Source organism: Agromyces sp. Y558 (genome assembly GCF_059445415.1).
Window position 1 is genome coordinate 169,836 of record NZ_JCAIUH010000003.1, and the last position, 384,500, is coordinate 554,335.

General features: G+C 66.8%; 372 protein-coding genes, 6 tRNA genes, 1 other RNA gene and 2 pseudogenes (1 of these 381 only partly in view). 201 read left to right on the forward strand and 180 right to left on the reverse strand.

Annotated elements, in window-relative coordinates:
• The 7 genes from cydD to holA form a co-directional block, all read left to right on the forward strand.
• On the forward strand, nucleotides 1-696 hold the final stretch of the coding sequence (cydD, locus tag AC1C2T_RS15585; protein WP_495385914.1) for a thiol reductant ABC exporter subunit CydD. Its footprint begins 951 nt before the window's first position; only the last 696 of its 1,647 coding nucleotides appear in the window; its start codon lies beyond the left edge, outside the window; its stop codon occupies nucleotides 694-696.
• Entirely contained in the window at nucleotides 689-2,416 is a 1,728-nt protein-coding gene (gene cydC, locus AC1C2T_RS15590; protein WP_495385915.1) for a thiol reductant ABC exporter subunit CydC, read from the forward strand. Before cydD ends, cydC begins: the two co-directional genes overlap by 8 nt.
• 4 nt (nucleotides 2,417-2,420) lie before the next feature.
• Nucleotides 2,421-3,800 (forward strand): aminodeoxychorismate synthase component I, encoded by a 1,380-nt coding sequence (gene pabB, locus AC1C2T_RS15595; RefSeq protein WP_495385916.1) that lies wholly within the window; start codon nucleotides 2,421-2,423, stop codon nucleotides 3,798-3,800.
• A gap of 74 nt (nucleotides 3,801-3,874) precedes the next feature.
• Complete coding sequence (leuS, locus tag AC1C2T_RS15600; RefSeq protein WP_495385917.1) at nucleotides 3,875-6,448, forward strand: leucine--tRNA ligase; 2,574 nt, start codon at nucleotides 3,875-3,877, stop codon at nucleotides 6,446-6,448.
• 102 nt (nucleotides 6,449-6,550) lie between these two features.
• Nucleotides 6,551-7,222 carry a ComEA family DNA-binding protein gene (locus AC1C2T_RS15605; protein ID WP_495385918.1) on the forward strand — a complete coding sequence of 224 codons (672 nt, stop codon included), beginning with the start codon at nucleotides 6,551-6,553 and terminating at the stop codon, nucleotides 7,220-7,222.
• A 1-nt stretch (nucleotide 7,223) separates the two neighbouring features.
• The gene (locus AC1C2T_RS15610) at nucleotides 7,224-9,668 is read left to right on the forward strand and encodes a ComEC/Rec2 family competence protein (protein ID WP_495385919.1); all 2,445 of its coding nucleotides are present in this window, start codon (nucleotides 7,224-7,226) and stop codon (nucleotides 9,666-9,668) included.
• Between the two features lie 26 nt (nucleotides 9,669-9,694).
• Complete coding sequence (gene holA / locus AC1C2T_RS15615) at nucleotides 9,695-10,723, forward strand: DNA polymerase III subunit delta (protein ID WP_495385920.1); 1,029 nt, start codon at nucleotides 9,695-9,697, stop codon at nucleotides 10,721-10,723.
• 140 nt (nucleotides 10,724-10,863) lie between these two features.
• Here the strand turns inward: holA and rpsT are convergent, their stop codons facing one another.
• From rpsT to AC1C2T_RS15635, 4 genes are all read right to left on the reverse strand, one after another.
• The gene (gene rpsT, locus AC1C2T_RS15620) at nucleotides 10,864-11,124 is read right to left on the reverse strand and encodes a 30S ribosomal protein S20 (protein ID WP_495359814.1); all 261 of its coding nucleotides are present in this window, start codon (nucleotides 11,122-11,124) and stop codon (nucleotides 10,864-10,866) included.
• Between the two features lie 122 nt (nucleotides 11,125-11,246).
• Nucleotides 11,247-12,062 (reverse strand): alpha/beta fold hydrolase, encoded by an 816-nt coding sequence (locus tag AC1C2T_RS15625; protein WP_495385921.1) that lies wholly within the window; start codon nucleotides 12,060-12,062, stop codon nucleotides 11,247-11,249.
• A 3-nt stretch (nucleotides 12,063-12,065) separates the two neighbouring features.
• Entirely contained in the window at nucleotides 12,066-12,689 is a 624-nt protein-coding gene (locus tag AC1C2T_RS15630) for a response regulator (protein ID WP_495359816.1), read from the reverse strand.
• Nucleotides 12,686-13,912 carry a sensor histidine kinase gene (locus AC1C2T_RS15635; RefSeq protein WP_495385922.1) on the reverse strand — a complete coding sequence of 409 codons (1,227 nt, stop codon included), beginning with the start codon at nucleotides 13,910-13,912 and terminating at the stop codon, nucleotides 12,686-12,688. Before AC1C2T_RS15635 ends, AC1C2T_RS15630 begins: the two co-directional genes overlap by 4 nt.
• A 79-nt stretch (nucleotides 13,913-13,991) precedes the next feature.
• On the opposite strand from AC1C2T_RS15635, the gene lepA reads away from it, so the two are divergent.
• The 3 genes from lepA (at nucleotide 13,992) to hemW (ending at nucleotide 17,907) form a co-directional block, all read left to right on the forward strand.
• Nucleotides 13,992-15,860 (forward strand): translation elongation factor 4, encoded by a 1,869-nt coding sequence (gene lepA / locus AC1C2T_RS15640; protein WP_495359818.1) that lies wholly within the window; start codon nucleotides 13,992-13,994, stop codon nucleotides 15,858-15,860.
• Nucleotides 15,861-16,015: 155 nt separating this feature from the next.
• Nucleotides 16,016-16,654, forward strand: a complete 639-nt coding sequence (locus tag AC1C2T_RS15645) for a DUF1990 domain-containing protein (protein WP_495359819.1) — start codon at nucleotides 16,016-16,018, stop codon at nucleotides 16,652-16,654.
• Between the two features lie 2 nt (nucleotides 16,655-16,656).
• Nucleotides 16,657-17,907, forward strand: a complete 1,251-nt coding sequence (gene hemW / locus AC1C2T_RS15650; protein ID WP_495385923.1) for a radical SAM family heme chaperone HemW — start codon at nucleotides 16,657-16,659, stop codon at nucleotides 17,905-17,907.
• Here the strand turns inward: hemW and AC1C2T_RS15655 are convergent.
• Together AC1C2T_RS15655 and AC1C2T_RS15660 are read right to left on the reverse strand one after the other, a co-directional pair.
• On the reverse strand, nucleotides 17,891-18,283 hold the full coding sequence (locus tag AC1C2T_RS15655) for a DUF4870 domain-containing protein (RefSeq protein ID WP_495385924.1): 393 nt from the start codon (nucleotides 18,281-18,283) through the stop codon (nucleotides 17,891-17,893). The two genes, hemW and AC1C2T_RS15655, sit on opposite strands and share 17 nt — an antisense overlap.
• A 133-nt stretch (nucleotides 18,284-18,416) precedes the next feature.
• Nucleotides 18,417-18,806: a DUF4870 domain-containing protein gene (locus AC1C2T_RS15660; RefSeq protein ID WP_495385925.1), complete on the reverse strand. Its 390-nt coding sequence runs from the start codon at nucleotides 18,804-18,806 to the stop codon at nucleotides 18,417-18,419.
• A 212-nt stretch (nucleotides 18,807-19,018) separates the two neighbouring features.
• Here AC1C2T_RS15660 and hrcA point away from each other — a divergent pair, with 212 nt between their 5' ends.
• The 13 genes from hrcA to leuA all read left to right on the forward strand — a co-directional run bounded on the left by hrcA (nucleotide 19,019) and on the right by leuA (nucleotide 32,422).
• On the forward strand, nucleotides 19,019-20,041 hold the full coding sequence (hrcA, locus tag AC1C2T_RS15665) for a heat-inducible transcriptional repressor HrcA (RefSeq protein ID WP_495385926.1): 1,023 nt from the start codon (nucleotides 19,019-19,021) through the stop codon (nucleotides 20,039-20,041).
• Nucleotides 20,042-20,096: 55 nt separating this feature from the next.
• The gene (dnaJ, locus tag AC1C2T_RS15670; protein ID WP_495360818.1) at nucleotides 20,097-21,197 is read left to right on the forward strand and encodes a molecular chaperone DnaJ; all 1,101 of its coding nucleotides are present in this window, start codon (nucleotides 20,097-20,099) and stop codon (nucleotides 21,195-21,197) included.
• A 12-nt stretch (nucleotides 21,198-21,209) separates the two neighbouring features.
• Nucleotides 21,210-21,944 (forward strand): 16S rRNA (uracil(1498)-N(3))-methyltransferase, encoded by a 735-nt coding sequence (locus AC1C2T_RS15675; RefSeq protein WP_495385927.1) that lies wholly within the window; start codon nucleotides 21,210-21,212, stop codon nucleotides 21,942-21,944.
• A 24-nt stretch (nucleotides 21,945-21,968) separates the two neighbouring features.
• Entirely contained in the window at nucleotides 21,969-22,343 is a 375-nt protein-coding gene (locus AC1C2T_RS15680; protein ID WP_495359825.1) for an HIT domain-containing protein, read from the forward strand.
• A complete protein-coding gene (locus AC1C2T_RS15685; RefSeq protein ID WP_495359826.1) occupies nucleotides 22,330-23,451 on the forward strand; it encodes a PhoH family protein in 1,122 nt (373 codons plus the stop codon). The genes AC1C2T_RS15680 and AC1C2T_RS15685 overlap by 14 nt, the downstream gene beginning before the upstream one ends.
• A gap of 22 nt (nucleotides 23,452-23,473) precedes the next feature.
• Nucleotides 23,474-23,935, forward strand: coding sequence for an rRNA maturation RNase YbeY (gene ybeY, locus AC1C2T_RS15690; RefSeq protein WP_495359827.1), 462 nt, complete (start codon nucleotides 23,474-23,476; stop codon nucleotides 23,933-23,935).
• Nucleotide 23,936: 1 nt separating this feature from the next.
• Nucleotides 23,937-25,253 (forward strand): hemolysin family protein, encoded by a 1,317-nt coding sequence (locus AC1C2T_RS15695; RefSeq protein ID WP_495359828.1) that lies wholly within the window; start codon nucleotides 23,937-23,939, stop codon nucleotides 25,251-25,253.
• On the forward strand, nucleotides 25,246-26,139 hold the full coding sequence (era, locus tag AC1C2T_RS15700) for a GTPase Era (protein ID WP_495359829.1): 894 nt from the start codon (nucleotides 25,246-25,248) through the stop codon (nucleotides 26,137-26,139). The genes AC1C2T_RS15695 and era overlap by 8 nt, the downstream gene beginning before the upstream one ends.
• 91 nt (nucleotides 26,140-26,230) lie before the next feature.
• On the forward strand, nucleotides 26,231-27,424 hold the full coding sequence (locus tag AC1C2T_RS15705) for a sensor histidine kinase (protein ID WP_495359830.1): 1,194 nt from the start codon (nucleotides 26,231-26,233) through the stop codon (nucleotides 27,422-27,424).
• Nucleotides 27,421-28,092 (forward strand): response regulator, encoded by a 672-nt coding sequence (locus tag AC1C2T_RS15710; protein WP_495385928.1) that lies wholly within the window; start codon nucleotides 27,421-27,423, stop codon nucleotides 28,090-28,092. The genes AC1C2T_RS15705 and AC1C2T_RS15710 overlap by 4 nt, the downstream gene beginning before the upstream one ends.
• A 170-nt stretch (nucleotides 28,093-28,262) precedes the next feature.
• Complete coding sequence (locus AC1C2T_RS15715) at nucleotides 28,263-29,024, forward strand: ABC transporter ATP-binding protein (protein WP_495385929.1); 762 nt, start codon at nucleotides 28,263-28,265, stop codon at nucleotides 29,022-29,024.
• Nucleotides 29,024-30,421 (forward strand): ABC transporter permease, encoded by a 1,398-nt coding sequence (locus AC1C2T_RS15720; protein ID WP_495385930.1) that lies wholly within the window; start codon nucleotides 29,024-29,026, stop codon nucleotides 30,419-30,421. Before AC1C2T_RS15715 ends, AC1C2T_RS15720 begins: the two co-directional genes overlap by 1 nt.
• A gap of 225 nt (nucleotides 30,422-30,646) precedes the next feature.
• Nucleotides 30,647-32,422 (forward strand): 2-isopropylmalate synthase, encoded by a 1,776-nt coding sequence (leuA, locus tag AC1C2T_RS15725; RefSeq protein ID WP_495385931.1) that lies wholly within the window; start codon nucleotides 30,647-30,649, stop codon nucleotides 32,420-32,422.
• 72 nt (nucleotides 32,423-32,494) lie between these two features.
• On the opposite strand, the gene AC1C2T_RS15730 is transcribed toward leuA, so the two are convergent.
• Nucleotides 32,495-33,154, reverse strand: coding sequence for a trimeric intracellular cation channel family protein (locus AC1C2T_RS15730; RefSeq protein WP_495359835.1), 660 nt, complete (start codon nucleotides 33,152-33,154; stop codon nucleotides 32,495-32,497).
• A gap of 95 nt (nucleotides 33,155-33,249) precedes the next feature.
• Between AC1C2T_RS15730 and recO the strand changes: the two genes are divergently transcribed.
• A complete protein-coding gene (gene recO, locus AC1C2T_RS15735) occupies nucleotides 33,250-33,987 on the forward strand; it encodes a DNA repair protein RecO (RefSeq protein ID WP_495359836.1) in 738 nt (245 codons plus the stop codon).
• Nucleotides 33,984-34,790, forward strand: coding sequence for an isoprenyl transferase (locus AC1C2T_RS15740; RefSeq protein ID WP_495385932.1), 807 nt, complete (start codon nucleotides 33,984-33,986; stop codon nucleotides 34,788-34,790). Before recO ends, AC1C2T_RS15740 begins: the two co-directional genes overlap by 4 nt.
• 25 nt (nucleotides 34,791-34,815) lie before the next feature.
• Here AC1C2T_RS15740 and AC1C2T_RS15745 read toward each other — a convergent pair whose 3' ends face one another.
• From AC1C2T_RS15745 to AC1C2T_RS15755, 3 genes are read right to left on the reverse strand one after another with little or no spacing between them, the layout of a single operon-like run.
• Nucleotides 34,816-36,522 carry an ABC1 kinase family protein gene (locus AC1C2T_RS15745; RefSeq protein WP_495386132.1) on the reverse strand — a complete coding sequence of 569 codons (1,707 nt, stop codon included), beginning with the start codon at nucleotides 36,520-36,522 and terminating at the stop codon, nucleotides 34,816-34,818.
• 2 nt (nucleotides 36,523-36,524) lie between these two features.
• Complete coding sequence (locus AC1C2T_RS15750; RefSeq protein WP_495385933.1) at nucleotides 36,525-37,091, reverse strand: PadR family transcriptional regulator; 567 nt, start codon at nucleotides 37,089-37,091, stop codon at nucleotides 36,525-36,527.
• A 46-nt stretch (nucleotides 37,092-37,137) separates the two neighbouring features.
• Nucleotides 37,138-37,704, reverse strand: a complete 567-nt coding sequence (locus tag AC1C2T_RS15755) for a P-loop NTPase family protein (protein WP_495359839.1) — start codon at nucleotides 37,702-37,704, stop codon at nucleotides 37,138-37,140.
• A gap of 96 nt (nucleotides 37,705-37,800) precedes the next feature.
• On the opposite strand from AC1C2T_RS15755, the gene AC1C2T_RS15760 reads away from it, so the two are divergent.
• Both AC1C2T_RS15760 and AC1C2T_RS15765 read left to right on the forward strand, forming a co-directional pair.
• Entirely contained in the window at nucleotides 37,801-38,466 is a 666-nt protein-coding gene (locus AC1C2T_RS15760; protein WP_495385934.1) for a DsbA family oxidoreductase, read from the forward strand.
• Nucleotides 38,463-38,588 (forward strand): hypothetical protein, encoded by a 126-nt coding sequence (locus tag AC1C2T_RS15765; RefSeq protein ID WP_495359840.1) that lies wholly within the window; start codon nucleotides 38,463-38,465, stop codon nucleotides 38,586-38,588. Before AC1C2T_RS15760 ends, AC1C2T_RS15765 begins: the two co-directional genes overlap by 4 nt.
• Before the next feature lie 42 nt (nucleotides 38,589-38,630).
• On the opposite strand, the gene AC1C2T_RS15770 is transcribed toward AC1C2T_RS15765, so the two are convergent.
• Nucleotides 38,631-39,107, reverse strand: coding sequence for an aminoacyl-tRNA deacylase (locus AC1C2T_RS15770; protein WP_495359841.1), 477 nt, complete (start codon nucleotides 39,105-39,107; stop codon nucleotides 38,631-38,633).
• A 91-nt stretch (nucleotides 39,108-39,198) separates the two neighbouring features.
• Between AC1C2T_RS15770 and dusB the strand changes: the two genes are divergently transcribed.
• The 3 genes from dusB to dnaG are packed head-to-tail and all read left to right on the forward strand — an operon-like array spanning nucleotide 39,199 to nucleotide 43,548.
• On the forward strand, nucleotides 39,199-40,356 hold the full coding sequence (gene dusB / locus AC1C2T_RS15775; protein WP_495359842.1) for a tRNA dihydrouridine synthase DusB: 1,158 nt from the start codon (nucleotides 39,199-39,201) through the stop codon (nucleotides 40,354-40,356).
• Nucleotides 40,357-40,358: 2 nt separating this feature from the next.
• A complete protein-coding gene (locus tag AC1C2T_RS15780) occupies nucleotides 40,359-41,615 on the forward strand; it encodes a deoxyguanosinetriphosphate triphosphohydrolase (RefSeq protein ID WP_495385935.1) in 1,257 nt (418 codons plus the stop codon).
• A 55-nt stretch (nucleotides 41,616-41,670) separates the two neighbouring features.
• Nucleotides 41,671-43,548 carry a DNA primase gene (gene dnaG, locus AC1C2T_RS15785; protein WP_495385936.1) on the forward strand — a complete coding sequence of 626 codons (1,878 nt, stop codon included), beginning with the start codon at nucleotides 41,671-41,673 and terminating at the stop codon, nucleotides 43,546-43,548.
• Between the two features lie 6 nt (nucleotides 43,549-43,554).
• On the opposite strand, the gene AC1C2T_RS15790 is transcribed toward dnaG, so the two are convergent.
• From AC1C2T_RS15790 to AC1C2T_RS15800, 3 genes are all read right to left on the reverse strand, one after another.
• A complete protein-coding gene (locus AC1C2T_RS15790; RefSeq protein WP_495385937.1) occupies nucleotides 43,555-44,121 on the reverse strand; it encodes a TlpA family protein disulfide reductase in 567 nt (188 codons plus the stop codon).
• A complete protein-coding gene (locus tag AC1C2T_RS15795; protein WP_495385938.1) occupies nucleotides 44,118-44,621 on the reverse strand; it encodes a hypothetical protein in 504 nt (167 codons plus the stop codon). The genes AC1C2T_RS15790 and AC1C2T_RS15795 overlap by 4 nt, the downstream gene beginning before the upstream one ends.
• A gap of 132 nt (nucleotides 44,622-44,753) precedes the next feature.
• Nucleotides 44,754-46,874, reverse strand: a complete 2,121-nt coding sequence (locus AC1C2T_RS15800; RefSeq protein ID WP_495385939.1) for a metallopeptidase domain-containing protein — start codon at nucleotides 46,872-46,874, stop codon at nucleotides 44,754-44,756.
• A 450-nt stretch (nucleotides 46,875-47,324) separates the two neighbouring features.
• Between AC1C2T_RS15800 and AC1C2T_RS15805 the strand changes: the two genes are divergently transcribed.
• From AC1C2T_RS15805 to AC1C2T_RS15840, 8 genes are all read left to right on the forward strand, one after another.
• Nucleotides 47,325-48,956, forward strand: a complete 1,632-nt coding sequence (locus AC1C2T_RS15805) for an ABC transporter substrate-binding protein (RefSeq protein WP_495385940.1) — start codon at nucleotides 47,325-47,327, stop codon at nucleotides 48,954-48,956.
• A gap of 98 nt (nucleotides 48,957-49,054) precedes the next feature.
• A complete protein-coding gene (locus AC1C2T_RS15810; RefSeq protein ID WP_495385941.1) occupies nucleotides 49,055-50,146 on the forward strand; it encodes an ABC transporter permease in 1,092 nt (363 codons plus the stop codon).
• A 1-nt stretch (nucleotide 50,147) separates the two neighbouring features.
• The gene (locus AC1C2T_RS15815; RefSeq protein WP_495359850.1) at nucleotides 50,148-51,221 is read left to right on the forward strand and encodes an ABC transporter permease; all 1,074 of its coding nucleotides are present in this window, start codon (nucleotides 50,148-50,150) and stop codon (nucleotides 51,219-51,221) included.
• On the forward strand, nucleotides 51,218-52,906 hold the full coding sequence (locus AC1C2T_RS15820) for an ABC transporter ATP-binding protein (RefSeq protein ID WP_495385942.1): 1,689 nt from the start codon (nucleotides 51,218-51,220) through the stop codon (nucleotides 52,904-52,906). Before AC1C2T_RS15815 ends, AC1C2T_RS15820 begins: the two co-directional genes overlap by 4 nt.
• Nucleotides 52,906-53,763 (forward strand): ATP-binding cassette domain-containing protein, encoded by an 858-nt coding sequence (locus AC1C2T_RS15825; RefSeq protein ID WP_495359852.1) that lies wholly within the window; start codon nucleotides 52,906-52,908, stop codon nucleotides 53,761-53,763. Before AC1C2T_RS15820 ends, AC1C2T_RS15825 begins: the two co-directional genes overlap by 1 nt.
• Before the next feature lie 93 nt (nucleotides 53,764-53,856).
• Nucleotides 53,857-53,929, forward strand: a tRNA-Asn gene (locus AC1C2T_RS15830).
• A gap of 104 nt (nucleotides 53,930-54,033) precedes the next feature.
• Complete coding sequence (locus AC1C2T_RS15835) at nucleotides 54,034-54,732, forward strand: AzlC family ABC transporter permease (RefSeq protein WP_495386133.1); 699 nt, start codon at nucleotides 54,034-54,036, stop codon at nucleotides 54,730-54,732.
• On the forward strand, nucleotides 54,729-55,034 hold the full coding sequence (locus tag AC1C2T_RS15840) for an AzlD domain-containing protein (protein WP_495359853.1): 306 nt from the start codon (nucleotides 54,729-54,731) through the stop codon (nucleotides 55,032-55,034). The genes AC1C2T_RS15835 and AC1C2T_RS15840 overlap by 4 nt, the downstream gene beginning before the upstream one ends.
• 36 nt (nucleotides 55,035-55,070) lie before the next feature.
• On the opposite strand, the gene def is transcribed toward AC1C2T_RS15840, so the two are convergent.
• Nucleotides 55,071-55,637, reverse strand: a complete 567-nt coding sequence (def, locus tag AC1C2T_RS15845) for a peptide deformylase (RefSeq protein ID WP_495359854.1) — start codon at nucleotides 55,635-55,637, stop codon at nucleotides 55,071-55,073.
• A gap of 40 nt (nucleotides 55,638-55,677) precedes the next feature.
• Here def and AC1C2T_RS15850 point away from each other — a divergent pair, with 40 nt between their 5' ends.
• From AC1C2T_RS15850 to AC1C2T_RS15870, 5 genes are all read left to right on the forward strand, one after another.
• The gene (locus AC1C2T_RS15850) at nucleotides 55,678-56,595 is read left to right on the forward strand and encodes a DMT family transporter (protein ID WP_495385943.1); all 918 of its coding nucleotides are present in this window, start codon (nucleotides 55,678-55,680) and stop codon (nucleotides 56,593-56,595) included.
• A 160-nt stretch (nucleotides 56,596-56,755) separates the two neighbouring features.
• Complete coding sequence (locus AC1C2T_RS15855; protein ID WP_495385944.1) at nucleotides 56,756-58,012, forward strand: glycosyltransferase; 1,257 nt, start codon at nucleotides 56,756-56,758, stop codon at nucleotides 58,010-58,012.
• A gap of 10 nt (nucleotides 58,013-58,022) precedes the next feature.
• A tRNA-Ile gene (locus AC1C2T_RS15860) sits at nucleotides 58,023-58,096 on the forward strand.
• A 231-nt stretch (nucleotides 58,097-58,327) separates the two neighbouring features.
• A complete protein-coding gene (locus AC1C2T_RS15865; protein WP_495385945.1) occupies nucleotides 58,328-58,561 on the forward strand; it encodes a helix-turn-helix domain-containing protein in 234 nt (77 codons plus the stop codon).
• Between the two features lie 119 nt (nucleotides 58,562-58,680).
• Complete coding sequence (locus AC1C2T_RS15870; RefSeq protein ID WP_495385946.1) at nucleotides 58,681-59,652, forward strand: tyrosine-type recombinase/integrase; 972 nt, start codon at nucleotides 58,681-58,683, stop codon at nucleotides 59,650-59,652.
• Here the strand turns inward: AC1C2T_RS15870 and AC1C2T_RS15875 are convergent.
• The 6 genes from AC1C2T_RS15875 to AC1C2T_RS15900 all read right to left on the reverse strand — a co-directional run bounded on the left by AC1C2T_RS15875 (nucleotide 59,649) and on the right by AC1C2T_RS15900 (nucleotide 63,934).
• The gene (locus AC1C2T_RS15875; RefSeq protein ID WP_495385947.1) at nucleotides 59,649-60,440 is read right to left on the reverse strand and encodes a carbon-nitrogen hydrolase family protein; all 792 of its coding nucleotides are present in this window, start codon (nucleotides 60,438-60,440) and stop codon (nucleotides 59,649-59,651) included. The genes AC1C2T_RS15870 and AC1C2T_RS15875 overlap by 4 nt on opposite strands.
• 375 nt (nucleotides 60,441-60,815) lie before the next feature.
• The gene (locus AC1C2T_RS15880) at nucleotides 60,816-61,370 is read right to left on the reverse strand and encodes a dihydrofolate reductase family protein (RefSeq protein ID WP_495385948.1); all 555 of its coding nucleotides are present in this window, start codon (nucleotides 61,368-61,370) and stop codon (nucleotides 60,816-60,818) included.
• Nucleotides 61,371-61,633: 263 nt separating this feature from the next.
• Nucleotides 61,634-62,164, reverse strand: a complete 531-nt coding sequence (locus tag AC1C2T_RS15885) for a dihydrofolate reductase family protein (RefSeq protein WP_495385949.1) — start codon at nucleotides 62,162-62,164, stop codon at nucleotides 61,634-61,636.
• Nucleotides 62,161-62,616: a hypothetical protein gene (locus AC1C2T_RS15890; protein ID WP_495385950.1), complete on the reverse strand. Its 456-nt coding sequence runs from the start codon at nucleotides 62,614-62,616 to the stop codon at nucleotides 62,161-62,163. The genes AC1C2T_RS15885 and AC1C2T_RS15890 overlap by 4 nt, the downstream gene beginning before the upstream one ends.
• Nucleotides 62,609-62,989 (reverse strand): nuclear transport factor 2 family protein, encoded by a 381-nt coding sequence (locus tag AC1C2T_RS15895; protein ID WP_495385951.1) that lies wholly within the window; start codon nucleotides 62,987-62,989, stop codon nucleotides 62,609-62,611. The genes AC1C2T_RS15890 and AC1C2T_RS15895 overlap by 8 nt, the downstream gene beginning before the upstream one ends.
• A gap of 123 nt (nucleotides 62,990-63,112) precedes the next feature.
• Nucleotides 63,113-63,934 carry a DedA family protein gene (locus AC1C2T_RS15900; protein WP_495385952.1) on the reverse strand — a complete coding sequence of 274 codons (822 nt, stop codon included), beginning with the start codon at nucleotides 63,932-63,934 and terminating at the stop codon, nucleotides 63,113-63,115.
• 51 nt (nucleotides 63,935-63,985) lie between these two features.
• On the opposite strand from AC1C2T_RS15900, the gene AC1C2T_RS15905 reads away from it, so the two are divergent.
• Nucleotides 63,986-64,663 carry a TetR/AcrR family transcriptional regulator gene (locus tag AC1C2T_RS15905; RefSeq protein ID WP_495385953.1) on the forward strand — a complete coding sequence of 226 codons (678 nt, stop codon included), beginning with the start codon at nucleotides 63,986-63,988 and terminating at the stop codon, nucleotides 64,661-64,663.
• Here the strand turns inward: AC1C2T_RS15905 and AC1C2T_RS15910 are convergent.
• Nucleotides 64,641-66,053: an MFS transporter gene (locus AC1C2T_RS15910; protein ID WP_495385954.1), complete on the reverse strand. Its 1,413-nt coding sequence runs from the start codon at nucleotides 66,051-66,053 to the stop codon at nucleotides 64,641-64,643. The genes AC1C2T_RS15905 and AC1C2T_RS15910 overlap by 23 nt on opposite strands.
• Nucleotides 66,054-67,167: 1,114 nt before the next feature.
• Between AC1C2T_RS15910 and AC1C2T_RS15915 the strand changes: the two genes are divergently transcribed.
• From AC1C2T_RS15915 to AC1C2T_RS15950, 8 genes and pseudogenes are all read left to right on the forward strand, one after another.
• Nucleotides 67,168-68,358, forward strand: coding sequence for a helix-turn-helix domain-containing protein (locus AC1C2T_RS15915; RefSeq protein WP_495385955.1), 1,191 nt, complete (start codon nucleotides 67,168-67,170; stop codon nucleotides 68,356-68,358).
• Between the two features lie 33 nt (nucleotides 68,359-68,391).
• Complete coding sequence (locus AC1C2T_RS15920; RefSeq protein WP_495359896.1) at nucleotides 68,392-68,817, forward strand: hypothetical protein; 426 nt, start codon at nucleotides 68,392-68,394, stop codon at nucleotides 68,815-68,817.
• A 26-nt stretch (nucleotides 68,818-68,843) separates the two neighbouring features.
• A pseudogene (locus tag AC1C2T_RS15925) lies at nucleotides 68,844-68,933 on the forward strand (hypothetical protein); the annotation flags it as partial.
• A gap of 21 nt (nucleotides 68,934-68,954) precedes the next feature.
• Nucleotides 68,955-69,809, forward strand: a complete 855-nt coding sequence (locus tag AC1C2T_RS15930; protein WP_495385956.1) for a hypothetical protein — start codon at nucleotides 68,955-68,957, stop codon at nucleotides 69,807-69,809.
• The gene (locus AC1C2T_RS15935; protein WP_495385957.1) at nucleotides 69,806-70,141 is read left to right on the forward strand and encodes a hypothetical protein; all 336 of its coding nucleotides are present in this window, start codon (nucleotides 69,806-69,808) and stop codon (nucleotides 70,139-70,141) included. Before AC1C2T_RS15930 ends, AC1C2T_RS15935 begins: the two co-directional genes overlap by 4 nt.
• Before the next feature lie 217 nt (nucleotides 70,142-70,358).
• On the forward strand, nucleotides 70,359-70,670 hold the full coding sequence (locus tag AC1C2T_RS15940) for a hypothetical protein (protein WP_495385958.1): 312 nt from the start codon (nucleotides 70,359-70,361) through the stop codon (nucleotides 70,668-70,670).
• 374 nt (nucleotides 70,671-71,044) lie between these two features.
• Nucleotides 71,045-71,719, forward strand: coding sequence for a DUF3644 domain-containing protein (locus tag AC1C2T_RS15945; RefSeq protein ID WP_495385959.1), 675 nt, complete (start codon nucleotides 71,045-71,047; stop codon nucleotides 71,717-71,719).
• 602 nt (nucleotides 71,720-72,321) lie between these two features.
• A complete protein-coding gene (locus AC1C2T_RS15950) occupies nucleotides 72,322-72,876 on the forward strand; it encodes a hypothetical protein (RefSeq protein ID WP_495385960.1) in 555 nt (184 codons plus the stop codon).
• A gap of 321 nt (nucleotides 72,877-73,197) precedes the next feature.
• Here AC1C2T_RS15950 and AC1C2T_RS15955 read toward each other — a convergent pair whose 3' ends face one another.
• The 3 genes from AC1C2T_RS15955 to AC1C2T_RS15965 form a co-directional block, all read right to left on the reverse strand.
• A complete protein-coding gene (locus tag AC1C2T_RS15955; RefSeq protein ID WP_495385961.1) occupies nucleotides 73,198-74,034 on the reverse strand; it encodes an NAD(P)H-hydrate dehydratase in 837 nt (278 codons plus the stop codon).
• A gap of 13 nt (nucleotides 74,035-74,047) precedes the next feature.
• Complete coding sequence (locus tag AC1C2T_RS15960; protein ID WP_495359912.1) at nucleotides 74,048-74,794, reverse strand: histidine phosphatase family protein; 747 nt, start codon at nucleotides 74,792-74,794, stop codon at nucleotides 74,048-74,050.
• A 104-nt stretch (nucleotides 74,795-74,898) separates the two neighbouring features.
• Nucleotides 74,899-75,045, reverse strand: a complete 147-nt coding sequence (locus AC1C2T_RS15965; protein ID WP_495385962.1) for a hypothetical protein — start codon at nucleotides 75,043-75,045, stop codon at nucleotides 74,899-74,901.
• 286 nt (nucleotides 75,046-75,331) lie between these two features.
• Here AC1C2T_RS15965 and AC1C2T_RS15970 point away from each other — a divergent pair, with 286 nt between their 5' ends.
• The 8 genes from AC1C2T_RS15970 (at nucleotide 75,332) to AC1C2T_RS16005 (ending at nucleotide 80,909) form a co-directional block, all read left to right on the forward strand.
• Complete coding sequence (locus AC1C2T_RS15970) at nucleotides 75,332-76,309, forward strand: diacylglycerol/lipid kinase family protein (protein WP_495385963.1); 978 nt, start codon at nucleotides 75,332-75,334, stop codon at nucleotides 76,307-76,309.
• A gap of 141 nt (nucleotides 76,310-76,450) precedes the next feature.
• Nucleotides 76,451-76,900, forward strand: coding sequence for an SRPBCC family protein (locus AC1C2T_RS15975; RefSeq protein WP_495359915.1), 450 nt, complete (start codon nucleotides 76,451-76,453; stop codon nucleotides 76,898-76,900).
• Nucleotides 76,901-76,917: 17 nt separating this feature from the next.
• A complete protein-coding gene (locus tag AC1C2T_RS15980; RefSeq protein WP_495385964.1) occupies nucleotides 76,918-77,181 on the forward strand; it encodes an SDR family NAD(P)-dependent oxidoreductase in 264 nt (87 codons plus the stop codon).
• Between the two features lie 132 nt (nucleotides 77,182-77,313).
• Nucleotides 77,314-78,324: a manganese catalase family protein gene (locus AC1C2T_RS15985; protein ID WP_495359917.1), complete on the forward strand. Its 1,011-nt coding sequence runs from the start codon at nucleotides 77,314-77,316 to the stop codon at nucleotides 78,322-78,324.
• A 130-nt stretch (nucleotides 78,325-78,454) separates the two neighbouring features.
• Complete coding sequence (locus tag AC1C2T_RS15990; protein ID WP_495385965.1) at nucleotides 78,455-79,177, forward strand: hypothetical protein; 723 nt, start codon at nucleotides 78,455-78,457, stop codon at nucleotides 79,175-79,177.
• Entirely contained in the window at nucleotides 79,174-79,605 is a 432-nt protein-coding gene (locus AC1C2T_RS15995; protein ID WP_495385966.1) for a phage holin family protein, read from the forward strand. The genes AC1C2T_RS15990 and AC1C2T_RS15995 overlap by 4 nt, the downstream gene beginning before the upstream one ends.
• The gene (locus AC1C2T_RS16000) at nucleotides 79,602-80,174 is read left to right on the forward strand and encodes a DUF3618 domain-containing protein (protein ID WP_495385967.1); all 573 of its coding nucleotides are present in this window, start codon (nucleotides 79,602-79,604) and stop codon (nucleotides 80,172-80,174) included. The genes AC1C2T_RS15995 and AC1C2T_RS16000 overlap by 4 nt, the downstream gene beginning before the upstream one ends.
• A gap of 255 nt (nucleotides 80,175-80,429) precedes the next feature.
• Entirely contained in the window at nucleotides 80,430-80,909 is a 480-nt protein-coding gene (locus tag AC1C2T_RS16005; protein WP_495359921.1) for a DUF4383 domain-containing protein, read from the forward strand.
• A gap of 188 nt (nucleotides 80,910-81,097) precedes the next feature.
• Here the strand turns inward: AC1C2T_RS16005 and AC1C2T_RS16010 are convergent, their stop codons facing one another.
• Nucleotides 81,098-81,427, reverse strand: a complete 330-nt coding sequence (locus AC1C2T_RS16010) for a DUF7882 family protein (protein WP_495359922.1) — start codon at nucleotides 81,425-81,427, stop codon at nucleotides 81,098-81,100.
• 321 nt (nucleotides 81,428-81,748) lie between these two features.
• On the opposite strand from AC1C2T_RS16010, the gene AC1C2T_RS16015 reads away from it, so the two are divergent.
• Both AC1C2T_RS16015 and AC1C2T_RS16020 read left to right on the forward strand, forming a co-directional pair.
• Nucleotides 81,749-82,894 (forward strand): zinc-dependent alcohol dehydrogenase, encoded by a 1,146-nt coding sequence (locus AC1C2T_RS16015; RefSeq protein WP_495385968.1) that lies wholly within the window; start codon nucleotides 81,749-81,751, stop codon nucleotides 82,892-82,894.
• Between the two features lie 31 nt (nucleotides 82,895-82,925).
• Nucleotides 82,926-83,492, forward strand: coding sequence for a hypothetical protein (locus tag AC1C2T_RS16020; protein WP_495359924.1), 567 nt, complete (start codon nucleotides 82,926-82,928; stop codon nucleotides 83,490-83,492).
• On the opposite strand, the gene AC1C2T_RS16025 is transcribed toward AC1C2T_RS16020, so the two are convergent.
• Nucleotides 83,489-84,694 carry an alpha-hydroxy acid oxidase gene (locus tag AC1C2T_RS16025; RefSeq protein ID WP_495359925.1) on the reverse strand — a complete coding sequence of 402 codons (1,206 nt, stop codon included), beginning with the start codon at nucleotides 84,692-84,694 and terminating at the stop codon, nucleotides 83,489-83,491. The two genes, AC1C2T_RS16020 and AC1C2T_RS16025, sit on opposite strands and share 4 nt — an antisense overlap.
• A 152-nt stretch (nucleotides 84,695-84,846) precedes the next feature.
• Between AC1C2T_RS16025 and AC1C2T_RS16030 the strand changes: the two genes are divergently transcribed.
• Nucleotides 84,847-86,475: a PucR family transcriptional regulator gene (locus AC1C2T_RS16030; RefSeq protein WP_495385969.1), complete on the forward strand. Its 1,629-nt coding sequence runs from the start codon at nucleotides 84,847-84,849 to the stop codon at nucleotides 86,473-86,475.
• A gap of 13 nt (nucleotides 86,476-86,488) precedes the next feature.
• On the opposite strand, the gene AC1C2T_RS16035 is transcribed toward AC1C2T_RS16030, so the two are convergent.
• The 6 genes from AC1C2T_RS16035 to AC1C2T_RS16060 all read right to left on the reverse strand — a co-directional run bounded on the left by AC1C2T_RS16035 (nucleotide 86,489) and on the right by AC1C2T_RS16060 (nucleotide 91,357).
• On the reverse strand, nucleotides 86,489-87,382 hold the full coding sequence (locus tag AC1C2T_RS16035) for an ABC transporter substrate-binding protein (RefSeq protein WP_495385970.1): 894 nt from the start codon (nucleotides 87,380-87,382) through the stop codon (nucleotides 86,489-86,491).
• 215 nt (nucleotides 87,383-87,597) lie between these two features.
• Complete coding sequence (locus AC1C2T_RS16040; protein WP_495385971.1) at nucleotides 87,598-88,404, reverse strand: amino acid ABC transporter ATP-binding protein; 807 nt, start codon at nucleotides 88,402-88,404, stop codon at nucleotides 87,598-87,600.
• Complete coding sequence (locus AC1C2T_RS16045; protein ID WP_495385972.1) at nucleotides 88,401-89,345, reverse strand: amino acid ABC transporter permease; 945 nt, start codon at nucleotides 89,343-89,345, stop codon at nucleotides 88,401-88,403. Before AC1C2T_RS16045 ends, AC1C2T_RS16040 begins: the two co-directional genes overlap by 4 nt.
• Nucleotides 89,346-89,351: 6 nt before the next feature.
• Nucleotides 89,352-90,245, reverse strand: coding sequence for an ABC transporter substrate-binding protein (locus tag AC1C2T_RS16050; RefSeq protein WP_495385973.1), 894 nt, complete (start codon nucleotides 90,243-90,245; stop codon nucleotides 89,352-89,354).
• Nucleotides 90,246-90,381: 136 nt separating this feature from the next.
• Nucleotides 90,382-90,516, reverse strand: coding sequence for a hypothetical protein (locus AC1C2T_RS16055; protein ID WP_495385974.1), 135 nt, complete (start codon nucleotides 90,514-90,516; stop codon nucleotides 90,382-90,384).
• A 55-nt stretch (nucleotides 90,517-90,571) separates the two neighbouring features.
• Nucleotides 90,572-91,357: a metal-dependent hydrolase gene (locus AC1C2T_RS16060; protein ID WP_495385975.1), complete on the reverse strand. Its 786-nt coding sequence runs from the start codon at nucleotides 91,355-91,357 to the stop codon at nucleotides 90,572-90,574.
• Between the two features lie 265 nt (nucleotides 91,358-91,622).
• Between AC1C2T_RS16060 and AC1C2T_RS16065 the strand changes: the two genes are divergently transcribed.
• On the forward strand, nucleotides 91,623-92,135 hold the full coding sequence (locus AC1C2T_RS16065; RefSeq protein ID WP_495385976.1) for a hypothetical protein: 513 nt from the start codon (nucleotides 91,623-91,625) through the stop codon (nucleotides 92,133-92,135).
• A 37-nt stretch (nucleotides 92,136-92,172) separates the two neighbouring features.
• On the opposite strand, the gene AC1C2T_RS16070 is transcribed toward AC1C2T_RS16065, so the two are convergent.
• The 6 genes from AC1C2T_RS16070 to AC1C2T_RS16095 all read right to left on the reverse strand — a co-directional run bounded on the left by AC1C2T_RS16070 (nucleotide 92,173) and on the right by AC1C2T_RS16095 (nucleotide 98,270).
• On the reverse strand, nucleotides 92,173-93,537 hold the full coding sequence (locus tag AC1C2T_RS16070; protein WP_495385977.1) for a dihydrolipoamide acetyltransferase family protein: 1,365 nt from the start codon (nucleotides 93,535-93,537) through the stop codon (nucleotides 92,173-92,175).
• Nucleotides 93,534-94,556: an alpha-ketoacid dehydrogenase subunit beta gene (locus tag AC1C2T_RS16075; RefSeq protein WP_495385978.1), complete on the reverse strand. Its 1,023-nt coding sequence runs from the start codon at nucleotides 94,554-94,556 to the stop codon at nucleotides 93,534-93,536. Before AC1C2T_RS16075 ends, AC1C2T_RS16070 begins: the two co-directional genes overlap by 4 nt.
• Entirely contained in the window at nucleotides 94,553-95,686 is a 1,134-nt protein-coding gene (pdhA, locus tag AC1C2T_RS16080; protein ID WP_495385979.1) for a pyruvate dehydrogenase (acetyl-transferring) E1 component subunit alpha, read from the reverse strand. Before pdhA ends, AC1C2T_RS16075 begins: the two co-directional genes overlap by 4 nt.
• A gap of 108 nt (nucleotides 95,687-95,794) precedes the next feature.
• Complete coding sequence (locus AC1C2T_RS16085; RefSeq protein ID WP_495353941.1) at nucleotides 95,795-96,289, reverse strand: Lrp/AsnC family transcriptional regulator; 495 nt, start codon at nucleotides 96,287-96,289, stop codon at nucleotides 95,795-95,797.
• Complete coding sequence (locus tag AC1C2T_RS16090) at nucleotides 96,289-97,113, reverse strand: oxygenase MpaB family protein (protein WP_495385980.1); 825 nt, start codon at nucleotides 97,111-97,113, stop codon at nucleotides 96,289-96,291. Before AC1C2T_RS16090 ends, AC1C2T_RS16085 begins: the two co-directional genes overlap by 1 nt.
• 17 nt (nucleotides 97,114-97,130) lie before the next feature.
• Nucleotides 97,131-98,270, reverse strand: coding sequence for an aggregation-promoting factor C-terminal-like domain-containing protein (locus AC1C2T_RS16095; protein ID WP_495359938.1), 1,140 nt, complete (start codon nucleotides 98,268-98,270; stop codon nucleotides 97,131-97,133).
• Between the two features lie 78 nt (nucleotides 98,271-98,348).
• On the opposite strand from AC1C2T_RS16095, the gene AC1C2T_RS16100 reads away from it, so the two are divergent.
• A complete protein-coding gene (locus AC1C2T_RS16100; protein ID WP_495385981.1) occupies nucleotides 98,349-99,518 on the forward strand; it encodes a glycoside hydrolase family 3 N-terminal domain-containing protein in 1,170 nt (389 codons plus the stop codon).
• A 103-nt stretch (nucleotides 99,519-99,621) separates the two neighbouring features.
• The gene (locus AC1C2T_RS16105) at nucleotides 99,622-100,185 is read left to right on the forward strand and encodes a YceI family protein (protein WP_495353945.1); all 564 of its coding nucleotides are present in this window, start codon (nucleotides 99,622-99,624) and stop codon (nucleotides 100,183-100,185) included.
• 99 nt (nucleotides 100,186-100,284) lie between these two features.
• Here AC1C2T_RS16105 and AC1C2T_RS16110 read toward each other — a convergent pair whose 3' ends face one another.
• The 3 genes from AC1C2T_RS16110 to AC1C2T_RS16120 all read right to left on the reverse strand — a co-directional run bounded on the left by AC1C2T_RS16110 (nucleotide 100,285) and on the right by AC1C2T_RS16120 (nucleotide 102,933).
• Nucleotides 100,285-101,046, reverse strand: coding sequence for an SDR family NAD(P)-dependent oxidoreductase (locus AC1C2T_RS16110; RefSeq protein WP_495359940.1), 762 nt, complete (start codon nucleotides 101,044-101,046; stop codon nucleotides 100,285-100,287).
• Between the two features lie 117 nt (nucleotides 101,047-101,163).
• Nucleotides 101,164-101,769 (reverse strand): TetR/AcrR family transcriptional regulator, encoded by a 606-nt coding sequence (locus tag AC1C2T_RS16115; RefSeq protein ID WP_495359941.1) that lies wholly within the window; start codon nucleotides 101,767-101,769, stop codon nucleotides 101,164-101,166.
• A 48-nt stretch (nucleotides 101,770-101,817) separates the two neighbouring features.
• A complete protein-coding gene (locus AC1C2T_RS16120; RefSeq protein WP_495385982.1) occupies nucleotides 101,818-102,933 on the reverse strand; it encodes a winged helix DNA-binding domain-containing protein in 1,116 nt (371 codons plus the stop codon).
• 136 nt (nucleotides 102,934-103,069) lie between these two features.
• Between AC1C2T_RS16120 and AC1C2T_RS16125 the strand changes: the two genes are divergently transcribed.
• On the forward strand, nucleotides 103,070-104,668 hold the full coding sequence (locus AC1C2T_RS16125) for an ABC-F family ATP-binding cassette domain-containing protein (RefSeq protein ID WP_495359943.1): 1,599 nt from the start codon (nucleotides 103,070-103,072) through the stop codon (nucleotides 104,666-104,668).
• 1 nt (nucleotide 104,669) lies between these two features.
• Here AC1C2T_RS16125 and AC1C2T_RS16130 read toward each other — a convergent pair whose 3' ends face one another.
• From AC1C2T_RS16130 to AC1C2T_RS16140, 3 genes are read right to left on the reverse strand one after another with little or no spacing between them, the layout of a single operon-like run.
• The gene (locus AC1C2T_RS16130) at nucleotides 104,670-105,506 is read right to left on the reverse strand and encodes an SURF1 family cytochrome oxidase biogenesis protein (RefSeq protein WP_495359944.1); all 837 of its coding nucleotides are present in this window, start codon (nucleotides 105,504-105,506) and stop codon (nucleotides 104,670-104,672) included.
• The gene (locus AC1C2T_RS16135; RefSeq protein ID WP_495359945.1) at nucleotides 105,503-105,760 is read right to left on the reverse strand and encodes a hypothetical protein; all 258 of its coding nucleotides are present in this window, start codon (nucleotides 105,758-105,760) and stop codon (nucleotides 105,503-105,505) included. The genes AC1C2T_RS16130 and AC1C2T_RS16135 overlap by 4 nt, the downstream gene beginning before the upstream one ends.
• Nucleotides 105,757-106,101, reverse strand: a complete 345-nt coding sequence (locus AC1C2T_RS16140; RefSeq protein WP_495385983.1) for a DUF3099 domain-containing protein — start codon at nucleotides 106,099-106,101, stop codon at nucleotides 105,757-105,759. The genes AC1C2T_RS16135 and AC1C2T_RS16140 overlap by 4 nt, the downstream gene beginning before the upstream one ends.
• A 133-nt stretch (nucleotides 106,102-106,234) precedes the next feature.
• Here AC1C2T_RS16140 and fabG point away from each other — a divergent pair, with 133 nt between their 5' ends.
• From fabG to AC1C2T_RS16195, 11 genes are all read left to right on the forward strand, one after another.
• Nucleotides 106,235-106,945 (forward strand): 3-oxoacyl-ACP reductase FabG, encoded by a 711-nt coding sequence (gene fabG / locus AC1C2T_RS16145; RefSeq protein WP_495359948.1) that lies wholly within the window; start codon nucleotides 106,235-106,237, stop codon nucleotides 106,943-106,945.
• A gap of 169 nt (nucleotides 106,946-107,114) precedes the next feature.
• Nucleotides 107,115-108,254 (forward strand): S1C family serine protease, encoded by a 1,140-nt coding sequence (locus AC1C2T_RS16150; RefSeq protein WP_495385984.1) that lies wholly within the window; start codon nucleotides 107,115-107,117, stop codon nucleotides 108,252-108,254.
• 3 nt (nucleotides 108,255-108,257) lie between these two features.
• Nucleotides 108,258-111,743, forward strand: coding sequence for an FUSC family protein (locus AC1C2T_RS16155; RefSeq protein WP_495385985.1), 3,486 nt, complete (start codon nucleotides 108,258-108,260; stop codon nucleotides 111,741-111,743).
• 158 nt (nucleotides 111,744-111,901) lie between these two features.
• Nucleotides 111,902-112,207, forward strand: coding sequence for an urease subunit gamma (locus AC1C2T_RS16160; protein ID WP_495359952.1), 306 nt, complete (start codon nucleotides 111,902-111,904; stop codon nucleotides 112,205-112,207).
• Nucleotides 112,208-112,346: 139 nt separating this feature from the next.
• A complete protein-coding gene (locus AC1C2T_RS16165) occupies nucleotides 112,347-113,132 on the forward strand; it encodes a sirohydrochlorin chelatase family protein (RefSeq protein WP_495385986.1) in 786 nt (261 codons plus the stop codon).
• A 23-nt stretch (nucleotides 113,133-113,155) separates the two neighbouring features.
• A complete protein-coding gene (locus AC1C2T_RS16170; protein ID WP_495359954.1) occupies nucleotides 113,156-113,584 on the forward strand; it encodes an urease subunit beta in 429 nt (142 codons plus the stop codon).
• Nucleotides 113,584-115,308 (forward strand): urease subunit alpha, encoded by a 1,725-nt coding sequence (gene ureC, locus AC1C2T_RS16175; RefSeq protein ID WP_495359955.1) that lies wholly within the window; start codon nucleotides 113,584-113,586, stop codon nucleotides 115,306-115,308. Before AC1C2T_RS16170 ends, ureC begins: the two co-directional genes overlap by 1 nt.
• Before the next feature lie 7 nt (nucleotides 115,309-115,315).
• Nucleotides 115,316-116,011 carry an urease accessory protein UreF gene (locus tag AC1C2T_RS16180; RefSeq protein ID WP_495359956.1) on the forward strand — a complete coding sequence of 232 codons (696 nt, stop codon included), beginning with the start codon at nucleotides 115,316-115,318 and terminating at the stop codon, nucleotides 116,009-116,011.
• A 58-nt stretch (nucleotides 116,012-116,069) separates the two neighbouring features.
• Nucleotides 116,070-116,705, forward strand: coding sequence for an urease accessory protein UreG (ureG, locus tag AC1C2T_RS16185; RefSeq protein ID WP_495359957.1), 636 nt, complete (start codon nucleotides 116,070-116,072; stop codon nucleotides 116,703-116,705).
• A complete protein-coding gene (locus tag AC1C2T_RS16190; protein WP_495359958.1) occupies nucleotides 116,702-117,685 on the forward strand; it encodes an urease accessory protein UreD in 984 nt (327 codons plus the stop codon). The genes ureG and AC1C2T_RS16190 overlap by 4 nt, the downstream gene beginning before the upstream one ends.
• Before the next feature lie 73 nt (nucleotides 117,686-117,758).
• The gene (locus tag AC1C2T_RS16195; RefSeq protein WP_495359959.1) at nucleotides 117,759-118,694 is read left to right on the forward strand and encodes an urea transporter; all 936 of its coding nucleotides are present in this window, start codon (nucleotides 117,759-117,761) and stop codon (nucleotides 118,692-118,694) included.
• Nucleotides 118,695-118,799: 105 nt separating this feature from the next.
• Here AC1C2T_RS16195 and crcB read toward each other — a convergent pair whose 3' ends face one another.
• The 5 genes from crcB to AC1C2T_RS16220 all read right to left on the reverse strand — a co-directional run bounded on the left by crcB (nucleotide 118,800) and on the right by AC1C2T_RS16220 (nucleotide 122,133).
• Nucleotides 118,800-119,177 carry a fluoride efflux transporter CrcB gene (gene crcB / locus AC1C2T_RS16200; protein ID WP_495359960.1) on the reverse strand — a complete coding sequence of 126 codons (378 nt, stop codon included), beginning with the start codon at nucleotides 119,175-119,177 and terminating at the stop codon, nucleotides 118,800-118,802.
• On the reverse strand, nucleotides 119,174-119,623 hold the full coding sequence (locus AC1C2T_RS16205) for a fluoride efflux transporter FluC (RefSeq protein WP_495359961.1): 450 nt from the start codon (nucleotides 119,621-119,623) through the stop codon (nucleotides 119,174-119,176). Before AC1C2T_RS16205 ends, crcB begins: the two co-directional genes overlap by 4 nt.
• Entirely contained in the window at nucleotides 119,623-120,141 is a 519-nt protein-coding gene (locus AC1C2T_RS16210) for a universal stress protein (protein ID WP_495359962.1), read from the reverse strand. The genes AC1C2T_RS16205 and AC1C2T_RS16210 overlap by 1 nt, the downstream gene beginning before the upstream one ends.
• A 64-nt stretch (nucleotides 120,142-120,205) precedes the next feature.
• Nucleotides 120,206-120,889 carry a phosphoserine phosphatase SerB gene (serB, locus tag AC1C2T_RS16215; RefSeq protein WP_495359963.1) on the reverse strand — a complete coding sequence of 228 codons (684 nt, stop codon included), beginning with the start codon at nucleotides 120,887-120,889 and terminating at the stop codon, nucleotides 120,206-120,208.
• Entirely contained in the window at nucleotides 120,886-122,133 is a 1,248-nt protein-coding gene (locus AC1C2T_RS16220) for a glucose-1-phosphate adenylyltransferase (RefSeq protein ID WP_495359964.1), read from the reverse strand. Before AC1C2T_RS16220 ends, serB begins: the two co-directional genes overlap by 4 nt.
• A gap of 80 nt (nucleotides 122,134-122,213) precedes the next feature.
• Here AC1C2T_RS16220 and glgA point away from each other — a divergent pair, with 80 nt between their 5' ends.
• The 4 genes from glgA (at nucleotide 122,214) to AC1C2T_RS16240 (ending at nucleotide 125,326) form a co-directional block, all read left to right on the forward strand.
• Nucleotides 122,214-123,404, forward strand: coding sequence for a glycogen synthase (glgA, locus tag AC1C2T_RS16225; RefSeq protein WP_495359965.1), 1,191 nt, complete (start codon nucleotides 122,214-122,216; stop codon nucleotides 123,402-123,404).
• 70 nt (nucleotides 123,405-123,474) lie between these two features.
• Nucleotides 123,475-124,260 (forward strand): ABC transporter ATP-binding protein, encoded by a 786-nt coding sequence (locus tag AC1C2T_RS16230; RefSeq protein ID WP_495359966.1) that lies wholly within the window; start codon nucleotides 123,475-123,477, stop codon nucleotides 124,258-124,260.
• Nucleotides 124,261-124,371: 111 nt separating this feature from the next.
• Nucleotides 124,372-124,620 carry a type B 50S ribosomal protein L31 gene (locus AC1C2T_RS16235; protein ID WP_022892088.1) on the forward strand — a complete coding sequence of 83 codons (249 nt, stop codon included), beginning with the start codon at nucleotides 124,372-124,374 and terminating at the stop codon, nucleotides 124,618-124,620.
• A 94-nt stretch (nucleotides 124,621-124,714) separates the two neighbouring features.
• Complete coding sequence (locus AC1C2T_RS16240) at nucleotides 124,715-125,326, forward strand: GNAT family N-acetyltransferase (RefSeq protein ID WP_495359967.1); 612 nt, start codon at nucleotides 124,715-124,717, stop codon at nucleotides 125,324-125,326.
• Here the strand turns inward: AC1C2T_RS16240 and AC1C2T_RS16245 are convergent.
• The gene (locus AC1C2T_RS16245) at nucleotides 125,303-126,001 is read right to left on the reverse strand and encodes an exonuclease domain-containing protein (RefSeq protein WP_495359968.1); all 699 of its coding nucleotides are present in this window, start codon (nucleotides 125,999-126,001) and stop codon (nucleotides 125,303-125,305) included. The two genes, AC1C2T_RS16240 and AC1C2T_RS16245, sit on opposite strands and share 24 nt — an antisense overlap.
• A gap of 125 nt (nucleotides 126,002-126,126) precedes the next feature.
• On the opposite strand from AC1C2T_RS16245, the gene AC1C2T_RS16250 reads away from it, so the two are divergent.
• A complete protein-coding gene (locus tag AC1C2T_RS16250; protein WP_495359969.1) occupies nucleotides 126,127-127,020 on the forward strand; it encodes an alpha/beta fold hydrolase in 894 nt (297 codons plus the stop codon).
• Nucleotides 127,017-128,117, forward strand: a complete 1,101-nt coding sequence (locus AC1C2T_RS16255) for a glycosyltransferase family 4 protein (protein ID WP_495359970.1) — start codon at nucleotides 127,017-127,019, stop codon at nucleotides 128,115-128,117. The genes AC1C2T_RS16250 and AC1C2T_RS16255 overlap by 4 nt, the downstream gene beginning before the upstream one ends.
• A 33-nt stretch (nucleotides 128,118-128,150) precedes the next feature.
• Here the strand turns inward: AC1C2T_RS16255 and AC1C2T_RS16260 are convergent, their stop codons facing one another.
• Together AC1C2T_RS16260 and AC1C2T_RS16265 are read right to left on the reverse strand one after the other, a co-directional pair.
• Nucleotides 128,151-128,765, reverse strand: coding sequence for a histidine phosphatase family protein (locus tag AC1C2T_RS16260; protein ID WP_495385987.1), 615 nt, complete (start codon nucleotides 128,763-128,765; stop codon nucleotides 128,151-128,153).
• Between the two features lie 31 nt (nucleotides 128,766-128,796).
• Entirely contained in the window at nucleotides 128,797-129,642 is an 846-nt protein-coding gene (locus AC1C2T_RS16265; RefSeq protein ID WP_495385988.1) for an NAD-dependent protein deacetylase, read from the reverse strand.
• A 90-nt stretch (nucleotides 129,643-129,732) separates the two neighbouring features.
• Between AC1C2T_RS16265 and AC1C2T_RS16270 the strand changes: the two genes are divergently transcribed.
• A complete protein-coding gene (locus AC1C2T_RS16270) occupies nucleotides 129,733-130,554 on the forward strand; it encodes a TrmH family RNA methyltransferase (RefSeq protein ID WP_495385989.1) in 822 nt (273 codons plus the stop codon).
• The gene (locus tag AC1C2T_RS16275) at nucleotides 130,547-131,797 is read left to right on the forward strand and encodes a D-alanyl-D-alanine carboxypeptidase family protein (protein WP_495385990.1); all 1,251 of its coding nucleotides are present in this window, start codon (nucleotides 130,547-130,549) and stop codon (nucleotides 131,795-131,797) included. The genes AC1C2T_RS16270 and AC1C2T_RS16275 overlap by 8 nt, the downstream gene beginning before the upstream one ends.
• Before the next feature lie 29 nt (nucleotides 131,798-131,826).
• Here AC1C2T_RS16275 and AC1C2T_RS16280 read toward each other — a convergent pair whose 3' ends face one another.
• Nucleotides 131,827-132,612 carry an SGNH/GDSL hydrolase family protein gene (locus tag AC1C2T_RS16280; protein WP_495359974.1) on the reverse strand — a complete coding sequence of 262 codons (786 nt, stop codon included), beginning with the start codon at nucleotides 132,610-132,612 and terminating at the stop codon, nucleotides 131,827-131,829.
• Between the two features lie 71 nt (nucleotides 132,613-132,683).
• On the opposite strand from AC1C2T_RS16280, the gene AC1C2T_RS16285 reads away from it, so the two are divergent.
• From AC1C2T_RS16285 to AC1C2T_RS16295, 3 genes are all read left to right on the forward strand, one after another.
• Nucleotides 132,684-134,480 carry a DEAD/DEAH box helicase gene (locus tag AC1C2T_RS16285; protein ID WP_495385991.1) on the forward strand — a complete coding sequence of 599 codons (1,797 nt, stop codon included), beginning with the start codon at nucleotides 132,684-132,686 and terminating at the stop codon, nucleotides 134,478-134,480.
• A 45-nt stretch (nucleotides 134,481-134,525) separates the two neighbouring features.
• Nucleotides 134,526-135,908 carry an MFS transporter gene (locus tag AC1C2T_RS16290; protein WP_495385992.1) on the forward strand — a complete coding sequence of 461 codons (1,383 nt, stop codon included), beginning with the start codon at nucleotides 134,526-134,528 and terminating at the stop codon, nucleotides 135,906-135,908.
• An 82-nt stretch (nucleotides 135,909-135,990) separates the two neighbouring features.
• Nucleotides 135,991-136,638, forward strand: coding sequence for an HAD-IA family hydrolase (locus AC1C2T_RS16295; protein WP_495385993.1), 648 nt, complete (start codon nucleotides 135,991-135,993; stop codon nucleotides 136,636-136,638).
• Here AC1C2T_RS16295 and AC1C2T_RS16300 read toward each other — a convergent pair.
• Nucleotides 136,635-137,888, reverse strand: a complete 1,254-nt coding sequence (locus AC1C2T_RS16300) for a trans-sulfuration enzyme family protein (RefSeq protein ID WP_495385994.1) — start codon at nucleotides 137,886-137,888, stop codon at nucleotides 136,635-136,637. The genes AC1C2T_RS16295 and AC1C2T_RS16300 overlap by 4 nt on opposite strands.
• Nucleotides 137,889-137,996: 108 nt before the next feature.
• On the opposite strand from AC1C2T_RS16300, the gene AC1C2T_RS16305 reads away from it, so the two are divergent.
• The 3 genes from AC1C2T_RS16305 to AC1C2T_RS16315 all read left to right on the forward strand — a co-directional run bounded on the left by AC1C2T_RS16305 (nucleotide 137,997) and on the right by AC1C2T_RS16315 (nucleotide 140,524).
• Complete coding sequence (locus AC1C2T_RS16305) at nucleotides 137,997-138,473, forward strand: Lrp/AsnC family transcriptional regulator (protein ID WP_495359978.1); 477 nt, start codon at nucleotides 137,997-137,999, stop codon at nucleotides 138,471-138,473.
• 190 nt (nucleotides 138,474-138,663) lie between these two features.
• Nucleotides 138,664-139,761, forward strand: a complete 1,098-nt coding sequence (locus AC1C2T_RS16310; RefSeq protein ID WP_495385995.1) for a VIT1/CCC1 transporter family protein — start codon at nucleotides 138,664-138,666, stop codon at nucleotides 139,759-139,761.
• Between the two features lie 7 nt (nucleotides 139,762-139,768).
• Nucleotides 139,769-140,524: an SDR family oxidoreductase gene (locus AC1C2T_RS16315; protein WP_495359980.1), complete on the forward strand. Its 756-nt coding sequence runs from the start codon at nucleotides 139,769-139,771 to the stop codon at nucleotides 140,522-140,524.
• Between the two features lie 56 nt (nucleotides 140,525-140,580).
• Here the strand turns inward: AC1C2T_RS16315 and AC1C2T_RS16320 are convergent, their stop codons facing one another.
• The 5 genes from AC1C2T_RS16320 to AC1C2T_RS16340 form a co-directional block, all read right to left on the reverse strand.
• Complete coding sequence (locus AC1C2T_RS16320) at nucleotides 140,581-141,459, reverse strand: DUF3097 domain-containing protein (protein WP_495385996.1); 879 nt, start codon at nucleotides 141,457-141,459, stop codon at nucleotides 140,581-140,583.
• Nucleotides 141,460-141,468: 9 nt separating this feature from the next.
• On the reverse strand, nucleotides 141,469-144,954 hold the full coding sequence (locus tag AC1C2T_RS16325) for an error-prone DNA polymerase (protein ID WP_495385997.1): 3,486 nt from the start codon (nucleotides 144,952-144,954) through the stop codon (nucleotides 141,469-141,471).
• Nucleotides 144,955-145,019: 65 nt separating this feature from the next.
• Nucleotides 145,020-146,573, reverse strand: a complete 1,554-nt coding sequence (locus AC1C2T_RS16330) for a DNA polymerase Y family protein (RefSeq protein WP_495385998.1) — start codon at nucleotides 146,571-146,573, stop codon at nucleotides 145,020-145,022.
• Complete coding sequence (gene imuA' / locus AC1C2T_RS16335) at nucleotides 146,573-147,286, reverse strand: DnaE2-dependent mutagenesis accessory factor ImuA' (protein ID WP_495359985.1); 714 nt, start codon at nucleotides 147,284-147,286, stop codon at nucleotides 146,573-146,575. The genes AC1C2T_RS16330 and imuA' overlap by 1 nt, the downstream gene beginning before the upstream one ends.
• Nucleotides 147,287-147,538: 252 nt before the next feature.
• Nucleotides 147,539-147,622: transfer RNA gene (locus AC1C2T_RS16340), tRNA-Leu, on the reverse strand.
• A gap of 111 nt (nucleotides 147,623-147,733) precedes the next feature.
• Here AC1C2T_RS16340 and AC1C2T_RS16345 point away from each other — a divergent pair.
• Entirely contained in the window at nucleotides 147,734-149,059 is a 1,326-nt protein-coding gene (locus AC1C2T_RS16345) for a M20/M25/M40 family metallo-hydrolase (protein ID WP_495385999.1), read from the forward strand.
• Nucleotides 149,060-149,129: 70 nt separating this feature from the next.
• Nucleotides 149,130-149,957 carry an undecaprenyl-diphosphate phosphatase gene (locus tag AC1C2T_RS16350; protein WP_495353992.1) on the forward strand — a complete coding sequence of 276 codons (828 nt, stop codon included), beginning with the start codon at nucleotides 149,130-149,132 and terminating at the stop codon, nucleotides 149,955-149,957.
• 84 nt (nucleotides 149,958-150,041) lie between these two features.
• On the opposite strand, the gene AC1C2T_RS16355 is transcribed toward AC1C2T_RS16350, so the two are convergent.
• A complete protein-coding gene (locus AC1C2T_RS16355; RefSeq protein ID WP_495386000.1) occupies nucleotides 150,042-150,962 on the reverse strand; it encodes a PAC2 family protein in 921 nt (306 codons plus the stop codon).
• A gap of 74 nt (nucleotides 150,963-151,036) precedes the next feature.
• Here AC1C2T_RS16355 and AC1C2T_RS16360 point away from each other — a divergent pair, with 74 nt between their 5' ends.
• The 9 genes from AC1C2T_RS16360 to lnt are packed head-to-tail and all read left to right on the forward strand — an operon-like array spanning nucleotide 151,037 to nucleotide 160,984.
• Nucleotides 151,037-151,711 carry an HAD family hydrolase gene (locus AC1C2T_RS16360; protein ID WP_495386001.1) on the forward strand — a complete coding sequence of 225 codons (675 nt, stop codon included), beginning with the start codon at nucleotides 151,037-151,039 and terminating at the stop codon, nucleotides 151,709-151,711.
• The gene (locus AC1C2T_RS16365; protein WP_495386002.1) at nucleotides 151,708-152,760 is read left to right on the forward strand and encodes a tRNA (adenine-N1)-methyltransferase; all 1,053 of its coding nucleotides are present in this window, start codon (nucleotides 151,708-151,710) and stop codon (nucleotides 152,758-152,760) included. The genes AC1C2T_RS16360 and AC1C2T_RS16365 overlap by 4 nt, the downstream gene beginning before the upstream one ends.
• Nucleotides 152,761-152,802: 42 nt before the next feature.
• On the forward strand, nucleotides 152,803-153,750 hold the full coding sequence (locus AC1C2T_RS16370; protein ID WP_495386003.1) for an FKBP-type peptidyl-prolyl cis-trans isomerase: 948 nt from the start codon (nucleotides 152,803-152,805) through the stop codon (nucleotides 153,748-153,750).
• 50 nt (nucleotides 153,751-153,800) lie between these two features.
• Nucleotides 153,801-154,862 carry a helix-turn-helix transcriptional regulator gene (locus AC1C2T_RS16375; RefSeq protein ID WP_495386004.1) on the forward strand — a complete coding sequence of 354 codons (1,062 nt, stop codon included), beginning with the start codon at nucleotides 153,801-153,803 and terminating at the stop codon, nucleotides 154,860-154,862.
• Entirely contained in the window at nucleotides 154,862-155,881 is a 1,020-nt protein-coding gene (locus AC1C2T_RS16380; RefSeq protein ID WP_495386005.1) for a helix-turn-helix transcriptional regulator, read from the forward strand. Before AC1C2T_RS16375 ends, AC1C2T_RS16380 begins: the two co-directional genes overlap by 1 nt.
• 37 nt (nucleotides 155,882-155,918) lie before the next feature.
• Nucleotides 155,919-156,131 (forward strand): twin-arginine translocase TatA/TatE family subunit, encoded by a 213-nt coding sequence (gene tatA, locus AC1C2T_RS16385; protein ID WP_495353999.1) that lies wholly within the window; start codon nucleotides 155,919-155,921, stop codon nucleotides 156,129-156,131.
• Nucleotides 156,132-156,136: 5 nt separating this feature from the next.
• Entirely contained in the window at nucleotides 156,137-156,949 is an 813-nt protein-coding gene (gene tatC / locus AC1C2T_RS16390; protein ID WP_495359993.1) for a twin-arginine translocase subunit TatC, read from the forward strand.
• 12 nt (nucleotides 156,950-156,961) lie between these two features.
• Nucleotides 156,962-159,391 carry a DEAD/DEAH box helicase gene (locus AC1C2T_RS16395; protein ID WP_495359994.1) on the forward strand — a complete coding sequence of 810 codons (2,430 nt, stop codon included), beginning with the start codon at nucleotides 156,962-156,964 and terminating at the stop codon, nucleotides 159,389-159,391.
• 30 nt (nucleotides 159,392-159,421) lie between these two features.
• Nucleotides 159,422-160,984 (forward strand): apolipoprotein N-acyltransferase, encoded by a 1,563-nt coding sequence (gene lnt / locus AC1C2T_RS16400; protein WP_495386006.1) that lies wholly within the window; start codon nucleotides 159,422-159,424, stop codon nucleotides 160,982-160,984.
• Here lnt and AC1C2T_RS16405 read toward each other — a convergent pair.
• The 4 genes from AC1C2T_RS16405 to AC1C2T_RS16420 all read right to left on the reverse strand — a co-directional run bounded on the left by AC1C2T_RS16405 (nucleotide 160,981) and on the right by AC1C2T_RS16420 (nucleotide 163,611).
• The gene (locus AC1C2T_RS16405; RefSeq protein ID WP_495359996.1) at nucleotides 160,981-161,346 is read right to left on the reverse strand and encodes an RNA polymerase-binding protein RbpA; all 366 of its coding nucleotides are present in this window, start codon (nucleotides 161,344-161,346) and stop codon (nucleotides 160,981-160,983) included. The two genes, lnt and AC1C2T_RS16405, sit on opposite strands and share 4 nt — an antisense overlap.
• Nucleotides 161,347-161,430: 84 nt before the next feature.
• Complete coding sequence (locus AC1C2T_RS16410; RefSeq protein WP_495386007.1) at nucleotides 161,431-162,186, reverse strand: glycerophosphodiester phosphodiesterase family protein; 756 nt, start codon at nucleotides 162,184-162,186, stop codon at nucleotides 161,431-161,433.
• Between the two features lie 9 nt (nucleotides 162,187-162,195).
• Entirely contained in the window at nucleotides 162,196-163,137 is a 942-nt protein-coding gene (locus AC1C2T_RS16415; protein ID WP_495359998.1) for an SPFH domain-containing protein, read from the reverse strand.
• On the reverse strand, nucleotides 163,138-163,611 hold the full coding sequence (locus tag AC1C2T_RS16420) for an NfeD family protein (RefSeq protein ID WP_495359999.1): 474 nt from the start codon (nucleotides 163,609-163,611) through the stop codon (nucleotides 163,138-163,140).
• A 137-nt stretch (nucleotides 163,612-163,748) separates the two neighbouring features.
• Here AC1C2T_RS16420 and AC1C2T_RS16425 point away from each other — a divergent pair, with 137 nt between their 5' ends.
• Nucleotides 163,749-164,522, forward strand: a complete 774-nt coding sequence (locus AC1C2T_RS16425) for an SDR family oxidoreductase (RefSeq protein ID WP_495386008.1) — start codon at nucleotides 163,749-163,751, stop codon at nucleotides 164,520-164,522.
• A gap of 91 nt (nucleotides 164,523-164,613) precedes the next feature.
• Here AC1C2T_RS16425 and AC1C2T_RS16430 read toward each other — a convergent pair whose 3' ends face one another.
• Together AC1C2T_RS16430 and AC1C2T_RS16435 are read right to left on the reverse strand one after the other, a co-directional pair.
• Complete coding sequence (locus AC1C2T_RS16430; RefSeq protein WP_495360001.1) at nucleotides 164,614-165,222, reverse strand: HdeD family acid-resistance protein; 609 nt, start codon at nucleotides 165,220-165,222, stop codon at nucleotides 164,614-164,616.
• A 351-nt stretch (nucleotides 165,223-165,573) separates the two neighbouring features.
• Nucleotides 165,574-166,824: an amidohydrolase gene (locus AC1C2T_RS16435; RefSeq protein WP_495386009.1), complete on the reverse strand. Its 1,251-nt coding sequence runs from the start codon at nucleotides 166,822-166,824 to the stop codon at nucleotides 165,574-165,576.
• A 124-nt stretch (nucleotides 166,825-166,948) separates the two neighbouring features.
• On the opposite strand from AC1C2T_RS16435, the gene AC1C2T_RS16440 reads away from it, so the two are divergent.
• Both AC1C2T_RS16440 and AC1C2T_RS16445 read left to right on the forward strand, forming a co-directional pair.
• The gene (locus AC1C2T_RS16440) at nucleotides 166,949-167,701 is read left to right on the forward strand and encodes a M23 family metallopeptidase (protein ID WP_495360003.1); all 753 of its coding nucleotides are present in this window, start codon (nucleotides 166,949-166,951) and stop codon (nucleotides 167,699-167,701) included.
• Nucleotides 167,702-167,706: 5 nt separating this feature from the next.
• On the forward strand, nucleotides 167,707-168,117 hold the full coding sequence (locus AC1C2T_RS16445) for a VOC family protein (RefSeq protein WP_495360004.1): 411 nt from the start codon (nucleotides 167,707-167,709) through the stop codon (nucleotides 168,115-168,117).
• Nucleotides 168,118-168,138: 21 nt separating this feature from the next.
• Here AC1C2T_RS16445 and AC1C2T_RS16450 read toward each other — a convergent pair whose 3' ends face one another.
• Nucleotides 168,139-169,302, reverse strand: coding sequence for an epoxide hydrolase family protein (locus tag AC1C2T_RS16450; RefSeq protein ID WP_495386010.1), 1,164 nt, complete (start codon nucleotides 169,300-169,302; stop codon nucleotides 168,139-168,141).
• Nucleotides 169,303-169,524: 222 nt separating this feature from the next.
• On the opposite strand from AC1C2T_RS16450, the pseudogene AC1C2T_RS16455 reads away from it, so the two are divergent.
• The 4 genes and pseudogenes from AC1C2T_RS16455 to AC1C2T_RS16470 form a co-directional block, all read left to right on the forward strand.
• A pseudogene (locus AC1C2T_RS16455) lies at nucleotides 169,525-170,106 on the forward strand (ABC transporter ATP-binding protein); the annotation flags it as partial.
• On the forward strand, nucleotides 170,103-171,596 hold the full coding sequence (locus AC1C2T_RS16460) for a hypothetical protein (RefSeq protein ID WP_495386011.1): 1,494 nt from the start codon (nucleotides 170,103-170,105) through the stop codon (nucleotides 171,594-171,596). The pseudogene AC1C2T_RS16455 and the gene AC1C2T_RS16460, both read left to right, overlap by 4 nt.
• A 211-nt stretch (nucleotides 171,597-171,807) precedes the next feature.
• On the forward strand, nucleotides 171,808-172,017 hold the full coding sequence (locus AC1C2T_RS16465; RefSeq protein ID WP_495360007.1) for a hypothetical protein: 210 nt from the start codon (nucleotides 171,808-171,810) through the stop codon (nucleotides 172,015-172,017).
• 169 nt (nucleotides 172,018-172,186) lie between these two features.
• Nucleotides 172,187-172,921 (forward strand): phosphotransferase, encoded by a 735-nt coding sequence (locus AC1C2T_RS16470; RefSeq protein WP_495386012.1) that lies wholly within the window; start codon nucleotides 172,187-172,189, stop codon nucleotides 172,919-172,921.
• Nucleotides 172,922-173,214: 293 nt separating this feature from the next.
• On the opposite strand, the gene AC1C2T_RS16475 is transcribed toward AC1C2T_RS16470, so the two are convergent.
• From AC1C2T_RS16475 to AC1C2T_RS16485, 3 genes are read right to left on the reverse strand one after another with little or no spacing between them, the layout of a single operon-like run.
• Nucleotides 173,215-173,391 (reverse strand): hypothetical protein, encoded by a 177-nt coding sequence (locus tag AC1C2T_RS16475; RefSeq protein WP_495386013.1) that lies wholly within the window; start codon nucleotides 173,389-173,391, stop codon nucleotides 173,215-173,217.
• On the reverse strand, nucleotides 173,388-173,918 hold the full coding sequence (locus tag AC1C2T_RS16480; protein WP_495386014.1) for an RNA polymerase sigma factor: 531 nt from the start codon (nucleotides 173,916-173,918) through the stop codon (nucleotides 173,388-173,390). Before AC1C2T_RS16480 ends, AC1C2T_RS16475 begins: the two co-directional genes overlap by 4 nt.
• Nucleotides 173,915-174,511, reverse strand: a complete 597-nt coding sequence (locus tag AC1C2T_RS16485) for a hypothetical protein (protein ID WP_495360011.1) — start codon at nucleotides 174,509-174,511, stop codon at nucleotides 173,915-173,917. Before AC1C2T_RS16485 ends, AC1C2T_RS16480 begins: the two co-directional genes overlap by 4 nt.
• Nucleotides 174,512-174,669: 158 nt before the next feature.
• Between AC1C2T_RS16485 and AC1C2T_RS16490 the strand changes: the two genes are divergently transcribed.
• The 3 genes from AC1C2T_RS16490 to AC1C2T_RS16500 all read left to right on the forward strand — a co-directional run bounded on the left by AC1C2T_RS16490 (nucleotide 174,670) and on the right by AC1C2T_RS16500 (nucleotide 176,200).
• Nucleotides 174,670-175,020: a hypothetical protein gene (locus AC1C2T_RS16490; RefSeq protein ID WP_495360012.1), complete on the forward strand. Its 351-nt coding sequence runs from the start codon at nucleotides 174,670-174,672 to the stop codon at nucleotides 175,018-175,020.
• Between the two features lie 386 nt (nucleotides 175,021-175,406).
• A complete protein-coding gene (locus tag AC1C2T_RS16495) occupies nucleotides 175,407-175,721 on the forward strand; it encodes a PadR family transcriptional regulator (RefSeq protein WP_495386015.1) in 315 nt (104 codons plus the stop codon).
• Nucleotides 175,718-176,200 (forward strand): hypothetical protein, encoded by a 483-nt coding sequence (locus AC1C2T_RS16500; protein WP_495360014.1) that lies wholly within the window; start codon nucleotides 175,718-175,720, stop codon nucleotides 176,198-176,200. Before AC1C2T_RS16495 ends, AC1C2T_RS16500 begins: the two co-directional genes overlap by 4 nt.
• Nucleotides 176,201-177,019: 819 nt before the next feature.
• Here the strand turns inward: AC1C2T_RS16500 and AC1C2T_RS16505 are convergent.
• On the reverse strand, nucleotides 177,020-177,514 hold the full coding sequence (locus AC1C2T_RS16505; protein ID WP_495360015.1) for an SRPBCC family protein: 495 nt from the start codon (nucleotides 177,512-177,514) through the stop codon (nucleotides 177,020-177,022).
• A gap of 103 nt (nucleotides 177,515-177,617) precedes the next feature.
• Here AC1C2T_RS16505 and AC1C2T_RS16510 point away from each other — a divergent pair, with 103 nt between their 5' ends.
• Complete coding sequence (locus tag AC1C2T_RS16510; protein ID WP_495360016.1) at nucleotides 177,618-178,121, forward strand: winged helix-turn-helix transcriptional regulator; 504 nt, start codon at nucleotides 177,618-177,620, stop codon at nucleotides 178,119-178,121.
• A gap of 153 nt (nucleotides 178,122-178,274) precedes the next feature.
• Here AC1C2T_RS16510 and AC1C2T_RS16515 read toward each other — a convergent pair whose 3' ends face one another.
• Both AC1C2T_RS16515 and AC1C2T_RS16520 read right to left on the reverse strand, forming a co-directional pair.
• On the reverse strand, nucleotides 178,275-178,661 hold the full coding sequence (locus AC1C2T_RS16515) for a hypothetical protein (protein ID WP_495386016.1): 387 nt from the start codon (nucleotides 178,659-178,661) through the stop codon (nucleotides 178,275-178,277).
• A 1,010-nt stretch (nucleotides 178,662-179,671) separates the two neighbouring features.
• The gene (locus AC1C2T_RS16520) at nucleotides 179,672-180,670 is read right to left on the reverse strand and encodes an alpha/beta fold hydrolase (protein WP_495386017.1); all 999 of its coding nucleotides are present in this window, start codon (nucleotides 180,668-180,670) and stop codon (nucleotides 179,672-179,674) included.
• Between AC1C2T_RS16520 and AC1C2T_RS16525 the strand changes: the two genes are divergently transcribed.
• Nucleotides 180,644-181,198 (forward strand): helix-turn-helix domain-containing protein, encoded by a 555-nt coding sequence (locus AC1C2T_RS16525; protein WP_495386018.1) that lies wholly within the window; start codon nucleotides 180,644-180,646, stop codon nucleotides 181,196-181,198. The two genes, AC1C2T_RS16520 and AC1C2T_RS16525, sit on opposite strands and share 27 nt — an antisense overlap.
• A 407-nt stretch (nucleotides 181,199-181,605) precedes the next feature.
• On the opposite strand, the gene AC1C2T_RS16530 is transcribed toward AC1C2T_RS16525, so the two are convergent.
• Nucleotides 181,606-183,045 carry a threonine/serine exporter family protein gene (locus tag AC1C2T_RS16530; protein WP_495386019.1) on the reverse strand — a complete coding sequence of 480 codons (1,440 nt, stop codon included), beginning with the start codon at nucleotides 183,043-183,045 and terminating at the stop codon, nucleotides 181,606-181,608.
• Nucleotides 183,046-183,353: 308 nt separating this feature from the next.
• Nucleotides 183,354-183,719 (reverse strand): hypothetical protein, encoded by a 366-nt coding sequence (locus AC1C2T_RS16535; RefSeq protein ID WP_495386020.1) that lies wholly within the window; start codon nucleotides 183,717-183,719, stop codon nucleotides 183,354-183,356.
• A 156-nt stretch (nucleotides 183,720-183,875) separates the two neighbouring features.
• Between AC1C2T_RS16535 and AC1C2T_RS16540 the strand changes: the two genes are divergently transcribed.
• Nucleotides 183,876-184,271 (forward strand): hypothetical protein, encoded by a 396-nt coding sequence (locus tag AC1C2T_RS16540; RefSeq protein WP_495386021.1) that lies wholly within the window; start codon nucleotides 183,876-183,878, stop codon nucleotides 184,269-184,271.
• Between the two features lie 220 nt (nucleotides 184,272-184,491).
• Here the strand turns inward: AC1C2T_RS16540 and AC1C2T_RS16545 are convergent, their stop codons facing one another.
• A complete protein-coding gene (locus AC1C2T_RS16545) occupies nucleotides 184,492-185,217 on the reverse strand; it encodes an NADPH-dependent F420 reductase (RefSeq protein ID WP_495386022.1) in 726 nt (241 codons plus the stop codon).
• A 264-nt stretch (nucleotides 185,218-185,481) separates the two neighbouring features.
• Between AC1C2T_RS16545 and AC1C2T_RS16550 the strand changes: the two genes are divergently transcribed.
• Both AC1C2T_RS16550 and bsh read left to right on the forward strand, forming a co-directional pair.
• Nucleotides 185,482-186,051, forward strand: coding sequence for a dihydrofolate reductase family protein (locus AC1C2T_RS16550; RefSeq protein WP_495360023.1), 570 nt, complete (start codon nucleotides 185,482-185,484; stop codon nucleotides 186,049-186,051).
• A 266-nt stretch (nucleotides 186,052-186,317) separates the two neighbouring features.
• Nucleotides 186,318-187,292, forward strand: coding sequence for a choloylglycine hydrolase (gene bsh / locus AC1C2T_RS16555; protein ID WP_495360024.1), 975 nt, complete (start codon nucleotides 186,318-186,320; stop codon nucleotides 187,290-187,292).
• A 108-nt stretch (nucleotides 187,293-187,400) separates the two neighbouring features.
• Here bsh and AC1C2T_RS16560 read toward each other — a convergent pair whose 3' ends face one another.
• Together AC1C2T_RS16560 and AC1C2T_RS16565 are read right to left on the reverse strand one after the other, a co-directional pair.
• Nucleotides 187,401-187,838 carry a VOC family protein gene (locus tag AC1C2T_RS16560; RefSeq protein ID WP_495360025.1) on the reverse strand — a complete coding sequence of 146 codons (438 nt, stop codon included), beginning with the start codon at nucleotides 187,836-187,838 and terminating at the stop codon, nucleotides 187,401-187,403.
• Nucleotides 187,839-188,277: 439 nt separating this feature from the next.
• Nucleotides 188,278-188,790: a TetR/AcrR family transcriptional regulator gene (locus tag AC1C2T_RS16565; RefSeq protein WP_495360026.1), complete on the reverse strand. Its 513-nt coding sequence runs from the start codon at nucleotides 188,788-188,790 to the stop codon at nucleotides 188,278-188,280.
• 77 nt (nucleotides 188,791-188,867) lie between these two features.
• Here AC1C2T_RS16565 and AC1C2T_RS16570 point away from each other — a divergent pair, with 77 nt between their 5' ends.
• Both AC1C2T_RS16570 and AC1C2T_RS16575 read left to right on the forward strand, forming a co-directional pair.
• Complete coding sequence (locus tag AC1C2T_RS16570) at nucleotides 188,868-189,212, forward strand: VOC family protein (protein WP_495360027.1); 345 nt, start codon at nucleotides 188,868-188,870, stop codon at nucleotides 189,210-189,212.
• A 206-nt stretch (nucleotides 189,213-189,418) separates the two neighbouring features.
• Entirely contained in the window at nucleotides 189,419-189,940 is a 522-nt protein-coding gene (locus tag AC1C2T_RS16575) for a DUF1269 domain-containing protein (protein ID WP_495360028.1), read from the forward strand.
• Nucleotides 189,941-189,996: 56 nt separating this feature from the next.
• Here the strand turns inward: AC1C2T_RS16575 and helR are convergent, their stop codons facing one another.
• Together helR and AC1C2T_RS16585 are read right to left on the reverse strand one after the other, a co-directional pair.
• On the reverse strand, nucleotides 189,997-192,174 hold the full coding sequence (helR, locus tag AC1C2T_RS16580; RefSeq protein WP_495386023.1) for an RNA polymerase recycling motor ATPase HelR: 2,178 nt from the start codon (nucleotides 192,172-192,174) through the stop codon (nucleotides 189,997-189,999).
• A 373-nt stretch (nucleotides 192,175-192,547) separates the two neighbouring features.
• Nucleotides 192,548-193,519, reverse strand: a complete 972-nt coding sequence (locus tag AC1C2T_RS16585) for an SDR family NAD(P)-dependent oxidoreductase (RefSeq protein ID WP_495386024.1) — start codon at nucleotides 193,517-193,519, stop codon at nucleotides 192,548-192,550.
• 79 nt (nucleotides 193,520-193,598) lie between these two features.
• Between AC1C2T_RS16585 and AC1C2T_RS16590 the strand changes: the two genes are divergently transcribed.
• On the forward strand, nucleotides 193,599-194,096 hold the full coding sequence (locus AC1C2T_RS16590) for a MarR family winged helix-turn-helix transcriptional regulator (RefSeq protein ID WP_495386025.1): 498 nt from the start codon (nucleotides 193,599-193,601) through the stop codon (nucleotides 194,094-194,096).
• A 13-nt stretch (nucleotides 194,097-194,109) separates the two neighbouring features.
• Here the strand turns inward: AC1C2T_RS16590 and AC1C2T_RS16595 are convergent, their stop codons facing one another.
• Nucleotides 194,110-194,442: a hypothetical protein gene (locus AC1C2T_RS16595; RefSeq protein ID WP_495360032.1), complete on the reverse strand. Its 333-nt coding sequence runs from the start codon at nucleotides 194,440-194,442 to the stop codon at nucleotides 194,110-194,112.
• 75 nt (nucleotides 194,443-194,517) lie between these two features.
• Between AC1C2T_RS16595 and AC1C2T_RS16600 the strand changes: the two genes are divergently transcribed.
• The gene (locus AC1C2T_RS16600) at nucleotides 194,518-195,282 is read left to right on the forward strand and encodes an SDR family NAD(P)-dependent oxidoreductase (RefSeq protein ID WP_495386026.1); all 765 of its coding nucleotides are present in this window, start codon (nucleotides 194,518-194,520) and stop codon (nucleotides 195,280-195,282) included.
• A 17-nt stretch (nucleotides 195,283-195,299) separates the two neighbouring features.
• Here AC1C2T_RS16600 and dhaM read toward each other — a convergent pair whose 3' ends face one another.
• The 3 genes from dhaM to dhaK are packed head-to-tail and all read right to left on the reverse strand — an operon-like array spanning nucleotide 195,300 to nucleotide 197,709.
• The gene (dhaM, locus tag AC1C2T_RS16605) at nucleotides 195,300-196,034 is read right to left on the reverse strand and encodes a dihydroxyacetone kinase phosphoryl donor subunit DhaM (protein ID WP_495386027.1); all 735 of its coding nucleotides are present in this window, start codon (nucleotides 196,032-196,034) and stop codon (nucleotides 195,300-195,302) included.
• A 1-nt stretch (nucleotide 196,035) separates the two neighbouring features.
• Complete coding sequence (dhaL, locus tag AC1C2T_RS16610; RefSeq protein ID WP_495354045.1) at nucleotides 196,036-196,683, reverse strand: dihydroxyacetone kinase subunit DhaL; 648 nt, start codon at nucleotides 196,681-196,683, stop codon at nucleotides 196,036-196,038.
• A 24-nt stretch (nucleotides 196,684-196,707) separates the two neighbouring features.
• On the reverse strand, nucleotides 196,708-197,709 hold the full coding sequence (gene dhaK, locus AC1C2T_RS16615) for a dihydroxyacetone kinase subunit DhaK (protein WP_495360035.1): 1,002 nt from the start codon (nucleotides 197,707-197,709) through the stop codon (nucleotides 196,708-196,710).
• Between the two features lie 208 nt (nucleotides 197,710-197,917).
• On the opposite strand from dhaK, the gene AC1C2T_RS16620 reads away from it, so the two are divergent.
• Together AC1C2T_RS16620 and glpK are read left to right on the forward strand one after the other, a co-directional pair.
• Nucleotides 197,918-198,703 (forward strand): MIP/aquaporin family protein, encoded by a 786-nt coding sequence (locus AC1C2T_RS16620; RefSeq protein ID WP_495386028.1) that lies wholly within the window; start codon nucleotides 197,918-197,920, stop codon nucleotides 198,701-198,703.
• Nucleotides 198,704-198,794: 91 nt separating this feature from the next.
• Nucleotides 198,795-200,309 carry a glycerol kinase GlpK gene (glpK, locus tag AC1C2T_RS16625; RefSeq protein WP_495386029.1) on the forward strand — a complete coding sequence of 505 codons (1,515 nt, stop codon included), beginning with the start codon at nucleotides 198,795-198,797 and terminating at the stop codon, nucleotides 200,307-200,309.
• Nucleotides 200,310-200,334: 25 nt separating this feature from the next.
• Here glpK and trpD read toward each other — a convergent pair whose 3' ends face one another.
• On the reverse strand, nucleotides 200,335-201,387 hold the full coding sequence (gene trpD, locus AC1C2T_RS16630; protein WP_495360038.1) for an anthranilate phosphoribosyltransferase: 1,053 nt from the start codon (nucleotides 201,385-201,387) through the stop codon (nucleotides 200,335-200,337).
• A 135-nt stretch (nucleotides 201,388-201,522) separates the two neighbouring features.
• On the opposite strand from trpD, the gene ctaE reads away from it, so the two are divergent.
• Genes ctaE through AC1C2T_RS16655 form a run of 5 tightly spaced genes read left to right on the forward strand, consistent with a single transcriptional unit; the run spans nucleotide 201,523 to nucleotide 206,665 of the window.
• Nucleotides 201,523-202,155: an aa3-type cytochrome oxidase subunit III gene (gene ctaE / locus AC1C2T_RS16635; RefSeq protein ID WP_495360039.1), complete on the forward strand. Its 633-nt coding sequence runs from the start codon at nucleotides 201,523-201,525 to the stop codon at nucleotides 202,153-202,155.
• A 49-nt stretch (nucleotides 202,156-202,204) separates the two neighbouring features.
• Nucleotides 202,205-202,999, forward strand: a complete 795-nt coding sequence (qcrC, locus tag AC1C2T_RS16640; protein ID WP_495386030.1) for a cytochrome bc1 complex diheme cytochrome c subunit — start codon at nucleotides 202,205-202,207, stop codon at nucleotides 202,997-202,999.
• Between the two features lie 38 nt (nucleotides 203,000-203,037).
• Entirely contained in the window at nucleotides 203,038-204,114 is a 1,077-nt protein-coding gene (gene qcrA, locus AC1C2T_RS16645) for a cytochrome bc1 complex Rieske iron-sulfur subunit (protein WP_495360041.1), read from the forward strand.
• A complete protein-coding gene (qcrB, locus tag AC1C2T_RS16650; RefSeq protein WP_495386031.1) occupies nucleotides 204,111-205,727 on the forward strand; it encodes a cytochrome bc1 complex cytochrome b subunit in 1,617 nt (538 codons plus the stop codon). The genes qcrA and qcrB overlap by 4 nt, the downstream gene beginning before the upstream one ends.
• Nucleotides 205,728-205,759: 32 nt before the next feature.
• Nucleotides 205,760-206,665: a methyltransferase domain-containing protein gene (locus AC1C2T_RS16655; protein ID WP_495386032.1), complete on the forward strand. Its 906-nt coding sequence runs from the start codon at nucleotides 205,760-205,762 to the stop codon at nucleotides 206,663-206,665.
• 74 nt (nucleotides 206,666-206,739) lie between these two features.
• Here the strand turns inward: AC1C2T_RS16655 and AC1C2T_RS16660 are convergent, their stop codons facing one another.
• From AC1C2T_RS16660 to AC1C2T_RS16680, 5 genes are all read right to left on the reverse strand, one after another.
• Nucleotides 206,740-207,171, reverse strand: a complete 432-nt coding sequence (locus AC1C2T_RS16660; protein ID WP_495360044.1) for a cytochrome c oxidase subunit 4 — start codon at nucleotides 207,169-207,171, stop codon at nucleotides 206,740-206,742.
• On the reverse strand, nucleotides 207,171-208,907 hold the full coding sequence (gene ctaD, locus AC1C2T_RS16665) for an aa3-type cytochrome oxidase subunit I (protein ID WP_495360045.1): 1,737 nt from the start codon (nucleotides 208,905-208,907) through the stop codon (nucleotides 207,171-207,173). The genes AC1C2T_RS16660 and ctaD overlap by 1 nt, the downstream gene beginning before the upstream one ends.
• A 6-nt stretch (nucleotides 208,908-208,913) precedes the next feature.
• On the reverse strand, nucleotides 208,914-209,807 hold the full coding sequence (gene ctaC / locus AC1C2T_RS16670; RefSeq protein ID WP_495360046.1) for an aa3-type cytochrome oxidase subunit II: 894 nt from the start codon (nucleotides 209,805-209,807) through the stop codon (nucleotides 208,914-208,916).
• A 198-nt stretch (nucleotides 209,808-210,005) separates the two neighbouring features.
• A complete protein-coding gene (gene erpA, locus AC1C2T_RS16675; RefSeq protein ID WP_495360047.1) occupies nucleotides 210,006-210,356 on the reverse strand; it encodes an iron-sulfur cluster insertion protein ErpA in 351 nt (116 codons plus the stop codon).
• A gap of 79 nt (nucleotides 210,357-210,435) precedes the next feature.
• Entirely contained in the window at nucleotides 210,436-211,878 is a 1,443-nt protein-coding gene (locus AC1C2T_RS16680) for a dipeptidase (RefSeq protein WP_495386033.1), read from the reverse strand.
• Nucleotides 211,879-211,915: 37 nt separating this feature from the next.
• Here AC1C2T_RS16680 and AC1C2T_RS16685 point away from each other — a divergent pair, with 37 nt between their 5' ends.
• Complete coding sequence (locus AC1C2T_RS16685; RefSeq protein WP_495360049.1) at nucleotides 211,916-212,497, forward strand: DUF3043 domain-containing protein; 582 nt, start codon at nucleotides 211,916-211,918, stop codon at nucleotides 212,495-212,497.
• 75 nt (nucleotides 212,498-212,572) lie between these two features.
• On the opposite strand, the gene AC1C2T_RS16690 is transcribed toward AC1C2T_RS16685, so the two are convergent.
• Nucleotides 212,573-213,721, reverse strand: coding sequence for an alkaline phosphatase family protein (locus AC1C2T_RS16690; protein ID WP_495386034.1), 1,149 nt, complete (start codon nucleotides 213,719-213,721; stop codon nucleotides 212,573-212,575).
• A gap of 73 nt (nucleotides 213,722-213,794) precedes the next feature.
• Between AC1C2T_RS16690 and AC1C2T_RS16695 the strand changes: the two genes are divergently transcribed.
• Nucleotides 213,795-216,269: a DNA gyrase/topoisomerase IV subunit A gene (locus AC1C2T_RS16695; RefSeq protein WP_495386035.1), complete on the forward strand. Its 2,475-nt coding sequence runs from the start codon at nucleotides 213,795-213,797 to the stop codon at nucleotides 216,267-216,269.
• Nucleotides 216,270-216,383: 114 nt separating this feature from the next.
• On the forward strand, nucleotides 216,384-217,715 hold the full coding sequence (locus AC1C2T_RS16700; protein ID WP_495386036.1) for an FAD-binding oxidoreductase: 1,332 nt from the start codon (nucleotides 216,384-216,386) through the stop codon (nucleotides 217,713-217,715).
• Nucleotides 217,716-217,810: 95 nt separating this feature from the next.
• On the opposite strand, the gene AC1C2T_RS16705 is transcribed toward AC1C2T_RS16700, so the two are convergent.
• The gene (locus AC1C2T_RS16705; RefSeq protein ID WP_495360053.1) at nucleotides 217,811-219,889 is read right to left on the reverse strand and encodes a DNA gyrase/topoisomerase IV subunit B; all 2,079 of its coding nucleotides are present in this window, start codon (nucleotides 219,887-219,889) and stop codon (nucleotides 217,811-217,813) included.
• Nucleotides 219,890-220,035: 146 nt separating this feature from the next.
• Between AC1C2T_RS16705 and AC1C2T_RS16710 the strand changes: the two genes are divergently transcribed.
• Nucleotides 220,036-220,272, forward strand: coding sequence for a DUF7455 domain-containing protein (locus AC1C2T_RS16710; RefSeq protein ID WP_495360054.1), 237 nt, complete (start codon nucleotides 220,036-220,038; stop codon nucleotides 220,270-220,272).
• A 125-nt stretch (nucleotides 220,273-220,397) separates the two neighbouring features.
• Here the strand turns inward: AC1C2T_RS16710 and AC1C2T_RS16715 are convergent, their stop codons facing one another.
• The 4 genes from AC1C2T_RS16715 to AC1C2T_RS16730 all read right to left on the reverse strand — a co-directional run bounded on the left by AC1C2T_RS16715 (nucleotide 220,398) and on the right by AC1C2T_RS16730 (nucleotide 224,861).
• The gene (locus AC1C2T_RS16715; RefSeq protein ID WP_495360055.1) at nucleotides 220,398-221,135 is read right to left on the reverse strand and encodes a type 1 glutamine amidotransferase; all 738 of its coding nucleotides are present in this window, start codon (nucleotides 221,133-221,135) and stop codon (nucleotides 220,398-220,400) included.
• The gene (locus AC1C2T_RS16720; RefSeq protein ID WP_495386037.1) at nucleotides 221,132-222,388 is read right to left on the reverse strand and encodes a Mur ligase family protein; all 1,257 of its coding nucleotides are present in this window, start codon (nucleotides 222,386-222,388) and stop codon (nucleotides 221,132-221,134) included. Before AC1C2T_RS16720 ends, AC1C2T_RS16715 begins: the two co-directional genes overlap by 4 nt.
• Before the next feature lie 7 nt (nucleotides 222,389-222,395).
• On the reverse strand, nucleotides 222,396-223,775 hold the full coding sequence (locus AC1C2T_RS16725) for an RNA polymerase sigma factor (RefSeq protein ID WP_495360057.1): 1,380 nt from the start codon (nucleotides 223,773-223,775) through the stop codon (nucleotides 222,396-222,398).
• A gap of 159 nt (nucleotides 223,776-223,934) precedes the next feature.
• Nucleotides 223,935-224,861, reverse strand: coding sequence for a proteasome assembly chaperone family protein (locus AC1C2T_RS16730; protein ID WP_495386038.1), 927 nt, complete (start codon nucleotides 224,859-224,861; stop codon nucleotides 223,935-223,937).
• 88 nt (nucleotides 224,862-224,949) lie between these two features.
• Between AC1C2T_RS16730 and AC1C2T_RS16735 the strand changes: the two genes are divergently transcribed.
• The 3 genes from AC1C2T_RS16735 to AC1C2T_RS16745 all read left to right on the forward strand — a co-directional run bounded on the left by AC1C2T_RS16735 (nucleotide 224,950) and on the right by AC1C2T_RS16745 (nucleotide 229,486).
• The gene (locus AC1C2T_RS16735) at nucleotides 224,950-226,422 is read left to right on the forward strand and encodes a leucyl aminopeptidase (protein WP_495386039.1); all 1,473 of its coding nucleotides are present in this window, start codon (nucleotides 224,950-224,952) and stop codon (nucleotides 226,420-226,422) included.
• Nucleotides 226,423-226,520: 98 nt separating this feature from the next.
• Entirely contained in the window at nucleotides 226,521-227,894 is a 1,374-nt protein-coding gene (gene lpdA, locus AC1C2T_RS16740) for a dihydrolipoyl dehydrogenase (RefSeq protein ID WP_495360060.1), read from the forward strand.
• A gap of 68 nt (nucleotides 227,895-227,962) precedes the next feature.
• On the forward strand, nucleotides 227,963-229,486 hold the full coding sequence (locus AC1C2T_RS16745; protein WP_495386040.1) for a 2-oxo acid dehydrogenase subunit E2: 1,524 nt from the start codon (nucleotides 227,963-227,965) through the stop codon (nucleotides 229,484-229,486).
• Here the strand turns inward: AC1C2T_RS16745 and AC1C2T_RS16750 are convergent.
• Nucleotides 229,483-231,054 (reverse strand): serine/threonine-protein kinase, encoded by a 1,572-nt coding sequence (locus tag AC1C2T_RS16750; protein WP_495386041.1) that lies wholly within the window; start codon nucleotides 231,052-231,054, stop codon nucleotides 229,483-229,485. The two genes, AC1C2T_RS16745 and AC1C2T_RS16750, sit on opposite strands and share 4 nt — an antisense overlap.
• A 229-nt stretch (nucleotides 231,055-231,283) precedes the next feature.
• On the opposite strand from AC1C2T_RS16750, the gene AC1C2T_RS16755 reads away from it, so the two are divergent.
• The gene (locus tag AC1C2T_RS16755) at nucleotides 231,284-231,997 is read left to right on the forward strand and encodes a DUF4191 domain-containing protein (RefSeq protein ID WP_495360063.1); all 714 of its coding nucleotides are present in this window, start codon (nucleotides 231,284-231,286) and stop codon (nucleotides 231,995-231,997) included.
• A gap of 41 nt (nucleotides 231,998-232,038) precedes the next feature.
• Here the strand turns inward: AC1C2T_RS16755 and AC1C2T_RS16760 are convergent, their stop codons facing one another.
• On the reverse strand, nucleotides 232,039-232,473 hold the full coding sequence (locus AC1C2T_RS16760) for an RDD family protein (protein WP_495360064.1): 435 nt from the start codon (nucleotides 232,471-232,473) through the stop codon (nucleotides 232,039-232,041).
• 137 nt (nucleotides 232,474-232,610) lie between these two features.
• On the opposite strand from AC1C2T_RS16760, the gene glnA reads away from it, so the two are divergent.
• Nucleotides 232,611-234,035 carry a type I glutamate--ammonia ligase gene (gene glnA / locus AC1C2T_RS16765; protein ID WP_495360065.1) on the forward strand — a complete coding sequence of 475 codons (1,425 nt, stop codon included), beginning with the start codon at nucleotides 232,611-232,613 and terminating at the stop codon, nucleotides 234,033-234,035.
• A gap of 46 nt (nucleotides 234,036-234,081) precedes the next feature.
• Here the strand turns inward: glnA and AC1C2T_RS16770 are convergent, their stop codons facing one another.
• Complete coding sequence (locus AC1C2T_RS16770) at nucleotides 234,082-235,191, reverse strand: tyrosine-type recombinase/integrase (protein ID WP_495386042.1); 1,110 nt, start codon at nucleotides 235,189-235,191, stop codon at nucleotides 234,082-234,084.
• On the reverse strand, nucleotides 235,166-235,747 hold the full coding sequence (locus AC1C2T_RS16775) for a helix-turn-helix domain-containing protein (protein WP_495386043.1): 582 nt from the start codon (nucleotides 235,745-235,747) through the stop codon (nucleotides 235,166-235,168). The genes AC1C2T_RS16770 and AC1C2T_RS16775 overlap by 26 nt, the downstream gene beginning before the upstream one ends.
• Nucleotides 235,748-235,838: 91 nt before the next feature.
• Here AC1C2T_RS16775 and AC1C2T_RS16780 point away from each other — a divergent pair, with 91 nt between their 5' ends.
• The 11 genes from AC1C2T_RS16780 to AC1C2T_RS16830 all read left to right on the forward strand — a co-directional run bounded on the left by AC1C2T_RS16780 (nucleotide 235,839) and on the right by AC1C2T_RS16830 (nucleotide 244,278).
• A complete protein-coding gene (locus AC1C2T_RS16780) occupies nucleotides 235,839-236,054 on the forward strand; it encodes a helix-turn-helix domain-containing protein (protein ID WP_495386044.1) in 216 nt (71 codons plus the stop codon).
• Between the two features lie 5 nt (nucleotides 236,055-236,059).
• Nucleotides 236,060-236,362, forward strand: coding sequence for a hypothetical protein (locus AC1C2T_RS16785; protein WP_495386045.1), 303 nt, complete (start codon nucleotides 236,060-236,062; stop codon nucleotides 236,360-236,362).
• Nucleotides 236,346-236,885 carry a hypothetical protein gene (locus AC1C2T_RS16790; RefSeq protein WP_495386046.1) on the forward strand — a complete coding sequence of 180 codons (540 nt, stop codon included), beginning with the start codon at nucleotides 236,346-236,348 and terminating at the stop codon, nucleotides 236,883-236,885. Before AC1C2T_RS16785 ends, AC1C2T_RS16790 begins: the two co-directional genes overlap by 17 nt.
• 277 nt (nucleotides 236,886-237,162) lie before the next feature.
• Complete coding sequence (locus tag AC1C2T_RS16795; protein WP_495386047.1) at nucleotides 237,163-238,470, forward strand: AAA family ATPase; 1,308 nt, start codon at nucleotides 237,163-237,165, stop codon at nucleotides 238,468-238,470.
• Between the two features lie 366 nt (nucleotides 238,471-238,836).
• Nucleotides 238,837-239,067, forward strand: a complete 231-nt coding sequence (locus AC1C2T_RS16800) for a WhiB family transcriptional regulator (protein ID WP_495386048.1) — start codon at nucleotides 238,837-238,839, stop codon at nucleotides 239,065-239,067.
• Complete coding sequence (locus AC1C2T_RS16805; protein ID WP_495386049.1) at nucleotides 239,064-239,216, forward strand: hypothetical protein; 153 nt, start codon at nucleotides 239,064-239,066, stop codon at nucleotides 239,214-239,216. The genes AC1C2T_RS16800 and AC1C2T_RS16805 overlap by 4 nt, the downstream gene beginning before the upstream one ends.
• Nucleotides 239,213-239,362 carry a hypothetical protein gene (locus AC1C2T_RS16810; protein WP_495386050.1) on the forward strand — a complete coding sequence of 50 codons (150 nt, stop codon included), beginning with the start codon at nucleotides 239,213-239,215 and terminating at the stop codon, nucleotides 239,360-239,362. Before AC1C2T_RS16805 ends, AC1C2T_RS16810 begins: the two co-directional genes overlap by 4 nt.
• 88 nt (nucleotides 239,363-239,450) lie before the next feature.
• Nucleotides 239,451-240,170 (forward strand): hypothetical protein, encoded by a 720-nt coding sequence (locus tag AC1C2T_RS16815; protein ID WP_495386051.1) that lies wholly within the window; start codon nucleotides 239,451-239,453, stop codon nucleotides 240,168-240,170.
• 131 nt (nucleotides 240,171-240,301) lie between these two features.
• On the forward strand, nucleotides 240,302-240,688 hold the full coding sequence (locus tag AC1C2T_RS16820; protein WP_495386052.1) for a hypothetical protein: 387 nt from the start codon (nucleotides 240,302-240,304) through the stop codon (nucleotides 240,686-240,688).
• 488 nt (nucleotides 240,689-241,176) lie between these two features.
• Complete coding sequence (locus AC1C2T_RS16825) at nucleotides 241,177-243,849, forward strand: phage tail tape measure protein (RefSeq protein ID WP_495386053.1); 2,673 nt, start codon at nucleotides 241,177-241,179, stop codon at nucleotides 243,847-243,849.
• Nucleotides 243,850-243,909: 60 nt separating this feature from the next.
• The gene (locus AC1C2T_RS16830; protein WP_495386054.1) at nucleotides 243,910-244,278 is read left to right on the forward strand and encodes a hypothetical protein; all 369 of its coding nucleotides are present in this window, start codon (nucleotides 243,910-243,912) and stop codon (nucleotides 244,276-244,278) included.
• A gap of 458 nt (nucleotides 244,279-244,736) precedes the next feature.
• Here the strand turns inward: AC1C2T_RS16830 and AC1C2T_RS16835 are convergent, their stop codons facing one another.
• A complete protein-coding gene (locus AC1C2T_RS16835) occupies nucleotides 244,737-247,751 on the reverse strand; it encodes a bifunctional [glutamine synthetase] adenylyltransferase/[glutamine synthetase]-adenylyl-L-tyrosine phosphorylase (protein WP_495386055.1) in 3,015 nt (1,004 codons plus the stop codon).
• 11 nt (nucleotides 247,752-247,762) lie between these two features.
• The gene (locus AC1C2T_RS16840; protein ID WP_495360067.1) at nucleotides 247,763-249,100 is read right to left on the reverse strand and encodes a glutamine synthetase family protein; all 1,338 of its coding nucleotides are present in this window, start codon (nucleotides 249,098-249,100) and stop codon (nucleotides 247,763-247,765) included.
• Between the two features lie 87 nt (nucleotides 249,101-249,187).
• Between AC1C2T_RS16840 and panB the strand changes: the two genes are divergently transcribed.
• The gene (gene panB / locus AC1C2T_RS16845; RefSeq protein WP_495386056.1) at nucleotides 249,188-250,072 is read left to right on the forward strand and encodes a 3-methyl-2-oxobutanoate hydroxymethyltransferase; all 885 of its coding nucleotides are present in this window, start codon (nucleotides 249,188-249,190) and stop codon (nucleotides 250,070-250,072) included.
• Between the two features lie 75 nt (nucleotides 250,073-250,147).
• Here the strand turns inward: panB and AC1C2T_RS16850 are convergent, their stop codons facing one another.
• On the reverse strand, nucleotides 250,148-250,333 hold the full coding sequence (locus AC1C2T_RS16850) for an SPOR domain-containing protein (protein ID WP_495360069.1): 186 nt from the start codon (nucleotides 250,331-250,333) through the stop codon (nucleotides 250,148-250,150).
• 11 nt (nucleotides 250,334-250,344) lie between these two features.
• On the opposite strand from AC1C2T_RS16850, the gene map reads away from it, so the two are divergent.
• Together map and ppgK are read left to right on the forward strand one after the other, a co-directional pair.
• Complete coding sequence (gene map, locus AC1C2T_RS16855; RefSeq protein ID WP_495386057.1) at nucleotides 250,345-251,208, forward strand: type I methionyl aminopeptidase; 864 nt, start codon at nucleotides 250,345-250,347, stop codon at nucleotides 251,206-251,208.
• A gap of 35 nt (nucleotides 251,209-251,243) precedes the next feature.
• Nucleotides 251,244-251,996 carry a polyphosphate--glucose phosphotransferase gene (gene ppgK / locus AC1C2T_RS16860; protein WP_495386058.1) on the forward strand — a complete coding sequence of 251 codons (753 nt, stop codon included), beginning with the start codon at nucleotides 251,244-251,246 and terminating at the stop codon, nucleotides 251,994-251,996.
• A 39-nt stretch (nucleotides 251,997-252,035) separates the two neighbouring features.
• Here ppgK and rnpB read toward each other — a convergent pair.
• From rnpB to AC1C2T_RS16875, 3 genes are all read right to left on the reverse strand, one after another.
• An RNA gene (rnpB, locus tag AC1C2T_RS16865) (RNase P RNA component class A) lies at nucleotides 252,036-252,413 on the reverse strand.
• Nucleotides 252,414-252,500: 87 nt separating this feature from the next.
• Nucleotides 252,501-253,238, reverse strand: coding sequence for a zinc ribbon domain-containing protein (locus AC1C2T_RS16870; protein WP_495360072.1), 738 nt, complete (start codon nucleotides 253,236-253,238; stop codon nucleotides 252,501-252,503).
• Nucleotides 253,239-253,290: 52 nt separating this feature from the next.
• Nucleotides 253,291-254,109, reverse strand: a complete 819-nt coding sequence (locus AC1C2T_RS16875; RefSeq protein WP_495360073.1) for a Nif3-like dinuclear metal center hexameric protein — start codon at nucleotides 254,107-254,109, stop codon at nucleotides 253,291-253,293.
• Nucleotides 254,110-254,524: 415 nt separating this feature from the next.
• On the opposite strand from AC1C2T_RS16875, the gene AC1C2T_RS16880 reads away from it, so the two are divergent.
• From AC1C2T_RS16880 to AC1C2T_RS16890, 3 genes are all read left to right on the forward strand, one after another.
• Complete coding sequence (locus AC1C2T_RS16880; protein WP_495386059.1) at nucleotides 254,525-255,193, forward strand: helix-turn-helix transcriptional regulator; 669 nt, start codon at nucleotides 254,525-254,527, stop codon at nucleotides 255,191-255,193.
• 130 nt (nucleotides 255,194-255,323) lie between these two features.
• Nucleotides 255,324-255,638 carry an ArsR/SmtB family transcription factor gene (locus tag AC1C2T_RS16885; RefSeq protein ID WP_495360075.1) on the forward strand — a complete coding sequence of 105 codons (315 nt, stop codon included), beginning with the start codon at nucleotides 255,324-255,326 and terminating at the stop codon, nucleotides 255,636-255,638.
• Nucleotides 255,635-255,877: a hypothetical protein gene (locus AC1C2T_RS16890; protein WP_495360076.1), complete on the forward strand. Its 243-nt coding sequence runs from the start codon at nucleotides 255,635-255,637 to the stop codon at nucleotides 255,875-255,877. Before AC1C2T_RS16885 ends, AC1C2T_RS16890 begins: the two co-directional genes overlap by 4 nt.
• Before the next feature lie 56 nt (nucleotides 255,878-255,933).
• Here the strand turns inward: AC1C2T_RS16890 and AC1C2T_RS16895 are convergent, their stop codons facing one another.
• The 3 genes from AC1C2T_RS16895 to AC1C2T_RS16905 all read right to left on the reverse strand — a co-directional run bounded on the left by AC1C2T_RS16895 (nucleotide 255,934) and on the right by AC1C2T_RS16905 (nucleotide 257,340).
• Nucleotides 255,934-256,251, reverse strand: coding sequence for a transcriptional regulator (locus tag AC1C2T_RS16895; RefSeq protein ID WP_495386060.1), 318 nt, complete (start codon nucleotides 256,249-256,251; stop codon nucleotides 255,934-255,936).
• Nucleotides 256,248-257,120: a hypothetical protein gene (locus tag AC1C2T_RS16900; protein WP_495386061.1), complete on the reverse strand. Its 873-nt coding sequence runs from the start codon at nucleotides 257,118-257,120 to the stop codon at nucleotides 256,248-256,250. The genes AC1C2T_RS16895 and AC1C2T_RS16900 overlap by 4 nt, the downstream gene beginning before the upstream one ends.
• A gap of 147 nt (nucleotides 257,121-257,267) precedes the next feature.
• Nucleotides 257,268-257,340, reverse strand: a tRNA-Val gene (locus AC1C2T_RS16905).
• A 54-nt stretch (nucleotides 257,341-257,394) separates the two neighbouring features.
• Here AC1C2T_RS16905 and AC1C2T_RS16910 point away from each other — a divergent pair.
• Nucleotides 257,395-258,096, forward strand: a complete 702-nt coding sequence (locus AC1C2T_RS16910; RefSeq protein WP_495386062.1) for a hypothetical protein — start codon at nucleotides 257,395-257,397, stop codon at nucleotides 258,094-258,096.
• Between the two features lie 37 nt (nucleotides 258,097-258,133).
• Here the strand turns inward: AC1C2T_RS16910 and AC1C2T_RS16915 are convergent, their stop codons facing one another.
• The gene (locus AC1C2T_RS16915) at nucleotides 258,134-258,589 is read right to left on the reverse strand and encodes a peroxiredoxin (protein ID WP_495360079.1); all 456 of its coding nucleotides are present in this window, start codon (nucleotides 258,587-258,589) and stop codon (nucleotides 258,134-258,136) included.
• Between the two features lie 174 nt (nucleotides 258,590-258,763).
• Here AC1C2T_RS16915 and aceE point away from each other — a divergent pair, with 174 nt between their 5' ends.
• From aceE to AC1C2T_RS16945, 6 genes are all read left to right on the forward strand, one after another.
• Nucleotides 258,764-261,490: a pyruvate dehydrogenase (acetyl-transferring), homodimeric type gene (aceE, locus tag AC1C2T_RS16920; RefSeq protein WP_495360080.1), complete on the forward strand. Its 2,727-nt coding sequence runs from the start codon at nucleotides 258,764-258,766 to the stop codon at nucleotides 261,488-261,490.
• Nucleotides 261,491-261,501: 11 nt separating this feature from the next.
• Nucleotides 261,502-262,716 (forward strand): PucR family transcriptional regulator, encoded by a 1,215-nt coding sequence (locus AC1C2T_RS16925; protein WP_495360082.1) that lies wholly within the window; start codon nucleotides 261,502-261,504, stop codon nucleotides 262,714-262,716.
• 91 nt (nucleotides 262,717-262,807) lie between these two features.
• Nucleotides 262,808-263,728, forward strand: coding sequence for an ACP S-malonyltransferase (locus tag AC1C2T_RS16930; RefSeq protein WP_495386063.1), 921 nt, complete (start codon nucleotides 262,808-262,810; stop codon nucleotides 263,726-263,728).
• Nucleotides 263,729-263,756: 28 nt separating this feature from the next.
• On the forward strand, nucleotides 263,757-264,761 hold the full coding sequence (locus tag AC1C2T_RS16935; RefSeq protein ID WP_495360084.1) for a beta-ketoacyl-ACP synthase III: 1,005 nt from the start codon (nucleotides 263,757-263,759) through the stop codon (nucleotides 264,759-264,761).
• 66 nt (nucleotides 264,762-264,827) lie between these two features.
• On the forward strand, nucleotides 264,828-265,076 hold the full coding sequence (locus tag AC1C2T_RS16940; RefSeq protein ID WP_022894469.1) for an acyl carrier protein: 249 nt from the start codon (nucleotides 264,828-264,830) through the stop codon (nucleotides 265,074-265,076).
• An 80-nt stretch (nucleotides 265,077-265,156) separates the two neighbouring features.
• Nucleotides 265,157-266,392 (forward strand): beta-ketoacyl-[acyl-carrier-protein] synthase family protein, encoded by a 1,236-nt coding sequence (locus AC1C2T_RS16945; RefSeq protein WP_495360085.1) that lies wholly within the window; start codon nucleotides 265,157-265,159, stop codon nucleotides 266,390-266,392.
• Nucleotides 266,393-266,546: 154 nt separating this feature from the next.
• Here the strand turns inward: AC1C2T_RS16945 and AC1C2T_RS16950 are convergent, their stop codons facing one another.
• Nucleotides 266,547-267,068, reverse strand: a complete 522-nt coding sequence (locus tag AC1C2T_RS16950) for a DUF3145 domain-containing protein (RefSeq protein WP_495386064.1) — start codon at nucleotides 267,066-267,068, stop codon at nucleotides 266,547-266,549.
• A gap of 172 nt (nucleotides 267,069-267,240) precedes the next feature.
• Here AC1C2T_RS16950 and AC1C2T_RS16955 point away from each other — a divergent pair, with 172 nt between their 5' ends.
• A complete protein-coding gene (locus AC1C2T_RS16955) occupies nucleotides 267,241-267,885 on the forward strand; it encodes a PadR family transcriptional regulator (RefSeq protein ID WP_495386065.1) in 645 nt (214 codons plus the stop codon).
• Here the strand turns inward: AC1C2T_RS16955 and AC1C2T_RS16960 are convergent.
• A complete protein-coding gene (locus tag AC1C2T_RS16960; protein ID WP_495386066.1) occupies nucleotides 267,864-269,654 on the reverse strand; it encodes a bifunctional 3'-5' exonuclease/DNA polymerase in 1,791 nt (596 codons plus the stop codon). The two genes, AC1C2T_RS16955 and AC1C2T_RS16960, sit on opposite strands and share 22 nt — an antisense overlap.
• A 79-nt stretch (nucleotides 269,655-269,733) precedes the next feature.
• Between AC1C2T_RS16960 and AC1C2T_RS16965 the strand changes: the two genes are divergently transcribed.
• From AC1C2T_RS16965 to AC1C2T_RS16975, 3 genes are all read left to right on the forward strand, one after another.
• Nucleotides 269,734-270,507 (forward strand): hypothetical protein, encoded by a 774-nt coding sequence (locus AC1C2T_RS16965; protein ID WP_495386067.1) that lies wholly within the window; start codon nucleotides 269,734-269,736, stop codon nucleotides 270,505-270,507.
• Nucleotides 270,508-270,644: 137 nt separating this feature from the next.
• Nucleotides 270,645-271,115: an NfeD family protein gene (locus AC1C2T_RS16970; RefSeq protein WP_495360090.1), complete on the forward strand. Its 471-nt coding sequence runs from the start codon at nucleotides 270,645-270,647 to the stop codon at nucleotides 271,113-271,115.
• 77 nt (nucleotides 271,116-271,192) lie between these two features.
• The gene (locus tag AC1C2T_RS16975; protein ID WP_495386068.1) at nucleotides 271,193-272,659 is read left to right on the forward strand and encodes a flotillin family protein; all 1,467 of its coding nucleotides are present in this window, start codon (nucleotides 271,193-271,195) and stop codon (nucleotides 272,657-272,659) included.
• 179 nt (nucleotides 272,660-272,838) lie between these two features.
• Here AC1C2T_RS16975 and AC1C2T_RS16980 read toward each other — a convergent pair whose 3' ends face one another.
• From AC1C2T_RS16980 to pcaH, 7 genes are read right to left on the reverse strand one after another with little or no spacing between them, the layout of a single operon-like run.
• Entirely contained in the window at nucleotides 272,839-273,501 is a 663-nt protein-coding gene (locus AC1C2T_RS16980; RefSeq protein ID WP_495386069.1) for a 3-oxoacid CoA-transferase subunit B, read from the reverse strand.
• On the reverse strand, nucleotides 273,498-274,244 hold the full coding sequence (locus AC1C2T_RS16985; protein ID WP_495386070.1) for a 3-oxoacid CoA-transferase subunit A: 747 nt from the start codon (nucleotides 274,242-274,244) through the stop codon (nucleotides 273,498-273,500). Before AC1C2T_RS16985 ends, AC1C2T_RS16980 begins: the two co-directional genes overlap by 4 nt.
• Nucleotides 274,241-274,657, reverse strand: a complete 417-nt coding sequence (gene pcaC / locus AC1C2T_RS16990) for a 4-carboxymuconolactone decarboxylase (protein ID WP_495386071.1) — start codon at nucleotides 274,655-274,657, stop codon at nucleotides 274,241-274,243. The genes AC1C2T_RS16985 and pcaC overlap by 4 nt, the downstream gene beginning before the upstream one ends.
• Nucleotides 274,654-275,433, reverse strand: a complete 780-nt coding sequence (locus tag AC1C2T_RS16995) for an alpha/beta fold hydrolase (RefSeq protein ID WP_495386072.1) — start codon at nucleotides 275,431-275,433, stop codon at nucleotides 274,654-274,656. Before AC1C2T_RS16995 ends, pcaC begins: the two co-directional genes overlap by 4 nt.
• The gene (locus AC1C2T_RS17000; RefSeq protein WP_495386073.1) at nucleotides 275,430-276,791 is read right to left on the reverse strand and encodes a lyase family protein; all 1,362 of its coding nucleotides are present in this window, start codon (nucleotides 276,789-276,791) and stop codon (nucleotides 275,430-275,432) included. Before AC1C2T_RS17000 ends, AC1C2T_RS16995 begins: the two co-directional genes overlap by 4 nt.
• Entirely contained in the window at nucleotides 276,781-277,344 is a 564-nt protein-coding gene (gene pcaG, locus AC1C2T_RS17005) for a protocatechuate 3,4-dioxygenase subunit alpha (protein WP_495360097.1), read from the reverse strand. Before pcaG ends, AC1C2T_RS17000 begins: the two co-directional genes overlap by 11 nt.
• Before the next feature lies 1 nt (nucleotide 277,345).
• Complete coding sequence (gene pcaH, locus AC1C2T_RS17010; RefSeq protein ID WP_495360098.1) at nucleotides 277,346-278,155, reverse strand: protocatechuate 3,4-dioxygenase subunit beta; 810 nt, start codon at nucleotides 278,153-278,155, stop codon at nucleotides 277,346-277,348.
• A 113-nt stretch (nucleotides 278,156-278,268) separates the two neighbouring features.
• Here pcaH and AC1C2T_RS17015 point away from each other — a divergent pair, with 113 nt between their 5' ends.
• Entirely contained in the window at nucleotides 278,269-279,021 is a 753-nt protein-coding gene (locus AC1C2T_RS17015) for an IclR family transcriptional regulator (RefSeq protein WP_495360099.1), read from the forward strand.
• A gap of 111 nt (nucleotides 279,022-279,132) precedes the next feature.
• Complete coding sequence (locus tag AC1C2T_RS17020; RefSeq protein ID WP_495386074.1) at nucleotides 279,133-280,311, forward strand: 4-hydroxybenzoate 3-monooxygenase; 1,179 nt, start codon at nucleotides 279,133-279,135, stop codon at nucleotides 280,309-280,311.
• 116 nt (nucleotides 280,312-280,427) lie between these two features.
• Here AC1C2T_RS17020 and AC1C2T_RS17025 read toward each other — a convergent pair whose 3' ends face one another.
• The 4 genes from AC1C2T_RS17025 to AC1C2T_RS17040 are packed head-to-tail and all read right to left on the reverse strand — an operon-like array spanning nucleotide 280,428 to nucleotide 287,307.
• Complete coding sequence (locus AC1C2T_RS17025) at nucleotides 280,428-283,151, reverse strand: TIM barrel protein (protein ID WP_495386075.1); 2,724 nt, start codon at nucleotides 283,149-283,151, stop codon at nucleotides 280,428-280,430.
• Between the two features lie 48 nt (nucleotides 283,152-283,199).
• The gene (locus AC1C2T_RS17030; protein WP_495360102.1) at nucleotides 283,200-284,963 is read right to left on the reverse strand and encodes a thiamine pyrophosphate-binding protein; all 1,764 of its coding nucleotides are present in this window, start codon (nucleotides 284,961-284,963) and stop codon (nucleotides 283,200-283,202) included.
• Nucleotides 284,964-284,974: 11 nt separating this feature from the next.
• Nucleotides 284,975-285,859 (reverse strand): citryl-CoA lyase, encoded by an 885-nt coding sequence (locus AC1C2T_RS17035; protein ID WP_495386076.1) that lies wholly within the window; start codon nucleotides 285,857-285,859, stop codon nucleotides 284,975-284,977.
• Nucleotides 285,856-287,307, reverse strand: a complete 1,452-nt coding sequence (locus AC1C2T_RS17040; RefSeq protein WP_495386077.1) for an aldehyde dehydrogenase family protein — start codon at nucleotides 287,305-287,307, stop codon at nucleotides 285,856-285,858. The genes AC1C2T_RS17035 and AC1C2T_RS17040 overlap by 4 nt, the downstream gene beginning before the upstream one ends.
• A gap of 297 nt (nucleotides 287,308-287,604) precedes the next feature.
• On the opposite strand from AC1C2T_RS17040, the gene AC1C2T_RS17045 reads away from it, so the two are divergent.
• From AC1C2T_RS17045 to AC1C2T_RS17060, 4 genes are all read left to right on the forward strand, one after another.
• Entirely contained in the window at nucleotides 287,605-290,298 is a 2,694-nt protein-coding gene (locus AC1C2T_RS17045; protein ID WP_495386078.1) for an outer membrane protein assembly factor BamB family protein, read from the forward strand.
• Between the two features lie 206 nt (nucleotides 290,299-290,504).
• Nucleotides 290,505-291,161 (forward strand): TRAP transporter small permease, encoded by a 657-nt coding sequence (locus tag AC1C2T_RS17050; protein ID WP_495386079.1) that lies wholly within the window; start codon nucleotides 290,505-290,507, stop codon nucleotides 291,159-291,161.
• 3 nt (nucleotides 291,162-291,164) lie between these two features.
• Nucleotides 291,165-292,445, forward strand: a complete 1,281-nt coding sequence (locus AC1C2T_RS17055) for a TRAP transporter large permease (protein WP_495360107.1) — start codon at nucleotides 291,165-291,167, stop codon at nucleotides 292,443-292,445.
• Between the two features lie 100 nt (nucleotides 292,446-292,545).
• A complete protein-coding gene (locus AC1C2T_RS17060) occupies nucleotides 292,546-293,019 on the forward strand; it encodes a type II 3-dehydroquinate dehydratase (RefSeq protein WP_495360108.1) in 474 nt (157 codons plus the stop codon).
• Nucleotides 293,020-293,028: 9 nt separating this feature from the next.
• Here the strand turns inward: AC1C2T_RS17060 and AC1C2T_RS17065 are convergent, their stop codons facing one another.
• Together AC1C2T_RS17065 and AC1C2T_RS17070 are read right to left on the reverse strand one after the other, a co-directional pair.
• Nucleotides 293,029-294,390 carry an FAD-dependent oxidoreductase gene (locus tag AC1C2T_RS17065; protein WP_495386080.1) on the reverse strand — a complete coding sequence of 454 codons (1,362 nt, stop codon included), beginning with the start codon at nucleotides 294,388-294,390 and terminating at the stop codon, nucleotides 293,029-293,031.
• Nucleotides 294,391-294,418: 28 nt separating this feature from the next.
• Nucleotides 294,419-295,507 (reverse strand): Gfo/Idh/MocA family protein, encoded by a 1,089-nt coding sequence (locus tag AC1C2T_RS17070; protein WP_495386081.1) that lies wholly within the window; start codon nucleotides 295,505-295,507, stop codon nucleotides 294,419-294,421.
• Nucleotides 295,508-295,824: 317 nt separating this feature from the next.
• Here AC1C2T_RS17070 and dctP point away from each other — a divergent pair, with 317 nt between their 5' ends.
• The gene (gene dctP, locus AC1C2T_RS17075) at nucleotides 295,825-296,883 is read left to right on the forward strand and encodes a TRAP transporter substrate-binding protein DctP (RefSeq protein WP_495386082.1); all 1,059 of its coding nucleotides are present in this window, start codon (nucleotides 295,825-295,827) and stop codon (nucleotides 296,881-296,883) included.
• 61 nt (nucleotides 296,884-296,944) lie between these two features.
• Here dctP and AC1C2T_RS17080 read toward each other — a convergent pair whose 3' ends face one another.
• Both AC1C2T_RS17080 and AC1C2T_RS17085 read right to left on the reverse strand, forming a co-directional pair.
• Nucleotides 296,945-297,709 (reverse strand): IclR family transcriptional regulator, encoded by a 765-nt coding sequence (locus AC1C2T_RS17080; protein WP_495386083.1) that lies wholly within the window; start codon nucleotides 297,707-297,709, stop codon nucleotides 296,945-296,947.
• A gap of 2 nt (nucleotides 297,710-297,711) precedes the next feature.
• Nucleotides 297,712-298,470 carry an IclR family transcriptional regulator gene (locus AC1C2T_RS17085; protein ID WP_495360113.1) on the reverse strand — a complete coding sequence of 253 codons (759 nt, stop codon included), beginning with the start codon at nucleotides 298,468-298,470 and terminating at the stop codon, nucleotides 297,712-297,714.
• Between the two features lie 136 nt (nucleotides 298,471-298,606).
• On the opposite strand from AC1C2T_RS17085, the gene AC1C2T_RS17090 reads away from it, so the two are divergent.
• The 4 genes from AC1C2T_RS17090 to AC1C2T_RS17105 are packed head-to-tail and all read left to right on the forward strand — an operon-like array spanning nucleotide 298,607 to nucleotide 302,353.
• Entirely contained in the window at nucleotides 298,607-300,454 is a 1,848-nt protein-coding gene (locus AC1C2T_RS17090) for a bifunctional sugar phosphate isomerase/epimerase/4-hydroxyphenylpyruvate dioxygenase family protein (protein WP_495386084.1), read from the forward strand.
• Nucleotides 300,451-300,753 (forward strand): Dabb family protein, encoded by a 303-nt coding sequence (locus tag AC1C2T_RS17095; protein ID WP_495360115.1) that lies wholly within the window; start codon nucleotides 300,451-300,453, stop codon nucleotides 300,751-300,753. Before AC1C2T_RS17090 ends, AC1C2T_RS17095 begins: the two co-directional genes overlap by 4 nt.
• Nucleotides 300,753-301,682, forward strand: a complete 930-nt coding sequence (locus tag AC1C2T_RS17100; protein ID WP_495386085.1) for a shikimate dehydrogenase — start codon at nucleotides 300,753-300,755, stop codon at nucleotides 301,680-301,682. The genes AC1C2T_RS17095 and AC1C2T_RS17100 overlap by 1 nt, the downstream gene beginning before the upstream one ends.
• Nucleotides 301,679-302,353, forward strand: coding sequence for a TetR family transcriptional regulator (locus AC1C2T_RS17105; protein ID WP_495360117.1), 675 nt, complete (start codon nucleotides 301,679-301,681; stop codon nucleotides 302,351-302,353). Before AC1C2T_RS17100 ends, AC1C2T_RS17105 begins: the two co-directional genes overlap by 4 nt.
• Before the next feature lie 6 nt (nucleotides 302,354-302,359).
• Here AC1C2T_RS17105 and AC1C2T_RS17110 read toward each other — a convergent pair whose 3' ends face one another.
• From AC1C2T_RS17110 to AC1C2T_RS17120, 3 genes are all read right to left on the reverse strand, one after another.
• On the reverse strand, nucleotides 302,360-303,127 hold the full coding sequence (locus AC1C2T_RS17110; RefSeq protein ID WP_495360118.1) for an IclR family transcriptional regulator: 768 nt from the start codon (nucleotides 303,125-303,127) through the stop codon (nucleotides 302,360-302,362).
• A 3-nt stretch (nucleotides 303,128-303,130) separates the two neighbouring features.
• Nucleotides 303,131-303,931: an IclR family transcriptional regulator gene (locus AC1C2T_RS17115; RefSeq protein WP_495360119.1), complete on the reverse strand. Its 801-nt coding sequence runs from the start codon at nucleotides 303,929-303,931 to the stop codon at nucleotides 303,131-303,133.
• 121 nt (nucleotides 303,932-304,052) lie between these two features.
• Nucleotides 304,053-305,033 carry a ThuA domain-containing protein gene (locus AC1C2T_RS17120; RefSeq protein WP_495360120.1) on the reverse strand — a complete coding sequence of 327 codons (981 nt, stop codon included), beginning with the start codon at nucleotides 305,031-305,033 and terminating at the stop codon, nucleotides 304,053-304,055.
• A gap of 180 nt (nucleotides 305,034-305,213) precedes the next feature.
• Here AC1C2T_RS17120 and AC1C2T_RS17125 point away from each other — a divergent pair, with 180 nt between their 5' ends.
• Entirely contained in the window at nucleotides 305,214-306,164 is a 951-nt protein-coding gene (locus AC1C2T_RS17125; RefSeq protein WP_495386086.1) for a YncE family protein, read from the forward strand.
• 99 nt (nucleotides 306,165-306,263) lie between these two features.
• On the opposite strand, the gene AC1C2T_RS17130 is transcribed toward AC1C2T_RS17125, so the two are convergent.
• Nucleotides 306,264-306,920, reverse strand: a complete 657-nt coding sequence (locus AC1C2T_RS17130; RefSeq protein ID WP_495360826.1) for a flavin reductase family protein — start codon at nucleotides 306,918-306,920, stop codon at nucleotides 306,264-306,266.
• Between the two features lie 933 nt (nucleotides 306,921-307,853).
• Between AC1C2T_RS17130 and AC1C2T_RS17135 the strand changes: the two genes are divergently transcribed.
• On the forward strand, nucleotides 307,854-308,213 hold the full coding sequence (locus AC1C2T_RS17135; RefSeq protein WP_495386087.1) for an MmcQ/YjbR family DNA-binding protein: 360 nt from the start codon (nucleotides 307,854-307,856) through the stop codon (nucleotides 308,211-308,213).
• Nucleotides 308,210-309,523, forward strand: a complete 1,314-nt coding sequence (locus tag AC1C2T_RS17140) for a replication-associated recombination protein A (RefSeq protein WP_495386088.1) — start codon at nucleotides 308,210-308,212, stop codon at nucleotides 309,521-309,523. Before AC1C2T_RS17135 ends, AC1C2T_RS17140 begins: the two co-directional genes overlap by 4 nt.
• A 547-nt stretch (nucleotides 309,524-310,070) precedes the next feature.
• On the opposite strand, the gene AC1C2T_RS17145 is transcribed toward AC1C2T_RS17140, so the two are convergent.
• The 13 genes from AC1C2T_RS17145 to rplU all read right to left on the reverse strand — a co-directional run bounded on the left by AC1C2T_RS17145 (nucleotide 310,071) and on the right by rplU (nucleotide 320,013).
• The gene (locus AC1C2T_RS17145; protein ID WP_495360124.1) at nucleotides 310,071-310,619 is read right to left on the reverse strand and encodes a DUF2243 domain-containing protein; all 549 of its coding nucleotides are present in this window, start codon (nucleotides 310,617-310,619) and stop codon (nucleotides 310,071-310,073) included.
• A complete protein-coding gene (locus AC1C2T_RS17150) occupies nucleotides 310,616-311,443 on the reverse strand; it encodes a cytochrome c oxidase assembly protein (protein ID WP_495386089.1) in 828 nt (275 codons plus the stop codon). Before AC1C2T_RS17150 ends, AC1C2T_RS17145 begins: the two co-directional genes overlap by 4 nt.
• 1,113 nt (nucleotides 311,444-312,556) lie before the next feature.
• A complete protein-coding gene (locus tag AC1C2T_RS17155; protein WP_188742480.1) occupies nucleotides 312,557-312,784 on the reverse strand; it encodes a helix-turn-helix transcriptional regulator in 228 nt (75 codons plus the stop codon).
• 177 nt (nucleotides 312,785-312,961) lie between these two features.
• Nucleotides 312,962-313,037: transfer RNA gene (locus AC1C2T_RS17160), tRNA-Ala, on the reverse strand.
• A gap of 92 nt (nucleotides 313,038-313,129) precedes the next feature.
• Nucleotides 313,130-313,504, reverse strand: a complete 375-nt coding sequence (gene rsfS / locus AC1C2T_RS17165; RefSeq protein ID WP_495360194.1) for a ribosome silencing factor — start codon at nucleotides 313,502-313,504, stop codon at nucleotides 313,130-313,132.
• 34 nt (nucleotides 313,505-313,538) lie between these two features.
• Nucleotides 313,539-314,435, reverse strand: coding sequence for a hypothetical protein (locus AC1C2T_RS17170; protein WP_495386090.1), 897 nt, complete (start codon nucleotides 314,433-314,435; stop codon nucleotides 313,539-313,541).
• Between the two features lie 311 nt (nucleotides 314,436-314,746).
• A complete protein-coding gene (gene nadD, locus AC1C2T_RS17175) occupies nucleotides 314,747-315,346 on the reverse strand; it encodes a nicotinate-nucleotide adenylyltransferase (protein WP_495360196.1) in 600 nt (199 codons plus the stop codon).
• A 16-nt stretch (nucleotides 315,347-315,362) separates the two neighbouring features.
• Nucleotides 315,363-315,584, reverse strand: coding sequence for a hypothetical protein (locus tag AC1C2T_RS17180; RefSeq protein WP_495360197.1), 222 nt, complete (start codon nucleotides 315,582-315,584; stop codon nucleotides 315,363-315,365).
• 51 nt (nucleotides 315,585-315,635) lie between these two features.
• Entirely contained in the window at nucleotides 315,636-316,904 is a 1,269-nt protein-coding gene (locus tag AC1C2T_RS17185) for a glutamate-5-semialdehyde dehydrogenase (protein WP_495386091.1), read from the reverse strand.
• A gap of 49 nt (nucleotides 316,905-316,953) precedes the next feature.
• Nucleotides 316,954-317,754 (reverse strand): glutamate 5-kinase, encoded by an 801-nt coding sequence (gene proB / locus AC1C2T_RS17190; protein WP_495360200.1) that lies wholly within the window; start codon nucleotides 317,752-317,754, stop codon nucleotides 316,954-316,956.
• On the reverse strand, nucleotides 317,751-319,355 hold the full coding sequence (obgE, locus tag AC1C2T_RS17195) for a GTPase ObgE (RefSeq protein ID WP_495360201.1): 1,605 nt from the start codon (nucleotides 319,353-319,355) through the stop codon (nucleotides 317,751-317,753). Before obgE ends, proB begins: the two co-directional genes overlap by 4 nt.
• Nucleotides 319,356-319,427: 72 nt before the next feature.
• Nucleotides 319,428-319,685: a 50S ribosomal protein L27 gene (gene rpmA, locus AC1C2T_RS17200; RefSeq protein WP_022892059.1), complete on the reverse strand. Its 258-nt coding sequence runs from the start codon at nucleotides 319,683-319,685 to the stop codon at nucleotides 319,428-319,430.
• A 19-nt stretch (nucleotides 319,686-319,704) separates the two neighbouring features.
• The gene (gene rplU / locus AC1C2T_RS17205; protein ID WP_495353896.1) at nucleotides 319,705-320,013 is read right to left on the reverse strand and encodes a 50S ribosomal protein L21; all 309 of its coding nucleotides are present in this window, start codon (nucleotides 320,011-320,013) and stop codon (nucleotides 319,705-319,707) included.
• Between the two features lie 254 nt (nucleotides 320,014-320,267).
• Here rplU and AC1C2T_RS17210 point away from each other — a divergent pair, with 254 nt between their 5' ends.
• The gene (locus AC1C2T_RS17210; RefSeq protein ID WP_495386092.1) at nucleotides 320,268-320,561 is read left to right on the forward strand and encodes a DUF4031 domain-containing protein; all 294 of its coding nucleotides are present in this window, start codon (nucleotides 320,268-320,270) and stop codon (nucleotides 320,559-320,561) included.
• Here the strand turns inward: AC1C2T_RS17210 and AC1C2T_RS17215 are convergent.
• Entirely contained in the window at nucleotides 320,550-323,294 is a 2,745-nt protein-coding gene (locus tag AC1C2T_RS17215) for an Rne/Rng family ribonuclease (RefSeq protein ID WP_495386093.1), read from the reverse strand. The two genes, AC1C2T_RS17210 and AC1C2T_RS17215, sit on opposite strands and share 12 nt — an antisense overlap.
• Before the next feature lie 274 nt (nucleotides 323,295-323,568).
• On the opposite strand from AC1C2T_RS17215, the gene AC1C2T_RS17220 reads away from it, so the two are divergent.
• On the forward strand, nucleotides 323,569-324,195 hold the full coding sequence (locus AC1C2T_RS17220) for a vitamin K epoxide reductase family protein (protein WP_495386094.1): 627 nt from the start codon (nucleotides 323,569-323,571) through the stop codon (nucleotides 324,193-324,195).
• 64 nt (nucleotides 324,196-324,259) lie between these two features.
• Here AC1C2T_RS17220 and ndk read toward each other — a convergent pair whose 3' ends face one another.
• The 5 genes from ndk to AC1C2T_RS17245 form a co-directional block, all read right to left on the reverse strand.
• Nucleotides 324,260-324,679: a nucleoside-diphosphate kinase gene (gene ndk / locus AC1C2T_RS17225; RefSeq protein WP_495360205.1), complete on the reverse strand. Its 420-nt coding sequence runs from the start codon at nucleotides 324,677-324,679 to the stop codon at nucleotides 324,260-324,262.
• Nucleotides 324,676-325,143, reverse strand: coding sequence for a DUF4233 domain-containing protein (locus tag AC1C2T_RS17230; RefSeq protein ID WP_495360206.1), 468 nt, complete (start codon nucleotides 325,141-325,143; stop codon nucleotides 324,676-324,678). The genes ndk and AC1C2T_RS17230 overlap by 4 nt, the downstream gene beginning before the upstream one ends.
• Nucleotides 325,140-326,501, reverse strand: coding sequence for a bifunctional folylpolyglutamate synthase/dihydrofolate synthase (locus AC1C2T_RS17235; protein WP_495386095.1), 1,362 nt, complete (start codon nucleotides 326,499-326,501; stop codon nucleotides 325,140-325,142). Before AC1C2T_RS17235 ends, AC1C2T_RS17230 begins: the two co-directional genes overlap by 4 nt.
• Nucleotides 326,498-329,875 (reverse strand): isoleucine--tRNA ligase, encoded by a 3,378-nt coding sequence (locus AC1C2T_RS17240; protein ID WP_495386096.1) that lies wholly within the window; start codon nucleotides 329,873-329,875, stop codon nucleotides 326,498-326,500. Before AC1C2T_RS17240 ends, AC1C2T_RS17235 begins: the two co-directional genes overlap by 4 nt.
• A 244-nt stretch (nucleotides 329,876-330,119) precedes the next feature.
• Nucleotides 330,120-330,515 carry a GntR family transcriptional regulator gene (locus AC1C2T_RS17245; RefSeq protein WP_495360209.1) on the reverse strand — a complete coding sequence of 132 codons (396 nt, stop codon included), beginning with the start codon at nucleotides 330,513-330,515 and terminating at the stop codon, nucleotides 330,120-330,122.
• Nucleotides 330,516-330,655: 140 nt separating this feature from the next.
• Here AC1C2T_RS17245 and AC1C2T_RS17250 point away from each other — a divergent pair, with 140 nt between their 5' ends.
• From AC1C2T_RS17250 to AC1C2T_RS17280, 7 genes are all read left to right on the forward strand, one after another.
• Nucleotides 330,656-332,302, forward strand: a complete 1,647-nt coding sequence (locus tag AC1C2T_RS17250) for an ABC transporter substrate-binding protein (RefSeq protein ID WP_495360210.1) — start codon at nucleotides 330,656-330,658, stop codon at nucleotides 332,300-332,302.
• 22 nt (nucleotides 332,303-332,324) lie between these two features.
• Nucleotides 332,325-333,263 carry an ABC transporter permease gene (locus tag AC1C2T_RS17255; RefSeq protein ID WP_495360211.1) on the forward strand — a complete coding sequence of 313 codons (939 nt, stop codon included), beginning with the start codon at nucleotides 332,325-332,327 and terminating at the stop codon, nucleotides 333,261-333,263.
• Nucleotides 333,260-334,135, forward strand: a complete 876-nt coding sequence (locus AC1C2T_RS17260) for an ABC transporter permease (protein ID WP_495386097.1) — start codon at nucleotides 333,260-333,262, stop codon at nucleotides 334,133-334,135. The genes AC1C2T_RS17255 and AC1C2T_RS17260 overlap by 4 nt, the downstream gene beginning before the upstream one ends.
• Complete coding sequence (locus tag AC1C2T_RS17265) at nucleotides 334,132-335,793, forward strand: dipeptide ABC transporter ATP-binding protein (protein ID WP_495386098.1); 1,662 nt, start codon at nucleotides 334,132-334,134, stop codon at nucleotides 335,791-335,793. Before AC1C2T_RS17260 ends, AC1C2T_RS17265 begins: the two co-directional genes overlap by 4 nt.
• A gap of 125 nt (nucleotides 335,794-335,918) precedes the next feature.
• A complete protein-coding gene (gene valS / locus AC1C2T_RS17270) occupies nucleotides 335,919-338,501 on the forward strand; it encodes a valine--tRNA ligase (RefSeq protein ID WP_495386099.1) in 2,583 nt (860 codons plus the stop codon).
• An 8-nt stretch (nucleotides 338,502-338,509) separates the two neighbouring features.
• Nucleotides 338,510-338,956, forward strand: a complete 447-nt coding sequence (locus AC1C2T_RS17275; protein ID WP_495386100.1) for a GNAT family N-acetyltransferase — start codon at nucleotides 338,510-338,512, stop codon at nucleotides 338,954-338,956.
• Nucleotides 338,956-339,180, forward strand: coding sequence for a hypothetical protein (locus AC1C2T_RS17280; protein ID WP_495386101.1), 225 nt, complete (start codon nucleotides 338,956-338,958; stop codon nucleotides 339,178-339,180). The genes AC1C2T_RS17275 and AC1C2T_RS17280 overlap by 1 nt, the downstream gene beginning before the upstream one ends.
• 29 nt (nucleotides 339,181-339,209) lie before the next feature.
• Here the strand turns inward: AC1C2T_RS17280 and AC1C2T_RS17285 are convergent, their stop codons facing one another.
• Entirely contained in the window at nucleotides 339,210-340,037 is an 828-nt protein-coding gene (locus AC1C2T_RS17285) for a methyltransferase domain-containing protein (RefSeq protein WP_495386102.1), read from the reverse strand.
• Nucleotides 340,038-340,089: 52 nt separating this feature from the next.
• Here AC1C2T_RS17285 and AC1C2T_RS17290 point away from each other — a divergent pair, with 52 nt between their 5' ends.
• Entirely contained in the window at nucleotides 340,090-342,135 is a 2,046-nt protein-coding gene (locus tag AC1C2T_RS17290; RefSeq protein ID WP_495386103.1) for a M3 family metallopeptidase, read from the forward strand.
• Nucleotides 342,136-342,142: 7 nt separating this feature from the next.
• Here the strand turns inward: AC1C2T_RS17290 and AC1C2T_RS17295 are convergent, their stop codons facing one another.
• Nucleotides 342,143-343,162 (reverse strand): DMT family transporter, encoded by a 1,020-nt coding sequence (locus tag AC1C2T_RS17295; RefSeq protein WP_495386104.1) that lies wholly within the window; start codon nucleotides 343,160-343,162, stop codon nucleotides 342,143-342,145.
• Between the two features lie 33 nt (nucleotides 343,163-343,195).
• On the opposite strand from AC1C2T_RS17295, the gene AC1C2T_RS17300 reads away from it, so the two are divergent.
• The gene (locus AC1C2T_RS17300; RefSeq protein ID WP_495386105.1) at nucleotides 343,196-343,816 is read left to right on the forward strand and encodes a TetR/AcrR family transcriptional regulator; all 621 of its coding nucleotides are present in this window, start codon (nucleotides 343,196-343,198) and stop codon (nucleotides 343,814-343,816) included.
• Nucleotides 343,817-343,875: 59 nt separating this feature from the next.
• Here AC1C2T_RS17300 and AC1C2T_RS17305 read toward each other — a convergent pair whose 3' ends face one another.
• The 5 genes from AC1C2T_RS17305 to sufB are packed head-to-tail and all read right to left on the reverse strand — an operon-like array spanning nucleotide 343,876 to nucleotide 348,033.
• Entirely contained in the window at nucleotides 343,876-344,205 is a 330-nt protein-coding gene (locus tag AC1C2T_RS17305; protein ID WP_495353877.1) for a metal-sulfur cluster assembly factor, read from the reverse strand.
• A gap of 20 nt (nucleotides 344,206-344,225) precedes the next feature.
• Complete coding sequence (gene sufC / locus AC1C2T_RS17310; protein ID WP_495386106.1) at nucleotides 344,226-345,011, reverse strand: Fe-S cluster assembly ATPase SufC; 786 nt, start codon at nucleotides 345,009-345,011, stop codon at nucleotides 344,226-344,228.
• Nucleotides 345,012-345,063: 52 nt separating this feature from the next.
• Nucleotides 345,064-345,390, reverse strand: coding sequence for a non-heme iron oxygenase ferredoxin subunit (locus AC1C2T_RS17315; protein ID WP_495360221.1), 327 nt, complete (start codon nucleotides 345,388-345,390; stop codon nucleotides 345,064-345,066).
• 1 nt (nucleotide 345,391) lies between these two features.
• The gene (sufD, locus tag AC1C2T_RS17320) at nucleotides 345,392-346,600 is read right to left on the reverse strand and encodes a Fe-S cluster assembly protein SufD (RefSeq protein ID WP_495386107.1); all 1,209 of its coding nucleotides are present in this window, start codon (nucleotides 346,598-346,600) and stop codon (nucleotides 345,392-345,394) included.
• Between the two features lie 14 nt (nucleotides 346,601-346,614).
• Nucleotides 346,615-348,033, reverse strand: a complete 1,419-nt coding sequence (sufB, locus tag AC1C2T_RS17325) for a Fe-S cluster assembly protein SufB (protein ID WP_495360223.1) — start codon at nucleotides 348,031-348,033, stop codon at nucleotides 346,615-346,617.
• A 252-nt stretch (nucleotides 348,034-348,285) separates the two neighbouring features.
• Here sufB and AC1C2T_RS17330 point away from each other — a divergent pair, with 252 nt between their 5' ends.
• Nucleotides 348,286-349,194 (forward strand): COX15/CtaA family protein, encoded by a 909-nt coding sequence (locus AC1C2T_RS17330; protein WP_495386108.1) that lies wholly within the window; start codon nucleotides 348,286-348,288, stop codon nucleotides 349,192-349,194.
• Between the two features lie 42 nt (nucleotides 349,195-349,236).
• Nucleotides 349,237-349,623, forward strand: a complete 387-nt coding sequence (locus tag AC1C2T_RS17335; protein WP_495360225.1) for a VOC family protein — start codon at nucleotides 349,237-349,239, stop codon at nucleotides 349,621-349,623.
• 30 nt (nucleotides 349,624-349,653) lie between these two features.
• Here AC1C2T_RS17335 and AC1C2T_RS17340 read toward each other — a convergent pair whose 3' ends face one another.
• Nucleotides 349,654-350,574 (reverse strand): heme o synthase, encoded by a 921-nt coding sequence (locus AC1C2T_RS17340; RefSeq protein WP_495360226.1) that lies wholly within the window; start codon nucleotides 350,572-350,574, stop codon nucleotides 349,654-349,656.
• 328 nt (nucleotides 350,575-350,902) lie between these two features.
• On the opposite strand from AC1C2T_RS17340, the gene tkt reads away from it, so the two are divergent.
• The 6 genes from tkt to pgl are packed head-to-tail and all read left to right on the forward strand — an operon-like array spanning nucleotide 350,903 to nucleotide 359,013.
• The gene (tkt, locus tag AC1C2T_RS17345; RefSeq protein WP_495386109.1) at nucleotides 350,903-352,996 is read left to right on the forward strand and encodes a transketolase; all 2,094 of its coding nucleotides are present in this window, start codon (nucleotides 350,903-350,905) and stop codon (nucleotides 352,994-352,996) included.
• Between the two features lie 26 nt (nucleotides 352,997-353,022).
• Complete coding sequence (gene tal, locus AC1C2T_RS17350; protein WP_495386110.1) at nucleotides 353,023-354,132, forward strand: transaldolase; 1,110 nt, start codon at nucleotides 353,023-353,025, stop codon at nucleotides 354,130-354,132.
• Entirely contained in the window at nucleotides 354,129-355,733 is a 1,605-nt protein-coding gene (locus AC1C2T_RS17355; RefSeq protein WP_495360229.1) for a phosphoglucose isomerase-related protein, read from the forward strand. The genes tal and AC1C2T_RS17355 overlap by 4 nt, the downstream gene beginning before the upstream one ends.
• Before the next feature lie 15 nt (nucleotides 355,734-355,748).
• Entirely contained in the window at nucleotides 355,749-357,290 is a 1,542-nt protein-coding gene (gene zwf, locus AC1C2T_RS17360; protein ID WP_495386111.1) for a glucose-6-phosphate dehydrogenase, read from the forward strand.
• Nucleotides 357,287-358,246, forward strand: a complete 960-nt coding sequence (locus AC1C2T_RS17365; RefSeq protein ID WP_495360231.1) for a glucose-6-phosphate dehydrogenase assembly protein OpcA — start codon at nucleotides 357,287-357,289, stop codon at nucleotides 358,244-358,246. Before zwf ends, AC1C2T_RS17365 begins: the two co-directional genes overlap by 4 nt.
• Complete coding sequence (pgl, locus tag AC1C2T_RS17370; RefSeq protein WP_495360232.1) at nucleotides 358,243-359,013, forward strand: 6-phosphogluconolactonase; 771 nt, start codon at nucleotides 358,243-358,245, stop codon at nucleotides 359,011-359,013. The genes AC1C2T_RS17365 and pgl overlap by 4 nt, the downstream gene beginning before the upstream one ends.
• Before the next feature lie 93 nt (nucleotides 359,014-359,106).
• Here pgl and AC1C2T_RS17375 read toward each other — a convergent pair whose 3' ends face one another.
• The 16 genes from AC1C2T_RS17375 to polA all read right to left on the reverse strand — a co-directional run bounded on the left by AC1C2T_RS17375 (nucleotide 359,107) and on the right by polA (nucleotide 380,023).
• Nucleotides 359,107-359,472, reverse strand: coding sequence for an RNA polymerase-binding protein RbpA (locus AC1C2T_RS17375; protein WP_495360233.1), 366 nt, complete (start codon nucleotides 359,470-359,472; stop codon nucleotides 359,107-359,109).
• 13 nt (nucleotides 359,473-359,485) lie between these two features.
• A complete protein-coding gene (gene secG, locus AC1C2T_RS17380; protein ID WP_108595410.1) occupies nucleotides 359,486-359,737 on the reverse strand; it encodes a preprotein translocase subunit SecG in 252 nt (83 codons plus the stop codon).
• A 103-nt stretch (nucleotides 359,738-359,840) separates the two neighbouring features.
• Nucleotides 359,841-360,653 carry a triose-phosphate isomerase gene (tpiA, locus tag AC1C2T_RS17385; protein WP_495360234.1) on the reverse strand — a complete coding sequence of 271 codons (813 nt, stop codon included), beginning with the start codon at nucleotides 360,651-360,653 and terminating at the stop codon, nucleotides 359,841-359,843.
• Nucleotides 360,644-361,858 (reverse strand): phosphoglycerate kinase, encoded by a 1,215-nt coding sequence (locus AC1C2T_RS17390; protein ID WP_495386112.1) that lies wholly within the window; start codon nucleotides 361,856-361,858, stop codon nucleotides 360,644-360,646. Before AC1C2T_RS17390 ends, tpiA begins: the two co-directional genes overlap by 10 nt.
• An 11-nt stretch (nucleotides 361,859-361,869) precedes the next feature.
• Nucleotides 361,870-362,874 (reverse strand): type I glyceraldehyde-3-phosphate dehydrogenase, encoded by a 1,005-nt coding sequence (gap, locus tag AC1C2T_RS17395; protein WP_495360236.1) that lies wholly within the window; start codon nucleotides 362,872-362,874, stop codon nucleotides 361,870-361,872.
• 96 nt (nucleotides 362,875-362,970) lie between these two features.
• Nucleotides 362,971-363,597: a superoxide dismutase gene (locus tag AC1C2T_RS17400; RefSeq protein ID WP_495386113.1), complete on the reverse strand. Its 627-nt coding sequence runs from the start codon at nucleotides 363,595-363,597 to the stop codon at nucleotides 362,971-362,973.
• Nucleotides 363,598-363,701: 104 nt separating this feature from the next.
• On the reverse strand, nucleotides 363,702-364,682 hold the full coding sequence (gene whiA / locus AC1C2T_RS17405) for a DNA-binding protein WhiA (protein ID WP_495360238.1): 981 nt from the start codon (nucleotides 364,680-364,682) through the stop codon (nucleotides 363,702-363,704).
• 38 nt (nucleotides 364,683-364,720) lie between these two features.
• On the reverse strand, nucleotides 364,721-365,596 hold the full coding sequence (rapZ, locus tag AC1C2T_RS17410; RefSeq protein ID WP_495360830.1) for an RNase adapter RapZ: 876 nt from the start codon (nucleotides 365,594-365,596) through the stop codon (nucleotides 364,721-364,723).
• Nucleotides 365,597-365,634: 38 nt separating this feature from the next.
• The gene (gene uvrC / locus AC1C2T_RS17415) at nucleotides 365,635-367,593 is read right to left on the reverse strand and encodes an excinuclease ABC subunit UvrC (RefSeq protein ID WP_495386114.1); all 1,959 of its coding nucleotides are present in this window, start codon (nucleotides 367,591-367,593) and stop codon (nucleotides 365,635-365,637) included.
• A gap of 4 nt (nucleotides 367,594-367,597) precedes the next feature.
• Nucleotides 367,598-370,489: an excinuclease ABC subunit UvrA gene (gene uvrA / locus AC1C2T_RS17420; RefSeq protein WP_495360240.1), complete on the reverse strand. Its 2,892-nt coding sequence runs from the start codon at nucleotides 370,487-370,489 to the stop codon at nucleotides 367,598-367,600.
• Between the two features lie 165 nt (nucleotides 370,490-370,654).
• Nucleotides 370,655-372,721, reverse strand: coding sequence for an excinuclease ABC subunit UvrB (gene uvrB, locus AC1C2T_RS17425; RefSeq protein ID WP_495360241.1), 2,067 nt, complete (start codon nucleotides 372,719-372,721; stop codon nucleotides 370,655-370,657).
• 63 nt (nucleotides 372,722-372,784) lie between these two features.
• Nucleotides 372,785-373,396 carry a dephospho-CoA kinase gene (gene coaE, locus AC1C2T_RS17430; protein ID WP_495360242.1) on the reverse strand — a complete coding sequence of 204 codons (612 nt, stop codon included), beginning with the start codon at nucleotides 373,394-373,396 and terminating at the stop codon, nucleotides 372,785-372,787.
• Between the two features lie 118 nt (nucleotides 373,397-373,514).
• Nucleotides 373,515-374,966: a 30S ribosomal protein S1 gene (gene rpsA / locus AC1C2T_RS17435; RefSeq protein ID WP_495360243.1), complete on the reverse strand. Its 1,452-nt coding sequence runs from the start codon at nucleotides 374,964-374,966 to the stop codon at nucleotides 373,515-373,517.
• A 210-nt stretch (nucleotides 374,967-375,176) separates the two neighbouring features.
• Nucleotides 375,177-375,485 (reverse strand): DUF1731 domain-containing protein, encoded by a 309-nt coding sequence (locus AC1C2T_RS17440; protein ID WP_495386115.1) that lies wholly within the window; start codon nucleotides 375,483-375,485, stop codon nucleotides 375,177-375,179.
• 22 nt (nucleotides 375,486-375,507) lie between these two features.
• The gene (locus tag AC1C2T_RS17445) at nucleotides 375,508-377,181 is read right to left on the reverse strand and encodes a DUF885 domain-containing protein (protein WP_495386116.1); all 1,674 of its coding nucleotides are present in this window, start codon (nucleotides 377,179-377,181) and stop codon (nucleotides 375,508-375,510) included.
• Nucleotides 377,182-377,326: 145 nt separating this feature from the next.
• The gene (polA, locus tag AC1C2T_RS17450) at nucleotides 377,327-380,023 is read right to left on the reverse strand and encodes a DNA polymerase I (protein WP_495386117.1); all 2,697 of its coding nucleotides are present in this window, start codon (nucleotides 380,021-380,023) and stop codon (nucleotides 377,327-377,329) included.
• 57 nt (nucleotides 380,024-380,080) lie between these two features.
• Between polA and AC1C2T_RS17455 the strand changes: the two genes are divergently transcribed.
• On the forward strand, nucleotides 380,081-380,500 hold the full coding sequence (locus tag AC1C2T_RS17455) for a hotdog fold thioesterase (protein WP_495360247.1): 420 nt from the start codon (nucleotides 380,081-380,083) through the stop codon (nucleotides 380,498-380,500).
• A gap of 87 nt (nucleotides 380,501-380,587) precedes the next feature.
• Here AC1C2T_RS17455 and AC1C2T_RS17460 read toward each other — a convergent pair whose 3' ends face one another.
• Nucleotides 380,588-381,193, reverse strand: a complete 606-nt coding sequence (locus AC1C2T_RS17460; RefSeq protein ID WP_495353845.1) for an ANTAR domain-containing response regulator — start codon at nucleotides 381,191-381,193, stop codon at nucleotides 380,588-380,590.
• 36 nt (nucleotides 381,194-381,229) lie between these two features.
• Between AC1C2T_RS17460 and AC1C2T_RS17465 the strand changes: the two genes are divergently transcribed.
• Nucleotides 381,230-381,312 (forward strand) — tRNA-Leu (locus AC1C2T_RS17465).
• Between the two features lie 21 nt (nucleotides 381,313-381,333).
• Here the strand turns inward: AC1C2T_RS17465 and AC1C2T_RS17470 are convergent.
• From AC1C2T_RS17470 to AC1C2T_RS17485, 4 genes are all read right to left on the reverse strand, one after another.
• On the reverse strand, nucleotides 381,334-382,551 hold the full coding sequence (locus tag AC1C2T_RS17470) for a Fic family protein (protein ID WP_495386118.1): 1,218 nt from the start codon (nucleotides 382,549-382,551) through the stop codon (nucleotides 381,334-381,336).
• Between the two features lies 1 nt (nucleotide 382,552).
• Entirely contained in the window at nucleotides 382,553-382,855 is a 303-nt protein-coding gene (locus AC1C2T_RS17475) for an SRPBCC family protein (protein WP_495386119.1), read from the reverse strand.
• A gap of 30 nt (nucleotides 382,856-382,885) precedes the next feature.
• Nucleotides 382,886-383,053, reverse strand: coding sequence for a hypothetical protein (locus tag AC1C2T_RS17480; protein WP_495386120.1), 168 nt, complete (start codon nucleotides 383,051-383,053; stop codon nucleotides 382,886-382,888).
• Between the two features lie 131 nt (nucleotides 383,054-383,184).
• Nucleotides 383,185-384,228, reverse strand: a complete 1,044-nt coding sequence (locus AC1C2T_RS17485) for a DUF2776 family protein (protein ID WP_495386121.1) — start codon at nucleotides 384,226-384,228, stop codon at nucleotides 383,185-383,187.
• Nucleotides 384,229-384,500: the final 272 nt, after the last annotated feature.

Genomic DNA, 384,500 nt, shown 5'->3' on the forward strand with positions numbered 1-384,500 from the left:
GCCACGGGGCGCGCGGAGCAGTCGGCGCACGGGTCGTTCGCTCCCGCGATCGTCGGCGCGGGCCTGCACGTGCGGGGACTCGGCGTGCGCCTCGACGATCGCGAGATCGTCAGCGGGTTGGACTTCGATGCGGGGCCGGGGGAAATCCTGGCCATCGCCGGGGAGAGCGGCGTCGGCAAGTCGAGCGTGCTCCGGGCGCTGCTCGGGTTCGTTCCCGCCTCAGGGAGCGTCACGCTGGACGACGCCCCATTCGACGCCGGTGCGCGACCGTCTGATCGCGGCAGGCTCGCCTGGGCCGGACAGACGCCGACGCTGCTCGCCGGAACCGTCGCCGCGAACGTGCGGCTCGGTGACGAACACGCCGATCCATTTCTGCTCGGCGAGGCGCTCCGACTCGGCGGCGTCGACGTCGCTCCCGAGCTCGAGCTCGGTGCGGGCGGTTCCGGCCTGTCCGGCGGCCAGTCGCAACGAGTTGCGACGGCCCGGGCGATGCACCGTCTGCTCGCCCGCAGCGCGCCGTTGTTGTTGCTCGATGAGCCGAGCTCTGCACTTGACGAGCGGCGGGAGGCCGAGCTCGTTGGGCACCTGCGGGAGATCGCAGCAAGGGGGCACACCGTCGTCGTCGCCACGCACCGCCCGGCCCTCCTCCACGCGGCCGACCGCGTCGTGACCCTCACGGCGGTGGCGCATGTCTGATCGCACGCGCTCGGTGATGCGACGCGCCGTGCCTGCGCCGAAGCGGCTCGCGTTGCCGGTGCTGCTCGGAGTCGCCTCCGCCGGGTCGACCATCGCGTTGCTCGCCTGCTCGGCGTGGTTGATCGCGCGCGCGGCTGAACAGCCGCCGGTGCTCTACCTCCAGCTCGGCATCGTCGGGGTTCGGGCGTTCGCTCTCGGACGCGCCACGTTCCGCTACCTCGAGCGCCTGACCGGCCACGACGCCTCGTTCCGGCAGCTCGCGAGTATCAGGGTGGGCATCTTCGGGCGGATGCTCCCGCTTGCACCCGACGGGCTGCGCACCAGCCGTCGCGGTGAGCTGCTCTCGCGCTTCGTGGGCGATGTCGACGAACTGCAGAACGTCACCTTGCGGGCCGTTCAGCCGGTCGTGAGCGCGGTACTCGTGCTCATCGCCGCGGTCACGGCGCTGGCGATGCTCGCACCGGCGGCCGCCATAGCCATCGGCGTGGTTCTCGTCATCGGACTCCTCGTCGCACTCCTGGCCGAGCGCACTGCAGCGGGCCGGGCCGAGCGTTCGATCGCGCCTCTGCGCGGCGCGCTGCAGGCGGCGGTCGTCGACCACGTACAGGCGCTCGACGTGCTGGTCGCCTTCGACGCAGCGAGCGACGACCGGTCGCGCATTCGGGCGATCGGCGTCGACCTCGAACGAGCCACCCGCACCCGAACGGCGTCTGCCGGTGCGGCTGCGGCGGTCGTGACGGCCATCGGCGGCTTCGCGACGCTCGCGAGTCTGCTCGTGGCCTGGCCGGCGTTCGCAGCGGGCGGCATCGACGGGCCCGAGTTCGCGGTGCTCTGTCTCGTGCCCCTCGCGATCGCCGAGGTCGCGGGTGCCATTCCCGTCGGGCTGGCCGCGTGGCGCGTCGCGCGCGTGAGTGCCGCGCGGGTCGCCGACGTCGTACCCGATTCGGTGCCGCCGGAGATTCCCGTCGCCCCGGCGGCTCCGCTCGCGGTTCGGTCGGAGCCGCACGACGGCCGACGAGAGCCCGATCGGTCGGGCCCGGGAGCGGGTTCGCGCGTGGGGCCGCCGGCGATCGAGCTGCGCGAGATCAGGGCGTCGTGGCCAGGAGGGCCCGCCGCCCTCGACGGACTCGATCTCACGCTCGCGCCGGGGGAACGGCTTCTCGTGCAGGGTGAGTCGGGCTCGGGCAAGACGACGCTCGCGCACGTCCTCGTGCGCTTCCTCGAGTACCACGGTTCGTACCGGCTCGACGGAGTCGAGGCGCGAGCGCTCGACCCCGTCGAGGTGCGGCGCACCGTCGGCCTCGTCGAACAACGTCCGTGGCTCTTCGACGAGGACATCAGGCAGAACCTCCTCTTCGCTCGCGAGACGGCGAGCGACGAGGAGCTGCTCGACGTGCTCGACCGGGTCGGTCTCGCCGATTGGGTCGCCGAACGCGGTGGCCTCGATGCACGGGTGGGGGAGCGCGGTGCGCTCGTCTCTGGTGGACAGGCGCAGCGCATAGCCCTCGCGCGGGCGATGCTCGCCCGATTCCCGGTGCTCGTGCTCGACGAGCCGACCGCGAACGTCGACCCCGACCGGGCCGGCGCGCTGCTCACCGAGATGCTCGGCGCAGCCGGAGCGGAACGCAGTGTCGTGCTCATCGCGCATGCCGGCGTCGACCCCGCGCTGGTCGATCGTCGCATCGAGATCCGCGACGGCCGGGCGCTCGACCTAGGCTGAGGGGATGCCCCGCCGCATCCGGAGCCTCGCGCTGGCGAGCTGGCGCGACCCCGCGCAGGCCTTCAGTGCGTTCGCCTCCGAAGCGCACACCGCCGTGTGGCTCGACGGTGGCCCTGGTGCGGTGGCCGGCTCGAGCGTCATCGCCTGGGCGCATGGCGACAGCACGCTGCTCGTGGGGGATGACCCGCCCGCCACGGTCTATGCGGAACTCGGCGCTGCGCTCGGCGATGAGGTCGTCGATGCCCGCGCCGATGTCGGCTCGCCGTCTCCACTCGGCTGGATCGGATGGTTCGGCTATGAGTTCGGCACCCGCACGGCGGGCCTGCCGTTCGATCGTGCAGAGACGCCGGATGCTGCATTCCTCTTCGCCGACCGTGCGATCGTGTTCGATCATGCCGCCGGCTCGGTGCGGCTCGAGTGGCTCGAGACGAGCGACTCCGCCGCAGCGCAGGAGTGGGCTGAGGGTGCCGCCGAGGCCTTCGCGCTGCTGCCCGCTGAGGTGAACACGGAAGCCGAACCCCCGCCGTCCCCGGCATCCGCACGGCCCGCATCGCACTGGCGCCACACCCCGGCCGAGTACGCCCGCCTGATCGCGGCATGCCAGGCCGCGATCACCCGCGGCGACGCGTATCAATTGTGTCTCACCAATCGCATCGACGTCGACGTCCGCCCCGATCCGCTCGAGACCTACCTGCGGCTTCGGCGCACGAGCCCGAGCCACCACGGCGGTTACCTGCGTTTCGGCGACACCGCGCTGCTCAGCGCCTCGCCAGAGCAGTTCCTGCGCGTCGAATCGAGCGGCTCGGTGTCGACGAAGCCCATGAAGGGCACCCGGCCGCGGAGCGCGGACCCGGTCCTCGACGAGGCGCTGCGTCGGGACCTCGTCGAGAGCGAGAAGGAACGCGCCGAGAACCTCATGATCGTCGACCTCATGCGCAACGACCTCGGACGCGTCGCCGAGCTCGGTAGCGTCGAGGTGCCAGCGCTCCTCGACGTGGAGGAGTACGCCCACGTGCACCAGCTCGTCTCGACGGTCACGGCGCAGTTGCGACATCCGCTCACTGCGCTCGATGTGGTCGAGTCGGCGTTCCCGGCCGGCTCGATGACGGGAGCGCCGAAGCACAGCGCGATGACGATTCTGCACGAGCTCGAAGCGGGGCCGCGTGGCGTGTACTCGGGGGTCTTCGGGTATCTCGGGGTCGACGGCGGCGCCGACCTCGCGATGGTGATCCGCTCGATCGTGCTGACGCCGAAGGGTGCGAGCATCGGCACGGGAGGGGGCATCACGGCGTTGTCGGTCGCGGCCGAGGAGATCGAGGAGACGCGCATCAAGGCGAGGGCGCTGCTCGCCGTGCTGGGCGCGGATCTGCCGGTCGCGGAGTGAGTAGGCTTGATCTCCGAGTGCGCCGCGGTGCGGCGTGCCCGGAAGCCCCCGAGCGACACACGATTGAGAGTCACGTGGCACACGACCAGGACCCAGCGCACGCCGATGCCGACGCGTACGACTTCGCCGCAATCCAGGCGAAGTGGCTTCCCGTGTGGGAAGAGTCCGAGCCGTTCCGTGCCGGACGCCCGGGTGACACGAGGCCGCGCAAGTACATCCTCGACATGTTCTCCTACCCGTCGGGCGATTTGCACATGGGTCACGCCGAGGCGTTCGGCTACGGCGACACCGTCGCGCGCTACTGGCGGCACCAAGGCTTCGACGTGATGCACCCCGTTGGCTGGGATTCATTCGGTCTTCCTGCCGAGAACGCCGCGATCAAGCGCGGCGTCGATCCGAGCGCCTGGACCTACGCGAACATCGAACAGCAGAAGCGTGCCTTCCGCCAGTATGCGCCGTCGTTCGACTGGTCACGGGAGCTGCACACGAGCGACCCCGAGTACTACAAGTGGAACCAGTGGCTGTTCCTGAAGCTCTACGAGAAGGGCATCGCCTACCGCAAAGACGGTCAGGTCAACTGGTGCCCCAACGACCAGACGGTGCTCGCCAACGAGCAGGTCATCGACGGGCACTGCGAGCGTTGCGGCGCCGTCGTCACGAAGAAGGCGCTCACGCAGTGGTACTTCCGGGTCACCGATTATGCCGACCGGCTGCTCGACGACCTGAACCAGCTCGAGGGCGCCTGGCCGTCGAAGGTGCTCTCGATGCAGCGCAACTGGATCGGCCGATCCTCGGGTGCCGATGTCGAGTTCGAGATCGAGGGCCGTGATGCACGGGTCAGCGTCTTCACGACTCGGCCCGACACACTGTACGGCGCGACCTTCATGGTCGTCGCGCCCGACTCGGAGATCGCAGCCGAGCTCGCTGGTGGGGCATCCACCGAAGTGCAGACCCGGTTCCAGGACTACCTCGACTCGGTCCGTGCCGAGAGCGACATCGATCGCCTCTCGACCGACCGGCCGAAGACCGGGGTCTTCCTCGAGCGGTACGCGATCAACCCGGTCAACGGCGAGCGCCTGCCGATCTGGGCCGCCGACTACGTGCTCGCCGACTACGGCCATGGCGCGATCATGGCGGTGCCGGCGCACGACCAGCGCGACCTCGATTTCGCGCGGGCCTTCGGACTGCCGGTGCGAGTGGTCGTCGATACGAACGCGCCCGTGACCGGCGTCATCCCGGTCATCCCGCTCGACGAGAACGGCGACCCCTACCTGCCCGATGACCTGCCGGCCGACGACCCGGCGTCGACCGGTGTCGCGCTCGCTGGCGAGGGTCGGCTCGTGAACTCGGGTCCGCTCAACGGCCTGTCGAAGTCCAACGCGATTCGCCGGGTCATCGAGCTCCTCACGGAGCGCGGTCTCGGGCGTTCGTCGAAGAACTACCGACTTCGCGACTGGCTGATCTCGCGTCAGCGGTACTGGGGCACGCCCATCCCGATCATCCATTGCCCGACTTGCGGCGAGGTGCCGGTGCCCGAGTCGGAACTGCCGGTGCGCCTGCCGGACTCAGCGGGGCTCGACCTCAAGCCGAAGGGCGCGAGCCCGCTCGGTGCGGCCGAGGATTGGGTCAACGTCGCGTGCCCGAAGTGCGGCGGTGCCGCGCGCCGCGACTCCGACACGATGGACACCTTCGTCGACAGCTCTTGGTACTACCTGCGCTACCTCGACCCGAACAACGACGAGCGCGCCTTCGACCCGGCAGAGGCTGAGAAGTGGCTGCCCGTCGACCAGTACGTCGGCGGCGTCGAGCACGCCATCCTGCACCTGCTCTATTCGCGCTTCATCACGAAGGTGCTCTTCGACCTCGGGTACCTGAGCTTCACCGAACCGTTCACCTCGCTCCTGAACCAGGGCATGGTCATCCTGAACGGCACGAAGATGTCGAAGTCCAAGGGGAACCTCGTCGAGTTCGCGAGCGAGCTGCAGGCGCACGGCGCAGACGCGCTGCGCGTCACGCTCGCGTTCGCCGGCCCGCCCGAAGACGACATCGACTGGGCGGATGTCTCGCCGGTCGGTTCCGCGAAGTTCCTCGCGCGGGCGTGGCGCATCTCGGGCGAGGTCACCTCGAGCCCCGACATCGAGTGGAAGACGGGCGACCCGGCCTTGCGCCGCATCACCCACCGACTGCTGGCCGATGCGCCGGGGCTCGTCGAGGCGTACAAGTTCAACGTCGTCGTCGCGCGCCTCATGGAGCTCGTGAATGCCACACGCAAGGCGATCGACTCCGGTGCGGGTGCTGCAGACGCCGCCGTGCGCGAGTCCGCCGAGGTCACGGCGATGATCCTCGACCTGTTCGCTCCGTACGCCGCCGAAGACATGTGGCAGCGGCTCGGTTACGAGCCGACCGTCGCGCTCGTGTCGTGGCGTAAAGCCGACCCCGCGCTGCTCGTCGAAGAGTCGGTGACGGCCATCATTCAGGTCGACGGCAAGGTGCGCGACCGTCTCGAAGTGTCGCCGAAGATCTCGGGCGACGAGCTCGAGGCATTGGCCCGTGCGTCAGCTGCGGTGACCCGTGCTGTGGGCGAGCGCGAGATCGTGAACGTCATCGTGCGGGCACCGCGATTGGTCAATATCGCGACCAAGGGCTGACGCGCGGAGCGACTCGTCCTCGACAGGGCGCTCGTCGCGTTCAGCGTCCGGTGGTCTCTGCGGGAGTCGCGGTGCGGTTCGCGCCTCGATTAGCGTGCGGGCATGCCCGCGAGCGACGAACCCGACCCGTTGGCCGCTCTCGACCCCGCTGCGCGCCGACACGGTCCTCGCGTGCGCGTCGCCGTCGGAGCCGGGGTCGTGCTCTTCGTCGTCGCAGTCGCCGTTGCTGCGCTCATGTCGTTCAGTGCGACGGGCGGCGGTGAGCAGGGCCGCATCGAGGCGTCGGGCGAGGCCGTCGCAGATGCCGACGACGGTGTGTCTGCAGCAGGCGTCGGCGCGCCACCAGTGCTCGTGCATGTGCTCGGCGCCGTCGCGAAGCCGGGTCTGGTCGAACTCGCGGCGGGCGCGCGCGTGGTCGACGCCGTCGCAGCGGCAGGCGGCTTCTCCGGCGACGCAGATCCCGCCGGGGTGAACCTTGCGCGCCTGCTTGTCGACGGTGAGCAATTGGCGGTGCCGGTGGTCGGTGAAGTGCCTCCACCGGCGGCGACGGGCAGCGGCACCGGCGCGCCGGGCGTGACCGACGGGCTCGTGCACCTGAACACCGCCGACCTCGCCGCACTCGACACGCTCCCGCGCATTGGTCCGGCACTTGCGCAGCGCATCATCGACTGGCGGGAGACGAACGGATCGTTCACGAGCATCGAACAGCTGCTCGATGTGGCCGGTATCGGCGACGCGGTGTTCTCGGGCCTCGCGAACCTCGTGGCGCTCTGACGTGCGCGATTTCCGGATGCTGCTGCCTGCGGCGGCCGCCTGGGTCGCCGCGTGGGTCGCGATCGGCCTGCCGGGTGCGGCATCCGGTGCAGCGATCCTCGCGTGGGTGCTGTGGGCAGCGGCCTGCGTCGCGGGCGGCATCGCCGTGCGCGGCGGCATCCGTCGTCGACGTCGGCTGGTGATGCGCGACCGCCGCGACCGTGCAGGCTGTGATGACCGCCGTGATGACCGCCGTGATCCGGATCACCACGCCGGGAGCACCTCGGTGCTCGTGCGGATGTCGGCGACGCTGCTCGTCACGCTCTCGGCGTGCGCGCTCATGGTGAGCGCCGCAGCACTCGGACTCGGCGCTCGCGAATCGTCGCCCCTCACTGAGGCGGCGCGGCATCACCGCACCGCGGAGGTCGTGCTCGAACTGACCGCCGCCCCGCGCGCGATGAGCACGAGCTGGTTCGCCGAGGGCGATTCACCACCATTGCGCGTCGAGGGCCGTGTCGTCGCCGTCGACGGTGGTGACACGCGGTCGGTGCCGGTCACGGCCGCCATTTCGCTCCCGACCCGCGAGCTGCAGCTGGGTGCGCGCATCGGGTTCGACACCCGGGTGGCCGCGCTCCCGAGCGCCGATGGCGCCGCCTTCCGGTTGAGTCCGACCGGTGACGTGCGGGTCCTGAGTGCACCGCCGCCGTGGTTGGGCTGGACGGTCGGCCTGCGCACCGGCTTCGCGGAGGCCGCGGGCGCGCTCGGCGGTGACGGGGGTGCCCTCGTGCCGGGGCTCGCGATCGGCGACACGAGCGCCGTCGACGATGGGCTCGATGCAGCGATGAAGGCCAGCTCGCTGAGCCATCTGACAGCCGTGTCGGGCGCCAACTGTGCGATCGTCACGGCCGCGGCGTTCGCCTTCGCCGCCCTGCTCGGCGTGCCCCGACTCGTGCGAATCGTCGCTGCACTGACCGCGCTGGCGGGATTCGTCGTGCTCGTGACACCCGAAGCGAGCGTCGTGCGTGCGGCGGCGATGGCGGTCGTGGTGCTCGTCGCCGTCGCAGTGGGCCGACCCGGAGGCGGCGTGGCGGCCCTTTCGCTCGCGGTCGTCGTGCTTCTGGCCGTCGACCCGTGGTACGCACGGGACTACGGGTTCGCGCTCTCAGTCTGCGCGACCGCCGGCCTGCTGTTGCTTGCTGCGCCGTTGACCGGCGCGCTCGCGCGGTGGATGCCGCTGCCCGTCGCCGCGGTGATCGGCGTGCCGCTCGCGGCCCAGTTGGCGTGCCAGCCGGTGCTCGTGCTGCTCGATCCCGCGCTCGCGCTCTATGGCGTCCCGGCGAACCTGCTTGCAGCTCCCGCAGCGCCGGTCGGCACCGTCGTCGGCCTCATCGGCTGTCTGCTGCTGCCGGTCCTGCCTTCCGTCGGGTTCGCGTTCCTCCAGTGCGCCTGGCTTCCGGCGTCGTGGATCGCGCTCCTCGCCCGGGCGTCGGCAGCACTGCCGGGTGCGAGACTCGAGTGGGTGCCGGAGGCCGCGGGCGCGCTGCTGCTCGCCGCCTGCACGGCGATCGCGCTCTGGCTCGCCCTCGACACGCGTCGTCGGCATCGGCGCCGACTTCGCGCGGTCGCGGCGGCGTCGCTGCTCATCGGACTCGCGGTGCCCGTCGGCATGTTCGCAGGCGCACCTCTTCTCGGGGCGGCGACGAGGCCGGCCGATTGGGATGTCGCGGCCTGCGACATCGGACAGGGCGATGCCGTGTTCCTGCGCTCGGCGGGTGCGACGGCACTCATCGACACCGGGCCCGATCCTGCAGCGCTCGCTCGCTGCGTGTCGGTGCTCGGCGTCACGAGCATCGATCTGCTCGTGTTGACGCACTGGGACGCCGATCACGTCGGTGGAGCATCAGCGGTGGCGGGCCTCGTCGGCACGGTGATCCACGGCCCGCTCGATGGCGAACGATCAGACCGGGCGCTCGGCCCATTGGTCGAGGCAGGTGCCGAGCCCGTCGAGGTCGTCGTGGGGTTCGGCGGCACACTCGGCGACGCACGGTGGCGGGTGCTCTGGCCGAAACCGCGCGCCATGCCCGGCAACGACGCGAGTGTGGTGATCGATCTCACGACACCGAGCTACCGGGGCCTGTTCCTCGGCGATCTCGGCGAAGAGGCACAGGACAGGCTGCTGCGTTCTGTGAGCATCGGCCGGGTCGACCTGGTGAAGGTCGCCCATCATGGCTCGGTAGACCAGAGCGAGCGCCTCTACGACGAGCTCGACGCGACGATCGGCGTAATCGGTGTGGGCGCGGACAACGGATACGGGCATCCGACCGAGCGGCTGCTCGACCTCTTGCAGGCCGAGGGCACAGCCGTGGTGCGCACTGACCGCTCCGGTACCGTGTTGCTCACTGCCGAGGGCGACGGCTTCCTGCTCTGGAGCGAGCGGAGGGAAAGCGCTGTCGGTGCGGGCCCGTAGAATCGACGAAGAGAACGGGAGGTGCCGTGGCAGCGCGCACAGGGGCATCGGCCAAGACGAAGACGACGATTCCGCAACTCGCATGGCATGCGATCCGGCCCGCTCCGATCGTGCTGGTCTCGGGCGCAGAAGACGTGCTCGCCGAGCGGTCGATCACGATGCTGCGCGACTTCCTGCGTGGTGAAGATCCCGAGCTCGAGGTGAGCGACCTCGAAGCCGACGGGTATCGCCGTGGTGAGCTCATAACCCTCGCGAGCCCCTCGCTGTTCGGCGAGCCCCGTCTCATCCGGGTGAGCGGAGTCGAACGTGCGAGCGACGACTTCCTGCTCGATGCGCTCGACTACCTCGGGCAGACAGCCGAGTCGACCACGCTCGTCCTGCGCCACCGCAGCGGTGTGCGGGGTAAGAAATTGCTCGACGCTGTGCGTGCCGGCGGAGGGGGCGGCATCGAGATCGTCTGCGCCGAGCTCAAGAAAGACGCAGAGAAGCAAGACTTCGCGGCCGCCGAGTTCCGCGCAGCGGGCCGCAAGATCGCCCCGGGTGCTCTGCGCGCACTCGTGGGCGCGTTCAGCGACGACCTCCGCGAACTCGCTGCAGCGTGCCGGCAGCTCTTGGCCGACGCACCCGGCGACATCACCGAGGCGGTCGTGGCTCGCTACTACGGCGGGCGAGTCGAGACCAATGCCTTCGCGGTAGCCGACGCGGCCATCGCGGGTCGTCACGGTGAGGCGCTCATCGCCCTCCGGCACGCGCTCGACAGTGGCGCCGACCCGGTGCCCATGGTCGCCGCGTTCGCGATGAAGGTGCGCACCATGGCGAAGGTCTCGGGCACTCGTGGTGGGGGCGCGCAGCTCGCGGGCTCGCTGAGCCTCGCGCCATGGCAGATCGATCGCGCACGACGCGACCTGGTCGGGTGGAGCGACGAGGGGCTCGGTCGAGCGATCGAGGCGCTCGCGTCCACCGACGCCGCAGTGAAGGGCGCAGAGCGCGACCCGGTCTTCGCGCTCGAACGATTGGTCGGCGTGATCGCCTCCCGGGGTCGCGACCGCTCGTAGCGTCGCGTCGTGGGGGCCACCGGCTCACGACGGCGGCTTGGGCTGCGTGCGCTCCCAAGCCGTGTCGTCCGAGCACATATCGACGAACGACGAAGGCCCCGACACATCCGTGCCGGGGCCTTCGTGGAATACGTGTCGCGTCAGAGCGCGGCGACCTGCTTCGCGATCGCCGACTTCTTGTTCGCGGCCTGGTTCTTGTGGATGACGCCCTTGCTGGCCGCCTTGTCGAGCTTGCGGGTCGCGGCGCGGAGGGCGGTCGTCGCCTTCTCCTTGTCGCCCGAAGCAACGGCGTCGCGCGTTGCGCGAACGGCGCTCCGCACTTCGCTCTTGACGGCCTTGTTGCGCTCTTGCGCCTTGAGGTTCGTGCGGATGCGCTTGATCTGCGACTTGATGTTTGCCACGTGGAGTTCGTCTTTCGTTCTTGTGCGGGTACCGGATATGCCGAGCGAAGGTAGAGGGGCCTCGCCGGCGAATCGTGCGGGGTGGGACCCACACGGAAGCCAACAGGCAACGATACCAGCTCTCAGCGGGAGTCACCAATGCGCTCGCGCGCGAGTCGGGCGGCGGATGTCTCGTGCGATCCGTGGCTCGCCCTGCGTCGCTCGGCGCCGGCGGCACGTCGGTCGAGTTCGGCGACCGCGCCGAGCACGATCGCGGCGAAGTCGTCTGGCCGGATGAGGCTGACGAGGTGGGTGGCACCGGGAATGATCACGAGCCGCCCGTCGCGGGCGGCGCGGAGCATCCGGCGCTCTTCGAATCGGAAGTGGTCGAAGCGTCCGTTCACGAACCAGACGGGTGCGTCGACATCCGCGAGCGCGGCCTCGGGGTCGAGTCGGCCGACCGCCTCGAGCACTGGCGCCATCACATCGAGCGCGACGCCGCCCGCGAGCACGTCGTCGGCGGCGCTCGGCGAGAGGAAGAGTCGGGCCATCGCGTCGTTGAGGCGACGCCCATGGTCGGGCATCGTGCCGATTGCGGCGGCGAGACGGCGATAGCCGTCGAGGGCGACGCCCCGCGGGCGCGTGCCGCACGACGCCGCCACGAGTCCGTCGAGACGGCCGGGATGGTGCGCGGCGTACTCGATCGAGATGTAGCCGCCGAGACTCAGGCCCACGAGAAGCCGCGGGATGGCAGTTTCGGCGGCGACCGGGTTCAGCGCAAGGTCGATGCTCCGCAGTGCCGCTTCGAGCGAGAAGGGTTCGCCGAGCCGCGTCCCGTGTCCGGGCAGGTCGACGGCGACCGCCTCGATGTCGTGCGCGGCGAGCAGCTCGAGCTGCCTTCGCCACATCGTCGACGAGGTGCGGAGTCCGTGCACGAGCACGACGCGGGCGCGAGGCATCCGTCAGCCCGCCCTGATCGCGCCGATTTCGCGGGCCCGTGCCACCGCAGCGGTGCGCGAACCGACGCCGAGCTTTGTGAAGCTGTGCACGAGATGCGACTTCACCGTCGCCTCGCTCAAGAAGAGGGATCTGCCGATCTCGCGGTTGGTGCGCCCTTCCGCGACGAGCGAGAGCACCTCGGCCTCTCGTACCGTGAGCCGCTCACCGCTCGCGAGCGACGCGTCGAGGCGCGAGGAGACCCCGGGTGCGAGTGCGGCATCGCCGACCGCCGCCGCGTGAACCGCGGCGATGAGTTCGGCAGGCGGTGCATCCTTCAGCAGGTAGCCGCTCGCGCCGGCCTCGATCGCGCCGAGGATGTCGGCATCAGTGTCGTAGTTCGTCAGCACCAGTACGCGGGGCGAGCCCGGTTGCGAACGAATTCGACGGGTCGCCTCCGCGCCCTGCATGGCGCCGGGGTACTGCAGGTCCATGAGCACGAGGTCGACTTCGGATGCCGCAGCGAGCCGTACCGCGTCTTCGGCCGTCGTCGCCTCGCCGACCACCTCGAGGTCGGGCTCGCTCTCGAGCATCGCGCGGATACCGGCACGCACAACGGGATGATCGTCGCTGAGCAGCAGCCGGATCACGGTGCCACCACCGGGATGCGAACGGAGACCGCGGTGCCGTCGCCGGGTGTCGATTCGATGTCGATGCTCCCGCCGAGGGCCTCGGCGCGCTGCCGGATGGCGCGGAGGCCGAAGCCGGCCGAGGCCGCGGCAGTGGGGTCATCGGCGTTCGAAGCATTGAAGCCGATGCCGTCGTCGACCACGTCGAGCGCGATCTCGTCGCCGAGGTAGCTCAGGGTGACGGATGCGTGGGCGGCATCCGAGTGCTGGAGCACGTTGGCGAGTGAACCCTGCGCGATGCGTAGGAGTGCAGCCTCGGTGGACATCGGCAGGAGGATCGGATCGCCGCTGGTGCCGAACTCGACCCGCAACGGTGTTCCCGCCTGCACCGACTGCTCGGTCGTGGCCTCGACGAGTCGCCGGAGCGCGGCGGGCAGCGTCTGCGTATCGAGCGAGGGCGGCGCGAGCTCGCGGATGAATCGCCGGGTCTCGCCGAGATTCAGTGCAGCGGTCTCGCGTGCGAGCTGCAGCTTCTCTTGAGTCGCGGTGTCGGTGACATCGCGCTCGGCCGCGTGGAGCAGCATCTGGATGCTCGACAGGCCCTGCGCCACCGTGTCGTGGATCTCCTTGGCGAGGCGCTCGCGTTCGGCGAGTGTGCCGGCCTCCCGGCTCGCCGACGCCAACTCCTCGCGAGTGGTCATGAGATCGAGGATGAGCGCCTGGCGCTCCTGTGTCTCCTGCGCCATCGCGCGGTACCCGAGCCCGATGACGATCGCGACGCCGGCACTGATGAGCGGGCCGAGGATCGAGCCGACATTGAATCCGAGGTGGGTCGCGGTGCCCCAGACCGAGAGACCGAAGGTGAGCACGACGAGCGGCACGGCGATCGGGGCCGCGAGCACGTGCAGTTCGAGGAAGAAGAGCGGGAAGGCGAGGAACGCCGCATCGGGCGTCAGCGCCGACATGCCGACCCAGAGCATGAGAAGCCCGATCAGCCAGACCACTCGCGCCCAGGTCGGCAGGTGGCGGTGGGCCGCCGCGATACCGGCGCCGTACCAGGCGAGGAACGCGACCGCGAGGATCGTGACGGAGACTTCATCGGGCGAATCGGCGAGCAATGCCCGCACGACGACGAAGAGCGCGAGTCCCACAACGAGCACGTGCAGGCCGAGCCGGAGCGCGGTGAAGACCGGACGGAGCGCCGAGGGCGCCACGTGCGCGTCAGGGATCTCGATCACGGCCATTTGCTCCGAGCGTAGCCCGGGGGCCTTGCGCGGGGCATCCGTCGAAAGTCTGAACGGAAGTCATGGGAGAATCGACTGGATGTCTCCGAGAGCTGCTAACCCGCCGGTGCCTGCCGCCACCGACCCCGCGCTGATCCGCAATTTCTGCATCATCGCGCATATCGACCATGGCAAGTCGACCCTTGCCGACCGCATGCTCGGAATCACCGGTGTCGTGAGCGATCGCGACATGCGTGCCCAGTACCTCGACCGCATGGACATCGAGCGCGAGCGCGGCATCACGATCAAGAGCCAGGCTGTGCGCATGCCTTGGGCCCTTCGACAGGCTCAGGGACCGGATGTCTCCTACGCCCTGAACATGATCGACACCCCGGGCCACGTCGACTTCAGCTACGAGGTCTCGCGTTCACTCGCTGCGTGCGAGGGCGCGATCCTGCTCGTCGACGCTGCACAGGGCATCGAAGCGCAGACGCTCGCGAACCTCTACCTGGCGCTCGAGAACGATCTCGAGATCATCCCGGTGCTGAACAAGATCGACCTGCCGGCGGCCGATCCCGAGAAGTACGCGAAAGAGCTCGCCGACCTCATCGGCGGTTCGCCCGATGACGTGCTCAAGGTCTCGGGCAAGACCGGTGTCGGTGTCGAAGAACTGCTCGACCGCGTCGTCGAACGCATCCCTGCGCCGGTCGGCCGAGCGGATGCCCCGGCGCGCGCGATGATCTTCGACTCCGTCTACGACAGCTACCGTGGCGTCATCACCTATGTGCGCATGATCGACGGCCACCTGAAGCCGCGCGAGCGCATCCAGATGATGTCGACGAGGGCGACCCACGAGATCCTCGAGATCGGCGTGAGCGCCCCCGAACCGACCCCGTCGAATGGTCTCGGCATCGGCGAGGTCGGCTATCTCATCACCGGTGTGAAAGACGTGCGCCAGTCGAAGGTCGGCGACACTGTCACGACCGCCGCGAAGCCGGCCGCCGAGGCGCTGCCGGGCTACACTGAGCCGCTGCCGATGGTCTTCTCGGGTCTCTACCCGATCGACGGCAGCGATTATCCCGAGCTCCGCGAGGCGCTCGACAAGCTGAAGCTCTCCGATGCCGCGCTCGTCTACGAACCCGAGACCTCGGTGGCGCTCGGCTTCGGGTTCCGCTGCGGATTCCTCGGCCTGCTGCACCTCGAGATCGTCACCGAGCGCCTCGAGCGCGAGTTCGGGCTCGACCTCATCGCCACGGCGCCTTCGGTGATCTACGAGGTCACGACGGAAGACAAGAAGACCGTCACGGTCACCAACCCGAGCGAGTTCCCGACCGGCACGAAGATCGTCGAGGTTCGCGAGCCGATGGTGCGAGCCGCGATCCTCGCGCCGAAAGACTACGTCGGCACGATCATGGAGCTCTGCCAGTCCCGTCGAGGTGCGCTCATCGGCATGGAGTACCTCGGCGAAGACCGGGTCGAAATCCGCTACAACATGCCGCTCGGCGAGATCGTCTTCGACTTCTTCGACCAGCTGAAGTCGAAGACCGCAGGGTACGCCTCGCTCGACTACGAGCCGACGGGCGACCAGGCCGCCGATCTCGTCAAGGTCGACATCCTGCTGCAAGGCGAGCAGGTCGACGCGTTCAGCGCGATCGTGCACCGCGACAAGGCGTACGCCTACGGCGTGCTCATGACCGGTCGCCTGCGTGAACTCATCCCGCGCCAGCAGTTCGAGGTGCCGATCCAGGCGGCCATCGGCGCTCGCATCATCGCGCGCGAGTCGATCCGTGCGATGCGCAAAGACGTGCTGGCCAAGTGCTACGGCGGTGACATCAGCCGCAAGCGCAAGCTCCTCGAGAAGCAGAAGGAGGGCAAGAAGCGCATGAAGATGGTGGGTCGCGTCGAGGTTCCCCAAGAGGCGTTCATCGCAGCGCTCAGCGGCGACGTCGAGAAGAAAGACAAGAAGTAGCGTTCCGTTCGTCGCCGAGCGCTGATCGCGATGACCACGAGCCGCAGCCAGAACGGTCACAGGAGACATCCGTAGAATCGACGGATGTCTGCCGCCCGATCGCCGCGCCCGACCCGCACGCCCGTCAGGTGCCGCACCACAGGAGAGGCCGCCAGATGACCCGCCGAAGCACGTTCACGGACCAGTCGGTCACCTACGGGGCGATCGGGGCGACCCTCGCTCCCGACCTGCTTCGGTATCCGCCCGCCGGGTATCGCCCTGCCGAAGACGCGGTACGTCTGGGGTCGGGTGTCGACCGCTTCGAGCGCGCTGCTGAAGCACTCATGAGCTGGGGCATCCAGCGCGGTGCAGGTTTCGAGGTGACGGATGTCTCGGCCGGCACCGGTGCGCAGTACCCCGGCATCGTCTACGACGTCGAGGGGTCGCCGCTCGGCGAGCAGCCCGCCCCGCGCAGCGAGGAGCGCTTCGGGGCAGACGGCACGCCCTGCGTCGCCGCGGGAATGACCGCCGTGCTGCAGCGCAAGCGCCGGTTCGGTGCCGCGAAGACCCCTGTGCTCGTCGTCTACGTCATCGACGAGCCCGACCGCATCGGGTTCGCCTACGGCACGACGGGTGACGGTCCCGAGAGCGGTGAGGAGTCCTTCATCCTCGAGCGCCGCGACGACGACACGGTGTGGCTCACGATCCGATCGATCCTTGCGACCTCGGCCGTTTCGGCCCCGATGCAGCGCAAGCGCCGGCGCGAACTCACGAAGCTCGAACTCCGGGCGTTGCACCCTGCGGGCGGCGCGTAGGCGTGGCATCTGCGCTGCCTCTCGGCGATCCAGCACCGGCCGACGGGCTCCTGCCGGCATCGGCCGCCGTCGGCGCTGGCCAACGTGCGTTCGGCGTGTACATCCATGTGCCGTTCTGCCGGGTGCGCTGCGGCTACTGCGACTTCAACACGTACACCTCCGATGAGCTTCGCGGTGCGAGGCAGGTAGATTACGCCGACCATGCGATCGCCGAGGTGCGGATGTCGCGGCAGATGCTCGCGGCATCCGACCTGCCTGAACGCCTCGCGTCGACCGTCTTCTTCGGCGGCGGCACGCCGACCCTGTTGCCCGCGGCCGACCTCGTGCGGATGCTCGACGCCGTGCGCCAGGAGTTCGGCCTCGTTCCGGGCGCCGAGGTCACGACCGAGGCGAACCCCGACTCCGTCGGGCCCGAAGATCTCGTGCGACTCGCCGAGGGCGGGTTCACGCGTGTTTCCTTCGGCATGCAGTCGGCGGTGCCGCACGTGCTCGCCGCGCTCGACCGCACGCACGACCCGGCGCGGGTGCCGCTCGTCGTCGGCTGGGCACGCGACGCGGGCCTCGATGTCAGCCTCGACCTCATCTACGGCACGCCGGGGGAGTCGATGTACGACTGGGAGCGGAGCCTCGACCAGGCGATCGCGCAGCGACCCGATCATTTGAGCGCCTACGCCCTCATCGTCGAAGACGGCACGAAGCTCGCCCGGCAGATCCGTCGCGGCGAACTCGCGGCTCCGTCAGACGACCTCGAGGCGGACATGTACGAGCTCGCCGACGAGCGGCTCGCCGCAGCGGGCTACGAATGGTACGAGGTCAGCAACTGGGCGACGGATTCCTCGCATCGCTCTCGTCACAACCTCGGGTACTGGCGCGGCGACGACTGGTGGGGCGTGGGTCCCGGCGCGCACAGTCACGTGGGCGGGGTGCGCTGGTGGAACGCGAAGCATCCCTCGGCCTATGCCGATCGGGTGACCGCGGGCGTGTCACCGGCGGTGGGCAGGGAGGTGCTCGATGCGCCGACCCGCGAGACCGAACGTGTGATGCTCCTGACGAGGATCCGCGAGGGAATCGTCATCGCATCGCTGCACGCGGGTGGGCGTCACGCCGTGGCGGGTCTCATCGCCGATGGCCTCGTGGACGCGAAAACCGCCCTCTCCGGTGAGTTGGTACTCACCAGAAGAGGGCGGCTGCTCGCTGATGCCGTGGTCAGGCGCCTGCTCGACGAGTCGTCGGAGCTCAGCTCACGAACTTGATCGCGAGCGGGTAGGTGTAGGGCTGGCCCTGGTTCGCCTTCACTGCGGCGATGATCGAGAAGATGATCACGACTATGCCGATCGCGATCGTGATCAGCCAGCCGATGAAGACCAGCCAGAGGATGTAGCTGACCACGTAGGCGATCGCCATGGTGATCTGGAAGTTCAGCGCCGTCGCGGTGTGCGCGCGCACGAACGGCCCGCGGTCTTTCAGCACGAGGTAGCCGATCAGGGCGGGAACGAAGCTGAAGAAGATGCCGCCGATGTGGATCAGCGTCGCCCAGAGCTTCTCGTCGGACGGGCTGAGCTGCGCGCCTTGCTGGTAGGGGTTCGCCGGCGGTGGCGGCGGAGGGGGAGGCGGGGTTGCGTCAGACATGTTGTCTCCTTGATCGGGTCGCCCGAAGGCGCGATTCGGCCTCGTCGCACGACGGGCGAGCTTTCAACCACCCCATGCTGGCACAGTGGCGCGCGCCGGGTGCGGAATTCGCCCGGCGCGCTCGGCCCGGCGACTACTTGATGAGGCGGATCGCGAACGGGTAGCGGTAGTGCTGGCCGTCTTTCGTCTTGAGGAACGCGATGATCGAGAAGACGACGCTCACGATCCATGCCAGCCACACGACGAGGACGCCGATGAGGATGAACGTCAGGATCCAGCCGACCACGTAGGCGATGAGGATCGTGATCTGGAAGTTCAGCGCCTCTTTCGCCTCGGTGTTCGTGAAGGAGCCCCGGTCTTTGAAGACGAGCCAGATGATGAGGGCCGGCAGGAATCCGAGGATGCCGCCGAGGTGCGCGAACGAACCCCACTGCACGTCTTGATCGGGTGCGAGCGGTGCAGCGGCGACGGGTTGGGCGGGCGGAACGTTCTGATCGGGTGCAGGTGAGTTCGGATCGGTCATGGCGGGTGCCTTTCGGGGTTCTCGGGTGAACCGCGTCTCGCGCGATGGGAAGATCGCATCCAAGGGTGACTCGCGGGATACCCATAAGCTAGCGCCGTCGCCCCGCTGCTGGCAACGGCCTCGTCGCAGGATGTCGCGATATGATTGGCACTCACTCAGAACGAGTGCTAAGTCTCAGAATGAGTGCTCAGCGTCAGACGGAAGCGAGGGTCATGGTCTCCGAACGCAGCCTCGCAGTGCTGCGCGTGATCGTTCAGGACTACGTCGCATCACGCGAGCCCGTCGGGTCGAAGACGATCGTCGAGCGGCATGCCTTCGGGGTGTCTGCAGCGACGATCCGCAACGACATGGCCCTCCTCGAAGAAGAAGAGCTGATCGCAGCTCCGCACACGTCTTCGGGTCGCATCCCGACCGATAAGGGCTACCGGGTCTTCGTCGACCAGCTCACCGACGTGCGCCCGCTGACCTCTGCCCAGCGTCAGGCGATCGAGACGTTCCTCGGCGAGTCCAGCGACCTCGACGAACTGCTGGCCCGCACCGTGCGCCTCATCGCCCAGCTCACCAAACAACTCGCGGTCGTGCAATACCCGAGCTTCGGCAGTGACCGCGTGCGTCACGTCGAACTCGTCTCCCTCGCACCCGATCGGGTGCTCTGCATCCTCATCACCGACTCGGGCCAGGTCGAGCAGCGCCTCGCCGAACTCGAGGAGCCGGTCGACGAGCGCACACTCGATGCGCTGCGGGCGCGGCTGAACAAGATCGCAGGGGGCCGGGCGATGGCGGATGCCGCTGAGGCGCTCTCGGGCGAGATCGACAGCGCCGACCAGCGGCACGCCGCTGTGCTGCACACGCTCGCGACGACGCTCGCCGAGCAGGCGCGCGCGCAGCGCACCGAGCGCCTCGTCGTGGCCGGGGCAGCGAACCTCGTACGCACCGAGCAGGATTTCGCCGGATCGATCCTCGGCGTCATCGAGGCGATCGAGGAGCAGGTCACCCTGCTGAAGCTCTTCGGCGAGATGGCGACCGATGAGCATGCGGTGACCGTGCGCATCGGGCGCGAGAATGCGTCGTTCGGACTCGGCGAGACCTCGGTCGTCTCGAGCGCCTTCGCGATTCCCGGGCGCGATATCTCGCGACTCGGCATCGTCGGGCCCACCCGCATGGACTACTCCACCAGCATGGCGGCCGTTCGCGCCGTCGCACGCTACCTCTCCCGCACGCTCGGCGAGAGCTGAACCCGCCGCCCGTCGCACCCGACCGGCATCCGGCAATCGAAAGGACATGCCCTCCGTGGCCGACCATTACGAGGTCCTCGGCGTCTCGCGCGACGCCACACCCGACGAGATCAAGAAGGCGTACCGTCGTCTCGCCCGGGAGCTCCACCCCGACGTCAACCCGGGCGCCGAGGCATCCGAGCGATTCAAAGAGGTCACGCACGCGTACGACGTGCTCTCCGATGCCCGGGAGCGCGAGCAGTACGACCACGGAGGTCAGGGCGGCTTCGGCGGCGGTCAGAACTTCGGCGGCTTCGGCGACATCTTCGAGACGTTCTTCGGGGCCGGCCAACAGAGCCGCGGCCCGAGATCGAGGCGGGAGCGCGGTCAAGACGCGCTCATCAGGGTCGAGGTGGGCCTCGAAGAGGTGATCTTCGGCACGCACCGCGACATCGAGGTCGACACGGCGGTCACGTGCGAGACGTGCCACGGCTCGTGCTGCCAGCCGGGCACCTCGCCCGTCACCTGCGACATCTGCCATGGCACCGGATCGATCCAGCGCTCGGTGCGTTCGTTGCTCGGCAACGTCATGACCTCGAGCCCCTGCGGCACCTGCCGCGGCTACGGCACGATCATCGCGACGCCGTGCGTGACCTGCCAGGGGCAGGGCCGCGTGCGTGCGCGTCGAACGGTGCCGGTCGATGTCCCCGCCGGTGTCGACACCGGCGTGCGCCTCCAGATGCCGGGCTCCGGCGAGGCCGGCCCCGCCGGCGGTCCGAACGGCGACCTGTATCTCGAGATCAAGGTCAAGAACCATGAGGTGTTCAGCCGCAACGGCGATGACCTGCTGTGCACACTCGAGGTCGCGATGACCGACGCGGTCCTCGGCACGACGGCCAACATCCCCGCGCTCGACGGCGACGTCGAGCTCGAGCTGAAGGCAGGGCTCCAGAGTGGCGAGATCCTCACCGTGAAAGACCGAGGCGTCACGCGGCTGCGCGGTGCAGGCCGCGGCGACCTGAAGGTCGGCGTGCAGATCGTCACCCCCACGAGGCTCTCCTCGAAGGAACGCGAGCTCATGCAGCAGTTCGCAGCCTCGAAGAAGGCGCCCGAGCCTGAACTCAGCCACTTCCAGCAGGGCATCTTCGCCCGGCTGCGTGACCGGTTCCTCGGTTAGGCGGATGCCCCGGTGAGTCACCTCTACCTCGGCGAATCGCTCGACCTCGCGACCGTCGTATCCGGCGGCACCGTCGCGCTCTCCGGAGACGAGGCGCGGCACGCCGTGACCGTCTCAAGGGTGCGAACGGGCGAGCGCATCGCGATCGGCGACGGCCACGGCACGCTCGTTCACGGGATCGTGGCCTCGACGGGTGCGCGTGAACTCGAGCTCACCGTCGACGAGGTCATCGCCGAACGGCCGCCGGCACCGCGCATCACCCTCGTGCAGGCTCTGGCGAAGGGTGACCGCGACGAACTCGCGGTGCAGGCGGCGACCGAGCTCGGCGTCGACGCGATCGTGCCATGGGCAGCGAGCCGCTCCGTCTCCCGGTGGGAGGGCCCGAAAGCCGAGAAGGGTCGCCTGCGATGGGCTTCGATCGTGCGCGAGGCCGTCAAGCAATCGATCCGCGCCTGGTTGCCTGTGGTCTCGCCGGTCGCGACGACCGCTCAGCTCGCCGAGCGACTCGGCGGGCAACGGATGCTGCTGCTCGAGCCGACGGCGACGGCGATGCTGACCGACATCCGGCCCGATGGGCGTGATTTTGCGCTCGTGGTCGGTCCCGAGGGCGGCATCGCCCCGGCCGAGTTGGAGCGCCTCACCGCTGCCGGTGGCGAACCCGTGCGGCTCGGGGCATCCGTGCTTCGTACCTCGACGGCCGGGCCGGCCGCGATCGCTGTGCTGAACGCGGCACTCGGGCGGTGGTGAGGCATCCGTCGCTACGATGGTGGAATGACCTCGTCCCGCGCAGAACCGACTCTCTTCGAGCGAATCGCCGCTCGTGAGATCCCCGCGCGACTGGTTGCGGAGACCGACCGCATCATCGCCTTCCACGACATCGCGCCCAAGGCGCCGGTGCACGTCGTGGTGACCCCGAAGTCGGGGGAGTACCGCGATGTCGTCGAGCTCGCGGCCGGCGACCCGGGGCTCCTCGCCGAACTCGTCGAGGTCGCGCACGGCGTCGCCGACGAACTCGCCGACGGCCAGTTCCGTCTCGTCTTCAACACCGGTGCCGCCGCCGGTCAGACCATCTTCCACGTGCACGCGCACGTGCTCGCGGACAGCCGTGACGGCGGTCTCGAGGAGGCCACGCTTGCCGGTGAGTGACCCCATCGGCGCCGGAGACGCCTCGCAGCCCGCCGAGGCCGACGAGGAACGGCTCAGCATCGACGGCATCGCCATGGTGCGGCTGCTCGGTCCGCAGGACCGCCTGCTCACGACCATCCAGCGCGAATATCCCGGCGTGGCCGTGCACGTGCGCGGCAACGAGATCGCGATCCGCGGCGACGTCGACGATCGCGTGCGCGTGCGCCGCCTCATCGAAGAACTGCTGGAGCTCGTGAAGAACGGGCAAGACCCCACCCCCACCGAAGTGAGGAGCTCGGCCCGCATGCTCGACGCCGATCCCAACGCCAAGCCGTCCGAACTGCTCGGGCAGGTGATCGTCTCGAGCCGCGGCAAGACCATCCGGCCCAAAACCGCGGGGCAGCGGCGCTACGTCGACGCGATCGACGAGCACACCATCGTCTTCGGCATCGGCCCGGCAGGCACCGGCAAGACGTACCTCGCGATGGCCAAGGCCGTGCAGGCGTTGCAGCGCAAAGAGGTCAGTCGCATCATCTTGACGAGACCGGCCGTCGAGGCGGGGGAGCGGCTCGGGTTCCTCCCCGGTACGTTGACGGACAAGATCGATCCGTACCTGCGCCCGCTCTACGACGCGCTCAACGAGATGATGGACCCAGAGCTCCTGCCGAAGCTGCTCGCGTCCGGCACGATCGAGGTCGCACCGCTGGCCTACATGCGCGGACGCACATTGAACGACTCGTTCGTCGTGCTCGACGAGGCGCAGAACACCACGCCAGAACAGATGAAGATGTTCCTCACCCGCCTCGGATTCGGATCGCAGATGGTCGTCACCGGCGACATCACCCAGATCGACCTCCCGGGTGGCGCGAGCGGACTCCGGCTCGTCACCCGAATCCTCGACCACGTCGACGACGTCGAGTTCGTGCACCTCACGAGCGACGACGTCGTTCGGCACACCCTCGTCGGCCGCATCGTCGACGCGTACACCGAGTACGACCAGCGCCAGCAGGCGCAGCGATTCGAACGAGACCAGGCACGAGAGTTCGCGAACCGTGCCGAACGGCGCGGACACCAGGGTCCGCGCGACCACCAGCCACGGCTCGGCAAACGAGATGGACAGGCCAAGTGAGCAAGAAGGAGAGGTTCACGGCGTGAGCATCGAGATCAACAACGAATCGGCGATCGAGGTCGACGAGGCCGCCATCCAGCGGCTGGCCGTCTATGCGCTCGACGCCATGCACGTGCATTCCGACGCGGAGCTCGCGATCGTGCTCGTCGACGAGGGCGCCATGGAGCAACTGCACGTGCAGTGGATGGACGAACCCGGCCCCACCGATGTGCTGAGCTTTCCGATGGACGAGCTGCGGCCGGGCACCGAGGAGTCGCCCACTCCGCCCGGGCTGCTCGGTGACGTCGTGCTGTGCCCGCAGGTGGCCGAGGCGCAGGCACGCGCAGCGGGGCATCCGCTCATCGACGAACTGATGCTGCTGACGGCCCATGGAATCCTTCACCTGCTCGGCTTCGACCACGCCGATCCGGCAGAAGAGAAGGAGATGTTCGGCGTCCAGCGCGACATCCTCGTCGGGTTCTCAATGCAGGAGCGGCGCCGCTGACATGCAGCCGTGGATCTTCCTCGGCGCGGCCTTCGTGCTCGTCGCATTCGGCGGGCTCATGGCCGCCGTCGATTCGGCCATAGCGTCGAGCTCGCGTGCCGACGTGACCGAGTTCGCGCTCGAATCCCGCTCCCGGCGCTCGCTCCTCGCGATCGCCGTCGACACCGGCGCGCACGTCAACACGGTCAACTTCCTGCGCATCATCGCCGAGACGACCGCAGCGGTGCTCGTGACCCTCGCCTTCGCGTCGTTCCTCGACAATGTGTGGCTCGTGCTGCTGTACTCGGCGCTCATCATGACCGCTGTGTCGTTCGTGCTCGTCGGCACCAGTCCGCGCAGCGTGGGCCGAGTCAACGCAGAGACGGTGCTGCGACTGACCGCGACGCTCGTGCACTTCCTGCGTGTGCTGCTCGGGCCGCTGGCCGGCGCCCTCGTCTCGCTCGGGAACCGGGTCACCCCTGGGCGGGCCCGGTTCGGCGGGGTCTCGAGCGAAGAGGAACTGCTCAGCATGGTCGACGAGGCGACCGAGCTCGAGGTGCTCGAAGAGGGCGACCGTGAGCTCATCCACTCGATCTTCGAGTTCAACGACACCGTCGTTCGCGAGGTCATGGTGCCGCGTACCGACATGATCACGATCGAGTCGTCGGCGCATCTCTCGCACGCAATGGCCGTCTTCCTGAACGCCGGCTACTCGCGCGTTCCGGTGATCGAGCGTGACGCAGACGACGTCACCGGCATCCTCTATCTGCGCGATCTGGCCCGTCTCAGTTTCGAGCGCCCGCTCGACGCTGAGGGACTCACTGTCGGCGAACTCGTGCGACCGGCGGCGTTCGTTCCCGAATCGATGAAGGCCGACGCGCTTCTGCGTCAGATGCAGCTCGAGTCGAACCACCTCGCGATGGTCGTCGACGAGTACGGCGGCATCGCTGGACTCGTGACGCTCGAAGACCTGATCGAGGAACTCGTCGGCGACATCTCCGACGAGTACGACCGCGAGGCCGCTCAAGTCGAAGAGCTGGGTGATGGGCGGTTCCGCGTGAATGCGCGATTGCCGGTTGACGAGCTCGGCGAGCTCTTCGGCCTCGACCTCGACGACGAAGACGTCGACTCAGTGGGCGGCCTGTTCGCGAAAGAGCTCGGCCGCCTCGCGCTGTCGGGTGAACGCGTCACCGTGTCGGGCCTCGTGCTCGAGGCGGAGCGTACGGAAGGCCGACGCAAGCGCATCTCGACGATCCTCGTCGAACGCGATCAGGCGCTCATCGACGTGCAGAGCGCGTTCGAGTCGAGCGGCCCCGATGGAAGGAACAGCCGTGGCTGAGTACCGTGCCGGATTCGTCTCGTTCGTCGGGCGACCCAACGTCGGCAAGTCGACGCTCACGAACGCGCTCGTGGGTGAGAAGGTCGCCATCACGAGCTCGAAGCCGCAGACGACGCGGCGCGCCATTCGCGGCATCGTGCACCGCCCCGACGGGCAGTTGATCCTCGTCGACACCCCCGGCCTGCACCGGCCTCGCACTCTGCTCGGCGAACGACTCAACGCCCTCGTGCAATCGACGCTCGGCAACGTCGACGTGATCGCGTTCTGCGTGCCTGCGAACGAGCCGATCGGCCCGGGAGATCGATTCATCAACGAGCAGCTCGAGCACTATCCGCGGGCCAAGAAGGTCGCGATCGTCACCAAGACGGATGCCGCGTCGAAGAAGCAGATCGCCGAGCACTTGCTCGCGGTGTCGGAGCTCCGCGAGTGGGCGGCGATCATTCCCGTGTCGGCCCCGCGCGGTGAGCAGCTCGATGTGCTCGTCGCCGAACTGCTGGCGCTCCTTCCCGAGTCTGAGCAGCCGCTGTACCCGGCAGAGACCCTGACCGACGAAGACCCGGCCGAGCGCATCGCCGAGTTCATTCGCGAGGCCGCGCTCGAGGGCGTCTCCGACGAGCTGCCGCACTCGATCGCGGTCACCGTCGACGACATGGTCGAGCGAGAAGACAAAGACCTGCTCGAGATCTACGCGAATCTCTACGTCGAGCGCGACAGCCAGAAGGGCATCATCATCGGCAAGGGAGGGTCGCGCCTGCGCGAGGTCGGCACGACCGCTCGGGCGCAGATCGAGGGCCTACTCGGCCGCAAGGTGCACCTCGCGCTGCACGTGAAGGTTGCAAAGGAGTGGCAGCGCGACCCGAAGCAGCTCGGCCGCCTCGGCTTCTGACGCGGTCTGGTGCTTCGGCCCGCATACCTCTCGAGGATGATTCCGGGCGCCGGCTGAAGCTGTGCCACCGGTGAGCGCGTACGGTGGATCGGTGCCCACACCGATCAGCCGCGCGAAACTCACGACCGACATCGTGCTCGCCGGCGTGTTCGCGCTCGCGTGCCTTCCGTTCGCGTTGCTCGGCGGTGCGTCCGACATCGCGGTGCTCATCGTGTTCGCCGCGGCACTCGCGGTGCGGCGGTTTGCGCCCGGATGGTCGCTCGGCCTGGCATGGGCGGCCGCGCTGGCGCAGATGCTGATGCTGCGCGACCTGCAACTGTACGACGTCGCCGTCTTCGGAGTGCTCTATTCGAGTGCCGCACACGGTGGTCGAGTCGTGAAGTGGCTGGGTCTGGTATCGGCGGGCGTCGGCGCCCTGTTCGCGACCGGGTATCTCGCGCTCATCAAACCGCTCATCGACAACGCCGGCTTCCTCGGTCCGCAGAGCACGATCAGCACGCTGATCTTGACCGCCGTGCTCTTCATCGCATCGATCGCCGTGTTCGTGCTGTCGTGGACGGCGGGCCTGCTTGTGCGGTCGGTGCGCGACACGCGTGAAGTGCGCCGGCGTGAGGACGCCGCGAACCGCGAACGAGAGCTGGTCGAGTACCGCTACGTCGTCGAGCAGGAGCGCAACCGCATCGCCCGCGACATGCACGATGTCGTCGCGCATTCACTCGCGGTCGTGATCGCTCAGGCCGACGGCGCGCGTTTCGCCGCTCCATCACGCCCTGAGACGGCCATCGATGCCCTCGGTACGATCGCCGGCGTCGCCCGCGGCGCTCTCGGTGACGTGCGTCTGCTTCTCGCAGAGCTCCGTCATGATGAGGCGGGGGCGCCGCAACCGGTGCTCGACGACCTCGAGGGATTGCTCGAGCAGGTACGCGCAGCCGGACTCGACGTCCGCTTCGCCGAGACCGGTGCACGGCTGCAGCTCGGCACCGGCCACCAGATCGCGGTCTACCGCATCGCGCAGGAGGGTTTGACCAACGCTCTGCGACATGGCGACGTGAGCGCCCCGGTGCATCTCGAGCTGGGCTGGGACGCCGACGGTGTCGCGATCACACTCGTGAACGCCAGGCGAGCGGATGCCGCAGCACCCGAGTCGCACGCATTCCGGCACGGTATCCCCGGCATGCGGGAGCGCGCCCAGCTCACGGGCGGCACATTGCGGGCGGAGGCCGGCAGCGACGGGATGTTCCGGCTCATTGCGCGGATCCCGGCGCAGGCGGGCAGGCCGGCATGAGCGGCATCCGAGTCGCACTGGTCGACGACCAGTCGCTGTTCCGTGCCGGAGTGCGCATGCTCATCGAGTCGCAACCCGACCTCGAGGTCGTCGGCGAAGCGGGCGACGGTGCAGCAGCCGTCGTACTCGCAGCGCGCGAGCGACCCGATGTCGTGCTCATGGACGTGCGCATGCCGGTGCAGGATGGCATCGCCGCGACCGAGCAGATTCTTGCGACGGCCGAACGTGACGGCATCGCTGCGCCGAGGATCCTCGTGCTCACGACCTTCGATCTCGACGAGAATGCGGCTCGTGCGATCCGCGCCGGGGCGAGCGGGTTCGTGCTGAAGGACGCCGATCCCGAGTTCTTGCTCGCGGCGGTGCGCACGGTGCATCAGGGCAACCAGGTGATCGCTGCCGCAGCGACCCGCGCGCTGTTCGCCCATGTCGGGCGGGGCAGTGGCCGACGGCCGGCGCCAGCCGCATGGACGGACCTCACCCCGCGTGAACGCGAGATCTTCGGTCTCGCGGCCCGCGGGCTCAGCAACGGCGAGATCGCGGCATCCGAGTTCCTCTCGGAGGCGACGGTGAAGACGCATGTCAGTCGCATCCTCGCCAAGCTCAGCCTGCGCGATCGCGTGCAGCTCGTAGTCTTCGCCTACGAGCACGATCTGCCGACCATCCCCTGACCACGTTTCTCAGGAGATATTCGCCGATTTCGCGCGTTCGGGTGCGGATTCTCCTGAGAAAGGTCGTATTCGCCAAGGGTGTTCCTGAGAAAGGGTCATCCGCAGGGATGACGGCGAACCATCCATTCGCCGGATGCCCCGACACCTGCGCCTTCCGTAGCGTCGATGACATGCAGATCCAACCCTCTGACCTCGGCCTGATCGCCCGCGTCGCCGAACTCGGCAAGCGCTACGGAGGCGGCTCGGGAGCCGTCACCGCCCTCGACGATGTCTCCCTCGGCCTCCGCCGCGGTGAGTTCACCGCCATCATGGGCCCGTCAGGGTCCGGCAAATCGACGCTCATGCACATCATGGCCGGGCTCGACTCGCCGAGTGCCGGGCGGGTGTGGCTCGGCGACACCGACATCACCGAGCTCTCCGACTCGGCATTGACCGTGCTCCGGCGACGCCGCATCGGTTTCATCTTCCAATCGTTCAACCTCGTGCCGACGCTCGACGTGCGGGGCAACGTCATGCTGCCGTTCGATCTCGACGGGCGCCGGCCCACGCACGAGGAGCAGGGCTGGATCGACGAGCTCTTCGACACGCTCGGCCTGCGTTCCCGCATCGGGCATCGCCCGCACGAACTCTCGGGCGGCCAGCAGCAGCGGGTCGCGATCGCGCGGGCCCTCGCCACGCGGCCCGATCTCGTCTTCGCCGACGAGCCGACCGGCAATCTCGATTCACGCACCGGTCGCGAGGTGCTCGGGCTGCTCGCCGCTGCGAGCGCCCGATACGGCCAGTCGATCGCCATGGTGACGCACGACCCGATCGCGGCGAGCCACGCCGACCGCATCCTCTTCCTCGCCGACGGCCGGATCGTCCGCGATTCAGGGCGTTCGACGGCCGAGGAGATCTCGACCTTCATGCTGGCCATGGAGGCGGCGGCCTGATGCGCACCAGATTCAGGGATCAATGGCCGACGCTCATCGTTGCAACCCTCGCGGGCAGCTTCGGCGTCGCCCTGCTGCACGTCACCGGGTTGCTCGGCGCTGCGGTCGCCGCTGACGACGTCATGGGCTCGAGTGCGACGGTCGCACTCATGCTCGCCATCGTCGCGATCGTCTTCATCGTCATCTCGATCTACGTCTCCGCCATCGTCACCGCGAACACTGTCTCGACGGTCGTCGCCGGCCGCACGCGCCTCATCGCGTTGCTCCGCCTGATCGGCTCGAGCGCGAGGGCCCAGCGTGCGCAGGTCGCCAAAGAGGGGTTCCTCATCGGTGTCGTGGGAGCCGCCGTCGGTGTCGTCATCGGTTCTGGCCTCGCGTTCGCGCTCGAGGAGGTCGCGGTGCGGATCGACCTGCTCCCTGCAACCGACTACGACTATCTGAACCCCCAAGTCGCCCTGCCTGCGATCGCCGTCGTGTTGACGACGTGGCTCGCCTCGTGGGTCGGATCGCGCCGGGTGCTCGCCGTGAGCCCCGTCGAGGCGATCGGCAATTCGAACGAGCACGACCGCAGCGAGGTCACCGCGCAGCGCGCGCGCAATGTGATCGCACTCGTGCTCGTCGTGGTGGGGCTCGTGCTGGTCGCGCTCGGGGTCGTCGTGGGGTTGGTCAGCCCGTTCGGGGTCTTCATCGGAGTGGTCGGCGGCGTGGTCTCGTTCACGGGCATCGTGCTCGGTGCGCACATCGTGATGCCGCCGGTGCTTCGCCTCGTCGGCCGGATGCTCGGGAGTTCGCCGGCCGCCCGGCTCGCAGCAGAGAACGCGGTGCGCCACCCCGAGCGCAGCTCACGCATGACGATCGGCCTGGTGATCGGCGTGACGCTCGTGACGACCTTCAGCGTCACGATGCAGTCCTATCGCGACATCATCGCGGCGGCGCAGCGGGCCCAGCCCGAGTTGTATCAGGGCATCGACGAGATGATGAACGTCACGGTGACGGTCTTCGCCGTGCTGATCGGCTTCAGCGCGCTCATCGCCGCGATCGGCATGGTCAACACGCTCTCGCTCAGCGTGTTGCAGCGCACTCGCGAGCTGGGACTGCTGCGGGCGCTCGGCTTCGATCGCCGGCAGCTGCGGGCGATGATCGTCGCTGAGAGCGCGGCACTCACGATCGCGGCGACCCTGACGGGGCTCGTGCTCGGCTTCGTCTACGGCTGGGCGGGGGCGCAGGCGTTGCTCGGCAACGTGAACGGCAGCCCCGGCATCGTGCTGCCCGGCATTCCGTGGGCGATGTTCGGCGTGCTCATCGCCGCGGCCGGCGTGTTGACGATCGTCGCATCGATCGCGCCCGCACGGCGCGCGATGCGCGTCTCACCGGTCGTCGCCCTCGCGGCCGACTAGGGACTCACGACGCGAGGTGAAGAAGGGGAACGGAACGAGCGGATGCCTCTCGAGGCATCCGCTCGTTCCGTCATATTGCGCGCCCGGACAGGTGCGGTGTTAGCCTTGGGAGGTGCTTCACGGCCTGCTTCTCCTTAGCTGCCGCAGCGAGTCCTAGTTCTCAGGCCTCCCTCGCTGCGGAGTTCGTCGTCGGCTGAAACCCATCCGTAAGCGAGAAGAGCACTCATGCAGAACACCCAGAAGCCGTCGTCGATGCCCGTGCATCGCTACCGTCCGTTCCACGAGCAGATCCGCGTCGAACTGCCCGATCGCACGTGGCCGTCCAAGCGCATCGAGCGGGCGCCGCGTTGGTGCGCGGTCGACCTCCGTGACGGCAACCAGGCCCTCATCGACCCGATGAGCCCCGAGCGCAAGCGCATCATGTTCGACCTCCTCGTCAAGATGGGCTACAAGGAGATCGAGGTCGGGTTCCCGTCGGCGAGCCAGACGGACTTCGACTTCGTGCGCAGCCTCATCGAAGACGGCGCGATCCCCGATGACGTCACGATCCAGGTGCTGACTCAGGCCCGCGACCACCTCATCGAGCGGACGTACGAGTCGATCGCCGGGGCCAAGCAGGCCATCGTGCACCTCTACAACTCGACGAGCATCCTGCAGCGCGAAGTCGTCTTCCGCACCGACCAGCAGGGCATCATCGACATCGCGCTGCACGGCGCGCGCAAGTGCCGTGAGATGGAATCGACCGTCCCCGGCACGACGGTCTACTACGAGTACTCGCCCGAGAGCTACACGGGCACCGAGCTCGAGTTCGCGGTCGACGTGTGCAACCAGGTCATCGAGATCTTCGAGCCGACGCCCGAGCGCAAGGTCATCATCAACCTGCCGGCGACGGTCGAGATGGCCACGCCGAACGTCTACGCCGACTCGATCGAGTGGATGTCGCGGCACCTCGCCCACCGCGAGAATGTGATCCTCTCGCTGCATCCCCACAACGACCGCGGCACGGCGGTGGCCGCCGCCGAGCTCGGCTACCTCGCCGGTGCCGACCGCATCGAGGGCTGCCTGTTCGGCAACGGCGAGCGCACCGGCAACGTCGACCTCGTCGCCCTCGGCATCAACCTGTTCACGCAGGGCATCGACCCGCAGATCGAGTTCTCCGACATCGACGAGGTCAAGCGCACCGTCGAGTACTGCAACCAGCTGCCGGTGCCCGAGCGACACCCGTGGGCCGGCGATCTCGTCTACACGGCGTTCTCGGGTTCGCATCAGGACGCCATCAAGAAAGGCTTCGAGGCCATGGATGCCGAGGCGGAGCGCCGCGGTGTCGCACTCGGTGAACTCGAGTGGGCGGTGCCGTACTTGCCCGTCGACCCGCGCGACCTCGGCCGCAGCTATGAGGCGGTCATCCGCGTGAACTCGCAGTCGGGCAAGGGAGGGGTCGCGTATCTCCTGAAGACCGATCACGCGCTCGACTTGCCGCGCCGCCTGCAGATCGAGTTCTCGGGCGTCGTGCAGGCCAAGACCGATGCCGAGGGCGGTGAGGTCTCGAGCGATGAGATCTGGCGCGTCTTCAACGACGAGTACCTGCCGGCGTCGCAGGAGCGCCCCGACGAGAAGTGGGGTCGCTTCGAACTGCTGTCGCTGCGCACCGAGAGTGCGCTCGACGGGGTCGTCAATGTGCGCGTCGGGCTCCGCGACGGCGAAGAGCGCGTCGAGGCCGACGCAAGCGGCAACGGTCCCATCTCCGCGTTCCTCGCCGTACTCGGCGCAGAGGGCGTCGAGGTGGCACTGCGCGACTACGTCGAGCACACCCTCGCGGCGAGCGGAAATTCACTCGCTGCCGCGTACGTCGAGCTCGAGGTCGACGGCCGGGTGCTGTGGGGCGTCGGCATCGACGCCGACATTTCGACGGCGTCGCTGAAGGCGGTCGTCTCCGCGGTCAACCGCGCACTCCGCAACGCGGTCGCCGTCGAACCCGAGCGCGAGGTCGTCGGCGTCTGACGTCTCCGGATGCCGCGTGCACGTTGTGCGCGCGGCATCCGCTCGGAACCGTTCCATCGAGTTGCAGGGTCGTCAGGCCCTTCGCCAGACCTTCCAGGTGCCGAGGGCACGCTGTTCGGGCAGGCTCCAACCGAAGCGCACCGAGCCCAGACGGGTGAGCGTGGTCACGACGACGCACACCGTCGCCGCGATGATTACGTTCACGCCGAGCGCGACGAGCGCGACGAGCAGCACCGTGCCGGTCGTTGCAGCGATGGCGTAGAGCGATCCGACGTGCATGAGCGCGATGGGCAGGTTGAGCGCGACGTCGCGCAGGATCGAACCGCCCACGGCCGAGAGCACTCCGATGAAGACCGCCGGCACTACCGGCACTCCGTAGGCGAGCGCCTTCGAGGTGCCGATCGCGCCGAAGAGTCCGATCGTCACCGCGTCGAGGGCGATGATGAGACCGTTGAGTTTCGTGAAGACGCGCAACAGCGCCATGCCGAGCAGGGCTGCCGCGGTCGCGATCGGCAGGTACCAGTTGCTCGAGATCGCGGCCGGCAGTTGATTCAGCAGCAGATCGCGCATGAGACCGCCGCCGAGGCCGACGATGACGCCGATGAGCGCGACGCCGAGCAGGTCGATGCGACGTTCGGTCAGCCGGGCGGCGAACATCGCACCCTGGATCGCGCCGATGGCCACGGCTGCGAGGTCGAGCCAGAGGGGGATCGTGAAGAGTGCGTGGTTCACGGCACCAGTGAACCATGTGCCGGAAGCGCTGGGAGACAACCGCGCCGCGGCATCCGCTTCGGCCGCTTCGCCCGTCTGGAGTGGGAGAATGAAGGGTGCCCGTGTATCGAGATGAAGCCGTCGTGCTCCGCACCCACAAGCTGGGCGAGGCCGACCGCATCATCACGCTGTTGACGCGGCAGCACGGCAAGGTGCGCGCGGTCGCGAAGGGTGTGCGGCGCACGGGTTCGAAGTTCGGTTCCCGGCTCGAGCCGTTCATGGTCGCCGACCTGCAGTTGTACGAGGGCCGCAGCCTCGACGTCGTCACTCAAGCCGAGTCCCTCGGCGCGTACGGCGCTCTCATCACCCAGGACTACTCGGCCTACACCGCAGCCAACGCCATGGTCGAGGCCGCCGACAAGCTCACCGAAGCTGAAGGCTCGCTCCAGCAGTACCTGCTGCTCGTCGGCGCCCTGCGCTCGTTGTCGAAGAGCGAACACGGCGCGAGCCTCACCCTCGATTCCTACCTGCTGCGCGCGCTCGCCCTTGCGGGCTGGGCCCCGAGCTTCCAGGACTGCGCGCGCTGCGGCCGTGTCGGTGAGCACACGGCGGTCGTCGTGCAACTCGGCGGCGTCGTCTGCGACGAGTGCGCGCCGCCCGGCACGCCCCGCATCGCACCCTCGACCGTTGCGCTGCTCGGCGCGCTGCTCGCCGGGGACTGGGCGTTCGCGAAGGCCTCGAGCGACCGTGACCGGGGCCAGGCGAGCGGTATCATCGCCGCCTACACCCAGTGGCACCTCGAGCGTGGCCTCCGCTCGTTGCCGCACGTATCCAGGGAGACGACCACCCAGTGAGCCCGAAGCCCTTCACACACCGTGACGCGGTTGCCTATCGGCCGATCGACTGGACGGGTCTGTATCCGCCCGAGCTGCCGAAGGGCGCGGCGCCCGCGCACGTCGCCATCGTCATGGACGGCAACGGCCGCTGGGCCAACCGCCGCGGCCTCACTCGCATCGAGGGGCATAAGGCAGGCGAAGCGGCCCTGCTCGACGTCGTCGCGGGGGCCATCCAAGCCGGCGTCAAGCACCTCTCGGTCTACGCCTTCTCGACCGAGAACTGGAAGCGTTCACCCGAAGAGGTGCGGTTCCTCATGGGCTACAACCGTGACGTGCTGCACCGGCGCCGAGACCAGCTCAACGAGTGGGGCGTACGCATCCGTTGGGCGGGGCGACGGCCGCGACTCTGGGCCTCGGTGATCAAGGAGCTGCAGTTCGCCGAGAAGCTCACCGCGGGCAACGACACGCTCACCCTGACCATGTGCGTCAACTACGGCGGGCGCACCGAGATCGCCGACGCCGTGCGGTCGATCGCCGACGACGTGGCATCCGGTCGACTGCGCCCCTCGGCCGTGTCGGAGAAGCTCATCGCGAAGCGTCTCTACGTGCCCGAGCTGCCCGATGTCGACCTGTTCGTGCGCAGCTCGGGGGAGCAGCGCACCTCGAACTTCATGCTCTGGCAGTCGGCCTACGCCGAGATGGTGTTCCTCGACACGCTCTGGCCAGACTTCTCGCGCGTCGAGCTCTGGCAGGCCATCGAGTTGTATGCGGGTCGCAACCGCCGCTTCGGCGGCGCGGTGGATACGCCGACCGTCAGCTGAAGCAGGCACCGCTGGCGCGCCGTCGTCACCGCCCGCGCTGCCTGAAGAGGCCGGCGAACAGGGCGTGCAGCAGCGGCAGCACCGAAGCCGCCACGAGGGTCGTGCTGAGCACCGGGTTCGGCGTGGCGAGCAATGCGCCGCCGATGAGCAGTGCCGCGAACAGTACAGCGGAGACGACCCGGCGAGCGAGCCCTTCGATGCGATCGATGCGCCGCTCGAGCCGTGACGTGTCGAAGGACAACCTGCCTTCGTCGGCCTTGGTGATCAGCGCATCGATGCGATTCGGCAACTGCCAGACCAGTTTGGCGTTCGTCGCGGCCTGCGCCCCGAGATCTTGTGCGAGGTTGCCGCGCTCCTCGTTCACGAGCTGTGTGGCGTAGGGCTCGACAGCCTTCCACACGTTGAAGTCGGGGTCCAGTGCGCTGCACATGCCCGAAGTCAGGGCCAGCGCCCGGAACAGCAGGAGCAGCTGCTCGGGCAGCTGGAAGGGCAGCGAGCGCATGACGTCGCCGAACTCATCGCCGAAGTCGCTGAGTTCGCGCGGATCGACGTCTTTCAGCTGGGCGAATCCCAAGCCGCCGAACCGCGCGAAGAGCTGGGTGAGGGCGCGCTCGAGTTCGCCGGTGTCGGCCGAGGGAAGGAGTACGCCGATCTGCTGCGCCGCCTGGATCATGCCGCGACCGTCGCGCGCGGCGACGGCGATGACGAGGGTGCGGAGGCCGGCTCGCAGTTCGGCGGGCACTTCGGCCATCATGCCGAAATCGACGAACGTGAGCCGCCACGGCGTGGCGGCTCCGGGCGTGGGCGCGCCCGCACTGGCCGCGCCCGGGGTGACGAAGATGTTGCCGGGATGCGGGTCGGCGTGCACGAAACCGTGAGTGAACACCTGCTCGAACATGCTCTCGGCGAAGACCCGGGCCACCTCGCCAGGTGCGATGCCCGCGGCACGCAGCGCAGCGGTGTCGTTGATCTTGATCGCCGTCACGTCCTCGAGCGTGAGCACGCGTCGAGTGGTGCGCTCCCACACGATCGCGGGAGCGGCGACCCGGGAGTCGTCGGCGAAGGCCTCGGCGAATCGTTCGCCGCTCGCGGCCTCGTGCAGGTAGTCGATCTCTTCGAGGCTGGTCTCCGCGAACTCCTCGACGAGCGCCGGTGCGTCGACCCGGTCGGACACGATTCGGACGCGCTGCACCCAGCCGGCGATGCGGCGGAGGGCCGCGAGGTCGACCGCGACGATTTGTTCGATGCCCGGCCGCTGCACCTTGACCACCACGTCGACGAGTCCGGTGTCAGCGGTATCGCCATCGGCGAGTCGTGCGCGATGCACCTGGCCGAGCGATGCTGCGGCGACCGGCGTCTCGTCGATGCGGGCGAACACTCGCTCGAGCGGGGCACCGAGCTCGGCCTCGGCGAGCGCGCGGATCGCCTGGAACGGCTCGGCCGGCACTTCGTCTTGCAGACCCTCGAGCTCGGCGGTGATCTCGGGCGGCAGCACGTCGAGGCGGGAGGAGAGGAACTGCCCGACCTTGATCATGAGCCCGCCGAGGTCGACCGCGAGAACGCGGAACTGCTGGGCGAGTCGGCGCATCCGTCGTTCCCGCGAGCGCTCGGCGATGCCAGCGAGCCCGATGCGGGGGAGCACGAGTTCGAACCACCAGAGCGCCGCGAGTTGGCGCGCCGCGAAGCGCAGAATGCGGCGCGTTCGCGCGGGCCCGGCGCCTCCCTCCACCAGGTTCAGCCCTCGGCGAGGATCGAGTAGAGCCCGCGCCGGGTCTCATCGAGCAGCTCGACTGCGCGCCGCGCCTGCTCGGGTGTGCCGCTGCGGGCGATCTGCGCGGCTGCGGCGGCGAGTTCGACTCCCGCCTTCGACAGTGCTCGGTGCTGGTCGGCTCCCTGTGTCGCTGCAGATTCCCACGGCGCAGGTCGGTCGGCCCCGGCGGAGGCTTCGACGCGGCCGGCCTCGGTGAGCGAGTAGGTCTTGCGACCCCCGAGCTCCTCCGCGACGATGAGTCCCTCGTCGGCGAGCAGCTGCAGCGTCGGGTACACCGAACCCGCGCTCGGCTTCCATCTGCCGCCGCTGCGCTCCTCGATCTCGTGGATGATCTGGTAGCCGTGCATCGGCTCCTCGCTGAGGAGTGCCAGCACGGCCGCGCGCACATTGCCGCGCGCCATGCGGGTCGATGTGGGGCGCTGTTCGAACGAGGAGCGCAATTGCTGCATCGCCTCCCAGATCGCGGCGGCGGGCCCGTCGCCCGAAAAACCAGTTGAGCCGAATTCTCCTGTGGAGCCTGATCCGTTCATGACGACCTCCTGCGGTGCAATCGAACGATACTCAACGATATATCGTTCAGCCCGGATCTGGAAGGGGGTCATGGCCGGAGCGTCCGAAGACGCGAGCGACCCAGGCGTCTGCCTCGCGCGGATGCCGCAGCCGCACGACTTCGAGGGTCGAGTGACGCGCCTCTGCCGCGGTGACGAGCTCGAGCCGCCCGGCGTGGGTGTCCCACGCCCAGCGCACGATGTGCTCGGGGTCGGTGAAGATCGTGTGGAGCGGCGCCTCCCTATTGCCGTTCCAGAGCTCCTCGCGGCGCAGGCGACGGCGCACCGTGCGCGTGATCACTCGCTGCATCACGAGCGGGCGCGAGTAGTCGAGCGAGAGCATCACATCGGCCCGGCCGGCGAGCAGCTCGCGCACCGACTCGTACTGCCACTCGATGACCCAGCCCTGTTGCGCTGTGAAGGCGTCGACATCGACCATGAAGCTCGGGCGAGGCGTCCAGCCCGGTCCATGGAACAGGGCGTCGATCTCCAGGTACGGCAGGGCGGATGCCGCGGCGATCCGCCGCGCGAGGGTCGACTTGCCTGCCCCGCTCGTGCCGGCGACGAGGATGCGGCGCGGTGCGGGATCGGGCATCATCCGAGCCTATCGAGGTGCTGGTCGTCATCGAGTTCGCCGGGCTGGAACTCCGCGTGGGGAATACGGTGCACGATGCATCCGTTCGCATACTTCGTGAGTGAAGCCATCAAAATCGACATCTGGTCCGACATCGCGTGCCCGTGGTGCTACATCGGCAAGCGGCACCTCGAGAGCGGAATCGCCTCGCTCGGCGACGACGCACCTGCCGTCGACATCACGTACCACTCCTTCGAGCTCTCGCCTGACACTCCGCTCGACTTCGAGGGCTCGACGGTCGAGTTCCTGGCCGACCGAAAGGGCATGCCGGTCGAGCGCGTCGAGCAGATGCTCGAGCACGTCACGGGCGTCGCCGCGAACGCCGGACTCGACTACCACTTCGAAAAAGTCGCCCACACGAAGACGCTGAAGGCGCACGAACTCCTGCACTTCGCGAAGGCCAACGGCAAGCAGCTCGAGCTGAAGGAGCGCCTGCTGAAGGCCTACTTCGTCGAGGGCGGGCGCGTGAACCGCATCGACGAGCTCGTGAGCTTCGCCGTCGAGGTCGGCCTCGACGCAGACGAGGCGCGCGAAGCGCTCGAGTCGGATCGCTACGCGTCAGACGTGCAGGCCGACATCGCGCAGGCACAGGACTACGGCATCAACGGTGTTCCGTTTTTCGTGATCGACGGCAAGTACGGCATCTCGGGTGCGCAACCTGCCGAGGTCTTCGCCCAAGCGATCACGCAGGTCGCCGGCGAGCGCGACGGGGCAGCCGCATGAGCGGCCCCGAGGCAGTTCAGGCGACGGATGCTGCTGTGCCCGCGCCGTTCGCGATGATCACGGGCGATGCGTCGGCGATGGTGTGCGAGGGCGACGTCTGCTACATCCCGACTGCTGGTTGAGCCTGTCGAAACCGGGTACCGACAAGCCAACCAGCAGTCGCGCTATTCGGGATCGGAGATGTCGGCGACGGTCGCGTCGAACGCATCGATGAGCCGATCGGCGTCGACGAAGAGGCTGCGGCCGTGCTCGCCTGCTCCCATCGAGACGCGGCGGCCCGCGATCGAGGCATCGGCGACGACCGGCCAAGCCGTGGTCGAGCCCAGCGGGGTGATCGTGCCGCGTTCGTAGCCCGTCGCGGCGAGCGCGAGCGAGGCATCGGGCAACTGGAGCTTGTTGACGCCGACCACAGCGCGCAGTTTCGGCCACGAGATCTTGCGACCGCCCGGCACGAGCGCGAAGACGTACGTGTCGTCGCTGCGCTTGACGACGAGCGACTTGACGATGTCGGCGGGCGTGATGCCCAGGAGCTCGGCCGCCTCCTCGATGCTGCGCGCTGCCGGGCGCTCGATGATCTCGACGTCGAGGCCTCGTGCCGCGGCATCCGCTCGCACTCGATCTACGCCCGTGAGCTCTGACATCTCGTCCTCCCCAGCCTCGTCTTCCCGTGAATCCTAGGTGCGCATGGCCGAAGCGGGCGACTGCGCCCCGAACTCTGGGAGAATCTTGGTGATGTCCTCCACCACCACGCTTCCCGCGGGCCCGCTGACGATCGGCGGGCTCGCCCTCGACGTGCCCGTCGTGCTCGCCCCTATGGCCGGCATCACGAACACGGCGTTCCGTCGCCTCTGCCGCGAGTTCGGCGCCGGTCTCTACGTCAGCGAGATGATCACCTCGCGTGCGCTCGTCGAGCGCACTCCCGAGTCGATGCGCCTCATCACGCACCACGAGTCCGAGACGCCGCGCTCGATCCAGCTCTACGGCGTCGACCCGAAGACCGTCGCCGAGGCGGTCACCATGCTCGTCGCCGAAGACCGGGCCGACCACATCGACCTGAACTTCGGATGCCCCGTGCCGAAGGTCACCCGCAAGGGCGGGGGAGCCGCGCTGCCGTGGAAGAGCGGGCTCTTCCGGGGCATCGTCGAGGGCGCCGTGCAAGCCGCCGGCGACATCCCGCTCACGATCAAGATGCGCAAGGGCATCGATGCCGACCACCTCACCTACCTCGAGGCGGGGCGCATCGCCGAAGGCGCGGGCGTCGCCGCAGTCGCACTGCACGCGCGCACCGCCTCGGAGTTCTACTCCGGCGAGGCAGACTGGTCGGCCATCGCGAAGCTCAAAGAGACCGTGACGAGCGTTCCGGTGCTCGGCAACGGCGACATCTGGTCAGCCGATGACGCACTGCGCATGGTCGCCGAGACCGGGTGCGACGGCGTCGTGGTCGGGCGCGGATGCCTCGGTCGCCCGTGGCTCTTCGGCGACCTCGCCGCGGCGTTCCGCGGAGAATCGCAGAGCTTCCAGCCGTCGCTCGGCGAGGTCGCGCAGACGTTCCGGCGCCACGCCGAGCTCCTCACCGAGTTCTTCGACAGCGAAGAACGCGGGTGCCGTGACATCCGTAAACATGTCGCCTGGTACTTCAAGGGTTATCCCGTCGGGGGAGACCTTCGGGCCCGGCTCGCGACGGTCGAGTCCCTCGCCCAGCTCGACGAGCTGCTCGGCACGCTCGACTGGTCGATGCCCTACCCGGGCGAGGGCGCCGAGGGTCCGCGCGGCCGCGCGGGCACTCCCAAGAAGCCGGCGCTGCCCGAGGGCTGGCTCGACTCCCAAGAGCTCGTCGGCCACGATCGGGTCACCCTCGTCGACGCCGAACTCGACACGAGTGGCGGCTGAGCGTGCGCGAACGACTCTTCGGCGGATACGAACCCGCCGATACCGAGCGCTGGCTCCCCGAAACGCACTCCTCACGGCGCAGCGACTTCGCTCGCGATCGTGCGAGGCTCCTGCACTCCAGTGCGCTCCGCCGACTGGCCGCGAAGACCCAGGTGCTGAGCCCCACTGCGGGCCTCGACTTCGCGCGCAATCGGCTCACGCACTCGCTCGAAGTGGCCCAAGTCGGTCGAGAGCTCGCCGAGAGTCTCGGACTCGACCCCGACGTCGTCGACACTGCTTGCCTCGCGCACGATCTCGGCCACCCGCCATTCGGCCACAACGGCGAGAAGGCGCTCAACACGTGGGCGATCGACGTCGGCGGATTCGAGGGCAACGCGCAGACGCTGCGACTGCTCACGAGGCTCGAACCGAAGGTGTTCGGGCCCGACGGTCGCAGCTATGGCCTCAACCTCACGAGGGCGAGCCTCGACGCGAGCTGCAAGTACCCGTGGCCCGAAGAGACGAGCGTCGCAGATCCGTCGGGCCGTGCGAAGTTCGGCTTCTACCAGGGCGACGTCGAGGTGTTCCGTTGGCTCCGCGCGGGCGCACCCGAGCGCCGGCTCTGCATCGAGGCGCAGGTCATGGACCTCTCCGATGACATCGCCTACTCAGTGCACGACTTCGAAGACGCGGTCGTCAACGGCTACATCGACGTCGCCGCTCTCGGCGCACGCGTCGATCACGATGGTCTCGTCAGCTCGATGTACGAGTGGATCGGCGGGTCCATCGCCCACGACGAACTCATCGCGGCGTTCGATCGGCTCGATTCGCTCGACGGCTGGCTCGACACGTGGGACGGAAGTCGCCGCGACCAGGGCCGTCTGAAGAACCTCACGAGCCAGCTCATCGGCCGCTTCGCGCACGCTGCGACCGCAGCGACTCGGGCGGCGTTCCCGGTCGCGAGCCTCATCCGATTCGACGCCGACGTCGTCGTGCCACGCGAGATCCAGGCGGAGATCGCGGTGCTGAAGGGCATCGTCGCGGCATTCGTGATGTCGCGCAACACTCGGCAGCCGATCTATCACCAGCAGCGCGAGGTGCTCACCTCCCTCGCCGACACGCTCCTCGAGACGGGCGAGCAGCACCTCGACTCGGGGTTCGCCGAAGACTGGCGAGCGGCCGCAGATGATGTTGCGCGCAAGCGCGTCGTCGTCGACCAGGTCGCGAGTCTCACCGACCAATCGGCTCTCGCTTGGTACGAGCGCCTCGTGCAGCGCTGAGAACCGATGCCGTCGGCCGGCCGTCGGGACTTCCGGGCGAACTAGGATGAGAACCATGGCGGGCCGAATTCGACAGAGCGATGTCGATGAGGTGAAGGCCCGAACCAACATCGCCGACATCGTGGGCGAGCACGTCAATCTGAAGTCCGCCGGCGTCGGGTCGATGAAGGGGCTCTGTCCCTTCCACGACGAACGCAGTCCGAGCTTCCATGTGCGGCCGGGGCTCGGCTACTACCACTGCTTCGGCTGCGGCGAGTCGGGTGACGCGTACACGTTCCTGCAGCGAATGGACCACGTCTCCTTCACCGAAGCCGTTGAGCGGCTCGCAGGGCGCATCGGGCTCGAACTGCACTACGAAGACGGCGGGCAGGCCTCCGATCATGGCAACCGGGCTCGGCTGCTCGCCGCGAATCAAGCGGCCGCCGAGTTCTTCACCGAACGACTCGGTACGCCCGAGGCCGAGGTCGGTCGCCGGTTCCTCGGCGAGCGCGGGTTCGACGCCGAGGCGGCGAAGCGGTTCGGCGTCGGCTTCGCGCCGAAGAGCTGGGATGCGCTCACGGACCACCTGAAGGGCCGCGGGTACACGAGTGATGAGCTCGCGGCATCCGGCCTCGTCTCGCAGGGCGATCGTGGCATATACGACCGTTTCCGCGGCCGACTCGTCTGGCCCATTCGCGACGTCACCGGGCAGACCGTCGGCTTCGGTGCCCGGCGCCTGCTCGACGACGACAAGGGCCCCAAGTACCTGAACACCCCCGAGACCGCGGTCTACCACAAGTCGCAGGTGCTCTACGGTCTCGATCTCGCCAAGCGCGACATCTCCAAGTCGCGCCGGGTCGTCGTCGTCGAGGGGTACACCGATGTCATGGCCTGCCACCTCGCCGGCGTCACGACCGCGATCGCCACCTGCGGCACCTCCTTCGGCGTCGACCACATCAAGGTGCTGCGCCGGGTGCTCGGCGACGACTCGGGCCTCGGCGAGGTCGTGTTCACCTTCGACGGCGATGCCGCAGGCCAGCAGGCCGCGATGCGCGCCTTCGGCGAAGAGCAGCGCTTCGCAGCCCAGACCTTCGTCGCGGTCGCTCCCGACGGGCTCGACCCGTGCGACCTGCGACTCGCTCGAGGCGACGCTGCGGTGCGCACCCTCATCGACTCGCGCACGCCGATGTTCGAGTTCGTCATCAAGCACACCCTCGCTCGCTACGACCTCGAAACAGTCGAGGGGCGGGTCGCCGCACTTCGAGCGGCGGCACCGATCATCGCCGAGATGCGCGACCCCGCGGCTCGCCCCGGGTACACGCACCAGCTCGCGCGCATGCTCGGCGTCGAACTCGCCGAGGTGACGCGCGCCGTGCGATCGGCATCGAGTCGCGCGAAGCCGGCGAGGGAGCGGGGCGGGTCGCCGGCGTCCGCCACGGCCGGCGGCGGCACGGCGGTCGCGACGGATGTCCCCGAGCGCCCGTTCTCGATCACCCAACTGCCGGCAGACCCCGCCACCCGCCTCGAGCGCGATGCCCTCCAGGCGATGCTGCAGTACCCTGACGCGGTCGGAGCCGAACTGCTGCGTCACGCCGTCGACAGCCGCTTCGGCAATCCGTCGCTCGCCGTCATCCGTGATGGAATCGCCTCGGTGCTGGCGACGCCCGATCCGGCGGTGCGAGTCGATCGCGTCATCGCCGAGGTGCCCGCGCCCTTCGCGGGCCTCGTGCAACAACTCGCGGTCGCCCCCGTGCCGCAACGCAGCGAGGGCGAGCTCACTGCGTACGTGCAGGCGGTCGTGAGTGCGCTCGTCGATCGCGAGCTGCTGCGACAGAAGTCCGAACTGCTCGGGCGTCTGCAGCGCACGGATCGCACCGACCTCGCGGCGTACGGCACGCTGCAGCGCGCTCTCGTCGAGATCGAGACCGAGCGTCGAGCGCTTCGCGCGGAGTAGCGCGGGTCAGTCGTCGCCCGCGACGATGCGATCGAGCTGCTCCCTGAGCTTCACCGCATCGGCGCCGGCGGGCCAGAGCTTGACGAGGTGTCCATCAGCGTCGATGAGTGCGGTCATGGGCGGTTCGGTCACCGCGTACGAGCGCCAGATCTGAAGTTCGGGATCGACGAGCACCGGCTGATCGACGTGATGCTCGTCGAGGTAGCTCGCGAGGGCCGCCCCATCGGTATCACCCGAGACCTGCGCGATGGCGATCATGTCGCCGTACTCCGAGTCGATCTCCGAGAGAACGGACTGTTGTTCAGCGCAGCTCGAACACCAACTGGCCATGAACTGCACGATCAGCGGCCGGCCGGCCGCGAGCGTCTCGAGGTCGACGGGTGTGTCATCGATGAGCGCGCCCTCGAGGGCCGGGGCCGCAGGGCCGACCGTGCCGGTTGCGTATGAGGCGCCCTCGGGCAGCGGCCCCGGCAATTGGGCGACGCCGCCTCGAGGGCCGCTCGTGCAGGCGGTCAGGGCGAGGATGAGTGCGGCGACGGTGCCGATCATCGCGATCGGTTGGATGCCGTTCATTCTGATCCTTCCGATCGTTCTGGTTCTTCGATGGCGGGGTCGAGGTCGGCGAGTGCGGGGACGAACACCATCGTCGCAGCAGCATCCGCTCGATGTTCGGCGACGACGTGGCCGTCGATGCTCACCCGATAACTCACGCCGTATTCGAGTTCTGCGGCGCCGAGCTGGAAGCGGCAGAAGGTCGGGATGCGCGGTGCGTTCCCGTAGTCGATCTCGTCGACCTTCACGGCTTCGCCATCGTCGAGTACCGCCCCGAACGCTTGGTCACCGTTCTCGTCGAGCAAGCTCAGTTCGGCACCCTTGTGGAACTCGAGGTACGGCCTCGCGCCTGAGCACGAAGCGCCGAGCTCTCGCAGGTGACCATCGCGGACGACGAGTTCGAGCACAGCGCCATCGCCGGCGGAATCGTCGGCGCCGCGCGAACTCGCGCACGCGGTGAGCGCGAGGGCCGGCAACAGGAGTGCGAGGCACAGTGCCGAACGTCGGACGGACGTGAACAAACGTTGCCTCCTCGTGCCCGTCAGTATGGCGGGCGTGGTGGGTGGTGCAGGTACGGAGGATGCCGACGCCGAACGGGGCGGCGCGGAACGGGAGTGCTTCCCGTTCCGCGCGCCCCGATCGGCGCGGTCGACTCAGCGGGCGTTGCCCGGTGCGTCGAGCTCGCAGGTGATCGTCTCGGCCGCCAAGGGGTCGTTCTCCGACGTCGCGGTGATCGTGACGGTGGCATCCCGGGCGGCGTCGGCGCCGCGTGACGCATAGACCGGCACGGAGATCGTCTCCCCGGCCGTTGCGGTGACGATGCTGCTCGGCGTTTGCACCGACCAGCCGCGGCCCTGGATCGAGGTCGCGAGGCGATAGATGTCGCTGTTCGCCTTCGCATCCTCGACCGCGCCACCCGTGTTCGTCAGCGGAACGGCGCACTGCGCGATCGCGATGCCGTTCGCCTGCGCCTGACCGTGCATGGAGGCGAGGTGGCCGTTCACGACCGCCTTACCGAGGTCGACGCCACGGGCCTGCGGCCCGGCGCTCACCGTCGAACGCACGGCGACGTCGTAGGCGAGGATGCCGTCGTCGTCGCGCTGCACGTTCACGACGTAGAAGTGCAGTCCGTTCGCGGTGTCAACGTACTCGTACTCCGAACCGGAGTCGTTGCCGGCGTGGAAGAGCCCGTCGTTCAGCTGGCGCTGGTCGCCTCGAGTGACCATGATCGGCGTGCCGTCGGGGCGAACGTAGTCGACCGTCGCGATGTCCTGCGGGTTCGCGTCGATCGTCCAGATGAAGGGGTTGCGATCCTGGTTCTTCGTCTTCGCGATCATCACGCCGTGGTCGGGCTGGAACGAGTCGGTGCCCATCTGGTCGATCACTTCGACGGTGTAGTTGTCGAAGGAACCGCCGTCGCAGTCGAACTGGGCCTGCCGGGTGCACGTGCCGCTCGAATCGTCGGCCGCGGCCTCGCCCGGCTTGTCGAACACCAGGTTGATGCCGGTGAGTTCACCGGGACGCATGACGGCCCGCGAGACGACGTTCGTGACGATCGAACCGAGCGAATCGAGTTCGCTCTCCTGAAGGTTCAGGTAGTTCGACTCGTCGATGATGCCGAGGTCGATGCGGTTGCGCAACGCGACGCCCGCGGGCTGCGATCCGCCGGCGACCGATGGGACGCTCCAACGTTGATGCGTGCCGCCCGGGCCATTGAAGCTTCCGCGGGCGAGAACGTCGAACGGACCGCTCGTGTCGCGGAGTGGCCCGCCATCGGCGGCTTCGGTGCCGTACGGATTCCCATAGTTGTCGGAGATCCCGAGGATGTGCGAGAACTCGTGGGCGTAGGTTCCCATGCCCGACGATTCGGCCTGCGTGGAGTTGCCGGCCCGCCCGTTCGAGGCGAAGTTGGCGTTCGGCCAATGGTTGACCGCAGCGGCCCATGAGGTCCACGGCACGTAGCGGGTGGTCGCCCAGTTGGCCATCGGCGCGCCGTTCTGGTCGAGGGCGATGCCGTTCTCATCACGGGGCGGTCCGAAGTCGTCGGTGACGTCTTCGGGGCTCTCGAACAGCATCTGCCCGAATTCCTCCCAGGTCGCCGACTCATCGTGCCCGGCGGTGACGTAGAAGACCTGGTCGAACTGGGTCAGCGGATCCGTGCTCCCGATGTCGGCGCCCCAGAGAGCGAGCGCGTCGGTGCGGATGTTCTTGTCGCACGAGAGACCCTGCGGACAGAATGCCGCGTTCGGCTTGTTGAACCGGTCGTTCAGGCCGTACTCCTCGATGTTTCCCGGCAGTTCGTAGGGGCCGAATGCCTCCATCTGCACGCTGAGCCGGCCACCGGACTGCTCCATCCAGTACTCATTGATGGTGCGGCCGTGGTTCAACTCGCTCGGCTTGTTGAGCAGGTCGAGATAGAACCCGGGCACCGCTTCACGGTCGAGCCCGTTGGCGAGGCCCGAGGGATCGCCGAACGCATGCGTGCCTTCCGGCTGGGTCACGAGGAACGGCTGGTTCTCGAAGTCGACGAGCACGATGGCGCCGTGGAACTGCCGGTCCGAGCCTTCGGCGTCGTTCGCCCAGTCGGTGCCTGGCACGCCGACGTAGTCGTCCCAGGTCATGTCGTCCATGTTCTCCCAGCTCTGGGAGTCCACGGGGTTGAGCACATCAGGGTCGAAACTGCCGGGCGGCGCGGCCATCGCGGCGCTGTTCGAGACTGACGCGAGCGCGATTGCGCCCGCAGCGGCGACGACCGCGACGGTCGTTCGCCTCATGCCGGTTCTGCGTCCCGCCTCAAGCCGTTCCGCTGGGTTGTGTCGTGTCACTGCCAACCTCCCGATCGTGTTCGCGGGCTTGCCGCCCGCTCTCAATCCTGTGAAGCGGCGTTGAGTCCGCTGTCAAGATGGTGTGCAGGAAGCCTCCCACCGAGAGCTCGCCGAGCGACAGACGTCAGTACATTCCGACGAGTGGGGACTTCCGACCGGTATTGTTCGGAATTGTTGAACATTACGGTCCGATAACGTTGGGTTCTCCCTCAAGGTCGCCGTGCTACCTCTTGAAGGGTCTCCCGCAAGCGTGCGGTGGGGCGCCCTCACCTCATGTCATGAGGGTGGGAATGAGCAACCCGGCTCGTCCCCCGCGGGCCCGAGCGTCTCGGTCTCACACACAGCCGGCACCCGTCACGCGGCGGTCGTGCCGAAATCCATAGGAAGAGGTAGACGGATATGACATCCGCATCCAAGAACGGCAGGCGCAGCCTCGTCGCCGTGGCCGGTCTCTCGGTCGCAGCCCTCGCACTCGCCGGCTGCTCCGCCGGTGGCGCCGGCGACAGCGCCTCGGGCGACTCGATCACCGTCGGCACGACCGACAAGGTGACGACGCTCGACCCGGCCGGCTCGTACGACAACGGCTCGCTTGCGGTGCAGACGCAGGTCTTCCCGTATCTGCTGAACACCGACTACCAGAGCACCGACGTCGTGCCCGACCTCGCCGAGAGCGCCGAGTTCACCGCACCGACCGAATACACGGTCACGCTGCCCGAGGGCCTGAAGTGGGCCAATGGCAACGACCTGACGGCCGACGACGTGAAGTTCTCGTTCGACCGTCAGCTGGCGATCGCCGACCCCAACGGCGCCTCGAGCCTGCTGTACAACCTCGACAGCACCGAGGTCGTCGACGACACTACCGTCGTCTTCCACCTCAAGGCCGAGAACGACCAGGTCTTTCCGCTGATCCTCACGAGCTTCCCGGGTGCGATCGTCGACGACGAGGTCTTCGCCGCCGACGAGCTGACCTCCGACGACGACATCGTCGCGGCAAACGCATTCGCCGGCCCGTACGCGATCGCGAGCTACGACTTCAACACCCTCATCTCGTTCAAGAAGAACCCCGAGTACAAGGGGCTCCTCGCCGAGGCGAAGACCGACACGGTCAACCTGAAGTACTACGCCGAGTCGTCGAACCTGAAGCTCGACGTTCAAGAGGGCAACATCGACGTCGCATACCGGAGCCTCTCCGCAACCGACATCGACGACCTCAAGGGCAACGACGCGGTCAACGTCGTCGAGGGCCCCGGTGGCGAGATCCGCTACATCGTCTTCAACTTCGACACGCAGCCCTACGGTGCGAAGACCGCCGAGGCCGACCCGGCCAAGGCGCTCGCCGTTCGTCAGGCCGTCGCCGACCTCATCGACCGCGATGAGCTCGCCACGCAGGTCTACAAGGGCACCTACACCCCGCTCTACTCCTACGTGCCCGCCGGCATCGCAGCTGCGGTCGAGCCGCTCGTCGAGATGTACGGCGACGGTCAGGGCGCGCCCGACGCCGACAAGGCGGCCGAGCGTCTCACGGCAGCCGGCGTGACCGCTCCGGTCGAGCTGAACCTGCAGTACTCGAACGACCACTACGGCCCTTCGTCGGCCGACGAGTACGCGCTCATCAAGGACCAGCTCGAGGCGAGCGGCCTGTTCACGGTGAACTTGCAGACCACCGAGTGGGTGCAGTACTCCGAGGACCGCACGTCCGACGTGTACCCGGCGTACCAGCTGGGCTGGTTCCCCGACTACTCGGACGCCGACAACTACGTCACGCCGTTCTTCCTGATCGAGAACTTCCTCGGGAACCACTACGTGAACCAGGAAGTCAACGACCTGATCATCAAGCAGGCCTCGGAGCCCGACCCCGCCGCGCGCACCGCGCAGATCGAGGAGATCCAGCAGAAGGTGGCGGCCGACCTGTCGACCGTGCCGTACCTGCAGGGTGCCCAGGTCGCGGTCACCGGTACCGACGTAGAAGGCGCCGACGACACGCTCGACGCGTCGTTCAAGTTCCGCTACGCGGCACTGTCGAAGGGCTGAGTCGTCTGAACGACTAGAGTCTCTTCAACGCAAGGAACGGGTGGCCCGCTCTCCGGAGCGGGCCACCCGCGTTCCAGCCCACACCCGATTGGCGAACATTGACTTCAACGACGACGGCGCCCGTCAGCAGCGCGTCCCCTGAAAAACGGCGACGGCCGAAATCCACCGGTGGTGGTCTCGGCCGATATATCATCGTTCGGGCGCTGCTCATCATCCCGACGGTGTTCATCCTCGTCACCCTCGTGTTCGTGCTCATGCGTTCGACAGGGGACCCGATCACCGCCGCGCTCGGCGGCCGGCTCACCGCCGACCAACTTGCCGAGCGCATCCACGCGGCTGGCTACGACCGACCGATCATCGTGCAGTACCTCGAGTACATCGGCCAGTTCTTCACCGGCAACTTCGGCACCACGATCACCGATCATCGTCCGGTCACCGAGATCCTCGTCACCTACGGCAGCGCGACCCTCGAGCTCGCGTTCTACGCGCTGCTCGTCGCTTTCGTCGTCGGCATTCCGTTGGGCCTCGTCGCCGCGTACTTCCGCGACAAGGGTCAGGATGCCGCGTTGCGCGTGTTCGCCATCCTGTGTTACGCCACCCCGGTGTTCTTCGCCGGACTTCTGCTGAAGCTCGTCTTCTCCGTCTGGCTCGGCTGGCTGCCGGTGGCCGGGCGCGCTTCCGTCAGCGCGCAGCTCCAAATGGAGTTGCTGCCGAACAACACGGGCCTGTACACGATCGATGCGATCATGACGGGTAACCCGGCGGTACTGGGCGATGTGCTCGCCCACGCGGTGCTTCCGGCGATCGCGCTCGGCCTGTTGACTGCCGGCGTGTTCCTGCGGCTCGTGCGCACGAACGTGATCGGCACGCTCTCGACCGATTACGTCGATGCGGCGCGATCGCGCGGAGTCAGCGAGTACCGGCTCGTGCAGAAGCACGCGTACCGCCCCGCTCTCATCCCGATCATCACCGTCATCGGACTGCAGATCGCCCTCCTGCTCGGCGGCGCAGTGCTCACCGAGACGACGTTCGAGTGGAACGGGCTCGGGTTCCAACTGGTCGAATACATCCAGGCGCGCGACTTCGTCGCGGTACAGGGCATCGTCGCCCTGCTCGCCGTGATCGTCGCGCTCACCAACTTCATCGTCGACATCATCGCGGCGCTCATCGACCCGAGGGTGAGGTACTGACATGTCGACCGACACCGTCATCCGGGCGCCGAAACGGCGCCTCCGCGACCGGCTGCCCGTCGTGCACCAATTGCGCCAGAGCGTCGGCCTCCAGCGCGGCATGCTCGTCGCCGGCCTCGTGCTGACCGTCCTCTTCGTGCTGGTGGCGATCTTCGCGCCCCTGCTCGCCCCGTACGGCTTCGCACAGCTGCGCGACGCCGAGGGGCCGTTCGGAAGCCAGCAGCCCCCGTCGGCCGAGCATCTCTTCGGCACGACGGTCGGCGGCTACGATGTGCTGTCTCGAGTGCTGTGGGGTGCGCAGACCGCGATCCTCGTGATCATCATCGCCGTCATCCTCTCGATCTTCGCGGGTGTGCTGCTGGGGCTCGTCTCCGGTTACTTCGGAGGCTGGCTCGACCGCATGCTCGTCGTGGTCTGCGACGCCATCTACGCCTTCCCCTCGCTGCTCCTCGCGATCGTCATGGCGATCGTGATCTCGGGAGGCCAGTCGAACCTGTGGGGCGGCGTGTTCGCGGCCGCCATCTCGATCACGGTCGTGTTCATCCCGCAGTACTTCCGCGTGATCCGCGCCGAGACGGTGCGCATCAAGGCCGAGGCTTACGTGGAATCGGCGAAGGTGCTCGGCGCCTCCAACAGCCGGGTCATGTTCCGCCACGTGCTGCGGAACGCGACGCGCACACTCCCGCTCATCTTCACCCTGAACTCGTCAGAGGCCATCCTCACCCTCGCGGGCCTCGGCTTCATCGGCTTCGGTATCGAGCCGACCGCGGCCGCTGAGTGGGGCTACGACCTCAACAAGGCCCTGTCCGACGTCTCGAGCGGCATCTGGTGGACCGCGCTGTACCCCGGTCTGGCCATCGTGCTGGTCGTGCTCGGCATCACCCTCGTGGGCGAGAGCCTGAACGACCTCGCCGACCCGCGACTGCGTGGGCGACGCAGGGTCGCACAATCGTCGGGTGAGGTCGCAGAGACATCCGTCGTACCCGGTGGCGCACTCACCGCTGGTCCGGGCGGACTGGCGGGGCTCGAAGACGGCGAAACATTCGACGAGCACGGAATCGAGGTCCGGTCATGAGCACGGTCGTCAGCATCGAACGGCTCGGGGTCTCGTTCGCCACCGACGCAGGCGCGGTCAAGGCCGTCGACGATGTGTCGCTCTCGGTCGAACGGGGCGAGGTCCTCGCGATCGTCGGCGAGTCGGGCAGCGGCAAGACCGTCACGGCGAAGGCCATTCTCGGGCTCCTGCCCGAGACTGCGACGGCCAGAGGCGCGGTCATCCTCTCCAACAAGGCGGGCACCGCCGAGCACGATGTCGTCTCGCTCTCGAGGAAGCAGTTGCGCGGCGTCAGGGGCACGGATGTCGCGATGGTGTTCCAGGAGCCGTCGAGCGCCCTGAACCCCGTCTACACCGTCGGGTGGCAGATCATCGAGGGGCTCCGCGCTCACACCAAGATCTCCAAGAAGGACGCACGGGCGAAGGCGGTCGAGATCCTCGGCCGCGTGGGCATCCCCGATCCTGAGCACCGTGTCGACCACTACCCGCACCAGTTCTCGGGCGGGCAGAAGCAGCGCGTCGTCATCGCGATGGCGCTCGTGCTCGACCCGGGTCTCATCGTCGCCGATGAGCCGACCACCGCGCTCGATGTCACGGTGCAGGCCGAGATCCTCGACCTGCTGCGTCGCTGCCGCGATGAGTTCGGCATGGGAATCGTGCTCATCACCCACAATATGGGTGTCGTTGCAGACCTCGCCGACCGGGTCGCCGTGATGTACCAGGGCAAGGTCGTCGAAGAGGCAGATGTCGAGACGCTCTTCGCCTCGCCGCAGGATGAGTACACGAAGGCGCTGCTCGCAGCCGTGCCGTACGTGGGCACCGGCACGGCGAGTGCGATCGACCGCGCCGAACAACGACCGACGGATTGGGCCGACCAGGCGCCGGTCGTCGAGGCATCCGGTCTCGAGATCGTCTACCCGGGCCGGTTCGGCCGTTCGGGCTTCCGAGCCGTCGATGGAGTGGACTTCGTCATCCGCCCGGGTGAAGTGCTCGGCCTCGTGGGGGAGTCGGGATCGGGCAAGACCACGATCGGGCGTGCCATCGCCGGTCTGACGAAGGTCACCGGCGGTTCCCTCCGCGTGCTCGGGCACGAGATGAATGACGTGCGCGAGCGCGAGTTCCGACCGTTGCGCAGCCGCATCGGCTTCGTCTTCCAAGACCCGGCGTCGAGCTTCAATCCGCTGCTCACGATCGCCGAGTGCGTTGCCGAACCGCTCGTGATCCACGGCCGGGCGTCGAATCCCGGCGCTGCGCGCGCCCGGGTCGACGAGCTGCTCGAGGCCGTGCAGTTGCCCCGTGCGTACGGTGACCGCTATCCGCATGAACTCTCCGGCGGACAGCGGCAGCGTGCCAGTCTCGCCCGGGCGCTCGCGCTCGAGCCCGAACTGCTCATCGCCGACGAGCCGACCTCGGCGCTCGACGTCTCGGTGCAGGCTCGCGTGCTCGAACTGTTCGCCGAACTTCAGCGCGAGTTCGGCTTCGCGTCGCTGTTCATCAGCCACGACCTCGCGGTCGTCGACCTGCTCGCCGACCGCATCGCGGTGCTCTACCGGGGCTCTCTGGTCGAGGAGGGCACCGGAGCAGAGGTGCTCGGCGCGCCGAGCGATCCGTACACACAGCGGCTGCTCGCTTCGTTGCCGGTGCCCGATCCGGTCGCTCAGGCCACCCGACGGGAAGAACTCCGTCGACTTCGGGAGGCCGTCTGATGCGTGGCGCCGCCCACGGGTTCCCGATCGTGCTGAGCGATCTCTCGGTCGAGTACCCGGCGCACGGTGCGAGCCCCGCCTACGTGGCGCTGCACGGGCTCACTCTCACGATCGCTCCCGGTGAAGTGCTCGGTCTGCTGGGCAGTGCGGGCAGCGGCAAGAGCACTCTCGCGAAGGTGCTCTCGGGCGCTGCGTTCGAGACTCGAGCCGGTGAGGGCCGAGCCGTCATCACGGGCGGTGACGCGACCGTGCTCGGCCAGTCGCTGCGCGGAATCCCGAAGCGAAAGGTGCCCGAGTACCGGTTCCACGTCGGCTATCTCCCGCAGGATGCCGCATCGAAGCTGCCAGCCGACCGGAGCGTTTCCGAGATCATCGCGGAGCCGATTCTCGAGCGCGATCGTCGCTACAACGCGCGCGCTCTTGCCACGCGGGTCGCGACGATGCTCGACGGTGTGCGGCTCTCGCTCGGCATGCTCGACAAGTACCCGTACGAACTGTCGGGCGGGCAGCGGCAGCGGGTCGCCCTGGCACGCGCGCTCGTGCTCGGCCCTGCGGTGCTGGTCGCCGATGAACCGACCGCGGGCATCGACCTCACGGTTCGCGATGCAGTCGCGCAACTGATCGGCGAGCTTCGCGACCAGCACACGTTCTCGGCGATGATCATCAGCCACGATCTGCCTGTGCTGCGAAGCACGGCCGAGCGCATCGCCGTGCTCGACAAGGGCAGGCTCGCTGCGATCGGCACGATCGACGAAGTGCTCGACGATCCGCGGCATCCGTATGTCATGGCCCTGGCCGGGGCGCTCGACGCCGGTCATGCCGTGATCGACGACCTCGATCTGGGTCCCTCGGCATGACGGATGCCGCACCCGAGATGTTCATGACGCTCGGGTGGCGTCGAATTGGGAGTCGGGGCATCTTTTGCTAGAGTATTGACGCTGAACAAGCGATCCTCCATAGCTCAATTGGCAGAGCAATCGGCTGTTAACCGGTAGGTTCTTGGTTCGAGTCCAAGTGGGGGAGCAGTGAGGGCCGTCCGGGCATCCGGGCGGCCCTTCGTCGATGAGGGAGGTCTCGTGGACGAGCACGCCGATGCTGCGATGCCGCCTTCCGAGCGTGCCGAGACGATGCGCGCTGTGCGCTCCGGCGCGGTTCGCGACAGCCTCGCCGTCGGTCTCGCGACCGCGATCTACGGCATCTCGTTCGGGGCACTCTCGGTCGCAGCCGGACTCGACGTCTGGCAGACGTGCTTCCTCAGCCTCGTGATGTTCACCGGTGGCTCCCAGTTCGCGCTCGTCGGTGTGCTCGCGAGCGGAGGCGCCGCCGCGGGCGGCTCGGCGATCGCCACCGCCGCGATGCTCGGCATCCGCAACGTCGTCTACGGCATGCGCATGAAACCAATCGTCGACGGCGCCGATGGCGGCGGAGTGTGGCGGCGCGTCGCCGCGGCGTGGATCACCATCGACGAATCCACGGCGGTCGCCCTCGCGCAATCGACTGAGCGCGGTGCGCGCATCGGGTTCTGGGTCACGGGCGTCACGATCTTCGTCGGCTGGAACCTCACCACACTCGCCGGTGCACTGATCGGCGACGCGCTCGGCGACACGAGGGCATGGGGGTTGGATGCCGCGGCCGCAGCAGCCTTCCTCGGGCTGCTCTGGCCACGCCTGAAGCGCTTCCAGGCAGGTGCGGTCGCCGTGGCGGCCGCAGTCGTGGCCACGCTCACGACACCGGTGCTGATGCCCGGCGTGCCGGTGCTCGTCGCCGCGGTGGTCGCGGTCGTCGTCGGCTGGTTCGACCTCTTCAACCGGAGGCGTGCATCGTGACGACCTGGCACATCATCCTCATCGCGACGGCGGCGACGCTGGCTCTCAAACTCGTCGGCCACTTCGTGCCGGCCGGATTCCTCGAACGCGAGCGGCCCGCGCGCATCGCGGACCTACTGACCGTTGCGCTGCTGGCCGCGCTCATCGCGGTGCAGACGCTCGGGGTCGGCCAAGAGATCGTCATCGACGCACGGGTTCCCGCGGTGATCGTCGCTGCCGCGCTGTATGCGCTCAAAGTGCCGTTCGTCGTGGTCGTCGCCGTCGCCGCAGCGGTGGCGGCCGGCATCCGTGCACTGGTGTGAATCGGCTGCACGAGGCATCCGTCGCCCTGAACCGGCTCAGGCCTCGAGGTCATCGACTCCCGGCATCCACTGCTGCCCAGGCTTGCCCCAACCCAGCTTGCGGGTGATCTTCGCGACGATGCGCTGGTCGCGCTCACCGAGGCGGTCTGTGTAGAGCGTGCCGTCGAGGTGGTCGTATTCGTGCTGGAAGATGCGCGCGAGCCATCCCTCAGCCTCGATCTCGAAACGCTGGCCGTCGAGATCGGTTGCGCGCAGAATCGCGCGCTCGGCCCTGCGCAGGCCGAAGCGCTCCCCGGGCACGGAGAGGCATCCCTCCGATTCTTCGTCGACGTCGGGCTCGCCCGGGGGCGGCGGTGTGATCCAGAGCTCGGGGTTGATCGCGACACCGCGCCAAAGAGTGGCCGACTCGTCGACCCAGCCGTAGGTGAAGAGCCGCAGGCCGACGCCGACCTGCGGTGCGGCGAGGCCGACGCCGGGCGCGGCATCCATCGTCTCGAACATGTCGCGCACGAGTGTGCGGAGATCGTCGTCGATCGTCTCGGCGGGAAGAGCGGGTGAGTGCAGCACCGGGTCGCCGGTGATTCGTATGGGGAGCACGGCCATTCGGCAAGGATATCCGGCTGTGAACGGGTAGGGTCGATGCGTGGATCCGGACCTGAGCGAGCTTTCTGAACAGATTGCCCTCGACCCCACCCAGTTCATCGGAATCCCGCTCGCTCTCGTCGGCGCGGTGTTCCTCTCGCTCGGTGCGCAGTTCCAGCACCGTGGTGTCGTCAAGGTCGAGTCGCACACCGTCGACACCCTCGGCAAGGGGCTGAACGGCCGGCAGCTCGCCCTCCTGCTTGCGAGGCCGTCGTGGGTCATCGGCACGGTCATGCTCGGGCTCGCGATCGTCTTCCAGCTGTCGAGCCTCTACTTCGCGCCGATCATCGTGGTGCAACCGCTCGGCGCGATCGCGCTCGTCATCACCTCGATCCTCAACTCGCGCATCAATAACGTGAAGCTGAACGGCAAGTCGATCTCGGCGATCGTGATGTGCGTGGGCGGCGTGTTCCTGTTCGTCGGTGTCGCCGCGTTCACCGCCGTCGACAAGCCGGTCACCGATCAGCAGCTCGTGACGATCCTGATCATCCTCGCCGTGGTGCTCGCCCTCGCCGCCGTGGCGTTCGGCATGTTCCGTGAGCGCATCCGGGCGATCTTCTACGTGATCATGGCGGGCGTACTGTACGGATTCGTCGCGACGCTCGCCAAGGTCCTGCTCGGCCGGCTCCAGCAGGGCGAGTTCGAATGGCTCAGCTGGCTGTGCGTGCTCGGACTGCTCGGCGCGACGGCGCTCGGCGCCTACTTCGTGCAGAACGCCTACGCCTCGGGCCCGCCCGATCTCGTCATCGCCGGTCTGACGGTCGTCGACCCCATGGTGGCGGTCGCGATCGGCATTCTCGTGCTCGGCGAAGCTTCGCAGGCGCCGCTCTGGGCGATCGGCGTGTTCATCCTCGCCGGGGTGATCGCCGTGTGGGGTGTGTTCCAGCTCGCACGAAACCACCCGCAGACGCGCTTGTGAGCTGAACCGAACTCACACTCCGACATGCGAGCGCACGGCAGCCTGCGTTGCGCTGCGTAGACTATCGTCGGATTCAGTCCGCGCGCCGATCCGCCTGTCGCGGCGCCCCGACGAAGGCCGATCGCCCTCGATTCGATGAAATGGTGAGGAACAACCCCACGTGTCTGACACCCCCGGTGCGCGTACCCCCGCCGGCACCGCCGGCGCGGAGACCGATCGACCACTCACGGTCCTGATCGGCGCCGACACCTTCGCCCCCGATGTCAACGGTGCCGCCCGCTTCGCGGAACGCCTCGCTGCGGGCCTCGCCGAGCGGGGCCATGACGTGCACGTCATGGCTCCGGCAGCGAGCCGCAAGCATGGCACATGGAAGGAGGTGCACGAAGGTCAGGAGATCACCGCGCATCGCCTTCGGAGCTGGCGCTGGTACCCGCACGACTGGCTTCGCTTCGCACTGCCATGGCGCATCAGGCAGAACAGTGCCCGCGTCATCGACCAGGTGCAGCCCGATGTCGTGCACTTCCAGTCGCACATCATCACCGGCCGCGGCCTCTCGGTCGAAGCCAACAAGCGCGGCATCCGCATCATCGGCACCAACCACTTCATGCCCGAGAACATGCTCGAGTTCACGCTGTTGCCGCCTGCATGGCAGGAATGGGCCGTCGGGCTGGCATGGAAGGCCGCCGGCCGTACGTTCGGCCGCGCCGAAGCGGTGACGACGCCGACCCGCAGGGCGGCGCAGTTCCTCGAGAAGCACACCGGTCTCTCGGAGGTGCACGCTATCTCGTGCGGCGTCGACGCACACAAGTATTCGCCGAGCTGGGAGTCTCGCACCGAGAACCGCATCCTGTTCGTCGGCCGCGTTACAGGTGAGAAGCAGATCGATGTGCTGCTGCGTGCGCTCACACTGCTCCCCGATTCGCTCGACGCGAAGGTCGAGATCGTCGGCGGCGGCGACCAGAAGAAGAACCTCGAGCACCTGGCCGTGGAACTTGGCATCGCCGACCGGGTGACCTTCACGGGGTACGTCACCGATGACGAGCTGCGCGAGGCCTACCATCGCGCCTCTGTGCTGGCGATGCCGTCGATCGCCGAGCTGCAGAGCATCGTCACGATGGAGGCGATGGCCTCGGCACTGCCGATCGTCGCCGCCAACGCGATGGCGCTCCCGCACCTCGTGCACGACGGAGAGAACGGATACCTCTTCGAGCCGGGCAGCGCGGAAGATCTCGCCGCGAAGCTCCGCACCGTGCTCGAGGCCTCCCCAGCCGACTACCGCGTACTGAAAGACGGGTCGATCCGACTCATCGCCGCACACGACATCCAGCGCACGATCTCGACATTCGAGAGCCTGTATCGTGGGAGGCCGGTGACCGACCCGGTCACCGATACCGCGCCGGCGACGCATCGAGACTGACCCGGCGCGCGGGGCGGTAGCTCAGCTGGTCAGAGCAGTGGACTCATAATCCATCGGTCACGGGTTCAAGTCCCGTCCGCCCTACCTCGATATCTGTCTGATCAGGTCTTCTCGTCCTTATGAAAGGGCAGAGACTTGACTGGCTCTCCACCTACTCACCACAAATGCGCGCGGATTGTCGCAGGCCTGCGTTCGTTATCGGGTCGTCACGGGTTGCCTCGGCCTATCTGGTTCTCGCTGAATCGGGAAGCTATTCCGAGTCGGCCAGTCTCGGTTCAACTCGGTTCGGTGACTCGTGCGGCGCACCTGTCTGGCATGGACACGGAACGATTCGCCGGGCTCGGCATCGAGCCCGTGCTGACGACAAGCGAACTCGCCGACTACCTCGGCGTGCACGTGCAGGCGATCTACGACCTGCGCACCGACGGTCGCGGCCCGGCCGGACTTCGGGTCGGGCGGGAGATCCGCTTCCGCATCTCCGACGTGCTGCGGTGGTTGGAAGACATGCATGAGCCCGACCATGCGCTGAGTGGATCGGGGGACCGCTGATGGTGGGCCGGCCACGCCAGCCGGTCGGGACGTTCGGATCGGTCGCCACGACCGAATACGCGCCCGGGAAGTTCCGGGCGACCACTCGGTTTCGTGACTGGGACGGTCAGTCGCGGAAGGTGACCGCGACGGCGAAGAGTCGGAAGGGAGCCGAGACCGCGCTGAAACTCGATCTGGCGAATCGAATGCGTGTCAGCAGCGGCCGTGACGACGTGCACGCGGATTCGCCGTTCGCCGCACTCGCGGCGGCGTGGGTCGAAGACTTGCGGATGGATGTCGATCGTTCGGAGAGCACGAAGGACTCGTACCAGCGCACGCTTCGGCTCTGGGTGATGCCGTCCTTCGAGAACTTCACGGTCCGTGAAATGACCGTCGCCAGACTCGATCGGTTTCTCAAGACGCAGCGTGCGAAGTCGTACTCGCGGGCGAAGCAGTCGAAGACGATCCTGAGCATGATCCTCGGGTTCGGTGCGCGTCACGGTGTTATCACTTCGAACCCGATCAAGGAGACCGCTCAGATGAAGCGACGCAAGAAGGTGCCGAAGGCGCTCACGCTCGAACAGGTCGCAGCGATCAGGCGCGCCGCGCGTGAGCACGGACTCGGCCGAATGGGAATCAAGCCCGATGGGCAGGTACGGGACGTGATCGAGGTGATGCTCGGTACTGCGACGCGCATTGGCGAGGCGCTCGCCCTTCGCAAGTGCGATATCGATATGACCGTTGATCCGCCTACGGCGAGTGTTGCGGGGACCATCGTGTGCGCGATGAACGGCGCCCGCAATCACATCGCGGCTGCTGCGGTGCTTCACCTTCAACTTTATCTGCACCATGCACCTTGCGCGGACACCGGGATCTTGTGGCTGACCGGCACCCTTGACGGCAAGGCCCTCGACGCAAACCATTCACTCGCCTGGTGCAGCTCGGGTAGGCATCGGCCGGCGCAGCGGAGGCCCCATTGCACCGCGAGCTCTTCGAGCAGCTCTCGGCGCCGCGCGAATGGGAGCGCGCGCACGTCAACGAGTTCCGGAAATGCTGCTCGAACACTACTTGGAAGGCTTCCCGACTGGCGAAGGTGTAGTGGTGATCATTAGAGAGTGCGCCGCGCGCGCTGGCCAAGGGACTGGCGTCGATCCCTCCACATGCGCTGCTCTTCGCGCGTCTGAGCAACCACGTCCGGGTCGATTTCGGCGATCGCCACGCCCTCTTCGGTGGCAAGCTGGACAAGAGGTCGTCCGACGGGATCGTAAATGCCGGAACCACCGATGAAGCCGCTTGGCGCCCCGACCAATCCGCTGAACACGACGTACATCCCGTTGTCCAGGGCGCGAGAGGCCTTGTGTAGGTCACGCCGGTGGCCGCTGCCAGGAAAGTAGGCGCCGCTGTTGGCGTAGACGATTGCACCATCAGTCGCAGCGGCGGCAGCATGCTCGGGGAAGTTGGCGTCGTAGCAGACCGACAGCGCAACCTCGATGCCCTTGATGTGGACACTGGTGCCCCGCTCACCGGGCACGAAGACCGGCGTTTCCATGCGGAACAGGTGCTGCTTGTCATACGCCGCCCACGGTTCTGTGTGCGCCGCAAGTATCAGACTCGTCAGTGTCTTTCGGTCGCCTCGATCGAGCGGGCTGTTGAGCACAGCGACCACACCAGTGGCGTCGACCACGTCCTGAATAGAAGTTAGCCACGAAGTGTCCTCAAGGCTTGGCAGATCACCCTTGAAGACCCTTGTGTCATACCCCGTGGTGGCAGCCTCCGGGAAGACGACGAAGTCGGCTCCCTCGCACACGGCTCGCTCAAGCCACCGTGCGGCGACGTCGATGTTTCGAATCACGCTACCCGGGATGGCTTCCATCTGCACCGACGCGACCCGCATCACCATAATGGACCTGTCATCGCATCGGCGTGGTGCGCCGGCCGTGGTGACGAAAGCGGCGATCAGAATGCGAGTGTGCTTCGAAGAAGCTGGCCGCGTCCTCGATCCAGTTGCCCAGTGACACGTCGGCTGCGGGCGTAGCATCCTCGGCGGTCGTGCGGAGCTGTGAGGTGAGAGAGCGAAGGCCGTGGGTGTTGAGGATGGGTGTCACGCGGTCCCAAGCCCAGGGTCCGAGGCCACTGCCGCCGAGTAGCGCGATTGCGTGTGGTTCGGTCATTCGTATGCTCCGGTTCTGTTAATGAAGTCGGGGTGGCCCCATGCACGTCGGGGCCTCTTGCGTGCAAGACGTGACTGCGGGGACGCTGAAGGTCCGAGATCGGGTCAGGAGTGCAGGGTCGGGACGTACGTGAGGAGTTGGACGCGTCCGTCGAAGAGGCGGGAGTCGACGAGTTCCAGGTCGAAGTCCGGGAGCCCCGCGAAGAGCGGATCCCGCCCGGAGGCCCCCGTGATCACCGGGAACACGGTGACCTCGAGCCGGTCGACCAGTCCTGCCACCAGAAGCGCGCGGTTCACCGAGAGGCTGCCGTGCGAGCGCAGCGGGACCGGCGACTCAGCCTTGAGGCGGGGGATCGCGTCGACCGCGTTCTCCGCGATCAGCGTCGTATTCGACCACGCCGGCGGCTGGTCCATCGTCGAGGAGAGCACGATCTTCGGCATTGAGTTCATCTGGTCGATCGTGGGACCCTGTCCCTCGCTCGCGACACGGGACAGAACCCGGTAGGTGTTCGCTCCCAGCACGTGCACGTGCTCCTGCTCCATGACGCGATGACGGTGCGCGAGCAGCTCCGGACCCTTTTCGCCCCAGAGTCCGGGCCAGTTCACGGCGGAGGCGAAGCCGTCCAAACTGCTGAGCCAATCGATGGTGTACGTCTGCATAGTTGTGACTTCTCCTTTGTGGATCGATGAAGATGACGGTGACATCGGCCGGCGGGTCATCCGCTCGTACTCGACTCGTCCTTCTTCGATCCGTCGAATGTTCTTGAACAGCACTGTACGACTTAATTCGAGGGAAGACAACCCTCGATTTCGGGTCGGCGGGTGCTGCGAGTCGGGCTCGTTCGAGGGCTCGGCCCATCGCCCTGATCGGTTGATACGGCGACGGAGGCTCGAGCTGTAGGTTCCAGCCGTGGTCACGGAACTCACACTCGTGCCAGACCAAATCGATGTAGTTGCCTTCGGCGGTGTTCGCTGGGACAGGTGCCGCCTCGGGTGCGTCGGGTCAGGTCGAGGCTGGCGTTGATGCCGGCCACGTCGTCGTCCAAGTCCTCCCGAGTGATGGCGCGAGCCTGGATTGCGCCGTGCTCGAGGGCGCGCGCGGGACGACGCTCGTGGCAGGAATGGTCAGGCGTTTGGTGAATCCGGTGAGGTCCATGAGTGTGCTCCTGTAGGGTGGGCTTCTGCTCCACCGCGGTCACTTCACGACGCGGTAGCGAATGTGCGTGGCGTCGGGTGTCGATGACGCGGATGACCTCGAGTTCGATCTCCTTCGAGAGTTCATCGAACAGCCGGCGACCGCCACCCAACAGGACCGGAACGAGATGAACCTGGATCTCGTCAAGAACTCCTGCCTCGAGGGCGCTCCGACCGGTGTATCCGCCCTGCACGTACACATCCTGGTCGCCGGCGGCAGTCTTCGCCTGTGCCATCGCACTCTCGATGCCGTCGGTCACGTACGTGACATGGGGATACCCATATCGGGCGGGAGTGTGATGGTGACGACCAAGGCCGTGCGATACCAAAATCGCGTGGCGGCGACTGCTGAGGCGAGATCGTCTCCCGCAAGGGCCGTTTTCACGCGTTGTGCGGTCCGTCCGAGCCCGAATACGCCGAGCAGCGTCACGACGGCGTATCCGACGAGTCCCAGAACGATCCAGAGGTCCGACATGACCACCCGGTCCGCACGGAGCGCCAACGGGATTCCTGCCGCCAGCACGAGCAAGCTGGAAGGGCCGATCACTCCGGCGCCGAGCCGCGCCATGACCGTGAAGTGCTGGGTGATCCTATCCTTTGTGGGCTGCCGGACCACATCGGCGGCGAATGCGCAGTTCGCCACCCAGGCGCCTGCCCACACCACCCCGCCGACGACGTGAAGGACGGCGAGACCATCGTCCAGATCAGGCATCGTCGCGTTCGGTCGGACGCGCGAAATTTGGGATCTGGCCCGGTTCGAGGAGCGGCCCGCTGAGCTGGATATGGGCGATGGCCCAGTGACCGTCGGTGCGGACGACAACCAACGCGAGCCGGAAGGACCCACTGGTGTCCATGCCTCGCGCGGTGGTGCGCTGGGTCTGCACGGCGTCCACGATGACCGTGTCGCCGAACTCCCGCACATGCGGGTCGATGACGGCGAACTCGTGGTTCGTGAGATCGCTGCTGTGGCGCTGCGCCCACTGCTCCGCGTTCAGCGTGAAGCCGACCGGACCGATCCGTGAAAGTCCGGTACGAGCAGCCCGGGGTATGAATCGACGATCCCATCGAGCTCGGCTGCCGCCCACGCATCTACGACGGCAAGGACCTCTGCGGTGGCACTCATGTTCCCTCCTCGTTGCGAGCGCCCGCCCGACGGCGAGACGCGGTGTTCTTCGGATTCGGTCGTTGAGATGCGCTGGGCAGGGGCGTCACCGTGCCCGCGACCGTCGGGCGCGTCGGATGAGAGCTTTGGCTGCTGGGATCAAAAACGTCGTGGCGATCAGTGTCAGGCTCGCCACAACCGCATAGCGGTCGATCACCAGGACCAGGTCGACAGCAGACTGCCCGAGTTGGTAGCCGAGAACGGCGACCAGTCCGGTTCCGATCGACGCGCCGAGGATGTTGAGCATCACGAATGTGGCCAAACGCATGCCCGCCATTCCGGCCATCGCGTACACGAGAGGCGTGGGGATGCCGGGGAGGGCTGCGGCGGCGACCGCGACGCGAATGATCCACGGGTTCCACTCGCGAGCTCGGGTGGCGAATCGCCGGGCGCGCTCATTCGTGGTGAACATCCTGAGGATGCCCTCTCCCCACCTTCGCCCGGCACACCACATCAGCCAGTCGAACTTCGCCATTCCGATCGCACCGGCGACGATGACCAGCCAGAGCGGCACCTCGCCAATGCGGGCAAACGCCGCCGCCGCACCGATCGAGACCAGGTTCCCGGTCAGGAGTTCCAGCACCACTGGGCGCGAGGCGAGGAGGAACGGCGTGATGGGCTTGATCGCGATCCCGAACATCAGAACCGCCACGAAAGCGACCATCAGCAGTTTGTCGCTTCGAGTGGCTCGTCCTCGCCAGGGCCGGTACCGCTCGGGCCAGGGCGCGGCGAGCCACCTCATCAGGTTCGAATGGCCACGGCGCGGAGCCGACGTCGTCCGCGCGTCCTGAGCCGGAGCAGCGACTTCCTCCTCGCGCGGGTCCAGCCTCATGGCGTCGGCCACAGGTGCGGTGATCTCGGAGCTCATCGTGGGTCACCCCAGTCTTCCAAATCGAACAATACGGTTCATGTTAGCAACATGTACACCAATGTACAGGTTCGGTTCAGCGAGCTCTTGGTGGTGACTGAACAGGCTATTGTGAACAGAGCTGTACAGGAAGGTGCTGATGTGTCTGCGATCACCACACAAGTCAAGCGCGCTGATGCGCGGCGCAACATAGAGGCCATCGTCGACGCGGCGACCGCTCTGCTGGCCGTCAAACCAGACGCGAGCGTGCAGGAAATAGCAAAAGCTGCGGGAGTCGGGCGGGTAACGCTTTATGGGCATTTTGACTCGCGCGCGGCACTCATCACCGAAGTCGCCACACGTGCCATCGCGCAGACCGAGGCGTCGCTGGCGGAGGTCGACTTCAGCGGTGACCCGAGCGAGGCGATGGCACGGCTGCTCGAGACGACTTGGCATCTGACGCACCGATTCGGTGGGATCGTCATCGCCGCAGGTGAGGTGCTTCCTTCCGAAGCGATGCGGCGCGCGCACGCTGGGCTACATCAGCGAGCGCGGGCGCTTCTGGAACGCGGCAGGCATGAAGGCCGGTTCCGTACCGACATGCCGGTTGAGTGGCAGATCACCATGATCCAAGCGGTGCTGCACGCTGCGTCGAGCTCGGTTCATCGCGGAGAGATCGCCGCCGAGCAGGCGCCACGGCTCGTCCGTGATACCGTGCTCGCCGCACTTACGACGCCGACCTCCCACTAGAGGGGGTCGTGACCCGCTCTCGACCGGGCAGGACAAGCAGCGCGAGGACGGCAGAGACCGCAGCGACCACCACGGCGAACCAGAACCCGAGATTGTATGCGGGAAGCGCGTTGCCGACGAGGGCCGCCGCCGCCACGCTCGAGACGGCAGAGACCCCGGTCGCGGCACCGAACTCGTGCATCGTGCTCAGCGCCCCTGAGCCGACGCCCGCCTCGTCCGGCGCGACCGCCGTGAACGTGCTGGTCGAAGCGGCCACGAACACCATCCCGATGCCGAGCGACGCGACGCTCATCGCGATGACCAGCACCGTCATGCTCAAAATTGCCGCTGCTGCGGCCATTCCGAGTGCGGTGATGACTAGACCGGTGGCAGCGACGGTGCGAACACCGATCCTGGGGAGAGTGCGTCCACCGAGCTGTGCACCGGCGATCGTTCCGAGCGCGACCGGGACGAACACCAGACCGGTGTCGAGGGCGGAGAATGCATGGACCCGCTGGAAAATGAATGAGCCGAGGAAGAACACGGCGATCATCAGGGCGGTGGCGACGAAGATCAGTCCGAGACCCGCGGTGACCGGCCGTCGCCGGAGTAAACCGATCTCGATCAGCGGCGTCCGGGCGGCGCGTTGTCGCCACGCGAAGAGCGAGTATCCGATTGCCCCGCCAAGGATGGGGAGCAGGGCAGCGAAACTGAGCCAGCCGGTATCGCCGGCGGTGACGAGCCCATAGATCACCGAAGCGGATGAGATGGTTACCAGCACGGCGCTGAGCCAGTCGAGCCGGCCCCCAGCCCCCGGCAACGAGGGGACGATGCGGTGGAGCGCGACGTACAGGACCACGCCGATCGGGACGTTGATCCAGAACACCCACGACCACCCCGGACCCGACGTGAGCAGTCCGCCCAGCAAGACTCCGAGCGCCGCTCCGGTGCCGCCGAGCGCCGACCAGACGCCGAGCGCCTTTGCGAGTTCGGCGCCTCGGAAGGTGCGCGCAATCACCGCCAGCGCCGCCGGTGACATCGCGGCCGCCCCGAGGCCCTGCAGTCCGCGACCCGCCAGGAGTGCGGTCGAATCGGTCGCGAAACCGGTCAGTAGCGACGCGATGGTGAACACGGTGAGCCCGATCAGGACGATCCTTCGGCTCCCGAACACATCGGCCGCCTTTCCGCCGAGCAGCATCAAGCCGCCGAAGATCAGTGCGTAGATGCTGACAACCCAGGTGAGTGCGCTGCGCGAGAGGTCGAGCTCAGACCCGATCTGCGGCAGCGCCAGCGCCACCACGGTGACATCGATGATCAACATGAGTTGGGCGATGCCGAGGAAGGCAAGCATCCGCCACCGGCGAGGATCCCCGCCGGCCACCACTGGTGCTTCGCCAGGAGAAGTGGACATGGTGAACGCTCCCTTCGTATAACATGAACATTGATGTTCGAATTGAACCTAACATGAACACGAAAGTTCAACAAGCGCTCGACAAGACCCTGACATCCGCGGGGAACGAGACGGCGCTTTGGCGATGCCTCGGAGTCTCGTGCGCGCCGATCTGGCCGCGATCACGGCCTGTTGGACAATTCCTCGGCGAGCAGGGCTCGTTCTGCACCGTGCTTCCGACCCCGACGTTTGTCGGTCGGTCCTGAACTGGCTCGAAGGGGAGTTCCTCAGGGGCCCTGATGACGTTCGCGGTCTGATTGCGGTGAGTGGCGTCGAGATGATTCCCGACCCAGGGCAGTCAGGGGCAGAACTTCGCAGCATGCTCGGTCCTGCTCTTCGGGAGGTTGACCCTTGGCGTCGTTGATCGCCCACGTCGCATTCAACCTCGTCCACCCACGCCTGGATCTACGCAGACTCGAAGTGACCGAGGACTGTCAGCGCCGGGTCTGTCCGTGGTTTTGTGTAAATGGTCATCGGCTCGGTTGTTCAGTTGATGCCTAGGCGGTCGCCGTAGGTCATGGCCAGTACGTTGCAGGATGCCCTTCCAGCTGGCGGTTTCGCCAGTGTGACTGCTGTCGGTTGATTGACTCGCTGACCTGGCCCACGGTCTGGTTTCTCGATCCAGATCACAATTTCGAGCCGCAGATCTTGCCTCGTGTGCCACCGTTTCGCTTGAGGACGTTCTCCTGCAGTAGCGAGAAGAAGGAGAGCGTGGACTTGGGGTCAATTCGCGAGCGCATGGTCGAAATTTGAACCGTTCACGTTTATCCAACGCTTATTCGATCCGAGCCCGATCGAGTCGCTCCGAGTAACCCGAGTATTCTGGGAGGTGCAGTTTCAGGATCGGCGAGAATTCCCCGATCATGTCGAGATCAGTCGAGCAATAGCCGAGATTCGAGGTCCGGGGGAGTAGTCCCGGGAGAGTCCATCGGTCACGGGTTCAAGTCCCGTCCGCCCTACCGTAAGTCGACATGATCAGGGTTTCTTGCCTCACGCGCACGAAAATGGGCGCGCTCCGACTATGCCGGTCGACCGTGTTCGGCTCAGTTGGGTTCGCCTCGAACACCTTCGTGTCATGAACAGCGAACGCCTCTCCGGGCTCGGCCTCGAGCCCGTGCTGATCACGAGCGAGCTCGCCGAGTACCTCGGCGTGCACGTGCAGGCCATCTACGACCTGCGCACCGACGGACGCGGACCGGCGGGCATGCGTGTCGGTCGGGAGATCCGCTACCGCGTCTCCGATGTCATCCGCTGGCTGGATGGGCTGTCGACTATGACGGACAGTGCCGGAAATGCGTGGAGCTGGGAGTACGACGTCCTCGGCCGTCAAGTCACCGCCGATGATCCCGACTCCGGCCGAACAACGACCACCTACGATGACGCCGGCAACCGGCTCAGCACGACGGATGCGCGTGACGTTACGATCTCGTACTCGTACGACGAGCTCGGTCGTCCCACCGCACAGCATGAGGGCGCCACCGGCGATGACGGCGCTGTGCTGGCGTCGTGGACGTACGACACCTTCGCGAAGGGGCAGCTGACGAGCTCGACGAGCTACACAGGATCGTCACCCGCGGGATACCGGCCGACCGGTGCGACGTTGGCGATCCCCGCTGGCGCGCCAGGCTTCGGGGGAACGAGCTTCACCACTGCGACGGCCTACAACCAAGACGGCACGGTCGCGTCGAGGACGTTGCCCGCGATGGGCGGTATCGTGCAGGAGAAACTCCGATGCGGGTACGGCCCGGTCGGGTTGCCATCCTCGGTGGTGGGTCTTGCCGTGTACGGGCAGTTCGCGTACACCGGCATTGGACAAGTCGCGCAGATCACCCGCACCGGCACCGCTGCGTTGTTCACCTCGTACGGGTATGACGCCGCTAGTGGCGCGCTGCAGCACATCAAGGACACATCTCGGGTATCAGGGGTGTACACCGATGTCGCGGACCGAACCTACGGGCGAGACGCGGCGGGGAACATTACCTCCGCGACCACGGTCGGCACCGCGGCGGCCGCGGAGACGCAGTGTTACCGCTACGACCCGCTCCGGCAGTTGACGGATGCATGGACCCCGGCGTCCGAAGCGTGCACAGCCGACCCCGACCCGGCTGCGTTGGGCGGCCCGGCACCGTACCTCGCGTCTTATTCGTACGACACGGCGACCGGGAACCGACTCTCCGCTGAAATCGTCACGGCGGGATGGCGACGTCGGACACGTACGAGTACCCGGCGCCGGGAACGGCTCGCCCACACGCGGTCACGTCGGTAAACCACGACGGCGGAACGACCGCCGGATACGGGTATGACGAATCGGGCAACACCACGACCCGGCCCGGAGCAGGTGCTGACGTACACGCCGACGGGGAGGCTCGAAACCGTCACCGCGGGCGATTCGTCCCGCTCGAACGTGTACGACCATGACGGCAATCTTCTATTGCGGGTTGATGATGACGGGGTCACCCTCTTTCTCGGGGAGACGGAGCTGCGTGAGACATCCGGGTCCGTGACCGCGACTCGCACTTACACCGCCGCGGGCCGTCCGATCGCGGAGCGCGTCACATCGGCCGGCGGGCCGACGAACGGGACGCCGACCTGGCTGGCCGCGGATATCGTGCAGACTGCCGATGTCCGCGTCGACCCGGTCACGGGTGCCGCCGTCCGGGTGTTCATCGGCTCGTTCGGGGATGTCCGTGACGGGTCGGGCTGGCAGGTGCGCACGGGTACCTGAATGCCCCGGTCGACGCCGGGACTGGGCTGACGCATCTCGGGGCCAGGGAGTACGACCCGGCGTTGGGTCGGTTCCTGAGCGTGGACCCAGTCCTTGCTCCGGGCAACCCGATCCAGAACAACGGGTATGCGTACTCGGTGAACAACCCCGTCACCTTCGCCGATCCAACTGGGCTCTGCGCGATCGGCGCTGACGATCACACTGATGTCTGCGGGAACCGGAAGACCACGAAACCATCCGGCACCGCCACCACTGCCGCACCACCAGCCGCAGGCACGGACACCAGCACTGGGGGTGAGTGGTGGGAACCGTGGAAATGGTCAGGGAGCCAATGGCAAGATGCCGGCGCGATCGCCGGGGGCGTCGTGGTAGGTGTCGTGATCGGTGCGGCCGTGGTTGCATGTGTCGCGGCGACCGCCGGGATCTGCGCCGTGGCCGGGGCAGGTGTCCTGGTCGGAGGCCTGATGGTCGCCGGTGCTGCCGCGACAGTGTCGACATACCACTGGTCCCCCAGGCCGAAGACCGCGGACGGGTACGCCCAAGCCATGCTCGGCGGTGCGATCGCCGGCGCTATCGCGCCAGGCGTAAGCAACGCCATCACAGCTGCCGTATCGAAAGCCGCCGCAGCCACCCTCCCCAAATCGGCGGCGAGTTCTGCGGCCACGTCAGCATCTGGCACCGCTGCCGCTAGGCCCTTCGCGATGGGTATTGATGATCACCTCGACGACTTCGCGATTACACTCGGTGCGAGCACGTGGAAACAATTCGATGATCCGGTGAACTGGCAGTCCGGGGTGCTGAAAAACCTTGAGGACCCGAACCAGCGAGTGCTGTTCAACCTCGACGGGGTTGACGTCTGGCCGGATGTCACGAGAGCTGCGTCAGGCCGGGGTGGCGCTACCGACTGGGAGTTGCTGCAGATCCGAACTGGCAACTTCCCCAATGTGGAATTTTGGCAGACCGGCATGCGAATTGGGAGCCCGTTCGAATGATTGCCGACTACTCCGACCGTAGGTTCCAGCTCTGGGAGTACAGGGTTAGCCACGGCTCGCTACTTATCCGCAGCCCGAAGAGCTCTAAGGCCGTTCTCAACGTCGACGTGGTCTTCGTAGGCGTTGAATACCTCGCTGCGCCGCGCGCGCTCAATGGCTTGGCCGTGGACATGGGCGCGGAGGAGGATCGCGCGGCGGTGAACGCTGCGTTCGGCGAGGTTGCCCCTCAGCGACTCTTCGTCCTGCTTTCTGCGGGCCGTCGATATCCGGTTGTCGCCGTCACTTGCCGCGTCGCCGAAAACGACGGCGACATCTTCGACAGCCCGTTCTGAACGGAATCACCAAGGATTCCGCTACTCGGTACACCTCGAAGGAACTCAACGGCGGCAGCCTCAACATCATTGCCCGCGGTCCGAAACAGGACATGCTTGCGCTCGAGCGCTCACTCACGAGACGCTGCCTATCGGGCCCGAAGAGGGGCAGCTGTTCTACATCCAGAAGCAGATAGCCAATTGTCTCCGTCCACCCCCGTACCCCTGGTAGGCAGATATGCCGTTCGTCCTCGTTCTGCAATGGCCGGCCGCTTCCGAGGCCCCCTACGACGCCCTCATCGCCATGGAAGACACCCTGGAGTCCGATCTCGACGATGCCCATGGCTATGTCGATGGGCACGACTTTGGCTCTGGAGAGATGAACCTCTTCGTCCACACAGACCGACCACTCGACGCTTTTCGGGACGCGCAGGCGTCCCTCAGCGCCGATCCACGGTGGGCCGATGTGCGAGCCGCGTACAGGTCGGTCGACGGCGATCGGTACACCGTCGTCTGGCCCGAAACGCTTCAGGAGTTCTCGGTGTCGTGACGTCTGCTGCTTGCCATCGTAAGCCTCATCCTGGTTGGATCGGTTTCGTCCAGGCTGAGGCATCGGCGGCCGCTCCTAGCTCACCTGCCTGGCTCTACGACTTTCGCCGGCCAATTTCGCGCGTCGCTCGAGGTGCACACCGGGACCGAACCGGGCCCGCCAACGATCCTCTACGAGTGCGCCGCATCGCCTCAAACCGTCGACAGCATTTCGCGCGGCCATTCGATGCGCCCACGCGTCGGCGGATCCGGAATCATGACCACCTATGCCCCGCAAGTGCAACCCGTGCAGGCCGACAACGATCCGGATGTGGTCCCTCACAGGGCACGTCGATCAGTGGTCATTGGATCCACGATTCGCCGCGGACTGGATGGGTGGTTCCCGCAGGACCTGCCCGTCTCGGCGCGGTGATCTACCCGTTTTTACAGCAGAACGTCCTGAACTATCGAGACTTCATGGTCGCGAGATTCAAGAAGGACCTTGCTGACTCGATGACGTGGCAACTCCTGCCGATTGGGGCAACAGCGCCGGCCGACGCCGTCCAATTCATGAAAGTTGACAAGAACTCGACCATGATCGCGGAGGTTGAAGACTTCATCAACGAGCTGCGGGGGCTGATGGACATCGCACAGGCCGCCAGTGCGGATATGGGGCGTGTCGCGACCGTGTACGACATCCACATGCAGTCCGTGAAGAATATGACGAGCGCTGATCTCGTCGTGGCCGTAGCTCCAACGGCTGACGGGCAGGTTGCCCTCCGCAAGACGGATCCCAACCAGACCCATCCTTACAACGCGTCCGAGCTGATAGAGCGCGTGAACTCGAAGAGGTCTGGGCGGAAGCTCAACAGCTACGACCACCAGGCGGTCTGCTGGAAGGAGTCCCTTCGCGAGAATCCGAAGTTCGCCTGGAAGCACAGCAACGGGGCCGCTCATGTTTGGTCTGGAGACGCCGTCGCGCATCTCGCGAAGCTGACGGACGAGCAACTCGACACTATCCGAGCGGAGTATGGCGCACATCTCAAGGCTCGAGCCAAGAAGGCCAAGTAGATCGCCTCACGTACCGCCAAGCTTCCGGCAGATCGAGGTTGGGCACCCGGCCCGTTTTCCGAACGTAACGGTAGATGAAGGAAGAGTACGAAGATTACCGCCTCACCACCGTGCGCCGGCGCGAAGGGGTCTGCGGTCGGAAGTGCGAGCGGCACCAAGATCAGAACAGCTCGCGCCTGGTCGTCACTGTGTCCCTTTTGGGTCCCTTTTCAACCACAAGTACCGGCAAATGACCACAACCAACCGGCATCTCCAAATCGCCTGCACAGCCGCCCGGCCTTATGATTACTGGCATCCACAACCAAACACGTGCGCTCAAGCGAAATGCAGCACTGTCTGGGGGTCAAGGGTTCGAGTCTCCTCAGATCCCACCAAAAACCCCTGATGAATCGGTAGATTAACAGGGGTTTTTCGCGTTGAAGAAGGCCGAAATAGGCCGTTGGTGCCTTTTCAAATCGATGATGGGCTTCCACAGCCGGGTACGACGCGGGATACCGGCCGACAGGGCCGCAAATCTTGTTGGGAGTTGATCCGTGACGCTTGGACCGAACTTGAGCAAGCTGTTGTCGTTGAGTGCGGGACCAGGAGCCAATGGGCCAGTCGTGGGAATGCCCAATGGCAGGCTCGGCGATGAGTTGGAGGAGCTGCTCCGTCGTGAAAACGGATTCTCGGCCTATGAATCCGCGTTAGTGGTTCGCGGTGCAGGCAAGGCATCCGGCGACCTCGCTGCTTGGAATTCCTCCACCTCGTGGCGAGAGTGCTACGCCGGAATGGCGGATGGCCCCTGGTTCTTTGCGGAGGACATCTTCGAGGGTCAGTTCGGGCTCCTGAATGACGTTGTTGTGACTTTCGACCCCGAGACTGGGCATCATGCCCCCATGGCGTCCAGCCTCGAGCACTGGGCAGAAAAGATCCTGGCCGAATTTGAGATGTTGACGGGATACCCGTTGGCCCTCGAATGGCAGAGGCGCTCCGGCTCATTGCCCATGGGACGAAGGTTGGTGCCGAAGGTGCCATTCGTGCTCGGCGGCGAGTTCGTCGCCGAGAACCTCGTCGCGATGGACGACGTTGCGGCAATGCGCCTGCGGGGTGAGTTAGCCGTACAGCTGCGCGACCTGCCAGACGGAACGCAAATCGAGTATCGAATCGAAGACTGAACGTTCGGCCTTGGAAAGCTGATTCGTGCCCTGATGCCGCCGAGAGCGGCGGCCGCCGTTCTCATTGCGGATCCGTGGCCGGGACATTCGCATTGACGCTGCATCTGGTTCGGGCGGTTCAAGTCCAGAGAAGGCGGCGACAACCACTCAGCGACTTCGGAGGCGTTCTCAAAATCGCCCGTGAACGAGCGCCCGAAGAGGGGCAGCTGTTCTACATCCAGAAGCAGATAGCCAATTCTCTCCGTCCACCCCCCGTACCTTGGTAGGCAGATATGCAATTCGTCCTCGTCCTGCAATGGCCGGTTCAGGAGGCCGCGCGCTTCAGGCGCCAGTTGTCGCCTTCAGTGCCCTTGGGAGTCGCTCGGAAATATCCCGCGCCAGGAACCCGATCGAACCCACATCGGCAGCGAGGTCATTTCCCGCCGCTATGTGCAGGAAGGTAGCCCAGACAGTCGCCTGAGCGATGTCGTCAGTGCGTCCCGCCAAGCCGAGCACGGCGCCAGCCAGGACGTCCCCGCTGCCCGAGGTCGCCAGCCCAGGGTTGTCTGAGGGGATGTGCCAGGATCGAGCACCTGGTTGGCTGATCACCCCGTAACAACTGACCGCCGCTCCGTAGCGTTCGGCGATCCGATCGAGATCCTCGTCGTCTCCCTCGTGGTCCTTGCCGAGTAGAATCGCCGCCTCACCGCGGTTTGGTGTGAGGATGAGCGGGTTCGTCCAGGCCGCCGCCTCGCCATCGAGGTCTGGAAGCACCCCGAGCGCGAAGGCGTCGAGGACGAGTGGCGCGTCCGGCGGCATCGCCTCCCGAACCTGGTTGAGCGCCAGCCGAGTGACATCGGGGTCGGCGAGCCCGGGGCCGACCAGCACCGCATCCGCATCCTCCAGTTCACCGCGTGCGTCGCCGGAAAGTGTTCCGTCGTCACCGAGTTCGAACACGCCCGCCTCCGGCACGGCCAGAGCCAGCGGCACGGCGACTGCTCGGGGTACGATCAGGGTCAGCCGACCCGCACCCACGCGGAGCGCTGAGATCCCGGCCAGTGCAACGGCGCCCGGAGCGGTCAGCGACCCACCGACCACGACGACCCGGCCTCGGCTGTACTTGGAGTCGCCGGGTTCGGGGAGCGGCCAGGCGCGCAGGCGGGCCGGCGTGATCTCCACATTCCCTGCGTCGTCAGCTCGGCTTGACATCGCGGTCTCCTGAGTGAACGGTGACGGGTGCTCCGTGGTGGGCGAGGTGGGCGACGTCGGAGAAGCCCGCCACCTCCCACGGCTGCTCTGAAGAGGTCCGCACGAGGTGCGTGATCGACGCGTTCGCTACGGTGTGGGTCTGCGCGAAGTCCAGCAGGTCCGCTTCCGAGAGCTCGAGGAGGACGTAGAGGATCAGCACGACGATCGCGTCGTGAGCAACGATGAGCCCGCTGTGAGCCTGCTCTCCCCGTTCCGACGTGTCCGAGAGGAACGAGCGGAGACGGAGGACGACGTCGGCCCAGGACTCGCCGCCGGGTGGCCGATAGTACAACTTTCCGAGGTGGCGCCGTCGGGCGACCTCCTCGGGATGTCGGTGCAGTGCACCGACTGAGGTGAGTAGGTCGAGGACGCCGAGCTCACGGTCGCGCAGTCGTTCGTCCACCATGATCCGCGCCTCGGGAGCGTCGTCGCCGAGAGCCAGGTTCAGTGTCTCGCGGGCACGTGCGTACGGCGAGCACCAGACGGCTGCGAGCGACGGCAGCGTTTGGGCAAGCCACGGCCGTAGCGCGATCGCCTGTTCCAACCCTGACGCTGAGAGGCCAACGTCCGCATCGCGGATGTCGAGCGGGATGACCTCGGCACCGGCGGCCTCAGCCGCCGAGGCGGCGACGTTGCCCAAGCTCTCCCCGTGCCGGATGAGCCACAGCTCCGTCCACGGAAAGTCCTCCATTGCACCGCCCCTTTTCGATCGCTCGATCGGCACCGCCGCACCGGCGAAAGCTCCCTACTCCGATCGGCTCTGCTTCGTTCGACTCGTCCCGCGTGGCGGGTACATCAGCCTGACGGGTTCTCCGGCTCCCCGTGCACGTCACGTTCGATCGCTGCGGGGGCGCCCTCGTCTCCGCTGGTGTCGAGTGCGGGGTCGTCAGCTTGGTCGGGATCGCGTGAATCCTTGTGCTGGTCTGAGGCGCCCGTAGTCATGTTCTGCTCCTTCTTGTTGATGCTCGAGGGTCGCTGACCTTCATGAGGTGCATGGGCAAACGTACGTCTGTCGCTCGCTACTCGTCTCTGGGTTGACATATCGTCTCGCACGGTGCAAAGGCCCCAGGGGCAGAGGCCCCAGGAGCCGAATACCACTGGAAGTGCGCAGCACCCTCTGAGAGGATGTTCTTGAGCGGGAGGGGAGAAGTTCCCCGGCATCAAGTTCGGCTCCGCATTCTTCAGGTGGCTCACGGCCGACGGAACCGCGGTCTAGGAGGAACTGAAGATGCAGACCACCCCGAACCGTCGCGCAGCCCTCATCTACAACCCGGTAAAACTCGACGCCGACTCGATGCGGCCGGTGCTGGAAGCGCTCGAAGCGGACGGCGACTGGGAGCCGAGCCTGTGGCTCGAGACATCCGTGGAAGATCCCGGAACTGGTCAGACGGCCAGAGCACTGGAGTGTGGTGTCGACGTCGTCATCGCAGCCGGAGGCGACGGCACCGTACGCGTCGTGGCGGAATCGCTGCGCGGTTCCGGCGTTCCACTCGCCCTGCTCCCGACAGGAACCGGCAACCTCCTCGCCCGAAACCTGGACCTGAATCTCGACGATCCGGAGCATTCGCTGCGAACCGCCCTGACCGGCACCGACCGACCGATCGATATGGCGCTCATTGAGATCCGCGGGGACGACGGGAAGAAACGTCGCCACGCCTACCTCGTCATGGCCGGGCTCGGCCTCGACGCGAAGATGCTCGCGAACACGGATGATGATCTGAAAGAGAAGGCAGGGTGGCTGGCCTACGTCAAGGCGATCGGGCTGGCTCTCCAAGACAAGGACCAGCTGCGGCTGCGCTACAAGCTCGACACCGGCGGCATTCACCGTGTTCGTGCCCACACGATCATCATCGGCAATTGCGGTTCACTGCCGGCCAACATCCTGCTGCTGCCCGACGCGGCCCTCGACGACGGTCAACTGGAGATCGTCATGCTGCGCCCGGAGGGGTTCTTCGGCTGGGTGCAGATCATGACCAAGATCTTCTGGGAGAACGGGGTCCTGCGCCGCACATCGGCCGGTCGTCGACTCATGGGTCTCACGAAGGATGTGCGCGCGCTCGACTACCTGAAGGGCAAGGAGCTCGTGGTGTCACTCAGCCGACCGGAACAGATTCAGCTCGATGGCGACTCGTTCGGCGAGGCGCGCTCATTCAAGACCTGGGTCGACCCGTCGAGTCTTGTCGTGCGGATGCCGAGGGACGCCTGATCCTCCCGATCCAGAAATCGAGGAGGCTCCATCCGGCTGCGTTGTGCTTGTCGAGTTCCGCGCTGTCAACCCCGCGAGGCCTCGCGACTTGCCCGTTAGCGTCGAGGTGAGGTCGCCGCGTGTCGGCCGGGAGGGAGCGATATGTCGCGAAACGTCCGATCGATGGGCTGTACGCCGTCGGCGGTCTTCGACGTGTTGGCCGACGGGTGGCTCTACCCCACGTGGGTGGTCGGCGCATCGCGCATGCGCGACGTCGATGCCGCGTGGCCGAACGAGGGCAGCAGCCTCGCCCACTCCGTCGGCGTCTGGCCGATCCTCATCGATGACGAGACGGTGAGCCTCGAATGGAACCCGCCCCACCGGGCGGTCATGCGCGCCAAGGGCTGGCCGATCGGTGAGGCGCGGGTCACGATCGACGTGCGCCGACACGGGAGCGGGTGTCTCGTCCGCATCCAGGAGGAGCCGGTCGAAGGCCCTGGAACCTGGGTGCCGCGAGTGCTCACCGACCCGATGCTCCACGTGCGCAACCGTGAGACGCTCCAGCGCCTCGCCTTCGTGGCCGAGGGCCGGCAGCAGAACGGGGAATCCTGAAGCCGCCGGTCGCTGACGTGCTCGGCAGGTCAGCCGGACTCGGCCGCGCTGTCGTGCGCGAACTGGCCGGCGCCGGGCGGGACGTCGGGGTGATCGCACGCGATCAGCAGCGGCTGTCGACCACTGTCGACGAGGTCCAGCAGCGCGGGCGACGCGGGCTCGCGGCATCCGTCGATGTGACCGATACCCATGGCATCGAGGCGGCGGGCGAACGCTTCGAGCGCGAACTCGGCCCGATCGACGCTGCTCTCCTCATACCGCGCCGCGAAGGCGGCGAATAGCCACTTCGACCACCCGCGAAGGATGGGCTTGAGACGGACGCGGCACGGGCTGTCAACCCCTACTCGCGTCGACGATCGCCAACGTAGCCTAGCCTCCTCCGCGACGACGACGGAGCAATTCAGGAGGTAGAAATGTTCTTCCACGTGCAACGACTGATCAACGAGATCGTTCCCGACGAGCCGGATCCGGGTGCAGCGAACGCGCTGCAGGAGGGCCTCGGCGGACAGTTCGGTGAGATGCGCACGATGATGCAGTATCTGTTCCAGGCGATGAACTTCCGAGGGCCGGACGGCAAGCCGTACCGGGATCTCATCCAGGGAATCGGCACCGAGGAGATCAGCCACGTCGAACTCATCGGAACCACGATCTCTCGGCTGCTCGACGGATCGCCGCGGTACCAGGGCAAGCCCACCGACCCGGTTGACGAACCAGGGGCAGGCGGCGCGACCCCGCTGAAGATCGCGCTCGACGAGGGCAATATCCACCACTACCTGGTCGGAGCGCAGGGCGCCATGCCGGTCGATGCAGCGGGCAACCCGTGGCTCGGCAGCTACGTCTACAACTCGGGCAATCTGCCGCTCGACCTGCTCTACAACCTCATGCTCGAGTCCACCGGCCGGCTGCAGAAGTGCCGCATCTACGAAATGACGGACAACGCCACCGCGCGCTCCACGATCTCGTACCTGATCGTGCGCGATCAGGCCCATGAGAACGCCTATGCGAAGGCGCTCGAATCGCTCGGCGTGAAGTGGAACACCCTGCTGCCCATTCCGAAGACGAACGCCGAGCAATTCCCAGAGGTCAAGCGGCTGCTCGACCTCAACCTGCAGAGCAAGCAGTTCACGTTCGACCTCGCGGGGCAGTCGGAGGCCGGCCGCATCTTCCGGGGCATGTCGCCCTCGAACGACGGCACCGAGCTCGATGCACGCGAGCAGGCGCCCGAGGGTGTGCCGTCCACGATCGCTCCTGAGCGGTTCGAGGAGTACGCGCCCGGCCTCGATCCCGATCTCCTCGCGCTCGTGCAGGCGACCGCAGAGATGGAGATGGCCGAGGCCGCTGATCCGCTGTTCGGCCCCGTGGGTTCCGCTGCGGCATCCCGAACCAAATCTCAACCGAAGAACCAGAGTCCGTCGAAGAAGTGATGCAGGCGCGCGGCCTTCCGAGACCGGCTCGCGCGTTATACGCCGCGATCCGTCAAAAGGGAAGGGCCTGTTTCACCGAGGATCGCCGACCTAGCGTTGGCCATCCACCAACGAGAGAAGGAGCATCACTATGAGCAAGCCGACTACTCCGGATACCGCCGGCTCTTCGCCTGCGACCACGGAGTCATCGCGAGTCGGTGTCGGGGCGGAGAGTGACGGCACGCTGTCCTCCCTCGCCGCAGATGCAGGCGAAGCCACCCACCAGGTCGCCGAGACGGCCAAGGACGAGGCGCGATCGGTCGCATCGGAGGCCGGCCACCAGGCGAAGAAGCTTGCGGGGCAAGTGGGCGACGAACTGCGCGAGCAGGCTGCCACGCAGCAAACCCGTGTCGCTGACGCCCTGCACGCGACCGGATCGTCATTCTCCAAGATGGCCGAGAAATCGGACGACGACGGCTACGCGCCGCAGCTCGTGCGCGCTGCTGGCGATCGGATCGACTCTGTCGCGACCTGGCTCGGCACCCGCGACCCTGGCACCGTCGTCGAGGACGTGAAGCAGTTCGCCAGACGGCGCCCCGGCGTCTTCATCGCGATCGCAATCGGCGCGGGACTCGTGGTCGGTCGCCTGGCCAGAGCGCTCGCCTCGTCATCCGGCAATGACTCGTCTGACGGGCCATCACGATCGACGGACTCGACCCCGACGATGGCATTCGATGCGCCGCCTGCTCCGCCCCTTCGCGAGACCGTCGCGCCCAGCGCGACGCGTGTCGGAGCCGGCACCGGCTCCAGCCGCGCCACCGGCACCTTCGGAGCCGACTCCGAGTTCCCGACCGAGGTCGGTGATCTGCGGTGAGCGATCCAGGATTCCACGAGACCCGCACGCCGTCCGAGCGACAGGCCGACGCGAGCTCTGTCGGGGAGCTGCTGGCCGAGGTATCCCGCGACATCTCCACGCTCATGCGCCGGGAGGTCGACCTCGCCAAGGCCGAGCTGAAGGAGTCCGCAGCGAAGGCGGGCAAGGGCGCTGGCATGTTCGGCGGCGCCGGTGTTGCCGGCTTCCTCGCACTCGCGTTCCTGTCCGTCGCCCTGTGGTGGGCGCTCGGCTACCTGATAAGCAACGCGTGGTCGGCGCTGATCGTCGCCGCTCTCTGGGGCGTCGTCGCCCTTGTCCTCGCCCTTGTCGGCAAGCGCGAGATCGAATCCATCTCCGGCATGCCCGAGACCGTGGAGACGATCAAGGAGATTCCCGATGCACTGAAGCGAAATGAGGAGAACCGATGAGCAATCCAGATGTGATCCGCGAGGACATCGAACGCACGAGAGCTGAACTCGGCCAGGATGTCGACGCCCTCGCCGACAAGGTGAGCCCCGGCAAGATCGCCGAGCGGCAGGGGCGCAAAGTGAAGCACGCGTTCACCGCGCTGAAGGATCGAGTGATGGGCGCGGCATCCGATGCCACCCACGGAACGCGGGACGCGTTGTCGGACGCAGGCTCGGGTGTGGCCGATGCCCCGCACAGGGTGGCCTCGACGACTCAGGGCAACCCCGTGGCGGTCGGCTTGATCGCGTTCGGCGCGGGCCTGCTCGCAGCGTCGTTCATTCCCGCATCGAAGCTCGAGGAGCGCGTCGCCGAGAGGGCGAAGGACGCTGCCGAGCCGCTCGTCGACGAGATGAAGGCTGCAGTGCAGGATTCCGCCCAGCACCTGCAGGAGCCAGCGAAGGATGCGGCGGAGTCCGTCAAGGATCGCGCCGCCGACGCCGTCGAGACCGTCAAGGCCGAGGGCGCGGAGGCTGTCGAAGGGGTGCGGGCCGACGCCGCGGGCGGCGACGCCGGGGCGGGTCACGGGTGACTGACCGTACATGCCACGGTGTCGACGCCACTGGACGCCCGGGCGTGACGGGCCTCAACGGCCGCCGCGCGGCTCGCCGCCCCGGCCGCGAGCTCCCAGTCCTTCCGGCGAGACGCTTTCCGAGTCGGCCAACTCGAATACGCGTGCGTCAACCCCCTTGCCTGTTCTCGAGCGGCTGTTGGACCATGTCGCGAGGAACCCGCGGGTTCCGCGGCCTCGGCAAGGTGCGAGTGCCGAATCGATGAGGAGGTTGTCATGCATAGCACCGTTCGCCCGACGGCGGATCGCACAAGCTACGCCGAAACGCCCGTCCAGAAGGTCGCCCTGGTATTCGGCATCGTCTTCGTGGTCGTCGGCATCGCGGGATTCATCCCCGGCCTTACAGCGGACCTGGAGACGATTCAGTTCGCCGGCCACGAATCGCAGGCCCTGCTGCTCGGCGTGTTCCAAGTGTCGATCTTGCACAATCTGGTGCATCTGCTCTACGGCATCGTCGGGCTCGCCGCCGCGGCGAGCTTCGCGTTCTCGAAGAACTACCTGATCTGGGGCGGAGCGGTGTACGCGCTGCTGCTCGTATACGGGCTCTTCCTCTCGGGTGATCACCCCGCGAACTTCGTCCCGTTGAACTCCGCTGACAACTGGCTGCACGCCTTCCTCGCGGTGGCGATGATCGTGCTCGGCGTCGTCCTCGGCCGCCGCGAAAGGGGCGACCGCACCGCCGGCACAGCCAGCTAGACGGCGCGTAGCTCTCGCCGATTCTGCGGGCGAGCCGCACGCAGTCTGGTTACCTTGTGATCAGTTGACATTCGCAGCGCCACCGTTCTACCGTGCGGGGCACCTGCAGCTCCAGCGATAGTTGAGTGCCCATTCCGACATCGTACGGAGCGTCAGAACTGGCGCGTGGCGATTGAACGTCCGATCGCTCATCCGCCGGTTCGGATTCGCTCGCTCTCGCCCGTTGGGACCTGTTCGGCCGGCTCCTGAACCAAACCGAGCATCCCGGTCATGCCGACCAGGTCCGAGAGTGCGTAGAGCCACGCACGATTCAGCGTCGGTCTCCGGCTCTCCGAGTACACGAACTGCAGTCGTGATTGTGGCGTCATCCACATCGTCACTGTCCGAGATTTCGCCACCAAGGACAGTGCGAACTTCTCTTTGCGGCGGAATTTGTCGACGATCACGACCTGCAAATGGGCGAGGGTCCGATCGTCCATTTCGATCTCGAGCTTGTTGTTGTAAATGAAGAGACCCATCGGTGCCCCCTTTCCACACCGGTGGTGCCTGGGTCGAGCGGCAACCGGATGCGCGACGAACTCTCAAGGAGAGATCCACGACGGAACCAATACTTAACGCCGATGATAGACACGCGGCGGTGGCGTGCTCAAGGACAGATGGCACGAATCGTCCAGCTCGATGTCCGCGGGCCGACCCCCTGCTTCGATATGCCCCCTGCTTCGATATGTGGAGCGAGGCCGCTGCTTTCGACGCCCGCGCTTGCATGCCTCGGCCATCGGTGCAACCCCCTGCGACTCGTTCGCTAACGGGGTGATGCTTGCATGCCTGGGAGGTGCGATATGAAAGCCATGGTCTATCGAGGACCGTACAAGATTCGTGTCGAAGAGAAGGCGGATCCGAGATTGGAGCATCCCAACGATGCGATCGTGCGGGTCGAGCTGGCGGCGATCTGCGGATCAGATCTCCATCTGTATCACGGCATGATGCCGGACACTCGGGTCGGGCATACCTTCGGCCATGAGTTCGTGGGCACGATCGAGCAGGTCGGCTCGTCGGTGCAGAACGTCCAGGTCGGCGACCGCGTCATGGTTCCGTTCAACATCTACTGCGGCTCGTGCTTCTTCTGCGCACGCGGGTTGTTCTCCAACTGTCACAACGTCAACGCCAATGCCACTGCGGTCGGCGGCATCTACGGGTACTCGCACACCGCCGGAGGGTACGACGGCGGTCAGGCCGAGCTGGTCCGGGTGCCGTACGCGGACGTCGGCCCTTCGGTCATTCCGGCTGACATCGGGGTCGAAGATGCCCTGATGCTGACCGACGCGTTCTCCACGGGGTACTTCGGTGCGCAACTTGCCGACATCGTGGCGGGCGATACGGCTGTGGTGTTCGGGGCTGGACCCGTCGGTCTCGCGGCGGCGCGTTCATGCTGGCTCATGGGCGCCGGTCGCGTGATCGTCGTCGACTACCTCGACTACCGGCTGGAGAAGGCGAAGACCTTCGCATTCGCAGAGACGGTGAACTTCGGGCAGGTGAACGATATCGTGCGCGAGCTGAAGGACCTGACATACGGCCTGGGCGCGGACGTCGTGATCGATGCGGTCGGGGCCGAGGCGGACGGCCACGTGCTGCAGCACGTGACTTCCGCCAAGCTGAAGCTGCAGGGCGGCTCGCCGGTGGCGCTCAACTGGGCGATCGACGCGGTCCGTAAGGGCGGAACCGTCTCGGTGCTGGGGGCCTACGGCCCGCTGTTCAGCGCGATCAAGTGGGGCGATGCCGTGAACAAAGGCCTCACCATTCGCACGAATCAGGCTCCCGTGAAACGACAATGGCCACGCCTATGGGAGCACATCCGCAACGGCGTCATCTCGCCGAGCGAAATGATCACCCACCGCATCCCTCTGGATGAGATCGCCGAGGGTTACCACATGTTCTCGTCGAAGCTCGACGACTGCATCAAGACGGTCGTCACGCCGACACCCTGAGCTGCGAACTCCATCACTTCGAAGGACAATCATGCCGTACACGTCTGAAAAGCCAGGAACCATGCCCACCGCCGAGGAGCTCCGCGCACGCATTCCCGGCTGGGGCGCGGACCTCGACCCTTCTGAGCGTCCCGCATTCCCGCGCGAACAGCCGGGAATCCACACAGGCGCCCACTGGGATCTGCCCGAGCAACAAGCCAATTCCGGTCGGCGCGAAAAATCGGTGGAGCACCTGCGTCTCACGCCTGTCTTCGGTACCGCACAGCCGCTGAAAGGACTCGCGGGCGCACTACGTCGACGGGCGTACGAGGCGTACAGCGAAGGACAGTCCGCGCACTGGCTCCTGCTCATCCTCGCCGACCGAGTCGATGCCGTGACCGCACACCTGAAATCCTTCGCGTCTGCGCGGCCGGACAACCCCATCACCCAGACGGGTGTGCTCGGTGAACGCGGCCGACGGCCGCTCGCATCACGGTTCGGGCGCGGAAGGGTGGACCTGAAGCACACCTGGTTGGACCCGATCCTCATCGCCGGCCCCTGGGTCCTCACCGCGGTAGTTCTCGTGCGAGGTGTGCGAAGGGCACTGCGGCCTCGTTAACCGGCAGTAGTAGACCGACCAGCCGGCGCACGCAGCTCGCGCACGATGTCGGGGCCGCGCTCCTTGAGTTGCGCGATCGACGAGACGCCAACAAGTGTCATCGTTCTGCGAAGCTCTTCGGCGAGGATGGCGATGACGCCGACCACGCCGGCGGTGCCTGCCGCAGCCAGTCCATAAAGATACGGGCGGCCGATGGAACAGGCGTCGGCGCCGAGCGCGATGGCCTTCACCATGTCACTGCCGCGTCTGATTCCCGAGTCGACGTAGATCTCGATTGAGTCGCCAAGCCGCTGACGCGTCTCTTGAATGACGTCCATCGGGCTCACCATGTGATCGAGCTGTCGCCCGCCGTGGTTGCTCAGTTGCACGGCATCGATGCCAATGCTCTCCGCCCTGACCACGTCGGCCGGATTCACCATGCCCTTGAGCACGATCTTGCCCGACCACGCCTCACGCAGGGCTGCAACGTCATCCCACCCCTGACTCGCCTCGGAGTGTCCGAGGATCTGCTCCCACATCGACGGCGTGGCGAGCGAGGCCGAATCATTGAGGTTGGGGAAGCGGATGCCTTCAGCACGCAGAAAGTTCATCCACCACGTTGGGCGGGTGGCGATTCCGTACATCGAGGCGACGGTGAGAGAGGGCGGCGCCGTGAATCCATTGCGGAGATCACGCTCGCGTGAGCCGAGTGCGCGGGTGTCGAGGGTGACCACGATCGCCCGGTATCCGGCGGCCGCACAGCGATCGAGTTTGTCCTGCATCGCCCCTTTGTCGGGCGACAGGCTGACGTTGAACCACCGGTCGAGGTCCGGCTGTTCGCGCTCTATCTGCTCCATCGACACCGTGCTCAATCCAGCGAGTCCGTACGGGATACCGGCAGTGGTCGCGGCTCGCGCCACGGCGGACTCACCCTCGCGTTGGAACAGTCTGGTTGCGCCCGTGGGTGTGAGCGTGAGAGGCAGCGCTGAAGCACGCCCCAGAATCGTTGTCGAGGTGTCCAGATCGACAACGGGCCCCCACGAAGGAATGAGACCCCAACGGTCGAAGACCTCCCGGTTGTGGCGCATCGTCGCCTCGTCTTCTGCGCCACCCTCGAGGTAGTCGAAGATACCGGCAGGCAGCATCCGCTTCGCTGCTGAACGATATTCGGCCACGCTAAAGCAGTCCCTCACGACGCGGTCCTGGCGCCTGAGCACCGGCATCTTGAGCTGCACTAGCTGCCGTACATCGCTTGGTCTCACGGAACACCCCTCTGCCACTCACAACGCGATCCTCACGCGCCGTCCGTCAGCCTAGAATCTGATTCGGCCGCAAACTATGGATGCCATGACGAAGTCGGGAGTGCGAGACTGTAATGAGATACCAAGGTCTGCTCCCTGAGGGCCTTCCCACCGTCGTTGAGGTCGCCAGGGCCGTCGGTTCTGAAGTCGCGGCGCTGGTTGAAACGCCGGCCGAAGAGCCGCCTCGCGTCACGGGAGTGACGATCCGCGATTTCTGTGCACCGTCCAAGCGATTTCCCGGCGCGCTCGCGCTGCTCATCGGCACGACGCTAGTCGAGTCGGAGCTCAGGGCGCACTTCGAGCGGCTCGCGGATGCCGGCTACGCGGCGGTCGTCTACAAGTCATACGGCGGTGCGGATGCCACGCTTCGCGAATCCGCCCGGGCTACCGGCGTTGCCGCGTTCAGGGCCGCAGACGATATTCCGTGGGATCAGCTCGCCGACTTCTTCCGCGCCGCCATTGTCCCGCAAGGAGAATCGAGCCATTCGCTCGTAGACATTCGGCCGGGCGATCTCTTCGAGCTGGCGAACGTCGTCGCCTCGCTGGCCGGTGGTGCGGTCGCGATCTCCGATCCGGACCAGACGGTGCTTGCCTATTCCACGCTGCCGGAGCAGCCGATTGACGACACCAGACGGGCATCCATTCTTCGCCTGCACGTTCCGCACTCAGCCCAGAACGACCAGGACTACCGTCGCGTGCACGCCGCGCCACGGGTGGTGAGCGTTGCACCAGAAGAGAACTCTTTGACGCGTGTTGCCGTGGCCATTCGCGCGGGCGATGTCGTTCTCGGTTCACTCTGGCTGATCGACGCTGCCGATGCGGCCGACGACGACACCAACCGTGTCCTGCTCGAGGCGGCGAACGTGGCCGCGTTGCATCTCCTGCACCGGCGCACGCATCACGATGCCGAGCGGACACGCACGATCGAGCTCGTGAACCCTCTGCTCTTCGAACGCGATCGGGCAGAGCTCGCAGCCCTTCAGCTCGGCATTGCCTCGGATGAGGTGCAGGTAGTGGCGATTTCGGTGAGCGGGGCCTCTGGCAGCGCCCTCGAGACCGTGCGCTTGAGCATGCAGCTCTTCGACACAGTGCGCACCGCCTGCGCGGTATGGCTGCCCGGCGCCATCTGCGGCGTAGCCGACAACATCATCTATATGGTGTTGCCGCACGGTCCCACCTCGTCCTTGCTCTTTCAGCGTGCTGCCGTGCTGCGCATCGCGCACCACGCTCGTCGCGCCATTGGCCGCTCGGTTCTGGCGGGAATGGGCAGCCGGAAGGCGATCATCGGCGCGGTTGAGTCACGCATCGACGCAGAGTCAGTGCTCGCGATGTTGTTGCAGGATGTCGACGACGGGCGCGTCAGCGCCGATTCAGATGAGATTGTGGCCGACTCGCAATCGTTCGGCGCTCGCCTCCAGCTGCGCCACATTGTTACGGCGCTGCGGGAGTCCGGTCAGCTGCCCGGCGACTTTGCGGCGCGCATCGCCGAGCACGATGCGCGCCGCCATACCGCGTACGAGGCGACCATTCGCACGTTTCTCGACTGCAACTCGAACGCGATCGAAACGGCGGCGAAGCTCGGTCTGCATTCGAACACGGTGCGATACCGGCTGTCGCGCGTGGAACCGCTGTTCGGCGTCAACCTCAGCTCGCCCGAGACGAGGCTGCTGGTGTGGCTACAGCTGAGCGCGAATCAGCTGTAGCCGACGGTTCGCGTTATCCGGCCGTTGCGGCGTTGATCGTGATTTCGTCGAGACCACCGGACGCAACCCCCCAGTCGTCGAGGATGGCGGCGTACGAGCCGTCATCAACCATTCCCTGGAGCGCGGCCTGAACCGCCTCGGCCATGCCGGAATCCTTCATCACAGCAAAGCCATACGGCGACACATCGAAGGTTTCGCCCGCGAGCTGTAGTTTGCCCGCCAGTTTCGAGATGGCGTACAGGGAGACTGGCGAATCGGCGCTGAAGGCATCGGCCTGGCCGAGGACGACGGCGTTGACCGCGGCATCCTGAGTGTCGAATGGCAGCTTCTCGATCGGAGCCTTACCTGCTGCGACGCACGCTGCGCTCTTGTCGGGAACCTCGTCCGTGTCTTGGAAGGTCGTGGCCTGAACAGCGACCTTGAGGCCACAGGCATCCGCCGGGTCGACGTCTTCACCTGTGCGAGAACCCCACTGAACCCCGGCCGTGAAGTAGTTGACGAAGTCGACCTGCTTTTCACGCTCCGGGTTGTCGGTGAAGGATGAATTGCCCACGTTGATCTGGCCGCCGACAATGCCGGGAATGATGGTCTCGAAGCGAGAGACCGTGACGGAAGGCTCGAGACCGAGGGTGGCAGCGAGCGCATCCGTAAGCTCGATACTCCAGCCGACAGGGGTTCCGGACTCGTCCTTGAATTCGTTCGGCGGATAGTTGGGGCTCGTCGCAATCACGAGTTTGCCCGACTCGGCAACGTCTTTCGGAAGCAGAGCCACCGCTTCGGCGTTGACCGTGGCATCGATGGTCTCGGAGTCATCGGCCTTGGGGTCTGCTGCGGAGTTGTCGACACAACCGGTGAGCAGCAAGGCTGCGGCAGCGGCGAGTGCGGGAAGGGCGAGTCTGGTGCGCATTGGGGGTCCTCATCTTTTGGTTACGGCTGCTGTGGACTTCAGCCGATGCCAGTTGTCACTGATTCATCGGCGAAGCAGGTGAGCGGGGTACAACACGGTTGAGCCTAGGAGCCCTGTCGCCGACGCTCTATGGAGCATTGTCCGAGCGCAGAAGCGCAGGCTTGTGAAGAATTGCCAAGGTGTCTTGCTGGCGCCCGTTCAATGCACGTGTGCGGTCAGAGGACCTTGGCGAGAAAGTCCTTGGTACGTTGGCGCTGCGGGTTCGTGAGCACTTGTGTCGGGTCGCCGGATTCGACCACCACTCCTCTATCCATGAAGACGAGCGAATCCGCGACCTCGCGCGCAAAACCCATCTCGTGCGTGACCACGAGCATCGTCATGCCGTCGCGGGCGAGCCCCTTCATGACCTCGAGCACCTCACCGACCAGCTCGGGGTCGAGCGCACTTGTCGGCTCATCGAAGAGCATCAGCTTCGGTTCCATCGCGAGGGCTCGAGCAATTGCGACGCGTTGCTGCTGGCCACCGGAGAGGTGCGCGGGATAGTAGCCGGATCGCGCCGCGAGCCCAACTCGATCCAACAACTCATGGGCGTGCGCCTCGGACTTCGCCTTGGCGCGCCCCTTGACCGTTCGCGGTGCCACCATGACGTTCTCGAGCGCGGTCATGTGCGGAAAGAGGTTGAATCGCTGAAACACCATGCCGATGTCGCGACGTTGCCTGGCGGCATCCTTGGGTGCCAGCTCGTAGAGCTTTCCGCTGCCCTCTCGGTAGCCGATCAGCTCACCGTCGACACTCAATCGACCAGCCGAGACGACCTCGAGGTGATTGATGCAGCGCAGAAAAGTGGACTTGCCGGAACCGGACGGCCCAACCAGGCACATGACCTCGCCGCGGCTCACCGTCAGCGAAATGTCAGTGAGAACCTCGTTCGAGCCGAAGCTCTTCGAGACGTGTTCCGCCAGAACCATCGGCGGTTCGGATGCCCCCACCGGGGTTACCGTGAGTGCGGATGTCTCTGTCATGAGTGCGTGCCCGAATCTCTTGAGGTCGTGGTCGCCGCGGCGTTCGCGAGTCCGCCGTCGATCTCGGGAATGGCCCCGGTCGGTGCGGCTGGTCGATCCGGTCGCATCTCACCGACCCCGCGGGCGAAGCGCTTCTCGAGGAAGTGCTGGCCGATCATGAGGATCGACGTGAAGAACAGGTACCAGATCGATGCGACGAGCAGCAGCGGGATCGGGTTGAACGTCTCGGCCGATATGTCTCGGGTGCGGGTATAGAGGTCGAGCGTGAACGGCACCGCTGTCACGAGCGAGGTCGTCTTGAGCATGCCGATGACGCTGTTGCCGGTTGGCGGAATGATGACGCGCATCGCCTGCGGGATGACGATCTTGCGCATCGTCTGCCCCCAACTCATGCCGAGCGCGGTCGCAGCCTCCGCTTGGCCCTTGTCGACGGAGAGAATGCCGGCCCGCACGATCTCGGCCATGTAGGCGCCTTCGTTCAGGCCGAGGCCGATGACGGCGAGAAAGAACGCGCTGAACAATGCTTGGGTGCTGAACTGCGCCCACGGCTCTGTGAACGGGATGCCGATGTCGATGGTCTGGTAGATGGTGGCGAACAGCCCCCAGAACACCAGCTGAACATAGACCGGTGTGCCTCGGAAGATCCACAGATACGCCCACGCGACACCCTTGACCACGGGATTGGGTGAGAGGAACATGACGGCGACGACGAGTCCGATGACGATGCCGAGCGCCATCGAGTACACGGTCAGCTGGACTGTGACGAACGCCGCCTGCGAGATGCGCCGATCGAAGAGATACTGCGCGACGGTCGGCCAGTCGTAGGCCGTGCGCCCGGCAGCATCGATGAGGAACAAGACAATGACGGCGAGCAGAACGATGGCGAATACCGCGCGCCACGGATGCCGCAGCCGAACCGCTTTGATGGCAGGTGCACTCATGGCGACCTAGATGCCCGCGTTGATCGTGGCCTCGTCGATGCCCCCGTCACCAACGCCCCAGTCCTCGAGGATCGCCGCGTACGATCCGTCGTCGATCATCGACTGCAGCGCGGCCTGCACGGCCTTCACCAGTTTTGAGTCCTTGGCGACACCAAGGCCGTAGAAGGTGGTCTCGGCCATCGTTCCAGCCGTTTGCAACTCGTCGCCGGTCTTCTCGATGCCGTACAGAATGACCGGCGCTGCCCCGGTGACGGCGTCAGCCTGACCGAGCACAACCGCATTCATCGCACTGTCCTGCGTGTCGAACGGCAACTTGATGATCGGCTCATTGCCTGCGGCAACGCAGGCGTCACTCTTGGCTGGCAGCTCGACGACGTCTTGTTTCGTCGTCGCCTGAACCGCGACCGTCAGCCCGCACGCGTCATCTGGATCTACCGTTTCGCCCGCCGCAGATGCCCACTGGGTGCCGGAGCTGTAGTAGTTCACGAAGTCGATCTGCTCCTGCCGCACCGGAGTGTCGGTGAACGACGACTCGCCCAAGTCGATCGTGCCGCCGACGATGCCCGGAATGATGTTCTCGAAGTTCGCGATCTCAAAGCTCGGCTCGAGTCCCAGCTTGGCCGCGATGCCGGCCGCAACTTCGATGCCCCAACCGATCGGCTCGCCGGCTTCATCCTTGAACTCATTCGGCGGGTAGTTCGGGCTCGTGGCGATAACGAGAACACCGGCCGTCGCAACGTCTTCTGGGAGCAGTGCAGCTGCGGCATCATCTGTGGTGATGGTGGCAGGCTCGGCGTCGTCTTGCGACTTGCCTCCGCTCGTCGCGGAGTTGTCGACACAGCCGGTCAAGGCGAGAGCGGCGATTGCCGCAAGTACAGGGATCAAGAATCGGGCACGCATAGAACGTCCTTTGTCGGCAGTTGGGGTGAGAGGCAGTGAGTTGAGCCTAGGAGCCATCTCATTCGTACACTATGGGTGCTCGTACAGAGGGCGCCCATCGACCTTGGACCCTCCAACAAAGTCGCCTCGGCTCGCCTCAGGCCGGCTCCCGAGTCCGCGCCGCTGGACGGCCGAGCCGACCGGCGTCGAGGCACTCGTGGTCGCGGCGCACGAGTGGCTCGGCATCCGCGCCTGAGCCCAGCAGCGGGGTGAGCACCGGCGCATGGTCCATTCCGCGACGATCCCAAGCTCGGGCGACGCGAGCGACCGTGGTCGGCGAGCCCGAATCAGAGCAGGGTGAGGAGGTCGATGCCGCACCAGAGGAGCGCTTCGTGCGCCACCCCGACGAACACGTACAGGGCGAGCATCGATCCGAACGCCATCTCTCGCGGCGATCCCGTGTCGCCGAGCACGGGCAGCGCGATGTAGCCGTTCGGGCGCCAGATGCTGCTGATGACCGGCGCCTTTCGCAGCAGCTTGGGTGGCTTCGGCTTGATCGGCCAGAGGAGCCCGGGCAGACCACCGGTGGTGAGGAGGTCTCCGGCGAGGTGGGCGACGAACCCCACCACGACGGCGAGCGGGAACCAGCCGATGCTGCTCGGAGCCAACAGCACGAGGAGCATTCCGAACGCCGCCCCGAGGGCCCACGCCGTCAGCCACGATCCGACCAGGCCGCGCGCCTTGACTGCGAAGCACATGAGCGCTGCGGCGCCGATCACGGTGCCGACGGAGAAAGTGCCGAATCGCTCGGTCGTGAGTGTCAGGAAGGTCAGTGCCCATGCGCCGATGCCGACGATCGCCGCTGCGATCAGCGAGTGCGCACCGTGGCGATGACCGCCTGAGATCGATCCGACGGCGCCCGCGGCGAGCCGGCCGAGAATCGGCACCGACTGCGCGATGGTCGCGCTGTGGTGATCGGCATCGGGCAGCAGCGCCGCGCCGGCGCAGACGAAGGATCCGGCGACGACGCCGACCGGATCGAGCGGGTACGCGCCGCTCGTCAAGTACGGCATGGCTCCGGTCGCGGCGATCCAGGCGGCGGCGCCGCTCGTGGCATGGTTGACGCCCATCATCTCGGTGGCGTGCTCCTTCTTCTGCGGGCGTGCGACATCCGCTTCGGTGAGTCGTGTGAACTCCGACTGCGTGCTGGAAGTGCGGCGGTCGACGCCCGGAGAACATCAGCACACCGTCACTCGAATGGCTGCGCCCGGGCCGTTCGACCGTATCGTGCACGGGTGACACGGCTGCGCGAGGTCAGCGCCGCGCGGCGCCTTGACCCGTCGCGCCTCGCGACCCACAATTGGGAGGTTGACTGAATGCTAGGGGAGCGGAGAACTGATGTCCGACGCGTACACTCGTCCGACCATCGATGAGCAGACCGGCGCTAACGAGGTGCCGAACTTCGCGCCCGCGCCCGACGATGGGGTGCCGCCTGCCGCTCACACGCCCGTGGACTCGGTCGAGCGACGCAAGTGGAGCAGCGACCTCCGGTTCATGCTCGTCGTGCTGGCAGCGATCTTGGTGCTCTTCCTGGCGTTCGCGCTGCTCATCGCCTTCAGCCCGACGGGGCCCGCGATCAGTGCCCTCGCGATCATCGCCGCTCCGATCGCCACGATGGTCGTCGCGTACTACGGCATCTCCCTCGCGCTCCGCCAGGTGAAAGACGCTCGAGATGCGGCCGAGTCGGCCGATGCCCGTGCACGCGCAGCCGAGGTGAGCGCCCGTGAGTCGGACGCGTGGGCGGCCCAGATGGAGTCGGGCCTGCGCGTCGCCGTCGCCAAGCTGACCGCCGCCGGTCAGGAGACGCGCGACGTCGAGCGCGCCGCAGGCACGCCCGACGAATTCTTCTGATCGGGAGCTGTTCAGCGCTGGGAGACCTGCTCGGGCCTTAGAGCTCCGCGAGAACTGCGACAGGGCGTTCGATGCACCCCGCCATGAAAGTCAGGAAGCCGGCCGCCTCCGCGCCATCGCACACGCGGTGGTCGAATGAGATGGTCAGTTCGGTCACGGTGCGCACGGCGAGCTCACCGTCGACAACCCACGGGCGTTCGATGAACCGGCCGACGCCGAGCATTGCCGCCTCGGGGTGATTGATGATCGCGGCCGAACCGTCGACACCGAGGGTGCCGTAGTTGTTCAGCGTGAACGTGCCGCCGGTGAGCGCCGACGGTGGGAAGACACCCGTCGCGGCCTCGCCGGTGCGAGCGACGATGGCGTCGCGCAACGTGCGCAGCGACATCCGCTCGGCGCCGTGCACGACCGGTACCAGGAGGCCGCGCGGGGTCTGCGCGGCGAGCCCGAGGTTCACGGCCGAGTGGTAGACGAGCTCTTCGCGCTCGGCGTCGAAGCTCGCATTCAGAGACGGATGCCTGGCGAGGCCCGCGACGACGAAGCGGGCGATGAGGGCCGTGATGCCGAACCGCTCACCAGTCGCCTCCTGCAATTGGCGGCGGGCAGTGAGGAGTCCGGTCGCGTCGACGTCGAGCCAGACGGTCGCTTCGGGGATCTCCCGGCGCGAGCGCGAGAAGTGGGCGGCTGCGGCGCGCGCCATGCGGTCGAGCGGCACGCGGCGGTCGCCGTCGCGGTCGGTCGTCGTGCTCGCAGGCTGCGGTGCTTCGAGCGACGGGGCAATGGATGACGCAGCAGTCTGCTCGACCGCCGGTTCGCCTTGCTCGGCGATGAACGACTCCACGTCGCGCCGCATCACCAGGTGCTCCGGCCCCGATCCGAGAAGCTGGCTGGCGTCGAAGCCGTGCTCACGGGCGAGGCGACGCACGATCGGTGAGACCACGGGGGAGCGGCGTGCGGCGTCGAGTCGGGCGGCTCCGCCTGAACGCGGCCCCGCCGATCCGTTGCCGCGACGGCCGAAGCGCGTGGGTGCCGACGCGGCGCGCTTCGTGATGGTCGATTGTCGCGTGCCATAGCCGATCAATACGGCGCCGGACTCCTCGGCGAGCGCGGTCTCGCTCGTCACGATGCCGGGTTCGGCCGGCTCCGCGGCATCCGCCGGCGAAGTCTCGCCGCCGAGCCTCATCAGCACGGTGCCTGCGTGAAGCACGTCGCCGACCTCGCCGCCGAGCGACTCGACGACGCCGGCGAACGGTGTCGGCAGTTGCACGACGGACTTCGCAGACTCGAGTTCGACGACGACCTGGTCGATCGTCACCTCATCGCCTGGCGCGACGAGCCATGCGACGATCTCGGCCTCGGTGAGGCCCTCGCCGAGGTCGGGCAGGATGAAGTCGCGGCTCATGCGTCCCACTCCCAGCTGTCGAGGGCCGCGAGCACGCGGTCGGCGGTCGGCAGGTGGTACTCCTCGAGTTTCGGTGAAGGGTAGGGAATGTCGAATCCCGCGATGCGAAGCACGGGCGCGGCGAGGTGGTGGAAGTTGCGTTCGGTGACGCGGGCGGCGACCTCGGCGCCGTAGCCGCCGAACTGTGCAGCCTCGTGGATGACAGCCGCTCGCGAGGTCTTGCGCACTGAAGCGCCAACGGTGGCGTCGTCGAAGGGGGAGAGGCTGCGCAGGTCGACGACCTCGATCGAGAGGCCCTCTTCGGCCGCTGCCTCGGCGGCCTCGAGCGCGGTGCGCACGGTGGGGCCGTAGCCGATGAGGGTGACGTCGGTGCCTTCGCGCACGACCTCGGCGCGATCCATGGGCGCGGTCGTCACGGGCAGGGCGAGCGGCGCCTTCGACCAGTAGCGGCTCTTCGGCTCCATGAAGACGACGGGGTCGTCACTGTCGATCGCCTCACGCAGCATCGAATACGCGTCGGCGGGGTTCGACGGCATCACGACTGTCAGGCCGGGAGTCGACGTCCAGTACGACTCAGAGGAGTCGGAGTGGTGCTCGACGCCGCCGATCGCCCCCGCGCAGGGGATGCGCACGACCATCGGAAGCGTGACGCGCCCTTTCGTGCGGTTCCGCATCTTCGCGACGTGCGAGACCATCTGCTCGAACGCGGGGTAGCTGAACGCATCGAACTGCATCTCGACCACGGGTCGCATGCCGTACATCGCCATGCCGATCGCGGTGCCGACGATGCCCGACTCCGCGAGCGGGGAGTCCCAGATGCGGTCGTCGCCGAACTCGGTTTGCAGGCCGTCGGTGACGCGGAACACGCCGCCGAGCGGCCCGACGTCTTCGCCGTAGACGACGACGCGATCGTCGGCCGCCATCGCGTCGCGCAGGGCGGCGTTCAGCGCCCCGGCCATGGTGAGCTGCGTCGGGGCGGATGCCTCGGCGGGCGTGGCGCTCGTCACGGTCGCGGTCATCGCGTGGCTCCTGCATGCTGTGCGAACGCACCGGCGGAGATCTCGGCCTCGAGGGCGGCGCGCTGCTCGAGGAGCGCTGCGCGCTCCCGCCCGTAGACGTGATCGAAGAGCTCGAGGGGATCGAGCTCGGCCTCGGTCGTCATGACGTCGCGGGTGCGTGCGGCGAGCTCCTCGGCGGCATCCGCGATCTCGGTGCGCGTCGCCTCGGTGAGCGCGCCCTCTGAGACGAGGTACTTCTCGAGTCGCTCGATGGGGTCGCGGCGCTTCCAGTGCTCGACGTCGCGGGCGGTGCGGTAGCGAGTGGGATCGTCGGAGTTCGTGTGCGCCTCGATGCGGTAGGTGACGCCTTCGATGAGGGTCGGACCGCCGCCGCTCCGCGCGCGTTCGACCGCCGCGCGGGTCACCGCGTACATCGCGGCGATGTCGTTGCCGTCGACGTGATACCCCGGCATGCCGTACCCGACGGCTTTGTCGGCGAGCGTGGCGGCGCGCGTCTGGCGCTCGAGGGGCACGCTGATCGCGAACTGGTTGTTCTGCACGACGAAGACGGTCGGTGTCTGCCAGACCGCGGCGAAGTTGAAGGCCTCGTGCGCGTCACCCTCGCTCGTGGCGCCGTCGCCGAGGAAGGTGAGGGCGACGATCGGATCGTGGCGGAGCCTCGCCGCGTGCGAGAGGCCCACAGCGTGCAGCGTCTGCGTCGCGAGCGGAGTCGCCTGCGCGGCGGTGCGGTGCGCGTGCTGGTCGTAGCCGTTGTGCCAGTCGCCGCGGAACGAGGCGAGGATGTCGCCCGGCTCGATGCCGCGGGTGAGCAGCGCGATGCTGTCGCGGTAGGTCGGGAAGAGCCAATCGTCAGCCGTGATGGCCGAGACGGCGCCGATTTCACACGCCTCTTGACCGTAAGCCGAGGGATAGGTCGCGAGACGACCCTGCTTGGTGAGCGCGGTGACCTGCACGTCGAAGCGTCGGGCGATGACCATCTTTCGGTAGAGCTCGAGCAGGGTCTCTGCGTCGGGGAGACCGAAGCCACCGGTCGCAGCGCCCGACACCGCGTGGCCGGCGTTGTCGAGCAGTCGCAGTGGCTTTTCAGAGGGCAGGGTGCGAACGGATGCGTGCTCGACATTGAGGGTCATGTCCTCATCGTGCGACACTCTCGTGCGCCGCGGAGGGGCTCTCGTGCAACCGTGAACGAACGGCTCCGCCCGCTCGAAAGCGGTACCGATCGTCCGTTCAGCGGAGGCTCAGGCGCGCCAGATGTCCAGCGTCTGAGCGGGCGGATGCCCCTCCAACTCGGCGAGGATCAGGTGCGATCTCGTCGACACCACACCCGGCATGTCATGGATGTCGCGGAGGATGGCCTGACTCAACTGCTCGTGGTCGGGGGCGCTCACCGTGAGGATGATGTCGATGTCACCGGAAACGGCCTGCACCTTCTCGACGAAGGGGAGGGTCGCGAGCTTCGCGGCGATCGACTCCCACGAGACTTCGCCGATGCGCACGACGACGAGCGCCGAGATGTTCAGGCCGATGGCCTTGCGATCGATCTGCGCGCCGAAGCCGGTGATGACACCGCGCTGCTGCAATTGCTGCACCCGATTGTGGGCTGCGGTGCGCGAGATGTGCACTCGTTCGGCGAGCGTGCGCACCGAGAGCCGGCCGTCGCGGCTCAACTCGGCGACGATGCGACGGTCGATGCTGTCGAGCCCGTCGTTCCGGTGCGGTGTCTGCTGGGTCATCATCGTCCTTGTGGCTCACGCCCAGCGTACCGGCTGCGGCGCTCCGCGCGTCGGAGCGAGATGCGCATCGGTGCGTGCCTGATCGCCCGCGGCAGCAGCGGCCAGAGCGTACCGATCGTGTCGAGCCATCCGTTCGCGACGCGTTCGACGCGGGGCGTCCAACGGAACCCGTACGCCGCGCGCATCGAAGGCGGCAGGAGCGCCGCGGTCATGAGGCGCACGAGCGGCAGTAGAGTAACGGCTCCGAAGGGCAGAGCGGATGTCTCGGTGAGCAGGCTCCGCGCAACCGCGCGGGCCTCATGGCCGACGTCGAGCGCGGCGACCCGATCGGCCCACCACTCGTCGAACTCGGCGCGGCTCGCCGGCCATCCTTCACCGGCCGACTGGAGGCTGGCACCGAGCGGCGCGTAGCCTTGCACGATCGCGTCCCCCGTCTCGGGCGGCAGCGCACCCCACAGCCGTTCGTGCAGGTCGAGCGCCACCACGAGCAGTGTCGAGGCGACGAAGCGTTGCGCGTCGGCGTCGAACGCGCTGTAGGCGGGGCCGTCCCCGTCTGCACCGCCTCGCACGGGTGCGTGACGACGGTTGACCGTGCGCACCGCCGCTGCTGCGACCGCGTCGTCGCCGAATCCGACGGCATAGACGTAGTCGAGCGTTCCGATCAGTCGATCCAGCGGGCGTTCGCGGAAGGCGCTGTGCCGGGCGACTCCGCGGGCAACCCTGGGGTCGGCCAGTTGCAGCAGAATCGCTGCGCCGCCGCCGAGGAGCAGCACGCCTTCGGCGCCGTGGCGGCGGAACACCGCTCGATCGTCATGTTCGCGCATGAGTACCAGTTGTACCGCTAGTACCAGTTGTTCGCCTCCGAGTGCGCCCAGGCTCCGCATGGGGCGCCGTAGCGGCCGGCGATATAGGTGAGGCCCCATTCGATCTGGGTGGCGGCGTTCGTGCGCCAATCGGACCCCGCGCTGGCCATCTTGCTGCCGGGCAGCGATTGGGGAATGCCGTAGGCGCCGCTCGAGGCGTTGTAGGCGTCGGCCCGCCAACTCGATTCGCGCGTCCAGAGGAGCACCAGGCACTGGTACTGGTCGCTGCCCCATCCGTATCGCGCGACGGCGTCGGCCGCGTAGGCCTTCGCGCCGGCGGTGTCGACGACGACGCCGGGCGGCGGGGCGCTGCCCACTCCGCCGCTGTTGGCGGCGGCCTCGGCGGCCGCTGCGGCGGCCTTCTGCCGCTCTTCGGCGTCCCTGCGTATCTGTTCACCGACCTGAAACTGTCGTTCGAGTTCGACGGTGCGGTCACGAAGGCTTGCGAGCTGGGCGTAGAGCGTGTCGACGACGACTCGTTGCTCGGCCAGTTCCGTCTCGGCCGCCTCGTGTGCTGCTTCGGCCGCGGCGGCTGCTTCGGCCGCCTCAGTGGCACGGCGCTCCCGCTCCTGTTCGGCGACGTCTGCTTGAGCGCTGAGCGCCTGCGATTGAGCCTTCGCCTCGGTCGCGCGATCGGCGACGGCGCCGTAGATGTTGGTGAGTTGCGCTGCGCGGGAGAGGCCCTGCAACAGCTCGGTCGAACCGTCATCGGCGAGGAGCAGGCGCAGCGTGACATCCGCGCCGCCCGATCTGGCGAGTACGGCGCCGACCCGGCCGAGCCGCTCGCCCGACGCTGCGGCCTCTACGGCTGCGGCCTCGGAGGCCGCAGCGATGGTCGTCGCACGCAGCTCGGCCATCTCGTGTGCGGTCGCCGCGACGGCGGAGAGCCCGGCGGCTTCGACGGCGTCATCACCGAGCCGAGCGGACTCGGCCTCGAGGGAATCGACGAGGGCGGTGATGCGCGTCGCCTCGGTTTCTCGCGAGGCGACATCCTGCTTCGCGGCCTCGACTTCCTCCCAGCTCGGATAGTCCTCGCCGAACGCCGGAGCCACGGGCAGCACGAGGGCGGCGACGATCAGCGCCGCCGCGCCCGCTGCGAACCTCGATCTTCCCCGCACAGCACCCCCTTCGAGGCCGTGAGTCTACCTACGGCGCCGCTCGGCGGACGTTCGGACACGCAGCGTAGAGTTGTCCGGATGCGAGTGAAGCGAATGGCTGCACTGCCGTTCGTACTTACGGCGGTGCTGCTCGCGGTGACGGCCTGCACATCCTCGTCCCCCGTCACCCCGGGCGCGAACGAGTCGCCGACGTCGACCCCTTCGGTGACTCCGACACCCGTTGACCCCATCGCCGAGTGGGTCGATGAGCGGATGTCGCGGCTCACGATCGAGCAGAAGGCAGCGGCGTTGTTCATGCTGCACGCGCCCGGCACCGATCCTGCACCGCTTCGCGCCTACGCTGACGCGGGCGTCTCCGGGCTCATCCTCATGGGCGACAACGTGCCGGCCGGGCCGGCCGAGCTCGCGGCGCTCACCGCAGCCGTACAGACCGACCCCGAGGCACCCCTCCTCATCGGCATCGACGAGGAGGGCGGAGAGGTGCAGCGGCTCTCGTGGGATGCGGCGGCAGCCGCAGACACGTTGCGGGCCGTGCCCGCTGCAGCAGCGCGAGACGCCTTCGCGGCGCGAGCGGCGACGCTCGCCGCGAGCGGGGTGAATGTGAACTTCGGCATCGTCGCCGACGTCACCGCAGATCCCGATTCGTTCATCTTCGGGCGAGTGCTCGGCACCGACCCAGCCGGCTCGGCGGAGCGGGTCGCGGCCGCCGTAGCGGGGGAGCAGGGAGTGGTTGCGAGCACGCTCAAGCACTTCCCAGGCCACGGCGCAGCGCCCGGCGATTCGCACTCGAGCATTCCAACGGCGCCGCTCGGGCTCGAAGAGTGGCGCGCGGCGCCGGCGCTGCCCTTCGCGAGCGGTGTCGATGCCGGGGCCGAACTCGTGATGACGGGTCATCTCGCCTATCCGGCCGTCGACGCGGCGCCGGCATCGCTCTCGCCGGCCTGGCATCGCATCCTGCGCGACGAACTCGGGTTCGACGGCGTCGTGGTCACCGACGACATGCTGATGCTGGCGCACAACGGTCTCCCCGAGTACGCCGACCCCGGGGAGAACGCCGTTCGCGCGGTCGCCGCCGGCGCCGACCTACTGCTCTACGTGCTGCCCGCCGACCCGTCGACATTCGGCCTCTCGGTCGACGGACTCGTCGGCTCGATCGTGGGTGCTGTGCAGGCCGGCCGGATCAGCGAGGCCCAGCTGAACGACGCGGTCGAGCGAGTCCTGACGCTTCGCCGCTCGTTCGCGAGCTGAACTCGTGCTGTTCTCTCCGGCGGGGAATTTCTCGGTGTTATATGCGTTTGCATAGGTGTGACCGAACGGTCGCCACGACATCGAACACGGGAGACTGCCCAATATGACGACCACTGCCTCGACGATCGAGATCCCCGGATACCGCGCCGGCACCTGGAAGATCGACACCACGCACAGCGAGGTCGGCTTCAGCATCCGCCACATCATGATCAGCAAGGTCAGGGGGAAGTTCGACCGCTTCGACGCCACCTTCGTCACCGCTGAGAACCCGCTCGACTCGAGCGTCACCGCCTCTGCCGAGGTCGCCTCGGTCACCACGAACGAGCCGACCCGCGACGCGCACCTGCGCACCGGCGACTTCTTCGAGGCCGAGACCCACCCGACCATCGACTTCGTCTCGACCGGCGTGCGCGTCGAGAAGGGCGACTTCAAGGTCGACGGCGATCTCACCATCCGCGGCATCACGAAGCCCGTCACCTTCGACTTCGAGTTCGGCGGCTTCGGCGGCGACCCCTACGGCAACTACAAGGGCGGCGCGACGGCGAAGACCGTGATCAACCGTGAGGACTTCGGGCTCATGTACAACGCGGCGCTCGAGACCGGCGGCGTGCTGCTCGGCGATCAGGTGACGATCACGCTCGAGCTGCAGGCTTCGCTCGACCAGTAGTCGGCATGGCGGGAACGGCGGTCGTGCACAGCGCACGACCGCCGTTGCCGTACGCGTGCGAGTCCGATTCAGAGTCCGGACCCGCGGATGCGCGCTCGATCAGGCGCGAACGGTGCGGCCGCCGTCCACAGAGAGCACCTGGCCCGTCACATAGCCGGCATCGTCCGAGAGCAGGTATGCGCCGGCTGCCGCGATGTCGCCGGGATTCCCGACGCGTGACTTGATGAAGGTCGCCTTGACGGTCGACTCCTCCATCGCCGCACGGATCTCGGCGGGAAAGCGGTCGTGCAGAATCACGCCGGGGGCGATGGCGTTCGCCCGGACTCCCTGAGCGCCGTAGCGGGCGGCCACGTGTCGCATCAGCGCGTGACCGGCGGACTTCGCCATCGCGTAGGCGACGCGCACGGGCTCGGCGACGTACGCGGCACCCGAGCTCGTGAAGACGATCGATCCGCTGCCACGTTCGATCATTGGCGGAAGCGCCGCGCGGGTGCAGAGCACGTAGCCGCGCTGGTTGATCCGGATGCTCTCGTCGAACTCGTCCATGGGCACGTCGAGCACTCCGTGCTCGGGATCGCCCGACATGCTCGCGAAATTCACGTGCAGGCCGTCGAGACCGCCGTAGGTGGCGAGGGCCAGCGACACGGCGGAGCCGACGGACGCCTCATCGGCGCCGTCGAGTCGGGTGGCGACGATCGAGCCGCCCTCACCGCGGATGCCGGCGGCGACCGATTCGACGCCGTCCGTGTCGATGTCACCCAGAACGACATTCGCGCCCTCCGCCGCATAGCGTTGCGCAAGCCCGGCTCCGATGCCGCCCGATCCCGCGATCAGGATGGTCTTGCCGTCGAGTCTCTTCATGGATTTCGATCTCCTTGTCCTCTGTCGATTTACGAGACGAATAGTCTCATAAATGTCGAGGCTAGCAGTCGAGGTCCACGGGAATACGGGTGCGGTGCGGTGCGGAGTCGCTCGAAATCAGTGTTCAGGGGCGACCGGCTGCGCCGCCGCGCCGTGCAGGATGAGGTCGACGAGTCCCTCCGTGCTGGTGCCGCCCGGCCGCCGGGGGTTGGCGATTCGGTGGAAGACAGCACCGAGCAGTGCGTCGGCGATGATCTCCACGTCGGCGTCCGATCGGAGTTCCCCGAGTGAAACCGCCCGTGCGAGGCGTTCCTCCAGTTGCTCGTGCAGGGGCGCGATCATGAGATCGTGCTGCCTGATTCCCACCTCCTCGTCGGCCGCCGCCGCAGCCACGAGGGCGCTGCGCAGCGCGGCTGCCCCCGGCGCGTTCAGGGCCGCCGAGATGGCGTGAAACGTCGATCTGAGGTCGGTCTCGATGTCGGAGGAGTCGGCGACGGATATCGGGAAGTACGAGATGTTCCCGTTGACGATGCCCTCTGCGACGACAGCGCCCTTGGTGCGCCACCAGCGGTAGACGGTCTGTTTCGAGACTCCGGCGCGGGTCGCGATCCGCTCGACGCTCAGCGCGTCCCAGCCGATCTCGGGGAGGAGATCACGTGTGGCGTTCAAGATCGCGGTGCGAGTCGATTCACTGCGCGGGCGCCCGCGGGCAATGGTGGCCATGCACGAAGAGTAGCGGGGGTCACGGCTCCCGGCCGATCGTGCCGGCGTTCACTTCGCAGTGCCGACCTCGCCGAGCTGCACCGCCCAGAACCGCGCCCATTCGCGCAGCCTCGGGGTGAACGACGCTGGGTCGAGCGGGCCCTCGAATCCGTCGAGCGTCACGGATGTCGCGCGTGCACGCTTCAGCGTGCGCCAGAGTCCGATCACCCGGCCGCTCTGCACGAGCGTCGGCTGGAACACTCCATTGCCACCGGGAACCACCCGGGGCGCATGAACAGGGTCGCAGACCGGGTCGCGGTCTCGATAGCCGAGATAGTACTCGTCGAACGCCGCGAGCGCGTGGCGGCCGGCAGCCCGCGTGGGTGAGGGCGTCGACGTGAACCCGGCTCCGACCTGATCGACGGGGTCGGCGACGACATGACGCTCATCATCGAAGGCGGCGACCGCGTCACCCGCGTCGGCGAGCGCCGCCCGCGCATCGGTGAGCGTGACTCCGCTCCACCAGGCGAAGTCATGCACGGTGGCAGGTCCGTGACCACCGAGGTACGAGAGGAAGAGCGCGACGAGCGTCTCACCGCGTTCCGATGCCGGCGCGCTGCGAGGCGACCACTCGTCGAGCAGCACGAAGCGCTGCCCGCGACCCTCGACCGGTCCGCAGCAGAGCACCCCGTCGTGGGCAAGCCACCAAATCAGGTGGTACCCGCGCTGGCCGGCGGTCGAGATGCCACCCGCCTGCCAGGCGGCCTGCAGTTCGTCACGCGAGAGCGAGCGGCCGCCCACGAGTTCGCGTTCCGCGATGTCGCGGGCTGCGGAGTAGACGTCGGCGTCGAGCTCGAGCTCCCGATGGGTCGCGGCGGCGCGCTGCATGATGCGCGGCCCCGTGATCGCGAGGATGTCGCGCAGCGATTCGGCCGGCACGAGGTGGAGGGTGCCGCGCATCGGCCAGGAGCGGAGCACCTCGCGGGACTCGATCGCCGCATCGACGTCGGCGGCGACCGAACCCCGCACCCGAGCGCCGACGACCCACTTCGACGCGGCGAAGTCCTGCGCCTGCACAGCGCCGAGTCGCCGCACCGCTTCGACGGCCGAGGGCAGCCCTCGGGCGAGGCCGTGAGATTCGAGTCGGGCAGCGCGAACGCGGGCGTCGCTGGCGAGATGCGGCATGGTCCGAGTCTGGCGGATGCCTGAGACATCCGGTCGCAGACCCTGTATGGCTGCTGCCCGGGCACCCGAGCGGGATAGACTGGGAGGCTGTGCCGCTCGGCACGCCATCCCACCCTTGTTCCTTCGGAGGAATCCCGTGCTCGCCGTCCATGATCTCGAGATCCGCATCGGTGCGCGCGTGCTGATGGAGCACGTCGACTTCCGCGTCTCCGACGGTGACAAGATCGGCCTCGTCGGCCGGAACGGCGCCGGCAAGACTACCCTCACGAAGACACTGGCGGGCGAGACGCTGCCCACCGGGGGCCGTATCGACCGCGGCGGAGAGATCGGCTATCTGCCGCAGGATCCGCGCTCCGGAGACCCCGAGATGCTCGCCCGCACCCGCATCCTCGATGCCCGCGGACTCGGGCAGATCGCCCTCGGCATGCACGAGGCCTCCCTGAGCATGGGTGATTCCGACCCGGCGACCGCCGAACGCGCCATGAAGAAGTACGGCAACCTCACCGACCGTTTCAATGCGCTCGGAGGGTACGCCGCTGAAGCCGAGGCCGCTTCGATCGCATCGAACCTGAATCTGCCCGACCGCATCCTCGACCAGCCGCTGAAGACGCTCTCGGGTGGCCAGCGACGCCGCATCGAACTCGCCCGCATCCTCTTCTCCGCCGCCGAGACGATGATCCTCGACGAACCGACGAACCACCTCGACGCCGACTCCGTGGTCTGGCTTCGCGAGTTCCTGAGGGGCTACCGCGGCGGCGTCATCGTCATCTCGCACGACGTCGTACTCATCGGCGAGATCGTCAATCGCGTCTTCTATCTCGACGCCAACCGCTCGGCGATCGACATCTACAACATGGGGTGGAAGCACTACCAGCGTCAGCGCGCCGCTGACGAAGAACGTCGCAAGAAGGAGCGGGTGAACGCCGAGAAGAAGGCCGGCGTTCTGCAACTGCAGGCCGCCAAGTTCGGTGCGAAGGCCTCGAAGGCCGCCGCGGCGCACCAGATGGTCGCCCGTGCCGAGAAGCTCCTCGCGGGCCTCGACGAGGTGCGCGCCGTCGACCGCGTGGCGAAGCTGCGTTTCCCGACTCCGGCGCCGTGCGGTCGCACGCCTATCACCGCATCAGACCTTTCGAAGAGCTACGGCTCGCTCGAGATCTTCACCGCCGTCGACCTTGCGATCGACCGCGGGTCGAAGGTCGTCATCATCGGCCTGAACGGCGCAGGCAAGACGACCCTGCTCCGCATCCTCGCGGGCGTCGACGAGCCCGACACCGGTGTCGTCGAAGCCGGCCACGGCCTGCGCGTCGGCTACTACGCGCAAGAGCACGAGACGATCGACGTGAAGCGTTCGGTGCTCCAGAACATGGTCAGCGCATCACCGAACCTCACCGAGACCGAGGCGCGAAAGGTGCTCGGCTCGTTCCTCTTCACGGGCGACGACGTGCACAAGCCCGCCGGAGTGCTCTCCGGCGGTGAGAAGACCCGCCTCGCGCTCGCGATGATCGTCGTCTCGGGTGCGAACGTGCTGCTGCTCGACGAGCCGACGAACAACCTCGACCCGGCGAGCCGCGCCGAGATCCTCGACGCGCTCGCGCACTACGAGGGCTCGGTCGTGCTCGTCTCGCACGACCCGGGCGCGGTCGAGGCGCTGAACCCCGAGCGGGTGCTCATCATGCCAGACGGCACCGAAGACCATTGGAGCCGTGAATACCAGGAGCTCATCGAGCTGGCTTGACCTACCGCCGGTCGAGCACGCCATCTTCCAGGTCGGCGTCGGTGTCGCGCTTCGGCTGCTTCGGCTCGCGGCGTGGTCGCGTGGCGGTATCGGTCGAACCGGATGCCTCGGCAAGCCCCTTGCGCTCCTGGTTCGCAGCCCACCCGAGCCCGATGAACGCCAACAGGGCGAAGACGTACCACTGCAACGCGTACGAGAGATGCGGGCCCTCGTCGCGCTCGGGCCGCGCCGCTGCGAGCGGGGGCTCGCTGCCGTCGGCCCCCGATTGCACGAGCACGCCGTAGGCCGCCGTGTAGCTCGGCTCGCCGATGCGTTCGGCGAGCTCGGCGAGATCGATGGTCGCGAACTCGATGCCAGTCGACGTGCGTCCTGAGATTCGACCCTCACTGGCTTTCAGCCGAGCCTCGACTTCGACCTCTCCGGCGGGCGGCGCCGGCACCTCGCTCGGGCGCCCCTCGGAGTTCTGGGCGATCCAGCCCCGATCGACCATGAACACGGTGCCGTCGTCGAGGCGGAAGGGCGTGATCACCTGGAATCCGGTGCTGCCCTGGAACGGCCGGTTGCGCACCACGACCTCTTCATCGGGGAGATACTCACCGGACAGCGAGACGACCTGCCAGCGCTGGTCGATCTCGAACGCCCCCGGATCGGGCAGCGCCTCGGCCACGGGCAACGGTTCGGCGTCGTAGTTCGCGTCGATGCGGGCGACCTCGGCGAGCGCCTCGGCACGCCGATTCAGCTGCCACGTACCGAGCGCCGAGCAGACGATCGCGAAGATGATCGTGAGCAGGAGGTAGCCCGCCCAACGGCGGTGAAGGAGGAAACGCCACTCGTTCATCGACGATCCTCCTTCGCGGCATCCGCTCGCTCGTCGCCGGACTCGTCGAAGGCCGCCACCGAGACGGGGAACGACCGCGCCTCGAGGAACCCGCGGAGGTACTCGACGTGTTCGTCGCAGGCGAGCCAGGTCTTGCTCCGGTCGCCGGTGTGGATGCGCGGATTGCGCCAGTCGATGCGCCAGGTCGCGGACTCCCGGCATTCCGCGCGCGAGCAGACCCCATGGTCGGGCGACGCGCCCAGGCCACCGATCATGCGGCACCACGCTCGTCGTCGTGAGCGTCGTGAGCGTCGTTCGCGGGTTCGGCCGGCGCGTCTGACGGGGCGGCAGGAGGCGGGGGAATGAGCGGCACGATGGCGCCGGGGCGGAGCACCTCGGATTGCGGGGGCGACGTGCCCACGTTGGCGAGGACCACTGCGAAGTACGGCAGGAAGATCGCCCCCACGGCGCACACGGCGAGCCACCAGCCATCGACGAAGAGCATGGCGACGATGCACAGCATACGAATCGACATCGCGATCGAGTACTTGATCATGCGCGACCGCCGCTCCGCCTCGGGCGATGGCGGCAGCGAGGTGATCGACGGCTGCTTCATGGTGGTGGCCGTGGTCTGCGGCGCTCCTCTGCATTCAAGCCTACGTCCGTCTGAGGGCGGCGGATGCCCCGATTCGACCAGCCTCTAAACTGGAACGGGTCGATCGGCCCGACACCCAGAAGGAGACGCACGCATGACGACGAGCCGCACCGTTCTCGTGACCGGGGGCAACCGCGGGATCGGGTTCGCCATCGCCCGCGAGTTCATCGCACAGGGGCACCGCGTGGCCGTCACGGCGCGCTCGGGCGCGGGCCCCGAAGGGTCGCTCACCGTGCGGGCCGACGTCACCGACGCGGCATCCGTCGATCAGGCCTTCACCGAGGTGGAGGCCGCGCTCGGTCCCGTCGAAGTGGTCGTCGCGAACGCGGGCATCACGCGCGACATGCTCGTGCTGCGCATGAGCGAAGAAGACTTCGCGAGCGTCGTCGACACCAACCTCACTGGAGCGTTCCGCGTCGTCAAGCGTGCCTCGAAGGGCATGCTGAAAGCGCGCTTCGGCCGTATCGTGTTCATCTCGAGCGTCGTCGGGCTCTCCGGCTCCGCCGGCCAGGTCAATTACTCGGCGTCGAAAGCGGGGCTCGTGGGCATGGCCCGCTCGCTCACCCGCGAGCTCGGGGCACGGGACATCACGGCGAACGTCGTCGCGCCCGGCTTCATCGAGACCGACATGACCGACGAGCTGCCCGAGGCGCAGCAGGCGGAGTACAAGAAGCGCATCCCGCTCGCCCGTTTCGCCTCGCCCGACGAGGTCGCGAAGGTCGTCGCTTGGGTCGCAGGCGACGACGCCGGGTACATCTCCGGCGCCGTCATCCCCGTCGATGGCGGCTTCGGAATGGGGCACTAGGGCAGCGCCGCGCCGCGCCGACCATTGACCTGTCCGAGTATCGCGGGGCAGACTTGGGCCACTCGGGTCGAATTTCGACATCCGGTGCAGGTTCAGTTCGGGGGAACGATGAATCGCGCGGCGAAGCGTCTCCTGGTTCTGCAGTGGCGAGCGTTGGCGAGGGGGAGCCATGTCGGAACAAGCCGAAGCACCGAAGCAGGCCAGTCCGGGTCGGGGATGGATCTGGATCGTCGTCGCTATCGCCGTCGTCCTCGGCCTGATCGCGGGGGTCCTGGGCGGCGTGCTCGGACAGCGGCTCGTCGCCGCACCCGTAACGTCTGCGACATCTGAGCCCTCGGCTTCTGTCGCCATCGCCGATGGCAGCGTGTGCGATGCGACACAGGTCTCCGATGAGGTGCTTCCGGCGGTCGTGACGATCTCGGCGAGCGGCGAATCCGGAAGCGGTGTCGGCACCGGCGAGATCATCAGCGACGACGGCTACATCGTCACCAACAACCACGTGATCTCGCTCGCTGCCGAGGGCGGCGAGATCATCGTTCTGTACAGCAGCGGCGAGACCGCCCCGGCGACGCTCGTCGGTCGCGACCCGCGGGCGGACATCGCCGTGCTGAAGGTCGAGCACCCGTCGGCGCTGCCGACGATCGAGGTCGGCAGCTCGGCGGACGTCGCCGTCGGGCAACCGGTCGTGGCGCTCGGCGCGCCGCTCGGACTCTCGGGGTCGGTCACCGCCGGCATCGTCAGCGCACTCGGGCGCGACGTGACCGTGCCGAGCGACGGCGACCAGACCACCATCCTCACCGGTGCGATCCAGACGGATGCTGCGATCAACCCTGGCAACTCGGGCGGCCCACTCGTCGATTGCGACGGCCGGTTGATCGGCATCAACACGGCGATCGCTACGGTGCCGAATGCCTCAGGGGAGGCGGGCGGCGGCAGCGTGGGCATCGGATTCGCGGTCCCCGTCGATCGCGCGATGTCGATCGTCGAGCAGCTCATCACCACCGGAAGTGCGAGCTACCCGTACTTCGGGGTCGCGGTCGCCGCGATCCCCGCGAGCGCCGCAGCAGACTTCGGTGTGGAGGGCGGCTTGTTCGTGGTGTCGGTCGTCGCAGGCGGCCCCGCCGATGAGGCGGGAATCCGTGCCGGCGACGTCATCGTCGAAGTGAACGGCGAGCCGGCGACCCGTCCCGAGGCCTTGACGGCGATCACGCTCGAAGCTCAGGTCGGAGACGAGGTGGAGATCGGCTACCTGAGAGACGGGACTCCAGAGACGGCGACGGTCACACTTCAGGAAGCGCCACAGGGCTGATCGGTGGAGGACATCTGGGTTGTCGCGGGAATCCTCGTCTTGGGGCTCACACTCCTCGATGTCTTCCTCACTGCGCTGAACTATGACGAGGCGGGGTTCCTCGCCGGGCGACTCGCCGCCTGGCAATGGGCGCTCGTGCGGCGCGGAACCCGTCGACTGTCGCGCCGTTGGAGACCCGTCGTTCTCCGGCAGGTCACGGGATTGCAGATCCTCATCACCGTCGTCACATGGCTCGCTGGGGTGATCGTCGGGTTCGGCTTGATCTACTTCGGCTTGATGAGGGGCCAGAACTTCCTCTACGACGGTGTGGACGGGAATCCGTTCAGCGCGATCTACTTCAGCGCCGCGCAGCTGTCGACCGTCGGAACGTCGCAGCTGACGCCGAACACCGACATACTCCGCGCACTCTCGATCCTCGAGACGCTCACCGGCGTTGTGCTCGTCTCGTTGATCCTCACGTTCCTGCTCGGCATCTATTCCGTGATCAGTGATCTGCGGGCGCTCTCGGTCCAGTTCTACAGCGCGGGTCCCGGGGTAGGGGAGCCGATCGCGAGCCTCGAGCCCTATTTTCCCGAAGGGAAGTCCCGCGGTCTGGACTCGCACCTGCAGAGCATCGCCGACTCCTTCAGTGCGTACACCGACGGCGTTCGGCTGCACCACTCCGCGTACTACTTCCAGAGCGGACGAGACACGTTCTCGCTGCCGTACTCGATCAGGATGATGGCGGGAGTCATCGGTGCCCTGCGCTGGGGGCTGCCGACGGGCAATCCGGTGACCCAGGAGCCGTCGCTGTTGCCCCTGACGGCGCAGTTCGACGCATTCCGCCGATATCTCCAACCGCTCTTGCGGTGGAAGAGCGAAGACGTGCCGGCCACGGTCGAGTTGGAGGAGTTCCGCCGTCAGGTCACCGAGGACGAGAAGACTCGAACCGACGAGCGACGACGCAGGAACCGGCACCCCATCGACCCCTGGGTCGATCGATTCATCCAGCTGAATCACGACATGGCCGATCTCGTGCACGGGACCGCGCTGACCGACGTCGATGAGGCGTACGCGCGTTATGTCGAATGGCTGCCGTTCGCCTACCGTTCGCAACAGTTCAGCGCGGCGGTCAGTCATGACCTCGACTACCAGCCCGTCTACTCCGACAGCGATGAACCGCTCTCGGTGCTGATTCCACCCGCTCCCAAGCCTCGCGGAACGCAGCGAAGCGGGGTCCGCGACTTCTTCTCGCGGCGGCTCACTCTCGTCGATCCGGGAAACATCCGCTTCTTCCAGGCCCTTCGTGCGCTGATCGCGGCAATCGTGACCGTGCTCGTGATCGTGGCGGTGTTCACGGTGCTGAAGCTTCCGGTGATGCCGGCCGCGGTCTTCGGCGGCATCGTCGCGATGTTCGCCGGATCGGGATCGAGGTCAGCTCACGGCGCCGCGCGCCTCGCCGGGCTGCTCGCAATCGTGCCGGTGCTGATCGCAGTCGTGCTGAACGTCGTCGTACCGCACGATTCGTTCCTCACGACCGCGGTGTTGGTGGTGCTCGCCGTGGTCGGAGTGTGGGCCTCCACACTCGGACCCGCGATCGGCGGCCTCGGTCAATTGCTGTTCATCACCTACTACTTCACCCTCCTGATGCGCTTGCAACCGGGCGAGTTCGCCGAGTTCGCCCTCGCCGGAGCGATGGGCGTGGTCATTGCGACGATCGCTGCACTGTCGCGGAGTCGGGGGATGGAGCGCAAAGCGGTGCTCGCCGGAGTCCGGGCGTTCGAGATGCGGGTCGCTTCGACCATGGACCCGGTCATCGACACCGTTTCGGCCGCCCGCTGGGAGCCGGATCTCGTGCGACGCGTGCGGACCGAACTCGCGCAGACCCATCGCAGTGCGTCCTTCCTCACCGGCAGGCTCAGCGGCGTCGACGGCTCCGTCGGGCTGACACAGGAACAGGCGGATGTGCTGAGACTGCGCGTCTTCGACGCGGAACTCGCCCTCGTCAACATGGTGGACGCGGCGAAGGATGCGACCGGTTCGCGCATCCCGATCGAGGTCAGATCACGGCTCGCGGGAGACCTCGAGTCGGTCCAGGCACATATTCGCGGGTACTCGCCGACTCCGGAGTGGGCGGCGGCGGAAGGTGCCGTATCGGCGTCGACTGCCGGCGACTCCGCGGGGAGCGGCAACGACCCCGCGTCGGCTGGCGCCGACTCGACAGCGACCGGCGACGAGGCGGATGTGACGCCGACCGCTCTCAGCCTCGAGGCTTCAGAGCGCTGGCCGGAGCAGGCACGCCGACTGGTCGGCGCGATCGCCGAACTCGAGGTCTCTCTCGACGCCGTGCAGTCGACCAGGAGCGACGACCTCGTGTTCTCCCGTTCCGAAGCCGAACTCGAGACAGCCGAAACCGGAGACACCGGCGACACCGGCGTCGACGCCGAGACGGTGTCGGAGGCCGATACCAGCGGCTCCCGTGGCGGACCAACGAGTGAGGTCCGCCGAGCCATCCAGGCGGGTCTCTCGACCGGTCTGGCTCTCCTCGTCGGGTCGACCGTGTCGCCGAGCTATCAGTATTGGGCGGCGATGCCGGCGTACATGACGCTCGGCGGAACCGACGGCGAGACGTACTCGAAGGGGGCCCGCCGGATCCTCGGCACGATTCTCGGTGCCACGGTAGGCTTCGGCATTGCGCTCGCCACCGATGGCAACGAGTTCGTGGTGCTGCTCGTGCTCGCGGTCTGCGTGTTCGCGACGATCTTCTTCCGGGCCACTTCGTCGCCGTTGTCGAGCTTCTGGCAGACGATGATGTTCGCCCAACTCTACGAGTATCTCGGCAAGCTCGACAGCGAGACGATCGAGCTGCGGGTCGCCGAGACGTTGATCGGTGCGGTCATCGCGCTGCTCGTGGCTGCACTCGTGCTCCCCACCCGCACGAGGACCCGACTTGCGCAGGACTCGCTCCGCCTCGTGCGTTCGGTGCAGGCGGTCACGGACATGTCGCTGGCCCGGCTGCGCGGCGGAGCAGCAGCCACCAGTGTCACCACCGAGAAACTGCGAACCGCCGAGATGGCGATGACGGATCAGCTCCGAGTCGTGCAGAAGACCGCTGCACCGCTGCGCCGCAGCTCCGGTTCTCTCGACCCGAGCGGTGTCGAAGCGAAGCTGACCGGCTATTGGGCGCTGCTCTACTACACTCGCCACCTCGCGCAGACGACCGTGCATCCCACGCGCTCGTCGCCGTTGACGTCGGATCAGTGGGAGCACTTCGAGACGGTGACCGACGGCAACTTCGTCGCTCTCGAGACGATGCTCGACAACGGCGTCGCACAGCCGGTGCAAAACGATCTCGGAACGGCCGACCTCGACGAGATCGAGTTGCCGGCGTCGATCGAACGAGCAGTGCGGTCCCTCGAGCGCATCAACGGCACGGTCTCGCTGCTCGTCGCGGGCGACGGCACTGGAAGCCCGAGGCGTATCCGGCTCGGCCGAGAGCAGGAAGGTTGATCTTCGTGTACACGTCGTGAAATTCCGCGCGACCATGCGGCTCTCGGGGCCCGGAGCGACAAGAGCTGGCGGCATTCTGGTGAAAGGCGTAGGGTCGGGACTGCATTACCGACCTGGGGGGGCCAGGCCGAATCGGCAGTTTTGCATTGGGGGGGACCGTGAATCTCACACCGCGCGAGATCGAGAAGTTGTACGTGTACCAGGTCGCAGACTTGGCACGGAAGCGGCGCGAGCGAGGCACCAAGCTCAATCTGAGTGAGGCCCAAGCGCTCATCAGCGAGGCCATCCTCGAGGGTGCCCGTGACGGTAAGAGTGTCGCGGAGTGCATGGAGCTCGGAAAGAAGATCATCGCCGAGAAAGACTGCATGGGCGGTGTGCGCGAGCGTCTGGCGCTCCTTCAAGTCGAGGCGACATTCCCTGACGGGAGCAAACTCGTCTCCTGCCACGATCCGGTCGGCGTCTGACATGGGTCGACCGACCAACTCGCTCGCGACGTTGGTGCTGGTCGGCGGACACGAAAGCGCAAACGGCGCGGCTCTCGCATTCCTCGCGAGTGACATTCCCGGACTGGTCCTCACGACCGCCGGGCGCCGCCTTCATCAAGTGACCGCACGGGCCCTGACGCAGTCGACCGATCCGGTCGTCGTGCTTCCGATGACGTTCGGGCGCAACCCAGCGCTGGTCGCCGACGTCGCCAAGACGCTGGACTGGTTGTCGCGCGAAGCCGAAGGGCGCATCGCGCTCGCGGACGACTTCGGCACGCCCGATCATCTGACGGCATGGCTCCGAGCTGCGGCAACGCAGATCGAACGCGACTCGCCCGAAGCAGGGATGCTGGTAGCCGCGGCGGCCGCGAACCCGTTCGACGATGCCGATGTCTTCCGCACCGTGCATCTCGTGCGAACCCACGGGTCGGGCATCGAGGTCGAGGGCGGCATCATCGGCTCGAGCGAAGACCTGGCGAAGTCGGTCGATCGTCTTCACCGTCTCGGTTCGGAGGAGATCGTCGTGGTGCCCGCGGGGTTCCAGCGTGACTCCAACGCGGACTTCGGCGTCGGGGCGCTCGAGGGGGTCAGGTTCTTCGGTCCGCTCATGTCGGAGCAGGCCGTGCTCCGGGTGGTTCGCGACCGGCGTGAAGCCGCTCTCGAACGACTCCGTCACGGGCGCAACGGCATCGACGTCGGACTTCAAGCCGACCACGGCCACGGATACGCCCACTCGCACGCCTTCGAGGAATCTCAGGGCCACACGCACAGCCACGGCGGTGCACCCCACTCGCATGGTGGATCGTCGCACCCGCACAGCGAACTCCTCGCGCGTGACCCCGCAACCGACGAACATGCCGCCGAAGACAACCACTCGCACGGCACGCTCGTCCACGAACACTGAACGGAAAGAAAGAAGGACGCATCATGCTCGGAAGTCCGAAGTATCAGCACCGAAGCGAAGAGATCGAGATCAACGCAGGCCGACACAGCGTGACGCTGAACGTCAGCAACACGGGCGATCGCGCGGTGCAGGTCGGTTCTCATTTCCACTTCTTCGAAGCCAACAAGGCTCTGCTCTTCGACCGGGAGGCCGCGTACGGCATGCACCTGGACATCCCGGCGGGCACCGGTGTCCGGATCGAGCCTGGCGACACCAAGGAGGTGACGCTCACCGCATTCGCCGGGTCGCGTCACATCATCGGCTTCAACGGACTCGTCGACGGAGGTCTTGACGCAGAGGCGACCAAGATCAAGGCGATCGCCTTGGCCAACGAACTGAACTACCAGAACGGAAAGCCGAAAGCTCGCACCAGTGCTGCCAAGGGCAGTGCAGCCGCAAAGGGGAAGAAGTAATGGCGATCATCTCTCGCAAGCAGTACACGGATCTCTACGGTCCCACCGTTGGCGACCGGGTGCAGCTGGCCGATACCAACCTCGTCATCGAGATCGAAAAGGACTACAACGAGGGCCACTACGGCGACGAGATCGTCTACGGCGGAGGAAAGACCGCCCGCGACGGAATGGGCGCTGATCCTCAGGCCACCGGAGCTCAAGGGGTGCTCGATCTCGTGATCACCAACGCGGTCATCCTCGACCCCATCCTCGGGGTGGTCAAAGGCGACATCGGAATCCGCGATGGCAAGATCGTCGGCATCGGCAAGTCGGGCAACCCGCACCTGCAGGGCGGCGTCGACCCACGGCTGATCGTGGGGCCCGGCACCGAACTCCTCGCCGGCGAGCATCTGATCGCCACTGCGGGAGGCATCGACGCCCACGTGCACTACGTGTCACCGCAGCAGGCGGAGGCAGCTCTGTCGAACGGGATCACCACACTGTTCGGTGGCGGCACCGGTCCGACCGACGGCACCAACGGTGTCACCACGACCCCGGGTGTCTGGAACCTCCATCGGATGCTCGAGGCGGCGGATGGCCTGGCGGTCAACACCGGATTCCTCGGCAAAGGCAACGGCTCCCTTCCCGACGCACTGATCGAGCAGATCGAGGGCGGCGCCGCCGGGCTCAAGGTCCACGAGGACTATGGGGCAACCCCAGCGGCACTCAGCAACGCGCTCGACGTCGCCGACCGCTACGACGTGCAGGTCTCGGTGCACACCGACAGCCTGAACGAATCGGGCTTCGTCGAGAACACGCTCGATGCCATCAACGGTCGAACGATCCACACCTTCCACTCGGAGGGTGCGGGCGGTGGGCACGCCCCCGACATCCTGAAGATCACGGGACATCCGAACGTACTGCCGTCGTCGACAAACCCGACGCTGCCGTACACGGTCAACTCGGTCGACGAACTGCTCGACATGGTCATGGTGTGCCACCACCTCTCGCACGACATCCCCGAGGACGTCTCGTTCGCCGACTCTCGAGTCAGGGCCGAGACGATCGCTGCTGAGACCGTGCTCCACGACGAAGGAGTGATCTCGATCGTCTCCTCCGACTCGCAGGCGATGGGCCGGGTGGGAGAGTCGTTCATGCGAACCTTCCAAGTCGCGCACCACAACAAGGACCAGCGCGGAAAGCTCCCTGAGGACTCGAAGGACAACGACAACTTCCGAGTCCTGCGCTACCTCGCCAAGATCACCATCAATCCGGCAATCACGCAGGGGATCTCCGACTACATCGGTTCGCTCGAAGACGGCAAGATCGCCGACATCGTGTTGTGGCCGGTCGACTCGTTCGCCGTCAAGCCCAAGCTGATCGTGAAGGGCGGTCTCATCAACTGGGCGCTGATGGGCGAGCCGAACGCCTCGCTGCCGACGCCGCAGCCGGTCTTCTACCGGCCGATGTTCGGATCGTACGGCAAGGCGCAGACGAGCACGCGCATCACTTTCATGTCGAAGGCGGCCATCGCCAACGGGGTGCCGGAGAAGCTCGGCCTGGAAAGCATGATCCTGCCGGTCAAACGCACCCGTGAGCTCGGAAAGGAACACATGGTGCGCAACGGTGTCACGCCGGTCGTCGAGGTCGACCCCGAGACGTACAAGGTCACGTACGACGGCAAGCCGGCGACGATCGAGCCGGCGAAGTCCCTTCCACTCACGCAGTTGTTCTTCCTTGCGTGAGGTCGGAATGGGGGTCTCGGAAGTGCAGCAGCTGCTGACGAGTCTGCAGTTCTCCGACTCCGCGTTCCCCAGCGGGTTCTACACGATGTCGCACGGGCTCGAAGGGTACCGTCAGGCGCATCTGGTCGGCCCGGGCGATGTGCAGGAACTGTTGACCGAACTGCTCGTGCACTCGGTGGGCCCCGGCGATGCGACTGCACTCGCCGGGGCCCACCGCGCGGCATCCGTGTCGGACTGGAACCGCGTCGAGGAGATCGACCAGTTGTTGTTCGCCTCGAAACTGAACGCGGAAATGCGCACGGCCTCCGTGCGGAGCGGGCATCAGTTCACCGATCTCGCGAGCGAGGTGATCGGCGGGGCCGGGCTCGCAGAGTACGGCCGCAGAGTGACGGCCAGAACGACCCCGGGATGCCAACCGGTCGCGGCGGCGGTCGCATATGCGGAAGGTGGCGTTGCGACCGAGCGGGCGGTCGTCTCCGACCTGTTCGCCTTCTCGGTGAGTTTCGTCGGCGCCGGACTCAGGCTCAGGCTCACCGATCACCGCAAGGCCCAGGTGATCCTGCGCGCGATCGCACCCGTCATCGAGGAGGTCGCCGGCGACGCACTTGCACGAGACCCCGACGAGCTCGGCGGGTGCGCACCGGTGGCCGACATCATGTCGGCCCAGCACGAACGGGCCGAGGCGCGGCTCTTCGCCAGTTGACCGAACGGAACGAGAACGTGATCAAACGTCGAAGCAACGAAGAGGGAATGAGGAACTCATGAGGGACAACGTCTTGAGAATCGGCATCGGGGGACCGGTCGGATCGGGCAAGACCGCGCTGGCGGAAGCGCTGGTGCCGATCCTGATCGCGGCCGGGCGCACGCCGGGTGTCATCACGAACGACATCTACACCCAGGAGGACGCCCACCACGTGCGTCGTGAGCTCGCGGGAATCCTCGACCCCGAGCGTGTGGTCGGGGTCGAGACCGGCGCATGCCCGCACACGGCCGTGCGCGACGATCCGACGATGAACCTCGCCGTCGGGGCCGAGATGCTCGAGCGGTTCCCTGATATCGACACGCTCATCTACGAGTCGGGCGGGGACAACCTCACTCTGACATTCTCGCCCGCCCTCGCCGATATCTTCATCTTCGTGCTCGATACCGCGGAGGGAGAGAAGATGCCGCGCAAGCGCGGCCCTGGCATCACCGACTCCGACATCCTCGTCATCAACAAGATCGACATCGCGCAATATGTGCGCACCGACCTCGCGGTGATGGAGAGCGATGCCCATCGCGTACGCGAAGGCCGGCCCGTCGCCTTGACGAACTCACTGACCGGCGAAGGGCTGGAGGAGCTCCACGCCGAGATCATGTCGCAGTGGAACGGCAGCAGATCCGAGCTCGTCGGATGAGCGTGACCGTCCCCGTGCCGGTGCCCGCCCCGGAGTTCCCGGGAGGGTACCGGCTCCGGCCCGAGCACTACGAGCCCCGCCGGGTTCCGGCGGAGGTGCTCCGGCACGCCGGCACGCCGGCGATGCTCCCAGTCGGGAGCCCGGGAAAGGTCGGGGTGCTGCAGCTGCGCTTCGAGCGCACGGGGCCGCGTACCGAGCTCGTCTCGCACTATCAGAAGTCGCCGCTGCAGATCATGCGCCCGCTCTACTTCGACCCCGAGCGACCCGACATGCCGCACACCTACCTGATGTCGACGGGTGGCGGCATCGTGCAGGGAGACCGGCTGCGGACCGATCTCGAGTTCGGGCCGGAGACGTCGGCTCATATCACCACGCAAGCACAGACGCGCGTGTACAAGTCGGAAACCGACTATGCCTCCGCGATCATGAACCTCACGGTGGGGGCGTCGGCATTCGTCGAGTACCTTCCCGACCCGGTCGTGCCGTTCGCCGGTTCGCGGTTCACTCAGCAGACGTCGGTCGTGCTCGACGAGACCGCCACACTCGTGGTCGGTGAGCAGGTATATGCGGGCAGGCTCGCCTACAACGAACGTCACGACTACGAAGTGTTCGCGTCGGACTTCGAGGTGCGACGGCCGGGGGGCCGTATCGTCGCCGTCGACCGGGTGCGCCTCTGCCCCGAGCGCCGCGGCGTCGGCGGCACCGCGGTGCTCGCCGATCACGACATCCTCATCTCGTTGTACGTCTTCACACCGCTCGTTCCGCCGGCCGAGATCGCGGAATGCCTGCGAACGGTGCTCGACGGCATGGCCGACGACGACCTCGTCTTCGGTGTGAGCGCGCTGCCGGGCGATACGGGCGCTTGGATGCGACTGGTCGGAAACGACCCGGTCGCCGTCGCGCGGGCATGGAGCGCGACATCCGCTGCAGTACACGAACTCCTGACCGGCCGCCGTGCACCGAAGTCGAGAAAGACCTGAGAGAAGGAGCAGACACCATGAGGATTCAGCGTTCATCTCCTGTACGGCGGTATCGCGGCGAAAGGTCACGGCGATGACCACGGCATCGGCGTCGGCAGCACCGACGCACGTCGGGTCGTTCCAGAATTGGCTGCTGGCATTCGTCCATGGCCCCTCGCAGATCTACTTCCAAGCGAACATCTGGACGGGGTTGCTCATCCTCGCCGCATTCGTGGTCGCCGACTGGCGCATGGCCATACTCGTGGTACTCGGCTGCGTGGCGAGCATGCTCGCCGGTCGATGGCTCGGGGCGAAGCCCGATAATGTCGTCGCCGGCATGCAGGGCTTCTGCGGGGCACTCGTCGGAGCCGCGACCTTCTCGGCGCTCGGGGGCGATCAGTGGGCCAGCTATCCGATCGCGATCGTGGGTGGGCTGATCTGCGCCCCCGTGACGTGGTTCGTGGTCTGGGTCTTCGCACTGAAACCGATGCAGCGGTTCGCGCTGCCGTCGACCACCGCGCCGTTCTGCATCGTGGCGACGGGCATCCTGCTCACGACGGTTCCGCTGCACGTGAGTTCAGCGCCACTGACCGTTGCCGACTCGGCCGTCGAGGCGTTCTTCCGTTCGCTCTTGACGAACGTGTCGCAGGTCGTGCTGATCGACAACATCTGGTCGGGCGCGCTGATCCTCATCGGCCTGTTCATCGCAAGCTGGAAGGTCGGAGTCGCCGCAGTCGTGGGAAGCGTCGTCGGCAGCCTGTGCGCGCTCTCGGTGGGGGAGACCCTCACCGAGACGGCGAACGGTCTCGCCGGTTACTCGGGCGTGCTGACCGCGATCGCACTCGCGGTGGTGTTCCTGCAGTCGAGCACCATCTCATGGATTCTCGCGGTGATCGGCACCATCGTGACCGCGTTCGTGACCCTCGGCATGCATCACCTGTCGGGGCCGACGTACACGTGGCCGTACATCCTCACGACCTGGGTGTTCTTGATCATCGCGGCGTTCATTCCGCAGGCCAAACGCACCTGATCGGGCGACATCTCGGGGCTCGCGTGAACGGCTGAACCCCCGGGTCTCGGAGGTTCAGCCGTTTCTCGGATCGTCCACGGAGCCGAGAGGCGACCGTCGGGAAACTCAGATCGAAAGGCCGATCCAGAACCCGAGGCCTGAGGCCGCGACGCTGAACACGAGCATGAGAACGCCGCTGATGAACGACTGTGCATACCGTCGCTGCTTGATCAGCTGAACCGTCTCGTAGCTCGCCGTGCTGAACGTCGTGTAGCCGCCGAGGAATCCCGTGCCGATGATGACGCTGAGGTCGGTCGGCAGGAGGTGCGTCATCGTGAGTCCGGTGATGAAGCCGAGCACGAGGGATCCCGACACGTTGATGATGGTCGTCGCCCAGGGGAACGCCGTGTGCAAATGCGAACGGATCGCCCCGTCGACGAGGAAACGCACGCCGGCGCCGAGTCCGCCGGCGACGGCGAGCAGGAGGAGGAGCCAGAAGGTCATGAGGTGGCCTCCACCTTCGTCGTGCGTGCCTTCCAGGAGCTGAACGCGGAACCGGCGATGATGCCGAGCCAGGTTGCGAAACCGCCCACGACGACGGTGCCGAGCGCATAGAGCACCGATGCTCCCACTGAGCCGTGATGTATGAGGACCACGGTGTCGGTCGCCAGCGAGCTGTACGTGGTGAACCCACCGCAGAATCCCGTTCCGAGCAAGAGCTTGAGGTTCTTCGCCGTCGAACTCGCGGGGCCGAGGAAGGTCACCCCGGAGTAGAGATACCCGAGGAGGAACGCACCGACGACGTTGATGATGGGAATCGCGATCGGAACGTCGCCGAGATTCGGGATCGCGAGCGAGAGCAGCTCGCGCGATGCGGCTCCGAAGGCTCCGCCCAGCACGACGAGACCGATCGGCGCCCACCTGAGGTGAGGCGGCCGTGCGGCGGTCATCAGCTGCTCCCCGGGAGCGCTGACGGAACGTCGGGGGCTCGCGCGGGGATGACGACGACGGGGCGCAATTGCTGGTGCACCAATTGCACACCGATCGAACGGTTGAAGAACTCCTGGATGCTCCCACCGATGGAGCGTTCGTGACTCCCGACCACGATCATCGATGCATCGAGCGTGTCTGCGAGGTGGCCGAGCGCACGCGCGATGTCGCCGGGCAGCACAAGCCGGCGCCAGACGACGTCGGAGTCGGCGAGGATCTCGCTGAGCGCCGCGCCGAGTTCCGCATCGAATTCGGCTTCGCTTTCATCGGCGTAGTCGGGATCGAGTGACGAACTCGTGACGGAACCGTCGTCGGCCTCTGCAACGGCGAATCGTGCCGGATTCACGTGGGCGCACACGAGTTCGGTGCCGAACCGCTTTGCGAACGACGCAGCGTGCAGAACCACGACCGGCGGCTGACCCGGTGCGACACCCACCACGACCGGATGCGAATGCTGACTTTCCCCCCGAAACGTCATGTGCGCCATGCTACGCAGCTCCGACGACAGGGTCAACGGGCCGAAGGGCCATCGCGGCGCGAGGTCAGCCGGCGATGGATGTTGCCCGCGCGGGCCTGCCGAGCAGCGCGAGCACACTCGACAGGTCGGCGCGATCGATCGCGACATCCGCTTGCGCACGCACGATCGGCTTCGCGCAGAAGGCGACGCCGAGCGCCGCGCGCTCGAGCATCTGCAGGTCGTTCGCTCCGTCGCCGATCGCGACGGTGCGCCGGAGCGGGATGCCGCTGGCCGTCGCCCATTCGACGAGCGCCCTGGCTTTGGCGTCGGCGTCGATGATCGGGCCGTCGACGAGACCGGTCAGTCGGCCGTCGACGATCTCGAGTCGATTCGCCCGGCAGAAGTCGAGTCCGAGGCGCTCGGCGAGCGGATCGAGCAGCTCATGGAACCCGCCGGAGACGACGCCAACACGCCCGCCGGCGGCGTGCACGCCCGCGATGAGTTCATGCGCCCCGGGCGTGGGTGTCATGCGCTTGCGCGCTTCCGCGAGCACGCCGACCTCGAGGCCCGCGAGCGAGGCCACCCGCTCGCGCAGGCTCTCTGCGAAGTCGAGCTCACCGCGCATGGCGCGTTCGGTCACGGCGGCGACGTGGTCGAGGGTGCCCGCCGCTTCGGCGAGCAGCTCGATCGCCTCTTCGCGGATGAGTGTGGAATCCGCATCGAGCACGACGAGGGGGCCGCTCGCGCGGCCGGTGGTGCCGGCACTCACGCGCTCGCCCGAACCCGTGAGCCCTTGCCGACCACGGTGATGCCACTGTCGGTCACGATGAATCCGCGGGCGAGGTCTTCAGCGCGGTCGACGCCGATGCGGGCGCCGGCATCGACGACGACCTCCTTGTCGAGGATCGCGCGTTGCACGGTGGCGCCGGCGTCGATGCGCGCCCGGTCGAAGAGGATCGAGTCGGCCACGTGCGCGCCCGAGCCGACGATCGCCCAGGGCCCGATGACGCTGCGTTCGACGTGCGCGCCCGAGATCACCGAACCGAGCGAGACGATCGAATCGATCACGGTGCCGAGCGTGCCGCGGGCGTCGCGCGTGAACTTGGCGGGCGGCGAATTGAGCTGCTGGCTGAAGATCGGCCACTCGCGGTTGTACAGGTTGAAGACGGGCAGCACCGAGATGAGGTCTTGGTGGGCTTCGAAGAAGGAGTCGATGGTTCCGACGTCACGCCAGTAGTACCGGTCGCGGTCGGTCGAGCCCGGCACGTCGTTGCGCTGGAGGTCGTAGACGCCGGCGGCACCCTGCGAGACGAACGCCGGAATGATGTCGCCGCCCATGTCGTGGCTGGAGTCGGTGCGTTCCCCGTCGCGGAGCACCGCGTCGATGAGAGCGTCGGCGTCGAAAACGTAGTTGCCCATCGAGGCGAGCACCTCATGAGGCGAGTCGGGGAGTCCGACCGGGTCACTCGGCTTCTCGAGGAAGCGGTGGATGCGCGCTGGATGCGATGGGTCGACCTCGATGACACCGAACTGGTCGGCGAGCGAGATCGGTTGACGGATCGCGGCGACCGTTGCCGCCGCGCCGGACTCGACGTGCGCGTCGATCATCTGGTCGAAGTCCATGCGGTAGACGTGATCGGCGCCAACCACGACGATGATGTCGGGGCGCTCGTCGTAGACGAGGTTGAGGCTCTGCAGGATGGCATCGGCCGAACCCGAGAACCAGCGCTTCCCGAGGCGTTGCTGGGCCGGCACCGAGGCGACGTAGGAGTTCAGGAGCCCACTCAGACGCCAGGTCTGCGAGACGTGGCGATCGAGGCTGTGCGACTTGTACTGGGTGAGCACGACGATCTGTCGCAGGCCCGAGTTCAGCAGATTCGACAGGGCGAAGTCGATCAGGCGGTACTGTCCGCCGAACGGCACCGCCGGCTTCGCGCGGTCTTCTGTGAGGGGCATGAGTCGCTTGCCCTCGCCGCCGGCGAGGACGATGCCGAATACCTTGCGCGTCGCCATGCCACAACTGTAGCCAGCGGCGAGCGGGAACGGGCAGCGAAGTCGGAGCGTGACGGATGCCGCTGCGCTACGTTTGCTGCATGCGCGTCGACCTGCTCACCCGCGAGTATCCGCCCGAGGTCTACGGGGGCGCTGGTGTGCACGTCGCCGAACTCGTGCGTGCTCTCCGCCGTTCGATCGACGTGCAGGTGCGCTGCTTCGGCTCGCCGCGTACCGAGGCGGGCACCACCGGCTACCCGACGCCGGCGGAGTTCTCCGCTGCCAACCCGGCGCTCGGCACGATGAGTGTCGACCTGCTCATGGCGGGTGACGTTGCCGGCGCCGACCTCGTGCATTCGCACACGTGGTACGCGAACTTCGCCGGGTTCACGGCGAAGCGACTGCACGGCGTGCCGCACGTGGTGACCGCGCACAGCCTCGAGCCGCTGCGGCCGTGGAAGGCCGAGCAACTCGGCGGCGGGTACCGGCTCTCATCGTGGGTCGAGCGCGCCGCCTTCGAAGACGCCGACGCGGTCGTCGCAGTGAGCGAGGGCATGCGCCGCGACATCCTTCGCGCCTATCCCTCCATCGACCCGGAACGGGTCGGCGTGGTCTACAACGGCATCGACCTCGTCGACTGGGCACCGCGCAACGATCCCGATACGGTTCGCACGCTCGGCGTCGACCCCGACCGTCCGTCGATCGTCTTCGTGGGGCGCATCACCAGGCAGAAGGGGCTTCCGTACCTCCTTCGCGCTGCGCGCCTGCTGCCCGCCGACGTGCAACTCGTGTTGTGCGCCGGCGCTCCCGACACCGACGAGATCATGGCCGAAGTCACGTCGTCGGTCGAAGCCCTTCGCGCCGAACGGGGCGGCGTGGTGTGGATCGACCGGCACCTACCGCGCGCCGAACTCACCGCACTCCTCACGGCTGCGACAGCGTTCGTCTGCCCATCGATCTACGAGCCGCTCGGCATCGTGAATCTCGAGGCGATGGCGTGCGGGGCACCGGTCGTCGGCACCGCGACCGGTGGCATCCCCGAGGTCGTCGATGACGGTGTCACGGGCGTGCTCGTGCCGATCGAGCAGCTCGACGACGGAACGGGCACCCTCGTCGACCCCGATCGATTCGTCGCAGACCTTGCGGCGGCGCTCACCGCGGTCGTCGCCGATCCCGCGCGCGCAGCGGCCATGGGGGCTGCCGGGCGACGTCGCGCTGAGACGCACTTCGGCTGGACGGCGATCGCCGAACGCACCCTCGAGCTCTACGAAGGGGTGCTCGCCGCACGTTGACCCGCGAGTGGCGCGGGCGGGCGCGCTCCCTGCGCCAAGCGACCCCCTCGCTGCCGATAGCATGGGACGCATGGCGAGCACGGTTCTGCAGTTCCACGATGTGTCGGTGGTCCGCGATGGCAACACGATCCTCGACTCGGTCGACTGGAGCGTCGCCTCCGACGAACGCTGGGTCATCCTCGGCCCCAACGGGGCAGGCAAGACGACGCTGCTGCAGATCGCCGCAGCGGCGATGCACCCCACTTCAGGCACGGCAGACGTGCTGCAGGAGTCGCTCGGCAAAGTCGATGTCTTCGAACTGCGGCCGATGATCGGCTTCGCCTCGACCGCGATGGCCCGCAAGATCCCGCGCAACGAGACCGTGCTCGACGTCGTGCTGACAGCCGCCTACTCGGTGACCGGCCGCTGGAACGAGGAGTACGAGACGATCGACCTCCGCCGTGCACAGCGGGTGCTCTCCGAGTGGGGCCTCGCCGGCTTCGCCGAGCGCCGTTTCGGCAGCCTCTCCGACGGCGAGCAGAAGCGAGTGCAGATCGCACGCTCCGTCATGACCGACCCCGAACTGCTGCTCCTCGATGAGCCGGCCGCGAGTCTCGACCTCGGTGCGCGTGAAGAGCTCGTCGGGCTGCTCGGCGGCTACGCCGGTTCGTCTGCGTCACCTGCGATCGTCATGGTGACTCACCACGTCGAAGAGATCCCCGTCGGCTTCACTCACGCGCTCCTCCTCAAGAAGGGCGGCATCGTGACCGCCGGCCCGCTCGCCGAGGCACTCACTGCCGAGAAGCTCACCGAGGCGTTCGGCATGAAGATCGAGCTCGCCGAGACCGACGGCCGGTACGCGGCTCGCGCCGTGTGACCGACCTTCGCTACCGATTCTGCTAGAATCGGTAGCTGGCCCATGGGCTGCACCACTTTCCTGCGTGCGCGCAGGCTTCGAATCCACCATACGCAGAGCAAGGAAGTCTCCATGAAGACCGACATCCACCCCGAGTACAACGCAATCGTCTTCCGCGACCTCGCTTCGGGCGCCACCTTCCTCACCCGTTCGACGACGACGAGCGACAAGACGATCGAGCTCGACGGTGTCACCTACCCGGTGATCGACGTCGAGATCTCGTCGGAGTCGCACCCGTTCTACACGGGCAAGCAGCGCATCATGGACTCGGCCGGCCGCGTCGAGAAGTTCAACCAGCGCTTCAAGAACTTCGGCAAGTAGCACTTGCCACACGAAGGAGGCCCCGCCTGACGGCGGGGCCTCCTTCGTGTACTCGCATTCAGCGCGGCGTGCGGCATCGTGTTAGCGTCGCCGGATGCCGGGATCGTCACCCATCCGCGCGGGCGCGACACGAGCGTTCGAGCTGCCCTCGATCGCGGGCGACCGCATCGCGCTCCGTGCGTTCCTCGACGATGACGTCGAAACGGTGCGCGAGGCTTCGCGGGACCCGCTGATCCCCGAAATCACTACCGTTCCGCCGAACACCGACCGCCGCGGCGCGCTTGCGTACATCGCGCGTCAGCATCGACGCCTCCGTTCGGGCGCGGGGTACTCGTTCGCGATCTCGGACCCTGCTGGTCGCGCCATCGGGCAGATCGGCCTCTGGCCCGTGCGCGACGACCCGGGTCGCGCCAGCATCGGGTACTGGATCGCCCCGTCGGCGCGAGGTCGAGGCTACGCGACCGAGGCGCTGTGTGCGCTCAGCGCGTGGGGGTGGAGCCTGCCGACGCTCGAGCGCCTCGAACTGTTCGTCGAGCCCTGGAACACCGGCTCGTGGAAGGCAGCCGAGGCGGCCGGATTCGAGCGCGAAGGACTGCTGAGATCGTGGCGCGTGATCCGCTCGGAGCGACGCGACCTGTTGGTCTATTCGAGGCTTCGCGAGGTGGGGGAGTCGAGCGACGGCTCAGCGCACCGGCCAGGTGCCTGAGGTGGTGAACTCGGGCTCGCCGTTCTTGCGGCGCCATTGCTGGTAGCTCTCGGCCTGCTCGCGACTCCAGCCGACCTGGCGCGCGTGCAAGTCGGCGACCGCCACCGCCGCGAGTTCGGGGTATGCGCGGGCGATGGCCTGTGCGACCCGGCCAGCCGCGACGGCGTCGGCTCCGGCGTCGTGTGCGTCTTCGAGCACCACGCCGTAGTGCTCGGCGGTGGCCGAGAGTGTGCGCTTGCCGCGGCGGTAGCGATCGACGGCCTTGTCGATGACGAGCGGGTCGATGACCGCGCCGGGGCCGGGCAGCGGAGCGTGCCCGTATCGCTCCGCCTCACGCTCGAGCACGGTGAGGTCGTAGGCCGCGTTGTACGCGACGATCGGCAGGCCGCGTGCTGCGGCATCCGCCAGTGCTTCGATGATCTCGACGACCGCGGTCGCCGCGTTCTGGCCCTCGAGTCGCGCACGCTCGGTCGTGACGCCGTGGATGAGCGAAGCGGCAGTCGGAATCTCGACACCGGGGTCGACGAGCCACTCACGTCGCTCGAGTACCTCTCCGTCGACGCCGACCACTCCGACGTGCGCAGTGACGATGCGACACGTGTCGACGTCGATGCCGGTCGTCTCGAGGTCGAAGACGGCGAGTGTGTCGGCCCAGCGGGCTCCCGTGAGATCCATGGCGTCAGGCTATGGTCGGCCACCGTCATCGCCGTGCCGGCGCACGCGTGTCGGCGGCATCCGGTCGAGATCGGTTCTCCACAGCACTCAGTCGAGTGCAGGCGGTGCGCCATAGAATGGAAAGGATGATCACCTCCCCGTACGCCGAGCAGCTCGCTCGCATCCCCGTGCGGGCGCACCGCGTCGACGTCGACGGCACCGAGACCGCCTGGTGGGAGTACGGCGAAGCGGATGCACCGGCGCTCGTGCTCGTGCACGGGTTCCGCGGCGACCACCACGGCCTCGAACCGGTGGTGGCCCAGCTCCCGGGCTTCCGCATCATCTCGCCTGACCTTCCGGGATTCGGCGAGTCGGCCACGTTCTCCGGTCGACCTCACGAGATCGCGGCGTACGCCGACTGGCTCGGCGCGTTCATCGACGCCGTCGGCATCACGGGGCCTTACGCATTGCTCGGCCATTCGTTCGGCTCGATCGTGTCCGCGGCGGCCGTCGCCGGCGGGCTCGCACCCGAGCGACTCGTGCTCGTGAACCCGATCGGCGCACCGGCGCTCGAAGGGCCGCGGGGCGTCATGACCCGACTCGCCGTGCTCTATTACCGCACGGCCGCGGCGCTGCCCGAGCGGGCAGGGTTCGCGCTGCTGCGCAACGGCGCCATCGTGCGCATCATGAGCGTGACGATGGCGAAGACCCGGTCGAAGTCGCTCCGTCGGTGGATCCATGACCAGCACGATCGTTTCTTCTCCGCCTTCGGCGACCGCGACGCCGTGCTCGAGGCGTTCCGTGCATCGGTCAGCAATGACGTCAGCCAGTTCGCCGCCGATATCGCCGTGCCGACGTTGCTCGTCGCCGCCGAGCGCGACGACGTCACGCCGCTCTCGGCTCAGCACCGGCTCGTGACGCTTTTCCCCGACGCGAGCCTCGAGGTGATCCCCGAGGTGGGCCACCTCATCCACTACGAGACGCCGGGCGACGCCGCATCCCGCATCCTGCGGTTCCTTCGCGCCGGAGCGCGCGCGTGAGAATCATCGTCGACTGCCGTTACACCCGCATCGGGCAGCACGACGGCATCAGCCGGTTCACGGTGGGCATCGTGACCGAGCTCGGCAAGCGGCATCCGCTCACCATGCTCGTCAGCGACCATCGCCAGCTCGACATGCTGCCCGAGCTACCGTGGCAGCTCGTGAGCTCGCCCACGAGCATCCGTGAGCCGTTGGTGGCGCTGCAGGTCAAGAAGCTCCGACCCGACGTGGTGTTCACGCCGATGCAGACCATGGGCTCGTGGGGGCGCGACTACAAGCTGCTGCTCACCCTGCACGACCTCATCTACTACGAGAACCGCACGCCGCCACGCGATCTGGCGGCCCCGGTGCGCCTGCTCTGGCGGCTCTACCACCTCGCGTGGTGGCCGCAGCGCCTCTTGCTGAACGGCGCCGACCAGGTCGTCACCGTGTCTGAGACGACCGCCCGGCTCATCCACGAGCACCACCTCACCGACCGGCCGGTCACCGTCGTGCCGAACGCCGCCGACGACCTCGGTACGCCCTCGCTACCGCGTGTACGCCCTGAGGGGCACCGGCTCGTGTACATGGGCTCGTTCATGCCATACAAGAACGTCGACACCCTCGTGCGCGCCGTCGCAGCGCTGCCCGATCACGAGCTGCACCTCATGAGTCGCATCAGCCGAGACGAGCGGGCGCGGCTCACGCGACTCGCCCCGCAGGCCAGGCTCGTCTTCCACGACGGCGCAACGGATGCCGCGTACGCCGAGCTGCTCTCCGGCGCCACGGCCCTCGTGCACGCCTCGAAGGCAGAGGGCTTCGGCATCCCGCTCGTCGAGGCCATGAGGCTCGGCACTCCGGTGGTCGTCAGCGACATTCCGATCTTCCGCGAGATCGGCGGCGACGCGGCGGTGTACTTCGACCCCGAGAACCCCGAGTCGCTCGTCGCGGCCCTGTGGTCGCTCGAGCGTGCGGGGGAGTGGGAGCGGCGCTCCGCGGCATCCGTCGAGATCGCAGCCCGCTACAACTGGGCGGCGTCGGCCGAACGACTGCTCGCACTCATGCGCACCACCGTCGCAGGCAACGGGCTCAGGCACCGTCGACGCCGCAAACGCTGATTCAGCGCGGCCCCGTCGATCGGCTCGCGAGCCTCACGCGTCGGTGCCGGTGAGCGCTTCGGGTTCGACGAGCTCCAGTTCGCCCGCTTCGAATCGTACGAGGTGCACCGAACCGTTGGCGATCGCGTACCCGGGGCCAGGGAGCGCCCACTCGCTCAGGTGCAGCATGAGCGAGTGGATCACCCCGCCATGGGAGACGACGATGACGGAACCGCCCGGGTGGACCGCGGCGATGCCGGCGAGTGCTGCCGTCGCCCGGTCGATCACCGCCGAGCGCGGCTCGAGTCCTTCGATGGTCGCCGCTTGGGCCTCGATGGCGGCGCGGCCGGCGTGGTCGAGCCCCTCGAGCACGCCGTGGCCGCGCTCGGCCAGCTCGGCGATGAGGGCGGGCTCGGGCAGTTCGAGCGATCGGGCGATGATCTGCGCGGTCTCCGACGCACGTGAGAGGGGCGTTCCGTAGACGGCGTCCCACGGCTCCTCGCCGAGGAGCTCGGCAGTCAGCGCCGCCTGCCGACGCCCGGTGTCGTTCAAGGGGATGTCGGTCGTGCCCTGAATGCGGCGCGCGCGATTCCAGTCGGTCTCGCCGTGGCGCACGAGGGCGATGCGCACCGGGGCGTGGCGAGTGGCGTCGGTCGCGGCATCCATCATGGCGCCAACTCTTGCAGAACGGCCGCTGTCGTCACGAATCGAGCGCTGCGGCGAAGGCTTCGAGCGTCTCGCTCGCGCCCGCCTCGATCTTCACGACGGCTCGGCTGTCGCCCTTGGTGATGCCGCGGTTGACGACGATGATCGGCAGGTGCTTGCGGCGCGCCTGCTCGATGAGTCGCATGCCCGAGTTCACGACGAGCGAAGAGCCGGCGACGAGCAGCACGTCGGCGCCCTGCACGAGCGCGGCGGCCGCCTGGAAGGTGGCGGCCGGAACGAACTCGCCGAAGAACACGACGTCGGGCTTCAGGATGCCGCCGCACACGGTGCACGACGGGATCACCATCGCGTCGACGTCGTCGACCTCGACATCGCCGTCGGGTGCGGGTCGAATCGCGGTTTCGAGGTCGATGTCGGGGTTGAGGGCTTCGAGTCGATCGGCGATCGCCTGGCGGGCGTAGTGCTGGCCGCACGTGAGGCAGAGGACGCGATCCATGCTGCCGTGCAATTCGATGACGTGCCGGTTGCCTGCGCGCCGGTGCAGGCCGTCGACGTTCTGCGTGATCACTCCGCTGACGACTCCGCTCGCCTCGAGCTCGGCGAGCGCGAGGTGCCCTCGGTTCGGGCGAGCATTGCCGAAGCTGCGCCAGCCGAGGTGGCTGCCGGCCCAGTAGCGTTTGCGGGCTGCCTCGGAGGCGAGGAACGTCTGCACGGTCATCGGCGTGCGCACCGGCGCGCCCTCGCCGCGATAGTCGGGAATGCCCGAATCGGTGCTGACGCCGGCGCCTGTGAGCACCGCCACACGCGCACCGCGCATGAGCTCGATCGCTTCGGCGAGTTGCGTTTCGGCCGCGACCGGAGTCTCGATGCCAGCGCTCACTGCACGTCTCCCTTCGGCGGTGGTCCGATTCTAGACGTGTCCGTTTTCCGGAATGTTTCCGGCACTGGCAGGCTGGAGGTGAGGAGACCCATGCATATCGAACGAGTCCGCGACGCGGCATCCGATGCGGTGGCCGATTACGCGCGGCTCACCGACGTCGCCCTGCGCAGCGTCAGCGAGCCCGAGCGGGGCCTCTACATCGCCGAATCGGCCAAGGTCATCGGCCGCGCGATCCGTGCCGGCCACAGCCCCCGGTCCGTGCTCATGGAGGAGAAGTGGCTCGCCGCGCTCGAGCCGGTACTCGCGCCGTTCGACATCCCCGTGCACCTCGCCGACCCTGACCAGCTCGAAGCGATCACCGGCTATCGCGTGCACCGCGGTGCCCTGGCGGCGTTCGAGCGCCCGGTGCTCGCCGACCCGGCAGAGCTCCTCGCGAGCGCCCGTCGCGTCGTGGTGCTGGAAGACATCGTCGATCACACGAACGTCGGCGCGATCTTCCGCAGCGTCGCCGCGCTCGGCGCCGACGCAGTGCTCGTGAGCCCCCGATGTGCCGACCCGCTCTACCGCCGCAGCGTTCGAGTGAGCATGGGCACGGTGTTCCAAGTGCCATGGACCCGGCTGCCCGAGTGGCCCGAGGCGGCACGGATGCTGCACGCTCACGACTTCACGATCGCTGCCCTCGCCCTCGCCGATGACGCGGTCTCGCTCCGCGAGCTCGCGGCAGATGCGCCAGAGCGGCTGGCACTCGTGTTCGGCGCCGAGGGCGACGGACTCAGCCGAACTGCGCTCGAGGCCGCCGACCGAGTCGTGACGATTCCCATGCGGCACGGCGTCGATTCCCTGAACGTGGCTGCCGCTGCTGCAGTCGTGCTCTACGCGGTCGCGGTCGACGAGGAGGCTGCGGATGACTGAGATCGAGGCGCGCCAGGCGAAGGCCAGCGTGTACCGGCGGCGGCGCATCGTCGTCTTCAGTGCACTCGTGATCGTGATCGCGCTCGTCACGACGGGCGGGGTCTACACGGCCAATACGCTCGGCGCAGCGGTGCCGGCCGCCGCGCCGCAGATCACCGACCCCGAGCCCGTCGCGGCGGCCGCGCAACCGCTCGCACTGCCGGGATTCGGCGGATACGCCGTCGGGGCCGTCGGGTTCGACGGTCTCGTCGCCTCTGGAAACGAGGCGGCGCCGATGGCGATGGCGAGCATCACGAAGGTCATCACGGCCCTCGTCCTGCTCGAGGCGCATCCGATCCCGGCCGGCGAGAGCGGCCCCGACATCGAGTACACCGAAGCCGACGTCGACATCTACTGGGACATGGTCGCCCAGAACGGGTCGGTCGCTCCCGTCGAGGCAGGCGCGACCCTGAGCCTCAAGGAGAGCCTCGAGGCGCTCCTGATCCCGTCGGGCAACAACTACGGCATCTCTCTCTCGAACTGGGCCTTCGGCTCCGAACAGGCGCTCGTCGAGAAGGCGAACGCCTGGTTGGCTGCCCACGGGCTCGCGAACACGCACGTCGTCGACTCCAGCGGCATCTCCGACTACAACGTCGGCACCCCGGCCGACATGGTCGCGCTCGGCGAGATCGCTCTCCAGGACCCGACGATCGCGGCCATCGTCGCGTCGAAGAGCGTCGAGATCCCCGAGATCGGTGTTCTGACGAACTCGAACAAGCTGCTCGGCACGCACGGCGTCGACGGCATGAAGACCGGCTCGACGGATGACGCGGCGAACCTGCTCTTCACGGCCGACTACGCCGTGGGTTCGTCGACTGTGACCGTCATCGGCGTGCTGCTCGGCGGCGAGTCGCATGCCGTGCTCGACGAGGCGATCGCGATGCTGCTCGACTCCGTCGCACCGGGCTTCCACGAGGTCGCGGCGCTCGAGGCGAACACGGTGCTCGCCGAGTACACGACGCCGTGGGGCGACTCGGCGCGCGCACGCGCCGCCGATGGGGCATCCGTCGTCGTCTGGAGCGATACGCCGGTCGACGTCGAGGTGCGGGCCGACCCCGTCGGGCTCGCGGCTCGCGGCGAGCAGGTCGGCACCGCCGTCGTGCGCGCCGGGTCTCAAGAGATCACCGTGCCGCTCGTGCTCGACGCCGCGATCGACGACCCCGGCACGTGGTGGCGGCTCGCCAATCCGGGCGCGCTCGACTGACGATCGCGTGAGCCTCCGGTGGCCGTGCGTCAGTCGGGCAGTGAGTACGGCCCGGCATCGGGTCGCTTGGCGCTGATGAGGTCGCCCGACGACTGGTGACGCACTCGACGCACCACCCAGGGCACGAGGTATTCGCGCGCCCACGAGAGGTCTTCGACTCGCGCCTGACGCCAGGTGCTCGACGGCAGCGGCTCGGGCTTCAGCGGCTCGAGTGAGTTCTCGACGTTCAACGCATCGAGGACCATGCGTGCGACGGTGTGGTGCCCGAGCGAGTTCAGGTGCAAACGGTCGGGCGACCACATGCGCTGGTCCTGGATCGCGGTCAGCCCCCACTGGTCGGCGACGATGCAGTCGTACTTCTGCGCGATGGCGCGGAGGTTCTCGTTGTAGATCGCGACCTTGCCGCGGATGCCGCGGAACACGGGGGAGAAGCCGACATCGACGCCGGTGAAGATCACGATCGTCGCATGATCACGGGAGAGTCGCTCGATCGCGTACTCGAAGCGCGCCGCGATCTCATCGGGGTCGGTGCGCGGCCGGAGCACGTCGTTGCCGCCCGCCGAGATGGTGATGAGGTCGGGGCGCAACGCGAGGGCGGGTTCGAGCTGTTCGTCGATGATCTGCTGGATCAACTTGCCGCGCACCGCGAGGTTCGCATAGGCGAAGTCTTCCGTGCCCTGGGAGAGCACCTCGGCAACGCGATCGGCCCAGCCGCGGTGGCCGCCGGGCACAGTCGGCTCGGGATCACCGATGCCCTCGGTGAAAGAGTCGCCGAGGGCGACGTAGCGCGACCATGGATGCTGCTGGGTGACCATGCCTCCATTCTGCACGTCCCTGCACGTGCTCGGTTCGAGGATGTCGGCCCCCTCCGCTACGCTCGGATTCAGTGAGCACCGCGATCCCTTTCGGCCCCCAACCGGGCACGTCAGCCGCCGAGCACCTCTCACCCTCATTCCCCGAACGTGCAGCGTGGGGCACCGCCTCGAAGCTTCGTGCATGGCAGGCCGAAGCGCTCGAGCAGTACCTCGCCGAGCTACCCCGCGACTTCCTCGCGGCCGCCACTCCCGGTGCCGGCAAGACGACCTTCGCACTCCGAATCGCGGCCGAGTTGCGCTCGCGCCGCATCATCGATCGCATCACGGTGGTGGCGCCGACCGACCACCTGAAACGCCAGTGGGCGGATGCCGCGGCGCGCGCCGGCATCCGTCTCGACCCGGGTTTCCGCAACGCCCACGGGCGAAGCGCCCGGCACTACCACGGAGTGGCGGTCACTTACGCGCAGGTCGCCATGCGGCCGGCGCTGCACCGTGAGCTGACCCTCTCGGGCAAGACCCTGGTCATCCTCGACGAGGTGCACCACGGCGGCGACGCGCTCTCTTGGGGCGACGCGATCCGCGAGGCGTTCGAGCCGGCGGCGAAGCGACTCTCGCTCACCGGCACGCCGTTCCGATCAGACACGGCGCCCATTCCGTTCGTGCAGTACGAGCCCGACGCTCAAGGCGTGCGGCTCTCGAAGTCCGACTACAACTACGGTTACGGCCGGGCACTCGCCGACGGCGTCGTGCGCCCAGTGCTCTTCATGGTCTATGCGGGCCACATGCGCTGGCGCACGAAGGCCGGCGACGAGATGGAGGCGAAGCTCGGCGAAGACAACACGAAAGACATCACCTCCTCGGCGTGGCGCACCGCGCTCGAGCCGAGCGGCGAATGGATCCCGGCGGTGCTCGCAGCGGCCGATCGCCGTCTCACCGAAGTGCGTCACGGCATCCCCGACGCAGGCGGGCTCGTCATCGCCACCGATCAGACGGTCGCGCGCGCGTACGCGCAGATCCTCGAGCAGATCAGCGGCGAGAAGGTCACGGTCGTGCTCTCCGACGAAAAGGAGGCGAGCGCCCGCATCGAGGAGTTCTCGGAGAGCGCGACTCGCTGGATGGTCGCGGTGCGCATGGTCTCCGAAGGGGTCGACGTGCCGCGTCTCGCGGTCGGCGTCTACGCGACGAGCGCCTCGACGCCGCTCTTCTTCGCCCAGGCCATCGGCCGCTTCGTCCGGGCCAGGCGGCGCGGTGAGACGGCATCGGTGTTCCTGCCGAACGTGCCCGGTCTCATGGCGCTGGCCGCGCAGCTCGAACTCGAGCGCGACCATGCTCTCGACCGGCGCAGCGGCGAGGACGACGATGACGGCCTCGACGACAGCCTGCTCGAGTCGGCCAACCGAGAAGAGCGCGCCTCCGAAGAGGCCGGTCTCGGCACATGGGAGGCGATCGGGTCGGATGCCTCATTCGACCGGGTGCTCTACGACGGCACCGAGTTCGGTACCCTCGCCGAGCCCGGCAGCGACGAGGAATTCGACTTCATCGGCATCCCCGGCATCCTCGATCCAGAGCAGGTCTCCGAGTTGCTTCGCCATCGCCAGACGCGGCAGGCGCGGCGCGTCGGGGAGCGCCGCAAGCAGGTTGTCGCCGACGAGAACCCCGAGCCGGTGGCGCTCTACCGCACCCTGAAAGAGCAGAGGTCGCTGCTCAACAGTCTCGTCGGGCTCTGGGCCCGACACACGGGCGAAGCGCACTCGCAGGTGCACGCCGAACTGCGCCGTGTCTGCGGTGGCCCCGCAGTTGCGCAGGCCACGGTCACGCAGTTGCAGGCGCGCATCGAGTTCCTCCGCAAACGGCTCGGCAGCCGCTGAGCCGCACCGACTCGCGGCATCCGTGGCGGGTCTAGCATGACCCGTATGGAACGTCGCTCGCGAGTACTCGTCGTCGCCATCGTCGTCTCATTCATCGCGTTCCTCGACGGCGCGGTCATCAACGTCGCCTTGCCGGCGATCGAAGCGGAGCTCGGCGGGGGTCTCGCGCTGCAGCAATGGGCGGTCGACGCATACCTCCTGACCCTCGGTTCGCTGATCCTGCTCGCCGGTTCACTGTCGGACTCCTTCGGGCGATTGCGCATCATCCGCATCGGCCTCTACGGCTTCGCAGCCACCTCGGTGCTCTGCGCGGTCGCGCCCGACGGTCTCGTCTTCGTGATCGCCAGGGCACTGCAGGGCGCAGCGGGGGCGCTTCTCGTGCCGAGTTCGCTCGCGCTCATCATCGCGACCTTCCCGGCTGCGGCGCAGGGCAAGGCGATCGGGCGATGGACCGCGTGGACCACCGTCGCCTTCCTCATCGGGCCGCTCTTGGGCGGAGCGCTCGTCGACCTCGTCTCGTGGCGGCTCGTGTTCTGGATCAACCTGCTGCCGATCGCCTTCTCCCTCGTCTTCATGCACGCGCTCGGTCGAGATGCGCCGAACCCCGCGAAGGAGCGCATCGACTGGCTCGGGGCGGCGCTCGGCGTCGTCGGTCTCGGCGGTACGGTCTTCGCGCTCATCGAGCAGGGCCGGTTCGGTTGGTCGTCGCCGGTGGTCTACATTCCGCTCGTCGTCGGCCTCGTCGCGCTCGTGGTGTTCGTGTGGTGGGAACATCGGGCGCCGCAGCCGATGCTGCCACTCAGCCTCTTCCGCGCGCGCAACTTCGCGGCGGGCAACCTCGCCACTCTCTTCATCTACGCCGCGTTCTCGCTCGGACCGTTCGCGATCACGATCTTCCTGCAGGAGTACGCCGGCTTCTCCGCGACGCTGGCCGGGCTCGCGACCCTGCCGCCGACCATCATGATCGTCTTCCTCGGATCGTGGTTCGGCGGACTCTCGTCGCGCCTCGGGCCGCGGATCTTCATGACGCTCGGCCCGATCACGGTCGCAGTCGGGTACTTGTTGACGCTCACGGTGGCGCCCGATGTCGAGTACTGGACGCAGTTCCTGCCCGGCATCGTGGTCACGGGTCTCGGTATGGCTATGACCGTCGCGCCGTTGACCGCGGCGATCCTCGGCGCGGTCGACCCGGCGAGGGCCGGCATCGGCTCGGCGGTGAACAACGCAGTGGCACGCATCGCCGGGCTCGTCGCGATCGCGTCGATCGGTGTCATCGTCGGCACGCAGCTCGACGTCGACGGCTATCACCGCGTCGCGATCGCGACGGCGGTATTCCTCGTCGTCGGTGGCATCGTGTCGTGGATCGGGATCCGGAACCCGGCGCCGGTCGCCGCCGCCGGCTCCGAATCAAAGCCGGCGCGCGACTGAGGCACGCGCCGTTCACTGCCCGGGTCAGCGCACTCCGTGGTTCACGTTTCATCGGTTCGAGGTCTTGAGAGAGGATCGGTGGATGATCCGCGTTGTGCTCTTCGACCTCGACGGAGTTATCCGACACTTCGACCCGAAGTACGTGGCCGACATCGAACTCAGGCATGGGCTGGCTGCTGGGACGATCGAAGGCTTTGCCTTCGCGAAGCCGCTGATCGAGGAGGTCACGGCCGGCCGAATCACCCGAGCTGATTGGGTGTGCCAGGTCAGCGAGCTGGCCGGAAGTCTGCCGGCTGCGGAGGAGTGGGGCGTTCAACCCGCAGTCGTGGATGAGGCTCTTTTGGAACTGTCTGACGAGGTCCGCAGCTTGGGGCTCAGGACGGCTGTGCTCACCAACGGCACTGACACCATCCCCGCCGAGATCGCTGCTCTCGGTATTGCCAGCCGGTTCGATGCAATCTTCAACTCGGCCGACATCGGTTTCGTCAAGCCCGATGTCCGCGCGTTCGCGCATGTGCTTGAGGCCCTTGGGGTGACAGCCTCGGAGGTGTTCTTCACCGATGACTCCGCCTCGAAACTCGTCGGCGCCGACAGTCTTTCGATGCGCACCCACTTGTTTGAAAGCGTTGAGGGCCTTCGCGGTCACCTCAGAGCGGCGGGTGTCGAGGTTCGGCGGCGAACTTCCTCAGACCGTCAGGTCGTTGCTGTAGAGCCGGCGGATCCAGTTTAGATTGCCCTGGTGGGTCCCGAAAACGCTGCCAGAGTCACGATCGGGTCGGCGTCGTGGTGGAGTCCGCCCAGTTCGGCCGCACGGTCGAGCGCGGCCATGAGGTCGCTCGTGAGGTCGTCGACGTGCTCGAGCCCGATCGACAGGCGCACGACGCCCGCTCCGGGCTTCGCCTCACCGGCGACCGGGCGGTGCGTGAGCGAAGCCGGGTGCTGTACGAGCGAGTCGACACCGCCGAGCGACACGGCATGCGTGATGAGCTCGCACGATTCCGTGAACCGCGCTGCAGCGTCGTATCCGCCGATGAGTTCGATGGCGATGATCGAGCCGGGCCCCTCGAGCTGAGTGCCGAGGAGACCGGCAGGGTCTTGGCCGGGCAGGCCCGGGTAGTGCACACCGGCGACCGCCGGATGCGTGAGCAGCCGCTCGGCGAGCACGGTGGCCGTCTCCTGTTGCGCGCGCACGCGCAGCGGGAGCGTGCGGAGTCCGCGGTGCAAGAGGTACGCGGCCATCGGATGCAGCAGGCCACCGGTGAGTGCCCGCACCTGCCGCAGCCGCTCGACCCAGCTGCGGTCACCCGCGATGATGCCGCCCATCACGTCGCCGTGCCCGCCGAGGTACTTCGTCGCGCTGTGCAGCACGAGGGTCGCGCCGTGTTCGACGGGGCGCTGCAGCACGGGGGTCGCGAAGGTGTTGTCGACGAGCACCGGCACGTCGCCCGCGGCATCCACGACGGCCCGGATGTCGACGAGTTCGAGCGTCGGGTTCGCGGGTGTCTCGACGACCACGAGCCCGGTGTCGGGACGGACGGCCGAGCTGATGTCCGCGGCATCCGCCCACGTCACCTCGGTGCCGAGCAGGCCGCTCGCGAGCACGTGGTCGGTGCCGCCGTAGAGCGGCCGGACCGCGACGATGTGCGGCTGACCGGCCGAAGCCGTGGCGATGAGCGTCGCTGCGAGCGCGGCCATGCCGCTCGCGAAGGCGACGGCGCCTTCGGTACCCTCGAGCCCGGCGAGCGACTCCTCGAAGCGCGCGACGCCCGGCTGCCAGAGACGCTGGTAGACCGCGGAGCGGCCTTCGCCGAGGTCGTGGCCGGTCGCGAGCTCTTCGTACGACGCACCGCCGTTCTCGACGGAATCGAGCGGGTTGGTGGTCGAGAAATCGATGACGGGCACGTGGGATCCGCTCTCTCGAACGCCCGCCATGCCGCCGTGAACGGCGCGGGTCTCGAGATGGGACGACGATGTCTGCATGGGTCGAACCAAGCAGAATCTGTGAGATTCAGCAACTCGGCATGAAGCATCGATGCGATATGCTCGAAATCTCGAATCTTCTGCAAATCCGACGCAAGGAGCCGACCCGTGGCGCAGAAACCAGAACTCGACCGTGTCGACCGCGCACTGCTCCAGGCGCTCTCGACGAATGCGCGCGCCTCGGGTGCCGCCCTCGCTGCCGAGGTCGGGGTCGCCGAATCCACGGTGTCGCTCCGTTTGCGACGCCTGCAGAGTCTCGGCACCGTGCGCGGCTACCGCGTCGACGTCGATCTCGCCTCGCTCGGCGTCTCGCTTCAGGCGCTCATCGCAATTCGTCTCGTGAAGCACGATCGCAGTGAGATCGATGCGTTCCGGCAGGCGGTGCCGCACCTGCCCGGCGTGCTCGGCGTCTTCCACATGGCCGGCGCAGAGGACTACCTGATCCACGTCGCCGCGCGCGACGCCGAAGAACTGCGCGAGTTCGTGCTCGCGTACCTCACGGGGCATCCGGCCGTCGCGCACACCGAGACGAACCTGATCTTCGAACACGTCGACGGCGACGGCTGGAACCGCCTCGTCAGCTGAGGTTCCGGCCTCGTTGCCCGATGTCCCCGCACCGCCGGTTCGGCGTTCCGAAATCCTGCCAATCCGGGCGAACCGCGGAATCCCGCGGGCAACGGCCGATATCGTGACTTTGGTCGCGCGAGCGGTCGGCAAGCGATGGCGCGGAGCGAGCACGGCCACGGCTGCCGGTTCCACGCCGTGAAATGGGAGCATGATGAGCAACGACCAGTCGAGGGGCACCTCGACCGACCGCGCCCGATGGCGGCGTTATCTCGCCGACGAACGCGCAGAGGCGGCCGTCTACCGGGAGCTCGCGGCACGACGCGAGGGTGAGGAACGAGAGATCCTGCTCGCGCTGGCCGCCGCGGAAGGGCGCCATGAGGCGCATTGGCTCGACCTGCTCGGCGGCGACGACCACGGCGTGCCCCGCGCCGACGTTCGCACGCGACTGCTCGGCGCGCTCGCGAGACGGTTCGGTTCGATCTTCGTGCTCGCGCTCGCGCAGCGTGCCGAGGCACGCTCGCCGTATGCGAGCGACCCCGATGCCACCGCGGCGATGGCTGCCGACGAACGCATCCACGGCGAGGTGGTGCGCGGGCTCGCAGCTCGAGGCCGCCGCCGCCTCGCCGGCACCTTCCGTGCCGCCGTCTTCGGCGCCAACGACGGGCTCGTCTCGAACCTTGCACTCGTGCTCGGAATCGGCGCCACGGGCGTCCCAGCTTCGGTGGTGCTCTTCACGGGTGTCGCCGGACTGCTCGCTGGTGCACTGTCGATGGGCGCCGGAGAGTACGTTTCGGTACGATCGCAGCGCGAGCTGCTCGAGGCATCCACCCCCGACCCCTCGGCGCGCGACGCCTTGCCCGACCTCGACATCGACGCCAACGAGCTCGCGCTCGTCTACCGGGCGCGCGGCATGGAGGAGCGCGCTGCAGTCGAACACGCCGCCCTCGTCGTCGCCCGTGTGCACGCAGCCGAGCAGGCGCAGACGCCGACCGACGCATGGACCGTCGCCGAACACGACGACGAGGCTGTCGGCACCGGACTCTCGGCCGCGATCTCGAGCTTCTGCTTCTTCGCATCTGGCGCACTGATCCCGGTGCTGCCCTACCTCTTCGGTATGACCGGTCTTCCGGCGGTCATCACGGCGACGGTGCTCGTGGGCATCGCGCTACTCGCGACCGGGGCGATCGTCGGGCTCCTCTCCGGAGCGTCGCCGCTGAAGCGGGCGCTTCGCCAGCTCGCCATCGGACTCGGCGCGGCGGCCATCACCTACGTGCTCGGACTCGCGTTCGGCACCACCATCGCCTAGGAGCTCCATGTCACGACGTACTGCCCTGATCACCGGTGCCGGCCGCAGCAATGGCATCGCCTGGGCGATCGCCACCTCACTCGCCGCCGACGGCTGGGACATCGCATTCAGCTACCTGGGCGACTACGACCGGCGGATGTCGCTGGGCGGCGATCCCGACCGGGACCCTGCGGCGCTCGAGGCCGAGCTTCGCACGATCGGCGTGCGTGCGCTCGGCATCGACGCCGATCTCGCCGATCCTGAGGTGCCCGGCCGACTCGTGTCCCAAGCGGCTGCCGAGCTCGGACCGATCGGTGCGCTCGTGCTCTCGCACGCGGAAGGCGTGGATTCCGGCCTCCTCGACACCTCGCTCGAGAGCTTCGACCGTCACTTCGCCGTGAACACCCGGGCATCGTGGCTGCTGCTCCAGGCCTTCGCCGCGCAGGTGCCGGTCGATGGCGGCGGCCGGGTCGTCGCCCTCACCAGTGATCACGTCGTCGGCAATCTGCCGTATGGTGCGAGCAAGGGGGCGCTCGATCGCATCGTCATCGCGGCTGCCCGTGAACTGGCGCCGCTCGGCATCACGGCGAACCTCGTGAATCCGGGGCCCGTCGACACGGGTTGGATGGACGATGCGACGCGCGCAGCACTCATCGCTGCACAGCCGAGCGGGCGTCTCGGCACGCCAGATGATGCCGCACGACTGGTGCGCTTCCTCGTCTCAGACGAGGGGCGATGGGTCTCGGGTCAGCTGATCAAGAGCGACGGCGGCTTCTCGATCTGATGCGCCCTGATGCGCCCTGATGCACCTCGACCGGCGAACGCGCTCCGGCGGCCGCCTCATCCGACCGGTGCGGTCACGAAGTCGATGAGTTCTTCGACTCGGCCGAGCAGCGCGGGTTCGAGGTCGCCGTAGCCGCGCACACGGCCGAGAATGTGCTGCCAGGCCCGCGCGATGTCAGCCTGCTCGGCGCGCGGCCAGCCGAACGCATCGCATACGCCGTGCTTCCACTCGGTACCCCTCGGGATCACCGGCCAGGCGGTCTTGCCGAGACGGGCGGGCTTGACGCCCTGCCAGATGTCGATGAACGGGTGCCCGACGACGAGTACGTTCGCCGCGTGCGGGCCCCGCATGACGGCGTCGGCGATGCGCTGCTCCTTCGAGCCGGGCACGAGGTGGTCGACGAGCACGCCCGCCTTGCGGCCGGGGCCCGGCCGGAACTCGTCGAGCACATCATCGAGCACATCGACGCCTTCGAGGTACTCGACGACGACGCCCTCGACGCGCAGGTCTGCGCCCCAGACCTTTTCGACGAGCTCGGCATCGTGGCGCCCCTCGACGAATATGCGACTCGGCAGCGCGACCCGGGCGGGTGCGGATTCCACCGCGAACGATCCCGATGCCGTGCGCAGCCGGCCGGCCGGTGCCTTCGGTTTCGGTGCGACGAGTTGCACGGCTTCGCCGTCGACGAGGAACCCATGGCCGAGCGGGAACATCCGCTTGCCGCCGAAGCGGTCCTCGAGCGTCACGACACCCTTCGCAACACCGGTCACTGCACCGCAGAAGCCGTTCTCGGCGAGTTCGACCACCAGATCGCGTTCGGCCTCGACCTCGGGGATGGTGCGACGGCCGCGAGCCTTCCAATCGCCTGCGAGCACGTCGGCTCCGTAGCGGTCGGAGGAATCACGGCGGGAGGCATCAGAGGGTGTCACGGGCACCGGTCGAGGCTAACGGAAGTCGCGCGATCGGTGCGGCGCCGACACGGTGAGCGGCTCGAATCGATCGGCGATGAGATTGGTGACCCCCTCGCGTGATCGTTCGAGCATGCCGCGCACGATCATCGCAGGTGCCTCGCGGGCGATGCGCCGGTAGCGGTTCCACACCCCGACGCCGGCGATCACGTTCAGCGTGCCGGACTCGTCTTCGATGTTGAGGAAGGTGATGCCGCTCGCAGTCGCCGGTCGCTGCCGATGCGTGACCACCCCTCCAACCTCGATGCGGCGGCCACTCTCGGCCTGCTGCAGCCGGTCGATGCGGATTGCTCCTCGCTCGTCGAGTCGCTCGCGCACGTGCCGGATCGGGTGGTCGTCGGGGGAGATTCCCGTGGCCCACAGGTCGTAGACGACCTGCTCGGCCGGGCTCAGCATCGGCAGCAGCGGTGGTTGCACGACGACGACGGATCCGGCGAGATACTCCTCGCGGTCGGCGGCGGCCTCGCCCGCGAGCCAGAGGGCTTCACGTCGCTCGAGCCCGAACCCGTCGAAGGCGCCGGCCGCGGCGAGCGCCTCGAGCTGGGTGGCGTCGAGCGCTGCGCGACGCGAGACGTCGGCCATGTCGCGGTACGGGCCTCGAGCCTCGCGTTCGGCGATGATGCGCTCGGCGACGACCTTGCCGATGGAGGAGACGTCGGCGAGTCCGAGTCGCACTGCGAAGGCGCCATCGCGACGGTGCTCGGCTCCGCGGTCGGGTGCAGTGCGGTCGAAGCTCTGGTCGATGGGCGGCTGCACGGGGTTCGCGCACGCATCGAGGCCAGTCGGATGCTGCGTTCCCTGAGCCTGTCGAGTTCCCTGAGCCTGTCGAGTTCCCTGAGCCTGTCGAAGGGAACCCGCTTCGACAGGTTCAGCGAGCGGTTCGCCCGCCTCGAGCCCCGCGTGCACCCCCGACCGCAGGATGTCGGGGCGCAGCATCTCGACGCCGTGGCGCCGTGCATCGGCGGTGAGCGTCTGCGGCGAGTAGAAGCCCATCGGCTGCGCGCGCAGGAGCGCGGCGAGAAACGCGGCCGGATAGTGCAGCTTCAGCCATGAGCTCGCGTAGACGAGCAGTCCGAAGCTCAGGGCGTGGCTCTCGGCGAAGCCGAAGTTCGCAAAGGCTTCGATCTTCGCGTAGATCGAGTCGGCGACGTCGTCTTCGATGCCGTTCTCGGCCATGCCCGCGTAGAGCTTCGCTTTCAACCGCTCGATCTTCTCGACCCCGCGCTTCGAACCCATGGCACGCCGCAACTGGTCGGCGTCGGCGGCGTCGCAGTTGCCGACCGCGACCGCCATCTGCATGAGCTGCTCCTGGAAGAGGGGGACTCCCAGCGTGCGCTCGAGCACCGGCTCGAGTTTCGGATGCAGGTAGCTCACCGCCTCTTCACCCGTGCGGCGTCGGATGTACGGATGCACCGCGCCGCCCTGCACGGGACCTGGACGGATGAGCGCGATCTCGACGACGAGGTCGTAGAAGCACCGGGGTTTGAGCCGAGGGAGCGTGCCCATCTGCGCCCGGCTCTCAACCTGGAAGACACCGATCGAGTCGGCGCGACAGAGCATGTCGTAGACCGCCTCTTCCTCTTTCGGCAGGGTCGAGAGCTCCCACACCTCACCCGTCGACTCACGCACGAGGTCGAAGGTGTACTGCAGCGCCGCGAGCATGCCGAGGCCGAGCAGGTCGAACTTCACGAGCCCCATCCACGCGCAGTCGTCTTTGTCCCACTGCACCACGGTGCGGTTCTCTTTGCGGGCGTGCTCGATCGGCACCACCTCGCCGACCGGGCGGTCGGTGAGCACCATGCCGCCCGAGTGGATGCCGAGGTGGCGCGGAAAGGTGAGCACCTGCTCGGCGAGCTCGACGACGGCGGCGGGGATGTCGTGGTCGTCGGTCTCGACGACCGCCCCCCATCGTTCGATCTGTCGCGACCAGGCATCTTGCTGGCCAGTGGAGTAGCCGAGCGCCTTCGCCATGTCACGCACCGCGACCTTCGGCCGATAGCTGATGACGTTGGCGACCTGCGCCGCGTTCTGCCTGCCGTACTTGTCGTAGACGTACTGGATGATCTCTTCACGTCGGTCGGAGTCGAAGTCGACGTCGATGTCGGGCTCTTCGTCGCGGAGCGCGGAGAGGAAACGCTCGAACGGCAACCCGTACCCGATCGAATCGACCGCGGTGATGCGTAGTGCGTAGCAGACCGCCGAGTTCGCCGCCGAGCCGCGCCCCTGGCAGAGGATGCCGCGCCGCCTCGCCTCGGCGACGATGTCGTGCACGATGAGGAAGTAGCCGGAGAAGTCTTTCAGCTCGATGACGTCGAGCTCGCGCTCGAGCCGCTCGCGCACATGCGTCGGCACACCGGGATAGAGCTGCTCTGCGCCCTGCCAGACGAGCACCCGCAGCCAGCTCATCGGCGTGTGCCCCTCTGGTACCTCTTGCTTCGGCAGCTTCGGACGGGCACTGCGCAGGGTGAATCCGAGCTCTTGGGCGAGCGTCACCGAGCGGGCGACCGCTCCGGGGTAGCGGGCGAACCGCTCGGCCATCTCGGCGCCGCTGCGCAGATGCAGCTGGTCGGATGCCGGCAGCCATCCGTCGAGTTCGTCGAGGCTGCGGCGTGCCCGCACCGCCGCGAGGGCGGCTGCGAGACGATGCTCTGGCGGTGTCGCGTAGTGCACGGCGTTCGTGGCGAGCAGCGGCAACCCGGCGCGCTCGGCGAGTCCGGCGAGGGCGTCGTTCGCCGTCTGATCGAACGGATGCCCGTGGTCGAAGAGCTCGACCACGACGTTCTCGTGGCCGAAGAGCGCGGTCAGGCGATCGAGCTCGCGCGCCGCGGCATCCGCCCCACCCTCGGCGAGCGCACGACGTACCGCGCCCTTGCGGCATCCGGTCGGCACGACCCACTCACCGCCTGCTCGCTCGGCGAGCTCTTCGATGGAGTACACCGGTCGCCCCTTCTCGCCGCCGGCGAGCTGACCGGCGGTGATCGCGCCGGCGAGCCGGTGATAGCCCGCCTCACGCCGGGCGAGCACGAGCAGATGTTCGCCCTCGGGGTCGGCGAAGCCGTTCTGCGGGCCTTGCAGGCCGAGCGAGAGTTCGGCGCCGAAGACCGTCTGCAGCTCGGGGAAGCTCTCGGCGGCCTCGGCGAAGTGCACGATGCCGTAGAAGCCGTCGTGGTCGGTGATGGCGAGCCCCGTGAGCCCGAGCCGCTGCGCCTCTTCGACCAGTTGCTCGGGGGAGGAGGCGCCGTCGAGGAAGCTGAAGTTCGAGTGCGCGTGCAGCTCGGCGTAGGGCACGATCGGCCCGGCCGGTGCCTCGAGGTCGGTTGCAGGGCGATACGGATGCCGCTTGCGGCTCCACGCCGGACTGTCGCCGCCGTCGCCGATGAGCTTGGGCGCACCCGGCCGACGCGCATCGGAGAGCTTGCGCTCGAGCTCCGACCACGGGATGCCGGGGTTGTTCCACCCCATCAGCGACCACCACCCATCAGCACAGCCAGTCGTTCCACACGATCAGTTCAGCCAGTTCCACCTCATCAGTCGTACCTCGCCTCGGCCCACCAGCCCTCGTCGTCGCGCACGAGAAGCCACGCACACCCGTCATCGTCGACGATCTGGAAGCGGTGCACACGTTTGGCGTGCTCGGCGTCCCACCAGCGCTCGACGACCGGCCAGGGCCCCGCCCACGCCCGCACAGGGGCGGCATCGCCGCCGGCGAGCGCGAAGCGTTCGGGGTTCGCCGAGATCGCCCCACGGGCGTCGATCGTGACCGGGGAGCCGCTGGCGTCGAGCAGCCCGATCGGCAGCCGCTCACGGAAGACGCTTGCGGGCGCGAGAGCGGGCAGGCTGCCGGGCCACGGCGCCGCCGTCTGCTCGCCCGTGCGCTCGGGAACCCGGTCGCCCCACGGCACGAGCACCTGCCGGTCGGCGAGCATGCGGCCACCACCGACCGACGCGGTCACGACCGCGTCGTGGCCGAGCATGCTCTGTACCCGGGTGAGCCCATGGTGCACGCGCTCGTCGGGTCCGCCGCCCCAGAGCCCCTCTTCGTGGTTGCCGGTCGAGTCGATGCGTTCGGGCACGACGCGCAGCCGCACGATGGGCGAGGCGAGCCCGCTGTCGGCGGTGCCCGCGCCCTGCAGCTGCCAGCGCACCCGGTCGACGACGTCGGCGGGTGTGAACCAGCGTGGGTGCAACCAGCTTCGGCTCGAGTGCCCGCCGCCTTCGTCGTCGATCTCGACGCGGATGCCGGTGCACACGAGTCGCTTCGCCCGCATTCGTTCGATGAACTCGGAGGCACGCACTCGAAAGGCGAAGGCGAGCTGGTCGATGCGATCGAGCGGCGGCTCGAACTCCTGCGCCACCTCGAACTCGGGCGGCGGTGTGCGTGCGAGCACCCTGGCCTGCTCGCGCCCCGACGCCCGGTCGTGTGCGAACGCGCCCGCCGCGCCGAAGCGACGCCGCACATCGGCCTCGGGCAGCGCTGCGAACTCGCCGAGGGTGCGAACGCCGAGCCGGTTGAGCAGGGCCGACGTGCGGGCATCGACGACGAGGCTCACGGGCAGCGGAGAAATGAACGCAGCGGATGTCCCGGGCGCGACGATGCCCACGGGGGATTCGCCGGTCGCCCGCGCAGCCTGCTCGGCCGCGAAGGGGCCGTCGGCGACACCGACCCGGGCGCCGGGCACCCCGAGCGCTGCGACGGTGTCGAGGAGCGCCTGCGCCGCGGCTTCCTCACCGCCGTAGTAGCGGGCCGCGCCGCGGGCCCTCATTGCGAGCGTGCCCGGGCGGATGAGCTGCACACCCGGCACCGTCTCTTCGACACGTCGCACGACCGGTTCGAAGACCCGCACGTCGAGCGAGGCGTCGTAGTCGAGCAGCGTGAGCGCGGGGGAGCGGTACTGGGCCTCGCGAATCTTCAATCCGCGAACGACACCGTCGCTGCGGGCGGCCGCCGAGCAGGCGAAGACCTGCCCTCCCTCGGTGAGGGCGATGGGGGAGGCCGGGTCGATCCCGTGTTCGCGACAGGCCGCGAACACGGGCCAGTCGGCACACCAGAGCACGATCGTGCGGCCGGGGTCGATGACCATCAGACGGCCCGCCGCACATATTCGTCGAGACGCACCGGATCGGGAGTCGCTTCCGAGGCGGCCCGGAACTCGAGCGAACGACCCGGCAGCCGGAGACGGGAGCGAGGACGCCGCCCGAACTCCCCACGCCCGCCCGCAGCGACGACGACGTCGCGATCGCTGAGATGCCCGTGACCCAGCTCGAGACCGTGCCACTCGCTCGCCTCGACGCCGAGGCTCGCATCGCTGCCCGGCCATTCGCCCGCGACGAGCAGCACGGTGCCGCGCTGCCTGAGCCGCGCCGTCAGTCGTGACGTCTCGGCTGGGGTGACCCGACCGGCCGGTCGCACGGCGACCACGGGGATCACATCGGCGAGCGCGGCGATCACGGTGAGCCACTGCCGTCCGGGGTCGGGCACGAGCACGAGCCGCTCGAGGTCGATGCCGAACCGTGCGGCCGCCTCGATGCCGAACTCCGGCATGCCTGCGACGGCGACCCAGCGCCCGCTCGCCGACGGGCCGGCGAGGAGGGCCATGAGCAGGGTCGTCGAGCCTTCGACGGTGACGACCGTGCCCTCGCGAAGGCTGCCGCCCGGCAGCACCTGTTCGAGGGCCGGATGTGTCGGCACCGTCTTGGAGTCGAGCCGCGTGGCCTGCATCCCGCGGATGCGGGCCTGCAGCTCCTCGACGCGCGAGGGCACTTCGGCCGGGGCGAGGGGAGCGGTCATGGTCATTCACACAGTTTCGAACACATGTTCGAATAGAGCAAGTCGGCAGTGCCGACTGTCCGGAACATCCGATTTGTCGCGACAGACATCGGATGAGTGAGGCGCGGTCGTCGGATGTCGTGCGATGAGGCGTCTCTCGGCACACGAGAACACGATGTGCGGGGGAGATGCGCGGATCACAGCGCAACGTCCGGAAACGCAACGTCCGGAAACGCAAGAAGGCCGGATCGCAATGATCCGGCCTTCTCGACACAAGCGTGCGCGAGGGGGGACTTGAACCCCCACGCCCGTTAGGGCACTAGCACCTCAAGCTAGCGCGTCTGCCATTTCCGCCACCCGCGCTCGTGTCAGGCCCTTCCGATTCCTCGGTGGCCCGAGAGAAGACATTAGCACGATTTCCGGGGCGCTTCCGACACGTTGGCCATTGCAGGATGCCCCGGCTAGCGTGATGGCATGGCCCTGTCATCCACCGATTCCGACCTCGTTCCAGAACTCGATGAGACGGCGATCGTCGCACAGGAGCTGATCCGCTTCGACACCTCCAACTACGGCGAGGGCAAGGCGAACGGCGAGCGCGAGGCTGCCGAGTACGTCGAGGCTCGGCTGGCCGCGCTCGGGCTCGCACCGCAGCTCTTCGAGTCCGAGCCGAGACGCACGAGCGTCGTCGTACGTGTTCCTGGGCGGGACTCCGCGAAGCCGGCCCTCGTCGTGCACGGACACCTCGATGTCGTGCCGGCAGATGCCCGCAATTGGAGCGTCGACCCGTTCGCCGGTGAGGTGCGCGACGGCATGCTCTGGGGTCGCGGTGCGGTCGACATGAAAGACATGGACGCGATGATGTTGACCGCCCTCGGCGACATCATCGGCTCGGGCTCTCAGCCGGCACGCGACCTCGTCGTGGCGTTCTTCGCCGACGAGGAGTCGGGCGGCGGCCTCGGCTCCCGATGGCTCGTCGACCACCATCCGGAACTCTTCGCGGGAGCCACCGAGGCGATCAGCGAGGTCGGCGGGTATTCGATCACCGTCGGCGGGCAGCGTGCGTATCTCCTGCAGACCGGGGAGAAGTCGCTGCTCTGGATCCGACTCGTCGCGCGCGGGACCGCCGCTCACGGCTCGAGGCTCATCCGCGACAACGCCGTCACGAAGCTCGCCGAGGCGGTGGCGACCCTCGGCCGTACCGAATGGCCGATCCGGCTCACCGACACCACTCGCGAGCTGCTCGCCGAGATCGCGGGAGTGCTGGGTGTCGACCCCGAGCAGGTGTCACCCGACGAACTCGCCCTCGCCACGGGTTCTGCGTCGGGGTTCATCACCGCGACCCTGCGCACCACGAGCAATCCCACGCTCCTGACCGCGGGATACAAGCACAACGTCATCCCCGACCGCGCCGAGGCGCTCATCGACATCCGCACGCTGCCGGGCGAAGAAGACGCGGTGCTGGCCGAAGTGCAGGCGCTCATCGGCAACGAGGTCGACATCGAGATCGTGCACCGCGACGTCGGGCTCGAGGCCGCGACATCCGGCGCTCTGGTCGATGCCGTGAAGCGCTCCCTCGGTGTGCATGACCCCGGCGTGCCGGTCTTCCCGTACCTGCTCTCGGGCGGCACCGACAACAAGGCGCTCAGTCGGCTGGGAATCGCCGGATACGGCTTCGCGCCGCTGAAGCTGCCAGAAGGCTTGGACTTCCCGGCGATGTTCCACGGGGTTGACGAGCGGGTGCCGCTCGACGCATTAGTCTTCGGGAGGCAGGTCCTGCGAGACCTCCTCCTCGACTACTGACCGAACCAGTCCCTGATCAGCACGCCCCTGACCAGCGCAGTCCTCCGACTTCCGCGGAGGCGGAAGGCGGATGCACCACGTGATCGAAGCGCTCATCCTCGGCCTCGTGCAGGGGCTCACCGAGTTCCTCCCGATCTCCTCGAGCGCGCACCTGCGCATCCTGGGGGAATTCCTGCCAGGGGCCCAAGACCCGGGTGCGGCGTTCACCGCCATCACGCAGCTCGGCACCGAGACCGCGGTCGTGGTCTTCTTCTGGCGTGACATCGTGCGAATCGTCTCGCACTGGTTCGGTTCGTTCACGGGAAGGGTCCCGCGCAATGATCCGGATGCGCGCATGGGCTGGCTCATCATCGTCGGCTCGGTGCCGATCGTCGTGCTCGGCATCCTCTTCCAAGACGAGATCGAGACGAGCCTGCGCTCGCTCTGGATCGTCGCCACGATGCTCGTCGTCTTCGGGCTCATCCTCGGCCTCGCCGACTGGGCGGGCGCGAAACGGCGGGGGCTCGACGATCTGACCGTGCCGCACGGCATCTACTTCGGTCTCGCGCAGGCGCTGGCACTCATCCCCGGGGTCTCACGCTCCGGCGGCACCATCACCATGGGGCTCTTCCTCGGCTACGAGCGCGCGGCCGCCGCACGCTATGCGTTCCTCCTCGCGATCCCCGCGGTGTTCGGCAGCGGCGTCTTCCAGCTGGTGAAGAGCCTGGGCGAGCCCACGGTGTACGGGCCCATCGAGACCGCGGCGGCGACGCTCGTCGCGTTCGTCGTCGGAATCCTCGTGATCGCGTTCTTCATGAGCTACATCTCGAAGCGCAGCTTCCTGCCGTTCGTGATCTACCGGGTGCTGCTCGGCATCACGCTCTTCGTGCTGCTCGGCACGGGCGCACTCACCGCGTAATGGTTCGCTGAGCTCGTCGAAGCGGACCACGGAGGGCTGCAAGCGCCCTTCGACGGGCTCAGGGAGCGAACCTCGACATGGCCGTCAGCGGGGGCCGTCGCCACGACCGTCGGCGCGCCCCTCGGGGCCGTCGCCACGACGGCGAAGGTACCGCTCGAACTCCTGGGCGATCGCCTCGCCGCTCGCCTCGGGGGCATCGACGGCGTCGCGCGCCTGCTCGAGCTGGGTGATGTAGCCGGCCATCTCGTCGTCGTCGGCGGCGAGCGCGTCGACCCCGGCCTCCCACGCTGCGGCATCGATCTCGAGGCTGCCGCGGGGGATGGAGAGTCCCGTGAGCTCCTCCAACTTGCCGAGCAGGGCGAGCACCGCCTTCGGCGACGGCGCGTTGTGCACGTAGTGCGGCACCGACGCCCAGAGCGACACCGTGGGAATGCCCGCATGCTCGGCCTGATCAGCGATGACACTGAGGATGCCGACCGGGCCCTCGTAGTTCGAACGCTCGACGCCGAGTGCAGACCGCACTTCGGGGTTCTCACTCGAGGCGAAGATCGACAGGGGCCGGGTGTGCGGCGCGTCGGCGAGCATCGCACCGAGCAGCACGATGCCCTCGATATCGGCGGCGAGCGCGGCATCGATGAGTTCGGCGGCGAAGCCCTTCCAGCTGCGAGCCGGTTCCGCACCGATGAGCACGTGCAGGGTGTCGGCTCCCGGCCCCGTGACGCGGTCGTCGTCATCCGCATCGTCAGCGACGGGAAGATCGCCCGGGCCCATGATCGCCGCCCCAGGCCACTCGAGACGACGCACGCCGTCATCACCGACGACGATGGTCGGGCGCGTGAACTGGTAGTCGAAGTAGAGCTCGGGGTCGACGGCGGCGATCTCGACGAGGTCGAGTCGCTCGACGAGGAGCTTCGCAGCTCCGGTCGCCGCCTCTCCGGCGTCGTTCCATCCTTCGAATGCGACGACGAGCAGCCTTCCGCCCTCGAAACCGGTCGGCTGATTCACTCCTGGTGCCCCGCTTTCCGCCCCGGATCCCGGGTACACCTCCACAATAGGCCGTGCCCGTAGACTTGACGGTTGTGACCACTCGCCTCCCCGCCGCAGTCCTCTGGGACATGGACGGCACCCTCGTCGACACCGAACGCTATTGGATGGCCGCAGAAGAAGAGCTCGTGGAGTCCTTCGGCGGCTCCTGGGGCCACGACGACGCGCTCGAACTCGTCGGCAGCGGTCTGTGGGAGGCGGCGGCGTACTTCCAGGCGAAGGGCGTCACGCTCGACGCAGATGCCATCGTGCAGCGGCTCACGACGCGAGTGCGCGAGCAGTTGAAGGAGCACGGCGTGCCGTGGCGGCCCGGAGCCCGTGAGCTGCTGCAGGCGCTGCGCGAGGCATCCGTGCCCACCGCGCTCGTGACCATGTCGATCCGTTCGATGGCCGACGACGTCATCGCGACGATCCCGTTCGATGCGTTCGACGTGATCGTCACCGGCGACATCGTCGAGAATGCGAAGCCGCACCCCGAGCCGTACCTGCTGGCCGCGGCACTGCTCGGCGTCGACATCGCCGAGTGCGTGGCGATCGAGGATTCGCCTGCCGGCCTCGCCTCCGCATTCGCCTCGGGCGCGATCGCCGTCGCCGTTCCGAACATCATCGCGCTCGACGACGAACCGTCGAGTGCACTGTGGCCGACTCTCGACGGCACGACGGTCGCGGATATCGCGGGGCTCATCGCCGCACGGCAGGCCTCGGCATGACCGAGAGCCGAGGAGAGCAGAGCGGCCCGTTCCGCGTCGGTGACCGGGTGCAGCTGACGGGCCCCAAGGGCCGACTGCACACGATCACCCTGCAGCCGGGCGCGCACTTCCACTCGCACAAGGGCCTCCTCGCGCACGACGACCTGATCGGCCGGCCCGACGGCTCGGTCGTCGCCAATCAAGCGGGCATCGAGTACCTCGCCCTGCGCCCGCTGCTCACCGACTTCGTCATGTCGATGCCGCGCGGTGCGGCGATCGTCTACCCGAAAGACGCAGCCCAGATCCTCGCGCAGGCCGACATCTTCCCGGGCGCGCAGGTCGTCGAGGCAGGTGTCGGCTCCGGAGCGCTCTCGCTCTGGCTGCTCCGCGCGATCGGCGCCGACGGGCACCTCTTCTCCTTCGAGCGCCGCGACGACTTCGCGAGCGTCGCCCGAGCCAATGTCGCGACGTTCCATGGCGCCGACCCCGAGAACTGGTCGATCACGCTCGGCGACTTGGCGGAGGCGCTGCCCGAGACGGTCGCCGAGGCATCCGTCGACCGCGTCGTGCTCGACATGCTCGCGCCATGGGAGTGCCTCGAGTCGGTCTCGGTTGCGCTCAAGCCCGGCGGCGTGCTGCTCTGCTACATCGCCACTGCCACACAGCTCTCTCGGGTCGCCGAGGCGATCCGGGCGACGGGGGAGTACACCGAGCCGCAGTCGAGCGAGACGATGGTGCGCGGCTGGCACGTGCAGGGCCTCGCCGTGCGCCCCGATCACCGCATGATCGCCCACACCGGATTCCTCATCACCGCGCGCCGACTCGCGCCCGACACGATCCTTCCCGAGCTCAAGCGACGCCCGTCGAAGACCGAGTTCAGCGACGAGGACTTCGAGGCATGGACGCCCGGCGCACTCGGGGAGCGCAACGTGAGCGACAAGAGTCTGCGCAAGCGCGTCAGGCAAGCGGATGCCGCGGCATCTCGATCGCGCGAGATCGACACGACTCCGCCGGCGGACGCTGCCGATGCCGAACCGCCCAGCACCGAACCCTCTGGTTCGGCCGGGTAGGCTTTCTACGCCCTTCACCGATCACCAAGGAATCGAGGATCAGTGCGCTCGTCATTCGCGCTCATCGCCACGGCCGGCCTCATCGCCCTGACACTGTCGGGTTGCGCTTCGGCGCCCGCGCCTGAGGCAGGATCCGGTGATTCGTCCAGCGCTGTCACGGTGAAGGGCGGCTTCGGCGAGAAGCCACGGGTCGAATTCCCATCGCCGCTCGCGCCCGAAGAGACGCAGTGCACCGAGGTCATCGCCGGCGACGGCGAACGTCTGGTCGACGGTCAGCAAGCACTCGTCGGCCTCGCCGTGTACAACGGCGCCACGGGCGAAGAGCTGCAAGTCGGGGGCTTCGGCGGCAAGACCGGCGACCCCGTCCCGCTGACGATCTCCGACTCCACACTGCCCGGACTCAGCCAGGGGCTGACGTGCGGTTCGGTCGGATCGCGCATCGCCGTCGTCGTGCCCGAGAAAGACGGCTTCGGCCCCAACGGCAATCAGTCGCTCGGCATCGCGCCCGGTGACAGCCTCGTGTTCGTACTCGACATCCAGCGGGCCTTCCTCCCGCGTGCCGACGGGGCAGTGCGCCTCAGCCGCGACGGATTCCCGGCCGTGGTGCTCGCACCCGATGGACGGCCGGGCATCACGGTGCCGAAGGCCGACCCCTTCGAAACCACTGAGATCGAGGTGCTGAAGGAAGGCTCGGGCGAGGTCGTCGAATCCGGCGACGCCGTCGTCGTGCACTACACCGGCGTGATCTGGGCCGACGGCAAGGTGTTCGAGTCGACTTGGGAGAACGGCGCACCGTTGATCATGACCGTCGCCGACGGCGAGGGAAGCCAGGCGGTTCCCGGCTTCTCGAAGGCGGTCATCGGCCAGAAGGTCGGCTCGCAGGTCGCGGTCGTGATCCCGCCGGGCGACGGCTACGGTGACCAGGCGAACGAGAAGGTTCCCGCGAACTCGACCCTGTTCTACGTGATCGACATCCTGGGCGTCGTCTGACCCGGTCCGAGCGGCCGTCGCTATCGCCACGGTTCAGTAAGATCGCACCTGTGGCAAGCGGCGGAGAGGCAAGAGGCGAGTCGCGGATTCCCGTCGAGGATCGCCTCTTCAGTCTTGTTCTCGCGCTGCTCGCAACCGAGACGGGCCTCCTGAAGTCAGAGATCCTCTCGACCGTTCGCGGCTATGCCGATCGCTTCGATTCCGGCGGTCAGAATGCGAACCTCGAGCGCCAGTTCGAGCGCGACAAAGACGACATCCGCGAACTCGGCATTCCGCTCGAGACCGTCGAGTCGCCCGATCGCCCCGGTGACAACCAGGCGCTGCGCTACCGCATCCCGAAGGGGCAGTACAACCTGCCAGATGAGGTCAGGTTCACTCCTGACGAACTCGCACTGCTCGGCCTTGCCGCCGAGGTCTGGCGTGAGGCATCCTTGTCAGCCGATTCGCAGCGCGCGCTCACGAAGCTGCGCTCTCTCGGCATCGAGCCGCGCGAGCCGGTGATCGGCTACGCACCCCGGCTCCGCGTGCGCGACACCGCGTTCGAGCCGTTGCGGCAGGCACTCGACCGCCGCCACGCGGTGCAGTTCCGCTACTTCAAGCCCGGTGAGGCCGAGCCGCGACTGCGCACCGTCGATCCGTACGCCGTAGTGCTGCACGACGGCCGGTGGCACCTGCACGCGCATGATCGCTCGGCCGGCGACGTGCGCACCTTCCTGCTCTCGCGCATCATCGGCGAGGTGACGCCCGTACCGGGTTCGAGCTTCGAGGCACCGCCGCTCGGCATCCAAGACCGCATCATCGCCGAGCTGCAAGAACTGCACCTGCGCAACGTCGCCGACCTCGCGGTCTCGGCCGGCAGTGATGCCGAGGTGCGGCTCGGCAAGCGGGCCATCGAAGGCGACGAAGACGCCGGGGTCATCCGTCTGCACTACACCGATGCGGCGGTGTTCGCCGACGAGCTCGCGGCCTACGGGCCCGAGGTTCGGGTGCTCTCGCCCGAGTCGTTGCGCGTCGCGGTGCGCGACCGGCTCGCGACGGTTGCCGCCGCTCACCGTGCCACCGCGCTTCACGATCCGATCGAGCAGGGCGCAGCAGCGGGGGAGGAGCGTTGATGGCGAAGCGATCAAAGCCGCTGAAGGCACCCGACAAGCTCGTCTTCCTGCTCTCGTTCGTGCCGTACCTGCTCGAGCAGCGGGTCGTCGACGTCGCCGACGCTGCGGTGCACTTCGGCATGTCCGAAGAGGAGATCCGGCTCGCGGTGCGCCTCATCGCCACTTCTGGCCTGCCCGGCGAGACCGGCACCTACCAGCCGAACGATCTCTTCGACATCGACTGGGACTCCTTCGAAGACGAAGACGTCATCGTCATCGTGCACCACGTCGCGATCGATGATGCGCCGAGGCTCTCGGCTCGTGAGGCGGCCGCCCTCATCGCGGGGCTCCAGTACCTGTCGGCATCGCCCGAAAACGCCGGGCGGGCATCGCTCGCGTCGCTCATGGCCAAGCTCACCGCCGGCGCATCAGCGGCGCCCAGCCGCCTTGCCGTCGCCGAATCCGAAGCGGATGCCTCGCTGGCGCTCATCCGGGCGGCGGTGACCGGCGGTCGGCAGCTCGAGTTCGACTATCGCAACGCTCTCGGCGTCGCCGGCCGACGGCGTGTCGATCCACTGCGGATCCTCTCCCAAGACGCCGATTGGTACCTGCAGGCGTACTGCCACACGCGCGAAGACGTGCGCAATTTCCGCGTCGACCGCATGAGCGACCTCCTCGTCTCCGATGCGCCGATCGGCGATCATTCCGATCGTGTCGTTCCCGACACGCTCTTCCAGAGTTCCGAGTCCGATCTCGACGTCGTCGTAGATGTGGCGCCCGAGACCCTGCCGCTCCTCGCCGACTATCTCGCGGATTCCCGCACCGAAGCAGTCGACGGGCGGCTGCGAGTCACGCTTCGACTCGCGCACGTGCACGGCCTGAAGCGCCTCGTCGCCGGGCTTCCCGGGCTCGTGACGGTCGTCGAGCCGGCCGAGGCGCGCGCGGTCGTCGCCGAGTGGGTGACGGCGGGCCTGGCGGGCTATGCCGAGCAGGAGGCATCCGAAGCGCGATCACAACCGACGAACGCTCACGACAGGTAGACTGTCGTCACCCTCACCGACGAACGGACGAACCCCCATGTGGCAAGGATTCACCGGTTGGCACGCGCTGATCATCCTCGTGGTCATCCTGTTGCTCTTCGGAGCCCCCAAGCTCCCGGCGCTCGCTCGCAGCCTCGGCCAGTCGATGAAGATCTTGAAGACCGAAGTCCGCTCCGACAAGGTTGACGGCGAGGCACCGAGCGACGAGACGACGAAGACCGAAGAGCCGGATTCCGGCAAGAAGTCCTGACTCCGGTGACCGCGGTGGATGATCGCGGCGAGAAGAGCCGCGAGAAGAAGAGCCCCGAGAAGCGGATGTCGCTCGGTCAGCACCTGATCGAACTCCGCAAGCGCCTCTTCATCTCGGCGATCGCGATCGTCGTCGGCGCCGGCATCGGCTGGTGGCTCACGAATCTGTTCATCTGGAACGCGCTCCAAGAACCGGTCGAGCGCGTCGCCGAGGCGCGATCGAATGAGACATCCCTCGTCTTTCCGACGATTTCGAGTGGGTTCGATCTCTATCTGCAGATCGCATTCACCGTCGGCATCGTGCTCTCGAGTCCGGTCTGGCTCTATCAGGTCTTCGCCTTCCTCGTGCCGGGACTCAACACGCGGGAGCGGCGCTTCACACTCGTCTTCTTCGTGACCGCGATTCCGCTGTTCTTCGCAGGTTGCGCCGCCGGTTGGTTCGTGCTGCCGAACATCGTGAAGCTCATGACCGGATTCGTTCCCGAAGGCTCGCTGTCGCTACTCACCGCCAAGGAGTACATCGACTTCGTGCTGAAACTCGTCGTCGCGATCGGTATCGCCTTCGTCGTGCCGGTCTTCGTCGTACTGCTCAACTTCGCCGGCGTCATCAGCGCGGCGGCGATCATCAAATCGTGGCGGGTGGCGATTCTCGTGATCGTGCTGTTCACGGCCATCGCGACGCCGTCGGCCGATGTCGTGTCGATGTTCATGCTCGCGATCCCGATGATCGTGCTCTACTTCGCTGCATGGTTCATCGCGCATCTGCACGATCGCCGTGTCGCGCGCCGCAACGAGGCCGAATTCGGCGCAGCTGTCTAGGCTGAAGGGGTGATGAGCCCCTCGCCGGCCGAGCGTTACGCGCAGTCTCGCCAGCAGCACCGCCAGCCCCGTCTCGCCGAGTTCGTCGCGGGTCTCCGCTTCGATCTCGATCCATTCCAGCTCGCCTCGTGCGGCGCGCTCGACGAGGGCCGAAGCGTGCTCGTCGCTGCCCCCACTGGCGCAGGCAAGACGGTGGTGGCCGAGTTCGCAGTGTTCCTCGCGATGCAGGAGTCCGGCGAAAAGGTCTTCTACACGACTCCGATCAAGGCGCTCTCGAACCAGAAGTACCAGGAGTTCGTCGAGGCCTGGGGTGCCGAGTCCGTAGGTCTGCTCACGGGTGACACGAACATCAACTCCGGAGCGCGCATCGTCGTCATGACGACCGAGGTGCTGCGCAACATGCTCTACGCCGACTCTCCGCTGCTGGACCGGCTCGCGTACGTCGTGATGGACGAGGTGCACTACCTCGCCGACCGGTTCCGCGGTGCAGTGTGGGAAGAGGTCATCATCCACCTGCCCGAGGCAGTACGCCTCGTCTCACTGTCGGCCACCGTCTCCAACGCGGAGGAGTTCGGCGACTGGTTGCAGGCCGTGCGCGGAGACACCGACGTCATCGTCTCCGAAGAGCGTCCGGTGCCGCTCGAGCAGCACGTGCTCGTGAAGGCGAAGCTGCTCGACCTCTTCGACTCCTCGGGTCAGGCGGCGGCCCACCGGGTGAACCCCGAGCTGAAGCAGCTCGCTCGAGCCGGCGGACGCTCGATCTCCAGCCGGTCGACACGAGGGCAGCGCGGCGGCGACCGCGGTCGCTACCATCGCGAAGCGCGTGGCAACGGCCGTGCCGACCGTGCGGCGGTCGTCGCCCTCCTGCAGGGCAAAAACCTGCTGCCGGCGATCGCATTCATCTTCTCGCGTGCCGGGTGCGACCAGGCCGTTCGGCAAGTGCTGCGCAGCGGCATCCGTCTCACCGACTCGGCTGAGCGCGCCGAGATCAGGCAGATCGTCGAATCGCGGGCGCGCGTGCTGCGTGACGAAGACCTCGCTGTGCTCGGGTACTGGGAGTGGCTCGAGGGTCTCGAACGCGGCGTCGGCGCCCACCATGCCGGAATGCTGCCCGCGTTCAAGGAGATCGTCGAAGAGCTCTTCCAGCTGAAGCTGCTGAAGATCGTCTTTGCCACCGAGACGCTCGCCCTCGGCGTCAACATGCCGGCGCGTTCGGTGGTGCTCGAGAAGCTCGAGAAGTTCAACGGCGAGGCTCGCGTGCCGATCACGCCGGGGGAGTACACCCAGCTGACGGGGCGCGCCGGCCGGCGGGGCATCGACGTCGAGGGGCACTCCGTCATCCAGTGGGTCGACGGTCTCGACCCGGAAGCGGTCGCCTCGTTGGCATCGCGTCGCAGCTACCCGCTCAACTCCAGCTTCCGGCCGACCTATAACATGGCCGTGAACCTGATCGACCAGTTCGGTCGCGAACGCACCAGACAGATTCTCGAGCTCTCGTTCGCACAGTTCCAGGCCGACCGCGCCGTCGTCGATCTCGCTCGCACCCTGCGCAAGCAAGAGGAGTCGATGGCGGGCTTCGAGCAGGCGATGACCTGTCACCTCGGTGACTTCGGCGAGTACGCGGCACTTCGCCGTCGCATCGGCGAGATCGAACGGCAGACGTCGAAGGGCAATCCGACGCACGGGCAACGCGAGCGGATGCAGCGTGAGCTCGTATCCGCCCGCAAGGCGATGCGCGCGCACCCGTGCCACGGCTGCGCCGAGCGCGAGTCGCACGCTCGATGGGCGGAGCGCTGGTGGCGGCTGAAGCAGGAGCACGAGCAGCTCTCACGCCAGATCCGCACCCGCACGGGTCAGGTCGCGAAGCGTTTCGACCGGGTCACCGAAGTGCTCGAGTCGCTCGGATATCTCGAGCGCGACAGCGACGGCGCGCTCGTCTCCACCTCATCCGGGCGCATCCTGAAGCGCATCTACGGTGAGCGCGACCTGCTCGTGGCAGAGTGCCTGAGGCGCGGTCTCTGGGATGGTCTCGACGAAGCAGGGCTGGCCGCGATGGCCGCGGCCCTCGTCTACGAGCCGCGGCGTGACGACAGCGGTGTCGAGTATCGGCTGCCGCGCGGGCGCTTCCGTGAGGCGTTCGAACGCACCACCGACACGTGGAGTGTGCTCGACGACCTGGAGCGCGAGCATCGGCTTCCCGGCAGCGAGGTTCCGTCACCTGCGCTCGCCTCGGCGATGCACTCGTGGGCGCGAGGCACCGGGCTCGGAACCGTGCTCGGCGACACCGAGCTCGCCGCGGGTGATTTCGTGCGTCTCACGAAGCAGGTGGTGGACCTGCTCGACCAGGTCTCGATCGTCGCCGATGCCGAACTCGGCGCCACCGCGCGGGCGGCCATCGACGCCGTGCGCCGGGGCGTCGTGGCGTACGGCACCGTCGCCTGAACAGCCTTCGTCGTCGCTTAGGCTGAGCTGGTGCCCGAGAACGCCGTTCGCCCCCTGCTGCCGCTCTGGGGTGCGGTGCTCGCCGCGATCGCGGGTGGGTTCGCCTACGATCTCGGTTTTCCGGGCGCGAGCATCTGGCCGGCCGCCTTCCTCGGCATCGGGCTCGGCCTGATCGGCCTGATCGGTCGATCCGCCTGGGGCGCCGCCCTCGTCGGCTTCGCGTTCGGGATCACGTTCTACCTGTTGCAGGTGTCGTGGACGGCGCTCTATCTCGGTCCTGTGCCCTGGCTCGCGCTCTCGGTGCTCGAGTCGCTCTTCGTCGCGGGGGGCGGCGTGCTGATCACGCTCGCGTACCGATGGATGCCACGCGTGAGTACCTCGCCATGGGTGAGGCTCATCGCGCTGCCGTTGCTCGTGGCCGGTCTCTGGTGCGTGCGCGAAGCGGCGACCGGGAGCGTCCCCTACGGCGGATTCCCGTGGGGTCGCGCCGCCCTCAGTCAGTCGGAGAGCCCGTTCGCCCAAGTCGTGTCATGGGTGGGCTCGACCGGGCTCGGATTCCTCATGGTCGCTCTCGTGTCGGGCGTCATCGAATGGGTCCGGCTGGCGGGCTGGCGCCGCCTGAGCTTCGCGGTGCCGACGGTGAGCCTCGTCGCCGTCGCGGTACTCGTGCCGGCTTGGCCGACGACGCCTGCCGGCGAGATCCGGGTGGCGAGCGTGCAGGGCAACGGGCCCGCGGGATACTTCGACGAGCGTGAGCCCGGCGACGTCTTGGCGGCACAGCTCGCAGCGACCGAGCCGATCCTCGATGAACCGGGCATCGACGTGCTGCTCTGGCCCGAGGGCGGCTCCGACATCGACCCGACTCGAAGTGAGTCCGTTGCACGCATCTTCGATGGGCTCTCCGAACGTCTCGATGCGCCGATCGTGCTGAACACGGTGACGACGAGCGACGAGCTCTACTTCAACTCATCGCTGCTCTGGCGCGCCGACGAGGGCGCCGTCGATCAATTCGACAAGCGCAACCCCGTACCGTTCGGCGAGTACATCCCCGACCGCTGGTTCTTCGACGCGATCGCCGGCGATCTCACGGGGCTCATCCAGCGCGGCTACACTCCCGGCACGAACGCGCCCGTGTTCGACCTCGGCGAGGCGGTCACGGGGCTCGCGATCTGCTTCGACGTCATCTACGACGAAGTGATCTGGGAGGGCGCGCGCGACGGCGCGCAGCTCTACATGCTCCAGACGAACAACGCGGATTTCCGCGGCACCGACGAGAACGAGCAGCAGCTTGCCATCGCACGACTCCGCGCGATCGAGACGGGCCGGTCGGTTGTGAACATCTCGACCGTCGGCACGAGTCAGGTGATCGACCCGACGGGTCGTACGATCGACTCGCTCCCGGCCGACCAGCCCGGCGCCATGGTCACCGACGTCGAACTTCGCGACGGGCTCACCCCGTCAGTGGTTCTCGGTGGGAGCGTTCCGCTCGTGATCACGATCGGATCGCTGGCGGCACTCATCGCCTCGGGCCTCATCGCTCGCCGTCGATCTCGTGACGGCGACGATGAGACCAGTGAAACGAGTGCGGCTTAGGCGCCGATCTTCTGCTGGCCGCGGCGGGCGCGCAGGTAATTGAGACGATCTTCGAGCAGTTCCTCGAGCTCGGCACGAGTGCGGCGCTCGAGCAGCATGTCCCAGTGGGTGCGTGCGACCTTCTCGCCCGAGCGGTCGATCTCGACCGGCTTCGAATCCACGAGCAGCGTTGCGGATGCTCCGCAGTGCTTGCACTCCCACGACTCGGGCAACTCGGCCTCGGTGGAGAACGTCATCACGGTCTCGCGACCGCACGTCTCGCAGCGATAGGCGTATTCGGCCCGGTCAGCGAACACCACGCCGTCTTCACTCTGCAGGCTCTGTGCGCCGATGCGCATTCCCCGTAGGCTCCTGTCCGCCATGGCGTACTCCTTTCGCTCGTCTACATGTCTAAACGATCAAGCTGGGCGTTCCCTTTCCGCAGGCTGATGTTTAGCGGGGAATTCTCAGTTTCGAGCGGCGATGAGCGGCAATGCGATGTCTGCGCGATCGGTCACCAGACCGTCGACGCCGAGATCGAGCAATCGTTGCATGTCGGGCGCCTCGTTGACGGTCCACACGTGCACCTCGGCGCCAGCGCGGTGCACGGCCGCCACGAACCGTTCGGTCACGAGTCGCAGTGGGCCGGCGCGCTCGGGCACCTGCAGCGCTCGGGCACCTCGGAGAGATCGGGTGAGGATCTTCGTCGAACCCGAGAGCGAGGCGAGACGAGCGCGGATGACGCCTGCTGCGCCCGCCGAGGTGACCGCTTCGGGCACCTGAGCGGCGAGCCGTCGACGGCGCGGTTCAGAGAAGCTCGTGAGCAGAACGCGCGGTGCCGCCCGAAGCCGGCGGACTGCTTCGACTGCTGGTGCGACTGCACCCTCGACTTTCACATCGATGTTGAACCGCGTGTCGGGGAATGCATCGAGCGCTTCCTCGAGCGAGCAGAAGCCCTGGGCGTGGCCGAGATCGATGCGTCGCAACTCGGGCATTGTGAGCTTCGCGACCTCGACCCGGCGACCGGCGAGACGCTCGAGGTTCGGGTCGTGCGCCACCACAGCGGCGCCGTCGTGCGTCAGGTGCACGTCGGTCTCGATGTACTCGCAGCCGATCGCGACCGCCTTCGCGAAGGCGAGCAGCGTGTTCTCGGGGGCGTCGAGCGCGAGGCCGCGGTGCGCGAGCACACGCGGCCTCGACGGCTCGTAGTACGCGGAGACCACGGACCGGCGTCAGAAACGCTGACCGGTGGCCCCTGAGGCATCCGGAGTCGAACCGGCCGGCCCAGTCGGGGCGGTGGGCACGAACGCCTTGCCGATGCCCTTCAGCGCCTCGGTGAGTTCGCTCGGCACAATCCAGAGCTTGTTCGACTCGCCCTGTGCGATCTGGGGGAGTGTCTGCAGGTACTGGTAGGCGAGGAGCTTCGGGTCAGGGTCGCCCTTGTGGATGGCGTCGAAGACCGTGAGGATCGCTTCGGCCTCGCCCTGAGCGCGGAGCACCGCGGCCTTCGCATCACCCTCCGCTGAGAGGATCGCGGCCTGACGAGCACCCTCGGCGGTGAGGATCGCGGACTGCTTGGTGCCCTCGGCGGTGAGGATGAGCGCGCGACGGTCACGCTCGGCGCGCATCTGCTTCTCCATCGAATCCTGGATGGAGTGAGGCGGGTCGATCGCCTTCAGCTCGACGCGACCCACGCGAATGCCCCATTTGCCGGTCGCCTCATCGAGCACGATGCGGAGTTGGCCGTTGATGTTGTCGCGCGATGTGAGCGCCTCTTCGAGGTTCAGCCCGCCGACGACGTTTCGAAGGGTCGTGGTCGTGAGCTGCTCGACCGCACCGAGGTAGTTGGCGATCTCGTAGGTCGCTGCTCGCGCGTCGGTCACCTGGAAGTAGACGACCGTGTCGATGGAGACGACGAGGTTGTCTTCGGTAATGACCGGCTGCGGCGGGAAGGAGACGACCGTCTCGCGCATGTCGACCAGCGGGCGAAGCCGATCGATGAACGGCACGAGGACGTTCAAGCCCGGGCTGAGCGTCTTGTGGTACCGCCCCAGCCGCTCGACCACGCCGGAGTACGCCTGCGGAATGATGCGGATCGACTTCGCCAAGACGACGATGACGAAGATGACGATCGCAATGACGATGACCGTCACGACGATGCTGGAAATATCCATCTAAACTCCAGTGCTCCTCTCAATCGGGACGACGACGGCCGTCGCCCCGTCAATACCCGTGACGAGCACTCGCTCGCCGACCGCGACATCCGACTGTTCGGTGATGGGCGACAATCGTGCCGTCCAGACATCACCGTTCCGCAGGCGCACCTGCCCACCCGCTGCGGTCACCGTGCGCACGACCTGACCGTCGGCGCCGATGAGCGCGTCGATGTTGCTCCGCGCCGGGTCGCCGCCGCGGCGCAGCATTCGGAGCAAGGAGGGCCGCAGTGACAGGATCAGCGCGATCGCGACGAGTGCCGCGATGATGAACTGCGCCCACCACGGAATGCCGAAGAGCCCGGAGAGGAGCCCGGCAACGCTGCCGAGCGCGAGCATCAGGAACGTCATCTCCAGAGTGAAGACCTCGATGGTCGCGAACGCCAGGATCAACACCAGCCAGACGATCCACGCGTATTGGGTCAGGACATCCAATTCGTTCTCCTTCGCACGCGGCCTGTACCGAAACTATCAGTGCGCATCACCCCACGGGGATCAGCCGGCGGAGTTGATAGTCTCGGTTCGCCTGTTCCGCCGCGGACCAAGTCCGTTCAGCCTCGAGGAGTACCACTGTGACCAACCCGCTCGCCCCCGGTTCGCTCGACGGCCGCGTAGCCCTCGTGACTGGCTCCTCGCGTGGAATCGGCGCCGACACAGCCCGGTACCTCGCTGCAGCCGGAGCATCCGTCGTCGTGAATTACCGCAGCAAGGCGCCCCGTGCCGAGAAGGTCGTGGCCGAAATCTCGGGGGCAGGCGGCACGGCGATCGCGATCGCGGCAGACCTGACCGATGCGGCATCCGTCGCCTCGATGTTCGATCGTGCGGTCGCGGAGCTCGGCCCGATCGACATCCTCGTGCTCAATGCCTCCGGCGGCATGGAGACCGGCATGGGCGAGGACTACGCGATGCGACTGAACCGCGACGCTCAGGTCAATGTGGTCGAGGGTGCACTGCCGCACCTCGCGCCCGGTGCACGCGTCGTGTTCGTCACGAGCCACCAGGCGCACTTCATCCGCACGACGCCGACCATGCCCGAGTACGAAGCGGTCGCACTCTCGAAGCGTGCCGGTGAAGACGCGCTGCGCGCCAAGCTGCCGGAGCTCGAGGCGGCCGGGTTCGAATTCGTCGTCGTCTCCGGCGACATGATCGAGGGCACCATCACGGCGACGCTGCTCGAGCGGGCCAACCCCGGCGCGATCGAAGCGCGCAAGCAAGACGCAGGGCGGCTCTTCAACGTCGCGGAGTTCGCCGCAGAGGTCGCATCGGCCGCCGTCGACCCGGTACCCGCTGAGAACACCCGGTACGTCGGCGACACTTCAGGCTTCGCTCGCGAAGGCGATGCCTGAGCGCATCCGCTCGAACTCGCTCACCTGAGACGGCCAACGGCCGGCCGAAGCAACTGCTTCGGCCGGCCGTTCGTTCGTTCGTTCGTTCGAGCTATGCCGCAGCCGTGACGCCGCGTCCGAAGGTGAATGCGCGCACGATCTGCACGATGCCGAGCACGATCAGGCTGATGCCCGCGACGATGAAGAGCACGACGGCGCCCCACAACGGCGAGAACAACAGCACGATGCCGGCGACGATGCTCAGGATGCCGAAGAAGATCGCCCACCCCTTCGAACCCGCGTCACTGGACTGGGCGAGTGCGACGACGCCTTCGACGATCCACAGGATGCCCACGAGGATACCGAGGAAGATGCCGAGGAACACGGCGGACCCGCTCGGGTTCGTGAGCACGATGATTCCGGCGATCACGAAGAGCAAGCCGAGGATGATGTCGAGCGCTCGAGCACCGCCCGAGATGCCCTTCGAGAAGATGCCGAGGCCGAGGTAGGCGATGCCGGCGATCAGGAAGTAGATGCCGAACAGCACCGTGATCACCACGGCGGACCTCTCGGGCCAGAATGTGATCAACAGGCCGAAGATGAGCGCGACGGCGCCGCTGATGCCGAGCGTCGCGCGGATGGTGTTGATCGCCGACTTCGTGAGTGACGAAGCGTCGAGCGAGAATGACGCGAAGACCCCACTGGGCTGCGACGTAGACATGATTTGTCCTTTCTGGCGGCGGGTGCTGTGCAGGGTCAGGCTATGGCCCTCTGTCGGCTGAGTGTTGGATGTGAAACCGCGAGTCGTCGGAAGTCTCGGCGTGATGGTGTGCTGTGGGTGGCGCGCCAGCGACGACATCCGGGCACGTGACGTCACGGAAGTGCCCGAGCCCCGGGGGAGCGACGACGAAGGCCGGGAAGTGCTCAGCTTTCTCCCAGGTTTGATGCATCGCCGATGCGACACGCCTGACCGGATCGTTCAGTCGTCACCGATGGTCGACCGACGAGCCGTCTTGACGGCTCAGGAATCGACAAACGCTGCTGAGCGATGAGTGCAGGATGCCCCGGCGCATCACTGGGACGGGAGCCACGTCCTCGCGGCGGTGACGAGCGCCGTTACTCCGATCGTGAGGGTCGGTTCGATGACCGGTGCGTAGTGCGGTGAGTGGTTGGACGGAACTTTGAGCAGCGCGGGGTCGTTCATGTCTCCGGTGGTGAACAGCGACGGGTCGGTGCCGCCGAGGAGCCAGTACGACAACGGTGCATTCGCGCTCGTCGCGAGGACGCCGACATCCTCGCTTCCGGCTCCTGCGCCCGGGTCGAGGATCTTGTCCGGTCCGAGCCACGCCGCGAACGCCTGGAGTGTCTTGCCGAGCGCGGCCGCGTCATTCACCACGACCGGGAACCGCTCGATCTCGGTGATCGTCGGCTGGTCAGGAGCGCCGGCGGTCGTGGCTTCGCCTTTGACGATGCGGTCGACGCTATCGAGGATGTGCTGGCGCACTTTCGTGTCGAGGGTGCGGATGTTCAGCTGCAGTTCGGCCTCGCCGGGGATGACGTTTGCAGCATCCCCTGAGTGGATCGAGCCGACCGTGACGACCGCGACATCGGTGCTCGGAACCTCTCGCGACACGATGGTCTGGAGCCGCAGTATGGTCGAGGCCGCCATCACCACCGGGTCGATCGAGTTCTCTGGCCTCGATCCGTGCGCTCCTTTGCCGATCAGGCGTACGAGCAACGAATCCGAGCTGGCATACGAAGCGCCCGCGTGTCCGGCGATCTTGCCGGCCGGTAGTGGGGCCACGTGCTGACCGAGCACGATGTCGGGCTTCGGGACCTTCTCGTAGAGTCCGTCGTCGACCATGGCCTGTGCGCCGGCGCCGAGTTCTTCTGCTGGCTGGAAGACGAGCACCAGCGTGCCGGCCCAGCTGGAGGTGTCGGACGAGAGGATCTCGGCTGCACCGAGCAGGCAGGTCGTGTGCAGGTCGTGCCCGCAGGCGTGCGCCACGGGAACGACCTTGCCGTGCTCGTCAGTCGCCGTCACCGTGCTGGCATAGTCGAGGCCGGTGTCCTCCTTGACCGGCAGCGCGTCCATGTCCGCGCGCAGCAGCGCCGTGGGCCCCGCACCGTTCTTCAACACCCCGGCGACCCCGGTCTTGCCGATACCGGTCGTGACCTCGAACCCGAGAGACGTCAACCGCTTCGCCACCATGTCGGCGGTGCGATGCTCTTGGAAACCGAGCTCCGGATGGCTGTGGATGTCCTTGTAGAGATCGGCCAGTGCCGGATCGATGTTGATGTTGTCGTGCGCAGTTGTACCCATGAGCGTCGTTCCCCCTGAACGTTCAGCGACTTCCCTGCCTGCAGGATATGAGGTTTACTCGACGGCCGCTAGACCTGTGACGTCGGGCTCGGGTAGTGGCGATGGCGCTGACTAGGCTTGCGACATGACGGATGAGTCGGCAGCGCGGGGTTCGATGACGCTGGAGACGGTGCTCTCGCTGCCCTTCACTGGTACCTGGATGGCGCAGAACAGTCCTGCGCGGCGGGTGCCGAGTCACGGCGTGGATCTCTTCGGCGAGCGCTACGCCATCGACTTCGTCGCGGTCGATCATCGCCGACGCACGGGGGAGCACCGTGACTGGCGCACGTTCTTCGCGACCGAACCGGCAGAACGATTCTTCGCCTTCGGGCAGCCGATCCTGGCACCGGCCGACGGGGTCGTCGTCGGCGTGCACGATGGCGAGATCGATCACGTCGGGCGGCGGTCGCAGTTGGCGCTGCTGCCGTACATGCTGGGTCAGGCCGGCCGCCTCCGGGAAGGGGTGCATGCGATCGCGGGGAACTCGCTGACCATCGCGCTGCCCGAAGGTGGTGTGTTCGTGGCCCTTGCTCATCTGCGAAGCGGTTCGATGCGTGTCGCGGTCGGCGATGCGGTGACGGCCGGACAACCGATCGCCGAATGCGGAAACTCCGGAAACTCGACCGAGCCCCATCTGCACATGCAAGTGATGGACAGCGATGACTTCTCCGTCGCCCGGGGCATTCCGATGTCGTTTCGGAACTATCGAGAGTGGCCACGTGGGGTGCATCGGCCACTGATTCGGGAAGTCGGCATACCAGGTGAACGGTCGATCGTCGAAGCAGCGCGGATCGGGCAGGATCCGAGAAGCGGCGGGCCTGATCGACAACTATCGTGACGGTCATGGACATCACCATCCACTCGAGCTTCCTTCCGCACGATGACCCCGACGCCTCGTTGGTCTTCTACCGCGACATCCTCGGTTTCGAGGTCCGCAGCGACATCCGGTACGACGGAATGCGCTGGATCACAGTCGGCCCGGCCGATCAGCCCGGCACGTCGATCGTGTTGGAGCCGCCCGCGGCCGACCCGGGAGTCACCGACGACGAGCGCAGTCTCATCGTCGAGATGATGGCCAAGGGAACGTATGCCGGCATCCTCCTCGCCACGCCCGATCTCGATGATGCATTCGCACGACTGATGGCCGGAAACGCAGAGATCGTCCAGGAGCCGACTGAGCAGACCTACGGAGTTCGCGACTGCGCCGTTCGGGATCCCGCGGGCAACCTCATCCGAATTCAAGAGCTTCGATAGACGCTCAGCGGTCACCGCGTGTCAAGAGGCCCACCGGAGAGCGCGGAAGAACGTACGCACGTCGCCGACCAGCAGCTCGGGGACTTCCATGGCTGGGAAGTGGCCGCCGTGCTCGAACTCGGACCAGTGCACGACGTTGTGGTCGCGTTCGGCGATGGAACGGATTCCGACGTCGCCGGGGAACACTGCGACCCCCGAGGGTACTTCTGAGCGTTGCGTCTGGTTGCCCCAGCTCGCCTGGCCTTCTTTGTAGAGTCGTGCGGCGGAGGTTGCGGTGTTGGTGAACCAGTACACGCTGACGTTGGTGAGCAACTGGTCGCGATCGACGGCTTCGTCGGGAAGTTCGAACGCCGGGTCGGTCCACTCCTTGAATCGCTCGACGATCCAGGCGAGTTGGCCGACGGGGGAGTCGGCGAGGCCGAAGCCGATGGTCTGCGGGCGGGTCGATTGGATCACGGCGTAGCCGGAGCCCTCCTGCAGTTGTCGTTGCATGTCGGCCAGTCGGGCCAGCTCGGCCTCGTTCATGCCGGCGAGCTCTGCCGGATCTCCGCTGGGGAAGCCGAGGCTGCCGTTGACGTGGACGCCCACGACATGCTCGGAGTCGATGGCCCCGAGCATCGGTGAGATCACCGCGCCGGTGTCGGTGCCCTGCGCGCCGTACTGCTCGTAGCCGAGCCGGCTCATCAGTTCCGCCCAGGCGCGCGCGATTCGCGACATGTCCCAGCCGGTCTCGTGCGTCGGTCCGGAGAATCCGAAGCCCGGCATCGACGGGGCGACGATGTGGAACGCGTCGGCCGGGTCGCCGCCGTGGGCGCGGGGGTCGGTGAGCGGCCCGATGACCTGCATGAACTCCACGATCGAGCCCGGCCAGCCGTGGGTGAGGATCAGCGGCATCGCGTTCGGCTCGGGGGAGCGCACGTGCAGGAAGTGGATGTTCTGCCCGTCGATCGTGGTCGTGAACTGCGGGAACTCGTTGAGCTTCGCCTCCTGCGCGCGCCAGTCGAACGAGGTGCGCCAGTGCTCGGCCAACCCCTGCAGGTAGTCGGCCGGTACGCCGTAGCTCCACCCGACGCCGGGAAGTTCGTCGGGCCAGCGGGCGCCTGCCAGTCGAGCATTCAATGCATCGAGTTCGGCCTGCGGGATCTCGATGCGGAAAGGACGAATGTCGGTGTTTTCGGAGTTCATGGAATGAACGTATCGAGCCTTATGGACTGTTTCTGTCCTAAAGAATGAACTGCTACCAGGCACGGATCCGAAGGATGATTGCGGCTCGCACGACGCGATTCAGATTGGAGACGCCGGTGCGCCGCTCGGTGTGGTGTCGCCCACTGATCAATTCCGCCCTGAGAGGATGGTCGGATGATCGAAGTGAACGATGTCGGCGTCATCGCGGGCGACGTGACGCTCCTGGCACCCGTCTCGGTGACGGCGCAGCGCGGTGAAGCGCTGGTCGTGCGTGGCAGGAACGGGGCCGGAAAATCGACGTTGCTGCGAGTGCTGGCCGGGGCACTGAAGCCGTCGAGCGGGAGCGTGCGCGTTGGCGGTGCCGCGGTGGTCGAGCGTGACAGTCGCTTCCGTCGACGCGTCGCCGCAATGATCGGGCTACCGCCGATGGCGCCTGACCTCACTGTGGTCGATCACGTCACTCTGGTCGCAACCACGTGGGTCGACGATCCGTCGGCGGCCACTGAGGTCGCGCAGAGCGTCCTCGCAGAGTTGGGGCTCGACGCGCTGGGGGAGCGGTTCCCACACGAGTTGTCATCGGGCCAGACCCAGTTGGCGGGCCTCGCGCTGGTGCTGGCCAGGCCGTTCGAGGTTCTGATCCTCGACGAACCGGAGCAGCGGCTGGACCCGGAGCACGTCGCTTCGGTGACCCGCACCCTGCGTGCTCGACGTGATGACGGCGCGACACTCGTGGTCGCCACGCACAACCCGGTGCTCGCGCACGAACTGGCTGATCGCACGCTACTGCTGGATACGGCTGCATGAGCGCGAGAGCCGGGGTCGCCATCAGGATCTGGCGGGCGCGCAACATCCGCACAGCAGGTGATCGCGCATTCGTGATCTACACGATCCTCATGGTCGCCGGGGTCGCAGTCGCCCCGGTCGGCCGTGCCGTGTGGCTGAGCGCGACGAGTCCCGAGGCGGTCGCGGCCTTCGCCTCGCCTGCCGCATCCGGAGTGACGGTGCTCGTCGTCGCGACACTGTGGGCGTGCGCGCTGCTGATCGGCCGGGACCGTGGCCCGGCATTGCTGGCCCCGTTCCTGACCTATGCCTTCGCCACCAGCGACCTGCCACGGTCTGACACGTTTCGGGGCCCGTTGCTGCGTGCCGGGGCGCTCGTGACCGCGCTGACGACGATCGTCGCCGGGCTGGTCGGCGGCAGCTTGTTGAGCCACGGGCTGGCCGACCCGATCAGCGTCGTGATCTTCACCGCGTTCGGCACGCTCGTCGGGGTCATCACCACCGTTGCCTGGCTCACCGGTCAAGCGTTCCCGCGCGCTGCTGTGCCCGTCGCTCTGGTTCTTCTGATGCTCGGGGCGACGACGGGTGCAGTCCCGGTCATGCAGCCGTTCACTCCATGGGGATGGGTCGGGCTCGCCTATCCAGGGAGCGGCTCGTCAGACAGTCTCTTCGCTCTGACCGCTCTCGTCGTCGCTCTCGTCGCCGCAGTTCCTGGCCTGATGAACCGGCTCGAGTCGGCGGCGCTGGCAGAGCAAGCCGCGCGCTGGAGCTCCGCGACGAGCCACGCGACGGTCATGGACTTCAGCGCAGCCGCGACGATCTACCGGGGAAGACCGCACATCGGTCGGCGCATCCGCGCTGTCCGACCGATGCATCGACTGCCGATGATCTTCCTGATCCGTGATGCGATCGGGGTCACCCGCACGCCGGGTCGACTCGTCGTCGGCATGATCGCCCTCGCGAGTGCTGGAGTGCTTCTCACGCTTGCATTCGCGCCGGCCGCACCGGGCTGGCTTCTCGGCGCGGCCGCCGGCCTGATCCTCTTCGCCGGGCTCGGCCCACTCACCGACGGAATCCGGCACGCCGCGAGTGTCGCGTCAGACTTCCCCCTCTACGGGATCAGCGACCTGCATCTGCTCGCAAACCACATGCTCCTTCCGCTCACCGTGACTGTCATCGTGCTGCTCGCGGTGGTCTTCGCGTGCTCGATCGTCGCCGGAATCGCACCCGGCGTGCCGATCATCACCTCACTCGTTCTCGGATTGCTCGGCCTGATCGCCCGCGTCGGCAACGCGTTGAAGGGCCCGTTCCCGCCGGTCCTGCTCACCCCGATCCCGACACCGATGGGTGATCTCAGCGCGGTCGTCCAATTGACATGGGCCCTGGACGGCCCGCTCCTCGCGGCACTTGCAGGAACCGCCGTAGCGCTCGTGTTCGAGGCACCCGTTCTCCTCGTCGCTGTGGCCGCCACCCTCATCGGAGTCGGGATCAACCGCTGGCGCCACCGGTCATAGCATCCGGCTATGCTCAACCAACCTCAAGGAGGAACTGTGGAGTTCGAGGCTCATGAAGCAGCGCTCGACGTGGCACGCCGATTCATCCGCAATGCGCACCCTGAGGCGGCAGCCGCAGCTCTGGCCGGCAGCTCTGCCTCTGGCAAAGCGACCGAGACATGTTCGCGGGCGGCGAGCCTGATGACGGCGCGGTTGTTACCAGGATGAGGCCATGAATCACATCCTCGTCCCGGCGGCGATCGTTGTCCTAGGGATCGGCGCTCTGTGGAGCTGTGTGGGGTGGGTCCTGGACAACTACGTCAACTCGGCACCGGCGAGCGTCAGTCGGTGGGTGCTTTGGTCTGGCGTCGCAGTTCTCGCCGTCGGTGTGCTGCTCTACATCTGGCCGGTGTTCGGGAGCTTCTTCGCTCATCCCGCATAGGGCACGCCGAAACGGACTGAACGCCCGGCGGCTCTGCTGATGCTTGGAGTGCGTTGGATAGGATCGCGGAATGCGCCCGCCAACACACGTACTCGAGGCGTTTGGCGCCACCGGACCGATTGTTCGATTGATGGGAGGCAGAGGAACTGCGTGGCGGGTCGGAGACGTTGTGCTCAAACCACTCGACGTGCTGCCCGAAGAACTCGACTGGCTGCGCGAGCACGGTGTGAACGCTTCGGGCGACGCGAACGGAGGGATCATCCGGCAGAGTCTGCCGATCATCAGCCGGGCGGGGGAGTTGGTCGTCGAAGGATGGACCGCGTTCCCTGTGCTCGAAGGTGAGCACCGAGCGGGCATGTGGGCTGAGATCGCGAATGTCGCTCGCGTGTTCACGGATCGATACCGAGGAGTCGACAGGCCCGCCTTTCTCGATGAACGGACTCACGCCTGGGCCCGTGCTGATCGTCTCGCCTGGGGAGAGGGCGCCCTTCCCGAGCTCGACGGCGCGCCGTTTCTCGCCGAACTGCTCGCAGCACGCCAGTTCGTGTCAGATCCTCCGGGCATCGTCCACGGCGATCTCACCGGGAATGTTCTATTCGACGAGACGAAGGCGCCCGCGGTCATCGATCTGACGCTGTACTGGCGGCCGGTCAAGTACTCCATCGCGATCGTTGCTGTGGACGCGGTCTGCTGTGAAGGAGCACCTCTGTCGTTGCTCGAGACGATCGAACCTTCCGATCACTTCGCGCAGTACGTCTTGCGCGCGCTCATCTTCCGTATCGCGACCGATTGGTTCAACCAGCAGGCGCAAGCTGACTTCACTGTGTATCAGGATGCCACTCAGCGTGTACTCGAGCTTGTCTCAGCTGACATGAATCCATCGACGTCCGCAGAACTCAGCTGAGAGCCGCTCGGGCTTCATTTTCGACTGGCGGGACGTCGATCGATCGAAGACGCGGCTCCTGCTCACTGAAATCACATTGAACCTGTCGCCCTCAACGCGCGGCCTCCACTGGTGAGCAGGAGCGTTCCGCGACCAGATCGCGGGGGGCGTCGGCAAGGTTCTCGAGTGGCGCAGGCAACCGGTTGCCCGACCGTTCACCAAGAGCCGATAATGCACATTATGTCCGTTTGGAAATCCCCTCTCTGCAGAAAGTGCAGGATCTGGCGCACTCGAGCGCGCAGGCTGGAACGACGTCAGAACATCCGTCCCTTGTCGATTTGCTCCTGCGCTTGTTCGATCGCGACGTCGATTTCTGAGCTGCCGGTCCTAGAGCGGCGCGGACGCGAGCGCGCCAATACGATCCCGGCGATCATTGCGACAGCAATCGCCGTACCGCCCGAAGCGATCAGCGCAATCAGGTATCCGCTCATCGTCGGATCTCCTCTCGTGGATGTTCCTCTTCCGGAGCGACGAGGGCCTGCTTCATGGTTTCGCGTGCCCTCGCGTACTTGCCCCTGGCTGTTGACGCATTGATGCCCAGAACCGTCGCGGCCTCGGCGATGCTGAACCCATCCCAGTGGATCAGGCGGACGAGCTCCGCTTGCGGTGGAGCGAGCTTCGCGATCGCGTCCGCCACATCGAGGCGAGTATCGGGATCTGGTGCTCGCTGCACGGAAAGCTCGGTTCGGACACGTTCGAGCGCCGCCGACTGCCGTCGACGCGAACGCGTGGCATTCGCAATGACGTTGCGGAGCACCACGAAGAGGTACATACGCGCTGCGGTCGGATCTGCAGGCACGCGCGCGCTCCGCCGCCAGACGATCTCGAGAGCGTCGCCGAGGGCGTCTGCCGCGTCAGGTCGGTCCACCACGCGGCGCTCGGCGTAGGCGAGCAGGTCGGAGAGATTCTGCGCAATGATTCGTTCGAGAGCATCGTCACGGCCCTGGCGACGACTCATGCGCTGCCCCGCTCACACGCCACACGTAGCTGCCTGCCGGCCAGAACGATCCCCTCCGAGGCGAACGCTTCATCGAGGGCGTCAATGATCGCTTCCGAGACGGCATACTCTTCGAACTCGGCAGGCGCGTTTGCGAGAATCGAGAATGGATCATCTACCTCGAGTTCCGCGCGCGCATCGGCGACGATCTTGTCGATCCCTGCCTGTGAGAAGTCAACGCTGTCGGCAGCGCTCATCGCTGCTGCATACATCTCGTCTTCCGTCTTGGGTTGGCCCATGCGCCACTGCTGGTAGTCGAGGCCGAGCAGCACCGTGCAGTTGCCACCGTCTTCAGTCGTGTAAGTGATCGTGCGATCTACTTCCCAGCCGAGGAACTGCCTGACGGCTGGCAATGCCATGGCCGTGCTCGTGCCCGCGCCTGCAATTACGAGCGCTCCCACCAACCCGACTGTGCCGAACCAGCGCCGGCGATGCTTGCGTGAGGCCCGGCCCTCGGAACTCATTGCGGCCATCGCCCCAACGAGCTCTTGGCTGCGCTCGGCAAAAGCTGGCGCGCTCGCGCGGAGCTGTTCATCGAGCTGTTGATCATCCATCAGTGAAAACCGTCCTCACGTCCATCCTGTCCCCTACTCATACATGTCCGCGGGTGGGTGAAATGTCCTCGACGGGAGAACATTTCGTCGGAGCGCAAAGAAACATGCCCCGCCAATCACTCCTCGATCGCGGTCGTTCCGGCCGCTAGCATGCGGGGATGAGCACTCTGCAGGCTGAGAAGGTCACGCTGTCGACCACTGCGACACCGTGGCGCCGCTACTACGTGTGGGCGGCCGTCGGAGGCGTGCTCGTAGTACCGCTGGTGCTCGCGTTCGCTTTCAACAGTTGGTCGGCACCCGACGATGCGGCTTTCGTTCGAATGGCTTTCTCGCAAGTCGCCGGCGGGACGATCGCGATCGCGACGATGCTCACGCTCGTCGTCGTGAGCCTTGTGAACCGCACCAAGACAGCAACGCCCGTGCTCATCGTGGTCGCCGTGATCGTCACTCAGTACTGGGTCGTGTCTCTCTCCACCGCAGCAGACATGCTGCTCCAAAGAATCGGCTGAAACCGCCGCTTCGCCGATATGGCCGTGCGCCTGGATCGAGCGTTGTGGAAAAACGGTTAAGGGACTTCACCATCAGAAGAGGCATTATTGCAAAAGATTCACGATTCGGATTCCTATCCACTTCCCCATCGGTCCGGTTGCGTAATGCCGACGAATGCCGCGTCTGATCAGCAAGTTTCCGCGCATGGCGCTGGAGTTGGCGCGAGTTCCGATGTTCAGGTCGGCATTGTTCACCGGCGCCATGTTGCTCGAGTCCTGAGCGCGGCCTGACGCCCGTTGATCATCCGGCGAGAATGCAGTGACGGGTGCGTGGCGGCCGTGTGGCTGGTCAGATTCCGCCTCTGGCATCGTTGACAAGCTTATTTTGCATAGGTAGCTTAACCGACATGGGGCCAATTACTCGCGTGACTGTTCCAACGGTCGAGGTGCTTGAGGTTCTCCTCGACGAGGAGGGACCCACTTGGGGCTTGCGGATCGCGAAACACACCGGCCGCGCTCCCGCCAGTATCTACCCGATACTCAATCGCCTCGAGCAAGGTGGATGGCTCGACGCATCTTGGGAGTCCGACGTCGGACGGACTGGTCCCCGACGTCGCTTGTATCAACTCACGTCTCGTGGCCGCGTCGAGGCTCAGCGCGTCACAGCGGGCTTCAGACGGCAACAAGATCACCCCGCGCCGATAGAGCCGAGACTGGCATGAACATCTCCCGGATGATCGTGACGGCGAGCAGCGCTCTGATCAGCCCAGAACACCGCGAAATCTGGCGAGAAGCACTCCTCGCAGACCTCCGAGATTGCGAAGAACTCGGGATCAAGCCCACCCAGGTTGCCCTAGGCGCAGCGCGCATCGCCGTCTCGCTGCAGAACGGCCGGCAACTCAGTGAAGCCGACACTCCACCAGGAAAGGAACGCCCGATGCAAATCTCTCCACGCATGAGAACATTTCTGCTCACCATCATTGCGACCACATGGACGCTGGGAGCCCTTGGCCTTCTCAATATTGCGCTGACTCACTTTTCGGTCACCGGAAGCGATCTCGGCTTTCGCCTGCCCAACGGCGGTCTGGAGTTGGAATTGGTTCCTGTCATGATCGGGGTTGCGGCTGCGGCGATCGCCGCTGGAATAGCAAGTCTCGTGCTCATCGCGGCGAGAGCGCGTCGGTCCACGCCAGCCAGCTGATGAGAGGCCGACGCCTTAGAACTCTGCCGCGCGTTCCGAACGCTGACTACCCGCAGCGACGCGGGGCATGGCGGGCCTCAATATCGACAGATCGAATATTGCTTCTCACCGATAAAACTCACACTATTTGCGAGATGTGCAAATAGGCGAGATGTGCAAATAGGGAAGAATCAGGTAACGCTTCCCAACTCCCCCATAACCGCGTCACGCACTCACAGCAGAACACCGGACGGCCAGAAACGCCCCTTCACGCAACGCGAGGTGCAGCAACTCTTCGACCTCGCTGACCTCGAAGTAGCCAGGATTCTGGACTCCGGCCGGCGTGGCGCGCTGAGCGCATGGCGCGATGCCGTCGCGTTGAAGACCTTGTACGGCTGGGGTCTGAGCACCAACGAGATGCGCCACCTCCAAACGGTCGACTTCTCTCGCAACAGCCGTGCGCCCTACCTCGGCGACTACGGCGTAGTTCGCGTCCGTTGGGGCAAGGCACATCGCGTGTCCGCCAAGAAGGTTAGAGCAGTGCTCACCGTATGGCAGTGGGCCGCCGACGTAATTGGCGGCTGGGTCGACTACGGGCTCCCCCGCTATGGGGAACCAGGTGCGCTCTTCGACGGTCGACCGCTCGAACGCGCCCACGAGGCGGAGCTATGGCGCGTGACCCTTGCCGCCGAATCACCGCTGCAGCGGCATCCATTCGGCGATCACCGCGACGGCGCAGTCCATGCCTCAACCGTACGACGGGCGGAGGCGCAAGTCGAGGAGCGAGGCAGCGCGGTGCGCGCGGCCTCGGGGATGCGGGGACGTCCGGGGCGGCTGGGCTCACACGTAGATCGCGACGAGCTTGTCGAGGGACTCCTCGAGGCCCTTCTTCGAGAGCGCGAGCTGCTCGGGGTCGATGTAGCCGAGTTCGGTGACGGTGAGTCGAGTCGCGTCGTCGCCGATCGACTCGAACGTGATGACGTGCCGCACGTCGCGCGGGATGCCCGCGGCCCCGATGGTCGCGGGGTCGATCGCGGCGCCGTGCTCGTCGGCGATGTTGTGGATGAACTCGAGGCGGTGCGGTGCGTCGACGAGCGTGTACGCCCAGGTGCTGTACAGCGCCCGGAACCCCCAGTCGGGGGCGCTCATGCACACAAGGGACGTGCCGCCGACGCGCACGTCGAGCTCGGCGACCGTGCAGGTGAAGCCGTTCGGGCCCCACCAGCGAAGCACGCGGTCGGGTTCGGTCCACGACTTCCAGGCCGCCTCGATGGGGGCGGGGATGTCGCGGTTCACGACGAGATCGTGCGTCTCGTGCTGGGTCGTGTCGTTCATCGTGGCTCCTCCGCTGCAGGCCGCCGCCGCGGCATATGTTTCACTTCGATGATCGAAGCGTAGATCACTACGATGATCAAAGTCAATGCCGTAGACTCGACGCATGAAGCGAGCTGAAGGGCGGTCGACCTGCCCCACCAACTTCACCGTGGAGACCTTCGGCGACAGCTGGTCGCTGCTGATCATGCGCGACCTGCTCACACTCGGCAAGCACACCTTCGGGGAGTTCCTTCGGTCCGAGGAGCGCATCGGTCCGAGCGTGCTCGCCGACCGCCTCGCCCGACTCGAGCGCAGCGGAATCATCGTGCGCACCCCGAGCGAGACGGATGCCCGCAAGGTCACCTACTCGGCGACGGAGAGCGGCATCGCGGCGATCCCGCTCTTGTACGAGGCGGCGCGATGGGGCATGGGCAACGTTCCCATCGAGGAGGACGATCCGTGGGAGGCGGTCATGGCGATGGACCGCCACGACGTGCTCGACGCGTGGCAGCAGGCCGTGCGCGAGGGTGGTTCGCTCCTCGGAGGCGCGGAGAGCGCGTTCGCGCGGCTGAGCGCCAGCGCGCGCGGTCGCGTGACGGCGACGGTGGAGGTTTCCGGGCGCACATAAGCGGCGAACCACGTGGAATTCCGCGGCATTTGTCATCGGTTCTGTGGGCTAGATTCCATGAGAAGTGGCCAATTCCTACACTGGCCGCTGCGAGGTGCCCGCTCGAATTCTCGGACTCGACTCTCGAGCACCGTCGTCCCGAAAGTCGATCCCTCAGTGGTCTCTGATGCGGAGGGTTGCGTTGCTCTCGTCATCCAGTTCATAGCGCCACGCGTACCATCCGAATACGGTCGCGGAGCCCAGGGCCGATACCACCCAAGCCCAGGCCGGAGGCGCCTCGAACTCGATGCACCACCAGAAGATTGTCGCGATGGCGATCCCACCGATCCCTGCGATCGCAGCGAGGGCGAGCACTCGGGCGAGCGCTTCTCGGGCAAACGTCGCCCGCACGGCGAGGAACGCCAGCACAATGGTCTCGGTCACGAGGAAGAACGCAAGTAGGTACAGCGGAACCGCAAACACAGCCCATACGCCGGTCGCTGGATTGCGGGCGAGGAACACCGCTACGACACCCAACGTCAGTCCGGTTGCGAGAATCATCGCGAGAGAGCTGTAAGCGCTGAGTGGTCTCCACCGCAGGGATCGACCGATCACCCGCTATCGTCCGCCTGCATATCGATCCCCGACGGGAACCCATCGTCTGCACCAGAACCGGGTGCGCTGCCATCCACCCGCCCATACTGCCAGAGGCCCGTCGGAAACGCGCCCGAAAGCCGGTCCCCCCAGCGGTGCTCGCGCTCGAGCGGAGCAGCCCGAGGGCAACAACCGGCCGCGATTCCCGTATGCCCCGCCCGCGTCACTTTCGCGTTGCATCGATCAATAGAATCCGGGGTGCCCTAAACGCTTCGAAAGCCCCGCGAGCTTTGTTGAAATCCGGTTAAGCAACTCCACCATCGGTAGACGACATCTTCGCGTTGGTTGCGAACTGGCCGCTCCCCCGACTTGCCTCATACGGCACTGATCCAGCGATGCACGACGTGCCAGAAAGAAACCGCACGAAACCCGGGACGGTTCACCACCGAACACATCGAGCTTCGACCCGAGGTTATGCTCATCCGGCTCGGCGGGATTCCCAGCGAGATCCCCGAACTTCTCGCGCCTTTGTTCTGGCGGTAACTTGACGACAGAGAGGGCCTGACGACGAACACCGGTACCGAATGGCTCTTTCCCGGATACCGAGCCGGCCAACATATCTCCGTCCCCACCCTCCAGCAGCGGCTCACCACCCTGACAACGGACGCGAAACACGACCCTGAAGCAACTCGCAGCGCTCATCGACGTGAGTCCCTGTCCGACCTGCTGGGCTACTCCCCCAAGACACTCGCACAGCACGCCGCACGTGCCGGCTCACACATGGCCCGCTGTGTCGATGCGAAGCACCGGCTTCACATCTCGGACACGGTGCAGCCGAATGTGGCTCAGCCGGAGCGAGCTTTGTGGAACTTCACCATCAGTAAATCCCCCATCTGCAGAAATTGCAGGTTGCCGGTCGACCGGGATTGCCGGGCCCGTCACAGCCGTCACGTACTCGGCATGTCACGAACAGGGACTCAGCGTCCGATAACGTCGCGAATGGCTTGGAGCACTGCGGCTTCGCGCTCGATGTGCAGGTACTGATGTGAGGCGTCCGGGAGTAGGCGCTGCTCGCCCCGCGGCACCGATTCGGCGATCGCTGCTTGCATCCGGCGTACGCCGTCAAGCGCCTCGCGCATGTCCGTTTGGGACATGAAGTTCGCCCAGTAGGGGTTCACACCGCCGGCGGTGAGGACCATCACAGGAACCTCGGGAAGAGGGCCGCCTGAGCGCAGCTCGTCGTAGACCTCGGTCTCGAAGTTCTTCGTCTCGTCGATTTGGGTTCGCCACGATTCGAGGTGCTCTTCAATGAGCGGACCGCGGACCTCCTCGCCCCACGCCGAGTAGATCTGGGCATACTGCTCGCGGGCCGTCTGCATCTGTTGGACCGTCAGGTCGGGGAGGTCGTCAAGGCCCGAGGTCATCTGATCGTTCAGCTTTGCGGCCTGCGGCGGCATGAACGACATGATGTCCTCGTGGCCCGGGTCGAGCAGCACGAGGCCCGCGACCTCGTCGGGATGGAGCTGCGCGTAGCGGCGCGCGTAGAAGGCGCCCAGGGAGTGTCCGACGAGGACGTATGGCCCAGAAACACCGGCCTCGCTGAGTACCGCGCGGAGCTCGTTGACCACCTCGGTCGGGGTCCGGGGTAGTTCGACGGGGTCGCTCCATCCCGTGCCGCCACGGTCGTAGAGAACGCTCGTCGTGATGTCCGCAACCTGAAGATGCAGGTTCAGGAAGTCGAGGCCGATGAGACCAGCGCCCGGAAGGAAGATGACGCCTGGCCCGTCGCTCCCGGAGCGGTGTAGCATCACGCGGCGTCCACCGAGCTCGTACAGCTCGCCGAGCGGCGGGCGTTGGGTCGCTTCGATCCTTGGGATGACTCCAGTCATGGTGCCCCTCTCACTCAGTCTCATTTCTGAGACCAATCTAACCCATGAGACTATTGATTCGTGACCACGTTCGATCTCTTGACGCACCCCGTGCGCCTCCGCATCGTTCACGCCATGTCGGGAGGGCGCGCGGTCACGGCCACTGAGCTCCGGGCCGGGCTCGCCGATGTGCCCAAGGCCACGCTCTACCGCCACCTCGCACTGCTCGCCGGCGGCGGCGTGCTCGAAGTCGACGGCGAGCAACGGGTGCGCGGCGCTGTTGAGCGCCGGTATCGCCTCAACCGTGCAGCTTCCGTCATCGACGCGGCCGCCGCCGCCTCAGCTTCCATCGCCGACCACCGTCGCGCGTTCGCCGCCGCGACTGCGGTGCTGATCGCCGAGTTCAACAGCTACCTCGATGATCCCGACGCGGACCCGACTGCCGACCTTGTGGGCTACCGCCAGCACTCGATCTGGCTCAGCTCCGAGGAGCGCGCCCAGCTGATCAGTGAGCTCCGTGACGTCATCATCAAGCACATCGGCAATGAACCATCGGCGTCACGGAGTCGCCATCTCCTCAGCCCGATCCTGTTCCCCGTCAACAGTGCCGAAACTGGTCCACTCGAGAGCGAATAGTCCGGCGCGACGTTCGAGACCAAGGTTTGCGCTGCCTGCATCCAGGTCCCCCGACTGGCACCTCACCGACGATGCCGCGCCAGAGAATCTGCACTCGCTCGGCCGTCGCGGATCGAGCTTTGCGGAAATCCGGTGAAGCAACTTCACCATTTAAGAAAGGGGCAAAGGTCAGACTCCGCGCTTTGTTGAAAGCGCACCAATGATTGCCTCTCCTCCTCTTTCGCTGACTTGATCAGGGATATTCCAACCTGAGTGCCGTGCGCACGGCAGTGCATCACCGAAGCCGGCAAGCTTCTCTTCTGGCTCGAGGAGGAGCACGTCAACGTCTCCGCCTTCGGCCAAGCGCACATCGACAAGTACCTCGCGAACGCCGTCACCACCGTACCGGCACGCGAGAACCGCTTCGGTCAGAGCGGCGGTCGCCGCATCCGATCCGACACGATCGACCCGGCTAGCACGCCGAGCGAGATCGCGATCATCGTCGCGAGCGTGGCGATCAGCGAGGCGGTGCCACCGGCGTCACCGCCGAGCACCTCCGCCACGCCGACGAGGCCCAGCGCGCCGGGCACGAGCAGCCAGAACGCGGGGATGAAGCTCACCATCGCGGCCGGGCCGGTGGGCTGCCGGGCGACGAGCGCCGTCACGGGCGTGACGACGAGAGCACCGACGAAGGCCGACAGCACGCCGCCGAGCACAACGCCGCCGATGACCTGCGCGGCGTAGGCGATGTAGAGCACGAACATCATCCAGAGCATGGCGCGGGGCGGGGCGCATTGATGCACGGCGATCCCCACGCCGAATACGGCGACGGCGACCCAGGGCGCGACCGGGCCGAGCGCCTCGGGATTCTCGGTGAACTCGAGGTCGGGCACGCCGACGAGCGCGCCCGCACTGACGATGCCCGCCGCGATGAGCACGAGCTGCATGCCGCCTGCGGCGAGGCGGCCAGCGCCCGCGATCATCTGGCCGGTCGACAGCTCGAGCGCCGCGGTCGTCAGCAGCACGCCCGGCAGCAGCACGACCAGTGGCCCGATCAGCGCGGCCAGGAGTCCGGGGCCGAATCCGGCGCGCATCAGCACGAACACGACGAGCGCGACGCTGAACGCCACGGTCACGGTGATGAGGGCGCCGTATCGGTCCGGCAGCCGCTCGCCGATGAGGAGGAGCGTGCCGACGACGGCGCCCAGCGCGGCCGCGATGCCGATGCCCAGCCACGACGCTCCGAGCATCGCCGAAAGCCCGGCGCTGAGCAGTACGTACCCGAGCACGCGCAGCACCCGCCCGTACGGCGGCTTCATCTCGCGCACCCAGCGGATGCGGGCGATCGTCGAGGCGGGGTCGAGCAGGCCCGTGCGCGCGGCATCCACGGTTCGCTGCACCTCGTCGATCTGGCAGAGGAGCAGGCGGCCCTCGCCGCTGAGGACGGCACCGGTACGCTCCTCCCCCTCCTCCCCCTCCTGGCCCTCGTCACGAGCCGACACGAGGAGCGCGGTCGGGAACACCACGACCTGGCTCGACGGGAGGCCGTTCACGCGCGCGATGTCGTCGAGGGCGTTGCGCACCGTCATGACCGAGAACCCGGCGTCGGTCATGGCGGCGCCGACCGCCTCCGTCGCGGCGAGCGCTGCCCCCGGGTCGGGTTCGCCGGCCGATGGTACCGGCACCGCTCCCGTGTCCACCGCGGAGCGAGCGCTCGTGGCCAGGTCGGGTTCGGCGTGGCGGCGCAATGCGAAGAGCACGACGGCCCCCGCGAGCAGCACGGCGAGGGCGACGAACGTCGGCACGGTGGACTCGCCGAGTCGCTCGAGCACGGGGGCGATCGGATCCGGTGCGAACTTCGAGATCATCTGCACACTGTAGAGCGGCCGGGTGGGTGCGGCACGATCAGCGGGACTGTCGGGACGGGATCGCCGGAGAACGCGCACGCTCGGCCGTATGGCACGCTGGAGGGCAATGGGACGGCGCGGCCGCAGCTGTCACTTCCCCGGCTTGACCAGAGTTGGGTGCTGAACCGGACAGTTGACCACGTTTCCTCCCTCGCCACATGTCTACCTGCGGTTTGAAGCACGGCTACGTGAGAACGGGTGGCTCTGCCTACGCGGCGACGAAAGAAGAAGGCCGGCCGCTGGAGGGCTGGCCTTCTCTTGTTCCTCTGCTACTTCGATGGCTCGCTCTGATGGGTGAGCAATCCGGTCACGAACTCAGGGCGATTCGCGGAACGGATGTCGCCGAGTTCCGCCTTCTGGGCGGTGCTCATTCCTCGTGTGTCGCCGGCGAGGAGATTGTTCCCGACCTCGTGGAGTGACGGGTCAGGAGAGTCGATCCCCACCCCATCAGGCAGCAGGTAACCCTCTGCACACGCGATGCGGTCCCGCTCAGCCGCCAAGTCGTCTGTCCCTTCAGTAGCAACAAGTTTCGCGAAACACGCCCCGTCAATGTCATGGAGCACCTTGGCTCCCGACTCCGCCGTAGTAACCGGCGCCCACTCCCCTCCGTCGGCGGGCAGCAGCCCATCACCCATCTTCGAAGTGTTCGCCAGGCCAGCATGCAGTTTGGGGAAAGTTGGCTTCGCTGCAGTGGCGCACGGAAACTGCCTCTAGCAGCGGGCGGGTACGCGATAGCTCCACAGTCAGTTGGGCGACGTCGCAGTATGCCAGAACACGGATATCCTCGCGGTATGACTCAGCTGCTGGTGCCCACGACCTCGTCGCATTCAGCGCGGGTTGGCTTCTGGACCGTAGCCGCTCTCGGGCCGTTGGGAGCCACAGTCGCATGGGTTTGGTACGGCTTCGCTCAGTTCGAAGCGCAGACCGAGCAATGCAAGGCGCTCGCAGCTGGCACGACCGAGGCAGGGTTCGCCGAGCTCTTCGGCGGCATTCCACTGATCCTCCTTCACCTCGTAGGGCTGATCGCGCTCGTGGCACTCGGATGGAGGAGCTACCGGTGGCGCGGTCTCACCTACGCTGCCGCTGCCCTCGTGATCGCCTCGGCGATCGGCATCGGCATTGCACGGCTCCTGTGGGCAGGGGACCTGTTTCAGCTCGGCATCAACAACACCAACTGCTTGCCCTGATCCGCCGGCGGAGCTTTGTGCAAATTCGGTTCAGAGACTTCACCACATGTAGATCTACAACCTGCAAAGAACGCAGGATGTTGTGGCGCGCTCGAGCTCGCCAACTGGGGCTGCGCTAGCCCGTTGAGGGATCGGCAAACAAGTAGACCTGACCACTTGCGATGATCGTCGAGGCACAACCCACACCGCGATCTCATCGCGCAGAGAGAGTGCGAGAATCTCAGAAGACGCGGTCGGCGACCTTCACACGAGTGGCCGATGCTAACGCGGCGTTGACCTGATCTGCTGATGTCGGGCCGGGTTCGGAGGAAAGAAGCTGGTCATCGGGAGTGTTCGAATCCGCGAGGTAGATGCGTGTGAAGCCTTCGGACTCGGGTTCGAACTTCCAGCTGTCGGAGAGCGTGCCGGCGTCGACAGTGTCGAAGCCGAGCCGGTCAATGAGTGCCGCCGCTTCACGCTTTGCTTCGTCGTCGTCGTCGGACGCGATGGGGAGGGCGGAGCGGTCGGCGGCACCGCTGGGCCGTGAAAGGAGGGGGATGTGGTGGGCGAGGATATTGCCGAATGCTTTGACATAGCGGGCTCCCACGAGCCATCCGTGCACCAGCTCGCTTGCAGTCACGGTCTCGGTATCGAGTTGCGTGACCCGGCCGTCGCGGAACGGGTAGTAGTTGCTAGTGTCCAGCACAAGTTTGTCGCGGAGCAGTCCGGCAGGTAGGTCCTTGATCGCGAGTAGTGGAATGGAGAGCACAATCGCCTCTCCGCTGCTGGCCGCTTCTTCGACTGTGCCAGCCTTGGCGAGTGGTCCGAGCTCGGTAACGAGGTCACGGAGGGACTCAGGTCCGCGGGAGTTCGCAAGGACCACGTTCATACCCGACGCAACGGCGAGTCGAGCGACCGCCGATCCAATGTTCCCACTTCCAATGATTCCCAATGTCGTCATGCTCATTCCCTTCGATACTGTTCAACGGTCTGGGTGCCAGCCGAGCGACACTCCTTAGGCTTGAACCCGACCTCAGTCGCAATGATTCCCTTATCCTGACGACGAGGGCGTCGCTCGAGTGCGCGCAAAGAGGGACGTTGAGCGACGCGGATTGATCACGAGCTGCATGAGACAGAGGTTGGCACGCCTCGCGTGTCACAGGCGGAACCCTAACCGGACGGACAGTTCGTCCGGTGAATTCGGGGCCGCGCATCAAAGGAGAGCAACGAGATGAGACCACTTCGGTACTCGATCAACGTCACGCTCGACGGCTGCTGCCATCACGAGGCGGGGCTCCCCCCGGACGAGGAGTCAATGCGCTACTGGACGGCTGAGATGGAGCGAGCCGATGCCCTGCTATTCGGCCGAGTGACCTACGAGATGATGGAGTCGGCGTGGCGGAAGCCGGCCACGGGCACGTGGCCGGACTGGATGGATGAGTCGCAGATCCCGTTCGCCGAGACCATCGACCGGGCGAAGAAGTACGTCGTGTCGAGCACGCTGAGCGGGGTCGATTGGAACGCCGAGCCGGTGCGAGGCGACTTGGGGCCAGCGGTGCAGCGGCTCAAGCAGGAGTCGGGCGAGGGCCTGTGGGTGGGCGGCGTGACGCTCCCCCTGGCATTGGCAGATCTGGGACTGATCGACGAGTACGAGTTCCTGGTGCAGCCGGTGCTTGCCGGACACGGGCCGACGTTGCTCGCTGGTCTGCGCGAGCGCATCCAGCTCGCGCTCGTGGATCGCCATGAGTTCCGGTCGGGGGCGATCGCGCTGCGATACCGGCCCACGCGAGTCACTGCGTGACGTGATTTGGTGCCCTGGACGCTTCAAGCGTGACCGAGCTTTGTGGGTCGGTTGGCGACTTCGCCATCAGCAAGAAGCGCTATTGCAGTAGATGCACATCCAGTTTGGCCAATGCTTGCGTGCACCGTTTCAAGACGCCCTGACGACGGCACCGCGCTTCCCGCGGGCACGGCTTCGCAGAGAGATCGTGCGTGTCCGAGAGGGTAGTCACGCGCCCCTCTTCCGGCTAGCGTTGCACCTACCTACACACGAGAAGCGGGGGCAACATGTGCACAGGGCTGAGCTACACCACGCGGGATCACTACTTCGGGCGCAATCTCGACCTTGAGTTCTCATACAACGAGACCGTCACCGTCACACCACGGAACTTCACGTTCGACTTCCGCAAGGCGCCTGCGCTCACCACGCATCACGCGATCATCGGGATAGCGACCATCGCGGACGGCTACCCGCTGTACTACGACGCGACGAACGAGAAGGGCCTCAGCATGGCAGGGCTCAACTTCGTGGAGAACGCCGACTACAAGCCCGAAGCGGACGGCAAGACGAATATCACGCCGTTCGAACTCATCCCTTGGCTCCTCGGCCAATTCGAGACCGTTGACGAGGTGAAGACGGCCCTTTCCACGCTGAACCTCGTGAAGATCGACTTCAGCGAAACCTTCCCGCTCTCCCCGCTGCACTGGATCATCTCCGACCGAACGGCATCCATCACGGTCGAGAGCGTGAAGGACGGGCTGAAGGTCTACGACAATCCCATCGGGTTGCTCACCAACAACCCGACCTTCGACATCCAGTCCTTCAACCTGAACAACTACATGCACCTGTCGAGGAAGCCTCCCGAGAAGAACTTCTCAGACGAGCTGCAGTTCGACGTCTACAGCCGGGGAATGGGCGCGATCGGCCTCCCGGGAGACCTCTCTTCGGCATCTCGCTTCGTCAAGGCGGCCTTTACGAAGATGAACTCGGTGTCTGGCGACTCCGAGTCGGAGTCGATCAGTCAGTTCTTCCACATCCTGGGGTCAGTGGCACAGCAGCGGGGATGCGCCGAGGTCTCCCCCGGGAAGTTCGAGATCACGATCTACTCGACGTGCTGCAACACCGACAAGGGAATCTTTTACTACACGACCTACGAGAACAGCCAGCTGACCGCGGTCGACATGCACAAGGAAGACCTCGACGGAAACACGCTGACTGCATACCCGCTGATCAAGGGCCAGCAGGTGCATATGCAGAATTGAGGTTGGTACCGCCGGAGACGGGCCAACCCGGTCGTTCGCGGGCCGATCCATCAGCGGATGCCAAGTTCGCGAGATGCAGCATGCTGCATCTCGCGAACACCGGCGTGTTCAGCTCTTCTTCAGCTCTTCGGCGAACATTACGAGGATGCCGCTCGGACCGCGGAGGTACGTGAGCTTGTAGATGTCTTCGTAGGTCGCCACGCCGCGAAGCGGACGGTATCCGTGCCTCGCGGCTGTCTCGAGGGCCTCGTCGATGTCGTCGACTGAGAAGGCGACTCGGTGCATGCCGATTTCGTTGGGAAGAGTGGGCGTCGTCTCGATCGCTTCGGGATGGATGTACTCGAAGAGCTCGAGTCGACCGTGACCGTCTGGCGTTTGGAGCATCGCGATGTTGGCGTGGTTGCCATCGAGGCCGACGGCAGTGTCGGTCCACTCGCCGCTGACCGTGTCACGGCCGACGACCGTGAGACCGAGGTCGGTGAAGAAGGAGATCGTTGCTTCGAGGTCGCGAACGGCGATGCCGACGTTCTCAAGTTTGATGGACATAGTTTGCATGCTACCGAGCCGTCCCGATTCGTGTCGCTTGGGCCTCCCCGACGTCTGCCGACCTCGTAGGCGTCAGCGCCAGAATTCAGCCGCCGACTGAGCGCCGCTATCTGCGCGTTTCCACGCTCAGTGCGGTCGTCGGAGCCGCTTCGTGGTTGCGAAAGTCGACACGTCGCACCCCGCAGACGGTGCACTGCACGTAGAGCACTTCACCGTCAGACGTGATGTGCCTGGATTCAACCCGCCACGCGTGCTCATGTCCTGCGTTCGAATCAACCGATTGATGGTTCTCTGGCGTGAAGCGTGTCGTCATGCATCCCACAGTGATGTAATGGTGTTGTGCATCTCAACCCTTACGGCGGGTATGCGGTCATGCTCGCAGTATGGCTGGCGAATGAATGGCGTGCCGAGCCCTGTCCAGGCGACACCTCGATAGGGCTCACCTGCGGTCGGCATTCCCGTCGACGCGAATGTCCAGTGCAGTCAGAGCGCTGCGTGCCTGATCGGCATCGACGCCCTCCGCGACCGCCAGCAGAGCGGCTCTCCAGGCCGCAGCGATCATGCGACCCATCGGCGGCGGGGCTGGGTGGCTGAGCGTCGTCAGCAGTTCCACCAATGGGTCGTCCGCCGATCCGGCAGGCGGCTCACAGAGGAGCCATTCGAAGTCGTGGCTGACGGCGAAGTCGAACCCGACCAGTAGTGCCGCATTCACGGCTTCGGGGCCTCCCCCGGTGGCGCTGACAGCCCCCTCCATTCGATCGAGCAGTCGACGCTCGACATCGCGGCGCACGAACGTGTAGAGACCGAGCTTGCTCTCGAAGTGGTGGTAGATCGCGCCGGTCGTCACCCCGGCATCTGCGGCGAGCTCCCCGACGGTGACCACATCGAACGGCCGTGCTCCGAATGCGCGGACAGCAGTCAGCGCCAGCCGCCCCTTCGGGGAGGTCGACACAGGAATCCACTCGCGCATATGTACATAATGCCGTTACGCTGGAAGCAATGCCAGTTACGACACGAAAGGAACACCTCATGAAGTTCGAATTCCTCTTCGCTCCCACTGCGAACATGGAAGCCTCCATCGCTCTCTACCGCAACGTCTTCGGCAGCGAAGAGGTGTGGCGCGAGGGTGACACGACGGTTGCGCTCACCCTTCCCGGCACTGACGTTCAGCTCATGCTCGATGCCAACGATCCGAGCGCACCGAGTGGGCCGCTGTTCGTCGTCGAGAGCGTGCAGGCCTTCCACGACAAGCGTCCGGCTACGCTCCAGGTCGTCGAGGAGCCTTCCGAGATCCCCGGTGGCTTCAACGCCGTCTACAAGGATGTCGGTGGCCAGACGATCTACATCATGGATCAATCGATCGACGCTGAGTAGCGCCTTCGTTCCCCTTCCTTGCGTTCCTCGTCCCGACTCTCGGCGCGGCAGCGGCCTGAACGGCGCCCATACGGCATCCCAACGCTTGGGGCAAGGGGGTGACGTGATGGCTACAACGTGATTCTATGAAGGAACCTCATTCTGAAATCGGGGTCCACGAAGAAGCTTCATTTCTGAAATCGGGGTCAAAATGATTGGAGATCAACATGGCTGACAACGGCGGAATCTTCCTCTACATCGGCACGTACCCGAGCGAACTTGCCGCTCGGGCCGATTACGACATTGTCAAGGAGTTGCATCATGCAGGCGACGTTGGCACCTACGACGCGGCAGTGATTACGAAGGACGCCGAAGGAAAGGTGCACCTCAACAAGGACGAGATGGCAACTCGGCACGGCGGTTGGGGCGGGGCAGTCGCCGGCGCGGTGGTTGGTCTCCTCTTCCCGCCGGCCATCATTGGAACTGCGATTGTCGGTGGCGCGATCGGCGCGGCGAGCGGCCACCTGTGGCGCGGTGTGTCCCGCGCCGATGTCAAGGAAATCGGCGATCTCATCGACTCAGGCCAGGCAGCGCTGCTCGTTGCCGGCGCCAGCAACGTCGAAGATGCACTCGGCAAGGTAGAGCTGAAGGCCGAGAAGCACGTTGCCAAGCAGCTGACCAAGGTGAAGAAGTCCGAGCTCGACGCAGCAGTCAAGGCCGCTGCAAGCGAAGTGCGCGCAGGAAGCTAACTCCCACTCCGCGAGACGACGGGCCCGGCTCAGAGGAATCTGAGCCGGGCCTCTCGCTAGCGTCGACCGGGACTCGTGAGGATGACGAGTCGCTGGGTGGCTCTGGTCATCGCGACATATCGGTCGACCGCTCCTTCGATGCCCGTGCCGAAATCCTCCGGGTCGATGAGAATGACGAGATCGAATTCGAGTCCCTTCGAAAGTTCAGGGGTCAGTGACCGGACTCGGGACGTCGCCCCGAACGCGTCGACATCGACATCGACCTCGCGCGTACCGATGACGCACGCGATCCCGTCGGCATACGTGGCAAGCCAGTTGCTGAGGATCGCGCCCAGGTTCGACAGGGATTCGTGCTCGACTGCGACGCCGCTGCTGCGAATCGAGGTCGGCACATTGGCGTCTGGCAAGACGGCTCGGATGATCGGCTCGGCTTCCGCCATCACCTCGGACGGCGTGCGGTAGTTGATGGTCAGGGCCGACTGGGTGATCCGGTGGAGTCCGATCCGTTCGAGCCGCTCCTGCCAGGACTCCGTGAACCCGTGTCGTGCCTGGGCGCGGTCGCCGACGATGGTGAAGCTGCGGGACGGGCAGCGGAGCAGCAGCATCTGCCACTCGGCATCCGTCAATTCCTGAGCCTCATCGACGACGATGTGCGCGAACGGACCGGCGAGCACGTCTGGATCGACCGCCGGCAGAACCGCGTCGTCGACCAGCGCGTTCTGCGCGTCGTGTCCGCGCAGCATCGACATCACCTGGAGCTCGGAGTCGTCGGTCGCGATCAGGTGATCGACCACCCGTGCCATCTCATCACGCTCGGCGGCGAGGATGGCAGCATCACGACGCTTGCGCTGCGACGCTCTCGGGTCGCCGATCCGCTGCCGCGCCGCGTCCAGCAGCGGTAGATCGGCCACCGTCCAAGCGCGGGCGTCTGCGCGCTGCAGTGCCTGGATCTCGTCGTCGTCGAGCCATGGGGCGCACTTCCTCAGGTACGCAGGGACAGACCACAGGTCACCGACGACGCCGGCCGCATCGAGCAGCGGCCACGCTCGGTTGAAAGTCGAGCGCAGTTCGTTGTTCTCGTCGAGTGACCGACGGAGCAGGTCAGCCGAAACGTCCTCGTCGTCGTGGTTGTCCATCAGGATCGTGAGCAGCTCGTCCCACACCTGATCGCGCGCCTCGTTGTGTGGAGTGCCTGGTTCCGGCGCCTCGAATGCCTCGGCCCAATCGCCGGCGTCCAGCCAGATGTCCGACCAGTGGGTCTCGATCACCATTCCCGCGGTGGGCGGCCGCTCGTAGTGCCTGACCGCCGCCTCGACCCCCTTCACCAGATCGGCGGATGCCTTCAGCCGGGCTACAGGCTGGTCGACTTCGATCGTTGCCTCCGCGCCCTCGGGAACGAGGTCCCGCAGGGTGCAGATCTGTACGCCCTCCTCTCCGAGGCTGGGAAGGACGTCGGCGACATAGGCCAGGTAGGCCGGATGCGGACCGACGAACAGCACCCCACCTCGGCGGTGCCCGAGGCGAGGGTCGGAGAAGAGGAGGTAGGCGGTGCGATGCAGGGCGACGACGGTCTTCCCCGTGCCCGGGCCGCCGTCGACGATGAGTGCACCACGGGATCCCGCGCGGATGATGGCGTCCTGATCGGCCTGAATGGTGGCGAGCACGTCCCGCATCCGGGTGGACCGGCTGCTGCCGAGGCTGGCGATGAAGGCGGACTGGTCGTCGAGCGCGGCGTTCCCTTCGAATCCGTCCGTGGTGAACACCTCATCCCAAAAATCGACGATTCGACCGCGTGTCCAGCGATATCTCCGGCGACTCACCAGACCCATCGGGTCGGCGTGCGTCGCTCCGAAGAACGGCTCGGCCGCAGGGGAACGCCAGTCGATGAGCAGCTGGTGTCCCGTACTGTCCGTGAGGCCGAGCCGTCCGACGTACACGGGTTCGGGAATCTCCGCGCTCACCATGCGCCCGAGGCACACGTCCAGGCCGAAACGGCGCAGCGTACGTAGACGAGCGGTCAGCCGGTGGATCTCAAGGTCCCGGTCCAACGCCTCCTGCCCCGTCCGCCCGGGTTCCTTACGCACAGCATCGAGACGGTCTGATACGTCGGCGATCGAGTGCTCGAGGCTCTCCGCGATCGTCGCGAAGTGCTGCTCGTCGTCGACGATCAGCGGTGGGACGGCCTTGGCTGTGAGACGGTCGGGGAGGTTGAACACGCTTGTGGTCAGGGTCATGTCATCGGTTCCCTTCACCGCTGTGCGCGTCGACCAGATCGAGACACGGCGCATGCTGCCCGGCCTTCGTAGCGCAGCGCACCTCGTCGCCGCCCGGCGAGTCCCACTCGCGGTTCGACGACCCCCCGGACAACCCCTTCTTCGACAACCATGCACGCATCGCTTGACTCCCCTATGCCGCTGACTCCGGCCTCGGCCGACCAGTCTGCGGCATGCCCGGGGCCTTGCCGCAAGCCCCCCTCACTGCTATAGATTTGAAGTGGCGAGGTGAGTAGTCCCCCGCTCGCAAGCAGCTCCTGCCACTGCGCCCAGCTCGAGACGAATCCGACGGACAGATCGTGGAGCTTCAAGTGCGACGCGCCGTCGACGACGTTCAGATCGGCGTTGTCGACGGCGTCGCTCGGCGACGCTCGCCGACGCGCGGCAGATCGACCATGGCGGCACTCGACTCCCACAGATCGACAGCGTTCTCCAAGTCGTACGACAGCCTCGACGAACGCGTCTCGCGCCCGTTGGAGTAGTACCTCCCGTCACCCGGCACATCGTTGCTCACGACGAGCTCCGCCAATCTCCTGCCGGAGGTCGCGGGACGGTGATGGTTTCGCCGAACCAGCGTCGCGACCGGAAGCACGTACTTCCACCCGAATCGGAACAGCGGTGGATACGAACGCGCAAGGCCCGTGCCGGGCATCTGACCAGGATCGAAACTGCTCACGCGAATGGAACGGAGGCGTTCGTCCGTCGAGGTGGAGAGTCGCCGTGAGAGCTCGTGCGCACAGTAGATGTTGCACAGTTTCGAAGTCGTGTATCGGCGTCTGCCGGCGACCTTGCCCGGCTCGAAGTCGCCGGCGAGCTCGCGCGCGTTGCGATAGCGCGGCTCCGGGAATCCGGTCTTCTCAGCAGGATCGTGTGTCGCGCTGGAGACGAATACGATGTGACCGCGAGCAGCGACTTCCGGCAGCAGGAGTCTCGTCAGCAGGTAGTGGCCGAGGTGGTTGACCCCGAATGTGGCTTCGTAGCCGTCGGCGGTCTTCACGGCGGCGCCGACGCTGTGCACGCCAGCGTTGCAGACGACGCCGGCAAGGGGCGGCCGTTCGGCGTGCCGGTAGGTCTCGACGAAGCTCCGAACGGAGTCGAGCGCAGCGAGATCGAGCGTCGACGCCTCGGCGGAACAACCCATCCCCCGCAGGCGGTTCACGGCCAGCGCGCACTTCTCCGCGTCGCGACCGGCGATGATGACGTGATTGCCGCTGCCGGTTCCGATGAACCGGGCGCATTCGAAGCCCAGGCCGGCGTTGCCGCCGGTCACGACGAATGTCCGGGTTGTCGGCCAGCGCGTGTCCATGTGTCTACTCCTCGATGCAAGTATGCACCCATGGTGACAATCACACAAGAATGCAATCCTCGGGATGTATCATCAACCCATGTCCGAAGCGAAGCGCACTCCTCCGCAGAGCCTGCGAGAGCGCCCCAGTTTTCTGCTCTCTCAGCTGGGATACCTCTCCGACACGCGATTCGACGAGCTGCTCGTGCCACTCGGCATCAACGCCCGACAGGTGGGGCTGTTGCGCATCCTCGCCGACACCGAATGGCGGACACAGCAGCAGTTGTCTGCGGAGCTGCGGGTCCATCGGAACGTGATGGTCGGCATGGTCGATGAGCTCGAGCAACGTGGATTGGTCGAACGCCGGCGGCATCCCGTCGACCGGCGCGCGCACGCCGTTCACCTCACCGACGCGTCGAAGAACCTGTTGCCACGAATCGAATCAAGCCTCGACGAGTGCGACGACGGCCTGCTGGGCGTACTCGCTCCGACGGAGCGGAAGTCACTCGTCGCAATGCTGCAACGCATCGCCGACGGTGCCGGGCTCGCACCGGGGGTGCACCCGGGGTACGACGCGATCGACCCAACAGGTACCTAACCGACTCGCGCGCTCAGCGCGACGAATTCCGCTCGGCGAACTTCTCGAGACGCTTTCCGGATGCCGGCATGCCGAGTTCGTTGAACGGCCCCTCGACCTCGGGTTCGGGCAGGCGCTCATCGGTCGGGCAGACCAGCACCGTATTCGCGGTCGAGTGGTCGATGACGTGCTCGAACATCGGATGCCCGCAGATCGGACACGCCCGCTCGCTGGCGGGTATTTGAGGATCCGACCCCTCTTCCACCACCGGCGGTGGGCCGAACGCGGGCAGCAACGCCCGGTCGATACGGTCGAAGAAGTGAGTGAATGCGTTGCCGTCGGGGCGGCTCGCCTCGTCGCGTGCCATGGCCAGATGGTACGCCTGCTCGCCGTTCACCGCCACCGTCGGATTCGCGCGGCCCAGCGCGCATAGGGTGAAGACATGACGGATGCCGCAACGACACGCCCGGTCACGATCATCACCGGCGCGAGCCGCGGCATCGGTGCAGCGATCGCCGAGCGCCTCGCCGCCGATGGTCACGACCTCGCGCTCACCTACCGCGAGCGTCGAGACGAGGCCGACGCGATCGCTCGCCGGTGCGCTGCATCCGGTGCCCGCGTGCTCCTGCTGCAGGTCGATCTTGCCGACCTCGATGTCGCGGCGACCGTGGTGCCCGCGACCATCGCCGAGTTCGGTCGAGTGACGGGGCTCGTCAACAACGCCGGGATCACCGGCCTCATCGGCGGATTCCTCGACACGACGATCGAAGAGAGCGAGCTGCTCTTCCGGGTCAACGTGCTCGCACCGATCGTGCTCACGAGAGCGGCGATCGCCCACATGGCGACCGACCGCGGCGGGGCGGGCGGATGCATCGTGAATATCTCTTCGGGCGCGGCGACGACCGGTTCGCCGAACACGTACATCCCGTATGCCATGAGCAAAGCGGCGCTGAACGCGCTCACCGCGGGTGCTTCGAAGGAGTTCGGACCCGTGGGAGTACGGGTCAACACGGTCTCCCCCGGCACCACACGCACCGAGATCCATGCTGCCGCGGGGCGGCCGAATGCGCCTGACGAGCGTGCCGGCAAGATCCCCATGCGCCGCGCCGGAGAACCGCATGAGATCGCCGGCGCTGTCGCCTACTTGTTCTCAGCCGACGCGGCGTACACCTCCGGTGCCGACATCAGGGTCGCCGGCGGCAACTGAACTGCACGACGGGCGCATCACGCCTCGCCGAAGCCTGATTCGGCGAGCTCGGCGATCGCGTCGACTGCAGCCCGCCCGTCGGGGTCTTCACTCGCGATTTCGACCCGGGCACCTTTCGTGAGCCCGAGCGACATGATGCCGAGCAGGCTCTTCGCGTCGGTGCCATTGACGGTGACCTTCTGTGCGAACGTGCTCGCGAGCTTCACGAGTTCCGCCGCGGGCCGGGCGTGCAGTCCGTCGGAATTCACGAGGCTGATGGTTCTGGCATAGCCGGATGCCTCGTGCCGGCTGTCATCGGCAGCATCCGCTCGTTCGGCCGAGTGCACGCCGTCGGCCGTCTCGGCGGCTCCCGCACCCGCCGCCCCGCGCGCCGACTCGGCGGCCGCGATGACGACGTCGATCGGGTCCCCCGACTCCGCCGCAACCGCTGCGGCCACCCCGCCCTCGACGAGCGGTGCGTCGGCAATACGTACGCGCGCCCGCTGTTCGTCGTCGAGGAAATCGAGGGCGGTTTCGGTCGTGAGGATCGCTGAGCCCAAGTCGCACAACACCACGACGCCCGCGCCGGCGTCGGCCTCTGCGATGCCCGCGGTCACACGATCGAAACTCGTGCCGATGCGACCGTCGTCGGTGCCGCCCGCCGCGACGAGCGTGGCCGTCGGCGCCATCTGCCGGGCGAGTTCGACGAGTCCTTCGGCGATGCCGGCCGAATGCGAGACGAAGACGATGCCGACTTTGCCGGTAGTGCCCACTTCACGCCCCCGCTGAAGCCGCAGCCGCGTCGGCGGCGGCTCGCAGGAGTAGAGCGCTCGATTCGGCGCCCGGGTCACGGTGGCCTGCAGAGCGTTCGCCGAGATAGCTCGCCCGGCCCTTTCGGGCGATGAGCGGCTCGGTCGCCGCCGCACCGGCCTCGGCAGCGTCGGCCGCGGCGGCGAAGACGCCGGCAGCGTCCGTGCCGGCTGCGGCCGCGGCAGCCGCTGCGTCGACGGCTGGAGTCCACGCGTCCACCATCGTCTTGTCGCCCGACTCCGCCTTGCCGCGTGACACCACCCCATCGCGCGCCGCCGCGAGGATCGCGGCGATGGCCGGGCCGTCGAGTGAGACCGCACCGCCTGCCGCTGCCGCTGCCTTCAGGTAGGCGGTGCCGTAGAGCGGGCCGGCGGCTCCGCCGACCGTCGAGATGAGGGTCGTCGCCACGAGCTTCAGCACATCACCGGGGGTTGATCCGGCAGCCAGGTCGTCGAGTTTCGGCAGCACCGCCTGGAAACCGCGATCCATGTTCTCGCCATGATCGCCATCACCGATTTCACGATCGAGCGTGATCAGCTCGACTCGATGCTCCGAGATGACCTGCGCGCTCCGTCTGACCCAGTCCACAGCCCAGGTGATGTCCAATCCCACCGAGATTCCCCCTTCGATCCGTTTTCATCGTCCCCACCGCAGTGCAGCAGTCTGCACCGGAGCATCCCACAATTCGACCATCTCGTCGTCGAGCTTCAGCAGTGTGATCGACATGCCCTGCATCTCGAGCGCCGTGATGAAGTTTCCGACGAGCGACCGGCCGATCTCGATGCCGCGCTCTTCGAGCACCTCTGCCGCACGTCGGTACGCGAGGTACAGCTCGATCTGCGGGGTGCCGCCCATGCCATTCACGAACAGCAGCGCGCGTTCGCCTCGCTCGTACGGCAGGTCTTCGAGGATCGGCTCGAGCAGCCGGTCGACGAGTCGGTCGGCGGGTTCGAGCTTGATGCGCGCCCGCCCTGGCTCGCCGTGGATGCCGATGCCGATCTCGATCTCGTCTTCGGCGAGCGTGAAGCTGGGCTCACCTGCATGCGGCACGATGCAGGGCGTCAACGCGAGCCCCATCGACCGCGCATGCGCGTTCACCCGCTCCGCGATGACGGCGACCTCATCGAGGGAGTCGCCCCGCTCTGCGGCGGCTCCCGCGATCTTCTCGACGAGCACCGTGCCGGCTACCCCGCGCCGGCCCGCCGTGTAGAGCGAGTCCTTGACGGCGACGTCGTCGTCGGTGATGACGGCGCGCACGTCGATGCCGTCGGCGGACGCCAGGTCTGCAGCGGTCTCGAAATTCAGCACGTCACCCGTGTAGTTCTTCACGATGTGGAGTACGCCCGCTCCCCCGTCGACGGCTTTGGTCGCGGCGAGGATCGGATCCGGAGTCGGAGATGTGAACACCGCGCCGGGCACGGCGGCATCGAGCATGCCGAATCCGACGAAGCCAGCGTGAAGGGGCTCGTGCCCACTGCCGCCGCCGCTCACGATGCCGACCTTGCCGACGCTCGGAGCGTCGGCCCGCACGACGAACATCGGATCGAACTCGACTCGAACGAGATCGGCGTGGGCGAGCCCGAACCCCGCGACCGACTCTTCGACGACCCGCTTCGGATCGTTGATGATCTTCTTCACGGACATCCCTTCCACTCAGCTGCCGGACGCCGTGCAGCCGTGCATCGACGTCGACGCAGTACTCATCGCAAACCTACGCCCGTCGCGCCGTCGACCGTAAGAGGCCGTGTGAAATCTCATACCCCCATTCCGCGGCGCGGCCGGTCTGAGTATCGTGGGCAGTGTTCCGCCCCTGGGCGTGGCCCACTGGGCTCAGCGAAAAGGATGGATGGTCAACGTGGACAATCTCGGAGTGCTGTTCCTCAGCGAGCTCGTCGGAACGGCGATGCTCGTGCTCCTCGGCTGCGGGGTGGTGGCCAACGTCGCCCTCGCCAAGACGAAGGGCTTCAACGGCGGGTTCCTCATGGTGACGATCGGCTGGGGCCTCGCGGTCTTCGCCGGCGTCATCGTGTCGTATGCGTCGGGCGCGCACATCAACCCTGCAGTCACCCTCGGTCTCGTGGCGAACGGTGCCACGGAGTTCGGAAATGCCGCCCTCGGTCTCACCGTGCCGGTGGACTTCCTCTCGGTGACCGCGTACATCGGTGCGCAACTGATCGGGGCCATCATCGGTGCCGTGTTCGTCTGGCTCGCCTACAAGCAGCACTTCGACGAGGAGCCGCAGCCGGCGTCGAAGCTGGGTGTCTTCTCGACCGGCCCCGGCATCCGCAACTATGCGTGGAACATGGTCACCGAGATGATCGGCACCTTCGTGCTGGTCTTCGTCGTGATCGCTTTCGGCGGCGGACGCCAGGGTGACGGGGGTCTGGCAGCGCTCGGCGCGCTCCCGGTGGCGCTTCTCGTGATCGCCATCGGCGTCTCGCTCGGTGGCCCGACGGGGTACGCGATCAACCCGGCCCGTGACCTCGGCCCCCGCATCGCGCACGCGATCCTGCCGATCAAGGGCAAGGGCGGCAGCGATTGGTCGTACTCGTGGGTGCCGGTGTTCGGACCGATCCTCGGCGGTCTGATCGCCGGATGGGCGGCGATCCCACTGCTCCCCCTCATCAGCTGAGCGCGTCGGGGCCGGCCCGTCGGGCCGGCCCCGACGTCATCCATCCGAACGATCGCCGGCGCCCGCCGGCCGAACAGAATGAGAGAACCGAATGGCCGACTACATCTTGGCGATCGATCAGGGCACGACCTCGTCGCGCGCGATCATCTTCGACAAGGCCGGATCGATCGTCTCGACCGGGCAGCTCGAGCACGAGCAGATCTTCCCGAAGGCGGGCTGGGTCGAGCACGACCCTGCCGAGATCTGGCGCAACACCCGGGAGGTCATCGGGCAGGCCCTCGGCAAGGCCGATCTGACCCGTCACGAGATCGCGGCGGTGGGCATCACGAACCAGCGCGAGACCGCGGTGGTGTGGGACAAGAACACCGGCGAGCCGGTCTACAACGCGATCGTGTGGCAGGACACCCGCACGCAGCCGATCGTCGACCGGCTCGCGGCCGACGGCGGCGTCGAGCGCTTCAAGGCGAAGGTCGGCCTGCCGCTGGCGACGTACTTCTCGGGCACGAAGATCGTGTGGATCCTCGAGAACGTGCCGGGCGCGCGCGAGAAGGCCGAGGCAGGCGACCTGCTCTTCGGTACGACCGACTCGTGGGTGCTCTGGAACCTCACCGGCGGCCCTGACGGTGGTGTGCACGCGACGGATGTCACGAACGCCTCGCGCACGATGTTCATGGACCTCGAGACCCTCGCGTGGGACGACGAGATCCTCGCGGCCTTCGGCGTGCCGCGCTCGATGCTGCCCGAGATCAAGTCCTCCTCCGAGGTCTACGGCATCGCGGAGCCGTCGAGTCTGCTCCGCGAGGTTCCCGTCGCCGGGATCCTCGGCGACCAGCAGGCGGCGACGTTCGGCCAGGCCGCGTTCGACACCGGTGAATCCAAGAACACCTATGGCACGGGCAACTTCCTGATCTTCAACACCGGCGAAGAGATCGTCCACTCCAAGAACGGGCTGTTGACGACGCTCGGCTACAAGCTCGGAGACGCCGCCCCGCACTACGCGCTCGAGGGATCGATCGCGGTCACGGGTTCACTCATCCAGTGGCTTCGCGACAACCTCGGACTGATTTCGAGCGCGCCCGACGTGGAGCGGCTGGCGAACACGGTCGACGACAACGGCGGCGCGTACTTCGTGCCGGCGTTCTCGGGCCTGTTCGCACCGTACTGGCGACCTGACGCGCGCGGCGCACTCGTCGGCCTGACCCGCTTCGTGAACAAGGGCCACATCGCCCGCGCAGCGCTCGAGGCGACGGCCTTCCAGACCCGCGAGGTGCTTGAAGCGGTGAACGCCGATTCGGGCGTCGATCTGACGGAGCTCAAGGTCGACGGCGGCATGATCGCCAACAACACGCTCATGCAGTTCCAGGCCGACATCCTCGGCGTTCCGGTCGTTCGCCCGGTAGTCGCCGAGACGACAGCCCTCGGCGCCGCCTATGCGGCCGGCCTCGCGGTCGGCTTCTGGGCGAACCTCGACGAGCTCCGCGCCAATTGGCAGGAGGACTCCCGCTGGGAGCCGAAGATGGATCCCGCTGAGCGCGATCGTCAGATCCGACTCTGGAAGAAGGCCGTCACGAAGACCTTCGATTGGGTCGACGACGACGTGAAATGAGCAGTCGCGGCGGCGGATGCCTCGTTCAGGCCTTCGTCGCCGCGATCCACTGTTCGAGTTTGCGGGTGCCCGCGCCACTGTCGATCGTTTCTTCGGCGACCGCCATCTTTTCGCGGAAGCGATCGAGGATCGCGCGCTGCACCTGGGCCGGATCCTTCGCGAGATCGAAGGCGACGAGCCCTGCAGCGGCATTCAGCACGACGATGTCGCGCACGGGGCCGCGCCCGCCCGCGAGAAGCTCGTTGACGACTCCCGCGTTGTATTCGGCGTCGCCGCCCTTGAGTTGATCGATCGTCGCCCGCGGAATCCCCAGGTCGCGCGGGTCGAGGTCGTGCTCCTTGACCGTGCCGAGGGAGACCTCCCACAGGTGACTGTGCCCGGTCGTCGTCAGCTCGTCGAGGCCGTCATCGCCACGGAATACGAGTGCAGTCGCGCCGCGGGTCTGGAAGACGCCGACGATGAGCGGGACGCGATCGAGGTGAGCGACACCGACTGCAGACGCTTCGGGGCGCGCCGGGTTCGCGAGCGGCCCGAGGAAGTTGAACACCGTCGGCACCCCGAGCTCGGCACGAACCCGCCCGGCGTGGCGGAAGCCCGGGTGGAATGCGGCGGCGTAGGCGAAGGTGATTCCTGCCTCGTCGAGAACTGCTGCGACACGTTCGGCGGGCAACGCGAGGTCGAGCCCGAGAGCCGCGAGCACATCAGAGGATCCGGAGGACGAACTCGCCGCCCGGTTGCCGTGCTTGATGACGGGCACTCCGGATGCTGCGGCGACGATCGATGCCATCGTCGAGACGTTGACCGTGCCGAAGCGGTCGCCGCCGGTGCCGACGATGTCGAGCGCCATCGGATCCACCGGCAGCGGCACGGCGTGTTCGAGGATCGCGTCGCGGAACCCGACGATCTCGTCGACCGTCTCCCCTTTCACTCGGAGCGCAACAAGGAACGCGGCGAGTTGCGCTTCGCTGACTGCGCCCGTCATGACCTGCTCCATGCACCACGCGGCATCCGAAACGCTCAGATCGGTGCCCTCGAGCAGGGAATTCAGGATGTCTGGCCAGTTCTGTCGCGCGGGCATGCGTCGATCCTATCTGCGGGATTCACGGCGGATTCGCGGCCGTCACCCAGCTCGACTTAGGTCTGCCTAACCACCTCAGGTCGACACAACTCCCCCGGATGACGAAAACTCAGGCCTCGTTTCAGCCATAATGGGATGGTGACGAGCACCTCAATCACTTATCAGGCGAACGCGCCCCTGATCAAACGACCGAACACCGTTGCGGTGGGCACGATCGTCTGGCTCGGCAGCGAGGTCATGTTCTTCGCGGGACTCTTCGCGATCTACTTCACGCTGCGGTCGACATCTCCCGAACTCTGGGAGTTCGAGGCAGGCCGGCTGAACGTGCCGTACGCGTTGGTGAACACGCTGATCCTGGTGTTGTCATCAGTCACGTGCCAGTTCGGCGTTTTCGCCGCGGAGCGCATGCAGCCATACGCCACCGGGTGGAAGCCCAAGCAGTGGGGCATGGTCGAGTGGTTCTTCCTCACGTACGCGATGGGTGCCGTCTTCGTCGCCGGCCAGGTCTGGGAGTACGCCACCCTCGTCTCCGAGGGAATTGCGATCGACTCCAACGCCTACGGCTCGGCGTTCTACATCACCACCGGCTTCCATGCCCTGCACGTCACCGGTGGCTTGCTCGCCTTCCTCTTCGTGATCGGCCGCGTCTTCGCGGTCAAGAACTTCGGTCACCGCGAGGCGACGAGTGCGATCGTCGTCTCGTACTACTGGCACTTCGTCGACGTCGTCTGGATCGGACTGTTCCTCGTCATCTACGTCCTCAAGTAAGCCGCATCAGGAGCGTCAGCACAGCATGCCCGTGAACAGGAAGATACCCATGACTCGCCAGAAGCGACGCACCGGACGCCGGCACCCGCTCGCCACCGTCGCCCTCCTCGCGCTCGGCCTCGTCTTCACCGGTGGCGCGTACGCGGCCCTCAGCAGCGGCACCATCGCGCAAGCCGAGATCGACCCCGACTCGCAGCAGACCATCGAACAGGGCAAGAAGCTCTTCCAGGCCAACTGCGCCACCTGCCATGGACTCGAGGCGCAGGGCAGCGACACCGGCCCGAGCCTCGTCGGCGTCGGTGCAGCTTCCGTCGACTTCCAGGTCGGCACCGGGCGCATGCCGATGCAGATGCAGGGCCCGCAGGCGCAGGCGAAGCCCGTGCAGTTCACCGACGATCAGGTCAAGCAGCTCGCCTATTACGTCGCCTCCCTGGGCCCTGGACCAGACATCCCCGACGATCACCTCACCAACGGCGGCGGCGATGCAGCCAACGGCGCAGAACTCTTCCGCATCAACTGCGCGATGTGCCACAACGTGGCCGGTGCAGGTGGCGCGCTCACCGAGGGCAAGTTCGCTCCCCCGCTGACGGATGTCTCGGGCGTGCACATCTACGAGGCCATGGTCACCGGCCCGCAGAATATGCCGGTCTTCAACGACCTGAACATCTCCCCGGAAGACAAGCGCGACGTGATCACGTACCTCAAGTACGTGCAAGACAACCGCTCGCCCGGCGGAATCGAACTCGGCTCGCTCGGACCGGTCGCAGAGGGCTTGTTCATCTGGATCTTCGGTCTCGGCGCGATCGTCGCGATCACCGTGTGGATCACGGCGAAATCCAACTAGCGCACGCCCAGCACTGAAGTAGCTGAAGAAGGAGAACCATGGCACAGGACGACCACAGCGGCGAAGAGCTCGTCGCTGCCGACTCGTCGCTCGCCGCGCACGAATTCCCTGGATCGCCCGGCACAGCGGTCATCCCGCACGACGGGTTCGAGAATCCCGGATTAGAGCCGCACCGCGCTCGCGTCACCGATGAGAACCCGAAGCGCGAGAACCGAGCCCAGCGAACGGTCTACACGCTCTTCTACCTGTCGGTGCTCGGCAGCGTGTGGGCCATCGCCGCATACATCCTCTTCCCCATCGAGTCGAACGATGTCGGCGCCGTGCGCCTCAACAACATGTTCTTCGGTTTGGGCGCCACCCTCGCGCTGCTTGCTCTCGGATTCGGCGCGGTGCACTGGGGCAAGTCGCTCATGACCTCCCCCGAGTCGATCGACATCCGTCACCCGATCAGTGGGAGCGAGGCCACGAAGCAGGGCGCCATCGAGGTGTTCCGCGAGGCCGACGAGGAGTCGGGCTTCTCTCGCCGCTCCGTCATCCGGAACAGCCTCATCGGTGCGCTCCTCGTCTTCCCGCTGCCGGCGGTCGTGCTGTTCCGCGGGCTGGCGCCACAGGATCAGCTCCCGGTCGAGCTCCTCAGCCACACGATGTGGGCGAAGGGCACTCGCCTCGCGCTCGACCCTTCCGGCGTGCCGATCAAGGCCGGCGACGTCACGATCGGCAGCGCGTTCCACGTGATCCCCGAGGGACTCAACGATCTCGAGCACGGCAAACTCGATGAGAAGGCGAAGGCTGCGGTGCTGCTCATGCGGCTCGAGCCGAGTGAGCTGCATCCGGCCCCGGGCCGTGAATCGTGGGCGTACGACGGCATCGTCGCCTACTCGAAGATCTGCACGCACGTCGGATGCCCCGTCGCGCTGTACGAGCAGCACACGCATCACCTTCTCTGCCCGTGCCACCAGTCGCAGTTCGACGTGTCGAACAACTGCGAGGTCGTCTTCGGCCCGGCGGCGCGAGCCCTTCCTCAGCTTCCGATCGCGATCGATGACGAGGGCTATCTCATCGCGCAGAGCGACTTCACCGAACCCGTCGGCCCGAGCTTCTGGGAGCGCCATTGACCACCGCATCGACGCAAACGCCCGCGCCCGCGCCCGTCAAGCGCTCATTCACGGCAGCGGCGTCCGAGTACGTCAATGATCGCACCGGAATCGCCGTCGCGATCAAAGGCCTCGGGCGTAAGGCCTTCCCCGACCACTGGTCCTTCCTCCTCGGCGAGGTCGCGCTCTTCAGCTTCATCGTCATCCTCGTCTCCGGCACCTTCCTGACGTTCTTCTTTCAGGCGTCGATGGCCGAGGTGCACTACGACGGCTCGTACGTTCCCCTGAAGGGCGTCGAGATGTCGGTGGCGATGGCATCGACGCTCGACATCTCATTCGACATCCGAGGCGGGCTCTTCGTTCGCCAGATGCACCACTGGGCAGCTCTGCTGTTCGTGGCCGCCATCGGCCTGCACATGCTGCGCGTGTTCTTCACCGGCGCGTTCCGTAAGCCTCGTGAGATCAACTGGGTGTTCGGCTTCATCCTCTTCATCCTCGCGATGGCCGAAGGGTTCACGGGATACTCGCTGCCCGACGATCTGCTCTCGGGCAACGGACTTCGCATCATCGACGGCATTCTCAAGGGCATGCCGCTCGTTGGCACGTGGGCCTCGTTCCTCTTCTTCGGCGGCGAGTTCCCCGGGACCACCATCGTCGGACGCCTCTACACGCTGCACATCCTGCTGCTGCCGGCACTCCTCGTCGCGCTCATAGCGGTTCACGTCGTGTACGTGTTCATCCACAAGCACACGCAGTTCGCCGGTCCAGGTCGCGAGCCGACCAACTCCGTCGGCCCGCCCATCCTGCCGATCTACGCGGCGAAGGCCGGCGGCTTCATGTTCATCGTCTGGGGCGTGGTCGCCCTCATCGCGGCGCTGTTCACGATCAACCCGATCTGGAACTACGGCCCGTACGATCCGTCGCCAGTCTCGGCCGGCACACAGCCCGACTGGTACATCGGATTCGCCGACGGTGCTCTTCGTCTCATCCCGCCGGGCTGGGAGTTCGTCTGGCTCGACCGCACGTGGTCCTTCAACATCCTCGTACCGCTCATCGCCATCGGCATCTTCATCGTGCTGGTGCTGATCTACCCGTTCATCGAGGCCTGGGTGAAGGGCGACAAGCGGGAGCACCACATCGCCGATCGTCCGCGGAACGCTCCCACGCGTACCGCCATCGGTGCGGCAGGCGTGACGTTCTACGCCGGCCTGTGGGCTGCGGCGAGCTCGGACATCCTGGCCACGCACTTCTCCCTCACTATGGAGGGCGTGATCCACGCGCTCCAAGCCGTGGTGATCATCGGGCCGTTCATCGCGTACTTCATCACGAAGCGCGTGTGCATCGCCTTGCAGAAGAAGGATCGCGAGATCGTGCTGCACGGCTACGAGTCGGGTCGCATCGTGAAGCTGCCCGGTGGCGAGTTCATCGAGGTGCATCAGCCGCTCGACGAGTACGACCGCTGGAGGCTCGTGAGCCAAGAGACCTACGAGCCGCTCATGCTCCGCCCGAACGCTCGTGGCAAGATCACCCTCGGTGAGCGCACGCGCGCGGCACTCTCGCGCTGGTTCTTCGAAGACCGCATTGCGCCGGTCACGAAGGGCGAGCTCGAGGCCGGGCACGAGACCCACCACTGAGAAGACCAGTAGACGGATTCGGGCACCGCGCCATGTCGATCGATTCGACTTGGCTGCGGTGCCCGAACTGTTTCCTCGATCTCGGTGCGATCGCGGATGGTGTGCTCGGTTGCGAGAGTGGGCACCGCTTCGATATCTCCAAGCAGGGCAGCGTGGCGCTCCTCCCCCCACGAGCACCGCGCACGATCGGCGACGATCGTGCGATGCTCGAGGCGCGTGCCTCACTGCTGGAGTCCGGGTCGTACGCACCGATCGCATCCGCCATCGTTGCTGCGAGTCGGCTGGCGCTCGAGCATCGGCCAGTGCACACCGCCGTCACCGCTTCGGGTGAGTCAAGTCGAGGATCTCGGATCGTCGACCTCGGTTGCGGCACCGGATACTACGCACGGCAGCTCGCCGAGGCGGTGCACGCGACTTCGGTGCTGCTGGCCGACAGATCACCGACCGCCGTGCGCATGGCGATCCGCACCGTACCTGCCTCGACAGGCGTCGTGCTCGATCTCTGGCGCCCGCTCCCGATTCGCGACGGATCAGCCGACGTTGCGATCAACGTGTTCGCACCCCGAAACCCCGCTGAATTCGCGCGCATCGTGCGTGTCGGCGGCACGCTCATCGTCGTCGTCCCGACCTCGTCTCACTTCGTCGAGCTACGCCGCCTCGGGGCCGCACTCGACGTTCCCGAAGGCAAGGCGGAACGAGTCACTGGACAATTCACCGACGTCGGATTCGATTCCTTCTCGTCGACGCGGGTCGAATACCCACTCGCGACGAACGCGACGACGCGAAGCCTCCTCGTGGATATGGGGCCAGCAGCACACCACCGGGCGGCCGCTGGCGACGTCGACGCCCCCGAAACGATGTCTGTGACGGTCTCTGTCGATGTCATCGCATTCGTCCGTGCGCAGCACGCCTCCCCTGGCCGTTCGGTCGCTGGCTGACTCGGAGAGCTCACGAGCACGAAAACAACCCCATGCACCAGATGCATGGGGCTGATTCGCTTGGTTCTCGGATGCTAGCGGGCGAAGTTCCCGCGGTAGTACTCGTAGACCCAACCGACCAGGCTGATAATGCCGAGTCCGACCGCGATGAACGAGATCCAGACGCCGATGGCGAGGCCGAGGAACATCAACGCGGCGGCGCCGGCCAGCATGATCGGCCACCAGCTCCACGGGCTGAAGAAGCCGAGCTCCGCATCGCCGTCGTCGATGTTCGCGTCGAGGCGGTCTTCTGGAAGCTCCGCTCCCTGCGCCTTGTGCACCCGGCCGAGATAGAAGGCGATGAATGCGCTCAACACGGCGGTCAGCGTGAGGGCGACGGTCCCGGCCCACTCTGGGTAGTTGAGTCCATGCGAAGCGTTGTCAGCCCAGCTCCACCCGGTGTATGTTCCCGCCACCAGCAGGAGGAAGACCGTGAGGATCCAGAAGAGATTGGCGTTCGCGCGCATTACTTGATCTCCTCCGACGCGGCGTCATAAGTGGGCGCCTGTGGGGCATCTTTCGCCGGCCCGATGCCGACGGGGATGCCGGCCTCAGGGTGGTTCAGGTCGAACGCGGGTCGCTCCGAACGGATCCGCGGGATCGACGTGAAATTGTGGCGCGGCGGCGGGCAGCTGGTCGCCCACTCGAGCGAACCGCCGTAACCCCATGGGTCGTTGACGGTCACCTTCGGTGCGCGACGAGCCGTGATGTAGACGTTCAGGAAGAACGGGATCATCGAGATGGCCAGGATGCCGGCACCGATCGTCGACAGCTGGTTCATCCAGGTGATGTTGTCTTCCGGCAGGTACGAGTAGTACCGTCGCGGCATCGCGACGACGCCGAGCCAGTGCTGGATGAGGAATGTCGTGTGGAAGCCGATGAACAGCAGCCAGAAATGCCACTTGCCGAGGGTCTCGTTCAGCATCTTGCCGGTCCACTTCGGCCACCAGAAGTAGAAGCCGGCGAACATCGCGAACACGACGGTGCCGAAGACGACGTAGTGGAAGTGAGCGACGACGAAGTACGTGTCGGAGACGTGGAAGTCCAGCGGCGGCGACGCGAGGATCACGCCCGTGAGGCCACCGAAGACGAACGTGATCAGGAAGCCGAGCGACCAGATGAGCGGCGTCTCGAACGTGATCGAGCCTCGCCACATCGTGCCGATCCAGTTGAAGATCTTCACACCGGTCGGCACGGCGATGAGCATCGTCATGAGGGCGAAGAACGGCAACAGCACCGAGCCGGTGACATACATGTGGTGCGCCCACACCGTGACCGAGAGCGCAGCGATCGCGATCGTCGCGTAGATGAGGGTCTTGTACCCGAAGATCGGCTTTCGACTGAACACCGGGAAGATCTCGGAGACGATGCCGAAGAACGGCAGGGCGATGATGTACACCTCTGGATGGCCGAAGAACCAGAAGAGGTGCTGCCAGAGGATGACGCCGCCGTTGGCTGGATCGAACACATGAGCACCGAAGATGCGGTCGGCAGCGGCGGCCAGGATCGCGGCAGCGAGCACCGGGAAGGCCATGAGCACGAGGATCGAGGTCACGAGGGTGTTCCACGTGAAGATCGGCATGCGGAACATCGTCATGCCGGGCGCGCGCATCGTGATGATCGTGGTGATGAAGTTCACCGCCCCGAGGATCGTGCCGAAGCCGGAGAGGCCGAGGCCGACCATCCAGAGGTTGCCGCCGACGCCTGGTGAGAACGTCGTCGACGCGAGTGGTTGATATGCGAACCATCCGAAGGACGCAGCGCCCTGCGGGGTGAAGAAGCCGGCGACCGCGATCAGCGAACCGAAGTTGAAGAGCCAGTACGCGAAGGCGTTCAGTCGCGGGAACGCCACGTCGGGGGCGCCGATCTGGAGCGGCATGAGCACGTTGGCGAAGCCCGCGAACAGCGGGGTCGCGAACATGAGCAGCATGATCGTGCCGTGCATCGTAAAGAGCTGGTTGTACTGCTCACGCGTCTGGATGATCTCGAGGCCCGGCTCGAAGAGCTGCGCCCTGATGATCAGCGCCATCACGCCGCCGATGCAGAAGTAGATGAACGCGGTGATCAGGTACATGTACCCGATGACCTTGTGGTCGGTGGACGTGATCCACTTGACGAGGATGTTGCCCTTGTGTTCGACCTTGGAAGAGCCGAACGGAAGCGTGCTCGCTGAGGGGCGAGCCGGTGCGGTCGTGGTGCTCATCGCGGCTTAGTGCTCCTCTTTCAGTTCGGGCGCGCCCGTTCCGGGCAGGTTCTGGTTGCGGTCGTACTCGTTGGACAGCTGGCCCTCTTGGCCGGCGTCGCGAAGCGACTCGATGTAGTCGTCGTACTCGCTCTGGGAGACGACCTCGACGTTGAAGAGCATGAGCGAGTGGTACTCGCCGCAGAGCTCGGCGCACTTGCCGGCGTAGGTGCCTTCACGCTCGGGCACGAACGACATGTAGTTGGTCTTGCCCGGGAACATGTCTTTCTTGTAGAGGAAGTCGACGACCCAGAACGAGTGGATGACGTCGCGCGACTCGAGTTCGATCTCGACGTTCGCACCGACCGGCAGGAAGAGGGTGGGCAGCTCGGACTGCACGAGTGAGCCCCTCGGGCCTTCGTCGGAGAGTTGGCCCTGGATGCCCGGCGAGTACACGTCTTCTTTGACGTAGTTGAAGTCCCAGGCCCACTGCTTCGCGATGACCTCGACCTGGACGTCGATCTGGTCTTCGGCGAAGCGCTGCTCGATCTCGGCCTGATCGCGCGCAGTGAAGGCGAAGAATCCGAGCACCAGGATGAGCGGGACGATCGTGTAGAACACCTCGATCGGCATGTTGTAACGCAACTGCACCGGCAGGCCGGTCTGACCCTTGCGGCGACGGTATGCGATGACTGCCCAGATCGTGAGCCCCCAGGTGATGACACCGACGATCAGCAGCACGATCCACGAGGTGACCCAGAGTCCGGAGACGATCTCGGTGTGGTTCGTGACCGGCGCCTCCCCCTCAAGGAATCCGGGGAGGAATCCGTTCAGCTGAGCCTGCGTGCACCCTGCGAGTACGAGGCTGAGTGACGCTGCGATCGGAATAGCAGCCCATCGGAGTCGGCGATTGTGGCGCACCGGTGACCTTTCGGGAGACTCGAAGGCGCTTCACAGCGAAGCGCGTTGATCGTTGCCTAGCCTACTCCGACTCGACGCCCGAGGTGTGCACCGGAACGCGGTGTCGGGCGTGCCGAATCACGGAATTCCCGCTCGACCGGCGGAAACGACGAAGGGAGGCCGCTCTTGCGACCTCCCTTCGGAGTAGACATCAGCGACTCAGTGGAACGAGTCGCCGCAAGCGCAGCTGCCCTCTGCGTTCGGGTTGTCGATCGTGAAACCCTGCTTCTGGATGGTGTCTTCGAAGTCGATAGAGGCGCCATCGAGGTACGGCACGCTCATCTTGTCGACGACGACCTCCACGCCCTCGAAATCGACGACGGCATCACCATCGAGGAGACGCTCGTCGAAGTAGAGCTGGTAAATGAGTCCCGAGCAGCCACCGGGTTGCACGGCGACCCGGAGGCGGAGATCGTCGCGGCCCTCCTGCTCGAGGAGGTTGCGCACCTTGTCGGCGGCGGGGTCGCTCAGCTTCACGCCGTGCGCGGTCTGGATGATCGTGTCGCTCATGTCTCTCCTCGGTGCGTCAGGAAGCGCGGAACCTGTCTCCATGGTAGCTCCCGAACCGGAGAGTGCATCCGGCACGCTCTCAGGAATCTTCCGTGCGCGCGTCGAGGCGCGCGAGGAACAGCGCCTCGCTGAGCAGCGCGCGCTGGAAGACTCCGAGGTGGAGGGACTCGTTCGGGCTGTGCGCACGGGAGTCCGGGTCCTCGACACCGGTCACGAGGATCTGCGCCGACGGGAACTCGTCGACGAGTTCCGCGATGAACGGGATGGAGCCGCCGACGCCGATCTCGACGGGCTCCTTGCCCCAGGCTTCGGCCATCGCCGCATTGGACTCGGCGACCGCCCAGCCAGATGTGTCGACGAGGAAGGGGTTGCCCAGCTCGAACGCATCGAACTCGAGCTGCGCACCGAACGGAGCGTGACGCTCGAGGTGGCCACGGATCGCCGCGAGCGCGTCCACATCGCTCTGGCCGGGCGCAACGCGGGCGCTGACCCGCACGGCGACACTCGGCACCAGTGTGTTGGAGGCGTTCGCGACCGTCGGCGCATCGATGCCCGTGATCGTGATCGAGGGCTGCGCCCAGATGCGGGAGAGGATCTCGCCTCGTCCGATCGGCGTCACGCCGTCGAGGAGGCCCGTCTCGGAGCGCAATTGCGTCTCGTCGTAGGCGGGCGTCTCGAGATCGGCTGAAGTAAGACCCTCGACCGCGACGGATCCGTCGGCGTCGTGCAGTGTCGCGAGCATCTGGATGGCCGCGAGCATGGCATCGGGCACCGCACCGCCGAACATGCCCGAATGCGATGCGTGCGCGAGCGTCGACACGCGCAGGCGGAACGCGACGGCACCCCGAAGCGCGACGGTGAGCGCCGGCGTCTCGAGGTCCCAGTTGCCGGAGTCCGCGACCACGATCGCATCGGCCGCGAGCACGTCGCGGTTCTCGCGGAGGAAGTTGGCGAACGAGAGCGACCCGGACTCCTCCTCCCCCTCGATGAACAGGGCGATTCCGAGATCGAAATCCGCGCCGAGTACTTCGGTCAGTGCCCGGATGGCGCCGACATGGGCCATCACTCCGGCCTTGTCGTCTGCGGCACCGCGCCCGTAGAGCCGATCGCCGCGCAGCGTCGGTTCGAACGGGGCGGAATCCCAGTCCTCGTCCTGTCCGGGTGGCTGCACGTCGTGGTGGGCGTAGAGCAGCACGGTCGGCCGCCCGTTGCGCGCAGCACGACGTGCCACGACCGCAGGCTTGCCGAGCGGGGCATCCGCATCGCCGCTGCCGCCGATCGCCGCACGCCGGATCTCGACGAGGTCGAACACGCCGAGCCCGCGCACGAGCTCCGCCACCGCCTCTGCGCTCGCCTCGACGTGGGCCGGATCGAACGCGGCCCACGAGACTGAGGGGATCTTCACGAGTCGCGTGAGGTCGGCGATGGTGGTCGGGAAGGCGGCTTCGACGGCACCGCGCAAGGCGTCGCTCGTTGTCGGGGTGTCGGAGGTTCCGCCGGAAGCGGGAGAAGTCTCGGTCATGCCGGTAATCTTAAGGGGAACCGATTCGAGGACTCCCGTGGCCAAGCAGCCGAACAACACCGATGAACCGAGCGCAGAGACGCTCGAAGAGACCCAGGCTCGCCTGAAGGGCAAGGGCGCGCCCACGCCGAGCCGTGCGCAGCAGGAGGCGGCCCGTAAGCGGCCGCTCGTGCCGAACGACCGTAAAGAAGCAGCGAAGCAAGCGCGCGCGAAGGCCGCCGAGTCGCGAGAGCGCGCCCGGGTCGGCATGGCCGTCGGCGACGAGCGCTACCTGCCGGCTCGCGACCGCGGCCCGCAGAAGAAGTACGTGCGCGACTATGTCGACGCGCGGTTCAGCATCGGCGAGATCCTCATCCCGGTGATGTTCGCCGTCATCCTGCTGACGTTCGTGCCGAGCCCCGAGGTGCAGTCGATCGGCATCCTCTCGCTCTGGGCGTTCTTCCTCGTCGCGGTCATCGACTCGGTCGCGCTCGGCTTCATCCTGACGAAGAAGCTCGGAGCGAAGTTCGGTGCCGACAAGGTCGAGCGGGTGCGCTGGTACGCCGCGATGCGGGCGCTGCAGCTTCGCCCGCTGCGCCTGCCGAAACCGCAGGTCAAGCGAGGGCACTACCCCTCCTGAGGCGGATGCCGCGGTGCGGGCGCCGTTCGGTCGCGACGCCCGTGACTCCGCGGCCGCGGGCGCCGCGCCAGAGAATCACGCGCGGGTGAACACTCCCCCGCGGATGAGCGGTACTCGCGTCTCCTCATCACTGAGCGAACCGTGCTGGCCGATCATCGACTCGGCCTGCCGGTTGGCCTCGCGCCGGTCGTAGTAGGCGATGCCTGCACGGGCGGCGATGACGATGTCCCCGATACGCTCGCGCACCGAGGGGTCGACGACACCGTAGAGTCCGGCGTCGATCGCCTCGTCGCGGCTCAGCACCCAGGCGCGAGACGTCTCGGCGGTGCGCCAGGACTCGAGGAGCCGGGCCCGGGAGCTCGCGTCGACCTCGGGCTCCAGGTAGAGCGAGAGACAGCGCGGCTCACCGCCGACGTGCCGCACGCCGTCGAGAAGGTCAGGATCGGCGTCGATGTACACGTGCCGGTGCGACGGTACGTCGACGACCCCGTGGTCGGCCGTGACGAGGAGACCCGCGCCTCGAGGCATCCGACGTTCGAATGCCGCGAGTTCGGCGTCGAGTTCTTCCAGCAGGGCGAGCCACCGGTCGGACTGCCAGCCGTGCGAATGCGCGGCCTGGTCGAGTTCGGGCACGTAGAGGTAGACGAGCGCCGGCTCACCGGCGGAGATGAGCCGCGCGGCCTCGGTGAAGCGGTCGGCGACGGATGCCGCTGGGCGGTACTCCGCCCCGCGGAGCACGGCGCGCGTGAACCCCGAGTCGGCGTAACGCGCAGCGCCGATCGCGTAGCTGGCGACGCCGGCCCCGCGCGCGGTCTCGAAGATGGTCGGGACGCGTTGCCAACTCTCGGGGCGCATGCGGTCGTCCCATCCGTTCAGCTGGTTGACGACGCGGTCGTGCGCGGCGTCGAGCACTCGATAGCCGACGAGTCCGTGCTCGCCCGGCGCCTTGCCCGTGGTGAACGTCGCGAGGGCCGCGGCCGTCGTCGAGGGGAACACTGTGCGGATGATGTCGCGCTTTCCCATGCGGGAGGCGAGGAATCGAGCGTGCCCCGAGCGGGATTGGAGGTTCGACGCACCCAACCCGTCGACGAGCACGACGACGACGCTCGACGCCGGCGGCAGAGCGAGGTCGTTCGTTGCCCCGCGCATGCTCGAGAGCGAACTGCCGAGCACCCCGGCAAGGCGCGGAGCTGTGTCGGCGGGCACGGGTAGCATGGCAGACATCGCGCCCATTCTGGCATAGGCCGGGCGCGCCCCTGTTCCCTGCGCGTGCGCACGCTTGCCATAGAGACGACGGATGACCCGAGCCAAGAATCAGCCCGCTGAAGAGACGATCGTCGAGCGAATCGAAGACGTCGACGTCGCCACCGAGATGCAGGGTTCGTTCCTCGAATACGCGTACTCGGTCATCTACTCGCGGGCACTGCCAGACGCTCGTGACGGGCTGAAGCCCGTGCAGCGGCGCATCCTCTACCAGATGGCCGAGATGGGCTTGCGACCCGACCGCGGGCACGTGAAATCGGCCCGCGTCGTGGGCGAGGTCATGGGCAAGTTGCACCCCCATGGCGACACGGCGATCTACGACGCACTCGTGCGCATGGCTCAGGCCTTCACTCTGCGGGTGCCGCTGATCGACGGGCACGGCAACTTCGGCTCGCTCGACGACGGGCCGGCCGCGCCGCGATACACCGAGGCGCGGCTCGCGTCCCCCGCCCTCGCGATGACCGACGGCCTCGATGAAGACGTCGTCGACTTCGTACCGAACTACGACAACCAGCTCACCCAGCCTGAGGTGCTGCCCGCCGCATACCCCAACCTGCTGGTCAACGGTGCGAGCGGCATCGCCGTCGGCATGGCCACGAACATGGCACCTCACAACCTGATCGAGGTGATTGGGGCGGCCAGGCACCTCATCGCCCATCCCAACGCGACGCTCGATGAGCTCATGGAGTTCGTTCCCGGCCCAGACCTGCCCACCGGTGGCACGATCGTCGGCCTCGCCGGCATCAAAGACGCCTATGCCACGGGTCGCGGCAGCTTCAAGACCCGCGCGAAGGTCAGTGTCGAATCCGTCACTGCTCGCAAGACCGGTCTCATCGTCACCGAGCTGCCCTACCTCGTCGGCCCCGAGAAGGTCATCGAGAAGATCAAAGACGGCGTCAACGCGAAGAAGATCAGCGGCATCTCCGACGTCACCGACCTGACCGACCGTACGCACGGTCTCCGGCTCGTGATCGGCATCAAGACGGGGTTCAGCCCCGACGCCGTGCTCGAACAGCTCTACCGGCTCACACCGCTCGAAGACTCCTTCAACATCAACAACGTCGCGCTCGTCGACGGCGGCCCGCAGACCCTCGGGCTCCGCGAACTCCTGCAGGTCTACGTGGCGCACCGCATCTCGGTGGTGACCCGCCGCTCCGAGTACCGACTCGCCCGCAAGCGCGAGCGCCTGCACCTGGTCGACGGACTCCTCATCGCCATCCTCGACATCGACGAGGTCATCCAGCTGATCCGATCGAGCGACGACACCGCGGCGGCTCGCGCCCGACTGATCGAGGTCTTCGAACTCAGCCAGGTGCAGGCCGACTACATCCTCGAACTGCAGCTTCGGCGACTCACGAAGTTCTCGCGCATCGAGCTCGAGGCCGAGCGCGACAAACTCCGCGCCGAGATCGCCGAGCTCGAGGCCCTGCTCTCGAGTCGGCATCGCATCGAAGCTCTCGTCTCCGACGAGTTGGCCGAAATCTCCGAGCGCTTCGGCACACCGCGACGCACCTTGCTCACCGATGCACGTCCCAGCATCGCGGGCGCGGCCGCGAAGCGCGCCGCCGCGGTGCTCGAAGTCGCGGATGTCCCGTGCCGGATCTTCCTCTCAGCGACCGGGCGCATCGCGCGGGTCGACCTTCCCGTCGGCGACGACGGCCCGCCGGTGATCACTACACCGGCACGCCGCAGCAAGCACGATGCCATTCGGTCCACGCTCGACACGACGAGCCGCGCCGAGATCGGCGCCGTGACGAGTCTCGGCAGGCTCATCCGCTTCACGCCCGTCGACCTCCCGATGCTGCCGCCGACGTCGGTGCAGCTGGGTGCGGGCGTGAAGATCGGCGATTACCTCACGCTCCCCAACCGTGACGAGAAGGTGCTCGCGATCGTCTCACTCGACTCCGACCGCTCGATCGCGCTCGGCACGAAGCAGGGCGTCGTCAAGCGTGTCGCCACCGGCGCGTACCCCAACAAGCCGGAGTTCGAGGTGATCGGGCTCAAGGCGGGCGACGAGGTCATCGGCGCAGTGCAGGGCGATGAGAGCGACGAGCTCGTGTTCGTGGCATCCGATGCCCAGTTGCTGCGATTCGCAGCCTCCGCGGTTCGCCCGCAAGGTTGCGCTGCCGGCGGCATGGCCGGCATCAACCTTGGCAGTGGGGCGCACGTCATTCACTTCACGAGCCTCGCCGCAGACGAAGCAGCCGAGACGGTCGTCGTCACGATCGCGGCCACGACCGACACACTGCTCGGCACCGACCCCGGCAGCGCGAAGGTCAGCGACTTCGCCGAGTTCCCGGTCAAGGGCCGCTCGACCGGTGGTGTGCGCGGGCAACGCTTCCTGAAGGGCGAAGACGCGCTGCACCTCGCCTGGGTCGGCCGCTCCCCCGCACTGGCCGTCGGCACCGATGGATCGGCCAAGCAGCTCCCCGACGGAGGCGCGAAGCGCGACGGGTCGGGTGTCCCGCTCGCGGCCGTCGTGGGTGCCATCGGGTCACGCATCGGCTGACCAGCGTCGACCGGCGCCCTTGACGCCGCGGCGCTCGAGGAGCATATTCGGCCGTGGCCGGAATCGGCGGGGCATGATGTGCACCCCCACCGGCCCCGGCGAATGGAGCAGTCGATGTCACCGACGAGCCTGCAGGCATTGTTCACGGGCGAGGTGCTCGAGCCGGGCGATGCCGGCTATGACGCGGCACGCTCCGTCTGGAACGCGATGGTCGACCGACGACCGAGGTACATCGTTCGGTGCGCCCAGACCGCCGACGTGATCGCGGCGGTGCGATTCGCCACCGAACACGGGCTCGAGATCGGCGTTCGCTGCGGCGGGCACGGCATCATCGGCCACGCCGTGCCTCAGGACGGGCTCATGATCGACCTTCGTCTGATGAACGACGTGCAGGTGGACCCGGTGCGCCGTCGTGCCCATGTGCAAGGCGGCGCCCTACTCGGCACCCTCGACGAGGCGACGCAGACGCACGGACTCGCAACGACCGCGGGCAACGTGTCGCACACCGGCGTCGGCGGGCTGGCGCTCGGCGGTGGCATGGGGTGGCTCGCCCGGCAGCACGGGCTCGCGTGCGACAACGTGGTCGCGTTCGAGGTCGTCACGGCCGCGGGTGACGTACTGCGCGCCAGCGCCGAATCGCACCCCGAACTGTACTGGGGTCTCCGTGGCGGCGGCGGCAACTTCGGCATCGTCACCGAGTTCGTCTTCGCACTGCACCGTGAGTCTGGACACGCCATCTCGGCCGAGCTGCACTACCCGACGAGCAGCGCCCGCGACGCGATGCGTCGCTGGCGCGATCTCAGCCCGGATGCCCCGCGCCAGGCGACGTCGACCGCCATCCTCGGGCCCGATACCGTGTCTCTCGGGGCGATCTGGGTCGGCGACCCCGACTCGGGCGCTGCGTACATCGACAGGTTCACCAACGCGATCGCCGCGGTCGCCGAGCCTGCGATCCGCGACATCACGCCGCTCTCGTACCGCGAGCTGCAGACACGCGATGACGATGTCGAAGGGTATGCGTGGCGTCGCTACTGGAAGGGGCACTACTTCGCCGAGTTCGGCGACGAGGCCATCGACGCCGTGCTCGACCGCGGCGGAGACGACCCGCCGAACGTGGAAATCCAGGCGTACGGCGGCGCGATCGCCGACATCGGCGAACACGAAACCGCCTTTTCGCATCGCGATACCGCGTTCGAGTTCGTCGCGGCCTCGAAGTGGACGGACCGTGCCGACGATGAGCGGCGGATCGCAGCCGCGCGCGCGTATGCGGCACCGCTCGCCCCGTATGCGAGTGGCGCGTACGTCAACGCGCTCTCGGACGAGGGCGAGGCGGGGCTCCGGCGCGCGTACCGTCCGGAGCACCTTGCACGGCTCGTCGCGGTGAAGGATGCCTACGATCCCTCGAACGTCTTCCGCTTGAACCAGAACATCAGGCCGTCGGCCTGACCGGCAAATCGCCCGCAGCGCGAGCCACTTGTGCTCCGAAGAGCGCATGTGCCCGCCCACGGCGGCCGACGACAGCGCGCGTGCGCTCGGCGCGGTCAGGCGTCGATGCGGTCGCGCTCGAGCGTGTCGGAGCTCTCGATGATGAACTCCTTGCGCGGCGCGACGTCGGTGCCCATCAGCAGCTCGAACACGCGTCCGGCGTTCTCGGCATCGCCGATGCCGACACGGCGGAGGGTGCGGTGCCGACGATCCATCGTCGTCGTCGCGAGCTGGTCGGCATCCATCTCGCCGAGTCCCTTGTAGCGCTGGATCGGGTCTTGATACCGCTTCTTCTGCTTCTCGAGCCTCTTGAGCACCCCCTGCAGCTCGGCCTCGGAGTAGGTGTAGATGGTCTCATTGGGCTTCGAGCCCGGATTCATGACCACGACGCGATGCAACGGCGGCACCGCGGCGAAAACGCGGCCGTTCTCGATCATCGGTCGCATGTAGCGGAAGAAGAGCGTGAGAAGCAACGTGCGGATGTGCGCACCGTCGACGTCGGCGTCGGCCATCAGAATGACCTTGCCGTAGCGTGCGGTCGAGAGATCGAAGCTGCGACCTGAGCCGGCTCCGATCACCTGGATGATCGAGGCGCACTCGGCGTTGCCGAGCATGTCGGCGACGCTGGCCTTCTGCACGTTCAAGATCTTGCCGCGAATCGGCAGCAGTGCCTGGTGCTCGCTGTCGCGAGCCAGCTTCGCCGTGCCGAGCGCGGAGTCGCCCTCGACGATGAAGAGCTCGCTATGGGCAACGTCGTTCGATCGGCAGTCGACGAGCTTCGCGGGCAACGAGGAGCTCTCGAGCGCGTTCTTCCGGCGCTGTGTCTCTTTGTGGGCTCGCGCGGAGATGCGCGACTTCATCTCGGCCACGACCTTGTCGAGAAGCAGCGCCGACTGCGCTTTGTCGTCGCGCTTCGTGGAGGTGAAACGCGCGCCGAGCTCGTTCGTCAGCACACTGGAGACGATGGCACGCGCGGCCGGAGTGCCGAGCACCTCCTTCGTCTGTCCTTCGAACTGCGGCTCGGGCAGGCGCACGGTGACGACTGCGGTGAGACCCGCGAGCACGTCGTCTTTCTCGAGCTTGTCGTTTCCGGCCTTCAGACGTCGCGCGTTCTGCTCGACCTGTTGGCGCAGGAACTTCAGGAGCCCCTGATCGAAGCCCGCCTGATGGGTGCCGCCCTTCGGGGTCGCGATGATGTTCACGAACGAACGGATGACCGTGTCGTACCCGGTGCCCCATCGCAGTGCGATATCGACCGCGCACTCGCGCTTCAGCTCGGTGGGCACCATGGCGCCGCCGTCGGTGAGCACGGGAACGGTCTCGGTGAAGTGGCCGACTCCGGTCAGACGCCAGATATCGGTGAGCGGGGCATCGGACGCCAGGTGCTCGACGAACTCGGAGATGCCGCCCTCGAACTGGAACGAGGTGGTGTGCGGTGCCTCGCCGCGTTCATCGGTGACGTCGAGCGCGAGGCCGGGCACGAGGAATGCCGTCTGTCGGGCGCGGCCGAGCAGCTCTTCGGTCTGGAACTCCGCACCCTTCGTGAAGATCTGACGGTCGGCCCAGTATCGGATGCGCGTGCCGGTCACGCCCTTGCGGACCTTGCCGACCACACGAAGCTCGCTGCGCTGTTCGAACGGCGTGAACGGGGCGTCGGGTGACGGGGCCCCCGCGTCGGCGAAGTTGCCGGGTTCGCCCCGATGGAACGACATCGCCCAGGTCTTGCCGTCACGATCAACCTCGACATCGAGACGCTCGGAGAGGGCGTTGACGACGGAGGCGCCGACGCCGTGCAGACCGCCTGAGGCCGCGTAGGAACCCGAGCCGAACTTGCCGCCCGCGTGCAGCTTCGTGAAGACGACCTCGACACCCGAGAGCCCGGTCTTCGGTTCGATGTCGACCGGGATGCCGCGTGCACTGTCGCGCACTTCGACGCTGCCATCGGGGTGCAGCGTCACGCCGATGTCGGTGCCATGGCCTGCGAGCGCCTCGTCGACAGAGTTGTCGATGATCTCCCAGAGGCAGTGCATGAGGCCACGCGAGTCGGTCGAGCCGATGTACATGCCGGGGCGCTTGCGCACGGCCTCGAGGCCTTCGAGCACGGAGAGATGGCGGGCGGAATAGTCGGAGCTCACGTCGGTCAAGCTTACTGAGCCGCACCGACACATCTGGTCAGACGCTACGCGCTGAGCGAAATGCCCGGCCCAACGGAAGGAACCAGGCCTCCCCCGTGTTTTCATTGATGAACGGAACACCGAGCATGAGCGACGAAGGAGGAGCCATGACCCAATACACCGAGACCACCGGTGCGGTCGATGAACTCGAGACCCCTTACGAGCTCACCGCGCTCGATCGATGTGACGCGTGCGGCGCGCAGGCGTACATCCGCGTCGTCGTCGCGAGCGGCGAGCTGCTGTTCTGCGCCCACCACGGTCGCAAGCACCAGGAGAAGCTCTCGCAGATCGCCCACAGCTGGCACGACGAGTCGAGCAAGCTGCTGGCTGACGACCGCAACTGACACGAACAACTGCCACGAACTCGCGAACGCCCCGGGTCAACCGGGGCGTTCGTCGTTTCCCGGCATCTCGGCGCTGAGCGTCCGACCTTGCTCGCATCCGACCTCGCTGACCTGGCCCACCGCCGTCAGGACGCGGGGACGGCTACTCCAGCCGCGGTGAGTTGCGCCGCCCGAGCCGCCGAAGCGTACCCGTCGACGGTTCGTGCCCGCTCTCCGGGGGTGTACTCGAGCCCGGCACGGGAGGCCATGATGCCGAGCAGATGATCGGCGAACGCTGGATTCTTCGCGAGCACCGGTCCGTGCAGGTGAGTGCCGTAGACACTGCCCATGGCCACGCCCTCTTGACCCGACTCACGTCCGTTGCCGTGTCCGGCCTGCACGCGGCCGAGCGGAGAGCCTTCCGCGCCGACGTAGTCGCGGGCGTGGTTCTCGAAGCCGACGAGGGTTCCCAATCGAGGCACCTTCACGACGAGGTCGCCGGTGACTCGGCCGGCTCGAGGCACGGCCCTGCCAGGAAGGATGCCGAGACCCTCGACGGTACGGCCGTCGGCCAGCTCGATGCCCCAGCTCAGGAGTTCCCATCCGGTGCCGATCGAGAGGATGGGCAGACCTTCGGTGCCCCAACGGCGCAGCTCGTCGTGCATCGTGATGAGCGCAGCTCGGCTCTGATCGAGCGCAGCGTCGCTGCCGGAACCGAGGACGACCGCATCGACCCGCTCGGGCAGGTCGGCGGGCCCCTCGACGTCGACGACCTGAGCAGCCACGCCGGCCCAGTTCGCCCGGGATGCGAGCACTCGCGCGTTCTCCGCGTCGCCGTTGGTGTTCGCCAGCCCGGGCAGCAGCGAGACGATGGTGAGGGTCATTCTGCTCCCGCGAGTCCGAGATGGGCGCGTGTGCGGCGCATCGCATCGGCCGTGAAGACGATGGTCTTCACCCCGACGGCAGGCACCGGCATCGCGAGGAAGTCGTCGAGCGCACGCGAAAGGTCGGGCTCGACGCGGTCGATGTCGACGCCGTCGTATGCGAGCATCAACGCGGCCTCAGCCGCCTTCGACCCGCTCACGATCGAGACACGGCCGAGCGAAGAGGCATCCGTCGGCCAGAAGTACGACGGGTCGCGCACGTCGGAGCCGATCGCGAACAACACCTGCTCGGTGCCCGGCGCAATGCTGTCGACGTTGAGTTGGTAGCTTGTGGGGTTCTGCACGAGCACGAACTCGACCTCGTGGCCGCGCACGCGTGTGCGCTCGCCTCGGCCGAACACCGCGGGGATCGCGCTGAGCGCACTCGACGCCGTCTCGGGCGAGAACCGGTCGGTGAGAACCGCCTTGGCCGTCGCGTACGCAGCGGCAGCATCGACCGCATAGTGGATGCCACGGGCTGGAAGTCCGATCGCGACGGATGACCCAGCATCGTCGAGCACCGCGGCCGCGCCGTCGACCGAGTCGACGAGCACGCCCGAGCCGGTCGGCAGTCGGGCGGCACTCGTCTCGGTGTAGCCGAGCCCGCGAGGGGCGGCAGCCAGCACCTCGGGTGCGACCCCGAAGCGATGCACGGCGACATTCGGCGGCACGCGCTTCGCGATGCGCTCGAGGTAGGCGTCGTCGGCGTTCACGATGACCGCCTCACCAGCCCGTGCTGCGATGCGTTCGAGCATCGCCGCGACCATCTCCGAGTCGTGGAATCGGTCGATCTGGTCGACCATGACGTTCATGAGCGTGACGACGCGCGCATCGACACCCTGCATGACGAGGGCGCCATGGCCCTCGTCCATCTCGAGCACCGCGACGTCGCCGGGTACCCGCCCACGCCAGTCGGCCTGTTCGAGCAGCGCCGACGTCAGCCCCTGACTGATGTTGGCGGTCGATGGATTCGTGAACACGTCGACGCCATGGGCGCGAAGGATCGCGACGAGCATCTTCGTCGTCGTCGACTTGCCACTTGATCCCGAAACGACCACGAGTCCTTGCGGAAACCCCGAGAGCGTGCGTTTCAGGTAGCCGGGCGCGATGCGGTTGACAACGAGGCCCGGAACAGCCGATCCGCCGCCGGGCTTGCGCAGCCGGGCGGCGAATCGGGTGAGCCTGCCGACGAGGATCGCCGGGGCGTAGCGCACTGGTGGCCTACTCCAGGTAGTCGCGGAGCGACTGCGAGCGCGAGGGGTGGCGGAGCTTCGCCATCGTCTTCGACTCGATCTGGCGGATGCGCTCGCGCGTGACTCCGAACGTGTCACCGATCTGGTCGAGGGTCTTCGGCATGCCGTCACCGAGGCCGAAGCGCATGCGGATGACGCCGGCCTCGCGCTCGCTGAGCGAGTCGAGCAGCGACTCGAGCTGCTTCTGCAGCATCGTGAAGCCGACCGCGTCGGCCGGGACGACCGCTTCGGTGTCTTCGATGAGGTCACCGAACTCGCTGTCGCCGTCTTCACCGAGCGGTGTGTGCAGCGAGATCGGCTCGCGGCCGTACTTCTGCACCTCGATGACCTTCTCGGGGGTCATGTCGAGCTCGCGGCTCAGCTCTTCGGGCGTGGGCTCGCGGCCGAGATCTTGCAGCATCTGGCGCTGCACGCGGGCGAGCTTGTTGATGACCTCGACCATGTGCACCGGGATGCGGATGGTGCGTGCCTGGTCGGCCATGGCGCGCGTGATCGCCTGGCGGATCCACCACGTCGCGTAGGTCGAGAACTTGAATCCCTTGGTGTAGTCGAACTTCTCGACCGCACGGATGAGACCCAGGTTGCCCTCTTGGATGAGGTCGAGGAACTGCATGCCACGACCGGTGTAGCGCTTCGCGAGCGAGACGACCAGGCGCAGGTTCGCACCCAGGAGGTGACTCTTCGCGCGCTGTCCGTCTTTCGCGACCCACTGCAGCTCACGACCGAGTTGCGAACGCTTCTCGGCATCGGACATGTGCGAGAGCTTTTCTTCGGCGAACAGGCCCGCCTCGATGCGCATCGCCAGCTCGACCTCTTCGGCCGCGTTCAGGAGCGCGACCTTGCCGATCTGCTTCAGGTAGTCCTTGACGGGGTCGGCCGTCGCACCCGTGATGGCGCTCGAGTAGACGGGGACCTCGTCTTCGTCGTCGACCGCGCGCAGCACGAGCGCACCCGTGGGGTGCGGCTCGACCGCAACGGGCTTCGCGTCGTCATCATCACCCGCATCGGCCTCGACATCGACCGCCTCGAGTTCTTCAGTCTCTTCTTCGCCGACCTTGGCCTTGCCTCTCGGCTTGGCCGGTGCCTTCGCGGTGGCCGTGCGCGGCGCCTTCGCCACAGGCGTAGCCGCCGCCTTCGCCGTCGTCTTCGCGGCGGTCGACTTCGCGGCCGACGCGCGCTTCACGGCGGGCTTGTCCGCCTCGCTCGCAGCCTTCGTCGCGGCTTTCGTCGTTGCCATTCGTTGAACCTCTCCTACCGTCGTGCGGCGTGTACCCGTTCGGGCGCGGCTCGTGCACTCGGCCGGTCGTTTTCGGACATCATGTCGTTTTCGGACACTACGAGGACCCATGTCAAGTCCGCTTGTTCGGTGCGAGGGTGTCACGCCGGCGGACCAGAACGGGTCCTGATCACCATTATACAGACCGATACACCGGATCGCTCCCGATGCTGGCGGCCCGCGCCCTCGGTAATGAGAACGTCGGCGACGTGACCGGAATTCCCTGGTCGCTCAGACCCCGCGCGGCGTGTCGCCGTCGTTCGTGCGACGGTACGCGAGGAACTTCTCGAGCTCGGCCGCGATCTCATCGGCGGAGGGCAGCTCGCCGTCTTCGTCGGTGAGCGGTGAGCGCAGCGTCGTGCCCTCCATGTAGGAATCATGTCGCTGCTCGAGGGTGCCGACGAGCTTGGAGAGTTCAGGGTTCTCGGAGACCTGCTCATCGATGCGTGCGACGAACTCACGTCCTTGTTCGCGGAGCGCATCGGTCGGGAAGATGCGGCCGGTCGCCGCGCTGATCGCCTCGAGGGCGGCGATCGCCGCCGATGGGTATTCGGCGTCGGAAAGGTAGTGCGGGATGAGCAGGACGAATCCGGTCGTCGGGTGCTCGAGCTCCTGCAGTCGGTACTCCACGAGGTGCAGCGCGTTCGCGGGCACCTGCGTCGTGGGCCGCCAGATCGACATCGCCTCGATGAGCTCTGCACGGTTGCCGCTGACCGTGACGCCGATCGCACGCGTGTGCGGCACCGGCATGGGGATCGAATTGATCCAGGTCGTCGACGACACCTCGAACTGCTCGATCAGACCGAGCACCGCAGCACTGAACCGCTTCCACTGGAAGTCGGGCTCGTAGCCGGTGAGGAGCAGGAACGGCTGCCCGAGCTCGTCGGTCGCGAGGTCGAGACTGAGTCGCGGCGGCGTGTAGTCGGCCAGGTGATCGCCCTCGAAGAGGATGATCGGGCGGCGCGCGCGATAGTCGAGCAGCTCGTCGGCGTCGAACGTCGCCACGACCATGCTGTCGAGGGTTGCGAGCAGGTACTCGGCGGTCTGCGCGACGGCCGCCCCTGCGTCGGCGAAGCCCGTGAGTCCCGCGACGAGCGGCAGGCCCGAGGGCACCACCACATCGGGGTTCAGCTCGTAGAGGGAACGAGGTTCGCGCATGTCCTCAAGCCTACTGAGGTCGACGGAGACCTCCTCCGGATCGGCTCCGTCGGCGTGATGCCGAGAGCGAACACGTACGATCGGCTGCATGCCCGTTCCGACCTTTTCCGTGACCGACTCTCCCGCAGCCTCTTCCGACGCCGACGTCGTCGTGCTCGCCGCACGCAAGGGCGCAGAGGGCGCAGAGCTCCTCGCCGCGCCCGGATTCGAGTGGGTGACACCGCTTCTCGACGTGTTCGACATCGGCGGTGCACCCGATGAATTCGTGCGGCTGCCGGCTCCCGACGGCGGACCGCGAATCGTGGCCGTGGCCGGCATCGGCGACCGAGCGGATGCCGCGAGCCTCCGTCTCGCCGCCGGCAGCGCGCTGCGCCAGCTCAACGGCCCGCTCTCCGTGGCGATCGCCATCCCGACCGACGATGCCGACGAGGCTGCCGCCCTGCTCGAAGGCGCGGCGCTCGGCGCCTACGGCTACGGCGAATACCGCTCCGACCCGAAGCCGCGCCCGACGCAGATCACCCTTCATTCCACCTTCGATGAGCGCGCGGTCGGCATCGACCGGGTGCGCGCGGTCGTCACTGCGGTTGCACGCACCAAAGACCTCGTCAACATGCCGCCTGCTGACCTGTTCCCGGCGCGTCTCGCCGAGATCGCCGTGGAGGCGGCAACTGCCGTCGGCATCACCTCCCGGGTATGGGACGAAGAGGCGCTCGCCGCCGACGGCTTCTCCGGAATCCTTGCGGTGGGCCGGGGGTCGAGCCGCGGCCCGCGGCTCGTGCGCCTCGAGTATGCGCCGGTCGGGGCATCCGTTCACCTGGCACTCGTCGGCAAGGGCATCACCTACGATTCGGGCGGCATTTCGCTGAAGCCCATGGGCTCGCTGGTCGGCATGAAGACCGACATGGCCGGGGCCGCGGCGATCCTGGCGGCCATGGTGGCACTGGCCGAACTCGAGGCGCCGATCCGCATCACCGGATGGCTCTGCCTCGCCGAGAACCTGCCTTCCTCGACTGCGGTGCGGCCGAACGACGTGCTGCGCATCCGCGGCGGCAAGACCGTCGAAGTAATCAACACCGACGCCGAGGGCCGTCTCGTGCTCGCCGACGGCCTCGTCGCGGCGAGCGAAGAGCAGCCCGACGCGATCGTCGACGTCGCGACGCTCACTGGCGCGCAGGTCGTCGCACTCGGTCATCGCATCGCCGGCGTCATGGGCGACGACGACCTCGTCGAGCAAGTGCGCGACGCAGCGGAGCAGGTCGACGAACGCACCTGGCCGATGCCCCTTCCCCGCGATCTCATGCAGTACTTGAAGTCGGATGTCGCCGACCTGACGAACACCAAGCTGGGCATGACGGTCCCCGGAATGCTCCTGGCCGGCGTGTTCCTGCGCGAGTTCGTGGGTACCCGTGAGGGCACCGACGTACGCATTCCGTGGGCGCACATCGACATCGCGGGGCCGTCGAACAACACCGGCGGCGGCTACGGATACACCGGCACGGGCGCCACCGGCGCCGCGGTTCGCACCCTCGTTCGGCTGGGCGAGCGGCTCGCCGCCAAGTAGTAAGGTCATATGGGCGAGAACGTCGCCCATACACCCTGTCCCGGCAACCAACCGGAGACAGTCCGTGTCGCAGATCTGGTGCGCAAGGGAGATTGCGGTTGTCCGAGCAGAACTTTGACATTGTCGTCCTGGGCGGAGGCAGCGCGGGCTACGCGGCTGCGATCCGCGCCGTTGAACTCGGCCTCACGGCCGTGGTGATCGAGAAGGACAAACTCGGCGGCACATGTCTGCACCGCGGCTGCATCCCGACGAAGGCCCTGCTGCATTCGGCGGAGGTCGCCGAGGTTTCGCGGGAGTCCGCGAAGTACGGCGTGAAGACCGCATTCGAGGGCATCGACATCGCCGGGGTCTCCGCGTATCGCGAGGGCATCGTGGCGAGCAAGTTCAAGGGCCTGCAGGGCCTGCTGAAGGCCCGCGGCATCCCCGTGGTCGCCGGTGTGGGCCGACTCGTCGGCGCCAACACGGTGGCCGTCGGCGACGACCGCTACGTCGGCAAGAACGTCGTGCTCGCGACCGGTTCGTACTCGCGCTCGCTGCCAGGCCTCGAAATCAACGGCCGCGTCATCACGAGCGAGCAAGCGCTCGAGCTCGACTTCATCCCGAAGAAGGTCGCCGTGCTCGGCGGCGGCGTCATCGGCGTCGAGTTCGCGAGCGTGTGGAAGTCCTTCGGCGCCGAGGTGACCATCATCGAAGCGCTCCCCCACCTCGTACCCAACGAAGAGGAGACGATCTCCAAGCAGCTCGAGCGCGCCTTCCGCAAGCGGGGCATCGAGTACTCGCTCGGCGTTCGATTCCAGAGCGTGACCCAGAACGATGACGGTGTCGTGGTCACGCTCGAGAACGGCACCACCTACGAGGCCGAGCTGCTGCTCGTCGCCGTCGGGCGCGGGCCGGTCACCCAGAACCTCGGCTACGAAGAGGCCGGCGTCACGATCGATCGCGGTTTCGTGATCACGAACGATCGTCTCGAGACGAGCGTGCCGGGTGTCTACGCCGCCGGCGACATCGTGCCCGGCCTCCAACTCGCGCACCGCAGCTACCAGCAGGGCATCTTCATCGCCGAAGAGATCGCGGGTCTCTCGCCGATCATCGTCGAGGATGTCAACATCCCGAAGATCACGTACTGCGAGCCCGAGGTGGCCTCCGTCGGCTACACCGAGGCGAAGGCTGCCGAGAAGTTCGGCGCCGACCAGGTGTCGGCCTACGAGTACAACCTCGCAGGCAACGGCAAGAGCAGCATCCTCGGCACCACCGGTTCGGTCAAGGTCGTGCGCGTCAACGACGGACCGATCGTCGGAGTGCACATGATCGGCGGCCGAGTCGGCGAGCTGATCGCCGAGGCCCAGCTCGCCGTGAACTGGGAGGCCTACCCTGAAGACATCGCCCCGTTCATCCACGCCCACCCGACCCAGGGCGAGGCGTTCGGCGAGGCCGTGCTGAAGCTGGCAGGCAAGCCGCTTCATGCCATCTGAACCCGTCGTACGTATCGACGACTGCAATAAGCTAGAAAGCGTTCCCACGCTGTGAAGGAGACAAGCGCATGAGCGAATCCGTCAGCCTCCCGGCACTCGGAGAGAGTGTCACTGAGGGCACGGTCACCCGCTGGCTGAAGAATGTCGGTGACCGTGTCGAGGTCGACGAGCCGCTGCTCGAGGTCTCGACCGACAAGGTCGACACGGAGATCCCGTCACCCGTCGCGGGTGTCATCGAGGCGATCCTCGTCCAAGAGGACGAGACCGTCGAGGTCGGCACCGCACTCGTGACCATCGGCGATGGTTCCGGGTCGGGTGCAGCACCCGCTGCTCCTGAGGCAGAGGCACCCGTGGCCGCCCCCGAAGCAGCAGCACCCGCCGCTGCCCCGGAGCCCACGGCAGCGCCGGTTGCGCCGGCGGCCGTGCCTGTTGCTCCGGCCCCTGCCCCTGTAGCCGAGCAGGTTGCTCCTGCTCCGGCAGCACCCGCGGCCGAGCCGGTTGCTCCTGTCGCTGAGCCGGCAGCCCCGGTTGCTCCCGCTCCAGTCGCTGAGCCGGCAGCCCCGGCTGCTCCTGCTCCTGTCGCTGAGCCTGTTGCCCCGGCTGCTCCCGCTCCGGCAGCAGAGGCTGCGCCTGTCGCCCCGGCGTCCGCCGCACCTGCGCCCGAGACCGCCCCGACCGGTGGCGCCCACGCCGGCTCCGCCGGATACGTGACGCCCATCGTGCGCAAGTTGGCCAACGAGCAGGGCGTCGACCTCGCGAGTGTCACCGGAACCGGTGTCGGCGGTCGCATCCGCAAGCAGGATGTCATCTCGGCGAACACCGCACCCGCGGCATCCGCAGCACCGGTCGCGACGCGTCAGCCGCTCGAGGTCTCGCCGTTGCGCGGCACCACGGTGCCGATGACGCGACTGCGCAAGGTCGTCGCCGAACGCGCCGTCGTGTCGATGACGTCGACCGCGCAGCTCACGACCGTGGTCGAGGTCGACGTGACCCGTGTCGCGCGCCTGCGCGACAAGGTGAAGGGCGATTTCCTCGCCAAGACCGGCAACAAGCTCTCCTTCCTGCCGTTCTTCGCCATGGCCGCCGCCGAGGCGCTCCGCGCGTACCCGATCATCAACTCCACTGTCGATGGCGACACCATCGTCTATCCGGCGCAGGAGAACATGAGCATCGCGGTCGACACCGAGCGTGGCCTTCTGACTCCGGTCATCCGCGACTCCGCCGAGCTCGACCTCGCCGGCCTCGCGGCACAGATCGCCGATCTCGCAGACCGGACGCGCAACAACCAGCTGAAGCCCGACGAGCTCTCGGGTGGCACATTCACCCTGACGAACACGGGATCACGCGGGGCGCTCTTCGACACACCCGTCGTATTCCTGCCCCAGTCCGCGATCCTCGGCACCGGCATCGTGGTCAAGCGGCCCGTCGTCGTCTCGACCGACGGCGCCGACGCGATCTCCGTGCGCTCGATGGTCTACCTGGCGCTCTCGTACGATCACCGCATCATCGATGGCGCCGACGCTGCCCGCTTCCTCACGGCGGTCAAGAGCCGCCTCGAAGAAGGAGCCTTCGAAGCCGATCTCGGCATCTAGTCGAAGATCTCACGCAGTCGCCAACCGGCCTCGCCCCTCATCACGAGGAGCGAGGCCGGTTCTCGTTCGTCGACGGCAAACGGAACGGTCAGTAATACCGCCGAGCCCATCTCCGCAATGACCGTGATGCGGCTCGAGTCGAATGCAGGCGGGGTGCCGCCTCCATCACGGGCGACGGCCATGTCGGCGGCATCTTCGGCTTCACTCACGGATCCCGGTTGCAGCACCCCTGACAGGCACGCCAGGTCGAGGGCGGCAAAGCACTCGGCACGACGATCGAGCAGTGAGACGGCGGCCGCGACGACGTCGCCGCCGGTCGACGCGTCGGATTCGGATGGCGGCGACCCGTCATCGACCGATGGGTCCGCACCGGGTGCGACTGCGACGTTCGCGGCATCGCTGTCGTCACCTGCCTCGGGTGCTTCGGGGACTGCACTGGCGCCACCTCCGGCGATTGGACCTTCAGTGGAGCCGGCCGTCGCGGGGGGAACGAGGGTCAGCAACAGCACGAGTACTCCCCCGCCGACGAGCCCGCCGACGAGGAGCGCCGGCCGACGACGCCGCACGGCGTCTCGGAGGCGACCACGGCCACCGGACTGGCCATCGCGGTCGGTGCCGCGGTGAACATCTTCTGGATTGCGAGCGAGGAAGCCCGGCAATTGTGCCAGCTCGAGTAGCGTCCGGAGCCCCCTGCGACGGTCGGGCACGGCATGGTCGGCCCGGGTGCCGTCGTCGAGGTCTGCCGCCGTTGCCCGTGGCTCGAGCGGGGCGGTCACCCGCGCCGGCAGACCTGCGCGGCGGGCGCGAACGACCTGACCGCCGATCGGAGTCGGAGCGGCGGCCGCGAACAGCGCGCGCTCGAGCTCGGCTTCGCACGGAGTGAAGGGCCGCGCCGTCAGCCGAGTGCGCAAGAGCTCGGCCGCCGGAGCGAGCTCTTCGGACGGCCGAGTCGCATTGATCACCTCGTCGACGAACTCAGCGAGGGCGACGTGCCCAGCTCGAACAACGGGAGTGCGGGCGTGTGCGGCAGCGGGGAGACGCTCGAGCCTCCCCAGCCCGATCAGGCGCGGCCGCCCCAGATCATCGAGCAACACGTCACCGGGTGAGAGCCGTGTATGCACGAAACCGAGCCGCGCGAGCTCGGCGACGGTGACCACGATCGGCGCGAGAATCGTGACCGCTTCGCCGGGCGTGAGGGTTCGTTCGCCGATGATCCGAGCCACTGAGGGTCCGCTCAGGCGCTCGACCGCCACCGCGCAGCGCCCGTCGTCGAGGGAGGCGATATCGAAGAGCTCGGGCAGTGAGCCCGAGGCATCCGTCGACATCGCCTCGATCTCGGCCGCGATCGAGGCGCCGGGCACTTCTGCGCCGTACACCCGCACGGCTACCAGTGGGGCAGACTCGGCGTTGTCGGCTTCGGCAGGTCGATCGACGGTGGCGAGGAACACATCAGCTCGTTCACCGGAGGCGATGCGGCGCAGCAGGCGATAGCCCGCGAGCGTCGAAGACGGTGGCGGCTGCCCTTCGGGCAACGTATCGGCGGGAACCCCTCTGCCATGTCGAACCATGGAGTCAGCCTGCGTCTGCAGTGACCGTGCGAATCGCGATCGACCACCGTTGGTGGACCGGCTCGCGGAACGCCGGGTGTTGAGGAGGAGTGACCTCGGCACGAACACCATGCTCGACTTCGTCGTCGCGGGGCTCAATCGCGCAGGCGGTCGGCTCGCGACATCCAAGTCTCGGGCCGCTCGATTATCGCGGTCCGAGACGGCCCGCTGCGCCGGTATCCTTGAGACCATGGCACGCACCAAGGACGCATCGAAGGCTCAGAAGGAGCCCGGCCGCATGAAGCAGATGTGGCAGGTCTTCCAGATGACCCGCCGCTACGACCCCACCGCGCAGTGGCTCATGCTCCTCGGCTTCCTCGCCCCAGTGCTCGTCAGCCTCGGTCTGGCACTCTGGCTCGGCGAGGGCAACGGCCTCACGATCGCTCTCTGGGTCGTTGCCGGCGTCCTCGCCGGCCTGCTCATCGCGCTCGTGATCCTCGGCCGTCGCGCCGAACGCGCCGCATACTCGCAGATCGAGGGTCAGCCCGGTGCCGTCGGCGCGGTGCTCCGCAGTGGTCTCCGCGGCGGCTGGGTGGGCAACGAGATGCCGGTGGCCGTGAACGGCAAGACGCAGGACGCGGTCTATCGCGCGGTCGGCCGCGGCGGTGTCGCCCTCATCAGCGAAGGCCCGACCACTCGCACGAAGCGCATGCTCGATGACGAGCAGCGCAAGGTGACACGAATCCTGCCCAACGTGCCGATCACCCTCATCTCGGTCGGAAACGACGAAGGATCGATCGAGCTTCACCGGCTCCCCGCGGCGCTGCGCAAGACGAAGCGGTCGCTCACCAAGCCCGAGGTACTCGCCGTCTCGAACCGGCTGAACTCGCTGCAGACTTCGCTTCCGATCCCCAAGGGCATCGACCCGATGAAGGCCCGCCCGCAACGCGGCAAGATGCGCTGATCCGCTCTTCGACCACGTTCAGCGGCTCGGGTCAGGATCACTCAAGACCGGATGAGCACCGTGCCGGCGAGCTTGTCGTGGAAGCCGCGTTGATCGGCGTCCCAGATGAGCGCGGGCACGACCAGGAGGAGCAGCGCGGTGCGCACGAGCGGACGCCAGACGCCGACCCAACCGCCCGAGAGCGGCACGACGTACATGCCGAGCAGACGATGTCCGATGCTTCCGCCGAGTGTCGGGATGAACACGATCTGTAGCGCCGCGAACGCCAGCGTCGTCACCCACGTGTAAGCGGACGATTCGTACGGCGTGAAGAGCAACGCGGTGAGCATCGCGGTCGCCCAATCGATCGCGAGTGCAGCGATGCGCCGGCCTGCGCGGGCGACTGAGCCTCGGCCTTCGGCCGGAAGTCCGAGTCGTTCTCCCGGCCACCGGTTCGGCTCGAGATCTCCGAAGGTCTGGGGTTTCGCGTCAGGCACCCGATGAGTCTACCGAGCCGCTCTCGGCGTAACATGGCCGAAACATTCCGGTCACGGCAGGGAAACGGCACCCGGCTAGCGTCAATACCGGCTGTGAAAGTCCGTCCGGTCCACCCGCCCCTTGGAGATTCCGTCACATGTTCAGTGATTCGTCCGAAGTTCTCAAGTTCATCAAAGAGACGGATGTCAAGTTCCTCGACATCCGCTTCACCGATCTTCCGGGCGTGCAGCAGCACTTCAACATCCCGGCATCCACCGTCGATGAGGAGTTCTTCACCGTCGGCCAGCTCTTCGACGGCTCCTCGATCCGCGGATTCGCGAACATCCACGAGTCGGACATGCAGCTGATCCCCGACGTGACGACCGCGTACGTCGACGCCTTCCGCGCCGAGCGCACGCTCATCATGGTGTTCGACATCTACAACCCGCGAAACGGCGAGATCTACGCGAAGGACCCGCGCCAGATCGCGAAGAAGGCCGAGAAGTACCTCGCCTCGACGGGCATCGCCGACACCGCGTTCTTCGCCCCCGAGGCCGAGTTCTACGTCTTCGACGACGTGCGCTACGAAGTGAACCAGCACTCCAGCTTCTACTCGGTCGACTCCGAAGAGGGCGCCTGGAACTCGGGCCGCACCGAAGACGGCGGCAACCTCGCCAACAAGACCCCCTACAAGGGCGGCTACTTCCCGGTGTCACCGGTCGACAAGCAGGCCGACCTGCGCGACGACATCTGCCTGAAGCTCATCGACGCCGGCCTGATCCTCGAGCGCAGCCACCACGAGGTCGGCACGGGCGGCCAGGCCGAGATCAACTACCGCTTCGACACGATGGTGCACGCGGCCGACGACATCCTGAAGTTCAAGTACATCGTCAAGAACACCGCCGAGCAGTGGGGCAAGACGGCGACGTTCATGCCGAAGCCGCTCTTCGGTGACAACGGCTCGGGCATGCACACCCACCAGTCGCTCTGGAGCGAAGGCAAGCCGCTCTTCTACGATGAGGCCGGCTACGGCGGGCTCTCCGACCTCGCACGCTGGTACATCGGCGGTCTGCTCAAGCACGCGCCCGCAGTGCTCGCGTTCACGAACCCCACGGTGAACTCCTACCACCGCCTGGTGCCGGGTTTCGAGGCTCCCGTGAACCTCGTGTACTCGGCCGGCAACCGCTCGGCCTCGATCCGCATTCCGATCACGGGCACCAACCCGAAGGCCAAGCGCATCGAGTTCCGCGCGCCGGATGCCTCGGGCAACCCGTATCTCGCCTTCGCCGCGCAGCTCATGGCGGGCCTCGACGGAATCAAGAACCGTATCGAGCCCCACGAGCCCGTCGACAAGGACCTCTACGAGCTCCCGCCCGAGGAGGCCAAGTCGATCCCTCAGGTTCCCGGTTCGCTCGGCGAAGCTCTCGCAGCGCTCGAGGCCGACCACGACTTCCTCCTCGAGGGCGGCGTGTTCACCAAGGAGCTCATCGAGACGTGGATCGACTACAAGCGCGAGAAGGAGCTGAAGCCGCTGGCCCAGCGTCCGCACCCGTTCGAGTTCGAGCTCTACTACGGCGTCTAGCCATTTCCCGCGGGAATACTGGCCGCAACGGGCATTTAGTCCGCGGTTAGTCCGTAGAAGTTTCGACAGACCCCTCTGAGTCAGCACTCAGGGGGGTCTTTCGTGCGTTCAAGACTGCGGCGACCGCAGCACGCGAACTGTCGTCCGAGTCCGGCCAGAGGTGGCTGTAAGTGTTCAGGGTGACCGTGGCCGACGCGTGACGCATCCGCGCTTGCACTACCTTCACGTCGAGCCCCGCCGCGATCAGCATCGACGCGAAGTAATGCCGAAGATCATGATGCCGGAATCCTTCAGGTAGACCCTCCACCTTCTTGCGGGCCTCGATCCACTCACGATTCAACTGGTACGGGCCGACGCCTCGACCGAAGACGCCAGGAATCACATGCACTTCGCCGACGTTCTCGCGCATCATCGTCGCCAACTCGAGCGGGATCGGGACCGTGTCACCTGAACGATCAGTCTTCAAGTCACCTTTCCCGTGCTGCTTCGATACGGTCACCGCACCATTCACCCAGTCGACGTCGTCAAGTTCCAGCGCCGCGCACTCGGCGACCCTCAACCCGGCGAAAGCGCCGAGCAGGAGCATGTTCCTGTACGCCGGCTTCAGCGCCTCGTGCAGTGACCAGACCTGAGCCGTAGTCGCCACGTAAGGCCGCTGTGAGGCTGCAGGAGGGCTTGTTCTACGTGAGCACGGGTTACGCGCGAGGACGCCGTCATGCACCGCGTCAGAGAGGATCTGACTCAGCCGCGCGTGCAGCGCATAGGTGTAGCTCGTCGAGTACTTCTCCGAGAGTTCAGCCATCCACGTTTTCACATCCGACGGCTGGATCGTGCGCAGTTGCCGATTCTTGAACTCCTCGCGAATCACCTTGATATGAACATTGGCCTGCACGACGGTCTGAGGCTTGTTCGAGGCGTAGCCGGCGACCCACTTGTCGAGCCACTCCCCCATCGTCATCTTCGACGTGTGCGGATCAACCCACTTACCTGCAGCCATTGCCGCCGTCGCCTCATCAAGCCATTTCTGAGCCGAACCGAGGTGAGGTTCCGTCTTCGACCCGTGGCTGTACTTGAAGTGCTTGGCGTATTCCTTACCGTCCGGCCCTCGATACCGCGCCCGGTACGTCCCGTCAGGACGCCGCTGGATGCTCGCCATCGGCCTTCTCCGCCAGTGCGCGCATCGAGGCTATGTCGGTGACCAGGAGGTCGGGATCGCCAATATCGCGTTCGATTGCAGCTTGCGCGGCCCATTCAGCCACGACACTCACTGGGAACTTCAGCACCTCGAGATTGGCGAGTGCCTGTCTGACTTGCTTTGCTTCTTCCGTCTCGTCAGTGAGCGTGCTCACCCGAAGGTGTAGATCGTCGACTACATGTGTCAGATCCTCGTACCACTGCAGCGTGTGCATGACCTTGAGAATTGCCCGCGTCATACTGTCTCGTGTTGCGTCCATACCTTTGATGAGCTCGGCTGCGTAAGGGCCGCGTGTCATGTCGGTGATGCGGCTGCCGAGGATCTCTGCCAATACGCGAGCTTCACCTAGCCGGATTGGGCGGTCCCCCTTCTCTGTGCGACTGACGGTCATCTGCGAGTAGGTATCAAAGCCCCTCTCAGTCATCTTTCGCGCCAGTTCGCTCTGGCTCATCCCTCGCTGTGTGCGGAGTTCGGCCATGCGGCGCGCGAAGTGTTCTTCGTCCTGCAGTGTCGTCATGCCTGTCAGTATTCCACAATTGCGTGGATGGTTGCACGCTGTCGTGGAATGCATTAGTGTTGAGGGATCATCGTAAACGTTTGGAGACAGCATGACTACCCAACTCGCACTGAGCGAAGACCGGCACCAGTCGGCAACCCGCCGGTTCTATTTCGTGAACGAGGTGGCCGCCGAGCTTCGCCGCTCCGAAGCTTCTATTCGCTGGCTAATCCACACCGGGCAGCTGAAGACCGGCAAGATCGGCGGTCGCATCGTGGTGTCAGCTGCCGAGATCGACCGCATCATCGATGCCGCGTTCGACGGATAGATCCGTTGACCACTCGCGGGGCTGACCATTCGCCCGGCTACAACCCGCTGACTCACGCGGACCCGGTGGTCGACGCTGTCATTCGCAAGCTTGAGGGCCAAAACCTCATGATCTCAACCGAAGACGGAACACGTATCTGGGTCAGCGGAGCGGACTTGAAACCGCTCCTCAAACTCTGGACGTTCCACGTCACCCGCAAGGGAATGGTGCGCGCTCGTCTCAAGAAAAATGCTCCCGAAGTGCTGGAACACACGGGAGCAGAAACCGAAACCCCTCTGAAAGGAACCGATCATGTCCACCAAGTCTAGCGTAAAGGCACCCACCGCCACTCGCGCCGCGCAGAAGCCCAAGAAGCCACTCTGGATCGACCTGCCCGTAGAGGTGCGCAACCTCGACCACGCCATCGAGGCCGTGACCCGGCCCGAGAAGATGTTCAAGTCGGGTGCTCACGAGTCCCTCGAGAATCGGGTGATCCACCTCCGTGCACTGGCAGACGCCGCGAACGAAGCCGCTACCGCCGCAATCAAGGACGTACCCGGCGCGCTCACGATGTTCGCACACGGTCTCGAGGTCGGATCCCTGGCCTACGTGATCCGCAGCGTAACCACATCCGACGACTACAAGGGCGGGCAATTCGTGAGCCACAGCGCCAGCGCCTCTCACTGGTCCGCGATCGGAGCCGAGTGGGGCGATGACGACAGGGAGCACAGGAGCACCAACCTCGGTATCTACAGGTTCATGGGCGCCGACGGCGACAACGACGGCTTCTTCGTGCCCGTGCAGAACGCCGTACCCGACCAGCTCACCGCCGCGTCGGACGCCGAGCAGTGAAGGGGGTAGCGATGGCTAACCAATTCGCATTTGATGACCTCCCGCAGCTCACGTATCCGCCCGACCCTCGACACGAGTTCAGGTTGGGCGCGTGGGCCGCGGGGTGGGCCGCATGCCTCGACTGGCTGCAGCCACAACTCGATAGCGCAAACCGAACCGCCGATCACTGGTACCTCCGCGCTCACTACTCCGAGCCGCAGATCCGCGACATGCGGCGCCGTGCGATGGACGCCGGCGCTCACGAGTATTGGCAAGAATTTCTAGGAGAGGTGGCCGCATGACCGACGAACAGCGCACCGCAGTCGCCACACCCGCGCGACTCATCCGCACGGAAGCTCAGCAGTGGTTCTGGGAAGACCGGATCCCGACGGCGACGCTCTCAGTCTTTGCCGGGCGAGGCGGCGAAGGCAAGAGCAGCGTCGCGTTCCACATGGCCAGCGAAATCACCCGCGGCACCCTGCCAGGGAGCTTCTACGGGGAGCCTTCACCTGTCCTGATCTGGTCGGGTGAAGACCGATGGGAGACCGTCATCCTTCCCAGACTCGTCGCAGCAGGCGCCGACCTCGATCGGGTCTTCAAGCTCGGCATCGAATCGACCATCGACCAGGACACCCTCGAGGTGACCCCGAACCTCCCCGGCGATATCGAGCTCGTGCGCTCGATGATCATCGAGACCGGGGCGCGGCTCGTCATCTTCGACCCGATCAGCTCGACGATGGGCGGCGATCTGAACAAGGAGGCCGACACCCGCCGCACTCTCGACTCGCTCGCTCGGATCGCTCACGCAACCGGCACAGTTGTCCTCTGCGTTCGCCATTTCAATAAGGGCGGCGGGAACGCGTCCGACAAGATGAGCGGCTCACATGCGTTCCGTGACGCCGCACGATCCGTCTTCCTCTTCGCCACGGATGAAGAGACCGGCCAGCGGATCATGACGCAGGACAAGGGCAACTACTCCGAGCATGGAACAGGGTCTCTCGCGTTCGCGCTCGAGTCCACCGATGTCGAGACCGACGACGGCCACATTGCCGCCGTCGCCCGCGTAGTGATGCTCGGCGAGTCCGACCTCTCAGTCGGCGACATCATCAACCGGGTCCCCTCGACCGACGACGATCACGATGACCGGAACGCGGCTCAGGCGTTCATCCTCGACTATCTCAACGGCGTCGACATTCTCGAGGCTCCCGCATCGGCCGTGCTGAAGGCGGGCAGGGCCGCAGGGTTCAACGAGACCGAGATGAAGAACGGCCGGAAACGATGCCGGGAGCCGCGGATTGCATCGCGCAAGTCGGGGTTCGGTACCGGATGGGTCTGGGTGATCGAAAGCGAAGGAGTCACCCAAGGTGTCCAAGGTGTCGGCTCACGTGAGAGTGACACCTACGACACCTTCGCGACACCTTCGACGCCGCATCCGGCCGTGGGAACTGTAGGAAACGAATCGGAACCCACCCCTTCCACCCATCCCACCACCGAGTTGCTATGGGGGTCCACCGACCCTGACTCCTGCATCGGCTGCGGCTGGCCGACCCCGTGCGACCGCCCCCACACTGCTCTCGAAGAGATCCGTTTGGGGGTACACGCATGAGCGCCGTGGATCGTCGTGTTGTGGAGCTCGCAGCCGCATATCGATGCCCGGACTGTCTGAGCGAAAGCCGGCTCATTGACGGTGGGGGTGGCGTTTACGTGCTCCAGGTGATGCACGACGGCTCGTGCCCGTTCCTACGGAGTAGGACATGATGCCCGGACTCGACGTCGGGGTCCGGTGCGAGTCCCATGTCGGAGAAGTGTTTCAGCCGCGCTGTTCCGCTTGCGATCAGGAGAGGGATGCGGCGCGCACGGCGCCTCGTATCGGCGAGTGCCCCCGTCACCCTTACTACGTGTGCGGTGGCGTGTACGGGCCGTGTGCGCGCTGCAGGCGGGAGACCGATGACTCACCCGCGCCGGTGACGTCATGAGGGGGCAGGAAGCGTTCATCGCTCTTACCGCCCTGCTGCGTACGCGTGCTCCGCTTTGTGCAGGCGATGACCGTTTCGTCGCCGATGAGCTGACACCTGCCGAAGACCTCGAGATGACGGAGCTTTGCACCCTCTGCCCGCTGCGTGCCGCATGCGAGGCATACGCGATCGAAGGCAGACCCGACGGTGGATTCTGGGCCGGCCGCAAGAGAGGACGAACCACATGATCGACACCATCGGCAAGACCGGCGGCTGGGGCACATGCATGGACTGCACCGGCAACATCCGGCAGATCGAACTCACCGCAGGTCTATGGATCTGGAAAGTCCTACGGCACGACGACACCTGCCCACAACTCAAAGACGTGCGCTCGTGAGCCGCCTCGAGTTCTACCGCGACATGTCCCGCACCCAAGAGCGCCACGTCAGACGCCTCCGCAAAGCACTCCGCAACATCCAAAGCCAACTCGACGAACTAGCCGACGAGATCGAATCGATCCTCGAGGCACGGGAAGACAAATGACCCAACTCACGGTCGGAAACGATTTCCGACCTGAGTCCGAAGACACCACTACCAAGGAGAACATCTAATGATCAAGTTCCCGCGCCACATGCGCCCCACCGCCGTAACCGAGTCGATGATCACAACCCCTGAACTCAGGGCCGCATGGGATCTGCTCAGCCACGCCATCCGTGAACACGACAAACTCGACGACACCATCGAGCACGGAAAGTTGAAGCTCCAACAGCAGCACACCACCTACGCCGCAGAACTCAGGGACGCAGCCACGAACGGCACCGACCTCTCGAAGATCAAGGCCCCGCCCAGCACATTCGACAGCACCGCCATCGACGCCCAGAAGAAAGCCTGGGCCGACAAAGCCATCGACGCGACCCAGCGCCTTCACGACCTACTGCTGCGCGAAGCCCCCAAGGCCGGCGACAGCATCATCACGCAACTAGAACAAGCCGAGCAGGAAGTGTTCGACACGTTCGAGATCGTGAAGCAGAAGATCGCAGCACTCGACCAACTCAACCGCCGCCGCATCTTCTACCGTCAGATGCAACTCTTCCCCAACGACATTCCCAACGTGAGCCAAGCCCTGACGAACCCGAGCCAGACACTCACCATCGGGACAACCAAGGAGATCACCCGAGTAGCGATGACCTGGCGCGTCGAGGAACTCACCACCCAAGATCGCCTGACCCAAGACGCACTCGGCAACAGCACCGACAACGACGAACGCAACACACTCAACGACGCAGGCAACGAACTCGTGCGACAGAAGCTCGACCTCATCGCCCACATCGAACGAGGAACCCGCGCGTAAAGCCACCGCCCGCATCCCATCGACCGATGAAGGGGTGGGCGGGGGTCCCCCAATCACACGGCGCTCAACACCGCCGGTGAGGGCAAAAGAATGTCGGGCGGTAGGGAGCTTCGGTTTTTTGGAGGTTTGAGATGAGTGGAAGCAGCAAGATTCCGGCTGTTCCGGATGGGATCGGTGAGCGTGGTGGGGCGTTCTGGAAGTCAGTGCAGGAGGAGATGGAGTTCGATGCTCGTGAGTCGGATCTGTTGGTTGAGGTGTGCAGGTCTCTGGACATGATCGACCGGTTGTCATCGTCAATTGCGGTTGACGGTGTGATGATCATGGGTTCGCAGGGTCAGAAGGTGTTGAACTCGGCGGTTGCTGAGTTGCGGCAGCAGCAGGCGTCGTATGCGCGGCTGGTGTTGCAGTTGAACCTGGGTGGGGCTGTGGCGAGTGAGGGCATGAAGTCTGCTCGTGCGTCTTCGGCGTCGGAGACTGCGAAGCGTCGTTGGGCGAAGCGGGAGGCGCCGGGTGCCTAGGTTGCGAGCGGCTGCGGTCGCCGAGGTGAGTGGCGTGCCGTCTGAGTTGTTGGACGAGTCGAACGATGCGTGGCGGTCGAAGGCTGCGACGGTCGCTTGGTTGCGCCGGCATGGGCTGTCGGCGTCGGGTCCGGAGTTGGAGTGGGGTCCGTTGAATCGGCATATGGTGTCCGCTTTTCGGTGGGCGCGTGATGCGGGGGTGGTGAAGCCGCCGTTGGCAAATGGCTTTGTCGGTCCGGACTATGAGCGGATGCGGGCAATGGGTTTGCCGAACGGTGACGGTAGGTGCGCGGTCGAGCGGTTGATTGCGTGCGGGGTCAAGTTCGACGAGTGATCAAGGTGGCGTGTTTGCGCTACAGGGCAGTTCGGCGTCCGCATTGTGCGGGCGTCTTTCATTTCTACCGGTGGGGGGGCAGGCAGATGAATAGGTGGCAAATCGAGTAACGAAGGTGACGTTAACGGCGCAGGTTGCCGGGTACATAGCCGGTATGGATAAGGCCGCGAAGGCGACCAACGAGACGTCTAACGCTGCGGGCAAGCTCGCGGCGCAGGCCAACGGCTTTCAGCAGGTGGGTCGCGCATCGTTGGCGATCGGTGCGATGGCTGCAGTGGGTGTTGGTCTGGCTGTGGCGAAGTTCGCGGCCTTTGATGCTGCGATGTCGAACGTTCAGGCTGCGACGCATGAGTCGACGGCGAACATGTCCGCTTTGCGTGATGCGGCGCTGGATGCTGGGGACCGGACTGTGTTCTCGGCTGTCGAGTCGGCGAACGCGATCGAGGAGCTTGGTAAGGCGGGTCTGTCGACTGGGCAGATTCTTTCGGGCGGTCTGAACGGTGCCCTGGATCTGGCTGCGGCTGGTGGGCTCGAGGTGGCTGAGGCTGCGGGTATCGCCGCGACCGCCATGAAGCAGTTCAACCTTGAAGGCTCAGATCTTCCTCACGTCGCTGACCTGCTGTCGGCTGGTGCGGGTAAGGCCGTTGGTGACGTCTCCGACCTGTCTGCTGCGCTCGGGCAGGCCGGTCTGGTGGCGAATGGTGCCGGCCATTCGATTGAGGACACGACTGGTGTTCTGGCGGCGTTCGCGGATGCGGGCCTGTTGGGTTCCGATGCGGGTACGTCGCTGAAGTCGGCGCTGATTGCGTTGCAGGCTCCTACTGCGAAGGCACAGTCGGTGATGTCTGATTACGGTCTCTCGTTTTATGACGCGAACGGTGCGATGAAATCGTTCGACGAGATCGCCGGTCAACTTCAGACGAAGCTCGGGTCGTTGAGTGATGAGCAGCGTAACTCGGCGCTGGCGACCATCTTCGGTAACGATGCGCTGCGTGTCGCGAACGTCCTGTACGACGAGGGCGCTACCGGCATCGCGAAGTACATCGATCAGACGAACGATGCCGGCTATGCGGCTGAGACTGCCCGGATCCGTCTGGACAACCTCTCTGGTGATGTCGAGAAACTCGGCGGTGCGCTCGATACGACGTTCATTAAGACGGGTTCTGGTGCGAATGATTCGCTGCGTTCTCTGACGCAGGCTGCGACGTGGGCTGTGTCCGAGATCGGCGCGTTGCCTGAACCGGTGCTTGCGGGCGGGCTTGCGTTGACGGGTCTCGTCGGTGCGGTGGGTCTGATGGGTGGCGCCGCTCTTTTGGCGGTGCCGAAGATTGCCGAGTTCCGGGCAGCAATGGCCGCAATGAACCTGAGCGGTGGTGGCATGGCCCGCACCCTTGGCGGTGTGACCGGTGCGCTGGCGCTCGCGGGTGCTGCGTTCGCGGTCTGGGCTGACCGGCAAGCTGACGCAGCCGCAACGACCGCTGACCTGCAGGCGACGCTTGACGAGTCCACGGGGGCGATCACTTCCTACACGCGTGAGCTCGTCGCGAAGCAGCTCGCTGAGAAGGGCGTGTTTGCCGCGGCGAAGGACGCTGGGATCTCGCAGAAGGAACTCACTGATGCTGTCCTCGAGGGCGGTGCTGCGTACGACGAGTACGCAGGGAAGATTGCCGGGAACAACAACATTGGCAACTTCTTCACCGGGGTTGGTGTGCGGGCTGGCGATGCCACTCGTGCGCTGAACGAAATCTCCGACGCCCTGCCTCGTGCCGCTCAGAACCTTGAGGATCAGCGGGCCGCAGCGGATGGTTCCGCGGAGTCCACAGACACGGCGGCTGACGCCTACCTGACCGCTGCGGATAGTGCGGCTGCGCTGCAGTCGAACCTTCAAGGCCTCATCGACACAGTCAACGAGGCGAACGGTGTTGGCCAGGATGCGGTGTCTGCGAACTCCGCGTACCAGGATGCGATGGCCAGCGTCGGGGAGACCGTGGCGCAGGCTCAGGCGGGCGTAGACGGCTTCTCAACGTCGGTTGATGAGTCGACGGCTGCGGGTGCTGCGAATGCGGCCATGTTCGCCGAGCTGGCGGGCAAGTCTCAAACGGCTGCCGCAGCCCAGCTCGCGGTTGATGGGAACACGAAGAACTACACGGCCTCACTCGCGGCCGGCCGCGAAGCGCTGTACAACCAGATTCTCGCGTTGACTGGGAACGCGACCGCAGCGCAGGCGTTGACCGACAAGATCTACGCGATGCCGTCGGAGAAGCAGATTCAGATTCTCGCCGACACGCAGGCCGCACAGAATGCGCTGGACAAGTTCATCTACTCGAACAACGGGCGCACGATCACAATCGTCACGAACAATGTGGGGGTTCGGACGACGGTCGGCAACGACGGCGGCCCTGGCGGGTTCGCTGACGGCGGGCAGTTCTGGCCGCGCCTGTCGGGCGGTTCGCCGACATGGTGGAAGGACGGTGTTGTGCAGGGTCCCGGTGGCCCTCGAGACGACCGTGTCAACGCAATGCTGTCACCGGGTGAGTTCGTCGTGAACGCTGATGCGACGAACAAGCACCTCGACATGTTGAACGCGATCAACTCGGGCACATTCAGGCGGGAGAACTACGGCAGCTACGCCACGTCGTACGCGTCCCAGCATTCGTCACCGGTCGTGAATGTTGCAGCACCCTCGCTTGACGGTCTCAAGCTGCGCCTCGATGTCGGAGGTCGTGAGATTGAGGCCGTCATCCGGCAGGAAGCCGGCGTCGTCGTTGCTCACAACGAGCGTCAGAACACGCGCATCTCGCAGCGCGGACACGCCGGCGTGTACTGATACGAATGGCCCTCTCTTCGGGGAGGGCCATTCTGCCGTTAAGCGCGAGAGGATGAGGTCATGATTGAGGCGATCACTGCTGAAAAGTTCCAAGAGATGACGGGGTACGACGTATCCGTGACGCATCTTCTGTTCGAAAACCATCGAGGCTTCACCTCGATTGACTCGCCAACGTTCCAAGCGCTCACCATTGACCTCGTCAATGAGATCATCACCGATAAGGGTGGCGGCTATCTTCGGATCCTGCACGAGACTGACGCAGCACTCCGGCGGCCCCTCGCCAATGCAGCCATGCGAATGATGTGCGCGATCATTCTCGAAAGCACCTCAACAGACGTGATCACCATCGGAATGTTCGAGCGTCGAATGAGCCAGTTCGTCACGTCCTACCGGCGCCTGAGCGTTCAAGATGGCGAAGCAACCGTCTAGGCCTCGATTGCGGCGATCTTGCAGGTGCGGCAGTAGGGGATGCCAGCAAGCCCGCTGACGCAGCGGGTGCCACAGTTCGGGCAATCCGGTTCCGTCGCCGCAAGGCCGTCACTCATGGCAGGAAGTCTACGCACCACAACTCGAGCGGCCCCGAATTCCCGGCGTAGTCCGCAGGAAGTCCGCAAAAGTCCCAAGATCACCCCTACACCCACACCGCCGGTCAACACGTAAACCGCTGGTCAGCCGGCGGATACCATCGCCCCCAACAACGGCCAATAGCCCCGGAATAGTACGAGCTCTACTACGGCGTCTAGATAACTGCAGCCTGCTCTGCTGTCCCCAGGATCTGTGCCTGCATCACCAGCAGACAACAGATCCGACCTGAATGGGCCCGCACCGCTTCGGCGGGGCGGGCCCATTCGCCGTTCACAGGTTCGGTCGAAGCAAAGCCGAACACCTCACCCGGAGGTGGGTTCTCGCCGCACCTCGATGCCGTAGAAACCACGATCGAACACGGCCCGCGCGCGGCGCGTGACGTGGAGGTAATCCTGTTCGAGCTGCGTCGCCGAACCGGGCGGGTAGCCCATGATGCGGGCGACACCCTCGAGCTGCGACCGCTCGACCGGCAGCACGTCAGTGGTGCGATCGAGCCACAAGGTGAGCGCAGAGCGCGCTCGCGAGGCAAACACCCAGGCTGCGCGAAGCGTTTCAGCGTCGGATGCCTCGACGAGGTCGTACTCGACGGCGGCCGCCAAAGCGTCAAGCGTCGAGGTCGTGCGGAGCGCTGGAACTTCGGCGGCGTGCTGCAGTTGCACGAGCTGCACGAACCACTCCACGTCGGAGAGGGAACCTCGCCCGAGTTTGAGGTGCCGGGTCGGGTCGGCGCCCTGCGGCAGCCGCTCGTTCTCGACGCGTGCCTTGATGCGCTTCACCTCTCGCACATCGTGCTCGCTGATCGAGACCGGGTATCGCACGGTGTCGGCGAGTTCCGTGAACGCATCGACCAGCCCACGGTCGCCAGCGACGCCTCTGGCCCGCAGCAGCGCTTGCGCCTCCCACGTCAGCGACCACCTCGCGTAGTACGCGCGGTACGCGTCGAGTGAGCGGGCGACGACCCCGTTTCGTCCCTCAGGGCGCAGATCGGCATCGAGATCGAACGGCAGGCGCGCGTCTTCGCTGAGGCGCACGAGCTCGGCGACGATGCGCAGCGCCCGCGAATGCGCGGCGTCGGCCGCGGCATCCGTCGCCCGATAGACGTAGATGATGTCGGCGTCCGAGCCGATGCCCAGTTCGCGCCCGCCGAACCGCCCCATGCCGATGACGGCGAACTCGATGCCGTCGGGCTCGGGAGCCCTGATGGCCGCAACGAGTGCAGCGATGTGGTTCTCGGTCACGTCGCTCAACCCGTGCCCGAGCTCCTCGACGGTGCAGACGTCGAGGATGGCGGACAGCGCCAGCCGCAGCACCTCACGGCGCCGGATGGCACGGAAGATCTTCGCGGCGGCATCGGGCTGCTCGTGCCGTCGAAGCACCGCGCGAGTCTCGTCTTCGAGCGCCGAGAGCGACCGAGGGCGCAACTCGTCGATGTCTTCGAGCCAGGCGACCGCCTCGGGGCTGCGCTCGAGCAGCTCTGCCGCGAAGCGGGAGCCGGTCAGCACCCTCGTCAATCGGAGCGCAGCGTCTGACGAGTCGCGGAGCAGCCGCAGATACCAGTGCGTGGTGCCGAGGGTGTCGCTCAGGCGGCGGAACGACAACAGCCCGAAGTCGGGGTCCGTTCCATCGGCGAACCAGGAGATCAGCACCGGCATCAAGTGCCGCTGGATCTGCGCGCGCCTCGACACACCGGTCGTGAGCGCGGCGATGTGCGCAAGCGCTCCCCGCGGGTCGCGGAAACCGATCGCCGCCAGACGTGCCTCAGCCTGGTCGCTCGTGAGCCCGAGACCGGATGCTGGCAACGCCGCGACCGCCGAGAGCAGGGGGCGGTAGAAGAGGCGTTCGTGCAGGCCGCGCACCCGTTGACGGGTGCTCTGCCACACCGTCGTGAGTTCGCCGGCGGTACGACCGAGACCGGAGGCGCGCGCGAGTACTCGGAGCCGATGCTCGTCGCGAGGCATGAGGTGGGTGCGACGAAGCCGTTCGAGCTGCACGCGGTGCTCGAGCACCCGCAGCACCCGGTAGTCGCGGGCGAACTCCGCGGCCTCCTCTCGCCCGACGTAGCCGCGCTCTGCGAGAGCTGCGAGGGCGGGCAGGGTGCCGCCCTGACGGATGCCGTCGTCGGTCGCGCCATGCACGAGTTGCAGCAACTGCACGGTGAACTCGATGTCACGGATGCCGCCGGGCCCGAGCTTGATCTGCACGTCGACTTCATCGGCCGGGATGTGCTGGGTGACCCGCTCGCGCATGGCCTGCACCGACTCGACGAAGCCCTCGCGGCTGGAGCTCGTCCACACCTTCGGCGCGACGCCATCGGCGTAGCGGCGTCCGAGGTCGTGGTCGCCGGCGAGTGGACGGGCTTTCAGGAGGGCCTGGAACTCCCAGTTCTTCGCCCAACGCTCGTAGTACTGCAGGTGCGACTCGAGCGTGCGCACGAGCGCACCGTCTTTACCTTCGGGCCGGAGGTTCGGGTCCACCTCCCACAGGGGCGGCTCGATACCGGGCTCGCCGATGATGCGCATCGTGAGCATCGCGAGACGTGTCGCGATCTCGAGGGCTCGTGGCGTGGAGACGACGGTCTCGTCGGCAGATTCAGCGACGAAGATCACGTCGACATCGCTGACATAGTTGAGCTCGCGGGCGCCTGCCTTGCCCATGCCGATGATCGCGAGCCGAGTCGCCTCGACCTCGGCTGCGAGATACAGACCGGGCGCCGCAGTCGCACCGGAATCGCGAGTGATCACGCGCCGAGCGGCTTCGAGCGCGGCGTCGAGGGTCGCCCCAGCGAGATCGGCGAGCCCAGCAGCGACGACCTCGACAACGTCGACCGGGTTGCTCCGTGTGAGGTCGAACACGGCGATGTCGGCGAGCAACCGGCGATACCGGATGCGGACGGCGCTGGCAGCGGCCTCGGAGTCGCCGGGTGCGATCGAGACCTCGTCGAGCGCGGCGAGCAGCGATGCTCGTGCGTCGTCGACGCTCGGCGGTGAGATCGGCACCTGTTCGAAGACGGTGAGCTCCGCGGGGTGTCGCAACATGAACTCGGCGAAACCGCGCGACGCGCCGATGAGCCGCGCCAGGCGCGCGGCGGCACTCTCGTGCGCGAGCACCGCCGCGAGCTCGGCCGGAGCCTGCTCATGGAGTCGTTGCACGACCGCGAGCGCCTCGTCGGGATCGGCGGCTTGGGCGAAGAGGTCGAGCAGTCGCTCGACGTCGATTCCCGTCTCGAGCGAGAGCCCCGCGAGTGCAGTCGCAGCGCCGTCGAGGTCGGCGAAGCCCGCACGAGCGACTCTTCCGAGCGTGGGAGTCTGCCGAGACATCCGCTGCGAGGTCAGAGGATCTCGAGGTTGCGCTGCAACTCGAACGGCGTGACCTGCGAACGGTAGTCGCGCCACTCGGCGCGCTTGTTCGCCAGCACGTAGTTGAAGACCTGCTCGCCCAGCGTCTCGGCGACGAGCTCGGACTCCTCCATGCGCTGGATCGCGTGGTCGAGGCTCGCCGGAAGGGAGTCGTAACCGAGCGCCCTGCGCTCGCGGTCGGTGAGGGCCCACACGTCGTCTTCGGCCTCGGGAGGAAGGTCGTACTCCTCTTCGATGCCCTTCATGCCCGCAGCGAGCAACAGCGAGAATGCGAGGTAGGGGTTGGCCGCCGAATCGATTGCACGGTACTCGACCCTTGCGCTCTGGCCCTTGTTCGGCTTGTAGAGCGGCACCCGCACGAGCGCGGATCGGTTGTTGTGGCCCCAGCACACGAAGCTCGGCGCCTCGTCGCCGCCCCAGAGTCGCTTGTAGGAGTTCACGAACTGGTTGGTGACGGCGGAGATCTCACCGGAGTGCCGAAGTAGGCCCGCGATGAACTGCCGGCCGATCTTCGACAGCTGGTACTGCGAGCCGGCCTCGTAGAAGGCGTTCGCATCGCCCTCGAAGAGCGAGAGGTGCGTGTGCATGCCGGAGCCCGGGTATTGCGAGAACGGCTTCGGCATGAATGTCGCGTAGACGCCCTGCTCGATCGCGACCTCTTTGATCACCGTGCGGAACGTCATGATGTTGTCGGCGGTGGTGAGCGCGTCTGCGTAACGCAAGTCGATCTCGTTCTGCCCTGGGCCGGCCTCGTGGTGGCTGAATTCAACCGAGATGCCGAGGTCTTCGAGCATTCGCACCGAACGGCGACGGAAGTCGTGGGCCGTGCCGCCTGGAACGTTGTCGAAGTAGCCGGCCGAGTCGACGGGCTCGGGGCCCGCTTCGCCGTACTTCGACGACTTCAGCAGGTAGAACTCGATCTCGGGATGCGTGTAGAACGTGAATCCACGGTCGGCAGCACGTGCGAGGGTGCGTTTCAGCACATTGCGCGGGTCGGACACCGCCGGTTCGCCGTCGGGCGTCGTGATGTCGCAGAACATGCGCGCGGTCGGATCGATGTCACCGCGCCACGGCAGCGTTTGGAACGTCGTGGGATCGGGGTAGGCGAGGAGGTCGGACTCGAACGTGCGGGTGAGACCTTCGATGGCCGAACCGTCGAACCCGATGCCCTCGGTGAACGCACCCTCGACCTCAGCGGGGGCGATGGCCACCGACTTCAGGGTGCCGACGACGTCGGTGAACCAGAGCCTGACGAACTTGACCCCTCGCTCCTCGATCGTGCGAAGTACGAAGTCGCGCTGCTTATCCATCCACACCCTCTCTCGCACCTCTCAGCGTACTGGCTCGCACGCGCCCACGAGAGCGGGAGCGGGTACCGCGTATGCCAGACTTGGCCCATGTCAGGCGAGCTTCAGACCGCAGCATCCGACTCCTCGGCCGGCGCCGAGCAGAACCCCTACAGCGGCGGCGCCGCAACCGGAGGGCCGAAGCGCGTGCGCACCCGGCACTTCCAGAACGCCAAACGTGACGGCATCAAGATCACGGGCCTGACGAGCTACGACCAGCTCACTGCCCGCATCTTCGACGAGGCCGGCATCGACTTCCTCCTGGTCGGCGACTCGGCGGGCAACAACGTCTTCGGCTACGAGACGACACTGCCGGTCACGGTCGACGAGCTCATCCCCCTCACCCGAGCGGTCGCAGGTGCCGTCAAACGCGCCTTCGTCGTGGCCGACATGCCCTTCGGCTCCTACGAGAACGGCCCCGAAGACGCGCTGCACACCGCGGTTCGGTTCATGAAAGAGACCGGCGCGCACGCCGTGAAGCTCGAAGGCGGTGAGCGCAGCCACAAGCAGATCCGTCGCATCGTCGGCGCCGGCATCCCCGTCATGGCGCACATCGGCTACACGCCGCAGAGTGAGCACGGCCTCGGCGGTCACGTGATCCAAGGGCGCGGCGAAGGGGTCAAGCAACTCCTCGCCGACGCAAAGGCCGTGCAAGAGGCGGGCGCGTTCGCCGTCGTGCTCGAGATGGTGCCGGCCGATGCCGCGCGTCAGGTGACCGAACTCCTCGAAATCCCGACCATCAGCGTCGGCGGGGGGCCCCACACCGACGGTCAATTGCTCGTCTGGACAGACTGGGCCGGACTCACAATCGGTCGGGTGCCGAAGTTCGTGAAGCAGTACGCCGACCTCTCGGGCATTCTCAGCGCAGCCGCGAAAGAATGGCGTACCGACGTCGAGTCGGGCGTCTACCCGGGCGCCGAGCACTCGTACGAGTAGCGAGCTCCCTGAGCTTGTCGAAGGGAGCAGCCACGCCCACTTCGACAGGCTCAGCGAACGGAGCTCGCGGTCGGGTCAGTCTTCCGCGGCTTCTTCCTCGGCCCACTTCGCGCTGTTCGCGCGCAGGATGTCGAGCGCCCGCTCCGCCTCGGCGCGAGTCTCGAACGGACCCACCCGATCGGTCGACGGCGACTCGAATCCCTGCTCCACTTCACCGGTGCGCAGGTTGTACCAGAACAGGTGTTCGACATCCTCGGCCATAGGCTGATCCTATGCCCAAGGACGCTTCCGGCCACCTGATTCCCGGCCGCTTGTCGCCGACGCGAACCGTGCCCGCCTCGATCGCACGCCCCGAGTACGTCGGAAGGCGGACGCCGGCACCCTACTCGGGTGGCGACCGTTACTCCCCCGAGGAAGTCGAACGCGTTCGTGCCGCCGGACGGGTTGCCGCAGGCGCCATCGAGGCGGCGTCGGCCGCGATCAGGCCCGGCGTGACAACCGAAGAGCTCGACCGCATCGTGCATGAGCACGTCGTTGCGCACGGCGCATATCCGTCGACGCTCGGCTACCGCGGATACCCGAAGTCCTCCTGCACCTCGGTCAACGAGGTCATCTGCCACGGCATCCCCGACGACACCGTGCTCACCGACGGCGACCTCGTCAACATCGACGTCACCGCCTACCTCGATGGCATGCACGGAGATCTCAATCACAGCTTCTTGGTCGGCGAGGCGAGCGACGAAGCCGCGCAGCTCGTCGAGCGCACCAGGGAGGCGCTTCGCCGAGGCATCCGTGCCGTCGCACCGGGTCGACAGGTCAACGTCATCGGACGCGCGATCGAGGCATACGCGAAGCGCTTCGGCTACGGGGTGGTGCGCGACTACACGGGCCATGGGGTCGGTCGCGCATTCCACTCCGGACTGATCGTCCCCCACTACGACGCGCCGGAGCACGACACGGTCATCGAGCCCGGCATGGTGTTCACGATCGAACCGATGCTGACCATCGGCGCGATCGAATGGGATCTGTGGCCAGACGACTGGACCGTCGTCACGCGCGACCGCTCACTCACCGCCCAGTTCGAGCACACCCTCGTCGTCACCGAACGAGGTGCCGAGATCCTGACCCTCCCCTGATCGTCACTCGTGCAGCTCGCGATAGTGTGGCGCATATGGCCTCTGAGCACGCGATCGGCATCGATATCGGTGGCACCGGCATCAAGAGCGCGGTCGTCGACCTCGACACGGGGCAGCTCGTCTCCGACCGTCGCAAGGTGCCCACACCTGAGGGTGGTCGCCCTGCAGACATCCTCACTGCCACGGGCGAACTGCTCGCCGGACTTTCCGACGGGTTCGGCGACACTCTCCCTCTCGGTGTGTGCTTTCCGTCGATCGTCAAGCATGGCCGCACGCTCTCAGCAGCCAATATCTCGCGCGAGTGGATCGGCTTGCCGGCCGAGCAGCTCTTCGAGGACGCCTTCGGTCGCGAGATCCATTTCATCAATGATGCGGATGCCGCGGGGTACGCAGAATCCCGCTATGGGGCCGCGGTCGGCGCTGACGGGCTCGTGATCCTGACGACCCTCGGCACCGGTATCGGCTCGGCATTCCTCTACGACGGTGTGCTCTTGCCGAACACCGAACTCGGCCACATGGAGGTCGACGGGGTGCAAGCTGAGAAGCGTGCCGCCTACTCGGCGATGGAACGGGAGTCGCTCAGCTGGGAGGAGTGGGCTGCCCGACTGCAACGCTTCTATGCGGCCGTCGAATTCCTGTTCTCACCAGACTTGTTCGTCGTCGGCGGCGGCGTCTCGAAGCACCATGCCCAGTTCCTGCCGCTGCTCGATCTCCAGACGCCCATCGTTCCGGCGGTGCACCGCAACAACGCGGGCATCCTCGGGGCTGCGTCGCTCGCCGCGCACTGAGGCTCGCGTTCGCATTCGTCGCTCGACGATGCCGGGGTGTGAGTGGGCCGGCTGATACGCCGGGTTCTGTTCACCGGGCGCTTGCGCGACACCGGCTGGACGGCCATCTCTCTCGGGACTACGTTGCCGCAGCCCTCCAGCGGTCTACCCGGGAACGGGGCGGGCAGCCCCATCGTTCCCTGTCTGACTTTGCTCCGGACGAGGTTTACCGAGCCGACCGCGTCACCGCGGCCGCTGGTGGGCTCTTACCCCACCGTTTCACCCTTACCTGGTGCTTGCGCACCCGGCGGTCTGCTTTCTGTGGCACTGTCTCGCGGGTTACCCCGGGTGGGTGTTACCCACCGTCCTGCCCTGTGGAGCCCGGACGTTCCTCGGCGCACGATCGAAACCGTGCGACGCGACCGTCTTGCCGACCCACTCGCACCACGAGTCTACCGTCGGCCGCCGCTCACGGATCGCCGAGGCATCCGCACCCGATGCAGACCGTCTCGAACTGCGGCTCGGTCAGAGACCCGACTCTTCGGTGCGCACCAGGATGCGATCACACTCGGGGCACTGCACGACATCGTCGGGGGCGGCACGGCGCACCGCCTCGAGATCGGAGCCGGTCAGCGTCATACCGCAGCCACCGCAGGTGCGCGCCTGGAGCAACGCGGCTCCGACTCCCCCGCCGCGCACCCGACGCTGCTCGTAGAAGGCGAGCAGCGGCTCGGCGATGCCGCCGGCGACGACCCCGCGATCACGCTCCGTCTGCTCGCGCTCGACAGCGAGCCCTCCGGCGGCTTCATCTCGTTCGGCCTCGAGCTTCGCCACATCGGCGTCGATCGCCGCGCGCTGCAGATCGATGCTCGAGACGGCCACCTCTGCTTCTTCGACCCGCTCCATCACGACGAGTTCCTGCTCCTCGAGATCGCTCAAGCGACGCCGTAGCGATGCGAGTTCGGACTCGAGCGCCGAGACGTCTTTCACCGACGAGGTGTGCTGCAGCCGGTCGCCGTCGCGCGCAATCCTCGCCTCGACCACGCTGACATCGGATTCGAGGCGCTTCAGCTCCATGCGCGCGTCTTCGAGCGCGCCGATCGCCTCGGCCCGCGTGCCGCGCACCGCCAGGTCATGAGCCGCGAGTTCGGCGAGGGGCCCAGCCTGCGGCAAGGTGGCGAGCCGGTGGGCGAGTTGCGTCAACCGGGTGTCGAGGGATTGGAGCCGCAGCAGCTGTTCTTGTTCGGCGGGGCTGGCCTTCACGTGGTGCTCCTCGTGGGATCGGGTCGTCGGAGAGGACGGTGGTGGTGCTGGTTCACTGCACGATCTGGAAGTCCCAGGGGTCGGTGCGGAGTTCGGAGACGATGACGGTGAGCTCGGGATGCGCGGCGCGCAGCTGCTCGGCTGCAGTATCGAGCCAGAGCCACTCGCTCGCCCAATGCGAGACGTCGAGTAGGGCGGGCCCACCGGTGAGCTTGGCCTGCTCGCGCGCCTCTGAGGCCGGATGGTGGCGCAAGTCTGCGGTGATGTAGGCGTCGGCCGCTTGCACCGCAGGGTCGCCGAGCAGCGAATCGCCGGCACCGCCGCACACGGCGACTATTTCGACTTGATCGTCGAATCCGCCGGCGACGCGCACGCCGGTCGCAGTCGGTGGGAGGATCTCGGCGAGCCGTCTGGCCAGTCGGCCGACGGTGGTGGCCTCGGGCAGCCGCCCGATACGGCCGAGCCCAGAAGCTGGATCGGCCGACGGAACGATGGGGGTCGTCTCGACGAGTCCAAGACGTTCGGCGAGCACAGCCGAGGTACCCGCGTCGACGACGTCGGCGTTCGTGTGCGCGGTGACGAGCGCGCAGTCGGCTCGGATCAACCGCGCGAGGAGCGAACCCTTGTAGCGGTCTTCGGCGACCGAGGTCACCCCGCGCAGGAGCAGCGGGTGGTGGGCGATGATGAGGTCCGCGTGCTCGGCGAGCGCCTCGTCGATGGTCTCGGCAACCGCGTCGACGGTCAGAACGACGCGGCGCACCGCAGCAGCGGGATCGCCGGCCACGAGCCCCGGGGCATCCCACGATTCGGCACCCGCAATCGGCCAGAGACGATCGATCGTCGTCAGGAGGTCGGCGAGGATGGCGGTCACTCGCTCAGCCTACCTTCGCGGTCGACGCTGGCACCGCACGGTCGTCACCGCACAGCGCGGCTGCCTGAGATGTCGGTCGGAATCAGGCGCCCCATGCTGCGTAGCCGCGAGAGGTCCGGTGGAACTGCCTGTCTCGAGGCCAATGCCGTCTCCGGTGCTCACAGCTCCTCCAGCGGCATACGCTCGTCGGCAAGGCGTTGCGGATCGACCCGATTGCTTGGCCGCCGTGGCGCCGGCCAGGCCGGCACCGACGATCACGAAGTTCGCCGTTTTACTCATGATCACCAGTTTTCCGTGCGACTCGATCGCAGCCCTGCTCCCGACTGTAGGAGCGGTGATTTCTTAAGACAATGCTGCTTGTTTTAGATCCTGCTCTTCAATCGAGAACTGCTGTTTTAGAGATATCATGTCGCGTATGGATGACCCCACGCGGCACGACGATCTCGTTGCCATCGCTTCGATCGCGGACCCGCAGCGGCGGGCCCTGCTCGAGTTCGTAGCGCGGCATGCAGAGCCCGTCGGGCGAGACGAGGCGGCCAGGGCCCTCGGCATGGCGCGCGGAACCGCGGCGTTCCACCTCGACCGACTCGTCGAGGCCGGTCTGCTCGTTACCGAGTTCCACCGACGCAACGGCAGATCTGGCCCAGGTGCCGGGCGCCCCGCGAAGCTCTATCGCCCGGTCCCCCGTGAACTCGTGGTCTCGGTGCCCGAGCGTCACTACGACGTCGCCGCCGAACTCCTGACTCGCGCCGTGGAGGAATCCGACCGCACGGGAGAACCCATCCGACCGACGCTCGAGCGAGTCTCGACCGAACTCGGTCGAGCGCTCGGAGCGGCCTCCGACTCGATGGCCGACGTGCTGCAGCGCCTCGGCTACGAACCGATCGACGACGGTGACGGCGGGATGCTGCTGACGAACTGTCCCTTCCACAGAGTGGCGCAGAACCACACCGCCACAATCTGCGGTGCGAACACGGCGCTCCTGCGTGGCGCAGCCGAGGGCGCCGGCGAGGCGTGCCGTGTGGCCCTCGAACCTCGCGACGGTCATTGCTGTGTCCGACTCGTCGCCGACGCCGCGCACTGAAGCACTCGGTTGCCTTGAGAGGAAGGCTGCCGCCTTCGGCGATCGCAGTGACATCGGAGCCGAGGCCCGATCGATGACTTGCGCAAATCCTGCATGTGCAATATTTTTATTACATGTGCAGGATTCACGCGTGAACGCCGAGGAGCTGAGTGCCACGCTCGCAGCAATCGCGAGTCCGCAGCGCATGCGCATCATCACGATCCTCTCGACGGAAACACTCCACGTGAGTGAACTCGCCCGGCGGATGGGAATGTCCCGCGCGCTGCTCTACATGCACCTCACCAAGCTCGAAGAGACCGGATTCGTGACCGGGCATCTCGAGATGTCCGACGACGGCAAAGCGCTCAAGCTCTTCGAACTGCTTCCGTTCACTCTCACACTCACCGCGGAAACGCTCGCAGAAGCCATCGCCGCACAACAGGAAAGCGAGAACAAACGACCATGAACGAGGATATTCCAACCGTCTATCTCCTGGTCCCCTTCATCTTGCTGGTGTTCGGTTTCGTCTACATAATCATCCGCACGTCCTTGAAATCGAAGGAGCGGATCGCGCAGGGCAGCTCGGACCTCACCGAGGCTCTCGCGACGAGTACAGCCGCGAACACGGCGATCGCTGAACACCTCGACCGCATCGATGCCCGCCTGGCCGCCATCGAGAAGACGCTCAACGACGTCCCGTCCTAGGGTTCGACGCCGAGTCGGCCTGAGAACGTCTCGAGACTCGAACAGGAACGGTCACTCTAGGTGGTGTCGTTCGTGTCGAGCATTCCGTCGGTGATCGCGTGCAGGGCGAGCAGGTGATCACGGTACGCCCGATGGCCTTTGGCGGTGGTTCTGACCCAGGTCCGTGGCCTATTGCCGACGTAGCCTTTCGTGACTTTGACGTACCCGGCGCGCTCCAGGTGCGCGACGGCCTTGCTCACGATGGAGTCGTCGGTCTCCAATAGTTCGCGAAGGGTACGGAAATCAAGTTCGTTTTCCTTCCCGAGCGCGGCCATGAGAGAAAGGCGGATCGGGGTCTGGAACGCATCGTCCAGGCGGTGTCTCGGATGGGTCACCCTCCCGCCTCCGAGTAGCGTCGCGCGCGGATTGGCAGGAGTGCCGCAATGACCATGATGGCAGCTGCAATCACGCCGAGAGCGACCGCGACCCATGCGGTGATCCAGTCCGTGCGTACCAGCAAAGCTGTCAGGGCAAACAGAATGCCGACCGTCGCCGCGAACGCAACCCAATGGATTGGACCCCACTCGAACCCGGTTCGCGCCAGCCCCCAGCGAGAACGGTAGCCGATGATGGCGACCAAGATCAGCAACAAGGCCACCACCTGTACGACCGGGAACCACGGCTGAGGGCTGACCCCGGCGACTGCACCCAACGCGGTGCCAGTGACTGCCGTCGTCCACCGGGCTGGCCGGCTCAGCGGCTCGTTGACCCATCGCTCGTCATCAGGTGTTCGAGCACTCCGGAGTCGTCGGATCGGCCCGAAAGCCATCGCAGCGAACAAGGCGATCGGCAAGAACATGGTCAACCACCATGGATAGCTGACACCAATGACAGCCAGGACAAGGAGTGCAAAGAAGCTGGCGAGGATGATTCCGACGACGATCCAGTAGCGGGGTGACGGCGTGGTGCGGACACCGAACCGCTCCCGCGCCCCACTGGCCAGAGAGCTGAAGAGCAAGATCGGAAACACCAGGAGAGAGGTGGAGTAGGTGCCAAGCCCGCGGGTCGCGTCCTCTATCGATCGGCCGCCGAAGGAGAACAGGAACACACCGACATAGGCCGCCATGATGACTGCTCCCCACAGCATGAATAACGCGAAGGATCTGGAAGGCGCCCGCTGCTCCGCTCGTTCGCGAGTTTCGTCGTGACTCCGCAGCATGCGTGCCGCTTCCCCGCGCGACGGCTGGCTGGTTCTACTTTCCATTTGGCAAGTATATGCAGATAGGCAGGCAGTGGCGACAAGCTCCTCGCCGCTCGCTTCGCCACGATCGCCGAGGTAACACGAAGCGAGGGGACGAAACTCGACACGATGCATCATGCGATGTCACCTGTTCCGTAAAGGAACTTAGGGTGGGCCCTGCCGGGCTCGAACCGACGACATCCACGGTGTAAACGTGGCGCTCTACCAACTGAGCTAAAGGCCCGCGACCGCGCGCGGCGCACGCCAATGCTATCGCGGGATGCCTAGACTCGCGGCCATGGAGCCGATGCAGCAGCATCCGAGCCGGAGCACGCCGACGGAACATCGATGGCCCTCCGTCGTCGCACTCGTCGTCGCGTTGGCCCTGTATGCAGGACTGCCGAACGACTTCCTCGGTGCGCAGCGATTCACGGTCGTGGTCTTCGGTGCGGCGCTGCTCATTCCACTCATCATCACGAACCCGCACCGCCTCACGCGCCGCTCGACATTCACGACGTGGGCGTCGATCACCCTCGCCTGCGGACTCGTACTCAGCAACCAGCTCACGATCGCGCTCCTACTCGTCAAGCTCGCCGGAGGCCGCGCGGACGACGCGCACGGGCTTCTCCTCGCTGCGGTACAGGTCTGGGTCGCGAACGTCATCGGGTTCACACTGCTGTACTGGGAGCTCGACCGCGGCGGCCCGGTGATGCGCACCATGGAGGCTCGCGCCGACCTGCCGCCCGCCGACTTCCGGTTCCCACAAGACGAAGACGATGACGCCGTCAGCGAGGTCGCGGCCCGATCGTCGGTCGTGCACGACTGGATGCCGCGGTTCGTCGACTACTTCTACTCGGCGCTGTCGAACTCGATGGCGTTCAGCGCCACCGACGCCATGCCGTTGTCGCCGCGGTTCAAGCTCCTCATGGCACTCCAGGCGTTCGGCGGCTTCCTGATCCTCGCCCTCGTCATCGCCCGGTCGGTCAACATCCTCGCGTGAAGCCCCGCGTCAAGCGAGCGGATGGCGCAGACCCGGCTCAGAGCGCCGAGAGCGCTTCCCGGTACTGCTCGAGCGAGCGAGCCTCACCGCGAGGGGTCGCGAAGCTCGCAGCGATGACACCATCGGCGTCGATCACGAACGTCGCACGCTCGGCCAGCCCGGCGGTGTCGTCGAACGCGCCGAACGACGACGCGACCGCTCCGTGCGGCCAGAAATCGGACAGCAGCGGGAAGCCGTACCCCTCGCGCTCCGCCCAGGCGCGCAGCGTGTGCTTCGAATCCACCGAGACGGCGAGGAGTGCGACATCCGGTTCATCGAACATGGCGATGTTGTCGCGCAACTCGCAGAGCTCACCGTGGCAGATGCCCGAGAACGCGAGCGGAAAGAACACTACGGTGACGGCCCGCCCACGGAATTCGGCGAGCTGAACGGGTTGGCCGAACTGGTTCACGAGGGCGAAATCGGGGGCCGGAGTGCCGGGGGCGAGAATCACGGGGCGGGTTCCTTTCGCGGGACGTCCGGTCGAACCGAGGCCTCAGCCTAGCCCCCACCTTGCAGGCATAGAATCACTAGGATGGCGTGGTGCCACTCGGCCGCGAACAGGCCCATTCGGCGTGCGCACGCCCCCACACCCGCAGGCATGATCTGCTGAAGAGAGAGGTCGAGTGTGACTGTCAACGACCAGGATCCTTACTCGGTCGAGGCGATGGACGCCGATCCGGAAGAAACTTCCGAATGGGCCGAATCCCTCGATGCGCTTGTCGCTGAGAAGGGACACCAGCGTGCGCGAGAGATCATGCTGAGCCTCCTGAAGCGCTCGAAAGAGCTGCACCTCGGTGTGCCGATGGTGCCGACCACCGACTACCTCAACACGATCGCCACTGAGAACGAGCCCGAGTTCCCCGGTGACGAAGAGATCGAGCGCCGCTACCGTGCGTGGATCCGCTGGAACGCCGCCGTGCTCGTGCACCGCGCACAGCGCCCGGGAATCGCCGTCGGCGGGCACATCTCGACGTACGCCTCGAGCGCCTCGCTCTACGAGGTCGGTTTCAACCACTTCTTCCGCGGCCAAGACCACCCGTCCGGTGGCGACCAGATCTTCATCCAGGGTCATGCCTCCCCCGGGCCGTATGCCCGTGCCTTCCTCGAAGGGCGCCTCACGGGCGACCAGCTCGACGGCTTCCGCCAAGAGAAGTCGCACGCGCCCAACGGTCTCTCGTCGTACCCGCACCCGCGTCTCATGCCCGAGTTCTGGCAATTCCCGACGGTGTCGATGGGTCTCGGACCGATCAACGCGATCTACCAGGCGCAGACCAACAAGTACCTGACCAACCGCGGTATCAAAGACGCCGGCGACCAGCAGGTCTGGGCATTCCTCGGCGACGGCGAGATGGACGAGGTCGAGAGCCGCGGACAGTTGCAGGTCGCTGCCAACGAAGGCCTCGACAACCTGAACTTCATCGTCAACTGCAACCTGCAGCGACTTGACGGCCCCGTTCGCGGCAACGGCAAGATCATCCAGGAGCTCGAGAGCTTCTTCCGCGGCGCGGGCTGGAACGTCATCAAGGTCGTCTGGGGCCGCGAATGGGACGACCTGCTCGCCCGCGACCACGACGGCGCGCTCCGCAACCTCATGAACGTCACCCCCGACGGCGACTACCAGACGTACAAGGCCGAGTCGGGTGCGTACGTGCGCGAGAACTTCTTCGGCCGTGACCCGCGCGCCCTCGAGCTGGTCTCCCACCTGTCCGATGACGAGGTGTGGGGCCTGAAGCGCGGCGGTCACGACTACCGCAAGGTCTACGCCGCGTTCAAGGCCGCGAGCGAGCACAAGGGCCAGCCGACGGTCATCCTGGCGAAGACGATCAAGGGCTACGGCCTGGGTCCTGCCTTCGAGGGTCGCAACGCGACCCACCAGATGAAGAAGATGACCCTCGACAATCTGAAGACCTTCCGCGATCAGATGCGCATCCCGATCACGGACGCGCAGCTCGAGGAGAACCCGTACCTCCCGCCGTACTACCACCCTGGCGAGGGCGACGAGGCGATCCAGTACCTCCACGAGCGCCGCCGGGAGCTCGGCGGGTATCTGCCCGAGCGCCGGTCGAAGTACACCCAGGTCGCCCTGCCCGACGACTCGACCTACGCGATCGCGAAGAAGGGCTCGGGTACGCAGGAGATCGCCACCACGATGGCATTCGTCCGCCTGCTGAAAGACCTCATCCGCTCGAAGGACTTCGGCCACCGCATCGTGCCGATCATCCCCGACGAAGCGCGCACCTTCGGCATCGACGCGTTCTTCCCGACGGCGAAGATCTACAACCCGAACGGCCAGCACTACACCTCGGTCGACCGCGAACTCCTGCTCGCCTACAAAGAGAGCCCGCAGGGCCAGATCCTGCACGTCGGCATCAACGAAGCCGGTGCCATGGCCGCGTTCACGAACGTGGGCACGTCGTACTCGACGCAGGGCGAAGTACTCATTCCCGTCTACGTCTTCTACTCGATGTTCGGTTTCCAGCGCACGGGCGACGCCATGTGGGCTGCTGGCGACCAGATGGCACGCGGATTCATCATCGGCGCCACCGCAGGTCGCACGACGCTCACCGGCGAAGGGCTGCAGCACGCCGACGGGCACTCGCCGCTGCTCGCGTCGACGAACCCGGCCGTCGTCTCGTACGACCCCGCCTACGGGTATGAGATCGGGCACATCATGCGCTCGGGCCTCGAGCGCATGTACGGCGGCAACCACGCCGACCCGAACGTGATGTACTACATCACCGTCTACAACGAGCCGCTCGTGCAGCCGGTCGAGCCCGATGGCGTCGACATCGACGGCATCATCCGCGGCATCCACCGTCTCGGTGAATCAGGCGTCGCCGGGCCCAAGGCCCAGCTGCTCGCCTCTGGTGTCTCGGTGCCGTGGATCCTCGAAGCGCAGAAGCTGCTCGCTGAAGACTGGGGTGTGTCGGCCGACGTGTGGTCGGTCACGAGCTGGGCTGAACTGCGCCGCGACGGTCTCGCCGCAGACGAGCACAACTTCCTGAACCCCGATGCCGAGCGCCGCGTCTCGTACCTCACGCAGAAGCTCGCCGAGGCACGCGGCCCGTTCGTCGCGGTCTCCGACTTCATGCACGCGGTGCCCGACCAGATCCGCGCGTATGTGCCGGGCCCGTTCGCGACGCTCGGTGCCGACGATTTCGGATTCTCCGACACGCGGCCCGCTGCGCGGCGCTTCTTCAAGATCGACGGCCCATCGGTCGTCGTGCGCACGCTCGAGTTGCTCGCCGACCGCGGCGAGGTCGACCGCTCGCTCCCTGCCCAGGCGATCGCGAAGTACCGGCTGCACGAGGTGAATGCCGGCACCACGGGATCGGCCGGCGGAGAGAGCTAGCAGGCGACGAGGTGGCGACGAAGCCCAAGACGAAGGCGGAGACGCTCGCATGGTTGCGGACCATAGCGGGCGAGCTCGCCACTGCGACGCTCAAGCGACTCGAAGACACGTTGCCGTGGTACGGCGATATGCCGCCGAGTCGCCGCTCCGCAGTGGGCCTCGTCGCCCAAGCCGGCATCTCCTCGTTCATCGCGTGGTTCGAGGACCCGCGGTCCACTCCGTGGATCGCAGCGGATGTCTTCGGGGCCGCCCCACGTGAGCTCCTCCGCTCGGTGAGCCTGCAGCAGACGCTGCAGCTCATTCGAGTGACGGTGGAGGTCGTCGAAGACCGCGTCAAAGACGGCGGCGAGCTGCTCCGCGAGGCGATCCTCCTCTACTCGCGCGAGATCGCGTTCGCAGCAGCCGACGTGTATGCGCGCGCCGCGGAAGCGCGTGGGCTCTGGGACGCACGTCTCGAGGCGCTCGTCGTCGACTCGATCCTCTCGGGCGAGGCCGACGACGAGCTGCCGAGCCGCATCGCCGCTCTCGGCTGGCACGGTCACGGCGAGGTGTCGGTGCTCGTCGGCACTGCGCCGAAGCAACTCGACGTCGATCATGTGCGCCGAGCCGCACGGCACATGCACGCCGACGTGCTCATCGGCGTGCAGGGCAACCGGCTCGTGCTCGTGATCGGGCGGGCCGACCCGCTCGCTCGCGAGGCCGACGACGCCATCGGCACGGCCCCTGCGCTCACCTTCATGGAGATCGCCGACCAACTCGAACCGCACTTCGGGCCCGGGCACCTCGTGCTCGGTCACGCGGTGCCGAACCTCGTCGATGCATCGAAAAGTGCGAAGGCGGCGCTTGCAGGATTCGCGGTGGCGCGCTCCTGGCGTCACGCCCCGCGCCCGGTTCACGCCGACGATCTCCTCCCCGAGCGCGCGCTGGCCGGTGACCCTCTCGCACGGGCGACGCTCGTGCACCGTATCTACCGGCCGCTGCAGGCGCACTCCACCGAGCTGCTGACGACTCTGTGGAGCTACCTCGACAACGGCCGTTCGCTCGAGGCGACCGCGCGCGAGCTCTTCGTACACCCCAACACCGTGCGGTACCGCTTGAAGCGAGTCTCCGACGTCATCGGTTGGGATGCCACGGGTGCGCGTGAGGCGCTCATCCTGCAATCGGCGCTCATCATCGGGTCGATGAGTGATCACGAGCACCCACCCCGCCGCCGGACGCCGAGCTGACGCTCCTTCTGTACTGTCTGTACAAGGCTTTTGCGAAGAGCTTGTCGCGTGTGCACACTCAAGCTGGTCGTCAGGTTGGCAGACTGGTGTGGTGATCGTCGTCGTCTGCCCTGGACAGGGCTCCCAGACCCCTGGTTTCCTCTCCCCCTGGCTCGGAGAACCGGCCTACGCTACGCGACTGTCGGCGCTGTCGGATGCCGCGGGGCTCGACCTCACCCGCTACGGCACGGAAGCTGACGCCGACACGATCCGCGACACCGCGATCGCCCAGCCGCTCATCGTCTCGGCCGGCATCCTCGCGCTTGAAGCGCTCCTGGCAGATGGCCGAGGTGCCCGCATCGGCGGCATCGCCGGTCACTCGGTGGGCGAGATCACCGCCGCGGCCGGATCGGGCGTGTTGAGCGACACCGACGCGATCCGTTTCGTCGCCGAACGTGGCCGTGCCATGGCGGATGCTGCGGCACTCGTTCCGACCGGCATGAGTGCGGTCATCGGTGCTGACGAGGCCGACCTCCTCCCCCGGCTCGACGAGCTGGGCCTCGAACCTGCGAACTTCAACGGCGGCGGACAGATCGTGGTCGCCGGCGCCCTCGACGCGCTCGCGACGCTGAAGGCCGACCCTCCTGCCGGTACCCGGGTGATCCCCCTCCAGGTGGCCGGGGCCTTCCACACGCGATACATGCGCCCGGCCGTCGAACGCCTCGCCGATGTCGCTTCCGGCCTCGCCGCGGCCGACCCCGCCTTGCCGCTCTGGACGAATCGCGACGGCAGCCTCGTCGTATCCGGTGCCGTCTTCCTCGATCTTCTCGTCGGCCAGGTCTCCTCGCCCGTACGCTGGGACCGCTGCATGGAGTCCTTCGCCGCTGCCGGCGTCACCGGCATCATCGAGGTGGCACCCGCAGGAGCCCTCGTCGGTCTCGCCAAGCGCGCGCTCAAGGGTGTGCCGGCCGTGGCCGTGAAGACTCCCGACGACCTGCCTGCAGCGATCGCGCTCATCGAGCAGCACGCCTGAGCCGACGACCGACACGAGAAAGCCGAGCATGACGAGACCGACCCTGCAGCAGTCCCATGGGCCCGCGTACACCCGCATCTACTCGATCGGCGCCGCACGAGGCGCGAACGCAGTGCCGAATGACGACCTCGTCGGCCCGATCAACTCGTCTGACGAGTGGATCCAGCAGCGCACGGGCATCGTCACCCGTGCGCGCGCCGGCGCTGACGTGCCAGCCATCGACCTCGCAACGGATGCCGCCGTCGAGGCGATCGAACGCTCTGGGGTCACACCCGAGCTCATCGACCTCGTGATCATCGCCACGATCTCGAACGTGCAACAGACGCCGTCGATGGCCGCCGTCGTCGCCGATCGGGTCGGCGCGAACCCCGCGGCGGCCTATGACACGAACGCGGCGTGCGCCGGTTACGCCTACGCGGTCGCGCAGGCCGACGCGCTCATCCGCACCGGAGCGGCGCACTACGCGCTCGTGATCGGTGCCGAAAAGCTCTCCGACGTCGTGGACCCGACCGACCGCAGCATCTCCTTCCTGCTCGGCGACGGCGCAGGCGCGGTCGTCATCGGCCCGAGCGACACGCCCGGCATCGCACGTACGATCTGGGGTTCCGACGGGTCGAAGGCGGGCGCGGTCGGCATGAACGGCACGCTCACCGAGTTCCGTGACGGCAAAGCCGAGTGGCCGACGCTCCGACAGGAGGGCCAGACGGTCTTCCGCTGGGCCGTGTGGGACATGGCGAAGGTCGCGAAGCAGGCTCTGGATGCCGCGGGCGTGACGTCCGCCGACCTCGCGGCGTTCATCCCGCACCAGGCGAACATGCGCATCATCGACGAATTCGCCAAGCAGCTGAAGCTGCCCGAAACGGTCGTCATCGCCCGCGACATCGAGACGACGGGCAACACCTCCGCTGCGTCGATCCCGCTCGCGACGCACCGTCTGCTCGAAGAGCACCCTGAACTCTCCGGAGGCCTCGCCCTCCAGATCGGCTTCGGCGCCGGACTCGTGTTCGGCGCCCAAGTGGTGGTTCTTCCCTGAACCTCCTCCCCCATGTCCATCTAGACTGTCTCTCGGTCAAACGAGACACCCCCAAGGAGAAGAACAATGGCATTGTCCACCGAAGAAGTGCTTGCCGGCCTGGCCGAGCTCATCAACGACGAGACCGGCATCGCAACCGACACGGTTGAGCTGGACAAGTCGTTCACCGACGACCTCGACATCGATTCGATCTCGATGATGACCATCGTCGTCAACGCCGAAGAGAAGTTCGACGTGAAGATCCCCGACGAAGAGGTCAAGAACCTGAAGACCGTCGGCAACGCCGTCGACTTCATCGTCAAGGCCCAGGCCTAGCAGCTGCGTGGAGCGGGCCGGCGCCTCTGCCCGGCCCGCTCGTTCAGCATGACCGTTCTCTCCATCGGAGTGTTTCTCGAATGACCAAGAAGATCGTCATCACCGGTATCGGTGCGTCCTCGCCGCTCGGCGGCACCGCTCCCGAAAGCTGGAATGCCCTGCTCGCCGGCGAATCCGGCACGCGCACGCTCGAACACGAGTGGGTCGCCGAGCTCGAACTGCCAGTCACCTTCGCCGCCGAGGCGAAGGTTCGTCCCGAAGAGGTGCTCGAGCGTCCGGTCGCGAAGCGACTCGACCCGTCGAGCCAGTTCGCGCTGATCTCAGCCAAAGAGGCGTGGGCCGATGCCGGCGCACCCGAGGTCGCCCCCGAGCGACTCGGCGTCGACTACGCCACCGGCATCGGCGGCATCTGGACACTGCTCGACGCCTGGGACACGCTGCGTGAACGCGGCCCGCGTCGAGTGTTGCCCATGACCGTGCCGATGCTCATGCCGAACGCCGCGGCCGCAGCCATCTCGATGCACTTCGAGGCGCGCGCGTTCGCTCGAACGGTCGCCTCTGCTTGCGCCTCGAGCACCGAGTCGCTCGCGAACGCCTACGAGCACCTGCAGCTCGGCCTCGCCGACGTCGTCATCGCCGGTGGATCAGAGTCGGCGATCCACCCGATCACGCTCGCATCGTTCTCGTCGATGCAGGCACTCTCACGCCGCAACGACGACCCGGCTCACGCGTCGCGCCCGTACAGCGTCGACCGCGATGGCTTCGTCATGGGTGAGGGTGCTGCAAGCCTTGTGCTCGAGACCGAGGAGCACGCGCTCGCGCGCGGCGCCCGCATCTACGCCGAACTCGCCGGCGGTGGCGTGAGCGCGGACTCGTTCCACATCACGGCGAACGACCCCGAGGGCCGAGGTGCGCGCCGCGCCGTGCTCGACGCGCTCGCACAGGCGGGTGCCACGCCCGATGAGGTGACCCACATCAACGCGCACGCCACGAGCACGCCGGTCGGCGACATCGCCGAGTACACGGCACTCGCGGGCGTGTTCGGCGACCGCGTGCGCGAGATCCCCGTCTCCGCGACGAAGGCCTCGACCGGTCACCTGCTCGGCGGTACCGGTGCGTTGGAAGCGGTATTCACGATCCTCGCGCTCCAGCACCGCGTCGCTCCACCGACGATCAACATCAGTACGCAGGATCCCGACATCCCGTTGCTCGTCTCCGGTGAGCCGCAACCGCTTGCCGACGGCCCGCAGCTCGCCATCAGCAACTCGTTCGGGTTCGGCGGGCACAACGCGGTCATCGCGATCCGCACCCCGTAGGCGAAGTCCGGGCGTGATCGCGCACGCATGAGAAGACCCCGGTCGCGCCATCGCGCCGGGGTCTTCTCTCGTGCACGGTCCGAGGGTTTCGCTCGTGCGCTGCCGGGATCGTTCCTCCGACCTCGCGTCACGCCGCCGGCGGACCGAGGCTCGCTCAGCCCACCTGGTGCAACCAGACGACCGGAGCGAAGTCGCTCGCGTGACGGAACGGCTCGAGCTCGTCGTCCCACGCTTGCCCGAGCGCGAGTCTCAGCTCGCGGTGCAACTCGATCGGGTCGGTGCCGCCGACCTCCATCGCGTAGCGGATTCGGTCTTCGGGCACGACGGTGTTGCCGGCCGTGTCGGTCTGCGCGTAGAAGACGCCGAGTTCGGGCGTGTGCATCCACCTGGCGCCGTCGGAGCCGGGAGTGGGGTCTTCACTCACCTCGAAGCGAAGCTGCTCCCAGCCGCGCAGCGCGGACGCGAGCTTCGCACCGCTGCCGGCCTCGCCCTCCCAGTAGAATTCCGCGCGCATCGCGCCTCGGAACACCGGTTGCTCGCTCCAGTCGAAGTTCACCGGCGTACCCAAAGCGCTGCCGGCCGCCCACTCGACATGCGGGCACAGCGCCCTCGGCGAGGAGTGCACGAACAGCACACCTCGCGCGGAGCGCGCAGCCCGCGTGGCATTCTTCGTCATCTCGATCTCCGTTCGTGAGGTGCGTCTTCCCCAACGACCTCTGACGGACGGATGACCGGTATTCGATTGTCGACGAGCGAGCCGTCACCGCCGATTATGCCCCGCATCAGGCTCCTTGACAAGACTCGAAACCATATACTCAGTGAGACGTTCACATCTGATCGGAGAGTCCATGGCCGTACGCGATGCATTGCTCGCCCTCCTCACTGCTGGGCCGGGGTACGGTTTCCAGCTCCACGGCGACCTCGCTGAACGCACCGGCGGCCGTCGGAGCGTGAATGTCGGCCAGAGCTACGCGACCCTCGACCGCCTTGGCAAGCAGGGGCTCGTCGAGTCCGCCGGCGCCACCGACGACGGTCTCCCCCTCTACCGATCGACCCCAGACGGCACCAGCGCCACCACAGCCTGGTTCAACGGCGCGGATGCCTCGGGCAGCGACCCGTGGGACGAGACGGTCGATCGGGTGCTCATCGCCGCGTCGTTGCCGGGCGTCGATGCCGGTCGCATCGTCGCCGCGGAGCGTCGACGATGGGAAGAACGCCGCGACGCGGCATCCGCTCGCTCGACGCCCGACGACCGTGAGAGCGCACGCGATGCGGATGTTGCGGCGCCCGCGCGGCTCGGCGCGCTCGCCGCCGCAGCCGAGCGCGCCCGCGCCGGAGCGGCACTCGCGTGGTTCGACGAGGTCGAATCGGCGCTCGGAACGCATGATCTCTCGTTCGCGCCACGCATGGAACGACCTCGGCGCGGCCGCAGGCCGACGACGAAAGCAGGGCCGTCGGCGACCGCCGCCGATCAGGCGTCGGCCAACTCGTAGCTGTCGACGATCGCGAGGTCGAGCGGGAACTCCACGGGGAACTCGCCGAACATCAGGCGGCCCGCCGCGTCCGCGGCTTCCGTGACGGCCGCGGCAACGTCGTCGGCGAGTTCGCGCGGAGTGTGCACGATGATCTCGTCGTGAAGGTAGTACACGAGATGTGGCACGTTCGCGAACGCGATGCCGGAACGGTGCGCGCTCTCGCCGGGGTCGGGTGCCGCGAGGGCGATCGCGGCGAGTTTCGAGCGCAGGGCGGCCATCCAACAGAGCGCCCACTCGGCCGCGCTGCCCTGCACTACGAAGTTGCGGGTGAAGCGGCCCCAATCCCGAGCGCGCGAACGGGCCCGGCGTTCGTCGGCCGCTGTCGCCTCGGGCTGGCTGGCCAGCGATTGCGTCGATCGCCAGTCTTCGCCAGGCAGCGGCGAGGAACGGCCGAGCAGGGTGGTGACGCTGGCCCCGCGCTCACCGTCGGCGGCAGCACGATCGACCAGCGCCATGGCGCGCGGGTACGCACGCGCGAGCCGCGGCACGAGCCGGCCGCTCTCGCCGGTGGTCGCGCCGTACATGGCGCCGAGGATCGCGACCTTCGCCTCGTCGCGTGACTCGACGACGCCGGCTCCGACGATGCCGCTGTAGAAGTCGCGGCCTCGCCCCGCCTCGGCCATCGACTCGTCATGCGCGAGACCGGCGAGCACGCGCGGCTCGAGTTGGGCGGCGTCGGCGACGACCAGCACCCAGCCGGGGTCGGCCACGACAGCGCTGCGCACGTTCTTCGGCAGCTGCAGCGCTCCCCCGCCGGCGGTCGCCCAACGACCGGTCGCCGTACCGCCCGGCACGTAGTCGGGACGAAACCGGCCATCGATCACCCACTCGTCGAGCCACGCCCACGCGTTCGCGCTGAGCAGTCGGGCGAGCTTCTTGTATGCGACGAGGGGATCGATCGCCGGATGCTCGTGCTCGCGGAGCTCCCATCTGCTGGTCGACTCGACCTGGATGCCGGCTCCGCGAAGTGCCTTCAGCAACGCCGCCTGCGAGTCGAGGTTGAGTGAGGCCGCGCCGAGCGCCGCACGCACCTCGACGGCGAGCTCCTCCATGCGAACGGGCTTGCGTCCTGGCGCGGGTTTCGGACCGAGCTCACCCTCGAGCACGCGCTCGTGCACACCACGGTGCCACGGCAGGCCCGCGGCGTGCAGCTCGGCGCCGATGAGCGCGCCGGCCGACTCCGCCGCGAGCAGTAGGCGAAGTGCGCCCGGCCGTTCGGACTCCGCCACGAGGGCGAGCTGTCTGGAGTGCTCGGCGAGGATCTCGCCGACCGGCACGCCGAGCAGGTCACGCGGGCCGGCGAGTTCGCCCGGCCCCGAGGCATCCGTCTCGCTCTCGAAGTCGCCGAGGTCGAAGAGAGCTGCGTGGGCAGCGGATGCCGCCGGAGCGAAGCCGACCGGCTGCCCGGCCTCGGCGGGGCCCGGGGGCAGCCAGGCGGGTCTCGCGAGCTCGCCTGCGCCGCGAGCCGCGGCCGTCGTCGTCGAGTGGTCGAGGATCGCCCCGGCGAGAACGAGATCATGACAGCGCTCGACTCGAACGCCCTCGGCGAGCAGCCGCGGGTACCACCGGCGAGTGTCGGCCCAGATCCATCGTGGGTGGCGTGACTCGAGCGCTCGCACGGCGATCGGGAATTCTTCGAGCGACGCCGTGTCGAAGGGATCGTTCGAGACCGACGGATCGACGAGGCCGACCCGGCCGGGCCCCATCGCTCCGACCACGATCCGCATGCTCTCATTCTCGCGGTTGCATCCGACATCCGCTGCCGATGTCGGTGGTCGACGACAGGATCGTCGACATGAACGGGATGTGGCAGTGCACATGGTCGCGGTGAGCTTCGGGTGCGGGCACGGCGCCGATGCCGGTGCACCCGGAACCATGACACTCGCTCGCGTCTGCCCGCTCTGCATGCTCCTTCACGAGACTCAGCGTTCCCGCGCCGAGCTGCTCACGCGGGTCGTGCCGCCGCAGCGCGCTGCACTCGCCTGCGAGACGCGCATCGGTGCGAGCTATGAGTGGCGGTGCCGTCGCGGGCACGACCGATACCCGGCGACGGTGAGCGCGGTGCTCACCGGTCCGAGCTGTGCGAAGTGTCGTGCCAATGCCGCATCGCCCGGAGCGCTCCGCGAGGCCGGCCTCGCATTCATGAAGCCGGGGCTCAAGGTCGGCACCTCGCGTGTGGAGCAGCGACTGCGACTGCTCCTCGGCGAACGCATTCGTCTGCACCATCGCGTCAACGCAGTGCGCATCGCTCGCATGTTCTACGGCAAGCAGGAGGTCTGGCCCGACGTCCTGGTGCCGCTACTGCGCATCGCTGTCGAGTACGACGATCCCGGTCGATCGCGGCGGGCGCATCTCGGCCTGAAAGAGGCCTCCGACCTCGAGAAAGACGAGGCGCTCCGTGAGGTCGGCTGGGAGGTCATCAGAATTCGGGCGGGCGGTCTCGGCCCGCTCGGTGCGTACAGCGTCGTCTGCCAGGGCTTCACCATTGCTGCCGTCGACGAGGTGGTCGCGATCATGCGGCGCATCCGCGGCGACGCTGCGATCGACGCCCTGTCGATTCGGCGCGAGGTGGCCGGCTGAGCACAGGATGCCCGGCGTGGCATACTCTCGGCGATCCATCGCGAGCAGTTGGTGCATGCGAGCAATCCTCCCGATAGGGTGAGTGGACCCGAGCACCCCTTCTGGCCCGGGAATTCGCGCGCGCAGAGAGGCACTCGATGCTCCTTCCGTTCATCATCGTCGGCGGCATCGGCCTCGTGCTCCTGCTCATCTCACTGGTGCTCGGCGACATCTTCGATCACCTCGACATCGGCGACGGCGCACTCTCGGGCACTGCGTTGGCGGTAGGCATGGTGGTCTTCGGAGCATCCGGCGCCCTCGTCTCGAGCATGGGGCTCGAACTGGTCTGGGTGTACGTGCTCTCGATCGTGCTCGCCGCCGTCGCCTACGGGCTCTGCGTGCTCGCCATTCGCAACCTCACCCGCAGCTCCGACGGCGCGCCGGCATCGGCCGCCGGGCTCTCGGGCGTCGCGAGGTCGGATATCTCCGCCGCCGGCGGCGAGGTGAGTCTCGACGGCCCGGGCGAGGTCGAACGCCGTCTCGCCTATTCCGAGCAGCCGATCGCCGAAGGTGTACGCATCCGCGTCACCGAACACGTCGGCAGCCGCGTGAAGGTCATCGCTGACTGACCTCTCGGCTGCCCTCGGGTGGCAATCTGCACGGCCATCCACTGCCCCTACCCATCCCTCCTCCCGATAGGAACCCGATGCTCTCCCCCCTGCTGATTCAGGTCATCTCCGTCGTTGCGATCGTCATCGCACTCCTCGCACTGCTCACCTTCATCTCCCGCCGCATCAGGCGCGTGCCGCCGAACGAAGCCCTCGTGATCGTCGGCCGCGGCGCCGGCCGCGCAGCCCCCGAACAGTCGTCGGGGCAACGCGTCGTCATCGGAGGCCGCACCTTCGTCTGGCCGATCCTGCAGCAGGGCTTCGCGATCTCGCTCGAACAGCGTCAGATCGGCATCACCGTCGAGGGCGTCGACAAGAACCGCATCAAGATCGCGATCAAGGCCTCGATCAACTTCAAGGTGAGCGGCACCGAAGACGGGGTGCGGCGTGCTGCGCAGCGCTTCCTCTCGCAGCAGGAGCTGCTGACCGAGATCATCAAGGAGTCGCTCGAAGGATCGCTCCGCTCGATCGTCGGCGACATGACGATCGAACAGATCATCTCCGACCGCAAGAGCCTCTCCGACCGAGTCGTGTCCGAGACGAAGACCGACCTCGTCGAACAGGGCCTCCAGGTCGACCTGCTGAACATCTCCGACATCTCCACCCCCGGTAGCGAATACCTCGCGAACCTCGGTCGCGCCGAAGCCGCGCGGGCTCGCCAGGTCGCCGAGGTCAGCGAAGCCGAGGCGGCACGGGTGAGCGAGTTCGCGCGCATCGAGGCCGCCGAGCAGGTCGCCGAGCGTCAGAAGGCGCTGAGCCTGAAGCAAGCCACGATCAAGGCGGAGACCGACCGGGCCAACGCCGAGGCAAACGCATCCGGCCAGCTCGCCACGGCCGAGCAAGACAAGCTCGTCGCCGTGCAGGAGCGCGACGCGCTCTCCGAGCAGGCGCTCGTGACGCAGGAGCGCCTCGACATCGAGGTTCGCAAGCCGGCTGAGGCCGAGGCGTACGCCGAGGTGCAACGCGCCACAGCCCAGCGCGACGCGGCGAACGCCGCGACCGAAGCCGACGCATACAAGCGCACCAAGATCGCCGAAGCCAACAAGGTCGCGGCCGTGCAAGACGCCGAAGCATCCGCCACCTCCGTGCGCTTCTCAGGCGAGGCAGAGCGCGACCGACAGGTCGCCCTCGCCGCGGGTATCCGTGCCGACGGCGAAGCGCGCGCCGCAGCGGTGCAGGCACAGGGCCTCGCCGATGCTGCAGCGACCGACGCCAAGGCGATCGCCCTCAAGAAGTACGGTGAGGCAGCGCTCGCGCAGGAGATCATCTCGCGCCTGCCCGAGATCGTGCGTGCCGCCGCCGAGCCGATCTCGAACATCAAGAACCTCACGGTCGTCTCGACAGACGGCGCGAGCGCGATCACGAAGACCGTCGGGCAGGTGCTGAGCGAAGGCACGGAGGTCGTGAAGTCACTGACGGGACTCGATGTCGGGTCGATCCTCGCCGGCCTCGCCGGCGGGCAGCTCACGAAGGCCGACAGCGCCACCACGACCGCCACCGAGTAACCTCGGCGCTCTCTCGTAACACGATCGACGAACGAGGGTGTGTGTCGCGCGACGCACACCCTCGCGGCTCCAACCGGCCTTCAGCTCCGGGTTCGTCGGGCTGCACTGCCTTCGGCATCGATCGCCCGCGCCGCATATCGTCGACATACCGAGATCACCACGCGATGTCGGTCACGCGGTCATGACTGCTCCATTTGCGTATCGGATGCCGCGAGAGCGAGCCCGGTCAGCTCCGCAAGCGAGGCGACGGTATTGCCGCCGAACGCCTCCCTCACGGCGAATCCGTTCGGCGTGACGTCGAAGATCGCATGGTCGGTGTAGACCCGTGTGACGCAGCCGACGCCGGTGAGCGGATACGTGCACGCCGCGACGAGTTTGGAGGAGCCGTCTTTCGCGAGCAGATCCGTCATGACGTACACCGACTTCGCGCCGATCGCGAGGTCCATCGCGCCGCCGACCGCGGGGATCGCACCGGGCGCACCGGTCGACCAGTTCGCAAGATCGCCGGACTGCGACACCTGGAACGCCCCGAGCACGCAGACATCGAGGTGCCCGCCGCGCATCATCGCGAAGGAGTCCGCGTGGTGGAAGTACGCGGCTCCCGGCGATGCAGTCACCGGCTGTTTTCCCGCGTTGATCAGATCGGGGTCGATGCGGCCCGCTTCGGGAGCAGTACCCATTCCGAGCAGTCCGTTCTCGGTGTGCAGGATGATCTCGAGGTCGTCGGGCAGATAATTCGCAACGAGCGTCGGTGCTCCGATGCCGAGGTTCACGTAGGAACCCTCGGGGATGTCCGCGGCGATGCGCACCGCGAGCTCGTCACGGGTGATGCGGGCGCTCACTGGGCCTCCTCGCTCGCGGCGAGCGGTCGTCCTTCGATGTCGACGCCGCCGACGAACACTCCATCGTGCACCCACGAGCGGGGGCCGACAGCGACGAGGCGGTTCACGAAGATCCCGGGGGTCACCACGGCCTCGGGGTCGAGTGCCCCCAACTCGACGACATCATCCACCTGGGCGATCGTCGTCGTCGCGGCGGTCGCCATGATCGGGCCGAAGTTGCGCGCTGTCTCGCGATAGACGAGGTTTCCCCATCGGTCGCCCGTCAACGCGGAGATGAGCGCGAAGTCCGCCCTGATCGGATACTCCAGCACATACGCGCGCCCGTCGATCTCCCGGCGCTCTTTGCCCTCGGCGAGCTGTGTGCCGACGCCGGTCGGCGAGAAGAACGCACCGATTCCGGCCCCGGCAGCGCGAATGCGTTCGGCCAGGTTTCCCTGAGGCACGAGGTCCAGTTCGATCTCCCCGGCCCGGTACAGCCCGTCGAACACCCACGAATCGTGCTGCCGCGGGAACGAGCAGATGATCTTGCGCACCCGCTTCGCCGCGAGCAGGGCTGCAAGGCCCGTGTCGCCGTTTCCGGCATTGTTGTTGACGATCGTGAGGTCGGATGCACCGTGGGCGATGAGGGCGTCGATGAGCTCGACGGGCTGACCGGCCCGCCCGAAGCCGCCGATCATCACGGTCGCGCCGTCCGTGATGTCGGCGACCGCGGTGGCGGCGTCGGGAACCCTCTTGTCGATCACCTGCCCTCCCCGGAATCGGATCGAGTGAACACTTCGGCTGCGATGCGGAAGGCGGTGTTCGCGGCCGGAACGCCCGAGTAGACGGCAGACTGCAGGATCACCTCGCTGATCTCGTCGATCGTGAGTCCGTTGCGCAGCGCTCCGCGCAGGTGCATCGCGAGCTCCTCGTGATGACCGTTCGCGATCAGAGACGACAGCACCGCGATCGACCGGGAGCGCCGGTCGAGGCCTGGCCTCGACCAGACGTCACCCCAGGCGACGCGGGTGATGAAGTCCTGCCAGTCCGCGGTGAGTTCGGTGGTGTTCGCGTCTGCGCGGTCGACGTGCGCATCGGAGAGCACCGCACGGCGCACGGCCATGCCCTGTTCGTAGCGCTCCGCGTCAGTGAGCCCTGCACCAGCGGGTCTGGTCATGATGCCTCCTCCTCGGAGTCGAAGAACTCGAGCAACAGCCCCGCGATCGTCGCGGCCTGTTCCGCGGGCGGCAGGTGCGCGGCATCCGCAATTCTGGCGACCCGTCCGGTCTGCACACCGGATGCGATCTCCTGCGCCTTCTCCTCGGGCGCTACGGCGTCGTACTCGCCCCAGGCTGCGAGTACCGGCGCGGCGATGTCAGCGAGCCTGCTTCGCACGTCGTAGGCGGCGAGGGCCTCGCAGCAGCGTGCGTAGCTCTCGTCGTCGGCGTCCTGCAGCACGTGCAGGAGTCGCCCGGACAGCTCCGGTTCGCGGGCGATGGAGTCGGGTGCGAACCAGCGTTGCGCGGCGGGGATGAGCAGGCTGGAGGTGCTCTCGGCGCGTACCTTGGCTGCGCGCGCCGCCCAGTCGTCCGGGGTGCCGAGCTGCGCGCCGGAGGCGATGATCGCGGCGCTCAGTACGCGGTCCGGATGCCGGAGCAGGAGCTCCAGTCCGACCGCTCCTCCGAGCGACACGCCGGCGTAGCGGAAGGGTCCTCTGCTCGACACGGCTCGTGCGACGGCATCGGCGAGCTCGCCGACGGTGAACGGCTCCGCCGACGGGGCGGAAGCGCCATGCCCCGGGAGGTCCCAGGTGGTGACCCGATACCGCCGGGCGAGCATCGGGATGCAGTGCTCCCAGAGGATCCCGGAAGTGCCGAGTGATGGCCCGAGAACGAGCAGCGGCGCTCCTTCCGGTCCGACCGGATCGGTCAGCGCGATGTCGGGTGTGGTCACGGCAATTCCTTCTCCGCACTGGCGATCGCCTCGTCGACGAGTGGGCCGGCGAGCCCGGTGTACTGCGCGGGATCGAGCAGCTCGCCGAGGTCGGCGCCGCCCGCCGCTTCCTGCACGAGCGCCGCCAACGATTCACCGGCACTCCCACGCGCGAGGATGTCCGCCACGCCATCCGCGCCGATGGTCGGCGTGAGACGGATCGACAGTCGTTCCGCGACGATGAGTCCGTCGGTGAGTGCCAGATTGCGGGCGACGGCCTCACGGTTCACCCGGAGTCCGGCGAGCAGATCCGCGGCGGTGCCGCTCGCGCCGCGCGTCAGGCGCAGCAGCTCGCGCAGCGTCGGCCATTCGGCGTGCCACGCACCATCCGGCCGCTCGTCGACGGCGAGTGCCGCGGCGGTGTGCAGCGTGGCTCCCAAGTGGGGTGCGCGGATCGCGGCGGAACGGATCAGAATGGATGCTGCCGGGTTCCGCTTCTGGGGCATCGCGCTGGAGCCGCCGCCGGTGCCCTCCGCCAATTCGCCGATCTCGGTGCGGCTGAGCGTGGCGACGTCAGCGGCGATGGCGCCGAGTGCGTCGTTCACCTGCACGAGCGCATCGGCCAGCTCGGTCACGGGCCAGCGAGTGGTGTGCCAGGGCGCCGCGGGCGCCGCGAGCCGCAGTTCGGACGCGAACGCAGCGGGGAGATCAGCCGCGGCATCCGCCCCGCCGATCTCGACGAAGGATGACAGCGTGCCGCCTGCGCCGCCCAGCTGTGCCGGCAGCCCGGCCACCGCATCGCCGAGCCGTGCGCGGGCTCGCGAGACCGCGCGCAGCCACGTGGCCATCCGCAGTCCGACCGTGGTCGGAACGCCGTGTTGCGTGAGAGTGCGAGCTGCGGCGGCGACGTCTCGCTGAGCTCTGGCGAGCTCGATGAGCCGGCGCTCCGTTCTCACGAGATCCTGCTGGATCCGCTCACCTGCACGGCAAGCGGTGACCATCAGCGCGGAGTCGAGGATGTCCTGGCTCGTCGCACCGCGATGCACCCATGCCGCACCCTCCCCTCCGACTCGCGTGCGAAGCAACGCGACCAAGGGGATCACCGGGTTTCCCCCGGCACGTGCGGCAGTCGCGACCGCGGCGGTGGAGAGCAGGAAGGCGTCAGCCGGCCGGGCCGATCCTGTCTCGCCGAGGGCGGCCACGACCTCGGCAACGGCCTGCGCCGGTGCCACCCCGACCGCGCCCCACGCCTTCGCGAGTGCCACTTCGACTGCGACCAGATGCGCGAGGATCACGGCATCCGTCGTGTCCTCTTCGAACTCGACGGTGACAGGTGAGAGCAGGCCGATGTCGAACGGCGTTCCCGGTTCAGAAGGCAAGGAAGATGGTCTCCTTCTCCCCCTGCAGCCGGATGTCGTGGTGGAGATATCCGTCGGGGGTGCGCGTTGCGATGAGCGTAGCCCGTTCATCGGCGGGGAGGGTGGCGAGAAGTGCATCGGCGTCGAGGGCGGGCTCGTCGTCGGGCAGGTAGATGCGGGTGTGCAGCTTGTTCGGGAGGCCGCGAGCGTAGACGATCGCGGCGACGAAGGCCGCCGCGCCGTCGGTCGTGGCGCCGGGGTTCCGCGTCCAGAATTCGTAGTGCCCCTCATCGTTCGTGAAGGCGCGCCCGAAGCCCGTGAACGTGTGACCGTCTCGTCGGAACGAACCTCGCGCTCGCGGCACCGAGCCGTCGGCGCCTGGCGAGAAGATCTCCACGAAGGCGTCCGGCACGGGCGATCCGTTGCCGTCGTACACGGTGCCTCCGAGCACGATCGCTCCCGGCGAATGCGGATGCACGAGCTGATTCATCAGCGGGAACTCGACGCCGTAGGCGAAGAAGGGCCCGACGGTCTGCCCCGGTGTCGGTCGGTGCGTTCGTGCGGGTACGGGCACGTCACTCCCCCTCGGGTTCGAACCAGGTGGCATCGAGTCCGTCGACGACGATGTCGAAGCGATACCCCGTCGACCACTCGGGAGAAGTGAGGTCGTGGTCGTAGACGCTGATGAGCGCATCTCGATCCTTCTGCCGCCAGATCGTGTTGTAGATGGGGTCGAGGGCGAACAGCGGGTCGCCCGGGAAATACATCTGGGTCACGAGCCGCTGGGTGAACGACGAACCGAAGATCGAGAAGTGGATATGCGCCGGACGCCACGCGTTCACGTGGTTCTTCCACGGATACGGGCCCGGCTTGATCGTCGTGAAGACGTACTCGCCGTCATCGTTCGTGACGGCCCGCCCGGCACCCGTGAAGTTCGGATCGAGGGGGGCCGGGTGCTGGTCACGCTGATGGATGTAGCGACCGGCGGAGTTGGCCTGCCAGATTTCGATCAGTTGATCCGCCACCGGGCGACCCCAGGAGTCGAGCAGTCGTCCGCGCACGGTCATCCGCTCACCGAGCGGCTCACCGGCGTGCTGGATCGTGAGATCGGACTCGACCACGGCGACGTCGCGCTGACCGAATGCCGGGGAGAGCAGTTCGATCGTCTCCGGGTCGACGAGCTTCGGGTTCTTGGTCGGATGCCGCAGGATGCTGGAGCGATACGGCGGGAAATCGTGCATCGTCGCAGGCAGCCTCTCGCCGGCGGCCTCGCGTTGCTCGTATGCCGCGTGCAGGTCCTGGATCTCCTGAGTGATCCCCCGCTGCGAGGCCTGATCGGATGACTGGAGCGGCGACTCCGGAGCTGCGGTTGCGCGGTCTGACATGGGCCTCCTTCAACACCTCAACGGGCTGTTCACATCCTCCGCCGGATACGGCCGCTACCGAGCCTTACTCCCGATCAATGGGATTCGAACTCGATCTCTGTCATGCTGTCGCTGTGGCCAACTCACCCTCCGGCGACTCCTCGACCGATCGCCTGGTGCGGATCCTGGAGACGTTCACTCCCACCCGAACCGTGCAGACGACCGCCGAGATCGGTCGGCGATCGAGGCTCCCCTCATCCAGTGCCCACCGCATCGTCGCAGAGCTCGTCGAAGCCGGACTCCTCGAGCGCGACGACACTCGGCGCGTGCGCATCGGCATGCGGCTCTGGGAGCTCGCCACACGCTCTTCCGGCGCACTGCGCCTGCGTCAGGCGGCGATGCCGTTCATGGAGCGCGTGCAGGCGAGGGTGCGCGAGCACACCCAACTCGCCATTCTCGAGCAAGACGAGGCACTGTTCCTGGAGCGACTCAGCAGCCCGAGCTCCGGCTCGAACATCACCCGGGTCGCCGGTCGGCTGCCGCTGCACGCCTCCAGCTCCGGACTGGTGCTGCTGGCCTTCGCCGACCACGACGTTCAGGACCGCATCCTCGCAGCCCCGCTGACGTCCCTCACCCGCGCGACCCTGTCCGACCCGGCAGCCGTACGGCGCAAGCTCGCGGAGGTGCGTGTACTCGGTCATGCAGTCGCACCCGGCTACATCGAAGAGGTCTCCACCGGCATCGCCGTACCGATTCGGGATGAGACGTCGACGGTCATCGCCGCACTCTCCGTCGTTCTTCCTCGGGGGGCGGAGTCGGAGTACGCGCTCGTGGAGCTGCACCGCGCGGCTCGCGACATCGAGCGGGTACTGGGCTTCCGCCGCTGAGCACGGAATCCCGATGAACGGGATCGCGCCCCGGAACGAGCTGGCGACGTGCACACAATGTGAACCAGCCGCGCGACGGCCCAGTGCCGTCCGCTCGTCGAGGGAGTCGCCATGAGCACCACCGTCCGCACGCAGGTCGCCATCGTCGGCGCGGGCCCCGCCGGTCTGGTGCTCTCCCAGCTGCTCGCGGATGCCGGGATTTCTTCGATCGTCATCGACCAGCGCTCCCGCGACGAGATCGAGACGACGATCCGCGCCGGCATCCTCGAACAGGGCACGGTCGACCTCCTCGCCGCCATTGATCCGAACTCACGCGTTCACACCACCGGCCAGCGGCACGACGGAATCGAGTTGCGATTCCAGGGCGAGGGGCACCGGATCGACTTCCCCGGCCTCGTCGGGCGCAGCGTCTGGCTGTATCCGCAGCACGAGGTGCTCACGGATCTTCTCTCGCTCCGACTGGGAGCAGGACAGGATCTCCGCTTCGGCGTCACAGCGACGCACATCGAGGGTGTCGAGGGCGACCGGCCGCGCGTCATCGCGACCGACGCGAACGGCGGCGTCCTCGAGCTCGACGCCGACTTCGTCGTCGGGGCCGACGGCTCGCGCAGCGTCGTCCGCGCAGCCGTCACGGGCTCTGCGACCGGCGGATACTTCCGCGAGTACCCGTTCGCCTGGTTCGGCATCCTCTGCGAGGCGCCGCCGAGCTCTCACGAACTCATCTACAGCAATTCGGATGCCGGTTTCGCACTCATCAGCCAGCGCAGCTCCGAAGTGCAGCGGATGTACTTCCAGTGCGATCCCGACGCCGACCCGAGCGCGATGAGCGAGACGGAGATCTGGGAGACGCTGCAGGAACGAGTACCGGGTTCGACGTTGACCGAGGGCCCGATCTTCCAACGCGATGTGCTCCGCTTCCGCAGCTTCGTCGCCCACGAGCTCCGCCACGGCCGCGCTGCACTCGTCGGCGATGCCGCGCACACGGTTCCGCCGACCGGCGCGAAGGGCATGAACCTCGCCGTGGCCGACGTCATCGTGCTCGCCGAGGCTCTGCGCCCCCTGCTCCGCGAAAATGACTCCCGCCTCATCGACGACTATGCCGAACTCGCCCTGAAGCGCATCTGGAAGGCGCAACACTTCTCCTGGTGGATGACGAACATGCTCCATATCGCACCGGATGCAGCCGACTTTGACCGGCGCCGTCAGCTCGGCGAGCTGCGCTCCGTCGTCGAGTCGGAAGCCGGCCGCACCTACCTTGCGGAGGCGTACACGGGATGGCCGGTCAGGTGACTCGGTAGGCGATGTATCGCACCATGGAGGCGTGCCGCTCGGCGACGGCGATGTCCACCGATTTCTCGAAGTCGCGTGGAGGGTTGCCACTCAATGGGACCCCGCACTCCACACCCTCAGCTGACCAGGTGAGCCGCGTCGAGATGACGGCGGGCCGCGACGATCGCAAGGCGGGCGTGCTCCTTCGCACCGACCTGCGCCACGAGCATCGCGCGCGGGATCTCCAGCGCGAACGGAATGCCCGCCGGCAAGGCCGCGAGGATGCCGAGCATGTCGATCTCGCCCTCGCCGGGAAAGAGCCGCTCGAAGCGTGCGGTGTGAATCAATCCTGCCGTGGTGGTGGGAATCCCTCCTGGGGCGTCGCACACGTGGGCGTAGTGGAACCACTCGGGCGGGAGCTCGCGCAAGTCGTCCACGCTGGATCCCGACCGGGCGAAGTGCAGGAGGTCGATGAGCATCCCGGCGTTGGGTTGGTCTGCCGTTCGCAGGACCCGGGTGGCCTCGGTCAGGTTCGGGGTTTCCGTCCATGACGGAAACTCCAGGTCGATGGTCAAGCCGAGAGGCAGGGCCAACTGACACAGCTCGGCGAATCGATCAGATTTGCGTGAGAAATCCGAGTCCGGCAGTTGCGTGATGACGTGACGCGCTCCGAGCTCGGCGCCGGCCTCCAGGAAGCGCAGATAGTCGCGCGGATTGTCTCCGGAGGTCATCCGCGCGAGCTCGATGTCGAGCACTTCGATGCCGGTCGCGGCGAGGTGTGTCTTGGTCGCGCGCATCAATGCCGGGTCGTATGCCAGAGGGTAGTAGGGCTCCTGCGCCGTGACCTTGGTCATCCGCAGGCCCACATAGCGGTAGCCAGCGGCGGCGGCGGCATCGACCAGCTCGGGAGGTGACAGGCTCAGAGCGGTCAGGTGGGCGAGCGAGTAGTGGTGCCGGTGTTCGGATGAGGATTCATCCGGCGCGCTCGCCATCATGCGCAGCCGCTGACGACGGTGCGCGGCCATGCGCAACGGAACACTGTGGGGGTCACCGAAGCCGTCATAACCGTTGATGCGCTGTGCCACCTCGAAGAACACGCGCGAACCCAGCATCTCGGTGAAGAAGTGCAGGAACTCTCCACCACGCTCGTCGCGGTCGTACAGGATCGAGTTCTCACGAAGAAGGTCGACGAACTCGGCCTGCAGGGAGAAGCGGGCGTCGAGATTGTCGTAGTAGTTGTCCGGGATCTCGAGGATCGGTGCCCCGCGCTCACGCATGATCTTCGCGCAAGCGATCGCGTCATCCGTGGCGAACGCGACGAGTTGCGGGCTCGACACACCGGGCGCCCAATCGCCACGCCGCAGCGGAGTGGTGCTCAACGTGATGCGCACGCCTCCGCTGGGATCGCTTGCCGACCAGTTTCGGATGAGACCGAAGGGAGCGGTGACTTCCGTGGACTCCCCGGGTACGAGGCCGAGGACGGCGCGGAAGAACAACGTGGACTGATCGAAGTCGTCGATCGACTCGGTGATCGACACATGATCGATCTCCCCGAGGAGTGGGGACGGGCGAGCCGCTGTTCCGGTCGGCTTGAAGTCGTCGAGCCACTGACGCCGACCTGCGGAATCGCAGAAGAACAGCGCAGTGCCGTCCGGCGTGGCCACGGAGCTCAGGTCGGTCTCATCAGGTCCGCGAGGTCGGGCAAGCTTCGGCGCCAACAGCTTCTGCGCCCGTTGCATCGAAGCAGTCGCGTCCGCACTCTCGACCGCGAGCGCACAGATCGATGCAGTGGCCGGGTCGATCGATCGCTCCGGGGCGAGGTTGAGCAGGAGCCGAGCACCACCCTGCTCCCACAACTGCACCGGCTTGGAACGGTGCTGCCCGACATGGGAGAACCCGAGGGCGTCGAGGACACGTGAAACCAAGGGGGCCGACACCTCATCCACAGCGAGCTCCGCGAACGCGAAGCCCGCAAGCCGAGGAGCCGGCGTCACGTCGCCGTGAGAGAACTGCTGGAGAACATCGCCCGAGCCGCGTGCGGCTACCGCCTCTGCGAGCGCAAGCATCGAGCGCATCGCGTCGGTGGCGGCGTGTCTGGGATCTTCCTGCTGGTAGACGTCATTGAACACCTCGAGAGCGATCGGGCCGGCGTATCCCATGGTCAGGATCTGACCGAGGAAACCCGCGACGTCGAGTGAGCCCTGTCCGGGGAACATCCGGTAATGAAGGCTCCACTCGCGGACATCCATATTCAATCGGGGTGCATCGGCGAGCTGGACGTGGAACACCTTGTCGATGTCCATCTGCGCGATGACGCCGGGATCGTTGTCCACCGAGAGAACATGGAAGCTGTCGAGACACAGACCGAGCGCGGGGTGGTCGACTCGTTGAACGATGCGCCAGGCGTCCTCGTGCGTACGAACACGTCCCCAAGGCACGGCTTCGTACGCGAGCCGCAGCCCGCGTTGCTCGGCGCGCTCTGCAATGGCGTGCAGCTGCTCCGCCGTGAGATCGTCGTCGTCGAGTCCCCTCGCGGTCCTGGCTGAGCAGCACACCAGGACGCGCGCACCGAGCTCGGACAGCAAGTCGAACGTCCGCTCCGCGCGACGCAAGCTGGCGCCGAACAGCTCGGGCGGAACCGTCTCGACGTGAAACGGCTGATACACCTCGACCGACAGACCGAGGCCCGCAGCCTCCTCGGCCAGACGGCGAGGCGACCACGGCGACATGACGAGGTCGTACTCGAGCATCTCCACGCCGGCGAAGCCGGCGGCGGCGGCGGCGCGCAGTTTGTCCTCGAGCGTGCCGGACAAGCACACGGTCGAGATGGAGACGTTCTGCGCACCAGGTACGACGTTCATGAGCGGACCGCCTAACGGATCAATGAGTCGTTCTTGTGCCCGCGGAGGTCATTGCGTCGCGACGTGCTCGATCGTTTCGCCCGGCGAGTAGATGTCCAGAATGTTCCAGTGGCCGGTCGTCGGCGTCGGCACGTTCACCATCGACACGTCGATCACGACCGGACTGCCGAGCGCGATCGCCCGCTGGAGGGCGGGCTTGAACTCCGCAGCCGAATCGACCCTGATGCCGGTGACCCCGTACGCTTCCGCGATCGCCGCGAAGTCCGTGTACATGGGATCGTCAGCGTTGCCGAAGACGGTCCCGTAAGTGGTGTCGAAGGCGGCCTTCTCGAGTCCTGCGATGGTGCCGAAGGCGTTGTTGTTCATCACGACCCAGACGACGGCGACACCCTGCTCGCGCGCCGTGGCGAGCACCGCGGGGTTCTGTCCGAAGCCACCGTCCCCCACGAGAGAGACGACGACGCGATCCGGGTGGGCGATCTTGGCGCCGACGGCGGCCGGCGCGCCGAAGCCCATGGTCGCGAAGCCGCCCGGTGTGAGGAACGTGCCTGGGGTGAGGATGTCGAACTGCTGACCGACCCCGTTCTTGTTCCAGCCCACATCCGTGGTGATGATCGCGTCGCGCGGCAGCACCTCCCGAGTCTCGGAGAGGATACGCTCGGGCCGCATGGGCCATGCGTCGGAGACCTGGGCATCCGCGTTCTGGAGCTTCATCGCCGCGCGGTTCCCGGCGATCTGTGCGAGCAGCTCGGTGCGCTGCAGACCTGCCGGGGCGAGGCGCCGCGCGACCCGGATGAGCACGGTCAGCGCGGACTTGAGGTCTGCCAGTGCGCCGATCTCGAGCGGGTAGTTGCGCCCCAGCTCGGCAGGATCGATGTCGATCTGCATGAGCTTCGTAGCCGGGATGTCGAAGGTGTACTCGGTGTACCACGAGCTCGAGTCGGCTTCCGCGAATCGGGTGCCGAGTGCGAGGATCCAGTCGGCGGTTCGCGTCGTCTCGTTGGTGAACGCCGTCCCCCAGAATCCCGTCATGCCCAGGACCAGGGGGTTATCGTCGGGCACTGCGCCCTTGCCCATGAGGCTGTGCGCGATGGGCAGCGACAGCAGGCCGGCGAACTCGGCGAGCTCGGCGGCCGCGTCCGCCGCGACGATGCCGCCGCCGACGTAGAGCACGGGCTTCTTGGCAGCAAGCAGGCTCCGCACGATCTGCTCGGCGACCGCCTCATCGAGGCTGGGCCTCGCGAGCGAGCGGGTGTTGCCGACCACCTTGTCGAACAGTGCGATATCGACCTCCGCTGAGAACACGTCCATGGGCACGTCGACGAGAACGGGCCCGGGGCGGCCGCTCGCCGCAAGGGTGAACGCCTTGTCCAGCACCTCGGCGATGAGGTGCGGCCGATCGACGCGCCACGCCCGCTTGACGAACGGCCGATAGATCTCGTACTGGGCCGCATCGGCATGGAGATTGATCTCCTGATGCGGGTGCTTCCCGAAGTAATGCGTCGGCACGTCGCCCGCGATGACGACCATCGGGATCGAGTCGAGCGCGGCGTTCGCCACTCCCGTTGCGGCATTCGTCAGCCCAGGGCCGAGGTGCGTGAGTACGACTCCTGTCCGCTTGGTCGCCCGTGCGTAGCCGTCCGCAGCGTGGGCGGCGATCTGCTCGTGACGCACGTTCACGAAGGAGATCCGGTCGCTCTTCTCGAGGGCTGCGAGCAGCGCGATGTTCGTATGCCCGCACAACCCGAAGACATGCTCGACCTCGCGCGCTTCCAGATAACGGACGATCTGGTTGGACACCAGGTCCTTCATTGCGATCTCCTTCATTCGTCGCGGGTGTTCGGAACGGGTCGGCGTGCAGGACCCGTGTAGGTGTATCCGATGGATTTCGGCATTGGCCCCTTGATGCGGCCTCCCTGCGTCATCTGCTCGATGGCGTGAGCGAGGATGCCGACGGAGCGGGCGAGGATGAAGACACCGCGACCGAGTTCGGGGGCCAGACCGAGTTCGCAGTAGATGACGGCCGTCACTCCGTCGACGTTCATGGGAACTCGCTTGGGCTTTCCCGCGCTGATCGCGTCCTCGACGGCGCGTCCGATCTCCGCGAAGCGGCCGTCCACGACGCCCTCCGCCGCTGCGGCGTCGACGAGCGACAGCAGACGCGGCGTACGCGGATCGAGCGGATGGAATCGGTGGCCGAACCCGGGGAAGTACCTGACGCCTGCATCGCGGTGTCGTTGGAGGACGACGCGAGCCGCCTCTTCGAGATCACCGACTCGCGCGAGTTCGGCGTCGATCTCGAGGTACAACTCCATGCACTGCTGGCCGGGACCGCCATGGATGTCGTCGAGGACGTTGATCGCCGAAGCCATCGCGCCGTTGACGGGCGTGCCGCAAGTCGTCGCCATTCGGGCAATCGCGATCGACGGCGCTTGCGGCCCGTGGTCGACGGACGCCACGAGTGCTGCCTCGAAGAGGGTGGCCTGCGCCCTCGACGGCAGCTCGCCGCGCAGCATGAGCCAGATGGTGTCGACGAAGCCGACGTTGCCGATGAGGTCCTGAATGGGATACCCGCGCAGCGCGATCTCGCCCGGGCGGACGTCGATGATCTCCGTCTGCCACCATCGCCGTGCTTCGTCGACGAGCTCTTCCGGCGACACTCCGGTCATCGGCTCGTTCTCCTCACCGAGGTCGATGGGTGTGCTCACGGCGCCGCAGCCAATGTCGCGTCCGCCGATTCGAGCGCAGCGTCGTAGAAGTCTCCGAACAGCTCCTCGTCGGATGGCCGGTCCTCCGCGATGGTGCGCGAGACCCATGTCGTGTTCAGGTAATGGCGAAGGGAGATGTTCTCGGAGGTGATGTTGCCTCCCCAAGTACCGCATCCCATCGACGAGGTCATCGGCATCCCATTCGTGAAGGATCCCGCGTTCGCTTTGGAGTTCGGCTGGCGAACCATGATGCGCGAGACCGGCATATGCCGCGCGAAGTAGTCGATGTGCGCGTCGTCGGTGGAGGCGATGCCGCAGGAGTGGCCCTTGCCACCGATGTCGTAGAGCCGCTTTGCGAGTTCGACGCCATCCTCGAAACTGCCCTCGTAGGGGTGGACCGCCATCAGGGTCGTGAGCTTCTCCTTGCAGAACTGCCTGTCGTCGCCGATGCCGTCGCCCTCGACCAGGATGAACCTGCTGTGCGACGGGATGTCGAATCCCGCCGCCCTCGCGAGCGCCTGTGGCGATACGGCGACGGTGTCTGGCAGACGGTGCCCTTCCTTGTCCCACATCACCGACTGCAGCGCCGCGCGCTCGTCCGAGGTGGCGAGATACCCGCCTTCGCCCTGGAGTGCTTCGAGCATCTCCCGATATCTCGCCGCCGGCACCAGGACGTTCCCATCCGCCGAACAGCCCGAGCCGAAGTCCGACGTCTTCGACATCATGCAGTTGCGTGCCGTCTCCTGAATGTCCGCGGTCTCGTCGACGAACTCGGTTGCGTTGCCCGCCCCCACCCCGTAAGCGGGCGTTCCGGAGCTGTAGGCCGCTCGGACCAGCCCCTGGCCGCCCGTGGCGATCACGAGGTCCGAGCGGCGCATGACCTCCTGCGACGCTGCGAGACTCGGAAGAGTGATGCACTGCAGAATGTCGGCCGGCGCACCCTCAGCTTCCAGCACCTCTCGCATGAGCCTGACGGTCTCGAGGGTCGTGTGCTTCGAGCGCGGGTGCGGAGAGAAGACGACCACGTCGCGCGCCTTGATGGCGTAGATGGCGTTGCCGGCGGGCGTCAGGTCCGGGTTGGTCGTCGGGACGACGCATCCGATGACCCCGACCGGCTTTCCGTACTTGACGAGTCCCTTCTCGGCGTCCTCCTCGATGATGCCCACCGAAGGACTCCGGAGCGCGTCACGAAGGACGCCGCGAATCTTCATCCGTTTGTTCATGCGACTGTCGAAGTCGCCGAGGCCGGACTCCCTGATTCCCATCCCGACCAGCCGATGGAATGCTGAGCGATTCGCGACCGCCCACGCGACCGCCTGGATCAATCGGTCGACGCGGTCCTGGTCATAGGTCTCGATGATTGCGAGCGCCGCCCGGGCGCGGGCGAACACGTCGTCGAGCTCCTGCTCCTGCTCCGGCGACAGGGATTTGGGTGCGGCAGTGGCCATGAAAACTCCGTCTTGAGCGTTGGTGGGGACTGCCGCATGTTAGGCACACGCCGTCGTCGTCGACAAAGCGTGTCCCATTGGGCAGAAATGATCCGATGGCTGTGCCCGGGTCACGACGGGAGTTGTACCACTCGATGGATCGTGTACTTGCCCCCGAACGGGGGTCGGCGATAGCGTCCTCAGCGCTGACCGGGTTCACCGATCGCAATGTCGGGCGGGCCGGCGGCACCCCAGAACGACGTCGGGCGCGCGTGAGCTCATCCGCCGTCGGATCAACGACGATCAAGGAGCCAAGGGATGCGCACACGACTGACTACGAGGTTGGGCGTCGCGGGGATCGGGGCACTGGTTGTGCTCGCGATGGTCGCTTCACCTGCCCATGGAATGGCGGGACCGGCCGAACCGGTCCCGCCCATCGGGTTGACGGGCTTGGAACCGACGGGCGCCGACATGCCGACCGTCGGCGGGAACCTCGGCAATCAACACTACTCGGGGTTGACGGAGATCCGGAAACGCAACGTCGACCGCCTCGCACCGGCATGGCGAACTCATGTGTCGGCCGTCGCGCCCGCCTCCGATGATGTGGGTCAGCAGACGACCCCAATCGTCGTCGACGGCGTGATCTTCCTCGATACGCCGAGCGGCGGCGTGATCGCCGTCGACGGTGCGAGCGGTGATCCCGTCTGGAAGTGGGAGAACGACGTCTACGGCATGTCGGGCACTCGCCGTGGCGTCTCAGCCGGTGACGGCAAGATCTTCACACTTGCAGGCGACAACCACGTCGTCGCCCTCGACGAGGCCACCGGCCAGGAGATCTGGGCGGCGCAGCCCGTCGGCCCGGGGGGTGAGGATCTGGGACGGGTCGGAAAAGTCGCGACCGTGTACTACAACGGAATCGTCTACGCCCACGCTGCGGACGGCGACCGCGGCGCCGTCGTCGCGCTCGACGCGACCGACGGGTCTTATCTGTGGCACTTCTTCGGCGGACCGAAGCGGGGCCAGGAGTTCACCGGAGTCGACGGCGTGACGTTCGATGCGTCGGCGACGTGGGGTCCGGTGCTCCCCGATGGCACCGACTGCGCTGAGGAAGGCGGTGCGACGTCATGGATGCACGGCGCTGTGGACGCTGAACTCGGCATGTACTACATGACCTTCGGCAACGCCCGCAGCTGCACGTCCTCGCAGAACGGGTCCCTCCGCCCCGGAGACAACCTCTTCTCGAGCACGATGGTGGCCGTCGATGCCACGACGGGCGAGTACAAGTGGCACCACCAGTCCATTCGCCACGACGTCTGGGACATGGACAACGTGCACCCGCCGACACTGGCCGACATCGAGATCGGGGGCGAGGAGCGAAAGGTCGTCTTCTACGGCAGCAAGTCGGGGCACCAGTTCGTGCTCGACCGCACGAACGGCGAACCGGTGCTTCCCGTGATCGACAAGCCCATGATCACCGACTCGCGCCAGAACCACGCCCTGACCCAGCCCTTCCCCGAGACACGGCTCCTGCCGGAATGCATCGTGTGGGACAAGCTCGACCCGGAGAACATCCCCGGCGATCCCTGGCGTGGCGTGCCGAACTACAACGGCTACCAGGCCGACGCCGAGGGCAACCTGGTCTTCAACCCCGACAGCTACGTCGCGGTCGACGAGCCGTTCCTCACCTTCCCCGACGGGCACTCGTCGGGGCACCGTGAGGGCTGTATGTACGACCCTCAATGGGATGCGCCGATCCTCTCGACCACCAGCCAGAACGGCGGCGGCGACTGGTCGAACCACTCGTACAGTCACAGCACGAATCTCGTCTACTTCCCGTACGGAACGAACCCGGTGGCTCACTACAACGGCGCCTCCGCCAACGGCCTGCGGGCCATCGGGCAGTACCAGACCGGCGGCATCCTCGCGTACGACGCGTCGACCGGCGAAGTCGCGTGGCGCAACCATCTCGGCACGGACATGTCGCACGGCCAAGGACCGCTGACGACCGCATCAGACCTGCTCTTCGTCGGACAGATCGACGGGGAGTTGCTGGCGATGGATGCCGCTGACGGCGACGTGCTCTGGAACTTCCAGACGGGCTCGGGCATCGCATCCGCGCCGGTCACCTACGAGGTCGACGGCGAACAGTACGTCGCCGTGTTCGCCGCAGGGTCGACCAACCCCTACGGCGGATCGGTCACTCAGGGCGACTCGCTCTGGGCGTTCAAGCTCGGTGGCACCTACACGACCGAGTCGGGAAGCCAAGAGGGGCCGGACACGGCTCCGCTGTCGATCCGTCGTCCGGTGGGCGGCGCTGCTGTCGCTGGCGAGACGGTCGACAACACCGTGCTGCTCGCACGCGCCAACCGCACCGCCGACACCGCTGCGGCGCGCGACAGCGTGTCGCAGAACGGGATGCAGCCCACGCATCTGCGAGTGCCGGTCGGTACGACGGTGACGTTCAGCAATCCGGGGGCCGAGACGTTCCCGAACTTCCCGAACCTGAAGCCGCACTGCGCGACGCAGTTCTTCGAGGGTGAGTTCAACGTCGAGCTGCAGCCAGGAGAGACGTACCAGCACACGTTCGACCGTGCCGGCGACTACTACTTCAATGACTGCACTGATCCGCGGCCGACCGGCAAGATCGAGGTCTACCTGGAGCCACAGGATCAGCTGGGCGCGCTGAGGTTCACACCTGCCCGGCTCGACCTCGGCTCGGGGACGGGCCTGTTCACCGGCGTGAACGGCAAGATCTCGGCACACTTCGAGCTGCCGCCGGGATACGAGTACGAGAGCGGCGCAGTCCTGGTCACTCCGCTCTCGCCGACTCCGATCCCGGCCTCGAAGGTGACGGCCAACAAGAACCGGATCATCGTCAAGTTCGACGCAGCCGACCTCGACAACAACGTGCCGACCGGAGAGGTGACCTTGACCCTGCGGGTCAACGTCCTCAACTCCGAGGCCGTTCAGGAGCAGCTCACGTCGAGTGCGACCGTGACCGTCGTCAAGTAGTCGATTCCGACGCACCACCGATCCGTCTCCGTCGAATTCGACGGGGGCGGATCGGTGCGTGCAGCGTGTGTCCCATTCGGCGAGACTCGACTTTGCACGCACAGGATCGCAGACCAGAGTCTCAGGGGCAGCGATGTGCGCGAGCACGCTCGGCCCGCATCAACAGAGAGGTTGACAATGCACCCTGACACCGTGGCGGTGACGCCGTGACCGACAAGGAACCTGGGTCCGACCCTGAGGAGGGCCGGTCCGCTGAGCCCGAGAAGGCAGCCCCCAAGGCCTCGGAGGCCGCCCTCGGGGAATCCATCTATCTTCACACCGACACCTTCTACGCGGGGCCCGAACTCAACACGGGCGTTCCGGCCGACCCCTTGTTCATCCGCGTGCTCTCCCGGATCGAGATCACGATCGGCGTTGCGCTCTTCGCCCTCATCGTCTTCGGCGTCATGTATCAGGTGCTCGGCCGCTACTTCCCGTCGATCAGCTGGGTCGGCGCGGGTGAAGTCGCACTCATGTCGATGATCACCATGACCTTCATCACGACCGGATACCTCGTAGGTCGTAACGGCCATATCGTGCTCGAGATCTTCGACGAGCTGCTTTCCGGAAGGCGGCTCTTCGTTGTGCTGCGGGTCATCTCGGCGGTCATCATGGTCGCCACGAGTCTCGCCCTCGCATACGAGGCATTCGTCAAAATCGAGACGGAATGGGGCAGACTCAGCGCCGCGATGCATATGCCGATCGGCGTGCTGTACCTCTTCGCGCTGGTCGGCTTCGCGTCGGCCGCGATCCACTCCATCTTTAAGATCCCGTTTGCGAACCGCCCGGAGCGCAAGCTCGACATCGGCGAGATGGAAGGCTGACCCTTGGACCTCTGGCTCTACATCCTGCTGTTCGTCATCTTCCTCCTACTCCGGGTGCCCGTCGCGTTCGCGATGATCGCGGCGAGCATGCTGTACTTCTACAGCCAGGGCCTCTCCGCGGGTTACGCGATCTCGTCCGTCGTGAACGGGATCAACAGCTTCCCGCTGCTCGCAGTCCCGCTGTTCATCTTCGTCGGCACCATCGCCAACCATCTCGGCATCGCCACGCGGCTGTACGACCTTGCACGGTCGCTCCTGCCGCGGCTGCCGGGCAATCTCGCCTACGTGAACCTCGGCACCGCGATCGGCTTCTCCTGGATCAGCGGCTCCGCGCTCGCGGACGCTGCGTCGACGAGCAAGGTCCAGATCCCCCAGATGCTCAAGTCCGGCTACCCGTACGGGTTCTCGGCAGGCCTCACGGCATCGGGCTCGCTCATGAGCACCGTCATGCCGCCGAGCATTCCTGCCGTGCTCTTCGCGGCGACCGCATCGATCTCGACCGGTGCCCTGTTCGCAGGCTCGATCATCCCGGCCATGCTCATGGCGCTCGGACTGGGCGCATACGTCTTCTTCTGGGTGCGGCGCCACCCCGACATCGCGGTCAGCCAGCCGTTCGTCGGATCGATGCTCGCCAAGGCGGCCGTGCGAGTGATCGGACCGGCGATGCTGCCCGTGATCATCCTCGGCGGCATCTTCAGCGGATGGTTCACCCCCACCGAGAGCGCCGGCATCGCGGCGGTCTACATGCTCGTCCTGGGTGCGATCTACCGCACCCTGACCTGGCGGGTGTTCTGGAAGGCGGCCACGGAGACAGTCGTCGTCTCCGCTGGGATCCTCCTGATCCTCGGCGCGTCGAACCTCATGGGTCAGGTGCTCGCTCGCGAGCAGGTATCCCGCGCGCTGGGCGAGTGGCTCACAGGCTTCACCGACAACCCGATCGTGTTCCTGCTGATGCTCAACGTGCTCCTGATCCTGCTCGGCATCCCCCTCGAGGCTCCGCCGGTGATCCTGGTGCTCGTGCCGATCCTCATGCCGATCGTCGCGCAGTTCGGTATTGATCCGGTGCAGCTGGGCGTCATCATGATCCTCAACCTGATGATCGGATCGCTGACACCACCGGTCGGTGCAGTGCTGTTCGTCGTCGGCTCGATCACTCGCAGACCCATGGGCGAGCTGTTCCGTGGAATCCTGCCCTTCCTGATCCCGCTCGGAGTCGTTCTGCTGCTCCTGACACTGTTCCCAGTGATCGTCACGAGTCTGCCGACGCTGCTCGGCCTCATGTAGCCGGGCCCCAGTCTCCGATGGCCCCGCGACGCTCGTGTCCCTCCCCCACCGTCGCGGGGTCATCGGACGAACACGTCGGTTGCGACTGAAAGGAATTCCTATGGCCAGAGACCTCTTCGTGCTGAACGGCTCGAATCTGAACATGCTCGGTCTGCGCCAGCCCGAGCTGTATGGCACCACGACGTTGGACGACGTGCGCCGCGACTGCGAGCGAGTTGCGCGCGAGCTGGGATTCGACCTCTTCTTCGCACAATCCAACGCGGAGCACGAAGTCGTCGAGTGGGTGCACGAGGCCTTTCGCCGGCAAGCGATCGTGGTGATCAACCCAGCGGGCTTCAGTTTCCAGTCCGTGCCGCTCCTCGATGCGCTCAGGATGCTCACCGCTCCGGTCATCGAGGTGCACATCACGAACATCCATGCTCGCGAGGCCGTCTACCACCACTCCCTGATCTCCTCGGTCGCGCGCGTGGTGATCGCAGGCGCCGGCGCGTATGGGTACGAACTGGGGATCCGCGCCGCCGGCCGGTTGGCGGCCGAGGGCATCCGGGATTCGGACAACCACGAAGAGCTGTGATGCGACGGGTCAGCCTCGAGCGATCGCGTCGGCGGCCTCGAACCCGAACACCAGCGCCTTCGTGAGCGCTGTTCCCGTCATGTAGGACGCCCCATGGAAGCCGCCGACGACCTCCCCCGCCGCGTAGAGCCCCTCGATGCGACTTCCGTCGACCCGCTTCACCGAGCTGTCCGCTGCGACGCTGAGTCCGCCATACGTCGAGGTCATCGCGGTCACCGCGGCGTACGCGTAGAACGGTCCGGTTGCCACTGGCACCAGCGCGCCCACCCCGTTCACGAGACCCGTCCGGCCGAATGGGTCCTCATAGCGACCCGACACGCTCTCGTTGTAGTGCGCGACCGTGCGTTCGAGCCTTTCCGGCGGGATTCCGAGTTCGCGCCCGAGCGCCGCAATCGTGGGTGCGCTCACGAAGTGCCCGAGCTCCTCGAGGCGCTCCATGTCCGAGAGCGGAACGCCGGGCTTCGAACGGGCCCGCACGACGGAGTCGAAGATCTGGAAGGCCGTCCGCCCCGGCTGGCTCAGCACCGCAGACCCGAGGACCTTGTACGACTCCGACTCGTCCGCGAAGCGCTCCCCGCGAGAGTTCACGAGGATCGCCCCGAGGTAATTGGCGGTCAGCAGCTCGTGCTCGTCGTCCGTCGATTCCGCGTGCTGCCCGTAGGTGCCGGTGACGTGCCCGATGTCGGCCAGTCCAGCACCGAGCATCCAGGCCATTCGAAGCCCGTCGCCCGTGTTACCGACACCGCCGTACGGCATGGCCGCAGCCTGATCGGGCACGAAGAGCTCGAGCAGTTCGCGCGAGCGCGAGAATCCCCCACTGGCGAGGACGACCCCCGAGCCTGCGATGAGGGCTCCGCTCTCGGACGTGATGCCCGCCACTCTGGATCCATCCGTGACAAGGCCGCCGGCCGCGTGTCCGGGGAGGATTGCGGCACCCGCGGCGACCGCCTCGTACTCGAGATGCGCGAGCAGATCGCCGATGCGAATCAGATGTGCCCGTGCGACCGTCATCCCTGCACTGACCTTGAGTTCGTCGGTCCACGCCCCAGCATGATCGATCGCGGCAACCGCGTTCGCTTGCCGGTCGACGAGCGCCCGCATCAGCACCTCGTCGGCGAAGCCTCCGCCAGTCTCCAGCATGTCCGCGAGGAAGAGGTCGCCGGAGTCCTCGACGCCTGCTCGGCGCTGGAGCGTCGTGCCGGACAGTGCGAACCATCCTCCGCTCATCGCGGAGCTGCCCCCCAGCCGATCGCGCTTCTCAACGAGGGCGACACTCAGTCCGTGCGCGGCGAGACGCTGCGTCGCCGCCAGGCCCGCGAGTCCTCCCCCGATGACGATCGCGTCGAATACCCGACCATCCAGCTTCGTCATCGCCGGCCTTCCTCGTCATGTGCACGGGTCACGACTGCTCCGCTGCTTCGATCTCGGCCCGGAACCGTGCGACGTCGACCGTTGCGCTAGTGCGGGCGGCAAGCGTTGCCGCCTCGACGAGCGCGAGCGTGCGCGAGGCGTCCTCGGCTGAAACGAGGGGTTCCGCACTTCCACGCGCGACCTCGATGAAGTGATCGAGCTGCGCCTGGAACGAGCCCCGCGATGCAACGGGGAGGTAGGTGCGCGACAGGGGCGAATGCCAATCTGCTGGCACTGACGGATCGTAGGCGTACTTCGCGAGGTTGGGCACCGACAACGCCCCGCGCGTGCCGACGATCCGGTAGGCCACCCCGTCGGGGAGGAATGGGAACGCGAGCGTCTCTTCGGTGGCCTGGTCCCAGCCCCACGGCGAGACTCCGGCATCGGAGGCGAGGAGGCTTCCGACCGCTCCGCTCTCGAATCTGAGATTGAGCGACACCGTGTCCTCGACCTCGAGGCCTCGGGCATGCGAGCTGTGCATCGCCTGAATCTCGGCTACCTCGCCGCACAGGTGCCGCAGCAGATCGACGTCGTGCACGACGTTGATGAGCGTCACGCCGGCACCGTGTCGGCGGTGCCAAGGGGTGTCGGTGAAATACGCGTCCCCCTTGCGTGCCGACCAGAGTCCGCTGACGGCGACGATCTGTCCGAGCTCACCGTCGTGGATGGCGGTGCGGGCGCGCGCGACGGCGGGATGGTGACGCCGATGGTGGCCGACCAAGAGGCGTCCATCCAGACGCGCGACGGTGTCGACGAGCCGACGGGACTCGGCGTAGCGCATGGCGACCGGCTTCTCGAGGAGTACCGCGACGCCGGCCTCGAGGCATTCGACAGCCGACTCCACATGCAGCGGGTTCGGGTTGGCGATGATGACCGCATCGAGCTGCTCGGATGCCAGCATTCCCGCGGTGTCCTGAAACGTCGGACACTCGAAGCCGATGTCATCGGGTAAGACCGGGTCGGCGATCGCCGCGAGGGCCGAGCTTGACGCCGCTCGGATGAAGTCGATGTGCTGGCGCCCCATGAAGCCGACTCCGACGACACCGATGCGAAGTGGCAAGGGTTCGGATGCCGTCACGGAGCCTCCCAGCATCGTCGCCTTCGCGACGGTCCCGACCGAGCGTATGCCACGATGGACCGACGCACAGGGAACGTTCCATTCACCGGCGAAAGCCACGAACGATAGCACGGACCGCATGTTCCACTCGACGGGACATCGCTTTGCGAACCGATCGATGTCGGTAAGAGTCAGCACTGCACCGGGCCGTAACTTGACAGCGTGGTCGACGACGATCCCGCTCCGTGCGAGAGGTCTCGACCGGATGTCGCGCGTCGGCCACCGAATGTCACGTCAGAACCCGCACGAAGACGTGCGCACAACAAGAGGAGAGTCCCATGGGCATAGCCCGTTCGACGCGCCGAGGCCTAGCCGCCGCGTCGGTGCTCGCAGCAACCACCCTTGTCATCACCGGCTGTGCCGGAGGCGGCGGCGCTCCCGAAGAGACCGGCGATGCGGGTGCTTCGGAGAACAAGCCCGTCACCCTCACTGTCGCAACGAGCCAGAATGAGCAGACGCCCAACTATTTCTGCGGCGTCGAGGTCCTCCAGGAGCGACTCGAAGGTGCCGACATCGGCTTTACGGTCGAGCTGTACCCGGCGAGTCAGCTCGGCCCAGATGCCGACCGATTCCCGCAGGTCCAGGCAGGCGATATCGATATCGACTTGCAGGGTGCGTCCGCGCTCAGTGCCACCTACGAGCCGATCGGCGTCGTCGATGCCGCCTACGCGTTCAATGACGTGGAACACGCGTTCCAGTGGATCGATGAGAGCTCGGAAGACCTGTTCTCGGGCTTCCACGAGGCCACCGGTGTCAACATCGTCGACGGCTGGTACTTCGGCAACCGTACCTTCACGACGAAGGACGTCGAGGTGCACAGCCCCGACGACCTGGCGGGCGTGCCCATCCGGTTCCCGAACTCCCCGATCTTCCTCGCGAACGCCGAGGCGCTCGGAGTGACGAGCCCCGTCTCGGTTGCGGTGGAGGAGGTCTACACCGCCCTGCAGCAGGGGATCGCGGTGGGCCAGGAGAACCCCATCGTCGCGACGCGCTCGTCGAGCTATGACGAGGTCCTCAACACCGCGATCCTCAACGATCACAACGTCGGCATCCACTGGATCATCGTCAGCGACAAGACATACGAGAAGATGAGCGAGGAGCAGACGGCGCTGCTCGAGGAGACGATCCACGAGATTCGGCCTGAGAATCGCGAGTGTGTCGACGAGGAAACCGAGGAAATCCTCGACGAGTACCGCGCGAACGACGCCTTCACAGTGATCGAGCAGGAGGACATCGACATGGATGCCTTCATCAACAAGTCGGAGGAGTTCTTCGAAGGCTACTTCACCGGCGAGAGCCTCGAGGCCTACCAGGCGATCCGCGAGACGGCAAACTGACCTCAGAGATCAGCAAACGGGGTGGGTGCGATGCGCACCCACCCCGTTCCCGTCTCCACGGTCAGTGATGGCCTCCTGCGCTAATCCGACGACCCAGGCTCAGGGCGGCAGCGCGCACGGCCGGAGCGATGCGGTCGGGTACCACGTCGGAGGCTGAGCCAGCCACAGAGATCGCTGCGATGGGCGCGCCGCCATGATCGAGGATCGGGCTCGCCGCGCATGCGCGGTCGTTCGCGCACTCATCCATCGCGGTGGCTACCCCGAGCCTGCGGATGTCGCTCAACTCCCGCAGGAGCGCTGACGGCTCGGAGATCGTGTGCGGTGTTCGCACGTCCAGTCGATCCTGGATGATGCGCTCGCTGACACCCCTTGGGGAGAACGCCAAGATGGCCTTCCCGAGCGCCGTCGCGTGGGCTGGGAGGCGACCGCCGATCCTCGCGAGTGGCTTGGAGGTCGGCCCGCCGCGCAAGATTGCGATGAAGACGACGTCGGCTCCTTCGAGAATCGCGAGGTTCACCGTCTGACCGGTCGCGTCGCGCAGCTCGGCCATCACGGGGAGCGCGAAGTGACGCAGCCTTCGCGGCTCCTCCACGCTCTGCGCCAGCTCGAAGAGGCGGACGCCCAGGTAGAGCTTGTCGCCGTCGCGGTCGAGGAAACGCTGCGTGACGAGATCAGCGGCGATCCTCGAGACCGTCGACTTCGGAAGGTTGGCACGCCGGGCCAGCTCCGAGACACCGAGCCCTACGTCTTGGTCGCCGAAAGCGTCGAATACGGCCGTCACGCGGTCGAGAACGCTGACCGAATCGGTCCAGTCGGCGGTGCGCATGCCTACGCGGCCGTGAGCCGACGGCTGACGCTCGTGCCTGCGGCACGAACCAGGGGTGCGGCGCTCTCCGGGTCCATCGCTCCGCTGGGGCCCGCGATGGAGATCGCACCGAGCACGACGCGGTCGCCCGAGAGGACGGGGCTGGCGACGGCGAGGATGCCGGGGTACGAGACCTCCAAGTCCACCGCGACGACCGAGGCACGCACATGAGTGAGTTCGTCTCGGAAGTGGTCGGCAGCGGCGGCGATGAGCGGTGCGCTCACCCGGTCCACTACGCCCTGATCGGCGCAGAAGGCGAGGTAGGCTTTGCCGCTCGCCGTCGTCAGTGCGGGCGAGTGCATGCCGGCCCGCGTCGGGAGCATCGGAAGGCGGCCCGCGACGGCGGCGATCGACACCATGTCGGTCCCCTGCGGCACCCAGAGGCCTACTCGTTCTCCCGTGACATCCCGCAGGTGCCGTATTACGGGCGCCGCAGCGGCAAGGAGCCGACGAGGGAGGCTCGCGCGTGCGCCGAGCTCGAAAAGACGCAGCCCGAGCGTCACGCCGTCGTCGCGGCGCTCCAGGTAGCGCTGCCCGGTCAGCTCCGCGACGAGGCGCGAGACGGTGGACTTCGGCAAGTCGGTGCGCATCGCGAGATCGGTGATCGAGATCGAGCCGCCGGACTCCTTCACCGCGTCGAGGATCGCGATGATGCGACCGAGCACGGAGACCGGTCCGCCCGACCGAGCGGGGGTCGTGTTCCATTCGGCGAGACTCGTCATCGAGTGTCCCCTCTCAGCGGCTTGAATCGACGTCGATCGCCCTTCGAACTCGAATGTACTAGTTAGTACAGACCTATGCAATGCTGTTCCGAGAATCACGCGGGCACACCATAGCCGGTGGCCACAGAAAGGTGCCATGCGCACATCGATCGCCACGGTCTGCCTGAGCGGCACACTCGATCAGAAGCTCGTCGCCGCACATGAGGCGGGTTTCGATGGAGTTGAGATCTTCGAGCCGGACCTGGTCGCCTCGCCTCAGTCGCCTGAGGCGATCAGAGCGCGAGCCGAGGAGCTCGGGCTCTCTCTCGACCTGTACCAGCCCTTTCGCGATTTCGAGGGCGTCGGCCCTGAACTCCTCGAGCAGAACATTCGTCGCGCGGCGGCGAAGTTCGCCCTGATGAATCGCCTTGGCATCGAAACCATGTTGCTGTGCAGCAACGTCGCGACCGCGCGCAGCGGGGATGAGCAGCTTGCCGCGACTCAACTGCGGCAACTCGGGGACGTCGCCGGGCGCTTCGGTGTTCGCGTCGCCTATGAGGCGCTCGCTTGGGGCCGATTCGTCGACAGCTATGAAGTCGCCGCTCGCATCGTGCGCCTCACCGACCATCCACGCATCGGCCTCTGTCTTGACAGCTTCCATATCCTCTCGAAGGGGCATGATCCTCAGGCGATCGAGACCATACCCGCCGACAAGATCTTCTTCGTCCAAGTGGCAGACGCCCCGCTCCTCTCGATGGACGTGCTCTCGTGGAGCCGGCACCACCGCCTCTTCCCGGGAGAGGGCGGCTTCGACCTCGGCACCTTCATGGCACACCTGGTCCGCACGGGCTACGACGGTCACGTCTCGCTCGAGATATTCAACGACACGTTCCGCCAAGCTGATCCCCGCGCTACGGCGGTCGACGCTCGACGCTCCCTGCGCTGGCTCGAGCATGAGACAGCCGCGTCCTTGGGCTCCGCCGCGGGTGGCCGCGCCGCTCGAATGTCGACAGCCACGCTTCCCAAGATCGAACCCGCTGCCGACATGAACTACGTGGAGTTGCGAACCAGCGAGCTGCAAGAGCTTAGACGCCTTCTCATGCAACTGGGCTTTCGCTCCCATGGCGAGCACCGGACCAAGAACGTCGAGCTGTGGTCACAGGGTGCAGCTCGGGTCGTGCTCGGCGCGCCGGACTCGGAGCATCCGCGGCCGACGGTGGCCGGCCTCGGCCTCTCGGTGAGTGATCCCGCCACCGCATTGCGGCGGGCGAAGGAACTCTTCGCGCCCGAGGTTCCTCGCGAGGAGGGAGCGGGCGAGGAACCCCTCGTGGGTGTTCGAGCGCCCGACGGTTCGGAGGTGTTCTTCGGTGCCGAGGGAGAAACGGAGCCGCGATGGGTGAGTGAGTTCGGCACCCCCGATCACGATGACCCGCACATGATCGAACGTGTCGATCATGTCAACCTTGCGCAGCCGTGGCAGCACTTCGATGCAGCGGTCCTCTTCCTCCACTCGGTGCTCGATCTGCGCGCGGAGGCATCGATCGAGGTGGCCGCACCGGTGGGCCTCGTGCGCAGCCAGGTGCTTCGTAGCGCCAACGGAACCCTTCGAATCGCTCTCAATCTGGTGCCCTCCGGTGCGAGCGAAGATGCGATCCTGCCGCAGCACATCGCCTTCGCAACGTCCGATATCCTCGCGCTCGCTCGAGCGGCACGCGAGCGCGGCTTCAGACCCCTCGACATCCCCGCGAACTACTACGACGACATCGAGGCGCGCTTCCAGATCGAACCTGCCCTCCTGGATGAGCTCAGGGAACTGAACGTCATGTACGACCGGGACGAGTCCGGTTCGTTCCTGCACTTCTACACACCTCCCATCGGGACCGTGTTCCTCGAGGTCGTCGAACGACGTGATGGATATGCGGGCTACGGTGCGCTCAACGCGCCCGTCCGACTGGCGGCCCAGTACGAGCATCGCCGCGCCGCAAGTCAGGAGGCTCGCGCGTGATCCGCCACGTCGCCGTCTTTCGATTCATCCCCGAATTCACGACTGAACAGCGAGACCACTGGATGTCACTCTTGCGGGCGCTGCCGGAGCAGATCCCGCAACTGCGAAGCATGAGCGTCGGTCCGGATGTGCTGGGAGGCCCGGCCTCGCATGAACTTGCGCTCGTTGCCGACTTCGATGATCTTGACGCGCTGGATGCCTACACGCGGCATCCAGCCCACGCCGAGGTGCTCAGGATATCCGCACCGGTGAAGGCGTCACTCGCGACGGTCGACTTCGAAATCCCGGATGCGTCGTGATGGGTCGAAAGCGGGACCTCGGATCGAGTCTTCGCCCGCGCCGAGGACACTACCTCGTCGGCCTGATCGGCGAAGGCATCACAGCATCCCTGACGCCGGCGATGCATGAATCAGAGGCCACAGAGCTGGGACTCGACTACGAGTACCGCATCTTGGATCTCATCGAGCTCGGCCGACCGGCCGAGGACGTCGGCGCGATACTCGCCGAAGCCGAATCTGCCGGCTTCGCCGCGATGAACATCACCCACCCCTGCAAACAGCTCGTCCTCGACCTCGTCGATGAGCTGGACACGGATGCCGCGCACCTGGGTGCAGTGAATCTCGTGGTGTTCGACGATGGCCGTCTCGTCGGGTACAACACGGACTGGATGGGATACCGCGACGGTCTCACGACAGGCCTGCCAGGAGCATCGCTCGAGCGCGTCGTGCAGATCGGCTGCGGCGGCGCGGGCGCTGCGACCGCATATGCGCTCCTCTCGAAGGGCACGGAGCGGCTAGATCTGTCGGACGTCGACGCCACTCGCGCGGAGGACCTCGCCGCCCGCATGCGGGTTCACTTCCCGACACAGACCATCGAAACGTTCGACCTGGACGACGTTCCCCAGGCCATCGCCCACGCAAGCGGCGTCGTCCATGCGACACCGCTGGGGATGCTGCATCACCCGGGGATCGCCTTCGACCTCGACCTGCTGCGGGAAGGAGCGTGGGTGTCGGATGTCGTCTACCGACCGCTCGAGACCGAGCTCGTCCGACAGGCGACCAATCGGGGGCATCCTGTGCTCGACGGCGGGCGGATGGCCGTGGGCCAGGCATGCGCTAGTCTCCAAATCATCACGGGCATGTTGCCCGATCGTGACCGGATGGAGCGGCACTTCCGAGCGCTCATCTGCGCTGAGGAGCAGTCCGGCACTGGAGGGAGCTCGTCATGACCGATCGGCTGAGCGATCCGCGCGACAGCGGGATGACCGACCGTGCGATCCGCACCCAGGGAGACATCCTCGAGGTCGCCACCGCGGAATTCGCAGCAAACGGTTATGCGGGTGCGCGAGTCGACGAGATCGCCGCGCGCACGCGCACTACGAAGCGCATGATCTATTACTACTTCGGCTCGAAGGAGGGGCTCTACCTCGCAGTTCTGGAACGCGTGTACGCGCAGATCCGCCAGGTTGAGCGCGGCATCCACATCGACGAGCTGTCCCCCGACGAGGCACTGCGAACGCTCGCGGAGGCAACGTTCGATCACCACACGACGCACGAGGCATTCATCCAGCTCGTCGGCATCGAGAACATCCATCGCGCCGAGCATCTGCGTCAGTCCGAGACGATCCTGCGCGAGAACGTCACGGCCATCACACTGCTCGAGGAGGTCATCGAACGAGGGGTGCGCGACGGCATCTTTCGCGCCGACGTCGATGCGCTGGACGTGCACATGATCATCAGCGCCTACGCGTGCTTCCATGTTGCCAACCGGCACACGTTCGCCGCCATCTTCGAGAGGGACATGCTCGACCCCGCACTCCAGGAATCGCACCGACGGCTCATCGGCGACATGATCGTCGCGACGATGACGGGTCATCGCGACGACCGACGCGTGCACTGACGGGCGTCAGACCGCTCCTGGCCTGCCCGCGCCCAGGCGGCCCGTGAGAGTCAGCGCGGCCGCGCGGATGGCCGGTGCGAACCGGTCAGCGTCGAATCCGTCCGCGCATCCCGACACCGAGATCGCCCCCACGAGTCCGCCCGAGGGCGCGAACACCGCGCTCGCCGCACAAGACAGGCCGGCGGCGAACTCCCCCACCTCTGCGGCGAGCTCGCCTCGTCGAATGTCGTCGAGCTGACGCCTCAGCTCTGCCGGCTCGCTGATCGTCCGGGACGTCCAGGCGTCGAGCCCTGAAGAGACGACCTCGTCGACGTCGGAAAGGGGTGAGTGCGCGAGCACTGCCTTTCCCAGCGCGGTGGCATGGATCGGGAGCCGTCCGCCGATGCGAACGGCCGGCGGTACCGCCGAGCGGCCGTGCATGACGGCGATGCAGACCATCTCACGCCGGTCGCGGATGGCCAGGTGCACGTTCTCGCCCGTCTTGTTACGAAGGCCTGCCATCACAGGCAGAGCGGCGACCCTGAGTTCCCGCGGCTGCTCGGCGAGCTGCCCGAGCTCGAAGAGCCGTAGGCCCAAATGGATCCGCTTTCCATCGCGTTCGAGATATCTCTGGCGCACGAGCGTCGCGACCAGCCGGGAAACGGTCGACTTGGGAAGGTCTGCGCGCAGAGCGAGTTCGGAGATGCCCAATCCCCTGTCGTCCTGGTCGAAGGCCTCGAGGATGGAGGTCATCCGGTCGAGGACGCCGACTGCGTCGTTCACGGCGTCGGGCATCGGTCAGGCCATCTGCAGTGCCAGCCGGTGCGTGAGCGCGAGAGCCGCGTGCCGCACCAGGGGCATCATCCTGCCCGCGTCCATGTCCGTCACCGGCCCCGCGACGGAGATCGCCGCCACCGGCACGCGTTCCGGCGACAAGACCGGGCTCGCGACCCCGACCACTCCGGGAAAAGTCTCGCAGCGGTCGATGGCGACCGATTCTCTGCGAACCATGGCGAGCTCCAGCTCGAACATGTGACGCTGGTGAGGGTCGAGGGCGGTCATCACGCTGGAGAGGACCGACTCGTCGTTCGTGAACGCCAGGACCGCCTTGCCGAGGGCGGTCGTCACCGAGGGCACTCGAACTCCCGCCCGGGACGGCACCGGTCGCAACCGCCCCCGCACCGAGATCACTGAGAGCATGTCGCTTCCCTCCTGAACCGCGACGTTCAGATGCTCACCGGTCGCGTTGAACAGCTCGGCCAGCACCGGCAGTGCCGCGACACTGAGGCGCCGGGGGGTGCTGGCGCGTGCGCCGAGCTCGAAGAGCCTCAGACCGATTACGACTCCATACTCGCTCCGCATCAGGTACCGCTGCCGGATTAGGTCGCCAACGAGTCGCGAGACGGTGGACTTCGGGATGCCGGTGGCCAGAGCGAGCTGGGTGATCGTGGTTGTGCCGTGCGACTCGCGGACGGTGTCGAGAATGGCGAGGATCCGGTCGAGCACGCATACCGGCTCGTCTCTGAGTGCGGATCGCATGAGTGCAGTATCCGTCGAGTTCGAGAGGGCGGCAAGCGTGCCTCGCGTCGACGCTGTCATGATTCCACTCAATGGAACACGGCCCTCCATAGCACCGTCTCAGGGCGCTGAGAGGGGGCCTGAACCCTCCACATGGATGGGTTCAGACCCCCTACCTGGGACTCTCGGTCTTGGTTCGGCGTTAGGCCGCGCAGAACGGCTTGATACCCATGGCGCTCTCCAGACCCTCCATGACGTGCTGCTTGAAGAACTCGTCGCCCGCCAGCGGAGCGTCGGTCCAGGCCGCGACGTCGTGACCGAGCGTCGTCAGCCACGACCGACCGCCGTCGTAGTAGTGGCACCAGCTGACCGGGTGCGATTCGCCGTGGCCCGCGGGGGTGGCCTCGCTGGTCGCCTGGTCGACCTCGAGCAGCACGTTGACGTAGCTCGGGTAGGGCACCAAGTTGTACCACTCGTCCTTGAAGGTCCAGGTCTTCGGCATGAACGAGGTTGACACGTCCTTCCTGTTGATCCTCTCGACCGTTCCCTCGCGGTTCGGTCCGTGGTTGTAGAAGTTCGCTCCGCCCAGGAGGCCCTCGTAGTACGGCCAGTGGTACTCGGCACCGAAGGCGTTGTGGATGCCGACGAAACCGCCGCCGCCGCGGACGTACTGCATGAGCGAGGTCTGCGCAGCGTCGTCGAGGGTGTCACGGTTGGAGCCCAGGAACACGACGGCCTGGTACTTGTTCAATCGGCTGAAGCTCGCGAGGTCCTCCGTGTAGTCGACGGCGATCCCACGTTCCTCGGCCCACGCCTTGAGGGCGATCTGGGCGACGTTGTCGGCGTTCAGCGGCGGGTTGAGCCCTGGTGCCAGCGGTGTGCCGAGGTGGGCGTGTCGCGGGCCGGCAGTGCGGCTCCAGACGAAGATGCGCTTCTCTTCGCCCTCGACCCATCCGTTGCCCCACTCGTTGTAGCACTCGGGATCGGTGCCGCGACAGACGCCGTAGTCCTTGATCTCGTCGAGGTAGATCTCGTCGGCGGATACCGACTGTCCACCACCTCCGTGTCCGTTTCCATGTCCATTGCCCCGGTCGTTGCCGAGGGCCGCTCCGCCGAGCGCCAGGCCGGCGCCGAGCGCCGCGGCGGCGACGAGGGCGGCTCCGGAGCGTATGAGCGATTTCATTTGATCTCCTTTGATCGTTCGTGCTGACCTCGGGTGCGCCAAGCGCGATCGGCCCGGGGCTGGTGCGAATCTAGGCGTCCCCGAAGCCGCACGGCAAAGCCCGTTCCACCCAGTAAGCCAGCGGGGTCTTCCGATGGACACGAACGTCGGTCATGCCCTTCACTGGAAAGCGGAGGCGCCATGAACGACGGACGATTGCTCGTCGTATGCAAAGACGACAGCATGCTCGAGGTGATCGACCTCGAGACGTCGAAAATTGCAGGGGCCGTGCTCGCCTCAGGCTTCGCACCGCACGAGGTCGTCGCGACAGGCGACGGACGACTTGCGTACATGCCGGTGTACAGCAATGCGCCTGTCGGGTCCCCTGGAAGCGACGGCCGGCGGGTCGATATCGTCGATCTCCTGACCTTTCAACGTGTCGGCGAAATCCGCCTGGCCTTCCCGAGCCGTCCGCACCAATCCAGTCTGCTCACGAGCGATCGTGTGGTCGTCTCCACTGAGCTCGACGAATCAGTCACCGTGATCGACCGGCGAACCCTTGACGTCGTCGCGCGGTTGCCGACCGGTCAGGCGGAATCCCACACGTTCGCGGTCAGCGCCGACGGAAGTCGTATCGTGACGGCGAATGTCGGCCCGGGGAGCGTCAGCGTCATCGATGTCCCTTCGCGCACGCTCCTCGGCGTCGTGGAGGTCGCTGCGAAGGTGAATCGCATCTGCCTCGAACCCGATGGACGTTTCGCCTATACGGCTGACCAGGGTTCGCCCTGCATCGCCGTCATCGATACAGAGCTCGTCGAGCATGTCGCTTCGATCGAACTGCCGTCGGTCGGATTCGGTTCGGCGGTGACGGCCAACGGCTTGCACATCGTCGTCGCTCTCAGGGAGGCTTCGGAGATCGCGGTGGTCGATCGCCGATCAGGCGAGATCGTGCATCGAGTCGCAACACCGAATCACCCTCAGGCGATCGTTCTCCATCCCGACGGCGTCCGCGCATATTCCGCCTGCGACGCCGACAATTGCGTCGTGGAGCTCGACATCCGCGCGGGTCGACTCCTGCGTCGGCTAGAGACCGGTCGCAAGCCCGATGGGATCGCCTGGAGCCCGCCTCCCTCTTCGGACTCGAAGAACTGACAGTGCGAGTCATAGAGATCGGCACTGACCCCTACCGGCTCAACCACGCCCGTCAGCACACCAGCAGCTGAGACCCCAGCGACGAGTCCGTCGCTGCGATCACGCAGCCGTGGACGTGGTGGGGGTGTCGGAACGGTATGAGTGCCCGAGTTGGGTGCTGAGTCCGAAGTAGTGACGGAAGTTGTAGATCAGAGGTTCCCATACCCCGGGATCCACATGGTTGGTGCCCGGCACCACGATCTGCTCAGCGGCGTGCACCCGGCTCACAGCCGCCTCGATGATCATGAACCCGCCCGCTGCCCCAGGGATCACGTTCACGGCTTCACCTTCGAGCTGGAACGGGCACTCCGCCACCCGCGGCGGCCGGACCGTCGCGGACGGGGCGGGCGTCAACCCGGCGGCACCGAATTTGTCCGGTTCGAACCTCATTCCAGCGGGTTTGCTCGCCGGGACCGGGAACCGCCCCGTCAACGACGCCAGCCGTTCAATGTTCGCCCACGACCCCGCGGACGGCACACTCACGACCAGCTCAGGTCGTTCGAGAAGATTCGTGACGGTCTGACCAGTTGAGCCGATCCCGAGCACCAGGGTGTGGCCCAACGCCCATGCCGATGAGATCGGCGCGAGGTTGAACGTCCCATCGGAGTTCTCGGTCGTGACCAACACCACCGGGGTCCCGAAGTACAGGATGTTCGGCTCGATCACGACAAAGCCGTCAGCACCAACCTGTGATTCAACGTCAACAGCACTACTCACACCAACCAACGTAGGCGCTGGACACTTCGGTCTGAGGCGAACTGTGCCGCACGACGTACTCCGCACTTCGATTGCCGCGGTGGGCCACACCTTCAGTTGACGTGACCACCGGCCAGTGGCCTTCGTTCAAGCCGTGGCCTTCGTTCAAGCCGTCACAGTCATCCGGCCGATTCAGTCGCCTGCCCGCCCTCATTGGCGTCGCCGCGCGTTTGCTGCCCAGACAACCTCATTTACACTGACCCAGTCGTCGACGCCGAGCTGAAGCAGCAATTCGACTACTCCCGTGTCAGCGCGACCTCGGCTTCAAGATCGTTGAAGTCCGGGTCTCCTTCACCGTCGCTGCATCGGAATGTCAGCAGGCCGTTGGCATCTACCGAAACCCGCATTCCCGCATTCCCGATCCAGGCATGCGTGACATCCTGAATCCCAGGCGTTCCAGACCCGAAGCGACCGAACCGCCTTTGAATTCCACTTGAGCCGAATCTGGATGCTACTTGGCGCCATATCTCGCCAGAGGACGATGTCGTCGGAGATCATCGAATTGATCTTGAACGTACCGCCGCGCACCTTTAACCGGAGCCCTTGGGGTGGGTACGCCTTTGAACCGATGAACCGAACGACGAGTTCGGTCACCTCGGAGGGCAGTTCATAGAGGCTGTAAAGGGGCCCACCCCAGTCGATCTCATTCGTCCGTTGCGCAGCGAAGCGTGATGCCAAGTCAGGAGTCATCTCAACACCCCGGTCGTCTGAAGGGATCAATTGCTGCGTGGTCCCGTAGAGGTGCATCTCCTCATGCAAGCGGATATCCTCGAGCCTAGGGCTGTTGAGCCGCACGCGGCGGCCACAAGCGCGTCAACGACGTCAGTGTCGGTGCGGGCGTTTCGCAGTGGAGCCGCGAGTCGATCCCGATTTCTTCGGCAACAGGAGGGGTCTATGACGCTGTCGGGCAAGCAACTGCAGCAGCACGCCCGTGAGGTCGCGGGATCGCTCGATGACGTCACCCGTGAGCGGCCGTTCACCCCGCACCTTGACGTGTGGAAGGTGCATGACAAGGTTTTCCTCGTCGTCACCGACGATGATCCGGACCTGCAGATCATCACTGTGAAAGTTGATCCTCACCAGGGAGACGCGCTCCGCCGTGATATCGAATCCATCACAAGCGGCCGCTATTTCGACAAGAGGCACTGGATCTCCATCGGGCCCGGTTCCGGCATCACGAAAAAGCTCATCGAACACCTGGTGCACGCGTCCTACGACCTCGCAGACGGCCGCGAGCCGAGGGGGCAATCGTGAGCGAGACGCCGTCGCTGTTCGAAGTCGACGATGCTTCCCGGCCGCTGGCCGACCGGCTCCGGCCCCGCACCCTCCAGGATGTCGTCGGGCAGGGCCATGTTCTCGGGGCAGACGCGCCGATCGGGCGCATGGTCGACGCCCAGAGACTCGTATCGATGGTGCTGTGGGGACCGCCCGGGTGCGGGAAGACCACGATCGCGCGGCTCCTCGCCGAGCAGACCGACCTGGCGTTCGAACCGCTTTCCGCCACGTTCTCCGGCGTCGCCGACCTTCGTAAGGTGTTCCAGGTCGCGCAGCGTCGGCGCGAAGTCGGCCAGGGCACGCTGCTCTTCGTCGACGAGATCCACCGATTCAACCGCGCCCAGCAAGACTCGTTCCTGCCCTACGTCGAAGACGGCACCGTCATCCTCGTCGGCGCAACTACGGAGAATCCCAGCTTCGAACTCAACGGCGCGCTGCTGTCCCGCACACAGGTCTTCGTTCTGAAGCGCCTCGACGACGTCGCGCTCAGCACCCTCATCACCCGGGCCGAAGCGCTCGTCGGTCACCCGCTACCGCTGACTGATGATGCTCGCCAGGCGCTGATCGCGATGGCGGACGGCGACGGCCGCTACTTACTGAACATGATCGAACAGATCCACACCCTGCCCGCACCCGTCGACCCTGCCGCCCTCGCCGCCGCCGTGCAGAAACGGGCGCCGCTGTACGACAAAGCGCAGGAAGGCCACTACAACCTCATCTCCGCTCTCCACAAGTCGATGCGCGGCTCTGACCCGGATGCAGCCCTGTACTGGCTGGCACGGATGCTCGACGGCGGTGAAGACCCCCTGTTCATCGCCCGCCGCATCACCCGCTTCGCCACCGAAGACATCGGCATGGCCGACCCGAACGCCGTCCAACAGGCCCTCGCCGCCTGGGACGTCTACGAGCGTCTCGGCTCACCCGAGGGCGAACTTGCGATCGCGCAGGCGGTTCTCTACCTGGCGACTGCGCCGAAGTCCATCGGCGTCTACCGCGGGTTCAACAAAGCGCGCGCCGCTGCGAAACGCACCGGATCGCTGATGCCGCCCGCGCACATCCTCAATGCCCCAACCCGGCTCATGAAAGACCTGGGCTACGGCGATGGGTACCAGTACGACCCCGATACCGAGACCGGGTTCTCTGGCGCGAACTACTTCCCCGACGGTATGCCCAGGCAGACCTACTACGAACCCACCACCGGCGGATACGAGCGCGCCATCACCGAGCGGTTGCGTCACTGGGCGCAGCTGCGCCATGGCGATACTCCCCTCGAATCCGACGCGGACTAAGTCCCTATCGAAAGGAATGAAGGGTCTGCTGCATCGGCGAGTGACAGCTGCGATGGCGTGCCCGAGTTAGCCACGAACGATGTCGCTCGCCTCGAGTTCTCCTGATCAAGTTCAGTGGTGCTGCGCGGCGCAACCACCAGCCCAGCGTTGCCGGGCCGGTGTTCCAATACTCGTTGGATAAACGCGATTCGATCCAGAGCCCACCTCAGGTACTCGACGCCCGAAGGATTCGGAGCTCTGCCGGAAGCGAGCCGCGCCGATTGCAGAACGAGCGACACAGCGGAACCAAAGTCAGGCCGATTCACTCGAGTACGCCACCGCAGACTGGGTCGACCTGTAGAACCACCGCAGGCTCCACGGTAGCCTCGGGATGGTCCTGTCCGATGAGTTCCAGCAGACCTACTACGCGACCCAGCCGGGTCGCGCGCTCACACAACTCGTCTGGGTAGTTCTTGGGTGCTGCCATGACTCTCATCCTCCATGGGATCAGAGCCTCCACCGAACCCGGGGTGCATCACATGGCCCGCCTGCTGTGCAGCAGGTCAGCTCATCGGTCCCAATTGGGGGCCTCCACGTGGGCGTCTGCCATGGCCGCGGTGGTGAGCGCAGGGTTGCCGCGGCGGGCGAGAATGATGGTCCAGATGATGCCGGTGAGCAACAGCAGGCCGCCGGCGGCATTCCAGGCGATGTCGTACGGCAGGAGCTCGACCCCATATCGGATCTCGTGCAAGCGCAGGACCTTGTGGTCGATGATGCCGTCCCACATCTGGAACAAGCCAAGCCCAACCAGGAATCCCGCCCAGGCCGCGGCGGGCCAGAACGTTCGGCGGCGTCGGGCGTCGAGCATCAGGAAAAACCCGAAGACGAAGATGAACAGCTCCGCGGCGTGCAGCAGCCCGTCGGAGAGGAGGGCGATGTCTGGGGTGGCGTTGTCGTAGAAGTGGTGCCAGGCCAGGATCTGGTGGAAGACGATTTCGTCGATCGCTGCCATTGTCGCGATGCCGAGCAGAAACGCCGCCCAGTACGACCGATTCCGCAACGGCGACCCGCCCGCGCGGGTGGAAACACTGGTCATTTTGGTCGTCCCTTCGCTCATCCGGTCCGGCCGGCCGGGTGGTCAATCAGATGCGGCGCTCTCTGGAGGCGTCGCCCGGTGACGCGGTACCACTCCGCACACAGCAGCACGATCAACACGAAGTCGACCGCGTCACCGCCGTAGAACATGAGCTGCGCGCCGGCGTGCGCGTCCGCGGCGGCGACTCCAGGCAGTGGGGAGGCGTAGAGCAGTTTCGCGAGCACACCGTGCGCCGCCAGCGACACCACGAGCACGCCCGCGCGCATCGCGAACCCGGCCCTGTGCGGGGACGGGTCGACCGCCACCAACGACACCGTGTACAGGTAACCGGCTAGCAGGACATGCAGCATCACCAGCCAGTGCACCAGCATGACCTGCTGCATCAGCTCGTACAGCGGCGTGAGATACAGCACCCACAGGCCACCGACATTCAGCACTGCCGCCACGATCGGGTGGGTCAGCACCCGTCCGAGCGGGCTGCGTAGCAGCCGGCTCAACCGCCTCGCCGGCACGACGCTCATCGTCCGCAGCGCCAAAGTCATCGGAGCGGCCAGTACCAGAAGCAACGGCGCCACCATCCCGACCAGCAGGTGGGCTCCCATATGTGCGGTGAAACTCTCGTGTGCAGCCGACGCGAGCGGGCCGGCAAAGCCTGCAACAGCCGAAGTCAAGCCGAGAACCCAGAAGACGCTGCGATACCAGGGCCAAGCCCGACCGCGCCGACCAGCGCTCACCGACGCGGCGACATAGACAAGCGCTGCCAACACGAACGGGGCCACAAGAATGAGGTCCAGGCCGACTCCGCTCGGACCCATCTCATGCACATGCGCCGTATCCGTTCCCAACCACCACCCTCGTCAGCGATGCATCCCACGCCGCACCCCGTTGCCTGAAGGTAGCCCGCAGCCACCGGTGCACACACGGCCTTGACACGAGCGCGGACCATTTGTGTATGGGCATCGGCCACGCCGACGGCTCTACGAGAATGGGAGGCATGTATCGGGAGTGGGAACTGCCTCAAGCGCGTCCGGTGCGCCTGGTCGATTGATGCGACAACGAGTGGTTCGTGGACCCAGCCAGCGATCGAGTTCTGGCGGCTCGGAATCAGCTCGACATCCGACGGCATAGGGGTTCAATTTGTCGGTCCGGCTGCTCACCCGCAACGCTTTGAGGTGCAGGCAGGCGACCGGCTCTGGGGACTATAGCTACACGCATACGTGTTACTGCGCTGAAGATCTGCACTGTACCGTTTTGTGACAGACGAATTCTCTCTACGCCATGTGCCCAATAGCGCGTCCGGGTCGCACGTTTTCAGTCGCGGACGCGGATCCGCATGCGGGCAATGCGCACGGGTGCTACTGCCTCGGGCAGTCCGCACTCTGATCCACGCGCGTGGAGGCGCAGTGTATCGGGGCGTCAGCGCCGCCTGCGAGGCTTGATTGGGCGCTCAATTGGTGAGCCGTGCCCAACGACGTGCCACCATCCGCAATATGGGCACTGCACTGCACTGGCACCCTTTAACACCCAGCGGCGACTGTCACAGCCTCTGCCTGGGTTCCGATCGGTGCACGACCCGTGCGACATTTCACGCCTCTCATGCGTCGACATATCGGGCAGTTCCGACATCGTTGATCGCCGGTGAACGCCACGTGCTCCATGTACTCATGGGCGAGCTCGACGAAGAGCGAGTCGGGCGTGAGTCCCTCACCCGTCGTGTGGGCTGCTTCGTACTCCACGCCGACCGCTTCGACCAACGTCCGACGTGCTCGCGCCCTAGAGGCCGCGCGGATGCGGAGCTTGCCGTAGCTCCCGTCGATGCGACGGAATTTGACGGTGCCGCGAACGCGTCCGTCGGGCAGGTCGTGGTACGTGATCTCCCCGTGTGAGCCGGGTTCCATTTTGCTGCGTGGCATTGCAATCGCCCTCTATCTTCGCAGAGCAGGAGGCCATCACCGTGTTCACCGTCGGTCCGTTCGGGCCCTCAGCCAGGCCAGAACGTTCTCGCGGCTGTATCGCAGATGCTTGCCGAGCTTGGTGGCCTTCGGGCCGGTCCCTTCGAGACGCCAGTGATAGATCGTCTCTTTGGACAGCTGCAGGTACTGCGCCAACTCGTCGACGCTCAGGTAGTCCCCGAGCTCGTCGACGAACCGCGATGCCGGAACGGTGGGTTGGGTTGATGTGCTCATACTCCTCAGGAGTGCGCATCAAGCCGAAAATGCTTGCTGTCTCAGGACTTCGCATGTGGATGCCTGTGGCGGCCCGTCGTCGTTTTGAAAAAGGTCCCAAAAAGGCCACAAGGGCCCATTTTCGGCCTTTTCAACGAAAAGAACCCCTGACAAATCTTGCGATTCATCAGGGGTTTTTGGTGGATCTGAGGGGACTCGAACCCCTGACCCCCTGCATGCCATGCAGGTGCGCTACCAGCTGCGCCACAGACCCGTAAACCCCGTGCGGGGCAACGAATTGAGCTTACACCAGCCCCTGCCCGCGAAAGAAATCGAGCGGACCTCGACCAGCGGATGCCGCGACGGTCAGTTGCTCGCGGCGAGCAGCGGCGCCACCGGCAGTGCCGGACAGTCGGCCCAGAGCCGCTCGAGGCCATAGTAGAGCCGCTCTTCCTGGTGAAAGACGTGCACAACGAGGTCGCCGAAATCGAGCAGGATCCAGCGGCCCGTCTGGTGGCCCTCACGCCGTCGCGTCGGAGTGCCGGCACGTCCGAGCACCTCTTCGATCTCGTCGGCGATCGCGACAACGTTGCGTTCGGAGTTGCCGGTCACGAGGAGGAACACGTCGGCGAAGGGAAGCGGGGCCGACACGTCGAGAGCGACGAGGTCGTCGCCGCCCTTCGAGTCAGCTGCCCGCGCCGCCAGCGCGAGTGTGTCGAGTGCTTGGTCGGATGCGGTCATGCGCTCACTTCCGGTGGGTGATGGATATCTCGGATCAGAACAACCCGGAGATCGAGCCGATGACGAGGGTCGCGACGACGCCGAGCGCGAGCACACCGGCGGTGACGGCGAGCACGAGCGGCAGGTTCATGCCCTCTTTCTTCGGCGGTGCGATCATGGCACGCGAAGCGCCCTGTGTACTGATCGCGCGGGTCGCCGAGACGGGCGCGGCGCCGGCGCCGACGTCTTCGACCTGGTCGAAGAGACGATCGACGTCGGAGGAATCGATATGACTCGGGTGCACCCCCGTCGCCCCGTAGGAGCGCGGGAGGTCGATCGAGCCGGTGGCGATGATCTCACCGCTCGACGCAATCGGATCGCCGATCGAACCGTTGTCGGGAAGCGTCGGGAGGATCAGCGCGTTCGTCGTGGTCGGAACACCGTGGCTCACGCCGCCACGTGAAAGCAACTGGTCGAAGGGTTCGGCCGATTCCACAGGGGTGTTCAGCTGCGACGTCCAGTGGCCGACTGCAGCCGACACTGGGGCCGCAGGATCGGCCTGTCGCGGTGGACGCGTCGGGCTCGCTGCTGCGGGAGGCGGCACCGCAGGCCCAGGCTGCGGGAGGCCAGCGGAGTACTGCGCGGCCTCTTCCTCTTCTTCGAGGTCGAACTCGTCGAGTTGGTTGGAGTCGAGCATCGCGCGAAGCTCACGCCGGGTGAGGGTGCGCTCCGGCGTCGTCGGCTCTTCGGCAACAGGCCACGGCTGCTCTTGGGGTGATGCCGGGCGGACGTTCAACGGCGCCCCCTGCTGCGGAGGCTGCTGGGGCTCCCACGGAATCTGCTGCTGCGGAGGCTGCTGGGGCTCCCACGGAATCTGCTGCTGCGGAGGCTGCTGGGGCTCCCACGGAATCTGCTGCTGCGGGGCCTGCTCCACTGCGGGCGGCTGCGGCACGGCTGGAGCCGGCGGCACCGGGCGCGGAGCGAACGGGCTCTGCTGCTGCGGCGGCGCTGCGTACGGCGAAGTGGGTTCTGCGAACGCACCAGCGGGCCGGGGCGCTGCATACGCAGGGTCCGAGGCCGACACCGGGAGCGCCGGCGCGGGGACCGCTTGCGCGGGAGCCACGGGAACAGGCTGCGGCGGCACAGGAGCAGGAGCAGGAACCGCCGGCGGGGCATCCGGGCTCGCTGAAGGAACCTGCTGCTCCAGCAGACGCTCACGTTCGCGTATTTCGCGGCGCGTCAGCGGCAGATCCTGCGACGACGTCATTCGACACTCCGGTAGAGATGGTGCTTGGAGATGTACTGGACGACCCCATCGGGCACCAAGTACCAAACCGGGAAACCCCGGCGCACCCTGCTCCGGCAATCGGTCGACGAGATCGCTAGTGCCGGAACCTCCAGCAAGCTTACGTCTTGCTCCGGCAATCCAGAAACAGACAGCACATGTCCCGGACGACTCACAGCAACGAAGTGCGCCAGATCCCAGAGTTCCCGCACGTCTTTCCAGGAGAGGATCTGTGCGATGGCGTCGGCGCCGGTGATGAAGTAGAGGTCGGCATCGGGGCGTTCACGGCGGATGTCGCGCAGCGTGTCGATCGTGAACGTCGGCTTCTCGCGGTCGATATCAACGCGGCTCACGGTGAACATCGGGTTCGAGGCTGTGGCGATGACCGTCATCAGATAGCGATGCTCGGCCTGGGTGACGTTCGACTTGTAGCTCGGCTGGCCGGTCGGCACGAACACGACCTCGTCGAGATCGAGTGACCGCGCCACTTCGCTCGCGGCGACGAGGTGGCCGTGGTGAATGGGGTCGAATGTACCGCCCATCACCCCGATTCGAGGCCGACGCTCCGCGACCGTCATCGCGCGCTCGCCAACCTCAGTGGCCGCCGTGCTCGTCTCCGGAGTGCCGCGCGGCGTAGGCCGCGGCCTTGGCGCTGTGGCGGTTGGCGACGTCGCGGTACGACGCGACGACGAACCCGAGCGCAGCGAAGATGACGATCGCGATGAGGCCGTAGACCCAGGTCTCCATCGGCAGTTCCCTCGCGTGCACCGTCTCGGTCAACACGGTCGAGGTCTGTACTGCGGTGGCTAGGCTCATTCGCCATTCCTTTCGAATCCTGCGGGTCGTGCTCCGAACAGTCTAGCGAGGTCAGTCGCGCACGTGCCCGGCACCGCGCACGATCCACTTCGTGCTGGTGAGTTCGGGGAGCCCCATCGGCCCACGGGCGTGCAGCTTCTGCGTGGAGATGCCGACCTCTGCGCCGAACCCGAACTCCGCGCCGTCGGTGAAGCGGGTGGACGCGTTGACCATGACCGCCGCGGCGTCGACCTCGTTGAGGAACCGTTCCGCGTTGCCGAGATCGTTCGTGACGATCGACTCCGTGTGCTTGGTGGAGTACCGCCGGATGTGGCGGAGAGCGCCGTCGAGCGAGTCGACGACACCGACCGAGATGTCCAGTGACATGTGCTCGGTCGCCCAGTCCTCATCGGTGACCGCCTCGACCTCGGGACGGATCGCGCGCACGCGCTCGTCGCCGTGCACGGTGACACCGGATGCCTCGAGACGAGCCAGCACCGGAGGAAGCAGACGCTCGGCCGCGCCCGCGTGCACCAGCAACGTCTCGAGTGCGTTGCAGACGCTCGGCCGTTGCGTCTTGGCATTGTGTACGAGATCGACCGCCCAGTCTTCGCGGGCGCTCTCGTCGAGGAACATGTGCACGACGCCGGCTCCCGTTTCGATGACCGGCACCTTCGCCTCTTCGACGACGGCTCGGATGAGGCCGGCGCTGCCCCGCGGGATCAGCACGTCGACGTAGGCGCGGGCCTGCATGAGATGGCGGGCCCCTGCGCGGCCGAAGTCGTCGACGGTCTGCACCGCATCGGCCGGCAGGCCGACCGAGTCGAGCGCGTCGCGGAGTACCCCGAGGAGCACCCGGTTCGTCTGTTCAGCCGCCGTGCCGCCGCGGAGCACCACGGCGTTGCCGCTCTTGAGTGCGAGCACTGCGATGTCGATCGTGACGTTCGGTCGTGCCTCGTAGATGGCGCCGATGACGCCGAGCGGCACTCGGATCTGATCGATGCGCACGCCATTGGGCAGCGAGCGGCCGCTCACGGTGTCGCCGACTGGATCAGCGAGGCCGATCACTTCGCGAACCGCATCGGCGAGTGCGCTGATCCGCCGTTCGTCGAGCGTGAGCCGGTCGAGCAGCCCTGATGCGAGCCCGGCCGCGCGACCCGCTTCGAGGTCGGCGCCGTTCGCTGCAATGATCGCTTCCGAACGAGCCGTGAGCAGCACTGCGACCTGGTCGAGCGCCGCATCCCTCTCAGCCGTCGTGGCCTGCGCCAGGCGGCGGGAGGCGTCTTTCGCGGCAACGAGGCGGGTGTCGATCACCGAGGTGTCGAGGTCGGTCTGCTCCATGCGACCAGCCTAGGTGAGCGGCGTGTCGACCGTCACCGTGTGACGGTCGTCACCGTCGCTGGGCGCCCTTCGGGGCAGGATCGAACCAAGTGCCGACCGCTGCGCCGGTGAGTGCCTCCGAGACGAGCGGAGTCGAAGTGATGAGCACGGAGGCGCCGGCTTCAGCGGCGATACGGGCTGCGGAGACCTTGGTCTCCGCTCCCCCGACTCCGACTCCGGCGCGGCCGGCCGCCCCGATCTCGACGCCCGCGAGGGGGTCACCGAACGGCACGTGCTCGATGCGCACCGCGCCATCGAGATGCGGCGGCTTCGTGTAGAGCGCGTCGACATCGGAAAGCAGGATGAGAAGCTCAGCGCCGATCAGCTCGGCGACGAGGGCCGCGAGCCGGTCATTGTCGCCGAACCGGATCTCATGGGTCGCGACGGTGTCGTTCTCGTTCACGATCGGCAGGATCCGGAGGGAGAGCAACCGGTCCATCGCGCGCTGCGCGTTCGAGCGGGGCGTGGCGTTCTCGAGATCGCCGGCGGTCAGCAGCACCTGACCGGCAAGTACCCCGTAACGGTCGAGACTCGTCTGGTAGCGCCACATCAACACGTTCTGGCCGACCGCGGCAGCCGCCTGCTGCGTGGCGAGGTCTGTGGGTCGGCCGTCGAGGCTGAGGAACGGGATCGCCGTGGCGATCGCCCCTGACGACACGAGCACGACCTCGGCGCCGCGAGCATGCACGGCAGCAAGGGCATCGACCAACGGCCCGATCTGTTCGGCGTTCTCACCGCTGATCGACGAGGAACCGACCTTCACGACGATGCGGGTCGCCGCCGGGATCTCGGATCGAGTGCGAGGCGTCATGCGCGCTCCTCGCTGCTCGAGTCCTCCCCGTCGTCGGACACGGCTGCAGGTGCTGGGCCGTCGGCGTCGCTGCCGGCGGCAGCCTCTGCGGCAGTCTGCTCATCGAGCTCCGACCACATGCCTGCGCCGCGCTCACGCTCGAGCTCGGCACGTGCCTCGGCCTTCGCGTCCATGCGCTCGTAATACTCGCTTCGACGCTCGGCGCGAGTGGCACGCCGGTTCTCGTCGAGACGGATGTCGGACCCGCGCGGTGCGGTGATGAGCTCGGCGGTCGACGTGAGCGTCGGCTCCCAATCGAAGACGACCCCGGCACCCTTGCCGATGACGACGGCCGAGCCTGCGTCGGCGCCGGCGCGCACGAGCGCGTCTTCGACGCCGAGCTTCGCGAGACGATCGGCGAGGAAGCCGACCGCCTCGTCGTTCGTGAAGTCCGTCTGCTGAACCCACCGCTCGGGCTTCTGTCCGAGCACGCGGTACAGGGTGCCGTAGCTGCCGCCCTCTGCCCGCACGGTGAAGCCGGGATCGTTGGAGGACTTCGGACGCATGACGATGCGTTCGGGCGCAGGCTCAGCTGCCGCCTCGGCGCGGCTTGCGTCGACGAGTTCGCCGAGCGCGAAGCCCAACTGGCGAAGTCCCTCGTGGCTGACCGTGGAGATTTCGAACACGCGGTAGCCACGGGACTCGAGCTCGGGACGCACGAAGTCGGCGAGCTCACGTGCCTCGGGCACGTCGATCTTGTTGAGGGCGACGAGCTGCGGGCGATCGAGCAGCGGCACCTGCCCTTCGGGAACGGGGTAGGCGGCCAACTCGCCGAGGATCACCTCGAGGTCGGTGATCGGGTCGCGACCGGGCTCGAGGGTGGCGCAATCGACGACGTGCAGGAGCGCTGTGCAGCGTTCGACGTGACGGAGGAACTCGAGCCCGAGCCCCTTGCCCTCGCTCGCACCCTCGATGAGGCCGGGCACGTCGGCCATGGTGAAGCGGTGGTCGCCCGCCTGCACGACACCGAGGTTCGGGTGCAGAGTCGTGAACGGGTAGTCGGCGATCTTCGGTCGAGCCGCTGACAGCGCAGCGATGAGGCTCGACTTGCCCGCCGATGGATAGCCGACGAGCGCGACATCCGCGATGGTCTTCAGTTCGAGCGTGATCTCGACCTCGTCGCCGAGGGTGCCGAGCAGGGCGAAGCCGGGCGCCTTTCGCTTCGTGCTCGAGAGTGCGGCATTGCCGAGGCCGCCGAGGCCGCCGGCGGAGGCGACGTAGCGGGTACCCGGCTCGGTGAGGTCGGCGAGTTCGACGCCGTGCTCGTCTTTGACGACCGTGCCGACGGGCACGGGCATTTCGAGAGTCTCGCCGAGCGCACCGGAGCGGTGGTCGCCCATGCCGGGCTGGCCATTGGAGGAGCTGCGGTGCGAACGCCCGTGATAGGCGAGGAGGGTGGTCACCTGCGGGTCTGCAACGAGCACGATGTCGCCGCCGTGCCCGCCGTTGCCGCCGTCGGGGCCCGCGAGGGGCTTGAACTTCTCACGGCGCACCGAGACGCAGCCGTTCCCGCCATGACCGGCACGCAGGAACAGCGTCACCTCGTCGACGAAGCTGACCATGCTGCACTCTCCAAACCGATGAAAACACGTGAGGGCGAGCCGAAGCCCGCCCTCACGAAAACCGTCGATCGACTATTCGCCGACCGCCACGATGTTGATGACCTTGCGGCCGCCCTTGTGACCGAACTGCACCGCGCCGGCCTCGAGTGCGAACAGGGTGTCGTCGCCACCGCGACCGACGCCCGCGCCCGGGTGGAAGTGGGTGCCGCGCTGGCGGACGATGATCTCGCCTGCGCCGACGACCTGGCCACCGAAGCGCTTCACGCCGAGGCGCTGTGCGTTGGAGTCACGACCGTTGCGAGTAGAGCTCGCTCCCTTTTTGTGTGCCATTAGCTGCTCTCCTCAGGCTCTACTTGATTCCGGTGACCTTGACGCGCGTCAGGTCTTGACGGTGACCCTGGCGCTTCTTGTAACCGGTCTTGTTCTTGAACTTCTGAATCACGATCTTCGGGCCGCGGAGGTCGTTGAGAACCTCGGCCGTGACCGTGATCTTCTCGAGCGACTTCGCGTCGGAGGTGATCTTGTCGCCGTCGACGAGGAGCACCGCGGCGAGCGTGACGTTGCCGTCTTTATCTGCCTTGACGCGATCCATCGTCACGATGGTGCCGACTTCGACCTTCTCCTGCCGACCGCCGGCGCGCACTACTGCGTAAACCACTCTTCGTACCTATCTCTGGGGAAACCCGGGGGCTCCGACTGTCTGATGGGGTGTCACTGCGCGGGACCTCAGCGGGAAGAAGGGGTCGTCACTGCCAGAAAACGCGGGTGCAGATGAACTGCTGTGCAGATGAACTGCAGTGGGCACACCGGGATAAGCGGTGGCGCCAACGGTCGAGTTTATCTGATGTATGGGGGCCGGTCAAACGCGCGGCCCGCGGCGAGTCGTGACCACTCGCGCATAGGATCGCAAACATGACCGTGCTGATCGACACGCCGCTCTGGCCGAAGCACGGAACCGTGTGGGCGCACCTCGTCAGCGACGAGTCGATCGATGAGCTCCACGCGTTCGCGCAGCGAGCCGATCTCCCGCCGAGATCCTTCGATCTCGACCACTACGACGTGCCGGTCGAACGCTACGACGACCTCGTGGCGGCGGGCGCCCAGGCCGTCTCGCCGAGGGAACTCGTGCTGCGACTCCGCCGAAGCGGGCTGCGCGTCACGCCGCGTGAACGACGCAAACGCGCAGCCCGGCGATCACTCGGCTGAGTCGGATGCCCCGTCGTCGCCCGAGCCGTCGGCCCGCGTGATGACGGGCGTCGCGCCGGCCGTGCTGAGTGCCGCCGTCGAGACACGACGACTGCGCGTGCGCCCTTCGCCGGCCTTCTTCGGAGCCGGCAGTGCATCGAGCACCGAATCGAGGAGCACCTCGGTCTCGGCGACGCGCGCCGGGCGCTTGCGCTCCACCGGCGGCGCGGGCAGATCGAGGACCTGCGGAACCCCGGGCGCCGCCTTGGGCGCCTCGTCGGCCGCCTTGGGCGCCTCGTCGGCCGTCTTGGGCGCCTCGTCGGCAGCAGAGGCCACAGCTGCGGCACCCTGCTCCTGGGAGACCCGACGATGACGGCCGCGGCGACGGGAGCCCGTCGACTCGGCTGACTTCTCGGTGGCATCGGCCTTGGGGGCGCGTTCGGTGACGGTCGATTCGGCCGCTGGCGTCTCGCCCGCGGCATCCGTCTCGTGCTTCTGCTCGGTGTGCGGAATCGTCGATGCCGCGATCTGGGCGAGCGCGTTCTTCACGTCGTCGGTGATGGCGTGGGTACCGGTGTGCGTCTTCGGTTCAGCGGGCGACTGCGCCGACTGCTGCTGGTTGCCGCCCCGTCCGCGCCGACGCTCGGGCTGCTGCTGCTGCGCCGAGCGGTGCTTCACGACGGGCTCGTGGTGCACGATGATGCCGCGGCCCGCACAGATCTCGCAGGGCTCGCTGAACGACTCGAGCAGCCCGAGACCGAGCTTCTTGCGCGTCATCTGCACGAGGCCGAGCGAGGTGACCTCGGCGACCTGGTGCTTCGTGCGGTCCCTGGAGAGACACTCGACGAGACGTCGCAGCACGAGATCGCGGTTGGTCTCGAGCACCATGTCGATGAAGTCGACGACGATGATGCCGCCGATGTCGCGGAGCCGGAGCTGTCGAACGATCTCTTCGGCCGCCTCGAGGTTGTTCTTCGTGACCGTCTCTTCGAGGTTGCCGCCAGAGCCGACGAACTTGCCAGTGTTGACGTCGACGACGGTCATCGCCTCGGTGCGGTCGATCACGAGCGAGCCACCCGAGGGCAGCCACACCTTGCGGTCGAGCGCCTTCTCGATCTGTTCGCTGATGCGGAACTCATCGAAGGAGTCCCGCTCGCCGGCGTATGCGTCGACGCGCTCGAGGAGGTCGGGAGCGACGGCACGAAGGTACCGCTCGATGGTCTGTCGCGCGTCGTCGCCCTCGATGACCATCTTCTGGAAGTCTTCGTTGAAGACGTCGCGCACGATCTTGATGAGCAGGTCGGGCTCGGAGTGCAGCAGCGCAGGTGCTTGCACCTTCTCGAGCTGGGTGGCGATCTCGGCCCACTGCGCGATGAGGCGGTTCACATCGAGCGTGAGTTGCTCTTCGGTCGCGCCCTCGGCGGCGGTGCGCACGATGACGCCCTGATTGTCGGGCAGCACCTCTTTGAGGATCTTCTTCAGACGTGCGCGCTCGGTGTCGGGGAGCTTGCGGCTGATGCCGTTCATCGAACCGTTGGGCACGTACACGAGGTAGCGACCGGGCAACGAGACCTGGCTCGTGAGCCGGGCGCCCTTGTGGCCGACCGGGTCTTTCGTGACCTGCACGAGCACTCGGTCGCCGGGCTTCAAGGCGAGCTCGATGCGGCGAGGCTGGTTCTTCTCGCCGTTCTCGGCTGCGGCCTCCCAATCGACTTCGCCCGAGTAGAGCACCGCATTGCGGCCCCGGCCGATGTCGACGAACGCGGCTTCCATGCTCGGCAGCACGTTCTGCACGCGGCCGAGGTAGACGTTGCCGATGAGCGACGCCTCTTGGTTGCGGGCGACGTAGTGCTCGACGAGCACACCGTCTTCGAGCACGCCGATCTGGATGCGGCCGCCCTTCTCGCGCACGACCATCGAGCGATCGACCGACTCGCGTCGGGCGAGGAACTCGGCCTCGGTGATCACCGCACGTCGGCGTCCGGCGTCGCGGCCGTCGCGCCGGCGCTGCTTCTTCGCCTCGAGTCGGGTCGAGCCCTTGACCTTCTGCGGCTCTGTGATGAGCTCGACCTCGCGGGGCTGGCGCACCTTGACGACCGTGTTGGCCGGCTCGTCGGTGTTCGAACGCCCCTCTTCGCCGCTCCGGCGTCGAGTGCGCCGGCGAACCGTCGAGGACTCCTCGTCGTCTTGGTCACGGTCGCGGTCGCGATCACTACCTTCGCGGTCGCGATCGCGGTCGCGATCACTACCTCCGCGGTCGCGGTCACTACCTCCGCGGTCGCGATCGCGACTGCCTGGGTCGCGGTCGCCACGCTCCGAGCGTTCGGGGTGATCCGGGCGCTCCGATGCGACGAGCACCGGCGGCGCGTGGAAGATCAGCGACGTCGTCGTGAGCGCCGCCGGGATCGGCGAAACCGATGCGGGCGGCTCCGACTCCTTCTCGGGCTCCGGTGTCGACGGCGCTTCGACCTCGGGCGCGACGGATGCTCCGGCGCTGCCCTCGACCGCGGTACCCGTGCCGACCGGAAGCGACGCCTCGACGGCGCTGCGCTCGTGGTCTTCGGCATCAGCGGCCGGGCTCGACTGCGTGACCGCGGCTTCCGTTACCGGAATCGCCGGCGCTTCGGCCGCCACCACCGGATCGGTCGCCTTCGATCGGCCACCGCGACGCGAGCCAAACAGGCCTCCACGCCGTCGGGCCGGGCCGTTGCCGGGCTCGGGTTCGTTCGTGTTCTTCTCGTTGCCTTCCACCATCTCTGGTGCACTCCTACGCCGGTTTCCGACGGCCGCGCCGTCGTACCGTACTCGTCTGGAGCGGCCTCGCGCTTCGCGCTGAGCCGCTGAATCCTTCATAACTGCGACCGGCAGGTTGCCTTGTCGCCACGTCTCGCGGTGCGTTCACCGCCTACTCGGATGCGCTGCATCCTCAAGCCCTCATTGGCGTCGTGTCGGGCGCGGCCCGGACGACTCATTCGATTATCGCATGCTCTCGCAGCCGAGGGCGGAATCGGCATGCCATAATCCGAGCATGCCGGACTCCTCCCGACGTTCCCGACCCGTCGCCCTCGCGATCTTCTTCATCATCGCAGGCGCTCTCGGCCTCTATGCTGCGTTCGAACTCTCGGTCGAGAAGGTGCTCACGCTGGCCGATCCCGCCCACGTGCCAGCGTGCAATGTCGGCGTGCTCGTCGGTTGCGGCACGAACCTCGAATCGTGGCAGGGCGGGGTGTTCGGCTTCCCGAACCCGTTCATCGGCCTCATGGCCTGGCCCGTGCTGATCACGGTCGGGGTGGCGATCCTCGCCGGTGCAACGTTCGCCCGCTGGTTCTGGGTGCTCTTCAACATCGGCGTCGCCGGGGCGCTCGTCTTCGTGGGGTGGCTCATCTTCCAGAGCATCTACGTGCTCGATGTGCTCTGCCCGTGGTGCATGCTCACGTGGGCGGTCACGATTCCGACTTTCTGGGCTCTCACGCTCTACAACCTGCGCGAAGGTCATATTCCGGCATCGGCACGTATTCGCCGTCTCGCCGGTACCTGGCTCGCCTGGGTCCCGCTCATCACCGTGGTCTGCTACGCAGTGGTCGTGCTGCTCGCGCAGGCGCAGATGAACGCGATCCCTCGGGTCATGATCGACCTGCAGAACCTGTTCCGCTGAGCCGGAACGGTCGCGGCCACCGGGTGAGCCGGTGGCCGCGACATCCGTTCATCGAACTCGAAGCTCAGAACCAGAGAGCGAGCTCGCGCTCGGCGGATTCGACCGAGTCGGAGCCGTGCACGAGGTTCTGCTGCACCTTCAGGCCCCAGTCGCGGCCGTAGTCGCCCCGGATCGTGCCGGGGGCCGCAGTCGTGGGGTCGGTCGTGCCCGCGAGCACCCGGAAGCCCTCGATCACGCGGTTGCCGGCGACGCGCATCGCGACGATGGGACCGGACTCCATGAACTCGATGAGCGGCTCGTAGAACGGCTTGCCCTCGTGTTCGGCGTAGTGGTGGGCGAGCAGCTCGCGGTCGGCCTGCACCAGCCGGATGTCGACGAGCGAGTAGCCCTTCGCCTCGATACGCCGGAGGATCTCGCCGGTGAGGTTGCGGGCGACGCCATCGGGCTTGACGAGCACGAGGGTCTCTTCGATCGGAGTGGTCATTCCTGTTCCTTCCATTGAGCGGCCGCGGCCGCTCGTTCTCGGTCGATTCGTGCGCCGGCGACCATGCAGTACCACCACATGCCGCCGAAGAGCGCGCCCACGACGAACATCGCAGGGTTGAGGAAGCCTGCCGCGAGGATGAGCACCTGGATGACCCAGCCGAGCAGATAGGCCCACTGGTATCGAAGGAGCCCGATCGTCGCGATCAGTCCGATGATGATGACACCGCCGGCCACGAGGGCGACCCATGACGGCAGTGCGCCTTCGCCTTCGCCCTGGGCGAGGCCCCAGATGACGAGGGCCGCGAGGAAGACGACGATGACTTCGAAGGCGAGCACGATGGTGGCGAGGGTCTGACGCACCGAGCGCGCGCCGGCGCTTGGCGCGGTACCCGCAGCACCGTCACGCACACGGTCGGAGTCACTCTCGGGCGCGGGCTCCTGCGATGACATCGGGTCGCTCATGCTCGCCCCCATCCACGATCCGAGGCGATGCCGATCGCCTCGCCGACGAGCACGATCGACCCTGCGACGACGACCGCGCGCTTCGGCGCCGCAGCCGCCCAGTTTCGCGCCTCGTCGAGTGCATCGTCGAGCCGCGCAACGAGGTCGACGCGATCTGCGCCGACGACGCGGGCGACGGATGCCGCGAGCTCGTCTGCACCGATCGCGCGCTCGGATGCCGGCGCGGTGACGATGAAGCGAGCCCCACCCGGCGAGAGGGCGGTGACGATGCCGTCGACGTCCTTTCCAGCGAGCACGCCGAGCACGAAGACGACCTCCTCGAAATCGAAGTACTCCTCGAGCGCGGCGGTCAGGGAAGCAGCGCCGTGCGGGTTGTGCGCGGCGTCGACGAGCACGGGGGGCTCGGTACCGACCATCTGAAGGCGCCCGGGCGAGGTCGTCAGGCCGAGGCCCTGCTGCAGCACCTCGTCGGCCAGGCGCATCGTGCCGGCGCCGAGGAACGATTCGACGGCGGCGATCGCGACGGCGGCGTTCTCGGCCTGGTGGCGCCCGAAGAGCGGCAGGGCGAGGTCACGGTACTCCCCCGCGAGCCCCTTCACAGAGATGAGCTGACCGCCGACGGCGACCCGCGAGTCGAGCACGGCGAAGGCGCCGCCCTCGACGGCAAAGGTGCCGTCGAGCGCGGCGGTCTTGTCGCGCAGCACGGTGAGCGCTTCGGGCGTCTGGAAAGCTGTGACGACTGCTGCGTCGCGCTTGATGATGCCCGCTTTGGTGCGGGCGATCTGCTCGATGGTCGTACCGAGCGCCGATTCGTGATCGAGGGCGATCGGCGTGAAGACCGCCACCTGGCCGTCGGCGACGTTGGTCGAGTCCCATTCGCCGCCCATGCCGACTTCGAGCACGACGACGTCGACGGGGGCGTCGGCGAAGCACGCGAACGCGAGCACGGTCAGCGCTTCGAAGAAGGTGAGCCGCGGTTCGCCGGTGGCATCGAGTTCGGTGTCGACGAGGAGGATGAACGGCGCGATCTCCTCCCAGTTGCGGGCGATCGCCTCGTCGGTGATCGGCTCGCCGTCGATGAGGATGCGTTCGGTGAAGCGCTCGAGGTGCGGACTCGTCATGAGGCCGGTACGAAGGCCACCGGCACGCAGTATCGATTCGACCATGCGGCTGGTCGAGGTCTTGCCGTTGGTGCCGGTGATGTGGATGACCGGTGCCGCCCGGTGCGGGTCGCCGAGCATCTCGACCGCGCGTCGGGTGGCGCTGAGGCGAGGCTCGGGGGTGGCTTCGCCCACCCGATCGAGGAGGCTCCGGTAGACGGCGTCAGCCGCCTCGGTGAAGTCGAGCTCGTCGGTCATGCCTTCGCCACCTTTACGGTCAGGCGAGAGGATTCGCCCACGGTTCGCGCTTCATCGCCGGGTTCGCCGGCGACCACTGCCAATTCGGTCGCGAGCGTCTCCCCCGCGATCAGCTCGCGGTGCGTCTCGGCTGCGGCAGCACCGGCCGCGTCGAGAGTGAGCTCGAGCCGGATGCGGTCGCCGACGTCGAGACCGGCCGCCTTGCGCGACTCCTGCACGACGCGCACGATGTCGCGTGCGAGGCCCTCGGCCTCGAGCTCGGGAGTCGTCGCCGTGTCGAGGATCACGAAGCCGCCGTCGGCGAGCAGCGCGAGTGCGCTCGACCCGGTGCCGGCTCCGCCCGCCTCGAGCACGAGCTCGTACTCCCCCGGCTCGAGTGGAATCCCGCCCGCGACGACCGACTCGCCGTCGACGCTCCAGTCGCCCGTGCGAGCGGCCTGGATCGCCTGCTGCACGGTCTTGCCGAGGCGCGGCCCCGCTGCGCGCGCGTTGACGGTGAGGCGCTTGGTGACGCCGAACGTCTCGGCGCTCGACCCGTCGAGGGTGACGAGGTCGACGGCCTTCACGTTGAGTTCGTCGCGCAGGATGGACTCGAACGGCGCGAGCACCGCGGCATCCGTCGCAACGACCGTGAGGCGCGCGAGCGGAAGTCGCACGCGACGCCCTGACTGCTTGCGCAGCGAGAGTGCCGCCGAGCTGATCTCCCGTACGGCGTCCATCGCGGCGACGAGCTCGTGGTCGACCGGGAACCCCGCGGCGTCGGGCCAGTCGGCGAGGTGCACGCTGCGACCGCCCGTGAGGCCTCGCCAGATCCGGTCGGAGATGAGCGGCAGCAGCGGCGCTGCGAGGCGCGTGAGCGTTTCGAGCACCGTGTAGAGGGTGTCGAACGCCTCAGTGCTTCGGTCCCTGAGCCCGTCCGAAGGGTCGGCATCGACCCCCGCCCAGAAGCGGTCGCGCGAGCGACGCACGTACCAGTTGGTCAACACGTCGCCGAAGTCGCGGAGCTTCGCCGCAGCGAGCGGCGAGTCGAACTCTTCGAAGTCGGTGGTGACCGCGGTCACGAGCTCGCCGAGCTTGGCGAGCAGGTACCGGTCGAGCACGTCGGTCGAGTCCGTGCGCGCGGATGCCTCGTAGCCCCCGTCCCCTGAACCTGTCGAAGGGTGCGCCGAGTTCGCGTACAGCGAGAAGAAGTACCACGTGCTCCAGAGCGGCAGCATGAACTGGCGCACGCCTTCGCGGATGCCCTCTTCGGTGACGATGAGGTTGCCACCGCGGAGCACCGAGCTCGACATCAGGAACCAGCGCATCGCGTCGGAACCGTCGCGCTCGAAGACCTCTGAGACATCCGGGTAGTTGCGCAACGACTTCGACATCTTCTGCCCGTCGCTGCCGAGCACGATGCCGTGGCTCACGACGTTCGAGAATGCGCGCCGATCGAACAGCGCCGTCGACAGCACATGCATGACGTAGAACCAGCCGCGCGTCTGGCCGATGTACTCGACGATGAAGTCGGCGGGGTTGTGGCTGTCGAACCACTCCTGGTTCTCGAACGGGTAGTGCACCTGGGCGAATGGCATCGAACCCGAGTCGAACCACACGTCGAAGATGTCGGGGATGCGACGCATCATCGAGCGACCGGAGGGGTCGTCGGGGTTCGAGCGCACGAGATCGTCGATGTAGGGGCGGTGCAGGTCGGGTTCACCGTCGGGGTTGCGGGGCAACCGCCCGAAGTCGCGCTCGAGCTCTTCGAGTGAACCGTAGACGTCGATGCGCGGGTACTCGGGGTCGTCGCTCTTCCAGACCGGGATCGGCGAGCCCCAGTAGCGGTTGCGGCTGATCGACCAGTCGCGGGCGCCGGCGACCCACTTGCCGAACTGCCCGTCTTTCACGTTGTCGGGCACCCAGTTGATGTCTTGATTGAGCTCGCCCATGCGGTCGCGGAACTCGGGCACGCGGATGAACCAGCTCGAGACGGCCTTGTAGATCAGCGGGTTGCGGCAGCGCCAGCAGTGCGGGTACGAGTGCTCGTAGCTCGCCTGACGGAGCAGGCGCCCCTCGGCCTTGAGGAGCTGGGTGAGCGGCTTGTTCGCGTCGCTCCACAGCAGCCCCGCGACATCCGTCACCGCCGGCAGGAACTTGCCGCCCTCGTCGAGTGAGATGACGACCGGGATGCCGGCGGCCTCTGAGATCTTCTGGTCCTCCTCGCCGTACGCGGGAGCCTGGTGCACGATACCCGTGCCGTCTTCGGTCGTGACGTAGTCGGCGACGAGGATGCGCCACGCGTTCTGAAGCCCGTACTCCTCGACGTCGGCGTAGTAGTCGAAGAGCCGGTCGTAGTCGACCCCCTCGAGCTCGGCGCCGCGCACGGTGCGCGAGACCGCGGCGCGCGCCTCGTCGGCGGAGTCGTAGCCGAGGTCTTTCGCGTAGTTGCCGACGAGATCGATGGCGATGAGGTACTCGCCGCCGAGCACTTCGGTGTCGCCCCCGGTCTCGTTCCCGGTCTCGTTCCCTGAGCCTGTCGAAGAGGCCATGCCGGCACTTTCGCGCAGCACGGTCGCGTCGGGCGTGCCGTTCGGCCCGGCGGGCACGACCGCGTACTCGATGTCGGGCCCGACGGCGAGTGCGAAGTTCGTCGGAAGCGTCCACGGCGTGGTCGTCCACGCGAGGGCGCGCACGGCAGTGAGCCCGAGCGACTCCGCCTTCAGCCCGATGAGCGGGAACGTGACGGTGACCGTCTGGTCTTGGCGCATCTTGTAGACGTCGTCGTCCATGCGCAGCTCGTGATTCGAGAGCGGGGTCTGGTCGCGCCAGCAGTACGGCAGCACCCGGTAACCCTCGTAGGCGAGCCCCTTGTCGTGCAGGGTCTTGAACGCCCAGATGACGCTCTCCATGAACGTCACGTCGAGCGTCTTGTAGTCGTGCTCGAAGTCGACCCACCGCGCCTGTCGGGTGACGTACTCCTGCCACTCCTTCGTATAGCGGAGCACGGCGTCTTTCGCGGCTTGGTTGAAGGCCGCGATGCCCATCTCCTCGATCTCGCTCTTGTCGACGATGCCGAGCTGGCGTTCGGCCTCGAGTTCGGCGGGCAGCCCGTGCGTGTCCCAGCCGAAGCGGCGGTGCACCTGCTTGCCGCGCATCGTCTGGAAGCGCGGGAAGAGGTCTTTCGCGTACCCGGTCAGCAGGTGCCCGTAATGGGGCAGGCCGTTGGCGAACGGCGGGCCGTCGTAGAACACCCACTCGGGTGCACCCTCGCGCTGGTCGATCGAGGCCTGGAACGTGCCGTCGGCCTTCCAGAAGGCGAGCACGTCACGCTCGACGGCGGGGAAGTCTGGTGAGGCGGCGACACCGTGGTCGTCTGGGGTACGGGGGTACACGCTCGCTCCTTGCGGGGACGGATGCTCTCGCGAGGACGCCGATGCTCGATCGAGCGCCGCCGCGGTACCACCTCGCTTGTGGATCGGGCCCTTCGACAGGCTCAGGGAACAATCCACCCCTCGTTGCCGGCTGTGACGGGCCGCCCCGTTCGGTTCTACTGGTGAGCGGATGCCGCGAGGCATCTGTTCGTGTTCTTCCGAAGACTCCCCGGTGATGGCCGGATCGGTGTCGTTGTCGTCAAGACTACCGCGTCGGCATGGGGCGAAGCACGCCCGATGCCTGCGGCGCGGAGCGGTAGGCCTCGCGGATCAGGGCGAGAAGGGCCGCCTCGGGCAGATCGTGGTTCTTCGCTTCGTCGACGAGGTCGTACACGGCGCCGGCGAGCGCGGCATGGCCGCCGATGCGCACTGCGACGACGGCACCGCGGCCGCGGTGGAGCTCGATGAGATGCTCGTCGCGCAGGCGGTGGTACGCCCGCAGCACCGTGTGCACGTTGAGCTCGAGCGATGCGGCGAGGTCGCGAGCGGCGGGGAGGCGCTCGCCGCCCGAGAGTCGCCCGTCGATGATCGAGGCCCGGATGCCAGAGGCGAGTTGTTCGAAGAGAGGTGCGTCGAGAGTCGGATCGAGTCGAATCAACACATTCACAGTCTATTGTTCTAGCTGAACTCGAACAACTTCCTTGTCGCGGCGGTGCCGCAGTGTCAGGATGAATGCGGGCCCGCGCTGATGAGAGCCCGCCTCACTCCCCCATTGCAAGGACCTCGATGCGTGCTGCACCAATGACCACCACCTCGAACGCTCGCAGGTTCGGACTCCTCGGCGTCGCCCTCGTGTCGACGATCATGCTCGCCGGGTGTCAGGCACCGGCGCCCGAGGCATCCGGTGACCCGGTCTCTGGCGGCACCCTCGCCTACGCGAGCGGCGACGCCGAACCGACCTGCCTCGACCCGCACGTCGGCGGCAACTACCCGCAGGCGCTCCTCGCGGGACAGTTCCTGGAATCGCTCGTCTCCCGTGACGGCTCGGGCGAGATCATCCCCTGGCTCGCCGAGTCGTGGGAGGCGACGGACGACGGCCTCTCGTGGGACTTCACCCTTCGCGACGACGTCGCCTTCACCGATGGGACACCCCTCGATGCCGAGGCCGTGAAGGTCAACATGGAGCACCTGAAAGACCCCGCGACCCAGTCCTCGACGGGCTACCTCGCACTCGGCAAGGTCGACCGCGTCGAGGTCGTCAGCGACCAGGTCGCGCGATTCGTGCTGAGCTCGCCCGACAGCGCGCTGCTCGAGTCGCTCAGCCAGCCGTGGCTCGCGATCCAGTCGCCCGCCGGCCTCGCCCGCGGAACGGACGAGAACTGCCAGGCGCCGATCGGCACCGGGCCGTTCGTCATCGAGGAATGGGTCAAGCAGGATCACGTCTCACTCGTGCGCAACGACGAGTACACCTCGCCGCCCGCCGACGCCGCACACGACGGCGTGGCGTACCTCGACGCGATCGACTGGCGCTTCGTGCCCGACTCGGCGTCGCGGTATGCAGCGCTGCAGGCCGGTCAGGTCGACGTCATCGACAACCCGCAGCCCGACACGATCGCGGCGGCCGAGTCGAACGACTCGCTCACCTGGCTCGACGCACCCCGACCCGGTGCGGCGAACCGCATCGAGCTCAACTCGGGCCAGGCGCCGTTCGACGACGAGCGCGTGCGCGAGGCGTTCATCCGCGCCGTCGAGGTCGACGAGGGCATCGATTCGCTCTTCTTCGGCACCGCCGAGCGCTCGTATTCACCGCTCTCCTCCGTCGAGGCCGTCGCGTACTCCGACGACTCGCTCTTCCAGCCCGACCTCGACGAGGCGAACGCGCTGCTCGACGAGGCAGGTTGGAGCGAACGCGACGCCGACGGTTACCGCGTGAAAGACGGCACTCGACTCACCCTTCGCTTCCCGGTGAGTACCAACCAGTCGGTGCCGGCAGAACAGTCGCTGTTCGAGCAGGTGCAGGCCACGGCGAAAGCGGCAGGATTCGACGTCGTCATCTCGCTCCTCGACCTCTCGGGCTGGTACGGCGCCCTGGCCGCGAACGAGTACGAGATCGTGAGCGCTCCGTACACCAAGGTCGGCCCCGACGTGCTGCGCATCCTCTACCACTCCGACAGCATCACGCCTGCGCCGAGCGGCTATTTCGCGAACCTCGCCCAGCTCGACGACCCCGAGGTCGACGCCCTGCTCTCCGAGGCTGCGACGACGAACGAGGCCGATGCCCGCGCCGGGCTCTACGAGCAGGCACAGCAGCGAATCCTCGGCGGGTACTACCTGCTCCCGTTGTACGACCAACAGAACAGCTTCCTGGTGAGCAACTCGGTGCACGGCGCACGTGCGATGCCCACCGTCTCGACGCCGAGCTTCTATGACGCCTGGCTCGCGGGCTGACTCTCGTCGCGCCGCTCGCGGCGTGACGCTTCGCCGCGCCGGCCTCCTGATGGCCGGCGCGGTGTTCGTGCTGTGGGCCGTCTCCACGCTCACCTTCTTCGCCATCCGGCTGATCCCCGGCGATCCGGCACAGGCGATCCTCGGCGGGCCGGGGTCCCAGGCCTCGCAGGAGGCACTCGACCAGGTGCGCCGTGACTACGGGCTCGACCAGCCGCTCATCGTGCAATACCTCGCGATGCTCGGCCGGCTCATCACGGGCGACCTCGGCATCTCCTACGCCCTCAAGCTGCCCGTCGCCGAGCTCCTCGGTGCGCAGATCGGCGGCACGCTCCTCCTCGCGTTCCTTGCCCTGGTGCTCGCGTGGTTCTTGGCCCTCGGCCTCGCACTCTGGTCGACAGGGCGCGGGCGAGTCGCCTCCGCGGTCGGCGAGGGCGTCGAGATCACCGCTGCCGCATTGCCGCACTTCTGGCTCGCGGCCGTGCTCATCGCGGTCTTCAGCACCGCGCTCGGCTGGCTGCCGCCGGTTGCCACCGGCACACCGGCCGGGCTCGTGCTGCCGGTCGTGACGCTCGCGATCCCGCTCGCGGGGTTCCTCGCCCAGGTCATGCGCGAGAGCCTCCTCGACGCGATGCAACAGCCGTTCGTGGTCTCGGCGCGCGCTCGCGGCGAGAGCGCGCTCGGCGTTCGGTTGCGCCACACCGTGCGTCATGCGGCGCTGCCGGCGATCAGCCTCTCGGGCTGGGCGCTCGGGTGGCTGCTCTCGGGGGCCGTCGTCGTCGAGACGATCTTCGCGATGCCGGGGCTCGGTCGCACCCTGTTGCAGGCCGTGACGCTCCGCGACATCCCCGTGGTGACCGGTGTGGTGCTCCTCGTCGCGGTCGTCTACGTGCTCATGACCGTGCTCACCGATGTCGCGTCGCGCATCGCCGACCCCAGACTTCGACAGGAGGCCGGGCGATGAGCGAGCTCGAACTGCGACAGACGACGGTCGAAGCATCCGCCGATCACCTGCCGCTGAGGCGACGCGGTCGGATGCCACGCGCCGGAACGCTGCTCTCGGCCGCGTTCGTACTCTTCCTCGTCGCCGCGACCTGCGCGCCTGCCCTCATCGCCACGCAGGACCCCAATCAGATCGCGGCAGCCGACGCCTTCCAGGCACCGTCGCTCGCCCACTGGTTCGGCACCGACGAGTCCGGGCGCGACATCTACAGTCGAATCGTCGCCGGCACCGGCACGTCTTTGCTCATCGGCGTCGCGGCGACCCTCATCGGGCTCGTGCTCGGGCTCGTACTCGGCGTGGTGGCGAGCTTCGGTGGTCGCATCCTCGATTTCAGCGTCAACCGGCTCGTCGAGGTGCTCTTCGCCTTCCCCGGGCTGCTCCTCGCGCTCCTCGTGATCGTCGTGTACGGGCCGGGGCCGGTGACCGCGACCGTGGCCGTCGGCCTCTCGACGGCGCCCGGCTACGCGCGGATCATCCGCGGCCAGCTCGTCTCGATCCGCTCCTCGCAGTACGTCGAGGCGGCGCGGGTGCTGGGTCGTTCCCCTGCGCGCATCCTCGGTCGGCATGTGCTGCCGAACGCACTCATCCCACTCTTCGTGCTCGCAACCCTCGGTATCGGCCAGGCGATCGTCTGGGCGGCGGCGCTCAGCTACCTCGGCCTGGGCGCGCAGCCGCCCGCTGCCGAATGGGGCGCCATGCTGGCCGCGGGTCGCACCTATCTCGCGACCGCCTGGTGGATGACGGTCTTCCCCGGGCTCATGATCGTCGCCACGACCATCGCGTCGACCGTGCTCGGCCGGGCACTCACCCGACGCGGGAGGAACGAATGGTGACGGATGCACCCGTGCCCGTGCTCGATGTCGCAGACCTCAGCGTCGGCTTCGGCCCGAGCGAAGTCGTGCATGGCGTGAGCTTCACGATTTCGCCCGGCGAATGCGTCGCGATCGTCGGCGAGTCGGGCTCGGGCAAGTCGGTGACGGCTCGAGCCCTGCTCGGCCTGGCCGGCCCCCGATCTCTCGTCTCATCGCAGAGACTGCGTATCGCCGGGCAGGAGCTGGGCGCGGCGACCGAGCGCGAATGGCGCCGCCTCCGCGGCCGCCTCGCCGGGCTCATCCTGCAGGACGCGCTCGTCTCGCTCGACCCGCTCCGCCCCGTCGGTCGCGAGATCGAGGATCCACTCCGCATCCACGAACGGATGCCGCCAGCCGCGCGCCGCGCTCGAGTGCTCGAGCTCCTCGCCGACGTCGGCATGCCCGACCCGGCGCTCGCCGCCGGCCGGCGCTCAGGCGAACTGTCCGGCGGCCTCCGCCAGCGGGCGCTCATCGCGGCCGCGATCGCACTCGACCCGCCGCTCCTCATCGCCGACGAACCGACGACCGCGCTCGACGTCACCGTACAGGCGCGCATCCTCGCGCTCATCGCCGATATCCGCGCCCGCGGCACGGGTGTGCTCCTCATCAGCCATGATCTCGCCGTCGTCGGGCAGCTGGCCGACCGCATCCTCGTCATGCGCGAGGGCGAGATCATCGAGCAGGGAACGGCCCGCGAGGTATTGGAGACACCCCGGCAGGCGTACACGAAGGCGCTCATCGCGGCGGTGCCGTCGGGCACCCCGCGCGGTGCCCGCTTGTCGACGCTGCCGGCCCTGCGTGCGCCGATCGGCTACGCAGCACCGAGCCGTGTTCCGCCGGCGGCCGCGGCGGCGATGCCCGCGACGCCACCCTCCGCAGCACCTCCGCTGCTCTCGCTCGCGCACGTCACCAAGACGTTCGCGATCCCGGGCGGCCGCTTCGCCGCGGTCGACGACGTGTCGCTGTCGCTGCATCGAGGCGAGACTCTCGGCCTCGTCGGCGAATCCGGCTCGGGCAAGACGACGGTCGCGCGGCTCGCGCTCGCACTCACGGCGCCCGACAGCGGCGCGGTGCACCTCGACGGCGAGGAGTGGTCAGCGCTCGAAGAACGGCAACGGCGAGCCTCGCGCCACCGCATCGGCGCGATCTACCAGGACGCCCTCAGCTCGTTCGATCCGAGATGGACCGTCGGCCGCATCCTCACCGATGCGGCACGTGACGCTCGCGACGCCGCACCCGGCCTCGACGTCGCGACGCTGCTCGATCAGGTCGGGCTCGCGGCATCCGTCGCCGGGCGAAAGCCTCTGACCCTCTCAGGCGGCCAGCGGCAGCGGGTCTCGATCGCCCGGGCGCTCGCCGCGTCACCCGAGCTGCTGATCTGCGATGAGCCCGTCTCGGCGCTCGACGTGACGATCCAGGCGCAGATCCTCGACCTGCTCGACGAACTCCAGCAGGGGCGAGGCCTCGCGCTCCTCTTCATCTCCCACGATCTCAGCGTCGTGCGCCATATGGCCGATCGGGTCGCGGTGATGCGCGCCGGCCGAATCGTCGAGACCGGCGAGGCGGAGCGGGTCTTCGCCCGGCCGGAGCATCCGTACACCGCCCAACTGGTTGCCGATTCGCCGCGACTCGCGTACTGAGCCGCCCGGCCGAGGCTCGGTGCACTCGCCAGCCGGCATGCAGTTCGCTCTCGGGTAGGCTGGATCGTCGCACATTCAGGCACCTCACCACAGACACGGTGCCGCATACATCGAACCGGAGCATCATGACCGACACCCCGCGCATTCCCGACAAGCCCGCTCTCGAAGGCCTCGAATCGGTCTGGGGAGGCGCTTGGGAGCGCGAAGGCACCTACCGGTTCGATCGCGAATCGGCCACCCGCGAGTGCATCTACTCGATCGACACTCCCCCGCCGACGGCCTCCGGCTCGCTCCACATCGGCCACGTGTTCTCGTACACCCACACCGACGTCGTGGCGCGGTATCAGCGCATGCGCGGCAAGAGCGTCTTCTACCCCATGGGCTGGGACGACAACGGACTGCCGACCGAACGCCGCGTGCAGAACTACTACGGTGTGCGCTGCGACCCGACGCTCCCCTACATCGACGGCTTCGCGCCGCCGTTCGAGGGCGGCGAAGGCAAGTCGACGAAGGCCGCCGATCAGGTGCCGATCAGCCGCCGCAACTTCATCGAGCTCTGCGAACGCCTGACCGTCGAAGACGAGCAGCAGTTCGAAGCCCTCTGGCGCCAGCTCGGCCTCTCGGTCGACTGGACCCAGACCTACCGCACCATCGGCGATGAGTCGTTGTTCGCTTCGCAGCTGGCGTTCATTCGCAACATCGAGCGTGGCGAGGCGTACCAGGCGCTTGCACCGACCCTGTGGGACGTCACATTCCGCACCGCCGTCGCCCAGGCCGAGCTCGAAGACCGCGAGCAGCCGGGCCATTACCACCGCGTCTCGTTCCACAAGCCCGGCGGCGGCACCGTCGACATCGAGACGAGCCGTCCCGAACTCATCCCCGCGTGCGTCGCCCTCGTCGCGCACCCCGACGACGAGCGCTACCAGCCGCTCTTCGGCACCACGGTCACGAGCCCCGTCTTCGGCGTCGAGGTACCCGTGCTCGCGCACCACCTCGCGCAGAAAGACAAGGGCACCGGCATCGCGATGATCTGCACCTTCGGTGACATCACCGACGTCGTGTGGTGGCGCGAACTCGACCTCCCGAACCGCGCGATCATCGGCTTCGACGGCCGGGTCATCGCAGATGCCCCCGAAGTCATCACCTCCGAAGCCGGCCTCGCCGCGTATGCCGAGCTCGCGGGCAAGACGACGTTCTCGGCCAAGCAGGCGGTCGTGCAGCTCCTTCGCGACTCGGGCGACCTGCTCGCCGACCCGAAGGCGATCACCCATCCGGTGAAGTTCTTCGAGAAAGGCGACAAGCCGCTCGAGATCGTCTCGACCCGTCAGTGGTACATCAGGAACGGCGCTCGCGACGAAGCGCTGCGCGAGCGGCTGCTCACCCACGGCCGTGAGATCGACTGGCACCCAGACTTCATGCGCGTGCGCTACGAGAACTGGGTGGGCGGGCTCTCGGGCGACTGGCTCGTCTCCCGCCAGCGCTTCTTCGGCGTGCCGATCCCCGTGTGGTACCCGCTCGACGATGCGGGCGACCCCCGCTTCGACGAGCCGATCGTCGCCACGCGCGAGATGCTTCCCGTCGACCCCTCATCGGCGGCGGCACCCGGCTTCGACGAAGCCCAGCGCGGCGCCGCGGGCGGCTTCATCGGCGAGCACGACGTCATGGACACGTGGGCGACCTCCTCGCTCACCCCGCAACTCGCCGGCGGCTGGGAGCGCGACCCCGAGCTGTTCGAGCTCGTGTTCCCCTACTCGCTCCGCCCGCAGGGTCAAGACATCATCCGCACCTGGCTCTTCTCGACGACGTTGCGCGCTGAGCTCGAGCACGGTGTCGCGCCGTGGTCCAACGCCTCGATCTCTGGCTTCATCGTCGATCCCGACCGCAAGAAGATGTCCAAGTCCAAGGGCAACGTCGTCACCCCTGCCGGCCTCCTCGAGCAGCACGGCTCCGATGCGGTGCGCTACTGGGCGGCCTCGTCGCGTCTCGGCACCGACGCCGCCTTCGACCCGCAGAACCCCACGCAGGTGAAGATCGGCCGACGCCTCGCGATCAAGGTGCTGAACGCGGCGAAGTTCATCCTCACCTTCGACGGGCGAGCGGATGCCCCAGTGACCGTGCCGGTCGATCGCAGCATGCTCGCCGAGCTCGCCGGCGTCGTCGACCGCGCCACCCGTGCCCTCGACGCCTACGACCACGCGCGCGCCCTCGAGCTCGCAGAGACCTTCTTCTGGACGTTCTGCGACGACTACCTCGAGCTCGTGAAAGAGCGCGCGTACGGTGCGGCGAGCCCCGAGCAGGCCTCAGCGGTCGCCGCGCTGAAGACCGCGCTCGATGTGCTGCTTCGCCTGTTCGCCCCGGTCATTCCGTTCGCGACCGAAGAGGCCTGGCGCTGGTCGCACGACGGCTCCGTGCACGTGGCACAGTGGCCGACCGTCGAAGACCTCGCCGCGCGTGGCGAGGCGGGCGTCGAGCTGCTCGAGCTCGCGAGCCTCGCACTGACCGGCATCCGGCGCGCCAAGACCGATGCGAAGGCGTCGCAGAAGACGCCGGTCGCGAGCGCCGCGATCGCGGCGTCGGCAGCGACGATCCCGCTGCTGGAGTCGGTCGAATCAGATCTGCGTGCGGTGGGGCGCATCGCGGAGCTCAGCTTCGTCGAAGCTGAGACGTTCGAAGTCCGCGACGTCGTCTTCGAGGCGCCGTCGGAATAGGGGGAACCATGAGTTACGAAATACGAGCGGCCGGCGACGACGACTTCTTCGGATGGCTGCCGCTGTTCGCGACGTACTGCCGCTTCTACGAAACCGAACTCGACGACGCCAAGGCGCTGATCGTCTGGAATTGGATCCGTGACGAGGCCGAGCCGCTCACCGCTGCACTGGCCGTCGATGACGAGGGCCGGCCCATCGGGCTCGCCCACTTCCGGGCGGTGCCCCATACGTTGACCGCGACCCGCGGCATGTACCTCGATGACCTGTACGTCGACGAAGGTGCACGCGGTTCGGGCATCGGGAAGGCGCTCATCGAGTTCGTGCACGCTCGTTCAGCAGAGATCGGCCACGGCGGGGTCAGCTGGATCACTGCAGATGACAACGCGGAATCGCAACGCCTCTACGATCAGCTCGCCAAGCGCACCAGCTGGGTGACCTACGAGATGGATGCGTGATGCGACTCGGCACTCGCTGGGCGTTCGGCACCGTGCCGCCGGCATCCGTGCCCGCTGAGCTTCGCGAGCGCATCGCGGCCGCCGAGACAGCCTTCACCGGTGACGGCGCGAATCGTCACTGGACGCTCACCTGGCTCGAGGGTCGACCGATCGCCGAGCTCGACGATGGCACCGTGGTGCGCGAGACGATCATCGATGCGACCGACGCCGACGAGGATTGGTAGCGGGCCGACGACTTCCACCGTCGGGCTCGCTACGCGTGCGCGATGATCTCGCCGTGCGGCATGAGCAGCCAGCCGTCTTCGTCGGCCGCCCATGCGCGCCACGCGTCGGCGATGCGACGCAGCTCCTCGGGATTCGAATGACCAGATTCGATCGCGTGCGCCGCGAACTGCGACTCGGTCGCGCGTTCTGCCCACGACCCACCCCACCATTCACGCTCGAGCTCGGTTGCGAACACCCAGGTCGTACCCGTCGCAGCGATGTCTGTGAGGCCCGCCTCTCGCGCCCAGCTCTTCAGGCGGCGACCGGCATCGGCCTCGCCGCCGTTCCATTCGTGCACCGAATGGTACAGCTCGAGCCAGCGGGTGAGGCCCGGTGAGACCGGATTCCAGATCACGCCGCCGTAGTCGACCTCGCGTGCCGCGACGACGCCACCGGGCTTCGCGACACGGCGGAACTCGCGCAACGCCTCGACGGGGCGGCCGAGGTGCTGCAAGACCTGGTGCGCATGCACGATGTCGAAGGAGTCGTCTTCGAACTCGAGCGCGTAGGCGTCGCCGACCCTGAACTCGACGTTGGCGACGCCCTCGCTCTGTGCGAGACCCGCCGCGTGGGTGACGACGCCGGCCGACGAGTCGATGCCGATGGCGGAGCCGGGCCGCACTCGCCGGGCGAGATCGATCGTGATGGTTCCGGGGCCGCTGCCGACGTCCAGCACTCGCGCGCCCTCACGCAGGTGCGGCACGAGGTACGCCGCAGAGTTCTCCACGGTGCGCCACGAGTGTGTTCGCAGCACGCTCGAGTGGTGGCCGTGGGTGTACTCGTCTCGTCGGGCGTTCTCGGGCCGATCGGTGCTCATATCCCGAGCCTATGCTCCTCGCCGACCGTGCGACACGAACTACGGTGGATGGATGCGCGACCCATCGAACCCGTTCCTCGAGCCGAGCCCCCTGCCCTATCGACTCCCCCTCTTCGCCCTCATTCGCCCAGAGCACTATCGGGAGGCGATCGAGCGCGGCATGCGCGAGCAGCGCGCAGCGGCCGAGGCGATCGCCATGAATGACGAACCGCCCACGTTCGAGAACACGATCACCGCGCTCGAGCGCTCGAGCGCCCTCCTTCGCCGGGTGCTTCCCGTGTTCGAGAACGCGAGCTCGGCCGACAGCAATGCCGCAATCGACCTGATCGAGGCCGAGTTCGCTCCGCTTCTCGCGGAGCACCGCGATGCGATCCGGCTGGACCCCCGCATCTACGCCCGGATCGTCGAGCTGCACTCCACCCTCGAAGAACTCGGCCTCGACGCCGAGTCCGCGTATCTGCTGGAGCGGTACCACCGCGAAGCCACCCTCGCGGGTGCTGCCCTCGAACCCGCCGATCGAGCCGAGCTCACTGCGCTGAATGCGCAGATCTCACGACTCACGACCGACTTCCAACAGCGCCTCCTCGCCGACACGAACGAGCTCGCGCTGCACATCGTCGAGGCCGACGAGCTCGCGGGCCTCGATGAGAGCCGGCGCTCGGCGGCACGCGAGGCCGCCGTCGCCCGCGGTCTCGAAGGCTGGCTCATCACCCTCGTGCTGCCGACGGCGCAGCCCGCCATCGCCTCGCTCTCTCACGACGAGGTGCGCGATCGGCTCTTCACCGCTTCACGGTCGCGCGGATGTCGCGGCGGCGACCACGACACCCGCGAGACGCTGCTCGAACTCGTGCGGATCCGAGCCTCGCGGGCACGGTTGCTCGGCTTCGCGGACCACGCGTCAGCAGTGACCGTCGACGAGACGGCCGGTACTCCTGAGGCGGTCGCCGACCTCCTCGCCCGCCTGGTGCCGGCCGCAACGCAGAACGCCCGTCAGGAGGCGGCCGCGCTCACCGAACGCGCGGCTCGGCTCGGTTGGCGCAGCGTCGAGGCGTCGGACTGGGCGATTCACACCGAAGCGGTGCGACGTGAGCGTTTCGACGTCGACCTGCAGGCGATGCGCCCGTATCTCGAGTTCGATCGGGTGCTCACCGAGGGCGTCTTCCACGCTGCATCACTGCTGTACGGAGTGCACTTCGCCGAGCGCACCGACCTCGTCGCGTACCACCCCGACACCCGGATCTTCGAAGTCTTCGACGACGACGACAGCCCGGTCGGCCTGTACCTGATCGACCCGTACGCGCGCGACTCCAAGCGCGGCGGTGCCTGGATGAGCTCGCTCGTCGAGCAGTCCGACCTCGAAGCGACGCTTCCCGTGGTCGTGAACAACCTCAACGTTCCGAGGCCCGCGTCCGGTGAGCCGACCCTGCTCACCTTCGATGAGGCCGAGACGCTGTTCCACGAGTTCGGCCATGCGCTGCACGGCCTTTTCGCGAGAGTCGCGTTCCCCTCGTCGGCCGGCACCAACGTCTATCGCGACTTCGTCGAGCTGCCGAGCCAGGTCAACGAGTTGTGGCTGCTTCGACCGGAGGTGCTCGAGCACTTCGCCCGGCACGTCGAGACGGGCGAGCGAATGCCGCAGACCCTCGTCGATCGCCTGCTCGCGTCGCGCACCTTCAACGAGGGTTTCTCGACGACCGAATACCTTGCCGCTGCGGCTCTCGACCAGGCATGGCACCGTCTCTCCCCCGACGATGCCACCGCGGTGACCGACGTCGCCGCCTTCGAACGACAGGCTCTGGCCGCCGTGAGCCTCGACGACCCGCTCGTGCCCCCGCGCTACTCGAGCACCTACTTCGCGCATATCTTCGCCGGCGGCTACGACGCCGGGTACTACTCGTACATCTGGAGCGAGGTGCCGGGCGCCGACATCATGGCGTGGTTCGAGCAGCAGGGCGGTGCGACGCGTGCCAACGGCGATCGATTCCGGGCGGAGATCCTCGAGCCGGGCGGCTCACGCGACCCGCGCGAATCGATCCGCCGTCTGCTCGGGCGCGAACCCGACATCGCCCCGCTCCTGGCACGACGGGGCCTCGCCTGAGCGTCGCTCAAGCCACCTCCGGCGCGCTCTCCGAGCAGACCTGGCGACGAATACGCTCCTCGTTCTGACTCGTCCGTCGGATCTCGGACTTCGAGGAGTCTGTCGACGGCACGCGCGGCGGCGCCGACCGCGGTGACGCGATGACGAGCGCGACCGCTCCTGCACCGAGCACGAGGCCGACGAGGGTCGCCGGCGTGAACGGGTCGGCGAAGAGGATCGCGCCGGCGACCGCGGCAGTCGGGGCCACCAGGTACAGAAGCGCATTCAACGCGGTGATGCCGAGGCGACGGAGAAGGTACCAGTAGAGCGCGTAGCCGAGGAGTGTGGGGACCACAGCGATCACGAGCGTCGAGACCCAGAACGCGGCTGTGGCAGGCGGGGCCAACGTTCCGGTGACGGCGGCGAGGAGCGCCACGGCCACGAGGGTGACGGACGAGTGCACGGTGAGGGTCGCGAACACGGAGAGGCGAGACGAGGTACGCCGCTCAAGGAACGTGGCGGTGACGAGGCTGCCCAGTGCGACGAGCGGGAGGAGGTACGCGGGCGTGGGAGACCCCGCGGCCAAGGCGTCGGCTGCCACGATGAGCGCCACCCCCACCGCGCCGAGCACCAGGCCGAGCCATTGGAGCGCACGGACGCGAAGGCCGAGGAGCGGGCCGACGAGGGTCGCCACGACAAGAGGTTGGACCGCATCGATGAGCGCGGTCGTTCCCGACGACACGCCGGCGCCGACGGCCAGGTAGATCGGGACGACGTAGCCGAACTGTGCGAAGAATCCGATCGTGAGGTGCGGACGGATGTCGCGCCATGGCGGAAACACGAGCGGACGCCGTCGGACGTTCGCCGCGGCGATGACGATCAGGAGGATGACCCCGACGGTGAGGTATCGCCAGAACAGGACTGTCAGAGCCGGAGCAGCGTCGGTGCCGATCTTCGCGATCACGAAGCCAGAACTCCAAGCCAGGACGAACGCGACGGATGCACCAATGAGAAGGAGGAATCCTGGTATACCGGTCTGTTTAGTCATTCGAACGAGTATACAGAGCGGTATAGTGGAGCCATGACCGCCGAGAATCTGCCCGAAGCGCTTCCTCACTACACGCCTGGAGCAGAGCGCGTGCTCGCCGCGGCATCCGAGCTCTTCTACCGTGAGGGAATCCACGCCGTGGGTGTCGACACCATCGCAGCCGCGGCAGGGGTGACGAAGAAGACGCTCTACGACCGGTTCGGATCGAAAGAGGCGCTCGCCGTCGCGTACCTGCGCGGGCGCGACGCGCGGTGGCGTGAGTACCTTGAACGGGAATTCGCGCAAGAGCCTCCGGGAAGCGTCGAACGCATCCTGGCAGTGTTCGACATCGCGGGCCGGTGGGCGATCGACAACTGCGGCAAAGGGTGCAGCGCCATCAACGCTCGCGCCGAGATGGACGACGCAACGACGCCCATTGCTGTCGAAGCCATCCGCCAGAAGAAATGGCTGCGGGATGTCTTCGAGCAACTCTGCCGCGATGCGGCGATCGCCGATACCGAACGCGTCGCCAAGAGTCTGATGCTGCTCTACGAGGGCGGCCTGGTGACCACCGGCATGGGCACGTTCGCCGAACCGTTCGCGGCGGCACGGGAGGCGGCGGCCCTGCTCCTCACGTTCAGTGCACGCGGGCAGCGACCCGACGATGGCGCCTGAAACGACGGATGCCCCGTGCAGGCGTACTGCACGAGGCATCCGTTGAGGCGGAAGACGACTCAGATCGCGAAGCCGAGCGCCCGCATCATGTCGCGGCCGTCGTCGGTGATGCGCTCGGGGCCCCACGGCGGCATCCACACCCAGTTGATGCGGAACGCGTCGACGGTGCCGTCGAGCGCCTCAGCGGTCTGCTCTTCGATCACGTCGGTGAGGGGGCATCCGGCGCTCGTGAGCGTCATGTGGATGACCAGGGCGTCGTTCTCGTCGTCCCAGCCGAGGTCGTAGATGAGGCCGAGGTCGACGATGTTGACCCCGAGCTCGGGATCCATGACGTCTTTCAGCGCTTCTTCGACCTGGTCGTAGCGCTCAGGTGCGAGTGTGGTGACCATAGTGTGATTCTACCCTCGCCCTATTCGGACGGCACCGCTTCGGCCGCGGCCGTCTCGGCGACCTGATACCGGTCGTAGCCCTCGTCTTCGAGTCGGTCGGCGAGCTCGGGGCCGCCCTGCTCGGCGATGCGGCCCGCCACGAAGACGTGCACGAAGTCGGGCTTGATGTAGCGCAGGATGCGCGTGTAGTGCGTGATCAGCAGGACGCCGAGGCCGGTGTGCGAGTGCGCCCGATTGACGCCCTCGGAGACGACCTTCAGCGCGTCGACGTCGAGTCCCGAGTCGGTCTCATCGAGCACGGCGAACTTCGGCTTCAGTAGTTCGAGCTGAAGGATCTCGTTGCGCTTCTTCTCGCCGCCCGAGAAGCCCTCGTTGACGTTGCGCTCGGCGAACGCCGAGTCCATCTTGAGGTTCGACATCGACTCGCGCACGTCTTTGATCCAGCCGCGGATCGGAGGCGCCTCGCCGTCGATCGCCGTCTTGGCGGTGCGGAGGAAGTTCGTGACCGTCACGCCCGGAATCTCGACGGGGTACTGCATCGCGAGGAAGAGGCCGGCGCGTGCGCGTGCGTCGACCGACATCTCGAGCACGTTCTCACCGTCGAGCAGGATCTCGCCCTGGACGACCTTGTACTTCGGGTGGCCGGCGATCGTGTACGCGAGGGTCGACTTGCCCGACCCGTTGGGGCCCATGATCGCGTGGATCTCGCCCTCGTTGATGACGAGGTCGACGCCGCGGAGGATCTCGCGGGTGCCCTGGTCGGTCTCGACGTTGACGTGGAGGTTCTTGATCTCGAGAACGGACATGTTCGTAGTGGTCTCTTTCGGTTGCCGGCCGTTCCGGGCCGGAGGAGGTGGGTCAGACGGTCAGGGTGACCATGGGGTCGATGTGGACGTCGCCGTCTCTGAGCTCGACCTGGTAGACCGGGACGGGCTCGTACGCGGGCAGCGTCAAAGGCTTGCCCGTCTTCAGGGAGAACATGGAGCCGTGGGCCCAGCACTCGAGGGTGTCGTCTTCGACGAAACCCTCGGCCAGCGAGATGTCGCCATGCGTGCAGGTGTCGCCGATGGCGTAGATCTCGCCCGCGGAGTCTTTCACCACGGCGATGGGAACGCCCTCGAGCACGAAGCGCGAGGCCTCGTTCACCGCGAGGTCGTCAGCTGAGCAGACACGAACAGATGCCACGTCAGCGACCTTCCAGTTCGGCCTCGATGGCCGCGGTCAGGCGGGCTTCGAGGTCGGCCGAGCCGATCTTCTGCACGATGTCGGTGAGGAAGCCGCGCACGACGAGTCGACGTGCTTCGTCTTCACTGATGCCGCGAGCCATCAGGTAGAACAGCTGCTCGTCGTCGAAGCGACCGGTGGCACTCGCGTGCCCGGCGCCTTCGATGTCCCCGGTCTCGATCTCGAGGTTCGGCACGGAGTCGGCGCGAGTGCCCTCGGTGAGCACGAGATTGCGGTTCTGCTCGTAGCTGTCGGTACCGGTTGCGGCGTTGCCGATCAGCACGTCGCCGACCCAGACGCTGCGCGCACCGGCACCCTGCAGCGCACCCTTGTAGGTGACGCGGCTCTTGGTGTGCGGTGCATCGTGGTGCACGTACACCTGCTGCTCGAGGTGTTGGCCCGCGTCGGCGAAGTAGAGGCCGAGGGCCTCGATGTCGGCGCCCTGCTCGGCAAGGTGGGTCGACGGGTTCACCCGCACGACCTTGCCGCCGAGGGAGACGACGATGTGCTTGAGGAACGCGTCCCGGCCGAGACGGGAGAACTGGCTCGAGAGATGCACGGCCTCGTCGTCCCACTCCTGCAGCGAGACGACGGTGAGGGATGCCCCGTCGCCGACGAGGATCTCGACGTTCTCGCTGAGTCGGGCGGCACCCGTGCCGGCGAGCACCACGAATCCGCGGCTGTTCGGCGCGGCCTCGATGACGGTGTGCGCGGCGCGCGGGGCGTCGCCGAGTCCGGTGCGGGTCACGAACGCGATCTTCTCGTCTTCGCCGGTGACCGAGACGAGGAGGGCCTCGCCGAAGGTCGACCACGCGTTGGCGCTCGCGCGCTCTTCGGGCGTGCCCGCCGCGCCGATGCGGGCGTCGTCGCGCGGGATGTACGAGAAGGTGATGCCCGAGACATCCGCGCCGTCTTGAGCCTGTCGAAGGGTCGTCTCGATCGGAAGTCGCGAACCGTCGAGCTCACCGCCGGTGAGGTCGGCGAAGGTCGCGACCGGGGAGAGCTTCCACTCGCGCTCGCGTCCGTTGACGGGCTCGAAGTCGTCGACGTTCACCGAGCGGAACCGCTCGGAGCGGGTCTGCACGGGCACGAAGGCGCCGTCGGAGTGCGCGACGAGGCCGTGTTGCCCGGGAGTGGCCAGAGGGGATGAACGCTGTGTTGTGCTGGTCATCTGATCGGTCATTCCTAGCCGACGCTGCCTTCCATGCCCATCTCGATGAGCTTGTTGAGTTCCATGGCGTATTCCATGGGGAGTTCACGCGCGATCGGCTCGATGAAGCCGCGCACGATCATCGACATGGCCTCGGTCTCGTCGATGCCACGGCTCATGAGGTAGAAGAGCTGCTCCTCGCTGACCTTCGAGACCGTGGCCTCGTGTCCGAGCTTCACGTCGTCGACGCGGATGTCGATAGCCGGGTAGGTGTCGGAGCGAGAGATCGTGTCGACGAGCAATGCGTCGCAGACGACGCTGTTCGCCGAGTGATGCGCGTTGGCGTCGATGCGGACCTCGCCGCGATAGCCCGCTCGGCCGCCGCCGCGCGCGATCGACTTCGAGACGATCGACGACTGCGTGTACGGCGCCATGTGGATCATCTTGGCGCCGGCGTCCTGGTGCTGGCCGGGGCCGGCGAAGGCGACGGAAAGCGTCTCGCCCTTGGCGTGTTCGCCCATGAGGAAGATCGACGGATACTTCATCGTGACCTTGGAGCCGATGTTGCCGTCGACCCATTCCATGGTCGCGCCTTCGGCTGCAGTCGCACGTTTGGTCACGAGGTTGTAGACGTTGTTCGACCAGTTCTGGATCGTCGTGTACCGAACGCGTGCGTTCTTCTTCACGATGATCTCGACGACGGCCGAGTGGAGCGAGTCGCTCTTGTAGATCGGCGCCGTGCAGCCTTCGATGTAGTGCACGTAGCTGTCTTCGTCGGCGATGATGAGCGTGCGCTCGAACTGGCCCATGTTCTCGGTGTTGATGCGGAAGTAGGCCTGCAGCGGGATCTCGACGTGCACGCCTTTCGGCACGTAGACGAACGAGCCGCCCGACCAGACGGCGGTGTTGAGCGCGGCGAACTTGTTGTCGCCGGCCGGGATCACGGTGCCGAAGTACTCTTCGAAGACCTCGGGGTGCTCGCGCAGCGCGGTGTCGGTGTCCATGAAGATGACACCCTGACGCTCGAGCTCTTCGTTGATCTGGTGGTAGACCACCTCGGACTCGTACTGGGCTGCGACGCCCGCGACGAGGCGCTGACGCTCGGCCTCGGGGATGCCGAGCCGCTCGTAGGTGTTCTTGATGTCGTCGGGCAGGTCTTCCCAGGTCTGGGCCTGCTTCTCGGTGGAGCGGACGAAGTACTTGATGTTGTCGAAGTCGATGTCCGACAGGTCGGCACCCCAGGTCGGCATGGGCTTGCGCTCGAAGAGCTGCAGCGCGCGCTGGCGACGCTTGAGCATCCATTCGGGCTCGTTCTTCAGCCCTGAGATGTCGGCGACCACCTCGGGTGAGACACCGCGTCGGGCGGATGCCCCGGCGGCGTCGGAGTCGGCCCAACCGAACTCGTACGTACCGAGTCCTTCGAGTTCTGGGCGGTCGATCAATACGTCCGTCATGCTCTCCCTCTTCTCCTCCCGTGCAACCGGCTATCAGGCCGGCCCATTCCCCTCGTGAGTCGAGGCGCTCATTGAGTGGGTGATGATGTGCCCGGTGGCTTCAGTGCGAACCTAAGATGGCTGGTGGCTCATCCCGCGCGGTTTCGCGCGGTCGGCGAGCCTGCCAACCAGTCAAGTCTATAGGGTCGCAGGGGGCGCGGGGCAGGACTCCCAGCGCCGTCACAGCGCGACCAGGATCAGGATCGAACCCGCGTGACCCGCACTCTCCGCACCTTCGCCTGGGCCTCGTTCATCGCCCAGGTCACGATCATCGCGACGGGCGGCGCGGTGCGTCTGACGGGCTCGGGCCTCGGATGTCCCACTTGGCCCACGTGCACGGCCGACTCTCTCGTGCCGACCGACGAGCTCAGCTACCACTCCCTCATCGAGTTCGGCAATCGCATGATGACGGGCGTCGTCGGCATCATCGCCCTCGTCGTCTTCCTGCTGGTCTGGCGCATCCGGCGCGAGCGCCGCGACCTCTTCGCGCTTTCCTTCATCGTCGGTGTCGGAATCGTCGCTCAGGCGATCGTCGGCGGCATCACGGTCTGGACGGGCCTGAACCCGTTCATCGTCGGGTTCCACTACCTTTCATCGCTCGCCCTGGTCTGCGTGACGGCCGCGTTCCTCGACCGCATGGACTCCCTCCCAGGGCCTCGGGAGCGGGCCGTGCCCGGCTGGTACGCAGCGCTCACGCACGGCGTGACGGCCGTGCTGCTCGTCTCGATCGTGTTCGGCGTGCTGACGACCGGCTCGGGCCCGCACTCCGGCGACTCGGCGGCGGGCCGCAGCGGCTTCGACTCCGAGATCCTCGAGCACATCCACGCCTGGCCGGGCTACGCCCTCCTCGCCCTGACGATCGTGCTCGTGGTCGCCGCATGGCGCCTGCGGCTGCCGACGCTCCGCTGGTCGATCGCGCTCCTCGTCGTCGAGCTCGTCCAGGTCGCAGTCGGCCTGTACCAGGCCCGCAATGGACTGCCGGCATTCGCGGTCGGCGTGCACATGGTGCTCGCGGCGCTCACTGCAGCGACGATGACGCTCGTCATCCTGCGCCTCAAGCGCCCGGTCGCCGCAGCGGTCACCGCGGGCGAGGGCGCGGCCGCCGCCGCATCCGCTCGCTGATAATATCTCGACGTCGAGAGATCTCGCGGCGAGAGGAGCAAGATGCGGCTGCATCACGTGCAAGTGGCGTGCCGGAGCGACGGCGAGGAAGAAGCCCGCCGCTTCTACCGCGACGGACTCGGGATGACCGAGGTGCCGAAGCCGCCAGAGCTGGCAGCCCGCGGCGGCTGTTGGTTCCGCTCGATCGCTGACGACGGCACCATCACTGCCGAGATCCACGTCGGGGTCGAAACTCCGTTCGCGCCGGCACGCAAGGCGCATCCCGCCTTCATCGTCGACTCGGTGACCGAACTCGACGCGACGGCTGAGCTGCTGCAGCAGCTCGGATTCGACGTCGACCGGCGCGAGCGCTCGACCTTCACCGGATACCTCCGATTCCACACCCGCGACGCCGACGGCAACCGAGTCGAAGTGCTCTGCCCGGCGTGACCGAAAACGACTCGCGCTGGTTCGGCGGGGTCAGAACGGCAGCAGCGGATCGACGCCGATGGCGAGGAACAGCAGCGACAGGTACGCGATCGAGCCGTGGAAGACGCGCATGGGCGAGACCTGCTCGTGCCGGATCGCCATGCTGTAGAGACGGTGCGTCTCGTAGATGAACCAGACGCCGGTGACCACCGCGACCGTCGAGTAGATGATTCCCATGTCGGCGATCGGAATGAGCAGCAGCGAGCAGGCGACGGTCGCCCACGCGTACAGGATGACCTGGAGGCCCACCTGCGCTCGGCCGCGCACGACAGCGAGCATCGGCACACCGGCTGCCGCGTAGTCGTCTTTGTACTTCATCGAGAGCGGCCAGTAGTGCGGCGGCGTCCAGAGGAAGATGATGAGGAAGAGGATGAACGGCGGCCAACTGAGATCGCCGGTCACCGCAGCCCACCCGATGAGCACGGGCATGCAGCCGGCCACGCCGCCCCAGACGATGTTCTGCGCGGTGCGGCGCTTCAGGATGAGGCTGTAGAAGACCACGTACAGGAGGATGGCGCCGAGCGAGAGTGCGGCTGCCAGCCAGTTGGTGAAGACCCAGAGCCAGACGATCGACGCGAGTCCGAGCCCGTAGGCGAACACGAGCGCTTCACGGTCGGTCAGTTCACCCGTGACGAGCGGTCGCCCCTGGGTGCGCTTCATGACGCGGTCGATGTCGCGGTCGATGTAGCAGTTGAACGCGCCGGCGGAGCCGGCGCTCATGGCGCCGCCGATGAGTGTGGCGACCAGCAGCCAGAGGCTCGGCAGCCCCCGCTCCGCGAGGATCATCGTCGGTGCCGTCACGACGAGCAACAACTCGATGACTCGCGGCTTCGTCAGCGCAAGGTAGGCGGAGAGCTTGCGCCGTACGGTCATCGCCGGTCGGGTGTCTCGAGTCTGTACGGCTGCCTGCATCGTTCCTCTTCCGGCGCGCGGGCGCGCATGTGCCGCCACGCCCGAGTTCGATTCTATGACATCAAATGTCGCAAGATCAGGTAATCGCTTTCCCTCGGCATATGGCCTCACTTCGTCCCCCGAGGCCGGTGATCTTCCCGTCACGTTCACGAAACGTGAGGAGTCCATATACTTGGCATTGCGCGCCCGACGGCGCGGATTCGAATTGCCGTCCGGGGCGACGACCAACGGGTCATCCGCCGGACAACTCGCGCCGTAGCGAATTCCGCGGTGACGGGAACCAACGGGTTCTCGCCGCCGTTCAATGACCGGAAGGAACGTACACCTCGTGGCAACTCTGCAGTGGGAAACCATCGACGACCAGGCGGTCGACACGGCTCGCGTGCTCGCGGCCGACGCCGTTGAAAAGGTCGGAAACGGGCATCCGGGCACCGCGATGAGCCTCGCGCCCGCCGCCTACCTCCTCTTCCAGAAGGTCATGCGCCGCGACCCCGCAGACCACGACTGGCTCGGCCGCGACCGGTTCATCCTCTCCGCCGGACACTCCTCGCTCACGCAGTACGTGCAGCTCTACCTCGCTGGCGATGGGCTCGAACTCTCCGACCTCGAGGCGCTGCGCACCTGGGGTTCGAAGACCCCCGGCCACCCCGAGTACGGCCACACCGCCGGCGTCGAGATCACCACCGGACCGCTCGGCCAAGGCCTCGCATCCGCCGTCGGCTTCGCCTACGCGGCGCGCTTCGAGCGCGGCCTCTTCGACCCCGAGGCCGCGGCGGGCACCAGCCCGTTCGACCACTTCGTGTACGTCGTAGCGGGTGACGGCGACCTGCAGGAGGGCATCACGAGCGAGGCATCCTCACTCGCCGGCCACCAGCAGCTCGGCAACCTCGTCGTGATCTACGACTCCAACCAGATCTCCATCGAAGACGACACCAACATCGCCTTCACCGAGAACGTCGCCGGGCGCTACGAGGCCTACGGCTGGCACGTGCAGACGGTCGACTGGAAGAAGACCGGCCAGTACGTCGAAGACGTCGCCGAGCTGAACGCGGCCATCCAGGCTGCGAAGGGCGAGTCCTCGAAGCCGTCGATCATCATCCTGAAGACGATCATCGGCTGGCCCTCCCCGGGCAAGCAGAACTCCGGCAAGATCCACGGCTCGGCGCTCGGCGCCGCCGAGCTCGCCGCGACGAAAGAGGTGCTCGGCTTCGACCCCGAGCAGAGCTTCGTCGTCGCCGCCGAGGTCATCGACCACACGCGACTCGCCGTCGAGCGCGGCGCAGCCGAGCACGCAGAGTGGCAGATCGCGTTCGACGCCTGGGCGGCGGCGAACCCCGACCGCAAGGCCCTGCTCGACCGGCTCGAGGCAGGCGAGCTCCCCGACGACATCGAATCGGTGCTCCCCGTCTTCGACGGTGGCACCGAGGTGTCCACCCGTGCAGCGTCCGGCAAGGTCATCAACGCCCTCGCCGGCGTACTGCCCGAGCTCTGGGGCGGTTCGGCCGACCTCGCCGAGTCGAACCTGACCACGATCAAGGGCGCGGCCTCATTCATCCCGACCGAGTGGTCGACGCACGAGTTCACCGGCAACCCCTACGGTCGCGTGCTGCACTTCGGCATCCGCGAGCACGCGATGGGCGCCATCGTCAACGGCATCGTGCTGCACGGCAAGACGCGCGCCTTCGGCGGCACCTTCCTGATCTTCAGCGACTACATGCGACCTGCAGTGCGTCTCGCCGCACTCATGCAGGTGCCCTCGATCTTCGTCTGGACGCACGACTCGGTCGCCCTCGGCGAAGACGGCCCGACGCATCAGCCGGTCGAACAACTCGCAACCCTGCGGGCGATCCCGGGCCTCACGGTCGTGCGGCCCGCCGACGCGAATGAGGTCGCGCACGCCTGGCTCGAGATCCTGAAGCGCACGGATGCCCCGACGGGCATCGCACTCACCCGTCAGAACATCCCCGTGTTCGAGCGCGGCGACGGCGAGGCATCCGGTGACACCCTCGCCGCCGCGTCGAACGTCTCGAAGGGCGCGTACGTGCTCGCAGATGCGGCGTCTGGCGCGCCCGACGTGATCATCATCGCAACCGGCTCCGAGGTGCAGCTCGCCGTCGCCGCTCGCGAGACGCTCGCGGCAGAGGGCATCGGCGCGCGCGTCGTCTCGGCGCCATCGCTCGAGTGGTTCGAGGAGCAGCCGGCCGAGTACCGCGAACAGGTGCTGCCCGCGAGCGTGACTGCGCGAGTCTCGGTCGAGGCGGGCCTCGCCCTCTCCTGGCAGCGCTACCTCGGCAACCAGGGCCGCGCCGTGTCGATCGAGCACTTCGGCGCCTCCGCCGACTACAAGACCCTGTTCCGCGAGTTCGGCATCACGGCCGAGGCCGTCGTCGCCGCCGCGAAGGAATCGCTCGCGTCGGCCTGACGCGCGCCAGAAGAGGAGACACTCCCATGACCAGCTCCCCCACCGCAGCACTCTCGGAGGCGGGCGTCAGCATCTGGCTCGACGACCTCTCGCGTGAACGCATCGCCTCGGGCGACCTCGCACGGCTCATCGCCGAACGCGACGTCGTCGGCGTGACCACCAACCCGACGATCTTCGCAGGCGCCCTCGCCAAGGGCGAGCGCTACGCCGAACAGGTGCACGCCCTCGCTGCAGCAGGCGCCGACGTCGACACCGCGGTCTTCGAGATCACGACCGACGACGTGCGCGACGCCGCCGACATCTTCCGTCCGGTGTACGACCGCTCCAAGGGCTTCGACGGCCGCGTGTCCATCGAGGTCGCGCCCGGACTCGCACGTGACACCGCCGGCACGATCACTGAAGCCAAAACCCTGTGGGCGAAGGTCGACCGCCCCAACGTCATGATCAAGATCCCGGCGACGGTTGAGGGCCTCGACGCCATCACCGAAGCCATCGGATCCGGTATCAGCGTCAACGTCACGCTCATCTTCAGCCTCGACCGGTACCGCGAGGTCATCGAGGCATACCTCGCCGGCCTCGAGCAGGCCAAGGCAGTGGGCATCGACCTCTCGACCATCCACTCGGTCGCCTCCTTCTTCGTGTCGCGCGTCGACACCGAGATCGACAAGCGACTCGTGAGCATCGGCACCGACGAGGCGCTCGCCTTGAAAAGCAAGGCCGGCATCGCAAACGCCCGCCTCGCCTACGAGCTCTTCGAGCAGCAGTTCGCCACCGAGCGTGCCGCTGCCCTCCTCGCTGCCGGTGCCAACCGCCAGCGTCCGCTCTGGGCGTCGACGGGCGTGAAAGACCCGGCGCTTCCCGACACCCTCTACGTGACCGAACTCGTCGCGCCGGGCGTCGTGAACACGATGCCCGAGAAGACCCTCGAGGCGACCTTCGATCACGGCGTCATCACTGGCGACACCGTCACCGGTGCGTACGCCGAGGCAGGCTCGGTGCTCGACGCACTCGCGAGCGTGGGCATCGATTACGACGACGTGACCCTGGTGCTCGAGAACGAGGGCGTCGACAAGTTCATCGTCTCGTGGAACGAACTCCTCGACACCGTCCGCGCTGCGCTGGAGGCAGCACGATGAGCTTCCGCATCTCCGTCAGCGGCGCCGCGGCCGACGCAGTACGCCGCACCGTTCCCGGACTCGTCGCCGACTACGTGGCGAGCGGCATCACCGGCCAGGACGCCGCGCTCTGGGGTGCAGCCGCTGAAGAGGAGTCGGCGAAACGACTCGGTTGGACCGAGGCCGTCGCGGTCTCCCGTCCTCTCATTCCAGAGATCGAGGCCCTCCGCGAGGAGCTCGAGGCGGCAGGCGTCGACCACATCGTGCTCGCGGGCATGGGCGGTTCGTCGCTCGCCCCCGAGGTCATCACGCGAACAACGAACGTCGACCTCACGGTGCTCGACTCGACCGAACCCGGACAGGTTCGCGCCGCCCTCGCCGATCGGCTCGCGACATCCGCCCTCGTCGTCTCTTCGAAGTCGGGGTCGACCGTCGAAACCGACAGCCAGCGCCGCGTCTACGAGCAGGCGTTCCGCGATGCGGGCATCGACCCCGCCTCGCGCATCATCGTCGTGACCGACCCGGGCTCGCCGCTCGACGAGTCGGCACGCGCCGCCGGGTACCGAGTCTTCAACGCCGATCCCAACGTCGGCGGCCGCTACTCGGCGCTCACGGCGTTCGGGCTGGTGCCCTCAGGCCTCGCGGGCGTCGACATCGCCGAGATCCTCGACGAGGCCGAGACGATCGAGCTCTCGCTCGCGATCGACAGCCCCGAGAACCCCGGACTCGTGCTGGGTGCCGCGATCGCGGCCACTCAGCCACTGCGCGACAAGCTCGGCATCATCGCCGACGGCACCCACATCGTCGGCTTCGCCGACTGGGCTGAACAGCTGATCGCCGAATCCACCGGCAAAGAGGGCACAGGGCTGCTTCCCGTCGTCCTCGGCGTTGACGCCCCCGAACTCGGCGAGAACCTCTCCGACCTGCAGATCGTGCGCCTCGTCGACGACGCCGGCGACGAGATCTTCGGCGACGACGACTCTGGCGAGATCCGAGTCTCCGGCACCCTCGGCGCGCAGCTGCTCGTCTGGGAGTACGCGACGGCGGTCGCCGGACGAGTCCTCGGCATCAACCCCTTCGATCAGCCCGATGTGGAGTCGGCGAAGATCGCCTCGCGCGGTCTCCTCGACTCTCGCCCCGAACCTGCGCCCGCGGCATTCGTGGAGAAGGGCATCGAAGTGCGCGGCACGCCCGAGGTCATCGGCGCCTCCAGCGACCTCGCCTCCGCGATCGACGTCCTGCTCGAAGAGCTCCCTGCGAACGGATACCTCTCGATCCAGGCATATGTCGATCGCGTCGCGCACCCCGAGCTCGAGCGACTTCGTGATCTCCTGGCCGCACGTTCGGGTCGCCCCGTCACGTTCGGCTGGGGTCCGCGGTTCCTCCACTCGACCGGGCAGTTCCACAAGGGCGGCCCAGCGGTCGGCGCATTCCTCCAGATCACGCAGACACCCGCCGAAGACCTCGAGATCCCCGATCGGCCGTTCACGTTCGGTCAGCTGATCGCCGCGCAAGCTTCGGGTGATGCGAGCGTGCTCGCCGAGCACGGTCGTCCGGTGCTCACCTTGACCTTGACCAACCCATCGGCCGACACGGCGACGTTGTTCGACGTCGTCGACTGACCTCCCGGAGGAACGATGCAACCGGCCGCGATCACCGCGCAGCACAACCCGCTCCGCTCCCCCAAAGATTATCGATTGAACCGCATTGCGGGTCCGTCGAGCCTGATCATCTTCGGTGTCACCGGCGACCTGTCGCGCAAGAAGTTGATGCCGGCGGTCTACGACCTCGCGAACCGCGGTCTGCTACCACCGGGCTTCGCCCTCGTCGGGTTCGCCCGACGGGACTGGGACGACCAGGACTTCGAAGCCGTCGTGCACGACTCGGTGAAGCAGTATGCCCGCACCGAGTTCCGCGAAGACGTCTGGAAGCAGCTGGCGCGCGGCATCCGCTTCGTTCAGGGCGACTTCGACGACGATGCCGCATTCGACCGCCTGCACTCGGTCGTCGAAGAACTCGACCGCGAACGCGGCACGATGGGCAACCATGCGTTCTACCTGTCGATCCCGCCGAAGTCGTTCCCAGTGGTCACCGAGCAGTTGAAGCGATCGGGGCTCACCGAGCAGCACGACAACCAGTGGCGCCGCGTCGTCATCGAGAAGCCCTTCGGCAGCGACCTGAAGACCGCGCGCGAGCTGAACGACGTCGTGGCTTCGGTGTTCCCGCCCGACTCGGTGTTCCGCATCGATCACTACCTCGGCAAGGAGACCGTCCAGAACATCCTGGCGCTCCGCTTCGCGAACCAGCTCTACGAGCCAATCTGGAATGCAAACTACGTCGATCACGTGCAGATCACGATGGCCGAAGACATCGGCGTCGGGGGCCGAGCCGGGTACTACGATGGCATCGGCGCGGCGCGCGACGTCATCCAGAACCACTTGCTGCAGCTTCTTGCGCTCACGGCCATGGAGGAGCCGATCTCGTTCGAGGCCGGTGACCTGCGTGCCGAGAAGGAGAAGATCCTCGCCGCAGTGCGCCTGCCCGAAGACCTCGCAACGGGTACGGCCCGCGGGCAGTATTCCGGCGGGTGGCAGGGCGGCGAGAAGGTCATCGGATTCCTCGACGAAGACGGGATGAACCCCGAGTCGACCACCGAGACCTACGCGGCGATGAAGCTCACGATCGGCACCCGCCGTTGGGCCGGGGTTCCGTTCTACCTTCGTGCCGGCAAACGGCTCGGCCGACGCGTCACCGAGATCGCCGTCGTGTTCAAGCGTGCACCGCAGCAGGTGTTCGCCGACAGCCAGACGTCGCAGCTCGGCCAGAACGCACTCGTCATCCGGGTGCAGCCCGATGAAGGCGTCACGATCCGCTTCGGCTCGAAAGTGCCGGGAGCCGGCATGCAGGTGCGCGACGTCACGATGGACTTCGGCTACGGCCACGCCTTCACCGAGGCGAGCCCCGAGGCCTACGAGCGTCTGATCCTCGACGTGCTGCTCGGCGATCCGCCGCTCTTCCCCCGCCAGGAGGAGGTCGAGCTGTCGTGGAAGATCCTCGATCCGATCGAGGAGTTCTGGGCGACGCAGGGTCAACCCGAGCAGTATCGGCCCGGCACGTGGGGGCCCTCCTCCGCCGACGAACTGCTCGAACGCGACGGACGAAACTGGAGACGCCCATGATCGTCGATCTGCCCGACACGACGACGAGCAAAGTCTCGAAGACCCTCGTGAAGATTCGTGAAGAGGGAGGCGTCGTCGCCCTCGGGCGCGTGCTCACCCTCGTCATCGCGACGACTCCCGGGGCTGAAGAAGAGGCGATCGAGGCGGCCAACGATGCCTCACGCGAGCATCCGATGCGCGTCATCGTCGTCTCGACCGAGCCAGGCACCGAGAACTCGGCGGTCGCACCGCGGCTCGACGCGGAGATCCGTGTCGGCGGTGATGCCGGTGCGAGCGAGGTGATCGTGTTGCGCGCCTGCGGCGATGCGGCGCTCGACGAGGAGAGCCTCGTCATGGCACTCCTGCTGCCTGACGCGCCTGTCGTCACCTGGTGGCCGGGTGCTGCACCCGAAGTTCCCGGGCGTTCAGCGCTCGGGCGCATCGCACACAGAAGAATCACGGATGCCTCGGCGCAGCCCGACCCGCAGGCGGCGCTGCGTGCGCTGGCTTCGAGCTACACGCCGGGTGACGCCGACTTCGCCTGGACGCGACTGACCCTGTGGCGGGCTCAACTCGCCGCAGTGCTCGACCAACCGCCGTACGAGCTCGTCACGGCCGTGGAGGTCTCCGGGGCGATCGACTCGCCGTCGACCACGCTGCTCGCCGCGTGGCTTCGGCTGGAACTCAACGCCCCGACCGCGTACGACCTCACCGGCGTCGAAGCAGGATCCCACGGCATCCACGGCGTACGGCTGGTGCGTGACGGCGGTGCCATCGAGCTGATCCGTGACATTCCCGGCATCGCGACTCTCCGCCAGCCTGGGCAACCGGTGCACGACCTGGCATTGCCCCGCCGCAGCCTCCGCGATTGTCTCGCCGACGAGCTTCGTCGGCTCGACCCCGATGAGTTGTACGGTGAAGTGATCACGAGCGGGCTCGAGCTCCTCGGCGCCGGCGACGAAGGAGACGTGGCATGACCAACGAACGACGGGTGCTCGTGCACCCCGACAAGGCCTCGCTGTCGGGCTCGGTTGCTGCCCGCTTCATCACGAAGCTCCTCGACATCCTCGACACGCAAGCGGTCGCCCACATCGTCCTCACCGGCGGCTCGATGGGCGCGGCCGTGCTCGAGGCGGTCGGTGCTTCGCCGGCGCACACGTCGATCGACTGGGCTCGGGTGCACTTCTGGTGGGGCGACGAGCGATGGGTTCCCGCGGGTGACGCCGAGCGTAACGACGAACAGGCTCGCGTCGCCTTCCTCGGCGAGCTCGATCTGCCGGCTGAGAACCTGCACCCGTTCCCCGCCGCAGACTCCGGCCTCGAACTCGACGTTGCAGCAGAGGTGTACGCCGCAGAACTCGCGTCGCACGGCGTCGACGGGCTGCCGCATCCGATCTTCGACATCACCTTCCTCGGGGTCGGACCCGACGGCCACATCGCGTCGCTCTTCCCACACCGATCCGGCATCCAGGTGACCGACCGCACGGTGATCGCCGTTCGCAATTCGCCGAAGCCGCCGCCCGAGCGGCTGAGTCTCACGCGCCCGGTCATCAACGCCTCGCAGCGGGTCTGGCTCGTGCTCGCAGGCGCCGACAAGGCATCGGCCCTCGGCCTCGCTCTGGCCGGCGCGAGTCGTGACGAGGTGCCGGTCGCAGGCATCAAGGGGCGACGACGCACGGTCTTCTTCGTCGACGCGGCCGCCGCGTCCGAGGTTCCCGAGTCGCTCATCGCTCGCGACTACTGAGACGCTCAGCACTCTGCCGCGACACGTGCGGAGCTCCAGACGCGGAGAAGGGGTCGGCCCTCGGGCCGACCCCTTCTCATATTCTGCGTCGAGTCAGCTTTTGGGTGCCTGACCGCGACGGGTGCGAAGCTGTGTGAGCGCGTCATCGAGGAGGGCGGCCGCCTCTTCGTCCGTGCGACGTTCCTTCACGTAGGCGAGGTGCGTCTTGTACGGCTCGAGTTTCGAGACCGACGGCGGGTTCTCCCGGTCGCGCCCCGCCGGCAGACCGGACGACGGGCTGTCGATGGTCTCTGGGATCTCCTCTTCGGGCAGGCTGGCCGCGAAGTGGCGCACAGTCTCATTGCCGTGGGCGTCCCAGTAGCTGATGGCGACGCGATCGGCGTGGAACCCACGGTCTTGCTCGCCCATGGGTCCCGCGCCGACGCGTGAACCGCGGATAGCGCTGTTTCCTGATGCCATGATCGTGCTCCCGTCAGATTCCGGCGTCGAACTTGGTGATGAGGCCCAGCACGACGATGCAGGTGACCCACACGAGCCCGAGGATGACCGTGATGCGGTTCAGGTTGCGCTCGGCGACCCCGGATGCACCGAGGCTCGACGTGACGCCGCCACCGAACATGTCCGACAGACCGCCGCCACGACCCTTGTGCAGCAGGATGAGCAGCGTCAGCAGGAGGCTCGTGAGACCGAGCAGCACCTGCAGGACGACCTGGAGAATCTCCACTGGTGAACCTTTCCGGGCACGACAGATGAGTCGGGCCGACAATCGAGTATAGCTGGAAGCGCCAACGTGCCCGGGATCGCGAGCGACCCCGGGCACGGAGAATTCAGGCGCCGACGTGCTTCTTGAACCGCACGATGCTCGAGAACTCGTCGATGTCGAGGCTCGCACCGCCGACGAGCGCGCCGTCGACGTTCGGCTCGCGCAGGAAGGACGCGATGTTCGAGGCCTTCACGGAGCCGCCGTAGAGCACCCTCGTCGATTGTGCGACGTCTTCACCGACGAGCTCGACGAGGAGTGCACGGAGTGCGGCAGCCACCTGCTCGGCCTGCGCCGGCGTCGCGGCCTGGCCCGAACCGATCGCCCAGACCGGCTCGTACGCGACGACGAGGCCCTTCGCTCCGTCGACGCCCTCGAGAGCCGCGCGCAGCTGCGCGACCGGGACTGCACTCGGACCGTGCGTCTCGAGGTCTTCGGCGGTCTCGCCGATGCAGACCACCGGCACGAGGCCGTGGCGGTGCGCGGCCTTCACCTTCGCGTTGACCTCTGCATCGGACTCAGCGTGCAGCTGACGCCGCTCGGAATGCCCGATGATCACGTAGCGGCAGTCGAGCTGCGCGAGGAACGCGCCGGAGATCTCGCCGGTGTATGCGCCGGAGTCGTGCGCAGAGAGATCCTGCGCCCCGTAGGCGATGGGCAGTGAGTCTGCCGCAACCAGCGTCTGCACCGACCGAAGGTCGGTAAACGGCGGGAACACGGCGACCTCGGCGTCGGCGAAGTCGTGCTTCGCGTCGGCGAGGGCCCACGCCAACTTCTGCACGAATGCGATCGCCTGCAGGTGGTCGAGGTTCATCTTCCAGTTGCCTGCGATGAACGGGGTGCGTGCGCCGCCCTGAGCCGGTCGAAGCGTCACTGCCATCCGAGTACCTCCAGTCCGGGGAGCTTCTTGCCTTCGAGGAACTCGAGACTCGCGCCCCCGCCAGTTGAAATGTGACCGAATTGGTCATCGGCGAAGCCGAGTTGGCGAACGGCGGCCGCCGAATCACCACCGCCGACGACACTGAGCCCGTCGACCTGGGTGAGCGCCTCGGCGACCACACGGGTGCCCGCAGCGAACGGTTCGAGTTCGAACACGCCCATGGGGCCGTTCCAGAACACCGTCTTCGATGCGCGAATGTGTTCGGCGAACGCGGCGGCAGTCGCAGGTCCGATGTCGAGACCGAGTCCGGATGCCCCGAACGGCGTCTGTTCGATCGAATCGGCGGGTGCGATGACATGGTCGGCTTCCGCCGAGAACGATGCGGCCACCACGACGTCGGTCGGCAGCACGATGTCGACGCCGCGCTCGGTCGCCTCGGCGAGGTAGCCCTTGACCGTGTCGATCTGGTCGGCTTCGAGCAGGCTCGAACCGACCTTGTGCCCTTGGGCCGCGAGGAAGGTGAAGAGCATACCGCCGCCGATCAGCAGCGCATCGACCCGCGGAAGCAGGTGGGCGATGACGCCGAGCTTGTCGGAGACCTTGGAACCGCCGAGCACAACCGTGTACGGGCGCTCAGGTGTCTCGGTGAGACGGTCGAGCACGTCGAGCTCGGCGGCGATCAGGAGACCGGCCGCGCTCGGGCGCAATTGCTCGAGCTCGAACACGCTCGCCTGCTTGCGGTGCACCACGCCGAATCCGTCGGAGACGACGGCGTCGGCGAACTCCGCGAGTTCCCCGGCGAACGCCGTGCGCTCCCCCTCGTTCTTCGAGGTCTCCCCAGGGTTGAACCGCAGGTTCTCGAGTACGAGCACCTCGCCGTCGCCGAGGGCATCGACCTTCGCCGCGGCATCCGAACCGACCGTGTCGTTCGCGAAAGCCACCGGCGCCTCGATCAGCTCGCCGAGACGAGTCGCCACCGGTGCCAGGCTGTACTTCGGGTCGGGTGCACCCTCTGGGCGCCCCAAGTGGGACACCACGATGACGCGGGCTCCCTGAGCGACGAGCGCCGTCAGGGTGGGGACCGATGCCCGCACACGGCCGTCGTCCGTGATGACCCCGTCCCGCAGGGGGACGTTCAGATCACAACGGACGACGACGCGCTTGCCGGCGAGCGGACCGAGGGAATCGATCGTTCGCAGGGTCACTGGGTCTCGATTCAGAGACGTTCGGCGACGTACTCGGTGAGGTCGACGAGACGGTTGGAGTAGCCCCACTCGTTGTCGTACCAGCTCGAGAGCTTCACCTGGTCGCCGAGCACGCGCAAGAGGCCGGCATCGAAGATCGACGAGTGCGGGTCGCCGACGATGTCACTCGAGACGATCTCGTCTTCGGTGTACTTGAGGATGCCCTTCATGGGGCCTTCAGCCGCAGCCTTGTACGCGGCCTTGACCTCTTCAACGGTCACCGGGCGCGAGGAGGTGACCGTGAGGTCGGTGATCGAGCCGGTGGGAACGGGCACGCGCAGGGCAAAACCGTCGAGCTTGCCGACGAGCTCGGGCAGCACGAGGCCGAGGGCCTTCGCTGCACCGGTCGAGGTCGGCACGATGTTGACCGCGGCGGCGCGGGCGCGGCGCAAGTCTTTGTGCGGGCCGTCTTGCAGGTTCTGGTCGGCGGTGTACGCGTGGACCGTCGTCATGAGACCGCGCTCGATGCCGAATGCGTCGTTGAAGACCTTGGCGAGCGGTGCGAGGCAGTTCGTGGTGCAGGAGGCGTTCGAGATGATGTGGTGCTTCTCGGGGTCGTAGTCGTGCTCGTTCACGCCGATGACGAACGTCGCGTCTTCATCGGTCGCGGGTGCCGAGATGAGCACCTTCTTCGCGCCGGCCTCGATGTGCTTGCGCGCGTCGGTGGCTTTCGTGAAGAAGCCGGTCGACTCGATGACGATGTCGACACCCAACTCGCCCCAGGGCAGGTTGGCGGGGTCGCGCTCTGCGAAGGCCTTGATCGCCTTGCCGTCGACGATGATGTTGTCGTCGTCGTAGTCGACCGTCGCGTCCAGTCGGCCCGCGATCGAGTCGTACTTCAGGAGGTGAGCGAGGGTCTTGTTGTCGGTGAGGTCGTTCACGGCGACGATCTCGAGGTCTGCCCCCTGGGCGAGGGCGGCACGGAAGTAGTTGCGGCCGATACGGCCGAAGCCGTTGATGCCGATCTTTACAGACACAGATTTCTCCTGATTGACGATGGCGCGAACGCGCTCTTTCACTGGTGAACTGGTCGGACGGCGGTGTCCCCGGATATGCCCGAGGACACCATCCGTTTACGACAGTAGCAGCAGCCCTGAGGTCTTCTCACCAGCGATCTGGAACCGCTTCTGGACGTTCTCCCAGTTCGTGATGGCCCAGAACGCCTTCACGTAGTCGGCGCGCACGTTCTTGTAGTCGAGGTAGTAGGCGTGCTCCCAGACATCGAGCATGAGCAGCGGCACGATGCCGGCCGGCAGGTTGCCCTGCTGGTCGAAGAACTGCACGATGATCAGGCGTTCTCCGATCGAATCCCAAGCGAGCACCGCCCAGCCGGAGCCTTGCACGCCGAGGGCCGTCGCCGTGAAGTGCGCCTGGAACTTGTCGAACGATCCGAAGTGATCGTCGATCGCCGCGGCGAGATCGCCGGTGGGCTTGTCGCCGCCGTCTGGTGAGAGATTGGTCCAGAAGATCGAGTGGTTGACGTGGCCGCCGAGATTGAACGCCAGGTCTTTCTCGAGCTTGTTGACGTTCGCGAGATTGCCCGAGTCGCGGGCCTCCGCGAGCTGGGCGAGCGCAGTGTTGGCGCCAGTCACATACGCCTGGTGGTGCTTCGAGTGGTGCAGCTCCATGATCGTGGCGCTGATCGACGGCTCGAGCGCTGAGTAGTCGTACGGCAGATCGGGCAGGGTGTAGTCGGCCATTGCTTCTCCTTGTCAGATGCGCCGGGCCTCCGGGCGACCCCCGAGGTTCCGCGGCTGCCTTTCGAGTCTATGCCCGTCTCGATGCCCGCTGTCGGGGCATCCGCTCAGACCTCGTCAAGATCTGCAGGCAGGCTCGCTTCGGTGCCCGGCACGCCGAGATCTGCGGCCCGCTTGTCGGCCATCGCGAGGAGACGGCGAATGCGGCCTGCGACGGCGTCTTTGGTCATCGGCGGGTCGGCGTAATGACCGAGCTCGTCGAGGCTCGCCTCACGGTGGGACAGGCGCAACTCACCGGCGTACTTCAAATGCTCGGGGATGCCGTCGCCCAGCAACTCCATCGCCCGATCGACACGAGCGCACGCCGCAACGGCAGCCTGTGCCGAACGGCGCAGATTGGCGTCGTCGAAGTTCACGAGGCGATTCGCCGTCGCACGCACCTCGCGCCGCTGGCGCAGCTCCTCCCAGTTGCGCACCGTGTCGGTGGCACCCATCACTGCGAGCATCGCGCTGATCGCCTCGCCATCGCGAATGACGACACGGTGCACACCACGCACCTCCCGCGCCTTCGCCGAGACTCCGAGCCGACCAGCGGCGCCGACGAGGGCCATCGCGGTCTCGTTTCCGGGGCAGATGACCTCGAGAGCGGCCGAGCGGCCCGGATCGGTCAGACTCCCCTTCGCGAGGAACGCGCCGCGCCAGATCGCTGCCACCTCGTCGCGGGAACCGGTCGTCAGCTTGTTCGGCAGACCCCGAACCGGGCGCCGCCGAGCATCGAGCAAGCCGGTCTGGCGAGCGAGGGTCTCTCCGCCGTCGAGCACGCGCACGAGGTATTGGTTGGAGCGTCGCACGCCCGTCGGCGAGATCACCGAGACGTCGGGCCGCACGCCGTAGATCTCGGCCAGATCTCGAGTCACCCGTCGCACGAGCGTCGGCGAGTCGAGCTCCGCCTCGATCGCGATGCGGTTCGAGATGATGTGGAGCCCGCCCGCGAACCGCAGGATCGACGCCAGTTCTGCGACTCTGACGCCCGTCTTGGACACCTCGACGCGCGCCAGTTCTTCTTTCACGTCAGCGGTCAGTGCCACCTCAAGTCCCATCTCTCGTCATGTCGCCCGGCCGTCGATCACTCGCGGCCGAGATCCCGGTCTTTCACGCTGACGACGACTCCGGGCAGCGCGGCGATGCGCGAGCTCAGTTCGCGCACCAGGGCGACCGAGCGGTGCTTACCCCCGGTGCATCCGATCGCGATCGTGGCATGTCGTTTGTTCTCTCGCTGGTAGCCCGCGAGCACGGGCTCGAGCGCCTTCGTATACGCGTCGAGGAACTCGCGCGCTCCGGGCTGGCTCAGCACGTACTCCGAAACTGCGGCGTCATTGCCGGTGAGGTGGCGAAGCTCGGGGATCCAGAAGGGATTGGGCAGGAACCGCGCATCGGCGACGAGATCGGCATCGGCAGGCACCCCGTACTTGAATCCGAAACTCTGCATGGTGATGCGAAGCCCGGCGTGACCTTCTTCGGCGAATGTCTCGGTGACGAGGGTCGCGAGCTGGTGGATGTTGAGATCGGAGGTGTCGACGACGATGTCGCTCGCTTCGCGCAACTCGGACAGCCGCGCGCGCTCCGCGCCGATGCCGTCGAGGAGCGTGCCGTTGCCTTGCAGCGGGTGCGGGCGACGCACCGACTCGAAACGGCGCACGAGCACAGCGTCGGTCGCGTCGAGGAAGACGACGCGGACGCTGATGCCGGTTCGCAGCGCCTGAATGATCTCACGCAGCTCGGAGAAGAAATCCCCGCCGCGGATGTCGACGATCGCGGCGATGCGCGGCAGCGACGTGCCTGCCCGCTCCACGAGCTCCACGAGTGGGCGCAGCATCTGCGGAGGCAGGTTGTCGACGACGTACCAGCCGAGGTCTTCGAGTGCATTGCCGACGGTCGAGCGCCCGGCGCCGGACATGCCCGTGACGATCAGCATCTCTTGTTGCTCGGAATCAGCGGTCATCATGTCGAGGCCCCCTTTCCGCGTGTCGACACCCCAGCCTATCGGGGTGCAGGCGCGCCGTCGGCGTGCAGGGTTCGGTGCACGGTCGCTGCGAGCGTGGGTCCGATGCCCTTCACCTCGGCGATCTCGGGCTCGGAAGCGGTTCGCAACCGCGCGACCGATCCGAAGTGCCGCAGCAGCTCCTTCACCCGCGACGGACCGAGGCCCGCAATCTCGGAGAGCACGCTGCCGATGTCGCGTTTGCGGCGTTGCCGTTGGTGGGTGATGGCGAAACGGTGGGCCTCATCGCGCACCCGCTGGAAGAGGAAAAGAGCGTCGCTGTTGCGGGGCAGGATCACCGGGAAGTCACCCTCGGGCGTCCAGATCTCTTCAAGACGTTTGGCGATGCCGCAGAGGTAGATGCCCTCGACACCAGACTCCTCGAGCGCTCGGGCGGCCGCCGCGACCTGCGGTTGCCCGCCGTCGACCAACAGCAGGTTCGGTCGATAGGCGAATTTCTTCCGGCGTTCGGATGCCGCGGCATCCGTCTCGGCCGCGGCCTCAGCATCTTCGGGTGTCGTCGCCGAGCCTGGCTCGACCGGCGAACCGATCTGATCGGGCGATTTCAAGTAGGCGAGGCGGCGCGTGAGCACCTGGTGGATCGAGTCGGTGTCGTCGGTGGAGTGCGGAATCGTGAATCGGCGGTATTCGTCTTTGCGCGGAAGACCGTCTTCGAAGACGACCATCGAGGCGACGATGTTGGTGCCGCTGAGGTGACTGACGTCGTAGCACTCGATGCGCAGCGGGGCGTCGGCCATTCCGAGCGCCTCTTGGATGTCTTCGAGAGCGCGGGAACGAGTCGTGAAGTCAGCACTGCGCCGTGTCTTGTAGAGCATCAGAGTCTGTCTGGCGTTCTGCGTCGCGGTCGCGAGCAATGCCGCCTTGTCGCCGCGTTGCGCGGCGCGCAGTCGCACCTTTCGCCCGGAGAGGTCGCCGAGCCAGGTCTCGAGGGCAGGAGCATCATCGGGAAGCTCGGGCACGACGACTTCGGCCGGTGGTCTGCTGCCGTCACCATAGGCGTTCTGCACCACGGAGTCGACGAGATCGCTGAGCGGCACATCGAGCTCTTTGTCGACGGTCCACGAACGGACACCGCGGATGCGGCCGCCGCGAACGATGAACAGTTGTACGGCCGCTGCGAGCTCATCGTGGTCGATTCCGAATACGTCGATGTCGACCTTCTCGCCGAGCACCACAGCACTCTTCTCGAAGAACGACGTCGCGGCCTGCAGCCGGTCGCGCAGTCGTGCAGCCGATTCGTAGTCTTGCGCTGCGGCGGCCGTGCGCATGCGCTGCGTGAGCTCGCCGAGGATGCGCCGGTCTTGACTCGCCATGAAGGAGACGAAGCGGTCGACGTTCTCGCGGTGCTCTTCGACGCTGACGCGACCGGAGCACGGGCCGAAACAGCGTCCGATCTGCCCGGCGAAGCAGGGCTTTCCACTGGCGATGGCCCGGCGGTAGTCGGAGTCTTTGCACGTGCGGATGGGGAAGAGCTTGAGCAGGATCTCGAGAGTCTCGTTGACGGCCCAGACCTTGGGATACGGGCCGAAGTACCGGGCTCCGCGAATGTTGCGGTTGCGGGTGACCACCGCGCGCGGCGCCTCGTCAGCGAGCGTCACAGCAAGGTACGGGTAGGACTTGTCATCTTTGAACTGCACGTTGAACGGCGGGTCGAACTCGTTGATCCACGTGAACTCGAGCTGCAGCGCCTCGACTTCGTTCGCGACGACCGTCCATTCCACCGAAGCTGCGGTGGTGACCATCCGGCGGGTGCGCTCGTGCAGCGTGTGGAGGGGGGCGAAGTAATTCGACAGTCGCGCGCGCAGGTTCTTCGCCTTGCCGACGTACAACACGCGCCGGTCGGCGTCACGGAACCGATAGACGCCGGGAGATGTGGGGATCTCGCCCGTCTTCGGGCGGTACGGGACGCCCTGCGTGCTCGACAATGCTGTGTTCATCGCCTCAGCTGGCGACCTCGGCTCGCACCGACGCCGCGTCGAGCATCTCGCGCAGGAAGTAGCCGGTGTGACTCTCGGGCATGGCCGCGACCTGTTCTGGTGTGCCGGTCGCCACGATCTGGCCGCCACCCGACCCGCCTTCGGGTCCGAGGTCGATGATCCAGTCGGCCGACTTGATGACATCGAGACTGTGTTCGATCACGATCACAGTGTTGCCCTTATCGACGAGCTTGCCAAGCACCTTGAGCAGCTTCTGCACGTCTTCGAAGTGCAGACCGGTGGTCGGCTCGTCGAGCACGTACACGCTACGGCCGTTGGAACGACGTTGCAGCTCGGTTGCGAGCTTCACGCGCTGCGCCTCGCCGCCGGAGAGCGTCGTGGCGCTCTGTCCGAGCTGCACGTAACCGAGGCCGACATCGACGAGCGTCTTCAGGTAGCGGTGGATCGCCGAGATGGGCTCGAAGAACTCAGCCGCCTCACTGATCGGCATCTCGAGCACTTCGGCGATGTTCTTGCCCTTGTAGTGCACCTGGAGGGTCTCGCGGTTGTACCGCTTGCCACCGCACACCTCGCACGCGACGTAGACGTCGGGCAGGAAGTTCATCTCGATCTTGATCGTGCCGTCACCCGAGCACGCCTCGCAACGGCCGCCCTTGACGTTGAAGCTGAACCGGCCGGGGAGGTAGCCACGGGCCTTCGACTCGGTCGTCTCGGAGAAGAGGGTGCGAATGCGGTCGAAGACACCGGTGTAGGTGGCCGGGTTCGATCGCGGCGTGCGCCCGATCGGTGCCTGGTCGACATGCACCACCTTGTCGAGCTGATCGAGCCCGGTGACGCGACGGTGCTTGCCCGCGACCTTCCGGGCGCCGTTGAGGCGGTTCGCGAGCACCCGGTACAGGATGTCGTTCACGAGTGACGACTTGCCCGAGCCGCTCACGCCGGTCACGGCGGTGAGGATGCCGAGCGGGAACTCGACGTCGACACCGCGCAGGTTGTTGGCCTCTGCGCCCTGCACGGTGATCGTGCGCTCGGGGTCGACGGGGCGGCGCGTCTCGGGAATCGGAATCGCCTTGCGGCCCGACAGGTAGTCGCCCGTGAGTGAACGCGTGTTCTTCACGAGATCGGCGTAGCTGCCGGAGTGCACGACAGTGCCGCCGTTCACGCCCGCGCCCGGTCCGATGTCGACGATCCAGTCGGCCGTGCGGATCGTGTCTTCATCGTGTTCGACGACGATGAGGGTATTGCCGAGATCGCGAAGTGCGATCAGGGTGTCGATGAGTCGACGGTTGTCACGCTGGTGGAGGCCGATGCTCGGCTCGTCGAGCACGTAGAGCACGCCGGTGAGACCGGAACCGATCTGCGTCGCCAGACGGATGCGCTGCGCTTCTCCGCCGGAGAGGGTTGCCGCCGCGCGAGAGAGGTCGAGATAGCTGAGCCCGACGCGGATCAGGAAGTCGAGACGCAGCTTGATCTCGCGCAGCACCTGCGCGGCGATGGCCTTCTCGCGATCACTGAGTTCGAGGCGATCCATGAATGCACGGGCGTCGGTGAGACTCAGCAGGCCGACGTCGGCGATGCTCGCGTCGTGGATGAGCACCGACAGCACCTCGGGCTTCAGACGCTTGCCGTCGCAGACCGGGCACGGCACCTCTCGCAGGTACTCCGACCAGCGCGCGCGCTGCACATCGGTCTCGGCCTGCAGGTACTGACGCTCGATGTAGGGCACGACGCCCTCGAAGCCGGAGGTGTAGCTCATCTCGCGGCCGTAGCGGTTGCGCCACTTCACCTTGACCTCGAAGTTGTCACCACGGAGCACTGCCTGGCGAGCCACCTCGTCGAGCTCCTCCCACGGGGTATCGAGCGAGAACTCGAGATCTCGGGCGAGCCCGCCGAGGAGCTTCTCGTAGTAGTTGTAGAGACTCTTGCCCTGCGAGGTCCATGGAATGATGACCCCCTCGGTGATGCTCAGGCTCGGGTCGCCGAGCAGCAGCGCATCGTCGACCGACATTCGCGTGCCGAGCCCGGAGCACTCTGGGCAGGCACCGAACGGCGCGTTGAACGAGAAGGTGCGCGGTTCGATTTCGGTGAGTTGGATCGGGTGCTGATTGGGGCAGGAGAGCTTCTCGGAGAACGTCGCCCATGCGGCCGGCCCGGTCTCGTCGATGTAGTTGATCTGCACGACGCCGTCGGTCAGTCGCAGCGCCGTCTCGAGGGAGTCGGTGAGGCGGCCGAGCATGTCGGGGCTTGCGACGAGCCGGTCGATCACCACCGAGATGTCGTGCTTGACCTGCTTCTTCAGCGTCGGCGGTTCATCGAGTCTGATGACGTCGCCGTCGACGACGGCGCGCGTGTACCCCTGGGCGGCGAGGTCGCGGAAGAGGTCGACGAACTCGCCCTTCTTCTTCGACACGACCGGGCTCACGACCTGGTAGCGGGTGCCCTCAGCCAACTCCATGAGCTGGTCTGCGATCTGCTGCACCGTCTGCCGCTGGATGCGCTCACCGCAGACCGGGCAGTGCGGCACACCGATGCGCGCCCAAAGGAGGCGCATGTAGTCGTAGATCTCGGTGATCGTGCCGACGGTCGAGCGCGGGTTCCGGTTCGTCGACTTCTGGTCGATCGAGACTGCAGGGCTCAGGCCCTCGATGAAGTCGACATCAGGGCGGTCGACCTGCCCCAGGAACTGGCGAGCGTAGGCCGAGAGCGACTCGACGTAACGTCGCTGCCCTTCGGCGAAGATCGTGTCGAACGCGAGCGAGGACTTGCCCGAGCCCGAGAGACCTGTGAACACCACCATCGCATCACGCGGGATCTCGACGTCGACGTTCTGCAGGTTGTGTACGCGGGCACCGCGAACACTCAGGTGCGAATGGGCATCGAGACGTGAAACTGACACCCTTCGAGTTTAGAGAGCACCACCGACACGGATGCCTCGCGCACACGCGCTCTGAGCGAACATACGTTCGAATCGGGGCGAGATCACGGCTCGCTCGGCCTGAGCGCGAACCGGGCGATGGACGCGGCGGCAACGCGCGCGCGCCAGAGAAACAGGGATCGCTCTTCAGCCAAGGTGACCGGCTTTCTCCATCTGGCGGAGCTCGCGCTTGAGATCGGAGACCTCGTCACGCAAGCGCGCGGCGAGTTCGAACTTCAATTCGCCGGCCGCAACGAGCATCTGCTCGTTGAGATCGCGGATGAGGTCTTCGAGGTCGTTCGCGCCGGCCGCAGCGATGCCCTCGCGCCGGAGGTTCGGCACCGGCGCCTTCTTCTTCGCATCGCGACCGGCGAGCAGGGCGGCGGTGTCGGCGCCTTCGCGTGCGAGCACCTGGGTGATGTCGGCGATGCGCTTGCGAAGCGGTTGCGGGTCAATGCCGTTGACGCGGTTGTACTCGAGCTGACGATCTCGTCGTCTCGTCGTCTCGTCGATCGCCGACTTCATCGAATCGGTGAGCACATCGGCATACATGTGCACCTCACCCGAGACGTTTCGCGCGGCACGACCGATCGTCTGGATGAGTGACGTCGACGACCGCAGGAACCCCTCTTTGTCAGCGTCGAGGATCGCGACGAGGGACACCTCGGGCAGGTCGAGCCCTTCACGAAGAAGGTTGATGCCGACCAGGACGTCGTACACACCCGCCCGGAGTTCGGTCAACAACTCGACGCGGCGCAGCGTGTCGACATCTGAGTGGAGGTAGCGCACTCGCACCCCAGCCTCGGAGAGGAAGTCGGTGAGCTCTTCGGCCATCTTCTTGGTGAGGGTCGTGACGAGCACGCGCTCGTTTCGCTCGGCGCGAATGCGGATCTCGTCGAGAAGATCATCGATCTGGCCCTTCGACGGCTTCACGATGATCTGCGGATCGACGAGTCCTGTCGGGCGGATGATCTGCTCCACCACGCCGTCGGCGATGCCCATCTCGTAGCGACCGGGTGTGGCCGAGAGATAGACGGTCTGACCGACGCGCGCCTTGAACTCATCCCACTTCAGCGGTCGGTTGTCGAGCGCGCTCGGCAGGCGGAACCCGTGCTCGACGAGAGTGCGCTTGCGGGAGGAGTCGCCCTCGTACATCGCGCCGATCTGGGGAACCGTGACGTGCGACTCGTCGATCACCACGAGGAAGTCGTCGGCAAAGTAGTCGAGGAGGCAATGCGGGGCCTCCCCCGCCTGTCGGCCGTCGATGTGCCTCGAGTAGTTCTCGATGCCAGAGCAGAAGCCGATCTGCTCCATCATCTCGAGGTCGAATGTCGTGCGCATGCGCAGCCGCTGCGCTTCGAGCAGCTTGCCCTCGCGCTCGAGCTCGGCGAGCCGCTCTTCGAGTTCGATGCGGATCGTGCCGATCGCCCGCTGCATCACATCGGTGCTCGCCACGTAGTGCGACCCCGGGAACACCGCCACCGAGTCGAGCTTTGCAACTACCTGCCCGGTCAGCGGATGCAAGCTGTACAGCGCTTCGATCTCATCGCCGAACATCTCGATGCGGATCGCCAGTTCTTCGTAGATCGGAATGATCTCGATCGTGTCGCCACGCACTCGGAAATTGCCGCGCGAGAAGTCGACGTCGTTGCGCTGGTACTGCATCGAGACGAACTTGCGGATGAGCCAGTCGCGATCAACCCGTTGACCGACCTGCAGCGGCATCATGGCACCGAGGTACTCCTCAGGCGTACCGAGGCCGTAGATGCACGAAACCGACGAGACGACCACGACGTCGCGCCGGCTCAGCAATGAGTTCGTGGTGGAGTGCCGGAGCCGTTCGACTTCAGCGTTGACCGACGAGTCCTTCTCGATGAAGGTGTCGGTCTGCGGCACGTACGCCTCGGGCTGGTAGTAGTCGTAGTACGAGACGAAGTACTCGACCGCGTTGTTGGGCATGAGTTCGCGGAACTCGTTGGCCAGTTGCGCGGCCAGCGTCTTGTTGTGTGCGAGCACGAGCGTGGGCCGCTGCACCTGTTCAATGAGCCAGGCGGTGGTCGCCGACTTACCGGTGCCGGTCGCACCCAGCAGCACGACGTCGGTCTCGCCCGCGTTGATGCGACCTGCGAGTTCGGCGATCGCCGCCGGCTGGTCGCCGCTCGGGACGTACTCGCTGATGACCTCGAATGGTCGAACGGATCGTGTGGCCTGCATGCTCTCCAGTCTAGGATCGCCCGCCGACACCACGGCTGGGAGCGTTCTCGGACTGGCAGCGCACTACGCCTGAGCGCGCTCCTCGACGATTCGCCGCCAGAGGGCGTCGGTCTCACTCATCGTGTGCGCGAGCGACCCATCGGTGTCGATCACGACGTCGGCGATCGCGAGCCGCGCGGTGTTGTCGACCTGCGCGTCGACGCGAGCCTCAGCCTGGATCGGTTCGAGACCTCGATCCTTCACGAGCCGTTCCACCTGGGTGCGCCGCGGCGCGTTCGTCACGACGATGAGATCGAAGGGGTGGTCGACGGATGCCTCGACGAGGAGCGGAACGTCGTAGACGACGACCGCATCGGGGTCCTCCCGTTCGGCCTTCGCGAAGAGCTTGGCCGAGAGTTCGCGCACGGCTGGATGAACGATCGCGTTGAGCTTCGCGAGTGCGACCGGGTCGCCGAACACCTGCTCACCGAGTTTCGCCCGATCGAGCGACCCGTCGCGGTGCAGCACGTCGTCGCCGAACTCGGCGACGATCGCTGCCAGTGCGGGCGTGCCCGGCTCCACCACTCGCCGTGCGAGCTGGTCGGCATCGATGTGCACGGCGCCATGCTCGTAGAGCCGACGTGCGACGGTGGACTTTCCTGAGGCGATGCCGCCCGTGAGACCGATCAGATACACGCCACCACTCTAACCGTGCGACACTCGACGCGACGCCACCAGGAGGCGGGCCGACCGCGCCATGAACGCCGGAAGGCCGGCTCCCGAGGGAACCGGCCTTCCGAATTGCGGGTCGTGACTAGTTGTTGCTCGAGAGCTTCTCGCGCAGCGCCGCGAGCGACGCGTCATCGGCGAGGGTACCCGCGCCGGCGGAGTCGCCCGTGAACGACGGAGCACTCGTGGTGAACGAGTCGTCGGCGGCAGCAGCAATGCTCGCTTGCGCGACCTGCTTCTTGTGCGCCTCCCAACGAGCCTGGGCGGCAGCGTAGTCCTGCTCCCACTTCTCGCGCTGAGTATCGAAGCCCTCGCGCCACTCGTTGGTCTCGGGGTCGAAGCCCTCGGGGTACTTGTAGTTGCCCGCCTCGTCGTACTCGGTGAGCATGCCGTAGAGCGCCGGGTCGAACTCGGTGCTCTCGGGGTCGACGCCCTCGTTCGCCTGCTTCAGCGAGAGCGAGATGCGGCGACGCTCGAGGTCGATGTCGATGACCTTGACGAAGACCTCTTCGCCGACCGACACGACCTGCTCGGCGAGCTCGACGTGCTTGCCCGACAGCTCGGAGATGTGGACGAGGCCCTCGATGCCATCGGCAACGCGAACGAACGCACCGAACGGAACGAGCTTCGTGACCTTACCCGGGGCGACCTGGCCGATCGCGTGGGTACGGGCGAAGACCTGCCACGGGTCTTCCTGCGTCGCCTTGAGCGAGAGCGAGACGCGCTCGCGGTCGAGCTCGACGGAGAGCACCTCGACGGTGACCTCCTGGCCGACCTCGACGACCTCGCTGGCGTGCTCGATGTGCTTCCACGAGAGCTCGGAGACGTGGACGAGACCGTCGACGCCGCCCAGGTCGACGAACGCACCGAAGTTGACGATCGACGAGATGACGCCCTTGCGGATCTGGCCCGGGTGGAGGTTCGCGAGGAAGGTCGAACGCGACTCGGACTGCGTCTGCTCGAGCAGCGCGCGGCGCGAGAGCACGACGTTGTTGCGGTTCTTGTCGAGCTCGAGGATCTTCGCCTCGATCTCCTGGCCGAGGTACGGCGTGAGGTCGCGCACACGGCGAAGCTCGATGAGCGAGGCCGGGAGGAAGCCGCGAAGGCCGATGTCGACGATCAGGCCGCCCTTGACGACCTCGATGACCGAACCGGTCACGACGCCATCGGCTTCCTTGATCTTCTCCACGTCGCCCCATGCGCGCTCGTACTGCGCACGCTTCTTCGACAGGATGAGGCGGCCTTCTTTGTCTTCCTTCTGAAGAACGAGCGCCTCGACGGTGTCGCCGACGCCGACGACCTCGCTGGGGTCGACATCGTGCTTGATGGAAAGCTCACGCGAGGGGATGACACCCTCGGTCTTGTAGCCGACGTCGAGGAGTACCTCGTCGCGGTCGATCTTCACGACGGTGCCCTCGATGAGGTCGCCGTCGTTGAAGAACTTCAAAGTCTTCTCGACCGCGGCGAGGAAATCGTCAGCAGATCCGATGTCGTTGATCGCGACCTGCTTGGGTGCCTTGGTCGTTGCGGTTGTCATGTAGTGAATGCTCCGTAAAGGACAAAATCGAGCCCATCGCGCGGGAGAGCGTTATGTTGGTTCCGCGATGGGCGTGCGGACAGGGATGTCACACGAGTGACACTCAATCCTAACGGAATCACTCCCCCATGGGCAAACGAGCAGGTTCTGGCGGTCACACGAGACGTCGATCGCCCGATTCTTCGGTGAGCGGAGCGGGCCGAAGGATGCTCAGCAGCGCCGGCATTCTTCGGTGAGCGGAGCGGGCCGAGTGATGCTCAACAGCGCCGGCTCGAGGTCTGGATATTCGAAGGCGTACCCGGCATCGACCAGTCGTTCGGGCACGACCCACTTCCCTGCGAGGTTCACGAGCACATCGGCGCCGTCGACCACACGCCGGATCGCGGCCGTGTCGCCCCACGGGGCATCCGTTTCAGCACCGCGGCCGATCGTCACGACCTCGGCGCCTGCAGCACGGACGTGCGACACCAGGTGTCGCCCGATGAATCCGGACGCCCCCGCACTGACGATGCGCGTCATGCGTCTTCCTCCGCGTGCGGAATCAGGCGAGCAGCGCTGAGCGCAGCGTGTCGAGGCCGACGCCGCCCAGACCCAGCGCCCTGCGGTGGAACTCGCGGATGTCGAACGACGCACCCTCGCGGCGCGCGACCTCGTCACGCAACTGCTCCCAGATTCGCTGCCCGACCTTGTACGACGGCGCCTGCCCCGGCCAGCCGAGGTAGCGGTTCACTTCGAAGCGCACGAAACCGTCGTTCATGTTGACGTTCTCACCGAGGAACTCGAACGCATAGTCGCCGGTCCACACGCCATTGCCGTCGGGGCGCCGCTTGCCGAGGTGCACGCCGATGTCGAGCACCACGCGCGCCGCGCGCATGCGCTGGCCGTCGAGCATGCCGAGGCGGTCAGCCGGGTCGTCGAGATATCCGAGGCCCTGCATGAGTCGCTCGGCGTAGAGCGCCCACCCTTCGGCGTGGCCCGAGGTGCCCGCGAGCTGGCGGCGCCACGTGTTGAGCTGACCGCGGTTCACGACCGCCTGGCCGATCTGCAGGTGGTGACCGGGTACGCCCTCGTGGTACACCGTCGTGAGTTCGCGCCACGTGTCGAACTCGGTGACGCCTTCGGGTACCGACCACCACATTCGCCCCGCGCGCGAGAAGTCGTCGCTCGGCCCGGTGTAGTAGATGCCGCCCTCTTGCGTCGGCGCGATCATGCACTCGAGCGTGCGGATCTCGGCGGGAATGTCGAATTGGGTACCGGCGAGCTCGGAGACAGCGCGGTCGCTCGTCTCCTGCATCCACCGCTGCAGGGCGTCGGTACCGTGCAGCTTGCGCGACGGGTCGTTGTGGAGGAACGCGATCGCTTCGGCGACGGATGCCCCGGGCACGATCTCGTTCGCGATCGACTCCTGCTCGGCGACCATGCGGGCGAGCTCTTCGATGCCCCACTCGTAGGTCTCGTCGAGATCGATCTCGGCGCCGAGGAACTGGCGCGACTGCAGCGTGTAGATCTCACGCCCCACGGCGTCGTGCTCGCCGGCGACCGGCTTCAGTTCGTTCTCGAGGAACTCGGCGAGCCGGGCGTACGAGGCGGTGGCGGCCGCAGCACCGCTGCCGAGCTGGCTCGTCACCGACGACGGAAGTTCTGCGTCACCGGCCTTCGCGGATGCGGCGAAAGTGCCGAAGAACCCATCGGGCTGCGCAATACGACGCGCCTGCGCGGCGACCTCGCGCACCTGACGAGCCGCGGGCACGGTGCCCCGCGCGATTCCCTCGCGCAACGTTTCGACGTAGCCGTCGATCGCACCCGGAACCGCTTCGAGGCGGGCCGCGATGCGGTCCCACTCCTCTGGAGCGTCGGTGGGCATGAGGTCGAACACCTCGCGGATCTCTTGTGCGGGGCTCGCGATGACGTTGAGGTCGCGCAGGTGGAGGCCTGCATCGTGCCGCTCGAGTGCGAGCTCGAGTTCGCTGCCGAGGTCGGCGACGGTGATCCGGTCGACGTCGTCGACCGGGCTCGCCGCACGGAGCGCGGCGAGTGCCTCCCGCGTGGCTGCGATCGAGCGCTCGTGACCTTCGGGAGAGAAGTCGGCGAGTCGGTCGTCGTGCGTCGTACGCCCGATGTAGGTGCCGACGCCCGGGTCCAGTTCGACGAGTGTGTCGACCCACCCCTCTGCGATGCGATCGACGTCGGTCGGGGTGCGCTCACTCGATGCCATGCTGCGAGCCTATGACAGCGAGCCGACATCGCGCTCGCTTCCGGCGACCCGGCAGAACTCGCACGCGAACTCCCCGGCGTGCGAGCTTCACCGTGCGCACGAGCAGCGTCCGGTCATGGGCGCTGCCACCACCGCGGCGCCACGATCAGTGCGCAGCGTCCTCCCAGTTCGCGCCGCGCCCGATCTGCACGTCGAGCGGCACGAGCAGTTCGGCGGCGTGCGCCATGCGGTCGCGGACGACGGCCTCGAGCACCTCGGACTCCCCCTCTGCGACCTCGAAGATGAGCTCGTCGTGCACGGTCAGGAGCATGCGGCTGCCGAGCCCCTGTGCGGCGATGTCGGCCTCGACCTTCGCCATCGCGATCTTGATGATGTCGGCGGCCGAACCCTGGATCGGCGAGTTCAACGCAGCGCGCTCCGCGTTCTCACGGTGCACCCGGTTGGGGCTGTTCAAGTCGGGGAACGGGCGCCGGCGGCCGAAGATCGTCTCGGTGTATCCGTCGATCTTCGCCTGCTCGACCACGCTGCGCAGGTAGTCGCGTACGGCGCCGAACCGCTCGAAGTACTCCTTCATGAGCTGCGTGGCCTCAGCACGATCGATGCGGAGCTGCTTCGAGAGGCCGAATGCGCTCAGCCCGTATGCGAGACCGTACGACATGGCCTTCACCTTGGTACGCATCACGGGGGTGACCTCGGAGGGCTCGACCGAGAACACTCGCGCACCGACGAATCGGTGGAGGTCTTCGCCGGCATTGAACGCTTCGATCAGGGCGGGGTCGCCCGAGAGGTGCGCCATGATGCGCATCTCGATCTGCGAGTAGTCGGCGGTGAGGAGCTCGGTGTATTCGGGGCCGTGACGGAACGCCTTGCGGATGCGCCGGCCGTCTTCGGTGCGGATCGGGATGTTCTGCAGGTTCGGGTCGTTCGAGGACATGCGACCCGTCGCCGCGCCGATCTGCCCGTAGCTCGTGTGGATGCGCCCGTCATCTGCGATCGACTTGTCGAGGGACTCGACGATCTGCCGCAGCTTCGTGGCGTCACGGTGCTCGAGCAGGTAGCCGAGGAAGGGGTGCGGGTTCGACTCCTGCAGGTCGGCCAGCGCACTCGCGTCGGTCGTGTAACCCGTCTTCGTCGCCCGTGTCTTCGGCATGCCGAGCTGGTCGAAGAGCACCTCTTGCAGTTGCTTCGGTGAACCGAGGTTGACCTCCCGGCCGATCTCCGCGAACGCCGCCTCCGCAAGGCCCGCTGCGCGAGTGCCGAGCTCGGAGGAGAGTTCGGCCAGCTCGGCGTGGTCGACGGTCACACCGCGCATCTCCATCGCAGCAAGCACCGACACCAGCGGCATCTCGATGTCGGCGAGCAGCTGCCGCGAGCTCTCGGGGAGGGCTCGGAGCACGACGGGGGCGACCCGGAGCGAGTACCAGGCGTACTCGGGGGCGCCTGCGTCGCCGCCCTCTTCGGGCACGAGCTGAGCGGGATCGGCCTGCGGCACGGTCTCACCGAGATAGCGCTCGACGAGGTCGGCGAGCGTCTTCTCGGCGAGGATCGGTCGCACGAGCCATCCGGCGACGAGGGTATCGACGACGAGCCCGTCGAACGCGAGCCCCGATCGCATGAGCGCCTTCAGCTGCGGCTTCGCGTCGGTCATGATCTTCGGTGCGTCGCTCGCGAGCCATGCCTCGAACGGGGCGTAGTCGGGTCGCCCCGCCTGCCACGGCAGCTGCACGGTCTCGTCGGCGGTCGCGATGCCCGCGCCGATCACGAGGCCGTCGAGCACCTCGACGCTGAGGCCGAGGCCGGCGGGCTCGGCGGCGACGGCGCGCTCGATCCAGGCGGCGAGCTCTTCGTCGAGGAGGCGGCGCGGGCTGGGCGCTACGGGGGCGGCGGGCGCGTCTGCGGCCGGGGTTGCAGGCGCAGCGGATGTCGCGGCCGCGCCGTTGCCATTGCCGTTGCCCGCTGCGATCTTCTTCATGCGTTCGAAGAGCGTGCGGAACTCGAGCCGCTCGAACAACGGCTGCACCGCATCGATGTCGATCGGCTTCGCCTCGAGTTCGTCGAGCTCGACCTCGAGCTCGACATCGGTGACGAGCCGGTTGAGCCGGCGATTGCGGATCGCGTTCTCTTTCTCGTCGCGCAGGTTCTGTCCGACGACGCCCTTGATCTCGTCGGCGTGCTCGAGGATGCCGTCGAGGGAGCCGTAGAGGCCGAGCCACTTGACCGCGGTCTTCTCGCCGACCTTCGTGATGCCGATGAGGTTGTCGCTCGTCTCACCGACGAGCGCCGCGATGTCGGGGTATTGCTCGGGGCGGATGCCGTAGCGCTCGATCACCGCATCGGTGTCGTAGCGCTTCAGCTGGGAGACGCCCTGCGTGTTCGGGTAGAGCAGCGTGACATCGTCGTTGACGAGCTGGATGGTGTCGCGGTCGCCCGAGACCAGCAGCACCCGGTAGCCCTCTGCGCGCCCGCGCGCCGCGAGCGTCGCGAGGATGTCGTCGGCCTCGAAGTCCTCTTTCTCGATGGTGCGAATGCCCATCGCCTTCAGCGCGTCTTGCAGCAGCGGCACCTGCCCCTTGAACTCGACCGGTGTCTCACCGCGCGTGCCCTTGTACTCGGGGTACTCGCGAGTACGGAAGGAAGCGCGCGAGATGTCGAAGGCGACCGCGATGTGCGTCGGCTTCTCGTTCTGCAGCAGCAGGAGCAGCATCGACAGGAAGCCGTGGATGGCGTTCGTGTGCTGACCGTCGCGGGTGGTGAAACTGTCGACTGGGAGGGCGTAGAAGGCCCGGAAGGCCAACGAATGGCCGTCGACGACGAGGAGGGTAGGCTTTTCTGCGTCCGACACCCCCCAAGACTACAAGCGGCCGACGACACTGCCCGACGGCCCATCTCGAAGGCGAGCATGACTCAGACGAGCGACCCGATCGACTTCCTGCAAGTGCGTGGAACGGGCGCGCTGGCCGAGAAGATGGGCATCGAGTTCCTCGAGTTCTCCGTCGATCGTTCGGTCGCGAGAATGCCGGTCGAGGGCAACACGCAGCCCGCGATGCTGCTGCACGGCGGAGCGTACGTCGTGCTCGGCGAATCACTCGGTTCCATGGCCGCGAACCTCTGGGCCGGCGACGGCCGGCTCGCCGTCGGCATCGAGGTCAACGCGACCCACACCCGCTCCGCGACGAGCGGCTGGGTCACCGGCGTCTGCACGCCGATCCACCTCGGCCGCACCCTCACGACGCACGAGATCGCTATGACCGACGACGCGGGCCGGCGCTGTTCGACGATCCGCATCACGAACCTGATCAAAGACCTGCCGGTGGCCTGAGCGGGTACGGGAACAGCAAGCACGAGAACAGCGGATGCCGCGGCGACACGTGTCGCCGCGGCATCCGCTGTTGTGGAACGGTGTCGCCTACTTCTTCGCCGAAAGCTGCTCGATGATCGCCTGCGAGACGTCTTTCATGGTGAGACGGCGGTCCATCGATGCCTTCTGGATCCACCGGAACGCCTCGGGCTCGGTGAGCCCCATCTTCTCGTTGAGCAGGCCCTTCGCGCGATCGACGAGCTTTCGGGTCTCGAAACGCTCGACGAGGTCGCCGACCTCGGCCTCGAGCGCGATGATCTGCGCGTGGCGTGCGAGGGCGATCTCGATCGCGGGCAGCAGGTCGTTGGGGGTGAACGGCTTCACGACGTATGCGAGCGCACCCGCCTCGCTGGCCCGCTCGACGAGCTCCTTCTGGCTGAACGCCGTGAGAAGCACGACGGGCGCGATGTGGCCTTTCGAAAGTCGTTCGGCGGCCGAGATTCCGTCGAGCTGGGGCATCTTGACGTCCATGATGACGAGATCGGGCCGAAGCTCGGTCGCGAGCGCGACCGCGGTTTCGCCGTCTCCGGCCTCTCCAACGACCTCGAAGCCGTTGTCGCGCAGGATCTCGACGATGTCGAGGCGGATGAGCGACTCATCTTCGGCTACGACGACGCGGCGCGGTGCCGGCTGGGTTGATTCTGTGTCTGTCACGCAGGAAAGCCTACGGTATCCTGAGCGAGGCCCTTGGCCGGTGTGGCGGAATGGCAGACGCGGAGCACTCAAAATGCTTTGCCCGAAAGGGCGTGTGGGTTCGACCCCCACCACCGGCACGGAGCACGATCGGCTCCCGTTCAGAGGCGATCGCGACGAGCTCGCTCTCCGAAGGCATCGAGAGCCCGCAGCACGTCGCTCGCCTGCCAGATGCGATAACGCGCGCCGCCCGATGCCTTCGTGAGCACGCCTGCCTCCACGAGCTTGTCGATGGAGCTCTGCGCCGCCACCTCGCTGACGTTCAACGCGGCGGCTGCCGTCTTCGCGAAGATCACGGGCTGTCGCAGCAGGTACTCCTTCAGACGATGCACCGACGAGTCCGCTCGTGCGGTCACCGCCGTGTTCCACCGGGCACTGATCTCTTGGATGTCGTCGACCAGGCGTCGGCCGTTGTTGATCGCGGTGAACGACGCTTCGGCGACGATTCCGACGATGTCGTTCGGGTCTCCGTCTCGGTACCTCGTGAGTGCCTCGAAATAGGCGTGCGTATCGCCGAGGAGTCCGGCTGAGACCGGCACCGCAACGTTCCGAGTGACTCCGCCTGCGCGCAGCATGCCCTGCAACAGCGCGCGCCCGGTGCGGCCATTGTCGTCTGGGAACGGGTGGATCGTCTCGAACTGGGCATGAGCGATCGCAGCTTGGGCGAGAACCGGCACATCTGTGCGCTGGGCGAACGCCACGAGATCCGACATCAGCTCGGCTACTCGGTCGTGATGGGGAGGCACGAACTTCGCTGCATGCGGTGAGATGCCGCCGCCACCGATCCAGACCTGTTGATCGCGCCACCGGCCGACGTAGTGCGGTGCGGATGACGTGAGCAGAGCTTCGTGCATCGCGATGATCGCGTTCTCGTCGAGACGGTCCGACAGCGCGATCGCCGCGTTCATCGCCCCCACGTTCGACACGACGAGGTCGGCGTTTCCGGAGCGGGACTCGCCGATCTCGGCAAGGGCGACCTGCTTCGCGCTCGAGGTGAGGTCTTCGACTTCGGAGCTGGATGCACTCTCTGTGCGAAGCAGGATCGATGCGAAGGGAGCCGCGATGAGGCCGGTGCTCGTGTCGAACCGCGTCAGCTCATTGCTCGCATCATCTGCAAGAGCGAGCACTTCGGGTTCCAGCTCAACTCGCTCATTCGCGATCAGCGGCGGGATCGACGCCCGATAGTCTCCGGCGGCGGCCCGGAGGGCCCGGCGAGACGCCACTGCATCCCCCCGGCGTTCCCACGCACGGGCCTCGTACTCGACCGGCGGCCATGAGTTCGGGCGTCGGCTCATCTGGCGCGGTTGATCGTTTGCCATGTCAACAGCTTACCAAAGGCTCTTTGAGTATCCTTTGCTCAGTTGGATCACTCAATCGCCGGTGGTGCGGCCAGTATGCATTGCGCCGCTTGATGAGACGACGAAGATATGGGCCGATGACGAGCTCGGCGAGGCGGCCGAGCGGGCCGAGCGGGGCGGCGAAGGCCACCCGATCGATCATGAGCGTGCCGACATCCTCGGCCGCCTCGAACCGATGCTCGTGCCGGAACCACCGGAACGGACCGCGCACCTGCTCGTCGACGAACGAGTCCGGCCGGCCGAGGTGCGTGATGCGACTCGTCATGCGGATCGGCACGCCGAAGTGCCACGCGCGTCACGTGACCTCCTCGCCGAGACCGATCACGCCCGAAGTCACCCCGTCGACGGCGCGCTCCCGTGTCGCCGCCATCGAGGCCGTGTGCGCGTCAATGCTGAGGGATCGATCGAACGCCGTCTCGACCGCGATCGGCAGACGGGTACGACACTCGAACTCGACGACCACTCCCGCATTCTGGCACGCAGGGAGACGGATGCCGCGACATCCGTTGCCCGACCAGGAGCGCGCGAAAGGAGCCGGTTCGATCGGACCGGCTCTCCTTCCACCGTGCTCGGGGTCGTACCGAGGCGTCCGAGCTACTTCGACGTCCCCGCCTCGAGGATCGACACGATCGAGAACAGGGTGAAGCACACCGCGCCGAGACCCACCAGGACGTGCGCGCCGACGAAGAAGCCCGACTGGGTCGTGGTCGCCACGAAGAGGAACGCCGCGAAGAACAGGCACGCGAGCGCCGTGGCCACCGGGATGATCGGAATCCGATTGGCGAGGGCGAAGACCTGGCGCCACACGAGCGCGAGCAGAAGCACCTTCGACAGGATGCTGAAGCAGATGAGGCCCAGACCGATCAGGACGGTCCCGGGGGCGAGGCGCGCCGGCTCATCCGAGCTGAACAGCACCACGAGCCCCAAGACAACGTTGATGGTTCCCATCGCGACGACCCACCACGACCAGCGGTAGCGCTCGGCGTCGCCGAACTCGTTGCGGACCTGTCGCACGATGCTCGCGACGAGCGCGATGAGTGCGGAGCAGATCAGCGACAGGCCGGCCAGGACGTGCCCCGCGACCAGCGCGGCGCTGCCGCCCCTCGCATACAGGGTCACCGCGATCACGAGCCCGACGAGTGCGAGCAGCGCGGGGATCGCGATCAGCACGGCACCGACACCACGTGAATAGGCACCTTCCGGCGCACCGCCCCCGACGGGCCGCGCAGCGCTCTTCTGGATGAGCACGAACTTGGTCGACGCCGTGGCCACGGTGCTCACGCATCCCGCGATGAACCCGATGCCGAGTACCACATGACCCGCCACGACGAACTGCGGCTCGTCGCCTCGACCGATGATCGTGATGCCCCAGATCACCGTCGCGAGGGCGACCGCGTACCCGAGCACCGGCAGCGCGACGACCCAGAACTGGCCGTACCGGTGAACGAGCTGACGAATGATCGTCGCGGCCGTCGTGAAGAGCGCGATGCAGATCGCGGTCAGGGCGATGTTGACGTGGCCTGCGACGAAGTGGTCCGCGTCGCTACCGCCCGACAGGACATAGAGCCCGAACCCGAGGCATACGGCCCCCATCACCAACGGGATCGCACGAAAGAGAACGCTGATCGACGGAGTCATCTCCACTCCCCAGGTGGATGAGATGGTGCGTTCGCATTCTAGCAACACGTGAGTCCGGCCCGTCGGGCGGAGTTGCCCGCTCCTTAGTGTTCCACTCCCGCGAGAGGTGCCCCCGAACCGCGACATCCGCACCCCGCCTGTGAGCGCGCGAACGGAGCCGGCCCCTCAGCGGGACCGGCTCCTCGCGGGCTGACGGCTAGATGTATTTCCCCGTGAGGTTGTGAACGCGGGCTGAGGGTGTGAGGCCGCCGATGCCGGTGTGGGGTCTGTGG

Bases quoted from the DNA above. Each gene is read 5' to 3' on its own strand.
- cydC (WP_495385915.1), top strand. From the start codon at position 689: ATGTCTGATCGCACGCGCTCGGTGATGCGACGCGCCGTGCCTGCGCCG.
- pabB (WP_495385916.1), top strand. From the start codon at position 2,421: ATGCCCCGCCGCATCCGGAGCCTCGCGCTGGCGAGCTGGCGCGACCCC.
- AC1C2T_RS15605 (WP_495385918.1), top strand. From the start codon at position 6,551: ATGCCCGCGAGCGACGAACCCGACCCGTTGGCCGCTCTCGACCCCGCT.
- AC1C2T_RS15625 (WP_495385921.1), bottom strand. From the start codon at position 12,062: ATGCCTCGCGCCCGCGTCGTGCTCGTGCACGGACTCCGCACCTCGTCG.
- AC1C2T_RS15635 (WP_495385922.1), bottom strand. From the start codon at position 13,912: ATGGCCGTGATCGAGATCCCTGACGCGCACGTGGCGCCCTCGGCGCTC.
- lepA (WP_495359818.1), top strand. From the start codon at position 13,992: ATGTCTCCGAGAGCTGCTAACCCGCCGGTGCCTGCCGCCACCGACCCC.
- AC1C2T_RS15645 (WP_495359819.1), top strand. From the start codon at position 16,016: ATGACCCGCCGAAGCACGTTCACGGACCAGTCGGTCACCTACGGGGCG.
- AC1C2T_RS15655 (WP_495385924.1), bottom strand. From the start codon at position 18,283: ATGTCTGACGCAACCCCGCCTCCCCCTCCGCCGCCACCGCCGGCGAAC.
- AC1C2T_RS15660 (WP_495385925.1), bottom strand. From the start codon at position 18,806: ATGACCGATCCGAACTCACCTGCACCCGATCAGAACGTTCCGCCCGCC.
- hrcA (WP_495385926.1), top strand. From the start codon at position 19,019: ATGGTCTCCGAACGCAGCCTCGCAGTGCTGCGCGTGATCGTTCAGGAC.
- AC1C2T_RS15680 (WP_495359825.1), top strand. From the start codon at position 21,969: ATGACCTCGTCCCGCGCAGAACCGACTCTCTTCGAGCGAATCGCCGCT.
- AC1C2T_RS15695 (WP_495359828.1), top strand. From the start codon at position 23,937: ATGCAGCCGTGGATCTTCCTCGGCGCGGCCTTCGTGCTCGTCGCATTC.
- AC1C2T_RS15710 (WP_495385928.1), top strand. From the start codon at position 27,421: ATGAGCGGCATCCGAGTCGCACTGGTCGACGACCAGTCGCTGTTCCGT.
- AC1C2T_RS15715 (WP_495385929.1), top strand. From the start codon at position 28,263: ATGCAGATCCAACCCTCTGACCTCGGCCTGATCGCCCGCGTCGCCGAA.
- AC1C2T_RS15720 (WP_495385930.1), top strand. From the start codon at position 29,024: ATGCGCACCAGATTCAGGGATCAATGGCCGACGCTCATCGTTGCAACC.
- leuA (WP_495385931.1), top strand. From the start codon at position 30,647: ATGCAGAACACCCAGAAGCCGTCGTCGATGCCCGTGCATCGCTACCGT.
- AC1C2T_RS15750 (WP_495385933.1), bottom strand. From the start codon at position 37,091: ATGAACGGATCAGGCTCCACAGGAGAATTCGGCTCAACTGGTTTTTCG.
- AC1C2T_RS15755 (WP_495359839.1), bottom strand. From the start codon at position 37,704: ATGCCCGATCCCGCACCGCGCCGCATCCTCGTCGCCGGCACGAGCGGG.
- AC1C2T_RS15765 (WP_495359840.1), top strand. From the start codon at position 38,463: ATGAGCGGCCCCGAGGCAGTTCAGGCGACGGATGCTGCTGTGCCCGCG.
- AC1C2T_RS15770 (WP_495359841.1), bottom strand. From the start codon at position 39,107: ATGTCAGAGCTCACGGGCGTAGATCGAGTGCGAGCGGATGCCGCGGCA.
- dusB (WP_495359842.1), top strand. From the start codon at position 39,199: ATGTCCTCCACCACCACGCTTCCCGCGGGCCCGCTGACGATCGGCGGG.
- dnaG (WP_495385936.1), top strand. From the start codon at position 41,671: ATGGCGGGCCGAATTCGACAGAGCGATGTCGATGAGGTGAAGGCCCGA.
- AC1C2T_RS15790 (WP_495385937.1), bottom strand. From the start codon at position 44,121: ATGAACGGCATCCAACCGATCGCGATGATCGGCACCGTCGCCGCACTC.
- AC1C2T_RS15800 (WP_495385939.1), bottom strand. From the start codon at position 46,874: ATGAGGCGAACGACCGTCGCGGTCGTCGCCGCTGCGGGCGCAATCGCG.
- AC1C2T_RS15805 (WP_495385940.1), top strand. From the start codon at position 47,325: ATGACATCCGCATCCAAGAACGGCAGGCGCAGCCTCGTCGCCGTGGCC.
- AC1C2T_RS15815 (WP_495359850.1), top strand. From the start codon at position 50,148: ATGTCGACCGACACCGTCATCCGGGCGCCGAAACGGCGCCTCCGCGAC.
- AC1C2T_RS15820 (WP_495385942.1), top strand. From the start codon at position 51,218: ATGAGCACGGTCGTCAGCATCGAACGGCTCGGGGTCTCGTTCGCCACC.
- AC1C2T_RS15825 (WP_495359852.1), top strand. From the start codon at position 52,906: ATGCGTGGCGCCGCCCACGGGTTCCCGATCGTGCTGAGCGATCTCTCG.
- AC1C2T_RS15835 (WP_495386133.1), top strand. From the start codon at position 54,034: ATGCGCGCTGTGCGCTCCGGCGCGGTTCGCGACAGCCTCGCCGTCGGT.
- def (WP_495359854.1), bottom strand. From the start codon at position 55,637: ATGGCCGTGCTCCCCATACGAATCACCGGCGACCCGGTGCTGCACTCA.
- AC1C2T_RS15865 (WP_495385945.1), top strand. From the start codon at position 58,328: ATGGACACGGAACGATTCGCCGGGCTCGGCATCGAGCCCGTGCTGACG.
- AC1C2T_RS15875 (WP_495385947.1), bottom strand. From the start codon at position 60,440: ATGGTGATGCGGGTCGCGTCGGTGCAGATGGAAGCCATCCCGGGTAGC.
- AC1C2T_RS15880 (WP_495385948.1), bottom strand. From the start codon at position 61,370: ATGCAGACGTACACCATCGATTGGCTCAGCAGTTTGGACGGCTTCGCC.
- AC1C2T_RS15890 (WP_495385950.1), bottom strand. From the start codon at position 62,616: ATGCCTGATCTGGACGATGGTCTCGCCGTCCTTCACGTCGTCGGCGGG.
- AC1C2T_RS15900 (WP_495385952.1), bottom strand. From the start codon at position 63,934: ATGAGCTCCGAGATCACCGCACCTGTGGCCGACGCCATGAGGCTGGAC.
- AC1C2T_RS15905 (WP_495385953.1), top strand. From the start codon at position 63,986: ATGTACACCAATGTACAGGTTCGGTTCAGCGAGCTCTTGGTGGTGACT.
- AC1C2T_RS15910 (WP_495385954.1), bottom strand. From the start codon at position 66,053: ATGTCCACTTCTCCTGGCGAAGCACCAGTGGTGGCCGGCGGGGATCCT.
- AC1C2T_RS15915 (WP_495385955.1), top strand. From the start codon at position 67,168: ATGAACAGCGAACGCCTCTCCGGGCTCGGCCTCGAGCCCGTGCTGATC.
- AC1C2T_RS15920 (WP_495359896.1), top strand. From the start codon at position 68,392: ATGACGAATCGGGCAACACCACGACCCGGCCCGGAGCAGGTGCTGACG.
- AC1C2T_RS15935 (WP_495385957.1), top strand. From the start codon at position 69,806: ATGATTGCCGACTACTCCGACCGTAGGTTCCAGCTCTGGGAGTACAGG.
- AC1C2T_RS15940 (WP_495385958.1), top strand. From the start codon at position 70,359: ATGCCGTTCGTCCTCGTTCTGCAATGGCCGGCCGCTTCCGAGGCCCCC.
- AC1C2T_RS15960 (WP_495359912.1), bottom strand. From the start codon at position 74,794: ATGGAGGACTTTCCGTGGACGGAGCTGTGGCTCATCCGGCACGGGGAG.
- AC1C2T_RS15965 (WP_495385962.1), bottom strand. From the start codon at position 75,045: ATGACTACGGGCGCCTCAGACCAGCACAAGGATTCACGCGATCCCGAC.
- AC1C2T_RS15970 (WP_495385963.1), top strand. From the start codon at position 75,332: ATGCAGACCACCCCGAACCGTCGCGCAGCCCTCATCTACAACCCGGTA.
- AC1C2T_RS15975 (WP_495359915.1), top strand. From the start codon at position 76,451: ATGTCGCGAAACGTCCGATCGATGGGCTGTACGCCGTCGGCGGTCTTC.
- AC1C2T_RS15985 (WP_495359917.1), top strand. From the start codon at position 77,314: ATGTTCTTCCACGTGCAACGACTGATCAACGAGATCGTTCCCGACGAG.
- AC1C2T_RS15990 (WP_495385965.1), top strand. From the start codon at position 78,455: ATGAGCAAGCCGACTACTCCGGATACCGCCGGCTCTTCGCCTGCGACC.
- AC1C2T_RS16000 (WP_495385967.1), top strand. From the start codon at position 79,602: ATGAGCAATCCAGATGTGATCCGCGAGGACATCGAACGCACGAGAGCT.
- AC1C2T_RS16005 (WP_495359921.1), top strand. From the start codon at position 80,430: ATGCATAGCACCGTTCGCCCGACGGCGGATCGCACAAGCTACGCCGAA.
- AC1C2T_RS16010 (WP_495359922.1), bottom strand. From the start codon at position 81,427: ATGGGTCTCTTCATTTACAACAACAAGCTCGAGATCGAAATGGACGAT.
- AC1C2T_RS16015 (WP_495385968.1), top strand. From the start codon at position 81,749: ATGAAAGCCATGGTCTATCGAGGACCGTACAAGATTCGTGTCGAAGAG.
- AC1C2T_RS16020 (WP_495359924.1), top strand. From the start codon at position 82,926: ATGCCGTACACGTCTGAAAAGCCAGGAACCATGCCCACCGCCGAGGAG.
- AC1C2T_RS16025 (WP_495359925.1), bottom strand. From the start codon at position 84,694: ATGCCGGTGCTCAGGCGCCAGGACCGCGTCGTGAGGGACTGCTTTAGC.
- AC1C2T_RS16030 (WP_495385969.1), top strand. From the start codon at position 84,847: ATGAGATACCAAGGTCTGCTCCCTGAGGGCCTTCCCACCGTCGTTGAG.
- AC1C2T_RS16035 (WP_495385970.1), bottom strand. From the start codon at position 87,382: ATGCGCACCAGACTCGCCCTTCCCGCACTCGCCGCTGCCGCAGCCTTG.
- AC1C2T_RS16040 (WP_495385971.1), bottom strand. From the start codon at position 88,404: ATGACAGAGACATCCGCACTCACGGTAACCCCGGTGGGGGCATCCGAA.
- AC1C2T_RS16045 (WP_495385972.1), bottom strand. From the start codon at position 89,345: ATGAGTGCACCTGCCATCAAAGCGGTTCGGCTGCGGCATCCGTGGCGC.
- AC1C2T_RS16050 (WP_495385973.1), bottom strand. From the start codon at position 90,245: ATGCGTGCCCGATTCTTGATCCCTGTACTTGCGGCAATCGCCGCTCTC.
- AC1C2T_RS16055 (WP_495385974.1), bottom strand. From the start codon at position 90,516: ATGGACCATGCGCCGGTGCTCACCCCGCTGCTGGGCTCAGGCGCGGAT.
- AC1C2T_RS16060 (WP_495385975.1), bottom strand. From the start codon at position 91,357: ATGATGGGCGTCAACCATGCCACGAGCGGCGCCGCCGCCTGGATCGCC.
- AC1C2T_RS16065 (WP_495385976.1), top strand. From the start codon at position 91,623: ATGTCCGACGCGTACACTCGTCCGACCATCGATGAGCAGACCGGCGCT.
- AC1C2T_RS16070 (WP_495385977.1), bottom strand. From the start codon at position 93,537: ATGAGCCGCGACTTCATCCTGCCCGACCTCGGCGAGGGCCTCACCGAG.
- AC1C2T_RS16075 (WP_495385978.1), bottom strand. From the start codon at position 94,556: ATGACCGCGACCGTGACGAGCGCCACGCCCGCCGAGGCATCCGCCCCG.
- pdhA (WP_495385979.1), bottom strand. From the start codon at position 95,686: ATGACCCTCAATGTCGAGCACGCATCCGTTCGCACCCTGCCCTCTGAA.
- AC1C2T_RS16085 (WP_495353941.1), bottom strand. From the start codon at position 96,289: ATGACCCAGCAGACACCGCACCGGAACGACGGGCTCGACAGCATCGAC.
- AC1C2T_RS16090 (WP_495385980.1), bottom strand. From the start codon at position 97,113: ATGCGCGAACATGACGATCGAGCGGTGTTCCGCCGCCACGGCGCCGAA.
- AC1C2T_RS16100 (WP_495385981.1), top strand. From the start codon at position 98,349: ATGCGAGTGAAGCGAATGGCTGCACTGCCGTTCGTACTTACGGCGGTG.
- AC1C2T_RS16105 (WP_495353945.1), top strand. From the start codon at position 99,622: ATGACGACCACTGCCTCGACGATCGAGATCCCCGGATACCGCGCCGGC.
- AC1C2T_RS16110 (WP_495359940.1), bottom strand. From the start codon at position 101,046: ATGAAGAGACTCGACGGCAAGACCATCCTGATCGCGGGATCGGGCGGC.
- AC1C2T_RS16115 (WP_495359941.1), bottom strand. From the start codon at position 101,769: ATGGCCACCATTGCCCGCGGGCGCCCGCGCAGTGAATCGACTCGCACC.
- AC1C2T_RS16120 (WP_495385982.1), bottom strand. From the start codon at position 102,933: ATGCCGCATCTCGCCAGCGACGCCCGCGTTCGCGCTGCCCGACTCGAA.
- AC1C2T_RS16130 (WP_495359944.1), bottom strand. From the start codon at position 105,506: ATGAACGAGTGGCGTTTCCTCCTTCACCGCCGTTGGGCGGGCTACCTC.
- AC1C2T_RS16135 (WP_495359945.1), bottom strand. From the start codon at position 105,760: ATGATCGGTGGCCTGGGCGCGTCGCCCGACCATGGGGTCTGCTCGCGC.
- AC1C2T_RS16140 (WP_495385983.1), bottom strand. From the start codon at position 106,101: ATGAAGCAGCCGTCGATCACCTCGCTGCCGCCATCGCCCGAGGCGGAG.
- fabG (WP_495359948.1), top strand. From the start codon at position 106,235: ATGACGACGAGCCGCACCGTTCTCGTGACCGGGGGCAACCGCGGGATC.
- AC1C2T_RS16150 (WP_495385984.1), top strand. From the start codon at position 107,115: ATGTCGGAACAAGCCGAAGCACCGAAGCAGGCCAGTCCGGGTCGGGGA.
- AC1C2T_RS16170 (WP_495359954.1), top strand. From the start codon at position 113,156: ATGCTCGGAAGTCCGAAGTATCAGCACCGAAGCGAAGAGATCGAGATC.
- ureC (WP_495359955.1), top strand. From the start codon at position 113,584: ATGGCGATCATCTCTCGCAAGCAGTACACGGATCTCTACGGTCCCACC.
- AC1C2T_RS16180 (WP_495359956.1), top strand. From the start codon at position 115,316: ATGGGGGTCTCGGAAGTGCAGCAGCTGCTGACGAGTCTGCAGTTCTCC.
- ureG (WP_495359957.1), top strand. From the start codon at position 116,070: ATGAGGGACAACGTCTTGAGAATCGGCATCGGGGGACCGGTCGGATCG.
- AC1C2T_RS16190 (WP_495359958.1), top strand. From the start codon at position 116,702: ATGAGCGTGACCGTCCCCGTGCCGGTGCCCGCCCCGGAGTTCCCGGGA.
- AC1C2T_RS16195 (WP_495359959.1), top strand. From the start codon at position 117,759: ATGACCACGGCATCGGCGTCGGCAGCACCGACGCACGTCGGGTCGTTC.
- crcB (WP_495359960.1), bottom strand. From the start codon at position 119,177: ATGACCTTCTGGCTCCTCCTCCTGCTCGCCGTCGCCGGCGGACTCGGC.
- AC1C2T_RS16205 (WP_495359961.1), bottom strand. From the start codon at position 119,623: ATGACCGCCGCACGGCCGCCTCACCTCAGGTGGGCGCCGATCGGTCTC.
- AC1C2T_RS16210 (WP_495359962.1), bottom strand. From the start codon at position 120,141: ATGACGTTTCGGGGGGAAAGTCAGCATTCGCATCCGGTCGTGGTGGGT.
- AC1C2T_RS16220 (WP_495359964.1), bottom strand. From the start codon at position 122,133: ATGGCGACGCGCAAGGTATTCGGCATCGTCCTCGCCGGCGGCGAGGGC.
- glgA (WP_495359965.1), top strand. From the start codon at position 122,214: ATGCGCGTCGACCTGCTCACCCGCGAGTATCCGCCCGAGGTCTACGGG.
- AC1C2T_RS16230 (WP_495359966.1), top strand. From the start codon at position 123,475: ATGGCGAGCACGGTTCTGCAGTTCCACGATGTGTCGGTGGTCCGCGAT.
- AC1C2T_RS16235 (WP_022892088.1), top strand. From the start codon at position 124,372: ATGAAGACCGACATCCACCCCGAGTACAACGCAATCGTCTTCCGCGAC.
- AC1C2T_RS16240 (WP_495359967.1), top strand. From the start codon at position 124,715: ATGCCGGGATCGTCACCCATCCGCGCGGGCGCGACACGAGCGTTCGAG.
- AC1C2T_RS16245 (WP_495359968.1), bottom strand. From the start codon at position 126,001: ATGGATCTCACGGGAGCCCGCTGGGCCGACACACTCGCCGTCTTCGAC.
- AC1C2T_RS16250 (WP_495359969.1), top strand. From the start codon at position 126,127: ATGATCACCTCCCCGTACGCCGAGCAGCTCGCTCGCATCCCCGTGCGG.
- AC1C2T_RS16260 (WP_495385987.1), bottom strand. From the start codon at position 128,765: ATGATGGATGCCGCGACCGACGCCACTCGCCACGCCCCGGTGCGCATC.
- AC1C2T_RS16270 (WP_495385989.1), top strand. From the start codon at position 129,733: ATGCATATCGAACGAGTCCGCGACGCGGCATCCGATGCGGTGGCCGAT.
- AC1C2T_RS16275 (WP_495385990.1), top strand. From the start codon at position 130,547: ATGACTGAGATCGAGGCGCGCCAGGCGAAGGCCAGCGTGTACCGGCGG.
- AC1C2T_RS16280 (WP_495359974.1), bottom strand. From the start codon at position 132,612: ATGGTCACCCAGCAGCATCCATGGTCGCGCTACGTCGCCCTCGGCGAC.
- AC1C2T_RS16290 (WP_495385992.1), top strand. From the start codon at position 134,526: ATGGAACGTCGCTCGCGAGTACTCGTCGTCGCCATCGTCGTCTCATTC.
- AC1C2T_RS16295 (WP_495385993.1), top strand. From the start codon at position 135,991: ATGATCCGCGTTGTGCTCTTCGACCTCGACGGAGTTATCCGACACTTC.
- AC1C2T_RS16300 (WP_495385994.1), bottom strand. From the start codon at position 137,888: ATGCAGACATCGTCGTCCCATCTCGAGACCCGCGCCGTTCACGGCGGC.
- AC1C2T_RS16310 (WP_495385995.1), top strand. From the start codon at position 138,664: ATGATGAGCAACGACCAGTCGAGGGGCACCTCGACCGACCGCGCCCGA.
- AC1C2T_RS16315 (WP_495359980.1), top strand. From the start codon at position 139,769: ATGTCACGACGTACTGCCCTGATCACCGGTGCCGGCCGCAGCAATGGC.
- AC1C2T_RS16325 (WP_495385997.1), bottom strand. From the start codon at position 144,954: ATGGGGTGGAACAACCCCGGCATCCCGTGGTCGGAGCTCGAGCGCAAG.
- AC1C2T_RS16330 (WP_495385998.1), bottom strand. From the start codon at position 146,573: ATGGTCATCGACCCCGGCCGCACGATCGTGCTCTGGTGTGCCGACTGG.
- imuA' (WP_495359985.1), bottom strand. From the start codon at position 147,286: ATGACCATGACCGCTCCCCTCGCCCCGGCCGAAGTGCCCTCGCGCGTC.
- AC1C2T_RS16345 (WP_495385999.1), top strand. From the start codon at position 147,734: ATGGCCCTGTCATCCACCGATTCCGACCTCGTTCCAGAACTCGATGAG.
- AC1C2T_RS16350 (WP_495353992.1), top strand. From the start codon at position 149,130: ATGCACCACGTGATCGAAGCGCTCATCCTCGGCCTCGTGCAGGGGCTC.
- AC1C2T_RS16365 (WP_495386002.1), top strand. From the start codon at position 151,708: ATGACCGAGAGCCGAGGAGAGCAGAGCGGCCCGTTCCGCGTCGGTGAC.
- AC1C2T_RS16380 (WP_495386005.1), top strand. From the start codon at position 154,862: ATGGCGAAGCGATCAAAGCCGCTGAAGGCACCCGACAAGCTCGTCTTC.
- tatA (WP_495353999.1), top strand. From the start codon at position 155,919: ATGTGGCAAGGATTCACCGGTTGGCACGCGCTGATCATCCTCGTGGTC.
- AC1C2T_RS16395 (WP_495359994.1), top strand. From the start codon at position 156,962: ATGAGCCCCTCGCCGGCCGAGCGTTACGCGCAGTCTCGCCAGCAGCAC.
- AC1C2T_RS16405 (WP_495359996.1), bottom strand. From the start codon at position 161,346: ATGGCGGACAGGAGCCTACGGGGAATGCGCATCGGCGCACAGAGCCTG.
- AC1C2T_RS16415 (WP_495359998.1), bottom strand. From the start codon at position 163,137: ATGGATATTTCCAGCATCGTCGTGACGGTCATCGTCATTGCGATCGTC.
- AC1C2T_RS16430 (WP_495360001.1), bottom strand. From the start codon at position 165,222: ATGTCTACGTCGCAGCCCAGTGGGGTCTTCGCGTCATTCTCGCTCGAC.
- AC1C2T_RS16435 (WP_495386009.1), bottom strand. From the start codon at position 166,824: ATGGGTACAACTGCGCACGACAACATCAACATCGATCCGGCACTGGCC.
- AC1C2T_RS16440 (WP_495360003.1), top strand. From the start codon at position 166,949: ATGACGGATGAGTCGGCAGCGCGGGGTTCGATGACGCTGGAGACGGTG.
- AC1C2T_RS16445 (WP_495360004.1), top strand. From the start codon at position 167,707: ATGGACATCACCATCCACTCGAGCTTCCTTCCGCACGATGACCCCGAC.
- AC1C2T_RS16450 (WP_495386010.1), bottom strand. From the start codon at position 169,302: ATGAACTCCGAAAACACCGACATTCGTCCTTTCCGCATCGAGATCCCG.
- AC1C2T_RS16460 (WP_495386011.1), top strand. From the start codon at position 170,103: ATGAGCGCGAGAGCCGGGGTCGCCATCAGGATCTGGCGGGCGCGCAAC.
- AC1C2T_RS16465 (WP_495360007.1), top strand. From the start codon at position 171,808: ATGAATCACATCCTCGTCCCGGCGGCGATCGTTGTCCTAGGGATCGGC.
- AC1C2T_RS16475 (WP_495386013.1), bottom strand. From the start codon at position 173,391: ATGAGCGGATACCTGATTGCGCTGATCGCTTCGGGCGGTACGGCGATT.
- AC1C2T_RS16480 (WP_495386014.1), bottom strand. From the start codon at position 173,918: ATGAGTCGTCGCCAGGGCCGTGACGATGCTCTCGAACGAATCATTGCG.
- AC1C2T_RS16485 (WP_495360011.1), bottom strand. From the start codon at position 174,511: ATGGATGATCAACAGCTCGATGAACAGCTCCGCGCGAGCGCGCCAGCT.
- AC1C2T_RS16490 (WP_495360012.1), top strand. From the start codon at position 174,670: ATGAGCACTCTGCAGGCTGAGAAGGTCACGCTGTCGACCACTGCGACA.
- AC1C2T_RS16495 (WP_495386015.1), top strand. From the start codon at position 175,407: ATGGGGCCAATTACTCGCGTGACTGTTCCAACGGTCGAGGTGCTTGAG.
- AC1C2T_RS16500 (WP_495360014.1), top strand. From the start codon at position 175,718: ATGAACATCTCCCGGATGATCGTGACGGCGAGCAGCGCTCTGATCAGC.
- AC1C2T_RS16505 (WP_495360015.1), bottom strand. From the start codon at position 177,514: ATGAACGACACGACCCAGCACGAGACGCACGATCTCGTCGTGAACCGC.
- AC1C2T_RS16510 (WP_495360016.1), top strand. From the start codon at position 177,618: ATGAAGCGAGCTGAAGGGCGGTCGACCTGCCCCACCAACTTCACCGTG.
- AC1C2T_RS16515 (WP_495386016.1), bottom strand. From the start codon at position 178,661: ATGATTCTCGCAACCGGACTGACGTTGGGTGTCGTAGCGGTGTTCCTC.
- AC1C2T_RS16530 (WP_495386019.1), bottom strand. From the start codon at position 183,045: ATGATCTCGAAGTTCGCACCGGATCCGATCGCCCCCGTGCTCGAGCGA.
- AC1C2T_RS16535 (WP_495386020.1), bottom strand. From the start codon at position 183,719: ATGGGTGATGGGCTGCTGCCCGCCGACGGAGGGGAGTGGGCGCCGGTT.
- AC1C2T_RS16540 (WP_495386021.1), top strand. From the start codon at position 183,876: ATGACTCAGCTGCTGGTGCCCACGACCTCGTCGCATTCAGCGCGGGTT.
- AC1C2T_RS16545 (WP_495386022.1), bottom strand. From the start codon at position 185,217: ATGAGCATGACGACATTGGGAATCATTGGAAGTGGGAACATTGGATCG.
- AC1C2T_RS16550 (WP_495360023.1), top strand. From the start codon at position 185,482: ATGAGACCACTTCGGTACTCGATCAACGTCACGCTCGACGGCTGCTGC.
- bsh (WP_495360024.1), top strand. From the start codon at position 186,318: ATGTGCACAGGGCTGAGCTACACCACGCGGGATCACTACTTCGGGCGC.
- AC1C2T_RS16560 (WP_495360025.1), bottom strand. From the start codon at position 187,838: ATGTCCATCAAACTTGAGAACGTCGGCATCGCCGTTCGCGACCTCGAA.
- AC1C2T_RS16570 (WP_495360027.1), top strand. From the start codon at position 188,868: ATGAAGTTCGAATTCCTCTTCGCTCCCACTGCGAACATGGAAGCCTCC.
- AC1C2T_RS16575 (WP_495360028.1), top strand. From the start codon at position 189,419: ATGGCTGACAACGGCGGAATCTTCCTCTACATCGGCACGTACCCGAGC.
- helR (WP_495386023.1), bottom strand. From the start codon at position 192,174: ATGACCCTGACCACAAGCGTGTTCAACCTCCCCGACCGTCTCACAGCC.
- AC1C2T_RS16585 (WP_495386024.1), bottom strand. From the start codon at position 193,519: ATGGACACGCGCTGGCCGACAACCCGGACATTCGTCGTGACCGGCGGC.
- AC1C2T_RS16590 (WP_495386025.1), top strand. From the start codon at position 193,599: ATGTCCGAAGCGAAGCGCACTCCTCCGCAGAGCCTGCGAGAGCGCCCC.
- AC1C2T_RS16595 (WP_495360032.1), bottom strand. From the start codon at position 194,442: ATGGCACGCGACGAGGCGAGCCGCCCCGACGGCAACGCATTCACTCAC.
- AC1C2T_RS16600 (WP_495386026.1), top strand. From the start codon at position 194,518: ATGACGGATGCCGCAACGACACGCCCGGTCACGATCATCACCGGCGCG.
- AC1C2T_RS16620 (WP_495386028.1), top strand. From the start codon at position 197,918: ATGGTCAACGTGGACAATCTCGGAGTGCTGTTCCTCAGCGAGCTCGTC.
- glpK (WP_495386029.1), top strand. From the start codon at position 198,795: ATGGCCGACTACATCTTGGCGATCGATCAGGGCACGACCTCGTCGCGC.
- trpD (WP_495360038.1), bottom strand. From the start codon at position 201,387: ATGCCCGCGCGACAGAACTGGCCAGACATCCTGAATTCCCTGCTCGAG.
- ctaE (WP_495360039.1), top strand. From the start codon at position 201,523: ATGGTGACGAGCACCTCAATCACTTATCAGGCGAACGCGCCCCTGATC.
- qcrC (WP_495386030.1), top strand. From the start codon at position 202,205: ATGACTCGCCAGAAGCGACGCACCGGACGCCGGCACCCGCTCGCCACC.
- qcrA (WP_495360041.1), top strand. From the start codon at position 203,038: ATGGCACAGGACGACCACAGCGGCGAAGAGCTCGTCGCTGCCGACTCG.
- AC1C2T_RS16655 (WP_495386032.1), top strand. From the start codon at position 205,760: ATGTCGATCGATTCGACTTGGCTGCGGTGCCCGAACTGTTTCCTCGAT.
- AC1C2T_RS16660 (WP_495360044.1), bottom strand. From the start codon at position 207,171: ATGCGCGCGAACGCCAATCTCTTCTGGATCCTCACGGTCTTCCTCCTG.
- ctaD (WP_495360045.1), bottom strand. From the start codon at position 208,907: ATGAGCACCACGACCGCACCGGCTCGCCCCTCAGCGAGCACGCTTCCG.
- erpA (WP_495360047.1), bottom strand. From the start codon at position 210,356: ATGAGCGACACGATCATCCAGACCGCGCACGGCGTGAAGCTGAGCGAC.
- AC1C2T_RS16680 (WP_495386033.1), bottom strand. From the start codon at position 211,878: ATGACCGAGACTTCTCCCGCTTCCGGCGGAACCTCCGACACCCCGACA.
- AC1C2T_RS16690 (WP_495386034.1), bottom strand. From the start codon at position 213,721: ATGTCTGCCATGCTACCCGTGCCCGCCGACACAGCTCCGCGCCTTGCC.
- AC1C2T_RS16695 (WP_495386035.1), top strand. From the start codon at position 213,795: ATGACCCGAGCCAAGAATCAGCCCGCTGAAGAGACGATCGTCGAGCGA.
- AC1C2T_RS16700 (WP_495386036.1), top strand. From the start codon at position 216,384: ATGTCACCGACGAGCCTGCAGGCATTGTTCACGGGCGAGGTGCTCGAG.
- AC1C2T_RS16710 (WP_495360054.1), top strand. From the start codon at position 220,036: ATGACCCAATACACCGAGACCACCGGTGCGGTCGATGAACTCGAGACC.
- AC1C2T_RS16715 (WP_495360055.1), bottom strand. From the start codon at position 221,135: ATGACCCTCACCATCGTCTCGCTGCTGCCCGGGCTGGCGAACACCAAC.
- AC1C2T_RS16725 (WP_495360057.1), bottom strand. From the start codon at position 223,775: ATGGGTCCTCGTAGTGTCCGAAAACGACATGATGTCCGAAAACGACCG.
- AC1C2T_RS16730 (WP_495386038.1), bottom strand. From the start codon at position 224,861: ATGCGCGAACCTCGTTCCCTCTACGAGCTGAACCCCGATGTGGTGGTG.
- AC1C2T_RS16735 (WP_495386039.1), top strand. From the start codon at position 224,950: ATGCCCGTTCCGACCTTTTCCGTGACCGACTCTCCCGCAGCCTCTTCC.
- AC1C2T_RS16745 (WP_495386040.1), top strand. From the start codon at position 227,963: ATGAGCGAATCCGTCAGCCTCCCGGCACTCGGAGAGAGTGTCACTGAG.
- AC1C2T_RS16750 (WP_495386041.1), bottom strand. From the start codon at position 231,054: ATGGTTCGACATGGCAGAGGGGTTCCCGCCGATACGTTGCCCGAAGGG.
- AC1C2T_RS16755 (WP_495360063.1), top strand. From the start codon at position 231,284: ATGGCACGCACCAAGGACGCATCGAAGGCTCAGAAGGAGCCCGGCCGC.
- glnA (WP_495360065.1), top strand. From the start codon at position 232,611: ATGTTCAGTGATTCGTCCGAAGTTCTCAAGTTCATCAAAGAGACGGAT.
- AC1C2T_RS16770 (WP_495386042.1), bottom strand. From the start codon at position 235,191: ATGGCGAGCATCCAGCGGCGTCCTGACGGGACGTACCGGGCGCGGTAT.
- AC1C2T_RS16775 (WP_495386043.1), bottom strand. From the start codon at position 235,747: ATGACGACACTGCAGGACGAAGAACACTTCGCGCGCCGCATGGCCGAA.
- AC1C2T_RS16780 (WP_495386044.1), top strand. From the start codon at position 235,839: ATGACTACCCAACTCGCACTGAGCGAAGACCGGCACCAGTCGGCAACC.
- AC1C2T_RS16790 (WP_495386046.1), top strand. From the start codon at position 236,346: ATGTCCACCAAGTCTAGCGTAAAGGCACCCACCGCCACTCGCGCCGCG.
- AC1C2T_RS16795 (WP_495386047.1), top strand. From the start codon at position 237,163: ATGACCGACGAACAGCGCACCGCAGTCGCCACACCCGCGCGACTCATC.
- AC1C2T_RS16800 (WP_495386048.1), top strand. From the start codon at position 238,837: ATGAGGGGGCAGGAAGCGTTCATCGCTCTTACCGCCCTGCTGCGTACG.
- AC1C2T_RS16805 (WP_495386049.1), top strand. From the start codon at position 239,064: ATGATCGACACCATCGGCAAGACCGGCGGCTGGGGCACATGCATGGAC.
- AC1C2T_RS16815 (WP_495386051.1), top strand. From the start codon at position 239,451: ATGCGCCCCACCGCCGTAACCGAGTCGATGATCACAACCCCTGAACTC.
- AC1C2T_RS16820 (WP_495386052.1), top strand. From the start codon at position 240,302: ATGAGTGGAAGCAGCAAGATTCCGGCTGTTCCGGATGGGATCGGTGAG.
- AC1C2T_RS16825 (WP_495386053.1), top strand. From the start codon at position 241,177: ATGGATAAGGCCGCGAAGGCGACCAACGAGACGTCTAACGCTGCGGGC.
- AC1C2T_RS16830 (WP_495386054.1), top strand. From the start codon at position 243,910: ATGATTGAGGCGATCACTGCTGAAAAGTTCCAAGAGATGACGGGGTAC.
- AC1C2T_RS16835 (WP_495386055.1), bottom strand. From the start codon at position 247,751: ATGTCTCGGCAGACTCCCACGCTCGGAAGAGTCGCTCGTGCGGGCTTC.
- AC1C2T_RS16840 (WP_495360067.1), bottom strand. From the start codon at position 249,100: ATGGATAAGCAGCGCGACTTCGTACTTCGCACGATCGAGGAGCGAGGG.
- panB (WP_495386056.1), top strand. From the start codon at position 249,188: ATGTCAGGCGAGCTTCAGACCGCAGCATCCGACTCCTCGGCCGGCGCC.
- AC1C2T_RS16850 (WP_495360069.1), bottom strand. From the start codon at position 250,333: ATGGCCGAGGATGTCGAACACCTGTTCTGGTACAACCTGCGCACCGGT.
- map (WP_495386057.1), top strand. From the start codon at position 250,345: ATGCCCAAGGACGCTTCCGGCCACCTGATTCCCGGCCGCTTGTCGCCG.
- ppgK (WP_495386058.1), top strand. From the start codon at position 251,244: ATGGCCTCTGAGCACGCGATCGGCATCGATATCGGTGGCACCGGCATC.
- AC1C2T_RS16880 (WP_495386059.1), top strand. From the start codon at position 254,525: ATGGATGACCCCACGCGGCACGACGATCTCGTTGCCATCGCTTCGATC.
- AC1C2T_RS16890 (WP_495360076.1), top strand. From the start codon at position 255,635: ATGAACGAGGATATTCCAACCGTCTATCTCCTGGTCCCCTTCATCTTG.
- AC1C2T_RS16900 (WP_495386061.1), bottom strand. From the start codon at position 257,120: ATGGAAAGTAGAACCAGCCAGCCGTCGCGCGGGGAAGCGGCACGCATG.
- AC1C2T_RS16910 (WP_495386062.1), top strand. From the start codon at position 257,395: ATGGAGCCGATGCAGCAGCATCCGAGCCGGAGCACGCCGACGGAACAT.
- AC1C2T_RS16935 (WP_495360084.1), top strand. From the start codon at position 263,757: ATGACGAGACCGACCCTGCAGCAGTCCCATGGGCCCGCGTACACCCGC.
- AC1C2T_RS16940 (WP_022894469.1), top strand. From the start codon at position 264,828: ATGGCATTGTCCACCGAAGAAGTGCTTGCCGGCCTGGCCGAGCTCATC.
- AC1C2T_RS16945 (WP_495360085.1), top strand. From the start codon at position 265,157: ATGACCAAGAAGATCGTCATCACCGGTATCGGTGCGTCCTCGCCGCTC.
- AC1C2T_RS16950 (WP_495386064.1), bottom strand. From the start codon at position 267,068: ATGACGAAGAATGCCACGCGGGCTGCGCGCTCCGCGCGAGGTGTGCTG.
- AC1C2T_RS16955 (WP_495386065.1), top strand. From the start codon at position 267,241: ATGGCCGTACGCGATGCATTGCTCGCCCTCCTCACTGCTGGGCCGGGG.
- AC1C2T_RS16960 (WP_495386066.1), bottom strand. From the start codon at position 269,654: ATGCGGATCGTGGTCGGAGCGATGGGGCCCGGCCGGGTCGGCCTCGTC.
- AC1C2T_RS16970 (WP_495360090.1), top strand. From the start codon at position 270,645: ATGCTCCTTCCGTTCATCATCGTCGGCGGCATCGGCCTCGTGCTCCTG.
- AC1C2T_RS16975 (WP_495386068.1), top strand. From the start codon at position 271,193: ATGCTCTCCCCCCTGCTGATTCAGGTCATCTCCGTCGTTGCGATCGTC.
- pcaC (WP_495386071.1), bottom strand. From the start codon at position 274,657: ATGACCAGACCCGCTGGTGCAGGGCTCACTGACGCGGAGCGCTACGAA.
- pcaH (WP_495360098.1), bottom strand. From the start codon at position 278,155: ATGTCAGACCGCGCAACCGCAGCTCCGGAGTCGCCGCTCCAGTCATCC.
- AC1C2T_RS17020 (WP_495386074.1), top strand. From the start codon at position 279,133: ATGAGCACCACCGTCCGCACGCAGGTCGCCATCGTCGGCGCGGGCCCC.
- AC1C2T_RS17025 (WP_495386075.1), bottom strand. From the start codon at position 283,151: ATGAACGTCGTACCTGGTGCGCAGAACGTCTCCATCTCGACCGTGTGC.
- AC1C2T_RS17030 (WP_495360102.1), bottom strand. From the start codon at position 284,963: ATGAAGGACCTGGTGTCCAACCAGATCGTCCGTTATCTGGAAGCGCGC.
- AC1C2T_RS17040 (WP_495386077.1), bottom strand. From the start codon at position 287,307: ATGGCCACTGCCGCACCCAAATCCCTGTCGCCGGAGCAGGAGCAGGAG.
- AC1C2T_RS17045 (WP_495386078.1), top strand. From the start codon at position 287,605: ATGCGCACACGACTGACTACGAGGTTGGGCGTCGCGGGGATCGGGGCA.
- AC1C2T_RS17060 (WP_495360108.1), top strand. From the start codon at position 292,546: ATGGCCAGAGACCTCTTCGTGCTGAACGGCTCGAATCTGAACATGCTC.
- AC1C2T_RS17065 (WP_495386080.1), bottom strand. From the start codon at position 294,390: ATGACGAAGCTGGATGGTCGGGTATTCGACGCGATCGTCATCGGGGGA.
- dctP (WP_495386082.1), top strand. From the start codon at position 295,825: ATGGGCATAGCCCGTTCGACGCGCCGAGGCCTAGCCGCCGCGTCGGTG.
- AC1C2T_RS17080 (WP_495386083.1), bottom strand. From the start codon at position 297,709: ATGCGCACCGCCGACTGGACCGATTCGGTCAGCGTTCTCGACCGCGTG.
- AC1C2T_RS17085 (WP_495360113.1), bottom strand. From the start codon at position 298,470: ATGACGAGTCTCGCCGAATGGAACACGACCCCCGCTCGGTCGGGCGGA.
- AC1C2T_RS17090 (WP_495386084.1), top strand. From the start codon at position 298,607: ATGCGCACATCGATCGCCACGGTCTGCCTGAGCGGCACACTCGATCAG.
- AC1C2T_RS17100 (WP_495386085.1), top strand. From the start codon at position 300,753: ATGGGTCGAAAGCGGGACCTCGGATCGAGTCTTCGCCCGCGCCGAGGA.
- AC1C2T_RS17105 (WP_495360117.1), top strand. From the start codon at position 301,679: ATGACCGATCGGCTGAGCGATCCGCGCGACAGCGGGATGACCGACCGT.
- AC1C2T_RS17110 (WP_495360118.1), bottom strand. From the start codon at position 303,127: ATGCCCGACGCCGTGAACGACGCAGTCGGCGTCCTCGACCGGATGACC.
- AC1C2T_RS17115 (WP_495360119.1), bottom strand. From the start codon at position 303,931: ATGACAGCGTCGACGCGAGGCACGCTTGCCGCCCTCTCGAACTCGACG.
- AC1C2T_RS17120 (WP_495360120.1), bottom strand. From the start codon at position 305,033: ATGAAATCGCTCATACGCTCCGGAGCCGCCCTCGTCGCCGCCGCGGCG.
- AC1C2T_RS17125 (WP_495386086.1), top strand. From the start codon at position 305,214: ATGAACGACGGACGATTGCTCGTCGTATGCAAAGACGACAGCATGCTC.
- AC1C2T_RS17135 (WP_495386087.1), top strand. From the start codon at position 307,854: ATGACGCTGTCGGGCAAGCAACTGCAGCAGCACGCCCGTGAGGTCGCG.
- AC1C2T_RS17145 (WP_495360124.1), bottom strand. From the start codon at position 310,619: ATGAGCGAAGGGACGACCAAAATGACCAGTGTTTCCACCCGCGCGGGC.
- AC1C2T_RS17155 (WP_188742480.1), bottom strand. From the start codon at position 312,784: ATGAGCACATCAACCCAACCCACCGTTCCGGCATCGCGGTTCGTCGAC.
- rsfS (WP_495360194.1), bottom strand. From the start codon at position 313,504: ATGACCGCATCCGACCAAGCACTCGACACACTCGCGCTGGCGGCGCGG.
- nadD (WP_495360196.1), bottom strand. From the start codon at position 315,346: ATGACGGTCGCGGAGCGTCGGCCTCGAATCGGGGTGATGGGCGGTACA.
- AC1C2T_RS17180 (WP_495360197.1), bottom strand. From the start codon at position 315,584: ATGAGCCTAGCCACCGCAGTACAGACCTCGACCGTGTTGACCGAGACG.
- AC1C2T_RS17185 (WP_495386091.1), bottom strand. From the start codon at position 316,904: ATGGAGCAGACCGACCTCGACACCTCGGTGATCGACACCCGCCTCGTT.
- proB (WP_495360200.1), bottom strand. From the start codon at position 317,754: ATGACGCCTCGCACTCGATCCGAGATCCCGGCGGCGACCCGCATCGTC.
- obgE (WP_495360201.1), bottom strand. From the start codon at position 319,355: ATGGTCAGCTTCGTCGACGAGGTGACGCTGTTCCTGCGTGCCGGTCAT.
- rpmA (WP_022892059.1), bottom strand. From the start codon at position 319,685: ATGGCACACAAAAAGGGAGCGAGCTCTACTCGCAACGGTCGTGACTCC.
- AC1C2T_RS17210 (WP_495386092.1), top strand. From the start codon at position 320,268: ATGACCGTGCTGATCGACACGCCGCTCTGGCCGAAGCACGGAACCGTG.
- AC1C2T_RS17215 (WP_495386093.1), bottom strand. From the start codon at position 323,294: ATGGTGGAAGGCAACGAGAAGAACACGAACGAACCCGAGCCCGGCAAC.
- AC1C2T_RS17220 (WP_495386094.1), top strand. From the start codon at position 323,569: ATGCCGGACTCCTCCCGACGTTCCCGACCCGTCGCCCTCGCGATCTTC.
- ndk (WP_495360205.1), bottom strand. From the start codon at position 324,679: ATGACCACTCCGATCGAAGAGACCCTCGTGCTCGTCAAGCCCGATGGC.
- AC1C2T_RS17230 (WP_495360206.1), bottom strand. From the start codon at position 325,143: ATGAGCGACCCGATGTCATCGCAGGAGCCCGCGCCCGAGAGTGACTCC.
- AC1C2T_RS17235 (WP_495386095.1), bottom strand. From the start codon at position 326,501: ATGACCGACGAGCTCGACTTCACCGAGGCGGCTGACGCCGTCTACCGG.
- AC1C2T_RS17250 (WP_495360210.1), top strand. From the start codon at position 330,656: ATGACCACCACCTCGAACGCTCGCAGGTTCGGACTCCTCGGCGTCGCC.
- AC1C2T_RS17260 (WP_495386097.1), top strand. From the start codon at position 333,260: ATGAGCGAGCTCGAACTGCGACAGACGACGGTCGAAGCATCCGCCGAT.
- valS (WP_495386099.1), top strand. From the start codon at position 335,919: ATGACCGACACCCCGCGCATTCCCGACAAGCCCGCTCTCGAAGGCCTC.
- AC1C2T_RS17275 (WP_495386100.1), top strand. From the start codon at position 338,510: ATGAGTTACGAAATACGAGCGGCCGGCGACGACGACTTCTTCGGATGG.
- AC1C2T_RS17280 (WP_495386101.1), top strand. From the start codon at position 338,956: ATGCGACTCGGCACTCGCTGGGCGTTCGGCACCGTGCCGCCGGCATCC.
- AC1C2T_RS17285 (WP_495386102.1), bottom strand. From the start codon at position 340,037: ATGAGCACCGATCGGCCCGAGAACGCCCGACGAGACGAGTACACCCAC.
- AC1C2T_RS17290 (WP_495386103.1), top strand. From the start codon at position 340,090: ATGCGCGACCCATCGAACCCGTTCCTCGAGCCGAGCCCCCTGCCCTAT.
- AC1C2T_RS17295 (WP_495386104.1), bottom strand. From the start codon at position 343,162: ATGACTAAACAGACCGGTATACCAGGATTCCTCCTTCTCATTGGTGCA.
- AC1C2T_RS17300 (WP_495386105.1), top strand. From the start codon at position 343,196: ATGACCGCCGAGAATCTGCCCGAAGCGCTTCCTCACTACACGCCTGGA.
- AC1C2T_RS17305 (WP_495353877.1), bottom strand. From the start codon at position 344,205: ATGGTCACCACACTCGCACCTGAGCGCTACGACCAGGTCGAAGAAGCG.
- sufC (WP_495386106.1), bottom strand. From the start codon at position 345,011: ATGTCCGTTCTCGAGATCAAGAACCTCCACGTCAACGTCGAGACCGAC.
- sufD (WP_495386107.1), bottom strand. From the start codon at position 346,600: ATGACCAGCACAACACAGCGTTCATCCCCTCTGGCCACTCCCGGGCAA.
- sufB (WP_495360223.1), bottom strand. From the start codon at position 348,033: ATGACGGACGTATTGATCGACCGCCCAGAACTCGAAGGACTCGGTACG.
- AC1C2T_RS17335 (WP_495360225.1), top strand. From the start codon at position 349,237: ATGCGGCTGCATCACGTGCAAGTGGCGTGCCGGAGCGACGGCGAGGAA.
- AC1C2T_RS17340 (WP_495360226.1), bottom strand. From the start codon at position 350,574: ATGCAGGCAGCCGTACAGACTCGAGACACCCGACCGGCGATGACCGTA.
- tal (WP_495386110.1), top strand. From the start codon at position 353,023: ATGACCAGCTCCCCCACCGCAGCACTCTCGGAGGCGGGCGTCAGCATC.
- AC1C2T_RS17355 (WP_495360229.1), top strand. From the start codon at position 354,129: ATGAGCTTCCGCATCTCCGTCAGCGGCGCCGCGGCCGACGCAGTACGC.
- zwf (WP_495386111.1), top strand. From the start codon at position 355,749: ATGCAACCGGCCGCGATCACCGCGCAGCACAACCCGCTCCGCTCCCCC.
- AC1C2T_RS17365 (WP_495360231.1), top strand. From the start codon at position 357,287: ATGATCGTCGATCTGCCCGACACGACGACGAGCAAAGTCTCGAAGACC.
- pgl (WP_495360232.1), top strand. From the start codon at position 358,243: ATGACCAACGAACGACGGGTGCTCGTGCACCCCGACAAGGCCTCGCTG.
- AC1C2T_RS17375 (WP_495360233.1), bottom strand. From the start codon at position 359,472: ATGGCATCAGGAAACAGCGCTATCCGCGGTTCACGCGTCGGCGCGGGA.
- tpiA (WP_495360234.1), bottom strand. From the start codon at position 360,653: ATGGCAGTGACGCTTCGACCGGCTCAGGGCGGCGCACGCACCCCGTTC.
- AC1C2T_RS17400 (WP_495386113.1), bottom strand. From the start codon at position 363,597: ATGGCCGACTACACCCTGCCCGATCTGCCGTACGACTACTCAGCGCTC.
- rapZ (WP_495360830.1), bottom strand. From the start codon at position 365,596: ATGACCGCTGATTCCGAGCAACAAGAGATGCTGATCGTCACGGGCATG.
- uvrC (WP_495386114.1), bottom strand. From the start codon at position 367,593: ATGAACACAGCATTGTCGAGCACGCAGGGCGTCCCGTACCGCCCGAAG.
- uvrB (WP_495360241.1), bottom strand. From the start codon at position 372,721: ATGCAGGCCACACGATCCGTTCGACCATTCGAGGTCATCAGCGAGTAC.
- rpsA (WP_495360243.1), bottom strand. From the start codon at position 374,966: ATGACAACCGCAACGACCAAGGCACCCAAGCAGGTCGCGATCAACGAC.
- AC1C2T_RS17440 (WP_495386115.1), bottom strand. From the start codon at position 375,485: ATGACGCGCATCGTCAGTGCGGGGGCGTCCGGATTCATCGGGCGACAC.
- AC1C2T_RS17445 (WP_495386116.1), bottom strand. From the start codon at position 377,181: ATGGCATCGAGTGAGCGCACCCCGACCGACGTCGATCGCATCGCAGAG.
- AC1C2T_RS17455 (WP_495360247.1), top strand. From the start codon at position 380,081: ATGACTCAGACGAGCGACCCGATCGACTTCCTGCAAGTGCGTGGAACG.
- AC1C2T_RS17470 (WP_495386118.1), bottom strand. From the start codon at position 382,551: ATGGCAAACGATCAACCGCGCCAGATGAGCCGACGCCCGAACTCATGG.
- AC1C2T_RS17475 (WP_495386119.1), bottom strand. From the start codon at position 382,855: ATGACGAGTCGCATCACGCACCTCGGCCGGCCGGACTCGTTCGTCGAC.
- AC1C2T_RS17485 (WP_495386121.1), bottom strand. From the start codon at position 384,228: ATGACTCCGTCGATCAGCGTTCTCTTTCGTGCGATCCCGTTGGTGATG.